We start from the raw sequence: 456,783 nt of genomic DNA, 5'->3' as shown, positions 1-456,783 counted from the left end.
TTAGTCGGCAAAATCCACACGTTCCCAACGGATTTGAAGGACCAGTTCCAATGACATGGCCAGTCATTCTGAAACTCGACAACGCAGCCTATTCCCTCAGCGTGGTGCAACGAACCGCTTACGCCTTGGCTGACACAGTCGCGATTCAGATCGGCATTGAAGCTGACCAGATCAGCCTCACTGCGTTCCCAGCTAAAACGAAAGTCATGCTGCCTCAGGAGCAGGCACATTCGCTGATCCTCCAGCATTTAAATGACTTTGCCCTACGTGATCACATCAACCGTGAGACCGCTGGGTTGCGTGAGGTGCTGGCTCGGACAGCGCTTGCGGGATGCGGAGCTTCGCGGTGACACTGATTGCCACCGACGCTAACGGCTACCGTCTGCTGCCCTTTCGCTTCATGCGCCTGAACACCGCAAATGACCGCGACATTTTGCTCACCTCCGATACAGGCGAGTATCTGCACGTGGACGACGCGCAGTTGCGGGCCCTCAGTTACTTCGACATAGAAGCAGGCACACCTTTTTACAAGGACCTGCTAGCTCGCCATTTCATCTACGAACCGACACGCCACGATCCTTTTCCCGAAATGGCGGCGCAATATCGCAGCCGCAAGGACTTTCTTTTCCAGGGCCCGGCACTGCACTTGTTCGTTGTAACGCTACGCTGCAACCACACCTGCCAGTACTGCCAAGTTTCACGAGCACCGCTGGGTGGCTCGGGCCATGACTTATCGGAAGCGGATGCACTCGCTGCCGTTGATCGCTTGTTCGAATCGAACGCTCCCGCGCTGACGGTAGAGTTCCAGGGCGGCGAGCCACTTCTGGCCTTCGAACGTGTACGCCAGATTGTCGAATGGGTAGCTACACGAAACCTGGTCGAGCAACGGGATATTCAGTTCGTCATAACCACAACGCTGCACCACCTAACAGACGAAATACTCGACTTCGCAAAACAACACCGCATCCAGTTCTCGACTTCCCTCGATGGACCGGCGCCCTTGCACAATGCCAACCGCCCGACGCCTTCACGAGACTCTTACGAGCGCACCGTGGAAGGCATCAAACGGGTCCGCGAGCATCTTGGGCACGACGCAGTCTCCGCGCTGACAACGTTGACCTCTCGAAGCCTTGAACAGCCTGAAGCTATCATCGACGAGTATGTAAAGCAGGGCTTTTCCAGCATTTCACTTCGACCGCTCAGCCCTTACGGGTTTGCTTCCAAGAGTGCACATCGCCTTGACTATCCGATTGAGCAGTACCTGACCTTCTACACGAGGGCGCTGGCCTATCTGCTGAAGATCAACCAGCAAGGGACCTACCTGTCGGAGAGCTACACCAGCTTGCTGCTGAAGAACATCCTGACGCCCTTCTCATCCGGCTATGTCGACCTGCGCTCACCCGCCGGCGCGGGTACAGCGGCGCTGGTCTACAACTATGACGGTTACGTCTACCCGTCGGACGAGGCTCGGATGCTGCTGGAGATGGGCGAAGACGGTTTAAGGTTGGGCACAGTCCAGCAACCCTTGTCAGAACTTTTGTCCTCACCCGTAATGGAGGCGCTGCTTGCCAGTGGCGTCGCGGAGGCATTGCCGGGCTGTTCGGATTGCGCACTGGTTCCCTACTGCGGCGCAGACCCGGTCGAGCATTATGCTCGCCAAGGTGATCCGATCGGACACCGGATGTTCAGCAGTTTCTGCAAGAAGAACATGGGGCTGTTAAAGCACTTGTTCGCCTTGCTACGCGACGGAGATAACAACGTTCAAAGGGTACTGCTGTCCTGGTTGAACAGGCGCTCATACAGCGATGTTCGCTTCCCAGGCTACAGGGGCTAAGGGCGATGCTGCGCAAAGATACCCACTTCGAAATTCAATACCTGAATGAACCAAAGCTGCTCAAGGTCATCACCCTGAATGAGTTCATTGAGCAAGGAGTCGCCGTTTGCGCCGGTACCGCGCAATTCAATGATTTGCTGCTCTGGTTACCCAACGAAGATCTTGAACGAAATCCACATCTGATTTCATTGCCAGTGGGCGGCTTCCTGACCCCAGAGGCACTCACTAGCCCCTTCGACAACGGCAGGCTGCACCTGCATTCCCCCAAGGATCCGGATGTCGTTCAACCTGGCGATGTCATTGCCATTACCCCTGGCAATGCATTGGTAAGAGTGCTCTATCGACGCGGGTCAGACAGTAACCTGCTGTTCATGACGGATCGTTGCAACAGCCTCTGCCTGATGTGCTCGCAACCGCCTAAAGATATCGATGACCGCTGGCATATCGAGGAAAACCTTCGACTGATCGACCTGATGGATGCAGGCGAGGAAAACCTGGGGATCAGCGGCGGAGAGCCCACACTTTATCGTGATGGCCTGCTTGAGATTCTGGCCAAGTGCAAAACCGTTTTGCCACAGAAGTCCGTACACGTGCTCAGCAATGGACGGCTGTTCAAAGATCCGAGCTGGATTGCAGCCCTCGCGGCCCTAGGCCACCCCCAGCTGAGCTGGGGCATTCCGCTGTATGCCGACAACGCAGTCGACCATGACCATGTAGTTCAGGCCCCGGGCGCCTTCAGCGAAACCGTGCAAGGACTCTATAACCTCGCACGCGCTAACCAGATCATTGAGATACGCGTGGTACTCAGTCGCCTGACCACACCACGCTTGCCTGAATTAGCCCATTACGTGTTCAGGAACCTCCCCTTCGTACGGCACGTTGCGTTGATGGGTATCGAAAGTACTGGTCTGGCCAGAAAGCACTACGAGGAGTTGTGGATTGACCCGCTGGATTATCAAGAGGCATTGAGCCAAACCGCCTATTTCCTCTTCAACCGTGGGATGCCGGTTTCGATCTACAACCTGCCCTTGTGTTTGATCCCACCCCACCTCTCACGATTCGCCCGCCAGAGTATCTCCGACTGGAAAAACCTGTTCATCGATACCTGTCAGCAATGCGCTGCCGTCAAACATTGCTCAGGGTTCTTCAAATCCCACACTGACCGCTGGCAGAGCCGCGGCGTACGACAACTATCGACCGAGGCCTTTAGCGCCTATGCAAGGAGTGCACAGTGAAATTGCTTGACCGCTGGAAAATCCTGATCAGTGGCATCACCTTGTTGCCGATGGCTGGTACCACATTGGCACAGGCGGGCCATACACCGCTTGCCGATGCGAACTGGCAACCGAACGACAAGCTGCAGCCTCCAGTCTTTGCCGATACGCTAAATGCCCCAGATGCAGTGAACATTTATGCGGCACATCGCTCGCACAGCTCACATCGGTCCCATAGCTCCCACAGTTCCCATTACAGCGGGTCTGGTGGCTATAGCGCGCCTCGCTACTACAGCCCGCCCGCAACCAGCACACGAAGCTACAGTGCGCCGAGCACTTCGCACAGTACTTCAAGCAGCAATAGCCTTTATCAGTCGTCCGGCACTACTACCGGGGCTAGCCCGGGTACGTCAAAGACCCGCGCAACCAACGAACAGAAAAGCAACCTGGTCAAGCGCGTACAGACTGCACTTATGGTTCGCCAGTACTATCAAGGCACAATTGATGGGGTCATGGGCAAGGCTACTCGTGGCGCGTTAATGGCTTTCCAAATGGATAGTGCACTGACCGTGAATGGCAGGATGGATACACCCACCCTCAACTCCCTGGGGATCAAGATTCCATAAATTTGGTCAGGGTAAGAGTCCACCGCGAACTCGCTCTAGCAACAGGCGAGTCCCAATGTAAGCCGTTCGCGAAAGGTTTTGATTACTGCGCCTAAGTGATAAAGGCGCTTGGCCATTAGCACAAGCGCCCTAATCGACCCAGCTCCCCCAGCGCTCGTATAGTCCCTTCTGGATTACATAAATCGGGAAAGGACTCCATGCGTCACAGACTTCCACTCCCCTGCCAATGGCTAGCCATCCTGGCTCTGGCCTGCAGCACCTCGGCCCTGGCCGAACAAGCTGCGGGCGACTACTGGATCATCTACGGCAAAGGCGAACGCCTGCACAACGAGGTCTACGTCGCCGATGCCGCCGGCATCCTGCAAAAGCCCGGCGGCGTGCAATCGGCCCAGGTCATGCAGCTGTTCGAAGACCCAGCCTTCCCGACCCTCGCCGCCTACGAGGTGCAGGTCAAATGCAAACAGCGCCAGATCCGCCTGGACAGCGCCCGGGCGATACGTCGCTTCGACGGCGCCGTGCGCGATGTGAAAACCAACGCAAAAGACTGGGCCGCACCAAAGGACTACTGGCTGCAGCGCACCTTCGCCTTCGTCTGCGCCCCCGACAACCGCGCACGCAACCAGATGCTGTCGATCGGCAAGATGCCGGCGGCGAAGATGGTCGCCACCATCCAGGCCATGTTCATCCAGTTGATCGGCGTCCAGGCCAACAGCCAAACGGTGCAGGAGTTGGACGACATGCTGGCGAACACCCCACGATGAGCACGCGCCCTTTGCTGGTCCTTGGCCTGTTGCTGCCGACGCTGGCCGGCTGCATCCCGACCCTGCCGGAGCTGATGGCGGGCAACCAATGGCAAGGGCGCGACGCCAAGCAGGCCATCGACTTCTTCGGCCCGCCCATGCGCATGGAGCCGTTGCCCGGCGGCGCTGGGGTGCAGTTGGGCTGGTACCGCGATACCACCTACGTGCAAAAGGAGGTGGTCGGTAGTACCGCCGAGATGCAAGGCAACGTGATGGTCCATACCAACTACTGGGACGACGTGGCCCATCCTGGCGGCTGCACGATTCTGATGTCGGTGAACAAGGCGCGACAGATCAACGACTTTTCCACCAAGGGACGCTGTAATGGCGTGAACCTGGCGCCATAACGGCTAGCCGAAACGCGGCAGTGAACTTGTTGGTGCGGGATCGTGGGAGCGGGCTTGCCCCGCGATAGCGTCCACCCAGACAACCAAGCCCCCAGCCAGATACCCTCCCCCTACTCAGCCCCCCGCCCAACCATCAACCCATGATTCACATCCTGGGCCAACGCCTTGGCCATGCCACTGAGGTAATGCACCGCCGTCAGCAGCGTAGGCAGATGATCAGTCTCCACCATCGCCAGATCACTGATCTTGTGCACCGCACACATCAGCACGGTCGCCTGCTCCACCGCATGGTCCAGCGGATGCCCCGCCACCACGCGGAACAGCGGGTCTTGCACACTCACCTGCGCGCCTTCGCCGAAATGCCCGACGCCGGTGGTGGCGAGTTTCTTGATGCGCGGGATTTGCAATTCCTTATCCATACCATACCTCCTGCGGCCCCGCGAACGGCGCGGGGCCTGATCGGTGAACATCAAGTGCGAGCCCAGGCTCGCCAGGTCAGTGCCGTGATTGCACGCGGCTTAGCGCCACCTCCACCAAGGTGCGGGCGCTGTCGATTTCGTGCATGGCGGCGAGGGTCAGGACCTGGCCTGGGGGTTTAGCGTGGAGCAGGACGGTCTGCTGGCTGACGGTCAGGGCGCAGACGAGGTATTCGGAGATCTGGACCAGGAGGTCTTCGAGGGTGTGGGTGGTGTATTTGTCGTGCAGGGGTGGATCGGGGACTATTTTCAGCATGGTAGCGCTCCTATTTTCAAATGGAGCTACCGTTCTCTGCTGTCAAACAGAAAGGTGGCAGCTGTACGCGGGTTGACAGACCGGGAAAATAGGAAACCGGCGCACCGAAGTGCCCCACGTACAGCCACCATAGACGGCCATGCACGCGCGTTACTATCTTCCCGGTCTGTCAAAACCGGTCGCTGAATTGGCAGCGACTTGGCGAGACTAGATGGGTGATGCAGCGGCTGCAACGGGCTGTAAGGGGGTAGAAGTATGTTTCGGAAACGGACTACAGAGAAGAGGGAAAATCCGATTCCGTAGGCCCTGGGCACGCCTGCTGCCACAACGAATATGAACCTGAAACGCATACGAACTCTCGCGCGGACGCTACGGTCGCAGTGGCGCTTTGCCAGTTTTTCTTGAACCGTTTGATCACTTTGGCGACGATGGGGAATTCTCCTACAAACATCGGCGACAAAGGGCAGCACACGTGGCGATCAAAGCTGTATCGAAGGAACGTATTGACGAGGCTTTGCTGGAATTTGACCGCGACTTTAGAGGAAGACGAGAGTGGCTTGGCTGGGAGACGAACCTGCCCCACCGCTACGCGATTGCTGTAGGGGGTACATCGTATCCAGCAAAGAAAATAATCTCCTTGGCTACCGGTATCGCAGTGGGCCAATTCCCTGGCGGACACCTCACAAACCGCTATTTAGAAAAGCGTGGGTTTACCATTATCGAGCTGCAAAGCACTGGTCTAGAACCAGTCCTGCAGTTCGAGCCTGGGGCCATTTACGATCGCGTGACTGAAATCAACGGGCCATTCGGGGGTAGCCGGCAGAGCGGCATAGCGACATCCGCCACCCACCCAGTGATTTTCTTGTTTACAGGTGATAGTGGCGAGCAATACGGCTATGCCGACAGCTGGGACAACGGTGCGTTTCTCTACACCGGTGAAGGGAAGCGTGGGCCTATGAAATTGAACCGTGGCAACAGAGCTGTCGCTGAGCATGCTGAGACAGGTCGTGCGCTTCATCTGTTCAAATCGCTCGGCAAAGGAAAAGGTAATCGCTATATAGGTGAGTTCTGCTGCGCCGAGGTCTTTGAACGAATCCAACCGGATGTTGACGGTAAGGACCGTACTGCTCTTGTATTCAGATTGGTACCTGTGGGCAGTCCAGAGCTGAGCATCGAAACTGAGTTGGGGACGGAGGTTGAACTCGAAGATTCGTTAGCTGCTGCTCGGATAGCCGCTCTGGCTGCCTGCAAGCCGGTAACGAATGCAATGGACCAATCGGCGCATCGCAAAATTTACCAGCGCAGCCGGAAGGTCGCTCACTACGTCCTCATGCGTGCCAAAGGCTTATGTGAAAGCTGCGACAAGCCAGCCCCCTTCATTAAGAAGGATGGAACCCCATACCTGGAGCCGCATCATGTAAATCGGCTCTCTGACGGAGGCCTCGACCACCCTCGATACGTAGGTGCTGTCTGCCCGTCTTGCCATCGCGAGATTCACTCGGGCGTGCACGGCATGTCGCTCAATGAGCGATTAAAGCAAAGACTCAAAACAATTGAAGGCTGAATTTAACTTGTCAAACTAGCAGATTCGCCGCTGTTTAGCTTTGATAGCAGGCATCGCCGCCAGCTGTGGGCGAGGTGCAATGAGCAATGGCTATACCCGTGTTGTGATCGGGAGCGATACGAATTGCTGCGCTGGACGATGCTGCTCCCGTACAAACCGAATTGGCGCGAATAAAAAGTTAACTCCATCAGAAGGACTCTGTAATGCAGCAGCTACGCAAGGACAACCACTACGTACCTGAGCTCTATCTTAAGCAATGGGCAGATAATAATAGTGTCCTTGCATACCGGTTAGTCGTACCAAACGAGAATGTTAGAACCTGGAAAAGACATTCTTTGAAGGGAATTGGCTACCAAAAGCACCTTTACACCTATTGGGCCGGAGGTGCGGAAACTGACGAGTTTGAGTGCTGGCTAGATCGAGAGTTCGAGAGCCCTGCCCACGAAGCAATTCGGAGGGTTGTGCAGGAGGAACGCTTAGAACCAGAGCATTGGAGACGCTTGGTGCGGTTCGCATTGGCCCAAGATGTCCGTACTCCAGCACGACTAAAGGAGTTCATCCATCGTCAAAATAAAACGCTGAAACCATTGATGGATGACGTTCTGAAGCGTTCTATTCATGAAATGGAGGATGCAATTCAGCAGGGTGTACCGTTACCTCAGCCGGCCACAGATGTTGTTGACTCATCCTCGCTGTTCAAGACATTTATCGAACCGTTGCCGGAGGGCGGAGGAGCCATAAGGGTTGAGACCATCGTGGGGCGGCAAATGTGGATCTGGAGCATGAAGCGCATTTTAACGCAGACAATCCAAATTCTACCCAAACACCGGTGGACGATCCTGCATGCACCTCCAGGTGTCTCCTGGCCAACCTCAGATAATCCTCTAATCAAACTCAACTACCAAGACCCACGTAACTATGACACTAGAGGTGGTTGGGGTGTGAATAAAGGCGACATTCTCCTTCCATTAAGCCCAAAGCACTTGCTCCACACTTGCATCGGCCAGAAAGGCTGGCCACGTGGGAAAATTCTTGATCCCGATATCGCCCGACATATCAGGAAGATCATCATAGAACATGCTCACCAATACGTGTTTGCCAAAGAGCCTGAGGACATTCACCTGATCCGTCCCAGGCTGGTATGCCCAGAAACTTGCAAGAGCGAGAGGGCAGCGTGGGATCGTTGGCACGCGGATCAGTGCGCTGCAGAACGAGAAATGCAGGCCAGATAATAATTTTTCCCAACATAAAAAAACCCAGCCACCTAAATGACTGGGTTTTTTAGGGATTTTTGGTCGGGACGGAGTGATTCGAACACTCGACCCCTTGCACCCCATGCAAGTGCGCTACCGGGCTGCGCTACGCCCCGACATCATTCTCGATACCGCTGAGAACGTTGAAGAATTTAACCTAACCTTTTGAATAATGGAAGCTTTTTTTCAAAAATTTCCACTCGTCACCAACCAGGTCATTTCTTCAACACCACCAACACATCCTCCAACTCCGCAATCATCTGCCGAATCAGCTGCTTGTACTGGCTGGACTCATCCTTGACCTCATCACTGGAGAGCCGTAACCGCGCCCCGCCAATGGTAAAGCCCTGGTCATACAGCAAAGCGCGGATCTGGCGGATCATCAGCACGTCCTGGCGCTGATAATACCGCCGGTTGCCACGGCGCTTCACCGGGTTGAGCTGCGGAAATTCCTGCTCCCAGTAGCGCAGCACGTGCGGTTTTACCGCACAGAGCTCGCTGACTTCACCGATGGTGAAGTAGCGTTTGCCCGGGATGGGGGGCAGCTCGTCGTTATGGCTTGGTTCCAGCATAGGCCTCTACCCGGGCTTTCAGCTTCTGCCCTGGACGAAAGGTGACGACGCGGCGCGCGGTGATCGGGATCTCTTCCCCTGTTTTAGGGTTGCGGCCCGGCCGCTGGCGTTTGTCGCGAAGGTCGAAGTTGCCGAAACCGGACAACTTCACCTGCTCGTTGTCTTCAAGCGCGTGCCGAATTTCTTCGAAAAACAGCTCGACCAGCTCCTTGGCCTCACGCTTGTTAAGCCCCAGCTCCTCGTACAGCCTTTCGGCCATCTCAGCTTTCGTCAGAGCACCCATGCCGTTATTTCCTTAACGTGGTGTTCAACCTTTGTTCAAGCGAGGTGAGGATAGTCTGCAGGGTTTCATTCACCTCATCGTCGTTAAGAGTGCGCGATGGATGTTGCCAGGTCAAGCCGACGGCCAGGCTTTTTCTATCAGGATCAATGCCTTTACCCTGGTAGACGTCAAACAGCCTGAGGTCTGTGAGCCATTCGCCTGCATTGTCACGAATTACTTCAAGCACCGAGCTAGAAGCCACATCACGACCTGCGATCAAGGCCAGGTCACGGCGGGTTTCCGGGAACTTGGACAGTTCGCTGAACTTCGGCAGGCGGCCTTCGACTACATCGCCGAGCACCAGCTCGAAGACGAACACCGGGCGGTCGAGGCCGAGGGTCTTGGCCAGCTCCGGGTGGATGGCGCCGAGGTAGCCGACTTCCTTGCCGTCGCGCTCGATGCGGGCGGTCTGGCCAGGGTGCAGGGCTGGGTGCTTGCCGGCGACGAAGCTGAAGTCGCTCAGGGCACCGGAATAGCCCAGCAGGGCTTCCACGTCGGCTTTGACGTCGAAGAAGTCGATGCCGTCGCGGCCGTTTGCCCAGCCTTCTGGCTGGCGGCTGCCGGTGACGACGCCGGCGATCATCGGCTGCTGCTTGAGGTCACCGAGCTGGCCGACGAAGCGCAGGCCGCTTTCGAACAGGCGCACGCGGTCTTGCTGGCGGTTGAGGTTGTGCTGCATCGCCTTGACCAGGCCCGGCCACAGCGAGGCGCGCATGGCGGCCATGTCGCTGGAGATGGGGTTGGCCAGCAGCAGCGGCTCGACGCCTGGGGTGAACAGCTCGAACAGTTTCGGGTCGATGAAGCTGTAGGTGATGGCTTCCTGGTAGCCGCGGGCGACCAGCAGACGGCGCAGGTTCGGCAGCTCGCCGCGGGTTTCCGGGCGGGCTTGCGGGGCCAGGCGGGCCTGTGGGTAGCGGACCGGCAGGTTGTTGTAGCCGTACAGGCGGGCCAGCTCTTCGATCAGGTCGACTTCCAGGCTGACGTCGAAGCGGTGGCTTGGAACGGTGACCGTCCACTCCCCTGCCCCATTGGCGCTGGTCTTCAGCTCCAGGGCGTTGAGCAGCTGCTCGACCTGGGCGGCGTCCATCTGCATGCCGAGCATCTGGGTGATGCGTTCGGCGCGCAGGGTGATCGGCGCGATGTTCGGCAGGTGCTGCTCGCTCACGGTCTCGACTACGGGGCCTGCTTCGCCGCCGACGATCTCGAGGATCAGGGCGGTGGCGCGCTCCATGGCTTCACGGGCCAGTTGCGAATCCACGCCGCGCTCGTAACGGTGCGAGGCGTCGGTGTGCAGGCCGTAGGAACGGGCCTTGCCGGCGACGGAGATCGGCTCGAAGAAGGCGCTTTCGAGGAACAGGTCGCGGGTCTTCTCGGTGTTGACGCCGCTGTGCTCGCCACCCATCACGCCGGCAATGGCCAGGGCGCGGGTGTGGTCGGCGATCACCAGGGTGTCGGCGCGCAGGGCGACTTCCTGGCCGTCCAGCAGGACGAGCTTCTCGCCTTCCTCGGCCATGCGTACGCGGATGCCGCCGTTGATTTCGGCGAGGTCGAAGGCGTGCATCGGCTGGCCGAGTTCGAGCATCACGTAGTTGGTGATGTCGACGGCGGCGTCGATGCTGCGCACGTCGCTGCGGCGCAGGCGCTCGACCATCCACAGCGGGGTCGGCTTGCTCAGGTCGACGTTGCGGATCACGCGGCCCAGGTAGCGTGGGCAGGCGGCCGGGGCGCTGACTTCGACCGGGCGCACTTCGTCGTGGGCGGCCGGTACGGCCGGCACCACCGGGCGGGTGACCGGCACGTCGTACAGGGCGCTGACGTCACGGGCCAGGCCGGCCAGGGACAGGCAGTCGCCGCGGTTCGGGGTCAGGCCGATCTCGATGCTGGCGTCGTCCAGGTTCAGGTACTGACGGATGTCCTGGCCCACCGGGGCGTCGGCGGCCAGTTCCAGCAGGCCGTCGTTTTCTTCGGTGATCTGCAGTTCAGCCGCCGAGCAGAGCATGCCGAACGACTCGACGCCGCGCAGCTTGGCCTTCTTGATCTTGAAGTCGCCCGGCAGTTCGGCGCCGATCATGGCGAACGGGATCTTGATGCCCGGGCGGGCATTCGGGGCGCCGCAGACCACCTGGAAGGTCTCTGCGCCGTTGCTCACCTGGCACACGCGCAGCTTGTCGGCGTCCGGGTGTTGTTCGGTGGTGAGGATCTCGCCCACCACGATGCCGCTGAACTGGCCGGCAGCGGGGGTCACACTGTCGACTTCGAGGCCGGCCATGGACAGGCGGGCGACCAGTTCGTCACGGGAGACTTGCGGGTTTACCCAACCGCGCAGCCACTGTTCACTGAATTTCATGCTGTTCTCCTGAAAGTTGCGTCGATTGGGCCTAGCGGAATTGAGCCAAGAACCGCAGGTCGTTGTCGAAGAACAGACGCAAATCGTTGACGCCATAGCGCAGCATGGCCAGGCGCTCGGCGCCCATGCCGAAGGCGAAGCCCTGGAACTCTTCCGGGTCGATGCCGGACATGCGCAGCACGTTCGGGTGGACCATGCCGCAGCCCATCACTTCCAGCCAGCCGGTCTGCTTGCAGACGCGGCAGCCGTTGCCGGAACACATCACGCACTGGATGTCGACTTCGGCGCTTGGCTCGGTGAAGGGGAAGAACGACGGGCGGAAGCGCACGGCCAGTTCTTTCTCGAAGAACACCCGCAGGAACTCTTCGATGGTGCCCTTGAGGTCGGCGAAGTTGATGCCACGGTCGATCAGCAGGCCTTCGACCTGGTGGAACATCGGCGAGTGGGTGATATCCGAGTCGCAACGGTACACACGGCCTGGGCAGACGATGCGGATCGGCGGCTGGGTGCTTTCCATGGTGCGCACCTGGACCGGCGAGGTGTGGGTGCGCAGCAGCATGTTGGCGTTGAAATAGAAGGTGTCGTGCATCGCCCGGGCCGGGTGGTGGCCGGGGATGTTGAGCGCTTCGAAGTTGTGGTAGTCGTCTTCGACCTCGGGGCCTTCGGCGATGCCGTAGCCGATATGGGTGAAGAACTGCTCGATGCGCTCGAGAGTACGGGTGATCGGGTGCAGCCCGCCGGTGGTCTGGCCACGGCCTGGCAGGGTGACGTCGATGCATTCGGCGGCCAGGCGAGCGTTGAGCTCGGCCTCTTCAAAACCGGCCTTGCGTGCGTTGAGCACGTCGGTGACGCGTTCCTTGGCGTCGTTGATCAGCGCGCCAACCTTGGGGCGCTCTTCGGCTGGCAGGTTGCCCAGGGTCTTCATCACCTGGGTCAGCTCGCCTTTCTTGCCGAGGAATTGGACCCGGATCTGTTCCAGGGTAGTGATGTCTTCAGCGCGTTCCACGGCCTCGAGGGCTTGGGCGACCAGCGCGTCCAGGTTTTCCATGTACAGACTCCAGATACGAAAATAGGGGAAGAGCTTTTGAAGGCTCTTCCCCTATCCGATGACGTTTTACACCCGACGGCGCAGGCGCCGCCGGATGATTGTCGTGGGTACTTAAGCCAGTACGGCTTTAGCCTTCTCGACAATCGCAGCAAACGCCGCTTTTTCGTTCACTGCCAGATCGGCCAGAACCTTACGGTCGATTTCGATCGACGCCTTTTTCAGGCCAGCAATCAGACGGCTGTACGACAGACCGTTGGTGCGGGCACCGGCGTTGATACGAGCGATCCACAGTGCGCGGAACTGACGCTTCTTCTGGCGACGGTCGCGGTAGGCGTATTGGCCTGCCTTGATGACCGCTTGCTTGGCAACACGGAATACGCGCGAACGTGCACCGTAGTAACCTTTAGCCAGTTTCAGAATTTTTTTGTGACGCTTACGAGCGATAACGCCGCGCTTAACACGAGCCATGAGTAACTTCCTCTATCTTAACCAGAATTAACGAACGCGCAGCATGCGCTCGACTTTTGCCACGTCAGACGGGTGCAGCAGGCTGGCACCGCGCAGTTGACGCTTACGCTTGGTCGACATTTTGGTCAGGATGTGGCTCTTGAAAGCGTGCTTGTGCTTGAAGCCGGAAGCCGTCTTCAGGAAGCGCTTCGCAGCACCGCTCTTGGTTTTCATTTTTGGCATGTTGGAACTCCGCATTCGAATAAAAATTACACAATAATCATCAGGCCTGCCGTGCCCGGGAGATTACTTCTTCTTTTTGGGGGCGATGACCATCATAAGCTGGCGTCCTTCCATCTTCGGATGCTGCTCAACGGTGCCGTATTCCACGAGGTCAGCTTCGACCCGCTTCAACAGCTCCATGCCCAGCTCCTGGTGGGCCATCTCACGGCCGCGGAATCTCAGAGAGATCTTGGCCTTGTCCCCATCGCTAAGGAAACGTACCAGGTTGCGTAGTTTTACCTGGTAATCCCCTTCTTCCGTCCCTGGACGAAACTTGATTTCTTTGATCTGGATCTGCTTCTGGTTCTTCTTGGCTTCGTTGGCCTGCTTCTTCTTCTCGAAGAGGTGCTTGCCGTAGTCCATCACCTTGCAGACGGGCGGTACCGCGTCTGCAGAGATTTCCACCAGATCCAGCTTCGCTTCATCAGCGATACGCAGCGCTTCATCAATCGAGACGATGCCAATCTGCTCGCCGTCAGCACCAATTAACCGAACCTCGCGTGCCGAGATATTCTCGTTGATCGGGGCTTTCGGTGCAGTTCGTTTATCGTTTCTCATTTCACGCTTAATAGTCATTACTCCGATTCTTGGCGACCACGCCGGGAAACCGCTTGCGACAGCAGCTCAGCGAACTGCGCGACGGGCATCGAGCCCAGGTCTGCGCCTTCGCGGGTGCGCACAGCGACGGTTTGCGTTTCGACTTCGCGATCCCCTATAACCAAAAGATAAGGGACCCGCAGCAACGTATGCTCGCGGATTTTAAAGCCGATCTTCTCATTTCTCAAGTCCGACTTGGCACGGAATCCGCTACCGTTCAGGTCTTTTTCCACCTCGAGGGCGAAATCGGCCTGCTTGTCGGTGATGTTCATGATCACCGCCTGGGTCGGCGCGAGCCAGGCCGGGAACACGCCGGCGTAGTGCTCGATCAGCATGCCGATGAAGCGCTCGAACGAACCGAGGATGGCGCGGTGCAGCATCACCGGGCGCACGCGGCTGTTGTCTTCGGCGATGTAGCTGGCGTCCAGGCGCTCAGGCAGGTTCGGGTCGTACTGCAGGGTGCCGCACTGCCAGTTACGGCCGAGGCAGTCGCGCAGGGTGAACTCGATCTTCGGACCGTAGAACGCGCCCTCGCCCGGCTGGTATTCCCACTCCAGGCCCGACTCGTTCAGGGCGTCGGCCAGCGCACCCTCGGCGCGGTCCCACAGCTCTTCGGAGCCCACGCGCTTGGCTGGGCGGGTCGAGAGCTTCATGGCGACGTCGGTGAAGCCGAAGTCCTTGTATACGTCCAGGGTCAGCTTGATGAAGTCGGCGGCTTCTTTCTTCACCTGGTCTTCGGTGCAGAAGATGTGCGCGTCGTCCTGCACAAAGCCACGCACGCGCATGATGCCGTGCAGGGCGCCGGACGGCTCGTTACGGTGGCAGGCACCGAACTCGGCCAGGCGCAGCGGCAGGTCGCGGTAGGATTTGAGGCCCTGGTTGAACACCTGCACGTGGCACGGGCAGTTCATCGGTTTTACCGCGTAGTCGCGGTTTTCCGACGAAGTGGTGAACATGTTCTCGGCGTAGTTGGACCAGTGGCCGGAACGCTCCCAGAGGATGCGGTCGACGACCTGCGGGGTCTTGATTTCCTGGTAGCCGTTTTCACGCTGAACCTGGCGCATGTACTGCTCGAGCACCTGGTACACGGTCCAGCCGTTGGCGTGCCAGAACACCATGCCCGGGGCTTCTTCCTGCAGGTGGAACAGGTCGAGCTGCTTGCCGATCTTGCGGTGGTCGCGTTTTTCGGCTTCTTCGATGCGCTGGATGTAGGCGGCCAGCTGCTTCTTGTCGGCCCAGGCGGTGCCGTACACACGCTGCAGCTGCTCGTTCTTGGCGTCGCCGCGCCAGTAGGCGCCGCTCAGCTTGGTCAGCTTGAACGCTTTGAGGAAACGCGTGTTCGGCACGTGCGGGCCACGGCACATGTCGACGTATTCTTCGTGGTAGTACAGGCCCATGGCCTGTTCATCCGGCATGTCCTCGACCAGGCGCAGCTTGTAGTCTTCGCCACGCTGGGTGAACACGTCGATGACTTCGGCGCGCGGGGTCATCTTCTTGACGACGTCGTAGTCCGTGTCGATCAGCTGCTGCATGCGCTTTTCGATGGCGGCGAGGTCGTCCGGGGTGAAGGGACGCTCGTAGGCGATGTCGTAATAGAAGCCTTCGTCGATCACTGGGCCGATCACCATGCGGGCGGTCGGGTACAGCTGCTTCACCGCGTGGCCGATCAGGTGGGCGCACGAGTGACGGATGATCTCCAGTCCCTCTTCATCTTTAGGGGTGATGATCTGCAGGGTGGCGTCGTGGTCGATCTTGTCGCAGGCATCGACGAGCTTGCCGTCGACCTTGCCGGCCAGGGTGGCCTTGGCCAGGCCCGCACCAATCGAGGCGGCGACTTCGGCTACGGATACCGGCTGGTCGAACGTGCGTTGACTGCCATCGGGAAGAGTAATAATGGGCATGGCGCCTCCTCTCCTAGTGGTGACCCCTACCAAAGGTCACGTGGGTTGGGATGAGCCAGTACAAGATCCGCCCTGCCTTTCCCGCGGGAAAGCCTGCCTCACAGTGGCAGAGACCTTTCGGCCTGCCAGGGACGAACCAGAGTGACTGGAAGGTAAAAGTTGCAGGCCGCCAGTGGCGAGCCGCAAGCCGAGCATGCTAGCACGCGGGTTGCACCCGGTCGCAGAAATATTTGGAAATTACGCCGCCGGGGTGAACTTGTGCAGAAAATTTCCTATCAGACCTTCTGAAGCAACCTACTCTTGATGAGACCTTTACCCAAGGAGTGTTCGGTTATGCGACTTCAGTCCCTTCTGGCTGCCTGCGCCGCAAGCGCCCTGCTGCTGCCGCTGGCCGCCAACGCAGGCAATTTCCCCGCCGGCAAGGAGGCGCCCTACATGGCTCAATGCCAACAGGTGGCGAGCGGCCAGGGCGTGGACGCGGCGACGGCGAAGAAGCACTGCGAATGTGGCGCCAAAGTGATCAAGGAGAAATTCACCGACAAGGAAATCAATGACCTCACCACCGCGGAGGATGGCGTTGACGCCAATCTGATGCAGAAGGCCCAGCAGGCAGTACGGGCCACCTGCACCGCAAAATAGGCAGGGTTGACTGGCCATTGCACGCATCTTTTGCGCTGGATCAACATCCTGCGAAGGTAAAAGGCGCTAGATACGCAGAAATGGACTATAGTGTCGTCGGTGCTACTGAAGCTACGGCGACATTGCACCCCGATAAAAAATCATGTTTCTGGAGATTCACCCCATGTCCAATCGCCAAACCGGCACCGTCAAGTGGTTCAACGATGAGAAAGGCTTCGGCTTCATCACTCCTCAAGGCGGCGGCGACGACCTGTTCGTACACTTCAAGGCCATCGAAACCGACGGTTTCAAAAGCCTGAAAGAAGGCCAAACTGTTTCCTTCGTAGCCGAAAAAGGCCAGAAGGGCATGCAGGCCGCGCAGGTTCGTCCGGAGTAATTTTCGGATAGCTGCAAAAAAACCCGCCACTTGTGGCGGGTTTTTTATTGGCTGCCAGAATCACGCAGCACCTTTGTAGGAGCGGCCTCGTGCCGCGAAAGGGCCGCAACGCGGCCCCGGCGATCTGTGTTGTGGCGAAGAACCTGGGGCCGCTTTGCGGCCCTTTCGCGGCGCAAGGCCGCTCCTACAGGGGGCGGCAGCGCCGGGGGATCAACCGCAGTTGACCCGGGTAACCACACCCTTGTCGTCGACATTCAGGTTCAGCCGCTCGGAACGGTATTCCAGGGTGATCATGTCGTGGGGCTTGAGGATGCGCGCCATCTGCGAGCCACTGGCCTTGCGCGCCTGCTCCAGCAGCTCTGGCGAGGCCAGCTTGCCGATGGTGAAGTCGGCGCCACTGGCTTCGCAGCGGCCGTCATTGCCGGCCGGGGTGGCCTGGGCACTGCTGCCGCCCGTGGAGCCACCAGTGCTGCAACCTGCCAGAACGGAAGCCACCAGCAAGGTCGCCAGGGAAGCGCGGGTACGGAACATGAATCCTCCTAAATAAATCCGGGAACTGCCTGATGCGACAATTCCTCCAGGCATTTGTTGCACAACCGTACGATTCTGCCTGACTCGGCCACTTGACGCGAAAGGCAATCGTGACCGGATTTTGCACCGAACCGCCGGTTCGGCCAACCGCGCCCCTTATGCTTAAGTCGCAGGTCCCGTCACGCAAAGGCATGATTTACTGCAAGTAAGCGGAGCGCGCAACGCCTCCCCTTCGAACGCCAGGACGCGGTATTCGACCTATCACCCAGGCCCCAGCGAGAACCGCCCCATGAGCAGCCACAGCATCGACGCCGATATCAAGGTCAAGTGGGACGAGGGCCAGAGCGCCTACAGCCCGAGCACGCCTGAAGAACTGATGCTGATCGCCGTCGACCTGCTGGTGCGCGACCGCGGCGGTGACGCGGCGCGCAGCTTCATCGAGCAGGTGCTCGGGCGCCACGCGCCGCATGAGGCTATTTCAATCGAGCCAGGCGGGCGCTGAGCAGGTCGAAGAAGCCCTGGGCGTTGCCCTCCTTGATCCACGTCACGTTGGCGGGTTGCTTGAGCACACCGTACCAGTCGGCGACGGTCTGGCCGAAGGTCGGGCCTTCGCGGCTGTCGACCACCATGTGCACCTGCCGGCCTTCGAACAGATCAGGCTTGAGCAGGTAGGCAATGACGCTGGCGTCATGCACCGGGCCGCCGGGCATGCCGTAGTTGTCCATGTCGAACTTGATGTAGGCGTTGAGGATATCCACCACCAGCTTGCTGGCGTGGTTGTTCACTGCCGCCAGCTGCTTGAGGCGGGCGTCGCTGGTGAGCACCTTGTGGGTGACGTCCAGCGGCAGGTAGGTCAGCTTGACGCCGCTGGCCAGCACCACCTCGGCGGCGTGGGGGTCGGCGAACAGGTTGAATTCGGCAGCCGGAGTGATGTTGCCGCCGTTGAAGTGGGCACCGCCCATCACCACCACTTCCTTGATGCCGTTGACGATCTCGGGCTTCTGGATCAGCGCCAGGGCCAGGTTGGTCTGCGGGCCGAGCATGGCGATGGTGATGCTGTGGGGTTCGGCGCTGCCCAGGGTGTCGATCAGGTACTGCACGGCGTTGCCGTTGGCCAGGGGCTTTTTCGGTTCGTGGACCTTGACGCCGGTCAGGCCTTCCTCGCCGTGGACGTTGGCGGCGTAGATCGGCGTGCGTACCATCGGCCGCCCTGCCCCGGCGTACACCGGGATCTCTTCGCGGCCGGCCCATTCACGGGCCAGGCGGGCGTTGCGCGAGGTCTTTTCCAGGCGCACGTTGCCGGCCACGGTGGTGATGGCGCGAATCTTCAGCTCCTCGGGCGAGGCCATGGCCAGCAGCAGGGCCACCACGTCGTCGGCGCCGGGGTCAGTGTCGATGATCAGGTCGCGGGGCGCGGCCATGACGGCGGTGGCGGCTAGCGCGGACATGAGGACGGCTCCTTGGAGCAGGGATTTGAGGGACATTCAGCACTCCTTGTTGCTAGGGGATGGATTCAACAGGGGCCGCTTTGCGGCCCTTTCGCGGCACAAGGCCGCTCCTACACGAATCGGGTTGCCCCTCTGTAGGAGCGGCCTTGCGCCGCGATCGAGGGCAAAGCCCTCGCATTCGGTCTAGAAAGTAACGCCAGCCACCAGGGCAATATTGCTATAGGGCTTGCACTCCCCCGTACGCACCACGGCTCGAGCCTGGCGACACAGGGTCTTGAAATCGGCATGGCTGAGCACCTGGCGCTGGCCCAGCTCGCCGCCGGCATGCAGCTGCTCGACCTCGGCCAACCCCGGCGGCAAAGCCTGGAACACCTCTTCGGCCAGCACATGCCGCTCGACCTGCATCTCGCTCAGCACCACGCGCAGCACACTGGCGAAATCCGGGATGCCCGGGGTCAGCGCCAGGTCGATCAGTTCCACGCCCGGCGGCACCGGCAAACCAGCGTCACCGATCACCAGGATGTCACCGTGGCCCAGCCCGGCGATGGTGCGCGACAGGGCGATGTTCAACAGTGGCGTCTTCTTCATGGCGTCAGCTCCCGCAGATACGGAATCGACGGCTGGGCACCGGCGCGGGTGACGGACAACGCAGCCGCGCGTTGGCCGACGATGATCGCCTGCTCTTCCGGCAGCCCCCGGGCCAGGCCCGCGGCGAACCCGCCGACAAAGGTGTCGCCGGCCGCCGTGGTGTCCACCGCTTCGACCTCCGGCGCCGGAAAGTGGCGGCCCTCGCCATCATCGACCAGCAGCGCGCCCTGGGCACCGAGGGTGACGATCACCTTGCCCGCGCCCATCCTGCGCAGGCGCCGGCCAGCCCGGCGCGCGCTGTCCAGATCGTTGACCGGCAGGCCAGCCAGGGCCTCGGCCTCGCTCTCGTTGGGGATCAGGTAATCGATGTGGGCAAACCATTCCACCGGCAGCGGCCCGCTGGCCGGCGCCGGGTTGAGGATCACCTTCTTGCCCAGCTCGCGGCCACGGGCCAGGGTCCAGGCCACGGTGGCCGTCGGCACCTCCAACTGGCAGATGATCACCTCGGCCTGCTGCAGCAGGCTGTCGAACCGGCGCACCGACTCAGGCCCGAGCAGGCCATTGCCGCCCGGGATGATGACAATGGCGTTCTGGCTGGCGGCATCCACCACGATCAGCGCCACGCCACTGGAGACGCCACTGCACACACCAACGCCCTGGCAGTCGATGCCCTCCACTTCCAGGGCTCGACGCAGCTGCTGGCCATAGGCATCGTCACCGACGTTACCGACCATCGCCACGCTGGCCCCCAGACGCGCCGCGGCCACGGCCTGGTTGGCACCCTTGCCGCCAGGCACGGTGAAGAAACTTTCGCCGGCCAGGGTCTCGCCGCCCCGGGGCAGGCGCTGGGCGCGGGCCACCAGGTCCATGTTCAGGCTGCCGACCACAACCACCTTGGCATTCATGGGTATTCCTTAACGGTAATCGTTGAACAGGTCCGGGCGCGGCCCGGTGGATTCACGCAAGACGATGCGCGGGGCGACGATGCGCTGCTCGGCGGCGCCGTCGCGCCGCGGCGTGACGATGCGCGACAGCAGCAGGCCGGCGGCGCTCTCGCCCAGCTCGCGGATCGACTGGCCGACGGTGGTCAGCGACGGGTACACGTAGCGGCTCAGCTCGATGTCGTCGAAGCCGATCACCGACAGCTCGCCGGGCACGTCGATATTGCGTTCGGCGGCGGCGCGCAACACGCCGAAGCCGATCATGTCGTTGCCGGCGAAGATCGCCGTGGGCCGCTCGCCATCGAGCAGGCGCGCCGCGGCGGCATGCCCGCCGGGGCTGGTGAAGTCGCTGTGCAGCACATGGCCTGGGGCGATGCGCACATCGGCCTCGGCCATCGCCCGGCGGAAACCGGCCAGGCGCAGTTGGCTGACACCGGTGTCCACCGGGCCGCCGATGGTGGCGATCTCGCGATGGCCCAGCTCCAGCAGGTGGCGGGTGGCCAGGTAGGCGCCCTGCTCGTGGTCGATGCGCACCAGGTCGGCCTCGACGCCGTCCAGGGCGCGGTCGACGATGACCATCGGCGTGCGCACGCCGCCGAGGCTGTCGAGCAGGTCCTGGTCCTCGCCCACCGAGGCGACGATCAGCCCGTCGATGCGTTTTTCCAGCAGTACGCGCAGGTAGCTGCGCTGCTTCTGCGGGTTGTCGTCGGAGTTGCACAGGATCACGCAGTAGCCGTTGCGCTCGCAGGCATCCTCGATACCCCGGGCCAACTCGGCGAAGTACGGGTTGACGCTGTTGGGCACCAACAGGCCGATGGTGGCGGTGCTGCGCGCCTTGAGCGAGCGCGCCACGGCGCTGGGCACGTAGTCGAGCTCGGCGATCGCCGCCTCGACCTTCACCCGCACGTGCTCGCTGACCGGGCGAGTCTTGTTCAGTACATGGGACACGGTGGTGTAGGAAATACCCGCCAGTGCCGCGACGTCTTTGATGGTTGCCATGGTTTCAGTTCCGCCGGTTCGCGCGCCGGCTGCGGTAAGTGTCGAGTACCACGGCGATGACGATCACCGCCCCGGTGATGATGCGTTTGGTCGGCTCCGAAGCGCCGATCTGGGCCAGGCCTGCGGCCAGCACCGAGATGATCAGCACGCCGAAGAAGGTGCTGATGACCGAGCCGCGCCCGCCCATCAGGCTGGTGCCGCCGATCACCACAGCGGCGATCACCTGCAGCTCGAGGCCGGAGCCGGCGTTGGGGTCGGCGGCTTCCAGACGGGAGATCTGGAACAGCGCGGCGAGGCCGGCGAGCACGCCCATCAGGGCGAACACCAGGATCTTGTAAGGGCGCGGGTCGATGCCGGCCAGGCGCACGGCCTCTTCGTTGGTGCCGATGCCGATCAGGTAGCGGCCGAACACGGTGCGGGTCAGCACCAGCTGGGCGGCGACGATCACCAGCAAGGCGATGATGAACGCCGGCGAAATGCCGAAGGCGACGGGGTTGGAGAACCAGGCGAAGGCGTCGCCGATATAGGCGGTGCGCGAGTCGGTGAACTGGTAGGCCAGGCCACGGGCCATCTCCAGCACGCCCAGCGAGACGATGAACGAGGGGATGCGCCAGGCCACGGTGATGCTGCCGGTGACGGTGCCGGCCAGCGCCGCCACGGCCATGCCCAGCAGCGCGGCGGGCAGCACGCTCCAGCCCCAGCCAAGGATCGCCACACTGACCGTCGAGGCGGCCAGGGCCAGCACCGAGCCCACCGACAGGTCGATACCGCCGATGATCAGGATGAAGGTCATGCCCACCGCCAGCACCATCAGGTCGGGGATCTGGTTGGCCAGGGTGCTGAAGGTGGCGTAGGACAGGAAGTGGCTGCTCAGCATCGAGAACAGCACGATCATCGCCAGCAAGGCGCCGGCCAGGCCCAGGTAGGTACCCAGGCCAAAATAGGTGCCGCTGCGGCGCACGGGCGCGCTGCCCGAAATGTTTGTTGTGGTTTTCATGCGTCCATCCTGGGGGCTGCGTCGTGCAGCAGGGCATCACGTTTCTGGTAGCCGGCGAAGGCGGCGGCAAGCAGTTGGTCCTGGGTCCAATGATCGCGGTCGAAGGTGTCGATCAGGCGTCCGGCGCTGAGCACGGCGATGCGGTCGCAGATCAGCATCAGCTCGCGCAGGTCGCTGGACACCACGACGATGGCCTTGCCCTGACGCGCCTGCTCGGCGAGCAGGCCATAGATGTCGAACTTGGCGCCGACGTCGATGCCGCGGGTGGGCTCGTCGAACAGCAGCACCTGGCAGTCGCGCTCCAGCCAGCGGCCGATCACCACCTTCTGCTGGTTGCCGCCGGACAACTCGCCCACGGCCTGGGCGGGGCTGGCACTGCGGATGCGCATGGCGCCGATCTGGCGCTCGGCCAGTTCGCGCTCGGCGTCGCGGTCGAGCACGCCGGCGCGGGACACGGCGCCGAGGTTGCCCAGGGCAATGTTGGCGCTGATCGACTGGCTCAACAGCAGGCCTTCGCCCTTGCGGTCCTCGGTGATCAGGGCGATGCCGGCCTTGACCGCGGCCTTGGGCGAATCGATGTTCAGCGGCCGCGGCGGCTGGCCGAGGGCGACCTGGCCGCTGTCGGCGCGGTCGGCGCCGTAGATCAGGCGCAGCAGCTCGGTGCGCCCGGCGCCGATCAGGCCGGAGATACCGAAGATCTCCCCTGCCCTGACCTCGAACGACACCTCGCGCACCTTGTCGCCGCGGCTGAGCTTGTCGACCCTGAGCAGCGGCGCGCCGATGCTGCGCTGGCCGAGGTCGATATGCTCGCCCAGCTCGCGGCCGACCATCAGGTTGACCAGTTGCTCGCTGTTGTAGCGCTGGATCGGCTCGGCGCACACCAGCTTGCCGTCGCGCAGCACGGCGATGCGCTGGGCCACGCGCTGCAGTTCTTCGAGACGATGGGAAATATAGACGATGGCCACGCCGCGCTGGCGCAGGCGCTCGATCTGGGTGAACAGCAGCTCCACCTCGCGAGCGGTGAGCATGGCCGTGGGCTCGTCGAAGATCAGCACATGGCAGTCGCCGATCAGGTTGCGGGCGATTTCGACCATCTGCTGGTGGCCGATGCCGAGCTCACCCACGGGGGTGTCCGGGTCGATGGCGTCCAGGCCGACCTGGGCCATGGCCGCGCTGGCCAGCTGGCGCAGGCGCTTCTGGTTGACCCAGCCGAGGCGGCTGGGCAGGTTGTCGAGGAACAGGTTCTCGGCCACGGTCAGGGTAGGCAGCAGGTTGAGCTCCTGCATCACCATGCGCACGCCGAGGCGCTCGGCCTCGGCGCGGTTGCCGGGGCTGTAGGGCTGGCCGCGATAGACCATCTGCCCGGTGGTGGGGATCTCCAGGCCGCTGATCAGCTTGGACAGGGTCGACTTGCCCGCGCCGTTCTCGCCGGTCAGGGCCAGCACCTCGCCGCCGCGCAGCTCGAGGGTGACGTCGCCGAGCACGGGCTGGGCGTAGGTCTTGCCCAGGCCGCTGACGGCTAGCACGGTTTCATTGGCCGGTACTGACATGGCCATTCTCTCCTAGGTTGGCACAACACCCCTGTAGGAGCGGGCTTGCCCCGCGAAGCAGTCGACGCGGTGCATGGCACCGGCTACGCCGGTGATCGCGGGGCAAGCCCGCTCCTACAGGGATCGCAACATCACTGGGTAATCAGCTCGACCGGCGTCTGGATGACATTGTCGGCATCCACGCCCGGCTGCTCGCCCTTGAGCATCTTCAGCGCCGCCTGGATGCCGAACACCGCCTGCTGGCTGGCCGCCTGGTCGAGGGTCGCGAGCACGCGGCCATCCTTGAGCATCGGCTTGATGGCGTTGATGTTGTCGTAGCCGACCACCTGCACCTGGCCGGTCTTGCCGGCGGCGCGCACGGCCGAGACGGCGCCCAGGGCCATGCTGTCGTTGCCGGCCAGCAGCGCCTTCAGGTCGGGGTATTCGTTGAGCATCGAGGCGGCCACGGCGTTGCCCTTGTCGATCTCCCAGTTGCCCGATTGCACCGAGACGATCTTCATCTGCGCGGCTTGCATGGCGTCCTTGAAACCGGCGGTGCGCTGCTGTGCGTTGGTGGTGGTCGGCACGCCTTCGATGATGCCGACCTGGTCACCGGCCTTGAGCTTCTTGGCCAGGTAGTCACCGACCTCACGCGCGCCCTTGCGGTTGTCCGGGCCCACGAACGGCACGCTGATGTTCTTGCTCTTGAGCACGGCGGGGTCGAGGCGGTTGTCGATGTTGATCACGGTGATGCCGGCGTCCATGGCCTTCTTGATCACCGGCACCAGCGCCTTGGAGTCGGCCGGGGCGATGACCAGGGCCTTGGCGCCGGTGGCGATCATCTGCTCGACGATGCGGATCTGGTTGCCGGTGTCGGTCTCGTCCTTGATGCCGTTGGCCACCAGGGTGAAATCGTTGGGGTGGTCTTTCTGGTAGGCCTTGGCGCCGTCTTCCATGGTGCGGAAGAACTCATTGGCAAGGGACTTCATCACCAGGGCGACCTTGGGCGCTTCCTCGGCGTGGGCAGTGGACAGGGAGAAGACCAGCGAGGAGAAAACGGCGAGGGCCAGCGGACGGCCGGGGAACGGCAGTTTCATGGAAATGACTCCGAATCTTGTGGTTTTTATCGGATCGCAAACGTTTGCGGTAAGCAACTATGGAAACAGGCGTCGGTTTTGTCAAATCCATTGCGTAGGCAGCCACAGCTACGCGCGTCGGATTATCCGCAATTCATCCGAAAAACCGAACACCTTTCCTGCAAAAATTCGGTGATCCGAACACGCGCACCGTCTCTGACCCTCTGGTCGCGTCGAGTACCCCCAGTCAAAACAGGGGTTTCAAGATGAAATACGACGAACGGTAGTTGCTGGTACGATATCTGCCTTTACCCCAGTGCGACATAACGCACATCTCCTCCAGGAAGAGAGAAGCAGAAATGATGAAAACCGCTATCAAGACCTTCGCACCGAGCGCCCTGGCGCTGCTGCTGGTACTGCCGACCACCGTTTCCGCCAAGGAAGCCGCGCAACAACAGAAACTCGCCAACGTGGTGATCCTCGCCACCGGCGGCACCATCGCCGGCGCTGGCGCCAGCGCGGCCAACAGCGCCACCTACCAGGCGGCCAAGGTAGGCATCGACAAGCTGATCGCCGGCGTGCCAGAGCTGAAGGACCTGGCCAACGTGCGCGGCGAGCAGGTGATGCAGGTCGCCTCGGAAAGCATCGGCAACGACGACCTGCTCAAGCTGGGCAAGCGCGTCGCCGAACTGGCCGACAGCAAGGACGTCGATGGCATCGTCATCACCCACGGCACCGACACCCTGGAAGAGACCGCCTACTTCCTCAACCTGGTAGAGAAGACCGACAAGCCGATCATCGTGGTCGGCTCGATGCGTCCGGGCACCGCGATGTCCGCCGACGGCATGCTCAACCTGTACAACGCCGTGGCCGTGGCCAGCAGCAAGGACGCCCGCGGCAAGGGCGTGCTGGTGACCATGAACGACGAGATCCAGTCCGGTCGCGACGTGAGCAAGGCAGTCAACATCAAGACCGAAGCCTTCAAGAGCCAGTGGGGCCCGCTGGGCATGGTCGTGGAAGGCAAGTCGTACTTCTTCCGCCTGCCAGCCAAGCGCCACACGGTCAACTCCGAGTTCGACATCAAGACCATCAGCAAGCTGCCGGCCGTGGACATCGCCTACGGCTACGGCAACGTGACCGACACCGCCTACAAGGCGCTGGCCCAGGGTGGCGCCAAGGCGATCATCCACGCCGGCACCGGCAACGGTTCGGTGTCGTCGCGCGTAGTACCGGCGCTGCAGGAACTGCGCAAGGAAGGCGTGCAGATCATCCGTTCGTCCCACGTCAACCAGGGCGGCTTCGTGCTGCGCAACGCCGAACAGCCTGACGACAAGAACGACTGGGTCGTGGCCCACGACCTGAACCCGCAGAAGGCGCGGATCCTGGCCATGGTCGCGATGACCAAGACCCAGGACAGCAAGGAGCTGCAGCGGATCTTCTGGGAATACTGATCGGCGCTTGAAACTAGCCGGTGTGTTTTCTGCACCGGCCTCTTCGCGGGTAAACCCGCTCCCACAGGATTTGTGCTGGACCTGTGGGAGCGGGTTTACCCGCGAAAGGGCCAATATTCAAGGAACCAATCCCTCTACCACGGTCTTATACGGCTTTCATCCTACCTGCTGTTGCGAAACGGCTTACAGTGAAATACTGTATGCACATACAGCAAAACAAGGAACAGCCCCGTGGCCAAACCCGCCTCCGCGTCGCCAAGCCCTTATGAACTACTGGGTCAGCGCATCCAGAAGATCATCAACAGTCCCACCGCCCAGCGCAGCCGCGCCGCCCTGATCTTCCGCCTGGAGCACGAGTCGCCCGACGACTGGGCAACCCTGCTCGAGGAAATCGCCGAGAACGACAACGTCACCCTCGCCCACCGCGACGATGGCGGCGTGCAGATTTTCTGGACCGTGCCGAAGGAAGACTGACCGCGCATGAGAGTTTCGCTTTTCGCCGCCTGCCTGCTGCTGCTTACCCCCCTCGCCCACGCCGACGCCCCACGCACCTTCCAGGAGGCCAAGAAGGTCGCCTGGAAGCTGTACGCGCCGCAGTCCACGGAGTTTTATTGCGGCTGCAAGTACAAGGGCAACAAGGTCGACCTGGCCTCCTGCGGCTACGCGCCACGCAAGAACCTCAACCGCGCCTCGCGCATCGAATGGGAGCACATCGTCCCGGCCTGGCAGATCGGCCACCAGCGCCAGTGCTGGCAGGACGGCGGGCGCAAGAACTGCACGCGCCACGACAAGGTCTACCAGCGCGCCGAGGCCGACCTGCACAACCTGGTGCCGAGCATCGGCGAGGTCAACGGCGACCGCAGCAACTTCAGCTTCGGCTGGCTGCCCGAGCAGCATGGCCAGTACGGCAGCTGCCTGACCCAGGTCGACTTCAAGGCCAAGAAGGTCATGCCGCGCCCGTCGATCCGTGGGATGATCGCGCGCACCTACTTCTATATGAGCAAGCAGTACGACCTGAGGCTGTCCAGGCAGGACCGCCAGCTGTTCGAGGCCTGGAACAAGACCTACCCGCCGCAGGCCTGGGAGCTGCAGCGCAACCAGCAGGTGGCGTGCGTGATGGGGCGCGGCAATGAGTTCGTCGGGCCGGTCAACCTCAAGGCCTGCGGCTGAGGCCCCTCAGGCCAGCGTCTGCAGGTAGACGCTGGCCTGCTGGTAACGGCACAGCCGGGCCAGGTCCGCCGGGCCTGGGCAAGGGATGCGCGAGAGATCGCTGTTGTCGGCCAGGTCGGCCAGCTTGACCTGGCGCGCCAGGGGGTCGACGCCCAGGCGGATGACGAAGGCCTCGTAGCTCTCGCCTTCGCGACGGCTAAGCGCCAGCAGCGCGGCGAGGATCTTCAGCGGGAAACCTTCACGGGCGAGGTCGGACAGGGTCAGCGGGGTGTCTTCCAGCACGTCGTGCAGTACCGCGACGATGCGTTGCTCCGGGGTGATCACCCGTTCCATCACCCGCAACGGGTGAAGGATGTACGCCGCACCGCCTTTGTCGAACTGCCCTTCATGTGCCTTGATGGCCATCGCAATGGCCCGCTCCAGCGTCGCCATGAGGCGCTCCCCCATTCAACCCCCACAGTAGACAGCATAGCTGCTGCTGCACGGGCTGGCCGGGAAGCAACTCCGTCTGTTCTGACGCCATCGCGGGACAAGCCCGCTCCTACAGGGATTTATATGGCCGTCGCGATCAGCGCTTGACGCCGTGCTGGATGACGATCGAGTCGGTGCCCAGCTTGGCCATTACCTCGGCCTTGCGCGCATCAGCCTCGGCCTTGGCCGGGAACGGGCCCATCAGCACCACCGGCTTGCCATCGCGGTACTCGACCCAGGACGGAATGCCCTTCTCGATCAAACGGGCAGTCATGTCGGTCAGGGCGCCCATGTTCGGCCCCTGAATCACCTCGACGTCCCAGCCCTCCGGCGCCGGCTGGTCGGCCAGCGCCTCGGCGCGGCGCTGCAGGTCGGCACCGCCGCAGATCTCGCGGATGCGCAGGTTGTTGCCGGTTTCGTCGATGAGGATTTCGTACTGGCCGTCATGCTTGATCGCCACGTAGCTGCGATAGGCCTGGTACTGCCCGGCGTCGTCCTTGCCGCGCACCTGGCCGCAGATAGAGCCCTGAGTGTCGAAACGCACGTTGGCGAACTTGGCCGTCTTGGGGTTGTTCAGGTGCTCGGCCACCTGCTTGTGCACGCCTTCGACCTCGTTGTTACAACCCGCCAGGGCCAACACCGCCATTACCACCGCCAGTTTGCGCACGCCTGTACCTCCAGATTCGAAGGGGCGGATTCTAGCATGGCCGGGAACATCCCCTCATGGCACTTCTGTCGCAGGCTTTGTCTGTTGCCTGTGGCCCTCGACCTGGCCGAAGATGTCGCCGCGCCACAATGGACAGACAGCGACACAAGGACCTCAGGTTGGAACCTTCAAACGCCACAGCCACCCCTGCCAGCACGCCCGAACTGCCGCAAGAGTGGCCCACGCACCTGCAGCCCGAAGCCAGCATCAGCCCCGACACGCGCATCTACCCGCGTACGACCTTCGTGCTTGATTTCGCGATGCCGGCGGAATCCTTCGAACAGCTGTGCTGGTGGCTGCTGAGCAAGGAACAACCGCTTGGCGGCTGCCACCGTCTCGGGAAAAGCGGCACCCGGCAAGGCGGCATCGACCTGTTCGCCCATGACGAAGAAAGCCCCGACCGACTCAACGTCTTCGAATGCAAGGCCTGGAAGGACTTCACCAGCAGCGAGCTGACGGGCGCCATCGATGCCTTCCTGAATGGCCCCTGGCCTTCGCTCACGCGCTCGTTCACCCTGATCCTGGCGCAGCGCGAGATCGGCACGCTGGCCAGTCGCTGGATCAATGAGAAACAGCGCCTGAAAGCGGCAGGCATCGAAGGGCGGCTGTGGACCGCCCATGAGCTGACGCAGAAACTGCAGCATCACCCCGACGTGCTGTCGAAGTTCTTCCCAGGCGCGCATATCGAGACGTTCGGCAACCTGTGGATGGAACGCGTGGGGTTCTCAGAGCTGGTTGCCAAATCCATCTTCGACCCGCGCCCCTACGTGGCACGCAAAGCCAGGGCATTCGTCGAACGCCCCGGCAGGCTGAGCGACCACCTGGCCGCCGCCAGGCATGCGCCCGATAGCGCCTGCAGCCCCGATGCCTTCACCCGCATCGGCCATCACGGCCGCCACTGGTACTACCGCGGCCCCTGGTTTTCGCTGAGCGTGTTCCTGCCGGACCTGACCTCGTCCCGCGCCACCGCCGCCTTCGACTTCCACCAGCACGACCTGCGCGGCGTGACCATCACCGTCAGCCACGAATGGCTGCTCGAGCGCTTTCTGTTTGCCAGCGGCGCGCCACTGGACAGCCAGTCGCGCCCGTTCATCGTCGGGCTGATGCCAGGCGACAAGGACCGTTACCTGATCGACCTGCCCAACAGCCGCCTGATACTCGAAGAACCCGTGGTCCAGGCACTCGCCGATGTCGCCGACGCGCTCACGGTGGTGATGCGCGACACCTTGCAGGCACTGGAACGCAGCCTGTCCGCCAGCGGATTTGCGTTTATCGCCCACGGGGGCTCGCACCGGGTGAAGATCGGCTCGCTGCGCAAGCACGCCTGGCGCTACATCGCCCGCTTCTGCGAGGCGCACGACTACGCCGCAGGCACAAGCCCCTGGCACATGTTCGACGCCCACCCGAGCATGCTCAAGCCCTGCCACGCACAGGCAACCGACCGCCACGACAGCGGATACCACGCGCTGATCACCACCCATACGTCGACCGACGCGTTTTCCAGCGATTGGCTGGACCTGCTGTGGACGCCCCACGACCTCAGCGAACGCGAACCCTCGTCCAGAGGCTGGTGGCCCTGCCAGGACACCCTGGACTGGCTCGACCAGGAACTGCTGCCCGAGGTCAGGCGCTGGACCTGGGAGCGCGAATTCGGCTCACGCTGGCGCCGATTGCGCTACGCCAGGGAGGCTCGCAACTTCGCAGGCTATCTGGATTATCTGCTGACGATCGGGGATGTGCGCGAACGAGCACTGGTAGAACAAGGCAGCTGGCAGGCGGACCTGCCGCACGCCATCAACCGACTCGAGCGCTACTATGCAGGCCGCTCGGCAGGACACATCGACAAGGAAGATGTCGTCAACCTGTACCGCGCAGTCGCCATGATGGCAGGCCACAAGCGAGGGCTGCCCAGGTATCTTGCCCGGTCGCTGAGCCTGGAACCGACAGACGATCACGAAGCGCTGATGGCATCGATCCACCGCCACATCGAGACGTCACAAACCGTCGTCAACAATACAGTGGTCGAATATGCGCTGAAGGCCCTGGGCGCTCAGTTCGACGGCCCAGACTGCCCTTTGCAGCCCGATGAACGCCAGCAGATGCTGGACTGGTTGCTGCCGCTTGCCCATACGTGCGATGACGGTGCACTGGTGCGACGCCACAGCAGCAAGCGCTGAGGCCGCACCGGGGCGTCTTTTCCTGCGCAAAACAAAAAGGGCGATCCTTGCGGATCGCCCTCTTCTGATTTGGTAGGCACAATTGGACTCGAACCAACGACCCCCACCATGTCAAGGTGGTGCTCTAACCAACTGAGCTATGTGCCTGTCGTGTGGTGCGCATATTAGTGATCGAATGCGTACCTGTAAAGCGTTTTTTTCAAAAAAATCAAAAACTTTGCGAAACTGCTTAATGCCAGCCCTGTCAGGCGACGCAATCCCTGTAGGAGCGGCCTTGTGCCGCGAAAGGGCTGCGTAGCGGCCCCAGTATTTTTGCGTTAAAGCAGAAATTGCCGGGGCTGCTACGCAGCCCTTTCGCGGCACAAGGCCGCTCCTACAGGGGCCGTGCATGGCCGTAGAGCGCCAGAATGCAAAAAGGGCGATCCTTGCGGATCGCCCTCTTCTGATTTGGTAGGCACAATTGGACTCGAACCAACGACCCCCACCATGTCAAGGTGGTGCTCTAACCAACTGAGCTATGTGCCTGTCGTGTGGGGCGCATTCTACCCGATCCAGATACCCTGTCAACACTTTTTTTCACGCTAAGCTACTGAATCTTAAACTATTTATAGGAAGGCCAGGTTTCAGGGGGGCGTAAAGGATTTTCACCGGACGACTAGCGGGTGTTTATTATTATTGATAGCATCGGTACATTCGTTAAAAATATAAAACACGAGGTTCCTCGAGCATGGCTAACACCCCCTACCCCCAGTCCTACTACGCCGCCTCGGCCAACCCGGTGCCGCCACGTCCGGCGCTGCAGGGTGAGGTGGAAACCGATGTGTGCATCATCGGCGCCGGCTACACCGGCCTGTCCAGCGCCCTGTTCCTGCTGGAGAACGGCTTCAAGGTGAGCATCGTCGAGGCCGCCAAGGTCGGTTTCGGCGCTTCGGGCCGCAACGGCGGCCAGATCGTCAACAGCTACAGCCGCGACATCGACGTCATCGAACGCACCGTCGGCCCCAAGCAGGCGCAACTGCTGGGCCAGATGGCCTTCGAAGGCGGGCGTATCATCCGTGAGCGCGTGGCCAAGTACGACATCCAGTGCGACCTGAAGGACGGCGGCGTGTTCGCCGCGCTGACCAGCAAGCAGATGGGCCACCTGGAATCGCAAAAACGCCTGTGGGAGCGCTTCGGCCACAACCAGTTGGAACTGATGGACCAGAAGCGCATCCGTGAAGTGGTGGCTTGCGACAGCTATATCGGCGGCATGCTCGACATGAGCGGCGGCCACATCCACCCGCTGAACCTGGCCCTGGGCGAAGCCGCCGCGGTCGAGTCGCTGGGCGGCATCATTTATGAGCAAACCCCCGCCGTGCGCATCGAGCGTGGCGCCAACCCTGTCGTGCATACCCCGCAGGGCAAGGTCCGCGCCAAGTTCATCATCGTCGCCGGCAACGCCTACCTGGGCAACCTGGTACCGGAACTGGCGGCCAAGTCGATGCCGTGCGGCACCCAGGTGATCACCACCGAGCCGCTGGGCGACGAGCTGGCGCGCACCCTGCTGCCGCAGGACTACTGTGTCGAGGATTGCAACTACCTGCTCGACTACTACCGCCTGACCAGCGACAAGCGCCTGATCTTCGGCGGTGGTGTGGTGTACGGCGCGCGCGACCCGGCGAACATCGAGGCGATCATCCGTCCGAAGATGCTCAAGGCCTTCCCGCAGCTGAAGAACGTCAAGATCGACTACGCCTGGACCGGCAACTTCCTGCTGACCCTGTCGCGTCTGCCGCAGGTCGGTCGTATCGGCGACAACATCTATTACTCCCAGGGTTGCTCGGGTCACGGCGTGACCTACACCCACCTGGCGGGCAAGGTGCTGGCCGAGGCCCTGCGCGGCCAGGCCGAGCGCTTCGACGCGTTCGCCGGCCTGCCGCACTACCCGTTCCCGGGTGGGCAGATGCTGCGCGTGCCGTTCAGCGCCATTGGTGCCTGGTACTACAGCCTGCGCGATCGTCTGGGCTTCTAAGACAGTTCGGGGCCGCTTTGCGGCCCCGGCAAGTCCAAGTCGGACGCCAATTATCAACATATTGAAAGGGCTGGGTCTCAATTCCCGAGACTGGTGACCGCCTGTTTCGCCGCGATCTCCTGCCCCGCACGGGCCAGCTCGTCCGCCGCCTGCAACCAACGCTGGCGATCCACCTGGGCCGGCAGTTGCCGTGGCGACTGCAGCAGCACCGCCCAATTGCCCTCCTTGGCCCACGCCGACTCGAAATCATCGAAGGCCATCAACTGGCGCCGATGCATGCCCGAACGCAGCAGCACCCGCTGCTTGTAGCGGTCGTAGCCGATCAGCACCGCATAGCGCGGCTCGCTCCACCAGGCCGAACCTTCCTGATAACGCAGCAGCACCGGATAACCGGCGGCCACTTGCGCAAGCAGCGCGTCCAGGTGCTTGTCCAGCGGGTAGACCACCCGACCGTACTCGCGGGCTACCCGGGGAATGCCGGTGTCCAGCGATTCGGCGGCCTTGGGCAGGCCCAGCGCCTTGTCGAGCAGGCCCGGGGTGATCGGCGCGCCCTGTTGCGACAGCACCGCGGCCAGGGCCATCGAGCCGCTGTGGTTGGCGTTGCCGCGATAGAACGGCACGCTGCTGATCTCGACCCGCTGTGGCAGGCCCTTGAGCGCAGCCGGCGGCGTGCCGGCGCAGCCAGACAGGGTCGCCGCCACCAGGCAGGCGACCAGCAGGCGACGTGGGCCCAGGGCCCGAAACTTGGAGAGCTTTTGCAACGTGGACACTCGCTTGTTCCGCGGCCAGGCAGGCGGCGCCCGACCAAGAACCCCGATCATAGGATGCCGGCGTCCGCGGGTATAGCCCGGCGCGGTCTTGGAACGAAACGGCCCAAGGACTAGACCTTCGGTCAATGGAACGTCACAGCCGACAGGCTAGACTGAAGCTGTGTCTGGATGGCGAGCACGGCTCGCCAGAGAGAAGGAGGCACACATGAGCCTGACAATGGCAATTCTCGTGTTGGTCGGCATGTGGCTCAGCGTCGCGGCGGCCATGCTCTGGGGGGTGTTGCGCATCGTGCGCCGGCATTCCCACCCTCATCACCTGCCACCACAGGCCGTGGCCAAGGCCCCATCGGTGCGCCGTGCCAGGCGCCATGCCGGGGCGCATTGACAGCACTACAAACTTCGAGCCTTGAACGACAAGAGGGAGCCTAGGCTCCCTCTTGCTTATCACTTGCAGCTTGCGGCTCAGTTGCCCTCGGCCGCCTCACGCTTCAAGCGCGCCCGACGCGCCAGGATGTTGAGGATCTCGATCGCCGTCGAGAACGCCATGGCCGCGTACACATAACCCTTCGGTACATGGGCGCCAAAGCCTTCGGCGATCAGGGTCATGCCGATCATGATCAGGAAGCCCAGGGCCAGCATCACCACGGTCGGGTTGTCGTTGATGAACTTGGCCAGCGGGTCGGCGGCCACCAGCATCACGATCACGGCGCTGATCACGGCGATGATCATGATCGGCAGGTGCTCGGTCATGCCCACGGCGGTGATGATGCTGTCGATCGAGAAGACGATGTCCAGCAGCAGGATCTGGAAGATCGCCGCGGTGAAGCCGATGGTCACGGCGTTGCCGGCCTTGGACTCTTCCTTGGCGCCATGGGGGTCGACGCTTTCGTGGATCTCCTTGGTCGCCTTCCACAGCAGGAACAGGCCACCGGCGATGAGGATCATGTCCTTCCACGAGAACGTGTGGCCAAACACCTCGATCACCGGCTCGGTCAGCTGGACGATCCAGGCCACGGTGCTGAGCAGCGCCAGGCGCATGATCAGGGCCATGCTGATACCAATGCGGCGTGCCTTGGAACGGTAGGCCTCAGGCAGCTTGTTGGTGAGGATCGAGATGAAGATCAGGTTGTCGATGCCGAGCACGACCTCCATGGCCACCAGGGTGGCGAGGGCAACCCAGGCGGTGGGGCTTGCGGCGAGTTCCAGCAAATATTCCATTGGTCAGTCCTGCTCTCAGATGTCCTGGGTGTCTTTCTTGTCGTCTTCGGCCTTGGCCTTCTCGCCTTCGCTGCCGATGGCGTCGCTCAGGGCCTGCTGGGCGGCGTCGTTGGTCTTGTCGATGGCCTGCTTGGCGGTTTCGGCGGCCTGGTCGAGCATCTGCTGGGCGGATTTCTCGGCCTGGTCGCAACCGGACATGGCGAACAGGGCCAATACCAGCACCAACGGTGTACCAATGGATTTGAGTTGTAGCATGAGGTCCTCGCTTGTCGAATTCCGGGCGGCGCGTCGTGCGCCTGATGGGGAGGCATTCTAAAGAGGCTGAAACATCCGGAAAATTCGTTTTTTCGGCGTGTATACTTCGGTTTTCCCGAACTGAGACAGGCCATGCTCAACTACCGTCAGCTCCATTATTTCTGGGCCGTGGCCAAGACCGGCAGCATCGCCCGCGCCAGCGAGCAGCTGAACCTCACCCCGCAGACCATCAGTGGGCAGATCAGCCTGTTCGAGCAGACCTGGAACCTGGAGCTGTTCCAGCGCGTCGGGCGCCAGCTGGAGCTGACCGAGACCGGGCGCCAGGCGCTGGTCTACGCCGAGCAGATGTTCCAGATCGGCGGCGAGCTGGAAGCCATGCTGCGGGCCGGGCCGCAGGAGCAGATCCTGTTTCGCGTGGGGGTGGCCGACGTGGTGCCCAAGTCCATCGTCTACCGCCTGCTGGCGCCGACCATGGAGCTGGACGAGGTGCTGCGCATCAGCTGTCGCGAGGACAAGCTCGAACGGCTATTGGCGGACCTGGCGATCCAGCGCCTGGACCTGGTGATCTCCGACAGCCCCATGCCCAGCCACCTGGACATCAAGGGCTACAGCCAAAAGCTCGGCGAGTGCGGCCTGAGCTTCTTCGCCACGCCCGCGCTGGCCGAACGCCTCGCCCGGCCCTTCCCCGCCTGCCTGGACGACGCGCCGTTGCTGATCCCCGGCCAGGAGACCGTGGTGCGCAGCCGGCTGTTGCGCTGGTTGGCCGAGCAGCAGGTGCAGCCGCGCATCGTCGGCGAATTCGACGACAGCGCGCTGATGCAGGCCTTCGGCCAGTCGGGCAGCGGCATCTTCGTCGCCCCCAGCGTGATCGCCGAGGAAGTCTGCCGCCAGTACGGGGTGCGCCTGATCGGCCAGACCGAGGCGGTGAACGAGTCGTTCTACGCCATTTCGGTGGAGCGCAAGGTCAAGCACCCAGGGATCCTGGCGATCACCGAGGGCGCGCGGCGGGAGCTGTTCCACTGGTAACCCGACGGGTACACAGGGTGCGTGGGAGCGGGCTTGACCCGCGATTCAGGCGAAACCGCTTCGGCCAGTGATCGCGGGGCAAGCCCGCTCCCACGCTATGCCCCGCAGGTCTGTGATAAAGTCGCGCGCTTTCACGTAATCGGATTGCGCTGCACATGACCCCCATCCTCCGCCTCATCAACCGCACCGGCCTGGTGACGCAGATCTGCATCGGCCTGGTGGCCGGCATTCTCCTCGCCCTGCTCGCCCCCGCCGTGGCCCGTGACCTGGCGTTCCTCGGCAAGGTCTTCGTCAGCGCCCTGAAGGCCGTGGCGCCGGTGCTGGTGTTTATCCTGGTGATGGCCTCGATCGCCAACCACCGCCATGGCCAGGAAACCCACATCCGCCCGATCCTCTGGCTGTACCTGCTGGGCACCTTCGCCGCGGCGGTGGTGGCCGTGGCGGCGAGCATGCTGTTCCCGTCCAACCTGGCGCTGACCACCAGCGATGCCGCGCTGAGCGCCCCCGGCGGGATCGGCGAGGTGCTGCAGAACCTGCTGCTCAGCGCCGTGGACAACCCGGTCAACGCACTGCTCAACGCCAACTTCATCGGCGTGCTGACCTGGGCCATCGGCCTGGGCGTGGCCCTGCGTCATGCCAATGAAACCACCCGCACCGTGGTCGAGGACCTGTCCAACGGCGTCACCCTGATCGTGCGCGTGGTGATCCGCTTCGCCCCGCTGGGCATCTTCGGCCTGGTCAGCGCCACCCTGGCGCAATCGGGCCTGGACGCGCTGCTCGGCTACCTGCACCTGCTCGGTGTGCTGATCGGCTGCATGCTGTTCGTGGCGCTGGTGATGAACCCGCTGATCGTGTTCTGGAAGATTCGCCGCAACCCCTACCCGCTGACCCTGCTGTGCCTGCGCGAGAGCGGCATCACCGCGTTCTTCACCCGCAGCTCGGCGGCCAACATCCCGGTCAACCTGGCGCTGTCGGAAAAGCTCGGCCTGCATGAGGACACCTATTCGGTGTCGATCCCGCTGGGCGCGACCATCAACATGGCCGGCGCGGCGATCACCATCACCGTGCTGACCCTGGCCGCCGTGCACACCCTGGGCATCCCGGTGGACCTGCCGACCGCGGTGCTGCTCAGCGTGGTGGCGGCGGTCTGCGCCTGTGGCGCCTCGGGCGTGGCCGGTGGCTCGCTGCTGCTGATCCCGCTGGCCTGCAGCCTGTTCGGCATCCCCAGCGAGATTGCCATGCAGGTGGTGGCGGTCGGCTTCATCATCGGCGTGCTGCAGGATTCGGCGGAAACCGCGCTGAACTCCTCCACTGACGTGCTGTTCACCGCGGCGGCGTGCCAGGCCATGGAACGACGCAGCGCCTGAAGCCCTCGTTGCCGGTCAAGCCGCTTCCATTGGAAGCGGGCTTGACCGGCAATGCCCCGGTGATTGCTTAAGCCTGGCGCTTTACCTAGGCTAGTGGCCTTTTCCTCGCAATGAGACAGGGCCATGTCAGAACACGAAACCACCGGCGAAGGCCATTTCAGCAGCATCGAGATCCGCGTGCTCGGTTCGCTGATCGAGAAGCAGGCCACCAGCCCGGAAACCTACCCCCTGACCCTCAATGCCCTGGTCCTGGCCTGCAACCAGAAGACCAGCCGCGAACCCGTCATGAACCTCTCCCCCGGCCAGGTCGGCCAGGCCCTGCGCGCCCTGGAGAACCAGGAAATGGCACGCCTGCAGATGGGCAGCCGCGCCGACCGCTGGGAGCAGCGGGTCGACAAGGCCCTGGAGCTGGTACCGGCGCAGCTGGTGCTGATGGGGCTGATGTTCCTGCGCGGCCCGCAGACCCTCAGTGAGCTGCTGACCCGCAGCAACCGCCTGCACGAGTTCGATGACACCGAACAGATCCAGCACCAGCTGGAGCGCCTGATTTCACGCGGTCTGGCCCTGCACCTGCCACGCCAGGCCGGCCAGCGCGAAGACCGTTACACCCACGCCCTGGGCGACCCGGCCGAGATCGAGGCGATTCTCGCCGCCCGCCAGCAGGACGGCGGCACCCGCTCCGCCAGCGCGGCGGACGAGCGCATCGAGGCGCTGGAAGCCCGAGTGACGGCGCTGGAGGCGCGCCTGGCCCAGCTCGAAGGTTGATTCAGGGCTTTTCGGCGTCGGGGAAATTGCGGCAACTCTTGCGTTCGGCCAGCTCCCGCTCACTGGGGCGCTGGTCGACGAACACGGTGCGGCCGTCGGCGTAGATTTCCAGGTAGCCCCAGTGCAGGTCCTGCTCGGTCTGCCCGGGCTTGGGCGGGACGAGCCACCAGGGTTCGCGGCTGATCAGGTTCATGAGTGGGCTCCAGTGGGGCTGGCGGTAACTTGTGCGGTAACTATAGACAGCCAGGCCTGGCACTCCCGCGCGGATTGTTCCTCCGAGGACAATTATGAAGTGCCCGGCGCACCGATTCTCCCTGCCCGGCGACGGGTCTAATCTCGGTCCTGCAAACCCACTTCCCGCAAGGATCGACCACGATGTCCCGCCCACCACTGCCCCCCTTTACCCGTGAAACCGCCATCGAGAAGGTGCGCCTGGCCGAAGACGGCTGGAACAGCCGCGACGCCGCCAAGGTGGCCCTGGCCTATACCCTCGACACCCACTGGCGCAACCGCGCCGAGTTCTGCAGCAGCCGCGAAGAGGCCCAGGCCTTCCTCACCCGCAAGTGGAACCGCGAACTGGAGTACCGCCTGATCAAGGAGCTCTGGGCCTTCACCGACAACCGCATCGCCGTGCGCTACGCCTATGAGTACCGCGACGACAGCGGCCAGTGGTACCGCGCCTACGGCAACGAGAACTGGGAGTTCGCCGAGGACGGCCTGATGCGCAACCGCCACGCCAGCATCAACGAGCAGCCCATCAGCGAGGCCGAGCGCAAGTTCCACTGGCCGCTGGGACGCCGCCCGGACGATCATCCTGGGCTGAGCGACTTCGGTTTCTGAGGAGCGACGCCGGATCTGCGGGGCCGCTCGACGGCCCCGTTTCAGCTTTAGGAAACGGACTACGTGAGCCTGGGAAACCGTGAGCGCAGCGTTGTGCCAGACTGCAGGTCGACTCCACTCCAGGACAGCCCGATGACCCTCCTTGATGCCTTTTTACAATGTCGGCGCTATGATGCTTCCCATGTGCGCAAGCGGTTTCGCGTTGCGCGGAGGTGTCCAGCGATGGCAGCAAAAGCAAAGAAAGTCTCCGAACGAGACCTCGATGCCCTTGAGCAACAAATCCCCCTGCACGCCAGCGAGGCCACGCATTCGGCCTACCTGCGTGCCCTGCAGGCCAGCCAGCGCGGCGTCCTGTGTGTCGATGAAGGCGAACTGGTGCGCGTCGAGGCCGATGGCGCCCGAACCGTGCTGGGCAAGGCCAGCCCCCGGCGCAAGGTGCGGGTCGGCGAGGTAATCAGCGTGCGCAGGGTCGATGACGAGACGGCCGGCGGGCGTGCCTAGACTGCGGGTTTTCGCGGGGCCCAACGGCTCGGGCAAGAGCACCATCAAGGCCAGCCTGCCTGCGGCGCTGACACGCCTTTTCGTCAATGCCGACGAACTCGAACACGAGGCGAAAGACACCGGCTTCATCGACCTCGCCCCGTTCGGCATTCAGGCCACCCAGGCCGAATTACACGCCTTCCATCTCAAGCATCATCTGATCGCATCCCGGCAGCTGGTTGCGCAGGCGCGGCTGCTGCAACTGCTCAATAACCGGATCGACTACCGCGCGGTGCCGGTGGACTCGTACTTCGCCTCGGTGATCGCCGATTTCATTCGCCAGCACCTGCTGGAGGCAAAGCAGAGCTTCACCTTCGAAAGTGTCATGTCGCACCCGAGCAAGATCGAATTCATGCGCCTGGCCCAGGCCCAGGGCTATCGCACCTACCTCTACTTCGTCTCGACCGAGAACCCGCAGATCAATATCGAGCGGGTCGCCATTCGCGTGCGCGCCGGCGGGCATCCGGTCAGGGACGACCTGGTACGCAGCCGCTACGAACGTTCCCTCGACCTGCTGCCCGAGGCCATCGCCGCCAGCCATCGCGCCTACGTGTTCGACAACTCCGGCCAGAGCGCGGTTTGGCTGGCAGAAATCACCGATGGCGTGCAGCTGGAATACCGTAACGAAGAAATTCCCGACTGGTTCTTCGAATCCTATGTGGATGAAGTCGAGCGGCCGGCAGAGGTGTAACGATATCCCAAGCCATCCACGACTACTGTAGGAGCGGCCTTGTGCCGCGAAAGGGGTGCGAAGCGCCCCCAGAACTTGTGCCTCAAGCTGATATCGCCGGGGCCGCTACGCGCCCCTTTCGCGGCACAAGGCCGCTCCTACAGGGAAACGCGCATGGGCTGTCATTCGCCACCACACTCAGCGCCCTCCGAGTTCCCCGATCTTCTCCAACCGTGCCCGCACGATATTGCGGCTGATGTTCAGCAACCGCCCGGTCTGCAACTGGTTGCCATGGCAATAACGGTACGCCGCGCGGAACACGGTCTCCTCGATGTGTTCGTACAGGTCCGGAATATTCTGCTCGAACAATGCCAGCAAGGCGCTTTCCAGGCTCACCGGCGCCACCGCGCCCGGCGCTGGCAACCCGGTCACCTCCGGCTGCCCCAGCGCCTGTGGGCGCATGTCCACCAGGTGCAGGTCCCCCGGCGCCACCTGCTGCTGGCGGCACACCAGCAGCGCATGGTGAATGGCGTTCTCCAGTTCGCGGATGTTGCCCGGCCAGCTATGCGCCAGCAGCTTGCGCTCGGCCTCGATGCTCAGGCTGGCGCGCTCGTAACCCAGGCGCCGGCAATGCTCCTCGATGAAGAACTCGGCCAGCGGCAGGATATCCCCGGGCCGTTCGCGCAGCGGCGGCAGACGGATGGTCGCCACGTGCAGGCGGTAGAACAGGTCTTCACGAAAGTGCCCGGCCACCACGGCGTCGGCCAGGTTGACGTTGGTCGCCGCCACCAGGCGCACGTTGATCGGCACCGGGGTGCGCGAGCCGAGGCGCACCACTTCACGCTCCTGCAGCACGCGCAGCAGCTTCACCTGCATGTTCAGCGGCAGGTCGCCGATCTCGTCGAGAAACAGCGTCCCGCCGTTGGCGGCCTCGAACCAGCCGGCCTTGTTCGAGGTGGCGCCGGTGAAGGCACCCTTCTCGTGGCCGAACAGCTCGCTCTCTACCAGGGTCTCGGCGAAAGCGCCGCAGTTCACCGCGACGAAAGGCTCACTATGACGGCGACTGAGCTTGTGGATATGGCGGGCCACCAGCTCCTTGCCGGTGCCGGTCTCGCCAATGATGAGGGTGTTGGCTTCGCTGGGGGCCAGGCGCTCGATGCGGCTGAGCAGCTCCTGGGAGCGCGGGTCCTTGAACACGAGCACGGTGGCGCGCACGGATTTGGTCAGCTCGCGGGCATTGGGATGGGTAATCAGCGACATGGGGGCATTCCTGGCAGTGTGTGCGCGCCCTCATAGTGCATGAAACAAGTTAGACCGAAAAATTATTAATAAATATTTATATATTCGATTAGTGAATATATAGAAAACCAATCGTTGCAGTGCTGCTGGAGCAGCAACCGGTCAGCAACGGCCTGCCTGCCGATCAGCACCCCGGACCGCGCGCCAATGCCTTCGCTGTAGCGCGTAGCCCTTGTCGCACAAGGGCTGCAGCCCTGCCCGCAGCGCCCTGGCATGCATTTCGCTCCTGCCTGACAAACGCCTGGGCCGCCCAAACACGCGGCCCGCACACTGTCGGGAGCGCAACATCATGAAAATCCTCTGGCGCCATGGCCTCGCCCTGCTCGGCCTGCTGTTGAGCCTCACCACCTGGGCCGGCGAGGCGCCCAAATCCGTGCGTATCGCCATCGTTGCCTTCACCCAGGGCGGCGTGCCGGTGTTCGGCGGCATCCCCGGGCGGGTGATCGAGGATGGCTGGCTCGCCCAGCAGCTCGCCCAGCGCGGCATCAGCCTGGACTGGGTCGCCCTGCCCCACGCCGGCGCCGGTCCGCAGATCAACGAAGGCTTCAGCAACGACAGCCTGGACTTCGCCGTGCGCGGCGACCTGCCCTCGGTGATCGCCGGCGCCGGCAACGTGCCGGGCAAGCTGGTGGTGCCCGGTGGCAGCGGCAACAACGTGTACCTGGTGGTGCCGGCCAACTCCAGCGCCCGCAGCATCCAGGACCTCAAGGGCAAGCGCCTGGCCCTGCACCGTGGCCGGCCATGGGAGTTCGCCTTCAGCAACTTCCTCGTAAGCCAGGGGCTGCAACTGAACGACTTCAAGATCGCCAACCTCAACCCGCAGGTCGGCGCGGCGGCGGTGTCGGCGGGCAAGGTGGATGCGGCGGTGCTGCTGAACGAGGCCTATGCCCTGGAAGACAAGGGCGTGGCGCGCATCCTCTGGTCGACCAAGCAAGGCGCCGACGACTGGCGGCTGGTCTCGGACTTGTGGGCCACCGACCGTTTCGTCGAGCAGCACGCCGACCTCACCCAGCTGGTGGCTACCGCCTGGGTCAAGGCCGCCTGGTGGATCTCCCAGGAGCAGAACCGCGACGCCTACTACAAGCTGTCGTCCCGCGCCGGCGTGGCCGAGAGCGTGCTGCGCCGCGACGACCAGGACGACCCGGTGGCATGGCAGGCGCGCTGGGCGCCGAAGAGCGATGCCCAGCTCAAGGCCCATTACCAGGCACTGGCCCGCTACGCCCTGGACAACCGCCTGATCCGCACGCCCTACGACATCGGCCCGGACCTGGCCACCGGCTTCACCCGCCAGGCCCTGAGCGACCTGCAGCTCACCCATTACTGGCCGTCCCTCGACGCCCAGCTCAGCCAACACTGATAAAGAGATCCGCCCATGAAACTGCCCGTTACATTCGCCCTGGGGTTGTCAGCCCTGGCCTTGTCCATCGCCGCCGTGGCCGCCGACACCTTCGCTCCCAAGCCCGACCCGCAGCAGGGCGACGGCCGGGTCTCGGCCTTCTATACCTGGAGCAAGGCCATCCCGGCCACCCCCGGCAAGCTGCTGCGCAGCGAGCCGCTGGACAGCGCCCTGAGCCTGCCCAACGCCGCCAGCGCGCAACGCATCCTCTACACCTCGCTGGACGGCATCGACGGCAAGACGCCGATCGTGGTCTCCGGCGCGCTGTTCATCCCCAAGGGCAAGGCGCCCGCCGGCGGCTGGCCGGTGGCCAGCTGGGGCCATGGCACCGTAGGCGTCGCCGATATCTGCGCGCCGTCCTGGGCCGGCCGTTCGTACCGAGATGTGCAGTACCTCAACCGCTGGCTCGACGAGGGTTATGCCATCGTCGCCACCGATTACCAGGGCCTGGGCGTGCCCGGCGGCCACCCGCTGCTGAACAACCGCATGGCCGCCTACGGCATCCTCGACGCGGCCAAGGCAGTGGTCGCCGGCGTGCCGGGCCTGGCCAACAAGGTGCTGATCGTCGGCCAGTCGCAAGGCGGCGCCGGGGCCTTCGCCGCTGGCGCCTATGCCGCCACCTACGCGCCGGACCTGGGGGTGAAGGGCAGCATCGGCACCGGGGTGATCTACACCATCGGCGCGCAGAACGTTGGCGAGCAGGATGTGAACAAGGTCGACCCGGCGCTGGCCTACGGTTTCTACACCCTGCTGGCGGCGCAGCAGTACGACCCGAGCATCGACCCGCGCGACTTCTACACCGACAAGGCCCTGCCGCTGTTCGAGCAGGCGCGCAGCAGTTGCCTGTCCGCCCTGGTCAGCGATGTGGTCGGCAGCGGGCTGACCCCGGCCAATGCCAAAAAAGACTATCAGGGCGACCAGCTCAAGGCCTGGCTGGCCCAGGTGTCGTACCCGACCCTCAAGCTGGCGCAACCGATCTTCATCGGCACCGGTGCCGAGGACAAGACCCCCGCCGCCAGCACCCAGGTGGCGCTGATGCAGGACGCCTGCAAGGCCGGTTCCGTGGTCCAGGGCCACCTGTACAAGGGCCTGGGCCACAGCGAGACGGTCAACGCCTCGCTCCGGGACTCGATCCCGTTCGCCCGTCAGGTCATCAGCGGCCAGCCCGTCACCCCGATCTGCAACCCCAGTGTCCAGTAAGCCAGGAGCACGACCATGAGCCTCGAATTCTTCACCCGCCTGCCGCTGCACGGCGAGACCCAGTTCCTCCCGGGCGACCCGCGCAACCGCGGCGACTGGCATGCCGGCGGCCCCAGCACCGGGGCCGTCTCGGGCTTCGCCGTGGGCGATCACTTCAGCTACATCGACTACCTCGGCCAGGTGGCCCGCGCCGCCGAGATCAACGGCTTCGGCGGCGCGCTGATGGTCAACGCGCCGACCGGCGAGGAGCCGTGGACAGTGTGCTCGCTGCTGGCCCGCGAGACCCGCACGCTGAAGTTCGTCACCGCCTTCCAACCCTACCACTACACGCCCTGGGTAGCGGTGCAGCAGGCCGCCACCTACCAGCGCGCCACCGGCAACCGGCTGGTGTGGAACATCATCAACGGCGGCTCGGACGCGATCCAGCGCCAGGTCGGCGACTTCGAAGGGCACGATGAGCGCTACGCCCGCGCCACCGAGTTCATGGACGTGGTGCGCGGTTACTGGCACAACCCCGACTTCCACTACCAGGGCCGCTACTACAGCGCCGAAGGCGGTGGCCTGCGCGGGCCGTTGAAGAAGGCCGAGCTGCCGCTGATCTGCACCGCGGGCTCGTCCGAGGCGGCCCGGGAGTTCGCCGCCCGGCACGCCGACTTCTACCTGATGCGCGCCGAGCACCCCGACGAAATCGCCGCGCTGATCGCCGATATCCGCGCACGCGCCTTGAAGCACGGGCGCAGCGATATCCGTTTCGGCCTGTCGATCGATGTCATCACCCGCGACACCGAGCACGCCGCGCTGGCCGAGGCCAAGCGCTTCTTCGACGAGGGCGTGGCCAAGGGCACGGTCAAGGCCCGCGCCGCCCATGCCGGGCTGCGCACCGCGCGCAAGCTGAGCTACGAGCACGAATACGCCGAGCAGGACGAAGCGCGGGCCTTCGACGACTTCTTCATCCATCCCAACGTGTGGACCGGTTTCGGCTACATCGGCATCCCGCCGGGCTGCGCCCTGGTCGGCAGCCACGCCAACGTGGTGGCGCGGATCCGCGAATACCATGCCATCGGCATCGACCTGTTCTTCCTCGCCGGCTACCCACACCTGGAGGAGGCCTACCGCCTCGGCGAACACATCCTGCCGCATTTCCGTGAGCAACGCGCCCCGCTCACCCGTCCGAGCCAGGCCTGACCTCGGCGCAGCCAGAGCGCTCGCTGTTCAGTGCCTGGCGCTTCGAGAATATCTGGCTAAAAGGCTGGGCACTGCCCCCTGTAGGAGCGGCCTTGTGCCGCGAAAAGGACGCGCAGCGGCCCCGGGAGCTGCGCACTGGCCTAGATTGTCGGGGCTGCTCTGCAGCCCTTTCGCGGCACAAGGCCGCTCCTACAGTGCGCCCAACCGCAGGAGCAGGTGGCCTGCGAGTGCCTGGGGCAAGCTGACAAAGAATGACCACACCCACGATCCGCCTGTCTCACGCGGCTCGTAATGACATCAGCGAAATCCTTCGTTTCACCCAGGTGCAGTTCGGTGACGCTGCGCGACGACGCTACCAAGGGCTGCCCCAGGCAGCATTGCGTTCGATCAGTGAAGCACCGGAGCAAGCGGGCAGTTGCAAACGTACGGAGGTCGCGGCTGGCCTGCGCAGCCTTCACCTGATGCATTGCCGCAGCGTGTCCACGGCAGGACGGGTCGCACGCCCCAGAGGATCTTGACCTCCATGGGCGTGCTCCATGCGCGAAAGGTGGGGAATCAGTTGCGCCGGTCGATGCCGGGCACCAGGCCCAGTTCGCTGGCGCGCTCGTACAGGCCGCTCATCTTCCACTGCTGGGTGAGCACACCCGGGCCATAGGGACGCGAGCCGCCGAGGGCGTCGGCGAGCAGCTGGATCTGCGCGCCCTCCTCCAGCAGCAGGATGAATTCGGCGGTGGCGCGCAGGCCCTGCTTGCCCCACACGGTGGCGCCGCCGTTGGCCTCGAGAATGGCCAGGTTGAACGGGTTGGCGGCGATCTGCTCGAGGATGAAATCCACCTCGGCCTGGCGGCGGTCGATGTACACCGGCAGCTCGCGGGCCAGCTGGTAGCGCTGCACCGGCACGTAGTGGAACGGCAGGCTGCGGTGGGTCTGGGCCCAGGCGCCGAGGTACGGGCTGTGCACGTGGGACACGGTGGTGATGTCGGCGTGGGTCTGGAACAGCTTGGTGTAGCGGCCCAGCCCTCCCTTGCCCTTGCCGAGGATGACATTGCCGGCAAAGTCGCTGACCGTCGCCTCCAGCGGTTTACGGTGGTTCCACGGGCCGCCGTAGTTCACCGACACCAGCAGTTCCTCGCCGGGTACCCGCTCGATGAAGCCGACGGTGCCGTTGGCGGTGATGGTGCGGGTTTCGCGGAACACGCTGAAGGCCGCTTCGGCCTCGGCCAGCACCTGGTCGGTGAAGGCTTGCAGCTCGGTGCTGAGGGGGCGTTCGTTGATCAGTACGGTCATGGTCGGTCTCCGGTATCAGGCGCGGCGCTGGGCCAGCAGGTCATGGGCGGCTTGCAGGGGACGGTGGTCGACCCAGTCGGCGAGGTCGAAGTCGCGTTCCAGGAAGCCATGCAGGTTGAGGAAGGTCTTCTGGGTGTCGAGGTAGGCCAGGCGCTGGGGCGACAGGTCCGGTGCCAGGGTGGTGTGGAAGTCGCCGCGATAGGCTTCGGCCACGCCCTGGCTGCCGGCGCGGGTCTCGTCCTCGAGAATGCCGTTGAGCGCGTCGCGGTTGCCGGCGGCCCAGTCGGCGGCGCGCAGGGTCTGGGCGAGGAAGCGCGTTACCAGGTCGAAATGCTCGTCGAGCAGGCGCTGGTGCACGGTGATCGGCCGCGGCGTGCCGTTGTTGATGCGGTGGCGCGGATCAGGCAGGGCATCGAGGTCGATGCCCACTACCAGGCCCAGGCGGCGGGCGGCATCGGCGGCGGCGGCGCCCTTGACGTACACCGCATCCACCTCACCGCGCACCAGCGGATCCAGGCCCGACCACAGCCGTTGCAGGCCCAGTTGCGGGGTGCCGGCATCGAACTGGTCGAGCAGCGCCACCTCCACCAGATGCACGTCATCGAAGCCCAGGCCGGCCGAGGCCAGCGCGCCTTTGTAGCCATGCAGGCTCATGGCCCGGGCGATGCTGCCGGGGCGGTTGTCGCCCCAGGCCGGCAGGGCCAGGCGCTTGCCGCGCAGGTCTTCAGGGCGGCGGATGTCGCTGTCGGGGCGGACCAGGATGGTCTGCCACTCCTCGATCCAGGTCAGGCCGATCAGCCGTGTCGGCGCACCGGCGGCGCGGGCGGCCAGGGCCGGCAGGTTGCCGCCCTCGCGGAACAGGCCGGGAAGCTGGTGATCGTAATGGTGATGGCCGAGCTGGCGGGCCTCCTGCAGGGTATCGATGGGCAGGCCGTCGGCGGCGAATTCATCTTGCAGCCAGCCGAGCTTGTAGGCGATGCCCGAGGCAGTGGGTACCGGGCAGCGGGTGAACCAGAGGCGCTCCAGGGTTTCAGGTTTGGGAGTGGCTTGAGCGAGGGTCATGGGTGGCTCCTTGGACGTCGTGCAAGGACCGTTGCAGCGCTCGTGCCAAGGGCTGGGATGCCCGGAATACCGGGCTTTTCGGTGATGGCCAGGGTGGCGACTGCTGATCAGGATGCAGGATTGCGGCGCGGGTGTTGCCTGATCAGCAGAAGCGACGATCAGAGGTGCTGCTGGAGCAGCAAGGGTGCGCTGAAAGCCCGGTACTGCGTGGACTTCAGGGCTGTGGCAAAGAAGTTGCTCTGGCGTTTGCAGGCATCGCGGGGCAAGCCCGCTCCCACACCGACCCGCGATGGGCCATACACTGCCACCGAGGTAACCCATGACCACCATCGAACACCCGCCAGCCCGGCGCATCACCCGCGAATCCGAAGCCATCGACATCGCCCGCCAGGTCGCCGGCGAAATCGCCGCCCTCGCCGCCGACCCGGGCAACAACCGGCAACTGCCCCGCCGCCAGGCCGAGCTGCTGTCGAGCAGCGGCCTCACCGCCATCGGCGTGCCCACGCAGTTCGGCGGCCTCGGCGCCTCGGTCGCGACCATCGTCGAGACCGTGCGCCTGGTCTCCACCGCCGACGGCGGCGTCGGCCAGCTGCTGCAGATCCACAACGTGATGCTGCGCGGCGTGCTCGGCGGCTACCCCGACGAGGTCCGCGACCGCGTGCTGGCCGATGTGCTGGCCGGCAAGCGCCTGGGCAATGCCCTGGCCGAGGTCGGCGGCAAGAACAAGTTCGCCCTCAAGACTCGCGTCGAACGCCGCGCCGACGGCAAGCTGGTGCTCAACGGCAGCAAGTTCTATTCGACCGGCGCCTACCTGGCCGACTGGATCTCGCTGACCGCCGCCAGCGAGGACGGTGGCGCCGGCGTGCTGCTGCACCGCGACACCCCCGGCCTGACCCTGGTCGATGACTGGGACGCCTTCGGCCAGCAGCACTCGGTGAGCGGCACGGTGAAGTTCGACGAGATCGTCCTCGACGAACGCTTCGTCACCTTGCGCAGCGGGCCGATGAAGCGCACCGGCCTGACCTTCCCGCAAATCCTTCACGCCGCCATCGACAGCGGCATCGCCGCCGGCGCCCTGCAGGCGGCGGTGAATTACCTTCGCGAGCACGCCCGGGCCTGGGTCGAGAGCGGCGTCGAGCGGGCCAGCGACGAGCCGCACATCATCCGCCAGGTCGGCGAGTACGCCGTGGCCCTGCGCGGCGCCGAGTCGGTGCTGCGCGAGGCGGCGCGGGTGTTTGACGCCCATGAGCGCGACCCGGCGGACAAGGCGCTGGAGGATGAGTTGATCCTCTCGGTGGCCACCGCCCGGGCGCATGCCGACGGCGCGGCGCTGAAGATCGCCAGCGACCTGTTCTCGCTGCTGGGGGCCAGCGCCTCGCTGAGCAAGTGGAACCTGGACCGTTTCTGGCGTGATGCCCGGGTGCACACCACCCACGACCCGATCCGCTGGCGCCTGCACAACGTCGGCAACTACTACCTCAACGGGGTGGATCCGGGGGAGTACACGGCAGTGCTCAATGCCAAGGAAGCGCAAGGCGCTACACGTCGCTGAGGGGTTGCGCCCTTGGGGCTGCTGCGCAGCCCTTTCGCGGCACAAGGCCGCTCCTACAGAGACCGCGCGATTCCTGTAGGAGCGGCCTTGTGCCGCGAAAGGGGCGCGCAGCGCCCCCGGCGACCTCGAAGACCTCCCGCCACCACCAGACCCGAGCCCTGCATGACCTCCAGACACCCCCTCCTGCGCGCCCTGGCCATCTACCGCGAGATGCCCTGGCGCTTCACCCTGGTCACCACCCTGTACATCGCCGGCAACCTGGGCCTGGCCTGGCAGCAATGGCTGATCGGCCACGCGGTCGACGATGTCGGCGCCGGCCGCGCCGTCACCCGCCTGGCCGACGGCAGCCTCGACGCCAGCCTGGGCTGGCACTGGCTGTGGACCCTGCTGGCCATCGCCCTGGCACGCGGCCTGCTGCAGTACGCCGCCGCGGTGCTGTCGCTGGTGCTCAGCCAGGCCCTGCTGACGCGCCTGCGCGAACGCATTCTCGAACAGGTCCAGGCCCTGCACCTGGGCTACCACTGGCAGCATGGCATGGGCGAGCTGGTGACCCGCACCACTCGCGATGCCGACAAGGTGCGCGATGCGCTGATCACCTTCTGGCGGCAGATCGTCGAGACGCCACTGGTGGTGCTGGCGGCGGTCGGCCTGCTGGGCTGGTACGACCCGCTGCTGGGCCTGGTGCCGTTGCTGCTGACCGGTGCCGGGCTGTGGCTGTTCGTACGTCAGACCGAGCGCCTTGTCACCCTTGATCGGGCAGTTGCCTCGGCGTATGACCAGGTCAGCCAGGATCTGGCCGAAGGTATCGGCGGCGTGCGGGTGATCAAGGCGTTCGGCCTCGAGCAACGGCGCATCGCTCGTTTCGCCGAGCAGGTGACACTGTTCAGCGGCCACGCCCGTGCGGCGCTGGCCTACGCCAGCTCGCGCATTCCGTTGCCTCAGGCGGTGGTCGCCCTCGGCCATGTATGGATCCTGGTGTACGGCGCCCACCAGGTGGCCGCCGGCCGCCTGGGCATCGGCGAGCTGGTGACCTCGCTGCTGGTAGCCACCACCCTGGTGTTCCGCATCGAAGGCATCGGCCGGGTCATGCAGACCTTCGCCGACGCCCGCGCCAGCGCCGAACGCATCTGGCAACTGCTCGACGAACGCCCCGCCATCATCAGCGGTCAGTGCGCACTGCCCGAAGGGCCGTTGGGCCTGAAGCTGGAGCAGGTGCGCGTGGCCGCGCCGCAGGCCGGCCGCGACCTGCTGCACGGCTGCTCGCTGCAACTGCGCCCCGGCGAGGTGGTGGCGCTGGTCGGCGCCACCGGCAGCGGCAAGAGCCTGCTGGCCAGCCTGCTGCCGCGCCTGGCCGAGGTGGACGGTGGCAGCGTGCGGGTCGGCAGCGACGCTCACGGCTGGCACGATGTGCGCGACCTCGACCTGGCGGCCTTACGCCGCCGGGTGCAGGTGCTGGCGCAGGAAAGCTTCCTGTTTTCCGACTCGCTCGCCGCCAACCTGCGCCTGGCCGCGCCCGACGCCAGCGACAGCGAGCTGCGCGAGGCCCTGCGCCAGGCCGCCGCCGAGGACGTGCTGGAGCGCCTGCCCCACGGCCTGGATACGCCACTGGGCGACCGTGGCGTGACCCTTTCCGGCGGCCAACGCCAGCGCCTGTGCCTGGCCCGCGCCCTACTCGGCGCGCCCGACATCCTGTGCCTGGACGACGCCACCAGCGCCCTGGACGCCCAGAGCGAGCGCCGCGTGCTCGACAACCTGCGCCGTCAACGCAGCCAGACCGGCCGTGCGCCGACCCTGCTGTTGATCACCAGCCGCCTGTCCACCCTGCTGCTGGCCGACCGCGTGCTGCTGCTCGACGGCGGGCGCATCAGCGCCAGCGGCAGCCACGCCGAGCTGACGGCGAACAACGCCCATTACCGCGACCTGCTGGGGATCGAGCATGGCTGAAAGCGATATCGACATCGAACAGCGCCTGGCCCGCCAGGCCCTCGACCGCGGCATGCTGGGCCGTTTGCTGCCGCTGCTGCGGCCGATCCGTGGGGCGATCCTGAGCGTGATCGGCCTGGAGCTGCTGCTGGTGTTCACCGTGTTCCTGCGGCCGTGGTTCGTCCGCGAGCTGCTCGACCGCGGGCTGATCCAGAACGCCGGCCACTGGCTGCTGGACGAGCGCCTGGTGCTGTGGCTCGGCCTGGGCCTGGCCGCCAGCTGGCTGGGCCGCTTCCTGCTGGCGGGCATCTCGCAGTTGATTGCTGGCGGTGCCGCCATCGGCGTGCTCAACACCCTGCGCGTGCAGGTGTTCGCCCATGTCCAGGCGCTGTCGGTGAGCTACTTCGACCAGACCCGCGCCGGGCGCATCATCGCCCGTGCCGACCGCGACGTCGACGCGCTGGAGCCGTTGCTGGTGCAAGGCCCGCCGGAGCTGCTGGGCGCCCTGTTGCGCTGCGGCCTGGCCGGGGTGATGCTGTGGCGCATCGAGCCGAGCTTCTTCTACAGCCTGGCGGCCACCGTGCCACTGCTGGCACTGGCCACCTGGCGCTTCAAGCGGGTGTCGCAGCGCAACTGGGCCAAGGTCGCCGAGCAGCGCAGCCGCTTCACCGCGCACCTGGTCGAAAGCGTCAGCGGCGTGCGGCTGATCCAGCAGTGCGGGCGCGAGGCCAGCAACCAGCGGCGCTACCGGCAGTTGCTGGAGGTGTTCAACCAGGCGCTGATCCGCGGAAGCCTGCGCACCGGCTGGTTCGCGCCGTTCACCGCACTGCTGGGCACGGCGGGCATGGCCGTGCTGTTGCTGGTGGGCGCCTTCGGCCTGGCCGAAGGCCGGGTGAGCGTCGGCCAGGTGGCCGAAAGCCTGTTCTACGTGTTCCTGTTCCTCGGCCCGCTGCAGGAGCTGTCGGACCTGTTCGAGCGCTACGCCACCGGCAGCGCCTCGGCGCAGCGCATCTTCCTGCTGCTCGACACCCGCGCCCAGGTGCTCGACCCCGCGCAACCACGGGCGCTGGGCCGGGCCCGTGGCCAGGTGGACTTCGCGCAGGTCGGCTTCGCCTACAACGCCAGCGCCCACCCGGTGATCGACGGGCTCGAGCTGCATATCCCGGCGGGTGAAGTGCTGGCCATCGTCGGCCCCTCGGGGCATGGCAAGAGCACCCTGGTGCAGTTGCTCACGCGCTTCTATGACGTGCAACGCGGGGCGGTGAAGCTCGACGACATCGACCTGCGCGAGCTGGCCCAGCACGACCTGAGGCGCAACGTCGGCGTGGTGCTGCAGGACAACGTGCTGTTCAGCGGCACCCTCCTCGACAACCTGCGCCTGGCCCGGCCCGGCGCCGACGACGCCCAACTGATCGCCGCCGCCCGCGAACTGGGTGCCGACGAGGTGCTGGAGCGCCTGCCGCTGGGCTACCACACCGAAGCCGGCCCGCTGGGCAGCCACCTGAGTCACGGTCAGCGCCAGCTGGTGTGCCTGGTGCGCGCCTATCTGGCCGACCCTGCGGTGCTGGTGCTCGACGAAGCGACCTCGGCGGTCGACGTGCACACCGAGCGGCGCATCCAGCAGGTGCTGCGCCGGCTGTGCCAGGGCCGCACGGCGATCATCATCGCCCACCGCCTGGCGACCATCCGCGACGCCGACCGGATCGCCGTGGTGCGCCATGGGCAGGTGGTCGAGCTGGGGCGGCATGCCGCGCTGGTGGAGGCCGGCGGGGTGTATGCAGGGTTGTACGCGGCGTATCTGCGCAGTGCCGGGGAGCAGGTTGGCGGAACCACGCAACCCGTGTAGGAGCGGCCTTGTGCCGCGAAAGGGCTGCACAGCAGCCCCAGGATCTCAGGGTAACGCACATATCGCCGGGGCTGCTGCGCAGCCCTTTCGCGGCACAAGGCCGCTCCTACAGGGAAATTGCGTTCCCCTGCTGCTCACCGGGCAACGGCTGCTGCCTGACTGCTGCCACAGCAGCACCCCACCCTTGCCACCCCACGCCGTTCCGGCCCTGCAGTGCCATGGCACAGCCGTTGCACCACCCTCCCCATCGACCACCTCCCCTTCAGGAGCCCCCATGACCACCGAATTCTTCTGGCGCCTGCCCCTGGGCACCGACGGCCCGCAACTCTCCACCGACCGCCACACCCGTGGCAACCCGCAGCACCGCCCGGGCCACATCGCCCCCGGCCGCCTGCCCGGCGGCGAGGCCGACGGCTTCACCTACATCGACTATATCGCCCAGGTGGCCAAGGCCGCCGAGCTGGCCGGTTTCGAAGGCGCCCTGCTGCCCACCGGCCCCGAGCCATGGATCGCCGCCGCGGCCCTGGCCCGCGAAACCCGGCGCATCCGCTTCCTGATCGCCTTCCAGGCCACCTGGACCCTGCCGGCCTACGCCGCGCAGCAGGCGGCGATCCTGCAGAACCTCAGCGGCGGGCGGCTGGACTGGAACATCATCACCGGCGGCAACCCGGCCAGCCAGCGCGCCAACGGCGACTTCCTCGAACACGACCTGCGCTACAAGCGCACCGGCGAATTCCTCGACGTGATCCAGGGCCTGTGGGCCAACGACAGCTTCTCCTACGAAGGCGACATCTACCGCCTGGAGCACGGCAGCCTGCCGCCGGGCCTGGCCCACGAGCGCAAGCCCGGGGTGTACTTCTCCGGCTTTTCCGACGCCGCGCTGGAGGTCGCCGCCCGCCACGCCGACGTCTACCTGAACTGGGCCGAGCCGATCGACAAGCTCAAGCCGCATCTCGAGCGGGTGCGCGAACTGGCCGACAAGCAGGGCCGCACGGTGCGTTTCGGCCTGCGCGTCGACCTGTTCGCCCGGGAAACCGAAGAGCAGGCCTGGCGCGAGCTGCGCCAGCAGTTCGAACGCCTCGAAGGCAAAAGCAGCGCCATTGCCAAGGGTTTCGCCAGCGGCTCCGACTCGGTCGGCGGCGCGCGCCAGGCAGCCTATCACCAGCACCTGCAGGACTTCGACGAACTGAAGCTGGCGCGCAATCTCTGGGCCGGCTTCGCCAAGGCCAAGCCCGGCCCGACCGTGGGCCTGGTGGGCAGCCACCAGAACATCGCCGAGCGCCTGGCCGAATACCGCGACGCCGGCTTCTCGACCTTCATCCTGGCGGCCAACCCGCACCTGGAAGAGGCCCTGCGCATCGGCCAGGAAGTCCTGCCGCTGGTGCAGCAGGCCGCCGCCACGCCGCTCAAGGCCAGCGCCTGAGGAGAACGACCATGAGCCAACCCCTCGACACCCTCTGGTACACCCGCTGTCCGGTGCCCACCGGCCTGGGCATCGCCGTGCAGCAAGGCTGGCTGCAGCAGGACCTGTCCGCCCTGGGTACCCGCGTGCAGTCGCTGCGCGAAGCCGACGAACAGGCCGTGCGCGAATCGCACTTTGACCACACGCTGCGCAATTCGGTGCGCCACGGCGGCAGCATCCCGGCGATCTGGGCCCGCGCCCAGGGCCGCGAGACCCGCGTGCTCGGCCTGTCCTGGGCCGACGAGGCGCAACTGATCCTGACCCGCCCGGACAGCGCCATCCACACGGTGCAGGACCTCAAGGGCCGGCGCTTCGGCCTGCCCGACTGGAGCGCGGCGCAGATCGACTTCACCCGCGCCCAGGCCCTGCGCGGCCTGGAAAACGCCCTGAAGCTGCACGGCCTGCAGGTGGGCGACCTGCAACTGGTCAACTACCGCTACCACGGCACCTTCAGCGACCGTCCGGTGCGCAATGTCGCCGGCACGCCGGTGTCCACCGGCCAGGGCGAGGGCCGCAACCTGGAGCTGGCCGGCCTGCTGCGCGGCGAGGTGGACGCGATCTTCCTCAAGGGCGCCAGCGCCGTGCAACTGGCCCACGCCTTCGGCCTGCGCACCGTGATCGACACCGGCAGCCACCCCGACCCGCTGATCCGCAGCAACAACGGCACGCCGCGCACGCTGGCGGTGGACAGCCATCTGCTCGAACGGCACCCGCAGGTGGCCCGCACGCTGCTGTCCAGCGTGCTGCGCGCCGAGCACTGGGCGCAGCAGCACCCGGACGAGACCCGTCGCTACCTCGCCCGCGAAACCAACAGCAGCGAATACTGGGTCGGCGTGGCCTATGGCAATGACGCCCACCTGCGCCTGCGCACCGCCCTGGACGAACAGGCCATCGACGCGCTGCAGGACTTCGTGCAGTTCCTCGCGCGCTGGCGCTTCATCCCGGCCAGCTTCGCGGTGCGCGACTGGATCGACCGGCAGCCGCTGGACGCGCTGCTTGCCGCCCCTTCTGCCATGGACAGGAAACCCGTCGCCTTATGAGCAAGCCCCTGGAAACCCTCTGGTACACCCACAGCCCGGTACCCACCGGCCTTGGCATCGCCGTGCAGTCCGGGCGCCTGGCCCAGGCCTTCGCGCCGTTCGGCACGCGCATCCAGTCGCTGCGCGAGTCCAGCGAGCGCGAGGTGCGCGAGGCCCACTACGACCACCACCTGCAGAACTCGGTGCGCCACGGCGGCAGCATCCCGGCGATCTGGGCCTACGCCAGCGGCGTCGAGACCCGGGTGCTGGGGCTGAGCTGGATCGACGAGGTACAGCTGATCCTCACCACTGAAGAAAGCGGCGTACGCGGCATCCGCGACCTGAAGAACCGCCGCTTCGGCCTGCCCAAGTGGGCCAACGTGCAGATCGATTTCACCCGCGCCCAGGCCCTGCGCGGCCTGGAGAACGCGCTCAAGCTCGAAGGCCTGAACGTGGCCGACGTCGAGCTGGTCGACTACCCCTACGGCGGCACCTACAGCGATGAACCCAAGCAGCATTTGTACGGCTCGGAGGTGGCACTGGACACCCGCCGCGTGAGTCGGCGCAACAACGAGCTGATCGGCCTGCTGCGCGGCGACATCGACGCGATCTTCCTCAAGGGCGCCCACGCGGTGCAGCTGGCCCACGAGTTCGGCCTGCGGGTGGTGGTCGACACCGGCAGCCACCCCGACCCGCTGATCCGCAGCAACAATGGCACGCCGCGCACGCTGACGGTGGACGCCCACCTGCTGCACGAGCATTTCGAGGCCAGCCGCACCCTGGTCGACACCGTGCTGCGCACCGAGCAATGGGCCTGGGCCAACCCCGAGGACACCCGGCGCTTTCTCGCCCGCGAGCTGAACACCAGCGAGTACTGGGTGGCGGCGGCCTATGGCGAGGATGCCCACCGGCGCCTGCGCACGGCGCTGGATGGCCGCTCCATCGCGGCGTTGCAGGACTTCAGCGAGTTCCTTCATCGCTGGGGGTTCATCCCGCGGCGCATTGATGTGCGCGAGTGGATCGATTCGAGCGTGCTGGAGCAGGTGATCGGCTCCACCTCGCGATTGGCTGTCTGATCGCATCACGGGGGCGTGGGAGCGGGCTTGCCCCGCGATTGGGGCGGCCCTGCTGCCCCAGCAACACCCTGCAAACACCCCGCTGCTGCAGCATCCGCAGCACCCTCTTGAAAACTCAATAAAAACTAACAAAAACAATATGTTACGAGCTTGGCACAGTCCCTGCTCTGTCCTCCCCAACAACGCGTTCACTCGGGGAGATTCCACATGCACCAGCGCCATCCACTAGCCCGCCAGATCAGCCTCGCGCTGCTGCTGGGCAGCACCGCCAGCCACACCTTCGCCGCCGACGAGAACAAGACCGAGCCGGCCCTGGAGACCGTCACCGTCACCGCCCAGCACCGCGAACAGACCCTGCAGGAAGTGCCGGTGGCCGTATCGGCGATCAAGGGCACGCAACTGGTCGCCGACGGCGTGCGCTCGATGGGCGACATCACCACCTTCGTGCCCAATGCCTCGGCCAAGAACCCCGACGGCGACGGCCGCCCGCGCTGGTACATCCGTGGCCTGGGCACCGGCGACACCGGCGCGGCGACGGTCTACCCGGTGGGCATCTACGCCGACGACGTCTACCTCAACGCGCCCATCGCCGGCGGCGGGCCGCTGTTCGATCTGGAGCGCATCGAGATCCTGCGCGGCCCGCAGGGCACCCTGTACGGCAAGAACACCACCGCCGGCGCGGTCAACGTGATCTCGAAGAAACCGACCTTCGACACCGACGGCTATGGCACGGTCGGCTTCGGCAGCAGGAACGAGCGCATCCTCAACGGCGCCCTCGGCGGTACCCTGGTGGACGACAAATTGGCCGGCCGGGTGTCGCTGTATTCCGAGGAACGCGACGGCTTCCAGCACAACGATTTCGACGGCAACAGCTACGGCGACGTCAACAAGAAGGCGGTGCGCCTGCAGTTCCTCGCCCAGCTCAACCCGGACCTGGACGCCCTGCTGAAGATCCACAGCCGCCAGTTCAAGGGCGACGGCAGCAACGGCTCGCTGCCGGTGGGCAGCTACTACAACGTCGGCTACCAGCGCCCCAACGGCCGCGACATCTCGCTCAACGTCAACGAGGACTACCGCCTCGACCACGACGGCGCCTCGCTGACCTTCAACTGGTACCTGGGCGACTACACCCTGACTTCGATCAGCGCCTACGACGACATCCGCAACCGCTCCACCACCGACGCCGACTACACCCCCTACGAGGTCAATGGCGCCTCGATTACCGACAACCGTTATCGCCAGTGGTCCCAGGAACTGCGCCTGGCCTCGCCGGAGGACCGTTCTCTGCACTGGCTGCTCGGCGCCCACTACTTCCACGAAGACCTCGACAGCGCCTCGCAGCGCATCGTCACCCCGGGCCCGACACCCAACGGCAGCGGCTCCAACCAGGTCGGCAGCACGGCGTTTCGCGACCTGGGCTTCGACCATCGCACCGACAGCTACGCGCTGTTCGGCAACGTCACCTACGACTTCACCGACGACTTCAGCGTGACCGGTGGCCTGCGCTGGACCCAGGAGAAGAAGGACATCGACCTGGACCTGGTGCAGCTGACCCGCGCCAGCGCCAACGGCCCGCTGATCCCCATCGCCGGCGTTGGCAGCAACGGCAACCGCCAGCAGGACAAGACCTGGGAAGCCTGGACCTACGACCTGACCCCGGAATACCGCATCAACGACAACCTGCGGGTGTTCTTCCGCTATGCCCATGGTTTCCGTTCCGGCGGTTTCAACACGGGGCTTTCCACCAGCCTGGTGCAGCTGACCACGGTCGATCCGGAAGAACTGGACGCCTACGAGCTGGGGCTCAAGTCCGAGTGGTTCGACCGGCGCCTGACGGTCAACGCCAACGTCTTCTACTACGACTACTCGGACATCCAGGTAAACCTGCTGACGGTCAACAACGGCGTGCTCACCACCGCCCTGACCAACGGCGCCAAGGGCAAGGTCAAGGGCGCCGAGCTTGAGATCGAGGGTCAGCCCACCGAACGCCTGCACCTGCGCGCGGCCGTGTCGTTCCTCGACACCGAGTACACCGATTTCAAGAACACCAACCCCACCACTGGCGCGGTGACCGGCGACTACAGCGGCAACAGCTTCGTGCGCTCGCCGCGCAACGTGGTGTCGCTGGGCGCCGACTACACCCTGCCGCTGGACGTGCCCGGCCGCGTGGTAGCCGGTGGCGATGTGAGTTTCCGCGACAAGGAGTACTTCCTCGCCGACCGCCAGAGCAGTGCCGACGAGACCCTCAGCCAGCCGCACTACACCCTGGCCAATGCGCGCCTGAGCTGGTTCAGCGCCGACGACAAGCTCAGCGTCACCGGCTTCGTCAACAACCTCACCGACCGCCGCTACCAGGTGCATGGCCGGCCCAACGGCGGTGCCGGGCAGTACGTGATCACCTACGGCGACCCGCGCACCGTGGGGATGAGCGTTACCAGCCGGTTCTGATTTTTCTGCCCCCTGGGGCTGCTGCGCAGCCCTTTCGCGGCACAAGGCCGCTCCTACAGGGTTTGCGCGGCCCCTGTAGGAGCGGCCTTGCGCCGCGAAAGGGCCTCGCAGAGGCCCCATTGCCCTTCAAAAGGACATCCCCATGCCCCACCACACCCCCTTGGCCCTGAGCCTGGCCATCGGCAGCCTCGCCGTGCCCGCGCTGGCCGCCGAACCCACCGACCGCCTCGACACCGTGGTCGTGGTCGGCACCCACCGCAGCGACCTCACCGCCCTGCAAAGCGCCGCCCCGGTGGACGTGCTCAGCGGCGAAAAGCTCCAGGAAACCGGCGCCCAGGACCTGTCCGGCGCCCTCACCGCGCTGTCGCCCTCGTTCAACTACCCGCAGTCGCCCCAGGGCGCCTTCGCCGGTTCCATCGCCCAGGGCGCCTCGCTGCGCGGCCTGGCCTCCGACCAGGTGCTGGTGCTGGTCAACGGCAAGCGCCGCCACACCAGCGCCAACGTCACCCGCCAGGGCCTGGCCAACGGCCGTGGCGCGGCAGCGGTGGACCTGAGCCTGATCCCGCTGGCGGCGGTCGAGCGGGTGGAGATCCTGCGCGACGGCGCCGCCGCCCAGTACGGTTCGGACGCCATCGCCGGGGTGATCAACATCGTGCTCAAGGAGCGCGACGAAGGCGGCAACCTCGGCTACCGCTTCGGCGGCTACGACAAGGGCGACGGCCTGCAGCGCAAGCTCAGCGGCTGGAAAGGCTTCGCCCTGCCCAACGACGGTTTCCTCACCCTGGCCTTCGACGCCGGCAGCCAGGACCCGGCCAGCGACACCCGCGACGACAACCGGATCTTCTACCCCGGCTCCACCAGCACCAACACTGCGCGTGAGCAGAACAACCGCTACCGCAACTGGCGCTGGGGCTCGGGCAATGTCTCGGACCAGTACAACTTCACCGCCAACGCCGAAATGGGCCTGGGCGATGGCCTGAGCGCCTATGGCCTGGCCACCTACGCGCACAAGAACACCGACGCCGAGAACTTCTTCGACCCGCCCACCACCCTGCGCAGCAATTACGGCAGCGTGGCCCTGGCGCGCTACCCGGACGGGCGCCTGCCGATCACCCGCTACGGCCTGGAGGACTACGCCGTCACCGGCGGCCTGCGCTACGAGGACGAGACCCTCGGGCACTTCGACCTGGCCCTGAACCATGGCAACAACCGCGTCGACTCCACCGACCGCGATGCCATCAACCCCAGCTGGGGCACGGCCAGCGCCTCGACGATCTACACCGGCCGGCGCGAGGCCGACCAGACCAACCTGACCCTGGACTGGACCCGCGACTTCGCCACCGACCTGCTGTTCAAGCCACTGACGGTGTCCGCCGGCCTGGCCTGGCGCGAGGAGAACTACCAGCTCAGCGCCGGTGACGCACAGGGCTGGCAGAACGGGCCGCTGTTCAACACCGTCGACCCGCTGACCGGGCGACGCATCCCCGGCTACTACTCGGGCATCACCCAGGTCGACGCCGCCTCCCTCGACCGCCGGGTGATCGGCGCCTACTTCGACCTCGAAGGGCAGATCACCGAGCAATTCCAGGCCGGTTTCGCCCTGCGCAGCGAGCACTACTCCGACTTCGGCGACACCACCAACGGCAAGCTGTCGCTGCGCTACGACTTCACCCCCGAGATCGCCGCCCGGGCCAGCGCCAGCACCGGCTACCGCGCACCGTCCCTGGTGCAGTCGGGGCTGTCGTCGTTCAGCGTGCAGGTGGTCGAGCAGCCGCCGGGCAGTGGCAACTGGGTCGAGGTGCAACAGCGCACCCTGCGCGCCGACAGCCCCGAGGCGCAACTGCTGGGCGGCAAGGCGCTCAAGCCCGAGGAGTCGACCAACTTCTCGGTCGGCCTGGTGTGGCGCCCGCTGGCCAACGCGTCGCTGACCGTCGATGCCTACCGCATCGACATCGACAACCGCATCACCCTGTCCGACCAACTGCCGGCGTCGGTGGTCGGGCCGATCTTCGCCGGCACGCCCTACGCCAATATCCAGAGCGCGGCGTTCTACAGCAACATCGCCGACACCCGCACCGACGGCATCGAACTGGCCGGGCACTACCAGCTCGACCTCGGCGCCTGGGGCCGGCTGGACCTCAACGGCGGCTATGCCCGCACCAACACCCGCATCACCGGGCTGGACGATGTCGGCGGCATTGCCGGCAACCAGATCATCGGCCGCAACACCCAGGGGCTGATCGAGGACGGCACGCCCAAGGACAAGCTGACCCTGAGCGCCAACTGGCAGTACCAGGGCTGGAGCGTGACCGTGGCCCAGCGCCGCTACGGCCAGTGGCAGAACCGCAACGCCGCCAACCCGGCGCTGGACCAGACCTTCGGCGCGCAGTGGGTGACCGACCTGGACGTGGCCTACCGTTTCGGGCTGGGGCTGACCTTGTCGGTGGGTGCGATCAACCTGTTCGACAGCCACCCCGACAAGCTCGAGGGCGCGCAGCTGTATGGTGTGCAGAAGTATTCGATCACCAGCCCCGAAGGGGCGCAGGGGGCGTTCTACTACACCAGCCTGAGTTATGACTTTTGAGCGGGTGTGGGGGGGCTGGTGCCAGGCGATAGTCTTGCAGCGCTCTCGAGATCGAGCGCCGCCCGCGCGGCGCATCGCGGCACAAGGCCGCTCCTACATCTGTTTCGGGCCAGTCAATCCTGTGCCATCACCTGGTACGCCTTGTGAGTACGGCGCGGTTTCAGCGTGGGCACAAAGGCAGGCAACCATGGCCTGACAGGTTCGGCACGTTGCAACAAATGTAGGAGCGGCCTTGTGCCGCGATGCGCCGCGCGGGCGGCGCTCGATCGCATAGGCGCTACAACTCTCTCGCCAAACACATCGCCCTCCCTCAAGACGCGAGGATAAAGTCCGCCACCGTCACGCTGGTCGCATCCCCCACCCCGACCAGGCGGATGGAGTCAGGCCCCCCGAAACTGACCAGCGTATCGGCGCCCACATCGGCAATGCTGACACTGACGGCAAAGCTCGCCGCGGTAATGCTCAGCGCCGTGATATCCAGCCGGTCCTGCCCCCCTGCCGGGGCGGCGTCGAAGCCGAACACCTGGTCGGTGCCGAAGCCTGCCGCGAACTGGAAGATATCGTTGCCGTCGTTGGCCACCAGCGAGTCGTTGCCGGCACCACCGCTGACGATGTCGTCACCGGCCCCGCCATTGACGAAGTCGTTGCCGTTGCCGCCCTGCACGACATCGTTGCCGCCACCGCCCAGCACCGTGTCGTTGCCGTCGCCGCCGACCACCACATCGATGCCGACACCACCGTCGAGGTTGTCGTTGCCCGCTCCGGCCAGCAGCGTGTCGTTGCCGACACCGCCGTTGAGCGTGTCATCGCCCTCCCCTGCGTCGAGACTGTCGTCGCCGCCACCCCCGTTCAGGCTGTCGGCGCCGAGGCCACCGATCAGCTGGTCGTTGCCGGCATCGCCGTTGAGCGTGTCGTTGCCGGCGTTGCCGACCAGGGTGTCGTTGCCGCCGTCGCCACTGAGGGTGTCGTTGCCGGCACCACCGGTGATGACGTTGTTCAGCCCGTTGCCGCTGCCGATGAAGTTGCCGACGCCGGTGTAGGTCAGGTTCTCGACGTTGGCGCTCAGGCTGTAGCTGGCCAGCGCGGTCAGCACGGTGTCGATGCCGCCACCACCCGCCTCGACCACCACATCCGAGGTGGAGTCGACGATATAGGTGTCGTTGCCGGCACCGCCCACCATACGGTCACCGCCGGCACCGCCATCGAGCTGGTCATTGCCGGCCCCGCCGGTGAGGGTGTTGGCCAGCGTGTTGCCGAAGCCTGTGAAGTTGCCGCTGCCAGTGAAGGTGAGGTTCTCGATGTTGGCGCCGAGCTGATAGCTGAGCAGGCTGGTCTGCACCAGGTCGGTACCACCCCCAGCCGCCTCGACAACGCTGTCGCCGGCATTGTCGACCACGAAGGTGTCGTTGCCGAGGCCGCCGTCCATGGCATCCGCGCCAAGGCCACCGTTGAGGGTGTCGTTGCCGTCCTCGCCGAACAGCAAGTCAGCGTCGTCACCGCCGTTGAGGATGTCGTTGCCCGCCCCACCGAACAGCTGGTCCACCGCGCCCAGGCCATTGAGCGTGTCGTTGCCGCCCAGGCCGCGCAGCACATCGTTGCCAGCGCCGCCGGTGAGTGTGTTCGCCGCATTGGTGCCCACCAGGGTGACGCCGGTCAGCAGGCGCACCGCCGTGGTCGCGGCGGAGGTCACGGTTTCCTGGGCGCCGAAGCCGTCGGTGTAGCGCACGATCACCCGCAGTTGCTGGTTGCCCTGGGCGAAGCCCGGGGTGTAGCTCGCCGTGGTGGCGCCAGCGATGTCGACGAAGATGCCGCCCACGCCCTGCTGCCACTGGAAGCTGAAGGCGCCCAGCCCGTCGAGGTCGGCGATGCCGGCGGTCGAGGCGGTCAGCAACTGCCCCTGGTCCGGCGTGGTGTCGCTGATCAGCACCGTGCCGGTCGGCGCGTCGTTGACGTTGGCCACCGGGCCGAGGATGTCGGAGGCGGCGCGCTCGGCCACGCCGAAGGTGTCCACGTAGCCCACCTGCACCCGGACATGCTGGCCGACCTGGGGCTGGCCAAGGGTGAAGGTACTGGCGGTGGCACCGGCGATATCGACCCAGCCCGCGCCGTTGTTCATCTGCCACTGGAAGGTGAACGGCGCGCTGCCGATGCCGTCGGCGTCGACGATGGTCGCCGGGTTGGCGCTCAGCACCTGGTTCTGCACCAGCAGCCCGGCCACGGCGGGCCCGCTGCTGGGCGCGCTGTTGGCCGAGGAGTCGACGATCTCCAGGGTGCCCTTGGCGTCCTGGTACACCGCCCGCACGCGGATGTTCAGGCCGGCGACATCGTCCGCCACCCGGTAGGTGCTGCCGATCGCCCGCGAGACCTCGCCGGCGGCGACGAAGGTAATGTCCTCGTAGACGCCCGTGCCGGGGATGTTCTCCACCTGCCAGTAGTAGGCCACCGGCCCGCTCAGCGCGCCGCTGGGGTTGCTCGCGCTCTGGTTGTCGGCGTCATGCACCGCCAGGTCGCTGACCCGCAGCAACTGCCCGGCCACGGGCGTGTCATCGCGCAGACCGGTGGCATCGTCGACGATCGCCAGGTGGCCGCTGGGGCCGTTGTTCAGCGCGCTGCCCACGCCGGAAGCCTGGGCGCCGTCGGCGAACTGCAGACGCTCGATGCCGGTCAGGCGATCGACGCCGTCGCGGCCGACCACCGTGTCGGTGACGATCACCGTGTTGCCCTCGACGACGATGCGGTAGTCCGTGGCGATGCCGGAGAACAGCGCGGTGTCGTACTGGTCGGTACCGCTGAGGATCTCCCGCACGATCACCAGCTGGCCGGGGTTGTAGGTGCCCTTGAGCATCAGTGGCACCATCGGCTCCATGCTGTCGAACGAGGCGATCTCCGGCCCGCTGCCGTCGCTGTTGGCACGCACGCTGATGCGCACGTTCAGCCACTTGTCACCGTCGAGGATATCGTCGCCGCCACGCCCTTCGATCAGGTCGCTGCCACTGCCGCCGAGGATGATGTTGCCACCGTCGTAGAAGGTCGCGCCAACAGGCAGCAGCCCGGCCAGGCCGTTGATCAGGCTGATGTTGGTGAGCACGCTGCCGGTGGCCCCGGCGGTCGGCAGCGAGGTGGCGTCCTCGTTGTCGCCGCGCAGGAAGTCACCGTGCGCCGAGCCCGACAGGCCTTCCATGATGTCGAAGCGCACCAGCGCCGAAGCCCCCGAGCCCGGTACCGGCGGCACATCGAAGAAGCGGTCGCTGTAGTCGACGGTCACGCCCTGGGCCAGCCCCTTGAAGGTCGCCCAGTCATAGCCGGAGCCGCCGATGTAGCGATCGCCGAAACCGAGGCTGCCGACCATGATGTCGTCGCCGCCTTCACCGTTGAACTTGTCGTTCTCGTTGCCGCCGACGAACACGTCGTTGCCGATCACCGGATCGTTGCCGAGAGGGTCGAAGTTGTCGCCGGGGGCGCCGTCCGAGGTGCCCTTCTCGATCCAGTCGTCGCCTTCGTTGCCCATGTCCTGCTCGTTGGCCTTGCTGCCGAGGATGAAGTCGTTGCCCTGGCCGCCGATGGCCTCGGAAGCATCCTCGCCGGTGACGATGAAGTCATTGCCGAAGCCGCCGATGATCAGGTTGACGCCATTGCCGCCATGCAGCACATCGTTGCCGTCGCCGCCCTGGATGTTGTCGTCGCCGCCCATGTCGCTGATGATGTCGTCGCCGGCACCGCCGCGCAGCTGGTCGTTGCCGTAGCCGCCTTCGATACGGTCGTTGCCGCCGTCGCCCCAGACCGTGTCGTCGCCTTCGCTGGAGACGAGGATGTCGTCGCCCTGGGTGCCGCCCAGCACGATGTGCTGGTCACCGGCATAGCGGATGTAGTTGCTGTCGGGCCCGACGGTCAGCGGGCTGTCGCGGAACACCACCTGCTGGCCGTTGTCGCCAAGCGGGTCGGCGTTGCCCAGGCCGTCGTTGTACTGCTTGCTGCGGTCCAGCTCCAGGTAGAACCCGGGGTCGGAGAACACCAGGCCCGGCAGGTGCGTGGCCGAAGTGTTGGCCATGATCAGCTTGGCGAACGAGTTGCTTTCCAGCTCGGCGTTCATTGACAGGCCGGCGGTGCGCTCCAGGTAGTAGAAGCGGTCACCGTCCTGCAGTTTCTCCAGCTGGTTCTCGAACACGAAGTTGAAGGTGCTGCCGAGCATGCCGCCGAACGGGGTCTTGGCCTCGGCCAGGCCGCCAATCCACAGGTCGATGGCATCGACGCCGGTCACGGTCACGCCCTTGAGGTCATCGACAGTGCCCAGCACCCCGTCCTTGCCCGCCAGCGTCACGTTGGCCCAGCTGCCGCTGCCGTTGAGGAAGTCCAGGCGGTCGGACGGCGCGTCCGCGCCACCGAACACCAGGGCCAGGGCCGCGGCGCGCTTGCCGTCGAGGGTGGTGGCCGAGGTGATGGAGCCGTGGGTGCCGTAGGCGGCGATGAAGTTGATCAAGGACTCCGGGTGCTTGAGGTGCTGCACCAGGTCGACCCAGCTGGTGTACGGCTTGAGCTGGGTATCGCCGGTCTGCCCGAAGATGTCGCGGCGCACGGCGTTGAGCGAGGGGATGCCGACATCGCGGCCACGGGCGATGTTGATCGCCGGCAGGTCCAGTGGCAGGCCGAGCAGGTTGTTGCGCAGCGCCTCGGTGACGAACTCGTCGATCTCGTTGCCGGCCTGGCGGGTCACCCCGCGCACGATGGCACTGGTTGCCTCCTCGGGGGTCACGCCGCTGGCGGCGTAGGCCAGCGGGTTGAGGAACGCCGCGATCAGGCCCATCTGCTGCTCGGGGTTGGCGCTGGCCGGATCGCCGATCACCTTGAAGTCGATGTCGAAGCGGTCGACGGTCTCGGTCAGCATCGAGTGGCCGAAGCGGTACACGGTGTGCGCGAACTCGGCGACGATCGAGGCATCGAGGTCGACGTCGTAGACCTGGGTCGGGGCGAAGAACAGGTCGACGCGCGGCTGGATGGTCCGGGCGAACTCCTCGAACACCAGGTGCTGGTACTGCATCTCGGTGCCGAACTTGGCCGCCTGGAACAGTCGCTCGCCGTTCCACACCAGGGCGTCGATCTCGGCCTGGCTGACGGGCAAGGCGCTGACCGGGGTCAGCAGCCACTCGTTGAGGAAGGCCAGGTCGCCCGAGTCGAGCACGGTGTCCTGGGTCTGCGCCACCAGCCGGTTGTGCTCTGAGTGGAAGATCGCATGCACCGCGGTCAGGCCGATGTTCTCGTTGACCCGGCCATCGCCGGCGATGTAGTGGGCGTCCAGCAGTTCATTGTCGTAGGCCAGGTTGGCGCCGGTGTGCGGGTTGACCGGCACGGCGTTGCCGGTGGCGCTGTCGGCATCTGGCGCCAGCACGCCGCCGATGGACACCGGCACGGCATTGTGGGCGATGTCGGCGAGGAACTGGTGGCCGGTGCGCACGGCGTGGGTCAGGTCGATCGGCGCCAGCGGGTTGCCTTCGACCAGCACATCGTCGGCGGTGCCACCCAGGCCGTCGGCGCCCTTCATCACCACCATCGGATAGCCATGCGGCCCCTTGATGAAGTTGCCGTAGGCATCGGTGGCCAGCAGCGGCACGTTGTCGACGTCGGCGTCGGTCAGGTGGATGCCAAGGATGTCGTTGGCCTGGGCCTTGACCACCTTCCAGGTGGCCATGCCACCGATCTCGCTGTCGTCACCGGTGCCGAACTTGCCGTCGGCGCCCAGGTCGCGGTTGGTGATCAGCCGACCGGTGGCGATGGGGCCACTGGCGGTGAGCTGGTAGCCACGCAGGAAGACCTGGTGCGAGGGGTGCGAGCTGTAGGTCTGGTTCTGGTCGACGAACGGCGTGGTGGTATTGGTGTGCTCGTGGATGTCGTCGGCGTTGCCGAGGATGCCGTCCGGCCCCGGCAGGTTGGTGGCCCGGGTCAGCACCATGAAGTTGGCGGCGCCGCCCGGCACGTACAGCGGGTCGTCCGGCTGCAGGGGTATGAAGATGGTCCCCGAACCGCCCTTGGTGACCAGGTCCAGGCCGTGGTCGAAGAACTGGCCGAAGAAGGTCATCCAGGCGTTGAACGGCGCCGACAGCCCGGCATCCGCCGAGGTGTTCTCGAACAGGAAGACATCATGGTCGTCGCCGGTGCCGAACTGGCCGTCCATGCCGGGGCTGGCGACGACCCGCACACCGTCCTTGAGCTGGTCGTCGTTGCCCGGCGTGCCGAAGTCCAGCACGCCGTTGGCGCCGGGGTCGTAGGCGCTGGCGTAGGCCGCCGGGTTGTTCGAGGTCTGGTCGACGATCAGATTGCTGATGGTGCGCGGCTCTGAGTCGAACACGTAGCCGCTGGTCTGCTGGTACGACGAGCCGGGGATGGCCGGCGAGCCGGGGCCGAAGAACCCGGCGGGCGCGCCCTCGGCGGCATTGAACACCGGGTCGGTCAGGCGCGGGAAGACATTGTCGGCGGCGCCATACTCGGTATGGTCATGGCCATTGAGGTTCATCAGGTTGTTGTTAGAGCCGTCGACCGCGCGCAGGCCCAAGGGCGCGCGGATGTTGGGGATCAGCGAGAGGATGTCCTGCCCGGCGGCATCCGCTTCGGCAATCTTGATCTGGGCAAGGATGAAGTTGAGGTCGGAGCGGACCATATGCAGGCCCTCGCCCCCCGCGCTGGCATCGACCACCGGCGTCGGCGCGGTCGGCACCACCGGCGCGCCGGCCTCGACCACGGTGGTGGGCGCGCTGAACAGCACCTCGGTGGTGCCGTGGGCGTCCTGGTAGATCGCCTTGACCCGCAGCGACAGGCCGACCAGGTCCGGCGACACCTTGAACGCGGTGCCATCGGCGCTCTGGAACGCCAGGTCGCCGGCCGGCAGCAGGATGATGTCCTCGAACACACCGCTGCCGGGGTCGGCCTCGAACTGCCAGAAGTAGGACACCGAAGCATTGGCCAGGGTGCCCAGCGGGTTGCCCGCCGTGATGTTGTCGCCGTCGCGCACCCCGGCCATGCTCACGCTGAGGATATCGCCCACGGTGATCGCGCCACCGTTGCCGTCACTGAGGCTCGGGCTGCCAGTTGGCTGCGCGTTCAAGCCCGGCACCAGCACGCGCTGGGCATCGGCGAACTGCAGGCGCTCGATGTGCAGCAGGGTATCGGTGCCGTCACGCCCGGCCACGGTATCAGCCACGGTCCACACATCGTCCGCCAGGTCGGCGGTGCCGCGGGTGTCCTGGGTCACCACGTACTCGGCCTGCACCCCGGAGAACACCGCGGTGTCGAAGGCCGCGCCGCCAGTCGAGGTGCCGGGCAGGATTTCCCGGATGGCCTTGAGCTGGCCGGGGTTGTAGGTGCGGTCGAGCATGAACGGGATCATCTCGACCATGCTGTCGAAACTGGCGATTTCTGGCCCTGTGTGGTCGAGGTCATCGGCGGCGTAGACCGCGATACGCACGTTGAGCCACTTGTCGCCGTCGATCAGGTCGTCGCCGCCACGGCCCTCGATCAGGTCGCTGCCATTGCCGCCCAGCAGGATGTTGCCGGTGGCAAAGCCGGTGGTCGGCAGCCCCGCGTCGGCGAGGAACTGCGCCAAGCCGCGGATCAGCGCGACATTGCTCAGGGCGCTGCCTGTGGTGCCGCCATGGTTGAGGATGGTGACCGCATCGACGTCGTCGCCCTTGAGCACGTCGGCGAAGCGCGAACCGGACAGCCCCTCGACCTCGGCGAAGCGATCGAGGATCGACGCTGGCGAAGCGCCGACCGGGTTGAACACCCCGGCGTTCTGGTTCGGCGCGTTGCCATGGGGCTGCGCCAGCGCGGCCAGGCTCAGGTCGGCGGTGACGCCGACCTGGTCGTTCTTGTAGGTGATCCAGTCGAAGCCGGACATGCCGTCCATCTTGTCCTGGGCATCGCTGCCGACAAAGATGTCGTCGCCGCCCTCGCCGATCATTTCGTCGAAGCCGCCGCCCCCGACGAAGATGTCGTTGCCCACCACTTCATCGGTAAGCAGCGGCGCGAAGTTGTCGCCCGGCGCGCCGTCCTGGGTGCCCTTCTCGATCCAGTCATCGCCTTCGTTGCCGGTGGGCGGCAGGTTGGTCTTGGCGCCGAGGATGAAGTCATCGCCCTGGCCGCCGAAGGTGGTGCTGATGTCCTCGGTGGTGATGATGAAGTCCTGGCCGTCGCCGCCGAGGATCAGGTTGCCGGCGGCGAGCATGCTGCCGGCGACGATCACGTCGTTGCCGGCGTTGCCTTCCAGGCGGTTGTCGCCGAACGAATCGGTGATGATGTCGTCGCCTGCGCCACCGAGCACGGCATCGTTGCCGGCTCCGCCCTCGAGGTAGTCGTTGCCGCCATCGCCATAGAGCGTGTCGTCGCCTTCGCCGGAAAGGATGATGTCATCGCCCGAGGTACCGCCGAGCACCACATGGTCCTCGCCGGTGTAGTGCAGGTAGTTGCCGTCCGGCCCCACGGTGTCGGGGTTGTCGCGAATGACCAGCGGCACGATCTCCACGCCGTTGATCTCGATCCCTCCGGTGGGGTCGGCGCGACCGTCGCCGCCAAGGCCGGTGAACTGGTTGGCCTGGTTGACCTCGAGGGTGAAGGTCGGGGTGAGGAACACGGTGTTGGACAGGTGGGTGACATCCGAGTTGGCCATGATCAGCTTGGCGAACGAGTTGTTCTCCAGCTCCGCGCCGAAGTTAAGGCCGGCGGTACGCGACAGGTAATAGAAGCGGTCGCCGTTCTGCAGGGCCTCCAGCTGGGTCTCGAAGACGAAGTTGAAGGACGAGCCGAGCATGCCGCCGAAGGGCATCTTCTGCTCGGCCAGGCCGCCGACCCAGAAGTCGATGGCGTCGACCCCGGTCACCGTCACCCCGGTCAGGTCGTCCGCGGTGCCCAGCACGCCATCCTTGCCGGCCTTGGTCACGTTGGCCCAGGCGCCGCTGCCGTTGAGGAAGTCCAGGCGGTCGGACGGCGCGCCGCTGCCGCCCAGCACCAGGGCCAGGGCGGCGGCGCGCTTGTCGGCCAGGGTGGTTGCCGAGGTGATCGAGGCGTGCGTGCCGTAGGCGGCGATGAAGTTGACCAGCGACGCGGGGTGCTTGAGGTGGTCGGCAAAGTCGACCCAGCTGATGTAGGGCTTGAGCTGGCTGTCGCCGGTCATGGCGTAGAACTCGCGCCGCGACTCGTTGAGCGAGGGGATGCCGGTGTCGCGGCCACGGGCCAGGTTCAGCGCCGGCAGGTCCAGGGGCAGGCCGAGCAGGTTGTTGCGCAGCGCCTCGGTGACGAATTCGTCGATCTCGTTGCCGAGCTGGCGGGTCACGCCACGGATGATCGCCCCGGCCGCTTCATCGGCGGTGGCGCCGCTGCCGGCGAAGGCCAGCGGGTTGAGAAAGGCGGCGATCAGGCCCAGTTGCTGGTCCGGGTTGTCCGGGTCGCTGAGGATCGGGTTGAACGCCGGGTCGAAGCGGTCGACGGTCTCGGTCAGCATCGAGTGGCCGAAGCGGTACACCACATGGGCGAACTCGGCGAGGATCGCCGGGTTGATCGAGGTGTCATAGCCGCTGGGGGCGAGGAACTCGTCGATCTGTGGCTGGATGGTGCGGGCGAACTCCTCGAACACCAGGTGCTGGTACTGCATCTCGGTGCCGAACCTGGCCGCCTGGAACAGGCGTTCGCCATTCCACACCAGCGCCGCCACCTCGGCGGGCGTGGCGGGCAAGGCGGCCACATCGTCGATCAGCCACTCGTTGAGGAACGCCAGGTCGCCCGAGGCGAGGATGGTGTCCTTGGTCTGCTGGACCAGGCGGTTGTGCTCGGCGTGGAACACGTGGTGCACGGCGGTCAGGCCGATGTTCTCGTTGACCCGGCCGTCACCGGCAATGTAGTGGGCGTCGAGCAGTTCGTTGTCGTAGGTCAGGTTGTTGCCGCCCGGGCCCATGGGCTGGGCATTGCCCACGGCACTGTCGGCATCGGCCTGCAGCACCCCGCCGACCAGCACCGGCTCGGCGTTGTGGGCGATGTCGTCGAGAAAACCATGGCCGCTGCTCACGGCATTGACCAGGCTGATGGGCGCGGCGCGGTTGCCTTCGACCAGCTGGGTGACGTCGTCGGCGGTGCCGGCAATACCGTCGGCGCCATTGCCCACGCGGATCACCACCTGCGGCATGCCGTTGGGTCCGCGCAGGAAGTTGCCATAGGCGTCGGTGGCCAGCAGTGGCACCCGGTGCACGTCGGCGTCGGTCAGGTTGATGCCGAGGATATCGCGGGCCTGGGCCTTGACCACGGCCCAGGTGGCCATGCCGCCGTTCTCGCCGTTGCCATCGTCGCTGGTGCCGAACTTGCCATCGGCGCCCAGGTCACGGTTGGTGATCAGCCGCCCGGTGGCCACCGGGTGACCAGCCGCGTCGAGGGCGTACTCGCGCAGGAACACCTGGTGCGAGGGGTGCGAGCTGTAGGTCTGGCTCTGGTCGACGAAGGGCGAAGTGGTGTTGGGCTGGCCGTCGTCGGCGGTACCGACCACGCCATCGGCGCCGGCAGTGCGCACGGCACGCGGCAGCACCATGAAGTTGGTCGGGCTGTTGGCCACGTACAGTGGGTCGTCCGGTTGCAGCGGGATGAACACCATCTGGCTGCTGCTCTTGGTGACCAGGTCCAGGCCGTGGTCGAAGAACTGGCCGAAAAAGGTCATCCAGGCGTTGAAGCCGGCGGTCAGGCCGGCGTCCGGCGACTGGTTGGGGATGAAGAACACCTCTTTGTCATCGGCGGTGCCGAACACCCCGTCGATGCCGGGGCTGAGCACCGGAGCGGCGCCGCCGTTGGCGTCGACCGCGGCCGGGTTGTTGGCGGTCTGGTCGACGATCAGGTTGCTGATGGTGCGCGGCTGGCTGTCGCTCACCGTGCCGGTGCCGGCATATGCCGCGCGGTACTGGGCATCCATCAGGCGCAGGAAGGCGTTGTCCGAGGCGCCGAACTCACTCTGCCCGGTCACCAGGTTGTTGTAGCTGCCATCGACGGTGCGCAGGCCGAACGGCACCTGGCTGTTGGGCAGCAGGTCGATGAGGCTGGCGCCCTTGGCGTGGGCCTCGGCGATGAAAATCTGCTGGAGGATGAATTGCAGGTCGGACTTGCTGAAATTGGCCATGATGGTTGACCTCTGTCTGTCGGGAGCGAGGCGCAGGCGCCCGTCGCGCCCGGTCGGTGGCGTGCACGGTCATGCAGTTGGTTTTTTTATGGCGAATACGGGTGCGCGACAGCGTTACCCGTCGTGCGGGCTACGTGCCTCGGATTCGCGAAGGTTCAGGGCTCGCCGTCGCTCAGGCGCGGCGCTCCCGGGCCCGGGGCGGGCCATGGTTTCTCGAATGGCAGGGGAACGTCCTGTAGAGCCCATTCACTCGGTACAAGAACAGGAGACGAGTCATGTTCTGCTCCCACAGGAATGTCGACAAGGATTCGCGAGGGGTCGGGGCGACAGCTGGCCTGCGGCGAAAGTTCCCACGAACTGATTAAGACTAAAGTTGCGCGGCAAAATATTGTCAATATCTCGTCAGCAAAAAATGTCGCGCATCGATAATGCTTATCAAGCCACTGTTTTTAATAGGAACTTGAAGGAATCAATAGAGCAAAAAGATATTACAAGATATTTCTACGCAACCTACTCTGCTGTTTGTGGGCTCCCTGCAGCGTATTTGGAATAACCCGCCAAAAGAGCGACAAAACCTTCTGCAGGCCAGCAACCACAAGGCTTTTAGCCCGACCACCGCAACGGCGGCCGGCATTTTTCGCAGAGGGAGGCTCCCCCGATGACCAGGCAGACAGGTACCCGCTCCGAGCTGGCCGAGGCACTGTTTCAACTGCGACGCAGTTTCTATGCCCTGGCGGTGTTCAGCGGGGTGATAAACGTCATGATGTTGACGCCCGCCGTGTACATGCTGCAGGTATACGACCGCGCGCTGGTCAGCCGCAACCTCACGACCCTGGGCATGCTGACGGTGCTGGTGGTGGGGCTGTTCCTGCTGATGACCACCCTGGAGATGCTGCGCAGCCGGGTGCTGGTGCGGGTCGGCAACCGCCTGGACATGGCGCTCAACCGGCGCCTGTTCAGCGCCGCCTTCGAGCGCAACCTCAGCCGTGCCGGCGGCAGCCCCGGCCAGGCCCTGCAGGACCTGGCGCAGGTGCGTCAGTTCCTCACCGGCAACGGCCTGTTCGCCTTTTTCGACGCGCCCTGGACACCGATCTACCTGCTCGTCGCCTACCTGATCCACCCGCTGCTCGGCCTGGTCACGCTGGTCGGCTCGCTGATCCTCGCGGCACTGGCCTGGCTCACCGAAAAGGCCACCAAGCAGCCCCTGGGCGAGGCCAACCACGCCGCCCTCGCCTGCGCCCATTACGCCAACAACAACCTGCGCAACGCCGAGGTGATCGAGGCCATGGGCATGCTGGCGTCGATCAGCCAGCGCTGGTTCCAGAGCCACCTGCGCATCCTGCAGATGCAGACCCTGGCCTCCGACCGCGCCGCCGTCATCGGCAGCATCGGGCGCTTCGTGCGCATCACCCTGCAGTCGCTGATCCTCGGCACCGGGGCCCTGCTGGCGATCGAGGGCAAGATCACCCCGGGCATGATGATCGCCTGCTCGATCCTGACCGGCCGGGCCCTGGGCCCGGTGGAACAGGTGATCGCCGCGTGGAAGCCACTGCTCGGCTGCCGCCTGGCCTGGGGCCGGCTCAACGGCTTGCTGCAGGACTATCCGCAGCGCCCGCCGAGCATGTCGCTGCAACGGCCGCTGGGCATGCTGGCGGTGGAGAACGTGTATGCCGGCGCGCCCGGCACCGGCAGCACCATCCTGCGCGGTGTCAGCCTGGGCCTGACCCCGGGTGAAAGCCTCGGGGTGATCGGCCCGTCAGCCTCGGGCAAGTCGACCCTGGCGCGGTTGCTGGTCGGGGTGTGGCCGGCCCAGGCCGGCAAGGTGCGCCTGGACGGCGCCGACATCTTCACCTGGAACAAGCGTGAACTGGGCCCCTGGCTCGGCTACCTGCCCCAGGATGTCGAGCTGTTCGAAGGCAGCATCGCCGACAACATCGCCCGCTTCGCCGAGGTGGACAGCGAGGCGGTGATCCGCGCCGCCAAAAGCGCCGGCGTGCACGACATGATCCTGCGCTTTGCCCAAGGCTACGACACCCGCCTGGACAGCGACGGCGGCCCGCTGTCCGGCGGTCAGAAGCAGCGTATCGCCCTGGCCCGCGCGCTGTACGGCGAACCCAACCTGATCGTGCTGGACGAACCGAACGCCAACCTCGACGACCTCGGTGAGAAAGCCCTGGTCGACGCCCTGGCCGAACTCAAGGGCCGCGGCGCCACGGTGGTGCTGATCTCGCACCGCCCCAACGTGCTCTGCGCCGTCGACAAGGTGCTGATGCTGCGCGACGGCGCCGTGCAGATGCTCGGCAGCCGTGAAGAAGTGTTCGCCGCCCTGCGCACGGCCAGCGTGATCCCCGCTGGCGCCGCGACCCCGCTGGCCGCCGTCAAGGTACGGGAGTGACCGATCATGATCCATTCCATGCAAACCGAACTGCTTCCGGCCGACGCCAACCCGATCGACCTCGACGTCGGCAAACCCGTGCGCTGGGGCCTGTGGCTGGTGCTCGCCGGCTTCGGCGGTTTCCTCCTGTGGTCATGGCTGGCGCCCCTGGACGCCGGCGTGGTCGCCACCGGCACGGTCAAGGTCACCAGCAACCGCAAGGCCGTGCAGCACCTGACCGGCGGCACCGTCGAGGCGATCCTGGTGCACGAGGGTGAGCGGGTGAACAAAGGCCAGGCGCTGGTGCGCCTCGACGCCCTGCATGCGCTGGCCGAGCAAGGCGCGGTCAGCGCCCAGTACATCGTCAGCAAGACCGTGGAGAATCGCCTGGAGGCCGAACGCGACGGCCACGACACGGTGACCTTCGCCCCTGCCCTGCTGCGCCAGTTCGAAGACGATCCGCGGCTGTTGGCGGCCATGGACCTGCAACAGCACCTGCTGGCGACCCGGCGCGCGGGCCTGGCCGGCGAAATCGGCATCCTCGAGGAGAACATCGCCGCCTCGGCGGTGCAGCTCAAGGGCCTGCAGCAGGTGTATGGCGCCCGCGCCTCGCAGATCGGCTTCCTCGGCCAGGAACTGCAAGGCACGCGCATGCTCGCGGCCGAAGGCTATGTACCGCGCAACCGCCTGCTGGAGCTTGAGCGCAGCAACGCCGACCTCTCCGCCGGCCAGGCCGAGAACCTCAACAACATCGCCCGGGTACGCAGCCAGATCAACGAGCTCAGGCTGCGCGTCCTGCAGCGCCGCCACGACTACCTCAAGGAGGTGCAGTCGCAGCTGACCGACACCGCCAAGGAAAGCACCACCCTGGCCGACCGCCTGCGCGCCCTGGACTACGAAGTGACCCATACGATCATCCGCGCGCCCATCGACGGCATGGTCCAGGCCTTGAGCATCGCCACCGTCGGCGGGGTGGTCCAGCCCGGCAGCCGGATCATGGAGATCGTCCCGCTCGACGAGCCACTGCAGGTCGACGCGATGATCCCGGTGCAGGCCATCGACCGCATGACCCCGGGCCTGGCCGTGGACATCGCCTTCCCCGCCTTCAACCACGCCAGCACGCCGAACATTCCCGGGCGCGTGCTGACCGTCTCCGCCGACCGCCTGCTCGACGAGGAGAGCAAGCAGCCGTTCTACCTGGCCCAGGTGGAAGTCACCGCCGACGGCATGGCTTTGCTCGGCAGCAACCATATCCGCCCCGGCATGCCCGCCACCGTCACCATCAAGACCGGCGAGCGCAACCTGCTGAGCTACCTGCTCAAACCCCTGCTCGAACGCGTCGACGCCGCGTTCAAGGAGCAATGAGATGAATCGCCATTGCCTTGGCCTGTGCCTGCTGACGCTGGCGTTGCCGGCCGGCGCCATGGACCTCAAGCAGGCCTGGGACCTGCTGCAGTACCAGGGGCCGATCTACCGCGCCGCGGTGCATGAACAGCAGGCCGGCCTGGAAAACCGCGCCATCGGCCAGGCCGGCCTGCTGCCGCAGGTCAACGCCTCGGCCTACGCCAACCGCATCGACGGCAGCCAGCGCCAGCACGGCATCGACAACGACCTCGACTATGACGCCACCGGCGCCAACCTGCGCCTGCGCCAGCCGCTGTTCAACAAGCAGAAGATGGCCGAATACCGCCAGGGCCAGCAACGCGCCGACTACAGCGTGGCGGTATTCGACGCCAAGAGCCAGGACGCCGCCGTGCGCCTGGCCGACAGCTACTTCGACGTGCTCCTGGCCAGCGAGACCATCACCCTGGCCCGGGCCAAGCTCGGTGCCTTCGAGGAGCAGCTCGGCTCGGCCAGGCGACGCATGCAGCTTGGAGCCGGCACCATCACCGACATCGACGAGTCCCTGGCCCGGCGCGACCTCGCCGAGGCCGAGCTGATCGAGGCCCAGGACAACCTGGCCAACGCCAGCCGCAAACTGGCCGAGTACATCGGCGAGACACCCGTGTCGCTGACCACCCTGCAGGCGGACTTCGCCACCCCGCCGCTGCTGCCGGACAACCTGCATGACTGGCTGGCCAGGGCCCAGGCCGACAGCCCGGTGATCCAGGCGCGCCGGCACAGCTACGCGCTGGCCGAGGAAGAGGTCAAGCGCGCCAAGGCCGGCCACTGGCCGACCCTGGACTTCGTCGCCGGCTACACCGCCGGCAAGAGCCAGTCGATCTCCGAGCTGAACCAGCGCAACCACTACAGTTCGATCGGCCTGGAGCTGAACATCCCGCTGTACAGCGGCGGCGGCGTCAGCGCGCTGAGCCGCCAGGCCAGCGCCAACAGCGCCAAGGCCCTGGACGAGCTCGATGCCACGCGACAGGAAGTCATCACTGGCACCACCCGCGAGTTTCGCGGCGTGCAAAGCGGCGCCCTGCGCGTGCACGCGCTGGAAAAGGCGGTGGCCTCCAACGAACGCTCGCTGCTATCGGCACGCAAGGGTTTCAGTGCCGGCGGCACCAGCACCAACGCCGATGTGCTCGACGCCGAGGAGCTGCTGTTCGTGGCACGGCATGACCTGTTCGAGGCCAAGCTGCGCTACCTGATGTCGCGCCTGCGCCTGGCCTCGGCGGTGGGCAGCCTGGGGGATGATGACATCGACCAGATCAACCGGTACCTGGGGCCGGAGTTGTTGGTGAACAACTAGATTGAGATACAGCCCGCGACATCGGCCCACAGTTTGGCGATACTGCTCAGCCCTCATCCATGAAAAGGACTTCGCTGATGAAGCGACTGCTTGCCCTCACCCTCCTCACCCTGGCCATCGCCGGCTGCGACAAGGCCGACCAGACCACCGCGGCGACCGGCCAATGCGCCAAGGACACCGACTGCAAGGGTGAGCGCATCTGTGAAAGCGGCCAGTGCGTCAACCCGCAGCCTCAGGCCGCGCTATTGGCCAAGCCTACCGTCAGCGCACCGCTGGCGCCGAGCATTGCCTATGAGCCGCTGCCGATCAGCGACGAAGGTGCCGGTCCGTTCAGCGTCCAGGGCATGGAAATGGGCACCGCGTTGAACTACCAGTCCCGGGCAGGCGTGATGAACGTCATGGAGTCTGTCGTCGCCGACGCCGAAGGCACCGGCTACGTCGCCATCGAGAAAGCCTACGCCTTCGGCCCGAGCCGCTATGTGCTGGTGGTGTCCACGGGCGAAGGCGGCAATGCCTGCCCGGCGTCCACCTATGTCTTCAGCTTCGATACCAGCGGCGAGTACGTGGACGGCAAGGCCGAGGTGGACGGCTGTTCGGAAATGGTCGAAAGCATGGCCGAAGGCAACAAGCTGACCATCAAGAAGGATGGCGCCGCGACCGTGGTGTACAACGGCCAGGTGAAGTGAGTGGGCTCAGGCCGGCACCACGTTGGCCCAGTACCCCAGTACCCGCTGGATCCGAACCGGCAGGGTCTCGGTCAGCAGCATCAGGCTGGCATCCGGTTGGTCGAGGGACAATGACCTGCTGACCTGCAATCGCGCGATCTGCGGGTCGCACCTGAGCACGCCTGGGCGATAGTTGTCGAGTTCCTCGAGCACCTCGGCCAGGGGCATGCGCTCGGCCACCAGGTGTCCGTGGGTCCAGGCGCCGGCCCCGACTGGCAACGCAACACTCGGGATGCTGCCCGTGTCGCCGAACAGTTGCTGCCACCCGGCTTCCAGTGCCAGCGGAGCGGCCGAACCCCACGCGATCGATGCCACGCCATCAAGCATCTGCACCAGGGTCGCGGATGCTTGTTGCTGGACGATCAAGCGCGCCGCCTGCCCCGGCATGATCCGTACCTGGGTGGTTCGCAGGCTGACACCGGCGCCCTGTGTCACCTCCAGCAGCACCCGCCCACGTTGCAAGGTCACGGCGCGGCCAGCGTTGTCCAGTGCGCTGCGGCTGTCCAGTAGCACCGAAAGGCCCGGTGCCAGTCGCCAACCGCGTCGTTGTCCGGTGCCGGTGGCGCAATCGCTGAACAGCGTTGGCAGCACGCCACCTTGGTTCACGCCATAGCCACTGGCGAGAAGTACGCCGGTCGCGGTCAGGCTGCCGAGCAGCGTTCGCCGCGACACCTTCGCCCGGCCACCCTGGGGCTGGGAGTCACGGTTCTGGATCAGGTCCATTGCCGGGTCGCGGTGGGTTGAAGACATGCGGCGACTCTCTGGGGAGGGCGAAAAGGTGCTTATGATAATCCTTATCATTTACTTTTTGCCAGTTGCTCTGACTCGCTCTGGGGGTGTTCGCCGTAACCGTTGCAGCGCCTATCAGATCGAGCGCCGCCCGCGCGGCGCATCGCGGCACAAGGCCGCTCCTACATCTGTTTCGGGCCAGTCAATCCTGTGCCATCACCTGGTACGCCTTGTGAGTACCGCGCGGTTTCAGCGTGGGCACCAAGGCAGGCAACCATGGCCTGACAGGTTCGGTACGTTGCAACAAATGTAGGAGCGGCCTTGTGCCGCGATGCGCCGCGCGGGCGGCGCTCGATCTGATAGCCGCTGCAACGGTTACGGCGAACACCTTGAGGACAAGAATCGGGACACCCCCCCCTCCAGAACTTTTTCCATTTTCCCGGTCTATTGGGTGAGTGCATTCCTCGGTTGCTCCAACAGCCACCGAACGCACGCTCACCTGCCATTCAGAGGTTGTCTTCTCTCATGAAATTCCCTGCCCAATGCATGCTGCTCGTTGGCCTGTTCGCACTCGCGGCCGCAGGCTCGGCATCCGCCACACCGATGAAGACTTCGACACCTCACACCCTCGACCTGGCGGACCGCCAGGCCAGCGAAAACCCTTGGCCAAGCCTGGCCAGCGCACCCTCGGCAGCGCTGCTGGCCCATGACGACCGCTACCGGCACGACGAGCGCTGGCACGATCACCGCGACGACTGGCGTCGGGAACAGTGGCGCCGCGAACAATGGCGCCGGGAGCAGCACCGCCGGGAAATGGAACGGCAACGTTACTGGGAACGCCATCACGAGCGCGCCCTGCGTCATCGCTATGACGACGACCACCGCTACTATCGTCGCTGAACAGCCCACGCGCTGCCTGCTTCCCTCTGGAACAAAACATAACGTGCTGATTTAGCTTGCACAGCGTGGGAGCGGGCTTGCCCCGTGATGGGGTTGCGCGATACATACGAAAATACGTATATTCGATTTTCCATATGTATAGGCCATCACCATGCTCACGCCTCCTGAGGTATTCAAATGCCTCGCCGACGAGACTCGCGCCCGTGCCACCTTGCTGATCGCCCAGTCGGGCGAGCTGTGCGTCTGCGAGTTGATGTGCGCCCTCGGCGACAGCCAGCCGAAGATCAGCCGCCACCTGGCCCAACTGCGCAACTGCGGCCTGTTGCAGGACCGCCGCCAGGGCCAGTGGGTGTACTACCGCCTCGCCCCACAGCTCCCCGCCTGGGTGCATGACCTGCTGCAACTGACCCTGCGAGCCAACGAAACCTGGCTGCACGACAACACCACCCGCCTGCAGCACATGGACGGCCGCCCGCAACGCGCCGCCTGCTGCTGAACCTGCCCCCGGAAAACACCCATGCTGATCGCGATCGCGGTATTCGTCTTCACCCTGGTGCTGGTGATCTGGCAACCCCGTGGCCTGGGCGTGGGCTGGAGCGCGGCACTCGGCGCGCTGATCGCCCTGGCCGTCGGCGCGGTCTCGCTGCAGGACATCCCGGCGGTCTGGGCCATCGTCTGGAACGCCACGGCCACCTTCATCGCCATCATTATCATCAGCCTGCTGCTCGATGAAGCCGGCTTCTTCGAATGGGCCGCCCTGCATGTGGCGCGCTGGGCCAATGGCAGCGGCTACCGCCTGTTCGCCTTCTGCGTGCTGCTGGGCGCGGCGGTGTCGGCGCTGTTCGCCAACGACGGCGCCGCGCTGATCCTCACCCCCATCGTCATGTCGATGCTGCTGGCCTTGCGCTTCTCGGCCGCCACGACCCTGGCGTTCGTCATGGCCGCTGGTTTCATTGCCGACACCGCGAGCCTGCCGCTGGTGGTGTCGAACCTGGTCAATATCGTCTCGGCGGACTATTTCGGCCTGGGCTTCGGCGAGTACGCCGCGGTGATGGTCCCGGTGAACCTGGTCAGCGTCGCCGCCACCCTCGGCGTGCTGTGGCTGTTCTTCCGTCGCGACCTGCCGCGTCACTATGCCCTCGATGCGCTCAAGGCCCCCGAAGCGGCGATCCATGACCGCGCCACCTTCGTGGTCGGCGGCTGGATGCTGCTGGTGCTGCTGGTCGGGCTGTTCGCCCTGGAACCGCTGGGCGTGCCGGTCAGCGCGGTGGCGGCGGTGTGCGCGGCGATGCTGTTCGCCGTCGCCGCCCGCGGCCATCGCATCTCCACCCGTCGCGTGCTGCGCGAGGCGCCCTGGCAGGTGGTGATCTTCTCGCTGGGCATGTACCTGGTGGTGTACGGACTGAAGAACGCCGGCCTCACCGACCTGCTCACGCAACTGCTCGACCGCCTGGCCGCGCACGGCCTGTGGAGCGCCACCCTCGGTACCGGCCTGCTCGCCGCCTTGCTGTCGTCGGTGATGAACAACATGCCCAGCGTGCTCATCGGCGCCTTGTCGATCCAGGCCAGCGATGCCCAGGGTCTGGTACGCGAAGCGATGATCTACGCCAACGTCATCGGCTGCGACCTGGGCCCCAAGATCACCCCCATCGGCAGCCTCGCCACCCTGCTCTGGCTGCACGTACTGGAGCGCAAGGGCATGCGCATCACCTGGGGCTACTACTTCAAGGTCGGCATCCTGCTGACCCTGCCGGTCCTGTTGATCACCCTCTCGGCCCTGGCCTTGCGCCTGAGCCTTTGATACCCGGAGCGCCCCATGCGAGTCCTGTTCATGTGCACGGCCAACAGCTGCCGCAGCATCCTCAGCGAAGCCCTGTTCAACCACCTGGCGCCGCCGGGCTTGCAGGCCGTGAGCGCCGGCAGCTTTCCCCGGGGCCAGGTGCTGCCGCGCAGCCTGAGCACCCTGCAACAGGCCGGCATCGCCATCGAGGGGCTGAGCAGCAAAGGCAACGACGCCTTCGCGGACAACCCGCCGGACATCGTCATCACCGTGTGCGACAAGGCCGCCGGAGAAACCTGCCCGGTGTACTTCGGCCCGGCGCTGAAGTGCCACTGGGGGCTGGCGGATCCGTCCGAGGTGGTGGGCGACGAGCAAGCCATCGACGCCGCCTTCCGCGCCACCCTGGCGCATATCGAACGGCGCTGCCGGGCGTTTCTGGCCCTGCCATTGGCCAGCCTCGGGCGCGATCAGCTTGCGGTTGAGCTGGAGAAGATCGGCAGGCTTTGAGCGCTGGTCCTTTCGAGGTGTTCGACGGTAGCTTTGCAGCGTTCTTGAGATCGAGCGCCGCCCGCGCGGCGCATCGCGGCACAAGGCCGCTCCTACATCTGTTTCGGGCCAGTCAATCCTGTTCCATTTCTTGGTACGCCTTGTGGGTACGACGCGGTTTCAGCGTGGGCACCACTGCCGCCTCACCTGTCTCAAGACATGCTCCAAGGCTGACAACCATGGCCTGACAGGTTCGGCACGTTGCAACAAATAATGAAATGGCTACCCCCGCCCCACCCTGTGTCAGCCCTCTAAGCTTTCACAGGGTGCCTATCGGAGTGCAACGCCATGAACACTGTCGCCATCATCGCCATCGACCTGGGAAAGTTGAGCTTCCATGTACACGCTCAGGATGATCGGGGTCATGAGCTCTATCACCGCAGGTTCAACCGTGAGTCACTCATCCGCCACCTTGCCAATCTTGCGCCCTGTACGGTGGCGATGGAGGCCTGTGGTGGCTCTCATTTCATGGCGCGAGAGGTGACGAGACAGGGTCATACGCCCAAACTTATTCCCGCACAGTTCGTTCGCCCCTACGTGAAAAGCAACAAGAATGACTTTGCCGATGCTGCCGCTATCGGTGAGGCGGCAACCCGCGATCAGATGCGCTTCGTGCCTCCCAAAACCGAGGCCCAGCAGGCGCTGGCGATGCTCAATTCACTGCGCGACAGCTTCATCAGAGACCGTACTGCCACCATGAACCGCATCCACGCTTATTTGCTCGAGGTGGGGGTCAGTTTGGCACCCACCTTCAAGGCGGTCCGGGAGCTCCCCATTCTGCTGGACGACAGTACCTTCTCACCGTTGATCAAGAAGCTGTTGCTGGACCTACATGCCCACTTCCGCTATCTCGATGATCGGATCAAGGCTCTAGACAAGGAAGTGCATAGCCAGGCCGTTAGCGATGATCTTGCTTCCCGTTTGATGTCGATACCTTGTATTGGCCCGATCACCGCTACCGCCCTGGCTGCGGAATTGGGTGATGGTAAGCAGTTCCGCTGTGGGCGAAATTATTCAGCCTCCATAGGCCTGGTTCCCAGGCAGCACACGACAGGCGGCAAACCTTGCCTGGGGCGAATCAGCAAGCGGGGCGACGGCAATCAGCGACGACTGCTGATCCAGTGCGCGAGGGTCTATCTGATTGGGCTGGAGCGCAAAACCGGCAAGCTGGCGGACTGGGTACGTGGCTTGCTACGTGTTCACCACCCCAACCTGGTGGTGTGCGCTATCGCCAACAAACTGGCCCGAATCGCCTGGGCCATCACGGCACACCACAGCGAATTTGATGCAGGGTCAAGCGCCATGAACGCTTGACCCTGCAGACACACGAGTAACAACCCACCTGGTTTTGCGATGCTGCACACAGATGACGTGAACGGTATACCGGCCTGGCGATCAACCTGAGCTCCTACTCGGCTTCAGAAGCCGAACAAATATCTAGGCTCGTCGGGCGCGATTTTCATCGAGGCGCGGGACCAACCTCCCACACGACGCCGTATAGATTGACGCAAACCAAACTCACGCACATCTCAGTACAGTATTGCAGAAATGGGGGTAACCATAGATGTAGGAGCGGCCTTGTGCCGCGATGCGCCGCGCGGGCGGCGCTCGATCTCACAGGCGCCGCAACACGCTCGTCGAACCCCAGGGAAAATGGCAATCTAAGCAACAGGATGTTCAAGGGAGTCATGGCAGCACTGGATCGCATATTTCATGGTCTTCACCAGCAAGGGTTGCTGCGCCTGGTCGAACGCCAGGCCAGCCAGGCCGATGGTTCCTGAACGCTAGGAAAACGCTGCACGTGTTCAAACTGACCGCGAAATACCTGGCCCTCATCGGTGTCTGTACGCTGGCGAACGCCCTCCTCTACCTGAACAACCTGTGGGTGTTCTACAAGGAAGGGGAAGAGTTCTACTACCTTGGACTGATCATCCTCGGCCTGGCCCTCGTTGCCTTGCCGGCGTGCCTGCTCTGGGGCATCGGTGTCCTGCGCCGTGAGCCGGTGCATACGCTCCACAGCCGCAGCCGGCGCCTGATCACCCTGCTGGCCTGCTCGGCCCTGGCTCTTCAGGCGTCGCAGGCGGTAATGGACTATGTCCACCTGGATCGATACGGCCTCACCGAGGCGTACCTGTGGTCCAGTGGTAGCGAGAACTTCAACCTCATCTCGATGCGTGGCAAGGCGCTTTGCACGATAAGCACCAAGACCGGCGTGCACTTCGAGGATGTGAACGGAGATGGCTTCCCGGACATGATTCCCGAACAGCATCAGCCCATGCGTTACTTGCCGGCGAGCGACACGTTCGACAATTGCCCGTTCCTCGGTGGCTAGGTGAGGCAACATGGGCGATCCGGCGCTGCTCCACGAGTCAACCTGCACACAACATGAGCCTCGTACAAACGCGTTCCTTCAACTTCTGCCACGCCCGGTCTACTCAGCCGAGGCATAACCCGGCACCCGCCTGCGCAACAACCATCGTCGAGCTGCTGGGGCGGTTGCCGTTTCCACCCGACAGGGGCACTGAAGCAGCCGACGGTCTGCTTGCCCACAGGTAGTGTGCCGCGCCCCCGAGCCTGTGTATGCTGCACGGGCGCGGCAAGCGGCCCCCGGCGGCTTGCAGGACCTCGCGCCGCCGCCCTGCGTGATCGGACCATGACCGGGCTACCCGTATCGGACACCCCTGCCCTATGCCCGTCGACCTGCAAGCGCTCTACCCCAGGCTGATCCACCTGATGCTGGACACCGTGTTCGTGGTCGACCGGGACGACACCATCGTGTTCGTGAGCAACGCCTGCGAAGCCTTGCTCGGCTATCGCGCCGACGAACTGACCGGCACCCCGATCACCCGCTACATGCACCCGGACGACCTGGAAACCACCCGCGCCTCGATCGTCCGGGTCATGGACGGCACCCCGCACTTCGACTTTCGCAACCGCTATGTGCGCAAGGATGGCGAGATCGTGCATATCCTCTGGGCGGCCTTCTGGTCCGACGAGGTGGGCGCGCGGATCGGCGTCGCGCGCAACATCACCGCCCTCACCCAGGCCGAGCAGGAACTGCGCTTTCTCGCCCATCACGACCCGCTGACCAAGCTGACCAACCGCTCGCTGTTCAACGACCGCCTGGCCTCCGCCCTGCGCGCCGCCCGTCAGCAGCAGCGACGGCTGGCCCTGCTGTTCCTGGACGTCAACGACTTCAAGGGCATCAACGATGTGCACGGCCACGCGGCCGGCGACCGCGTGCTGTGCACCATCGCCCGACGCCTGCAGGACAGCGTGCAGGAAGCAGACACCGTGGCGCGGATCGGCGGCGACGAGTTCATCGTGCTGCTGACCGATGTGCCGTCGGAGGACGCCGTGTACGAGGTGGTCGAGCAGATCGCCATGGTCATGGAGGAGCCGCTCGGGGCCGAGTTCGGCGATGTCAGGATGCCGTCCTGCAGCATCGGCGTGGCCTGCTATCCCAGCGATGGCGAGGATGCCGACACCCTGCTCAGCCATGCCGATGGCGAGATGTACCGCAAGAAGCGGCGGCGAGTGCGGGTGGGGTGATGGCCTGTTGTGGCCTCATCGCGGGGCAAGCCCGCTCCCACGCTGATGAGCACGCGCAACCACTCGTGGGAGCGGGCTTGCCCCGCGATGTGGCCCGCACACTTGCTCAGCCCTTCCAGGCCTCCACCACGATCCGCGTGGCCGCCGCAATCGTCTCGCTGTTCCACGGCGCGTCCTGTTTCGTAGCACGGCTGAACACCACCAGGATCCACGGCGCCCGGCCCTTGGGCCAGATGACCGCGACATCGTTGGCCACGCCATAGTCACCCGAGCCGGTCTTGTCGCCCACCACCCAGTCCTTCGGCAGCCCGGCGCGAATGCGCGTGTCGCCGGTGGTGTTGCCCTTGAGCCAGGCCTGCAGCTGTTGTTGCGCGGCGGCGGGCAGGCCATCGGTGAGCAGCAGGCGCTGCAGGGTCATGCCCATGGCCAGGGGCGTCGTGGTGTCACGCGGATCACCCGGCAAGGCGGTGTTCAGCGTCGGCTCGTTACGGTCGAGGCGGAAGGTCGGATCGCCCAGGCCACGGACGAACGCCGTCAGCCCGGGTGGACCACCGACCAGCTCGAGCAGCAGGTTGCCGGCGGTGTTGTCGCTGTACTGCACCGCGGCGGCGCACAGTTCGGCGACGGTCATGCCAGGCCCGACATGCTTTTCGGTGACCGGCGAATAGACCACCAGTTGCTCGGCGCCATAAGCGATGCGCCGCGCCAGCAAACCCGGCTCGGACGCGCTGCGGTGCAGGACGGCACCGGCAAGGACGGCCTTGAAGGTGCTGCAGAAGGCGAAGCGCTCTTCGCCACGCCAGGCCAATTGCCGACCGCTGCCGGTGTCCAGGGCCCACAGGCCGATGGTACTGCCGCTGGCCGCCTCGAGCTGTTGCATCGCCTGGCGCAGCGAATTGTCCGCCCAGGCGGGCAGGGCCAGCAGGGCCGAGCAGCCGAGCGCGCCCTGGAGCACGCGCCGGCGGCTGAGGGTGGGGATCATGCAGGCATTCCTTAAGAAAATGAGCAAAACGCGAAGGCTAGAACGTTTTAGCACCTGAGCCAAGCACCGCCTTGTCCCTCCAGCAGGACCAGCCATGCCGTGGGAAAGCGGATTCTTTTCGCGCCACTGCCCTGGCCACCCTTGCGTTGACCGGCAAAAGGCAGGACAGTAACCGGGTGTTCCCGCAATGAAACGGAGATTCGCCTTGACTACCGATCGCCTGAGCCTGCTCCAGTTCGAGCAACTCAGCCTGAAGCCCGCCGCCGCCAGCCAGTTCGCCCTCTCGCTGAAGGACCTCGAACAGCTGACACTCCCCGAGCGCTACGCCTATCGTGCTGCCCACTACCTGGGCGACATGGCCGAGGCAGAGAACAGCCAGCAGCTGGCTGTCGCCAAGGAGCAGGGCATCGGTTTCACCCAGGGCCTGCTCACCGCCGCGGCCATCGAAGACGCCCTGGCGAAAAGGCTGATCGAGGTCTTCAATAACGCGAGCGAGCGCGCCTCCAAGCTGCTGCCACAGTAACGGTAGTTGCCTTCCCGAGCCCGGCGCCTGTCCGGGCTCATACCTGATCCTGCCCTACCAGCTCCTGCGTCTCGCCTGGCCATCGTCCAAGGAGTCCACATGCCACTGGTACGCATCGATATCAAGCGCCACCCCGACCCGGCTCATCTGCGCACACTCGGCCAGATCGTCTACGCCTGCATGCGGCGAACGATCAATGTGCCCGAGCACGACAATTTCCAAATCCTGACCGAACACGACGGCGACCGCCTGGTGAACGACCCGCAATACCTGGGCATCCAACGCTCCGACGGCCAGGTGTTCATCCAGATCACCCTCAACGAAGGCCGCACCCTAGAGCAAAAGAAAGCGCTGTACCAGGCCATCACCGAAGGTTTCGAGCGCGAGGCCGGCGTGCGACCGGAGGATGTGTTCATCAACCTGGTCGAGGTGCGCAAGGAGAACTGGTCGTTCGGCAACGGTATCGCCCAGTACGCCAGTTGACGGCAGTGGGCCGCCTGGCACCGTCCTTACCCTGGCCGCAGGAGCCTCCGATGATCAGCGAACTGTCCGTTCATGTCCTGTTCCGCAGCCTGTGCTATCCGCTCGGTTGGCCACTGGTGAAGCTGGCCACGCTGGGCAGGTACCCGTCCAGGGGCGCCTGGTACGCGGAGCGTGCCGAGGCCGAGTGGACGGCGGCCATCGGCCTTGTCGTACTCTTGCTGCTACTGATGCTGTTGCTGGGGCAATTCAACATTGCGCCTTTCCCCTGATCCGCTGGAGCCCCTCGTTGACCAACGCACCCTTCTTTCCCTTGCAGGCCCTCGCGGCCGAGTTGCTGCCCCACCTGCCCACAGACAGTAACGACGGCTCCCATGACCTCGCCCATCTGCAACGGGTCTGGAGCAATGTCCGGCGTATCCAGGCCAGGGAAGGCGGTGATCTTGAAGTGCTGCTCGCCGCCACCGTGCTGCACGATTGCGTGGCGGTGGAAAAGAACTCGCCCCTGCGCGCGCAGGCCTCGACGCTGTCGGCTGAACGCGCCGCCGCGATCCTCGCCGACATGGGCTGGCCACTACCGCGCATCGAGCAGGTGGCCCATGCGGTGATGACCCACAGCTACTCGGCGGGCCTTTCACCGCAGAGCCTGGAAGCGAAGATCCTCCAGGACAGCGATCGCCTGGACGCCATGGGCGCCGTCGGCATCGCCCGCTGCTTCTATGTGGCCGGGCGCACGGGGTCGGCACTCTATGACGCCGAGAACCCCACTGCCGCAGGGCGGGACTATCGCGACAACCACTTCGCCATCGAGCACTTCCCAACCAAACTGCTCAAGCTCAGCTCGGGCTTGCAGACCGGCGAAGGCGCGCGCCTGGCCGCCATCAGGCATCAGCGGCTGGCGTCGTTTCTCGCCGAATTCATGGAAGAGGTCGGGGTGGATCCGGCCTGCGCCCTGTCGACCCAGGCTTGAAGGACACCAGCGCCACCTCTTTTTGCGAAAATCCGCTTTACCTGTCTATAACTTCATAGTTCATCATCGCCCCACTGCATGAGGGGAAGACTGGTGTATCGCATTTCCGAACTGGCGGCGAAGGTGGGCCTGAGCCGCTCCACGTTGCTCTACTACGAAAAACTCGGGCTGGTGTCCTCGCGGCGCCAGGCCAACGGTTATCGCACCTACGGCAAGCAGGACCTGCAGCAGCTGCGGCTGTTGCAGCAACTGCAGGCCGGCGGCCTGAGCCTGAAGGAATGCCAGGCCTGCCTGGAGGCGCGCCTGGACCGCGCGGCCCTGCTCGAACGCCTGCATACCCTGGACGAAGAGATCGCCGCCCGGCAACGCTCGCGTGACCTGCTGGCGGCGATGCTCGGCTTGTCGTCCATGCGCCCCTGGCACCAAGCCCTCGAGCAGCAGGCGCCCGGCGCCCACCTGGCGTGGCTGCGCCGGCAGGGATTCAATGAGAAACAGGCCCTGCGCCTGAAATGGCTGTCCCGCGACATGAACGAACACGACCGCTACATGGCCGACTTCGAACGCATTTTCGATGGCCTCGAGTACCTCGGCCCAGGCTCGGCACAGGACTCACTCAAAGCACTGCACGCCTTGCCCCACGCCCCCGCGACACTGCTGGACATCGGCTGCGGTCGTGGCGCCTCCAGCGTGCTGCTGGCCGAACACAGCCAGGCACACATCACTGCGCTGGACAACGACGAGCTCAGCCTGGGCTGCCTGCGTGCGACCCTGGTCGCCAAGGGCCTGCAGGCGCGGGTCACGCCGATTTGCGCGAGCATGACCCAGCTGCCGTTCGCGCCCCGGCACTTCGACACGATCTGGGCCGAGGGCTGCGCCTACATCATGGGCTTCGACAACGCCCTGGCGTACTGGCGCACCTTTCTCAAACCCCAGGGTTACCTGGTGGTCAGCGACCTGGTGCGGGTGGCCGACCGGCTCACTCCCTCGGTCGAGGCGTTCTGGCAGGCCGCCTACCCCGACCTGCACAGCGTCGACACGCGCCTGGCCGCCATCGCCCGCCTGGGCTATCGCACCCTGTCGCACTTCCCCTTGAGCGCGCAGGCCTGGACCCACTATCTGGAGCCGCTGCGCGAACGCGTGGCCAGCCTGGCGGACGAGGACTTCGCCTCCCAGGCCCTGGCCGACATCCGCCGCGAACTCAAGATCCACGAAAACCACCTGGGCGAGTACGGGTATCATCTGTTCGTCATGCAGACGCGCTGAACCCGCCCCAGGACATGGAGTCACCATGAACATCGAAAAACTGCAGAACCGCCTCGCCTTCCTGCGCCAGGCCGAACAACTCAAGAGCGTGATCCGCAGCGCCCACACCTCCAGCGGCCGCGCCGAAAGCACCGCCGAGCACACCTGGCGGCTGTGCCTGATGGCCATCACCTTCGCCGACGAACTGGGCGATCTCGACCTGCTCAAGGTGCTGAAGATGTGCCTGGTCCACGACCTGGGCGAGGCCATCAGCGGCGACGTCCCGGCCGTCAGCAAACAGGGCTTCCCCGACAAGAACCGGCAGGAACGCGAAGACCTGCTGCACCTGATGTCGAGCCTGGACGCCGCCCTGCGCGACGAGATCATGGCGTTGTGGGAGGAATACGAGGCCGCCACCTCGGCCGAGGCGCAGGCGGTCAAGGCCCTCGACAAGCTGGAAACCCTGCTGCAACACAACCAGGGCCGCAACCCGCCGGGCTTCGACTATGCCTTCAACCTCGACTACGGCAAGCGCTATACCGCCGCCACGCCGCTGTTCGAGGCCCTGCGCGGCCTGATCGACGCCGACACGCGCCGGCATCTCGACAATGGCATCAGCCTGCGCGACGAGCGCCCGGAGGACACCGCCACCATCGGCCAACTGACCGAGGCCGCCTTTGCCAACGCCGAACACAGCAGCCACACCGAGCAGTTCATCGTCGCTGCCCTGCGTCAGGCCGGACAACTGACGGTGTCGCTGGTGGCGGTGGAGGCCGGCGCCATCGTCGGCCATGTGGCGATCTCCCCGGTAAGCCTGTCGTCGGGCGCCAAGGGCTGGTACGGACTGGGACCGGTCTCGGTGCTGCCGCAGCGTCAGGGCCAGGGCATCGGCTCGGCGCTGATCAACGCCGCGCTGGCCCGCCTGCACGGGCTGGGTGGCCAGGGCTGCGTGGTGCTGGGCGACCCAGGGTACTACGGCCGCTTCGGTTTCAAGGCCCAACCGGGCCTGAGCTTGCCGGGCGTGCCGGCCGAGTACTTCCAGGCCCTGGCCTTCAGCGGTGATGTGCCGAAGGGCAGCGTGCAATACTCCACGGCGTTCGAGGCAACCGCCAACGCGTAAACGCGATCACTGTAGGAGCGGGCTTGCCCCGCGACGGCGTCGGCAGCCACAACCTTGTCACCCGTGCCGACGCTATCGCGGGGCAAGCCCGCTCCCACGCTGAAACCCTGTTCCCTGCGCGACAGCGCAGCCCGGAAGGGCTGTGTGATCTCCTACAGGTTGCGCATCAGCACGCGAGCCAACGCGAACAGATGTGCTCCGCAGCCAGCAACCATCGTCTACCTGAACGTTTTCGAACGCGCCTTTCCTTCGCACCAGGTTTCCCGATGCAAGCACTCCTGCAAGAGATCCTCGACCACGTCCGCCCCCTGCTCGTCCAGGGCCAGGTGGCGCAATACATCCCCGCCCTCGCCCAGGTCGACCCGAACCAGCTGGGCATCGCCGTGCAGAGCCTGGACGGCCAGTTGCACTGCGCGGGCGATGCCCACACGCCGTTCTCGATACAGAGCATCTCCAAAGTGTTCAGCCTGGTGCAGGCGATCAACCACAGCGGCGAGGACATCTGGTCGCGGCTGGGCTACGAGCCTTCGGGCCAGGCGTTCAACTCGCTGGTGCAGTTGGAGGTGGAAAAAGGCCGGCCACGCAACCCGTTCATCAATGCCGGGGCGCTGGTGATCTGTGACATCAACCAGTCGCGCTATGCCACGCCCACCCTGTCGATGCGCGACTTCGTCCGCCGCCTGGCGGCCAACCCGCGCATCGTCAGCGACACGGTGGTGGCCGAGTCGGAATACCAGCACCGCGCGCGCAACGCGGCCATGGCCTACCTGATGCAGGCCTTCGGCAACTTCCACAACGATGTCGACGCGGTGCTGCGCAGCTACTTCCACCACTGCGCGCTGTCCATGAGCTGCGCCGACGTGGCCCGCGGCTTCGCCTTCCTGGCCAACAGCGGCTACTGCCCGCACAGCGGCGAGCAGGTGCTCAGCCCGCGCCAGGCACAGCAGGTGAATGCGATCATGGCCACCAGTGGGCTGTATGACGAGGCCGGCAACTTCGCCTACCGGGTCGGCCTGCCAGGCAAGAGCGGCGTGGGCGGCGGCATCGTCGCGGTGGTGCCAGGGCGCTACAGCATCTGCGTGTGGTCGCCAGCGCTGAACGCCTCGGGCAACTCGCTGGCGGGGCTGCGGGCGCTGGAGCTTTTGAGCGAGCGGATGACCGGGTCGGTGTTCTCGGCGGTCTGAGCGCCCCCTACAGGGTCGGGCTGTCGCGCCAGGCCGAGGGGCTCTGTCCGGTCCAGCGCTTGAACGCCCGGCGAAAGCCGCGCACATCGCTGTAGCCCAGCGCTTCGGCAATGCGTTCGATGGGCATGTTCGGGTTGCCCAGCAGGCTCGTTGCCCGCGATTGGCGCACCTGCTCCTGCAAGCCTTCGAAGGTCACGCCGTGCTCGGTCAGGTGCCGGCGCAGGGTACGGCTGCTCATGTTGAGGTCGGCGGCGACACTGTCGATCCGGCAGCCCCCGGGCAGGTCGCGGGCGATGGCGCGCTCCACGCTCTGCAGCAAGCTGGCCTTGTGCTGCAGCGGCGCGCACTCCAGCTCCAGCAGTTTGAGCGCCTGGCGCAGGGCGACCGGCTGATGCCCGGGCAACGACTGGTCGAGCCAGCGGCTGGCGATCACCATGCGGTTGTGCAGGCAACCGAACGCTACTGCCGGCCCTAACAGATGCACGTAAGTGTCCCGGTAGGCCGGCGCGGGATGGGTGAACTCGAAACGCAGCGGCTGGAACTCGGTACCGATCAGCGTCCGGCCGTAGACCATCAGGCTGGCGAAGAACTCCTCCACCGCGAACACCTGGATCTCGGCGTAGGGCAGCCGGCAGTCGACCTCGATAAAGGTCTCCCGCTCGTCCTCGTGAAGACTGTAGACCGCGATGCCGCCGCTGGCGTGCTGGTAGCGCGCGCCTACCTCGAAGGCATCGCGCAAGGTCCTGCACAACGACAGCACGTGGCCGAGCAGGCCCAGGGTGCCCAGTACATTGCGATGCCCGACCCACAGCCCGAGGCCCTGCCCGGGCAAGGCCTGCAGGGTGCGCTGGATCAGTGCCACGGCCTGGCGACAGGCGATGCGCTGGGCCGGGTCCTGCAGCTCGGCCGGGGTGAAGCCCAGGCCTCGACACAGCCGCTCGCCGTCCAGGCCACGGTCGCTGGCGAGCTGGAGCAAGGTCTGCAACATGAACGGCGAGGCCAGCGCCAGGTCGAGTTGCGGGTCAAGGGGGGTACTGGGCATGAAAGGCTGCTCCCGGGCCGAGGCGCCTGAGGTTCTTGTTGTCGGGGGCACTGCGCTCGGCGCCGTCATGATATCGCGCAGGGACGCGCCCCGACGGCGAGAGTAACAAAATATTGCAGAGTGTCCGGCAAAGCCCCCCTGCCTGTCCGGCACGGCCCTGCGCCCCCAGGCGGCCAGCGCTTATTTGTATAGGGCGGCACAACGCCGCTCGCCCACAACAATAAGAACGAGCCCGACCATGAACCCGACCCGCCTCGCCTGGCTGCCCCCGGCAGCCGCCTGCATGCTCAGCGCCAGCCTCGCCCTCCCGACCCATGCCACCGAAAACGGCGTGGACAACATCGGCCCCGGCACCGACGGTTTCTTCGTCCTGCCGCTGAACGTCGACCAGCTGCCGGCGCACATGTTCGCCTTCAATCTCTACTACAACCACTACCAGGCGCGAAAACTGGACATCAGCTCGCTCGGCGGCAAGGTCGAGCAGGTGAAGATCACCTCCGATGCGATCATCCCGCGGCTGGACTACCTCAGCCCGCTGCGCCTGTTCGGCGGGCGGGTCGGCGGCTACGTGGCGCAGCCCTACATGCGCCAGCAGGTGGCGATGTTCGGCCAGCGCAGCCGCCGCGAGAGCCAGGGCGACGTCACCATCGCACCGATCATCCTGTGGGACATGGGCGCGGACCTCACCCTGGGCGCGGCGCTGGAGATCACCCTGCCCACCGGCGACTACGAAGCCACGCGCATGGCCAACACCAGCAACAACTTCTACACCTACAAGCCGCTGCTGTCGGCGACCTGGCTGCCCAGCGAGCGTAGCGAGCTGTCGGTCAAGGCCACCTACAGCTTCAACGAAGAGAACCATGACACCGACTATCGCTCGGGGCAGCTGTTCCACTTCGACTATTCGGCCAGCTATCGGGTGACCGACAACCTGCGCCTGGGGGTCAATGGCTACTACGTGAAGCAGACCACCGACGACAAGCAGTTCGGCCGGACCGTGAGCTTCATGGGTGAGGATGTCGATGATGGGGTGCGCGGGCAGGTGTTCGCCATTGGCCCGGCGCTGCATTACACCTTTCTCGAGTACGCCAGCATCGAGGCGCGCTGGGCCAAGGAGTTCGCGGTGCGCAACAGGCCGGAGGGGGAGATGTTGTGGGTCAAGCTGAGTTTGCCGTTTAGTTTGTGAGGCCCGATCAGTTGCTAATTTCAGCGTTTACGTCTTGATCGCCGGGGCTGCTTTGCAGCCCTTTCGCGGCACAAGGCCGCTCCTACAGGGAGTGCGGTCGCCTGTAGGAGCGGCCTTGTGCCGCGAAAGGGATGGCCGCCCATTCAGGGAAATGCATGAATTTATGGACTGCGCAGCAACCCGCTACGCATACACCGGCCAGCGCTCGACAATCCGCCCATCGCGTACCGCCAGCAGGTCGCCGAACTGCAGCAGGATGGCCTCGGACTGGGTCGGGCGCAGGAACACCTGGTCGTCGACCTGCAGGCCCACCGCCGCCGAGCCGTTGAGCATTTCCTGGTTGGAGCTGCGCCCATAAAGGCCGTTGAAACGCAGTCCCCTGGGCGACTCGGGCTCGGCCAGCCAGTTGCCGCCATAAATGAAGAAGGTCTCGCGCTGATTCGGGTCCCACCAGGCGAACAACGCCGACTTGCCGTCCAGCGCCGGAATCTGCACCGCACCCGTGCGCTTGATCACCGGCGTGGCAATATAGGCCGCCGGCTGGTGGTCCTGCAGCGACGGCAGGTCATAGTGGGTGGGCTTGAGCAACGCCGAACCCACCGATACCTCGCTGCTGGTGCGCTCGTACTCGTGCATCCGGTAGCTAGGGCTGCCGGCGGTGTTGAGGGTCAGGTCCGTACGCCACAACCCGGGATAGCGACTGCGGGCATGGTCGACGAAGCCGTCGTACAAGCCCATGACCTTGGCGAACAGCGCCTGTGGCGATCCGAGGATACCCGGCACGCCCATGCCGACGAAGGGGTCGTAGCCCATGAAGCCGGCGAAGGCCAGGTGCCGGGGATTGGCGGCGATGATCGCCAGCATCCGCTCCAGCTGCGCCGAGTCCTTGACCCCGCCCCGGTGCAGGCCGACATCCAGCTCGATATTGATCCGCAGCCGGGTGCCCAGTCCCTGGGCCAGCGCCAGGTACTGTTGCAGGCGCTCGGGGGTGTCGAGCAACCATTGCAGTTGCCTGGCCGGGTCGAAAGCGCCGCGGTGCTCTTCGTAGAACAGCTGCGCCGAACGCACCGGCAGCGGCTTGCCCAGCAGGATGTCGGCATCCGGGAAGCGCAGCGCATCGTGGTTGAGAAACGGCTGGTGGAACGACATCAGCCGGCGGGTATCGGCGCGCCGGGCGATGTAGTCGAGCAACTGCGGCGAGGGCAGCGACTTCTCCACCAGGCGCAGCTGCTTGCCGGCGCGGCGCACCGACTGGGTCACCGCATCGATGTTGTGGTCCAGGCGGTCGAGGTCGATCAGCATCACCGGGCGCATCGGCCCGTGCTCGCGCAGCTCGCGCTGCAACCTGGCGAAATAGTCATCGTGCGGCGCCCCTTGGGCGCCAGGGCGCAGCCAGGCGCCGGCAGCGGCCAGCAGCACACCGGCGCCCGCTGCGCCGACCAGGAATTTGCGTCTGTTCATCACCTCTCCTTGTGCTCAGGCCACGCCGAGGATCGAGGCCAGGTGGCCATTGAGGAACTTGCCTGTCGGGTCCAGCGCCTGACGCACCTCGGTGAATGCCTTCCAGCGCGGATACAGCGGCTGCAGGGTGCGCGCATTGAGGGTGTGCAGCTTGCCCCAGTGCGGGCGCCCGGCGTATTTCCAGAAGATCGGCTCGATGGCGGCGAAGAAGTTGTGGTGGTCCATGCTGTAGTGCTGGTGCACCGAGATCGAGCAGCTGTCGCGCCCTTCGAACATGCTCAGCGGGATATCGTCGGCCTTGACGTAGCGGTACTCGATGGGGAACCAGGTTTGCAGGTCGCGCTCACGGATCAGCGTGAGGATCTCGCGCAGGCAGGCCGGACCATGCTCGGCGGGCACCGAGTACTCCATCTCGTTGAAGCGCACGTTGCGCACATTGGCGAAGATCTCGTACGAGTCACCGACCCGCTCGTCGAAGCTGGCGACATGCCGCAGGCTGTTGAGCAGTACGCGCCGGGCTTCGGGAAAGTCGCTGCCGTACTTGTCGAGCTTCTCGATCAGGCTGACGAATTCGTTGCCACTGCCGCCGGCCGTATCCTGGTCAGCGGTGGCGGCATCCTTGGTTTCATTGAGGGCGATGGACAGCGCATAGTCGGAATGGGTGATTACCAGCATTTCCCAATGCTGGTTTTCCCGGGTGTTCTTCTCCACGTCCTCCAGCAACTCGTCGGTGCGAGCGATCCATTGCCGCTCGCGCAGACGGAAAGCCTCGCGGTTCTGCAGGCGGATCCGGGTGGCCACGCCCAGTGCGCCGAGGGACACCTGCGCCGCGGCGAACACCTCGGGGTGGCGATGGCTGTCGCAGTCGAGGACCTCGCCGCTGGCCGTGACCAGTTGCAGGCCGGTGACCTTCGAGGAATACGAGCCAAAGCCGACGCCGGTGCCATGGGTCGAGGTGGCGATCGCGCCGGCCAGGGTCTGGTAGTCGATGTCGGCCATGTTCGGCAGCGCCTGGCCGACCGCCTTGAGCGCCGCGCCCATCGCCGACATCGGCGTGCCGGCAGCGAACTCGGCCTGCAGGGTGGCGGGGTCGTGGTCGAGCAAACCGCTGAAATAGCCGAGCGACACTAGAGTGCCGTCGCTGGGCACCAGGGCGCTGAAGGAATGCCCCGAACCGACCGGACGCACCCTGCCGGGGGCCTGGCGGATGGCCTGGGCCAGTTCGTCAAGGCTCTGCGGCGCCAGCCGCGCCTCCGGCAGGCAGCTCTGCGCGCCGGACCAGTTGCGCCAGGGGATCAGCCGCGGCGCGCGCAGCAGTTGCGCCAGTGCCGGGTTGGCGGAAAGCGCGAGCAACGCGCAGGCCGCGCCGGAGTGTTGCAGCCAGCGACGACGGGAAAGGTGAATCGTCATGGGAGTACCTTGCGCTCAGTGGAGGGGCTGGCCGGACATGTAGCCGATCAGGGCAAGGAACTGCGCCTCGCTGCACTGCATGCACAGGCCCATGGGCGGCATGCCCTGGTAGCCGTTGATGCTGTGCTCCAGCAGGCGGTCGACGCCCTGGGCCAGGCGCGGGGCCCAGGCCGCCGCGTCGCCTGCCAGGGGGGCGCCGGACGCTGGGTTGGCGTGGCAGGTCTGGCAGGTGCTGGCGTACAGCGCGGCCAACGCAGGGTCCGCGGGGGGGGCCTGGGTGACGGCGGGTTTGCTGTCGTCCCGGCAACCGCCGAGTAGCAGGGCCAGGGTGGTCAGGACGGCTGCAGGTAGCAGCGGTGGGAAAAGCGCCATGGTGCTCCCCTCTTCTACCGTGCTTGGGCACGGCGTTTTCTTGTGGTGGGTAGGAAGCAACAGTAAGGCGGGGACAGGCTGGGGGTTCAGGGCAATGGCGGACAGCGAGGGGGGTGGGATCGGACAATCCTGCGCAGGGCAAGCAGCAACAGGCAGCCCTTTAAAGGTGTTGAAAATTGGCGTCCGACTTGGGCTTGCCGGGGCTGCTTTGCAGCCCATCGCGGCACAAGGCCGCTCCTACAGGGGTACGCGTTCGCCTGTAGGAGCGGCCTTGTGCCGCGATGGGCCGCAAGGCGGCCCTGTCAGCCCTTGTTGGTCAGTCCGTCAACCTGGCCTTCGACCGTCACCGGCCCGACCTTCAGCTTGCCGCCCTCCAGCGACACGCTGGGTAGGCCCGCCTCCGGCAGCTTGGGCAGGTCGAGGGTGGCCTTGACCTGGTAGCCGAGCGGCTTGACCTCGGCCCCGAGCGTGGTACCGCCCTGCTCCACGCCCTTGACCTGCAGCCCCAGCCCACGCTGCGCCGCGATGCCCGAAGCCTGCGTGACCCCGGCCTTGCGCACGAACTCGCCCTGGGCATTGAACGATGGCGTGTAGTCGAAGCCTGGCTTCTCCTGGCCCTCCTTCGCCTCGCCCGGCTTGCCGGCCAGGCCCGCGCCCAGGTCGACCCGCACCGAGGTGGTGGTGTCCTGGCGTTCCGCGACCGTCAACCCGCCCGCCAGCTTGCCGCCGACCTGCTGGCCGTCGACCCGTGCGCCGCTGAGTTGCGCCGCACCGTCACTGTTCAGGGTCACCTCGCCAGCGGCGATATGGCTGTTCTGCTGGGTGGTGGCCTGCAGATGATCCACCTGCACCTTGCCGCCCAGGTCGAAGTCATGGGACGAGCTGACCTGTTGCCCGGCGTCCGCCGGCGTAGTGCGGCTCAGGTTGCTCCCGGCCTTCACCTCGACGCCCCAGTTGGTGCGGCCCTGGGTGGACTGAGCCGACTCCAGCGCCAGGCCACCCTCGCCTGCGCCGACGTTGACGCTCGTGGCACCGACCTGCGTACCCTGCAGATGCACCGACTGGCCGGCCAGGTCCACGTTGCCACGGCTGTTCAGCTGGCCGCCGGCCAGGGTCTGCGAGCGTTCGTTGGTCTGGCCCACATTGAAGTTGCCGCCCAGCTTGCCGCTCAGGTCACGGCCCTGCTCACCGGTGGCGGCCTTGCCACCGAGATTGAGGCCACCGCCCAGATGATTGCCGCTGACGGTCCGGGTGTCGCTGGCGGCCTGCAGGTCGAGGGCGCCACCGGCCTTGAGTTCGACCGGGCCGCCCGCGTCGATGCGCGCGCCTTGCAAGGTCTGGTCGCCAGCACTGACCAGTCGTACCGGGCCGTTGCCGCTGATGCTCGCCACCTGGGCCTTGCTGTCGACACTGTGCTCGCCGGCATGGTCGAGCTGGAACCCAGCGCCCAGGTCGACCTTGTCGCCCACCGGCAAGGTGCCCACGGTCAACGAACCGCTGCCACCGAGGCTGCCGGTGTCGCGACGCGCCTGGTTGCTGGCCTGGTCCAGGGCCAGCTTGCCGCCGGTGTTGACCGCCACCGCGCCCTGGCCACCGTCGAGACGGCTGCCTTCGAAGCGGGCATCGCCACCGACCTGGATGTTCAGGCCCTGGCTGCCACTGAAAGCGCCGACCACGGCAGTGGATGCATCTTCGTCCAGGCGCTTGCTCCCGCCCGAACCATTGGCGGTCACGTTGAGGTCTTCGCCGGTCTTGGTGTAGATCCGGGCGGACACATCAGCGTTCACCTGCTGCTCGCTGCGGCTGTGGGTGTTGCTGGCCGCGTCGGCCTGCAGCGAACCGGCCTTGACCTCCAGCGCGCCACCGTTGGCGTTGTAGCGGGTGCCCTGGTCCTTCAGCGCGCCGGCCACCTCCAGCTGGACGCCCTGGCCGTTGAACTGGCTGACCACCGCAGTGCCGGTCTGCTCGCCCTGCTGCTGGCTGGCATGGCCCACGGCCAGGTCGACGCCCAGGTTCGGCGTGCCGAGTTTGCCCAGGGCCGCGGTCAGCGAAGTCTTGCCGTCCAGCACGTCCTTGACGTCGTTGAGCGGCAGCTTGCCGTCAAGGGCATCCTTGACCGACACCTTGCCGTCCACCACGTCCTTGACCGCCCCGGCGATCGGCCGGGCGATGTCCTTGTACTCGACATTGACACCGACATCCGCCGTCCAGCTGCTCTGCTGGTGGCTGCTGTTGGTGGTGTCGCGGGCCGCGCGGTTGTCCACCTGGCCTGCGCTGATGCTCAGGGTGCCGGCGCTGTTCACCTGCGCGCCCTCGCTGGCCAGGGTATCGGCCTTGATTTTCACGCTGCCGGCGCTGTCGAGGCCGGTGGTCTTCGCCGTGGTGCTGCTCGAGGCGTCCTGCTGGGTGCCATGGGCGAAGTCGACCCCGGCGCCGGCACGGTCGAGGCCAGCGGTGAGGTAGACGCCACCGCCGGTATGGCTGCTGTCGCGGGACTCGCTGCGGCTGTCCTGCTCGGCCAGCAGCGACACCTGCTTGCCGGCCAGGGTGGTATCGCCCGCGGTGGACTTCACCGCGGCGCCCTTGACGGTCAGGTCACCACCGGCGGCCAGCTGTACTTCGCTGCCGCTGAGGCTGGAACCCTGCTGGCTGACCTGGCTGCCAGCGGCGCTCTGGCGATCGCTCGCATAGCCGACGCCAGCACGATACTGCCCGGAGCCCGGCGCGGTCTCCTTGGCCGAAGCAACGAAGCCACGGCTGCTGCTGGCGCTGTTGTGTTCGCGGGTGTCCTGGGCCGAGGCGACCTTCAGATCCCCCGCCGCCTCGGCGTTCAGCGCACCGGTGGCCTTGACCGTCGAGCCGACCACGTCGATGCCCTCGGCGCTGCTCAGGCCGACGCTGCCACCGGCCACCAGCTCGCTGCGCACAGCGGTGCTTTCCCGGCTGTTCTGCTTGGCTTCGTTGTGGCTGACGCCGAAGAACTTGCTCTGCTGGTTCTGGCTGTCACGCTGGTCGGTGCGCGAGGCGTTGCTGATCTGCACCTGCTTGCCGGCGATGCGGATGTCCTGGCCACTGGTCAGCTGGGCACCTTCGGCCAGCACCGAGGCCTTGGCGTGCAGTGCGATGTCGCCACCCTTGAGCTGGCTGGTGACGCTGCGCTGGGTTTCATTGCGGTTGTCCCAGTCGGCCTTCCAGAAGCCCTTGGTGTGCTTGCCCTGGTCGGTCTGCACCTGGCGCTCGGTGGCGGCGGTCAGGCGCAGGTCGGCACCGCTGTCCAGGCGCAGTTTGCCGGGCGCCTCGAGGCTGGCGGCGCTGAGGGTGAGGTCCTGGCCGGCGTGCAGCCCGGCATCACGCTGGGCCACGACCCGGGTGGCGTGCTCGCGGGTGTCGCTGTCGGTCTGGGTGCGCTGGTAGGTCTCCCAGTCGATGCCCAGTGCGCCGCTGCGCCAGTTCTCGCGTTTTTCCTGGAGCTTGCGGCTTTGCACGGTGCTCAGGGTGAGATTGCGTCCGGCGTCGAGCTTGACGTCGCGCCCGGCCACGTCGGCAGCGGCCAGGGTCAGGTCCTGGGCACCATGCAGCTCGACATCGCCCTGGCTGCTGCGCACGCCGGCACGGGTCGCCTGCAGCGAGTCGGCCACGGCGGCGCCGCTGATATTCAGGTCACCCGCCGAGTCGATACGCACGCCGTCGCGGCCGTCGATCTGCCCCGACCCGACCCGCACACCGGCACCCTGCGCGGTACTGAGGATATTGATGCGCCCGGCCTGCATCGCGCCGAACAGGCTGGCGTCGATACGTTGCTCGCTGGCTGCGCCGCGGTCGACGACCTTGGCCTGGCCGCTGACGTAGTCCACCTGATTGCGGCCCACGGTGAGGTTGAGTTGGTCGCGGGCATCCAGACGACCCTGGCTGTCGATGCGCGGGGCGATCAGGTTGACCGAGCCGCCGTCGTTGCGCAGGCCGGCGCCCTGCACCTGCAACTGGCCGTTGGCGTCCTGGGTGCCCAGGGCCTTGAGCCGGCCCGCGTCCAGTTCAGGACGGCCCACCACCAGGCTGGCATTGGGCGCGTTGATGAAGCTGGCGCCGTTGACCGAGATGCCGTTGGGGTTGGCCAGCACATAGTCGGCGGCGCGGCCGAAGATTTCCTGGGCGCCATTGATGGCGGAGGCGTTGCGGCTGACCACTTCGTTGAGGATCACGCTCGCCGCCTGGCCCTGGAACTGCGGGTTGGCCGCCAGCTCACCGGCCAGCTGCGAGTGGCCGGCCTGCAGGGCGTTGTTCAGTACCAGGCCCTGGCGGTCGACGTTGTAGTCAAGGAACTGGTTGTGCGACAGGCCCGCGCCGTTGGGCGCGACGATATTGACGATGGGCACGCCGCCCTGGGTCTGCAACTGTGCCGTGCCCCCGGGGCCGGGGGCGACCACGACGCCGCCGGCCAGCGCCTGGGGCAGGCTCGCGGCCAGGAACAGGCTGGCTATCGCCCAGCGCAGCTTGCCTTGCGGGGACAGGTTGAAGGTAAAGGGGGTCTTGGGCATAGGTCACTCTCCATGTCGGTACTGCTAATTCGGTGCGACTCAAATCTGCACGGCGGCCCTGAACAGCCAGACTTCAGGCTCGCGGTGGTAACCGCTGGGGGTGGTCAGGCTGCGCTGGTAGTCAACGTCCAGCTGCAGCGCCTTCCAGCTCAGGTTCAGGCCCAGGCTCGCGCCGCTCAGGCGCTGGCTGGCGGCGCCGTGGTCGGCCTTGATCCAGCCGTGGTCCAGCCCCAGCCGCGGGGTGATGGTCAGCGGCCCCTGGGGCTGCAGCGGCAGGCGCAGGGTGTTGCGCCACACCGCCCCGCTGGCCCCGGACAGGCTGCTGAGGCGATAGCCGCGCACGGCAGAATCGTCGGTGCCGAGCAACTGCTCGATGGCTGGCAGCGGGTCGGGGCTGTACTGCAGGTTGAGCTGGCTCTGCCACTGCCAGGCCTGGCCCAGCAGCTGGCCATTGCGCCACTGGCCGAGGCCGGCGCGGTACTTGCGAAACTGCGCCATGGGCAGGTCGGGCACCGGCCGGTCGGCATCGTCGTCGGCGCCAAACCAGTGCAGTCCCTGGGCGTAGTTGAGGTCCAGATTCCACACCGCGCTGTCGAGCCAGAACAGATTGAGCCCGGCCTCGGCCACCGTCAGCGTCGGGCTCTGCACGTCCAGGCGGACCTTGGCGAATTCGCTGTCGACGTCCTTGTGCGCCAGTTGCAGGCTGGCGCTCAGCTGATGACGCTGGTCGCGCCACAGCACGCGCTCGCCGCGCAGGCTGAGCTGGTCGGTGATGCCAGTGCTGTGCAGGGTCAGGGTGCTGAGCTTGATCGGCGAGCGGTACTCGGCATGGCTGGCGAACAGGCTGAAGGTCCAGTAACCATAAGGAATCGCGTAGTACAGGCTGGCGTTGCGGCTGTAGCGATCGCCCTGGTTGAGGGTATCGCTGGCCGACAGGCTGAGCAGGTCATTGAGCGCCAGCGGGTTGTCCAGGCTCAGGCTGAGCACGCTGCGGTCACGGCCAGTGCTGGCGCTGCCGAGATTGTCCAGGCCCAGGCCCACGGAAACCCGTGGCTGGCCTGCGCTGCGCGGGCGCAGGATGATCCGCGAGGCGCCCGGCTGGCTGCCGGGGGCGATGTCGGCGGTGAGGTCGACCGAGCGCAGGCGGTTGAGCTGGTCCAGGCCCTGCTCCAGGTCGCGCAGGTTCAACGGCTCGCCAAGCATGCCGGGGAAGGCCCCGGCCAGGGACACCGGCAGGCGCTGGTCGGCCAGCTCGATGGCCTCCAGGTAGCCTTCGTCCACCAGGATGTCCAGCGACTGCCCGGCCGCCGGGGCGCTGCTCAGGTAGGGGCGGCTGGCGATATAGCCCTTTTCCAGGTACAGCGCGGTGATGCCCGACAGCAGCTGGTTGATCTGCCCCACGCCCATGCACGCGGCCACCAGGGGGTCGATGCGGGCATCGAGGGTGGCGCGGTCGATCAGCGTGACACCGCCGATGCGCACCCCGGCCAGCGGCCAGCAGCGCGCATCCGGGGCCGCGGCCTTGGGTGTCTGTGGGGTGGTGTCGGGCGCGGTGAACGCGCCGCGTTGCAGTTGCCGGCGGCGTTGTTCCAGTTGCAGTTGCTGCAGGTCGTGTTGCTGCTGTTGCTGTTGGCGCAGCACTTCCTGGCCGGGGGTAAATGTCTCGGCATGCAGGTTGCCGGCGCACAGGCAAGCCAGTACGACAGACAGCATTAATTGACGACGATCAACAGCAGACAGGTACGACATACAACACCCATTCGCAGGCAAAGGCACAGCGAGAATCGCAGTACTTGGAACTTCCCAGCACGGTCACCGAGGGTTATCGGCACACGCGCAATAACTTTAGAAAGTTGAGCGTTGTTTGTTGAAACGCTCGCGGAAAAGTTAACGACTGCTAATTACCACATGGCTACGGGCATGACCGCATGGTCACTTGATAGCCCTTGGTAAAGCGGGTAAAGGGGTTGACGCGATCGAATTGTCCAACAATCGAACTGGATGACTGCCTGGCCCCACGGTACTTGTAGACACGAGCGGGAGACACCGGACTTTAGTCGTAGGGGGAAATAGTGTATCAACTTTCTGGTTTTCGGCAGATTGGGCGAGAGACAAGTTGGTTGAAAATTGCGCAAAAGTTGCGCTGAGGAATGGGGAGTAATTGTTCTGGAATTGAGGTGTTCGACGAGAGTATTACAGCGCCTATTAGACCGAGCGCCGCCCGCGCGGCGCATCGCGGATGAATCCGCTCTTACATTTGTTGCAACGTGGCCATGCCTGATAGGCCATGGTTGTTTGCCTTGTTTGCACGACGCGGTTTTTCGGTGGGCATTGCCGCCGCCCCACCTGTCTCAAGACAGGCGCCAAGGCTGGCAACCATGGCCTGACAGGTTCGGTACGTTGCAACAGACGTAGGAGCGGATTCATCCGCGATGCGCCACGCGGGCGGCGCTCGATCTGATAGGCGCTGCAAGACTATCGCCTGCCACCCACCGCTCTCACACAATCCCCCTCACCGCTCCAACGCCGAACCGCGCAACAATCCCCCCTCTTCACTCCCCTCGCCCAACCCATCGATCTGCGCCATGCTCAGCCGCGCCGACTCCTTCAAGCCCAACGAACACAGCGCCACCAGCGCCAGCGCCGCCGCCCCGTACAACGCGACGCCCAGTGGGTCATGCCCGGTGAGAATCAGGATCGCCGTGGCAATGCTCGACGCCGTCCCGCCCCCCAGCGCCGCGCCGACCTGGTAGCTGGCGGAAATGCCCGAGTAGCGCATTTCCCGGGGAAACTGTTCGCCCAGGAACGCCGGGATCGGCCCCTGTGTGGCGCCCATCAGTGCACCGACCAGGCTATAGGCGACCAGGGCGATACCGAAGTGGCGCATGTCCACCAGGGCAAAAAAGGCGAACAGGCCCAGCGCCATGACCAGCGCCCCGAACACCATCACCACGCGCCGCCCCAGGCGGTCCGACAGGTGCCCGAACAGCGGTGCCGACAGCACGATGGCGACCGACAGGGTCAGGTCGAACATCAGGGCCTCGGTGCTGCCGTACCCCGCCTGGGTGGCGTAGGTCAGGAAGAACGTGCTGCCGATGTAGGCAATGGTGCAGTAACCGAAGGCGATACCGGTGCACAGCAGCAATTGCCGTGGCCGTTGCCGCAGGGCTTGCGCCAGGGGCGCCCGCACGGGTTTGACGGTGGATGCGGTCAGCGGCGTCTTCAGCCGTGCATACAAGCCGATCAGCACCAGGGTGCCTCCCAGCCAGAACGGGATCCGCCAGGCGAAGTCCACCAGGTTGTCATCGAACGCGGCGCTGACCAGGGCGAATACCGCCGCACCGAGAATGCCGCCCACGCCGATGCCCATGCTGGTGAAACTGCCCCACAGGCCGCGCCGGCCAGGCGGCGCCGACTCGATGCCAAACAGCGCGGCGCCACCCCACTCGCCCCCGGCGGCAAAGCCCTGGACCAGGCGCAACAGCACCAGCAGGATCGGCGCAACCACACCAAGGCTGGCATGCCCCGGCAGGCAGCCGATGAGGAAGGTGCTCAGCCCCATCAACAGCAAGGTGGTGACCAGTACCTTCTGCCGACCGACGCGGTCGCCGAAATGGCCAAACACCAGGCCGCCCAGGGGCCGGGCGAGGAACCCCGCGCCGAAGGCACTGAACGCCACCAGGGTGGCGGTCAGGTGGTCCAGACCGGGAAAGAACACCTGGGGAAACACCAGCGCGGCGGCGGTGCCATAGATGATGAAATCATAGAACTCGAGGGCCGTGCCCAGGCCAGAGACGCAGAAGGTGCGCAAGGCGGAGCGGGAAGGTTGTGCATGCATTGTTGTTGTTCTCGTGATGCGGATGGGCTCAGAAACGTTGGCAGCCGGCCTTGGCCAGTTGTAGCGGGGTGCCGGCGACGTAGTCGAGATGGCCGTGCTCGGTGTCGATGGCCACGCTGAGCAGGGTTTCCCAGCGCTCGGTGTCGGGCAGCGCCAGGTCCGGATGGAAGCAGATCGGCGCGGCATCGCCCGCAGCGCCGCACATGGCCTCGGCACGGGCACGCGGGTCGGCGCTGGTCATCTGGCCGACCACCTGTTGCAGATGGGCCAGCCGGCCCTCGGTCTCGGCCCGGTCGGCGACCTGCTCACCGGTACTGAGCTGCGGGTCTAGGAAATGGTTGGTGTGCAACAGCCAGCCATCCTCGCGGGGCAGCACCAGCGCCGTGCGCTCGGGACTCAGCTCGATGCTCACCGCACGTGGGCTGCGGTCCTCGCGGGAGAACACAGTGAGCACGGTGGAGGCGCTGACCCGCGCCGAACGGGCCAGTTCGATGGCCTCGTCGACACTGCGAGCCTCCTCCAACAGCCGTCGGGCGATGGCATGCACCGGCACGCCGCCGGCGGTGTTGTCGCTGCGGTGGTGAAGGATGTTGAAGTGCAGGCCCAGGCCCGCGCTGTTGACCCCCAGCTTGGCCAGCATGCCGAACTCGCAGAACAGCTTGACCGCCAGGCCCTGGCGGCTGCGCAGGGCCAGCATCAGGCCATGGGGGCACAGGCTGTCGTGCCAGTCCCAGGTCTGCAGGGTCTGCGGCGCACGCGGGCCACGGGGGGCGTGCACGGTGGTGGAGCATTCGCTGTGGCGGGTGCGTGCCGCCAGCACCTCGGTGCGGGCGTTGAGGCTCGCCAACTGCCACAACGGCAGGCCGCTGCCACTGGCCAGGCCGGTGATTTCCGCCGCCAGGTCCGGGCTCCAGGCCTCGAGGGCGGCCACGCTGTTCTCGCCGATGCGCTGCGCTTCGCCCAGCGTCACGCCGACGCGGGGAAAGAAGTCCAGGTACAGCTGGGTGGTCTCGCCGATCTGCCCGGCAAAGCGCTCGCCGACCTGACGGCCGCGGGCATGGGGATCGAGGGTATCGGTGACGCAGGTATGAATTTTCACGGCGGCTTTCCTGATGGGACGCGAGCGGCAAGCCTAGCGGCGAGGCCCCACCCCGATCATCGCCAGGCCCCGCACAACTTTTGTGCCCGCCAGGAAAAACTCAGGCGCGCAGGCCCTGCCCGCGCAAGTGCTCATGCAACAGGGCGATGAATGCCTGCACCTTGCGCGTATTGCGCCGATGCGGCAGGTACAGCACATGCACCCAGGGACCGAACGCGCTCAGCGCCCGCCAGTAATCAGGCATCACCTCCAGCAGTTGCCCATTGGCCAGGTAGGGTGCCGCGCACCAGGTGGGGATGAACTGCAGCCCCTGGCCATCGAGCAGGCAGGCCAGCAGGAAGTCGAAGTTGTCGCTGACCAGCCTGGCCGTCGGCTGGCGCACGCGCTGGGTCTGGCCCTCGTGCTCGATCCACCAGAAGCTGCGGTTGAGCAACGGGTGGCGCAGCAGCAGCCAGTCATGCTGGGCGTAGTTGTCCAGGTTGATGACCTCGCCGCGTCGGGCCAGGTAGTCCGGGCTGGCGCACAGGATCACGCGGTTCTCGATCAGCGGCTGGGCGATCAGCTCGGGCTGGTCGGTGGGACCGTCGCGCAGCGACAGGTCGTAGCCGCCGTCGATCAGGTCCTCGTTGGCATCGTTGAGGTTCACCTCCAGGCGCACCTGCGGGTGCTCGCGCATGAAGCGGCAGCACACCTGGTTGAGAAAGGCCGGGCCGAACGACGGTGGTGCGGTGATGCGCAAGGTGCCGCGCAGTTCATGCTGCAACTGCTCCACTTCTTCGGTGACCCGCTGCAGATGCATCAAGGCCTGTCGCGCGCCTTCCAGGTAGAGGGTGCCGGCTTCGGTCAGCGCCATGCGTCGGGTGGTGCGCTCGAACAGGCGCACCCCCAGCTCGGCTTCCAGATGGGCGACGGCCTTGGTGATGGCCGACGGCGTCTTGCCCAGCTGCTCGGCGGCACGGCTGAAGCTGCCGTGTTCGGCGGCGGCGACGAAGATGGTCAGGGCCGTCATTTTGTCCATGGTTGCTTCCTGGTTGGCACACTTGGGGCGCCGTGGAGTATCCATGGATTCATGCGCAGGCGGCAATCGATGGGGAGCAGCAAGCACTCTTTCCAGAACGCGAATAAAGTTGTGCCTGCCGTGCCGTTTAAACACCCTTCCCGCTTGGCTAGCCTGCCGCCTCCCCCATCAAGCACGAGGCATCGCATGAAGCAGTTCCTGAAGATCGCGCTTGGCGCCGGCCTGGCCTGCGCCGCCCTGCCCGGCTTCGCCGCCGTCGACCTGATCCTGCACAACGCCAAGGTCTACACCGCCGAGCCGGGCCAGCCACTGCAGCAAGCCGTGGCGGTGGAGGGCGAGAAGATCGTCGCGGTGGGCTCCGACCAGGCCGTGCTGCGCCTGAAGGTCGATGGCACGCGGACCATCGACCTGGGCGGCAAGGTGCTGATGCCCGGCCTACTCGACTCCCACTCCCATGCCATCAAGGGTGGCCTGCAGCTGGAGTTGGCCGACCTGGCCGGTGTGCAGATCCCCCTCGACGCGCTGGAACAACGCCTGCGCCAGTGGCGTGAGGACGGCAAGGCACGACGCGGCGAGTTCCTCAGCGTCGGCGGCTTGCCGCCGACCTACTGGGACGACCTGGCCGCGCTCGAGCAGCGCTTCAACCAGGGCGAGTGGGCCGACCAACCGATCCTGTTCGCCGCCAACGACATGCACACCGGCTGGGCCAACCGCGCCATGCTCACCCGTGCCGGCATCGATGCGGCAAAGATCGCCGCCCTGCCAGCCGTGGCCCGCAACACCATCGGCCAGCACTCGGACGGCACGCCGAACGGCTTTCTCGTCGACGCCGGGCTGTACCCGGTCACCGACCTGCTGCCGACACTGACCCACGACACACTGATGAGCGCCGGGCGCCAGGCCCTGGCGCACTATCGAAGCCTGGGCGTCACCGGCTGGATGGACCCGCTGGCCAACGAGCTGCCCGGTGCCGACGTACACAACGATTCGCTCGGCGTGCTGCCGGTGTACAGGGCCCTTGCCCTGCGCGGCGAACTGACCGCCCATGTGGCCGCGCTGCTGATGGCCGATTCCAAAGCCCGTCCGGCCGACCTGGATGAGCTGGACAAGGTGCGCCGGCAGTTCCTCGGCGTACCCAACCTCACCCTGCCCGGCATCAAGGTGTTCGCCGATGGCGTCGCCGAGATGCCGGCGCAGAGCGCGGCGATGCTCGAGCCTTACCGCAACTCGGGGCAGCACGGCGAACTGCTGCTGGACCCGGCGCACTTCGGCGAACTGGTGAGCGCCGCCGACGCCCGTGGCTGGCTGGTGCATGTGCACGCCATCGGCGACCGCGCCGTGCGCGCGGCGCTCGACGGCGTGGCCCAGGCCCGCCGTGATCGCGCCAGCGGCATCGCGCACTCGATCACCCACCTGCAGATGGTCAACCCGAAAGAGTACGCACGCTTCAAGCAGCTGGACGTGATTGCCTCGATGCAGTTGTACTGGGCCAGCGCCGACGAGGCCAACCTGGAGCTGGTCAAGCCCTACGTCGATGCCATGGCCTTCCTGCACACCTTCCCGGCGCACTCGCTGCTTGCCCTTGGCGCCACCATCGCCGGCGCCAGCGACTGGCCGATCAGCACCCCCGATCCCTGGCAGGCCATCTACCAGGCCATCAGCCGCGTCGGTCCCAAGGGCGTGCTCAACGCCGCCGAGGCCCTCGACCGCGAGACGATGCTCCAGGCCTATACCCTCAACGCCGCCCGGGCCATGCGTCTGGAACGGCAGATCGGTTCGCTCAAGGCCGGCAAACAGGCCGACATGATCGTACTCGACCGCGATATCTTCAGTGTCGCACCCCAGGCGCTGCGCGACACCCAGGTGCTGCAGACCTGGTTTGCCGGAAAACCCATCTACACGCGCTGAGCCAGCTTGCGCGGGTCGGGTCGATCAACCGTCCATGCTCTTGGTCAATGCTTCGCTGCCCTTGGGCGGGTAGACCACCTCCCGGGTATCGAGGTCGCGAATCTCGGAGGTGATGGTGATGGTCATCGTCTCTCGCCCGGGCGGGCCGTTGATGGCATCGACGGTGTCGAAGTCGACGATGTAGCGCTTGCCTGCACGGAACTCGACGTCGCGCGCGGTGAAACCGCATTTGCCGCCACCGGTCCCCAGCGCGTTCATCGAGGCCCAGCACCAGCTCAGCGAGTGCTTGCCCGGCGTCAGCCGCAGCGCCTGCTTGCCCGCGATATCGAGGATCGAGCGGCGCCCGGCCCCCTCGAGCAACTGGTCATCGACATGGGTGGCCAGCAGCAGGCGATGGAACGGCACGCCCAGGGCGCGGTAGCGGATGGTGGCGAAGTACACGACCGGCGCGTCGGCCTGGTTGCCGGAGAGATCATAGGGCGTCATCGTCTCAGGCGCCCAGTCACCCTGGTACTCCTTGTAGTGGTAGTTGGAGCAGGCTCCGAGCAGGGCGGCCAGTGACAGGGCGACAACCGATTTGAGGCAGGACGACAGACGCATGGTTCTTCCTTGGTGAATACAGGCGCAAGGATAGCGGCTGCGCACCCTTAAAATCAAAACGCCATCATCCTCGTCGATCACGCACCGCGGTGTATGCTTCGCGCAAAGGTCCGCCCCTCCTGCCCCTGAAAAGGACATCGTCATGCGCCGCCTGGACTGGCTGAAACACCACATGGCCCACAGCGATACCCTCGCCCAATGGCTGCACCAACAGTTCCACTATGAATACGCGGACGTGCCGCTGGCCGACTGGCAACGCGAATTCGCCGAAGGCCAACACAACGGTCAATGGCAATGCCTGGTTGCCCTGGACGGCGACCGCCTGCTGGGCAGTGCCGCCCTGGCCAGCGACGACCTGCCCGGGCGCCGCGACCTCGGTCCCTGGCTGGCCTGCGTGTTCGTCGCCCCAGAGGCGCGTGGGCAAGGCCTGGCGGAGCAACTGATCGAAGGTATCTGCGAGCATGCCCGCAGCAACGGAGTTGCCACGCTCTACCTGCATACCCACGATCAGGATGCGTACTACGCCAAGCGCGGCTGGACGCGCATGGCGCCGTTCGAGGGCTGGGGGCATAGCCATTGGTTGATGTCTCGCACGCTCTGACCAGCGCCGTCCTCAAGCCATGCGCCCTCCCCTGTGTAGGAGCGGCCTTGCGCCGCGAAAGGGCTGCAAGGCAGCCCCAGGATCTCAGCGCAGACGCATAATTCGCCGGGGCCGCTTTGCGGCCCTTTCGCGGCGCAAGGCCGCTCCTACAGAATTCGCGCATGGTTTACCCCACGCAAATGCCCCCGCAGGGAATTATTTAGCGCGCCGTTGTATCTGACCTTAGGTACAAGGCTGGCCAAACCATGGCCATGCCCCAAGCCTCAAGCCTCAAGGACAACGGCCCATGAAATCACGCAGGAAACCCGTCAAACCCATCGGTTTGAAGGACATCACCATCGTCGACGACGCCAAAATGCGCAAGGCCATCACCGCCGCCGCCCTGGGCAATGCCATGGAGTGGTTCGACTTCGGTGTCTACGGCTTCGTCGCCTATGCCCTGGGCAAGGTGTTCTTCCCCAACGCCAGCCCCGGCGTGCAGATGATCGCGGCCCTGGCCACCTTCTCCGTGCCATTCCTGATCCGCCCGCTGGGCGGGCTGTTCTTCGGCGCCCTGGGCGACCGCTACGGACGCCAAAAGGTGCTGGCCGCGACCATCGTGATCATGTCGCTGAGCACCTTCGCCATCGGCCTGATCCCCTCCTACGCCAGCATCGGCATCTGGGCGCCGATCCTGCTGTTGCTGGCGAAGATGGCCCAGGGCTTCTCGGTGGGCGGCGAATACACCGGCGCGTCGATCTTTGTCGCCGAGTACGCCCCGGACCGCAAGCGCGGCTTTCTCGGCAGCTGGCTGGACTTCGGCTCGATCGCCGGCTTCGTCCTCGGCGCCGGGGTGGTGGTACTGATCTCGACGGTGCTCGGCGAGGAGCAGTTCCTCGAATGGGGCTGGCGCCTGCCGTTCTTCCTGGCCCTGCCGCTGGGCCTGATCGGCCTGTACCTGCGCCATGCACTGGAGGAAACCCCGGCGTTCCAGCAGCACGTCGACAAGCTTGAGCAAGGCGACCGCGAAGGCCTGGCCAGCGGCCCGAAAGTGTCGTTCAAGGAAGTCGCCACGCAGCACTGGCGCAGCCTCCTGACCTGCATCGGCGTGGTGATCGCCACCAACGTCACCTACTACATGCTGCTCACCTACATGCCCAGCTACCTCTCGCACAACCTGCACTACAGCGAAGACCACGGTGTGCTGATCATCATCGCGATCATGGTCGGCATGCTCTTCGTGCAGCCGATCATCGGCCTGCTCAGCGACAAGTGGGGACGCAAGCCGTTCATCATCATTGGCAGCGTCGGCCTGTTCCTGCTGGCGATCCCGGCGTTCATGCTGATCACCAGCGGCAAGCTGGCGGTGATCTTCGCCGGCCTGCTGATCCTCGCCGTGCTGCTGAACTTCTTCATCGGCGTGATGGCCTCGACCCTGCCGGCGATGTTCCCCACCCATATCCGCTACAGCGCCCTGGCCAGCGCCTTCAACATCTCGGTGCTGATCGCCGGCCTCACCCCGACCCTGGCCGCCTGGCTGGTGGAGACCACCGACAACCTGTACATGCCGGCCTACTACCTGATGGTCATCGCCGTGATCGGCCTGCTCACCGGGCTGACCATGAAGGAGACCGCCAACCGCCCGCTGCGCGGCGCCGCCCCGGCCGCCTCGGACATCGAGGAAGCCCGCGAGCTGCTGCAGGAGCACCACGACAACATCGAGCAGAAGATCGAGGACATCGACGCACAGATCGCCGAGCTCGAGGCCCGGCGCCAGACCCTCGCGCAACAGCATCCGCGCATCGATTGAGGCTACTTGCGCATTCCGCCGGATTGCTTGCCTGATCCTCTGAATCTGTGGGGTGTATCGGTTGCGCAATGGGCCCCTGTGCTAGCGTTTCTGGATTGGGGAACAGCGTATTCCCCGCTTCCACAACCGATGATCAGCAGGTGAGCCCATGGAACTACGAATCAACCAGCAGACCTACCAGGTCGAGGCTGACGCCGACACGCCCTTGCTCTGGGTGATCCGCGACGACCTGGGCCTGACCGGCACCAAGTATGGCTGCGGCCTGGCCCAGTGCGGCGCCTGCTCGGTGCTGGTGGACGGCAACGTGGTGCGCGCCTGCGTCACCCCGGTGGCCGGCGTGGTCGGCCGCGAGGTCACCACCATCGAGGCCATCGAAAACGACGCGGTTGGCAAGCGCGTGGTCGCCGCCTGGGTCGAGCACCAGGTGGCCCAGTGCGGCTACTGCCAGTCCGGCCAGGTGATGGCGGCCACCGCGCTGCTCAAGCACACGCCCAAGCCCAGCGCTGCGCAGATCGACGCGGCCATGGTCAACCTGTGCCGCTGCGGCACCTACAACGCCATCCATGCCGCCGTGCACGATCTCGCCGAAGGGGGTAAAGCCTGATGAGCACACGCATCGATACCCCCGAAGACTTGCTGAAACTGCCAGCAGGCGAAACCGTCAACCTGTCGCGCCGGCGCTTTTTGGTCGGCACCACCGTGGGCGCGCTGGTGCTCGGCTTCGGCCTGCCAGTGGGTGCACCACGCGTACAGGCCGCCAGCGCCACGGAGCGCGGTACCCAGGTGCCGGCTTTCCTGGAGCTGCGCCCGGACGGCAGCGTGCGTCTGCTCAGCCCATTCATGGAGGGTGGGCAAGGCGTCAACACCGCCATGGCGCAGATCGTCGGCGAGGAGCTGGACCTCGAGCCTGCCCGTTTCCTGGTCGAAAGCGCGCCCGCCGGCGAAGCCTACGTGGTCATGGAAAACGGCCTGCGCATCACCGGCGGCAGCATGTCGGTGCGCATGAGCTACCCGACCATGCGCCGCCTCGGCGCCCTGGCCCGGGCCATGCTGCTGCAAGCCGGCGCCCAGCAGCTGGGCGTGCCGGTGAGCGAGCTGACCACCGAGCCGGGCAAGGTGGTGCATGCCGCTTCGGGCCGTTCGCTCGGCTACGGTGAACTGGCCGAAACGGCCATGGACCTGCCGGTGCCGGACCCGGCCAGCGTCACCTTGCGCGACCCCAGCCAGTTCCGCTGGATCGGCAAGCCGGTGCAACGCCTCGACGCCTACGACAAGTCCACCGGCAAGGCCATCTACAGCATCGACATCAAGGTCGACGGCATGCTCCACGCCGCCGTGCAGCATGCGCCGCGCCTGGGCATGAGCGTCGGCGGACTGCGCAACGAGGAACAGGTCAAGGCCATGAAGGGCGTGCACTCGGTGCACCAGCTGCCCGGCGCGGTGGCCGTGGTCGCCGAACGCTGGTGGCACGCCAAGCGCGCGGTCGAAGCGCTGCAGGTGGACTGGAAGGAGGCGGCTGCCGACAGCCAGGTGCGGCCAATGCCCGCCGATTTTTCCACTGACGGCTGGCGCGACCACCTGGCCGCCCAGACCGGGCCGAGCCGCGACGAGGAAAACCAGGGCGACGTAGCTGGCGCCCTGGCCAGCGCCAAGACCACCGTCGAGGCCACCTACCACAACCAGTACCTCAACCATGCTCAGCTGGAACCGCCCTCCGCCACCGCCCGTTTCAACCCCGACGGCAGCCTGGAGGTGTGGCTGCCGAACCAGGCCCAGGACATGTTCCGCGACGACATCGCCAAGCGCACCGGCCTGGACCCTGCGCGGATCACCCTGCACTCGCCACTGCTCGGCGGCTTCTTCGGCCGCCACTTCCTGTACGACTCGGCCAACCCCTACCCGCAGGCCATCGCCCTGGCCAAGGCCGTGGGCCGGCCGGTGAAACTGATCTGGAGCCGCGAAGAGGAGTTCCTGCGCGATGCCATGCGCCCCATGGCCGTGGTCAAGTTCCGCGCCGGCCTGGACGACAAAGGCCTGCCGGTGGCCATCGAGGCGATCAGCGCCACCGAAGGTCCGACCGAGGCGCTCGCCGGCAAGCAGGGTGACAAGGTCGACCCCACCGCCCTCGAAGGGCTGTCGGGCAAGGCCTACGCCATCGCCAACAAGCGCATTGCGCAGATCTACGTCAAAGGCCCGGCCATGCTCGGCTACTGGCGCTCGGTGGGCAACTCGCTGAACGACTTCTTCTACGAGTCGTTCCTCGATGAACTGGCCGACAAGGGCGGCCATGACCCCTACGAGCTGCGCCTGCAACTGCTGCAGGGCAACCCTCGCCTGACCACCCTGCTGCAGGCGGTGGCGGAATTGTCCGGCGGCTGGAAACGCGGCCCGTTCACCGCCGAGGACGGCAGCAAGCGCGCCCGTGGCGTGGCCATGGCCTCGCCGTTCGGCTCGGAGGCGGCGGTGATCGCCGAGGTATCGCTGGAGGGCGGCCAGGTCAGGGTGCACGACATCTGGCAGGCCATCGACCCAGGCAGCATCGTCAACCCGGCGATCATCGAAGCCCAGGTCAACGGCGCGGTGTCCCTGGGCCTGTCCCAGGTGCTGCTGGAGGAGGCGGTGTGGCTCAACGGCGTGCCACGGGCGCGCAACTACGACCTGTACCCGGTGCTGCCGCCGTCGCGCATGGCCCGGGTGCATGTGCGCATCGTCGAGAGCGGGGCGAAGATGGGCGGTATCGGTGAGCCACCGCTGCCGGCGGTGGCGCCCGCGGTGGCCAACGCCGTGGCGCAGCTCACCGGCCAGCGCGTGCGCAGCATGCCCCTGAGCCGCCATACCTTCAGCTGACACGACAAGGACAGCCCATGAACAACAGCCGATTCGCAAGAACCGCAGGCTGGCTGGCCTTGCCGTGCCTGGTCGCGGCAGGCCTGCTGGCCTGGTACGTCACCCGCGAGCCCGCCTCGCCCTTCAGCGCCACCGACAGCGCCGACGCCGCCCTGGTCAGCCGTGGCGAGTACGTCGCCCGGCTCAGCGACTGCGTGGCCTGCCACAGCCTGCCGGGCAAGGCACCGTTTGCCGGCGGCCTGGAAATGGCCACGCCGCTGGGCGCCATCCATGCCACCAATATCACCCCGGACCGCGAGCACGGCATCGGCGCCTACAGCCTGGCCGACTTCGACCGCGCGGTGCGCCAGGGCGTCGCGCCGGGTGGGCGACGGCTGTACCCGGCCATGCCCTACCCGTCCTACGTCAAGCTCAGCGACGACGATGTGCGGGCGCTCTATGCGTTCTTCATGAAGGGCGTGCAGCCAGCCGCCGAGGCCAATGTCCCCAGCGACATTCCCTGGCCGCTGAACCTGCGCTGGCCCATCGCCCTGTGGAACGGCCTGTTCGCGCCGACCAGCGCCTATGCGCAGAAGGCCGACCAGGACCCGCTGTGGAATCGCGGCGCCTACATCGTCCAGGGCCCCGGCCACTGCGGCAGTTGCCACACACCTCGGGGCCTGGCCTTCAACGAGAAGGCCCTGGACGAGAGCGGCGCACCGTTCCTCGCCGGCGCCCTGCTCGATGGCTGGTACGCGCCGAGCCTGCGCCAGGACCACAACACCGGACTCGGGCGCTGGAGCGAGCCGGAGATGGTGCAGTTCCTCAAGACCGGACGAAACAAGCATGCGGTGGTGTACGGCTCGATGACCGAGGCGTTCAACAACTCCACGCAGTTCATGAGCGACGACGACCTGAACGCGATCGCCCGCTACCTCAAGTCGCTGCCCGGCGACCCGGGGCGTGACGGCGCACCCTGGCAGTATCAGGCGGTAGCCGCGGGGCCCGACACGCCGGGGGCGCATACCTACGCGACCCGCTGCGCCAGCTGCCATGGCCTGGACGGCAAGGGCCAGGCCGAGTGGATGCCGCCGCTGGCGGGCGCCACCTCGATGCTGGCCGCGGAAAATGCCTCGGCGATCAACATCACCCTCAACGGCTCGCAGCGCATCGTCGCCGCCGGGGTGCCGGATGCCTACCGCATGCCGGCGTTCCGCGAGCAGTTATCGGACCAGGAGATCGCCCAGGTGCTGAGCTTCGCCCGCAGTGCGTGGGGCAATCACGGCGGCGCGGTAGAGGCCAAGGCGGTGGGCGCGTTGCGCGGGCATACCGACCCGGCCAGCAGCAGCCCGATCATCCTGCATATGCGCTGAGCAGCGCTGTGGGAGCGGGTTCACCCGCGAAGCCGGTGACACGGTGGATGGCACCGGCTCTGCCGGTGTTCGCGGGTAAACCCGCTCCCACAGGGATCGCGCCAGATTCTAAAAATTGAGCAAGACAGTTGCTCCCACAGGGATCGTGTCAGCTTTTAGACATTGAGCAAGACCGTTGCTCCCACAGGCACTCGGCAACACGAGGTTTCATACACCATGGAAAGCATCGACCTGCTGGTCCTGCGCACCACCCATGACTGGCTCCAGGCCGGCCACCGCGTGCTGCTCGCCACCGTCGCCCGCACCTGGGGCTCGTCGCCGCGTCCGGTCGGTTCGATGATGGCCCTGCGCAACGACGGTCGGGTGGTCGGCAGTGTATCCGGCGGTTGCATCGAGGACGACCTGATCCACCGCTACACCACCGCCTACGGCGGCCCCGGCCTGCCCGAAGGGGCACCCGAGGTGATCCGCTACGGCATCAGCGCCGACGACGCCCACCGCTTTGGCCTGCCGTGCGGCGGCACGCTGGAGCTGATCCTCGAATTCATGCCCGCCGCCGCCTCGCTGCGACAACTGCTGGAGCAGCTCGACAGCGGCCAGCTGATGCGTCGCCAACTGACCCTGGCCGACGGCGCGGTCAACCTCGAACCCACCGCCACCCCGGAACAGTTCCGTTTCGACGGCCGGCAGATGACCAACACCCTCGGCCCCGGCTACCGCATGCTGCTGATCGGCGCTGGCGCGCTGGCCGAGTACCTGGCGACCATGGCCCTGTTCAACGGCTTCCGGGTGGCGGTGTGCGACCCTCGGCCCGAGCACATGGCCACCTGGTCGGTCGCCGGCGTCGAATACCTGAAGGGCATGCCGGACGATGTGGTACGCGACTTCAAGGCCGATCTGCGCACCTGCATCATCGCCGTCAGCCACGATCCCAAGCTCGACGACCTGGCGCTGCTAGAGGCCCTGCATGGTCCGGCATTCTACATCGGCGCCATCGGCTCGCGACGTAACAGCCAGCTGCGCCGCGAACGGCTGATCGAGCACTTCGGCGAAACCGAGCAGTCGCTCGAACGGCTGCATGGGCCCATTGGCATCTACATCGGCAGCAAGACCCCGGCGGAAATCGCGGTGAGCGTGATGGCCGAAGTACTGGCGGCGAAGAACGCCGTGAGCTTGCCGGGGGCGGTGAGTGTGTCCAAGGCCAAGCGCGAGCGTGATCATCAACCTTTGTAGTGCCTGAACCGGCCTCATCGCGGGGCAAGCCCGCTCCCACGTTGGTACCGCTGCCTGACAGTCGTGGGAGCGGGCTTGCCCCGCGATGAGGCCAGCATTGGCCACACACCTGCCAACCAGTGTCTATGCTTCTTCTCGCATACACCCACCGGTATCGACCACAAGGAAGACAGGCCAATGACTGCCACCCTCGCACGCGCTGTTGCTTTCGCCTCGCTAGTGTCCGCCGCCAGCCTCACCGCCCACGCCGCCGAACTGCCCATCGCCAGCGAAGCGCTGGAAAGCCATGTCACCACTGAAGTGACCAGGATCGACCTGCCCAACCGCCAGGTCACGGTGAAGGGCCCCCACGACAAGGACGTGACCTTCCAGCTCACCGAACAGGCCAAGGCCCTGCCCAATCTCAAGGTGGGCGATCAGGTCGATATCAAAGTGACCCGTGCCATCGCCTATGTGCTCAACACCAATGTCGGCGGCGCTCCCAAGGCCTCCGAGGAGTCGGGCACCATCCGCGCCACCAAGGACAACCCCAACCCGGGTGGCGAGGCGTTCCGTCAGGTCAAGGTCACCTCGCAGATCAAGAAGATCGACCTGAACACACACGAAGTCACCCTGCTGCCACCGGAAGGCAAGCTGCAGGTGGTCAAGGTCGAGGACCCCGAACTGCAGGCACGCATGAAGAATCTCAAGCTCGACCAGACCGTAGAAGCCATCTATACCGAAGTGCTGAGCGTGGAGACCTCACGCCCAGCCCAGTAAAACCTTTGGCCGGCCCGCGCATCGAACATCATGTGAGCCCTTCCCCCCCTTCAGGAGGTTTCCCATGGCGATGCGCCTGGCCGTGCCGTTTTGCTGCTGCCTCACCCTCGTGCTCATGGGCTGCACCAGCGCCCGCGATGAGCCGCCGCCCACCACGCAGCAGGTCGAACTGCAGCGCTACCAGGGCACCTGGTACGAACTGGCGCGCCTGCCGATGTTCTTCCAGCGCCACTGCGTGCAGTCCGAGGCCCATTACGGCCTGCGCGAGGACGGCCGTATCGACGTGACCAATCGCTGCCTGGAGCAGGACGGCCAGTGGAACGAAGCCCTAGGCGTCGCCGAGCCGCAGGTGGCCGGACGCACCGACAAGCTCTGGGTGCGCTTCGACAACTGGCTCAGCCGCCTGGCACCGAACCTGACAAAGGGCGAGTATTGGGTGCTCTACCACGACCCGGACTATCGCGTGGCACTGGTCGGCCACCCGAACCGCGAGTACCTGTGGCTGCTGTCGCGCTCACCGACCGTCAGCGCCCAGACCCGAGAACAGCTGCTGGAGCTGGCACGCCGGCAGGGCTATCCCACCGACCAACTGATCTGGCGACAACCAGCCCCCCAGTGACGGCCGCCATCCGCCCCTGTAAGGTGAGCCACCCGGCTCACCCAAAGGATTGCGTGCAATGATCACCTGCCACCTCAAGTACATCATCGACCCCTACCAGATCCCGGCCTTCGAGGCCTATGGCAAGCTGTGGATCGGCCTGGTCAACCGCATGGGCGGTACCCACCACGGCTATTTCCTGCCCAGCGAAGGCGCCAACAATGTTGCCTACGCCCTGTTCAGCTTCCCCAGCCTGGCCGCCTACGAGCAGTACCGCACAGCCTCGGAAACCGATCCGGAGTGCATCGCCGCCTTCGCCCTGGCCAACGAGCAACGCTTCATCCTCAGCTACGAACGCAACTTCCTGCGGCCAGTGCTCGATTGACCTTCACAGGCCTGCGAAAACCTGACACGCATCACCGGCGTGCAGGCCCGGCGCAGGGTTTCAATAACGCGCTTTCGGCTGCCAACCCTGCAGGGTCTCGATGAAACTGTCCAAAGGCAGGCGCAGCGCAGGCCAGTCCTCCCTGTAGTGGTGTTCGATCACCACGGCGTCCTCTTCGAAGGCAACGTGGTAGGCGTTGCCGCTGTAGGCCTCCACCACTCGGTTGCGACGTGCGGCCAGGGCCTTCTCGAGCAAATGCTCAAGTGCCACGGCCGTCACCTCGTCGTCGAGAAACTGCTGCAGGCCTGGGGGGCGGGGATTGGACATGAGCAGGCTCCTTTGCCAGGGATACGGAAGAGCCGGGCATGATGCCCGGCCCTGGTGAGGGTGACGCAGGATCAGTAGTCAGGATAGGCGGTGGTCACCACCGTGCCAGCCCCATTCAGATATCCGACGATGTTGAACGATGCGCCAGGGTTGCCCGCCACGCAATGCGCCCCCGACGGCCCGCGGAACTCGTTGCCGTTCAGCGAGGTGCGGTTGTTGTAGGCATTCTGGATGGCCGCCACCACATTGGCTTGCGAGCAGCTGTCCGGGAACATGGTGGAGATGGACTTGCTCGCGGTCACGCCGTTCTGGGTGATGTTGAAGCTGCGCAGGACATAGATCCCGGCCGGCCCGACCGGCGTATTGGTGGTCGCCGCGGTGAAGGCCACGGTGGCGGGCAACTGTCCGCCAGGCCTGCTGTGGAAGCCCTTGGCCCGGTTGTTGGCCACCTCGCCGCAGAACACATGCTGTTGATTGACCGCCGGCACGCCGCCCGAATTGGGCTGTGGGCATGCCACGGCGGCCTGGGCGGACGCCACCGGCACCAGGCTGAACGCCAGGCTGCCGATGACCGCCAGCCCAGCCAGCGCGACGCGTGCATGTGGGAACACGAAAGTCTTTTTCATCATGAAGCTCCTTTTTTACGGTGACAGGACGTTGTTGTCCTCGGGTTCCGCCGCTGCCGGCGAAAAGGGGGAATGGGGTTCAGCCGACCAGCAGCCACCTGGCCCGGGCGAGGTACGCGGCGCGGTCGTCCAGGCCGTTGAAACCGCCATTGACCCGGCGGGTAACCTCACGCAGGTCATCCTTGTCGGCCCAGTCGTTGAGCTTGCGGTTGGCCCAGAACCAGCCGGCGACGTCCACCGCCAGGGCCGGGTCGCTGCTGACCAGGGAGGGGTCGTCCTTGTTCTCGAAATCGCGCTTGCAGTACTGGCCGTACTGGCGGTAGTTGGCGCGACCGGTCAGCTGGATCAGCCCGCGCCCCTTGAAGCGCGGCCCGTCGCCCGGTTGCAGGTTGCCCAGGTCCTTGCGGCCCTCGTAGGCACTCCCGCTGGCCAGCTCCTCGGTGTAACGCAGGCAGCCGCTCTCATGGGCGATCTGGGCAAGGAAGTGGGCGATGCGCAGCGGCGTGTCTATGCGGTAGCGGGTCAGCACGTCGAGCACCGGCTGGTGGAAGGCATCGATACGTGTGCCGCTGGCATTGATCAGCGCCAGCCACAATTTGGGCGCGACCAGCCCACCGGGCAGGCCCACGCGCAAGGCGGCCAGGGTCGCATCGCCCGGCGCCACCGGCTTGCCCTGCGGGCTGCCGATAAGCTGCTGGAAGTTGTCCAGCGCACTGCGCGTGCCGCCCCCCCACAGGCCATCGATGCCAAGCGCGCAGCTGAAGCCGCGTTGACCGCTGTTGAGGTTGAGCAGCAGCTGCAGGCTGCGCACATCGGCGGTGGCGTTGTTGCCGCCCGTCCCTACGGTGTTGGTGATGCACATGGTCAGCTCCTTTTTTCGGGCAAGCCGCTCCCCGTGGGGCAGCGGCCAGGCCGTGCCTTGATGGCGAAGCGAATGGATGTCGGTTGCTTGTGGCGGCTACCTGGCGGGCGGCACCAGGGTGGCGCTGTAGGCGAGCTTGTTGGCCTGGGTGAACAACTGGATCTGCAGGCCGTCACTGCCCTGGCGACTCTGCAGGTAGCCCAGGGTCAGCGGCCCGCAGCGGCCCGCCCCACCGCCTTTGAGGCTGTAGCTGCGCTCCGGCCCGTCTGCGCCGTTGAACTCCAGGGCGAAATCGCACGCCCATCCCGCGCCGAAGCGCACCTTGCCGGCGTTCTTGCCCAAGCCTGCGCCAGGATCGATGTTCAGCAGCACCGGCACGTTGGTGCCGTTGTCCTTGAATGTGCCCTGGTACTCGTCGGCCCACGCCGATCCCAGGCCGGCCAGTGCAAGGGCACCGGCCAGTGCGGTTGCCAGATGTCTCATGGTGACTCTCCTTGTTGGGTGATTCATGGGTTCAGAACGCCAGCACCAGCCCCGCCCACTTGGCGATGGCCAAGGCCAGGTCGGGCTGGATCGCCCCCAACGCCACCAGCGCCGACAATGCGGCTGCGCCAATGGCGCACAGCACGCGCTTGCCGGTGGACATCCGAGTCGGTTGGCCTGGTTTGTTCTTGAGAATCGTGCGCATGGTTCGGGTCTCCTGGGTTGAAAGCAGCAAACGCATCGAGCGCTCAGTCGGCCTGGCCATCACCGGGGCTCCCGTAGTGGCCGAACAGCTCGCCATCGAGGCAAACGATAATCGCCTCACCGGCATCGCCGGGCACGTTGATACTCAGCTCATGCAAGGTTTCATTGCGCCGTGGCGCGCGACCGACACGCAGCGCCAGACTCCCCGGCGCATCGCCGGGCTCGAGGGTGGCGGCCAGCACCACCTGCATCTCTGCGATCCGGATCCCCGGCCAGCGTTGCCCGGTGGCGTGCCGCGCGCACTGCACGGCGCCGCCCAGCGCGTGGACGAACTCTGCGAAGTGGTTCATCACGAGGCCTCCTGTTCGTCGGCCAGCCAGAACGGCCGACGGGCGAAGCCCACGTGGTAGATGAGTGACTGCAGCACCACCTGGTGCTCGCCGATGTTGAGCAGGTTGAAGGTTTTCTCGATGCCGACGATGCGCCCCTTGGGCGGTTCGCTGAGGCAGCGGTTGAGCAGCGCGGTCTGCGCCTGGATCAGCTCGTGCGACGTCAGCTTCTCCGGATCGGTGCTGCCGACGACGATGCGTTTCACATATCCCACGTCCGTTAGATCGAACATCACGGAACTCCTTTCCGGAAAAGTCTGACGGCCAACCCCTGGCTAGCGCTCACACGACCACAGGGCTGGCATTGGGCCGATCACCGCTTACTGCTGGGTGATGGCTTTGGGCGCGACCGACTGCGAGATCATGTCCAGCACCCGGGCCAGTCCTTCCGGCATACCGTCGTCGGCCGCGTGGACCTCGACGTGATACTTGGCCGACTGGTCGGTCGAACGGGTGTTCTCCTTGTGCGAAGACACCGAGCCGGAGATGTTGACCTTGGCGCTGAACGGCCCCCAGCCCACGCTGGCCTCGGCCGACATCGCCGCCTGGGCGTCGGTGGCTTCGCGCGATTGCTCGGAGTTCTTCACCTCCATGTCGAAGGTGATGTCGACCTTGTTGATCGACAGGTTCGGCACCTTGACCACCGCCAGCAGCGGGACTTCGAGCTCCACCCGTTCCATCGGGATGGTGCCGTCGTCGGGCTTGCTGGTGGACGGACGGTCGAAGCGGAAGCTGACCGTGCGCACATCCCCCACCGCGTTGGGGTCAGTCGGGTTGTTGGGGTCAGGCAGGAAGCCGATCACCTTGATGAAGTCGGCGGTGGCATTGGCCAGGCGGACCTGGGCGTCGCAAGCGGCTGTGAGAGGACCGCCGATCAGGTCGCCCATAGGCAGGCCGCGGAACTGGTCACCCATCGAGAAGTTAGCCATTTGTGTTTCTCCTAGATCAATTTATCGAGGTTTTGCAGCAGCCGAGCCATCCCCTCCGAAGGGGGCTGGGTTTCGACTTTGAGGGTGACGCGCGCCAGCGGCCCGCCTTCACCATTGCGGCGAACGCCCAAGTCGACGTTCAGAGCCTTGTGGGTCTCGCTCGGCCAGCCCGAGTCGTCATCACCGGCAGTCGCCGGGCCGACGTTCACGGCCGAACCGTCATCGGCGTTCAGCCCTACCTCGAACGAGATTTCCATGTCCTTCACGGCCATCAGCCGCGCCCCCACCAGCGACAGCAGCGGGACCCGTACCACGCGCTCCTCGCCTTCCTTCGCCTCGGGCGAATGGGACGGCAGGCGCACATCGATGCTGACCGGCCGGTTGTCCTCGTCGAAGTACTGGCGCACGGTCGACACCTGGAAGCGCTGGATCTTGTCCTGCGCCTCGGCGACCGCGCCGGCGATGCTCTGGATGAGGTGATGGAGGGATTGATTCGCCACGACCGACGCTCCTTGTCTCATGCGGTGCCGATGCCGTCCGGGTGGCTTCGGTATGCCCCACGCGTTGCAGGGTTCAGGCCCTGACGACGGCACCGGGTTGGATGGATGGTTGGGTTACCAGGTGAGCCCAGATTACGGATGGGCCTGGGGCGTGTCCGGGGGCGTGCGTCCCGGAAATCGGGTCAGCCGTCCCGAATCAATGACTGGCCAACTCGCGCAGCCAGCGCGCCATCGATGGCGGCTCGCCGACCTGCGCATCCGGGCAGGCCAGCTCGCCTCGCTGCAAGGCGGTACGCGCCGCGCGTGGAGACAGGCCGAAGGCCTTGCGGAACACCTTGCGCAAGTGCGCCTCATCGGTAAAACCATGGTCGTAGGCCAGGTCGCCGATGCGCCGCCCGGCATTGCCGGGCTCGCCCAACGCTTGCAGGTAGCGGCGCAGGCGCCGTTGCAGCAGGTAGTGGCGCACCCCGCCGAATCGCTCGAATGCCCGATACAACTGACTGCGCGAGGTACCCATGGCCTTGGCCAGCACCGTCGGGGTAAGGTCGTTGCGTTGCAGGTTGCGCTCGATGTAGCTGCGCGCCCGTCGGCCGAGGTCGCCCTGTGTGGGCGAGGCCCCGACCTGGCGGCAAGCTGCCGCGCTGATCAGGCAGGCACCGATCACTCCCACCAGCGGCTGGCCCAGGTGTAGCAATTGGTCCTGGGTCAGTTGCGGCGCGGCCGTGGCGAACGACGACAGCAGGCTGGCGAGCAGGCGCCCCATCGGGCTCTCCCGTCCCAGGCGCAGGCCATGCAACTGCCATGTGGGGTGCGCCAGCGCGGTACGGGGTATCACCAGGCTCAGGCCTTCGCCGCCGGCCATGGCAAAAGCCGCCGGCTGTGTCAGGTCCAGCACCACCACATCCCGCGCCCGCACGCGCATGCCATTGCCAGCGGCCAGGCCACGTTGCAGTGGCAGGTGCAGTACATAGTGATCGAGGTCGCACCCGTCCAGACGGCGCGCGTCACGGCCATAGCGGGCGCCCTCCAGGTAACCACGGCACAACAAAAATCGCTGGCAATGAAAGACCTCGAGCGAGGCACTGAATGCATCGCCTGCCCTGGTCGCCGTGCTGAAGAGCACGTCGGCCGCCAGGCGCCAGGCACGCAAGTGCTCCGTTGTGATGTGCAGGAGGGGCAGTTGCGTGTCGCGGGGGGCGGTGCTGGTGCGCTCGGCTTGCGTTACGTGAATATCCATGTGTTTCGGCTCTTCTATCCATAGTCGAGCCGGAAAAGTGGTTCACTTCCGATTAGCCTGTAGCCTTTTGCCATTATTCGTGTCAGGTATCTGCCATCAACCTGTCGTCGAGAAACACGGCAATTTTCACAAAACAACACCTGCTCCCCGCGAAACAGATATTTTTTCTGTAACGAAAATGTAAAATTCGTTTTCGCATACCTATAACAAGTTGGGAGCTTCACATGTTTGCCTTCTTCCGCCCTGCCGCGCACCAGGCGCCGCTGCCCGACGAGCGCGTCGACAGCACCTATCGTCGCCTGCGCTGGCAAATCTTCGCCGGGATCTTTTTCGGCTATGCCGGCTACTACCTGCTGCGCAAGAACTTCTCCCTGGCCATGCCCTACCTGATCGAGGAAGAGGGCTACACCCGTGGCCAGCTGGGCGTAGCGATTTCCGCCATCGCCATCGCCTACGGCCTGTCCAAGTTCCTCATGGGCCTGGTCTCGGACCGCTCCAACCCGCGCTACTTCCTGCCCTTCGGCTTGCTGATCTCGGCCGGGGTGATGTTCATTTTCGGTTTCGCGCATTGGGCCACGTCCAGCGTGACGATCATGTTCGTGCTGCTGTTCATCAACGGCTGGGCCCAGGGCATGGGCTGGCCGCCGAGCGGGCGGACCATGGTGCACTGGTGGTCGCAGAAAGAGCGCGGTGGCGTGGTCTCGGTGTGGAACGTCGCCCACAACGTCGGCGGCGGCCTGATCGGCCCGCTGTTCCTGCTGGGCCTGGGCTGGACCAACGACTGGCACGCCGCCTTCTACGTGCCCGCCGCCGTGGCGGTGCTGGTGGCCGTGTTCGCCTTCGCCACCATGCGTGACACCCCGCAGTCGGTCGGCCTGCCGCCGGTCGAGCAGTACAAGAACGACTACCCGGAAGGCTACGACGAAAGCCACGAGCAGGAGTTCAGCGCCAAGCAGATCTTCGTCGAGTACGTGCTGCGCAACAAACTGCTGTGGTACATCGCCCTGGCCAACGTGTTCGTCTACCTGCTGCGCTACGGCGTGCTCGACTGGGCGCCGACCTACCTGAAGGAAGCCAAGCACTTCAGCGTCGACACCACCTCGTGGGCGTACTTCTTCTATGAGTGGGCCGGCATCCCCGGCACCCTGCTGTGCGGCTGGATGTCCGACAAGATCTTCCGCGGCAACCGCGGCCTGACCGGTATCGTGTTCATGGCCCTGGTGACCGTCGCTACCCTGGTGTACTGGCTCAACCCGCCGGGCAACCCGACCGTCGACATGATCGCGCTGTTCTCCATCGGTTTCCTGATCTACGGACCGGTGATGCTGATCGGCCTGCAGGCGCTGGAGCTGGCGCCGAAGAAAGCCGCCGGCACCGCGGCCGGCTTCACCGGCCTGTTCGGCTACCTGGGCGGCTCGGTCGCGGCCAGCGCGGCGATGGGCTACACCGTCGACCACTTCGGCTGGGACGGCGGCTTCGTGCTGCTGGTGAGCGCGTGCGTGCTGGCGATCGCGTTCATGGTGCCGACCCTTTGGCACACCAAGGCGGCAAGTGCCAGTCGCGAGGCGGTGGCCTGATAGCCAAACCCTGAATCGGCGGCGCCCGTTGTAACGGCGCCGCTGGTCTCACTCCCCGGGCGCATCCGGCGCCTGCGCCGGCGCGCTGTACCAGCGCTCGGGCGGCACCCACTTCTCCTGTGCCGGGTCGCCCAGGTAATGCGGCGACATGATCTGCACGCCGTATTCGTTGAACACATCCTGGATATTGGCGTGCAGCAGGCTCAGCAGCTCCGCCCGCGGCCTGGGCTCGCTCGGCACCGCCTGGGCGACCAGGCGGTATTCCGGGTAGAAGTCCGACAGCCCGGTCTGGAACACCTGCGGCCTGGGACTGGCGAGGATGCCGTCGGTGCGCCGCGCCGCCTCGGCCAACATCGCCTCCACCTGGCGCCAGGGCGTGTCGTAGCCGATGGTGACCACGGTATCGACGATATAGCCCAGCCCCTGCACCGCCCGTGAATAATTGCGGGTCACGGAACCTGTGATCATCGAGTTGGGCAAGGTCAGCACTTCGCCCAGCCCGGTGCGGATGGTGGTGTTGAACATCCCCACCTCGGTCACCGTCCCCTCGTGCTCGCCGACCCGCACGTACTCACCGGCCTTGAGCGTGCGCGAGTAGGTGAGGATCAGCCCCGCCGCCGCCTGGCCGACCACGCTGGAGGCGCCCAGGGAAATCATCAGGCCCAGTAGCACCGACAAGCCCTTGAACGCATCGGTGCCCGAGCCCGGCAGGTACGGGTAGGCCATCACCAGGGCGAACAGCCAGATGGCCAGGGAGGTCAGGCGCGTGGTCGGTTGCAGGGTCTCGCCGGTCAGCCAGGGCACGCTGCCGGGGCGCGCCAGGCGCTCCAGCAGGCGGCGACTGAAGCTGCTGATGCCACGGGCGATGAAGAAGATGGTGATCGCCACGGCGATGCCCGGGATGGCATGGACGATCCCGTCGAGCAGGTAGCGCAGCAGGTCGAGCAGGTGCAGGTTGAGGCTCTCGCCCCAGGGGCGGGTGTAGGGGAAGCGCGACAGCACGAAGCTCAGCCACTGGTAGCTGAACAGCGCCACCAGCAGCCAGTAGAACAGGCGCAGCAAGCGGTCGACCAGGGCATAGACGTACTGCATGTCGAACAACGGCAGTTGCCCCACCTTGAGCTGGTAGGCCCGGTTGCGCATCAGCCTGGGCAAGAGGCCAGTGAGCTTGCGCCGGGCAACATGAGTGGCCTTGAGCAGCGCGAGGTAGATCAGCGTGGCCAGCAGCGAGTAGCCCAGGGCCACGAACAGGAAATGCAGGCTGCGCGCCTCGCCGGTTTCGTCCACCACCTGGCGCAGCACCACGGCGGCCTGCTCGGCGGCCGCCCGGGTATCGCCCGAGCCGCCCGGCAAGTCCTGCGGGGCGACGATGAAGGCGCGCCGGTCACCGATCAGGACCAGTTGGCTGTCCATCATCGGATCGACCCGCACCTGCAGCCCCTCGGCACCGCGCAGGGCCTCGTCGACCACCGCCCGGGCGCGCTGCGCACGCACTGTCGGGGGTTCGCCGAGCACACTAGCGTGGAAGGTGAAGACCGTGCGGTTGGCCACCGTCAACTGCGCCGCGACAGGTGCTGTGCCGTCGGCGTCGTCGGCCATGGCGGCGGGGATCAGCGACAACAGCGACAACAGCAGGTAGTACAGGCATTTCATCAGGCAGCTCCCTGGCCTTGCGTGACCTATAGCACGCAAGCGTAGCTGCTCCTTGCGGGGGCTTCAGGCTGCCTGGTGTCCGCCGCAAGCCTTGCAGCGCCTATCAGATCGAGCGCCGCCCGCGCGGCGCATCGCGACGCAAGGCCGCTCCTACATCTATGGTTACCCCCATTTCTGCAATACTGTACTGAGATGTGCGTGAGTTTGGTTTGCGTCAATCTATACGGCGTCGTGTGGGAGGTTGGTCCCGCGCCTCGATGAAAATCGCGCCCGACGAGCCTAGATATTTGTTCGGCTTCTGAAGCCGAGTAGGAGCTCAGGTTGATCGCCAGGCCGGTATACCGTTCACGTCATCTGTGTGCAGCATCGCAAAACCAGGTGGGTTGTTACTCGTGTGTCTGCAGGGTCAAGCGTTCATGGCGCTTGACCCTGCATCAAATTCGCTGTGGTGTGCCGTGATGGCCCAGGCGATTCGGGCCAGTTTGTTGGCGATAGCGCACACCACCAGGTTGGGGTGGTGAACACGTAGCAAGCCACGTACCCAGTCCGCCAGCTTGCCGGTTTTGCGCTCCAGCCCAATCAGATAGACCCTCGCGCACTGGATCAGCAGTCGTCGCTGATTGCCGTCGCCCCGCTTGCTGATTCGCCCCAGGCAAGGTTTGCCGCCTGTCGTGTGCTGCCTGGGAACCAGGCCTATGGAGGCTGAATAATTTCGCCCACAGCGGAACTGCTTACCATCACCCAATTCCGCAGCCAGGGCGGTAGCGGTGATCGGGCCAATACAAGGTATCGACATCAAACGGGAAGCAAGATCATCGCTAACGGCCTGGCTATGCACTTCCTTGTCTAGAGCCTTGATCCGATCATCGAGATAGCGGAAGTGGGCATGTAGGTCCAGCAACAGCTTCTTGATCAACGGTGAGAAGGTACTGTCGTCCAGCAGAATGGGGAGCTCCCGGACCGCCTTGAAGGTGGGTGCCAAACTGACCCCCACCTCGAGCAAATAAGCGTGGATGCGGTTCATGGTGGCAGTACGGTCTCTGATGAAGCTGTCGCGCAGTGAATTGAGCATCGCCAGCGCCTGCTGGGCCTCGGTTTTGGGAGGCACGAAGCGCATCTGATCGCGGGTTGCCGCCTCACCGATAGCGGCAGCATCGGCAAAGTCATTCTTGTTGCTTTTCACGTAGGGGCGAACGAACTGTGCGGGAATAAGTTTGGGCGTATGACCCTGTCTCGTCACCTCTCGCGCCATGAAATGAGAGCCACCACAGGCCTCCATCGCCACCGTACAGGGCGCAAGATTGGCAAGGTGGCGGATGAGTGACTCACGGTTGAACCTGCGGTGATAGAGCTCATGACCCCGATCATCCTGAGCGTGTACATGGAAGCTCAACTTTCCCAGGTCGATGGCGATGATGGCGACAGTGTTCATGGCGTTGCACTCCGATAGGCACCCTGTGAAAGCTTAGAGGGCTGACACAGGGTGGGGCGGGGGTAGCCATTTCATTATTTGTTGCAACGTGCCGAACCTGTCAGGCCATGGTTGCCCGCCTTGGCGCATGCCTTGAGACAGGTGGGACGGCAACGATGCCCACACTGAAACCGCGTCGTGCCAACAAGGCGGCCCAGGTAATGGCACAGGATTGACTGGCCCGAAACAGATGTAGGAGCGGCCTTGCGTCGCGATGCGCCGCGCGGGCGGCGCTCGATCTCACAGGCGCTGCAAGGCTTGCGTCGGACACCTGGCGGCCCTTACTCGGTCCATGTCATCGAGCATGGCCCGGCGCAGGCGGATTGCGGCATCCATCCGTTTCAGTCCATGGCTACCGGCCACAGCACCGCCTGTGCAGCCACCACATGTCCCTTGCTGCTATCGAAAGTCACGCTGGGCGAACCATAAAGCTGATAACCCAACGCCAGGCTCTCGGAAATACGCTGGCAGAAACTGGCGTCGTCCTTGCCGGTGATCAGGCGATAGACCGGCAGGCCGTTGGGTGGGGTCGAGGGCATCTGAGTATTCCTTTCATGGCAGGCGTCTATCGCGTGCGGGGCCGGGCATCATGCCATAGCTGCCGCGTCGATTCGCCTCGGTGGGACCTGAGCGGGCATGCTCCATAAGGATGGCACCGGCTGCGCCGGTATCGCGGGACAAGCCCGCTCCTACAGGGTCTATCCTTGGCTGGAAATCCTGTCTCAGACACTGCACAGCACCTGTAGGAGCGGGCTTGCCCCGCGATAGCGCCAGCGCGGCCACCCACGCAGCCAACGTCAATCATCGCCAGACATGCCCACTTCAACCACTGCATCCCACGCAGGATGCGCAAACTCAATGGTGTGTCTGCACCTGTGCTGGCACCTGCGCCAACGCGCAGTCCAGCAGCGCGCGTACCGTTTCCATCTCGTGCACCGCCGTCAGCGCCAGCGTTGCACCAAGCGAATGCGGATGTGAGGCCAGCACCGACTGATGGGCCACGATCAGGGCGCAGCGCACGTATTCCGCTGCCTGGATCAGGGTGTCTTCAAGGTGATGAGGGGAAGGATTGGATGGCGGTGGATCGGGGACGATCTTCAACATTTCGACTTCTGCTGCGGTAAGGATACGCCGCCATCCTTCCTTTGCAGTGGAGGGGTGGCGGCTACGTACAGGCTGCAAAAACCGGGGCAGAAGAAGGTAACCCGGCAGGTCCGAAGACCTCCCGCACGCAGCCACCATGAAACAAGCCTCCAGGTGCCTTGATGCACCTGGGGCCTGGCAACGGCGTCCTTCTTCTTTGGATCGGGTTTGCAGACCCGGTCGCTGAATTGGCAGCGACCGGCGGAGCCTAGGTTGCAGGGAGAGCCGTAGCAATGGCTGAAAGGCGGCAAAAGGATGATTCGGAAATGGACTACAAGCAATGAGGAAAAACTGATTGTCCAGCGTCAGAAGTCGCAGGTTCAGTCACCGCCCTTCGCCCGATCCCGCACCGGACACTGCGCCCGGTGCAGGTTCAACGCCGTATTGATGATCCCGATATGGCTGAACGCCTGCGGGAAATTCCCCAGCATGCGCTTCCCCGCCGGGTCGTACTGTTCGGCCAGCAGCCCCACGTCATTGAACAAGCCCATCAATCGTTCATACAGCACCTGCGCCTCGTCCTGCCGCCCCAGCAGCACATACACATCCGCCAGCCAGAACGAACACACCAGGAACGTCCCCTCCCCCGGTGTCAGGCCGTCGCTGCAATTGTCGCTGTCGTAGCGCAGCAGCAGGCCGTTGCGCAGCAGGCGCCTTTCGATCTGTTCCAGGGTGCGCAGAAAGCGTGGATCGTCGGCCGGCAGAAAGCCGGTCAGGGCGATCTGCAGCAGGCTGGCGTCCAGCTCCGCCGAGCCGTAGGCCTGGACGAAGTGCCGACCGCCGGCGTCCAGCCCGCGCCGGCAGACCTCGTCACGGATCTCGTCCGCCACCTGGCGGTAATGCCGGCTGCGCTCACGCCCCTCCTCGGTGGTATCGGCCAGGCCCGCCGCCCGGTCGAAGGCGACCCAGGCCATGACCTTGGAGTGCACGAAGTGCTGGCGACCGCCCCGCACCTCCCACAGGCCCTCGTCCGGCTCGCGCCAGATGCCTTCCAGGTACGGCAGGATCGCACGGGCGATGGCCGCGCCGCGCGGGTGGCGCGGCAGGCCGCCCTTGATCGCCTGGGTCATGGCGTCGGCCAGTTCGCCGTAGATGTCCAGCTGCAACTGGCCGGCGGCGGCATTGCCGACCCGCACCGGCTGCGAGCCCTCGTAACCCGGTAGCCAGGGCAAGGTAAATTCGGGCAGGTCACGTTCCCCCGCCAGGCCGTACATGATCTGCATCTGTTCGGGATTGCCGGCCACCGAGCGCAGCAGCCATTCGCGCCAGGCCTGGGCCTCGTCGAAATAGCCCAGGTTCATCAGCGCCAGCAGGGTCATGGTGGCGTCGCGCAGCCAGCAGTAGCGGTAGTCCCAGTTGCGCTCGCCGCCGACGCGCTCGGGCAGCGACGTGGTGACGGCGGCGACCATGCCGCCGGTAGGCGCGTAGGTCATGGCCTTGAGGGTCAACAGCGAACGACGCACATGGTCGGTGTAGGGCCCGACATCAGGGCAGCGGGCGGCAAAGGCCCGCCACTGCTCGAGAGTCTGTTCGAAGTCGTGGTCGATATCGCAATCAGGCTGCACGGGCAGGTGCGAGGCCTGGTGGCAGAGGCTGAACACCTGGCGCTGCCCTGCGCACACGCGAAAACGGGCGACGCTGTGGTGGTCGCGGCCATGGGTTTCGGTGCTGCTGCGCAGGATCAGCCGATCAGGACCGGCGACGGCGCTCAGGGTCAGCGGATCGATCTTTTCCACCCAGGGCACGCTGCGGCCGTAGTCGAAGCGCAGCACCAGGTCCATCTCGAAGGCCGTCTCGCCGGCCAGGCCCTCGACGATGCGCAGCACGGCGTTGCGCTCGCCCAGGGGCATGCAGTCGAGCACCCGGGCGCGGCCACTGGCGGTGGTCCAGGTGGTTTCCAGTACCAGGGTGTCGTCGAGGTAGCGGCGAGTGCTGTGCTCGACGGGGTCGCTGGGGGCGATGCGCCAGCGGCCGTTTTCCTCGTTGCCCAGCAAGGCGGCGAACACCGCGGGGGCGTCGAAGCGCGGCAGGCACAGCCAGTCGAGGGCGCCATCGCGGTTGACCAGGGCGGCGCTGCGGCAGTTACCGATGAGGGCGTAGTCTTCGATCGGGGCGGGCATCGGGGATCCTCTGGCGGGTGGGCTTGAAGTTGGATGCTTCGCTACGGCTGGTCGTTCCACTGAGCATTGGTTTAAGCCCTGCGCTGCGAAAAATCCTACATGAAATCAAGACCGTTCCTGTTGGGAGGTCTCCGCCCGCTTCGCCCTAGAGTAAGAACGCCGACGCCTAATGCCAGTCAGTTAGCGCTTCATCGCACTTGTTGGGGCTGCTTTGCAGCCCTTCGCGGGTAAACCCGCTCCCACAGGATCGCGCAAACGCTGAATCGAGCGCTGTACCTGTGGGAGCGGCTTTAGCCGCGAACACCGGCATAGCCGGTGCCAGGTACCGCAGCGCCTGCTTCGCGGGCAAGCCCGCTCCCACAGAGATAACAGTTCCCTACGCGATCTCCTATGGAACAACACGTAACTCAGCACTTGTGTTGTGCCGCTGGCGACACGCAAGAACATTGATCCACGGCATTGGTTCGCAAATACCCTGTGCTAGAAATATGCCAGTCAGTAGGCGTCACCGGGGCTGCTACGCAGCCCATCGCCGGCAAGCCGGCTCCCACGGATACAGCGCAGGCTCAGGGAATGCACGCGCCCTGTGGGAGCCGGCTTGCCGGCGAAAGGCCGCAGAGCGGCCCCCTTTCGCTTGACTGACAGGCATCAGGCCATTGGCTGCTTACAAGGATGAGCACGCCTCCACTCATGCGCACATACCGCGCAGGATCAACCCCCTCAACAAGGACGTTATATGAAGATCGTCGGGCTTTCCGCAATACTGCCGTCACGCCAAGTCACCAACCAGGACGTCATCAACCTGGTCGAACAACACTCCAGGGACACCTTCCAGGAGGACTTGCCGAAAACCTTGAAGACCATCGGCAAGTTGCTGGAAAAAAGCGGCAGCGACACCCGCCATTGGCTGGCGGCTGACGAGACGCCGATGGCCCTGATGGAAGCGGCGTTCGACGCGGCGCTGGCCCAGGCCAATATCAGCAAGGCCGACCTGGACCTGTTGATCTATCCCAACGTCACCCGCGGCTTCATCGAGCCGGCCAACAGTACCTTCATCGCCAAGGCGCTGGGCCTGAACTGCCGCAACTTCGACGTGGTCGATGCCTGCAACGGCTGGGTGACGGCCATGGACGTCATCAACAGCAAGATGCAAGCCGGTGAAATCCGCTACGCCGCCATCGTCAACATGGAGTTCGGCATGTCGGAAGGCGGGCCGGTGATGCCCAAGAATTTCTCGCTGCAGTCGCCAGCCGAACTGGCCTACAAGTTCCCGAGCTTTACCATTGGCGAGGCCGCCGTCGTCACCATCCTGAGTAACGAGGCACCGGGGAACTTCAAGTTCTCGTACATCAACCGACCTGACCTGAGTGACTTGTCGACGATCTCCTTGCCGGACTGGAAGCTGTTCTGCAACGAAGAAGATATCGCCAAGATCGAACCGACCGGTGGCCAGTACCAGTTCAACTCCTATGCCGCCGCTCTGCACGAAGACGGGCGCAACGAAGCGATCAAAGTCTTCAACCTGCAGAAACTCACCGCGGACGACGTGCACAAGGTGTTCATCCATACCGGCTCGCCAAAGATGTGGGAACACATTGGCCAGATGATCGGCGTCGATCACAAGTTGCATCACGTCGGGCACAAGACCGGCAACATCATTACCGCGTCGATCCCCTTCGGCATCTTTGATGCCATGAGCCGCGGCGAAGCCGAGCCAGACCAGTTCTGCATGGGCTGGGCGGGCAGTGGCGGGATGGTGTTCTCGGCGCTGTCGTTTACCTTGTAGGGCTGCTCTGAAGACCTGCCGCCGTGCTGCAACGGCGGCAGGTCGCTGCTCCCGCTGGCGTCACCCCAGCGTGTGCCACTCGCGCTTGTCCCGCGCCAGCAGCTCGTCGCCGGCCTCGGGGCCATCCTCCCCCGCCGCATACCCGTGCACTTCGCCGCCCTCAGCCGCCCAGGCATCGAGGAACGGTTGCACCGCGCGCCAGCCGTTCTCGATGTTGTCGGCACGCTGGAACAGGGTCTGGTCACCGGTGAGGCAGTCGTAGATCAGCGTCTCGTAACCGGTCGCCGGGGTCATCTTGAAGAAGTCCTTGTAGGCGAAGCCCATCTCGACATTCTCCATCACCAGCTCCGGCCCCGGGCGCTTGGCCTGCAGGTCGAACCACATGCCCTCGTTGGGCTGGATCTGGATCTTCAGGTAATTGGGCTTGGGCCGCTCCAGCTCGCTTTCGCGAAACTGCGCGTAGGGCGCCGGCTTGAAGCAGATGGCGATCTCGGTGTCGCGCACGCTCATGCGCTTGCCGGTGCGCAGGTAGAACGGCACCCCGGCCCAGCGCCAGTTGTCGATCATCACCTTGAGGGCGACGTAGGTCTCGGTCTGGCTGTGCGCGGCGACGTTGGCCTCCTCGCGGTAGCCGGGGAGCTGCTTGCGGCCCTGCTTGCCGGCGCTGTACTGGCCACGCACGGAATTGCGCAGGGCCATCTTCTGCGACCAGGGGCGGATGGCGCCGATCACCTTGGCCTTTTCACCGCGCACGGCGTCGGCGCCGAAGGCCGCCGGCGGCTCCATGGCGACCATGGCCAGCAGCTGGAACAGGTGGTTGGGCACCATGTCGCGCAGGGCGCCGGTGTTGTCGTAGAACGCCCCGCGCGTCTCGACGCCGACGGTTTCGGCGGCGGTGATCTGCACGTGGTCGATGTAATGATTGTTCCAGAACGATTCGAACAGGCCGTTGGAGAAACGGCTGACCAGGATGTTCTGGACGGTCTCCTTGCCCAGGTAATGGTCGATGCGAAAGATTTGCCGCTCGTTCATCACCTTGAGCAGGCGGGCGTTGAGCGCCTCGGCGCTGGCCAGGTCAGTGCCGAAGGGCTTTTCCACCACCACCCGGCGAAAGCCTCCGCCCGACTCGTCGAGCAGGCCGGCATCGCCCAGGCGCTGGGCCACCTCGGGGAAGAAGCGTGGCGAGGTGGCCAGGTAGAAGATGGCGTTGCCGTGGCGCGTCTTGTCGATGCGCCGGGCCAGGGCCTGGTAAGTCTGCGGATCGAGGAAATCGCCGGTCTGGTAGTCCAGGCGCTTGGCCAGGCGTGCCCAGAGCTTCTCGTCCAGGCACTTGCCGGCGTCGCGCTCGGCCATGAAGGCATGCAGGCGCTCGGCGAACGCCTCGGCCGTGGCGGCGTTGTGGTCGACCCCGACGATGCGCATGTTGCGATCGAGCAGGCCGTCACGGCTGAGGTTGTACAGCGCCGGCATCAGCAGGCGCTTGACCAGGTCGCCGCTGGCGCCGAACAGGAACAGGGTGCAGGGCGGCGCAGCGGGGATGGTCGATTTGCTCATTCAGTCCTTCTTCTTCTCGACGTGGCCGCCAAAGCCCAGGCGCATGGCGGAGAGGATCTTGTCACCGTAGGTGCCCTGCTGTTGACGCGAGCGGAAGCGGGCGAACAGCGCGCTGGACAGCACCGGCACCGGCACCGCCTGCTCGACGGCGGCGTCGATGGTCCAGCGGCCTTCGCCACTGTCGGACACCGAGCCGCTGAATTCGGTCAACTGCGGGTCGGCGACCAGCGCGTCGGCGGTCAGGTCCAGCAGCCAGGAGGTGACCACGCTGCCACGGCGCCACACTTCGGCGATCTCGGCGACGTTGAGGTCGAAGCGCTGGTCCTCCGGCAGTTCCGGGCCGCCCTTGCTGCGCAGCAGGTCGAAGCCTTCGGCGTAGGCCTGCATCAGGCCGTACTCGATGCCGTTGTGCACCATCTTCACGTAGTGGCCGGCACCGGGCGGGCCGGCGTGGATGTAGCCGTGCTCGGCGCGCTCGTGCTCGCCGCTGCGGCCCTGGGTGCGCGGAATGTCGCCGACGCCCGGGGCAAGGGCCTTGAACAGCGGTTCCAGGCGCTCGAACACCGCCTTCTCGCCGCCGATCATCATGCAGTAGCCACGGTCCAGGCCCCACACGCCGCCGGAGGTGCCGACGTCGAGGTAGTGCAGGCCACGCTTGTCCAGCTCGGCGGCGCGGCGCACGTCGTCCTTGTAGAAGGTGTTGCCGCCATCGATGATGGCGTCGCCCGGCTCGAGCAGGTCGGCCAGCTGGGCGATGGTCTGCTCGGTGATTTCGCCCGCCGGCAGCATGACCCACACCGCCCGCGGCGCCTTGAGTTTCTGCACCAGCGCACCCAGGTCGTGGGCGCCCACGGCACCTTCGCCTTCCAGGGTGGTGATGGCTTCGCGGTTGCGATCGTGGACCACAGTGCTGTGACCTGCGCGCATCAGGCGCCTTGCGATATTGCCGCCCATGCGGCCAAGCCCGATGATTCCCAGTTGCATGTGACGACGCTCCCGTTGGTTTTGCTTTACAACAATTGACGATTTCAGATTAGTCCAGCGTTCTGGCGTAGGGTTCACCGACGAACGGGGCGACAACGATAAACAAAAAAGTTCCCAAGGGCCTGCGAAGAATTCAGAATGCGCGCCGCGCGAAGCGACTACGCTTCAAATTGTCACCAGCCATGCGAGGTGTGCCATGGGTACCCTGATGCCAGCCACTCCCACCCAGACCCTCTACGTCACCGTGCGCCGCGACGAGCTGCGCCAGTTGAAGGACGAACGTGACCAGCTGCGCCAGCAGGTCGCCCAGCTGAACCTGCTGCTGGAGCAGGCCCGCGTGCAAGGCAAGGCCGCCGGTCTCTGATTCACCCTTCCCGTGTGGGAGCGCCCTGGCTCCCACCCTCTCGCTGACGCCCTTTCCTGTTGCCGTATCGCGCCCGTCGCGGGTCGAACCCGTTGCGTTGCGCTGCGACCCTCATATTTTGCAACAACTCGCCAACGTTTGCGCGGGCAAACGTCCTCGAGAAAAATGACCAACGGGTCACTTTTCTCGCATTTCGTCTCCTACACTCCAGTTTCGGCCCGCGTTTTGCTCATAAAAAAGTGACGTAAAAAAGTCGAACTTTGCAGAACACGGGCAGGTCAGGACTTAAGTGGGCCGACGCAAAAGGACTTCCTCACGTCAGGCCCGCCCACCCCAACCAGTTCATACGTCTTTCGGCCGGAATGCCGAACGTGCCGTGCCTGCGCGCACGTATCTGGGGCAAGGACCGCACTACGAAGATGCAACAACGATCAGAGAGCACACCCACGAGCCAACGTTAAGCACACACCAGAACAAGGGACGGAGAGAAGTATGATCAGTGCCGCTGTCGAACCTCACGTAGAGTCATTCAATTCGGATAACCGCGAGCCCCTGCCATCGGCGCTCGCCCCGACAGTCAAGGCACCCGGCGCCCAGCGCCAGCACAATCCGAACAAGCGCAAGATCCTGTTCGTCACCTCGGAAATCGCCGACCTGGTCAAGACCGGCGGCCTGGGCGACGTGTCCTCCGCCCTGCCCCGCGCCCTGGCGCACCTGCACGACGTGCGGGTGCTGATCCCCGGTTACCGCCAGGTCATGGAAAGCGACAACCCCATCCATATCGTCGGCGAACTGGGTGGCCACGCGGCCCTGCCGCCGTGCAGGATCGGCCGCATGGACCTGGCCGACGGCCTGGTGATCTACGTGCTGATCTGCCCCGAGCTGTACCAGCGCGACGGCACCCCCTACGGTGCCAACAACGGCCGCGACTGGCCCGACAACCATATCCGCTTCGCCCGCCTGGGCCTGGCGGCGGCGGAAATCGCCGCCGGCGAAGGCATGGCCCACTGGCGCCCCGACCTGGTGCACGCCCATGACTGGCCGGCCGGGCTGGCCCCGGCCTACATGCACTGGCGCGGCCTGAGCACGCCGACCCTGTTCACCATCCACAACCTCGCCTACCAGGGCGTGTACAGCCGCGGCTGCAGCCCGGAGCTGGCGATCCCCGACCACGCCATGCAGCAGGAAGGCATGGAGTTCTACGGCAAGCTGTCGTTCCTCAAGGCCGGGCTGGCCTACTCCAGCCACATCACCACGGTCAGCGCCACCTACGCCCGTGAGATCACCACCCCCGAGTTCGGCTGCGGCCTGGACGGTTTCCTTGCCAGCAAGGCCCAACAAGGGCTGCTCGGCGGCATCCCCAACGGCATCGACGAAAGCTGGGACGCGGCCACCGACCAGCACCTGCACCACAACTTCAGCCTCAACGACTGGGCCGGCAAGGCGCGCAACGCCCAGCAGGTGCGTGAGCTGTTCGAACTGGAGCCGTCGGACGGGCCGCTGTTCGCCGTGGTGTCGCGGCTGGTCTACCAGAAAGGCCTGGACCTGACCCTGGGGGTGGCCGACTACATTGTCCAGCAGGGCGGCCAGATCGCCATCATCGGCCGCGGCGAACCCGAGGAGGAGCAGGCCATGCGTGAGCTGGCCCTGCGTCATCCGGGCCGCATCGGCGTGCGCATCGGCTTCAACGAGACCGACGCCCGGCGTATGTTCGCAGGCAGCGATTTCCTGCTGATGCCGTCGCGCTACGAGCCCTGCGGCCTGAGCCAGATGTACGCCCAGCGCTTCGGCTCGCTGCCGGTGGCGCGCAACACCGGCGGGCTGGCCGACACCATCGAGAACGGTGTAACAGGCTTCCTGTTCGACGACTCGACCGTCGACAGCTACCGCGAGGCCCTGGCCCGCGCCTTCTATGTGTACGGCAAGAAGAACCTGCTGAACGCCATGCGCTGCCTGTCGATGACCCAGCCGTTCAACTGGTGCCAGGCGGTGGAGCCCTACGCCCGGCTGTACGAAGACCTGGTCAGGCAGGCGCAGCACGCCCACTACTGAGCGGAGAGCCGGCGATGCACAAGCATGGCGCACAGTTGATGGACGCCACGTCGGCGCGCTTCGCCCTCTGGGCGCCGGATGCGCGCAGCGTGAGCGTGGCGATCGGGCAGCGGCCGCCCCTGGCGCTGCGGCCCGACGGCGATGGCTGGTACACCGGTGTCGGCCCCTGCCAGGCGGGCGAGCACTACCACTATTGCATCGACGATGAGCTGCAGGTGCCCGACCCGGCGTCGCGCTATCAGCCCGAGGGCGTGCACGGCCCCAGCGCGCTGGTGGATGTCGGCGCTTATCCGTGGCGGCACCCGTGGCAGGGCCGGCCCTGGCACGAGGCGGTGATCCAGGAGCTGCACGTGGGCCTGCTCGGCGGCTACGACGGCGTGGCCAAGGTGCTGCCGCGCCTGGCCGAGCTGGGCATCAGCGCCATCGAGCTGATGCCCCTGGGGCAGTTCCCCGGCGCGCGCAACTGGGGCTACGACGGCGTGCTGCCGTTCGCCCCGCAGCACAGCTACGGCACGCCGCAGGCGCTGTGCGGCCTGGTCGACCAGGCCCACGGCCACGGCCTGATGGTGCTGGTGGACGTGGTCTACAACCACTTCGGCCCCGACGGCAATTACCTGCACCGCTACGCCAGCCCGTTTTTCCGCGAGGACCGGCAGACGCCCTGGGGCGCGGCCATCGATTTTCGCCGCGCCGAGGTGCGCGAGTATTTCATCCAGAACGCGCTGATGTGGCTGTGCGACTACCGCTGTGACGGCCTGCGCCTGGACGCGGTGCACGCCATCGACCAACCGGACTTTCTCGTTGAGCTGGCACAGCGGGTGCGCGCCGCCGTCGAGCCCGGGCGGCAGGTGTGGCTGGTGCTGGAAAACGAGCACAACCAGGCCGCGCTGCTGCAACAGGGCTTCGACGCGCAGTGGAACGACGACGGCCACAACGCCCTGCATGTGCTGCTGACCGGCGAGACCGAAGGCTACTACGCCGACTACAAGGAGCGGCCGATCGACCAGCTGGCCCGCTGCCTGGCCGAAGGCTTCGTGTTCCAGGGCCAGCCCGACCGCCACGGCACACCTCGGGGCGAGCCCAGCGGCCACTTGCCACCGAGCGCCTTCGTGCTGTTTTTGCAGAACCACGACCAGGTCGGCAACCGCGCCCTGGGCGAACGCCTTACCCGCCTCTGCCCGCCGCCGGCCCTGCGCGCTGCCACCGCGCTGTTGCTGCTGGCACCGATGATCCCGCTGCTGTTCATGGGTGACGACGACGGCAGCCGCGAGCCGTTCCTGTTCTTCACCGATTTTCATGATGAGCTGGCCGACGCCGTGCGTGAGGGACGGCGCGGCGAGTTCGCTCATTTCGACGCCTTTGCCGATCCGCACAAGCGCGAACAGATCCCCGACCCGAATGCCGAGGCGACCTTCGCCTCGTCCCGGCCCCGGCACCAGGACGTGCTGGCCGGCTGGCACGGCCTGTACCAGCAACTGCTCGACCTGCGCCGGCGCCATGTCATCGCGCACCTGCCCGGCACCCGCGCCCTCGGCGCCGAGGTGCTCGGCGACCAGGCGCTGACCGCCCGCTGGCGCCTGGGCAACGGCTGCGAGCTGCGCATCGACCTCAACCTCGCCGCCCAGCCCCAGCCGGTCGCGCTGCCCGCCCTGCAACGGCGCCTGTACGACAGCAGCGACAACGCCCACCCCGACTCGACCCTTGCCGCGCACAGCTGCGTGGTCAGCCTGCTGCCCCCCGACCAGGAGACGCCATGAGCGAACAGCCCCTCCATCGCCTGGCCGCGCGGGTCGGCCTGGCCCGCGACTGGATCGACGCCAACAACCGCCCGCAGCAGGTCAGCGACGAGGTATTGCGCCGGGTGCTCGCAGGCCTCGGCCACCCGGCCGACGATGCCGCCGCCATCGCCGCCAGCCTGCGCGCCGTCGAGCAGGCCGAGGACAGCGAACACCTGCCGCCGCTGCTGACCGTCGATGTCGGCCAGCCCCTGGACCTGCAACGCTATTTCAGCGCCGACCGCCAGGCGCACTGCACCCTGGAGGACGGCAGCCAGCGCAACCTGGCCCTGGACGCCCAGGCGCGCCTGCCGGGCGAGCTGCCGCTGGGCTACCACCGCGTGGACATCGATGGGCGCAGCTTCAGCGTGGCCGTGGCACCGCCGCGCTGCCATGCCCTGGAGGACCGCGTCGAGCAGCAACCGCCGCGCTGCTGGGGCATCGCGGCGCAGCTGTACAGCCTGCGCCGCCCAGGCGATGGCGGCTACGGCGACTGCCTGGCCCTGGAGCAACTGGCGCGCAACGCCGCCGAGCGCGGCGCCGATGCCCTGGCGATCAGCCCGATCCACACCCTGTCGGCATTCGACCAGCGCCACTTCAGCCCCTACTCGCCCTCCAGCCGGCTGCTGCGCAACGTGCTCTACGCCAGCCCCGGTGTCGTCTTTGGCGAGCGCGAGGTGCGCATGGCCATCGAGGCCTGCGACCTGCAGGCGACACTCGACACGCTGGAACAACAGGCCCTGGTGGACTGGCCACGGGCCGCCGACGCCCGCCTGCGCCTGCTCGAGACGCTCTACCGGCAGTTCAGCCAGGGCGAGCATCCGCTTCGCCAGGATTTCGACAGTTTCCGCGCCAGCGCCGGCGAGCAACTGGAGCACCATTGCCGCTTCGAAGTGCTGCAGGCCGAGGCGGTCAGTACCGGCCTGGGCGCCGACTGGCGCCGCTGGCCCAAGGCCTGGCACGATCCCTACCACCCCGAGGTCGAGGCCTTCGCCAACGCCTACCCGGCGCGGGTCGAGTTCCATGCCTTCTGCCAGTGGCTGACCGAGCGCAGCCTGCAACGGGCCCAGGACGCGGCGCGCGGCAACGGCATGGCGGTGGGCCTGATCGCCGACCTGGCGGTGGGGGCCGACGGCGCCGGCAGCCAGGCTTGGAGCCGCCAGGACGAACTGCTGGCCGAGCTCAAGGTCGGCGCACCGCCGGACATCCTCAACCGCTCCGGCCAGGACTGGGGCATCTGCGCCTTCTCCCCCGAGGGCCTCAAGCGCAACGGCTACCGCGCCTTCATCGAGATGCTGCGGGCCAACCTGGCCCATGCCGGCGGCCTGCGCATCGACCATGTGATGGGCCTGCGCCGGCTGTGGCTGATCCCCCGTGGAGCCACACCCAGCGAAGGCGCCTACCTGGACTATCCGCTGGACGACCTGCTGCGCCTGCTGGCGCTGGAATCGGCGCGGCACCAGGCGATCATCCTCGGCGAGGACCTGGGCACCGTGCCCGAGGGCCTGCGCGAACGCCTGGCCGACAAGGCCGTGCTGGGCATGCGCGTGCTGCCGTTCGAGCAGGCCGCGCCCGGGCAGTTCAAGCCGATCCTCGACTGGCCGGACAACGCCCTGGCCACCACCGGCACCCATGATCTGGCGCCCCTGGCCGGATGGCTGGTGGGTCGCGACATCGACTGGAACCATCGCCTGCAACTGATCGACGCCGCCACCGAACTGCACTGGCGCCACACCCGGGCCGTGGAGCGCGACGGCCTGCGCCGCACCCTGGAGCAGAACTACGGGCCACTGCGCGGCGACGACGCGCTGATCGACGCGGCGATCCGCTACATTGGCCATACCCGCGCGCCGCTGGTGCTGGTGCCGCTGGAGGACCTGCTGGGCTGCGACGAGCAGGCCAACCTACCCGGCACCACCGAAGGCCACCCCAACTGGCGCCGGCGCTTCCAGGCGCCGGTACGCGACCTGCTCGACGACGAGGACGCCGCCCGCCGCCTGGAGCTGCTGGCCCAGGCCCGCGAACAGGCCTGGGAGCGTGATCGATGAAACCGTTGACCGCCACCCTGCGCCTGCAGCTGCACAGCGACTTCACCCTGGATGACGCGGTGCCGCTGGTGCCCTACTTCGCCCGGCTAGGCGTCAGCCATCTGTACGCTTCGCCGATCCTCACCGCCCGCGCCGGCTCCCGGCATGGCTACGACGTGGTCGACCCGACCCGGGTCAACCCGGAGCTTGGCGGCGAAGCGGCGCTCGAACGTCTGGTGGCCGCCCTGCGCCAGCACGGCATGGGGCTGATCCTCGACACCGTGTCCAACCACATGGCCGTGGGCGGCGCCGACAATCCCTGGTGGCAGAGCCTGCTGGCCTGGGGCCGGCGCAGCCCCTATGCGGAATTCTTCGATATCCAGTGGCATTCCAGTGATCCGTTGCTGGCCGGGCAGCTGTTGCTGCCGTTCCTTGGCAGCGACTACGGCGCGGCTCTGAAGAGCGGCGAAATCCCACTGACCTTCGACGCGCCACAGGGGCGTTTCGAGGTGACCCACCATGAACATCGCTTCCCGATCTGCCCGCTGGACTACGGGCGGATCCTTGGTCAGGCCGAGGATCCGCGCCTGCAGGCACTGGCCGCGCACTTCAGTGCCCTCGGCGAGTCCGGCGACCCGCTGGCCGAGGCCCTGCCCCTGCACCGCGAACTGACCCGCCTGAGCGCTGCCGGCGCGAACCTGCAACCTGCCCTCGACGCCTTCGACAGCCGCACCGAGGCCGGCTTCAAGCGCCTTCACCTGCTGCTGGAACGCCAGACCTACCGCCTGGCCAGCTGGCGCACCGCCGCCGACGACATCAACTGGCGGCGCTTCTTCGACATCAACGAACTCGGCGGCCTGCGCGTGGAGCGCGCGGTGGTGTTCGAGGCCACCCATGCCAAGCTGTTCGAGCTGATCGAACGCGGCCTGGTGGACGGCCTGCGCATCGACCATATCGACGGCCTGGCCGACCCGCGCCGCTACTGCCGCAACCTGCGCCGCCGGGTCGACCGCTTGCTGGCGCGACGGCCACTGGATGCCGCGCTGGCACACTTCCCGATCTATGTGGAGAAGATCCTCGGCGCCGACGAACACCTGCACCGTGACTGGCTCACCGACGGCACCACCGGCTACGAGTTCATGAACCAGGTGTCGCTGCTGCAGCACGATCCCGCTGGCGAGGGGCCGCTGGGCGAGCTGTGGAGCGCCGTCAGCGAGCGACCTGAATTCACCGAGGAGGTGCGCAGCGCCCGCCACCTGGTGCTCAACGCCAGCCTGGCCGGCGACTGCGAGTCGGTGGCCCAGGCCCTGCTGCAGGTGGCCCGCGACGACCTGATGACCCGCGACCTCACCCTCGGCGCCATTCGCCGGGCGCTGCAGGCGCTGGTCGAGCACTACCCGGTGTATCGCACCTATATCAACGCCTGTGGCCGCCCCGCCGAGGACGAGGCGTTCTTCCAGCAGGCGCTGGCCGGGGCGCGCCAGTCGCTGGGCGAAGCCGACTGGCCGCTGCTCGAGCAGCTCGAGCGCTGGCTCGGTGGTCAACCGTGGCGCCGCCTGCCGCCGGGCCGACCGCGCAAGCACCTGCGCCATGCCTGCGTGCGCTTCCAGCAACTGACCGCGCCCAGCGCCGCCAAGGCCGTCGAGGACACCGCGTTCTATCGCTCGGCCCGCCTGCTGTCGCGCAACGACGTGGGCTTCGACGCCGAGCGTTTCAGCGCCGCGCCGACCTGGTTCCACAACGAAGCCCAGCGCCGCCTGCGCGATTTTCCCGACAACCTGCTGGCCACCGCCACCCACGATCACAAGCGCGGCGAGGACTGCCGGGCGCGCCTGGCCGTGCTCAGCGAACACGGCCCCTGGCTGGCCAGCCGTGTCGAGCACTGGCGCGAACTGGCCGCGCCGCTGCGCGAGGCACTGGACGATGGCGAGGCCCCCAGCCCCAGCGACGAACTGCTGCTGTTGCAGACCCTGCTCGGCAGCTGGCCGCTGACCCTCGACCTGCAGGATCCGGCGGCCCTGCGCGCCTATGCCGAACGCATCCGCCAATGGCAGCGCAAGGCCCTGCGCGAAGCCAAGCTGCGCAGCAGCTGGGCCGCGCCGAACGAACGCTACGAGCAGGCCTGCGCAGCCTATGTCGACGGCCTGCTGCTGGACGACGAGAACCAGCAACTGCGCCAGTCCCTGCACGAAGCGGCGCGCCGCCTGGCCTGCCCCGGCGCCCTGAACGGCCTGGCGCAATGCCTGCTGCGCATGACCACGCCCGGCGTGCCGGACCTGTACCAGGGCAACGAGTACTGGGACCTGTCGCTGGTCGACCCGGACAACCGCCGCCCGGTGGACTACCCTGCAAGACGCGCCAGCCTGGACGATGCCACGCCCCTGGCCGAGCTGCTCGCCCACTGGCGCGACGGCCGCCTCAAGCAAGCCCTGGTGGCCCGGGTGCTGGACGCCCGCCAGGCCCACCCCGAACTGTTCCAGCGTGGCGCCTACCTGCCGCTTGCCGTGCGCGGGCGCCATGCCGACAAGGTGCTGGCCTTCGCCCGCCTGAGCGAGGACGCCCGCGCCATCATCGTCGTACCGCGGCTGGCCAGCACCCTGCTGGGCCCGGCCGCCACCCCGTTGATCCCGGCACAGAACTGGGACGATACCCGGCTTGTCCTGCCGTTTGCCTTGTCGCCTGCCAACTGCTCGGGACTTTTCGGCGGCGGTGCTGTCACCCCTTCAAGGGAGCTGATGTTGAGCGCCGTGCTGATGGAGTTTCCAGTCAACCTGTTGATTGAACATGCCTAACTGCATTCAGGAGCGTCGAGATGAGTGTCGAAGAAAAGCGTATTCGCGAGTTTGCGTATCAGATCTGGGAGTCGGAGGGTAAGCCGGCGGGCCAGGAGGACCGTCATTGGCAGATGGCGCGCAAGCTGGCCGAGGCCGAGGCATTGGCGCCAAAGGCCGCGCCTCGCAAGAAGGCGGCGGCCAAGCCGAAGGTAGCGGCGCCGGTGGAGAAACCGGTGGCAGCCAAGAAACCGCGGGCGGTGAAAAAGCCCGCTGCCGGCTGATTACTCCACTGGCCTCTTCGCGGGTAAACCCGCTCCCACAGGGGAGTTGCATGCACCTGTGGGAGCGGGTTTACCCGCGAAGAGGCCCGCATTGACACCCAGGCAACGCCCCGGACCATGAGGACCGCCATGAGCCCCCGCACCCCGAAGAAGACCCGCTCCGTCGCCCCGTCGCGCATCCGCGAAGGCCTGCCCTTTCCGCTCGGCGCCACCTGGGACGGCCTGGGGGTCAACTTCGCGCTGTTCTCGGCCAACGCCACCAAGGTCGAGCTGTGCCTGTTCGATCCCAGCGGCGAGGAGGAAATCGAGCGCATCGAGCTGCCCGAGTACACCGACGAGATCTACCACGGCTACCTGCCCGACGCCCACCCGGGCCTGGTCTACGGCTACCGTGTGCACGGCCCCTACGAGCCCGAGAACGGCCACCGTTTCAACCCCAACAAACTGCTGATCGACCCCTACGCCAAGCAGCTGGTCGGCACGCTGCAATGGTCCGAGGCGCTGTTCGGCTATACCATCGGCCACCCCGACGCCGACCTGTCGTTCGACGAGCGCGACAGCGCGCCGTTCGTGCCCAAGTGCAAGGTCATCGACCCGGCTTTCACCTGGGGCCGCGACCAGCGCGTGTCGATCCCCTGGGAGCGCACGATCATCTACGAGGCTCACACCCGCGGCATCAGCATGCGCCATCCGGCGGTGCCTGAGCACCTGCGCGGCACCTTCGCGGGGCTTGCCAACGACGAGCTGCTGGCGCATATCAAGGAACTCGGCGTGTCGAGCATCGAACTGCTGCCGATCCACGCCTTCGTCAACGACCAGCACCTGCTGGACAAGGGCCTGAACAACTACTGGGGCTACAACAGCATCGCCTTCTTCGCGCCCCATCCGCGCTACCTGGCCAGCGGCAAGATCGCCGAGTTCAAGGAAATGGTCGCGCACCTGCACGACGCCGGGCTCGAGGTGATCCTCGACGTGGTCTACAACCACACCGCCGAGGGCAACGAACGCGGCCCGACCCTGTCGATGCGCGGCATCGACAACGCCTCGTACTACCGCCTGATGCCCGACGACCGGCGTTTCTACATCAATGATTCGGGCACCGGCAACACCCTCGACCTGAGCCACCCCCGGGTGCTGCAACTGGTCACCGATTCGCTGCGCTACTGGGCCGGCGAGATGCACGTGGACGGCTTTCGCTTCGACCTGGCGACCATTCTCGGCCGCTATCACGACGGCTACAGCGAGCGTCACGGTTTTCTCGTCGCCTGCCGCCAGGACCCGATGCTCAGCCAGACCAAGCTGATCGCCGAACCTTGGGACTGCGGCCCGGGCGGCTACCAGGTGGGCAACTTCGCCCCCGGCTGGGCCGAGTGGAACGATCGCTTCCGCGACACCGTGCGCAGCTTCTGGAAGGGCGACGAAGGCATGCTCGCCGACTTCGCCTCGCGCATCACCGCCTCGGGCGACCTGTTCAACAACCGTGGCCGGCGCCCCTATGCCTCAGTCAACTTCGTCACCGCCCATGACGGTTTCACCCTGCGCGACCTGGTGTCGTACAACGACAAGCACAACGAGGACAACGACGAGAACAACCAGGACGGCACCAACAACAACCTGTCGTGGAACTGCGGCGTCGAAGGCCCCACCGACGACCCGGCGATCAATGCCCTGCGCATGCGCCAGATGCGCAACTACTTCGCCACCTTGCTGCTGGCCCAGGGCACGCCGATGATCGTCGCCGGCGACGAGTTCAGCCGCACCCAGCACGGCAACAACAACGCCTACTGCCAGGACAGCGAGATCGGCTGGGTGAACTGGGACCTGGATGAGGATGGCAAGGCGCTGATGGCCTTCGTCAGGCGCCTGACCCGCCTGCGCCTGGCCTACCCGATCCTGCGCCGCTCGCGCTTTCTGGTCGGCGACTACAACGAGGCGATCGGGGTCAAGGACGTCACCTGGCTGGCCCCGGACGCCAGCGAGATGACCGTCGAGCAGTGGGAGGACCCGCACGGGCGCTGCCTGGGCATGCTGATGGACGGCCGCGCCCAGGTCAGCGGCATCGCCCGGCCGGGCGCCGAGGCGACCATGCTGCTGATCGTCAACGCCTACCACGACGTAGTGCCGTTCACCCTGCCGGCGGTGCCGGAGGGCGACTACTGGAGCTGCCTGGTGGACACCGACCGGCCCGAGCTGCGCAAACCGCAGCACCTGGCGTTCGACACGGTGTTCGAGGTCAAGGGACGGTCGTTGCTGTTGCTGGTGCTGCAGCGGGAGGAGGAGTGAACCTGCAATGGGCCTTTTCGGTCCTACACTCATGACTTTCAAGGTTTTTGCGATTTTTGGGGATGACCAGTCCAGTTCAGGATTGCCGGGGCTGCTTTGCAGCCCTTTCCGGCCGGTCCGACGCCTCGGCGAGGCCGCTCCTACAGGCGACCGCGTACCCTGTAGGAGCGGCCTTGTGCCGCGAAAGGGTCGCAAAGCGACCCCGGCAAGTCCAAGCCGGACGCCAATTATCAACACTTGAAAGGGCTGGGACCCACAAAGCCCGCTCCCACAACGTGACTTACCAGCAGGAGCCGTCGTGAGCAGTCCAGGTTTCGCCAACGTCAACCAGGCCCCGGCCGTGCATCGGGTCAAGGTGCTGACGGTCAACACCCACAAGGGCTTCACCGCCTTCAACCGGCGCTTCATCCTGCCGGAGCTGCGCGAGGCGGTGCGCAGCACCGAGGCCGACATCGTGTTCCTCCAGGAAGTGCTCGGCAGTCACGACCGCCATGCCGCGCGCTACCCCGGCTGGCCACGGACCTCGCAGTACGAATTCCTCGCCGACAGCATGTGGAGCGACTTCGCCTACGGCCGCAACGCGGTCTACCCCGACGGCCACCACGGCAACGCGCTGCTGTCCAAGTACCCGATCATCGAGCACCGCAACCTCGACGTGTCGATCACTGGCCCCGAGCGCCGCGGCCTGCTGCACTGCGTGCTGGACCTGCCCGGGCAGCGCCAGGTGCATGCCATCTGCGTGCACCTGTCGTTGCTCGAGCGCCACCGCCAGCAACAGCTGCACCTGCTGCGCCGGCTGCTCGACGCCCTGCCCGCCGACGCCCCGGTGATCATCGCCGGCGACTTCAACGACTGGCAGCTGCGCGGTAACCACACCCTGGGGCTGCAGCACGGTCTGCACGAGGCCTTCGAGCGCCATCACGGCCTGTTGGCCCGCACCTACCCCGCGCGCCTGCCGCTGCTGCGCCTGGACCGCATCTACCTGCGCAACGCCGATAGCCACGCACCGAGAATCCTTGGCAACAAGCCCTGGACCCACCTCTCCGACCATCTGCCGCTGGCGGTAGAAGTGCGGTTGTAGCAACGATTCGGCATAGCCGCAGGGCGGCAAATCACCATTATCGATATGCGTCTTTCAAATTTTCGAAAATTCAACAGGTTGAACAGTCAAACAGGCATTTTGCGATCCTTTCACGCTTTCTTGACGCAAGCGCCGTCCTCTCCTTAGCTGAACAGTAATCACCAGACGTAAAAACTCGTGCCGGGCCTCTAGCGCGCGCCCTCGTGCGCTCTGCAGAAGGCTGGTGCGCTGGTACCTGTCGCCCCCTGTTCTTGTCGTACAGCTCGTGACATCAGGCCAGGTCTTGGGCTGTTCACTCATACATCAACAGGAGATCCGCCATGAAAAGCACCTCGAATCCCTCGCGCTTCGACGCTTTTTTCTGTGCGGTTTCCACGTCGCTGCTCTTGGCAACCCCGGTGGAAACCTTCGCCTTCGAATCGCAGGAGGGCGAACCCTTCGCCCCCGTCCTGGCGCAGCCCGAGGTGCCGCGATTGTCGCTCGATCCGGTCAGCGTCAGCGGCCTCAACCAGGGCCTGCTCAGCGCCTTCTCCGAGCGCATGGGTGAACGTCATGGCCAGCCCGACAGCGACCATATCGCCAGCCAGTGGGCGCAGTTCTTCCCCGGCGCGCCGCGCCCGGGCGCCCAGCCGCCGGCGCAGGTGGAGGCGCCCAGCCAGCAGATGATGATCGGACCGGACTTGTTCGTGCGTGAAACCAGTGGCGGCAACGTGCACCGCGCGGGGATCTTCGTCGGCCACAACAACCTGCAGAGCACCTTCAACGGCATGCGCCCGCTGCTGGGCGACAAGCAGCGCGACGCGGTCAACCTCAGCGGCGAGAGCCTGGGCGTGTACTGGAGCATGACCCACGAGCAGGGCTGGCACGTGGACGCCGTGGCCATGGGCACGCGCATCGACGTCAATGGCCGCTCCCAGGCCGGCCAGCGGCTCGACGACAGCGGCCACGCGATGACCTTCTCGGTGGAAGGCGGCTACCCCATCGGCCTGGGCGCCGGCTGGGTGATCGAGCCCCAGGCGCAGTTGATCAACCAGCAGTTCTTCCCCGGTAGCCAGGTGCAGGAGGAAACCCTGCAGGCCTTCGACAGCCAGCCCAGCTGGAGCGGCCGGGTCGGTGCCAAGCTGTCGGCGCGCTACGAAGTGCGCGGCATGCCCATCGAACCCTATGTGCGCACCAACGTCTGGTACGACTTCAGCAACGCCGCCCCGGTGAAGCTGGACCAGGTCGACAAGATCTCCAGCTCGCGCAGCGCCGCCACGGTGGAACTGGGCTTGGGCCTGGTGGCGCGGGTGACGCCGAACGTGGCGCTGTTCGTCAGTGCCGACTACAGCTCCGATGTGGATGACAATGACCTGAACGGGTTGATTGGCAGCCTTGGGGTCAGGATGCGTTGGTAGACGACCACCGCACTCCTGTAGGAGCGGCCTTGTGTCGCGAAAGGGCCGCAAAGCGGCCCCAGGATTTCAGCGTTGATGCATCAATCGCCGGGGCTGCTTTGCAGCCCTTTCGCGGCACAAGGCCGCTCCTACAGGGAGAGAGGAAACCATCAGGCCGGCTTCATCACCAACACCCCCAACGGCGGCAGGTTCAGCGCCAGCGACAATGGCTGGCCATGGCTGGCGATCGCTTCGCTGGCTACCGCCCCCAGATTCCCCACATTCGACCCGGCATACAGCTCGGCATCGCTATTGAGCAATTCTTGCCAGTGCTCGCCAAACGGCACGCCAATGCGGTAACCCTCCCGCGGCACCGGAGTGAAGTTGGCCACCACCAGCAGTGGCTCGCCCTGACTGCTCCAGCGCAACCAGGCGTACACGCTGTTATGCGCGTCGTCGCCAATCAGCCACTGGAAGCCCTGGGCCTGGCAGTCCTGCTCGTGCAGCGCCGGCAGTTCGCGGTACAGACGGTTGAGGTCGGCCACCAGTTTCTGCACGCCCTGGTGCTCGGAGTACTGCAGCAGGTACCAGTCCAGTTGCTGGTCATGGTTCCACTCGCGCCACTGGCCGAACTCGCAGCCCATGAACAGCAGCTTCTTGCCCGGGTGGGTCCACATGAACGCCAGGTACGCCCGCAGGTTGGCGAACTTCTGCCAGCGATCGCCGGGCATCTTGTCGATCAGCGAATGCTTGCCGTGGACCACTTCGTCGTGGGAGATCGGCAGGATGAAATGCTCGGAATAGGCGTAGATCAGCCCGAAGCTCATCTCGTTGTGGTGGTAGGTGCGGTGCACCGGGTCGTTCTGGATGTAGTGCAGGGTGTCGTGCATCCAGCCCATGTTCCACTTGTAGGCGAAGCCCAGCCCGCCCTGCTGCACCGGCTGGCTGACGCCGGGCCAGGCGGTGGACTCCTCGGCAATGATCAGCGCGCCCGGCGCTTCGTGGGCGGCGACGCCGTTGAGGTGACGGATGAAATCGATGGCCTCGAGGTTTTCGCGCCCGCCGTGGCGGTTGGGCACCCATTCGCCGGCCTTGCGCGAGTAGTCGCGGTAGAGCATCGAGGCCACCGCGTCCACGCGCAGGCCGTCAATGTGGAAGTGCTTGAGCCAGTGCAGCGCCGAGGCCAGCATGAAGCCGCGCACCTCGTTGCGACCGAGGTTGTAGATCAGCGTGTTCCAGTCCTGGTGGAAGCCTTCCAGCGGGTTGTCGTACTCGTACAGCGCGGTGCCGTCGAAGCGCGCCAGGCCATGCTCGTCGGTGGGGAAATGCGCCGGCACCCAGTCGAGGAGCACGCCGATGCCGCCCTGGTGGCAGGCATCGACGAAGAAGGCGAAGTCCTCGGCGCTGCCATAGCGCGAGGTCGGCGCGAACAGCGACAGCGGCTGGTAGCCCCAGGAGCCGCCGAAGGGGTGTTCCATGATCGGCATCAGTTCGATATGGGTGAAGCCCAGCTCCTGCACGTAGGGCACCAGGCGCTCGGCCAGCTCGCGCCAGTTGTAGAAGCGCGCGACTTCGCCGGCATCGTCCAGCTCGCAGCGCCAGGAGCCGACGTGCAGTTCGTAGATCGACAGCGGCGCGCTGTAGGCATGCCGTTGGGCGCGCTGCTCCATCCACTGGCCATCGCGCCAGTCGTGGGCCAGGGCACCGGCCACCTTCGAGGCGGTGCTCGGCGGCAGTTCGGTGGCACGGGCCAGGGGGTCGGCCTTGAGTGGCAGCACGCCGTCCGCGCCCAGTACTTCGAACTTGTAGGTTTCGCCCACGCCGAGCCTGGGCACGAACAGCTCCCACACCCCGGCACCGTGGCGCAGGCGCATGGGGTGACGGCGGCCGTCCCAGTTGTTGAAGTCGCCGACCACCGACACTCTCCGGGCATTGGGTGCCCAGACCGAGAAGCACACGCCCGCGACGCCTTCGACAACGGTGGGCTGGGCGCCGAAGCGCCCGGCCAGGTCGCGGTGGTTGCCTTCGGCGAACAGATGCATGTCCATGTCGCCCAGTTGCGGGCCGAAGCTGTAGGGGTCCTCGGTCACCTGCTCGCCGCCGGCCCAGCCGATCTGCAGCAGGTAGGCCTGTGCCTCATCGAGGTGCGCGGTGAACAGCCCCGGCACGCTGCCCTGCACCATTTCGGCAAGCACTTGCCCATCCTGGCGCGTCAGCAGTCGTGCATTCAGGGCATTAGGCAGGAAAGCGCGGACGAACAGGCCGCCCGCACCGTCGCCATGGGGACCCAGCACGGCAAATGGGTCGGCGTGCTCGGCGCGGACCAGGGCGTCGAGGTCCCGTTGCCGAAGGCCGCCGTTGTCACGCGTGGTTGCATTCATCTCACTGCCCCTTATCAAATTATTCAATGCTGCCCATCCGGGCCCCTGTGGGAGCGGGCTTGCCCGCGAAGCAGGCGCCTTGGTACATGGCACCGGGTTTGCCGGTGTTCGCGGGCAAGCCCGCTCCCACAGAGATTCGTGTTCAACCTGGAATGGCTCACCCCTCCCCCCAGGTACTGATCAGTCCATGCAGACCATGCAAAGGCACGGCCAGCCAGCTTGGCCGGTTTTCGGCTTCATAGGTGATTTCGTAGGCGGCCTTCTCCAGGCAGAACAGCTCCAGCGCGGCGCGCTCGCCCTCGGCATGCTGCCAGGCGTGGGGCATGGCGGCGGTGGCCAGCCCGTAGGCTTCGACGAAGGCGTGACGCGACTGGTGCAGGTACTGCCGGGCGACCCGCTGCCGGGCTTGACGCGCCGCGTCGGACAGGTCGACCGCCGAGGCGCTGCGCAGGATCATCGCAGCAGCATAGTCGAAGGAACGCAGCACGCCGCTGACATCCTTGTACGGGCTGTGTTTCGCCCGGCGCTCGTCCAGCGGGCGCGCCGGCTCGCCCTCGAAATCGATCAGGTAGGCGTCGCCCTGCACCACCAGCACCTGGCCCAGGTGCAGGTCGCCGTGCACGCGCATCAGCAGGCCGCCCCGGGCCTGCCGGGCGAGGTTGTCGACGTGCTGCTGCAGGCCTTCACGCTGTTGCTGCAGGTCGTCGACCAGGGCCTGGCTGTCGCGGTCCAGGGTGTCGCGGTGCTGGGCCAGCAGGTCGAGGGCACGGGTCAGGTCGGCGCTGATCTGCCGGCTCCAGCGCTCGCTGTCCTGGGCATCGCTCGGACGAGACTGGAACGCCTTGTCGTCGCTCGGCGCGGCCAGCAGCAGATGCATCTCGCCCAGGCGTTGGCCGAGCAAGGCGGCGAAGCCGGTCAGCTCGGCCAGGGCATCGGTATGCGCCTCCTGTTCGACGCTACCCGGTTCCATCTGGTCGCGAATCGCCCGTTCCAGGGTGTTCTGCGTCCAATCCCAGGCATCGCCCTGGTTGCTCAGGTAGCCCTGGGCGATCATCAGCAGATGGGGCTGGCCACTGTCATCGACACGGCTGACCCAGGCCAGCAGGGGCGAGATATTGGCAAAGCCCGCAGCGGTCAGGTAGGCGCTCATCTCAAGCTCCGGATGCACCCCCGGGTTCACCCGGCGGATCAGCTTGAGCACCAGGCTGCCGCCGACCACCACCGAGCTGTTGGACTGCTCGGCGCCCAGGTAGCGCACCTCGCTCTGCTCATCGAGCAGCAGCGCGGCCAATGCCTCGGTGCGATGGAAATGCAGCTCGCCCACCCCGTCGCCGCAGGGCAGGCGCAGGCCCTCCTGGCAGCCCTTGAGCACGGCGCGAATGAACGGTTCGAGCACGAAGGCGTCGGTGATCAGCCCCACCTGGCGGCCACGGCGCACCCGCGACAGCGCCAGTTGCTGAGGCAGCGCCGCGTTGATCTGCTCCTCCGGCAGCAGGCCGAAGGGCAACTGGTAGTGAGTGACGACGCCCTCGCTGTACACCTCCAGCTCGGCGAGCAGCACCGGCAGCGCCGTGGTGGCGAAGCGCACGCCATAGCTCAGGCGTACCTGGTCAATGGGCCCTTCCTTGCCGGCAAACCAGCGGCGCTTGGGCAGGTATTGCGGCAGGATGGATGCCTGCAAGGTCTCGCGCGATGGTGACTCGAGCAGCTCCTCCATGCGCTTGCGTAGCACCAGGGTGGTCAGCTCGGGCAGACCCTCGGCAGGCTGGACATGCCAGCTCGGCATGCGGTCGTGGCTGGCCAGCAGGAACCAGTAGAAACCATAGGGCGGCAGGGTCAGCAGGAACGGCAGCTGGCCGATGGGCGGGAAGGCGCTGCCGCCGAGCATTTCCACCGGCACCTTGCCGGCGTACTGCGACAACTCCAGTTCCGCCGCCTGGGCCGCCCGCGAGACATTGGCCACGCACAGCACAATCTCGCTGTTGCCGTCGGCATCGGTGTATTCGCGGATATAGGCGAGAATCCGTCGATTGCTCGGCGTCAGCATCTTCATGCTGCCCCGGCCAAAGGCTTTCTGCTGGCTGCGCACCGCCAGCAGGCGGCGGTTCCAGTTGAGCAATGAATGCGGGTCGTGGGCCTGGGCCTCGACGTTGATGGTCTGGTAGCCGTACAACGGGTCCATGATCGGCGGCAGCACCAGGCGTTGCGGATCGGCCCGGGAGAAACCGCCGTTGCGGTCCGGCGACCATTGCATGGGCGTGCGCACGCCGTCGCGATCGCCCAGGTAGATGTTGTCGCCCATGCCCAGCTCGTCGCCGTAGTACAGGGTCGGGGTGCCGGGCATCGACAGCAGCAGGCTGGTCAGCAGTTCGATGCGCCGCCGGTCGCGCTGCAGCAGCGGCGCCAGGCGCCGGCGGATGCCGAGGTTGATGCGTGCGCGGCGGTCCTCGGCGTAGTAGTTCCACAGGTAGTCGCGCTCGCGGTCGGTGACCATCTCCAGGGTCAGTTCATCGTGGTTGCGCAGGAAGATCGCCCATTGGCAATTGGTCGGGATCTCCGGGGTCTGGCGCAGGATATCGGTGATCGGGAAGCGGTCCTCCATGGCCAGGGCCATGTACATGCGCGGCATCAGCGGGAAGTGGAAGGCCATGTGGCACTCGTCGCCGTCGCCCTCGCCGAAGTACGGGCGGGTGTCCTCCGGCCACTGGTTGGCCTCGGCCAGCAGCATGCGGTCGGGGTAGTTGGCGTCGATCTCGGCGCGGATGGCCTTGAGCACGGTGTGGGTTTCGGGGAGGTTCTCGTTGTTGGTGCCGTCGCGCTCGATCAGGTACGGGATGGCATCCAGGCGCAGGCCGTCGACGCCGATGTCGAGCCAATAGCGCATCACGCCGATCACCGCTTTCAACACCTGTGGGTTGTCGAAGTTCAGGTCCGGCTGGTGCGAGTAGAAGCGGTGCCAGAAATACTGGCCGGCGACCGGGTCCCAGGTCCAGTTGGACTTCTCGGTGTCGAGGAAGATGATCCGTGTGCCGTCGTACTTTTGCTCGTCGTCGGACCACACGTAGAAGTCCCGGGCCTTGCTGCCGCGCCTGGCGTGGCGGGCGCGCTGGAACCAGGGGTGCTGGTCGGAGGTGTGGTTGATGACAAGCTCCGTGATCACCCGCAGGCCGCGCTTGTGGGCCTCGGCGATGAAGCGCCTGGCATCGGCGAGGCTGCCGTAGTCCGGGTGCACGGCCTTGTACTCGGCGATGTCGTAGCCGTCGTCGCGCCGGGGCGAGGGGTAGAACGGCAGCAGCCAGAGGGTGTTGACGCCAAGTTCGGCGATGTAGTCGAGCTTGCCGATAAGCCCTGCGAAATCGCCGATGCCGTCGTTGTTGGAATCGAAGAACGATTTCACGTGCAACTGGTAGATCACCGCGTCCTTGTACCACAGCGGATCGTCGATGAAGGCTGCCGGGCGGGAACGCTTGGCCATGTGCGACTCCTTTCATTTTCCGGTTCGGCACACTCCCTGTAGGAGCGGCCTTGTGCCGCGAAAGGGCTGCGTAGCAGCCCCAGCAATCTGTCATGTCGCTAAGAACCTGGGGCCGCTTCGCGCCCCTTTCGCGGCACAAGGCCGCTCCTACAGGGGATTAGCGGAGCTTCTCGATGCGCCAGATACCAAACGGCTGGTGCCACGGTTCGATGCGCATCCACTGGGTCTTGCCATGCCAGGTCCAGCGGTGGCCATTCATCAGGTCCTCGCCCTGGGTGTCGGCGTTGTCGTCCAGCCCCAACTCCCACAACGGCAGCTCGAAACTGGCCTCCTGGGCGTTGTACGGATCGAGGCTGATGGCCACCAGGATGACGTTGTCACGCTCGGGCGTGCGCTTGGCGAAATACAGGATCTGATCGTTCCAGCAGTTGAGGAACACCACCCCCAGGTGAGTCTGCAGGGCGCGGTTCTGCCGGCGGATGCGGTTGAGCTGGGCGATTTCGGCGACGATGTTGCCGGGCTGGGTGAAATCGCGCGGGCGAATCTCGTATTTCTCCGAATCCAGGTACTCCTCCTTGCCCGGCAGCGGCGTGCCCTCGCACAGCTCGAAGCCCGAATACATGCCCCACAGGCCCGAACCCAGGGTTGCCAGCGCGGCGCGGATGAGAAAGCCAGGGCGGCCCGAGGTCTGCAGGAAGAACGGGTTGATGTCCGGCGTGTTGACGAAGAAGTTGGGCCGGTAGCACTGGCTCCACGGCGGCTGGTTGAGCTGCTCGAAGTATTCGCGCAGCTCCTGTTTGCTGTTGCGCCAGGTGAAGTAGGTGTAGCTCTGGGCGTACCCGACCTTGCCCAGGCGCGCCATCATCGCCGGGCGGGTGAAGGCCTCGGCGAGGAAGATCACCTCGGGATGCCGGCTGCGCACATTGGCGATCAGCCATTGCCAGAACGGCAGCGGCTTGGTGTGCGGGTTGTCGACGCGGAAGGTCTTCACGCCCTCCTCCACCCAGCCGACCACCACGTCGCGCAAGGCCAGCCACAGGCTCGGCACCGATTCGGGGGCGTAGAAGTCGACGTTGACGATGTCCTGGTACTTCTTCGGCGGGTTCTCGGCGTAACGGATGCTGCCGTCGGGGCGCCAACTGAACCAGCCGGGGTGCTCCGTGAGCCAGGGGTGGTCCTGGGAGCACTGGATGGCGAAATCCAGGGCGATCTCCAACCCATGCTCGGCAGCGGCGGCGACCAGCCGGCGGAAGTCCTCGCGGCTGCCCAGCTGTGGGTGTATGGCGTCGTGCCCGCCCTCGGGGCTGCCGATGGCGTAAGGGCTGCCGGGGTCGCCGGGCTCGGCCTGCAAGGCGTTGTTGCGGCCCTTGCGGTGCTTCATGCCGATGGGGTGGATCGGCGGGAAGTACAGCACGTCGAAGCCCATGTCGCGGATCATCGGCAGGCGCTGGTGCACGTCGTCGAAGGTGCCGTGGCGTTCGGCATCGTCGGTGATCGAGCGCGGGAACAGTTCGTACCAGCTGGCGAACAGCGCCGCCTCGCGGTCCACATCCAGGGGGAACTCGCGGCTGCGGGTGAGGTAGCTGCGGTGCTCGGCCTCGGCCATCAGCTGGGCCGCGTCGGGGTGCAGCAGCAACATCACCTGTTCATCCACCGGCAAATCCGGCAGGCGCTGTTGCAAGCGTTCAAGCTGCTCGCGCAAAAGCCCGTCGCTGCGCTCGATGCCCTGGCCCAGCAGCAGACGGCCCTCCTCCAGTTCGAGTTTCACGTCCACACCGGCGGCGTACTTCTTCTCCAGGTCGTGGCAGTAGGTGGCGAAAGGGTCGATCCAGGCCTCGATGCTGAACAGGTGCAAGCCCAGATCGGTGGGGGTGAAGTCCGCCAGCCACAGGTCGTTGCCCGGCGAGTGCATCGCCACGCAGTGCCAGCGCCGGCTGTGGGCCTGGCGCCAGTTCAGGCTCACCGCCAGGCGGTCGTGGCCATCGCTGTAGACCTTGGCCGTCACCTCGACCTTGTGCCCGCGCACCGCCTTGGCGGCGAAGGTGCCGCCGTCGAGCACCGGGCTTGGGTCCTCGATCACGATGCGCGGCGCCAGCAGCGCCTGGGACAGGCTGATGGCCTGGTCCGGGTGATCGTTGGCCATGGGCACGCTTTCGAACGGCTCTTTACCAGACATCGACCTGCTCCCCTGGGCTGGTGGCGGTAAGGGTTCAGAGCCGTGGTCGGGCGCGGGGGTTCAAAAAAAATGAGCGTCGGGCGCAGGCCTGGGTCAAAGCCTGCGACACCGCTTCATTCATCCCGCGAGGCCAGGCCCATGAACATTCCCATTCCACCGGAGACACCCGACCCGAACATCGACGACCCGACCTTGCCGCCGCCGGCGCCTGAAGAGGATCCGGACGAGCTGCCGATCAAGCCGACCCTGCCGCCGACCGTGGGCGATCCGCCGAGCGAGGAGCCGCCGGTGAAAGGTAGAGGATAGACAAGGTTGTGGAATGTTGACCGCCTGAGTCGGCCCCATCGCGGGGCTAGCCCGCTCCCACGCAGGCGACACGGCACTTGTGGGAGCGGGCTAGCCCCGCGATGAGGCCGGTCCTGACAGCACAAAGCTGCGCCCGATGCACCTGGCATTTCTGCCAGTGGCGCCCGCTCACGAAGCCACGTAAAGAGAAGCACCGCCCTCTGACGGTCACCTCCGGCATGCGCTCGCGCCTCTACATCGCCTTCCACCTGCAATGGATCCTCGCCGGCTTCCTCGAACAGAGCCTGCACCAAATCCGCCCGAACATCGCCATGGACGAACTGGGCGCCGACAGTTTCGACGTGGTGGAACTGCAAGCCATCGTGGAGGAGACATTCGGCATCTTCATTCCCCATCAAGTCCAGACCTACACCACCTTTGCCGAGCTGATCGACCTGGTCTACAAGGCGATGCCTAGCCCCCCAGCTCCTCCACGCTGATTTCGCGCATCCGAAACTTCTGCACCTTCCCCGTCACCGTCATCGGAAACTCATCGACAAAGCGGAAATGCCGCGGCGTCTTGAAATGCGCCAGCCGCGCCTTGCACCACAGCTGCAGTTCCTCGGCACTGGCACTGTGCCCGGGGTGCAGGCGAATCCACGCCACCACCTCCTCGCCATACCTGCTGCACGGAATCCCCACCACCTGCGCCTCGGCCACCGCCGGGTGGGTATGGAAGAACTCCTCGAGCTCGCGCGGGTAGATGTTCTCGCCACCGCGAATGATCATGTCCTTGTTGCGCCCGACGATGCGCACGTAGCCCTCGTCATCCATCACCGCCAGGTCGCCGGTGTGCATCCAGCCGGCCGGATCGATGGCGTCATGGGTGGCCTGCAGGTTGTCCCAGTAGCCGAGCATCACGCTGTAGCCCCGGGTGCACAGCTCACCGATCTCGCCCCGTGGGACGATGCGCCCGTCGGCGTCCACCAGCTTGGTCTCCAGCTGCGGCTGGGTGCGGCCCACGGTGGTCACGCGCAGCTCCAGGCCATCGTCGGGACCTGTCTGCAGCGAGACCGGGCTGGTCTCGGTCATGCCGTAGGCGATCTGCACCTCGGCCATATGCATCTGCTCGATGACCTTGCGCATCACCTCGATCGGGCAGGTGGCGCCGGCCATGATGCCGCTGCGCAGGCTGGACAGGTCCAGCACGGGGCGGCTGGGGTGATCGAGCATGGCGATGAACATGGTCGGCACGCCATAGAGGATGCTGGCGCGCTCCTCGGCCACGGCGCGCAGGGTGAGTTCGGCGTCGAAGGCGTCGTTGGGGTAGATCAGGGTGCTGCCGTGGGTGATGCAACCGAGATTGCCCATGACCATGCCGAAACAGTGGTACAGCGGCACCGGGATCACCATGCGGTCCTGCTCGGTCAGGCCCAGACTCTCGCCGACCATGTAGCCGTTGTTGAGCAGGTTGTAGTGGCTCAGGGTCGCGCCCTTGGGCGCGCCGGTGGTGCCGGAGGTGTACTGGATGTTCACCGGCTGGTCGAACTGCAGGCCCTGTTGCCGGGCCTCGTAGGCGGCGAGTTCCACCTGCCCTGCCCGCCCGGCCAGCGCGGTCCAGGGCAAGAAGCCCGTGGGCGGTTCGACGGCCAGGCTGATCACCCCGCGCAGGTCGGGCAGGCGTTCGCTGGCCAGCTCGCCCACGGCATGGACCGCCAGCTCAGGTACCAGCTCCTGCACCATCGCGTGGTAGTCGGAGGTCTTGAAGGCATCGGCGCACGCCAGCCAGCGGCAGCCGGACTGGCGCAGCACGTATTCCAGCTCGCCCACCCGATAGGCCGGGTTGATGTTGACCAGGATCGCGCCGACCTTGGCCGTGGCCAGCTGCAGGATGCACCACTGGGCGCAGTTGGGCGCCCAGATGCCGACCCGCTCGCCCACCTCCACGCCCAGCGCCATCAAGGCCCGGGCATGCACATCGACCTCGGCGGCCAGCTCGCGCCAGCTGTAGCGCACGCCCTGGTGGCGCACCACCAGCGCCTCGCGCTCGCCGTGAAGGGCGACGGTGGCATCGAAGGCCTGGCCGATGGTCAGGGTGAGCAATGGTTTGTCTTGACGGCCGCGCGTGTAGCTTGGTTGAGGCATGGTTGTCCCTTCTTGTGGTTGTTCTGGGCATGACTGAAGCAGGCGGCAATTACTCTGGCGCAGATTTACGTTTACGTAAAGGTGACGTTCCGATTGACACGCTCGAGAGGCAGGCTTACGTTAACGTCAACCACGCATCACGCCGACCCTGTAGGAGCGGGCTTGCCCCGCGATGAGGCCGGACCAGGCAGTACTGCTGGCCGTTCTGACGGGCATCGCGGGGCAAGCCCGCTCCTACAGGGCCGGCGTGGTACCTCGAATTTCAAGAACAAGAAGGTGCCCCCATGCATTACCCCAGCCTGAACTTCGCCCTGGGCGAAACCATCGACATGCTCCGCGACCAGGTGCGCACCTTCGTCGCCGCCGAACTGGCCCCGCGCGCCGCGCAGATCGACCACGACAACCTGTTCCCCGCCGACATGTGGCGCAAGTTCGGTGACATGGGCCTGCTGGGCATCACCGTGCCGGAAGAATACGGCGGCGCCGGCCTGGGCTACCTGGCCCACGTGGTGTCGATGGAAGAGATCAGCCGCGCCTCGGCCTCGGTGGCGCTGTCGTACGGCGCCCACTCCAACCTGTGCGTCAACCAGATCAACCGCAACGGCACCCACGAGCAGAAGCTCAAGTACCTGCCCAAGCTGATCAGCGGCGAGCACATCGGCGCCCTGGCCATGAGCGAGCCCAACGCCGGCTCCGATGTGGTGTCGATGAAGCTGCGCGCCGAAAAACGCGGCGACCGCTACGTGCTCAACGGCAGCAAGACCTGGATTACCAACGGCCCCGACGCCAACACCTACGTGATCTACGCCAAGACCGACCTGGACAAGGGCCCCCACGGCATCACCGCGTTCATCGTCGAGCGCGACTGGAAAGGCTTCACTCGCAGCAACAAGTTCGACAAGCTCGGCATGCGCGGTTCCAACACCTGCGAGCTGTTCTTCGATGACGTCGAAGTACCGGAAGAAAACATCCTCGGCCAGCTCAACGGCGGCGTGCGCGTGCTGATGAGCGGCCTGGACTACGAGCGCGTGGTGCTCGCCGGCGGCCCCACCGGCATCATGCAGAGCTGCATGGACCTGGTAGTCCCGTACATCCATGACCGCAAGCAGTTCGGCCAGAGCATCGGCGAGTTCCAGCTGATCCAGGGCAAGATCGCCGACATGTACACCCAGCTCAACGCCAGCCGCGCCTACCTGTACGCCGTGGCCCAGGCCTGCGACCGCAGCGAAACCACCCGCAAGGACGCCGCCGGGGTGATCCTCTACACCGCCGAGCGCGCCACGCAGATGGCCCTGGAAGCGATCCAGATCCTTGGCGGCAACGGCTACATCAACGAGTTCCCGGCCGGCCGCCTGCTGCGCGACGCCAAGCTGTACGAGATCGGCGCCGGCACCAGCGAGATCCGCCGGATGCTGATCGGCCGCGAACTGTTCAACGAAACCCGCTGAGCACAAGGAACCGGCGTCCATGGCTACCTTGCATACCCAGATCAACCCGCGCTCGGCGGAATTCGCCACCAACAGCGCGGCCATGCTCGAACAGGTCCAGGCCCTGCGCGGCCTGCTCGCCCAGGTCAGTCAGGGCGGCGGACCGAAGGCCCAGGAGCGGCATACCTCGCGGGGCAAGCTGCTGCCCCGCGAGCGCATCGACCGCCTGCTCGACCCGGGCTCGGCGTTTCTTGAGATCGGCCAGCTGGCCGCCCATGAGGTGTACGGCGAAGACGTGCCGGCCGCCGGCGTGATCGCCGGCATCGGCCGCGTCGAAGGCGTGGAGTGCATGATCGTGGCCAACGACGCCACGGTCAAAGGCGGCTCCTATTACCCGCTGACGGTGAAAAAGCACCTGCGCGCCCAGACCATCGCCTTGCAGAACCGCCTGCCGTGCATCTACCTGGTGGACTCCGGCGGCGCCAATCTGCCGCGCCAGGACGAGGTGTTCCCCGACCGCGAGCACTTCGGGCGGATCTTCTTCAACCAGGCCAACATGAGCGCCCTGGGGATCCCGCAGATCGCCGTGGTGATGGGCTCGTGCACCGCCGGTGGCGCCTATGTGCCGGCCATGGCCGACGAGGCGATCATGGTGCGCCAGCAGGCGACCATCTTCCTCGCAGGCCCGCCTTTGGTGAAAGCCGCGACCGGTGAAGTGGTCAGCGCCGAGGACCTCGGTGGCGCCGACGTGCACTGCCGCACCAGCGGCGTGGCCGACCATTACGCCGATAACGACGAGCACGCCCTGGCCATCGCCCGGCGCAGCGTCGCCAACCTCAACTGGCACAAGCAGGGCAAGCTGCAGTGCCAGGCGCCGATCGCGCCGTTGTACAACGCCGAGGAGCTGTACGGTGTGGTCCCGGCCGACGCCAAGCAGCCGTTCGATGTGCGCGAGGTAATCGCCCGTCTGGTCGACGGCTCGGTGTTCGATGAGTTCAAGGCGCTGTTCGGCACCACCCTGGTGTGCGGCTTCGCCCACCTGCACGGCTACCCGGTGGCGATCCTGGCCAACAATGGCATCCTCTTCGCCGAAGCTGCACAAAAAGGCGCGCACTTCATCGAGCTGGCCTGCCAGCGCGGCATCCCGCTGCTGTTCCTGCAGAACATCACCGGCTTCATGGTCGGCAAGAAGTACGAGGAAGGCGGCATCGCCAAGCACGGCGCCAAGCTGGTGACCGCGGTGGCCTGCGCCCAGGTGCCGAAGTTCACGGTGATCATCGGCGGCAGCTTCGGCGCCGGCAACTACGGCATGTGCGGCCGCGCCTACGACCCGCGCTTCCTGTGGATGTGGCCCAATGCCCGCATCGGCGTGATGGGCGCCGAACAGGCGGCCGGCGTGCTGGCCCAGGTCAAGCGCGAACAGAGCGAGCGCAGTGGCGAGGTGTTCAGCAGCGAAGACGAGAAGAAGCTCAAGCAGCCGATCCTCGACCAGTACGAACGCCAGGGCCACCCCTACTACTCCAGCGCCCGGCTGTGGGACGACGGCGTCATCGACCCGGCGCAGACCCGCGACGTGCTCGGCCTGGCGTTGTCCGCCGCGCTGAACGCCCCGATCGAACAGAGCCGCTTCGGCATTTTCCGGATGTGACCCATGAGCGAATTCGCCACCCTTGAACTGGTCAAGGACCCTCGCGGCTTCGCCACCTTGTGGCTGAGCCGGGAAGACAAGAACAACGCCTTCAATGCGCAGATGATCCGCGAACTGATCGTCGCCCTCGACCAGCTGGCCGAAGACGCCAGCCTGCGCTTCGTGGTGCTGCGCGGCCGTGGCCGGCACTTCAGCGCCGGCGCGGACCTGGCCTGGATGCAGCAGTCGGCGCAGCTGGACTTCAACACCAACCTGGACGACGCTCACGAACTGGGCGAGCTGATGTATGCCCTGCACCGGCTCAAGACGCCGACCCTGGCCGTGGTGCAAGGCGCCGCTTTCGGTGGCGCGCTGGGGCTGATCAGCTGCTGCGACATGGCCATCGGCGCCGAGGACGCGCAGCTGTGCCTGTCGGAAGTGCGCATCGGCCTGGCCCCGGCGGTGATCAGCCCGTTCGTGGTCAAGGCCATCGGCGAGCGCGCCGCCCGCCGCTATGCCCTCACCGCCGAGCGCTTCAGCGGCGTGCGCGCCCGTGAGCTGGGCCTGCTGGCCGAGGTGTACCCGGCCGCCGAGCTGGACGCCCAGGTCGAAGCCTGGGTCGACAACCTGCTGCAGAACAGCCCGCAGGCGCTGCGCGCCACCAAGGACCTGCTGCGCGAGGTGGACGCCGGCGAACTGAGCCCGGCCCTGCGCCGCTACTGCGAGAACACCATCGCCCGCATCCGCGTCAGCGCCGAAGGCCAGGAAGGCCTGCGCGCCTTCCTGGAAAAACGCCGCCCCGCCTGGCAAGACAACAAGGAGCCGCGCTCATGAGCCGACCCACGCTGACCACCCTGCTGGTCGCCAACCGCGGCGAGATCGCCTGCCGGGTGATGCGCACCGCCAAGGCCATGGGCCTGACCACCGTGGCCGTGCACAGCGTCACCGACCGCGATGCGCGCCATAGCCGCGAGGCCGATATCCGTGTCGACCTCGGTGGCACCAAGGCCGCCGAAAGCTACCTGGTGATCGACAAGCTGCTCGCCGCCGCCAAGGCCAGCGGCGCCCAGGCGATCCACCCGGGCTATGGCTTCCTGTCGGAGAACGCCGGTTTCGCCCGCGCCATCGAGCAGGCCGGTCTGATCTTCCTCGGCCCACCGGCCAGCGCCATCGATGCCATGGGCAGCAAGTCGGCGGCCAAGGCGCTGATGGAGTCCGCCGGCGTGCCGCTGGTACCGGGCTACCACGGCGAGGCCCAGGACCTTGAGACCTTCCGCGCCGCCGCCGAGCGCATCGGCTACCCGGTGCTGCTCAAGGCCAGCGCCGGGGGCGGCGGCAAGGGCATGAAGGTGGTCGAGGACGAGAGCCAGCTGGCCGACGCCCTGGCCTCGGCGCAACGCGAGGCGCAGTCGTCGTTCGGCGATGCGCGCATGCTGGTCGAGAAGTACGTGCTCAAGCCGCGTCATGTGGAGATCCAGGTGTTCGCCGACCAGCACGGCAACTGCCTGTACCTCAACGAGCGTGACTGCTCGATCCAGCGCCGCCACCAGAAGGTGGTCGAGGAAGCGCCGGCACCGGGCCTCTCTCCCGAGCTGCGCAAGGCCATGGGCGAGGCCGCGGTGCGCGCCGCCCAGGCCATCGGCTACGTGGGCGCCGGCACCGTCGAGTTCCTGCTCGATGCCCGCGGTGAGTTCTTCTTCATGGAGATGAACACCCGCCTGCAGGTGGAGCATCCGGTCACCGAGGCCATCACCGGGCTCGACCTGGTGGCCTGGCAGATCCGCGTGGCCTGCGGCGAGCCGCTGCCGATCACCCAGGAGCAGGTGCCGCTGATCGGCCATGCCATCGAGGTGCGGCTGTACGCGGAGGATCCGGCCAACGAATTCCTGCCGGCCACCGGCACCCTGGCGCTGTACCGCGAGTCGGCACCGGGCGAAGGCCGCCGAGTGGACAGCGGCGTCAGCGAAGGCGATGTGGTGTCGCCGTTCTATGACCCGATGCTGGGCAAGCTGATTGCCTGGGGCCAGGACCGCGAGCAGGCGCGCCTGCGGTTGCTGGCGATGCTCGATGAGTTCGCCATTGGCGGGTTGAAGACCAATATCGCCTTCCTGCGTCGCATCCTTGCACACCCGGCGTTTGCCGAGGCGGAGCTGGACACCGGGTTCATTCCGCGTCACCAGGATATGTTGCTGCCTGCGCCTCAGGCGCTGCCGGCGCAGTTCTGGGAGGCTGCCGCCGAGGCGTGGCTGCAAGGCGAGCCTGCGCTGCAGCGCCAGGACGACCGCGCTTCACCGTGGGCGGCCCGTGATGGCCTGCGCCTGGGCTTGCCGGCGCGCAGCAGCCTGCATTTGCAGTGCGACGGGCATGAACAGGCGGTGGCACTGGAGCGCAGCGCGCCTTCGACTTATCGCCTGGAGGGGGAGCAGCTGTGTCATGACGTGGACGGCCTGCGCCGTCGTCACCTGGCGGTGCGTCGGGGCGGCACGCTGTACCTGCAGTGGCAGGGTGAGTTGCATGCGGTCAGCGTCCATGACCCGATTGCGGCGGCGGAAGCCAGCCACAGCCATCAGGGCGGGCTGGGTGCGCCAATGAACGGGAGTATCGTGCGGGTACTGGTGGAGCCGGGGCAGGTGGTCGAGGCCGGTACCGCGCTGGTGGTGCTGGAGGCGATGAAGATGGAGCACAGCATTCGGGCGCCGCACTCCGGGACAGTGAAGGCACTGTTCTGCCAGGAGGGGGATATGGTCAGCGAAGGGACAGTGTTGGTCGAGTTGGAGGCTTAACGAGCTTTGAAGGTTGAGCTAGGGGCGCTTTGCGCCCCTTTCGCGGCACAAGGCCGCTCCTACAGGGAAGCTCGGTTTCCTGTAGGAGCGGCCTTGTGCCGCGAAAGGGCTGCACAGCAGCCCCGGCGATCTAGAGCACCCCGTGCATCCGCACCACAACACCAAGGAACTCGCAGCCCTCCTCGCACACCAAAGTCGGATAGGCATTGTTGAGCGCCTTCAGATACCGCTGCCCACCCTCCTCGGTCAACTGCCGAAAGATCGCGGACTTGCCTGGCAGCCGGGCAATCACCAGACGCCCCGGCTCGGCGGGCACACCATCATCGACCAGGATTCGAACCCCCTCGGGCACGCTCCTGCCACTGGCGACACTCATGGTGTCGTTCTCGACCGTCAGCCAGAACGCCTTGCCCTGGGCCAGGTAGTCAGTCTGCTCGAAGACCTCCGGCGCTTCCTGCTCCTGCTGACCCAAGGTGCTCCAGTCACGTACCGGATAGCGGAAACACACGAAGTATTTCGCCAGCCCGTCGTCATCGTCGTCATCGAGGCCATAACGCGCCCGCTCCTCACCCACCTGCCCCAGCACACGCAGTTGCATGCTGACCTGGTAATGCGGCATGCCCAACTCGATGAACGTGCGGTTCATCGAGTCGACCCGAGGCTGACGGCGTTTCTTCAGCCAATGGCCGATGCTGCCCTGGGAAACCCCAACGCGTTCGGCAAGCTGCTCCTGGGAGATATCGAGCTCCTCGATCCGTTCCCGGACCAGAGCTATCCATTTGTCCATATTCATCGCAGGCACGATACGGACTGCCTCCCTGCGTTCAATACACATCAAGTAGTATTTGCCTAAACACATTTCAATACTTTAGGTATTAGAATCGGACTTCACCTTTCACCTATTGGTATTCGCAGGTAATCAGGATGAGCATCTCGAAAGAAACGGAAACAGATCTCGACGAAGAAGCAGCCCGCCGCGCCCTCGATTTCTACCTCAACCCCACCCCCACGCCCCGCGACCTGGAGCGTTCGCTATGGACCCTGCGCGATGGCGTCAGCAACGCCCAGGCTTGCGACCATGCCATGGCCCTGCTGCGCTGCGCGTCGGCCACAGCACAGGAAACCGGCAACCATCTGCAGGGCACGACGCGGGAAGTAGTGTTTGCGCTGATGCACATGGTCAACATGGCCCGCGCCCTGCTCGAGCAGTGCCACGCCACGGAAAAGGCATCGATCTGAAGGACAGCCCTTTCAAGGTGCTGATAATTGGCGTCCGGCTTGGATTTGCCGGGGCTGCTTTGCAGCCTTTTCCGGCCGGTCCGACGCCTCGGCAAGGCCGCTCCTACAGGGGCGCGCGGTCTCCTGTAGGAGCGGCCTTGTGCCGCGAAAGGGTCGCAAAGCGACCCCGGCAATCTTGAATAGGAACAGCCATATCCCAAAAATCGCAAAGCTTGAAAGGGATGGCTGTGAAGGGAGAACGTGATAGCCGACGAACGGCAAAAGCCCCGATTGCCGGGGACGAGGTGTGCGTCAGTTAGATATTTTTTTGCCAATCGCGGAAAAATCATTTGACTGGCAAATGATAACGATTATTATTGCACTCAGCAGGTCGCGAGACCCGCTGGATAACCTGCAACGTCCTCAGGTCGGACGCTCAGATTATCTCCTCATCAGGCTAATCACGGTTTTTGACCCGGCTTTTTGCCGGGTCATTTTTTTTGGCTCTTCAGGCTAATGAAGATCGTTGATGGCGGCGATGATAGCAAAACTGTGTCAGGACGTGAACGCTCATTACAAATCTTTGCGGAATCAGCACTTGAGAATCAATCTCGTTTAGCTTAAGCTGATTCTGCATCAAGGAAGATGCCCCCACCCCTTTCCTTAATGAGCAAGGAGCTGTCCATGACCCGCCTGCTGCTGCCCCTCGAGCACGACCCGCGCACCGCCGAACAGCATGGCGAGGACGCGCTGCTGCATGCGCTCAAGCGCCTGCCGCGCCGGGTCCAGCAAGTCTTCCTGCTCAACCGCCTCGACCAGCAGGGCTTCGCCGCCATCGCCGAACGCCTGGACCTGCCGCTGATCAGCATCGAGCGCCATATGAACCAGGCCCTGCAGACCGCCCGCGCCCCCGGCGACGCGCTGGCCAGCATCGCCGGCCAATGGTACGTGCGCCTGCAGAGCCCGCAGGTGACAGCCAGCGAACGCATCGACTTCCGCCGCTGGCTGGATGCCGCCCCCGACCACCTGCGCGCCTTCCACGAAACCGAACTGCGCTGGCGCAGCCTGCTCGCCCCGGCCCGGCAATTGGGCCATGACGGCTGGTACCGGCAAGGGCGTGCGGCGCTGTCGCTGGGTGGCTGCTCGATTGCCGTCGGGCTTGGTGTTGCGGCGCTTGTAGCGCTGGGGCTACTGGCCTGAAGAGCCTGGGGCTGCGCTGCAGCCCTTCGCGGCAAAAGGCCACTCCTACAGGAAACCGCGCACTTCTGTAGGAGCGGCCTTGTGCCGCGAAGGGGGCGCAGAGCGCCCCCAGTCCAATTAACCTGCGCACCCCCGCCGCCAAGCGGTGTAGAGTACAGTCACAACAACGCCAACAGGAGGCTGGCAATGACCGTGACGCTCTCCCCGCTGCACATCGACTGCGATTTCGACTCCGGCAACATCCTGGTCCTGGACGCCAGCAACCCTGCGCACGTCCACCTGAACATCCGCAAGGACAGCCACAGCGACCACTTCCAGTGGTTCCATTTCAAGGTCAGTGGCCTGACCCCGGGCCAGGTCCATCGTTTCAGCCTGGACAACGCCCATGAGTCCTCCTACAAGAACGCCTGGACCGGCTACCACGCCGTGGCCTCCTACGACCAGCAGACCTGGTTCCGCGTGCCCAGCCAGTTCGACGGCAAGGCCCTGAGCTTCGACTTCAAGGCTGAACAGGCGCAGGCCTGGTTCGCCTACTTCGAGCCCTACCCGCGCGCCCGGCACAACCAGCTGATCGAGCGCGCCAAGCAGATCCCGGGCGTCGAGCTGCTGGCCAGCGGGCGCAGCGTGCAGGGGCGCGACATTCCGCTGCTACGCGCGGGCAATGGTGCGACCGGCAAGCGCAAGCTGTGGATCATCGCCCAGCAGCACCCGGGCGAGCACATGGCCGAGTGGTTCATGGAAGGCGTGATCGATCGCCTCGAGGCCAACGACAAGATTGTCCAGGATCTGCTGGCCAAGGCCGACCTGTACCTGATCCCCAACATGAACCCGGACGGCGCCTTCCTCGGCCACCTGCGCACCAACTTCAAGGGCAAGGACCTCAACCGCGCCTGGCAGGACGCCAGCGTCGAACTGAGCCCCGAGGTGTTCTTCGCCCAGAGCCAGATGAAGCTGCATGGCGTGGATGCGTTCATCGACGCCCATGGCGACGAGGAGATCCCCCATGTGTTCACCGCGGCCTGCGAGGGCAACCCCGGCTACACGCCGCGCATCGCCAAACTGGAAGAACAGTTCCGCAGCACCCTGTGCAGCCTGACCCCGGACTTCCAGACGAAGTATGGCTACACCCGCGACGAGCCGGGCCAGGCCAACATGACCCTGGCGTGCAATGCCGTGGGCCAGGCCCATGACTGCCTGTCGCTGACCCTGGAGATGCCGTTCAAGGACCACGACGATGCGCCGAACCCGCGCACCGGCTGGTCGGGCGAGCGCTCGAAGGCGCTGGCCGGGGCGGTGCTGGAGACGTTGCTGAAGATGGTTGGCGATCTGCGCTGAGCAGCACGCTTCCCTGTGTAGGAGCGGCCTTGTGCCGCGAAAGGGCTGCGGAGCAGCCCCAGGATCTCAGCGTCGCGGCAGGTATTGCCGGGGCTGCTTCGCAGCCCTTTCGCGGCACAAGGCCGCTCCTACACAGGGGGGGCGCACGGCAAGTTGCATCACTCAGAACTGCACATCCAGAATCACACTGTCGGTATAGGTCGCCGCCGGCGGCGTGGCCTGGTCGGTGTACACCTTGGCGTTGTAGTTGAACACCTGGCTCCCGGTCCCGGTTCCCGCCCCGGGGTTCACCTCGGCATCGCTGCTCGAGCGCCGCGCCGCGCCCACCGAGCCCCAGCGCACCACGCCGGCACTCTTGAAGATGTCGTAGGCCAGGTAGTTGTTGGCACTGGACTTCATCCGCCGCCGTCCGCCCGAGACGTTCTGCCCGTCATCCAGCCCCACCGTGTAGTTGCTGCCCTTGGTGCACGACACGCTCACGCTCTGGTTCACCGTGCCAAACCCGGCCACCACCGGCGCGCTGGCGAAGCTGATGTTGGGCGTGGTGATCTGGCAGTCGTTGGTCACCGTGAGACTGACCAGCAGGGTCTGGTTGCCGCTGCCGATGTCGCGCCCCAGGCAGATGGCACCAATACCGATACCCGAGCAGTAGTTCCAGCTCCAGGCGATGTTCAGGGTTTCCTGGTACAGGCCGGCGGCGACGTTGGCGCCGACCACGGTCTTCAGGTACAGCGGCACGGTCTTGGGCGTGGTGCCGTTGAGCAGGCCCAGTGCGTCGATGATGCCATTGCGGGCAAAGTCGAACTGCACGCCCCGGCTGATCGGGTAACTGGTGGTGTTGTTGGCGTAGATCGTATAGGGGATCACATCGCCGGTCGGCCCCACCAGGCCGCTGCTGGAAGAGGTGATGGTGGCGTAGAAATGGTCGCTGCTGACCAGCAACGACAACAGCGAACCGGTGCATTGCAGGCCAGCGTTGGTGCTCGAAGCGCTCTGCACCGTGGTGCGCACCAGCGTCGAGTTGACCGATCCGAACGCCGCCGGCGCGGTGGCCACCGCCGAGCACAACGCCCAGGCCGGCCCTGGCAACAGCAGCAGCCCCGCCAGGCACCCCCTGGCCAGCCAGTTCATCGGCACACCAGCGGGCCGATCAGCGGAATCGGGCCCTGCCCTTCAGGCAGGTCAAACGCCACCTGGCACTGCCCGCCATCAGCCTTGTCCACCTGCAGGCGATTGTGCGCTGACAGGTTCTCCAGATAGACCAGCCCATCCCACCCCACCACCGCCTCGCCGCCGCTCTCCTGGTGGTGCACCCGGCTGCCCAGCTTGAGCTCCTGCTGGTCAGCATCGACCAGCACCAGGCTCGCCGCCAGCACACGCTGGAGCGGGAACTCCAGCAAGTAGCCACTGCCACGACGCACCGCCACGCGCTGCTCCACCTGCGGCGCCAGCACATCGGCGGGCAGGTCCATCGGGTCGATCTCGTATTTGCCGCGGTAGTAGCCGCTGCTGTACGGCACCAACAGGTGGCCGTTGCGGTCGGTGCGGCCGATCTGCTGGTTCTCGTAGCGCACCGGCACGTCGGCGTAGCCGCTGGTGCTGACCACAACGAAGGCGTCGTCGATGCGGTTGGCGGCGAACAAACCTGCGTCCATCAGCACCAGCGAGCCACTGGCATCGGCCCAACGGGTCATCTCGCCGCTACTGCCGTAGGCGCCCACCTGCAACTGCACCGACTGCAGGCGCCAGGTCAGGTCGGCCTGGCGGTAGTCATCGCGATTGCCGCCGGTGGCGTAGCCCAGGTTGTAGCCCACCCCGCCGCCCACCGGCACCGCCTGGCTGTAGTTGACCCGCTGCAGGTCCTGGCCGTCCTTGCTGCGCTCGGCGCTGAAGGCCAGGGTGCCACGCAGGTCGAAGGGGATCACCAGCTGCGCCTGCACCGCCCACTGGCTGTCACCGACCTCGCGGTTAGCCGACAGGTACAGGCTGCTGTTGCGCCACAGCGGCTTGCTCCAGCTCAGGTTGATCAGCCGCGTGCGCGTGCCGTCGCCGGCGCGCACGTCGAAGTAGCCGGCGCCGAGGCTGCCGTAGCGGTCCAGGTTGAGGCTCAGGGTGGCCTGCTCGCTGCGCTGGCTCAGGCGGGTGAAGGGGCTGTCGACCAGCGACAGGTCGGCGTAGTCGCCGTGGCGCTGCACGCGCTGGTAGTTGAAGCCGATGCGCCGGCTGTTGTACTGGTAGCCCAGCGCCACCTGCTGCCCTGTATCGCCTTCGAAACGGCTCTGGGTCAGCGCCGCGTTGAGCACGCCGAAGGTACCCAGGCGCAGGTTGCCGCCCAGGCCGCCGAGCATCATCGACTCGGCGCTTTCGGCATGGGTTTCCAGGGTGAAGTAGTCGGACACCCCGTGGCGCAAGGTCACCGAGGCCACGCCCGGGCCATAGGCGAAGTCACGCACGGCATAGTCGCGGCGCAGGCTGCCGGCGGCCACCGAGAAGTCCGACAGCCCCTTGGCCAGCAGGCTGCTGGTGACGTAGAACGGCAAGGTGGTCGACACCTGCCGGCCGAGGGCGTCGGTGGTCACCACCACGGCCTCGCCGGCGCCGTTGATGAACGGCACGTTGGTCAGTGTGTAGGGGCCCGGCTGCAGTTCGGTGCTGCTGCTCTTGTAGCCGTTGATGAACAGGTCCAGCGAGGTCGGCACGGCGGCTTCGCCGGCAAAGGCCGGCAGCGGATAGGTGACCAGGTCGGGACGGGCGCCGAAGTCGCGGGACAGTTGCAGGCCGCCCACGCGCACCGAGGTGGTCCAGGGCAGCGCGCCGGTCACCAGGTCGCCTGCCTCATAGGTGAGCAGGCGCTGCTCGTCGGTGTAGCGGAAGGTGGTGTCGTAGCGCAGGAAACCCTGGCGACCCTGGGCCTGGGCGCCGTTGAACGACTGGCGCCACTGCCCGGTGGTGGAGAAGGTGCCCCAGTCGTCGAACAGGCGCAGCTCGTTCCAGGCGGCCAGGTAGCTGCCGCCCTCATCGGTGTCGTTGAGATAGGCGTCGTAGTTGAGCAAGGCGCCGAAGCTGCTGCGGGCGTCGCTGGCCGGGTACAGGTTGCGCTCGCCGACCTGCTGGTCGGGCAGCCAGGCCGGCGGCACCTGCAGCAGCAGGCGCTGGTTCTGGCTGTCGTAGTCGCTGTGCAGGCCGGGGATCTCGTCCAGGGCCACTTCACCCTGGGGCTCGCCCGGCAGCCTGACGCCCGCCTCGCGCAACACCTCGCTGGCCAGGTACAGGCGCCCGGCGCGCTGCTGCACCGGCACCAGCTCAGCCTTGGCCACCTGGTTCACCAGCAGGTCGAGGTACAGCGTGGCGTCGGCGATGGCGGCATGTTCCGAGGGCGGCGGCGGCAGCTCGTCGGCCACGCCCAGGCCGGGCCCCAGCACCGCCAGGCCCAGCCACAACCGGTGCGTTGCCACCCGCACCCAGCTCACACACGATTTCCAACCATTACCGGGTCCTCCCTGGCCCCTGTGATCCGTTCAAGCGCGGCTCATTGCCCCTGTTTGATGGCCTGGGCCACCTCCTGGCCGTTGACCCGCCCCTTGAGCACGCTGGCGGCGCCCGGCGTGGCCGGTGCCGGCCAGCGCATGCTGGCGCCGGGCAGCACGTAGCCAAGCAGCCCTTCGACCAGCGGCCGGTCCTGGCCGGCCTGCTGCAGTACCACATCGGTCAGCCGCGCATGCACTGGCCCCGTGTTGCGCAGCTCGACATAGGGCTTGCCCTGCACGCTCACCGCGCGCCAGCTCAACTGCGGCTTGCCCACGCCCTCGGCACTGCGCCTGCCTTCCGGGTCGGGCTTGCCCCACAGCCCCTCGCCGTAGACGAACAGCGGTACCGAGTAGCGCATCTGCAGGCGGATCGCCGCCTTCGGCCCTTCGCTGGCGGCATCGGCCGGCAGCGGCGAAGGGATCTCGTCGATGATGATGCGGTAGGCCTGCTCCTGGCCTGCGGGCGAGCTGCCGGTGCGGGTCAGGCGGATCAGTTGCTTCTGCCCCGGCGCGATAGTGGCCACCGGCGGGCTGCCGATGATCTCGCGCTGGGCCTGGAACTGCTCCTGGTACTCGCCCTGGCGCCAGGCGAACACCCGCACCTGCAGGCTGGTCGGCGCCGAGCCGCGGTTTTCCAGCCACAGCGCGCCGGCCTTCTGGTCGGCCTCCAGCACCGGGTCGATCGGCCAGATCAGCACCGAAGTGGCCGCGAAGGCCGATGCGCAGCTGGCCAACAGCAGCAGCCCGATGATCCCACGCGCCCGTTTCGCGCCTGCCCCCATGCCCCTCTCCTTCTCGGTTATTCGCGGCGGCCTGTCACCAGGTCACCGTCACTTGCACGACATCGGTATAGGTCCCGGCCGGCAGGGTGCCGGTCAGGGTGGTACGGCCATAGACCGGCAGCTTGATCGCCGTCGGGTCGCTGTAGCTCACCGCCACGCTGCTGCCGATGCCCAGGCTCTGGCTGAACGCGGCGTCGCGGTACAGCTGGTAGGCCAGCAACTGCGTGCCCCCCGAACGCTTGAGGTTGCGCGTGCCGCTGGCGCTGTTCTGGCCGCCGTCCAGGCTCATGCTCAGGGCCACCCCGGGGGTACACTGGAAAGTCACCGTGCTGCCGCCGAGCGAGGTGCTCAGGGTGGCGGTGGACAGCGCCGAGCTGGTGCCGTAGTCGAGCACGCCATAGGCGGTCACGCCGCCGACCACCAGGCAGCCGGCGACGATCTGCGCCGTCACCTGGAAGGTGCTGGTGGTGACCGCGTGGGCACCCTGGGTCAGCGCCAGGCACAGCCCGACGGCCAGCAGCCGCGCCGTGCCCGGCATGGCTCAGAAACTCAGCTCGACCGCCACCGTGTCGGTGTACACCCCGGCCGGCAGGCCGGCCTTGCCGCGGGCCTGACCGTACAGGTTGACGGTCTGCGCCACGCCGGTGCTGGTCGGCAGGGTGATGGTGCCGTCGATCGCCAGCAGCTGAGTGTGCCCAGCGTCGGTGTAGAAGTCGTAGGGCACGAAATTGCCCGCGCCATCGGCCAGGGCCCGGGTCCCGCCGGCGGACTGCGAGTCATGGGTACCGGCACGCACCTTGATCGTCGGCACCGTGCCTGCCGAGCAGAGAATGCTCATGGCCCCGCCACCGCCGCCGAGCACCTGGCCATTGGCGGTGGTGAACAGCGAGTCCTGGGTGCCGAAGTTGAGGCTACCGAAGTTCAGCCCCGAGGTGCCGCCGCTGCCGTTGACCTGGCAGGCGGCGGTCAGCGTCAGGGTCGAGCTGATGGTGCCGGTCACGGTGGCGGCCTGGGCCTGGGCGGCCAAGGCCAGGCCAAGGCCGGCGAGGATGCAGCGGGTGAGGTGCTTGGGCATCGGAATCTCCTTGCGTGTTACCAGTCCAGGGTCACCCTTAGGGTGTCGCGATACAGCCCGGCGGGCAGCGCGCGCGGTTGCGCGACCACCACGCCATAGATGGGCACGGGCACCTGTTGGGTGCCGCTGATGGTGAAGGTACGGGCCTGGCCGATGTCGTAGCGACTGTTGCCGCCCGGGTCGATGGCCAATTGGTAGGGAATGAGTTCGCGGCCATTGCTCAGGCGACGCACGCCGTCGGTGCCGTTCTGTCCGCCGTTGATGCGCACGCTGAAGGCGCGCACCTGCGGCGAGCAGCTGATCTGCAGGCTGCCCTCGCCGCCGGCTTCGTCGACCCGGCTGGTCAGCGGCTGGTCCCAGGTCGGCCCGCGGGCGCCGAAGTCCATCAGGCCCGGGTTGCCCAGGGCGGCCGGCTGCGGGTCGCTGCTGATCTGGCAGGCGGCGCTGATCACCAGGCGCGCCTGGATGAAACCGGTGGTGGTGCCGTGGGCCGCGCCGCTGGGCAGCAGCAGCGGGCCCAGGGTCAGTAGCAGGATCGAACCACGGTGCAACGCGTCCATGAGCATGCTGCCTCCCTACCAGGTGACCGTAACTTTGAGCAAGTCGGCGTACAGCCCGGCGCGGGGCGCCCAGGCCAGCGTGTCGATCCGTGCGTAGAGGGGCAGCTCCACCGAGCCGCTGTCCGGCACCCGCGCCGATTGCGCCACGTCCACCGCCAGCGGCTGGCGCCAGGCGGCGTCACGGTAAAGGCGGTAGGGAATCGGCCGGGCCTGGGCATCGGGGCTGGCGAGGTAGCGCACTTCGCCGACGCCGCCGTGCTGGCCGCCATCGACACGCACCTGGTACGGGGTGTCCGGGTTGCATTCCAGGCGCGGCGGGCGCTGGGCGAGCAGCACGCCACTGGCCGGCGCGCCCGGGCCGTCCAGGCGCGCCACGCTGCCCAGGTCGATGCGCCCCAGTGCCTGCGGGCCGGCGTCGCGCTGCTGGTTGACCAGCATGCAGCCGCGCTGCACGCGCACCTGCACTTCAACGAGAAAATCCGCTGCCATGGCGTTGCCACTCAACCACAGGCCCAACAGCATGGCCACTAAGCGCTCCGTCACCGGTCGATCCTTGTGCGTATGGGTTGAGTTTGAGCGTAGCAGCGCGATTGGATCCGGGCCGGGGTGGGCCTACCCCTCTTTGGCATTAATGAAAAGGGCTGGGTGGAGGGGTTGTCGAAAGGCCGTGGGTTGCCATGGTGTTCGCCGGGAGTGTTTTGGCGCCTGTGAGACCGAGCGCCGCCCGCGCGGCGCTCGATCTCGAGAGCGCTGCAAACCTGTCGCCAGGCACCCGGCAACCACACAGACATCCGCAGGAAAATTTCCCACCCCAGCCACGAAACCCTGGCGCCCATCACCTTTCAAATAACCAGACCCCGGCAAAGCGGCCGCCATTCTGATACCGTTCACCAACAATATCCTGTGCATACGCATGGCCCATGCGTGGACGGACCCTAACAGGAGAGTCCCGTGACGACCGACCCGACCTCACTCGACCAGGCAATCGAGCGCTGTGCCCAGGAACCGATCCAGGTTCCGGGCAGCATTCAGCCCCAGGGTTTCCTGCTGGTGCTGGACGAGACCGACCTGCGCGTGCTCCAGGCCAGCGAGAATGCCGAGCGCTGGCTGGGTGTACCGGCCCGCGCCCTGGCCGGCCAGGCCTTCGCCGAACTGGTCGGCGAAGGCTTCGACCTGCGCCAACAGTTGGCGAACCTGCCCGACGATGAAATCTTCCCGTTCCACATCGGCGATGCGCGCCTGCACCACGGCGCGCCCTGGCCCACCGCGCTACGGGTGCTGGCCCACCGTCACGACCAGGTGCTGATCCTCGAGTTCGAGCCTCTGCGCAACCCGCCGGGCAACACCGGCAAGGACGACTACTACCCCCTGGTCCGCGCCTTCGTCAGCACCCTGCACCAGGCCACCCGGATCGACGAGCTGTTGCAGCAGTCGGTGCGGCAGATCAAGCGCATCACCGGCTTCGGCCGGGTCAAGGCCTACCGCTTCGACAGCGAGGGCACCGGCACGGTCCTGGCCGAGGACGCCGACCCTGGCTACCCCAGCTACCTGGGGCTGTGCTTCCCGGCCTCGGACATACCGCGCCAGGCCCGCGAGCTGTACCGGATCAACCGTATCCGGGTGATCGAGGACGCCAACTACCAGCCCTCGCCGCTGGTGCCGGCCGCCAACCCGCGCACCGGCAAGGCCCTGGACATGAGCTTCGCCGCGCTGCGCAGCGTCTCGCCAGTGCACCTGCAGTACATGCGCAACATGGGCACCCTGGCCTCGATGTCGCTGTCCATCGTGGTCAACGACCGGCTCTGGGGGCTGGTCTCCTGCCACCACGAGCAACCGCGCCCGGTGGACTTCAAGACCCGCACCGCCTGCGAGCTGCTGGCCAACGTGCTGTCGCTGCAGATCGAGGCCATCGAGTCGCACGACAGCACCCGCCAGCTCCTCGACCTGCGCCAGCGCATCGTGCGCATGCTCGCCGCGATGGCCGATCACGACAGCGTCAGTGACGGCCTGCTGGCCCTGCCCGAGGTGATGCTGCAGTTCGCCGGGGCCACCGGTGCGGCGATCATCAGCGCCGAACGCTGCGACCTGATCGGCGCAACGCCGCCGGCGGCGCAGGTCAACGCCCTGGCGCACTGGCTGGCGTGGCGCGGCGGCGACGCGGTGTTCCATACCGACAACGTGCGGCGCGATATCGATGAGCTACCGGAACTGGCCCGGCATGCCGCCGGCGTGCTGGCGGTGGCGATCTCGCAGATCCATTCGCATTATCTGCTGTGGTTCCGCCCCGAGCAGGCCCATACGGTGAACTGGGCCGGCCGCCCGGAGAAGACCGTGGCCCCCCAAGGCAACCTCAACCCGCGGCACAGCTTCGAACGCTGGCAGGAGGAAGTGCGCGGCTTCAGCGCGCCCTGGGATCCGCTGATCATCGAAGGCGTGCAGGAGCTGCGCGGCGCGGTGCTCGGCATCGTCCTGCGCAAGGCCGAGGAAATGGCGCAGCTGGCCGGCGAGCTGAGACGCTCGAACAAGGAACTCGAAGCGTTCTCCTACAGTGTGTCCCATGACCTGCGCGCGCCGTTGCGGCACATCGCCGGCTACAGCGAGCTGCTCGGCGAGACCGAGGGCGCGCAGCTGTCCGAACGCGGCAAGCGCTTCCTCGGCCATATCGAGGATGCCGCGCAGTTCGCCGGCACCCTGGTGGACAACCTGCTGAACTTCTCGCAGATGGGTCGCTCGGCGCTGCGCCTGTCCGATGTCGACCTCAACACCCTGATCGATGCCATTCGCGCCGAGATGGCCCCGGACTACGCCGGCCGCGCCATCGTCTGGGAAATCGCCGAGCTGCCCAAGGTGATCGCCGACCCGGCCTTCATCAACATGGTCTTGCACAACCTGATCGCCAACGCCATCAAGTACACCCGTGGCCGCGACCCGGCGCGCATCGAGATCGGTGCCGTGCGCCACCGGCACGAGATCGAGTTCCATGTGCGCGACAATGGCGTAGGCTTTGACATGGCCTACGCCGACAAGCTGTTCGGGGTGTTCCAGCGCCTGCACCGCATGGAAGAATTCGAGGGCACCGGCATCGGCCTGGCCAGCGTACGGCGGATCATCGAGCGCCACGATGGCCGGGTCTGGGCCGAGGGACACATCGACCAGGGCGCCAGTTTCCACTTCACCCTACCCCTCCACCCCACGTCTGCCTGAGGCCGGACATCATGCTCAAACCCATCCTGCTGGTCGAAGATAATCCCCGAGACCTCGAACTGACCCTTCTCGCCCTGGAGCGCAGCCAACTGGCCAACGAGGTCATCGTCGTGCGCGATGGCGCCGACGCGCTGGACTACCTGTTGCGACGCAACGCCTATGCCGAACGCGATGATGGCAACCCGGCGGTGATGCTGCTCGACCTCAAGCTGCCCAAGGTCGATGGCCTGGAAGTACTCAAGGTGGTGCGCGACACCGCCGAGTTGCGCAGCATCCCCATCGTCATGCTGACCTCCTCGCGGGAAGGCCCTGACCTGCGCCGGGCCTATGAGCTGGGGGTCAACGCCTACGTGGTCAAGCCGGTGGAGTTCAAGGAGTTCGTCACCGCGATCTCCGACCTCGGCATGTTCTGGGCGGTGCTCAACGAACCACCACCCGGTTCGTTGCGCCTGAACCGACGCGGCAGCAATTGAGGCGAGCACGATGCAGCACACCCCGCTGAAGCTGTTGATGGTCGAAGACAGCGCCATGGATGCCGAGCTGATCCTGGTGCGCCTGGAGCGCAGCGGGTTGCAGGTGCAATCGCGGCTGGTGTTCGACCATGTCGGTGCCGAGCATGCCCTGCGCGAAGCCTCCTACGATTTGATCCTGTGCGACTGCGTGCTACCGGGCTCCTCCGGCGCCGACGTGCTGGCCACCGCGCAGCGCCTGGCCCCGCACGTTCCGTTCATCTTCCTCTCGGGCATCTACGGCGAGGAGCACGCGGTGGAGATGATCCGCCTCGGCGCCACCGACTATGTACTGAAGAAGAACCTGCCGCTGCTGCCCAAGGCGGTGCGCCGGGCGCTGACCGAGGTACAGGAACGCCAGCGCCGGCGCCGCGCCGAAGAGGCCCTGGCCCAGGCCGAGGCCCGCGCGCGCATCGCCATCGACGCCGCCGGCATGGGCACCTGGGACTACCATCCGCAGGACGGGCAGATGGTCTGGGACGATCGCTGCAAGATGCTGTTCGGGCTGCCCGGCGACACCCGGATGAGCCTCGAGGTGTTCTACGCCGGCATCCATCCCGACGACCTGCCGCGCGTGCGCGACGCGGTGGAGCAGGCCATGCGCGCGGACAGCGACGGCCACTACCGCGCCGAATTCCGCATCGCCCAGACCGGCGCGCTGGAGCCACGCTGGCTGCTGTCCACCGGCCAGACCCAGTTCGTCGACGGCCTGTGCGTGCGTTTTTCCGGCGTGTTGCAGGACATCCACCAGCAGCGCCAGGCCACCCAGGCGCTGGAACAGCTCAACGAAATGCTCGGCGAGCGGGTCGAGCGCCGCACCCGCGAGCGTGACCGCGCCTGGGAGCTGTCCCAGGATCTGCTGGCAGTGCTCAACAAGGACCTGACTCCCGTGGCGTTGAACCCGGCCTGGGAGACGGCGCTGGGCTTCCCTCGCGAGCGCCTGGCGCAGATCTCGCTGCTGCATCTGCTGCCGGAGGCCGACCAGGAAAGCTTGCTCACCGAACTGGCCGCGCTGTCCCAGGGGCGCACCAGCGCCCGCTTCGTCGGCCGTATCCTGCATGCCGAAGGCCAGCAACGCTGGCTGTCATGGGTGGTGGTGCCGGACGACAACCTGCTGCACGTAGTCGCCCGCGACATCTCCAGCGAGCGCGAGGCGGTGCTGGACCTGGCCGAGGCCAACGAGCGCCTGCGCGAGCAGATTGCCGAGCGTGAACGCATCGAGGCCGCGCTGCAGCAGATGCAGCGCCTGGAAGCGGTCGGCCAGCTCACCGCCGGGGTGGCGCACGACTTCAACAACCTGCTGACGGTGATTCTCACCGGCGCCAGCTTCCTGCAGAGCGACCTGGACAAGGGCTTGCTGGACAAGGCCCACAACCGCCTGCAGCACATCCGCGAGGCGGGCGAGCGCGGGGCCAAGCTGACCGCTCAGCTATTGGCGTTCTCCCGCAAGCAGCGGCTGGAGCCGGTGCCGCTGAACCTCAACCGCACGCTCTCGGGGCTGGAGGAACTGCTGCGCCGCACCCTGGGCGGCAGCATCTCGGTACGCCTGGAGCTGGACAGCGGCCTGTGGCAGGCCCTGACCGACCCGACCCAGACCGAGATGATCATCCTCAACCTGGCGATCAACGCTCGCGACGCGATGCCCGAGGGAGGCCAACTGACGTTGGCCACACGTAACACCCGGGTCAGCACTCGTGCGCAGCGCCCGGAGGAACCGGAGCCCGGTGACTATGTGGTGCTGAGCATCCGCGACAGCGGCTGCGGCATGAGCGAGGACGTGCTGGCCAAGGCGTTCGAGCCCTTCTTCACCACCAAGGACATCGGCAAGGGCTCGGGCCTGGGGCTGGCCCAGGTGTTCGGCTTCGCCAAGCAGTCCGGCGGCGGCGTGCGCATCGACACGACGCCGGGCCGCGGGACCCTGGTCAGTGTCTACCTGCCAGCGGTGAAGGCCCGCGCCGATGCCTTGACGACAGGTCAGGATGAACTGCGTCCGCCGTCCGGCCAGGGCACGGACCGGCGCATCCTGCTGGTGGACGACGACCACCTGGTGCGCGAGATGATCGGCGACCTGCTGCGCCGCCAAGGCTATGAGGTGCAACAGGCGCATGACGGCAAGCAGGCCATGGCGCTGCTCGACGAGCGCATCGACCTGCTGCTCACCGACTTCGCCATGCCCGAGTTCAATGGTGCCCAGTTGGCCCTGGCGGCCCGCGAGCGCTACCCACGGCTGCCCGTGGTGTTCCTCACTGGCTACGCGCAGTTGCAAGGGCTGGAGTTGCCGGGGTGCCAGGTGCTGCAGAAACCGGTGCAAGAACACGCCCTCGCCCAGGCATTGGCCGAGCTGCTGGAAAACCGGTAGGCAGAAACGAAAAAATCGCCGAAAGGCGATTTAAGGAGAAGGTATAGCTTGAAAAATGGCAGGGGCGGCTGGATTCGAACCAACGCATGGCAGGATCAAAACCTGCTGCCTTACCGCTTGGCGACGCCCCTGTATCGGATCTGGCGAGTGACTGACTCACTGCCTCACTGACAACCCCCTTGCAGCGCCGTGTGTTGCTGCTTGGGAATGGCCGGCACTTTAACAACCTTTTTTCGAGGTGGAAAGCTTTTTTTTGAAAAAAACGCAGAAAAACAGCAGGTTAGTTGTACCAGCCCGAATTTGTGGGGTTTCTGCCGGCCCTCTCGCGGGGCAAGCCCGCTCCCACGCAGACGATGCTCTGCGCAATGATTTCCCAAAGGCAAAGTGTTCTGGCGTGGGAGCGGGCTTGCCCCGCGATAGTCTCCACGACAACCATTCGTCGCAATTCCCCCTCCTTGCCTCAACACAATCGCATTCCTCCCTTCCAACCAGATAGACCCCATCGGCGCATCACAAGGAGGACGCCATGCCTGTTTCCCACGACCTCTACCAGGACCTGCACTACCCCCGCGAGATCGTCCAGCAGCGACGCCAGCACGACCCGCAGCTCGACCGTCTGCTCGACGAGTACATGGACATCGACAACCAGGTGCTGGCTGCCGAGTCGATCTCGGCCGGCAACTTCCAGGACGACGACCTGCGCCATCTCAAGGAGCGCCGCCTGGCGATCAAGTACATGATCGAGCGACAGCTGGAGCACAAGGCCTGACCTATCGCATTTCACGATCATTGCCCGACAGATTCTCGATTGGTCAAAATGCCCGGCGTCGCGCAAGCTGCGCCCTGCCCCAGATCCGCCCCGAGGAGCCTGTCACTTGTCCACCTGGATTCCCGCGCCCTTGCGTCTGCTCGGCCAACGTTTGCGTCACGAGCCACCTGCGCACAGCACCCTTGCGAACTACTTCCAGGACCGCGCGACCGAACGCGGCTACACCCTGAGTGACGGGCAACGACAGGTGATCGCAGCGATGGCCACGCAGTTGGCCGCGCTCGCGACGGGCCAGGCACGCAGCCTGTACCTGCACGGTGCGGTCGGACGTGGCAAGAGCTGGCTGCTCGATGGCTTCTTCCAGGCCGTGCCGACGGCGGCCAAGCGTCGCTTGCACTTCCATGACTTCTTCGCCCGTCTGCACCAGGGGATGCATCGCCATCGGGCGCTGGACGATGCCCTGGAGGCGACCCTCGACGAACTGCTGGGGGATTGCCGGGTATTGTGTTTCGACGAGTTCCACGTCCACGACATCGGCGACGCCATGCTGCTCACCCGGTTGTTCGATGCCCTGTTCGCCCGTGGCGTGTTCCTGCTGGTCACCTCCAACTACGCCCCCGAGGGGTTGCTGCCCAACCCGCTGTACCACCAGCGCTTCCTGCCGGTGATCCGCCTGATCAACAGCCGCATGCAGGTGCTGGAAGTGAACGGGGACACGGATTTTCGCAGCCTGCCGGCCAACCATGAGCATCAGCGGTTTACCCAGGGGCATTATGTCTGGCCGGGCACCCCGGAGCAGTGTCAGGCGATGGCGCTGCCGACAACTTCGCCATGCGTGCTGGAGATCAACAAGCGGCCGCTGCACGCCCTGGCCTGCGAGGAACGGCTGGTAATGTTTGCCTTCGACGACCTCTGCGAGCAACCCACTGCGGTGATCGACTACCTGGCCCTGGCCGAACGCTATGACCACTGGATCATCGTGGGCCTGGACGACCTGGCCGAATGCTCGCTGGCGGCGCAGCAGCGCTTCGTCAACCTGGTGGATGTGCTGTATGACCAGGATCGCCAGGTGACGGTGATCGGCAAGCGGCCGCTGGAACAGAGCCTGGGCGGGTCGCTTGCCGACCTGATGCGTACCCGCAGCCGGTTGGGGCAGTTGCATCAGGTGGGGGCCTAAGCACCAGCCTTTTCAAGGGCGCCCGGCTTGGAGTTGCCAGGGCTGCTTTGCAGCCTTTCGCGGCACAAGGCCGCTCCTACAGAGGATTGCACTCCCCCTGTAGGAGCGGGCTTGCCCCGCGATGACTTCAACCTGCCCTGGGCAGGTCCGCCAGCACGCCTTCAATTTCAGCCAGCACCGCCGGATCATCCAGTGTCGAGGGCGGCACATAGTCCTGCCCATCGGCGATCTTGCGCAGCACCGCCCGCAGGATCTTGCCCGAGCGGGTCTTGGGCAGGCGCTTGACCAGGCGCACCCGGTTGAAGCAGGCCAGCGCGCCGATCTGTTCGCGCACGCTGCCCACCAGCTCGCCCTGCAACTGCGCCTCGCCAATGCCCTGGCCGTCCTTGAGCACCACCAGCGCCAACGGCACCTGGCCCTTGATCTCGTCGTGCACGCCGATCACCGCGCATTCGGCCACCGCCGGATGACGCGCCACCAGGTCCTCCATTTCACCGGTCGACAACCGATGCCCGGAGACGTTGATCACGTCATCGGTGCGCCCCATGATGTAGACGAAGCCGTCCTCGTCGAGATAGCCGCCGTCGCCGGTGTGGTAATAGCCCGGATAGCTGTGCAGGTAGGCCTGCAGGTAGCGCTCGTGATCGCCCCACAGCGTCTGGCTGCAGCCCGGCGGCAACGGCAGGGTGATGACGATGGCGCCCTGCTGGTTGGGGCCCAACGGCTTGCCGTCGTCGTCCAGCACTTGCACGTGGTAGCCCGGCACCGCGCGGTTGCTCGACCCCGGCCGCGCCGCGCTGCCTTCAAGGCCAACACAGGGCGCGGTCACCGGCCAGCCGGTCTCGGTCTGCCACCAGTGGTCATGCACCGCCTTGCCGCTGACCCGCTCGAGCCATTCATGAGTACTGGAGTCGAGCTTCTCCCCGGCCAGGAACAGCTGGCGCAGCGAGCCCAGGTCGTGGCGGCGGATCAGCTCACCGTCCGGGTCTTCCTTGCGGATCGCGCGCATGGCGGTGGGCGCGCAGAACAAGCCGTTGACCTTGTACTGCTCCACCACCCGCCAGTAGGCCGAGGCATCCGGGGTGCGGATCGGCTTGCCCTCGTAGAACACCGTGGTGCAGCCGCTCATCAGCGGCCCGTAGACAATCAGCGAATGGCCGACCACCCAGCCCACATCGGAAATGCCCCACCACACATCGCCCGCCCGCATGCCGTAGACATGGCGCATGGCGTAGCACAGGGCGACCGCGTTGCCGCCGTTCTCGCGCACGATGCCCTTGGGTTTGCCGGTGGTGCCGGAGGTGTACATGATGTACAGCGGGTCACCCGCGTCCAGCGCCACCGGCGCTACCGGCTCGGCGCCGAGCAGCGCCTGCTGCCAGTCCAGGTCGCGCCCGGCCTGCAACTCGGCGCGCATCTGCGGGCGTTGCAGCACCAGCACATGCCGCGGCTGATGACGGGCCAGCTGCAGGGCGCGGTCGACCAGGGGCTTGTATTCGATCACCCGGTCGAACTCCAGCCCGCACGAGGCCGTGAGCAACAACGCCGGCCGGGCATCGTCGATGCGCAGGGCCAGCTCGTTGGCGGCAAAGCCGCCGAACACCACCGAATGCACAGCGCCGATGCGGGCGCAGGCGAGCATGGCCATGGCCGCCTGGGGCACCATCGGCATGTAGATGATCACCCCGTCACCCTTGCCCACGCCCAGCGAACGCAACAGCCCGGCCAGGCGCGCCACCTCGTCGCGCAACTGGTGGTAGGTGAAGGTCTGCTGCACGCCGGTCACGGGCGAATCGTAGATCAGCGCCAGCTGTTCGCCACGACCCTGCTCGATCTGGTGGTCGAGGGCCAGGTGGCAGCTGTTGAGGCGGCCGTCGGCGAACCAGCGGTGGGTGCCGTCGGTGTTCTGCTGCAGGATCTGGGTCGGCTTGCGCTGCCAGGCCAGCTGCTCGGCCTGGGCCAGCCAGAAGGCGGCGGGATCGGAAATGGAATGGGCGTAGCTGTGCTGATAGGTCATTGGTTCGCAACCCGGTACTTGTTGTTATTGAAGGGCGAACCTTGAGTATGGACCGGGGTGACGGCGCCGCCATCGGACTTAAGTCGCAACCCATATGCAGATTTGCCGCACCCGAGCGTTTACAATGCCCGGCCTCGAATACAGAACAGTCCCATGCATACCCTCGACGACCTGCGCGCCGGCCGCCTGCGCGGCATCACCCGCCTGAACCTCTGCCAGGAGCTGACCGATTTCCCCCGGGAGATCTTCGACCTGGCCGACAGCCTCGAGGTACTCGACCTCACCGGCAACAGGCTGAGTGACCTGCCCGCAGACCTGCACCGCCTGACCCGGCTCAAGGTGCTGTTCTGCTCCAATAACCGGTTTACCCACCTGCCCCACGCCATCGGCCGTTGCCAGTCTCTCGAGACCGCAGGTTTCAGGGGCAACCGCATCACCCGGGTCGACGCCCAGGCGCTGCCACCCGCGCTGCGTTCGCTGGTGCTCACCGACAACGCGCTGGAACAACTGCCCGAAGCCCTGGGCGACTGTGCTCAGCTGCAGAAACTGATGCTCGCCGGCAATCGCCTGCGCGCCCTGCCGCAAAGCCTGGCGCGCTGCGAGCGACTGGAGCTGCTGCGCGTCGCCAGCAACCGCCTGCAAGCCCTGCCCGACTGGTTGCTGCGCATGCCACGCCTGGCCTGGCTGGCGTATGCCGACAACCCGCTGCCGCCGGGCCTGATCGCCCCCGCCACGGACGGGCACTGCCCGGTGCTGCATTGGCAGGACATCGACCTTGAAGAAGAACTCGGCCGTGGCGCCTCCGGAGTGATTCACCGTGCCCACCTGCGCGGCCAGGATGCCCCGGTGGCGGTCAAGCTGTACAAGGGCGCGATCACCAGCGATGGCTCGCCACTGGCAGAAATGAGCGCCTGCATTGCCGCCGGTGACCACCCGCAGCTGGTGCGCCTGGCCGGACGCATCGACGACCACCCGCAACAACTGCCGGCCCTGGTGATGCAACTGATCGACGCGCACTGGTCGAACCTGGCCGGACCTCCCAGCCTCGAAAGCTGCACCCGCGACCGCTACCCGGACAACCGCCGCCTGACCTTGCCCGCCCTGCGCCGCCTGGCCGGCGGCATCGCCTCGGTCTGCGCCCACCTGCATGAGCGTGGCTTGAGCCATGGCGACCTTTATGCCCACAACATCCTGTTCGACGACGACGGCCAGTGCCTGCTGGGTGACTTCGGCGCCGCCTCGTTCCATCCGCAGGATGGCGGGGCCCAGGCCCAGGCGCTCGAACGCCTGGAGGTGCGCGCCTTCGGCATCCTCCTGGAGGAACTGCTGCAGCAGTGCGCCGAGCAGGAGCACGCGTTGCAGGCACTGGCGCTGCGCTGCCAACGGGCCGATGTGATGGCACGCCCGTCCTTCGCCAGCCTGGTGGCGCAATTACCCGGTTAAGCGCCCCACAACGGTGCAAAGCCTCTAGAATAGGGCACCCCTTCAGCCACAGAAGCGCCCCATGGACATCGATCAGGCCCGCACCTTCCTGGAAATCGTCCGCTGCGGCAGCCTGGTTGCCGCCGCTGAGCGCCTGTTCGTGTCACAGACCGCGATCAGCGCCCGGGTCCAGCGCCTGGAGCAGCAACTGGGCTGCCAGCTGTTCGTGCGCAGCCGCAATGGCGCCAGCCTCACCAGCGACGGCGAGGCGTTCGTCAGCTATGCCAACCAGCTGGTGCAGACCTGGGAAGCGGCGCGCCGCGACCTGCCGCTGCCCCAGGGCTGCCAGCAGGTGCTGCATGTGGGCGCCGAAGTGAGCCTGGGCAACCCGATGCTGCTCGACTGGGTCAGCGCCCTGCACCGGGAGCTGCCCAGCCACGCCATCCGCAGCGAGGTCAGCGACGGCGAGTCGCTGCTGCGCAAGGTAGAGATGGGCCTGCTCGACGCCGCGCTGGTCTATCAGCCAACCTATGGCCCGGGCCTGCAGGTCGAGCAGTTGATGGAAGAGAAGCTGATCCGCGTGCGTCGGGTCGATGCGCCCGATCCCTATGTCTACATCGACTGGGGCGAGGCGTTCCGCCGCCAGCACGACGCCGCCCTGCCCGACCTGTCACGCCCGGCCCTGAGCTTCAACCTCGGGCCGCTGGCCCTGCAGTTCATCCTCGACCGCGGCGGCAGCGGCTATTTCCGCACGCGGGTGGTGCAGGCCTACCTGCAGAGCGGCGTGTTCGAGCGCGTGCCCCAGGCGCCGGAATTTACCTACCCAACCTTCCTGGTGCACGCCCGCGAACGCGACAGCGAGGCTTTGCAGCAGGCCTTCAGCGTGTTGCGTCGGCTGGTGGCCGCTGGCGAAAGCGACTGGTCACAGCGCTGGGACCCGGTGATCTGAGCCCGGCGCGGCGGCGCTGAGCAGGTGTCGCTTGAGGCCGGCGATCAGGTCGGTCTGGGTGATCACTCCCACCAGGCGCTCGCCGTCGAGCACCGGCAGACAGTGCAAGCCTTGTTCACTGAGCAACGGCAGCAAGCGTTCCAGGGGCTGCGCGCCGTCGACACTGATCACCTGGCGGCTCATTACCTGTTCCAGGCGCACGGACTGGCGACGGAACAGGCCGCGCCAGCTGAACCGCCCACGGACCATTGCCGCGCCGATCAGATCGCTGAGGCTGACGACTCCAACCAGGCGGCCGTGCTCCAGCACTGGCAGGGTCTTCAGATGGTGGCTGGCGAGCATTTTCCAGGCCTGTTCCAAGGTGGTGGCTGGCGTCGCGGTCTGCACGTCGCGGGACATCACCGAGCGCGCGGTGATACCGCCCAGGCTGCGCTGCAAGGCATGCTGCTCGGTGGCCAGGATGATGCGCTCCAGCTCGTCGCGGGTGACGTCGACGAACTCGCCGATCTCTGCCAGGGCCTGGTCCAGGTCTTCGCCCCGGATACCGACCCGCTCGCCCGGCAGGGGATCGTGAGTATGGTGCGGGTCCTTGCGCGGCACCGCGCCCTTCGGGTAACGCACCCCGGTCAGGCGGTTGTACAGCACCGCCACGCCCACCAGCACCAGCGCATTGAGCAGTACCGGTTCGAGCAGGTGGTCGCCCATGGCCACCAGGCCCGGATCGGCCAGTACCGCGCTCACTGCCACGCCGCCACCGGGCGGGTGCAGACAGCGCAGCAGGCACATCGCCAGGATCGCGATACCCAGCGCCGCCGCCGCGACCCACAGGCCATCACCGAAACCGTGACGCATGGCCAAGCCCACCACGCCGGCCAAGGCGTAGCTGCCCAGCACCGGCCAGGGCTGGGCCAGGGGCCCGGAGTGCACGGCGAATACCAGTACTGCCGAGGCCGCCAGCGGGCCGAGCAGGTGCAGGGCGATGGATGGGCCGTAGGCCAGGCTGCACAGATAGCCGGCGAGAAACAGGCCCAGCAGCGCGCCGACGCCGGCGCGCAGCCACTCTTTCTTGGGAATGTTCAGGGGCGCCGGAAGCAGGCGCTGAAAGCGGGATTGGGGACGCGAGGCAGACATCGAGGTATTCGGATCGTGTTCTTGTGCGGAAAAAGAAAGCCCAGCGCGACCGGCCTGGGCCCTGTGTTGCGCAATGCAGTGGCGCAAGGGGCTCCGTCCATGGAGAGATGGAAACCGCAGGGTTTCGTGGGGAGGGATTGTGCCGGGTGTGGGCAATGGCGGGCCAATTCAAAAAACTGCGGCTGAACTGCAATTTTTTTGCAGGGTTGATCCGAGTTTTGCAATCCCCTGTAGGAGCGGCCTTGCGCCGCGAAAGGGGCGCGTAGCGGCCCCACGATCTCTAACATCATGCAAAATCGTCGGGGCTGCTGCGCAGCCCTTTCGCGGCACAAGGCCGCTCCTACAGGGGGTTGTGCACGCCGATCAACGTCCTTTTCGCGGCAGTTCGATACTGACCCGCAGCCCGCCCTGTGGGCTTTCCAGCAGCGCGATGCGCCCGCCCCAGGCCTCGACGATATCGCGCACGATACCCAGCCCCAGGCCATGGCCATCGACCTGCTCGTCCAGCCGCGAGCCGCGCTCGAGCACCTGCAGGCGCTGCGCCTCAGGGATGCCCGGACCATCGTCGTCCACCCACAGCCGGTAACCCTCGGCGGTCGGCGCGATGCCCAGGCGCACCTCGCTGTCGGCCCATTTGCAGGCGTTGTCCAGCAGGTTGCCGAGCAGTTCCAGCAGGTCCTCGCGGTCCCAGGGCAGCAACAGGCCGGACGGTACATCGCGCTCAAGCAGCAGGCCTTCGCCATGGATCATGCCCAGGGTCGCCAGCAGCCCTGGCAACTCGGCATCACAGTCGAACTGCGCGCCCGGCAGCGCGTCACCGGCCAGGCGTGCGCGATTGAGCTCGCGGGCCAGGCGCTGCTGTATCTGCTCCAGTTGCTCGCGCATCTGCGCACGCACCTCGGGCAGCGCCTGCAGGCGCTCGCTGGCGGCCAGGCTGAGCAGCACCGCCAAGGGTGTCTTCAAGGCATGACCGAGGTTGCCCAGGGCATTGCGCGAGCGCCGCAGGCTGTCCTCGGTATGGGCCAGCAGATGGTTGATCTGGTCCACCAAGGGTTGCAGCTCGCTGGGGACCTCGGCGTCCAGTTGCGAACGCTGGCCCTGCTGCAGCTGGGCGATCTGCTGACGCGCCCGTTCCAGCGGGCGCAGCGAGCGGGTCACGGTGATGCGCTGCAGCACCAGCACCAGCAGCAACGCCACCAGGCCCAGGCCCAGGCCGATCTGCTGCATGTGCCGGAAGCCCTCGCGCACCGGCGAATAGTCCTGGGCCACGCTGATCGAGATGTCCTGCCCCAGGCGTCGGTAATCGCCGCGATAGGCCAGCAGTTGCTGGCCCTCGGGCCCCAGCTCGTGGCCGTCATCCAGCCCGGGCTTGCCGGGCTTGGGCATGTCCAGGTCCCACAGCGAACGCGAGCGCCAGGTACCCTGGTCGAAATCGATGCGGAAGTAGTAGCCCGAGAACGGCTGCTGGTAGGCCGCCGACAGCCGTCGCTCGTCCAGTTGCAAGCCGGACGGGCCGCGCACCAGCGCCACCAGCAGGTTCTCGCTCTCCTTGCGCAGGCCCGCTTCCAGGTAGCGCTGCAGACCGGCCTCGAACAGCCACAGGGTCAACTGCGCCAGGGCCAGCCCCACCACCACCAGTACCGCTACCAGGCCCAGGCTCAGGCGCGCCTGGATCGACTTCACGCGGCGCTCCCGGCGTACACGTAGCCCTGGCCGCGACGGGTCTCGATCACGCTGCGGCCGAGTTTGCGCCGCAGGTGGTTGACGTGCACTTCCAGCACGTTGGAGTCGCGCTCGGTTTCACCGTCATACAGGTGCTCGGCCAGGTGGCTCTTGGACAGCACCTGCCCCGGGTGCAGCATGAAGTAGCGCAGCAGGCGGAACTCGGCCGCGGTGAGCTGGACATCGACACCCTCGCGGCTCACGCACTGGCGCGATTCGTCCAGGTGCAAGCCGGCCGCTTCCAGCTTCGGCTGGTTGGCCAGCCCCTTGGCCCGGCGCAGCAAGGCCTGGATACGCAGTTGCAGCTCCTCGGGGTGGAAGGGCTTGCTCAGGTAATCGTCGGCGCCGGCCTTGAGCCCCTCGATCCGCTCGGCCCAGGAGCCGCGGGCGGTAAGGATCAGCACCGGGGTGGCCAGGCCGGCCGCGCGCCACTGCGCCAGTACCTCGAGCCCCGGCAGGCCGGGCAGGCCGAGGTCGAGGATGATCAGGTCGTAGGGTTCGCTCTGGCCCTGGTACACCGCATCGCGGCCATCGGCCAGCCAGTCCACGGCGTAGCCCTGGCGTTGCAGGGCGGCGGTCAGTTCGTCGGCCAGGGGGACATTGTCCTCGACAAGCAGCAGGCGCATTCAGTCGTCTTCCTCGTCTTTGAGCAACTCGCCGGTGCGGGCGTCGAGCTTGATCTCGCGCACCACGCCGGCCGGGGTCAGCAGTTCGACCTCGTACTCGTAGCGCTCGTGCTTCTCTTCCAGCTCCGCTTCCAGCAGCCGCGCCCCGGGGTAACGCCCCAGGGCGGACTCGAGCAGTTGCTCCAGCGGCAGGATGATGCCCTTTTGCCGAAGGGCCAGGGCTTCATCCTGATCCAGGTCGCGCGCGGCGGCCAGCGAGCAGACGGTCATCAATGCGAAGGCAAGATAGCGCGTCGTTCGCGGTAGATCGCCCATCAGTTGTCCCGGGCGTCCCGCAGCACTTCACCAGTCTTGGCATCGACGTCCACGTCCCACTCGGCGTTCTGCGCATCACGCAGCTCGACCTTCAGCACGTAGCGGCCATAGGTGTTTTCCAGCTCGGAATCGGTGATGGTGGCGCCCGGGTGCTTGGCCTTGGCGATGTCTGCGATTTTTTGCAGCGACTGAACGGTACCCGCCTTTTCCAGGCCACTGATCTCGTGAGCCGGCACATCGGCCAGGGCAACGCTGGCGCCAAGCGTCAGGGCAGCGGCAGTAACAAGGGCAGTCAAAGTTTTCATGAGGTTCTCTCCAGCGAGATATGTAATTTGTCTACGGGGTTAAGATTAACCACCGGTCCTTAACTCAACCTGAAAACAGCTGGCCGCATGATAGCGCAGCTCATATGAGCCCGTACGCTGTCCCTTTGTAGGAGCGGCCTTGTGCCGCGAAAGGGCTGCAAAGCAGCCCCGGGATTTCAGCGTTGATGCAAAGATCGCCGGGGCTGCTTTGCAGCCCTTTCGCGGCACAAGGCCGCTCCTACAGGGGGATGTGTACGTCCAGCCCAGCGATACACTCTATACTGCCCGCCTGCCCCACCCGAGACCCCGCCATGAGCGCCATCCACATCAAGTACCCCGCCCTGACCTTCAAGGCCGGCCAGCGTGCCCTGCGGCAGATCCGCGAGCGCGGCCTGCGGGCCGAAGATGTCGGTGTGCTGCCGGGCGCCGCCGGCGGCCCCAAGCCGCTGGGGATCCAGGGCCTGGACCTGGCGCTGTTCGGTGAGTGGCTGCCCAGCGCGCCGCGCCAGCGTGCGCTGATCGGCGCCTCGATCGGCGCCTGGCGCTTCGCCAGCGCCTGTCTCGACGACCCGGTCGCCGGCATCCGCCGCCTGGGCGAGCTGTATACCGAGCAGGACTTCGCCAAGGGCGTGACGCCGAAAGCGATCAGCCAGAGCTGCCAGCGCATGCTCGACGACCTGCTGCAGGGCCGCGACGGGCAGGTCCTGGCCAACCCGCACTACCGCCTGAACATCCTGGTGGTGAAGAGCCATGGCCAACTCGCCCACGACCACCGCGGCCGCCTGGGCATGGGCCTGTCATCGGTGATCGCCAGCAACCTGCTGGGGCGCGCGCGCCTGGGCCGGCATTTCGAGCGGGTCATCCTCCACGACCAACGCGCCGCGCCGCCGTTGGAGCCCCTGACCGACTTCCCGTCGCGCAGCCTGCTGCTGGACCTGGCCAACCTGCGCCACGCCCTGCTCGCCTCGGGCTCGATCCCCATGGTCATGGAAGGCGTGCGCGACATCCCCGGCGCCGGGGCCGGCACCTACCGCGACGGCGGCCTGCTCGACTATCACCTGGACCTGCCCTACCAGGGCGACGACCTGGTGCTCTACCCGCACTTCACCGACAAAGTGGTGCCCGGCTGGTTCGACAAGGCCCTGCCCTGGCGCAAGGGCGACGCCACGCGCCTGCAGAACGTGCTGCTGATGACCCCGTCGCCGCAGTACCTGGCCGCCCTGCCCTACGGCAAGCTGCCGGACCGCAACGACTTCAAGCGTTTCATGGGTGATGCGCCGGGCCGCAGGCGCTACTGGTACCAGGCCATGGCCGAAAGCCGGCGCCTGGGCGACGAGCTGCTGGAACTGATCGCCACCGAGCGGTTGCAGGATCGGTTGCAAGCCTTGTAGCGGGCATGCTGGTAGACTGCGCGCATCGTTGATTCACACAGAGTTATGCCAGCGTGGAAATCTTTAAGGAATTTACCTTCGAATCGGCTCACCGCCTGCCCAACGTCCCTGCCGGCCACAAGTGTGGTCGCCTGCATGGCCACTCGTTCAAGGTCGCCCTGCACCTGACCGGCCCGCTCGATCCGCACACCGGCTGGATCCGCGATTTCTCGGAGATCAAGGCGATCTTCAAGCCGATCTACGAGCAACTGGACCACAACTACCTGAACGATATTCCCGGCCTGGAAAACCCCACCAGTGAAGTGATCGCCAAGTGGATCTGGGAGCAGGTCAAGCCGCTGCTGCCGGAGTTGTCGAAGGTGCGCATCCATGAGACCTGCACCAGCGGGTGCGAGTACACCGGCGACTGATCTGCACCGGCCTTTTCGCGGGTAAATCGCAGCGGCGAACCGCCGCTCCCACAGGTTCGGCACAGACTTCAAAAACTGTGGCGTACCTGTGGGAGCGGCGGTTCGCCGCTGCGATTTACCCGCGAAGAGGCCAGCACGATCACCCCAGGGCTTCAGTCCTGCCCGCGATCCAGGGCATCACGCAGAAAGCTCGGCGCGATATAGCGCTGGTAATGCGCCTCCGACAACAGGAAGAATTCCCGGTCGATGGCATCGCGCAACTGCGGCAGGTCCCAGTCGCGGAACTCCGGCAGCAGCGCCATCCCGTACGCCTCCAGATCACGAATCATCCGCGCCCCACGGGCGATCAGCTGATACGCCCAGCAATACTCCGACTGCTGCGCCACGAAACGGATCGAGCGCTGCTCCAGCTGCTGGCGCAGCAGCTCTTTGTCGAACACTTCCAGCTTGGCCATCATCACCTGCACCAGCAGTTGCTCCAGGCGCAGCCACACGGCGCGCTTCTGCTCGTCGTCGTAGCCGTTCCAGTGGATCACTTCGTGGTGAAAGCGCTTGCAGCCGCGGCACACCAGGTCGCCGTAGACCGTGGAGCATAGGCCGACGCAAGGGGTCTTGATGGATTGGTTGGACATGTAGAAACAACGGCTTGGCGGTGGAACACCGGTTCATGTTAGCCCTTTGTCTAACCAGGGTCACCCGTTAAAGTCATCTTCGCCGCCTTACTTTCGGCTTATTTTTGCCGTAGAATCACTCCGCCTTTTCAAGGCAACAATGTCCGTTGGAAGCTGTTTTCAAAGCGTCACGAGCACAGTTCATCCGGTAGAACGGCGTTGGCCCTGTCCATGCAAGCGCGCATGGCCATGGCCAACCCCTCATCAGCCTTCCGTTCTACAGGCGTAAAACTTTGAAAGCAGCTTCTGTAAGGATTCTCTGCGACCCTGGCTTGCCGGCTCAAAAAGCCGTCTTGAGCGCATGGGTGCATGGAATGCTGGATGAGCGTCCCGGACTCCCTTTAGGGACCACTGATGAGGGTAATAACTGTGCTTGAAGCCTACCGCAAACACATCGAAGAGCGTGCCGCTCTGGGTATCGTGCCCCAGCCGCTGAACGCCGAACAAACTGCAGGCCTGGTCGAGCTGCTGAAAAACCCGCCGGCCGGCGAAGAAGCCTTCCTCGTAGACCTGATCACCAACCGCGTTCCGCCAGGAGTCGACGAAGCCGCCTACGTCAAGGCCGCTTTCCTCTCCGCCGTCGCCAAGGGTGAAACCAAGTCCCCGCTGATCGACCGCAAGCACGCCACCGAGCTGCTCGGCACCATGCAGGGCGGCTACAACATCGAAACGCTGGTCGCGCTGCTGGACGACGCCGAACTGGGCGCCGTCGCGGCCGAACAGCTCAAGCACACCCTGCTGATGTTCGATGCCTTCCACGATGTGGCCGAAAAAGCCAAGGCGGGCAACGCCCACGCCAAGGCCGTGCTGGAGTCCTGGGCTGCCGGCGAGTGGTTCACCAGCCGTCCGGCGATCGCCGACAAGTACACCCTGACCGTGTTCAAGGTGCCTGGCGAAACCAACACCGACGACCTGTCCCCTGCCCCGGATGCCTGGTCGCGCCCTGACATCCCGCTGCACGCCCTGGCCATGCTGAAGATGGCCCGCGACGGCATCGAGCCTTCGCAGCCAGGTTCGGTCGGCCCGCTGGCCCAGATCGAAGCGGTCAAGGCCAAGGGCTTCCCGGTTGCCTACGTCGGTGACGTGGTCGGTACCGGCTCCTCGCGTAAGTCCGCCACCAACTCGGTGCTGTGGTTCTTCGGCGACGACATCCCGTTTGTTCCGAACAAGCGCGCCGGTGGTTTCTGCTTCGGCACCAAGATCGCCCCGATCTTCTACAACACCATGGAAGACGCCGGCGCCCTGCCGATCGAGTTCGACTGCACCAACCTGGGCATGGGCGACGTCATCGACGTCTACCCGTTCAAAGGTGAAGTACGCCGTCATGGCAGCGACGAACTGGTCACCAGCTTCGAGCTGAAGACCGAAGTACTGCTCGACGAAGTCCGCGCCGGCGGCCGTATTCCGCTGATCGTTGGCCGTGGCCTGACCGAGAAAGCCCGTGCCGAACTCGGCCTGGGTGCTTCCGACCTGTTCAAGAAACCCGAGCAGCCTGCCGCTTCGACCAAGGGCTTCACCCTGGCGCAGAAGATGGTCGGCCGTGCCTGCGGTCTGCCGGAAGGCCAGGGCGTGCGTCCAGGTGCCTACTGCGAGCCGAAGATGACCACCGTCGGCTCCCAGGACACCACGGGCCCGATGACCCGCGACGAGCTGAAAGACCTGGCGTGCCTGGGCTTCTCCGCCGACCTGGTGATGCAGTCGTTCTGCCACACCGCGGCCTATCCGAAGCCGATCGACGTCACCACCCACCACACCCTGCCAGACTTCATCCGCACCCGTGGCGGCGTGTCGCTGCGCCCGGGCGACGGCATCATCCACAGCTGGCTGAACCGCATGCTGATGCCTGACACCGTCGGCACCGGTGGCGACTCGCACACCCGCTTCCCGATCGGCATCTCGTTCCCGGCCGGTTCCGGCCTCGTGGCCTTCGCCGCCGCTACCGGCGTCATGCCGCTGGACATGCCGGAGTCGATCCTGGTCCGCTTCAAGGGCAAGCTGCAGCCTGGCATCACCCTGCGTGACCTGGTCCATGCCATCCCTTACTACGCGATCCAGAAGGGCCTGCTGACCGTCGAGAAGAAAGGCAAGAAGAACGCCTTCTCCGGCCGCATCCTGGAGATCGAAGGCCTGAACGACCTGACCGTCGAGCAAGCTTTCGAGCTGTCCGACGCTTCGGCCGAACGTTCCGCCGCCGGTTGCACCATCAAGCTGCCAGAGAAGGCCATCGCCGAGTACCTGCAGTCCAACATCACCCTGCTGCGCTGGATGATCGGCGAAGGCTACGGCGATGCCCGCACCCTGGAGCGCCGCGCCCAGGCCATGGAAGCCTGGCTGGCCAAGCCTGAGCTGCTGTCGGCCGACGCCGATGCCGAATACGCCGAGATCATCGAGATCGACCTGGCCGACGTTAAAGAGCCTGTGCTCTGCGCGCCGAACGACCCGGACGATGCCCGCCTGCTGTCCTCGGTACAGGGCGAGAAGATCGACGAAGTGTTCATCGGTTCGTGCATGACCAACATCGGTCACTTCCGCGCCGCCGGCAAGCTGCTGGACAAGGTCAAGGGTGGTATCCCGACCCGTCTGTGGCTGGCCCCGCCAACCAAGATGGACGCCCACCAGCTGACCGAAGAAGGCTACTACGGCATCTACGGCAAGGCTGGCGCGCGCATGGAAATGCCAGGCTGCTCGCTGTGCATGGGTAACCAGGCACGTGTGCAGACCGGTTCCACCGTGGTCTCCACTTCGACCCGTAACTTCCCGAACCGTCTGGGCGACGCCACCAACGTGTACCTGGCCTCGGCCGAGCTGGCTGCAGTTGCTTCGATCATCGGCAAGCTGCCGACCGTCGAAGAGTACATGCAGTACGCGAAAGACATCGACAGCATGGCTGCCGACGTTTACCGCTACCTGAGCTTCGACCAGATCGCCGAGTTCCGCGAAGCGGCGGCCAACGCCAAGATCCCGGTGGTTCAGGCGTAAGCTGAGCAGTACGTTGTAAGCGAAAGCCGCGGTAGCGATACCGGGGCTTTTTTGTTGGCTTGTGTTGGCTTTGCTGGCCTCTTCGCGGCTAAAGTGAACTGGCCTAATGATTTTGGACACCTTCATCGGGCGCTATGATGGCGCCCAATTGGAGGCAAAATCAGTGCGTAAATCTTATTCAAGAGAATACAAAGTCCAAGCTGCCGAAATGGTGCTGGACGGTGGGCAGTCAGTTCCTGAGGTCTGTGCCGCCCTTGGGCTGGGCCCTACCGCGCTTCGCCGCTGGGTTGATCAGGTGCGTGAAGAGAGAGCCGGTAAGGTTCCGGCTGGAGCCAAAGCGATCACACCCGAGCAGCAACGAATTGAAGAACTCGAAGCGCTGGTTCGGCAAAAGGATCGGGATATCGAAATCCTAAAAAAGGCCAGTGCTCTCCTGCTTCGGGACTCCAAAGATCGTTCTCGCTGATCAACGAGCTGAGTGAGCAATACCCTGTTGTCGACTGCTGCCGCGTGCTTGGGGTTAAGCGCAGCAGTTTCTATGCGTGGCGTAAACGGCAAGGACGTGAAAACCCGGCAAGAGATGCGCTACGCCTGCTGGTAATCAAGCACTTCAACGCATCGCGAAGTGCTTCTGGCTCGCGAACCCTGGCGCAGGAATTGCGGCACGAAGGCCATGAAATAGGACGATACAAGGTGCGTGCGCTAATGCGTGAAGCTGGCCTGAAGTGCAAACAGCGCAGGCCGCACCGCTATCGGTCATCAGGGGCAGAAGCGTTGATCGCCGAGAATCAGCTGAAGCGCAATTTCAAGGTTTCGGCGATCAATGAGGTTTGGTGTGGCGATGTGACCTATATCCAGGTTGGCAGGCGCTGGCTGTACCTAGCCGCCGTGATTGACCTCTATGCCCGTCGCGTAGTGGGTTGGGCATTCTCGATGATTGCAGATGCCAACTTAGCTTGTAACGCCCTGCGCATGGCCGCTGAATCGCGGGGTAGGCCGGCGGGCGTAATGTTTCATTCAGACCAGGGCTGTCAGTACACCAGCCATAAATTCAGAGCCGCGCTCGATGAGTACAACTTGAACCAGAGCATGAGCCATCGAGGCCAATGCTGGGATAACGCTGCCATGGAGCGATTCTTCGGAGCATTGAAATCAGAATGGGTGCCGGCAGAGGGTTACGAGACCGAAGCGCAGGCACGAGTGGATATCCAGGCTTATCTGATGCGCTACAACCTCAAGCGCCTCCACAGCTACAACGGCTATGAAACGCCAGTAGCCATGGAGGAAAAGCTCAAGGCAGCGGCATGAACCTTAACCGGTGTCCAAAATTACTTGACCAGTTCAAAGCCGCTCCCACAGGAAACCCGAACTCTTCAAGATCACGATAGACCTGTGGGAGCGGCTTTAGCCGCGAAGAGGCCGGAACAGGCAGCCTCAGATAACGAACAGATCAACGAACCTGTGCACCGGCATGGCCTCCAGCGTCTGCTGATCCTTGCACACATCCAGGATCGCCTCACAACGCTGCCGCGCAAACCGCGTCGCCAGGTTCTCCCTGAACTTGGCCTCGAGCAACGGCATCCCCTCCTCCCGCCGCCGCCGATGCCCGATCGGGTACTCCACCACCACCTGGGGGGTGTGCGAACCGTCCTTGAAGAACACCTGCACGCCATTGGCGATGGAACGCTTGTCGGCCTCCAGGTACTCGCGGCTGAAACGCGGCTCCTCGACGATCACCATCTTCTCGCGCAGTCGGTCGATGCTCGGGTGCGCGGCATGGAAGGCATCCTCGTAGTGCTCGGCCACCAGCTCGCCGAAGATCAGCGGCACGGCGGTCATGTACTGCAGGCAGTGGTCACGGTCTGCGGCGTTGGCCAGCGGCCCCTCCTTGGAAATGATGCGGATTGCCGACTCATGGGTGGTGATGACGATCCGGTCGATCTCGTGCAGGCGGTTGCGCACTTGCGGATGCAGGGTCACCGCGGCTTCGCAGGCGGTCTGGGCGTGGAACTCGGCGGGGAAACTGATCTTGAACAGCACATTTTCCATCACGTAGCTGCCCAACGGCTGCGGCAGGCGCAGTTCACGCAGCGGCTCGGGCTTGAGCGCCAGGTCCTTGTTGGTGTGGCTGAACGACACATCGTAGAAGCCCCACTGCCTGGCGGTCAGCGCGCCGGGCACGCCCATCTCGCCGCGCAGGGCGATATCGGCCAGGCGCACGCCGCGGCTGGAGGCATCCCCCGCCGCCCATGACTTGCGCGAGCCGGCATTGGGCGCATGGCGGTAGGTGCGCAGGGCCTGGCCGTCGACGAAGGCGTGGGACAGCGCCGACAGCAGTTGCTCGCGATTGGCGCCCATTAGCCTGGCGCAGACCGCCGTGGAGGCGACCTTGACCAGCAGCACATGGTCCAGGCCGACCCGGTTGAACGAGTTCTCCAGCGCCAGCACGCCCTGGATCTCGTGGGCCATGACCATGGCATCGAGCACCTCGCGCATGACCAGGGGCGCCTCGCCGATGGCCACGCGCTTCTGCGACAGGTGGTCGGTGACCGCCAGGATGCCGCCGAGGTTGTCCGAGGGATGGCCCCACTCCGCCGCCAGCCAGGTGTCGTTGTAGTCCAGCCAGCGGACGATGCAGCCGATATCCCAGGCGGCCTTGACCGGGTCGAGACGGTAGCTGGTGCCGGGTACGCGGGCGCCATGGGGAACGAGGGTGCCCTCGACCAGCGGGCCGAGGTGCTTGGTGCATTCGGGGAAGCGCAGGGCCAGCAGGCCGCAGCCCAGGGTGTCCATCAGGCAATGGCGGGCGGTGTTCAGGGCTTCGGACGAGTCGACGCGATAGCCGAGCACGTAGTCGGCGAGGGTCTGCAGGACCTGGTCGTAGTCGGGGCGGGTGTTGAGGTCTACGTTTGCGCTCATATACAGCTCCCTTCTGGATTGCCGGGGCTGCTCTGCAGCCCTTTCGCGGCACAAGGCCGCTCCTACAGGGAGAGTGCAATCCTCTGTAGGAGCGGCCTTGTGCCGCGAAAGGGCCGCAAAGCGGCCCCAACCAACGAAAGCCGAACGCCACTGATGCCTTAGAAACTATCGCCAGGCACGCGCACCCAGCCCTCCATCAGCACCCGAGCACTTCGGCTCATGATTGCCTTGGTCACGGTCCACTGCCCGTCCACCTGACGCGCCTCGGCCCCGACCCGCAGCGTTCCGGACGGATGGCCGAAACGCACGGCACTTCGTTCTCCGCCACCGGCGGCAAGGTTGACCAGCGTCCCCGGGATCGCTGCGGCAGTGCCAATCGCGACCGCCGCAGTACCCATCATCGCGTGGTGCAGCTTGCCCATCGACAGCGCACGCACCAGCAGGTCGACATCCTCGGCGGCAACAACCTTGCCACTGGAGGAGGTATAGCCGGTCGGCGCTGCGACGAACGCCACCTTCGGCGTGTGCTGGCGTCCGGCGGCCTGGTCGATGTGCTCGATCAGCCCCATGCGCACCGCGCCATGGGCACGGATGGTCTCGAAACGCTGCAATGCCGCAGCATCGCCATTGATGGCGTCCTGCAGCTCGGTACCGGTATAGCCGATATCGGCGGCATTGACGAAGATGGTCGGGATGCCGGCATTGATCAGGGTCGCCTTGAAGGTGCCGACACCCGGCACCTCGAGGTCGTCGACCAGGTTGCCGGTGGGGAACATCGCCCCGCCGTCACCGTCCTCGTCGGCGGCCGGGTCGAGGAATTCCAGCTGCACCTCGGCGGCCGGGAAGGTCACGCCGTCGAGCTCGAAATCGCCGGTTTCCTGCACCTCGCCTTCGGTGATCGGCACATGGGCGATGATCGTCTTGCCGATGTTGGCCTGCCAGATCCGCACGGTGGCGATGCCATTGCGCGGAATGCGCGCGGCATCGACCAGCCCGCTGCTGATGGCGAACGAGCCGACCGCGGCGGACAGGTTGCCGCAGTTGCCGCTCCAGTCGACGAAGGCTTTGTCGATCGAGACCTGGCCGAACAGGTAGTCGACGTCGTGGTCGGGCTTGATGCTCTTAGACAGGATCACTGTCTTGCTGGTGCTGGAGGTGGCGCCGCCCATGCCGTCGATCTGCTTGCCGTACGGGTCGGGGCTGCCGATCACCCGCAGCAGCAGGGCGTCGCGGGCCGGGCCAGGAATCTGCGCCTGCTCGGGCAGGTCCTGGAGGCGGAAGAACACGCCTTTGCTGGTGCCGCCACGGAGGTAAGTGGCGGGGATTTTTACTTGGGGTACGTGGGCCATTGTCGTGCTTCCTGATCTTTTCGTTTCGGCGAACATCCCTGGGGCTGCGTTGCAGCCCTTTCGCGGCACAAGGCCGCTCCTACAGGCGAGCGCGTCTCTCTGTAGGAGCGGCCTTGTGCCGCGAAAGGACCGCAACGCGGCCCCGCTCACTCAGGCCGCGCCTTCCAGGAAGTCCTGGGCAAAGCGCTGCAACACGCCACCCGCCTCGTAGATCGACACCTCTTCGGCGGTATCCAGGCGGCAGGTCACCGGCACCTCGACACGCTCGCCGTTGCGTCGCGTCACCACCAGGGTCAGCGTCGCCCGCGGCGTGCGCTCGCCGAGCACGTCGTACGTCTCGCTGCCATCCAGGCCCAGGGTCTTGCGGTCGGTGCCCGGCTTGAACTCCAGCGGCAGCACGCCCATGCCCACCAGGTTGGTGCGGTGGATACGCTCGAAGCCTTCGGCGACGATGGCCTCGACACCAGCCAGGCGCACGCCCTTGGCCGCCCAGTCACGGGACGAGCCCTGGCCGTAGTCGGCACCGGCAACGATGATCAGCGGCTGCTTGCGCTGCATGTAGGTCTCGATGGCCTCCCACATGCGGGTCACCTTGCCTTCCGGCTCGATACGTGCCAGCGAACCCTGCTTCACACTGCCGTCGTCCTTGCGCACCATCTCGTTGAACAGCTTGGGGTTGGCGAAAGTGGCACGCTGGGCGGTCAGGTGGTCACCGCGGTGGGTGGCATAGGAGTTGAAGTCCTCCTCTGGCAGGCCCATCTTCGCCAGGTACTCACCCGCGGCGCTGTCGAGCATGATGGCGTTGGACGGCGACAGGTGATCGGTGGTGATGTTGTCCGGCAGCACCGCCAGCGGGCGCATGCCGCGCAAGGTGCGCTCACCGGCCAGGGCGCCTTCCCAGTAAGGCGGGCGGCGAATGTAGGTGCTCATCGGGCGCCAGTCGTACAGCGGCGCGACCTTCGGCCCCTTGTCCTCCTCGATGGTGAACATCGGGATGTACACCTGGCGGAACTGCTCGGGCTTGACCGAGGCGCGCACCACGGCGTCGATCTCTTCATCGCTCGGCCAGATATCCTTCAGACGAATCTCCTTGCCGTCGACCACGCCCAGCACATCCTTCTCGATATCGAAGCGGATGGTGCCGGCGATGGCATAGGCCACCACCAACGGCGGCGAAGCCAGGAACGCCTGCTTGGCGTACGGGTGGATGCGCCCGTCGAAGTTGCGGTTGCCCGACAGCACGGCGGTGGCGTACAGGTCGCGGTCGATGATCTCCTGCTGGATCACCGGGTCCAGCGCGCCGGACATGCCGTTGCAGGTGGTGCAGGCGAAGGCGACGATACCAAAGCCCAGTTGCTCCAGTTCCTGCTCCAGCCCTGCTTCCTTGAGGTACAGCTGCACGGCCTTGGAGCCCGGCGCCAGCGACGACTTGACCCATGGCTTGCGGACCAGTCCGAGCTTGTTGGCGTTGCGCGCCAGCAGGCCGGCGGCGATCACGTTGCGCGGGTTGCTGGTGTTGGTGCAGCTGGTGATGGCGGCGATGATCACCGCGCCATCCGGCATCTGCCCCGGCACTTCTTCCCACTGGCCGGCGATGCCCTTGGCCGCCAGGTCGCTGGTGGCCACCCGGGCGTGCGGGTTGGACGGGCCGGCCATGTTGCGCACCACGCTCGACAGGTCGAAGCTCAGGGTACGCTCGTACTCGGCCTTGGCCAGGCTGTCGGCCCACAGGCCGGTGGCCTTGGCGTAGGTCTCCACCAGCTGCACCTGCTGGTCATCGCGGCCGGTGAGCTTGAGGTAGTCGATGGTCTGCTGGTCGATGGCGAACATCGCCGCAGTGGCGCCGTATTCCGGGGCCATGTTGGAGATGGTGGCGCGGTCGCCCAGGGTCAGCGCGCTGGCGCCGGCACCGTGGAACTCCAGGTATGCGCCGACCACCTTCTGCTTGCGCAGGAACTCGGTGAGCGCCAGCACCAGGTCGGTAGCGGTGATGTTCGGCGCCAGGCGACCGGTCAACTCGACGCCGACGATCTCCGGCAGGCGCATCCACGAGGCGCGGCCGAGCATCACGTTCTCGGCCTCCAGGCCGCCGACGCCGATGGCGATCACACCCAGGGCATCCACGTGCGGGGTGTGGCTGTCGGTGCCGACGCAGGTGTCCGGGTAGGCCACGCCGTGATCGTTGTGGATCACCGGCGACATCTTCTCCAGGTTGATCTGGTGCATGATGCCGTTGCCCGGCTGGATCACGTCGACGTTCTTGAACGCCTGCTTGGTCCAGTTGATGAAGTGGAAACGGTCTTCATTACGGCGATCCTCGATGGCGCGGTTCTTGTCGAACGCCTGCGGGTCGAAGCCACCGCATTCCACAGCCAGCGAATGGTCGACGATCAGTTGCACCGGCACCACCGGATTGACCGCGGCCGGGTCGCCGCCTTTGTCGGCGATGGCGTCACGCAGCCCGGCGAGGTCGACCAGGGCGGTCTGGCCAAGGATGTCGTGGCACACCACGCGGGCCGGGAACCAGGGGAAATCGAGGTCTCGCTTGCGCTCGATCAGTTGCTCGAGCGATGCGTCGAGGGTGGCCGGATCGCAGCGACGCACCAGGTTTTCGGCCAGTACGCGGGAGGTATATGGCAAGCCGTCGTAGGCGCCGGGCTTGATCGCCTCGACCGCGGCACGGGCGTCGAAGTAGTCCAGGGCGGTGCCTGGCAGGTTCTTGCGGAATGCGGTGTTCATATCGTTATCGGGCTCGGTCACGGTATGCGGACTGCAGGTCAGGCCACGGGGGGCGCTGCGCGCCCCTTTCGCGGCACAAGGCCGCTCCTACAGATGTTGCGCCGCCCCCTGTAGGAGCGGCCTTGTGCCGCGAAAGGGCTGCAAGGCAGCCCCAGCGGCTTCAGCTCAACGCTGCTCGATCGGCACGAACTGGCGCTGCTCGACGCCGACATACTCGGCGCTCGGGCGGATGATGCGGTTGTTGGCGCGCTGTTCGAACACGTGCGCGGCCCAGCCGGTCAGGCGCGAGCAGACGAAGATCGGGGTGAACAGCTTGGTCGGGATGCCCATGAAGTGGTACGCCGAGGCATGGTAGAAATCGGCGTTGGGGAACAGGCGCTTCTGTTCCCACATGGTCTTGTCGATGGCTTCGGAAACCGGGTACAGCACGGTGTCACCGACTTCGTCGGCAAGCTGCTTGGCCCAGCCCTTGATCACCTCGTTGCGCGGATCGGACTCTTTGTAGATGGCGTGGCCGAAGCCCATGATCTTGTCCTTGCGCTCGAGCATGCGCAGCAGCTCGGCGGTGGCCTCCTGCGGGGTCTGGAAGCGCTCGATCAGTTCCATCGCCGCCTCGTTGGCGCCGCCGTGCAGCGGGCCGCGCAGCGAGCCGATGGCGGCGGTCACGCAGGAGTACAGGTCGGACAGGGTCGAGGCGCAGACCCGGGCGGTGAAGGTCGAGGCGTTGAACTCGTGCTCGGCGTAGAGGATCAGCGAGACGTTCATCACCTTGACGTGCAGCGCGCTCGGTTTCTTGCCGTGCAGCAGGTGCAGGAAGTGGCCGCCGAGGGTGTCCTCGTCGCTGGTGCAGTCGATGCGCACGCCGTGGTGGGTGAAGCGGTACCAGTAGCACATCACCGCCGGGAACAGCGCCAGCAGACGGTCGGTCTTCTCGCGCTGGGCGTCGAAGGTCAGTTCCGGTTCCAGGGTGCCGAGCACCGAGCAGCCGGTGCGCATCACGTCCATCGGGTGGGCGTCGCGCGGGATGCGCTCAAGCACTTCCTTCAGCGCTTGCGGCAGGTCGCGCAGACCCTTGAGCTTGCGCTTGTAGTCGGCAAGCTCGGCCTTGCTCGGCAGCTCGCCGTACAGCAGCAGGTAGGCGACTTCCTCGAACTCGGCGCCGGCGGCCAGGTCGCGCACGTCATAGCCGCGGTAGGTCAGGCCGGCGCCGGCCTGGCCGACGGTCGACAGCGCGGTCTGGCCCGCCACCTGGCCACGCAGGCCCGCGCCACTGAGTACTTTTGCTTCGGCCATGGTGTTTCTCCTTTCTTGAATTTGTTATCGAAGTCTTTTCTGGCTAATCGGTTTGCCTGTGCCGGCCTCTTCGCGGGTAAACCCGCTCCCACAGGTTTGGCGCAATCTCTGAGACCTGTGGGAGCGGGTTTACCCGCGAAGAGGCCGGCACAGGTATTCATTTACCCTTTTTTCTGCGCGAACAACGCATCGAGGCTCTGCTCGAAGGCGTGGTAGCCGATGGCATCGTAGAGCTCCATGCGGGTCTGCATGGTGTCGATCACGTTCTTCTGGGTGCCGTCGCGGCGCAGCGCGGTGTAGACGTTCTCGGCCGCCTTGTTCATGGCGCGGAAGGCCGACAGCGGGTACAGCACCAGCGACACGTCGACCGAGGCCAGTTCCTCGGTGGTGTACAGCGGCGTGGCGCCGAATTCGGTGATGTTGGCCAGGATCGGCGCCTTTACCCGGTCGGCGAAGGTCTTGTACATCGAAAGCTCGGTGATGGCTTCCGGGAAGATCATGTCGGCGCCGGCCTCGACGCAGGCCGCGGCGCGGTCCAGGGCGGCGTTCAGGCCCTCCACTGCCAGCGCGTCGGTGCGCGCCATGATCACGAAGCTGTCGTCAGTACGGGCGTCGACGGCGGCCTTGATGCGGTCGACCATCTCCTGCTGCGAGACGATCTCCTTGTTCGGGCGGTGGCCGCAACGCTTGGCGCCGACCTGGTCCTCGATATGAATGGCGGCAGCGCCGAACTTGCTCATCGACTTGACGGTGCGGGCGACGTTGAAGGCCGAGGCGCCGAAACCGGTGTCGACATCCACCAGCAGCGGCAGGTCGCACACGTCGGTGATGCGCCGTACGTCGGTGAGCACGTCGTCCAGGCCGCTGATGCCCAGGTCCGGCAGGCCCAGGGAGCCGGCGGCGACACCGCCGCCGGACAGGTAGATGGCCTTGAAGCCGGCGCGCTTGGCCAGCAGGGCGTGGTTGGCGTTGATGGTCCCGACCACCTGCAGCGGATGTTCGGCGGCGACCGCGTCACGGAAACGCTGGCCGGGCGTGTTCTTCACTGTCATGACTCACCTCGTGGGCTATTGTTGTCGGCACCTTGGTAGTGGCGCTCGATATTGCGTTTGGATGCGCCGATGTGGCGACGCATCAGGAGTTCTGCCAGTTCGCCGTCGCGAGCTTCGATGGCATCGAGAATGCGGTGGTGCTCGGCGAAGGCCTGGCGCGGACGGTTGGGCGTGCTGGAGAACTGGATGCGGTACATGCGCACCAGCTGGTACAGCTCGCCGCAGAGCATCTTGTACAGGGTCTGGTTGCCGCTGCCCTGGATGATCCGGTAGTGGAAGTCATAGTCGCCTTCCTGCTGGTAGTAGCCCTGCCCGGCCTGGAACGCGGCGTCGCGCTCGTGGGTGTCGAGCACGTGGCGCAGCTCGTCGATGGCCGCCTGGCTCATGCGCTCGGCGGCCAGTCGGCAGGCCATGCCTTCAAGGGATTCGCGGATTTCGTACAGTTCGATCAGCTCGGCATGGCTGAGCGACACCACCCGGGCGCCGACATGGGGCACGCGCACCAGCAGGCGCTGGCCCTCCAGGCGGTGAATCGCCTCGCGCAGCGGGCCGCGGCTGATGCCGTAGGTGCGCGCCAGCTCCGGCTCGGAGATCTTGCTGCCAGGGGCGATCTCGCCCTTGACGATGGCGGCCTGGATGCGCCGGAAGACGTGCTCCGAGAGGGTCTCGGTCTCGTCGTGGGGCAGCGTGGTGGCCGGGGCTGTGTCCAGCATGATTGTCGACACCTTCAAAATCAGTGACGCCAAAACTAGCCAAATAGAGAAGTGGAGTCAAAGACAAAAAGAATATTGTCGACAATCGTCTAATAACGAACTTACCCCGCGCTGATGCGGTCAGATCGCGGGCGCGCTGGCGTCAACACACCGGCGTGATAGAATGCCGCGCTCCTTCGGGAGCATGGATAGTGTGTCTGTCATCATTTCATGTTGTTGACAGATCAATGAGGACGCTTGGCCAGTCGCCTTGCCCTGAAACCTGCACAGCACCGCGCCAGGATTATGAGACTCAAACCCGCTTTATTGCTGCTCTGCCTGACCCTGCTGCCGGCGCTCGCGCCCGCGGCCGAAAAGACCGTGTACGGCCTGAACGAATACGCCCGCCTGGGCGACCTTGACCTGGAAGTGGCGGCCAAGCTCGACACCGGCGCCAAGACCGCCTCGCTCAGCGCCCGCGACATCAAGCGTTTCAAGCGCAACGGCGAGAGCTGGGTGCGCTTCTACCTGGCCATCGACGCCGCGCACAAGCACCCCATCGAACGCCCCCTGGCCCGCGTCAGCAAGATCAAGCGCCGCGCCGGGGACTATGATGCCGACTCGGGCAAGGCCTACACTGCCCGCCCGGTCATCGAACTCGACATCTGCATGGGCCAGACACGACGCACCATCGAGGTCAACCTCACCGACCGCAGCGCCTTCCAGTTCCCGCTGCTGATCGGTTCCGAGGCCCTCAAGCACTTCGGTGCGCTGGTCGACCCAAGCCTTAAATACGCGGCCGGCAAACCTGCCTGCGCCACCGAAGCTCCCAAAGCAGAGTAATTCCGATGCGCTCTCTTACCCTCCATCTGAAAGTCCTGATCACCGTCCTGGTAGTGCTGGGCATCGCGATCACGGCCTACCAGATCTTCGCCCTCGGCATCCCGGTGACCGAGGACGAGACCGACGACCTGTGGAACATCGACGCCAAGGTCGAGTTCGTCGCCAGCGCCAAGGATCCGGTCAAGGTGCAGATGTTCGTGCCCCCGCTGAACCGTGACTACGTGAGCCTCAACGAGAGCTTCATCTCCAACAACTACGGGGTCAGCGTCAACCGCGCCGACGGCAACCGCAAGGTGACCTGGTCGGCCCGTCGCGCCAGCGGCAACCAGACCCTCTACTACCGCTTGGTGCTGACCAAGCGCTACAGCAACGAAAAAGCCAAGATCAAGGGCCCGACCTTCCGCGACAGCCTGGCCGTCGAGGGCCCTGAGAAGATCGCCGCCGAAGCGCTGATGGCACCGATCCGCCAGCACTCGGCCGACGTCGAGACCTTCGTCAGCGAGACCATCAAGCGGGTCAACAATGCCAGCGACGACAACGCCAAGCTGCTGCTGGCCGGCGACAATTCGCCCATGAAAAAAGCCCAGGTCATCGACCTGCTGCTGTCCATTGCCCACGTGCCACTGGAGAAGGTCCACACCATCCGCCTGGTGGCCGACACCCCGCAGAGCCCCGAACTGTGGCTGCGCAGCTTCAATGGCAACGACTGGCTGTACTTCAACCCGGAGACCGGCGAGCAGGGTCTGCCCAGTGACCGCCTGCTGTGGTGGACCGGCGACGACAACCTGATCACCGTCGATGGTGGCAAGAAAGCCAACGTCACCTTCAGCATGAACAACAGCGAGATGAACGCCATCCGCCTGGCCAAGCTGACCGACGAGAACACCGACGCCGACTTCCTCGAATACTCGCTGTACGGCTTGCCGCTGCAGACCCAGCAGACCTTCATGATCATGGTGATGATCCCGATCGGCGTACTGGTGATCCTGGTGCTGCGCAACCTGATCGGCATCCAGACCCTGGGTACCTTCACCCCGGTGCTGATCGCCCTGGCCTTCCGCGAGACCCAGCTGGGCTTCGGCATCATCCTGTTCACGGTGATCACCGCCCTGGGCCTGTCGTTGCGCTCGTACCTGGAACACCTGAAACTGCAAATGCTGCCACGCCTGTCGGTGGTGCTGACCTTCGTCGTGGTGCTGATCGCGGCCATCAGCCTGTTCAGCCACAAGCTGGGCCTGGAGCGCGGCCTGTCGGTGGCACTGTTCCCGATGGTGATCCTGACCATGACCATCGAGCGCCTGTCGATCACCTGGGAAGAGCGTGGCGGCGGCCATGCCATGAAAGTGGCCGTCGGCACCCTGTTCGCCGCCTCTATCGCGCACCTGCTGATGACCGTGCCGGAAGCGGTGTACTTCGTCTTCACCTTCCCGGCGGTGCTGCTGATCCTGGTGGGCTTCATGCTGGCGATGGGTCGCTACCGCGGCTACCGCCTGACCGAGCTCGTGCGCTTCAAGGCATTCCTGAAGAAGGCTGACGCCTGATGTTTGGCCTGATCAAGACGTGGAAAGCCCTGGAGGCCCGGGGCATCATGGGTATCAACCGGCGCAACGCGGACTACGTGCTGAAGTACAACAAGCGCCACCTGTACCCGATCGTCGACGACAAGATCATCACCAAGGAGCGCGCCCTGGCGGCCGGCATCCATGTGCCGGAGATGTACGGCATCATCGAAACCGAGAAGCAGATCGAGAAACTCGACGAGATCATCGGCGGACGCAGCGACTTCGTCATCAAGCCGGCCCAGGGCGCCGGCGGTGACGGTATCCTGGTGATCGCCGACCGCTTCGAGGACCGCTACCGCACGGTCTCGGGCAAGATCATCAGCCACGAGGAAATCGAGCACCAGATCTCCAGCATCCTCACCGGCCTGTACTCGCTGGGCGGGCACCGCGACCGCGCGCTGATCGAGTACCGGGTCACCCCGGACCAGATCTTCAAGAGCATCAGCTACGAAGGCGTGCCGGACATCCGCATCATCGTGCTGATGGGCTACCCGGTGATGGCCATGCTGCGCCTGCCGACCCGCCAGTCCGGCGGCAAGGCCAACCTGCACCAGGGCGCCATCGGCGTGGGCGTGGACCTGGCCACCGGCCTGACCCTGCGCGGCACCTGGCTGAACAAGATCATCAGCAAGCACCCGGACACCACCAACGCGGTGGACGGCGTGCAACTGCCGAACTGGGACGGTTTCATGAAGCTCGCCGCCAGCTGCTACGAGCTGTGCGGCCTGGGCTACATCGGCGTGGACATGGTCCTGGACCAGGACAAGGGCCCGCTGATCCTCGAACTCAACGCCCGCCCCGGCCTGAACATCCAGATCGCCAACGACTGCGGCCTGACCCAGCGCACCCACGCCATCGAGGCGCACCTGGAGATGTTGGCCAAGGAAGGTCGCAGCGAGGATGCCGAGCAGCGCGTGAAGGTCTCGCAAGGGCTGTTCGGGCACGTCAACCCACTGTAACCGCGCTCCATGTAGGAGCGGCCTTGTGCCGCGAAAGGGCCGCAAAGCGGCCCCGACAATCTCTGCATCAACGCGGAAATCCCGGGGGCTGCCTTGCAGCCCTTTCGCGGCACAAGGCCGCTCCTACAGGGGGAATGCGCAGATCCAGATGGCGAATGTCGCTGCCAGCGCTAGGCGCATTTCCCGCACAGGTCTACAATCGCCCACCTCGCTTGTTCATCGCCGTCCATCCTGATGCCGACCTGTACGCTCCACCCCCTGCCCTACCAGCCCGACCCTGCCTTCTACTTCGAACGCCTGCGCCGCGCGCCCGGCGCGACCCTGCTCGACAGCGCCCGCCCAGGCGCCGAACGCGGCCGCTACGACCTGCTCAGCGCCTGGCCGTTGCAGCAGTTGCAGGCACACCCCGACGAAGACGGCCGCGACTACCTGCAGCGCCTGCGCCAGGCCCTGGCCGACCTGGGGACGGCACAACTGCCCGAGGGCATCGAGCTGCCGTTCGCCGGCGGCCTGATCGGCTACCTGAGCTACGACTTCGGCCGGCGCCTGGAGCAGCTGCCGACGCATGCGGTCGACGACCTTGGCCTGCCCGACGCCCGGCTGGGGCTGTATGCCTGGGCACTGGTGTCCGACCATCGGCTGTGCAGCAGCCAGCTGGTGTTCCACCCAAGCCTGCCCGAGGACGAGCGGCAACGGCTCATCACGTTGTTCGAGGCCAGCACCCTGGGCGATAGCGGTGACTTCCACCTGCTCGCGCCGATGACCGGTGATTTTCGCCCCGAGCAATACCGGGCGGCGTTCGACCAGGTGCAGCGCTACATCCAGGCCGGCGACTGCTACCAGATCAACCTCACCCAGCGCTTTCGCGCACCCTGCCAGGGCGACCCGTGGCACGCCTACCAGGCCCTGCGCGCCGCCTGCCCGACGCCGTTTTCCGGCTACCAGCAGCTGGATGAAGGCACGGCGCTGCTGAGTTTCTCCCCCGAACGCTTCATCCGCGTCAGCCAGGGCGCGGTCGAGACCCGCCCGATCAAAGGCACCCGCCCACGCGCCGCCGACCCGGCCGAGGACGCGCGCAACGCCGCCGAGCTGCTGGCCAGCCCCAAGGACCGCTCGGAAAACCTGATGATCGTCGACCTGCTGCGCAACGACATCGGCCGTACCTGCCAGACCGGCTCGGTGAAGGTGCCGGAGCTGTTCAGCCTGGAGAGCTACCCCAACGTTCATCACCTGGTCAGCAGCGTGGTCGGCCGCCTGGCCGCCGACAAGGACGCCCTGGACCTGATCGGCGGCAGCTTCCCCGGCGGCTCGATCACCGGCGCCCCGAAGATCCGCGCCATGCAGATCATCGACGAGCTGGAGCCGGCGCGCCGGGCGCTGTACTGCGGCTCGCTGCTGTATGTCGATGTGCGCGGCGAGATGGACAGTTCCATCGCCATCCGCAGCCTGCTGGTCAAGGATGGCCAGGTCAGTTGCTGGGGTGGCGGCGCGGTGGTGGCCGACTCGGACTGGCAGGCCGAATATGAAGAGTCGATCGCCAAGGTGCGAGTGCTGATGGAAACGCTGCAGGCCCTGTGATCGGCGGCGCCTGCTTCGCGGGCAAGCCCGCGCCCACAAGGCCTGCGCCACTGCCGGGATCACTCGACACCTGTGGGAGCGGGTTTACCCGCGAAAGGGCCCGCGCAGGCAGCACAAACCCTTGAGATAAACGTCTGCCCCGCCATTTTTTGTTACCATCTGACCACTACGAGCGCACAGCGCCACTCAACCGATGGAAACCGCCTGATGAGCCAACCCTTCGACGTCGCCGCCCTGGCCGCGACCTACGCCAGCAAGTCCCCGCAGGAGATCCTCAAGCTCGCCTTCGAGCATTTTGGCGATGACCTGTGGATCTCCTTCAGCGGCGCCGAGGATGTGGTGCTGGTGGACATGGCCTGGAAACTGAACAAGCAGGTCAAGGTGTTCAGCCTCGACACCGGCCGCCTGCACCCGGAGACCTACCGGTTCATCGACCAGGTGCGCGAGCAGTACAACCTGCCCATCGAGATCCTCAGCCCGGATCGCGACAAGCTCGACCCGTTGGTCAAGGAAAAAGGCCTGTTCAGCTTCTACAAGGACGGCCACGGCGAGTGCTGCGGCATCCGCAAGATCGAACCGCTGCGCCGCAAGCTGGCCACCGTCAGCGCCTGGGCCACCGGCCAGCGCCGCGACCAGAGCCCCGGCACCCGCAGCCAGGTGGCGGCGCTGGAGATCGACAGCGCCTTCTCCACTCCGGAGCGCACCCTGTACAAGTTCAACCCGCTGGCGCAGATGACCAGCGAGGAAGTCTGGGGCTACATCCGCATGCTCGAGCTGCCCTACAACAGCCTGCACGAGCGCGGTTTCATCAGCATCGGCTGCGAGCCCTGCACCCGGCCGGTGCTGCCGAACCAGCACGAGCGCGAAGGGCGTTGGTGGTGGGAAGAGTCGACGCAGAAGGAGTGCGGGTTGCACGCCGGCAACCTGATCAGCAAGGCTTGAAACAGCAGGGGCCGCTTCGCGCCCCATCGCGGCACAAGGCCGCTCCTACACGGGAAACGTGATCCCCATGTAGGAGCGGCCTTGTGCCGCGAAAGGGCCGCAAAGCGGCCCCAGCTATTTCAGATCAGTGCACCGGCAGCTCGACCCCTTCGAACAGCTCTTCGAGCTCCTGCTTGTTATGGCACTGGATCGCCTTGGCCATCACCTCACGGGTCAGGTGCGGCGCGAACTTCTCGATGAAGTCGCACATGAAGCCGCGCAGGAAGGTGCCGCGACGGAAGCCGATCTTGGTGATGCTGGCCTCGAACAGCTCGCTGGCGTCCAGGCACACCAAATCGCTGTCGAGCTTCGGGTCCACCGCCATCTTGGCCACGATGCCCACGCCCAGGCCCAGGCGCACATAGGTCTTGATCACGTCGGCGTCGGCGGCGGTGAATACCACCTTCGGCGTCAGGCCACGGTGATTGAACGCTTCGTCGAGCTTGGAGCGGCCGGTGAAGCCGAACACGTAGGTGACGATCGGGTACTCGGCCACCGCTTCCAGGGTCAGCTTCGGCAGCTTGGTCAACGGGTGGCCCTGGGGCACCACCACGCAGCGGTTCCACTTGTAGCACGGCATCATGATCAGGTCGCCGAACAGCTCCAGTGCCTCGGTGGCGATGGCGAAGTCGACGGTACCGTCGGCCGCCATCTCGGCGATCTGCATCGGCGAACCCTGGTGCATGTGCAGGGCGACTTCCGGGTACTGCTTGATGAAGTTGCTGATCACCGGCGGCAGCGCGTAGCGCGCCTGGGTGTGGGTGGTGGCGATCGACAGGGTGCCCTTCTTCTCGTTGGAGAATTCCTGGGCGATCTGCTTGATGCTTTCGACCTTGCGCAGGATCTCGCCGGCGGTATTGATGATGCGCTCGCCCGCCGGGGTGACGCGGGTCAGGTGCTTGCCGCTGCGGGCGAAGACCTCGACGCCCAGCTCGTCCTCGAGCAGGCGAATCTGCTTGCTGATACCCGGTTGGGAGGTGTACAGGCTCTGCGCCGTCGCGGAAACGTTGAGGTCATGGTGCGCCACTTCCCAGATGTAGCGCAGTTGCTGAAGCTTCATAGATATCCCTCAAAGGCGGTAGGTCACCGGCGCGCCGGCAGCGACGAGTTATAACTATATTAGTGGCTTGAGAAATAAATCTAGAACTATTTTGTTACGTTCGCTGGAAAAAGTCCTACCGCTAGGTTCACGATTTCCTACGTCCAAGATGGTGAGCCAACGGCACCATGTACACCGGCACCGGTGACAGTTGCAGCAGCCGCACCGCCGTGCGGCCGATCGGCACATCCACCCCCGCGCCGGCGCTGTGGCTGCCGAAGATCAGCAGGTCGACCGACAACCGCTGGGCCTGCTCGAGGATCACCTGGGCCGGATCGCCCTGGCGCACCCGCACCGCGCGGATCAATGCCAGGTCGGCCGGCTCGGTCATCTCGTCGCGAAAGTTCTCCAGCACCCGCTGCTCGATATTGGCCATGACCGTGTTGACGCCCTCGCTGTGCAGCGCATCGAGGGTCTGCTCATCGAGGTAGCTCTGCAGCAACGATTCGGCGAACTGGCCCATGGGCTCCACGGCATGAATCACATACAGCTCTGCGTTGAAGGTCCGCGCCAGGGCCAGGGCGTGCTGCATGATGAAGGGCGCATAGACACCGAGGTCAGTGGCAAACAGCATGGAACGGATCATTCGACCTCCTCGACTGCCGCGACGGCAGAGCAAGCTTGAGCTTAGCAGCGCCATCGGCGGTCGCCTGGCCGTCCGGCGCACAGCCGCCGCGGGCTTCAGGCCTGCTGATTGCGCCGGTCGATGAACGCCAGGGCCTGGTACAACGCCTCCATGCGCGGCAACGCGCAACCGGCCGCGCGGGCCCGGGCCAGGGGCTCGGCATAGATCGCCTGCAGCTCCAGCGGCCGCTGCTGGACATGGTCGTGGTACATGCTCGGCCAGTAGTCCGGCATCTTCTCGGTGATTCGGAACAGGTGCTCGGCATAGCCCGCCGGCAGCTCGCGGCCACAGGCCTTGGCGCCCGCCACCACTTCGGCCATCAGCGCCTGGATCAGCGCGCGGCTGTCGGCATCGCCCATCAAGGGCGTGGTGCTGGCCTGCAGCAACACCGAAAGGCCGTTGTAGGGCACGTTCCACACCAGCTTTTGCCAGCGCGCCTGGTCGAGGTCGGCCATGGCCTGGGAGTCGATGCCCGCAGCCCGGAACAGCCCGGCGCCCTCCTCCACCACGGCAGCCCCGCCGTCCTGCGCAGGACCACTGTGATAGCCCAGGTTCACCGCGCCCAGCGACTGGTGGCGGATAACACCGAGGCCCTCGCGATTGACGCAGATGAAGCACAGGCCGCCGAGCAGGTGCAGGTCCGGGCGCAAGGCCGGGCGCAACTGCTCCTCGACGCCAAGGCCGTTCTGCAGCAACACGACCCGGGCGTCAGGGGCCGCGGCCTGCACGATCAAGGGCGCAAGTTCCGCGTTGCTGGTGGCCTTGGCACCCACCAGCAGCCAGTCGCAGGGCGGCATGTCGGCGGCAGAGGCGTAGGCCTGTACCGGCATGTGCACCTGGCCGTGCACCGCGCTGTCCAGGCGCAGCCCCTGCTCGCGCACGGCCTGGTATTCGCTGCGCAACAGAAAGTGCACGTCGAAGCCGGCGCGGGCCAGCATCAGGCCGTAGAATCCACCGATTGCGCCGCTGCCGATGATGCCGATGCGGGGATTGCCAATGCGAGGGTCGAGGGACGCCATGCCGTGCTCCTGAGCGAGAGTCATTGTTGTGGGTCAGCCACTATACCCGCGTGCCGGCCATCGCGATCAAATCCTCCCAGCCGACATCGAACCGCCCGCAAACGCCACCCGATGGGCAAAAACCCCGTATCGACGGGCCCCAGCCCATTGTCGCGCCCCCGCTAACGCGCTAAGGTTCGGCCTCCCCGCTGCGAATAATCTGCTGCTGGGCCGCACGGGGATCGCTGGCGGCCGGCACCCGTGACCTGACGAGTAACACGATGGCTGATTTACCGATCGATGACCTTAACGTTGCCTCCAACGAGACCTTGATCACCCCCGATCAGCTCAAGAAGGAAATCCCCCTCAGCGCCAAGGCCCTGCAGACCGTGACTGCCGGCCGTGAAGTGGTGCGCAACATCCTCGACGGCAAGGATCATCGCCTGTTCGTGGTGGTCGGCCCCTGCTCGATCCACGACATCAAGGCCGCCCACGAGTACGCCGAGCGCCTGAAGGTGCTGGCCGAGGAAGTCTCCGACACCCTGTACCTGGTCATGCGCGTGTACTTCGAGAAGCCGCGGACCACCGTCGGCTGGAAAGGCCTGATCAACGACCCGTACCTGGACGACTCGTTCAAGATCCAGGACGGCCTGCACATCGGTCGCCAACTGCTGCTGGACCTGGCCGAGAAGGGCCTGCCCACCGCCACCGAAGCGCTCGACCCGATCTCCCCGCAGTACCTGCAGGACCTGATCAGCTGGTCGGCCATCGGCGCCCGCACCACCGAATCCCAGACCCACCGCGAGATGGCCTCGGGCCTGTCCTCGGCGGTCGGTTTCAAGAACGGCACCGATGGCGGCCTGACCGTGGCCATCAACGCCTTGCAGTCGGTGTCCAAGCCGCACCGATTCCTGGGCATCAACCAGGAAGGCGGCGTGTCCATCGTCACCACCAAGGGCAACGCCTACGGCCATGTGGTGCTGCGTGGCGGCAACGGCAAGCCCAACTACGACTCGGTCAGCGTCGCCCTGTGCGAGCAGGATCTGGTCAAGGCCAAGATCAAGCCCAACATCATGGTCGACTGCAGCCACGCCAACTCCAACAAGGACCCGGCCCTGCAGCCGCTGGTCATGGAGAACGTCGCCAACCAGATCCTCGAAGGCAACCAGTCGATCATTGGCCTGATGGTCGAGAGCCACCTGAACTGGGGCTGCCAGGCGATTCCGAAGAACCTCGACGAACTGCAGTACGGCGTGTCCGTCACCGATGCCTGCATCGACTGGACGGCCACCGAGAAGACCCTGCGCAGCATGCATGCCAAGCTCAAGGATGTACTGCCCAAGCGCCAGCGCGGCTAAAAGACGTGCAAACGAAAACGCCGGGCAATGCCCGGCGTTTTCATGTGTGCCGTATCAGGCCTTGCTCGAATGCCGCTGCTGACGCTCCATGTAGCGCTCGACGTAGGAGCACGACGGGATCACCGTGTAGCCCATCTGCTCGGCGTACTCCAGCGCCCTCTCGGTGAGTGCGGCGGCAATCCCGCGACCGCGCAGGGCGTTGGGGACGAAGGTGCGATAGATGTCCAGCGTCTGCTTGCCCAGGTCCATGTACGTCAGATAGGCCCGGTGACCGTCCACGGTGGTCTCGAACTGATGACCGGCCTGGTCATGGTGGATGGTCAGCGTTTCGCTCATCACTACTCCTCGCAGGTCTTGTCGGCAGACCCTTACCTTACCGATATGGTTTATCCGGCGGAGGAACCTCCAGGCTTTGCGCGAAAAGTGCCTGCGCGACGATCATGCTGCGTTGAAAACAGGCTCGGAATGCTCATTTACAACCCGTAAAGTCGAGCGCGACTCCGATCGTTCCTCGCCTGTTTTCGCCTTGCCTGATCGCCGCTCGGCGACTTTTCGCACAAAGCCTACGCCACCTGTTGCCCCTTCGACAGCAGCGCGACCGGGATCGTTCTGCATCGATGGCCCCCTCAAATAGTAGGCGGCACCAGCGAGAATGCTCAAGCTGTGCAGAATGAAAATGCTGACAGCCATCCGCCCGAGGCCCGGCAACAGCAACCGGATGTTCAAGGGCTAAGACGCCGGTCGACAGTTAAAGTCACCCTTAGTTCAACAAAAAAGTTCCTGTACTACAATCGCTTGCGAAGGCTGGCCAGGATTTTCACACTTTGTTTACAAACCCCGTCGCCGGGGCCGTCCACAGCATTTTTTTTGCAGTTCTTGCGCTCAGTCAGTTTACTTACTACAAGTAATGGGTACTATGTACGCCGGCCAGTTTCTCTTTTCCGAGAGATGGCTATTTAATAGAAAGTCCTTGAAGGGGAACACGATGAACAACGTTCTGAAATTCTCTGCTCTGGCTCTGGCCGCAGTTCTGGCTACCGGTTGCAGCAGCGTATCCAAAGAAACCGAAGCTCGCCTGACTGCTACCGAAGACGCAGCAGCTCGCGCCCAGGCTCGTGCAGACGAAGCCTACCGCAAAGCTGACGACGCTCTGGCAGCTGCTCAGAAGGCTCAGCAGACCGCTGACGAAGCCAACGAGCGCGCTCTGCGTATGCTGGACAAAGCCAGCCGCAAGTAATAATCCTCACGGATTGTTATGGAGCCGACCCACTTGTGGGTCGGCTTTTTTATTGCCTGCAAAAAAGCCAGGTGATGCCGCCCAAACAACTGGGGCCGCCTGGCGACCCACCCCGGGACAAGCCTACGCCTAAAGGCATGGCGTTTACCGTACCTGTAGGAGCGGGCTTGTCCCGCGATGGGCCGCAAGGCGGCCCCAAAGTGCCCCGCTAGTTGCCAGCGGGCAATCGCTTACTGCAGTTCTGGCGGAATGCTCGACACCATCGGCGCGCTTGCACCATTGGTTGGCACGGCGATCTCGACCGGCATGCCGTCTTCGGCCGCCACCACATCGCGAACCATGTCCCAGTTCATGCGCAAGTTGTTGGCCAGGTCTTCACGCTTGAGCAACGCATTGATGACCGCAGTGTGCTTGTCGACCACCGACGGATTGCCGTGGTCGTCCAGCGGTGTATGCGCCTCGAGATAGACCTTGCCGGCACTGATGCCGAACTTGTACGGCTCGTTGATGATGCGCACCGGGGTACCCACCGGAACCATCTTCGACAAGGTCAGCACATTGTTGTTGAGCATGCGGAAGCAACCGTGACTGGTGCGCATGCCGATGCCGAACTTCTTGTTCGAGCCGTGGATCAGGTAGCCCGGTACACCCAGGGTGAACTTGAACGGCCCCAGCGGATTGTCCGGCCCTGCTGGCACCACCGTCGGCAGGATGTCGCCATCGGCGGCGTGCTCGGCGCGAATCGAGGCTGGCGGGGTCCAGGTCGGGTTCGGCGTCTTGGCGGTGATCTTGGTGTTGGCGATCGGCGAACCCCAGCCCTCGCGACCAATGCCCAGCGGGAAGGTGTGCACCACGTTCTGCCCTTTCGGGTAGTAGTACAGGCGATATTCGGCCAGGTTGATGACGATGCCTTCACGCGGGCCCGGCGGCAGGATGTAGCGGGTCGGCAGGACGATTTCGGTACCGGCGCCCGGCAGCCAGGGGTCGACGCCCGGGTTGGCGGCTATCATCTCGAGGTAGCCGAGGTCGTTGGCGGTGCCGATGTCGGCGAAGGTGTCCTCGTACTTGGCCTTGATGGTATGGACCTGGCCGACGACGTCTTCACCGGGAGCTGGCAACGGCAGTTCCAGCGCAACAGCGGGGCCTGTCGCCAGCAGGGCGGCCAGGGTCAGGCTACGGGTGACGGCGGGAAAGCGCGGCAACATCCGGGAAATCCTTCGAAAGATCAGTCAAGACAACGATTGTACACCCGCGCCCAAACGAGCGGGAGGCGCAAGCGTTTCAGATGATGAAAGGCGCTCAGAGTTCCGGCCACACCGGGCGCATGCCGCGCCGCTGGGCATCGAGGATCGCCCGGCACAGCGGGCACAGGCGCTCGTCGCGGTAGATCGCCCGCTCCACACCCGACCAGCGCGGCTGCGCCGGGAGCAGGCCACCGCACAAGGTACGGTCGACCGGCACGCCCAGCTCGAGCTGGCGGGCGGCCAGGTGGATGCGCACTTCCTGGCAGGCAAACAGGTCGAGCTGCTCATCGGGCTCGATCAGTTGATAGGCGTACAGGGACCAGGCGGGGCGCGGCATCGGGGGCACTCGAAACGGGGGGCGCAACATTAGCCGAAAGCGGCCCCCGATAAAAGCGTCACAGCAAGGGTTTTATCGCCGGCCAGGCATTTTCCAGCAGGCGCTGCTGGGCGGTCGCAGCCGGGTGGATGCCATCGGCCTGCATCAGCTCCGGCACCCCACCCACGCCTTCGAGGAAGAACGGCACCAGCGGCACCTTTTTATCGGCGGCCAGCTGTTCATAGACCTGGGCGAATGCCGTGGTGTAGCGCACGCCATAGTTCGGCGGCAGGCGCATGCCCAGCAGCACCACCTTGGCACCGGCCTGGCGAGACTGATCGATCATCGCGGCAAGATTCTGTTGCAATTGTTGCGGCGGCTGGCCGCGCAGGCCATCGTTGCCTCCCAGCTCCAGCACCACCAGGTCCGGCTTGTGCGCCGCAAGCAGCGCCGGCAGCCGCGCCTGGCCACCTGCGCTGGTGTCGCCACTGATCGAGGCATTGACCACCTGGTCGTCGAACCCCTCTTTCTTCAACTGCTGTTGCAGCAGGTTGACCCACCCCTGGCGGGTATCCAGGCCAAAACCGGCGCTGATACTATCGCCGACAACCAGCAGCGTTCCCGCCGCCGCGCCCTGGGCCAGGCAACACAGGGCCAGGCCGGCACTCAACCACCACATTCGCATCGGATTCTCCATGGGCCCCAGCATTCTCGTTGCGCAGAACCTTAGCAAAGTGGTCCCCAGCGCGGAAGGCGACCTGACCATCCTCCACGCCCTCTCCCTCGACCTCGCCCAGGGCGACAGCCTGGCCATCGTCGGCGCCTCCGGCTCCGGCAAGTCCACGCTGCTGGGGCTGCTCGCCGGGCTCGACCGGCCCAGCGCCGGCAAGGTGATCCTCGCCGGCCACGACCTCGGCCTCCTCGACGAGGACCAGCGTGCCCGGGTGCGCGCCGAGCACGTGGGCTTCGTGTTCCAGTCGTTCCAGTTGCTCGACAGCCTCAACGCCCTGGAGAACGTCATGCTGCCGCTGGAGCTGGACGGTCGGCGCGATGCCCGCGAACACGCCCGCGACCTGCTCGAGCGGGTCGGCCTGGGCAAGCGCTTGAGCCATACCCCGCGCCAGCTCTCCGGCGGCGAGCAGCAGCGGGTGGCAATCGCCCGCGCCTTCGCCGCGCAGCCGGCGGTGCTGTTCGCCGACGAGCCCACCGGCAACCTCGACAGCCACACCGGCGAGCGCATCAGCGACCTGTTGTTCGAGCTGAACCAGGAGCGCGGCACCACCCTGGTGCTGGTGACCCACGACGAGCGCCTGGCCAAGCGCTGCCGTCGCCTGATCCGTCTGGATGCCGGTCGCCTGGTGGCGCCCCTGGAGCCCTGATGACCCGCCTATCGTTCCCGCGACTGTGTGTCCTGGCCCTGCGCCAGTTGCTGCGCGATGCCCGCGCCAGCGAAGTACGCGTGCTGTTCTTCGCCTTGCTGGTGGCGGTGGCGGCCAGTACCGCCATCGGCTACTTTGGCGCCCGCCTCAACGGCGCCATGCAGTTGCGCGCCAGCGAGTTCCTCGGCGCCGACCTGGTCCTGCAGGGCAGCGCCCCGCCCAGCGCGCAGCAGATCGCCGATGGCACGGCGCTGGGCCTGAGCCATGCGCGGGTGGTGGAATTCACCAGCGTGGTCGGCGCCGACAACGGCATCCAGCTGTCCAGCATCAAGGCCGCCGACCCCGCCTACCCCCTGCGCGGCCAGTTGCGCAGCGCGGCGGCGCCCTACGCAGAGGAAACACCTGGTGGCGGCCCCGCGCCGGGCGAAGCCTGGGTCGAGCCGCGCCTGCTCGCGGCGCTGGGCCTGGCCATCGGCGACAGCATCGACGTGGGCATGAAGACCCTGCGCATGAGCCGCGTGCTGACCTACGAGCCCGACCGCGCCAACAATTTCTACAGCCTGACGCCACGGGTGCTGATGAACCTCGCCGACCTCGACGCCACGGGGGTGATCCAGCCCGGCAGCCGGGTCAGCTACCGCGACCTGTGGCGCGGCGATATCGATGCCCTGCAACAGTACCGGCAGACAGCGGAACAAAGCCTGGCAGCCAATCAGCGCCTGCTCGACACCCGCGACGGCAACCGGCAGATCGGCGGCGCCCTGGGCAAGGCCGAGCGCTACCTGAACATGGCCAGCCTGGTGGCGGTGCTGCTGGCTGGCGTCGCCGTGGCCCTGTCGGCCAGCCGCTACGCCGCGCGGCGCCTGGACGCCAGCGCCCTGTTGCGCTGCCTGGGACTATCCCGGCACCAGGCCCTCGGCCTCTACAGCCTGCAACTGGCCATGCTCGGCGTCGTCGCAGCGCTGGCCGGCGCCCTGCTCGGCTGGCTGGCGCAGCTGGGGCTGTTCCGCCTGCTCGAAGGCTTGCTGCCCAGCCAGGTGCCACCCGGCGGACTCACCCCGGCGCTGGCCGGCATCGGCACCGGGCTGGTGGCCCTGGCCGGCTTCGCCCTGCCGCCGCTGGCGGCCCTTGGTCGCGTGCCGCCGCTGCGTGTGCTGCGCCGCGACCTGCTGCCGCTGCCACCGAGCAGCTGGCTGGTGTATGGCGCCGCCCTGCTCGCCCTGGGTCTGATCATGTGGCGCCTGAGCCTGGACCTGCTGCTGACCTTCGCCCTGCTCGGCGGCGGGCTGATCGCCGCCTTGCTGCTGGGTGGATTGCTGTTGCTCGGCCTGCGCAGCCTGCGCCGGTTGCTGGGCGGCGCACCGCTGGCCTGGCGCCTGGGGCTCGGGCAACTGCTACGCCACCCGCTGGCCGCCGCCGGCCAGGCCCTGGCCTTCGGCCTGATCCTCCTGGCGATGGGCCTGGTCGCCCTGCTGCGCGCGGAACTGCTCGACACCTGGCAGGCGCAGTTGCCCAAGGATGCGCCCAACCATTTCGCCCTGAACATCCTGCCCGACGAGCGCCAGCCGTTCACCGAGCGCCTGGCCCAGATCAACGCCAGCGCCGCACCGCTGTACCCGGTGATTCCCGGCCGCCTGACCCATATCAACGAGCAGCCGGTGCGCCAGCTGGTCAGCAAGGAGTCCACCGGCGAGCGCGCCATCCAGCGCGATCTCAGCCTGACCTGGGCCGCCGAACTGCCCCAGGGCAATGCCCTGAGCGCCGGCCAATGGTGGCAGCAGGCGCCCGCCGGTGATGAAGTCCCCGGGGTTTCCGTGGAAGCGGAGCTGGCGCAGAGCCTGCACCTGCAACTGGGCGACCTGCTGACCTTCGACATCGGCGGCCAGCAGCGCCAGGCCCGGGTCAGCAGCCTGCGCAGCGTGCACTGGGACAGCTTCCAGCCCAACTTCTACATGATCTTCCAGCCGGGCACCCTGCAAGGCCTGCCCACCACCTACCTCACCAGCTTCTACCTGGCGCCGGGCCACGACCAGGAGATCGTCGCCCTGTCCCGGGCCTTCCCGGCGGTGACCGTGCTGCAGGTCGACGCGCTGCTGGCGCAGCTGCGCAGCATCCTCGCCCAGGTCACCCTGGCGGTGGAGTATGTGCTGCTGTTCGTGCTGGCGGCGGGGCTGGCGGTGCTGTTTGCCGGCCTGCAGGCGACCCTCGACGAGCGCATCCGCCAGGGTGCCCTGCTGCGGGCGCTGGGGGCGGCGCGCCCGTTGCTGGTCAAGGCGCGGCGCATCGAGTTCGGCCTGCTCGGCGCGGTCAGCGGTGTGCTGGCGGCACTGGGGTGCGAGCTGATCACCTGGGCGCTGTACCGCTACGCCTTCGACCTGCACTGGGCACCGCATCCGTGGCTGCTCGCGCTGCCGCTGGCCGGGGCGGTGCTGGTGGGCGCAGCCGGGGTGATCGGCACGCGTCGCGCGCTCAATGCCAGCCCGTTGGCGGTGTTGCGCGAGGGGTGAATATTCGGAGGCTTACGCTTCCCCCTGTAGGAGCGGCCTCGCGCCGCGAAAGGGCTGCGTAGCGGCCCCAGCGATCGTTGCCTTGATGCTGATATCCCGGGGCCGCTTCGCAGCCCTTTCGCGGCGCAAGGCCGCTCCTACAGGAGTCGCCAGCTAGAGGTTGTAGCGGATGCTGTTCACATACCAGGTCGCCTCGCCCGTGGGCGTGTGCACCAGCACTTCGTCACCCTCCCCCTTCTTTAGCAGGGCCCGGGCCATTGGTGAGTCGATGGAGATGTAGTCGTTGCGCCCGTGGATCTCGTCATAGCCAACGATGCGAAAGCGCAGCTGCTCGCCGTCATCGTTCTCGATCTCCACCCAGGCACCGAAGAACACCTTGCCTTCCTGTTGAGGCGAGTACTCGACCACCTTGACGTCTTCCAGGCGCTTGCGCAGGTAGCGCACGCGGCGGTCGATCTCGCGCAGCAGCTTCTTGTTGTACTGGTAGTCGGCGTTCTCGCTGCGATCGCCCAGCGATGCCGCCCAGGTGACCTTCTGGGTGATTTCCGGGCGATAGACCCGCCACAGGTGGTCAAGCTCCTGCTTCAGCGCAGCATGGCCTTCAATGGTGATGATGTTGGTGCTCAACGACTGTCTCCTCAGTGCATCCGCAGCGGGCGACAGGCGCCCACCGGGAGACCGAGCTTAGCGAAAAAAGGCTGGACGCGACACGCCGCTCAACGGCGGGTGATCAACCCCTGGCGGGCAATGCGGGTGAGCTGGCCGATGACCTCGGCGGCCTCTTCTGCTGCGGGCGCCTGGATCACAGCCAGGTCGAAGCGGTCGTTGCCGTACTGGTCGAGCTGTTCACAGCTGTCGGAGAACTGGATGAGGAAGGCACAGGCCTGGCCCTTGCGTCGGGAAAAGCCATCGAGATTGCGCAAAAGCGTGGGTTGATGCTGGCCGCCGAGCAGGATGCGCGGGGTACGGGAAGCCTGGTTCTTGGCCAGGGGGGTCAAGCAGACACTGGTACGTGGGCAACTCATGGAGTCTCTCTCCGCCTCGCTGTTCCCGCTGGGCAGCGGTGGGAGGCGTCACCGAACCAGCGCTTTAGCGGTATTTCGGATGACCCGTCGGGGCCTCTCCTGCGCCCCGCAAGTAGCTGTTTAAATCGGCGCAATCGGTATGCTAGAGGCAGACGCATGAAGTTACAAGCGCTTGTGCAAAAGCAATCGCGGGGCCAGCCCGCTCCCACAAGCTTCGTGGGAGCGGGCTGGCCCCGCGATTGACGATCAGCGTGCGATCAGGCGGTCCAGCGACAGGCGACCGGCACCCTCGATCAGCACCGCCACGGTACCGGCCATCAGCGCCAGGGCGAACTCGTAGCCGTTGTTGGACATGAACAGCCCGTTGCCGATATGCACCGAGAAGATCGCCACCACCAGGGTCACGCTCAGTGCCAGCGCCGCCGGGCGGGCCAGCAGGCCGACCACCAGGGCCAGGCCGCCGAAGAACTCGGCGCTGCCGGACAGCAGGGCCATCAGGTAGCCTGGGGCCAGGCCGATGCTTTCCATCCACTGGCCGGTGCCTTCCAGGCCGTAGCCACCGAACAGGCCGAACAGTTTCTGCGCGCCATGGGCCATGAAGATGATGCCGACCAGGATACGCACGACGCTCAGGCCATAACCGGCGCGGGTGGTGAACAGGGCATTGAGGGAGTGATTCATGTTTGCTTCCTTGTTTGAGCAGGTGTGTGTTGGATGAGCGCCATCTTAATCAAATCATCGAATAAGAAAATCGCAATAATCGCGTAAATTCTATCGAGTAATTAGATTTATCTAGCGCTTCGCCACACGCTCCAGGGAAGCCCGCTCTCGGTTGAACGCGAGGAAGTACTTGTTGACGCTGTTGACGAAGTTCACCGGCCCCATGCCCACCTGCTCCATGGCGATGCGCTCGGTCTGGAAGAACCACTGGTTGCCATTGAGCCCACGCCGCCGTGCTTCGGCACGCATGGCCTGGACCCGCTCCGGCCCGAGGTTGTAGGCGGCCAGGATGAAGGCCATGCGCTCGCGCTCGTTGAGCTGCGGGCTGGCGAAGAACTTGCGGCGGATCAGTGCCAAATAACGGGCGCTGGCCTGGACATTGCCGTCCACCGTGGCGGTGTTGCTCACCCCCACCCGCTGGGCCGCCGACGGGGTGATCTGCATCAGCCCGTGGGCGCCACCGGTGCCGCGTGCCTTGGGGTCGAGGGTCGACTCCTTGAACGCCAGGGCGGCCAGATTCAGCCAGTCGAACTGCTGATCGCCACCGTGCTTCTGCAGCACCGGGCGCACCGACTCCAGGCGCTGGCGATCCTGTCGAGCCAGCGGGTTGTGCACCCGGTACTGGCGCCGGTAGATGCGTTCGAAGGCCGCGTCCTGGTTGTCCGGCGCGCGGTAGGTGGCGAGAAAGCGATCCACCGCCGCCTGCAGCATCGGCGCGTCCTGGCGCACATACCAGCGCATGGCCTGGGGCGGGGCCAGCTGCAGCTTGCTGTCCACCCGCAGGCGCGGCATCACCCGCGCCCAGCGCTGGGCGATCGGCCGCTCCACCACGGTCAACGGGTAGATGCCGGCCTGGACCATCTCCAGCACATCCTCCACCGCCAGCGTCGGGTCGACCCATTCCACCTTGATCGGTGCCCGCTTGCGCAGGGCCAGCTGCTGGTTGATCGCCTGGATCGCCGCGCCCGCGGCACTGGCGGTGGTCAGGGCGACGGTGCGCCCGGACAACTGCTCGGGGCGGCTGTAGCCGCGCTCGCCCTTGCGCCCGACCAGTTGCAGCGGCACCTGGTCGACCACCGGGGCACTGACGCCAACTCCGCGCACCACGCTCGGGTCGAGCAGCTCGCCGGGGGCGGCAAGATCGCCCTCGCCGCGCTGCAATGCCGCAAGCAGCTGCTCCTTGGCGCGGGGGATGATCTTCAGGGTGATTTCCTGGCCGTCGGCGACCCGGGCATTGAGGGCATGCTCCAGGGCGCGCAAGCGGTAGTACTCGACCCCTACCGGCTCACCCTTGACCTCGCCGGAGCTGTTGCGGCTCTGGTTGACCAGCACCCGCAGCACCTTGCTCGAACGGATCTGCGCCAGGTCACGCGCCTGGCTGGCCGGCACATGCTGTTGCGGCCCGGCTTCGCCGGCAGCGGCCGGCACGGCGGCCAGCGGCCCGGACAGCAACAGGCAAGTCAAAAAGGTTCGCAACATGGGGATAAGGGTCCGAGAGCGGTTGGCGGGCACCATGTGCTGTGATCGATCCGTGATAAATGACCGCAACAGACCACGGCAAACGTTTGAAGTTCTTGGTTTTTTCTCGATATCCCGGTTTTTGCTATGCTGGCCGCCCCGCGGCACGAGGTAGCACCATGCAACTGATCGATATCGGCGTCAACCTGACCAACAGCAGTTTCCACGACCAGCAGGCCGCCATCGTCGAGCGCGCCGTGGAGGCCGGCGTGGCACAGATGGTCCTTACCGGCACCAGCCTGGACGTCAGCACCGAGGCCCTGGAACTGTGCCAGCGCCTGGACGAACCTGGCCAGCGCCTGTTCAGCACCGCCGGGGTGCACCCTCACGACGCCAGCCACTGGAGCAGCGGCAGCGAACGCCAGCTGCGCGAACTGCTCGCCCAGCCACGGGTGGTGGCCGTGGGCGAATGCGGCCTGGACTTCAATCGCGACTTTTCCCCGCGTCCGGCCCAGGAAAAAGCCCTGGAAGCGCAGTTGGCACTGGCGGTCGAACTGCGCCTGCCGGTGTTCCTCCACGAGCGAGAGGCCAGCGAGCGCCTGCTGGCAATCCTCAAGGACTACCGCGACCAGTTGCCCGCCGCCGTGGTGCACTGCTTCACCGGCGAGCGCCAGGCGCTGTTCGCCTACCTCGACCTGGACCTGCACATCGGCATCACCGGCTGGATCTGCGACGAGCGCCGCGGCACCCACCTGCATCCCCTGGTCGGCAACATCCCCGAGGGCCGCCTGATGCTCGAAAGCGACGCGCCCTACCTGCTGCCCCGCAGCCTGCGGCCCAAGCCGAAGAACGGCCGCAACGAGCCGGCCTTCCTGCCCGAGGTGCTGCGCGAGGTGGCCCTGCACCGCCATGAAACCGCAGCGCACACCGCCGCCCACACCAGCGCCTGCGCCCGCGCGTTCTTTGGCCTGCCTGGGGTTTCTTGACGCATATCAACAAGGCCCCTGGCCTTGGCGGGCACAATGATGGCACCTTGCCAATAATGTTTCCGCCAACTCAGAGAAGACCTACCATGGGTGCCTGGCTTAGCAACGTTTCCCTCAAATACAAGTTCTGGGCCGTCAATGCCGTGGCCTTCGTCACCACCCTGATGCTGGTGCTCTACGCGGTGTACCTGGAGCAGCAGGCCCGCGCCAGCGGTGCGCAGGCGCAAGCCCAGGCCCAGGCCGAACTGCTGGCGGCCTGGCCCGCCGGGCAGGCCCTGCCCGCCCAGGCCAACCTGATCACCTGGCGCAATGGCCAGACACCACAGTTCGCCGGCGAACCCCTCGAAGCCCTGCGCGACGGCCAGGGCTGGGTCGAGCTGCCCGGTGCCTGGATCCTCGGCGACAACCCGCTGCGCGGCGCCCAGGTGCTGCGCCGGGGGGATCAGCAGCTTGCGTTGATCGCCCAGTCGCCGAGCCTGCGCCAGGTCTATTTCGACCGCTTCAGCAACTACGCCGTGTGCGTACTGATCCTGATGCTGGCGATGCTCTGCGCCTCGCAGTTGTTGATCCGTTTCCTGCTCAGCCAGCTCAACACCCTCAAGGACGTGATGCTGCACGTGGAGAAGACCGGCGACCTCTCGGCCCGGGTGCCACTGGCCTGCGGCGACGAAGTCGGGCAGATGGCCGGCGCGTTCAACGCCATGCAGACCACCTACCACCGCGTGGTCAGCACCGTGGCGCGCACCGCCGCGCAGCTGGACTCCGGTGCCGCGCGCCTGGCCGGCAGCATGGACGAGGTGCGCCACGGCATGATCGGCCAGCAGAGCGAGACCGACCAGGCGGCCACCGCGATCAACGAGATGACCGCCACCGTCCACCACATCGCCCAGCATGCCGGCGCCACCCGCGACCTGTCGCAGACCGCCGACACCCTGGCCGGCAGCGGCCAGGCCGTGGTCAGCCGCGTGCAGGACTCGATTGCCGGGCTCTCCAGCGGCGTGCAGCAGACCGCCGAGATGATCCGCCAGCTGGCCGATGACAGCCAGAAGATCAACGGTGTGGTCGGGGTCATCCACAGCATCGCCGAACAGACCAACCTGCTCGCCCTCAACGCCGCCATCGAGGCGGCCCGGGCCGGCGACCTGGGCCGCGGCTTCGCCGTGGTCGCCGATGAGGTGCGCAACCTGGCCAAGCGCGTGCAGACCTCCACCGACGAGATCACCACCATGGTTGCCGACCTGCAGGCCGGTACCCGCGACGCGGTGGATTTCATGCAGGAAAGCTCGTACAAGGCCGACGATTGCGTCAAGCAGGCCCGCGAAGCCGGCGAGGCCCTCGCCGAAATCACCAGCGCCGTGGCGCAGATGCGCGAAAGCAACACCCAGATCGCCGTGGCCGCCGAGCAGCAGAGCCAGGTGGCCGAGGAGATGAACCGCGCCGTGGTCAGTATCCGCGACGTGACCGAGGAGACCGTGCAGCAGACCGTGGGCTCGGCCACCACCAGCAGTGAACTGGCGACCCTCGCCGGCGAGCTGAACAAGGCGATCGGCCAGCTAAAGCTGTGACCCGCGCCGGCTATGGCCACCATAGCCAGCCTCGATTGGCCCCCGCCCGGGGGCCGCACTAAGCTTTGGACAGGCCCCAGAGGATCTGTCCATGAGCAAGCGACTGCCCAACCTGCCCGCCTGGCAATGGCGCGGCTACCACCATAACCATCGCCACCCCGCCAACCTGGTGCTGCACCTGATCGCCGTGCCGCTGTTCATCCTTGGCGCGCTGCTGGTGCTGTCGGGGCTGTTCGGGCTGGACCTGTCGCAGATCGCCGTGGGCATCATCGCCCTGGTGGCCGGGCTGGGTCTGCAACGCCAGGGGCACCGCCTGGAAGCCGAGCAGCCCGAGCCGTTCAGTGGCCGCAAGGACGCCGTGCAACGCCTGCTCACCGAGCAGTTCATCACCTTCCCGCGCTTCGTGCTGAGCGGTGCCTGGTGGCGGGCCTGGCGCGAGCGACACAAGCATCGCCACTGACTGAAAGACATCGCGGGGCAAGCCCGCTCCCACGCTTGAACTCTGTACCCTGCGCGCCAGGCTAGGCGATCTCCCACAAGCGCCACAGGGCGGCGTGGGAGCGGGCTTGCCCCGCGATTGGCTTGACGAAGATGGCTCAGGCGAACACAGTCACCGTCTGCCGGCTCAACGCCAGCAACTCGCCCTCTGCCGTCCACAACGCCGCGGCCGCATGCCCATAGCCATCACGGGCATACTCGGTCTCGACCACATAGCGGCACCAGTCGAGGGTCGACAGCTGCGGCGTGGGCTGCACGAACTCGATGGTCCAGGTCAGCGTGCTGCCAGCGGCGGGCTGCTTGAGATACGGCAGCAGGCTGGGCGGCCAGGCATCGACCAATGCCAGCAGGTGCGCCACCCCGACCGGCTCCTCGGCGGCATCGCGCAGGCGCACCCAACCACCCATATGGCGCGAGTCGTTGCCACTGAACGGCAGGCCGCCCACCGCCCAGCGAAACGCCACGTGCTGCATGAACTGCGGTGTAATGCCCTTGATAAAGGGCAACTCCGGCGCTGCCTCCTGCAGCGGCTTCATCGGCATCGCGGTGGGCGCGTCGACCGCCACCACGGAAGGGCGACCGGCACCGAAGCTGCCCTGCACCAGCGTCACCACCTGGCCATCCTGCACGGCGCGCCCCAGCAAGGTGCTGACCGCCTTGCCCTCGCGCAGCACCTCGACCTCCAGACTGATCGGCACATCCGGCGCCGCCGGGCCGACGAAGGTGATGGCCAGCGAACGCACCGGGCGGTCGTCGCCCAGCTTCTGGCGCATCGCTTCGTGCACCATCGCCGCCATCAGGCCGCCGAACACCGCGCGCCCCTGGGCCCAGCCGGCGGGCACGCTGATTGCCTCGGGGTGCGCGCGGGCGGCTGCCAGCAATTCTGTGAAGTTCATGTGCCAGGGCTCCTGCGCCAAAAAAACCGATAGTAACCAGCGATCACGCCAGCCACAGCCCGCATATCGGTCATTTGCCGGGACTAACGGCGCGCCAGGGCCTTTTGCAGTGCTTCGAGGGTGAGGTCGGAGCGTGCCTCGGCGGCATGCAGCTCATGCTCCCAGGCCACCTTGCAGCCGAGCAGGTCGCTGTGCTCGCGCACCTGCAGCAACCACTGCACGCGGTCGTGCCAGTCGCCCAGGTCGCCCTGGGCCGCCTTGAGCAGGCGCTGCAGCTTGTTGCCGGCGTGTTCGAGTTGCGGGTAGGCCTGGTCGCCATAGCGCACCCGCTTGATCAGCAGGCGCAGGCGGTGGCGGTCGTGGGCAGGATCCGCCAGGGCCGTCTGCAGCTTGTGCCATTGCTTGTGCAGGCGCTTGTCGATGCGCTGCTCCAGCTTCGCCGCCAGCCCTTCACGGCCGGCGGCACGCAGGAACATCGGAAACGCATCGAGAATCGCCAGCACGCGGTTGAGCTGGGCGCTGGCCGCAACACCGGCATAGGTGCGCGCCCTGCCCTCCTGGCGCCGCTCGCCTGCCTGTATGTGCCCGCGATGAGTCAACTGCGCCGCCAGCACCTCGCGGTCTCGCAGCGGCGTAGTCAGGGTGCCCAACGCTCCGGCCGACTGTTCGAGCTGCTCGACGCCCGGCAGGCCACGCAACGGCCGCAGCAGGCTGCGCAGACGCCGCAAGGTGATGCGCAGGTCGTGCAACGCCTCGCGGTCGGTGTCGGCGGCCAGGCGCTCGCGGCAAGCCAGCAGGCGCACCTGCAGGGCAAGGATCTGGCCGACCACATGATCGAGCATGGCGGACATGGGCAGCTCCTCGGTCAACGCCCGGCGCGGGATTCACGAATATAGAAACGGGCCTTCTCGGCCTTGCGGGTACAGCCCTCGAAGCCTTCGAACTGCTGCTGGGTCTTGGCGCCGGTCAACAACGACAGCGCCTTGGAGTAACTCACGGTGCCGGCAAAGCCTTCGGCCTTGGCCAGGTCCAGTTCCTTCCAGGCGGCATCGAGCTGGGTCGCGCAACTGTCGCGATAGGCCGTCTTGCCCGCGCAGCCGGCCAGGGCCAGGGCAATCAGAGGAAGGGTGATCCAGGCTTTCATCGGTAATACCTCGAGGGTGAAAAACTAAGGTGGCCGTTCGACGGCAAAGCAAACGAAAAGTGCCCTGCTCAGCGTAGTCCAGCGCGGACTACATTGAAGCACAGGTGGTAATGGGTGCATTGTTGGACCATGGTGGCACAGCGGCGGGGGAAAAGGTCATGGGCAAACGCGTGGCATTGGTGCTGGGCTCCGGTGGTGCCCGGGGATACGCGCACATCGGCGTGATCGAGGAAATCGAACGACGCGGCTATGAGATCGGCTGCATCGCCGGCTGCTCGATGGGCGCGGTGATCGGCGGCATCTACGCCGCCGGCAAACTCGACGAATACCGCAGCTGGATCGAGAGCCTGGACTACCTCGACGTGCTGCGCCTGGTGGACGTCAGCTTCCGCCTGGGGGCGATCCGTGGCGACAAGGTGTTCGGGCAGATCCGCAAGATCGTTGGCGAAATCAACATCGAGCAATTGCGCATCCCCTACACGGCGGTCGCCACCGACCTGACCAACCAGCAGGAGATCTGGTTCCAGGAGGGCTGCCTGCACCAGGCCATGCGCGCCTCGGCGGCCATTCCCAGCCTGTTCACCCCGGTGGTGCAAGGCAACCGCACACTGGTCGATGGCGGCATCCTCAACCCGCTGCCGATCGTGCCGGTGGTGTCCAGCCACTGTGACCTGATCATCGCCGTCAACCTCAACGCCACCAACCAGAAGCAATACCAACTGCCGGTGATCGAGCGCCCGGCGGCATTCAAGATGCGCTTCGATGCCTTGATCAGTTCGCTCGGCTCGCGCCTGCCGTTTCGCCGCAAGCCGGCCGAACAGCTGATCCGCCTGGAGCAGGAAATCACCGCCGAGGGGCTGGCCAGCCCCAACCCGTGGCTCGCTGAAAGCGCCGCCCCCGAGGGCCAGCAGCCGGCGGCCGCGCCGCAGAGCGAGGGGGCGCCGAAATCGGCCACCGGGTCGTTCATCGTCGACAACGTCGGCCCCGCGTCCCTGCTCGACCTGATCAACCAGAGCTTCGAGGTGATGCAGACGTCATTGGCCCAGTACAAGATCGCCGGCTACCCGCCGGACATACTGATCAACGTGCCCAAGCGCGTGTGCCGGTTCTTCGAGTTCTACAAGGCGCCGGAGCTGATCGCCCTGGGGCGGGAGGTTGCGCGGGATACGCTGGACAATCATGAGGGGGTTCGGCGGTAGCTACGCGCGCGATCCCTGTAGGAGCGGCCTTGTGCCGCGAAAGGGCTGCGCAGCAGCCCCGGCGATTGCAGCGTCAACGCTGAAATCCTGGGGCCGCTTCGCGCCCCTTTCGCGGCACAAGGCCGCTCCTACAGAGGGAGAGAGAAGAGGCAGCAGAGCGTTCCGAACATCGGAAACGAAACAGGCCGCATACGCGGCCTGTTTCGTGATCAGCGCACCACTCAGTAGCGCGTGATGTCGGCACTGCCTTCAAGCAGCTTGCGATAGGCCGCGAAGTCCTGCGAACCGGCACGCGAAGCGAGGTAGCGACGGATCTGCGCTTTCTCTTCGTCGGTGGCGGCGGCGCCTTCGTTGACGCCCTTGAGCTGAAGGACCACCAGGCTGCCGTCGCCCAGGACCACGCTGCCGTAGACCGGCTTGTCCTTGGCCGCAGGCTTGCCGAGGCGGAACACCGCCTGCAGCTCGGCCGGGTCGATACCGTCCTGGCCGCGGGTGACCGCTTCGTGGACTTTCCAGCCCTGGCCTTCGGCCTTGGCCGAACCCTCACGCAGACCGGCGATCAGCTTGTCGGCCTTGGCCTTGAGTTCGGCAATCGCCTTCTCCTTGGCCAGGTGCTCGCTGATGTTCTTGGCCACGGCCTCCAGCGGCAGTTGCTCAGGCTTGCGGTGTTCCTTGACGCGCAGTACCACCACGGTCTCCGGATCCAGCTCGATGGCGTTGCTGTTGGCGCCCTCTTCCAGCACCTGCTCGCCGAACGCGGCCTGGATCACCGCGCGGTTGGCGGTGATGCCTTCGCCGCCCTCGCGACCGAAGGCCGCCGAAGTGTGCACCTTCAGGCCCAGGTCCTGGGCCGGCTGGGCCAGGTCGGAGGCTTCGAAGGCGGTGTCCTCGAGCTGCTTGGTGGCCTCGACGAAGCGCTGCTCCACCTGCTGGGTCTTCAGCTCGTGGGTCAGCTTGTCCTTCAGGCTGGCGAAGCTCGGCACATCCGGCGCCTGCACGCCCAGCAGCTTGATCAGGTGGTAGCCGAACTCGGTGCGTACCGGTGCGGACACCTGATCCGTGTTCAGCTTGTACAGCGCGTCCTCGAAGGCCGGGTCGTACACGCCAGGGCCGGCGAAGCCGAGGTCGCCACCGGTGTTGGCCGAACCCGGATCCTGGGAGAATTCCTTGGCCAGCTTGGCGAAGTCCTCACCCTTGTCCAGGCGCTGCTGGATCTCTTCGATGCGGGCCTTGGCCTTGGCATCGTCGGTCTTGTCGTTGACCTCGATCAGGATGTGCGCGGCATGGCGCTGCTCGCCCAGGTTGGCGATCTCCTTCTCGTACAGGGCCTTGAGCTCGCCGTCGTCGACCTTGACCTGGTCGAAGAAGGCCGACTTCTTCAGCTCGAGGTAGTCGATGACCACCTGATCCGGGGTCATGAATTCCTTGGCGTGCTGGTCGTAGTGCGCCTTGACCTCGTCATCGCTCACCTTGACCGCGGCCGGGTCGGCCTTGAAGGTCTGTGAAGCGAAATCGCGGGTCTGCTTCTCGAGGCGGGCGAAGGCCTCGACCTGCTTGTCGGTGACGAAGCTGCTGCCGGCAAGGCCGGTGCGCAGCTGGCCGATCAGCATTTCCTGGGCGAGCATCTCGCGGAACTGCATGCGGCCGTAGCCCATCTGGCGGATGACCGAGTCGAAGCGCTCGGCGCTGAACTTGCCATCGACCTGGAATTCAGGCGTCTGCAGGATCAGCTGATCCAGCGCGGCCTCGGAAAAAGCGAACTTGGCGTCTTCGGCACCCTGCAACAGCAGCTTGCGATCGATCAGCCCCTTGAGCGCTGCTTCGCGCAGCATCTTCTCGTCCAGCAGCGCAGGGTCGAAATCCTTGCCCAGCTGTTGCATCAGCTGGCGGCGCTGCATGTCCACGGCCTGGCTCAGCTCGTTCTGGCTGATGGTCTGGCCGTTCACCTTGGCGGCGTCCTGGCTATGGCTGGCGGCCTGGAAAATGGCCTCGAAGCCGGTCAACGCCATCAACACGACGATTAGGCCGATGATGGTCTTGGCAATCCAACCTTGTGAATTGTCCCTGATATTCTGCAGCATGCGTCCCCCAGAAACGGCTGTACCACTGCGTCGACAACCGCGGAGCGTGGGTAGAATCCTGATAGAAGAAAGGCGCATCCAGTGGATGCGCCTTTTCGAAGCGAGCGTGCCAGCGGGAACGTTTGCGACCCGCCGTCACGCGGTCGGCCCTGACGATGCCGGGCCGGCTGAAAGACGACTTAGTTGACGGCGTCTTTCAGGCCCTTGCCAGCCTTGAAGCCTGGAACCTTGGCGGCAGCGATCTTGATCGCCTTGCCGGTTTGCGGGTTGCGGCCGGTGCGCTCGGCGCGCTCCTTGACCGAGAAGGTACCGAAGCCAACCAGTACCACATCGTCACCTTGCTTCAGGGCGCCGGTGACGGATTCGATGACTGCGTCCAGCGCACGGCCGGCTACAGCTTTCGGGATGTCAGCAGATGCGGCGATAGCGTCAATCAGTTCCGACTTGTTCACTCTAAGTCCCCTTATTTCTCTATTGAGTTTGTTTCTAAGTATGTAATGAAAAGCTTAATGAAACGAGCGCTGGGTGGCCTGTTGACACTGGCGTGCCGTTTTATAGCAAGGGGCCGAAAATGCTGTCAACCAAAGCCCCCCAGCGAAATACGTACTAGTGCGTGCTGATTCTTTCCTTAGCATCGCCGTCGCGCTTCTCATCTTTCGCGACAATCTCCGGAGCCACATCTGGCAAGGGCTCCGGGGCGTATTGCAGCGCAATTTGGAGGACTTCGTCAATCCATTTGACCGGTTTGATCTGAAGATCCTGTTTGATATTTTCCGGAATCTCCTTCAGATCGCGAACATTCTCCTCTGGAATGATCACCGTCTTGATCCCGCCGCGGTGTGCCGCCAGCAGTTTTTCCTTGAGGCCACCGATGGCCAGGACCTGGCCGCGCAAGGTGATCTCACCGGTCATCGCCACGTCGGCGCGTACCGGGATCTGGGTCAGGGCCGACACCAGCGCGGTGCACATGCCGATACCGGCGCTCGGGCCATCCTTGGGCGTGGCGCCTTCGGGCATGTGGATGTGAACGTCGCGCTTCTCGTGGAAGTCTGCGGCGATCCCCAGGCTCTGGGCACGGCTGCGCACCACCGTCTGCGCGGCGGTGATCGACTCGACCATGACGTCGCCGAGCGAGCCGGTCTTGATCAACTGGCCCTTGCCCGGGATGACCACGGCCTCGATGGTCAGCAGTTCGCCGCCCACCTGGGTCCAGGCCAGGCCCGTGACCTGGCCGATCTGGTCCTGCTGCTCGGCCAGGCCGTAGCGGAACTTGCGCACCCCCAGCAGCTGCTCGAGCTGCTCGCCGCTGACCTTGACCTTCACCTGCTTGGCCCCGGTGTGCTCCTTGACCACCTTGCGGCAGACCTTGGCGATCTGGCGCTCCAGGCCACGCACGCCGGCTTCGCGGGTGTAGTAGCGGATGATATCGCGGATGGCCGAAACATCGACCTCCAGCTCGTCCTTCTTCAGGCCGTTGGCCTTGACCTGCTTGGGCACCAGGTACTTGACCGCGATGTTGATCTTCTCGTCCTCGGTGTAACCCGGCAGACGGATGACTTCCATGCGGTCGAGCAGCGCCGGCGGGATGTTCATCGAGTTCGAGGTGCACAGGAACATCACGTCCGAGAGGTCGTAGTCGACTTCCAGGTAGTGGTCGTTGAAGTTGTGGTTCTGCTCGGGGTCGAGCACCTCCAGCAACGCCGAGGCCGGATCGCCGCGCATGTCGCTGCCCATCTTGTCGATCTCGTCGAGCAGGAACAGCGGATTGCGTACACCGACCTTGGTCATTTTCTGAATCAGACGACCGGGCATCGAACCGATGTAGGTGCGACGGTGGCCACGGATCTCAGCCTCGTCACGCACGCCGCCCAGGGCCATGCGCACGAACTTGCGGTTGGTGGCGGCGGCGATCGACTCGGCCAGCGAGGTCTTGCCCACGCCGGGCGGGCCGACCAGGCACAGCACCGGACCACGGATCTTCTTCACGCGCTTCTGTACGGCGAGGTACTCGAGGATGCGTTCCTTGACCTCTTCCAGGCCGTAGTGGTCGGCATCGAGGATTTCCTCGGCCTTGGCCAGGTCCAGGCGCACCTTGCTCTGGGCCTTCCACGGCACCTGCACCAGCCAGTCGAGGTACGAACGCACCACGGTGGCCTCGGCCGACATCGGCGACATCTGCTTGAGCTTGTTCAGCTCGGCCTGGGCCTTGGCCAGGGCGTCTTTCGGCAGGCCGGCGGCGTCGATGCGCTTTTTCAGCTCCTCGACTTCGTTGTGGCCTTCGTCGCCATCGCCGAGCTCCTTCTGAATGGCCTTCATCTGCTCATTCAGGTAGTACTCGCGCTGACTGCGCTCCATCTGCTTCTTGACCCGGCCACGGATACGCTTCTCGACCTGCAGCAGGTCGATCTCGGCGTCCAGCAGCGCCAGCACGTGCTCGACGCGGGCCTGCAGGTCGACAATCTCGAGGATCTCCTGCTTCTGCTCGATCTTCAGCGCCATGTGCGCGGCCATGGTGTCGACCAGGCGACCCGGCTCCTCGATGCTGTTGAGCGAGGACAACACTTCGGCGGGGACCTTCTTGCCCAGCTGCACGTACTGCTCGAACTGCGACAGCAAGGTCCGCACGAACACTTCGGACTCGCGCTCGGCGGTCTCGGTTTCGTCGATCAGGCTGACTTCGGCGCGGATATGGCCGTCGACTTCGTTGAAACGCTCCACGGCGCCGCGCTGCTCACCCTCGACCAGCACCTTGACGGTGCCATCGGGCAGCTTGAGCAGTTGCAGCACGGTGGCGACGGTGCCCACGCGATACAGGGCGTCTTCGCCCGGATCATCGTCGGCCGGATTCTTCTGGGCCAGCAGGAGGATCTGCTTCTCGCCCGTCATCGCGGCCTCGAGGGCCTCGATAGACTTCTCACGCCCCACGAACAGTGGGATGACCATGTGCGGATAGACGACGACGTCACGCAATGGCAAAAGAGGCAAGTCGAGGGTGGTCTTCATGATTTCGCCTCTACAGCGGCCTTAGTGGCCGGAAACCGTTGGAAATGGTGCTTGGGGCTAATGTGGGGGCAGCCCTGGGAAATTACAAGCGCCCAGGCCATGAAATGCAAAAAGGGGCCTGAAAGGCCCCTTCTTGCTTGCTGCCCCTTGCCCGATCAGGCGTCGGGGGCGGCCTTGGCTTGCGGCTCGCTGTTCTCGTAGATGAGCAGCGGCTGCGACGAGCCTTCGATGACGCTCTCGTCGATCACCACCTTACTGACATCCTTCTGCGAAGGAATCTCATACATGGTGTCGAGCAGCACGCCCTCGAGAATCGAACGCAGGCCGCGGGCGCCAGTCTTGCGCTCCAGAGCCTTGCGTGCCACGGCCTTGAGCGCATCGCTGCGGAACTCGAGGTCGACGTCTTCCATCTCGAACAGCCTGGCGTACTGCTTGGTCAGCGCGTTCTTCGGCTCGGTGAGGATCTGCATCAGCGCAGCCTCGTCCAGCTCGTCCAGGGTCGCCAGCACCGGCAAGCGGCCGACAAACTCCGGAATCAGGCCGAACTTGACCAGATCGTCCGGCTCGACCTCACGCAGCGACTCGCCGACCTTCTTGCCCTCTTCCTTGCTGCGCACTTCGGCACTGAAGCCGATGCCGCCTTTGGTCGAGCGGTTCTGGATGACCTTTTCCAGGCCCGAGAAGGCGCCACCGCAAATGAACAGGATATTGCGGGTATCGACCTGCAGGAACTCCTGTTGCGGGTGCTTGCGGCCCCCTTGCGGCGGCACGGAGGCCACGGTGCCTTCGATCAGCTTCAGCAACGCCTGCTGCACGCCCTCGCCCGAGACATCACGGGTGATGGACGGGTTGTCCGACTTGCGCGAGATCTTGTCGATCTCGTCGATGTAGACAATGCCCATCTGGGCCTTTTCCACGTCGTAGTCGCACTTCTGCAGCAGTTTCTGAATGATGTTCTCGACGTCCTCACCGACATAACCGGCTTCGGTCAGGGTGGTGGCGTCGGCAATGGTGAACGGTACGTTCAGCAGGCGCGCGAGCGTCTCGGCGAGCAGCGTCTTGCCCGAGCCGGTCGGCCCGATCAGCAGGATGTTGCTTTTGCCCAGTTCGACTTCGTCGCCCTTCTTGTCACGCTGGTTCAGGCGCTTGTAGTGGTTGTACACCGCTACTGCCAGCACCTTTTTCGCGCGCTCCTGACCAATGACGTACTGGTCCAGGATTCCGCTGATTTCTTTCGGCGAGGGTAACTTGTGCGCGTTGCTCTCGGCCTGGGCTTCCTGCACCTCCTCACGGATGATGTCATTGCACAGGTCGACGCACTCGTCGCAAATAAATACCGAGGGGCCGGCAATCAATTTACGCACTTCATGCTGGCTTTTGCCGCAGAAAGAGCAGTAGAGCAATTTGCCGTTGTCCTCGCCGTTACGGGTGTCAGTCATTCGATCGATCCAATCCGGTAGGCTTGAAACACAAGATGAAGGCAATCGCTGGCTTTTTCAAGTCCGCGCTCGGGCGCAATCAGCGCCCGAACGCTCTGGCGCATTGCTTCAGGATGCCAGTTGCCGCTTGTCGTAGACCGAGTCGATCAGGCCGTACTCGGCCGCGCGCGCGGCGCTCATGAAGTTGTCGCGCTCGGTGTCGCGTTTGATGGTCTCGAGGTCCTGGCCGGTGTGGTGGGCCAGCAGCTCGTTCAGGCGCGCCTTGATGTTGAGGATTTCCTGGGCGTGGATTTCGATGTCGGTCGCCTGGCCCTGGAAGCCGCCCAACGGCTGGTGAATCATCACCCGCGAGTTTGGCAGGCAGTGGCGCTTGCCGGCGGCACCGGCCGCGAGCAGGAAAGCGCCCATGCTGCAGGCCTGGCCGATACAGATGGTCGAGACGTCCGGCTTGATGAACTGCATGGTGTCGTAGATCGACATGCCGGCAGTTACCGAGCCGCCCGGGGAGTTGATATAAAGATGGATATCCTTGTCCGGGTTTTCCGCCTCAAGGAACAGCAACTGCGCCACCACCAGGTTGGCCATGTAGTCTTCTACGGGGCCGACCAGGAAGATCACGCGCTCCTTCAGGAGGCGCGAATAGATGTCGTAGGCACGTTCGCCACGGGCGGACTGCTCGATAACCATCGGGACCAGACCGCCTGCGGCCTGGATGTCAGAGCTTTGCTGAATATAAGAATTGCGGGACATGTCCTGCACTCGCTCCCAAATAGTCATGGCTTGAATACGCACAAGCCAGCGCGAAGGCTGGCTTGTGGGGGTTTCCTACGAGAGTAGCCTGTTACTCAGCGTCGGCAGCAGCCTGTGCTGGTTTGACGGCTTCTTCGTACGAGACCGATTTGTCGGTCACAGTCGCTTTCTGCAGGACAGTATCTACAACTTGCTCTTCCAGCACAACCGAACGGACTTCGTTCAGTTGCTGGTCGTTCTTGTAGTACCAGGCGATGACCTGCTCAGGCTCCTGGTAGGCCGAGGCCATCTCTTCGATGACTTCACGAACCTTGGCTTCGTCCGGCTTCAGGTCGAACTGCTTGACCACTTCGGCGACGATCAGGCCCAGCACGACGCGGCGCTTGGCTTGCTCTTCGAACAGCTCGGCCGGCAGTTGGTCAGGCTTGATGTTGCCACCGAACTGCTGGACAGCCTGCACGCGCAGACGGTTGACTTCGTTTTCCAGCAGGGCTTTCGGCACGTCGACCGGGTTGGCGGCCAGCAGACCGTCCATGACCTGGTTCTTGACCTTGGCCTTGATGGCCTGGCGCAGCTCACGCTCCATGTTCTTGCGAACTTCGGCGCGGAAGCCTTCCAGGGTCGATTCCTTGATGCCGAACTGGGCGAAGAAGGCTTCGTTCAGCTCTGGCAGCACAGGGGCCGATACGCTGTTGACAGTGATGGTGAACTCAGCGGCTTTACCAGCCAGGTCGAGGTTCTGGTAGTCCTCTGGGAAGGTCACGTTGACCACGCGCTCTTCACCAGCCTTGGCGCCTACCAGGCCGTCTTCGAAGCCCGGGATCATGCGGCCGGAACCCAGCACCAGCTGGGTGCCTTTGGCCGAACCGCCGGCGAAGGCTTCACCGTCGATCTTGCCGACGAAGTCGATGTTGACCTGGTCGTCGTTTGCAGCGGCGCGCTCGACGGCCTCGAAACGGGTGTTCTGCTTGCGCAGGACTTCCAGCATGTTGTCCAGGTCGGCGTCAGCCACTTCGGCGCTCAGGCGCTCGACGGCGATCGACTCGAAACCGGCAACGGTGAATTCAGGGAAGACTTCGAAGATGGCGACGAACTCGAGGTCCTTGCCCTTCTCGAACGACTTCGGCTCGACGGCAGGCGCGCCAGCCGGGTTCAGCTTCTGCTCGACGATGGCTTCGTAGAAGGAAGCCTGGACCAGGTCACCGAAAGCCTCTTGGCGGGCATCGGCTTCGAAACGCTGGCGGATCACGCTCATTGGCACCTTGCCCGGACGGAAGCCGGCAACCTTGGCGCGCTTGGCAGTCTGCTGCAGACGCTTGTTGACTTCGTTCTCGACGCGCTCGGCCGGAACGGCGATGGTCATGCGGCGCTCGAGAGCGGAAGTGTTTTCAACAGAAACTTGCATGGATATTCCTCGTTGCACAGACGTTAGCCGGCGATAGCCCGACTCCAGAATCAAGGGCAAACATTCTAGTGACTCATCAAGCAGAAGTCACCCCACCTGGATTGTCGGCGAGCCGCGCCGGTCGATTTCCTTGAAAGGCCCGCCCGCCTTGGCGTCGAGCCTGTTTCATTCACGGCCGCGCACGCCCTTGTTGCGTGCGCGGTTGTAAAACCTTGTCAAACAAACAACAGCCAGAACGATCGTCCGCCTTACTGCGGATCGAGGTCGTTGAACTGGCAGTATTCTTCCCAGGCCATGCCCAGCGCCTCGGCCACCTCGCGATGCGTCTCCAGGCGCATGGCCTGCAGTTGCTCCGGCGACTCGGCGATCAGTTGCAAGGCATACTCCCAGGGCTCGACGCCCTGCTCCTGCGCCGCATCCTCGAACGCCCACTCGATCTGCTGGGCCTGCTCGCGAGCATCCAACTCGCGGACCTCTTCGAGCAGCTGCGGATTGGCCTCGGCGAAACGTTGCAGCGCCAGGGCCTGGCGCGCTTCTTTTGCGATCATCTGCGCTATTCCTCTGCCGGCATCTCGGCCAGCCCTTCAACCGGCTGAAATCTATCAGCTTTTATCGCTCCGCCACCAGTAGCCACGAGGGCCGTACGGCAGAAACGAAAAAGGCGCCCGATCATCCGATCCGGGCGCCTTCTTCAAATATGGGGTGGACGATGGGAATCGAACCCACGACAACCGGAATCACAATCCGGCGCTCTACCAACTGAGCTACGCCCACCATAATGCAGTGTTGCGGTACAGCCTTACAGAAACATGGTGCGGACGAAGAGACTCGAACTCTTACAGCTTGCGCCGCTGGAACCTAAATCCAGTGTGTCTACCAATTTCACCACGTCCGCATGAAACTCAAAAACAAAGGCGCCGGATCATTCAATCGAGGCGCCCCTGCAGAATCTGGGGTGGACGATGGGAATCGAACCCACGACAACCGGAATCACAATCCGGCGCTCTACCAACTGAGCTACGCCCACCATATTGCGGTACTGCTTACTTGCCCAGGCCTTAATGGCGCACCCGGCAGGACTCGAACCTGCGACCATCCGCTTAGAAGGCGGATGCTCTATCCAGCTGAGCTACGGGCGCTTAAGCTTACAGTCCAGCCGAACAAACGAACCGCTTATTCTGCCCGACTTTGCCAACCCGTGCCAGGCAGTGCCCGACAAGTGCGGCGAATCTTATAGGCGACCCCGCAGGTCGTCAACACCTTTCGCAAAAAAATTTAAATTATTGAAGGGGTTAGGGGATTTGCCCGACCACCCGCCTTTGCCCTTGGGCCGTGTCGTGCGAGAATGCGCGCTTCTTATATATGTTCCCTTCTCGATGGTTAATCACGCGTCTATGACTGCACACCTAATCGATGGCAAGGCGATCGCCGCCAACCTGCGCCAGCAGATCGCCCAACGTGTCGCCGAGCGTCGCCAGCAGGGCCTGCGCACGCCAGGCCTGGCGGTGATCCTGGTCGGTACCGACCCGGCCTCCCAAGTCTATGTCTCGCACAAGCGCAAGGACTGCGAAGAGGTCGGCTTCATCTCCCAGGCGTTCGACCTGCCCAGCGAGACCACGCAGCAAGCCCTGACCGACCTGATCGATCGCCTCAACGATGACCCGGCCGTCGACGGTATCCTGCTGCAGTTGCCGCTGCCCGAGCACCTGGACGCCTCCCTGCTGCTCGAGCGCATCCGCCCGGACAAGGACGTGGACGGTTTCCACCCCTACAACATCGGCCGCCTGGCCCAGCGCATCCCGCTGCTGCGCCCGTGCACGCCGAAGGGCATCATGACCCTGCTGCACAGCACCGGCCAGGACCTGTACGGCATGAACGCGGTGATCGTCGGCGCGTCCAACATCGTCGGCCGGCCGATGGCCATGGAGCTGCTGCTGGCCGGCTGCACCGTCACCGTCTGCCACCGCTTCACCAAGGACCTGGCCGGCCACGTCGGCCGCGCCGACCTGGTGGTGGTCGCCGCCGGCAAGCCGGGCCTGGTCAAGGGTGAGTGGGTCAAGGAAGGCGCCATCGTCATCGACGTCGGCATCAACCGCCAGGACGACGGCAAGCTGGTCGGCGACGTGGTCTACGAGACTGCCCTGCCCCGCGCCGGCTGGATCACCCCAGTGCCGGGCGGCGTGGGCCCGATGACCCGCGCCTGCCTGCTGGAGAACACCCTGTATGCGGCTGAAGAGCTGCACAAGTAGGATGTTCCGGCAATGACGCAACGGCGCCTCTCGAGGCGCCGTTTTCGTTTGTGCACTTCATCCTCGTGGGAGCGGCGATGCGGCGACCCGACTTGCCCCGCGATAGCGATGGATCTGCCGACGCCATCGCGGGGCAAGCCCGCTCCCACGAGTATGGCGACCTTTTCTGCGACATCAGCCGATTCCGCTGCCAAGCGAGCCATTTCAGCTGGACCCGCTGCCCGCCCCTTCCGCTTCAGCCGGGATTTCACCGCAAACCACCACACAATGGTCACACAGCCCACCCGTGGATGCGTGCCCAATGCAAACAACAAATACCGTCCTCATGATTCGCCCGGCGCGGTTCGCCTTCAACCCCGACACCGCCGCCAACAACCGCTTCCAGCAGGCGCCGCCGGACCCGCAGGCCGCCAGCGAAAAGGCCCTGGAAGAGTTCGACGGCTACGTCGACACCCTGCGCCAGCACGGCGTCGATGTGCTGGTGGTGCAGGACACCCCCGAACCCCATACCCCCGACTCGATCTTCCCCAACAACTGGTGGAGCAGCCACGCCGATGGCAGCCTGGTGCTGTACCCGATGGAGGGCGAGAACCGCCGCCTGGAGCGCAGCAAGGGCGTACTGGGCGTGCTGCAGGAGCGCTTCGCCATCCAGCGCACCATCGACCTGAGTCCGCTGGAACAGCAGAATCTGTTCCTCGAAGGCACCGGCAGCATGGTTCTGGACCGCGAGCACCGCATCAGCTACGCCTGCCACTCCGGGCGCACCCACGAACGCGCCCTGCGCCAGTTCGCCGAGCGCCTGGACTACCGCCTGTGCCTGTTCAACGCCATGGACCGCCGCCAGGCGCCGATCTACCACAGCAACGTGATGATGAACGTCGGCCGCCAGCTCGCCGTGGCCTGCCTCGACGCTCTGCCCCACCCCGATGAACGCCGCACCCTGGAGCATTCGCTGCGCGACACCGGCAAGCAGGTGCTGGCGCTGAACTTCGACCAGTTGGAGAACTTCGCCGGCAACATGCTCGAAGTCCACGACCGCGACGGCCGCTCCCTGCTGGTCATGTCGCGCAGCGCCTGGAAGGCGCTCGACACCGACCAGCGCCGCCAGGTCGAGCGGCACAGCCACCCATTGGTGGTGAACATCGACCATATCGAACGCATCGGTGGCGGCAGCGCTCGCTGCATGCTCGCCGAAGTCCACCTGCCCTCGCGCCACTGACTCGACAAGGAGAATCATCATGACCCGCTACATCGACGTGCACGACCTCGCCCACCTGGTCAACCGCAAGGGATTGCCCACCTGCCTGGCCGAGATGGCCGAGTACATCCGCCAGGACTACCTGCGCTGGCACGACTTCGAGAAATGCCCGCGCCTGGCCAACCACTCGGCGGACGGGGTGATCGAACTGATGCCGGTGTCCGACGCCAACCTGTACGCCTTCAAGTACGTCAACGGCCACCCGAAGAACACCCACAATGGGCTGCTCACAGTGATGGCCTTCGGCGCCCTGGGCGATGTCGACACCGGCGCGCCGGTGCTGCTCAGCGAGATGACCCTGACCACCGCCATCCGCACCGCCGCCACCTCGGCCCTGGCCGCCCGCTACCTGGCGCGCCCGGACAGCAAACGCATGGCGCTGATCGGCAACGGCTCGCAGAGCGAATTCCAGGCCATCGCGTTCCATACCTTGCTCGGCATCGAGGAGATCCGTCTGTTCGATATCGACCGCAAGGCCTCGGAGAAACTGGCGGCCAACCTGGCCGGTTTCCCGCAGCTTAAGCTGATGATTGCCGGCAGTGTGACCGAGGCGGTGCGCGGCGCCGACATCGTCACCACGGTCACCGCCGACAAGGCCTACGCCACCATCCTCACCCCGCAGATGATCGAGCCGGGCATGCACCTCAATGCCGTGGGCGGCGACTGCCCGGGCAAGACCGAGCTGCACTGCGACATCGTCGAGCGGGCGCGGGTGATCGTCGAGTACGAACCGCAGAGCCGGATCGAGGGCGAGATCCAGCAGATGCCGGCGGACTCGCCGACCACCGAGTTCTGGCAGGTGGTCGAGGGGATCGCCGCCGGCCGTGAGAGTGCCGCGCAGGTGACGCTGTTCGACTCGGTCGGCTTCGCCCTGGAGGACTACTCGGCGCTGCGCTATGTGCTGGATGTGGCCAGGGCGCTGGACATCGGGCGCGACATCGCGCTGGTGCCGCAGCTGGAGAATCCGAAGGACCTGTTTGCCCTGCTGCAGCCGAAAGCGGCGCAACGCAAGGCCAGCGCCGCCTGACAGCCCCCCCTGTAGGAGCGGCCTTGTGCCGCGAAAGGGCCGCAAAGCGGCCCCGGCAATCTGTGCGTCGAAGCTGATATCTGGGGCCGCTGCGCAGCCCTTTCGCGGCACAAGGCCGCTCCTACAGGGGACCGCGTACACCGCGACCGACAAGCATGACGGTCGCTCGACCTGACAGAAACCGCTGTCGCACTTCCGTAAATCTTTGTCGGAACAGCCGATTCGGCTGCAAAAAGAATCTTTACAGCCGAATCCGGCAGCCCACGTGCAGGCAAACGACACAAAAAACCTGTCTATCTCGCGCATTCTGAGCCCGACCCATGAGTCACCGACGGACCTGTACGCGCTAATCGCCCTACTACCAATAACAACACCCAGGGACCCAAGACCATGCCCTCCATGCGAAAACGCCTCGGCGTGCTGCTGTTCTCGTTGTGCGCCACCACCCTCACCCAGGCCAAGGAGTGGACCGAAATCCGCTTCGGCGTCTTCCCCGAATACCCGCCGTTCGAATCCGTCGCCGCCGATGGCAGCCTGCAGGGCTTCGACATCGACCTGGGCAATGCCATCTGCGCCAAGCTGCAGGTCAAGTGCACCTGGGTGCACAACGAATTCGACGGCATGATCCCCGCCCTGCGCGCCCGCAAGTTCGACGCCATCATGTCGTCGATGGCCGTCACCCCGGCACGGCTGAAGCAGATCGATTTCAGCGACCGGCTGTTCCTCAGCCCCACCTCGGTGATCGTGCGCAAGTCGGCCGACTTCGGCGACAGCGCCGAATCGCTCAAGGGCAAGCAGGTCGGCGTGCTCCAGGGCTCGCTGCAGGAGGCCTACGCCCGTGCCGTGCTGGCGCCGTTGGGCGCGCAGGTCAAGGCCTACCAGGGCCAGGACCAGAACTACGCCGACCTGCTCAACGGCCGCCTCGACGCCACCGTCACCGACAAGCTCGAAGCCCAGCTGAATTTCCTTTCCAAGCCCGAAGGCGCCGACTTCAGGAGTGGCCCGGCGATCAAGGACCCGACCCTGCCGCTGGACATCGCCATGGGCCTGCGCAAGACCGACCCCGAGCTCAAGGCCCTGCTCGACAAGGGCATCGCCATGATCCACGCCGACGGCACCTATGCCGAGATCCAGAAGAAGTACGTCGGCGACCTGGATATCTATAACGAGTGAGTTCCCACCGGCCTCTTCGCGGGCAAGCCCGCTCCCACAGGTAACCACCAGCGTTCGGCCTGCACACATCCTGTGGGAGCGGGTTCACCCGCGAAGAAACCACCGCGAGATCCCCGTCATGCACGACTTCCTCACAAGCGGCCTGCAAGGCTTCGGCCCGCTGCTGGCCCAAGGCACCTGGATGACCGTCAAGCTGGCCCTGCTGTCGCTGGCGCTGAGCCTCGCGCTCGGCCTGATCGGCGCCAGCGCCAAGCTGTCGCGATCCCGGCTGCTGCGCCTGCCAGCCACCCTGTACACCACGCTGATCCGCAGCGTCCCGGACCTGGTGCTGATCCTGCTGATCTTCTACAGCATGCAGATCTGGCTCAACGACCTGACCGAGGCGCTGGGCTGGGACTATGTCGAGATCGACCCGTTCGGCGCCGGGGTCATCACCCTGGGCTTCATCTATGGCGCGTACTTCACCGAGAACTTTCGCGGCGCCATCCTCAGCGTGCCCGCCGGCCAGCTGGAGGCCGCCACTGCCTACGGCCTGAGCCGGGCACAGCGGTTTCGGCTGGTGCTGTTCCCGCAACTGATGCGCTTTGCCCTGCCGGGGCTGGGCAACAACTGGCTGGTGCTGCTCAAGTCCACCGCGCTGGTGTCGATCATCGGCCTGGCCGACCTGGTCAAGGCCGCGCAGAACGCCGGCAAGAGCACCAACGACGTGTTGTTCTTCCTGTGCCTGGCGGGCCTGGTGTACCTGGCCATCACCACCCTGTCCAACCGCCTGCTCAAGCACCTGGAGCGGCGCTACAACATCGGCATCAAGGAGCTGGCGCGATGATCGAACTCCTTCAGGAATACGGCCTGGCCTACCTGTACCACGACGGCAGCGGCCTGTCGGGCCTGGCCATGACCCTCTGGCTGTTCCTGGCCAGCATGGTGCTGGGCTTCGCCCTGTCGCTGCCCCTGGCCCTGGCACGCACCTCGCGCCACGCCTGGCTGCGCCTGCCGGTGCAGCTGTACACCTTCGTGTTCCGCGGCACGCCGCTCTATATCCAGCTGCTGATCTGCTACACCGGGCTCTACGGCCTGCAGGTGGTGCGCGAGCATGCCCTGCTCGACCAGTTTTTCCGCAACGCGCTCAACTGCACCCTGCTGGCCTTTGTGCTCAACACCTGCGCCTACACCGTGGAGATCTTCGCCGGGGCCATCCGCAACCTGCCCGCCGGCGAACTGGAAGCGGCCCAGGCCTACGGCCTGCGCGGCTGGAGGCTCAACCTGTTCCTGGTGTTGCCGGCGGCCCTGCGCCGCTCGCTGCCGGCCTACAGCAACGAGCTGATCCTGATGCTGCACGCCACCTCGCTGGCCTTCACCGCCACCGTCGCCGACATCCTCAAGGTGGCCCGCGACGCCAACGCCGCGACCTTCCTGACCTTCCAGGCCTTCGGCGTCGCCGCCCTGCTGTACATGCTGCTGTCCTTCGCCCTGGTCGGCCTGTTCCGCGTGGCCGAACGTCGCTGGATGCGCTTCCTTGACCCTGTACGAGGCTGAACCCATGACCGCTACCGCACTGCCACTCACCACCTTCGAACAGGCCCCCTTGGCGCGTGCCCATGCCGGCACCCTCAAGCTCAGCGTCGACGGCCTGCACAAGCACTACGGCGAGCACCAGGTGCTCAAGGGCGTCTCGCTGCAGGCGCGCAAGGGCGACGTGATCAGCCTGATCGGCGCCAGCGGCTCGGGCAAGAGCACCTTCCTGCGCTGCATCAACTTCCTCGAAAAGCCCAACGCCGGCAGCATCACCCTCGACGGCCAGACCCTCGACCTGAGCAAGGGCACCCCGCCAGCGGCCCAGCTGCAAAACCTGCGCACGCGCCTGGCCATGGTGTTCCAGCACTTCAACCTGTGGAGCCATCTGACGGTGCTGGAGAACATCTGCCTGGCGCCGCGCAAGGTGCTGGGCATCAGCGCCGGCGAAGCCGAGGCGCGGGCGCGCAAGTACCTGGACAAGGTCGGCCTGCCGGCCCGCGCCGCCGACCAGTACCCGGCGTTTCTCTCCGGCGGCCAGCAACAGCGCGTGGCCATCGCCCGGGCGCTGGCGATGGAGCCGGAAATCATCCTGTTCGACGAGCCCACCTCGGCACTGGACCCCGAGCTGGTCGGCGAAGTGCTCAAGGTGATACAGACGCTCGCCGAGGAAGGACGTACCATGCTCATGGTCACCCATGAAATGGGGTTCGCCCGCCAGGTGTCGAGCCAGGTGCTGTTCCTGCACCAGGGCCTGGTCGAGGAAAGCGGCAGCGCCGAGATCCTCGACCGGCCACAGAGCGAGCGCCTGCGGCAGTTCCTCTCCAATCGTCTGAAGTGAAGTCACGCCGCATATGGATACCAAGGCCATCACCCCCGCCGCCGCACCGCTGGATCGCATCGACGAAGCGATCATCGACGTGCTGCGACACCAAGGAAGGATCACCTACGAGAAGCTCTCCACCCTCGTGCACCTGACCCCCAGGCCCTGCCTGGAACGGGTGCGCAAGCTGGAGCGGCGCGGGGTGATCCGCGGTTACGGGGCCATCATCGACCTGCAGCAGGTCTCCCCCGGGTTGTCGTTGCTGGTGCTGGTGGCGTTGTCCAACCAGAGCGGGCGCTCGGCGCAGCGGGCCTTCGAGGCCACCGTGCGCGCCTGCCCGCAGGTCTACGAGTGCCAGCTGATCAGCGGGCATTTCGACTACAGCCTGCGCATGCGCTGCCGCGACATGGAGCACTACCGGGTGTTGACCGAGACCTGGATGAACAACGACGAGCTGCATATCGACAAGCTGGTGGCGCATCCGGAGCTGGCGGCGGTGAAAAGCACAGCGCCGCAGGCGTGAACGCTCCATTGCTCCTACAAGAGACTTCCCAGTTCTTCAGGCTGGGCGGTCACGCAGGCAACGGAGTTGCAAATCATCAGCGTGGGAGCGGCGGTGCGCCGATGCGACTTGCCCCGCGATAAGGCCTCGCCTGTGATCGCGGGGCAAGTCGCATCGGCGCACCGCCGCTCCCACGAGTTCCCCCCCGCCGGCCCTCAGCGCCACGCCTGGGGCTGCCGGTAGTCCAGCACCCACTGCGCCACCGCCTCCACCGGCATCGGCCGGGCGATGCCGTAGCCCTGCGCCAGCTCGCAGCCCAGCTCCATCAGCAGCCGCCCGTGCTCGACAGTCTCCACGCCCTCGGCCACCACTTCACGGCCGAACGCCCGCGCCAGGCCAATCACCGCACCGGTCAGGGCCAGGTCGTCATGGTCATGGAGGATGTCGCGCACGAAGGACTTGTCGATCTTGATGGTCTGCGCCGGCAGGCGCTTGAGGTAGCTCAGCGAGGAGTAGCCGGTGCCGAAGTCGTCCAGGGAAAAACGCACACCCAGGGCTCGGCAGGCATCGAGGCAACGGCCGACCCGCGGCAGGTTGTCGATCGCCACCGACTCGACGATTTCAAGGTCCAGGCGCCCCGGCGACACTCCGGGATGACGCGCCAGCAGGCGCTCAAGGCGCTGGGCGAAGTCGCCGCGTTGCAGCTGGCGGGCGGCGATGTTGACGCTCAGTGACCAGTCTCGCCCGGACAGCTGCCACTGCTGCAACTGGGTCAGGGCCTGGTCGATGACCCACTCGCCCAGCTCGACGATCAGGTCGGTCTGCTCCACGAAGGGCAAAAACTCCCCCGGCGGCACCGGCCCCTTGGACGGATGCATCCAGCGCAACAAGGCTTCGAAACCGATCACCTGACCGCTGCGCATGTTCACCTTGGGCTGGTAGTGCAGGCACAGTTCGCCCTGGCGCAGGGCCTGGCGCACCCGCGCCACGGTCTGGTGGGTGGCCTTGAGCTCAAGCTCCTGGGACACGTCGAACAGGTGGTAGCGGTTGCGCCCGCGCTGCTTGGCCACGTACATGGCCTGGTCGGCATGGCGCACCAGGGTGTCGGCGTCCTCGTCATCCTGCGGGAACAGCGTCACGCCGATGCTCGCGCTCAGGCTCAACGACTGCTCGCGCACCACATAGGGCGCGGCCAGCGCCTGGAGAATGCGCTGCAACGCGGCATGCAACTGCTGCGGGCCTTCGATATGGCGCAGGATCAGCACGAACTCGTCGCCCGACAGGCGCGCCACCGCATCGCCACCGCGCAGGATGTGCTGCAGACGCCGGGCGACCTCCACCAGCAGCAGGTCGCCGGTGGCATGGCCGTAGCCGTCGTTGACCGCCTTGAAGCCATCCAGGTCGAGCATGCACACCGCCAACGGAATACTCTCCCGGCGGGAGAACGCCAAGGCCTGGTTGAGCAGGTCGGACAGGTAGGCGCGATTCGGCAGGCCGGTCAAAACGTCATGCCCCACCCGCCACTGCAGGGTGTGCAGCAACTGGCGCTTCTCGGTCACGTCGAAGCGGATCGACACGTACTTGCGCACCTGGCCGGTGTGCGGGTCGATCAGCGGCACCATGGTGCTGTCCACCCAGTACAGCGAGCCGTCCTTGGCGCGGTTGCAGATCTCGCCCTTCCACACCCGGCCAGCGGCCAGGGCGCGCCACATCTCGAGGAAGAAGGTCGGTTCGTGCAACCCGGAATTGAGGATGCGGTGGTTGGCCCCCAGCAGTTCCTCGCGGCTGTAACCGGAGATGCTGCAGAACTGCTGGTTGACGTAGGTGATGCAGCCGCGCAGGTCGGTCTCGGAAAAGATCGCGGCCGCATCGACGGCCGCGCGGTAGTTGTCGTCCATAAGCCTCGCAACCTAGCGGTTGAAGCGCTCCACCAGGGCGCGCAGCCCGGCGCACACTTGCTCCAGTTCCGCGCCGCGCACGGCGGCGGCATTGGCGCGGCGGGCGCTCTGCTGCACCGTGCCGGCCACGCCGTTGATCTGCCGCGAGACATCCTCGGCCACGCTGGACTGCTCCTGCGAGGCCGCGGCCATCTGCTGGCTCATGTCGCTGATGCGCTGCAGCGCGTGCTGGATGCCCTGCAGGGCCTCCCGGGTCAGGGCGACCTGGGTCACGCCCTGCTGCGCGCCTTCCAGGCCTTGGCTGGCGATGCTCACCGCCTGCTCGGCACCGCCGCGCAGGCTGTCGATGATCGACTGGATATGCAGGGTCGACTGGCGGGTCTTGTCGGCCAGGGCGCGCACCTCGTCGGCGACCACCGCGAAGCCGCGCCCCTGCTCGCCGGCGCGGGCCGCTTCGATGGCGGCGTTGAGCGCCAGCAGGTTGGTCTGCTCGGCGATGGCGCGGATCATTCCGGCTGCCTCGGCAATGGCGCCGGTCTGACCGGCCAGCTCGTTGACCGCCTGGTTGATCTGCCCGACCGTGCCGGCCAGGCTCTGGATCGCCGCGCCGCTGGCGTCGGCCACCTGGCTGCCCTGCCCGGCCAGCAGGTGCGCGGTGTGCGCCTGCTCGGCAGTCAGTTGCACGTGGCCGGCGACCTCGCCGATGGAGGCGGCCATCTCGGTCATGGCGGTGGCGGTCAGATCGGTTTCGGCACGCTGTTCGAGCAGTGCCGACTCGGTGCTGCGCGACAGCCGCCCGGCATCCTGGGCGGCGCCGGCCATCTGCGCGGCGAGGTCGCTCAGGCGGGTGAGCGCGGTCTTCAGGCGCGCCTCCTCGCTGATCAGGATCAGCTCCAGCTGCCCGGCGGCACCGGGCAGGTCGCTGTAGGTCAAGGCCGCGACCGGGTCGCTGAAGGTGTTGTCGGCAACCTGAACGATGCGCCGCAAGTGGCGCCCCATACGGCTTTGCGCCCACAGGCCGACACCGGCGAACAGCGCCAGGGTCAGGCCCTGGGCGGGCAGTTCAGGCAAGATCTGGTTGGCGCCAATGGCCACGGCCCCCGCCAGCAGCGGCAGCGCCATGGCCCGCCCCAGCAGGGCCAGGCGCCGGGTCGGCGACAGCGCCGCCTTGCCGTCACGCAGCCGGGCGTACAGGGCTTCGGCGCGGGCCACCTGCTCGCGGGTCGGGCGCACGCGCACCGACTCGTAGCCGACCACCTGGCCGTTGTCGAGCATCGGCGTGACGTAGGCGTTGACCCAATAGAAGTTGCCGTTGCGGCAGCGGTTCTTGACGATGCCCATCCAGCTGCGGCCGGCCTTGAGGTACTGCCACATCAGCTCGAACACCGCCTCGGGCATGTCCGGGTGGCGCACCAGGTTGTGCGGGCTGCCGATCAGCTCGTCCTGGCTGTAGCCGCTGATGGCGGCGAACTCGGCGTTGCAGTAGGTGATCAGGCTGGCCGTGTCGGTCGCCGAAATCAGCCGCTGGTGCTCGGGAAAGCTTTGCTCGACCGGATTGACCGGCAGGTTCAGACGCACGATGAGACTCCATTCATACACGGCCCGACGCATGGCCTGACAGGAGGCCAGGGGCGCCGGAACCGTTCATCCTGGATCAGTTCCAATGTCCGACAACGCTTGCACACGGGCCGGCAAATGGCCGGATCGCCCTGGACGACTACTTGAATGACTGATCAATCAAAGCGGCGAATTCTACGAATTCCATCACATTTTGCAAATAAAGGTGACGAATCATGGCGTTGCGCCATATCGACATATATCGTTAAGTGCTTGATTCTAAATGGGAATTGAGCGATGACGAGAACAGGTCTAGGTCCAGCCCTGCGCCGCTACCGCAAACTGGCGGGCTTCACTCAGGCGCAACTGGGCGAGCGAACCGGCTTCGACCCCAAGACCATCAGCCGTTTCGAAACCGGCACCTACACCCCCAGCATCGAATCGCTGGTGAGCTTCGCCGAGGCACTGGGGATCAAGCCGAAAGTGTTCTTCAGCGACCCTGACGATGAAGACGAACAACGCGCCTACCTTTTCGGCGTGATCCACAACGCCCCTCCCAAGGACCTCGGCAAGCTGATCGCCGCCGTCGATCAGGTGCTGGCCAAGCCGTGAAATCCCCCCGCGCACCACGCTAGAGCAGAAGCACCGTCACTGCACCACAACTGGTCAGACCGGTAAGGCCGAAATCACTTGCAAAGTAAAAAAAATCGGCGTTTTATGGCTCGGCAGTGAACAAACCGGTAAGACCACAATAATTAAGTCCTGCGCTCTTTCGCTCCGTGTGGCTTGGGGGGCAAGGACACCGACCAGAGACTCCTCCCATGCTCAAATGGTGTTCGCGTTCGATCTTCCTCCAGGTTGTGCTCGGCCTTGCCCTCGGCATTGTCTGCGGCCTGAGCTTCCCCGACCTGTCCCTGCAACTCAAACCCCTGGGCGACGGCTTCATCAAGCTGATCAAGATGCTCATCGGCCTGATCGTGTTCTGCGTGGTGGTCAGCGGCATTTCCGGCGCCGGCGACCTGAAGAAGGTCGGGCGCATCGGCCTGAAATCGGTGATCTACTTCGAAGTGCTGACCACCCTGGCCCTGGTGATCGGCCTGGTGTTCGCCTTCTCCACCGGCATCGGCAGCGGCGCCAACATCCACCTCGACCAGCTGTCCAGTGCCGACGCCGGTGCCCTGGCCGAGCGCGGTGCGCACATCCACGGCACCACCACCTTCCTCATGGACCTGATCCCCACCTCGGTGGTGGGCGCCTTCGCCGACAACAACATCCTCCAGGTACTGCTGTTCTCGGTGCTGTTCGGCAGCGCGCTGAACCTGGTGGGTGAGTCGGCCTCGGGCATTTCGCGGCTGATCAACGAGCTCAGCCACGTGATCTTCCGCATCATGGGCATGATCGTGCGCCTGGCGCCGATCGGCGTGTTCGGCGCCATCGCCTTCACCACCAGCAAGTACGGCCTGAGCTCGCTGCAGCACCTGGGTGGCCTGGTGGCGCTGTTCTACCTGACCTGCGCCGGCTTCGTGCTGATCATCCTCGGCACGGTGATGCGCCTGTCGGGCCTGAGGCTGCTGCCGCTCATCAAGTACCTGCGCGAGGAGCTGTCCATCGTCCTCGGCACCGCCTCCTCCGACGCCGTGCTGCCCCAGGTGATGCGCAAGCTCGAGCACCTGGGCATCGGCAGTTCCACCGTCGGCCTGGTGATCCCCACCGGCTACTCGTTCAACCTCGATGGCTTCTCCATCTACCTGACCCTGGCCATCGTGTTCATCGCCAACGCCACCGGCACGCCACTGGCGATGACCGACCTGCTGACCATTCTTCTGGTGTCGCTGGTGACTTCCAAGGGTGCCCACGGCATCCCAGGCTCGGCCCTGGTGATTCTCGCCGCCACCCTCACCGCGGTACCGGCGATCCCGGTAGTAGGCCTGGTGCTGGTACTGGCCGTGGACTGGTTCATGGGCATCGGCCGGGCGCTGACCAACCTGATCGGCAACTGCGTCGCCACCGTGGCCATTGCCCGCTGGGAAAAGGACATCGACCTGGAACGCGCCCACAACGTGCTGGCCAACAAGCCTGGCTTTGCCCCGATCACCCGCAAGCAGGGCCAACCTCATCAACAGGAATTCTAAGCCCAAGGCCGCCGGCGCCCAGCGCCGGCCGGCCAAGCGCAAAGATGCCGCGTCAACCAAGGAGCGAACCGTGATCAGCTCTTCGACCGTAGTCAATTCAGTGGTGGAGAAACTCCGCCAGGCCCTGGCCCGCGGTCAGTGGCGCAGCGGCGACATGCTGCCCGGCCAGCGCGAGCTGGCCGAACAACTGGGGATCAGCCGACCGAGCCTGCGCGAGGCGGTGATCGTCCTGGAAACCCTGGGCCTGGTGCGCTCGATGCCCGGCAAGGGCGTGCTGGTGCTGGATGCCGACGCCGCCCAGTCACAGGAAGCGGACACCGTCGCCGAGGCCAGCCTGGCCGATGTGCTCGAGCTGCGCTACACCCTCGAACCCTTCATCGCCGGGCTGGTGGCGCAATCGGCCGGCAGCCAGGACATCGGCCAGCTGCGCCTGACCCTGATGGACATGCGCGAAGCCCTCGATGCCGGTGACAGCGAGGCCGGCATCAACGCCTACATCGCCTTCCATGAGGCGCTGTTCGCCCTGACCACCAACCCGATCTTCCAGAGCGTGGTACAGCAGACCGGCAATGCCCTCAAGCAGAGCGCCGCCATGCTGCGCAACTCGCCCGAGCACCTGGCTGCGCGCCTGAGCGAGAACGAAGCGGTGGTGCGCGCGATCCGCGAGCGCAACAGCGCCAAGGCCAGCCAGCAGATGCGCCAGCACATCCTTGCCGAGGGCCAGCGCATGGGCATCGCCCTGAACATCCCGGACGACCAACCAGGCACCTGAATAAAGAAGGAGAGCGACCATGACCGCCTGCGCCCAAGCCGCCCCCCGCCTGCCTGCCCTGCTCGGTGCCGGCGAGACCCGCCTGTCGGCGGAACAGATCTACCCCCGGCTGTTCGACGCCATCCTCGAACAGCGCCTGCCCCCCGGCAGCGCCCTGCCCGAGCAGGCGCTGGGCAATGCCTTCGGCGTCAGCCGCACGGTGATCCGCCGGGTGCTCGGGCGCCTGTCCGACCAGCAGGTGGTGGTGCAGCGCCCCAGCCATACCGCGCACCTGGCCGCGCCCGACCCCGAGCAGGCGCGCCAGGTGCTCAGCGCCCGGCGCCTGGCCGAAACCACGCTGATCGGCCTGGCCACCCAGCGCGCCCGACCGGCGCAGATCCGCCAACTGCGCCAACTGGTCGAGCGCGAGCGCCAGCACCATGAACGCGGCGAACGCTGCACGGCAATCCGCCTGGGCGGCGAGTTCCACATGAAGCTGGCGCAGATGGCCGCCAACGCGCCGCTGGCGCGCTTCCTCAACGGCCTGGTGCCGATGACCTCGCTGATCATCGCCCGTTACGAGTCACCATGCTGCGAGCACTGTGCGTGGCAGGAGCACGCGGCGATCATCGATGCGGTGGAAAGCGGCGACGGCCAGGCCGCGCTGGCGCTTATGCAAGAACATCTGGATCGCTTGCAAGCCAAACTGGAGTTGGACTGATCTGAGCGGAAACCTTACCGGCTGATGCTACCGGGTGAGTTTCAGGAAACTCGATGCCATCCCTGACATCCCGTCAGGGCTGCCATCAGAAGGTTTTATGACCAATACCCCATTCCACGACCCTGACAGGGTCGATTTGCCCGATCATGACGCCCCTCCCTCTCCCGTATCGACCCCAGGCATAGACTCACCGCAAGCCCCCTTGTCGCGGGAGGCACTTGCCAGCTCGAACACGGTGCACAGCCCTCACAAAACAACCATGAACCCACTTGACAGGATCGCCCATCAGAGCCACAACAACCTTGCTTTGCCGCTGCGCAGCCCTGTCGACGATCTGGGCGCTTCATTTGCCCGTTGGGAGGCAACCGCCATGGCCGACCCACAGGATCAGCACGCCCACCCCGTTCCTGCACCCGCGCCAGGCAGGGGTTTACTGAGCCCACCCCTGCCTCTCGATGCATTGGCCAGTGATGCGTCCTATGTACTGATGGACGAACGGGGGCGCGTCCTGTGCGCCCAACAACAAGGTGGGTGGGACTGGGCTTTTCTGGGTGACTTCAACGCCTACCATTCGGATGTGCTGTACTTTTCCGTCTCGACTTCACGCATCGGCAACCAGACTGTCCTGAAGACCACGAGCAAAAACAAACACTGGAACTTCCATGTCAATCACAACGACTGGATTTTCGCCTCCGCCCAACGCTGGCCTGGCTACCCCATGCTCGAATTGCACTTTGCCAACCTGCGTCATGATTCGAACCAGTTCACCCTGGCGTTCAACATCGGAGCAGAACATCGCGCCCTGGCCGCCGAGGGAGGCGCGTGGAATTACCTGCGCGTCGCCAGGCCAGACCACGCCACACGCTTTACCCTACACCGCTATTATGTGCCGGGGCGAGGGCTGGCGGACCTGATCGCTGAAACCTGGCCTGGCGTGAGTACTGACTTGATCCATGAGACTGACAGGCCTTATCTGGGCATTTCTGCGCACCACGCCGAACAGATCTGGAATGATTCGAAGCTTGGCCGCTACCAATGGCGTGAAGGGAGCTTCGATAGCGACGATTTCGCCTTCATCTACAAGGCTCAGGCCTCGCTGGACGCCTATCATGGCAATCTTCCCCATCCCTACGCGATAGGCTGGGTTACCGGTGCCAATGCCGCACACAGGTACACAGCGAACCTGTTCATGGACCTGAATGGCAGGCTCAATACACTCGACCCACAGACCGGCGAAATCGCAGCTGCGGCCAGTTGGGCTTTCGCACCGACCAGAATCCTGATCTGACCGGGGCGCACCGGCTGCGAATGACGCTTGCAGCACTCGGTAGGGTCACCCGAAATGCATCTCGAAGGCCCGGCGCGGTTTCGGCATTGGCGAATCCGCACCACGCCGCCACCTGCTTGGGCGACTCCTCCAGACATCCACACGCGGCATTCAACGCGCCAGCTCCATCCAGGCCGCCGGGGTCATGCCCACGTCGGCCTGGAACAGCCGAGCTCACGCCGATCCGCAACGGTGCGCATTGTATTCGCGCACCTGGATCGCCTGGAGGACAGGCTGGAACTGGACAGGCCCAAGGGAAACCGTGCCGTATGATCAAGCGGCGGGATCCGCGCGAGACTCCCGGGCATCCCGGCATCCCGTCGGGCTTGTCCTGCCGAAGGTGCCATGAACACTACTGCAACCATTCCAAAATCAGCCAGCCATTCGCTCGATCGCGTTCCCACGACCCCGCCAGAGGCCGCGCCCGCGCCAAGACCAAGCCCGGCGGGTGGCGAACTCAGCGCGGCAATGTCGCTGGACACACTGGCCAGTGACGAGTCGTATGTACTGTTCGACGAACTTGGGCGGGTCCTGTGTGCCCAGCAGCAAGGATCCTGGGGCTGGGCCTACCTGGGCGATTTCGACACCTACAACTCGGATGTGCTCTACATCGCCGTATCGGCCGCAGGCGGTGGGCGCCTTGCCACGCTGGACGTCTCGGCGAACGATCGCCCCTGGAGCCTTTACGCCAATGGCCCCATCGGCAGGGACCCTTGGTTGTTCGCCTCCGGCCAAGGCTGGCCAGGTTACCCGCGGATCAACCTGTGCCCCGTAAGCAACGGCAACAACGCCCAGCAATTCACCCTGCAGGTCGAAATCGACGGCGAGCGCAAAGCCTTCAAGGCCGGCAGCAGCACCTGGGACTGGCTGTACCTGGCAAGCCCCGCAAAGGAACCCACGCGCTTCACCCTGCATCGTTACCATATCACCGGCCAACGCCTGTTCGACCTCATCAAGACGACCTGGCCGAGCGTTGCCGCCGACGCACTTTGTGAAGCCGACAGTGCCTACCAGGCCATCTCGTCACACCACGCCAGGCAGATCTGGCAGGACGCGGGCCTTGGCCGCTGCCGCTGGCGCAGCGAAAGCTTCGACTGCGACGACTTTGCCTTTGTCTACAAGGGCCAGGCCTCGCTCGACGCCTACCACGGCAATGCAACCTACCCCTACGCCGTGGGCTGGATCGCTGGCGCATGCGGCAACGAGGCGCACGCGGTGAACCTGTTCCTGGACCTGGATGGCCATCTCAAGACCCTGGAGCCGCAAACCGGCGAAATCATGCTGGCGCAAGACTGGCCCTATGCGCCGTACCAGGTACTGATCTGAGACCTGTCACTTTTCACCTGCTGCATCGACCGAGCTGAACGCCACCCAGTCGACGCCAGGCAGGATCGACACTTCGTCCCCCAACGACCATTCCGCCACCCGCGCCGCCAGGGCGGCGGGCACACCCGGCGAGCCGCCTGGGCCGGGCGGCACGTCGTAGGTGGCGTGGGCGTCGTGCGCCAGCAACACCTCGAAGCCCCGTTGCAGCGCGGCGCGGGCGGTGGCGGCCAGGCACATTTCCGAGAGCAGGCCGCACAAGGCCAGGCACTGGACTCCCAGCTCATCCAGCAAGGCCTGCAACCCGGTCTCGACAAAGCCATCGTCCTCGGTCTTGAACAGCACGTGCTCGCCACGGGCCGCCGGGAAATACAATTGCCAGCCGGCCGTGTGCGGGGCGTCCGGGGTATCGGGGGCGCCGTCGTTCTGCAGGAAGATCACCGGCACGCCGGCCTGCCGCGCACGTGCCAGCAAGCGGGCGATGCTCGTCTGCAGGGCGAGATGAGCGGGAACGGCGTCGGGCCCTTCCATGAACGCGCATTGCACGTCCACCAGCAACAGGGCCTCGGCCCGGGGGATCGGTTCAGCGGGCATGCGACGCTCCAGTGCGAGAGATGAAAGGCCGAGCATAGCGCAGCCCCAGGGAGCGCCGTACCATGACCGCCGATTCATCACAGGGTCTTGGAGGCCAATATGAAGCACGCTATCGCGCCAGTGGGCGCGGAACATTTCGATCGGCTGGCCGATCTGTGGGAGGCCTCGGTACGGGCGACCCATGACTTTCTTCCCGATGGCTATATCGAGCGTCTGCGCCCGCTGGTGCGCGAGCAGTACCTGGGGTTTGTCGAACTGCGCGCCTGGCGGGACAGTGAAGGCCATATCCAAGGGTTTGCCGGGGTGCATGACGGCAAGCTGGAAATGCTCTTCATCGACCCCGCCTGCCGTGGCCAGGGCATCGGCAAGGCGCTGCTGGCCGGCGTGGTCGAGGAACTGGGCGTGCGTGAGGTAGACGTCAATGAACAGAACCCACAGGCGGTGGGGTTCTACCTGAAGCAGGGGTTTATCCAGGTGGGCCGCTCGGAGGTGGATGGCCAGGGCGATCCGTATCCGTTGCTGCACTTGAAGCTGGAGGGGTGAACATGTTTATCAAGCCTGCAAAGGGGGCCGCTCTGCGGCCCATCGCGGGACGAGCCCGCTCCTACAGGTATTGTGCAGTACCTGTAGGAGCGGGCTTGCCCCGCGATGAGGCCCGCAAGACAAACCTATACTTCGGATAACCACCCAGCCTCTCGCCAAGGGGGCAATCCGCGTGAAATCAATCCTTGCGATGTTTGCGCTCTGCCTCCTGCTGGCCCTCGCCGGTTGCGCCGGCAAACGCCCCCCGGCCCCGCCGCCACCGCAGAACCTGCCCCCCGCCGTCTGGCAACGCATCGACCAGGACATCATCGAAGCCTCGGTCGCCGCCGCAGGCTCTGCCAACGACTACGCACGGCGTTCCATGCGCGTGTGGAAGGAGCAGGTGCAGCAACGCACCGAGAACGATTTCATCCCCTGGTTCACCGGCTACTGGACCCAGCAATGGCTCACGCTCAAGGTGGCCTGGTACACGATGAACAGCGGCAATGGCAACGAGCCGCCGGAAAAGCGCCTGGGCCTGTACCTGCAGGAGCAGTACCGCGAAAGGGTGATCGACCCGGTGGCCGAGCAGATCAACCCCGAGGGCATCCGCGACCGCGCAAGCGAGCTGTACCTGCAACTGCTCGGCCAACAGCTGCCGGCGATCATCCAGCGCTACAACGCGCCGCCCGAGCAGTTCAGCCAGCGCCTGAACCGCATCCCGATCATCGCCCTGGGGCCGCCGGATGCACGCAACGCCTCGCTCTACCAGTTGCTGCGGGCCAAGTCGCTGGACCAGCAACCGGCCTGGCAATCCCTGCGCCAGCACCTGCACCAGCAGGCCGCCAAGGCCCCCGGGCAGACCGATGCCGGGCTATCGTCAGTGGCTACCCAGGCCAGCGAGAAACTCGGCGCCACCCTGGCCCCGCGTGGCGCCGCCAGCGCGATCGCGGCGGCAGTGGGCAAGGCGGCAGGAGCGCTGATCTCGGTGGCGGCAACCGGCTACGGCATCATCACCCATGACCGCGAGCAGCCGCAGATGGTCGAGCAACTGCGGGTGATCCTCAATGTGGCGCTGAACCAGGAATGGCAAGAGCTGATGGAGAACCGCCAGAGCGGGGCCATGGCTGGGGTGTATTACTTGTCGGGGCAGGTGGAGGACAGTTTGCTGGGCTATCGAGCGCCGTGATCTGTAGGAGCGGCCTTGTGCCGCGAAAGGGCTGCGGAGCAGCCCCTGGATTTCAGCATTTATACATAGATCGCCGGGGCTGCTGTGCAGCCCTTTCGCGGCACAAGGCCGCTCCTACAGAAGGCTCAGGCCGTCGCCATTGCCGAAGTCGGCAAGCCAAAGATCCGGTCGAACGCCCAGTTGTAGACGAACGTGTAGCACGGCACCAGGATGATGAACGCCAGGTCCACCAGCAACGCCTCCAGCAGGGTCATGTCCAGCCACCAGGCGATCAGCGGGATCAGGTACACCACCAGGGTCAGCTGGAAGCCGATTGCATGCGCCACCCGACGGCCCAGGCTGCGGCCGCGCTTGGCCTGGCGGCTCTCCCAACGCTCGAACAAGGTGTTGTAGATGAGGTTCCAGACCATGGCGATGGTGGTGATCATCACCGCCAGGGGGCCGGTGTGCGAGGCCTGGGTGTCGGACAGGTAGGCCAGGCCCAGGGTCGACATGCACAGGCCGATCAGTTCATAGAAGGTCACGTAGACCAGTTTGCGTTTGATTCCTTGCACAAAGTTACCTTGCTGCGGGGATGACGAAGACGCGCAGAATGAATCAATAAACTTGACAGAAAAAGTCGGCAGCCTTCAGATTTACTGAAAGGAGACTGCCATGAACTTTTCCAGCGACACCATCCTGCTGTTTCTCGCCGTGCTCGACCGCGGCTCGTTTTCCGCCGCCGCGCGGGCCCTCGGGCGGGTACCCTCGGCGGTGAGCATGGCCATCGGCAACCTCGAGGCGGAGCTCGGCTACCCGTTGTTCGAGCGCGGCTCGCGCGAGGCGCGCCCGACCGCCCAGGCCCAGGCCCTGGAACCCCATGCCCGGCTGATCGCCGAACAGCTCGGGCTGCTGGAAGTGCACGCACTGGAACTGTCGCGCGGGCTGGAGAGCAGCCTGGCCATCGCCGTGGTCCCGGATATCGACCAGCGCCCGTTGCTCAACGCCATTACCCGCCTTGGCGAGCGCCATCCGCTGCTGGACATCGAACTGCTCGCCGCGCCCCAGGAGGAGGCCCTGCAATTGCTCGACAGCGGTCGCGCCGGCCTGTGCCTGGCCTTCGCCGGGTTGCAGGTGGACCCACGGCGCAGCTTCCAGCACATCGCCATGGAGTCGCTGGTGGCCACGCTGTCGCCGCAGCATCCTGCCCTGCGCGAAGGGCGTATCCGCCACCTTGAAGACCTGGTCAACCTGCGCCAGATCCTGGTGCGCAGCCGCGACCTGCCGCTGTCCGACCCGCGCTCGCTGATCGGCACCTCGCACTGGCGCACCGACAGCCTGGATCTTGCCGTGCAGATGGTCGAGGCGGGCCTGGGCTGGGGCGACCTGCCACTGTCGCGGGTCGCGCCGCTGATCGACGCCGGGCGCCTGGTGCGCCTGGAATTCCACAACACCCGCAACGAACTGCAACTGCCGGTCAATGCCTTCTGGCTGAAGCAGCAACCCCTCGGCCAGGCGGCCAGGGCGCTGGTGAGCCTGTTGGCTTCGAAATGATTTGTCACTCTGTTAGGGCAATTGCGCCAAGCACTGCGACATTTAGTCTTTCAACATTTTTCAGATTCGGCCGATAGCGTTGCAACAGGCTCCGCCATTCGTGCCACAAGCACGCGGCGCCCTCCTTTCACTGGCTCAAGGTCTCGAAACATGAACCTGAAATTCCGCCACAAGATCCTGCTCAGTGCCTGCGCCGTCGTCGTACTGGCCTTTGCGCTGTTCACCCTCTACAACGACTACCTGCAGCGCAACACCATCCGCCAGAACATCGAGTCCTCGGTGCGCCAGGCCGGCGCGCAGACCGCCAGCAGCGTGCAGAACTGGATGAGCGGACGCATCCTGGTGCTGGAGAACCTGGCCCAGGACATCGCCCAGCAGGGTGCCGGCAGCAACGTGCCGGGCCTGGTCGACCAACCGTCGTACACCAGCAACTTCCAGTTCACCTACTTCGGCCAGAACACCGGCCTGTTCACCCAGCGCCCCGACGCCAAGATGCCCGATGGCTACGACCCGCGTCAGCGCCCCTGGTACACCCAGGCCGTGGCCGCCAACCAGACCATGCTGACCCCGCCCTACATGGCGGCGGTAGGTGGCCTGGTGGTGACCATCGCCATGCCGGTCAAGGCCAAGGGTAGCGGCGAGCTGATCGGTGTGGTCGGCGGTGACCTGAGCCTGAACACCCTGGTCGACATCATCAACGCCGTCGACTTCGGCGGTATCGGCCACGCCTTCCTGGTCGACCGCAATGGCCAGGTGATCGTCAGCCCGGACAAGGACCGGGTGATGAAGAACCTCAAGGACATCTACCCGGGCTCGCCGCTGCGTGTGGAAACCGGCATCCAGGAAGTGAGCCTCGATGGCAAGGAGCGCATCATCTCCTTCGCCCCGGTTGACGGCCTGCCGTCGGCGCAGTGGTACATCGGCCTGTCGATCGACAAAGAAAAAGCCTACGCCCCGCTGAGCCAGTTCCGCACTTCGGCCATCATCGCCATGCTCATCGCCGTGGCCGTCATCGCCGGCCTGCTGGGCCTGCTGATCCCGGTGCTGATGAGCCCGCTGACCACCATGGGCCGCGCCATGCAGGACATCGCCGAAGGCGAAGGCGACCTGACCCGCCGCCTGGCCGTGCAGCAGAAGGACGAATTCGGCGAGCTGGCCACCTCGTTCAACCGCTTCGTCGAGCGTATCCACGCCTCGATCAGCGAAGTGTCGTCGGCCACCCGCCTGGTGCATGACCTGTCGGAAAAAGTCGTGGGCGCCTCCAACGCCTCGCTCTCCGGCTCCGAAGAGCAGAGCATGCGCACCAACAGCGTCGCCGCCGCCATCAACGAGCTGGGCGCCGCCACCCAGGAGATCGCCCGCAACGCCGCCGATGCCTCGCAGCATGCCAGCGGCGCCAGCGAACAGGCCAACGGTGGCCGCCAGGTGGTCGAAGAGGCCATCAGTGCCATGACCGCCCTGTCCGAGCGCATCAGCGAGTCCTGCGAGCAGATCGAGACCCTCAACGCCAGCACCGACGAGATCGGCAAGATCCTCGACGTGATCAAGGGCATCTCCCAGCAGACCAACCTGCTGGCGCTCAACGCCGCCATCGAGGCCGCCCGTGCCGGTGAAGCCGGCCGTGGCTTCGCCGTGGTCGCCGACGAAGTGCGCAACCTGGCCCACCGCACCCAGGAGTCGGCCGAAGAGATCCACCGCATGATCACCAGCCTGCAAGTTGGCTCGCGCGAGGCGGTGCACACCATGAACACCAGCCAGGTCTCCAGCGAAGAGACCGTGCAGGTGGCCAACGAGGCCGGCGAGCGCCTGGCCAGCGTCACCCAGCGCATCGGCGAGATCGACGGCATGAACCAGTCGGTGGCCACTGCCACCGAAGAGCAGACCGCCGTGGTCGAGAGCCTGAACCTGGATATCACCCAGATCAACGCGCTGAACCAGCAAGGGGTGGAGAACCTCAACGAAACCCTGCGCCACTGCGACGCCCTGAGCCAGCAGGCCGGGCGCCTGAAGCAACTGGTCGGCAGCTTCCGCATCTGACCTGCCGCCCGCTCCCGCATGCACTGCGGGAGCGGGCTTGCCTCAGGCCACCGCCACCTTCGCCCCCCTGCCCCGCCGCAACCACCCCACCAGCACCGCCGCCATCAGCACGAACCCCAGGTAGCCGAACAGCGGATACACCTGCCCGACCAGGCTGATGAACCCCACCAGGCTGCAGACGAACCCCACCCCACCGGCCACCACCGCCCCCCAGCGAAACTTCACCGTGCCCGCCGGCAGCAATCGCGACAGGAACGAGAACAGCGTCCCCACCGCCGTGTTGACGATCATCCCGAAGATGATCAGGCACATCACCAGCCCGAGCAGCGGCGACACCTCGCTGGCAATCGACAGCATCGGCATCGGCAGCGCGGCCACGCTGTCCAGGCGCGACAGCAGCCCCGCGCTCATCACCAGCATCAGCCCGCCCAGCGCCGCGCCGCCCAGCAGGCCGCCGACCACGGCAACCCGTCCATTGCGTGCCGAGCCGCCGAGGATCGCCAGGATCGGCGCGCCGGCAACGATGTTGTAGGAGACATACAGGAACGCCCCAAGCAACCAGTGATGGGTGCCCGCCTCCTGCTGGCTGGCCACCTGGTCGAGCGCCGCGAAACTTAAGCTGCGGGTACACACCGCATACAGTGCGATGGCCGAGGCCACCAGGATCAGCAACGGGGTGATCGCGCCGATGGCCACCATCACCTTCTGCACATCCAGGCAGACGATGGCCACCACCAGCACGGTAACCAGCACGCTGCCGGCCAGCGCCGGAATGCCGAACTGCTGTTCAAGCAGTGCACCGCCACCGGCGAGCATGACCACGGTCACGCCGAACATGAAGAAGGTAATGAGCCAGTCGACCAGCACGCCCAGGTGGCGACCGCAGATGGCCTGGATCACCTCCTTGTGCGAGGTGGCCTTCAGGCGGTTGCCCAGCCCCGCCAGGGCCATGCCGAGAAACGTGAACAGCGCGGCGCTGACCAGCGCGCCGACCAGTCCCCAGACGCCGAAATCGACGAAGAACAACAGCAGTTCCCGCCCGGACGCAAAGCCCGCCCCCACGATCACGCCGACGAATGCGCCGGCGATCTTCAGCTGCTCTTGCATGTGCACCTCTGGTTTTTATTGTTGTGTCGGGTCGTTGCAGGGGTTGTTGTGGGAGCGGGCTTGCCCCGCGATGGCTGTATCGCGGGACAAGCCCGCTCCCACAGTGTCAGTTGTCCTGACCGATGTAGGCCTGCACCTCGATCTCCACATCCACCCCCAGCGCCAGTGCCGAGGCCACCGTCGAACGCACCGGCAGCGCCGCACCGAAGAACTCCTTGTAGACCTCGTTGAAGCCGGCGAAATGGCTCATGTCCGACAACCACACGGTGCACTTGACCACCTGGTCGAAGCGCGCGCCGCACGCCGCCAGGCTCTCGGCGATACGCTCGCAGGCCGCCCGGGTCTGCGCCTGGATATCGCCACGCACCACCTCGCCGCCCGGGCTCATCGGCACCTGCCCGGACAGGAACAGAAAGCCCCCGGCCTTCACCGCACGGGAGAAGGGAAACGGCAGGCTGCTGGGAAAACGCTGGATCTCATTGCTCATGGGATGCTCCATTCAGGGTTGGATGAAACGTGCCGGGGACAACCGTGCTGGCTCGACCCCCTGGCTGACAAGGCTGGCGCACAGCGGCAGGCCCAGCAACAGGTCGGCCGCCAGGCGCGAAGCCCCGGCGGCGGACTGGATACCGTAGCCGCCCTGGGCGGCCAGCCAGAAGAACGCGGGGGAAACCGGGTCGAAGCCGATCACCAGGTCGCCATCGGCGACGAACGATCGCAGCCCCGCCCAGCTGTGGCTGGGCCGGCGGATCTCGAGGGTGGTCATCGCCTCGATGTTGTAGATCCCCAGCGCCAGGTCCAGCTCTTCGGGCGCGGCGTCCTGCGGCTCGACCGGGTCGGCATTGGCGGGCGAGCCCAGCAGTTGGCCGGCGTCGGGCTTGAAGTAGAAGCTCTCGTCGACGCCGATCACTGCCGGCCAACGGGCGAAGTCGTGCTGCGCCGGGCCAGGAAAGGTGAACGCGCTGCGCCGGCACGGCTGCAGGCCGACCTTGCCGATCCCGCACTGCCCGGCCACCTGATCGGCCCAGGCGCCGGCGGCATTGACCAGTTGCCGTGCGCGCAGGCGGCTGCCGTCGGCCAGCTCGACATGCCACTGGTCATCCAGATAGTACGCCTGCACCAGCTCGGCATTGCAGCGCACCTCGCCACCGGCTTGGCGCAGGCCGCGCAGGAAGCCCTGATGCAGGGCGTGCACGTCGAGGTCCATCGCCCCGGTCTCGTGCACGGCGCCGGCCAGCAGTTCGCCGCGCAGGCTCGGCACCAGCTCGAGCGCCGCCGTGCTGTCGAGCAGGCTGACGGCGGTGCCGTTGGCCAGGTTCTGGGCGTAGGTGCTTTCAAGCAGATCGTGCTGCTCATGGCTGGCGACATACAGGCAGCCGCGGGGTTCGAGCAATGGATGCTCGCAGAAGCCCGCCGGCGGCTGCTCGTAGAACGCCCGGCTGGCGCGGGTCAGGGCCTGGATCTGCGGGGTGCCGTAGGCCTCCATGAACATCGCCGCCGAGCGCCCGGTGGCGTGATAGCCCGGCTGCGCCTCGCGTTCGAGCAGCAGCACCTGGCGCTGGCCGGCCAGTCGGTAACCCAGGGAGGCGCCAGCGATGCCGGCGCCAATGATCAGAATATCGTGGACCTGTCCCATGCACGCTCCTGCGGCGCTAATTATCATTTGTGAGAATTCTAATATATGAGAATTTAGAAATACGCAAGGCACCAAGGTAAGATGCCCGACCACAGCATAGCCCGAGAGCCCCGATGCCCGACGCCCCCACCACCCGCACCCCGCTCGACCGCAGTGAAGTCGGCGCGCGCCTGCGCCAGGTGCGCAAGGCCCGGCAGATGACACTCAAGCAGCTGTCGGCGCTCAGCGGCGTACCGCTGTCCACGCTGTCGAAAATGGAGCTGGCGCAGGTCTCGGTAAGCTACGAAAAACTGGCCGCCGCCGCCCGCGCCCTGAACCTGGACATCGCCCAGCTGTTTCGCGCCAGCGGCCCGGTGGGCGCGCCGCAGCCGGCCACCGTGGTAGTCGATTCGCTGGCGGCGGTGGCGGGTTATTCCACCGGCACCTACGACTACTACCCGATCGCCGGCGCTTTCCCCGAGCGACGCATGACCCCGGCCTATGCCCGCATCATCGCCCGTGAACGCGGCCAGTTCGACGATTTTATCCGCCACCCCGGCCAGGAGTTCGCCATGGTCATCAGCGGGCGCGTGCGCATCGAATTCGAGACCGGCGAGGCGGTCAGCATCGGGCCTCAGGAGACTGCGTATTTCGACAGCCAGGTGGGGCATATCTACCTGTCGGAGAGCGAGGATGGCGGCGATGCGCAGGTGATGGTGGTGATGACTGATCGCTGAAGCGCCTGGAGGTAACTCATACCCCTGTAGGAGCGGCCTTGTGCCGCGAACGGGGCGCGGAGCGGCCCCAGGATTTCAGCGTTCAAGCAACAATCGCCAGGGCCGCTGCGCAGCCCTTTCGCGGCACAAGGCCGCTCCTACACAAAGCCAGTGAATGAGCCGGGCCAGTTATAACCTAATAACGAACAAGTCTATTTGGCTATAAAAAAATCTATATGCTGGCATCCATCCGATCACGGGCAAGCTGGGCGTCGAGTAGCGTATGGATGTAGGTTCTTTCGGTTTCACCATTGCGGGACTGGTTGTGGGCTTCATCGTCGGCATGACCGGCGTCGGCGGCGGTTCGCTGATGACCCCGATCCTGCTGTGGTTCGGCATCAACCCGGCCACCGCCGTGGGCACCGACCTGCTCTACGCCGCCATCACCAAGGCCAGTGGCGTCTGGGTGCATGGCCGCAACAAGAACATCGACTGGAAGATCACCGGCTGGCTGAGCCTGGGCAGCGTCCCGGCCGCCGCGCTGACCCTGTGGTTCCTCAGCACCCTGCACGCCGACACCTCCGCGCTCAACGCCATCATCAAGCAAGGCCTGGCGGTGGTGCTGATCCTCACCGCCCTGGCGATCCTGTTCAAGTCGCGCCTGCAGGCCTTCGCCAGCAAGCATGCCGGCGATCACTACCACCTCAGCGACCGCACCCTGAACATCCTCACCGTGATCACCGGCGTGGTGCTGGGCGTGATGGTCACCCTCACCTCCATCGGCGCCGGCGCGCTGGGGACCGTGGCGCTGTTCCTGCTGTACCCGTTCCTGGTCACCCGCCGCCTGGTCGGCACCGAGATCGCCCACGCCGTGCCGCTGACCCTGGTGGCGGGCCTGGGGCATGCCGGCATGGGCAACATGGACTGGTCGCTCTTGGGCTACCTGCTGCTGGGTTCGCTGCCGGGGATCTACCTGGGCAGCCACCTGACCGGGCGTATCTCCGACCGTGTGCTGCGGCCTTGCCTGGCGACCATGCTGTTGCTGATCGGCTACAAGCTGGCGTTCTGAGCCGTCCCTCAGACCCTGTAGGAGCGGCCTTGTGCCGCGAAAGGGCTGCGCAGCGGCCCCAGGATTTCAGCATTGACGGAAAAATCGCCGGGGCCGCTACGCGCCCCCTTCGCGGCACAAGGCCGCTCCTACAGGGGACATGTCAACCTAGGCGCCACAGTACCGGCCAGAATTCCGGCTTTACGTATCCACAGCGATCCAGCCGGGCCACCCGCTCCAGGCGCATGCGCTGACCGTCATAGCGCCATTGCTGGACCAGGCCACAACCGCGCTCCAACAGGCTTTTATCAGTGGCCTGCAATTGGCCACTTTGCGGATCGAACGTCACATGACCACTGAGCTGCGGTGCCAGTAACGGCATCGGCGCCTCGAACGCCATCTCGCTGATCTGGTAAGGCGCGGTGCGAGACACCCGATACAGGTAATTGGCGCAGAACTCGCCACTGCACCCGACATTGAGAATGACCAGGGCACTGTCAGCATCCAGCGGGTACACCTCGTAGTGGCTGAAGCTGAGGCCCGGCACATCGCCCTCGACACCCGCCTGGCGCTTCACCGCCCTGCCGATCTCATGGGCCTGCTCGTCGCTCATGCCAGGCGCGGCGACAAACTGCGGCAACGCCGCCGCGACAGGAGCGTCAGGCACCTCGGCAGCCGGGACGTCGCCCACCCGCACCAGCGCATCGGCATGCCCTACCCGACCCTGGACCGCATCAATGGCCAGCAACGCGCCACTAATCCCCTGCAACGACGCCACCAGCTCGCCATCCTCGGTCAACGAACTCAGGCGATTGCCGTTGCGTATCTGACGGATCAGCGCCAGTGCCGCATCACCTTCGAGCTGCAGGTCGAAATCGTACTCACCTTGGATCCGCCGCCATTGAGCAGACAGTTCCTGACCATCGAGCAACACCTGGTCGGCAAACGCCGGCCCGACACGCAGCGTCAGCTCGAGCTTACCCTGCGGCCCTGCCTCGCGCCGGACGATGGTCTGCAGGCCGCTCATCAGCTCGTCATCGATCGCCAGCAACGCCGTGCAGGCACGGGTGTTATCACAGCCGACCGCCCAGTCCTTGACCTGCCGGTACAGCGGCACCGCCTCGAGCGCTGCCGGGTCGCTTTCGGCCTGCGCGGCCAGTGGTGCCATGAGCGCCAGCAGCAGTGCCGCACGGTGGCGTTTCATCCATTGCATGGTGTTGCCCCTGACATCCCTTTCGCGTTTTCAGCCTTCGCTGCGCCATAGTACCGGCCAAGTGTCAGTGCCCACTTCGGCACACCGGTCCATCCGCGACAACCTGACCAGGCGCATGCGCATGCCGTCGTAGCGCCAGCTTTCCTCGACCCCGCAACTGCCGGGATAGTCGTCCTTGGCATAGCTGTAGAGCTCGCCTTTTTTGGGGTAGAACTCGATGGCGTCGCGCATCCGGCTGATCAGCACCGGGCTGGACGGTGCCTCGAACTCCAGCGGCCCAAGCGCGTAAGGCGCCTCTCGCGACACTTTGTACAACGCGTAGAGGCAATGGAAGTCGTTGCAGTTGTAGCTGAGCAACGCCAGGGCATGCTGGTTGTCCAGGGCATGCAGCTCAAGCTTGGGAGCGACATCGTATTCGTTCTTCAACTGGTCTTCGGCGGCCGCCTTGGCCATCACCACCGGGTTGATGCCCGCCAGTTCCTGCTCGCTAAGGGGCGTGGCTGCCACAAAGGCCGGCCCCTGGGGCTTGGCCGGGGTGGGCAACTGGGCGTCGGCGACGCTGTCACCGGGTCGCATCAGCGCGCTGTAGTGACCGACCCGGCCCTGCACCGCATCCATCAGCAGCAAGGCGGCGCTCAGGCCTTGCAGCGAACTCACGCGCTCCCCTGGCCGGGTGTCGTCCACCAGGCGCTGGCCATTGCGCAATTGCCGCAACACGGCATAGGCATCGGCGCCCTCCAGTTCCAGGGTGGTCTCGACGCCGCGGGTCATGCGCCAGGGTGCGACCAGTAGCTCTCCGTCGAGCAGGGGCTCGCCCGACCAGTCAGTGCTGCCCACCAGGGTCAGGTGCAGGTTACCCCAGGCGCCCGCCTCGCGCTGCACCAGCATGCCCACCCGCATCTTCTCCGGATGATCGGCCAGCACCGCGGTGCAGAAGCGCGTGTTGTCGCAGCCCACCACCCAGTCCTTGATCTCCCGGTACACCGGTACCGGCTCTGGCTCCGCCGCGCCGACCAGGCCGGGTAGCAACGCCAGCCCGAGGGCCAGCAAGTTCCTTGTTGTTGCGCGCATCGTGCTGCATTCCTGTCTTAGCCGTGAAAGCCCCACTCCAGAGGCGGCGCAATGATTCCACAGATCAAATGCCAGGTGCGGAAAATCGGCAGTGGTGGTGGCGCCATGGGATCTGGCAGTATCGGTTGCGTCATGTTCAGAGCCTGCGCCATGTCCGCTACCGTCAGCCCGCTGTTGCTTGCCTTGCGCGAGGGTACCCGCGCCTGCCACGAAGGGCTGGAGGCGCGCCTGCCGTTCTTCAGCGAAGGCTTCGACCGGGCGGCCTATGCGCGCCTGCTTGCGGCTTACCACGGTTTCCATGCGCCGCTGGATACCTTGCTGGCCGGGTACCAGGCCGCCGAACGCAACAAGACACCCGCCTTGTCCCGCGACCTGAGCGCCCTGGCCATCGATGTCGAAGCACTGCCGCTGTGCCACGCCCTGCCTCGCATCGACGATGAAGCCAGTGCACTCGGTGTGATGTATGTACTGGAAGGCTCCACCCTGGGCGGCCAGCTACTCAAGCGAGCCATGGCTGAACGCCTGGGCATCGACGCCGACAGCGGCGGTGCGTTTCTCGACGTCTACGGCGCGCAGACCGGCGCACGCTGGCGCAGCTTCCTCGCTCGACTGGCTGGCGCAGATCCGGAGCCTGCCGCCCAGGCCCGGACGGTAAAGGCAGCGGTCGAGACCTTCACCTGCTTCGAACAATGGCTTGAAGAGCGACGCGTGCTGGCCTGCTGATCCCCCGCGCTGGGGCCTTACCTACGGCACTTGTTCAACAGCGATGTCACCGTGGGCGTCATGCTGATCGCCGCCCCGCACAAACCACCGCATAGCAGCGCGAAGCCCAGCGCCCGCAGCGGGTGCAAGGTATTGAAGAATGCCAGTACCAACAGCATCAGCAACAACGCCAGCGCGTAGCGGATTGACGTTCTTGGAATTGCCACCATCAGCAGGTTGAAGAGCACGAAAGCGTAGAACACCATCATCGTTGCCAAGCCAACGCTGACGCCTCGCGCCATCGGCGGGCCGATATACTGCCGGTACAGATCGAAGCCCAGCCTCAAGAGGAAGGGAAACGCCACACAGGCCAGTGCGTGCAGCAGGAAACGGGAAAGCAACGGCAACATTCGTCCTTGATCCTGGAGCCGGCCATGGTTTGCGCAGGGCCGTGAGTGAGGAAAACGGATGCTAATGGCCGGAATGGCCGCCAGCAAGCCACAGTATTGGCCGGCAACCCCTCGTGACAAAGACCTGCTTTTCCAGCTTGGCGCCACACAGCAGAATCCCTACGTCAAAGACGTAAGGATGCGGTATGCTGACGATCATCGAAGCGCCACTGTTTTCGAAGCTGTGGCCCGACTACTGGACCGCTGACGAACATGGCGCGTTCATGCACCACTTGGCCAACAACCCTGATGGCGGCGCAGTCATCCCCGGCTCCGGTGGCTGCCGCAAGGTACGCTGGCGCATCGAAGGCCAAGGCAAGCGCGGCGCCGTGAGGGTCATCTACACCGCCCAGCTAGACAATGGTGTTCTGGTAGCACTGCTTATCTACGGCAAGAGCGCCACCGAGAGCATACCCGCGCATGTACTGCGCCAGATCGTGAAGGAACTGAACCATGCCCCTGACTGAAAAAGAACTGATGCAGCGCGATGCCAAGCGCAATATCGCAGAGGAGCTGCTTCAGTCCGTTCGCGATGTCAAAGCCGGACGATTTGGCGCTGTACACCAGGTCGAGGTGACCGAAGCCGCAGAGGCCCGCAGCAAGACCGGCTTGTCCCAGCTGAAGTTCGCCGAGCTGCTCGGCGTCTCCGTACGTACGTTGCAAGAGTGGGAACAAGGCCGGCGCACGCCTTCGGGAGCTGCACGTACGCTACTGCATATCGCATCTGTACGACCGGATGTGTTTCATGAAATCCTGCAGGATCGCCCCACATAGCAAGGGCGCTGGACAGCCTGATAGCGAGCCCCGACATGAACGTCATTGCCTGTGATCTGCACCACCTGGACGCCGCCGCGGACCTCTTCAACCAGTACCGGATGTTCTACCAGGAAGCGGATGACCTCCCCGCTTCCCGCACATTCCTCAAGGCCAACCTCGAAACCGGCAACTCGCGCATCTACCTGCTGCTGGACGCCGACGGCCAGGCCATCGCTTTTGCCCAGTTGTACCCGGCCACCTGCTCGCTGGCGATGAAGCGCTTCTACTGGCTGTATGACCTGTTCGTTGCTCCGCACGCCCGCAGGGGTGGTCATGCCCGTTACCTGATGCAGCAACTGACCGAGATTTTCCAGGCCGAGGGCGCGCAGCGGTTGAGCCTGGACACCGCCCGGACCAACCTTGCCGCCCAGGCGTTGTACGAATCGCTGGGGTATGTGGCCGAGCAGGACTTCGTGACCTATCACAAGATGCTCGATCACTGACGGGCAGGTGCAGGGTCGGGCCGCACAGGCGGCCCTCGCTGCCATCGACTAACCCCGCTCTATTCCATCCAGCACAGCCGACGTCAAGGCCAGCCCTTTCTCCAGGGAGTTCTCCGTCGCCACCAGCAAACTGCGCAGTGGTTCGCTGGCTTTTTCCAGGGCCATCGCGTTGGTTTCGTAGGCCGCCTGCAAGGCCGCTACCGCGCACACCAGCGCATCCTCGCCATCAATGCCGGCATGCACCGAGAACATCGGTGGATGGGCGTCGTGGCAAGTGCCGAAATGGGCGTTGGCCGTGGTGGGCCGGGAGGTTCGGGTGGTCGTATCGAGGGTCATGGGCGAACCTCCCGGGGCAAGGGGCGGGGTGGGTCGGGCACGATTTTCAGCATGGTTCAGCACTCCTGTACCGTCATGGGAAAACTGCCTGAATCCGCTTGCACTCGAATAGGTGGCAGCTATACGCAGGTGTGCAAGACCGAGGGTACAGGAACTCGGCAGGCCCAAGGGCCTCCCACGCATAGCCGCCATTGGAGGGCCAGAACCGCAGACTGCCGGCAAGGCCCAAAAGCGCTTTCGCGTTGTACCTGTACGGGCTTGCACACCCGGTCGTTGAATTGGCAACGACAGGACAAGACTAAGGAGCGCGACTGGCCAGAACAACAGCTGAAAGGCCGTAAAAGCATGCTTGGGAAACGTCCTACGTGAAATAGGGAAAGTCTTAGTAATCCGCTTGAAACAACTGTCTTGGCCTTATCGCGGGGCAAGCCCGCTCCCACGCATCTCCTCCTATTTGCCCTGCTACTTGCCCTGAAAGTCAGGACAATTTCTAATTTTCCTGTACACGAAACATCTACTAAAGGTTTATATTCCGCCCGCCGAAACAGAAAAGGTAGCAAGTGGCCACCACTCCATCGAAGCGGCCATGTACACCCTTCACTCTCACGGATGGGCGTCACCATGAAAATAAAAAACAAACTGATCCTGGCCTTCGTACTGGTGGCCTTCATCCCGGTGGCCCTGGTCGGCGGGATCTCGGTGCTGAACATCCGCAGCGAGGCGGTCGACCAGTTCCTCGACGGCAGCACCCGGGAAATCCGCCAGATCGACGGCAACATGCGCCAGTTCTTCGATGGCACGCTGCAGAACGTCGATCAAATGGCCAAGGATCCTGTATACACCTCGGTTACCTCGCTCAAGGACTACACCGGCGCCGACGCCGCCAACCAGCCGATGCCCGAGGCCGCGCAGCGGGTGATCGACGCCTTCGCCCGCTACGGCACCACCCACCCGGCGGCGGCGATCCTGTCCATCGGCCTCGAGGACGGCAGCTACGCCAAATGGCCGGACGACCCGCAACTGGCCAAGTACGACCCGCGCACCCGCCCCTGGTACAAGGCCGCCATGGCCAGCCCGGACAAGACCGTGCGCACCGCCGCCTATTACTACGACAAGGATGACGTGGCCCTGGTCGGTACCGCCCGGGCGCTGCTCGACGAAACCGGCAAGACCAAGGGCGTGTTCGTGGTCAGCGTGTCGCTGAAGAACCTCACCGAGCTGGTCAAGAGCATCAAGCTGGGCGACAGCGGCTACGTGATGCTGATCGAGGACGGCACCGTGCTGGTCGACCCGCGCAACGCCAGCCACGGTTTCAAACAGCTCAAGGACCTCGGCGCGCCGTACGCGCAACTGGCCGCCACCACCCAGGGTTCCACCGAGGTGGTGATCGACGGCGTGCGCTACATGGCCAATGTGTGGACCTCGCCAGGGCTTGGCTGGCGCTTCGTCGGCCTGATCGAGTACGACGAGGTGATGGCCGCGGCCACACGCATGACCTATGTCACCGCGTTGATCGTGGTGGTGCTGGCCCTGGTCTTCGCCCTGGTGGCGGCGGCGTTCTCGCGGGTGATCGTCAAGCCGATCGGCCAGGTCAGTATCGGCCTGCAGTCGATCGCCGAAGGTGAAGGCGACCTGCGCCGCGACCTGCAGGTGCAGGGCAAGGACGAAACCGCCGAGCTGGCCGGCTGGTTCAACAAGTTCCTCGCCGCCATCCGCCAGCTGATCCAGCGCATCGGCGCGGCCTCGACCAATCTGCACGAAGCCTCGCGCAGCAACAGCGAAATGGCCGGCAACATGAACGAGGCCGCCGGGCGCCAGCGCGAGGCGGTGGAGCTGGTGTCCACCGCGTTCAACGAGATGGTCGCCACCGCCAACGAAGTGGCGCGCTCGTGCAGCAGCGCCGCCGACGCCGCCGAGCACGGCCACCGCCGGGTGGCCGAGGGCAAGCAGCAGATCGAGGCGACCACCGACAACGTCAATCGCCTGGGTCGGCGCCTGAGCGAATCGTCCCAGGCCATGGTCGAGCTGGAGGAAGGCAGCCGCAGCATCAACCAGATCCTCGGCACCATCCGCGCCATCGCCGAGCAGACCAACCTGCTGGCGCTCAACGCCGCCATCGAGGCCGCCCGGGCCGGCGACCAGGGCCGTGGTTTTGCCGTGGTGGCGGACGAGGTGCGGGCGCTGGCCAAGCGCACCGCCGACTCCACCGGCGAGATCGACCAGTTGCTCAACACCCTCGGCGGCAAGACCCAGGAGGTCTCGCAGAAGATGGAAAGCTGCCTGGACCTGTCGCGCGCCAGCGTGTCGTCGATCGAAAGCGCGCGGGACAGTTTCGAGGGCATCCAGCTCTCGGTAAACGAGATCCGCGACCAGAACCTGCAGATCTCCGCCGCCGCCGAGGAGCAGCACAGCGTGGCCGAGGAGATCAACCGGCATATCCAGCAGATCTACGACGAGGCACGGCTGGTGGAGGGGCTGGCCAGCTCCGCCCAGGCCGACTCCGGCAGGCTGGCGCAGTTGTCGGATGAGCTGAACGGGCTGGTGGGACGCTTCAAGTCGTGACCTTTGGCTTCACGCGGGCCCTGTAGGAGCGGCCTTGTGCCGCGAAAGGGCCGCAAAGCGGCCCCGGCAATCTGTGCATCAACGCTGAAATCCCGGGGCTGCTCCGCAGCCCTTTCGCGGCACAAGGCCGCTCCTACCAGGACTTGCGTATGGCTCGGCTACAGTGAACTCGACGCCACCCTCGAGAGCACCATGCCCAACCACAGCCCCATCCCCCGCAGCGTCTGGGCTTTAGGCTTCGTCTCGTTGCTGATGGACATCTCCTCCGAGATGATCCACGCCCTGCTCCCGCTGTACATGGTCACCGTGCTCGGCACCTCGGTGCTGGCCGTGGGCCTGATCGAAGGCGTCGCCGAGGCGACGGCGGCGATCACCAAGGTGTTCTCCGGCGCCCTCAGCGACCGCTTGGGCAAGCGCAAGCTGCTGACGGTGATCGGCTACGGCCTGGCCGCCGTGACCAAGCCGGTGTTCCCGCTGGCCCCCGGGCTGGAATGGCTGACCGCGGCACGTTTCGTCGACCGTGTCGGCAAGGGCATCCGCGGCGCGCCTAGGGATGCGCTGATCGCCGATGTCACCCCCGCCGAGCTGCGCGGCGCGGCATTCGGCCTGCGCCAGGCACTGGATACTGTCGGGGCGTTTCTCGGGCCATTACTGGCGATCCTGTTGATGTGGCTGACCGCCAGCCACTTTCAGACAGTGTTCTGGGTGGCGGTGATTCCGGCATTCATGGCGCTTTATGTGCTGGTTGCCTTTGTCCGCGAACCCGACAAACCTGCAGCAGTCGGCACAGTGGCTGCGCCCCTGGCATTTCGCGAGCTGGCCCGGCTGGGCAACGGTTACTGGCGCCTGGTCATCCTGGCCACGCTGTTCACCCTGGCGCGCTTCAGCGAAGCATTTCTGCTGCTGCGCGGCCAGGCGCTTGGCCTTGCCGCCTTGTGGGCGCCAGCGGTGCTGGTATTGATGTCGCTGGCGTATTCACTGTCGGCCTATCCTGCCGGGGCACTCTCCGACAAGGTCGGGCGACGGGGTGTGTTGATGATCGGGCTGGCCCTGCTGGTGCTGGCCGATCTGCTGCTGGCCTGGTTGCCGGGCCTGCCCGGCCTGGCCCTGGGCGTGATCCTGTGGGGGCTGCACATGGGGTTTACCCAAGGCGTGTTCAGCGCTTTGATCGCCGACAGTGCACCCGAGGATCTGCGGGGGACCGCATTCGGCGTGTTCAATCTGGTGACGGGGGTGGCGTTGCTGGTGGCCAGTGTGCTGGCCGGAGGGCTGTGGGACTGGGTGGGGTATCAGGCGACGTTCATGGCGGGGGGCGTGTTCGCCGCTACCACAATGGCAGGTTTGTGGTTCATGGCTGATCGTGGGAGCGGGCTTGCCCCGCGATGAGGCCGGCAGGAACAACTTCATTGCCTGACCTGACGCCATCGCGGGGCAAGCCCGCTCCTACAGGGTCATGGCTGCCGGCTGCTGCTCCAGCAACGACCATCCCCCCTGCCCGTCCACCTCCAGGCGATGGGAGTGGAACCCCGCCAAGGTACTGCGGTGCCCGACACTGACCAGCAGCGTCGCCGGCAGCTCCGCACGCAGCAGCGAATACAGCGCATGCTCCAGCCCTTCATCCATCGCCGAGGTGGACTCGTCAAGGAACACCACCTGCGGCCGGTTGAACAGCACCCGGGAGAACGCCAGGCGCTGCTGTTCGCCCAGCGACAGAATCCGCGACCAGTCGCGCTGCTCGTCCAGCCGTTCGGCCAGATGCGCGAGATTGACCTGGCGCAGGGCCTGCTGCATGCGCGCATCGTCGCCGGCCGCGCCCTGTGCCGGATAGGCGATGGCAGTGCGCAGGTCGCCCAGCGGCAGGTACGGGCGCTGCGAGAGGAACAGTGCCTGCGTCCCCAACGGCCGCCTGACCTCGCCCTCGGCATAAGGCCACAGGCCCGCCAGGGCGCGCAGCAAGGTGGTCTTGCCGCTGCCCGAAGGTCCTTTGATCAGTAGCGCCTGACCGCTATGCAGGCTTAGATCGAGATCAGCGATCAACGCATGGCCATCGGGGCGTCGCACCTGCAAGCCATGAATCCCCAATCCATGAGCCTGATCCACGGTGGCCACGCGCGGCAAGGCGCTGGCCTGCTGGTTGGCATCGAGAAAGCCTGTCAGACGATCGAGGGTGGCTCGGTACTGGGCAAAGGTGTCGTAGGACTCCCGGAAGAACGACAGCGAATCCTGCACCTGGCCAAACGCCTGGGCGGTCTGCATCACATCGCCGAGCTTGATCGCGCCGCTGAAGAAGCGCGGCGCCTGGAGGATGAACGGGAACACCACCGCCACCTGGCTGACGCCCAGGTTGAAGCCGCTGAACTTGAGGTTTCGAAACACCAGCGCCCAGGCGTTGCCGATCAGCGCGAAGAAGCGCCCGAGCAAGGTGCCCCGCTCCACCTGCGCGCCCTGGTAGAAGGCGATGTTCTCGGCGTTCTCGCGCAGGCGCATCAAGGCGTAGCGGAAGTTGGCGGTGAGTTTCTCGTTTAGGAAGTTCAGGCGGATCAGCGGCTGGCCGAGGCGGAAGGCGATCCAGGTGGCGACCAGCACATAGACATACACGGCGAACACCATCGCCCGGGGGACTTCGACGCCGGCCACTTCAAGCGGCGCCGACAGGCCCCAGAGAATGCCGGTAAAGGCCACCAGCGACACCAGCGCGCTGACCGCCCCCAGCGCCAGCGACACGGAGCCGCTGACGAAGGCGTTCACATCCAGTTCGATACGCTGGTCGGGGTTGTCCACCGGTTCGGCAAGGAACTGCCCACGGTAGTAGGCATCGCCGTGCATCCAGTCGGCGGTCAGGCGCTCGGTGAGCCACACCCGCCAGCGGATGTTGAACGCCTGGGTGACGTAGAAGGCGAACAGCGAGCGCAGTACATGGATGGTCGCCAGCACCGCGAACACCCCGAGCAGGTACCAGAACGCGGTCTGGTCCAGTGCCTGCAGGGCGCTGTAGAAGCCGTTGTACCAGAACGAGAACAGCACGTTCAGGCGCACCGCGAACAGCGTCAGGACAAGCAGCAAGGCGAAGGCCAGCAGGGGTCGCCAACTGCGACGGAAGCTGAAATAGGGCCCGGCCAGTTGCCAGAACTGCGCCCCCCAACGGGTATGGCGCACCGCCAGCAAGGCGGTAATGGTGAAGCAGACAAGGGTGACCAACGAGGCGATTGCCAGCCAGCTCAAGCTCTCTTGCAGGGCCTGGTGCCAGTTCATGTCCATGGTGCGCTTCCATAGAGGATGTTGTTGCGAGCGTAGCACCGGACCTGCATTGACCCTGCAATCATGACGGACATTTCATCCAGATTATGCGCTGCGCCAACATCTGTGCAGGACTTGTCCGGGCGCGGATAATCGCGGCACCGCCACTGCAGAACCAAGCCATGAACATTCGCCTTGCCGGACTACAGGATCTACCCGCCCTGATCGCCATCGACAGCGTCGTCCGCCAGGACCCGCAGCGTGCCGAACAGATTGCCGACTGGCTCGGGCAGTACCATTGCCTGGTGGCCGAGGTACAGGGCAAGGTGGCCGCCTATACGGTGATGCACCAACACTTCTTCGGTTGCCCGTTCATCGAGATGCTGATGGTCGGCCAGGGCCATCGGCGCAGTGGGCTGGGAGCCGCGCTGCTGGCCCGCATACAGGCCGACTGCACGGGACAGAAGCTGTTCACCTCGACCAACCGCTCCAATGGCCCGATGCGCCGCTTGCTGGAGCGCCGGGGCTTTGTCGAGAGCGGCGTTGTCGAGCACCTCGACGAAGGGGACCCGGAGCAGGTCTATTTCTGGCGATGCGATTGAGCCAGCGTTCCAGGGCCCTATCGCGCCCCCCTGTAGGAGCGGCCTTGTGCCGCGAAAGGGCTGCGTAGCGGCCCCCTGTAGGAGCGGCCTTGTGCCGCGAAAGGGCTGCGTAGCGGCCCCGGCGATTGCAGCGTCAACGCTGAAATCCTGGGGCCGCTTTGCGGCCCTTTCGCGGCACAAGGCCGCTCCTACAGGGGCAGGCGTGAATTGCGCAATCAAACCACCGGCTGAAGTGCCTCGCGCACCAACACTTCCAGCCCCTCGCCGCCCTCGGCCTGCAGCCGTTCACCCAACTGCCGGCGCATGGCTGGCGTCCAGAAGCTCTGCAGATGCTGCCTGACTCCCTGCACCGCCTTGGCGTGATCCGGCTCGCTGTCGAAGTAATGGGCGATCTGGTTGGCCATCTTCACCAGATTGTCACTGCTCATCGGCGCACCTCCGCCGCTTCGGCCTGCCGCCGCTCCTTGAGCAACCTGCGCTGCTCGTCACTGAAGCGCTGGTAGCGCTTCTGCCATTCCGACGGCTGGAACACCTTTGCCACTTCCACCGCAGTGATCTTGTATTCCGGGCAGTTGGTGGCCCAGTCGGAGTTGTCGGTGGTGATCACGTTGGCGCCGGACTCGGGGAAATGGAAGGTGGTGTACACCACCCCCGGCGCCACCCGACCGCTGACCCTGGCACGCAGCACGCTCTGCCCGGAGCGACTGCCTATACCCACCCAGTCGCCGTCGCTGATACCCCGACTCTCGGCATCGCTGGGGTGGATCTCCAGGCGGTCCTCGTCGTGCCAGGCGACGTTGTCGGTGCGCCGGGTCTGCGCGCCGACGTTGTACTGGCTGAGGATGCGCCCGGTGGTCAGCAGTAGCGGGTAGCGGCTGTTGACCTTCTCGTCGGTGGGCACGTAGCCGGTGAGCATGAAGCGCCCCTTGCCGCGCACGAACTGGTCGATGTGCATGGTCGGCGTGCCGTCGGGCGCGGCGTCGTTGCACGGCCATTGCAGGCTGCCGTGGCGGTCGAGTTCGGCATAGCTGACCCGGCGGAAGGTCGGGGTCAGGCGGGCGATCTCGTCCATGATCTCGGAGGGATGACGGTACTGCATGGGGTAACCCAAGGCACCGGCCAGGGCCACGGTGGCCTCCCAGTCGGCCTTGCCGGCCAGCGGCTCCATCACCTTGCGCACCCGCGAGATGCGCCGCTCGGCGTTGGTGAAGGTGCCGTCCTTCTCCAGGAACGAGCTGCCTGGCAGGAACACATGGGCGAACTTGGCGGTCTCGTTGAGGAAGATGTCCTGCACCACCACGCACTCCATCGCCAGCAGCGCGGCCGTGACATGCTGGGTGTTGGGGTCGCTCTGGGCGATGTCCTCGCCCTGGCAGTACAGCGCCTTGAAGCTGCCGTCCAGCGCGGCCTCGAACATGTTGGGAATGCGCAGCCCCGGATCAGGCTGCAAGGTCACGCCCCAGGCCTGCTCGAACTCGGCGCGCACACTTTCGTTGGAGATATGCCGGTAGCCGGGCAGCTCGTGAGGGAAAGAGCCCATGTCGCATGAGCCCTGCACATTGTTCTGCCCGCGCAGCGGGTTCACCCCAACCCCTTCGCGGCCGATGTTGCCAGTGGCCATGGCCAGGTTGGCGATGCCCATCACCGCAGTGCTGCCCTGGCTGTGCTCGGTCACACCCAGGCCGTAGTAGATTGCCGCGTTGCCGCCGGTGGCGTAGAGCCGGGCGGCGGCGCGGATCTGCTCGGCGGGCACGCCGCACACCGGGCCGAGCACTTCAGGGGCGTTGTCGGGCTGGGCGACAAAATCGCGCCAGCGGGCAAAGTCCTCGGTCTCGCAGCGGGCGTCGATGAAGTGCTGGGCCAGCAGGCCTTCGGTGACAATCACATGGGCCAGGGCGTTGAGCATGGCCACGTTGGTGCCCGGTCGCAGTTGCAGGTGCAGCTCGGCGCGGGCGTGGGGCGAATCGACCAGGTCGATGCGGCGCGGGTCGATGACGATCAGCCGGGCGCCCTGGCGCAGGCGACGCTTGAGCTGTGAGCCGAACACCGGGTGCGCGTCGGTGGGATTGGCACCGATCACCAGCACCACGTCGGCCTGCATCACCGAGTCGAAGCTCTGGGTGCCGGCGGACTCGCCCAGGGTCTGCTTCAGGCCGTAGCCGGTCGGCGAATGGCAGACCCGCGCGCAGGTGTCGACGTTGTTGTTGCCGAAGGCCGTGCGCACCAGCTTCTGCACCAGGTACGCCTCTTCGTTGGTGCAGCGGCTGGAGGTGATGCCGCCGATGGAATCGCGCCCGTACTTGAGCTGGATCCGCCGGAACTCGCTGGCGGCATAGGTCACCGCCTCGTCCCAGCTGACCTCCTGCCACGGGTCTTCCAGGCGCTTGCGGATCATCGGTTTGGTGATGCGGTCCGGGTGGGTCGCGTAGCCCCAGGCGAAACGCCCCTTGACGCAGGCATGGCCATGGTTGGCGCCGCCGTTCTTGTCCGGGACCATGCGCACCAGTTGCTCGCCCTTCATCTCGGCGCGGAACGAGCAACCCACGCCACAGTAGGCACAGGTGGTGATCACCGCCCGCTCGGGCTGGCCCAGCTGAACCAGGCTCTTCTCGCTCAAGGTGGCGGTCGGGCAGGCCTGCACGCAGGCGCCGCAGGACACGCATTCGGAACTGAGGAAATCATCGCCGCCGGCCGCCGCCACCCGCGAGTCGAAGCCACGCCCGGTGATGGTCAGGGCGAAGGTGCCCTGGATCTCCTCACAGGCCCGCACGCAGCGGTTGCAGACAATGCACTTGCTCGGCTCGTAGTCGAAGTACGGGTTGGACACGTCCTTCTGTTCGCTCAGGTGATTGGCGCCGTCATAGCCGTAGCGCACCTCGCGCAGGCCGACCTGGCCGGCGACGGTCTGCAGCTCACAGTTGCCGTTGGCCGAGCAGGTCAGGCAGTCCAGCGGGTGGTCGGAGATGTACAGCTCCATCACGTTGCGCCGCAGGTCGGCCAGGCGCGGTGTCTGGGTGCGCACCACCATGCCTTCGCTGACCGGCGTGGTGCACGAGGCCGGGTAGCCGCGCATGCCGTCGATCTCGACCATGCACATACGGCACGAGCCGAAGGCCTCGAGGCTGTCGGTGGCGCACAGTTTGGGAATGCTGGTGCCGAGCAAGGCGGCGGCGCGCATCACCGAGGTGCCGCCGGGCACGCTGATCGAACGGCCATCGATGACCAGGCTGACCTGCACGTCGTTGACCCGCTCTAGGGTGCCCAGGTCGATATCGCTGCGGGGGTCGAAGTAGTTGATCATTGCGCGGCCTCCAGGCCGAAATCGGCGGGGAAGTGCTTGAGCGCGCTGACCACGGGGTACGGGGTCATCCCGCCCATGGCGCACAGCGAGCCGTATTGCATCGTGTCGCACAGGTCGCGCAGCAGGCCGGCCTGGCTCGCGCGGTAGGCCGGGTCGGTACTGGCGATCAGGCGGTCGACCACCTCTACGCCACGGGTCGAGCCGATCCGGCACGGCGTGCACTTGCCACAGGATTCCTCGGCGCAGAACTGCAGGGCGAAGCGGGCCATGCCCGCCATGTTCAGGGTGTCGTCGGCCAGCACCACGCCGCCGTGGCCGAGCATCGCGCCCAGGGCGGCGAAAGCCTCATAGTCCAACGGGGTGTCGAACTGTGCGGGCGGCACCCAGGCGCCCAGCGGGCCGCCGACCTGCGCCGCCTTGATCGGCCGGCCACTGGCGGTGCCGCCGCCGTAGCCTTCCACCAGCTCGCGCAGGGTCAGGCCGAAGGCGCGCTCTACCAAGCCGCCATGGCGGACATTGCCGGCCAGCTGGAACGGCAAGGTGCCCGTCGAGCGGCCCATGCCGAAGTCGCGGTAGAACGCCGCGCCCCTGGCCAGGATGATCGGCACCGAGGCCAGGGTAAGCACGTTGTGCACCAGGGTCGGCTGGCCGAACAGGCCTTCGAGCGCCGGCAGCGGCGGCTTGGCCCGGACGATGCCGCGCCTGCCCTCGAGGGATTCGAGCAGCGCGGTTTCCTCGCCGCAGATGTACGCCCCCGCCCCCACCCGCACCTGCAGGTCGAAGGCCACGCCGTTGCCGGCGACATCCAGGTAACCGGCCTCGCGGGCCAGCAGGATGGCCTCGTTCAGCGCACGCACGGCATCCGGGTATTCCGAGCGCACATAGATGTAGCCCTTGTTCGCCCCCACGGCGAGGCCGGCGATGATCATACCCTCGATCAGCAGGAACGGATCGCCCTCCATCAGCATGCGGTCGGCAAAGGTGCCGGAGTCGCCTTCGTCGGCGTTGCACACCACGTACTTCTGCCCGGCCATTGCCTGGCGCACGGTACGCCACTTGATGCCCGCGGGGAACGCCGCGCCGCCCCTGCCCCGCAACCCGGAGTCGAGCACCGCGGCGACCACTTCGTCACCGTCCAGCAGGGTGGCCTGGCGCAGGCCTTCAAAGCCGCCGTTGGCGTGATAGTCGTCCAGCGACAGCGGCCGGGTGATGCCGGCGCGGGCGAACAGCAGGCGTTGCTGGGACTTCAGGTAGGGAATCGCTTCCACCGGCCCCAACGCCAGGGCATGGCTGCCGGGGTCGCCCGCCAGGGCGTCGAGCAGGCCGGGCACATCCTCGGGGGTGACCGGCCCGAAGCCCAGGCGGCCTTGGGCGGTATCCAGCTCCACCAGCGGCTCCAGCCAGTACAGGCCACGGGAGCTGGTGCGGTTGATATGCAGCGGCAGGCGCCGCTGCGCGGCTTCCCGGGTCAACGCCTCGGCCACCTGGTCGGCACCGACGGCACAGGCCAGCGAATCGCAGGGGATGCACAGGTTCAGCATGCCTTCACCTCCTCGCGGCAAGCGGCCACCAACGCCTGCAGGCGTTCGGGGGTGACGCGGGCGTGGAGCCGGCCATCGAGTTCCAGGGCCGGCGAGCAGGCGCAGGCGCCCAGGCAATACACCGGGCGCAGGTCGAGCGCGCCATCCTCGGTGCGACCGTGGTCGTCCAACCCAAGCTGCTCACGCAACTGCGCGGCCAGCGCCTCGGCGCCGCGGCTCTGACAGGACTCGGCGCGGCACAGACGCAGGGTATGGCGGGCCGCTGGCGTGGTACGGAAATCGTGATAGAAGCTGATCACCCCGCGCACCTCGGCCTGGCTGAGGTTGAGGGCATGGGCGATCTCGGCGACGGCGCTGTCGGGAATGTAGCCGGCGCCGGCCTGGATGGCGTGGAGGATCGGCAACAGGGCGCCGGGAGTGTCCTGCTCACGGGCCAGGACGCGTTGGATCAGGGGCAGGTGGTTCAAGTCATCAGGCATACAGCAGACCTCGGCATCCCGGGGCGGCCCGTTGGCGGGCGGCGGTCCGGCGGTGTTCAGCTGCGGTGCGGGCCAGGTCACGGTGGCGGCAGGCCGGGCACCCTCGTTGTCCCTGGCCGGGCGTCTTGCTGCGCTCGGTCCACGGGCATCCTCAGAGCATGGCAGTTATTGCGCGAGGGGGTTGTGCGCGGGCGACCCGGCGCGTCCTGAAACCGACCACCGGAGGATGAGGAATGGCCTGTGTAGGAGCGGCCTTGTGCCGCGAAAGGGGCGCGGAGCGGCCCCAGGATTTCAGCATTGATGCAACGATCGCCGGGGCCGCTTTGCGGCCCTTTCGCGGCACAAGGCCGCTCCTACAGGGGGGGCGCAGGCGGTCAGTCCAGCACTACATGGGGCAGGAAGCGCGAGCTGTCCTTGGTGATCAGCGAGTCGTCTTCACGAATGCCGATCCCCGAGGCCAGGTCGCCGATCACCCAGGAGCCGATCAGGGTGTAGCTGTCGCCGAACTTCGGCAACGGCGCGAAGCCCTGGAGGATGTACGGCGCATCGTCGTAGGGACCGTCCTCGAACACCCGCTGGTCGTCGTCGGTGCGAATATCCACGTTGGCGCCCTCGCGGGAGAAATACGGCTTGCGCACCCAGCCCTTGGGCACCGGGCGCCGAGGGTCTTCGTCGAGGAACGCCGGCAGCAGGTTCGGGTGCCCTTCGTGCCACTCCCACAGCAGCGGCAGGATGCCCTTGTTGGAGATCAGCGACTTCCAGGCCGGTTCCACGAACTGGGTATCGCAGCCGGCGATGGCCTGGCCGAAGTCCTCGTGGAAGATATGCTCCCAGGCATGCAGCTTGAACAGGCGCGGAATCGGCCGGCCTTCGAGGTCGACGAAACGCCCCTCGCCGTTCAAGCCGATGTCCTCCACATCGATGTGCCGGGTACTGATACCCACGTGCCCGGCCATCTTGCGCAGAAAATCCGTGGTGCCACGGTCTTCGACCGAGCCGGCAATGGCCGAGAAGTAGAACGGGCTTTCGCGCTCGAAGGCGCCAAAGGCCCGCACCAGGTCCTCGGCCAGGGTGTTGAACTGGCTGGCATGGGCCGGCAGCACGCCGCGCTCGATCTGCTGCTCCAGCCAGATCAGCTGGAACGCCGCCGCCTCGTACAGCGAGGTCGGCGTGTCGTAGTTGGCCTCGATCAGCTTGGCCGGGCCGTGGCCGTCGTAGCTGAAGTCGAAGCGCCCGTAGAGGTGCGGATGCCCCTCTTTCCACGAACGGCGCACCAGGTCGAAGAACGCCGGCGGGATCGCCAGGCGGGTCATCAACGCCTCGCTGTCGACGATGCGCTCGACCGCATCCAGGCACATGGCGTGCAGTTCCTGCGTGGGCGCCTCCAGGTCACGGCTGACCTGGGCCTCGCTGAACTGGTAGTAGCCGCGCTCGTCCCAGTAGCGCTCACCGTCGATGGTGTGGAAGGAAAAACCTTCGCGTTCGGCGGTGGCGTGCCAGTCCGGGCGTTCGTCGATGCTGATCTTGCGCATGCTCAACCGCCGAAGCTGAAGCCGCCGCTGCTCTTGCCGCCCCAGCCGCTGCGCGCAGTGGCCTGGCTGCCGAAGCCGCCGCGGGAGATCGACGAGGACACACTGGAGCGGGTCGAGGTTTTGGATCTGTAACTGCTACCGCCGGAGCTGCCGGAGTAGTAGCTGCTGTAGCTGCCGCCACTCTGCTGGGCCTGGTCGGAGCGCTCGAAGCGCTTGCCCTGGTCGATCTGCTGGCCGAGGGTGGTGGTGCGGTAGTCGCCGCGGCTGTCGCGGTACTGGTACACCGGCTGCGAGTAGTACTGGCGGCTCCCGCCACTCATCATCTGACCGAGCAGCAGGCCGGTGAGCAGGCCGTTGAAGTTGCTGCCACCGCTGACGGCCTGGCCGCTGTTCTCGACCTGGGCGCGTGCCGCGTCGACCTGCGACTGGCTCACTTCGCCCGACACCGCCAGCTCGAACCCACCCAGGCGCGGCATGTAGCGGCCGTCGCTGGTGACCTGGCAGTAGTCCGGCACGAAATCGGCCTCGCAGGCCGCCTTGTCGCCATAGGTCGGGGCGACCCGGCGGTGATCGGCCAGCGCCTCCATGTAGGCATCGGAACACACATCCACCGGCATCTTGTCATCGACGCAGGCCTGGACAGTGGTGTAGTTGCTGCGCTTGCTGACCGTGTAGGTCTCCTCGGGCGCGCTGCACGCGGTAAGCGCCAGCGGCAGGGAGCTGGCCAGCACCAGCTTGACGGAACTTCGTCTCATGTAGGGCTCCTTGCGCGCAAACGGCTCAGACCGACGGGGTCATGCAGGCCGAGTTGAGGAAGCCCACGCTGATCGCCACGGCGGCGGCGTAGATCGCGGCGGCCATTTCGCCCTTGGCGATTCGGCTGGCCAGGCCCTTGAGCACCAGGCTGGTGATGCCGAAGGCCAACAGCTGCACCACCGCGGCGATCACTACCCAGACCACGAAGTCGAGCAGGCTGACGCTGTAGGCGATGATGTTGCTGGCCGGCAGCGAGAAGCCGATCAGCGCGCCGCCCAGGGCAATGGCCGCGGCGCTGTTGTTGTCGCGGATCAGGGCGAACTCGCGGTGCGGGGTGAGGTGCGTATAGATGAACTGGAATACCCAGAACAGCACCAGCGCCACGCTGATGTAGAGGATGAAGCCGATCACTGCCTGGGCGTTGAGCGACATGCGAAGAGCGTCGAGCATGGTGAATCCTTGTCAGATGACGTTGAAGTCCGTTGATTGCAGGGTGACACCCACCGAAGTGGTCAGGCTGACATTGCCGTCCTCGTCCTCCTCCACCGACAACAGGAGGAATTCGCGGCGATCGGTCAGGCCGGTTTCGCGGGCATACAGCATCGACAGGTGCTGGATGCGGTAGCTGGTTTCGGGGCTGGTGACCCACTCGCTGATCGGCGTCAGCTCGGTCTGCCCTTCCTCGCTGCCCCACTGGCGGACGAACTCGTAGCCTTCATGCTCGTAGTACGGCAGGCCGATGTTCGACTCAGGACCGACCAGGCGCTTGAGTTCGGCGTCGCTGCTGACCGGCACCACGCTGTAGTAGCCGAACAGGATGATATCGCGCACATCGTCGGCCGACGCGCCGTTCATCACCACCTGCAGCCAGTAGTCCTCGTCTTCCATGTAGAAGCGCGCCAGGCGCACCGACTGGCCGAGGTCGACCTCACCGACGGCCCAGACCACTTCCTGACCGGGCACTTCCAGCTCGCTATGGCCATCGAGCAGCAGCTTGAGCGAAGGGTCGAGCTTGAGCATGCGCCCGCTGCCCAGGCCGAACGGCAGGTTGCCTTTGACCGGGCTGCCGGCGGCAGGTTTGGGGGCTTCGAAGCCCATGAAGCGTTTCAACCAACCCACGGGGCATCTCCTGGGTGAGAGGGTGACGGAACCGGAGCCAATGCAGGCGCTGAAGCGAACAGGCAGGGCCTGTGGGGAGAAGGCGACATTGAAGATCCCTTGGGTCGCGGCAGTCCTTTGGCGGGGGCGACACGATACTGCTTTTCGTGCGCCCCGCCAACGGGTCTGGGGCAAGGTTTTGCGCCAGCCGGGCCGGCCTCATCGCGGGGCAAGCCCGCTCCCACAAAGTCGCTGCAGATTTTACCCGTGGGAGCGGGCTCCCACAAAGCCGGTGCAGATTTTACCCGTGGGAGCGGGCTCCTACAAAGCCGGTGCAGATTTTACTCGTGGGAGCGGGCTCCTACAAAGCCGGTGCAGATTTTACTCGTGGGAGCGGGCTCCTACAAAGCCGGTGCAGATTTTACTCGTGGGAGCGGGCTCCTACAAAGCCGGTGCAGATTTTACTCGTGGGAGCGGGCTTGCCCCGCGATGAGGCCGGCCCACTCAGCGGATCACTCCGCCGGCTTCGCCGCCTTGGCCTTCAAGCGCGCCAGCACATCGTCGGCGCCGCTGTTGCTGGCACCGATGCCGGCCGACTTCAGGCGTGCCTCAAGGTCGCTGCCATCGGCCTTGCCAGCCAGCTCCGCCGCCGCTTCCAGCTCGGCAGCACGCTCGCTCTGACGCTTCTTGATGCGGTCCAGCGAGCCAACCGCCGTTTCCAGGCTGCCATTGGCGCCGCCGGTGGCCGACGCCGCGCTCACCTGGGCACGCTGCACGCTCTCGCGGGCCTTGACCAGGTCCACCTGCTGCTTGAGGCCCTTGATCTGCGCCTCGGTCTTGCTCACGGTGGCGGTCAGGGTCGCGACCGACGCGCCGAACTGGTCGGCCAGCGCCTGCTCGGAATCGCGCTGGTTGGTCAGGTCGGCGATGCGCGCCGCGCATTCGTGGGCCAGGCCTTCCTCGCCCTTGTCCAGGGCAGCGATGGCTTTCTGTTCCCAGTCGCCGATGGTCTTGTCGAACTCGGTGATGCGCTGCTGCGCGGTCTTGTGCTTGGCCATTATCTTGACCAGCTGGTTGCGCGCATCGATCAGGTTGTTGTCCGCGTCGCGGATCTCCTGGTCGAGGATGCGCAGGGCCTGGGAGTCGACGATCGCCTCACCGACTTCCGAAGCGCCGCCACGCAGGGCGGTGACGATCTTTCTCAACAAACTCATGGGGCAATCTCCGGAATCAGTGGGTGAAGTAGTCTTCGAAATCTTCGGCGGCGGTGATGACGTTGTCGGCCAGGGTGTGGATCTCCTGGACGATGTTCTCCAGCGACGAGGCCGCACTCAGGGCGCCGAACATGGTGTACACCGACTCGCCCGAGGGCAGCGTGTGCAGGCCGATCGACGACAGCGGGAAGACATCGCGGGTGCGCAGCACCGCGTCGTTGAAGGCTGCCGCATCCTTCACCTGGCTGGCCTCAACCAGCAGCGTGTCGACCAGGATCTGCTCACCGGCCACGGCGATGTACAAAGGCAGGCCGTCCAGTTCGTTCATCACCAGCTTCAGGCTGGGTTCGGCGCCCTGTTGCAGGGACAGGCCGATCGCGCCGCCGCGTACATCCTCCAGGCCCTGGAGGGCGCCGTGCAGCGATTCGATCGTCCAGTGGTTGTGCTCGGTCATGAAATCCTCCGTTCTGACCTGTTTGCCCGTGAGGGGCTGACGTAAAGCCTTCTCGATACCGCGCAAGGCGGCGGCATGCTCTGGCAGGATCCACAACTCACGCTTGACCAGGCCCGCGGCCTTGAGCCGGGCGCGCATGTCACGCATGTAGTCGGTGGAGCTTTTCTTGCCTGCCATCGAGGGGTGTCCTTGTCTCACATGTGAGGTACGTTACGCCTTGAACGTGTCCTGAACAAGCACCGCATTCGACTTGAGATGACCTCCGAGAGCAACAGGCAGCAGTAACGCCCAATCTGAGATCGATGAGCGGTTGCTGGGCATTTAACATCGTCATCCAGCTATGCCATCATTTAAATATCAATCGCCCAGTGTTCGCGAATAACCTCGCTTTTTCTTCATGGATGATCGGCTTGTCTACCCAATTCAATCTGTTCGTAACCACCCAACCGGCTAACCACATCGCCGAGTTTTGCCTGACGAACGAGCACGGCGCCCAACTGGGTTTTCAGCAGACTGACTTCAAGTCCATCAGCGCGAGCCATTGCCGTGGCATCTTCGACCTGCGCAACTACGTTAATTTTTACGTGGCCTCGGATGGTGTTGAGACCTTGGCAGCGTTGGAGGGCATTGGCATAACCATTGCCGACGAGGTGCTCGGCCAGGAAATATTCGAGAAACTCTGGGAAGGGAACCATCAGCGCACGCTTTGCGTTCATCTACCAGCTGCAGGACAGGCTCAGGACTTCCTCGCAGCTCTGCTGGCCCGGGTGCCATGGGAAATTGCCAAGCCGAATATCGGCGCCCCTAGCCTGGGTGATCGGAACCTGCTGGTACGCGTAAGCCATGACATGGCTCCCCCTCCCTACCACCCTGTGACACCAGGCTCCGAGGAAGCCCTTCGAATCCTGTTCGTTTTTGCCGAAGCCCAGGGTTCACGTCCACTTAGTGCCCGTAAAGAACGGCGTGAACTCTTGCAGCTGTTCAAACGTGAGATCTACCCTAAACGTCGCGTTGTAGCGCACTTCCTCACCCATGGTGTCACCCGCGAACGCCTGATCGACCAGATCCAGCAACATGGGGGCTACCACATCGTTCACTGGAGCGGGCATGGGACCCTCAACCTCCTGGAGCTTGCCCGCCCCGGAGGAGCCAAAGACAACATTTCTGGGGATGAACTCCTGGCACTGTTCAATCGTGCAGGCGGTTTTCTACCACAGCTGATTTACCTGAGTGCCTGCCAGTCAGGTGACAGCCTCCAGGTCCACGACTGGCATGACTTCTTTTCCATCGCCCAAGGAAACGAAGCGAACGTCAGGAGATCAGACTCAGAGCCCGCTGACATAAAAACACAACCAAACACCACTGGAACCGCTTATGCACTGATGAGTGGGGGGGTGCCGTCAGTAGTGGCTATGCGGTTCGCGGTAAGCGATGACTATGCTCGTGAACTGGCTGTGAAGTTCTACCGCGCCCTGCTGGCGGACATAAAGCCCAAGGATGCGGCTGCCGCACTCAACCTCGCACGCAAGGAACTGGCAAGCAAGACGAACAGCGGCATCACAGGATTCGCGATCTGCGACCACGCCACCGCAGTTTTGTATGGCAGTGAGCAACCTGGCCTCAGCCTGGTAAGCGGCCGCAGCCCCAGCACACACATTCGTGAGCGCCGCCTGCATCAGATTGGTGAGCTCAGCCCCGCCAGTCATGAGCATTTCGTAGGGCGTACCTGGGAGCTCGCAGGCTTGGGGGCCGACTTTATCGGGTCACGCGATGGCCAAGAGATCAAGCCTGTGGCGCTCATCAGCGGTCTGGGCGGAATGGGCAAAACTGCGCTGGTGGCAGAGGTGCTTGACCTATGGACTGAACGTTTTGACCATGTGTTGCTTTATCAGGCCAAGCCAACGGCCTTGGCTTTCGAGGCAACGCTACGCGATATCCATCTGAAACTTGCTGACGAGTTGGGTACTTACTGGGAGCATGTGCAGCAGTTTCCCGCCAATGCAATCTTCCGCGATGCAACTTCCGATTTCACAGGTTCCAAACGTACAGAAAGGCTCATTCGGAACCTGGTCGAAGCATTGAAGCAAGAGGCAGTGTTGCTGGTGTTCGACAATTTCGAAAGCAATCTCAAACCCCAACCCGAGATAGTCGACGGAAAACCGCTCTGGGCCTGCAAGGACCACACCTGGGATCGTTGTCTCGAAGCGCTCACAACAGGCCTTGCCGAAGCCCCTTCCCGCGTGCTGATAACCTCACGCCATCCGCTGCTCACATTGGCTTCCGATCTCACCATGCCTATTCTTCTCGGGCCGCTGCCCCCTGGAGAGGCAGCATTGTACCTTCGGGCTCGTCCCGTGCTCAGCCAAATGGCGACCGGTAGCACAGAGGAACGCATGCTTGCGGTGCGCTTGTTGAACGCCAGCCGGTTCCACCCATTACTCATGGACCGCCTTTCCCGCCTAGTGGCCGCCCCGGAATTGCATGAGCAGCTTTTCCTGGCGCTGGAGACGCTGGAAAAGACCAGAGATTTTGCAAACCTTCCCGATATCTTCGCCACAGCGACCAATGGATCAAATGAACGGGCTTACCTTCACGACGCCCTTGCGACGTCTCTGGACTTGTTCATCCAACATGTTGGCGTCAATGAGCGCCTATTGTTGTGGATGATCACGGCGGCGAACGAACCAGTAACGCTTGACTTGCTAGGAGAGGTGTGGCGAGGCGAGAACCAGCTATTGGAAACCCTGCGGCATCTGAACCTCCTCCTCCAAGCTGAACAGGACATTCCGGCTGAATGGCAAGACCACGTCACACCCGAGTTGGTGGCCATGCTTGCCGATTTACCGCCAGGCTCGATCCGGCCTGAGATCGAACCCTTGCTGCAGAATCTGATTCGTATAGGTCTTGTCACTGCGCAGACCTCTGAGTCAGATAATCGCGACCTGGCGTATAGTTGCCATGAACTTGTGCGAGAGCGTATAGATTTGTGGATGAGAGAACACCCCAACGACAGAGGCGGGCTAAGCGAGAATGCTATTCGGCGAGCCTACGCCGACAGACTGGAGGCGTACTTTGATGCCATGCAACATCACGACCTGGAAAAGGCCATTTATGCAGGCAGCCATGGGCTCATCTATTGTGTTCAGGCCCAAGCCTGGGAGCAAATGGATGGATTTGCCAGCCGCCTTGTGACCAGCATCAGCAATACGCGCCTGATAGAGGGGCTGATTCCCCACCTGCGTACTGCCGCCGAGTCTGCGCCAGAAGATCATTTACGCTTGTCTTTCATAAGCCATCTTGCAGATGCGCTATCGACTATCGGTGAGTTCGAAGCCAGTTCGGCATTCTTCGAGCAAGCGGTGGATCTCGCTCGCAAAGCCACCGAAACCAGTGACGATACAATAAAAGCCTGGCATCAACTCGCAATGATTACCTGCAACTGGGGGGTCGTACACTCAGCACTTGGAAACTTTGATGCAGCGCGACGTTGTTACCTTGAAAGCACGGAGGCAGAAAAAAAAGCTGACAGCCCTGCCATCAAGATAATCATAAATGAACTGGCGATACTAAAACTCGACATCAAAGAGGGTGGCATTGACAAAGCAGCACCGCAAGTAGCGGAGAGGCTGGAACGCGTTCATCAATGGTGGCTTCAGTACAAAGCGGGCCAGCTCTCACCTGAAGCTCCCGATATTGAAACGCTAGCACGCACAATCATAGGTGCACTCGATATCGCTGCCGACATAGATATGGCCAAAGAAAACTGGGAGTCTGCCTTGAGTCGGCTGGACACCATGATTGATATCAAGAGATCGTTGGCGCGAAGCACAGAAGAAATTGCCACCTCCCGGTTCAACAGAGCAGGTGTGCTAATGCAGCTACCTAACCACCTGACTGAAGCGAGAAGCGAACTGGAGGCGTGCTATGAAATCTTCAAGGACACTGCTCGTTTGAATGCGAAAGTTGTCAGCGCTCTCTCCTACCTCGCTGAAAAGCAAGATGACCTTGACCAAGCAATTACCTTAGCACGTAGAGCTCTTATCCTGCATGAAAGGATGCCCGATCCGGAGGAGCGCGCTAATTCACACAACAATCTTGCTTCCTACCTTGCCAGACGGGGGGACGCAACCGATCATACAGAACAAAGACATCACCGCCTTGCCAGCCTCATCTACACCGCTGCTACAGGCTCAGCACGGGATCTATCGCTATACTTCGTCAACTATGCGAAGGATCTGCAGAACGCCCACAGCGTCGGCACAGCTATCATACGACCCATTGTTCGCGAGCTGGTTAACGCCCCTGACTTTGACGCCCTCGCAATATGGCTCAAACAGCGTGATATTGACCTTACCGAACTTCAAGCCTTAATCGACAGCTTATTCGATCAAATTCTTAAGGCATACTTAAACATTCAAAGCTTTACTGGACCCACCTCCGATGACTAAACTTGACGGCTCTCCTTCAATAGCGGATATGATGGCTATGCTTGAGCTCGCGGTTCGTGCCAACGATCATGAGCGCGCACGCGAACTTGAACAGGAAATACTGTTACGCCTTTCTTGCGATAATTCCGAGTTTGCCCACATCGAGCAGAGGGTGCAGGCCTTGCTCGCCGAGCTGCGCCAACCAAGAAAAGGTGCTGAAGCCCTTAGCCTGGATGACTTGACTCTCGAGCGCACATCAACCCAGCCAGGTATACTTTATCCGGTTTGGTTCGGAACCAACCGGAAGCCGCAAGACAACGGATTCAGTAATGAACGCCACCATTTGGTAACCTACGGCAAGGCCTCGGTTTTCGTTCCAGAAGCTCATCGCTTTGGCGAGACCGGCTCCAACTTTTGGCGCCGCCTGTGGCGCTTTGACTTGCGTGATGACAACCTGCACCTGAAGGCTATCGAGTTACGGGATGAGGCAGCATTCTTTGCCCAAGTCCTTACCGAAACCCAGACCGCTGAAGATGAAGGTGGAACGCCTCACGCCTTGGTATTCCTCCATGGATACAATGTAACCTTCGAGGAGGCCGCAATACGCGCTGCGCAACTCGGTGTCGACCTCAGCGTGGAAGGAACGACCGCCTTCTTCAGCTGGCCATCCCGTGGAAACGTGCTGGGTTACCCTGTCGACGAGGCGAGTATTGAGGCGAGCGAGCCTGCCATCACCGAATTTCTGGTGAACTTCGCAACTCGGTGCGGCGCACAAAAGGTCCATGTCATTGCCCACAGCATGGGTAATCGCGGACTGTTGCGTGCCTTGCAGCGAATCGCCGCCAATGCAGAAACCCGCGGTAAAGTTCGGTTTGGTCAAATTTTCCTGGCGGCTCCCGACATCGACCGCGATCTATTCCTTGACCTGTCCAGTCTTTATTCCACGCATGCAGATCGCGTTACTCTCTATGCCTCGGACGCGGACAACGCAGTCTACCTTTCAACGAGAGTCCATGATTCACCCCGCGCCGGCTACTTCCCTCCATATACCGTGGTGGCAGGTATCGATACCGTCAAGGTCCCCAACTTCAATGTAGACTTCCTCGGCCATAGCTATTTTGCTCAGGCGCAAGCTCTGCTGCACGATATCTATGACCTCATGCGCCACGATTCTCCACCGCAGACCAGACAACGGATCGCGCCAACCGAGTTTGAGGGGCAGCAGTTCTGGCGGCTCAAACGCTAAGCTATGTTTCACGCCGTGGCACCCTACCCTGCTAACCGTATCAATTGTTGCAATGCATAGATCACCTGCGGGTCTCGCGCCACAAGCACATCCATCTGGATCCGCGCAATCACCGCCTTGAGCAGTTCGGTCTGGCTCATCCGAGTCTGTTGCAGCAGTACCAGAAAGTCCTCGGCCATGTGCGCGTTGACCTTCATCGACAGGCGCCGGGTGGCCCCCGATGCCTGCAACCCACGCTGACGCCGCTGCGCCTCTAGGGCCGTCACGAAGGCCTCGTGGCCAGGCTGCAAACCCATGCCCTGGCGGGCCTGCACCAGCCACTGGAAGTAATGGGCCAGGAACAGCTTGCGCAGGTGCGCGCCCGCCTCGCTGCACACGGCCTGCATCGCCGCATCCAGCACATCGAGATAGACCGCCGGTAGCCGCGCCTCGATGGACTTGAGCTGCTGCTTGCGCGCCTCGCGAATCGCCGGGGTGGACTGCGGCGGGATGGCCACTACCATGTCGCAGCCATCGCACACGCCCACCAGGATATCCCGCGCGATGCCCTGGCCATCGCTGAAGGGCACATCGCGCCGGGTGTAATGCATGGCGACCAGCGCCTGGCAATGCTCGCACAAGGCCTGGCCGGTATCGCCTTCGAACAGGATCTTCATGGTCGGGATACTCATTGGTGAACGCTGATGAACCACGTCTGGGGTTCGATGAAATAGAACTTGATGTACCAGCCGCGGCGCTTCAGCACATGGACCTCGATGGCCGGCACGGCGTGGTGCGGGCTACTGCTGTAGTGGCTGGCGTCGCAAGCATTGATGATATCGATGACTTTGCCTGCGCCGACCTCCCCGATGGCCAGCAGATTCTTGACCTCGATATCACCCCGTGAGACGTGCAGGTAATCCCCGGATTCGAGCGCGGCGACTACCGCGCGCCTGACTGCCCTGAAGCCCTTTGGCATAACCCTTCCTCACGATACGAAAATCATCGTACAAAATCCTGAATGAATCCACCTTCAGGTCGATTCACCCGACCAGCGGCGCATCAGCCATGTCGAGATGCGGATGACACGTGCGGATGAACTATGGCTTGACGGGATTAGCTGGGTTGGACGCCTGTGTAACAGGTGCTTTCGAGGATTAGCCGGATGTTTCAACAAGGCTGGGCGGTCAGCAATATCACCTTCGCCGCCGGTCCGATCGCCCCCGCCTTACTCATCAGAGAATTATTTCGATTTTTTATAAAGGAGCGGCTTGCAATAGCAAATAGCTAGCACGAGTATCGGATCCGAATCCGGCAAACATGGACCGTTTACTTCAAATGCACCGTTCCCGTAAAAACCGTCTTGCCCTGCAGATTGCCCTTGTCGTTTCCAGTGGCGCTTCGCTGCACGCCCAGGGGGCGGAGTATTTCATCGACACCCCCACCTTTGTTCCCCAGCAGCTAGGCAACATCGACAGGCTGAACATCGGTAGCACCGGCAGCGTCATCGTGGCCAACGGACAAGCCGTGACATTGAATAACCACGGCTACATCCCCTCGGTCTCGATCGACAACGCGGGCTCGATAATCTCCACCGGTTCCAGGGCGATTGATACCCTCGATCTGCCCAACACCACAGGCTACTACCAGATAAACAACAGCGCTGGCGGGCTGATCCAGGGCAACGGCGACGCCATCCGCATCAACAACAGCAACGCCTACGGCTCCCTGGATATCGTCAACAGCGGCACTATCACCTCCACCCTAGGCCAGGGCATCAACCTTGATGCAATGGTCGGCAGCAGCTACTACACCACCCACGTCACCAACGCACGCGGCGGTGTGATTCGTGCCTATGCCGCCGACGGCATGACCACGGGCTCGAATGCCAGGATCGACAATTTCGGCGAGATCTCCAGCGATGGCTTCGACGGCGTCAACCTGCGCGCCGCAACCGGTACCTATGTCACCAACCATGGACAGATCGATGGCGGTCGGCATGGCGTCAACGCCGATGCAAATGGAACGCTCAGCACCTTCGGCACGGTCATTGGCCGCCACGACGCCGGGTTCAATTCGTCTGGCGACAGCAACGTCTTCAACCAGGGTGGACTGATCGTCGGTGGCGCCAATGGCGCGCAGGCCTACGGTGACGGGGATGGCGTGCGTATCGCCGGCATCGGCGAGGTCTCCAACAGCGGCACGATTCGCGGCGAAGGTGCCGCTGGCCTCGATCGCAACGGCATCGCGAACACCAGCGAGGGCGTCGTACTCGGCGGCGGCCGGCTGGTCAACGGCCCGGACGCCCTGATCGTCGGCGCTGACAACGGCGTGACGATCGGCAGCGCGCGCAACCGCGATGGCGCGGCGCTGGGCGGCACCTGGGTGAGCAACGTCGGCACCATCCAGGGACTGAACGGCCATGGCGTCAAGTTCGTCGGCGCGTTCGACGACAGGCTTGTCAACGATGGCCTGATAAGGGGCAACAACGGCCTGGCGCTGGACCTGGGCGGCGGCAACGACCTCCTCCAGGTCTCCACACGGGGCCGCTTCGAAGGCCTCGTCGACGGGGGCAGCGGCCATGACACCGTGGAGCTGGGGCGCAAATACGACTGGTCAGGCAGCGGCAGTTTTGGCAACAGCCGCAATTTCGAGTCCCTGCAGGTCCTGGGCGGAACCTGGACCGTCACCAGCCACGGCGACTTCAGCGACACCAGCCGGGTGTTCGACTACGCGCACCTGGTCAACCAGGGCGCCCTCAACGGCACCGTGGATGTCGACCAGTGGGGCACCTATGCCGGCGGCGGCTCGGTCGGCCATCTCAATGTCAACGGCACGCTGTACAGCAAGCCCGAAGGCGCCACCCGGGTCATCGGCAACCTGACCCTGGGCAACCAGGCAATCGTCGATATCGGCGTCAACCCCGATGGCAGCAGCGGCGCGCTGCGGGTGGGCGGCACCGCCTACCTCAATGACGCCAGCCTGCGCATCACCCCCAATTTCGGTGATACGCCATGGCCATGGCACAGCCACTACACCTTGCTCGAAGCCGGCCAGGTCGTCGGCCGTTTCGCTCAGGTTCAGGATACTTACTATGCGTTCCTGACTCCGGAGCTAAGCTATACCGACACCCGCGTGAACATGACCTTGACGCGCAACGACGTGGAGATGACCGAGTACGCCACCACGCCTAACAGCCAGCGGCTGGCCGAGAGCATCCGACCGAACGACTACTGGTGGGAGAGCGACCCCAACACCCCGGTTTACGGCGCCCTGCTCTACGCCAGCCCCGCCACGGCCAGTTCGGCCCTGGAGCAACTGGCCGGCAGCGGCAACGCCAACCTCGGTGCCGCGATTCTCGGCAGCAGCGCCCAGGTCGGCACGAGCATGCTCGCGGCCATGTACCAGATGGGCAGCGGCGCAGGCCTGGCCCTGGCGCTCGACCCGGTGCAGGCCCCGAGCGTCGCAGCCACCGGCGTGCCCAGCGAGCTGCGCAACCTCAACGACCCGCACGCCCGTGGCCGGGTGTGGCTGCAGGGCATCGGCGGCTACGGCAAACTGGATGGCGCCCACGGCAGCGCCGGCCTGGAGCAACGCACCCAGGGCACCCTGCTCGGCGTCGACTGGGCGCTAGACGACACCTGGCGCCTCGGCGTGCTGGGCGGCTATTCGAAAACCCGCCTGGACAGCGGTGCCGACGAGGGCACCCTGGACAGCTGGCACGCCGGCCTCTATGCCTTGCGCCAAAGCGGCCCGCTGGCCCTGCGCCTGGGCGCCGCCTACAGCCGGCACGACGGCGACAGCAAGCGGCGCATCGAATTCGAGCGCTTCAGCGAGCGCCCCAACGGCGACTACGACGCCGACAGCCAGCAGGCCTTCGTCGAGCTGGGTTACAACCTCGGCAGCGGCCGCCTGAATGTCGAGCCCTTCGCCAACCTCGGCTACCAGCGCTATCACCGCGACAGCTATCGGGAGACAGGCGGCATCGCCGCGCTGGACGTCGACGGGCAGAGCCAGGACAACTTCAGCAGTACCTTCGGCGTACGCCTGGCGCACTTGAGCCAACTGGACAACGGCATCAGCCTGACGCCACGGGCCAGCCTCGGCTGGCGGCATGTGTATGGTAGCGTGGACAGTGAGGTGCGCCAGGCCTTCGTTTCCGGCGGCAGCGCCTTCAGCGTCGAAGGCACCGCGCTGGATCGTGACAGCCTGATGCTCGAGGCCGGTGTGGGGATCGGCCTGTCAGCGCGGCACAACCTGAACCTGGGGTACAGCGGCGAGCTGGGCAGCGATAGTCGCAACCAGGCGCTGACGGCGCAGTGGCAGATGATGTTCAGACGGTAGCGGTCGATGGCCCCACACAGGGGCCATCAGCCACGCCTCATCTGTATCAGAACGCGTAGACCAACGTCGCCGTGGCGCTACGCGGGGTGCCATACCAACCACGCGCGCCGATCGCCGAGTAGTACTTCTCGTCCAGCACGTTGTTGAGGTTCAACGAAACGCTGGTCTGCGGCGTGATCGCGTACTGCGCCATCAGGTCGACCACGCTGTAGGCGTCCTGGGTGAACGTCTCGCCATGGGGTCCCGCTTTCTTCTTGTACTCCATGCCCTGCCAGCGCACGCCGCCGCCGACTTTCAACTGCGGCAGGGACTGCAGTTGATAGCTGGTGAAGAGCTTGAAGGTGTCGCGCGGCACTTCGGTGAGCAGGCGTTTGCCTTCGGCGTCCTCGGCCTGGGCATAGGTGTAGCTGGCGGAAACTTGCCAGTCGGGCAGGATCTGCCCGGCCGCCTCCATCTCGAAACCACGGGTCTTGGTGCCGGACTCGGCGCGGTAGGCCTGGTTGCCGTCCGGTGCCAGCTTGTCGCCGTCGGCCACGGCCAGGTTGTCCTGCTGCACTTCGAAGACACTGAAGGCGGTGGTCAGGCGCTTGTCCCAGAACTCGCTCTTGATACCCAGTTCGTAGTTCACGCCCTCCAGCGGTTCGATATAGCCACCACTGGCATCCTGCCTGCTCTGCGGCTTGAAGATGGCGGTATAGCTGGCGTAGGCCGACCAGTTCTCGGCGAAGTCGTAGACCAGCCCCACGTAGGGCGTGACCACCCCGGTCTCGCTGCGCGAGGTGCGCGTGGTCGCACCGGTGGCCAGGGTGGTATGGCTTTCGTCGCGCTTCCAGTCGATCAGCCGTGCACCGGTAATCAGCGCCAGGTCATCGGTCAGACTCCAGCGCACCGAAGTCACCAGGCCGTCCTGGGTTTCATCCAGCGCATCTTCCGAATACTTGGTGTGGATGGCATCCGGGATCGCCAGCGAACCGTCCCAGGTATGAATGTTGTCGATGGGCTGGATCGTCCACAGCTGGTAGCCGGGGTTGCGGTAGTAGGCCCGGTAGTGGCTGGCGCCAAGGTACGCCTGATGCTCACGGGACAGCAGCTCGAACGGGCCGGAGGCCGAGAGATCGAACGACGTCTGCCGGGGCTCGCCCGCCCAACGGCCGGTCCAGGTGCTGATGCCGCTGCCGTCGGGCTTGACTGTACCGCTGGCGGCGGTGGCGAAGGTATCGTCGTAGCTACGGCGACTGTGCTCGGCATTCAGTTTCAGTTGCCAGCCATTGTCCAGTTGGTGTTCCAGGGTAGTGAACAGGGTTTTCGCGCTACGCTTGTGGTAGCTCCAGTCCGACGCCGAGTTGAACGAACGTGACGGGTTGAAGTGGCTGCCATCGGCGTTGTACATCGGAAAACCGTGGTTGCCCGCGCCGTCGTTGTCCATCTCCTGGTATTCCGCGCCCACGGTCAGCAGGGTGCTGTCGGTGACGTCCCATTCCAGCACGCCGTAGGCTACCTGCCGTTCCAGCGACTGGCGGTCGACATTGCTCTTGCTGTCGGTGGTCGAGGCCACGAAACGCCCACGCACATGGCCGCTTTCCGACAGTTTGCCGGACACATCCAGCTCGGTGCGGTAGTTGTCCCAGGAGCCGGCCTTGAGGGTCAGTTTGCGCTGAGTCTCGACGGTCGGCTTCTTGCGAATCAGGTTGACCGTGGCGCCGGGATCACCGGTGCCCGACATCAGGCCCGTAGCCCCGCGTACCACCTCCACGCGGTCGTACGACACCATGTCGGCCAGGTCGTCCCGGAAACCAAAGGTATCGGGGCGGTTGACGCCGTCGACCTGGATGCTGCCAACCTGGAAGCCCCGCACATAGATATGGTTGGCGTCGCTACCGGCCGGCCCCATGCTGTCGACGACCACACCCGGCGTCTGCTCGAGCACCTGGGTCACGTCCGTGAGGTTCTGGTCCTCGATCTGCTGACGGGTCACCACACTGACGGATTGCGGCGTCTCTCGCGCCGACAGGCGCAGGCCGGTCGCGGTGCTGGCAGAACCCGTGGTGTAGCTGCCGGTGCCTTCGGTGGTGCTGCCCAGGCCCAGGGCATCGACACTGGTCGCGCCCAGTTCGACGGCGCCGTCGTTCTGCACCTTGCTCAGCACATAGCGTTTTTCGCCCACCTGCTGCACCCGCAACCCGGAGCCCTGCAGCAATGTGGCAAAACCTTGCTCCAGCTCGAAGCTGCCCAGCAGCCCCGATGAATGCAGCCCGGTGGTTTCGTCGTTGCTGAAGCTGATGGTCACGCCGCTGGCGGCGGCGAACTGGCTGATCGCAGCGGCCAGGCTGCCGGCCGGGATATCGTAGCGCTGCGGGGCGGCCCAGGCGGTCGAGGTCGCCAGTGCGCCAGCGCAAAGGCTCAATGCGAGGGTCGCCTGGCGGATGCTGCAGGCTAGCGAGGTACGGCGTGCGGACATGAAAAGGGGTTCCTGTACTGGTTGGCATGGGCACGCTTGAAGCGCGCGCCCTGAAGAGCCGAAGCAGCGTGAGAAATCTGCTACCCCAAATGCGAAAAATTCTCGAATATTGAGACAGGATGAGCAATCACCCAGACTTTCAGTCTGTGTTGTCGCACAGGATTCGAGGCGTAGAAGGATTAGAGGCGTGGGAGCGGCGGTTCGCCGCTGCGACTTGCCCCGCGATGCGATGGCAGCCTTGACGCCCTCATCGCGGGGCAAGCCCGCTCCCACGAAATGTGCATTCGAGAGGGAGGCCGGACCACCCTACCCCACCCCAAGTGGCTCCAGCCGCACCCAATAGCGCGTCACCCGCCTTGCCCGAACCGGCAACGCGTCTTCCAGACTGGCCAACGCAACATCGGTATCATCAAGATTGAACGCCCCCGACAGGCGCAACCCGGCAACGTCCTGCGTACACCCCAGATACCCAGGCCGATAGCGCCCCAGCTCACGAACCACATCGCCCAGGCGCCAATCAACGCTGACCAGCATGCCCTGTACCCAGGCCTGGGCGCCGGGGGCCAGGGGACGCAACGGCCCGATACTATCGGCAGCGAAGCTCAGCCCATACCCGGCATCGATACGCACCACTTGCGACGCTTGCCCTGGCCGCACTTCCACGGCATGAGCAGCCACCGCCACGTGGCTCGTACCCGCGTCCTGACGCACGCTGAAGCGGGTGCCGAGGGCACGGATCACACCTTCGGCGGTGCGCACGCTGAGCGGACGCGGGTCCTTGGCGGTCTCCACCAGGATCTCGCCTTGGCGCAGGTGGATCAGCCGCTGGCCAGCGTCGAAGCGGATATCGACGTGGCTGTTGGTATTGAGGTCCAGGCGCGTGCCATCGGCCAGGGTCACTCGGCGCCGCTCGCCGGTCCGGGTCGAGTAATCGGTGCTCCACGGCGAGCGCCGGTAACCCTGCCAACCCACCACACCGGCCCCCAGCAACAGTGCCAGGGCCTTCACGGCATGGCGCCGATCCCGTCGGGCGATTTCCAGGGTCTGCGCGGCGCCGCTGGGCACGTTGTCCAGGCGGCCCTGCAGCTCCTCCAGCCGCGCCCAGGCGGCGGCATGGCGAGGGTCGGCGGCGCGCCAGGCTTGCCAGGAGGCGTGGGTGGCGGCGTCGACGTTGCTGTCGTGCAAGCGCACGTACCAGTCCACGGCCTCGGCAAGAATGGCCTTCATGCACCCTCGACCAGCAGGCAGTGCATCAGCCCGCGCGCCAGGTGCTTGCGCACGGTGCTCACCGAAACGCCGAGGCGTTCGGCGGCCTTTTCGTAGCTCAAACCGTCCAACTGCACGGCGAGGAAGATCGCCCGGGTGCGCGGGCCGAGGCCGTCGAGCATCCGGTCGATGGCCATCAGGGTATCGAGGATGGCGGCGTGGGTTTCGGCGGAAGGTGCGTAGTGCTCCGGCTGCAGCGCCAGGGCTTCGAGGTAGGCGGTTTCCAGGCTGCGGCGGCGATAGAGGTCGATGACCAGGCCACGGGCGATGGTGGCCAGGTAGTGACGGGGCTGGTTGAGGGTGCCGGCGGTGCGCGCCAGCAGCACGCGGATGAAGGTGTCCTGGGCCAGGTCGGCGGCATCGGCGGAGCTGTTCAGGCGTTGGCGCAGCCAACCGTGGAGCCAGGTGCTGTGCTCGCGGTAGAGCGTTTCCAGGCCGCAGTGGACAGTGCCGACGGGAACAACGGTGGACATCACGCCCTCCCCCATAAAGATTACCAGGTGCAAATAAGAACTTATCGCAAGTGTACTGAGTGAGCGCGGGATTGGGAATGGTGGCAGGTCAAAGACGGATTGAGGGATTGGAAGCGGTTCAGAGGGTTTCACCACAGCCGACCGGGGCAAATAGCGGTCCATTTCATCCGCGGTCTTTGCATGGCGAAGGATCCCCTGCGCCTCTCGATTCATGCCTTGTCACAAATGGAAATCCATATCATTTGCGATATAATATGCACAAACGCATCGATATGCATTGAATGCAAACCTGTATTTTTATACAGTATCGGCATGCATTGGGGCCTTCTCCCAATGCCGCAGCGACACAAAGTCACCTGACCGTCGCTGCTCCTCCCATCAAAAAAGGAATTGCAAATGCCGGTAGAACTACCCGCCACCGTCATCACTGGACGCCGCCCTGATTTTTCACCAGTTACTGTTCGTCCTGTTGTCGAGCCAATGGATCCCCGAGCAGAAGACACGCTGGCACGGTTGATTCGCGCCTCGGAATACGTGGAAGACTGGATGAGTAAAAAATGGACCGAGATCGGCCAGCAACACGACAACAACATGGCAGCGATCGACGCTGAACTGGACAAGGACATCAAGGACGCTGGCGGGCTGAACACCCCGATGGATCTGTCCACACCAGCGAGCACGGTTACCAAGGAAAAGAACATCGTCGTCAAGCTCTACTTGACCAAGCAATCCAGTGCCAATGAAAAATCCGCTACCGCCAAGGCCTTGTTCGATGGCGATGTACTTGCCCCTCGAAGCGCCACCGGGTTGACCTTCGCACGCGCCAACGGATACCAGGTGCGTGTCGACCAGCTGCGCCTCGCCAACTGGGCAAACAGCCTGCAAGCAGCCCGGCTGGCCCAGGTCTACACCGAAATGGTGCGCCGCCTGCAGGTGCGGGCGGGTGTACTGGGGTCCGTCGAAAGCGCCCAGGCCACGCGAGCGGCAAACGAACTGAACGCTGCGAGGGAGCAGATCCGTCTCAAGCAATACCCTGCCGCGCCGCCAGGCGTATCGCTGGCGCAGAACCTGGAGGAGTCGAAAAAGCAGAAGGAGCACTTCAAGAATGGCGGTACAGCCTTCCTGTTCAGCTGGTTCTATGCAAAAGTCCGAAATCGCGGGGACTGGGACTACAAGCAGCGTGGCCGCCAGTTTGCGAGCTTCGGCAACTTCAACTATGGCGCTGTAGGCGCTGCGGCCGGGATCTCTGAAGCGGTACTGTTGCGAGCGGCCGGGGCGGCACAAACGGTCGCGGGCACCTCCCAGGCCGAATTCGACAAGTGGTGGGCCGATGCGCCCTACGGTGATGATCCCGTTGACCAGGCGTGGATCAAGGCAGGTATCGATTATGCAAAATCCCAGGGTTACTAAATGGACGCTCTGGGCACTGTTGGTCGTTTGCCTCGGGCAGATGCTATACATCTATGCGTCCAGCCCAGGGCGACCTGACCCGGACCGAATCGTTTCGGTCACACCGGTGGGTGAAGGCGGCGCCATCTATGAAGTCCTGTACGACTCGGGAGGCGCGACCGTTCCATACGTCTATCGGTACTTTGTAATGGATCTTCAGGCCAGCGACGAGGTCGCGCTGAAAAAAACAAAAAAGGCGACGCCCTTCCTGGTCACGCAAAGCACTGGCGCGGTGCGAGAAGTTGCAGGCACCACGGTGAAGCTGCGCACCCGTGAGACCGTCTACGACTTCCACAACACGGCGTACTTCAAGACCCATGGGGAACTGAATATCGTGACGTTCGATCTGGACGCTACGCTTCCGTAAGCCAGGCGCCCCGCACCAGGCTGTTTTTCGAAGGCCATCGCGGAACAAGGCCGCTCCACATGCCGTATGCCTCAGCAGGCATGGGCAATCTCTGGAGCGACCTTATGTCGAAGAGCTGCGTAGCAGCCCCGGCGATTGGTGCGTCCAATCCCCAGGGCCGCTACGCGGCCCTTTCACGACCTTGGGCCGTTCCAGTCGCTTTCAAGCGCAGACGCTGCCAGCTTCGCCATCTCGAGCCTACTGCCCGGCTCGATACCGTCCTCGATCATCCAGGTCGCCGACAACCCTGCCCATGCAAGCACCCATTGCAAAAGCCTCTGACGATCGAGGCCGGCAGCAGCCGATATGATCGCTATCCGACGTGCAAAGCCCTCCGATGCCAACGCGCTTGCGTCGTCGGGGTTACAGAGGATGTTGGCGTAATCGAAGCCTCGCTCGCCGCACAAACCCTTGGGATCGATGGCGAGCCATCCAGCCGGCCCGAAATCCAGCACATTGCCGTGATGGATATCGCCGTGCAGTACCACCACATCCTGCGGCGCAGCTAAAAGCGCCCGCGCCGCTCTGGCACTGTGCTCCAGCACCCCGCCGTGAGTCGCTGCTGCACTCCACAGCGCTTCGAACCATTGTTCCAGCGGAACCAGCGCAGGCATTGGCTGAGACCGTGGTGTATGAAGGCGGGCGACCACTGCACAGAGGATTCGCGTGGCTTCGTCATCCCGGCCATCGGCAACCATCTGCGCCAGGGATGCCGAGCCTTGCGCCCGCTTCATCAACAACGCCTCGCCATCGTGAACCAGCACCGGGGCCGCACCATCACCGCCCCACCAGGCCATGAGCTGGTTGCCAGCCTGCTCTTCGGGTGATTGCGCGATCTTCAGCATGGCGGGTGTATCGCCCTGGCGAACCGGGAGAAGATGGCCGTTCAACGACACGAACGCGTCCCCATCGAGGGTCAGCCCCCATCGTTTCAGGTAGTGGTCAAACATGGTTTCATTACTCGCGATCCACTTGTGAACGGGGCTCGGTGAGCCGGTGAGCATCCATCGATGCCGTTCATTCGGAAATGACTATCCTGACGCGACGATTATTCGAGTACCAGCAGATGGACCGCAAGGCATGTGTTGCCTGGTCGGGCCCTTTCGCGGGTAAACCCGCTCCCACAGGATCACCTGTGCCTTGGAGCCAGCGCTGTACCTGTGGGAGCGGGTTTACCCGCGAAGAGGCCCGCACAGGCACCGACCATCTCAGGGAGAGAATCATGATTACAGACGACACCCCCACCACCGTCGGCAAGACCAAGTTCTACCAGGGCGAAGGCCAGACCGACCCGCTGTTCTGCATCGAACCCGGTATCCCCTGCCTGCACGCCCGCGACCAAGCCTCGGAACTGATGGGCTGCGTACTACCTGAGCGCGTTGGCCAAGGCGCTGATGGATGATGCGGAACTGGGCATGAGCCACTGAAGCGGGAGAGAACTTGGGCTTACCTTGCAACAGGTAAGCCCTCTGGAGCAAAGCAGCGAACTGGCAACAGCGAATGGATGCAATCAAGCGTTGATGGCACGCCAGAAAAGTTACCATTTCAAAATAAAAGAGCCGCGCAGTGCACGGCTCTTTTATTATAGCTGACCGCCCTTTTAAAGTGATTGCAGAGAAATACTGGCGCTCGTAGAGTCTTGTTGACTATCAGCGTCCATCCAGACCCACTGCGTGCCGTCGCCTTGCAAGTTATTGCTGACACTTTGAATCTGAGTTGCAACGATGGTGACAGCTCCTTTTTCCGAAGCAGTAGGCCCAATATTGGTGACTTGACCAGACAGCAGGCCATTGGAGGTTTCATTAACAACAAATACAGTAGCAGCAGCCTCCCGGAACTGGCACGAGATGAACTGAGTAATTTTGCTAACGATGGTCAGGTTCATCCACTTTGACGGAGGCACTGCATAATAGCGGTTATATTTGTTGAACGGATACTGCTCACCATTCGCCTGCAGCTGGTTATTATTCAGCCCGCTGGTATTGGTCGGCATGCTGGTACTGCCCAGCCACAGCTCGACCTGTGCGATGCCACTGTTACTGGGCAGCGAAACCGAGATGGTCTGGGTATCGGTACCCGAAACAAAGCCCAGCGAAGCCAAGCCGGCATTGGCAGTGGTACCTGGAACAGTAATGCCTGCAGGGGGTTGGCTATTGCTCCATACCACATTGACAGTGGCATTGTTGTCACTACCTGCAGAGTTATAGATGAAAATCCCGTAAATCTGGCCAGGGCGCAACGTCGTGCAGGTAGCCGTATCACCCGGAGTCAAAGTAATCCGTTGGCCACCGTTCCAGTTTATTTGTGAGGCTGCGATAGCGAAGCTTTCCATGGGATAATCCTTTAGTAGATGCAGCATGATAGACGCGCTTACGTCCCTAACATCCGTTGCGCGACTACGAGCTTAGCCATCACAAAAAAATATGCTACGGAGTGCTTAGAATCATTGGCAATTAGCGAATAGTGGCTAAAAGCTATTCATCTTTCAATGCCCACTTAAACACCACCCATACTAAAGTAAGAACTGTAATAGTACTTTCTACAGCTGGCTGATACCCCTTACTTTTCAGCGCCCGCTGAAAATATTCGGCCATTTGGCTTTCACGATAGAAATGTATGCGATAGCGGTTGATCGCTTTATTCGAACTATCGTCCAGCCATTGCTACTGTACGAGATCCCGGGAACGCCAATCGCGCGCCCGGGGCAATCCGATCGGCACGATGGGCCAATGCTTCCGCCATGGGTTGTCTGCTCTGGCGCATTTGCGGGGCCAGCCCGCTCCCACGAGGGTGATGCTTGTAACGCTGTTCACCTTCGAACCGGCAGCACCTGATTCGCCGATCCAACCGGACGAATCCCGCCGCACTTGGTACTGGCCGCCATTCACTCTTTCCATCGCCAGCCAGCGCCCCCGCCGCCTGGCTTCGCTGAGTTCGCGTCCTGACTTATGCATCCTCAAGCCGCAACACCTGCAACCCTGCGCCCCGAGCCATACCGCCGCTTCTCCGTAGCGCCGATGATGAATTGGAACTATTAATCTCGCAGATCAGTAAAAACAAGGCCTACAGCACCGACCTATAAACCCCGTACCACTTTCGCACCATCTCCCCTCGAAACTTGCCTCTCGACAGAGTTTATTGAACGCCAGACCGTCTCATATCGCGAGTCTCTATCATTCCAAACCAGTCACGCCCTCCCCTGAACCTAGCATCAATGCAAACGGCCAATCTCGGTCGATGACTGCTCCTCATACGCCTGCGCAAACGCGGATTAGGGCCGTCAAAACCAGAGTATAAGTGGGTGCTTACAACACAGTCTGATACAACTACGTGTCTCGGACACAAAATCGATGAAGGCCACCGCCAAAGCAACTGCAAGACGAGTATGCCTCGGCTGAAGACCACAGACCACGGTGCTGACCATTCTTTCCGTGCCCAGTGTATAAATAACCAGTCCAAAAATGCATAAAAATCCGGAAACGAGTGAACATTTCCGGATTTTTACACAACCACTGGGTCGGTTAACCTATCCATAACTGATCGGATTTACACCCCAGCAACTTTCTATGCATTGCATTATAAATTTCAACACCCCCAATTGCTTTATAAATAGCACTTCATTGAAATTAACCACCCTTTTTCCCAGGACGCCGCTTTCCTTTAGGATTAGATCCCTGAGCACTCCAATCAAAATAATTTACTTTATAAATCTTCATATCAACATTAGAGACGGATTTATCCCCTTCAAATTCAACTAATTTATCTGGATCATCGGAAAACAACTCCCACTCATCATCAGAACTATTGTCTGGACCAGTTGTCTTGTAGCTTCTCGTCGGGAAATTATCAACTGCATAATCACCAGATTTTGGCGTATCAACTTGCAACTGCGCCCCTTGATAATCAGGTTCTGAATAAAAAGTGATACCTTTATTATTTTTCGGCGGCACATAAGGCGTGTGTGACGGATATTTCGTTGGACCATCAATACGCAAATATGTTACAGCAAAATTCATCAAAGCAGTTTGACTACCATCAGTGTACCCTTCAAATCCTACGATATAGTACCCTTCACGCTGAAATGATTTAACAAGAGTACTTTGTGAGTTCGGCCTCACAACCGTACCATCTGAAAGAATAAAAAAGATGCTATTTGCTGGCGAGGAAGTTGCCATATGGTCAACTCCAATAATGTCACGCTGATCCAGCGCAAACTCACCATTAATTTTATTATCTGGATTTGCCTCTGGAGGATACCCCGTTTGAGATACTTTCCCGGTATATCGAAGCATATTATAAACTGCCGGATTCCCAATATCCTTCATACCTTCCCATGAAATTTTGGCGAAAGCACCGACATCGACATCAAACCCATTTTTAACAGGGCACAAACACTCTGACAATTGACTATTCGGCCTCAAAAGAGAACTTACGCAATAATTTTCCTTATCATTGAGATCGTTTAATTTCCAATTATACCCAAGTGGCTCATGAATATAAGCCACAGGAATATCTTTAGTCTCAATAGCATGGCTTGGACTAGTTAAATTTAAAGCATCAATCGCTATATTAACAGCCTCCCTCGAAGCTAGACCAACCCACATTCGCAATGTTTGTAAGTCATTGATACAATCAGATGCTGAAAAAATCGTATGAACTTCCTCTTCAATTCCCTCAATATATTCAGCAGCGTCGAGCAGAATACTTCTTGCAAGCACGTACTGCCCTTCAATGAAATCAGGACTAAGTTTCAAGATGTCATTATAATATGTATTCAACCAGAATGACGAAGACATTTGCACCCACGCTGAATAAAAGCCAGAGGTATAAGCCTTAGTCAAGACATCAGTAAATTTAAATTTCTGCTCCATGCCAACCATTTGACTTGACGTAGAAATGTAATGCCCCCTTGCAGATTCAATGTTACCTTCTTCAATTAAAATATCAATGATCTCAAATTTAACTCGATAAACCTCAATCTCATTAGTAAGATGATTTTTTAAATAATCAACTATTTCTTGCTCAACCCGACCAACTGCTCGACAAAGCATTGATTCATATAGTTCTACCTTTGGGTCGTTAGGGGTGGCAATTCTCCAAATAGCTTTGACAAGTTGCTTAAGAGCAAATCCTTTTACGCCCTTAGCGTCAGCGTCATGAGCTACTGACGCCGATACATCCAGCAATAACATTTTCACTTCATCTGAAACATCAAACCCATCTGGAATTACAGGACAATTCAATTCAAAACCATCATTCATAACAAAACCCTCTCACTTTGCGAAATAGACAAACCTATAACAACCATTACCTCAATTGAAAATCTCACAGTCTGTGCAACTTTGTTAAATCACAGTGTACCTCCTTAGCTTTTCATTCATATAGCTTCGGCATTTTAATTACTGCTCCAGAAAAGCCATAGCAACCCCCAAGCAATTCTTCCACCGCACCACATATTATGCACCTGTCGATAAGGTGCGATCTTTTCACTGTCGTATTCGTAGCCTAGCGGCATAAGAACCTCACATGTCACTTAAGAGAATTATCGATATTAGGCGGTTGACTATAATTCTTGTAACCATGACACTCTCTAATAAAGCCAATTGAAGCGACGCCAACCAATAAGACCCCATGAGCCATTCAGAAGATATGTGCAAAACAGACAGAATCACCCGAGAACTGGCCAATTCTTGGCCCGAACAATTTCACCGAGGCTCACTCGGTCGGGTATTGACGCGCTATATCCACAGCCCTACGGTGCAGAACCGCACCAACTACAGCATGGTTGCGCTTGATCAGTTATGGAGCAAAGCCGCCTCCCTTGATCCAGCGATAGGTCTGCATCTGTTCTCGCATTTCAGCCGTCAGGATTGGCACGTGCTGGCGCATGGCTGTTTGTACTGTGCTCACGTAGCCGAGGCGCTTCACTTCTGGGCGCGCTATGCAAAGCTAGGATCGGACATGGATAACGTGGTGTTGGTCGAGGAAGAAGATTCCTTAAGGGTGGAGCTCCACATTAATGCTCCCGCCGGTTTGGTCCGGCACATGGTCGAGCACTACTGTGTAACGTCACTCAGCGTATTACGGGCAGGAACAGGCAAAGCTTTTTTGCCTCAACGGGCGTGCTTTGCTCATCAGCGTCCAGTTTATTACTCTGAGTACCACGACTGGCTCGGCGACAATATCAAATTCAACTGTGAGTTCAATCGCCTGTACTTCAGTCGGACAAATCTAAAGATCCCGATGCAGTTTCACCATGCTGGGATGATGGATGTGTTACACCAAGAACTGGATCGCCGGTTGACACAGCAGAATCAGTTCAGTGGGTGGGCAGGAAGGGTGGCGCAAGGAATTCGCCAAAGCCTCATCTCAGGTCAAACTCCTACCCTGATGACCCAGGCACAAGAGCTCCATCAGAGCTCACGCACCTTACGTCGACGCCTCGAAGACGAGGGAATGAGCTTCCGCTTACTTCTAGATCGGGTTCGCGCAGAGCTCGAGCAGTATCTTGAGTTGCAAGGAAGCAGTCGCACGCAGATCGCCGCGCAGCTCGGTTATAGCGACCAGGCCGCCTATGTCCATGCTCGCAAACGCTGGCGGGCACAGTCAGAGCACGACCAATGAGAACGCAATAACAATGAATCGCCCCGGGTTTCGTAGAGACCTCTTTCCCGCAGGTCCGATCCCCACAAAACAGATCAGCAAATCACAGCAATGCTGCGATCTCGCATGAATCTGTCTCCCACATCCTTGCGGCTACCGCCGTTGCGGTTTCTGGTGCGTCAGTCGGGAAAAATCCCAGCACTCACCCTCCATCTTCTCATTCCGGTAGTGATTGCCTGTCGCCCCAATCCCGACACCACCTAGAAGCGTCAACATTTGAATCTGTGCGATTGTCGGTGTGTAACGGTAAAGGTCATGAGTACTGCGCAATGCGCGTGTTGCGTCAGAAGTGCCCTCCCTAGGGTCTGTACGAAATGTGTCTGCGCGAAGGCCAGACAAGGCGAAACGGGGGGAGGAAGCGGAGTGTACTGGAGTACATGAGCATTCCGAGCCCCGTTTCAACGCAGTATGGGCGAGTGCAGATACATTTCGTACAGAGCCAAGGCATATCTCGCGTTTTCATATTGACCCACGGGAAATAGGTGTTGGATTCACCTACTACAACTAGAAAAGTTGCTCCAGTACTGAAGGCTGCCAATTCATGATCACCAGCTCGCCAGTCACCTCGGCCGTACCCTGCCTCTGGTTGGTGTTGCTATAGCGAATATCCAGGCACTCGAAGTGGAAGCCATAGAAGGCTCGCCGGATGTCCGGATGATCGTTGATGCTGACCATCACCCTGCCCTTGCAGCGCCGCATGAAGTCGGCCATGCGCCCGTACTCCTCGAACGGGAAGTCGACGCCGTAGCCGGTGGTATGCGTTTCAACCTGCACGCATAGATGTATCACCGCCCAACCAGCAGGTGCCTGCCCCAGAAATCAAGCTCAGCTGCAGAACGAACCAGCCTGAAAATAGTCGATTGAAGCCGCCAACAATCAGATTTTGCCCCTTCCTTGTAGTCCATTTCCCAAACATACTTCTGCCGCGTTTTTTCCGTTGCGACCTCTTGGGCAGAGCTCTAGTCTCGGGCTGTCGTTGAATATCAACGACACAGCTTTGACAGGCTGTGACGGTAGAATCACGCAGGCAGTCTCCGCTTAATGGTGGCTGTACGTGTGGGCACGCTTGCGTGCGCCGGAACTTTTGCGTGATTTTCCGCCGGTCTGTCAACCCACGTACAGCTGCCACCCTTCTGTTTGACAGCAGGCTGGTGGTGGCACCGTCAACGGTAAATCACCATGTTAAAGATCGTCCCCGATCCACCCCACAACCATTACTCCCTCGAAGACACCCTCATCCAGGCCACCGAGTACGCCCTGTGCGCGCAAAGCGTGGCGCATCAAGCCGTGTTGCTGCAGCCCAAGTCACCCGCCGCGATTCTGATGCTGGCTTCCATGCATGAAATGGAGGCACTGCGCGTACTGCTCGAATCGGCATTGATCCAGGTACAGATGCCGAAGGCGCAGCCGCGTCCGTTGCACTAGATCACAAGGCATGTGGCGCCTGAGTTGACGTCATCGCGGGGCAAGCCCGCTCCCACGCCATTGCGTGCCGACGTGGGAGCGGGCTTGCTCCGCGATAGCGTCAGACCAAGCAGCGGAACACTTCAGGGAGATTCAATGATGACCACAGACACCACCACGCCCCATACCACCGTGGGCAAGACCAAGTTCTACCAGGGCGAAGGCCAGACCGACCCGCTGTTCTGCATCGAACCTGGGATCCCTTGCCAGCATGCTCGGGATCAGGCCTCGGAACTGATGGGTTGCGTTCGCGACCTGACCATCAGCGGGATCATGGAGGAGAAGCCGCAGATGCTTTGGGCAGCGTATTATCTGAGCGCATTGGCCAAGGCGCTGATGGATGATGCGGAGTTGGGGATGAGCCACTGAAGGTCAGCCCGTTTAAGGTGTTGAGCATTGGCGTTCGGCTTGGAACTGCCGGGGTCGCTTTGCGACCCTTTCGCGGCACAAGGCCGCTCCTACAAGGGGCGCGGCCACCTGTAGGAGCAAGCCCGCTCTCACACGGATGATGCTTGCAACGCTGTCCACCTTCGAACCGGCCAGCACCTGATCGCCGATCAAACCGGACGAATCCCGCCATGCTTGGTAAACTGGCAGCCATTCACTCTTTCCATCGCCAGCCAGCGCACCCCGCCGCCTGGCTTCGCTGAGTTCGTGTCCCAGACTTATGCAATCTCAAGCCGCCACACCCGCCACCCTGCGCCCCGAGCCATCCCGCCGCTTCTCCGTAGCGCCCATGATGGACTGGACAGATAGACACTGTAGATTCTTTCTGCGCCTGCTCTCCCAGCACGCCCTGCTCTACACCGAAATGGTCACCACCGGCGCCCTGCTGCACAACGATGCCCAGCGCTTCCTGCGCCATGACCAATCCGAGCACCCGCTGGCCCTGCAGCTGGGCGGCAGCGTGCCGGCGGACCTGGCCGCCTGCGCCCGCCTGGCCGAGGACGCCGGCTACGACGAGGTCAACCTCAACGTCGGCTGCCCCAGCGACCGGGTGCAGAACAACATGATCGGCGCCTGCCTGATGGGCCATCCAGCGCTGGTGGCCGATTGCGTCAAAGCCATGCAGGACGCGGTCGGCATTCCGGTCACGGTCAAGCACCGCATCGGCATCAACGGCCGCGACAGCTACGCCGAGCTGTGCGACTTCGTCGGCCAGGTGCGCGACGCCGGGTGCCGCAGCTTCACCGTGCATGCGCGCATCGCCATCCTCGAAGGCCTGTCGCCCAAGGAGAACCGCGAGATCCCGCCGCTGCGCTACGACGTGGCGGCGCAGCTGAAGGCCGACTTCCCGGACCTGGAGCTGGTGCTCAACGGCGGTATCAAGACCCTCGACGAGTGCCGCACCCACCTGCAGACCTTCGACGGCGTGATGCTGGGACGCGAGGCGTACCACAACCCGTACCTGCTGGCCGAGGTCGACCAGCAGTTGTTCGGCAGCGCGGCGCCGGTGGTCAGCCGGGCCGAGGCGATGGAAAAGCTGCGTCCGTACATCGTCGCGCATATGCAAAGCGGCGGCGCGATGCATCACATCACCCGGCATATCCTCGGGCTCGGCCAGGGCTTCCCGGGGGCGCGGCGCTTCCGGCAGTTGCTGTCGGCGGACATTCACAAGACCAGCGAACCGCTGAAGGTGCTGGACCAGGCCGCCGAGCTGTTGCAGGGGCGTTGAGGGAACCTGGGGCGGGGTTGGCACTCGAAGGGTTAGCCTTTTACCGCGGCCCTGGCGTTGGCCGGGGCTGCTTTGCAGCCCTTCGCGGGGCAAGCCCGCTCCTACACAGGGGAGCGCGCTGCTTCGAAGGGTTTCCCGATACGCCTGCGACGGGCCTTGAGTGGCTGTCGGGGCTCGGGTAATGTCGAGTCATTGCACAGGACAGAGCACGCCCATGACCTCCAAGCTGGAACAACTCAAGCAGTTCACCACCGTCGTCGCCGACACCGGCGACCTGGACGCCATCACCCGCCTCAAGCCGGTCGACGCCACCACCAACCCTTCGCTGCTGCTCAAGGCCGCCGCCATCCCGGGTTACGCCGACCTGCTCAAGCAGGTCAAGGCCGATGCCAAGGGCAATGTCGACCTGGCCTGCGACAAGTTCGCCGTGTCGGTGGGCTCGGGCATTCTCAAGGTCATTCCGGGGCGCATCTCCACCGAGGTGGACGCGCGACTGTCGTTCGACGAGCCGGCGCTGCTGAAAAAGGCCCGTCAGCTGATCGAGCTGTACGAAGCGGCCGGTGTGCCGAAAGACCGCGTGCTGATCAAGCTGGCCTCCACCTGGGAAGGCATCCGCGCCGCCGAGAAGCTGGAAAAGGAAGGCATCCAGACCAACCTCACCCTGCTGTTCTCCTTCGCCCAGGCCCAGGCCTGCGCCGATGCCGGGGTGTTCCTGATCTCGCCGTTCGTGGGGCGCATCTACGACTGGTACAAGAAGAGCACCGGCAAGGAATATATCGGCGCCGAGGATCCGGGCGTGCAGTCGGTCACCCGCATCTACGACTACTACAAGACCAACGGCTACAACACCGTGGTCATGGGCGCGAGCTTCCGCAACATCGGCCAGATCGAGCAACTGGCCGGCTGCGACCGCCTGACCATCAGCCCCGAGCTGCTGCAGCAACTGTCGGACGACCAGGGCGAGCTGCCACGCCTGCTCAAGCCGGGCAATGCCGGCGAAGCCAAGCAACAGTTGAACGAAAGCCAGTTCCGCTGGGCGATGAACGAAGACGCCATGGCCACCGAGAAGCTGGCCGAAGGCATCCGCCAGTTCGCCCGCGACCAGGAAAAGCTGGAAGCGCTGATGGCTGGCTGACAAAGGCTGATACATCTTCGGCTTGATCGACGGGCGGTTAATGCAGAGCATTTCCCGCCCGTTTTCGTACCAGACCATAACACGCACCCTGTGGGAGCGGGTTTACCCGCGAACACCGGCGCAGCCGGTGCCAGCCACCGCAGTGCCTTCTTCGCGGGTAAACCCGCTCCCACAGGGCCTGGGCCAGACCCACTTCTCATGTTTTGCTCAAGATAGATGACACCTACCCCGTCGCTCCCCCTCGTCCTCGCCGGCCCCATCCTGCGCCGCCTGGAACCGCAACGCCTGGCCATCTGGCTGGTCGGCTCGCAACCGCTGCAACCCGAACTCCTCCTCGACCAGGCCGGCATCAGCGCCACTACGCGCTGCGAGGTGATCGCGGTCGGTACGCACGCCTTCATCCACCTGCTGGACATCCACTTCGACCACCCGCTGCCCAGCAACGTGGCGCTCGACTACGACCTGCGCCTGGCCAACGGCCAGGTCATCGCCGACTGGGCCCCGCACCTGCTCTACCCCGGCGCCAGCCGCCCGAGCTTCGTGCTGCGCGAGCGCCTCGACCAGTTGCTCCACGGCTCCTGCCGCAAGCCCCATCACCCGGCCGCCGACGGTCTGCTGTGCGCCGACCGCCTGCTTGCCGCCGGTCCGCGCCCTGAAGAGCGCCCCGCCGTGCTGCTGATGAGCGGCGATCAGGTCTATGCCGACGATGTCGCCGGCCCCATGCTGCGCGCCATCCACGAACTGATCGAACACCTGGGTCTGTTCGACGAGGCGCTCGATGGCGCCCTGGTCGACAGCGGCGCCGCGCTCTATCGCCACCCGGCCTGCTACTACCACCGCGCCGACCTGCTGCCAGCCCAGGAAGGCAACGAGACCCTGCGCGAACGCTTCTTCGGCGGCAAGCGCAAGCCGATCTTTTCGTCCAGCAACGCCGACAACCACCTGGTGACCTTCGCCGAGGTCATGGCCATGTACCTGCTGGTCTGGTCGCCGCTGCCGTGGGCCCTGGTGCGGATGGACATGCCAGAGGGGCTCACCGACCAGCGCCAGGCCCGCTACCTCCAGGAGCTGCCCCTGATCGAGGCCTTCCGCGACGGCCTCGGCCAGGTAGCGCGGGTGCTGGCCCACCTGCCCTGCCTGATGATCTTCGACGACCACGACATCACCGACGACTGGAACCTGTCGGCGCAATGGGAACAGACCGCCTACGGCCACCCGTTCTCGCGGCGCATCATCGGCAACGCCCTGCTCGGCTATCTGCTGTGCCAGGGCTGGGGCAACGACCCGGACGGTTGCGCGGCGCTGGTCGGGCAATGCCGGCAACTGAACGAGGCCCGGGACGAGCTGATCGGCGAGCTGCTGCGCTTCCAGGGCTGGCAGTACGCGCTGCCCAGCGATCCACCGCTGCTGGTGCTGGACACCCGCACCCGCCGCTGGCGCAGCGAAAGCAGCCTGGGCAAGCCTTCCGGCCTGCTCGATTGGGAGGCGCTGAGCGAACTGCAGCAGGCGCTGCTCGACCATCCTTCGGCGATTATCGTCTCGCCAGCGCCGATCTTCGGGGTCAAGCTGATCGAGACCGTGCAGCGGGTGTTCAGCGCCCTGGGCTACCCGCTGCTGGTGGATGCGGAGAACTGGATGGCCCATCGCGGCGCGGCGCAGGTGATCCTCAACATCTTCCGCCATTCACGCACGCCGGGGCACTACGTGGTGCTGTCGGGCGACGTGCATTACTCGTTCGTCTACGAAGTGCTGATCCGCCACCGCCAGCGCAGCCCGCACCTGTGGCAGGTGACCAGCAGCGGGATCAAGAACGAGTTTCCCCGGCGCCTGCTGGATGTGCTCGACCGGCTCAACCGCTGGCTGTACTCGCCGCGCTCGCCGCTCAACTGGTTTACCAAGCGCCGGGAAATGGAGGTGGTGCCGCGCACGCCCAGCCGTAGCAAGGCCGGGGAGCGGTTGTGGAACAGCGCGGGGTTGGGGCAGGTGTTCTTCGATGGCCAGGGGCGGCCGGAGCGGGTTTATCAGTTGAATGCGGATGGTTCGCCGGCTACGGCGTTCCTCCAGGACTGACGCCATCGCGGGGCAAGCCCGCTCCTACAATGAACACCATTGTTTCCTGTGGGAGCGGGCTTGCCCCGCGATGGCGTCGGCAGGTCCAGCGCAGGATCAGGACCGCTCGAGCGCGCTCACCAGGTCATGGAACGCTTCACGGTTGGAGTCATTCAAGCCCATGAGGATCTTGTGCGCCTCCAGCACCTTGGAACGCACCACGCTCTCGTCCTGGTCCTGGGACGGCAGGTCGGTCAGGCACTCCGGGCACGGCACCGGGCGGTCGACGATGTTGAACACCTGGTCGAAGCCCATGGACTGCAGCAGGCGGGAAATGTCCGGGTTGGTGGTGACCACGGTCGGCAGCAGGCCGACTTTCTGCCGGGACAGGATCGACAGCTTGGCCAGCAGGCCGAGGGTGGTGCTGTCGATGCTCTCGGTTTCGGTCAGGTCGATGACGATGGCCGAGAAGTTCAGCGCGGTGAAGATCTTCTCGATCGTCGCATCCAGCGCCGAACACAGGGTCAGGCGCACTTCACCGACAAATTTCAGAACGAAGGTCCCGCTTTGTTCGGCGAACTGGATTCTACCAGTACTCATTCAAGGTTCCTGCTCAACACCAATAGGGCGATATCATCCGGCATCTCCCCAAGCGTAGCCAATTCGAATCGTTGGCGCAGCCCCTCCAGGCTACCACCCGCCGCCTTGACGATTTCCGGCAAGGCCGCTTCCTTATCTTTGAGTGTGTCCCCGGGCAAAAGGTCCAGAATGCCATCGGACATCAGGGTGAGGCTGAACTGCGGTGGCAGCTCCAGCACCTGGTCCTGGTAACTGGCCTCGTCGAACAACCCCACCGGCAGGCCGCGGCCCTCCAGGTAGCGGGCCTGGCCCGGGGTGTACAGCACCGGCAGCGGCAAGTGGCCGCCGACGCTGTAGGTGAGCAGGCCGGTGTCCTCGTCGATGACGCCACCGACCATGGTCACATGCTTGCCCAGCTTGCAGTTGATCAGCCCGCGGTTGATGTGGCTGAGTACCTGTGAAGGCTTGAACTCGCGCATCTTGCCGCCACGCTTGAATTCGAACAGCAGGCGCGTGGTCATGAACTTGAGCAGCACCGTGACGAACGCCGACGAGGCACCGTGGCCGGAGACGTCCGCCAGGTAGAAGGCGATGCGCCGGTCATCCACGCGGAAGTAGTCGGCGAAATCGCCCGACAGGTACAGCGACGGGATGATCTGGTGCTCAAAGGCGAACTCGCCGGCCACCCAGGGGTTTTCCGGGAGCATGTTCATCTGCACCTGGCGACCGGCGGTCTGGTCCTCCTGCAGCAGGTGCAGGCTGGCCTCCAGCTCGCGGTTGGCCGCTTCGAGCTTGTCCCGGTAGCGCTGGTTTTCCAGCACCAGGCGCGAGCGATCGAGCGCGCGGCGCACCGAGTGCTCGAGCACGGCCAGGTCTTCCAGGGGCTTGATCAGGTAGTCCGCCGCGCCCAGACGCAGGGCTTCGACCGCATCGCTCATGACGCCGGCACCGGACACCACGATCACCGGCAACTGCGGCGCGCGCTCGCTGATCCGGCGGATCAGTTCGAGGCCGCCCATCTGCGGCATGCGCAGATCGCAGATCACGAGGTCGGGCTGGTGTGCTTCGAAGACCTGGAGGCCCTGCTGGCCGTTGCCGGCCTGGAGGACGCTGAAGCCGCTGTCTTCCAGATAGGCGGCGAGACTGGCACGGACCACCTCGTCGTCATCGATGATCAGCAGCGTTGCACTGGGTTTCTGCATGTGGGCGAACGGCGCCAGATTTGGGTTGGCGTAGCGGCTGTGAAGGACCGACAGACGGCTACTGGAATGCTCTCTAGCCACTCTCTATTTGAGTTGTAGGACAAGAAGACTGGTCCGGCAAATAGCGAGGTGCCCTGTAAGGCGCTGACGGTACTCCCATCCGCCTGGCGTTTCAAGCATGGCAAGGAAGACTTCCGCGCACTTTACAGGGCAAATCACCCGGCGTTATAAGAAAGCACATCGGCGCAACCTGACGAAAGGATGCAAGCATGTCCCAGCCTCCCGTGGATTACAGCGAAAAACGCGATTTCATACGCATGCGCATTGAAACCGAGGTCAGCCTGCTGCACGCCGGCCAGGTGATCAGCGCCGTGTGCATCGACCTCTCCAGCAGTGGCATGCAGGTCCAGGCACCGCAGCGGTTCAAGGTGGGCGACCAGCTCGAGGTGCGCATCGACTCCGACCATGCCGCCCTCGCCGGCCTGCATGCCAGCACCGAGGTGGTGTGGATCGCCGACCAGCCCGGCGGCGCGCAGAAGTTCGGCCTGCGCATCCTGGCCATGCATTGAACTGTTACGAAAAAGGCGACCCGAAGGTCGCCTTTTGCGTGAGCCGATCGATCAGAAGTCGTCTTCGACCTGGCCGTCCTTGACCTTGAACTCGCGGTTCTGCAGGTAGGCGTTGCGCAGGAAGATGTACTTGTCGCCCTGGATCAGCTTCTCCGCCGACAGCAGGCTGGCGCGGGTGTCGATCACGTCCACTGCCATGAGCGAGTTGCGGGTCGGCACATGGTCGATGTAGCGGTAGGGTTCGGTGTAGGTGTCCGGGTACTTGGCCAGGCCGTCACGCACGGTGCTCGGGCCAAGGAACGGGATGACCACGTACGGCCCGCTGGGCACGCCCCAGTAGCCGAGGGTCTGGCCGAAGTCCTCGTCGTTGCGCTGCAGGCCCATCTTGGTGCCGACGTCGAAGAAACCGCCCAGGCCGAAGGTGGTGTTGACGATCAGCCGCGCCGTGTCGACACCCGCCGCATGGGGCTTGAGCTGCAGCACATTGTTGGCCAGGTTGGTAACGTCGCCCAGATTGCGGAAGACGTTATGGATGCCATCCTCGAGGAACTGCGGGGTGACGAACTGGTAACCCTGGGCCAGCGGCTTGAGGGCATAGGTGTCGAGGACATCGTTGAACCTGAAGATCGGTCGGTTGACCGACTCCCACGGGTCCTCCTCGGTGGCCGCCTGGGTGGCTGCCACGGGCGCCAGCAGCAAGCTGGCGCAGACACAGGCCTGGGTGACTCGCTCGATCACTCCGGCACCGATCCTACGCATAGATGTTTCTCCATCGGATTTCACGGCGGCAACGGCCTTTGGCGCGCTGCCCGATAGGGCGCAAGTATACTGGCTTGCTGGCTGAGCGGTAGTTTTACATATCTCTGTCAAGATTTTGTGAACAACTGTAGTCGTCATCCCTTGGTCACAATCGCCGGGTAGCTTGCGGGGTATTTAGGGACGTTGCCATGCAAGACGCACCCGCCTTCACCGCCGTGCTGTTCGGACTGCGCGGCTGTCTGGTCCAGGCAACCGACGGCGGCACCCTGCCCGCCCCCGGTGCCCTGGACTCCCTTCACCATCTGCGCTCACAGGCCGTGCCGTGCATCTGGCTCGACGAACTCAGCGTCGCCCAGGGCAAGCGCCTGAGCAGCGTGCTGCCCGACTGGCTACCAGGCCACTTGGTCAACGGCTGCAAATGGCCAGCGCCCAACGCCTGCTGGCAGGCGCTGATGAGCCTCGACAGCCAGCGCCTGGACGGCTGCGTGCTGGTCAGCGGCGAGCCGCGGCTGCTGCAGGCCGGGCTCAACGCCGGCCTGTGGACGGTGGGCCTGGCGGCCTGCGACCTCGGCTCCAGCCAATGGCAGGCCATGACCCGGCAGGAACAGGAGCGCACCCGTGGCAAGGCGACCCTGGCGCTGTTCGGCCTGGGCGTGCACTCGGTGATCGATCACCTGGAATCCCTCGACACGTGCCTGGCGGACATCGCCCAGCGCCGGCACAAGGGCGAGAAACCCTGATACATCCCCGTTGATGCGGGTCATGCAAAGCAGCGGCAGGTGGATTACGCTAGAAGGCAGGCCAGAACCTTTGCCGCTTCGCCGAGGTCCATGGTTTGCCAAGCCATTGATGGAGAACGAACAATGCCTGCCCGCGAACTGCAAGAGCGCCTTAATAGCCTGCGCGAGCAACTGGATCGCAATGTGCCGCTTTCGGAAGAAGAGCTGGCCAGTCTGCATGAGGAGGCTAGGCAGATCGAAGCCCAGCTCAAGCTTGAGGAAGCCACGCCCGACAACAACCTCGTCGACGGCGTGAACCTCGCCATCGAACGCTTCGAAGCCGATCACCCCGACCTCACGGCGACCCTGCGCAGCATCGTCAACTCGCTGCACAGCATGGGTATCTGATCAGGCTTCGCTGTAGCGCAAAAAACAGGGGCGTGGGAGCGGCAGTGCGCCGATGCGGCTTGCCCCGCGACACCGGTGTAACCGGTGCCATCCATCGCGGGGCAAGCCCGCTCCCACGATGCCCGTCGACACGCTCGAAAACTACTGACGCACCAGTCGCAGATTCTGCGGGCTGATCGCCCCGGTGCTGCGGTACGGGTTGATATCCAGTCCGCCCCGGCGCACATACCGCGCATACACTGTCAGGTGCTCAGGCTTGAGCAGGTTTTTCAGGTCCAGGTAGATCCGCTCCACGCATTGTTCGTGGAAGTCGGCATGCTGGCGGAAGCTGATCAGGTAGGTCAGCAGGCTGGCATGATCCAGCGCCTGGCCCTTGTACTCCACCACCACGCTACCCCAGTCCGGCTGGCCGGTGACCGGGCAGTTGGATTTGAGCAGGTGGCTGTGCACCGTCTCTTCCACCACGCGCTCCGACGCGCAACGCAGCAGCTCCGGTTGCGGCTGCTCGTAGTTGCTGATGTTCACATCCAGCGCATCGATGCACAGGCCCGGCAGCGCGGTCACGCCCTGCCCCTCGACCTCGGCCAGGGTGCTGACCTTGACCGCGACCGGCTTGCCGGCTGCGGCGGACAGGTCCTGCACCAGGCACGCCTGCAACGCCTCCACCGACTCGAACACCGTCTGGTTCAGCGAGTTGAGGTACAGCTTGAAGGACTTGGACTCGATGATGTTCGGCGAATCGCACGGGATGGCGAACTCACCGATGGCCACCACCGGCTTGCCCGAAGGCAGCAGCCAGGACAGCTCGAAGCAGTTCCAGAAGTCCACGCCCTGCCACGGCAGCGCGTCGCCGCTCACGCCCAGCTCGGCCCATTTGGCCAGGCGGGGAATCGGGAACAGCAGCGCGGGGGTGTAGGTGGCGATGTATTCGCTGGACTTGCCCAGCGGGGAGTGTTCGGCGGCGGGATGCATGGAAACTGACCTGAAGGTTCGAAATTGCCCCTAGTCTACCGGTTTTGCACCCCGCCTTGGAGCCGTTGTCACTCGATGGTCAGCGGGCCGACCATGCCTGCCTGATAGTGGCCTGGCACGTTGCAGGCGAACTCGATGGGCGCCGACTTGCGGAAGGTCCAGGTCAGCTCGGCGCGCTGGCCGGGCTGCAGCAGCACGGTGTTGCCGCCCGCATGACCGTGGCCAGCGCCCATCTGGCCGTGGTCCATCTGGCCATGGTCCATGCCTTCGTGGTTCATGCCGGCGGTGAACATCTTGCCTTGCATGGCGATCATTTCCTTCTGGTGCTCGGCGTGCATGGCCTTGTCGCCCAGGTTGAACTCGTGGGGCAGCTTGCCTTCGTTGACCAGCACGAAGCGCACGGTCTCGCCGGCCTTGACCTTGATGTTCTTGGGTTCGAAGGCGATGTCCTTGAGCACCACCTCGACGGTGCGGGTGGCCTTGGCCGCCTCGGCCGGCTCGCCGAAGGCGAAGGTTTTGCCGCTGTCGGCGAAGCTCGGCAGGCTGACCAGTGCGAGGGCGGCGGCGAAGAACAGGTGTTTCATGGGTGACTCCGGGTCGTTCTGGGAGAATGAGGCCATTCTCGAAAAGGCTGGCTGGCAGCTGGCTGACGGGAAGATTACAACTTTGTCAGCTTGGGCAGGCCGCCGGATCGTCACGTATCATTTCGTCACCATGATTGCGCCTTTCAAGGTGATGATAATTGGCGCCTGACTTGGAATTGCCGGGGCTGCTTTGCAGCCCTTTCGCGGCACAAGGCCGCTCCTACGCAGAGCGCGGTCACCTGTAGGAGCGGCCTTGCCGAGGCGTCGGACCGGCCGGAAAGGGTCGCAAAGCGACCCCGGCAATCTTGAATAGGAGCCGCCATATCCCAACAGTCGCAGAAACTGCTAAAGGGATGGGCCTTATGGGGCGCTCCCACAAAATCCACTTCACCCAAAAAACCATTCAAATCGCCGTATCACAAGGACTGCCATGAAACTGCTGATCGTCGAAGACCAGGCCAAGACCGGCCAGTACCTGAGCCAGGGCCTGAGCGAAGCCGGCTTCGCCACTGAGCTGGCCAACGACGGCGACAGCGGCCAGCACCTGGCCCTGACCGGTGACCACGACCTGCTGATCCTCGATGTGATGCTGCCGGGGCGCAACGGCTGGCAGATCCTCCAGGCCGTGCGCCAGGCCGGGCTGGACACGCCGGTGCTGTTCCTCACCGCCCGCGATGCCGTCGAGGACCGTGTCCACGGCCTGGAGCTGGGTGCCGACGACTATCTGGTCAAGCCGTTCGCCTTCTCCGAGCTGCTGGCCCGGGTGCGCAGCCTGCTGCGCCGAGGCGCCAGCGCCAGCCAGGACACCTGCCTGAGCCTGGCCGACCTGCGCCTTGACCTGATCCGCCGCCGCGCCGAGCGGGCCGGCCAGCGCGTCGACCTGACCGCCAAGGAATTCGCCCTGCTCGAACTGCTGCTGCGCCGCCAGGGCGAGGTGCTGCCCAAGTCGCTGATCGCCTCGCAGGTGTGGGACATGAACTTCGACAGCGACACCAACGTCATCGAGGTGGCCATCCGCCGCCTGCGCCTGAAGATCGACGACCTTCACACCACCAAGCTGATCCATACCGTGCGCGGCATGGGCTACGTGCTCGAGGAGCGCCAGGACTGATGCGCCGCCTGTCCCTCGGCAGCCGCCTGGCGCTGCTGTTCGCCGCCTGCACCGCCAGTGTTTCGCTGGGCGCCGGCCTGCTGTTCAGCCGCGCCAGCGAGCAGCATTTCGTCGAACTCGACCAGCAGCTGCTCAGCGGCCGTCTGTCGCTCATGCGCAGCCTGCTTGACGGCGTCACCAGTCCCGAGCAACTGGCCACGCGCCTGCCGGGGCTGCTCAACGAGTTGAGCCACCAGTCCGACCTGGCCTTGCGCGTGCGCGCGGTCGACGGCACCACCTGGTTCGCCAGCCGCAGCGACCTGCCGGACGCCCCGGACCAGCACGGCCTGGCCACCCTGCATACCCAGGGCATCGACTACCGCGGGCTGAGCCTGCCGCTGGACGAAACCCGGCCCGCCTCGCCGCAGCTGACCCTGTTCCTCGACATCACCCATCACCAGCACTTCCTGCAAGGCATGCAGCGCCTGATCTGGCTCACGGTCGGCCTCAGCGCGCTGGTCACCGCGCTGCTGGGTGCCTGGGCCGTGCGCCGTGGCCTGAAGCCGCTGCGGCGGATGGGCAAGGTCGCCGCCGGCGTCAACGCGCGCTCGCTGACCACCCGCCTGCCGGTCGCCGAAATGCCCGAGGAGCTGGCCGAGCTGGCCGGCACGGTCAACGCCATGCTGCAGCGCCTGGACGACGCCTTCCAGCGCCTGTCGGCATTCTCCGCCGATATCGCCCACGAATTGCGCACACCACTGTCCAACCTGCTGACCCATACCCAGGTCACCCTCACCCGCCCGCGCAGCCTCGAGGAGTACCGCGAGGCCCTGCATGGCAATCTCGAGGAACTGCAGTGGATGGCCCAGCTGGTCAACGACATGCTCTACCTGGCCAAGGCCGACCACGGCCTGCTGATGCCCAATAGCCAGGCGCTGGACCTGGCGACCGAGATCGATGCGCTGCTGGAGTATTACGCGCCGCTGGCCGAGGAAGCCGAGGTCAGGCTGTCACGCGAGGGCCAGGCGCATGTCGAAGGCGACCGGCACATGCTGCGCCGGGCCTTGTCGAACCTGCTGGACAACGCCCTGCGCTTCACCCCGGCGGGTGGCGAGATCCGTGTGAGCCTTGCGCCAGGGTTGCGCATCGAGGTGGCCAACAGTGGGCCGGCGATCGCCCCGCAACTGCTGGAGCGGCTGTTCGACCGTTTCTATCGGGCAGACCCGGCGCGCCAGGAGGGCAGCAGCGAGCATGCGGGACTGGGGCTGGCCATCACCCGCTCGATCGTGCAGGCCCACGGCGGGAAGATTCGGGCGGAGTGTGAAGATGGGTGGACGCGGTTCGTGATCGAGTTGCCTGCGTAGCCCTCATCGCGGGTCAAGCCCGCTCCCACGCCAGACCTCATATTTCCGGGCATCATAGTCTGGCGTGGGAGCGGGCTTGCCCCGCGATAGCGCTTACTCGTAACGCAACGCCATCGCCGGCTCGATCTGCGAGGCGCGGTACGCAGGGTAGATGGTCGCCAGGAAGCTCATCACCAGCCCGGCCACGCAGATGATCGCCACGTCGCCCCACTGCAGTTCCGACGGCAGGCTGCTGATGAAGTAGATGTCGGAGGTGAAGATGTGCTGCCCGCTGACCCGCTCGACCCAGCCGACCACCGCACTGACATTCAGCGCCAGGATCACCCCGAGCACGCCGCCGATCAGCGTGCCGACGATGCCGATCAGACTGCCCTGGACCATGAAGGTGCCCATGATCTGCGCCGGCGTCGCGCCGATGGTGCGCAGGATGGCGATATCCGCGCCCTTGTCGTTCACCACCATCACCAGGGTGGCGATGATGTTGAACGCGGCCACGGCGATGATCATCATCAGCAGCAGGCCGATCATGGTCTTTTCCATCTTCATCGCGCTGAACAGGCTGCCCTGGGTGTGCGACCAGTCATCGGCGCGGTAGCCGTCGCCCAACCCGGCGGCGATGGCCTTGGATACCTGCGGCGCGGCGTACAGGTCGTGCAGTTTCAGGCGCACGCCCTGCACCTGGCCCGGCGCCCAGCGCTGCATCTCGCCGGCGTCGGCGACATGGATATAGGCCTGGGAGCCATCCAGCTCGGCGCCGACCTTGAAGATGCCGACCACAGTCAGGCGCTGCATGCGCGGGGTGATGCCGCCTGGCTCCTTGCTGATTTCCGGAACGATCAGGGTCAGCTTGTCGCCGGTGTTCAGGCGAAAACGCCGGGCGGTCAATTCACCGATCACCACGCCGTACTCACCGGGCACCAGCGCCTGCAGGCTGCCCTGGACAATATGCTGGGTGACGATGGAGACCTTGCCCTCCTCGGCCGGGTCGATGCCGGCGACCTGGATCGGCTGCATCGCCCCCTTGTACGAGAGCATGCCTTCCATTTCGGTGATCGGCGCCGCGGCCATCACCGCCGGATTGCCTTCTGCGGCGCTGGCGACCTTGCGCCAGTCATCCAGCGGTTGCGCGCCAAGGATCGCGGCATGGGGCACCAGGCCGAGCACGCGCGAACTCATCTCGCGCTGGAAACCGTTCATCACCGACAGCACCGTGATCATCGCCAGCACGCCAAGCGACAGCCCGATCATCGAGGTCATGGAAATGAACGAGATGAAGTGGTTGCGACGCTTGGCACGGGTGTAGCGAGCACCGATGAACAAGGACAAGGGTCTGAACATGAACAGGGATACCCAATCTAAGTGTGAACCGGGACGCCTGGGGGCGCCCCGCGCAGGCGATTCAGATCGCCACCAGGCGCCCGTCTTCCAGGCTCAGCACGCGGTCCATCTGGCGCGCCAGGTTGAGGTCGTGGGTCACCACCAGGAAGGCGGTCTGCGAATGCGTGGACAGCTCTCGCATCAGTTCCTGGATACCCATGGCCGTGTGGTGGTCGAGGTTGCCGGTGGGCTCGTCGAGCATCACCAGGCCCGGGCGGTTGACCAGGGCGCGGGCGATCGCCACGCGCTGGCGCTCACCGCCGGACAGCTCGGCCGGCTTGTGATTCAACCGGTGGCCCAGGCCGACGCGCTTGAGCAGCGCCTCGGCACGCTCGCGGGCCTCGGCGATCGGCGTCTTGCCGATCAGCAGCGGCATGCAGGCGTTTTCCAGGGCGGTGAACTCCGCCAGCAGATGGTGGAACTGGTAGACGAAGCCCAGGGCGCGGTTGCGCAGCAGGCCACGGGCCCGCTCGCCCAGCGCCGACAGCTCCTCGCCGGCCAACCAGACGCTGCCCTGGGTCGGCGTGTCGAGGCCGCCGAGCAGGTTGAGCAAGGTACTCTTGCCCGAGCCCGAGCTGCCGACGATGGCCACCCGCTCGCCCGGGTGCAGCTCGAGGTTCAACCCCGACAGGACCTGAACCGACTCCGGGCCTTCCTCGTAGCTCTTGCCCAGGTTGCGGCAGCTCAACACGGCTTTATCACTCATGCGCGACTCACTCATAACGTAGCGCCTCCGCCGGCTGGGTGCGCGAGGCGCGCCAGGCCGGATACAGGGTGGCGAAGAAACTCAGGACCAGCGCCGCGCCACAGACCATGTACACGTCCTGGGCCTGGATCTGCGATGGCAGGTAATCGATGAAGTACACGTCGGCATTGAGGAACTTGTGCCCGATCAGGGTCTCGATGCCGGCGATGGCCGCGCTCACGTTGAGCGCGCCGAGGATGCCCAGCACCGCGCCGATCAGCGTGCCGACCACGCCGATCACCGTGCCCTGGACCATGAAGATGGCCATGATCTGCCCGGGCGTGGCGCCCAGGGTGCGCAGGATGGCGATGTCGCCGCGCTTGTCGTTGACCACCATCACCAAGGTGGAAATGATGTTGAACGCCGCCACCGCGACGATCAGCAACAGCAGCAGGCCGATCATGGATTTCTCCATGCGGATCGCCTGGTACAGGTTGCCGTGGGTGCGGGTCCAGTCACGCGGATAGAACTCCTGCTCGCCCAGCTGCTGGGCGATGGCCCAGGCGGCCCGCGGGGCCTGGAACAGGTCGTCGAACTTCAGGCGCACGCCCTGGACCTGGTCGGCCTTCCAGCGGTGCAGGCGCGACAGGTCGGCGATGTTGGTCAGGCCCAGGTAGCCGTCGATCTCGCCGGCGCCGACATGGAAGGTGCCGACCACGGTGAAGCGCTTCATGCGCGGGAACATCCCCGCCGGGGTGACGCTGACCTCGGGGGCGACGAAGGTCAGCTTGTCGCCGATGCCCACGCCCAGCTTCTGCGCGGCCTTGTCGCCGATCATGATGCCCCACTCGCCCGGCGCCAGCCTGTCGAGGCTGCCGTCGAGGACGAACTTGTCGATGATCGACACCTCGCGCTCGCGGGCCGGGTCGATGCCGTTGAGCAGCACCTTCTGCACCTTGCCTTCATGGGTCAGCAGGCCCTGCATCTGGGTGAACGGCGCGACCGCCAGCACCTGCGGATTCTGCTTTACTTTAGAAGCGAGGGCCTGCCAGTCGTCGATCGGCTGGCCGGTCTCCAGCGTGGCGTGGGGGATCATCCCCAGCACGCGGGTACGCATCTCGTGGTCGAACCCGTTCATCACCGAGAGCACCACGATCATCACCACCACGCCCAGGGCGAGGCCGATCATCGAGGTGAGCGAAATGAACGAGACGAAGTGATTGCGGCGCTTGGCACGGGTGTAGCGCGTACCAATGAATACGAATAGAGGTCTGAACATGTCGGGGCTTGTTCGGATGAAAGGGAACGTCCTTGTGGCGAGGCGCCTGCGGCGGCTTTACACTCGGACCACCGCCGTAACCTTGGGTTCGCCATGACGACATTAGACGAAGAAGATCGCCGCGAATACTACCGCATCGAAGATCGGATCGCACTTCAAATCAACCCCCTCAGCGCGGCCGAAGCCCTTGAGACAGAACTGTTGCAGGATGATTCAGAGCTGTTCAACCTGCTCAGCGAGCTGCACCTTTCGGACTTCGAATCGCAGCACCTGCTGCGCCAGTTGAGCGAGAAGGACCGTACCCTGGCCGCCTTCCTGCGCGCCCAGAACAAACGCCTCGACCTGCTCAGCGCGGTGGTCGCCCAGAGCCTGATCGGCGAGATCGGCCAGCCGCAACCGGTGATCATCTCCGAAGGCGGCATCGAGTTCGCCCAGGCGCAGAAGATCGCCCCGGGCACCCGGGTCAAGGTAAAGATGGTGCTGATGCCCCGCGCCCATGGCCTGCTGCTGCGCGGCCGGGTCACCCACTGCGACCCGCGCCCGGATGGCGACTACGAGGTAGGCACCGAGTTCATCGACATGACCGACGCCCAGCGCCAGCTGCTGGCCCGCTACATCCTGCAGCGCCAGCAACAGCAACGCCGCCAGGCGCTGGAACAGAACGACCCCGCTTCCTGAAGCCCTTTTCTCTGATTTGAAGGAACGAACGTGACCTTGATCTATGGCCACCGCGGCGCCAAGGGCGAAGCGCCCGAGAATACCCTGCAGAGCTTTCGCCAGTGCCTGTCCCATGGCGTGGACCGCTGCGAACTCGACCTGCACCTGTCGGCCGACAACGAGCTGATGGTGATCCACGACCCGACCCTCAAGCGCACCACCGGTCGACGCGGCAAGGTGGTCGAACACACGGCGGCAGACCTGGTGACCTACGACGCGCGCAAGGGCGGCCCGGGCCATGTGCAGCCCTGCCCTATCCCGCGCCTTGAAGAGCTGTTCGAAAAATGCGCCTTCGAGCACTGGCAGCTGGAGGTCAAGAGCGCCTCGCGCACCCGCGCCGCCAGCACCGTGCTGGCAATCCGCGAACTGGCCCAGCAGCATGGCCTGCTGGACAAGGTGACCATCACCTCGAGCTCACGAGAAGTGCTGGGCGCCGCCCTGGAACTGGTGCCCGACATCAAGCGCGGACTGGTTGCCGAGTACGCCTGGCTCGACCCGCTGAAGGTCGCGCAGAACTACGACTGCGAGATGCTGGCGCTGAACTGGACGCTGTGCACCCCAGAGCGCCTGATCAAGGCGCAGCGCCAGGGTCTGCACGTGTCGGTATGGACGGTCAACGAACCGGCGCTGATGCGCCGGCTCGCCGACTTTGGCGTGGACAGCCTGATTACAGACTTTCCCGGTTTGGCCAGGACCACCCTCGGGTAGGGCTGAAATCGGTCTCCCCGACCGGCTCAGGCCACCGGTCGGAGCCGCTCAAAAAAGCCGGTTCAGACCATCATAGGCAGCTACCCGATAGGCCTCGGCCATGGTCGGGTAGTTGAAGGTGGTGTTGACGAAGTACTTCAGGTTGTTCTGCTCGCCCGGCTGGTTCATCACCGCCTGGCCGATGTGGACGATCTCCGAGGCCTGGTAGCCGAAGCAGTGCACGCCGAGGACTTCCAGGGTCTCGCGGTGGAACAGGATCTTCAGCATGCCTTGCGGCTCGCCGGCGATCTGTGCGCGGGCCATGCTCTTGAAGAAGGCCTTGCCCACTTCGTAGGGCACCTTGGCCTGGGTCAGTTCCTGCTCGTTCTTGCCGATCGAGCTGATCTCCGGAATGGTGTAGATGCCGGTCGGCACGTCGTTGACGAAGCGCCAGCTGCCGTTGTCGACGATGCTGCCGGCGGCCGAGCGGCCCTGGTCGTGGGCGGCGCTGGCCAGGCTCGGCCAGCCGATCACGTCACCGGCGCCGTAGATGTTCGGCACGCTGGTGCGGTAGGTCTCGTCGACCTCGATCTGGCCACGGCTGTTGACCTTGATGCCGATGTTCTCCAGGCCCAGCTTGTCGGTGTTGCCGGTACGGCCATTGCACCACAACAAGGCGTCGGCCTTGATCTTCTTGCCCGACTTCAGGTGCAGGATCACCCCGTTGTCCAGGCCTTCGACGCGGTCGTATTCCTCGTTGTGGCGCACGGTGATGTTGTTGTTGCTGAAGTGGTAGCTCAGCGCCTGGGAGATTTCCGAGTCAAGGAAGCTCAGCAGCTGGCCACGGTTGTCGACCAGTTCGACCAGCACCCCCAGGCCGCTGAAGATCGAGGCGTATTCGCAACCGATCACCCCGGCGCCGTAGACGATCAGCTTGCGCGGGGTGTGGCTCAGGCTGAGGATGGTGTCGCTGTCGTAGACGCGCGGGTGGTGGAAGTCGATGTCGGCCGGACGGTACGGGCGCGAGCCGGTGGCGATGATGATGTGCTTGGCGTTGAGCTTCTCGACCACGCCGTTGGGGCAGACCACTTCGACGGTCTGCTCGTCGGCGAAGCTACCGGTGCCGACGAACACGTCGACGCGGTTGCGCGCATAGTAGCCGGTGCGCGAGGCAACCTGCTTGCTGATGACCTTCTCGGCGCTCTTGAGCACGTCGGGGAAGGAGAACCAGCGCGGCTCGCCGATGGCACGGAACATCGGGTTGGTGTTGAACTGCATGATCTGCCGCACGGAGTGACGCAGCGCCTTGGACGGGATGGTGCCCAGGTGGGTGCAGTTGCCGCCGACCTGGCGACGGCTGTCGACCATGGCCACCTTGCGCCCTGCTTTGGCGGCGTTCATTGCCGCGCCTTCTCCGGCCGGGCCGGAACCCAGCACCACTACGTCGTAGTTGTAGACAGCCATGCGTACTCCTTCAGAACTGGCCCGCCGGCCGGATGGCCGCGGGGCGCGATCATGTCGCCGGGGCGCCATGAGAAAATTCGGGTGCAGTCTAATCAAGCGTGAACGCCGCGCACATTAACCCTTGGTCGCGTCGTAGGCCATTATTGCCTGCACTACATGTCGTTTCACCGTTTCCCTGGCATTGATCATCCGTGGCTTGCCTTTCACTCGCCTTTCACCACCCGCTCGAAGGCCGGCGTGGAACGGGAGACGAAACCACCCTCGACTCTGGTCACCAGCACCGCGGCGATGCCGTGGGCGATGGCGAAATCCCAGCCTTGCTGCGGCCCGAGGATCAGCAGCAGGGTCGAGTAGCCGTCGGCCTGCAGCGCCGAGGCGTCGAGCACCGTCACCGCCGCCAGGTCGTGCTCGACCGGGCGCCCGAGACGGGCATCGAAGGTGTGCGAATAGCGCCGGCCATTGTCCTCGAAATAATGCCGATAGTCACCCGAGGTCGACACGGCCATGTCCTCCACGCCGATGACCTGGCGGGCGATCTGGCGGTCCTCGCGCGGCAGCTCCAGGGCCACCCGCCAGGCACTGCCATCGGGTTTGCGGCCCACGGCCTTGAGCTCGCCAGTGGCTTCGGCGAGAAACGCCTCGATGCCCATGGCGCGCAGGCGCTTGGCGATCAGGTCGACGGCGTGGCCGGCGGCGATACTGTTGAAATCCAGCTCGATGGGAGCGTCCTTGCACAGGGCGTCACCCTCGATGCGCAGGTGCCGGTAGCCCACGCGCTCACGCGCTCGAGCCAGCGTCTGCGGGTCGGGCACCTGCATCTCGCGGGCCTGGGGGCCGAAGCCCCAGAGGTCGAGCAGCGGCTCGACGGTGAGATCGAAGGCGCCCTGGCTCTGCTCGGCCAAGTGCTGGCCGAAGCTGGCCAGCTCGAACAGGTCGGCGTCGATGGGCAGGCACTGGTTGGCCGCAAGCTGGTTGAAACGGCTGACGGTGGAGTCGCCACGGTAGGTGGAGTAGCGGGCGTCGATGGCCTGGAGGATGGCCTCGACCTCGGCCTGGACCTGCTCGGGCGCCGGGCCGCCGGGTTGGCGCACGTACTGGATGCTGTAGCTGCTGCCCATGGTCGGGCCGCCGAAGCGCTCGAGGGTGGGGCCTTGATTGCAGGCTGACAGCAACAACAGGCAGAACAGAAGAACTGTGCGCAATATGGATCTCTCGGTTGACCGGTCTCTTTGTAGGAGCGGCCTTGTGCCGCGAAAGGGCCGCAAGGCGGCCCCAGGTTTTCAGCGTCACTGCCACAATTGCCGGGGCTGCTACGCAGCCCTTTCGCGGCATAAGGCCGCTCCTACAAAGAGACCGCGCTGATGCGGGGAGCAAAAAAAACGGGAACCCGAAGGTTCCCGTTTTCTCAACGCATTACAAGCGGATCAGCGTGGAAACGCTGGCGGGTTCACACCGGCCATGTCTTCCATCACGCGTACCACCTGGCAGCTGTAACCGAACTCGTTGTCGTACCACACGTACAGGACAACGCGGTTGTCGTTGCAGATAGTCGCCTCGGCGTCGACCACACCGGCGTGGCGCGAACCAACGAAGTCGGTCGATACCACTTCCTGGGAGCTGACGTAGTCGATCTGCTTGTGCAGCTCCGAGTGCATGGCGGTCTGGCGCAGGTACTCGTTCAGCTCTTCGCGGTTGGTGGCCTTCTCGAGGTTCAGGTTGAGAATGGCCATCGACACGTTCGGCGTCGGCACACGAATGGCGTTGCCGGTCAGCTTGCCCTTGAGCACTGGCAGTGCCTTGGCGGCGGCGGTGGCGGCACCGGTCTCGGTGATGACCATGTTCAGCGGCGCGGCGCGGCCACGACGGCTGCCCTTGTGGAAGTTGTCGATCAGGTTCTGGTCGTTGGTGAACGAGTGAACGGTTTCGACGTGGCCGTTGACGATGCCGTACTGGTCGTTGATGGCCTTGAGCACCGGCACGATGGCGTTGGTGGTGCAGGACGCCGCCGAGATGATCTTGTCGTCGGCGCTGATGTCGCCGTGGTTGATGCCGTGCACGATGTTCTTCAGCGCGCCCTTGCCCGGTGCGGTGAGGATCACGCGGGCGGCGCCCGGGCAGGCCAGGTGCTGGCCGAGGCCGTCGGCGTCACGCCATACGCCGGTGTTGTCGACGATCAGCGCATCGTGGATGCCGTACTGGGTGTAGTCGACTTCGCTCGGGCTCTTGGCGTAGATCACCTGGATCAGGTTGCCATTGGCGGTGATGGTGTTGTTGGCTTCATCGATGACGATGGTGCCGTCGAACGGACCGTGCACCGAGTCGCGGCGCAGCAGGCTGGCGCGCTTGACCAGGTCGTTCTCGGCGCCCTTGCGCACGACGATGGCGCGCAGGCGCAGGCCGTCGCCGCCACCGGTCTTCTCGATGAGGATGCGCGCCAGCAGGCGGCCGATACGGCCGAAACCGTACAGGACGACGTCGGTGCCCTTGCGTGCGGAAGCGTTCTGCTGACCCACGACGTCGGCCAGTTCGTCACGGACGAACTGCTCGGCGCTGCGGCCGTTGCCTTCGACCTTGAACTTGTTGGCCAGCTTGCCCAGGTCCACCGAGGCGGCGCCCAGCTTCAGCTCGCTCATGGCCTTGAGCAGGGGGAACGTCTCGTGGACGGACAGCTCGGTCTCGTCGGTCTGACGGTGACGGGCAAAGCGGTGGGCTTTGAGGATCGAGATAACCGAACGGTTGATCAGGCTGCGGCCATAGATCGAGCTCACCACGTTGTTGTTGCGGTAGAGCTGACCGATAAGCGGGATCATCGCTTCAGCCAGGGCTTCACGATCGATCCACTCACCAAGACACTGGTCGGGCTTCTGAGTCACGGTAACCTTCCACATGTAGGGGAACAAAAAAGGGGCTACATTATGACGCCCCTCGGCGTATCGGGCAATGAGCGCCTGTCGCCGACGCCAGACCCCGTCGTCATGCCCTCGCGAGCCTGACAGCGAGCCCCGTCACCGGTACAATCGACCTCTTTGCCGCAACGCTTGGAGTCCGATCTCCCGTGTCAGTTCTGCGCCTACCGCAAATGTCGGCCACGGCCGGCAAACAAACCTGGGGCAACCTGCCCGGCGCCGCCTTGAGCCTGGCCATCGCCGAGGCGGCCAGTACCGCCGGTCGCTTCACCTTGCTGCTGACCGCCGACAGCCAGGCGGCCGACCGCCTCGAGCAGGAGCTGCGCTTCTTCGCGCCGGCGCTGCCGGTGCTGCCGTTCCCCGATTGGGAAACCCTGCCCTACGACCTGTTCTCGCCGCACCAGGACATCATCTCCCAGCGTATCGCCAGCCTCTACCGGCTGCCGGAGCTGGACCACGGCATCCTCGTCGTGCCGATCACCACTGCCCTGCACCGCCTGGCCCCCACGCGCTTCCTGCTGGGCAGCAGCCTGGTGCTGGACGTCGGCCAGAAGATCGACGTCGAGCAGATGCGCACGCGCCTGGAAGCCAGCGGCTACCGCTGCGTCGACACGGTCTACGAGCATGGCGAGTTCGCCGTGCGCGGCGCGCTGATCGACCTGTTCCCCATGGGCAGCAAGCAGCCGTACCGCATCGACCTGTTCGACGACGAGATCGAGACCCTGCGCACCTTCGACCCGGAGTCGCAGCGCTCGATCGACAAGGTCGACTCGATCCGCCTGTTGCCGGCGCGCGAGTTCCCCATGCAGAAGGACGAGGTTACGCGCTTCAAGGCGCGCTTCCGCGAACGCTTCGACGTGGACTTCCGCCGCAGCGCGATCTTCCAGGACCTCACCAGCGGCATCATTCCCGCCGGTATCGAGTACTACCTGCCGCTGTTCTTCGAAGAGACCGCCACCCTGTTCGACTACCTGCCGGTCGACACCCAGGTGTTCTCCCTGCCGGGCGTGGAGCAGGCCGCCGAGCACTTCTGGAACGACGTGCGCGGGCGCTATGAAGAGCGCCGCGGCGACCTCAGCCGGCCACTACTGCCGCCGGCGGAGCTGTTCATGCCGGTGGAGGACTGCTTCGCCCGCCTCAAGCAATGGCCACGGGTGGTGATCGGTGCCGACGACGTCGAGCCCGGCGTTGGCCGCGAGCGCTTCCCGGCCCGCGCCCTGCCCAACCTGGCGATCGAGGCCAAGGCCAACCAGCCGCTGGCGGAGCTGTCGAACTTCCTCGACCAGTTCCCCGGCCGCGTGCTGTTCACGGCGGAATCGGCGGGCCGGCGCGAAGTGCTGCTGGAGCTGCTCGAACGCCTGAAGCTGCGCCCCCACACCGTCGACGGCTGGGCCGACTTCGTCAGCGGCGGCGAACGCCTGGCGATCACCATCGCGCCGCTGGACGACGGCCTGCTGCTGGACGACCCCAGCCTGGCCCTGGTCGCCGAAAGCCCGCTGTTCGGCCAGCGCGTGATGCAGCGCCGGCGCCGCGAGAAACGCGGCGAGGCGGCCAACGACGCGGTGATCAAGAACCTCACCGAGCTGCGCGAAGGCGCCCCGGTGGTGCACATCGACCACGGCGTGGGCCGCTACCTGGGCCTGGCAACCCTGGAAATCGACGGCCAGGCCGCCGAGTTCCTCACCCTCGAATACGCCGAGGGCGCCAAGCTCTACGTGCCGGTGGCCAACCTGCACCTGATCGCCCGCTACACCGGCAGCGACGACGCCCTGGCGCCGCTGCACCGGCTGGGCTCCGAAGCCTGGCAGAAAGCCAAGCGCAAGGCTGCCGAACAGGTGCGCGACGTCGCCGCCGAACTGCTCGACATCTACGCCCGCCGCGCCGCGCGCAAAGGCTACGCCTTCGCCGACCCGGCCGCCGACTACGCCACCTTCAGCGCCGGCTTCCCGTTCGAGGAAACCCCCGACCAGCAGGCCGCCATCGAGGCGGTACGCACCGACATGCTCGCCGGCCAGCCGATGGATCGCCTGGTCTGTGGTGACGTCGGCTTCGGCAAGACCGAGGTGGCCATGCGCGCCGCCTTCATCGCCGTGCACGGCGGGCGCCAGGTCGCATTGCTGGTGCCCACCACCCTGCTCGCCCAGCAGCACTACAACAGCTTCCGCGACCGCTTTGCCGACTGGCCGGTGAAGGTCGAGGTGATGAGCCGCTTCAAGTCGGCCAAGGAAGTCGCCAGCGCCGCGGCGGACCTGGCCGAGGGCAAGATCGACATTCTCATCGGCACCCACAAGCTGCTGCAGGACGATGTGCGCTTCAAGGACCTGGGCCTGGCCATCATCGACGAGGAGCACCGCTTCGGCGTGCGCCAGAAAGAGCAGCTCAAGGCCCTGCGCAGCGAGGTGGACATCCTCACCCTGACCGCAACGCCGATTCCGCGCACGCTGAACATGGCGGTGTCGGGCATGCGCGACCTGTCGATCATCGCCACCCCGCCGGCCAGGCGCCTGTCGGTGCGCACCTTCGTCATGGAGCAGAACAAGAGCACGATCAAGGAAGCGCTGCTGCGCGAACTGCTGCGCGGCGGCCAGGTGTACTACCTGCACAACGACGTCAAGACCATCGAGAAGTGCGCTGCGGAACTGGCCGAACTGGTGCCCGAGGCGCGCATCGGCATCGGCCACGGGCAGATGCGCGAGCGCGAACTCGAACAAGTGATGAGCGACTTCTACCACAAGCGCTTCAACGTGCTGATCGCCTCGACCATCATCGAGACCGGCATCGACGTGCCCAGCGCCAACACCATCGTCATCGAGCGCGCCGACAAGTTCGGCCTGGCCCAGCTGCACCAGCTGCGCGGCCGGGTCGGCCGTAGCCACCACCAGGCCTACGCCTACCTGCTGACGCCACCGCGCCAGCAGATCAGCGCCGATGCCGAAAAGCGCCTGGAGGCCATCGCCAACACCCAGGACCTGGGCGCCGGCTTTGTCCTGGCCACCAACGACCTGGAGATCCGTGGTGCCGGCGAGCTGCTCGGCGAAGGCCAGAGCGGGCAGATCCAGGCGGTCGGCTTCACCCTGTACATGGAAATGCTCGAGCGCGCGGTCAAGGCCATCCGCAAGGGCGCCCAGCCGAACCTCGAGCAGCCGCTCGGCGGCGGCCCGGAGATCAACCTGCGCCTGCCGGCGCTGATCCCCGAGGACTACCTGCCCGACGTGCATGCGCGCCTGATCCTCTACAAGCGCATCGCCTCGGCGGCCGACGAAGAGGGCCTCAAGGACCTGCAGGTGGAAATGATCGACCGCTTCGGCCTGCTGCCAGAGCCGACCAAGAACCTGATGCGCCTGACCCTGCTCAAGCTGCAGGCGGAAAAGCTCGGCATCAAGAAAGTCGACGCCGGCCCCAACGGCGGCAAGCTCGAGTTCGAGGCCGAGACACCGGTCGACCCGCTGACCCTGATCAAGCTGATCCAGGGCCAGCCCAAACGCTACAAGTTCGAAGGCGCGACCCAGTTCCGCTTCCTGGTGCCGATGGAACGCCCCGAAGAACGTTTCAACACCCTGGAAGCGCTGTTCGAGCGCCTCACTCCACAAAATCCATAAGGAAGCTTCATGCGTGCCATCCGTTGCCTGACCCTGCTGCTGGCCCTGCTCGCGCCGGCTGCCTTCGCCGCAGGCCCCTACCAGGTGGAAATGATCCTGGTGCGGCAGAACGCCGTGCCGGCGATCACCAGCCCATTCGCCCCGGAAGACTGGAGCGCCGGCGCGCCACGCCTGGAAAAAGGCGCCGAGCGCCCGACCGGCCTGGGTGACGAAGTCACCCGCCTGCAGGCCACCGCCGACTACACCGTGCTTCTGCACAGGGCCTGGCAGCAGGACGGCGATGCCGTCGCCGTGAGCGCCGGTGACGAGCAGTTCGGCCACTTCCCCATCGAAGGCAACCTGACCATCAAGGAAGGCCGCTTCATCGCCGTCGACGCCAGCCTCTGGGTCAACCAGCTCGACGCCAATGGCAGTGTGCTGCGCAGCGAGCAGTTCAAGCAGAGCAACAGCAACATGAAGGCCGGCCAGCTGACCTTCCTCGATGGCGGGCACCTGGCGCTGCTGCTCAAGGTCTCGCCGGCCGGCATGCGCAAGATCCCGCTGCCGGATCCGGAAATGATGGAGCAGTGAAACCGTGAACGCCGATGTGCAGAAGCTGGCAGCCGAGAATCCGAGCTGGAAGCGCGATTTTTCAGCGGCCACCCTGCAACGTGGCGAACGCTACGCCGAACAGGGCCTGGTGCAGATCCAGTCCCACGGCGACTCGCGCATCGAGTCCACCTGCCACGGCAGCGGCGGCAACATCTACCGCCAGCGGATCATCATCACTGCCGGCCCCTCCGGGCAATGCCATGTGCGCGGCGACTGCTCCTGTCCGGTGGGCACCAACTGCAAGCACTGCGCCGCAGCGCTCTATACCCTGGCCAACAGCCACGGACACGGCGCGGCCAACGGCGACCAGTTGCCCCATCACCTGCAGCACTGGCTGCAGGGGCTGGAGCCGCCCACATCCCGACAGGGCGACGCCGAAGACAAACGGGGCCGCATGGTCTGCTACCAGCTGGCGCTCAACGACGACCACAGCAGTTGCGCATTGCGTGTGCGCAAGGGCACCCGCGAAGAGCACGGCATTCGCTACAGCCGCATCCAGTCGCTGTACGAACTGCTCTACGAGCCCCCGAAGTTCGTCAAGGAAGAGGACCTGCGCATCCTTCGCCAGCTCTCGGCGCAGACCGCGCCCTACGGCCACGAGCGCGGCTATGCGCTCAAGGGGCTCGAGGGCGGCGAGTTGCTGCAGCGGGCGCTGGACACCGGGCGCCTGATGTTCATCGAAGACCTGCCCCTGCTGACCCAGGGCGCGCCTCGTCAGGCGGACTTCCGCTGGGTACGCCTGGGCAACGGCGACTACAGGGGCATGTGGTACAACGGCGAGGAACCGCTCAATTGCGTGCTGCCGCTGGTGCCGCTGTACTACTTCGACCTCGACACCCATGAGGTCGGCAGCGTTTCCCACGACCTGGATCCGCACACTGCCCTGCAGCTGTCCCTTGCTCCCGATGTACCGGAACACCTCATCGTGCCCCTCAGCCACAAGCTCAACGCCCTCAACCATCACCTGCCGACGCCCACCACCGTGCAGCAGGAGCAGCTCGACGACATCGCGCCGACCCCGCACCTGACCCTCGGCAGCCTCGAGTTCAGCGCCTACACACCCAAGACCGGGCGCATGCAACGGCAGATGCAGCACCGCGCCGCACTGGCGTTCGACTACGACGGCCTGCGCGCCAGTGGCGGCGACGACAAGCCGCTGAGCCGTCTGGTGGGCAGCACCAGCCAACGCATCCGCCGCCAGCCCCAGGCCGAGCAGGCCCTGCGCAAGGTATTGCGCGAGCATGGCTTCAAGCCCGCCACCCGCCAGAGCAAGGCCCTGCCCGACAGCGCCGGCGAGATGTACCAGCTGCCCGACGACGAAGCCTGGCTGCGCTTCGCCCGCGAGGGCCTGCCGCGCCTGCGCGAGGCCGGCTGGGCCATCGATGTGCACCGCGACTTCGCCTTCAACCTGCACGAGGTCGACGACTGGTACGCCACCATCGACGAAGCGCCGGGCCATGAGTGGTTCGACCTGGAGCTGGGCATCGTCGTCGATGGCCAGCGCCACAGCCTGCTGCCCATCGTCCTGCAACTGCTGCGCGCCAGCCCCGAGCTGCTGCGCCCCAGCGAACTGGCACGGCGCAGTGACGACGAACACCTGCTGATCGACCTCAACCGCGCCCGCCACGACAGCCCGGCGCTGCGGGTCGCCCTGCCCTACGGGCGGATCAAGGCGGTCATGGGCACCCTGGGCGAGCTGTACCTGCACAACGACGCCAGCGGCCCGAGCCTGCGCCTGGAGCGCGCCGACGCCGCGCGCCTGAACGACATCGACCACCTGCCGTTGCAGTGGGAGGGAGGGAGTCATGTGCGCGACCTGGGCCGGCGCCTGCGCGACGCCCGCGACCTGCAGGTGGCGCCGCCCAAGGGCCTGAACGCCACCCTGCGCCCCTACCAGCAGCAAGGCCTGAACTGGCTGCAGGCCCTGCGCGAAATGGGCACCGGCGGCATCCTCGGTGACGACATGGGCCTGGGCAAGACCCTGCAGACCCTGGCCCACCTGCTGCTGGAGAAGGAAGCCGGGCGCCTGGCCCACCCGGCGCTGGCGGTGATGCCCACCAGCCTGGTGCCCAACTGGCTCGACGAGGCCCGGCGCTTCGCCCCCGACCTGCGCGTCCTGGCCCTGCACGGCCCCGGGCGCAACAAGCACTTCGCCAAGCTGGCCGACTACGACCTGGTGCTGACCACCTATGCCCTCGTCCCCCGCGACCTGGAACACCTCAAGGCCCAGCCCTGGCACCTGCTGGTGCTGGACGAGGCGCAGAACATCAAGAGCAGCACCAGCAAGGCCGCCCAGGCCGTGCGTGAGCTGCAGGCCAACCAGCGGCTGTGCCTGACCGGCACGCCGATGGAGAACAACCTCGGCGAACTGTGGTCGATCTTCCACTTCCTGATGCCCGGCTGGCTGGGCGAGAGCAAGCGCTTCACCCAGGACTACCGCACCCCGATCGAGCGCCACCGCGACGCCGAGCGCATGGGCCACCTGGCCAGCCGTATCCGCCCGTTCCTGCTGCGCCGCACCAAGGAGCAGGTGGCCACCGAGCTGCCGGCCAAGACCGAGATGATCCACTGGGTCGAGCTCAGCGACGCCCAGCGCGACACCTACGAGGCGGTGCGGGTGGCGATGGACAAGAAGGTCCGCGACGAAATCGCCCGCAACGGCGCCGCCCGCAGCCAGATCGTCATCCTCGATGCCCTGCTCAAGCTGCGCCAGGTATGCTGCGACCTGCGCCTGGTCAAGGGCACCGAGGCCAAGGGCACGTTCGCCGACAAGGGCAAGCTGGGCAGCCTGCTGGAGATGCTCGAGGAGCTGCTCAGCGAGGGGCGCAAGGTGCTGCTGTTCTCGCAGTTCACCTCGATGCTGGCACTGATCGAGTTCGAGCTGGAAAAGCGCGGCATCCGCTACAGCCTGCTGACCGGCGACACCCGCGACCGCCGCGCGCCGGTGCAGCAGTTCCAGAACGGCGACAGCGAGGTGTTCCTGATCAGCCTCAAGGCCGGTGGCACCGGGCTGAACCTGACCGCCGCCGACACGGTGATCCACTACGACCCGTGGTGGAACCCGGCCAGCGAGAACCAGGCCACCGACCGCGCCTACCGCATCGGCCAGGACAAGCCGGTGTTCGTGTTCAAGCTGATCACCCGGGGGACGGTGGAGGAGAAGATCCAGCAGTTGCAGCAGGAGAAGGCGGCGCTGGCGGCCGGGCTGCTCGATGGCGGCCAGGCCGGGCAATGGCGGCTAGGCGATGACGAGATCGAGGCGCTGTTCGCACCGTTGCCGGGTAAGCGCGGGCGTTAAGCCAGGCTTTTCCCGTGCTGGGCTCTTCGCGGGTAAACCCGCTCCCACAGGATCGGCGTATTCCTTGAGGGTGACGCCGAACCTGTGGGAGCGGGTTTACCCGCGAAGAAGCCAACGCGGTCAGTCGACCAGCTGGGCTTCCTTCAACGCCCCCAACGCCTCCAGCCAACGCGGCTGCTGGCGGTAATCGGTACGCGCAAAGCCCTGCCCACGCATCCGCGCGATTCGCGGCGACGGCTTGACCTTCATCCGTTGCGCCGCGCTCAGCGCCAGCTCCGCCGCCGCCCGATCGTTGCACACCAGGCCCATGTCGCAGCCGGCGCTCAGGGCCGCCTCGATACGACTGGCGGCATCGCCCACCACATGGGCGCCGGCCATGGACAGGTCGTCGCTGAAGATCACCCCGTCGAAGCCCAGCTCGCCGCGCAGGATGTCCTGCAGCCAGCGCCGGGAGAAGCCGGCCGGCTGGTTGTCGACCTGCGGATAGATCACATGGGCCGGCATCACCGCCGCCAACTGGCCACCCAGCTGGGTGAACGGCACCAGGTCGGTAGCGCGCAGCTGCTCGAGGCTACGTTCGTCGACCGGGATCGCCACATGGGAGTCGGCTTCGGCCCAGCCGTGGCCGGGGAAATGCTTGCCGCAGGCGGCCATGCCCGCGGCGTTCATGCCGCGGATGAACGCACCGGCCAGCTCGGTGGCACGCTGCGGATTGCCTTCAAAGGCGCGGCTGCCGACCACGGCGCTGCGCTGGTGATCGAGGTCCAGCACCGGGGCGAAGCTCAGGTCCAGGCCCACCGCCAGCACCTCGGTGGCCATCAGCCAGCCGCACTGCTCGGCCAGGTACTCGGCATTGGTGTTGTCGGCGATCGCACGCATGGCCGGCAGGCGCACGAAGCCCTGGCGCAGGCGCTGGACCCGCCCGCCTTCCTGGTCCACGGCGAGGATCAGCTCGGGGCGAATCGCGCGGATCGACGCGCACAGCTCGCGCACCTGGCGCGGGCTGTCGATGTTGCGGGCGAAGATGATCAGGCCGGCCACTTCGGGCTGGCGCAGCAGATGGCGGTCTTCGGCGGTCAGCCATTTACCGGCGATATCCACCATCAGGGAGCCTTGCAGGCTGGCAGTCATAGGGAATCCTTCATGGGAGGTCCAGGGGCGCTTGGCCGTGGCGCAGGCGCACGCAAACATCGGACAACGAAGTGCCCGATGGTTCAGTGGCGAAGCGGCCGTGCTGGCGGAAAATGCGGCGGGAGACAAGGTCAGGCATGGGCGCTAGCTTAGCGCAAGCGCCCTGCCCCGCCCAGTACTCAGGCCTTGGCGGGGGTGGCGGACTTGCTGCGCGGACGCAGCTGCGCCGTGGCCATGGCCTCGTCGGTGACGCCGCTGTCGGCGCGCATGCCGGCGGCCAGGAACGGCACCATCAGGCGCATGACCTGCTCGATCGAGGTGTTGATGCCGAAATCGGTCTCGGCGATGGCCCGCAGGGCCTTGATCCCCGACATGCTGAACGCCGCGGCGCCGAGCATGAAGTGCACGCGCCAGAACAGCTCCAGCGGCGGGATGCGCGGCGCGGCCTCGTTGACCAGCAGCATGTAGCGGCGGAACACCTTGCCGTACATGTCTTCCAGGTAACGCCGCAGGTGCCCCTGGCTCTGGCTGAAGGCCAGGCCCAGCAGGCGCATGAAGATCGACAGGTCGTTGTTGCTGCGCGGCTGCACGGCCAGGGCCTGCTCCACCAGCATCTCCAGCAGTTCCTCGAGCGAGGCCTTCTGCTCGGGACGCGCCTGGCGGCGCTCCAGTTCGCGCTCCAGGCTTGCGCAGAACGGCCCCAGGAAGCGCGAGAACACCGCCTGGATCAGGGCCTTCTTCGAACCGAAATGGTAGTTCACCGCCGCCAGGTTGACCCCGGCCTTGCTGGTGATCAGCCGCAATGAGGTTTCCGCGAACCCACGCTCCGCGAACAGCTGCTCCGCCGCATCGAGGATGCGTTCAACGGTTTCCGATTGGGCCATGACTACTCCGCCTGACAAACAGTTGTTTGAAACATACGTTTCAGGCCTGCCGATGTCAAGGCTGGGTGACCGGTCGGTCGCCATTTAAAAGCGCCAAGAGTCAGGCTGCAAGCGACAAGATGCGTCGGCGTTTCGATCTTTCTTGGTCCGGGTGGGTTGCAGGCCGCGAGCCACTGTATATAATTCCAGTCACTGTATAAAAAGACAGAGCCCTCGCCCATGCTGAAACTGACGCCACGCCAAGCCGAGATTCTGGCCTTCATCAAGCGCTGCCTCGAAGACAACGGCTTTCCGCCGACCCGCGCCGAGATCGCCCAGGAGCTGGGCTTCAAGTCGCCCAACGCCGCCGAGGAACACCTGAAGGCCCTGGCCCGCAAGGGCGCCATCGAGATGACTCCTGGCGCTTCCCGCGGCATCCGCATTCCCGGCCTTGAGCCAAAGCACGAGGACAGCGGCCTGCCCATCATCGGCCGGGTCGCCGCCGGCGCGCCGATCCTCGCCGAGCAGCACATCGAGGAATCCTGCAACATCAACCCGGCCTTCTTCCATCCCCGCGCCGACTACCTGTTGCGCGTACACGGCATGAGCATGAAGGACATCGGCATCTTCGACGGCGACCTGCTGGCCGTGCACACCACCCGCGAAGCCCGCAATGGCCAGGTGGTGGTGGCCCGCATCGGCGACGAAGTGACCGTCAAGCGCTTCAAGCGCGAAGGCAGCAAGGTCTGGCTGCTCGCCGAAAACCCCGAATTCGCCCCCATCGAAGTTGACCTGAAGGAACAGGAACTGGTGATCGAGGGCTTGAGCGTCGGCGTCCTGCGCCGCTGAACCAGGAGGCGTCATGCAGCCGTTCACCCATGCACCCCAGCAAGCCCAGTTGCCGCTGTTCGAGGCCTTTCTCGCCCAACCGGTGCTGCCAGGCCTCAAGCCCGCCCCGGTGGCGCGCAAGAGCAGCCAGCCAGAGCTGTTCAGCGAACTGGCCCTGCGCGGCGCGCCCGGGCATTGCCAGAGCCTGCTGGCGCCGATCCTGCGCGAACTCAGCGAAGAAGACGACAGCCGTTGGCTGACGCTCATCGCCCCGCCGGGCAGCCTCACCCAGGCCTGGCTGCGCGATGCCGGCCTCAACCGTGAACGCATCCTGCTGCTGCAACCCGGTGGCAAACAGACTGCCCTGCAACTGGCCTGCGAAGCCTTGCGCCTGGGCCACAGCCATACCGTGGTCAGCTGGCTGGGCACCCTCAACGGCAGCGCCCGGCAACAGCTTCAGCGCGCCGCCGCCAGCGGAAACGCACAAAGCCTGAACATCCGCCTCGGCTGATGTTCAGGCTTTGCCTGTCAAACGCTTGAAACCCTGAGCCTGTAACCTGCCTCAGTGAAGGACGCGCGGCCCTTCTTCACGCTCAAGCTCACCCTCGACGAGGCGGCCGGCCATCTGCACGCCGACGCTGAGCATGGCCTTGGCCACTTCCACATGCTGTCCTTGCAGGAATGCCTTGGCATCCTCGGAGAAATCCAAGGTCACCAGGGAGCCTTCATCCTCGGCACGGCGCAGCTCGATCCGGCCATCAGGCAACTCGACAATTTCTAGAAAGGACGTTGACATAAAGGGCCTGCTTTTCACGAAAGGCCATCAGTGTACCAGCCATGGCGGCGGTCAGCACTCACTCAGCGCTTCGCGGAATCGTCTCACCAGGCTTTTCAGGTTCTGTCGCCAGGCTTCAAGCTCCTCCCGGGATAGCTCGGCCGGCTCGGGCTCGTCCAGATTGACGGCCTGGATCAGCGGCTGGGTGACGTCGCCCTTCACGGTTTTCTTCGCGACCGGCGGTCGGAACAAATCGGCATAAGCGGCCAGCAGGCGCGCCAGCCAGGTTTCCGGCTGGCGGGCCAGTTCGAGCAGCTCGGCCATTTCCGGGATCGCCACGCTCTGCAACACCTCGTCGCTGAACAGCAGTTCGGCCCGTGACGCCGAGGCCTGGGGCAGACGGTAGAAGCCGGCGATCTCGTGGCACAGCCCCAGCAGCGCGCCATACAGGTGGAACAGCGCCGATTCGCGCTCGGCCTGGAGCAGGCCCTGGGCGTTCATGGCCTGGCTGTCAGCGGCCTTGGCCATGGATTCCAGGGCAAGGCCGGCGAAGAACAGTTTCTGGTTGGTGCGGGTGTAGAGTTCCTGGGCCATTTCGACTGACTCCTGAAGGCTGCAAGGCGATACCCCAGTTTCCGGGATTGGCCGACTTTACCGCAAGCACAAACGATCGCGGGGCAAGCCCGCTCCCACGAGGTTGCAGAACACCTGTGGGAGCGGGCTTGCCCCGCGATGAGCCTGAGACTCAGATCAGCGCTTGTCTTCGACCTTCCACGCCTTGCCGTCGTAGAACGCCTTCCAGCCGGTCGGCTTGCCGTCGACTTCGGACTGCACGTACTGCTCCTTGGTCTTGCGGCTGTAGCGAATCACCGTCGGGCGACCGTCCGGGTCCTTCTGCGGCGCTTCGCAGAGGAAGTGGTACTTCGGATCGATCTCGTGCTTGTGCGGGACGATCTCCAGCACCAGCGGCGCGCGGGTTTCGCGGTTTTTCGGGAACTGGCTGGCAGCCAGGAACAGGCCCGAGGCACCGTCGCGCAGCACGTAGGTGTCGTCGACCTTCTCGCACTTGAGCTCCGGCATGTCCACCTTGTCCATCTTCGGCGGCGCCGCCTCGCCGCTCTTGAGCAGCTTGCGGGTGTTCTTGCAGGTGGCGTTGGTGCAACCGAAGAACTTGCCGAAACGGCCGGTCTTGAGCTGCATCTCGCTGCCGCACTTGTCGCACTCCAGGCTCGGGCCTTCGTAGCCCTTGATCCGGTAGCTGCCTTCCTCGATCTCGTAGCCGGCGCAGTCCGGGTTGTTGCCACAGATGTGCAGCTTGCGCTTCTCGTCGAGCAGGTAGGCGTCCATCGCCGTCGAGCAGATCGGGCAGCGGTGCTTGCCGCGCAGCACCAGCGACTCGGATTCGCCCTCGTCGTCGGCGGCGATCTCGTCGCCCGGCACCAGGTTGACCGTGGCCTTGCAGCGCTCCTTCGGCGGCAGGCTGTAACCCGAGCAGCCGAGGAACACGCCGGTGGAGGCGGTACGGATCATCATCGGCCGGCCGCATTCCTTGCAGGCGATGTTGGTCAGGGTCGGCTGGTTGGCGCGCATGCCGTGCTCGCTGGACTCGGCGGTCTGCAGCTTCTTGCTGAAGTCGCCATAGAACTCGTCGAGGACGTTCTTCCAGTCACGCTCGCCCTGGGCCACATCGTCGAGGTTCTCTTCCATGCCGGCGGTGAAGCCGTAGTCCATCAGGTTGGCGAAGCTCTCGGACAGGCGCTCGGTGACGATGTCGCCCATCTTCTCGGAGTAGAACCGGCGGTTGTGCAGCGTCACATAACCGCGATCCTGGATGGTCGAGATGATCGCCGCGTAGGTCGACGGACGGCCGATGCCGCGCTTTTCCATTTCCTTGACCAGGCTGGCTTCGGTGAAGCGCGCCGGCGGCTTGGTGAAGTGCTGGCTGGGGTCGAGCTGGATAAGCTTGAGCGCCTCGCCCTGGGCCATTTCCGGCAGCACGTCGTCCTCGCCCGGCTTGCTCTGCTGCGGCAGGACGCGGGTATAACCGTCGAACTTGAGGATGCGGCCCTTGGCACGCAGCTCGAACTCGCCGGCCACCACGGTGACGCTGGTGGACAGGTATTGCGCCGGTGGCATCTGGCAGGCCAGGAACTGGCGCCAGATCAACTCGTACAGGCGCTCGGCGTCACGCTCCATGCCGCTGAGCTTGGTCGGATGGGTGTTCACGTCCGACGGGCGAATCGCCTCGTGCGCCTCCTGGGCGCCTTCCTTGCTGCCATAGACGATCGGCGCGGCGGGCAGGTACTGCTTGCCGAATTCTTTCTCGATGTAGCTGCGTGCCATCTCGACGGCGTCGGTCGACAGGTTGGTCGAGTCGGTACGCATGTAGGTGATGTAGCCGGCTTCGTACAGACGCTGGGCCATCATCATGGTCTTCTTCACCCCGTAGCCCAGGCGGTTGCTCGCGGCCTGCTGCAGGGTGGAAGTGATGAACGGGGCCGAAGGCTTGCTGCTGGTCGGCCGGTCCTCGCGCTTGCTCACGCTGTAGCTGGAGGCCTTGAGCTTCTCCAGAGCAGCCATGGCCTGGGCTTCGTTGAGCGGCTTGAAGGCCTCGCCCTTCTCGCGGGCCACTTCGAAACGCACCTTGGCGTTCTTGGCGGTGCCCAGGTCGGCGTGGACTTCCCAGTACTCTTCCGGGTTGAACGCGCGGATCTCGCGCTCACGCTCGACCACCAGCTTCACCGCCACCGACTGCACACGGCCGGCAGACAGGCCGCGGGCGATCTTGGCCCACAACAGCGGCGAGACCATGTAGCCGACCACGCGGTCGAGGAAGCGCCGCGCCTGCTGGGCGTTGACCCGGTCGATATCGAGCTCGCCCGGCTGGGAGAAGGCTTCCTGGATAGCCTTTTTGGTGATCTCGTTGAACACCACGCGCTTGTAGCGGCTGTCGTCACCACCGATGGCTTCGCGCAGGTGCCAGGCAATGGCTTCCCCCTCGCGATCCAAGTCGGTTGCGAGGTAGATGGTGTCGGCATCCTTGGCCAGGCGGCGCAGCTCCTCGATCACCTTCTCCTTGCCGGGAAGGATCTCGTACTTGGCCTTCCAGCCTGCCTCCGGGTCGACGCCCATGCGCGCGACCAGGGTGCGGCGTGCCTTTTCCTTCGGCGACAAGGCCGGAGCCTCGGCCGCGGCCTTGCCGCGCTTGGCCGCCGGTTCCTTGCTCGCACTGGCGGAACCGCTGGTGGGAAGGTCACGGATGTGGCCGATACTCGACTTCACCACGTACTGGCTGCCCAGGTACTTGTTGATGGTCTTGGCCTTGGCCGGGGATTCCACAATGACCAGCGATTTGCCCATGGATCGGAGTATTCCTGAATCTGAAGATGAAAAACGCGTCAGGTGCCGGACGCGGCACCGCTATATATAGTGGCAAAAGAGTGAGGTCAAGCGTGGTCGATCACTCGTGCGCCTTGCCAAGCCGCTCGTCCAGCCCCTCTTCGGCCTTGACCAAAGCAAAGCGTGGCACCTGCTCGCCGTCAACCTCGACGGACTCCTGGAACATCGAAAGTGGCCTGACCCAGAAGCTGTAGTCACCATACAGGCACTGGTAGAAGACCATCCACTCTTCGCTCTCGGAATGGCGCGCCGCGCTGAACACGCGGTATTCAGGGCCTTTGTAATGCCGGTACACACCAGGTTGTATCTGCATGTCACTCGCCCTCTTGAACAAATCCTGTAAAAAACAAAAGCCGGGGCACATGGCCCCGGCTGCTGTCCCGCAACGCGATCAGACGCGTTCGAAGACAGTGGTGATGCCTTGGCCCAGGCCGACACACATGGTGGCGACGCCCAGGGTACCGCCATTCTGCTTCATGACGTTGAGCAGAGTGCCGGAGATCCGCGCACCGGAGCAACCGAACGGGTGGCCCAGAGCGATGGCGCCGCCGTGCAGGTTAACCTTCTCATCCATCTTGTCGAGCACTTTCAGGTCCTTCAGCACCGGCAGGGCCTGTGCGGCGAAGGCTTCGTTGAGCTCAAAGAAGTCGATGTCGGCGATGGACAGGCCAGCGCGCTTGAGGGCTTTCTGCGTCGCCGGAACCGGGCCGTAGCCCATGATCGCAGGGTCCACGCCGGCCACCGCCATCGAACGGATCACCGCCAGTGGCTGGATCCCCAGGTCCATGGCGCGCTGGCCGGACATGACGATCATGCACGAGGCACCGTCGGTGATCTGCGACGAGGTACCCGCGGTGACGGTGCCACCTTTGGGGTTGAACGCAGGCTTGAGCGACGCCAGGCCTTCGAGGGTGGTTTCCGGGCGAATGGTCTCGTCGTAATCGAAGACCTTCAGGAAGCCGTTCTCGTCGTAACCCTGCATCGGGATGATCTCGTCCTTGAACTTGCCTTCGACCGTCGCCTTGTGGGCGAGCTGGTGCGAACGCAGGCCGAACAGATCCTGCTGCTCACGGGTGATGCCGTGCATCTTGCCGAGCATCTCGGCGGTCAGGCCCATCATCCCGGAAGCCTTGGCGGCGTGCAAGGACATGTGCGGGTTGGGGTCGACGCCATGCATCATGCTGACGTGGCCCATGTGCTCGACACCACCGACCACGAACACATCACCATTGCCGGTCATGATCGCCTGGGCGGCGGTGTGCAGCGCGCTCATCGACGATCCGCACAGGCGGCTGACGGTCTGGGCGGCGGAGGTGTGCGGGATCTGGGTCATCAGCGAGGCCATGCGGGCGATGTTCCAGCCCTGCTCCAGGGTCTGGTTGACGCAGCCCCAGATCACGTCCTCGACTTCCTTCGGATCGACCTTGTCGTTGCGCTCCAGCAGCTTGCTGATCAGGTGCGCGGACATGTCCTCGGCACGGGTGTTGCGGTGCATGCCACCCTTGGAACGGCCCATCGGCGTGCGACCGAAGTCGACAATCACCACGTCTCTTGGATTCAGGCTCATATCAATATTCTCGCTCTAGCTCGTTGGGCGCTCAGTTGAAGAAGCGCTGGCCGTTCTTGGCCATTTCGCGCAGCTTCGCAGTGGGGTGGTACAGCGGCCCCAGGTCGGCGTACTTGTCGGCCAGTGCGACGAACTCGGCGACCCCGATCGAATCGATGTAGCGCAGCGCGCCACCACGGAAGGGAGGGAAACCGATGCCGTAGACCAGGCCCATGTCGGCTTCGGCGGCAGTCTCGACGATGCCGTCTTCCAGGCAACGCACGGTCTCCAGGCACAGTGGCACCATCATCCAGTTGATGATGTCCTCGTCGCTGACTTCACGCTGTTCGAAGATGACCGGCTTGAGCACGTCGAGCACGCTGGCGTCGGCGACCTTCTTCGGCTTGCCGCGCTTGTCGGTCTCGTAGGCATAGAAGCCCTTGCCGTTCTTCTGGCCCAGGCGGTTGGCCTCGTAGAGGGCGTCGACGGCGGAGCGACGGTCGTCCTTCATGCGGTCCGGGAAGCCTTCGGCCATCACGTCGCGGCCGTGGTGGCCGGTGTCGATGCCGACCACGTCCATCAGGTAGGCCGGGCCCATTGGCCAGCCGAACTTTTCCATGACCTTGTCGATGCGCACGAAGTCGACGCCGGCGCTGACCAGCTTGGCGAAGCCGCCGAAGTACGGGAACAGCACGCGGTTGACCAGGAAGCCCGGGCAGTCATTGACCACGATCGGGTTCTTGCCCATCTTCTTGGCGTAGGCCACGGTGGTGGCGACAGCCACTTCACTGGACTTCTCGCCGCGGATGACTTCGACCAGCGGCATCATGTGCACCGGGTTGAAGAAGTGCATGCCGACGAAGTTTTCCGGACGCTTGAGTGCCTTGGCCAGCAAGTTGATGGAGATGGTCGAGGTGTTGGAGGCCAGGATGGCATCTTCCTTCACCTGGCCTTCCACTTCAGCCAGTACCGCTTGCTTGACCTTCGGGTTCTCGACCACGGCCTCGACGACGATATCGACGTTGGCGAAATCGCCGTAGGACAGGGTCGGGCGAATGGCATTCAGCGCCTCGGCCATCTTCGCCGGGGTCAGGCGACCCTTCTCGACGCGCTTGCCGAGCAGCTTGGAGGCCTCGTTCAGGCCCAGCTGGATGGCTTCCTCGCGGATGTCCTTCATCAGGATCGGCGTGCCCTTGACCGCCGACTGGTAGGCGATGCCGCCACCCATGATGCCGGCGCCGAGCACGGCGGCCTGCTTCACGTCGTGGGCGATCTCGTCGTGGGCCTTGGCCTTGCGCTTGAGCTCCTGGTCGTTCAGGAACAGGCCGATCAGGCTCTCGGCGACCGAGGTCTTGGCCAGTTTGGCGAAACCTGCGGCTTCGACTTCCAGGGCCTTGTCACGGCCGAAGTTGGCAGCCTTCTGGATGGTCTTGATGGCCTCGACCGGCGCTGGGTAGTTCGGGCCGGCCTGGCCGGCGACGAAGCCCTTGGCGGTCTCGAACGCCATCATCTGCTCGATGGCATTGAGCTTGAGCTTTTCCAGCTTGGGCTGGCGCTTGGCCTTGTGGTCCAGCTCGCCGCTGATGGCGCGCTTGATCAGGTCCAGGGCACCGGCCTGCAACAGCTCGGGGGCGACCACGGCGTCGACGGCGCCGACCTTCAGGGCGTCCTCGGCGCGGTTTTCCTTGCCCGAGGCGATCCATTCGATGGCGTTGTCCGAGCCGATCAGGCGCGGCAGGCGCACGGTGCCGCCGAAGCCTGGGTAGATGCCCAGCTTGACTTCCGGCAGGCCGATCTTGGCGCTGCTGGACATGACCCGGTAGTCGGCGGCCAGGCACATCTCCAGGCCGCCACCCAGGGCGATGCCGTTGATGGCGACAACGGTCGGCACCTGCAGGTCTTCGAAGTCATTGAAAATGCGGTTGGCTTCCAGGTTGCCGGCGACCAGTTCGGCCTCGGGCAGCTTGAAGTTGTCGACGAATTCGGTGATGTCGGCGCCGACGATGAACACGTCCTTGCCACTGCTGACGATCACGCCCTTGATCGAGGCATCGCCCTTGATCACGTCCACGGCCTGACGCAGCTCGTTCAGAGTGAGACGGTTGAACTTGTTGACGGACTCACCCTTGAGGTCGAACTTCAGTTCGACGATGCCGCTTTCAAGAGCCTTAACCGTGATGGCTTTACCTTCGTAAATCATCAACTGATCTCCACGATATGGAAGCTGAACAGTACACGTCGAACGCTGGTGCAAGAGCCGGTCTACCGGTCCCTCGCCCCAGGCACACCCGTCGACGCGCTAATCGGGATTCTGTAAGAGCCGTCTGACATACAAACGCTCAATTCATACGCCCGTTTGACTTGGGTGTGCACACATTCTCCGAAATGAACGGCGTTGTCAAATGCTCGCGAACACCGTGAAAACGCGACTTTCCAGTCATCTTCTACCCGCCGGGTACGAAAACTGATGACAGTGATCGCCGACCATTCATGTCAGCGATAGACCATCACCGACCGCGGATGGCGTTTTTTCTAAACGCATCCGCCAACGATGGCTACACTGGGGCTGCATGAAAGTGTTTCCGGCCTGCCTGGCCTTTTTCTGCGCTGCAGAACGCAAAACGGCGCGCAAGAGCATGGTTGCTCCTGCGCGCCGTTTTGCGTTGGCCAGGTTCAGGCGAGGGTATCGAGGGCCTGGGCAATATCCTGCAAAACAGATTTATCGCCCCGCTCGCTCCAGTACAGGGCGATCATGCGCCGGTCGGCCTCGACCTTGTAGACGGTTTCCGGCAGGCGGGCAAAGACCTCGGCCAGGCGCGGGTCCTCGCAGGGCTCGCGCCACTGGTTCCACCACACGCCAGGGGTGATCTGCCAGTAGCACCAGCAGTCTTCGCGGCCCTTGCGCCGCGCCCGGTGGTATTGCGGACAAGGGCTGGGCGGTTCCTTTTCCAGCCAGTGCGGCCACTGCTGCGGCGCCAGCTGCATGGCCAGGCCCATGCGCCGGCCCTCCAGGCGCAGGCTCATCTGCTCGCCCTGCTTGCGCGACTGACGCAGCCAGGCCAGCGGGCTGAGCATCAGCGCAAGGATTGACACCACCAGCCATACCGTCATATCTGTAGACCTTATAAAGCGTTGCAAATGAGCGGGTTATCCAGGATTCACGAACGCCCGGCCCGAAAGCGACCATACTTCTACTATCGCGATTGTCAGGAGTACTGCACATGTCCTATGAACATCTTCTGGTCGCCGTCGACCTGACCGAAGAATGCGACCCGGTGATCAAGCGGGCCATGGCAATTGCCATGGACAACAGCGCCAACGACGCCAAAACCACCAAGGTATCCCTGGTGCATATCGTCGAACCCATGGCCATGGCCTTCGGCGGTGACGTGCCGATGGACCTGTCGCAGCTGCAGCAGCAACAGTTCGACCAGGCCAAGGAGCGCATGGAGCGCCTGTTCAACAAGTACCCGGACATCCAGCGAGGTGACTCGCATCTGGTCTATGGCCAACCGCGCCAGGAAATCCATGAACTTGCCAAGAAACAAGCCTGCGACCTGATCGTGGTCGGCAGCCATGGCCGCCATGGCCTGGCGCTGCTGCTGGGCTCCACAGCCAATGACGTGCTGCACGGCGCGCCGTGCGATGTACTGGCGGTGCGCTTGCAGAAGAAAGAATAAGTCAACCTGCTCCGGCCTCTTCGCGGGTAAACCCGCTCCCACAGGCTGGTCACTGCTCCTGAGGCAGCGGCAATCCTGTGGGAGAAATGTGTGTTTGCCTGTACCGGCCTCTTCGCGGGTAAACCCGCTCTCACAGGTTGGTCACCGCTCCTGAGGCAGTGGTAACTCTGTGGGAGCGGGTTTACCCGCGAAAAGGCCAGGACAGGAAATCAACCTTCCAGCTCGGCCCAGCGCTCCACCAGCACGTCCAGCTCGCCCTGCAGTTTCTCCAGCTTGGCCAGCACTGCGGTGGTTTCATCGATCGGACGCTGGTAGAAGTTCGAGGCGCCGACCTCTTCCTGCACCTCGGCAATCTGCCGCTCCAGCGCATCGATCTGCCCTGGCAACGCCTCCAGCTCGCGCTGCAGCTTGTAGCTGAGCTTCTTCTTGCTGGCATCGGCAGCGGGCGCGGCGACGGCCGCAGGCGCCTGCTCTTCCACCGGCTTGGCCACCACCGCACTGTTGAGTTCGGACTTGCCGCCCTTGCTCTCGGTCACGCCCAGCAGCTTCGGCGAACCACCCTGGCGGATCCAGTCCTCATAGCCGCCCACATACTCGCGCACGCGCCCCTCACCCTCGAACACCAGGGTGCTGGTCACCACGTTGTCGAGGAAGGCCCGGTCGTGGCTGACCATCAGCACCGTGCCCTTGTAGTTGGACAGCACTTCCTCGAGCAGCTCCAGGGTCTCGACGTCGAGGTCGTTGGTCGGTTCGTCCAGCACCAGCAGGTTGGCCGGCTTGCTGAACAGCTTGGCCAGCAGCAGGCGCGCACGCTCGCCACCGGACAACGCCTTGACCGGCGTGCGCGCACGCTGCGGGCTGAACAGGAAGTCGCCGAGGTAGCTCAGGACATGGCGGTTCTGGCCATCGATCTCGATGAAATCGCGGCCTTCGGCCAGGTTGTCGATGACGGTCTTTTCCAGGTCCAGCTGATGGCGCATCTGGTCGAAGTAGGCCACTTCCAGCTTGGTGCCGCGCTCGACCTTGCCGCTGGTCGGCTCCAGGTCACCGAGCATCAGCTTGAGCAGGGTGGTCTTGCCGGTACCGTTGGCGCCGAGCAGGCCGATGCGGTCTTCGCGCTGCAGGACCATGGAGAAGTCCTTGACCAGTTTCGGGCCATCCTTGTGGGCGAAGCTGACGTCCTCCAGCACCATCACCTGCTTGCCGGACTTGTCCGCCACCTCGATAAGGATGTTCGCCTTGCCCTGGCGCTCACGGCGCTCGCCGCGCTCCACGCGCAATGCCTTCAAAGCACGCACACGGCCTTCGTTGCGGGTACGCCGGGCCTTGATGCCCTGGCGGATCCACACCTCTTCCTGGGCCAGGCGCTTGTCGAACAGCGCATTGGCGGTGGCCTCGGCGGCAAGCTCGGCCTCCTTGTGCACCAGGAAGCTGGCGTAGTCGCCGTTCCAGTCGATCAGCCCGCCACGGTCCAGCTCGAGGATGCGCGTGGCCAGGTTCTGCAGGAAGGAACGGTCGTGGGTGATGAACAGCACCGCGCCGTTGAAGCCGTTCAGGGCATCTTCCAGCCAGGCGATGGCACCGATATCCAGGTGGTTGGTCGGCTCGTCGAGCAGCAGCAGGTCGGGCTCGGACACCAGCGCCTGGGCCAGCAACACGCGACGGCGCCAGCCGCCGGAGAGCTCGGCCAGGGTCTTGTCGGCCGGCAGTTGCAGGCGGCTCAGGGTGCTTTCCACCACTTGTTGCAGGCGCCAGCCGTCGCGGGCCTCCAACTCGTGCTGGACGTGCATGAGCTTTTCCAGGTCCTCGTCGCCGTGGATGTTCTGGCTCAGGTGGTGGTACTCGGCCAGCAGCTCGCCCACGCCATCCAGGCCCGCAGCCACCACGTCAAAGACGCTGCGCTCGTCGGCCACCGGCAGTTCCTGCGGCAGTTCGCCGATCTTGAGCCCCGGCGCGCGCCAGATATCGCCGTCGTCGGGCTTCTGCTCGCCCTTGACCAGGCGCAGCATGCTCGACTTGCCCGTGCCATTGCGGCCGATGATGCACACCCGCTCGCCACGGGCGATCTGCCAGGACACTTTGTCCAACAGCGGCATGGCGCCGAAGGCGAGGGACACATCGCTGAATTTGAGCAGGGTCATGATCATCTCCAAAAACCGGGCGCGCATTCTACCTGACTTGCCCCTTCACGGCATCAAAAGCCCATCACCGGCAGCAGGGCGTCGGATAACAACTCGATACAAGCACAGTGCTTTCACCGGCCACCGGCAAACGGCTAAGCTAGGCAGTAATACCCAACAGTGCTGGCTCCGCCGTCACTTTCCATGGTTCTACTGCCCGGACGTATCATGCGCAGCCGCCTGTTACAAATTGCTTCCTGCCTGCTGCTCACCGCCACCGCCGCGAGCGCCGCACAGGCCATCGATATCACCCAGCAGCGTCAGTACTATGACGAGGCCAAGCGCGCCCTGGCCAAGGGCGACAAGGGCCCTTACCTGCGTTACGCGCAGGCGCTGCGTGACTACCCGCTCACGCCCTACCTCACCTACGACGAGCTGACCGCCCGCCTGAAGAGCGCCAGCAACGAGGAGATCGAGGGTTTTCTCAAGGCCCACGGCGACCTGCCCCAGGCCAACTGGATGAAACTGCGCTGGTTGCGCTGGCTGGCTGAACGCGGTGAATGGAACACCTTCACCCGTTACTACGACCCCAAGCTCAACTTCACCGAGCTGGACTGCCTCAACGGCCAGTATCAACTCTCCCACGGCCTGCGCGCCGAAGGCTTCGCCACCGCCGACAAGCTGTGGAACGTCGGCAAGTCGCAGCCCACCGCCTGCGACACCCTGTTCGCCATGTGGGCGGCCGAAGGCCAACTGACCGAGGCCAAACGCTGGCAGCGCGCCAAGCTGGCGGCCCAGGCACGCAACTACGGCCTGGCCAACAGCCTGGTCAAGACCCTCACTACCCTCGCCCCCCAGGGCAAGCTGCTGATCGACGTGGCGCAGAAGCCCGAGCTGCTCAACCAGCCGTCGCGTTTCACCCCGGTCAACGAGGCCATGTCCGACGTGGTCAGCCTCGGTCTGCGCCGCCTGGCCCGCCAGGACCCCGAGCAGGCCATGGCGCTGCTCGACGACTACGCCCAGCGCATGCACTTCTCCCGCGACGAGAAGGTCGCCATCGCCCGCGAGATCGGCCTGACCCTGGCGCGGCGCTATGACCCGCGCGCCCTCGATTTGATGACCCGCTACGACCCCGAGCTGCGCGACAACACCGTCAGCGAATGGCGCCTGCGCCTGCTGCTGCGCCTGGGCCGCTGGGAGGACGCCTACGCGCTGACCAAACGCCTGCCCCAGGACCTGGCCAGCAGCAACCGCTGGAAGTACTGGCAGGCGCGCAGCCTGGAGCTGGCCCAGCCGAACAACCCGCAGGTCCCGCTGCTGTACAAGACCGTCGCCCGCGAGCGCGACTTCTATGGCTTCCTCGCCGCCGACCGGGCGCAGACGCCCTACCAGTTGAACAACAAGCCGCTGGCGCTCAGCCAGGCGGTGATCAACAAGGTTCGCAATACCCCGGGCGTGCGTCGCGCCCTGGAGTTCCATGCCCGCGGCCAGATCGTCGAGGGCCGCCGCGAGTGGTACCACGTCAGCCGTCACTTCAACCGTGACGAAATGGTCGCCCAGGCCCGCCTGGCCTATGACATGCGCTGGTACTTCCCGGCCATCCGCACCATCAGCCAGGCCCAGTACTGGGACGACCTGGACATCCGTTTCCCCATGGCCCACCGCGACACCCTGGTACGCGAAGCCAAGGTCCGCGGCCTGCATTCGAGCTGGGTGTTCGCCATTACCCGCCAGGAAAGCGCCTTCATGGAAGACGCCCGCTCCAGCGTCGGCGCCAGCGGCCTGATGCAGCTGATGCCGGGCACGGCCAAGGAAACCGCGCGCAAGTTCAGCATCCCGCTGGCCTCGCCGGCCCAGGTGTTCAACCCGGACAAGAACATCCAGCTCGGCGCCGCCTACCTGAGCCAGGTGCACAGCCAGTTCAACGGCAACCGCGTGTTGGCCTCGGCCGCCTACAACGCCGGCCCCGGGCGCGTGCGCCAGTGGCTCAAGGGCGCCAAGCACCTGAGCTTCGATGTATGGGTCGAGTCGATCCCGTTCGACGAGACGCGCCAGTACGTGCAGAACGTGCTGTCGTATTCGGTCATCTACGGGCAGAAGCTCAATTCACCGCAGCCGCTGGTGGATTGGCATGAGCGGTATTTCGACGATATGTGATCAGACCCTATCGCGGGGCAAGCCCGCTCCCACGGTGCGTGGGAGCGGGCTTGCCCCGCGATGGCACTATTCGAGGACCTGGACGGCCATCCCCACCTTGAGCTCCCCCTCGCCATCCACCGCCAGGTTCTGGCCAAACAGCACATCCCCTTCCTTCTCACGGAACGTCTTGAGCGTGGTCAACGGCTCACGGTCCGGGCTGCGCTCGCCCGTGGCGGGATCGAGGGTGGTGAGGATGCAGCGCACGCTCGGCTTGAGCACGCGAAAGGTCATGTCGCCGATACGGATACGCTTCCAGCGGTCCTCGGCAAAGGCCTCGCCCCCCTCGACCACCAGGTTCGGGCGAAAACGCAGCATCTCCATGGAGCGCCCGACCCGACGGCTCAACTCATCCAGCGAGGCCTGGCCGATCAGCAGCAGTGGGAAACCATCGGGAAAGGCTGCCCGATCACTGTTAAGGCCGTAGCCGCTGGGCAGGTAGCGGGCCCGCTGCTCGGGGCAGTACACCAGCCTTACCGCCTTGCCCAGCAGCTCGCTGAGCCAGGCCGCGGCGGCATCGCCGGCATCGGGCACGCGCAAGGTATCGCGCCAGATGGTGACGCCGCGCAGGGCGTCGTCGGCAGGCGGCACGGGCACCTCCAAGGGTGCCCGCCCCGGCGCCTGGAGCAGCAGTTGGCCCTGCTCGCCATAATCGGCGCCAACCTGCCCCAGCCGGGGCCAGGCCCGCTGGGTCAGGAAACGGCCATTCTCCTCCTCCACCACCAACCAGCGGCGGTCACCGTCCAGGCCCAGATTGCCGACCGCGGACGCTTGCAGGCCCTGGGCCCGCCCCGATTTCACCGGGTATCGATACAACGCACTCAGAAACATCCCTGCTCACCTGGTTTCCATGGAAAAACCAAGCTTACACCTAGGCGTGATCCATGTTCAGACGCTGACGCACCACATCCACCAGGCGGTCGGGCTGGAACTTGGACAGGAAGTTGTCGCAGCCGACCTTCTTGACCATCGATTCGTTGAAGCTGCCCGACAGCGAGGTGTGCAGCACCACGTAGAGGCCGCGCAGGCGCGGGTCGTTGCGAATCTCGGTGGTCAGCCGGTAACCATCCATCTCGGGCATTTCGGCGTCGGTGAAGATCATCAGCAGCTTCTCGCAGACATTCTCCCCGGCGTCGGCCCAGCCCTTGAGCAGGCGCAGGGCCTTGAGGCCGTCACTGGCCACGTGCAGCTTCACCCCCAGTTGCGACAGGGTGTCGCGCAACTGCGCCAGGGCCACGCTGGAGTCGTCCACCAGCAGCACTTCGCGGCCACGCGCACGGGCCAGCACCGGATCTTCCAGCTTGTCGCGGGACACCTTGGCGCTGTACGGCACGATCTCGGCCAGCACCTTCTCCACGTCGATGACCTCAACCAGCTTCTCGTCGACCTTGGTGATCGCCGTGAGGTAGTGCTGGCGACCGGCGCTGGCCGGTGGCGGCATGATGGCTTCCCAGTTCATGTTGACGATACGATCAACGCCGCCCACCAGGAATGCCTGCACCGAGCGGTTGTACTCGGTGACGATGATGGTGCTGTCCGGCCCGGGCTGCAGCGGGCGCATGCCGATCGCCTGGGACAGGTCGATCACCGGCAGCGTCTGGCCACGCAGGTTGACCACGCCGCAGACGAAGGAATGGCGCTGTGGCATGAGGGTCAGCTTGGGCAGTTGCAGCACCTCCTGGACCTTGAACACGTTGATGGCGAACAACTGTCGGCCGGCCAGGCGGAACATGAGGATTTCCAGGCGGTTCTCACCCACCAGTTGCGTGCGTTGGTCTACCGTGTCGAGAATGCCAGCCATTGGAAAGCCCCCAGGCTTGAGTCGGGAAAAGTGGATGCATCCCCCTGTATCGGCGGATGCGCGCGCAGCTTGACCCCTGATGGAAAAAGCCGCGCCGGGTGATTGATATCACTTTACCATCATGCTTTACTGCTGCCACATCCCGCCGCGTCCGTCGCTCGCAACGAACGACCCACCTGAATCCTCATCAGGGAATCCCCTAGTAGCAATCGGGTGCAACCTGATGTTCGCAATATCCATTAGCCATTAATGTGACGCCATTCTCACTGCATGAACGGAGTCAGGCTTTTGCGAGCGATCATCTTGGTACGGCCAATCCCTGACCACGGGGCGCCATGATGGATAGCACACCACTGCACAACGCCGCCGTGGCGGCCTTTCTGCAGGACGCACAGGTCCTGCTGGCCCGGTCCCAGGAATGCCTGCAGCACCTGGAACTGATCGCCAACGACCCGGACGCCTGCCACAGTCTCACCACGGCACTTGATACCCTGGCCCGCCGTGCCGACGCGCTCGGCCTGCTCGAGGTCGCCCACTATGCGTTCGCCTTGCAAAAGCTGCTCGCGCCCACCTGTGCCCAGCAGCACCTGCACGGCAGCAGCCTGCCCGCACTGGACGCCTGCCTGACCCTGCTCGACTGGCAACTGGAGCTGCTGGACCCGCAGACCGGCCAGCTAGGCATGGACACCGACGAACAACAGCTGCTGCTGGGCGAACTGGCCACCTCCCTGGGCCAGCCGTCCACGCAGCTGTGCGCGGACTGCCAGCAGACAGGGGTGTACTGCGCCCACCCTCATACGGCAAGCACCGGCATCGACTCGCCCGACCGGCAACATTAAATGCAGCCAACTGAGTCACAACTAAGGTCGGCTCAGGATGAAACTTGCAAAGTTGGACAAGTTTTTCCAAATGTTTTTGCGAAGCGGGATTATTAGTTGCCCTGTGCGCACTGGAAACATCATTTAATAATGGCACTCTGCTAGCCAAGCCCTCGACCGCCAGGCCCGCCACAGCCCGGAAAATACGAGGTTTCAAGCAGTTATCCCCCCGCGACCAAATTCAATCAAAGTGATAACATGCGCCCACTCGAACATGCGCGCCCAGGTTATCGGGCGATTGGATCCGCATTCCGCACTTGATTGCAAGCGGGGCGGTAAAACCCCTGGTCAGACGTGTGCAATGCCCCTAACCGCTATAATTCAGTGGCTTCCCTATCTATGCTCCCACGCTTGAAGTTTCTCCAGCGTTGCCGTTCCAGCGTTGCCCTGCTGCGCTGGACGACAGCGCTGCTGTGCGTTGCATCGCTGGCGGCGAACCTGGTGGTATACCTGAGCACCCAGCCCCTGTCGGCCAGCCTGCTGCTGCTGCAACTGCTTGCGATGCTCGGCGTCGGCTGGCACCTGCGCCACTGGGCGCGTTCGATCAGCCTGCGCCCGGCGGAACTGGCCACGCGCATGCTCAAGGTGCAGGAGAGCGAGCGCCAGCGCCTGAGCCGCGAGCTGCACGACGATATCGGCCAGTTGCTGACCGCCGCCAAGCTGCAGGTCGACTGGCTGCAACGCCGGGTACCGGCCGAGCTGCAGGAGCACTGCAGCACCTTGCGCAGCACCCTGGACCTGACCCTGAGCAACGTGCGCGACGTTTCCACCATTCTCAACCCGCGCCAGCTGGCCAGCCTGGGCCTGGAGGCGAGCCTGCGCGCGCATCTGCTGCGCACCCTGGAAAACACCGAGGTGCACTGGAGCCTGGAATGCAAGCAGCGCCTGGGCGGCATCAGCGAAGAGGTGGCCATGGCCGCCTTCCGCATCACCCAGGAGGCGGTCACCAACATGTTGCGCCATGCCGGTGCCCGCAACCTGGTGGTTCGCCTGCAACGCACCTCGGCCGGCCTTGCCCTGTCGATCCACGACGACGGCGGCGGCTTCGTGCCGGCCCAGTCCCCCGCGGATTACGGCCAGCGCGGCATGGCCGGCATGCAGGAGCGGGTGACCGCCCTGCGAGGCAGCCTGACCATCACCAGCCAGCCCGGCCAAGGCACCCAGATCGAAGCCCTCTTTCCATGGCCACCCCGCAGCCAAGAACGCGCCAGGACCCCTGCCCCCGATGACCTGTAGATTACTGCTGGTGGACGACCACTCCCTGATTCGCGCAGGCGTCAGGGCACTGGTATCGGACATCCCCGGTTACACCGTGATCGGCGAGGCCGACGACGGCAGCCAGCTTCTGGACCACGTCCTGCGCCTGGCGCCGGACATCGTCCTGCTGGACATTTCCATGCGTTCGACCAGCGGTCTCGACGCGCTCACGCAATTGCGCGCAAACGGTTGCACCTGCAAGGTCCTGATCCTGTCGATGCACACCGACCCGGAAATGATCATGCGCGCCCTGGAAAGCGGCGCCCACGGCTACCTGCTCAAGGACACCACGGCCACCGAGCTGGAACAGGCGCTCACCGCGCTGCGCAACGACGAACGCTACCTCAGCCCGGCCATCGCCCACACCGTCATCAACCAGGCCCTGCTACGCGCGCAGAACGGCCGCCAGCCGAGCAGCGAAGGTCATAACCTGACGGGGCGTCAGCTGGAGATCCTGCGCCTGATCGTGCGCGGCAAGTCGACCCGGGAGATCGCCGCCGGCCTGGGCCTGTCGATCAAGACCGTGGAGACCCACCGCTCGCAGATCATGAAGCGCCTGCAGATCTACGACGTGGCAGGGCTGGTGCTGTTCGCCGTGCGCGAGAAGATCATCAGCCTGGACGACTGAGCAGCGGCGAGTCCGTCGGCAGGTGCACGCGCAACGCTCGTGGCATGGCCTCGAAGCGCAGGCTGGCGGCCTGCAGCGGCTCGCCGTCGAGGTTCATGTCCAGCCCCTGGGCGCCCTTGATTTCCACCCATGGCAACCGCGCACGGACGAACAGCCCGTCGCCGGCCAACAGGTCGCGCAGGGCGCCGGCCATCTCCTGTGGCGCAGGCAGGATGCCGATGTCCAACAGGCCGTCGTCCACCGTCGCCTCCGGGCACAGCACGTGCCCGCCGCCGGCCTGGCGGCCGTTGCCGATGCCCAGCGCCAGCAACTCGCCCTGCCACTGGAAACCGGGGCCCTGCAGTTCCACCGAGGCGGCCTGCAGTTCGCTGAAGCGTGACAGGCCGGTGAACAGGTAGGCCGCCGCGCCGAGCACTTTCTTCAGGTCTTCCGAGGTGTTGGCCGTGACCTGACTGCCGAAGCCGCCGGTGGCCATGTTCAGGAACAACTGGTCACCCACCCGCCCCAGGTCGATCGGCCGCGCCGGCACCTCCAGCAGGTCGAGAGCCGCCTGCGGCTCAAGGGGCACGCCGGCCGCCCTGGCGAAGTCGTTGGCGGTGCCCAGCGGCAACAGGGCCAGGCTGACCTGGGTCGCGGCCAGACCCATCGCTTCGGCCACGTCACGCAAGGTGCCGTCACCACCACCGGCCACCACCTGGCCATAGCCTGCGGCCAGGGCCTCGCCGACCAGGCGCTGGGCGTCGCCGCCCTCCCAGGTCAGCCGCACGTCCAGGGTCCAGCCCCGCTCGCGCAGCTGGCCCACCGCGGCTCGCACCTCGTCGTTGCCGGCCTGTTTGCCATGCAGGATCAACAGTGCCTTGCGCTCGCTCATGCCGTTCTCCCCGAATAGAAATGCCCTACCGCAATCTCGACCACTGCGACGAGCAGATTGCTCCCGGCGACGCCGAAAAACCGCCGCCTCACACAAATACCATTGAAAGCCGGCCGCCACAGGTGCATCATCTGACAAATATTTGGCCATCACGGACGAAGCCGACTCGAAAAGTCATTTTATTGACTTTGTGCCGCCAGACGCCTGACAGGTCGTGATTTCCTTGCATTGCGCTGCCCCCGGCGCCCTGATTCGAGGCTGTGACTATGAGCGTTCTGATTCCCTGCATCATCGCTGGCGGCGCCGGTACCCGATTGTGGCCGGTCTCCCGCGAGGCCATGCCCAAGCCCTTCATGCGCCTGCCCGATGGCATGAGCCTGCTGCAGAAGACCTTCAGCCGCGCCAGCAGCCTGCCCGGCGTCGAACGGGTGCTCACGGTGACCAACCGCGAAGTGGTGTTCCGTACCCAGGACGAGTATCGCCAGGTCAGTACCCAGCGTATCGCCCTCGACTTCATCCTCGAACCTTTCGGCCGCAACACCGCCCCCGCCATCGCCGCCGCGGCGCTGCACTGCGCCCGCCTGCATGGCGAGGACAGCCTGCTGCTGGTGCTGCCCGCCGACCACCTGATCCAGGACCAGGGCGCCTTCGAGGCGGCCGTCCAGCGGGCCATGGCCCTGGCCGGAAAAGGTTGGCTGACCACCTTCGGCCTGCTGCCGACCCGCGCCGAAACCGGCTTCGGCTACATCGAACAAGGAGAGGTACTGGGTAACGACGGCTATCGGGTCGCCCGCTTCGTCGAAAAGCCCGACGCCGACACCGCCCAGGCCTACCTGGACGGAGGCCGGCACCTGTGGAACGCCGGCATGTTCTGCCTGCGCGCGGGCACCGTGCTGCAGGAGCTGCAGGCCCATGCCCCCGAGGTGCTGCACAACGTGACCCACTGCCTGGCGCAGAGCCTGTTCAAGGAGGGGACGTGCGGCCAGCAGGTGGAACTCGACGCCGACAGTTTCGCGCAGGCCCCCGACATCTCCATCGACTACGCACTCATGGAGCCCTCCACCCAGGTGGCCGTGGTGCCCTGCGCCATCGGCTGGAGTGATATCGGCAGTTGGGAAGCGGTGCGCGAGCTGCGCCCGGCCGACAGCCAGGGCAATCATTGCAACGGCGAAACCGTGCTGCATGACGTGAGCAACTGCTACATCGACTCACCGCGTCGGCTGGTGGGCGCGGTGGGCCTGGACAACCTGATCGTCATCGACACCCCCGACGCCCTGCTGATCGCCGATGCCGCGCGCAGCCAGGAGGTCAAGGTGATCGCCCAGCAACTCAAGCGCCAGGGCCACGACGCCTACCGCCTGCACCGCACCGTGACCCGCCCCTGGGGCCTGTACACCGTGCTCGAGGAAGGGCCACGGTTCAAGATCAAGCGCATCATGGTCCGCCCCGGCGAATCGCTGTCGCTGCAGATGCACCATCACCGCAGCGAGCACTGGATCGTGGTCAGCGGCATGGCCTGCGTGACCAACGGTGAAGAGGAGTTTCTGCTCGACACCAACGAGTCGACCTTCATCAAGCCCGGACGCAGCCACCGCCTGACCAACCCCGGCGTCATCGACCTGGTGATGATCGAGGTGCAGAGCGGCGAATACCTGGGCGAAGACGACATCGTACGCTTTACTGATATCTATGGACGCGCCCCGGCAGCAGCAGCACCTGCTTGACTGCCAGAGGGCGCGTTTTGCCATCCAGGGCCGACACCCGGCCAACCGCGAGGATTCGGGCTCATGCGCATACTCTGGACCCTGCCCTACCTGCCCTGGCCCACCACCAGCGGCAGCAAGACCCGGCAATACCACCTGCTGCGCGCCCTGGCGCAGCATGGCCACCGGATCACCTTGCTGGTGCAGTCCAAGGTACCCTTGAGCGACGCGGCGCGCGAGGCCCTGGAGCCGCTGGTGGAGCGCCTGGTGGTGCTGCCCCGGCGCGCGCTGCACAGCCCGCTGAACCTGCTGGCCTCGCCCATCATCGACTACCCCATGCGGGCCATCATCAATGGCCTGGCGCCCTGCCTGAGGCACCGCTTCGAGCAGTTGCTGGACGAACCCTGGGACGTGATCCAGATCGAGCACAGCTACAGTTTCCAGCCGTTCGAGAAGGCCTTGCAGGCCCGTGGCCTGCCCTACATGCTCAGCGAGCACTACCTGGAATCGGTGATGGGCGCCGCCTGCCACGACCGCTTGCCCCTGTGGCTACGGCCGCTGAACGCCTTCGACCGCTGGCGCTACCGGCGCTGGGAGCAGCGAGTGCTGCGCCAGCCCACCGAGGTGGTGGCGGTCAGCGCCCATGATGCCGAGCTTATCGGCCAGATCAGCGGGCGCCCGGTGAACGTGGTGGTCAATGGCGTGGACTGCGACCACTACCAGGAGGTTCGCCCCACGCCGCACAGCCAGCGTCTGCTGTTCGTCGGCAATTTCGAGTACGGCGCCAACCTGGAGGCCATCGAATGGGCGCTGGAAGAGATCCTGCCTCAGGTGTGGATGAGCAATCCGGCGGTGCGCCTGGCCATTGCCGGCCACGCCCTGCCGGCCAGCTGGAAGCTGCACTGGAACGACCCGCGCATCGAGTGGGTGGGCTATCGCCCCGACCTGCGCGAGCTGCAACGGCGCTCGGCGCTTTTTTTCGCGCCGCTGCGCCATGCTGGCGGCTCCAAGGTGAAGATCCTCGAAGCCATGGCCGCCGGGCTGCCGGTGATCACCACCAGCAAGGGCGCCTCGGGCCTGGCCATGAACAACGGCGAGCACTACCTGGGCAGCGACGACAGCGGCCAACTGGCGCTGCTGGTCACCCAGCTGCTCAACCAGCCATGGCGCATGTGCCAGCTCAGTGAGGCCGGGCGCCAGTTCGCCCGCCAGCGTCATGACTGGAGCGTCGCCGCCCAGCAGCTGGAGAACGTGCACATGCGCCTGACCCAGCTGGCGCCGGCCGGCGCCGCAGCCGCCGGCGGCGTGCTAGCCAAGTAGCTCGCTGAACGGAATGAACGTCACCGCATCGCCCTGTTGCGGCGTCGTGCCTTCGAGCACCTCCACCACGCCATCGGCCCATGCCGCGCTGCGCAGCACGCCGGAGCTCTGGTTCTTGTAGATGCGCACGCGACCGTCCTCGATGCGTACCCGCAGGTACTCGCGGCGCGTTCCGGCCTTGGGCCAGTCGAAACCCGCCGGCACGCTGAAGCGCAGCGGCGCGACATGGGCCACGCCCATTCGACGCAGCAGGTAGGGCCGGGTCAGCAGGCCGAAGGTGACCAGCGTCGAGGCCGGATTGCCCGGCAGGCCGATCACCGGCACCCCCTGGTAATGGCCGAAGGTCAGCGGCTTGCCCGGCTTGATCGCCAGCTTCCACAGCGCCAGCTCGCCCGCCTCGCGCAGGGCCAGGCCGAGGAAATCGGCCTCGCCCACCGACACGCCTCCGGTGGACAGGATCAGGTCGACATCGCCCAGCCCGCCCAGGCACTGGCGGGTGCGCTCGAGATCGTCCGGGAGGATGCCGGCGTCGACCACCGTGCAGCCCAGGCGTTGCAGCCAGCTGACCAGCAGGCGTCGGTTGCTGTTGTAGATCTGCCCGGGGCCCAGGGCCAGGCCCGGCTCGACCAGTTCGTCGCCGGTCGACAGCACCGCCACCCGGGGCCGACGCCGCACTTCGAGCGTGCCGAAACCCAGGGTCGCGGCCAGCCCGAGCTGGATCGGGCCCAGCCGCGTGCCGGCGCTCATCACCTGTTCGCCGACACGGGTTTCCTGGCCCTTGGGGCGAACGTTCTGCGCCAGCGCCAGCGGTTCGAGGAAACGCACCCGACCATCCTCGAGCACCTCGGTGTTTTCCTGCATCTCGACGCAATCGGCACCTTCCGGCAGCGGCGCGCCGGTGAAGATCCGTGCGCAGGTGCCAGGTTCCAGGGGCTGTGGTGCATGCCCGGCGAAGATGCGCTGGGTCACCCGCAGCGGTTCGCCCTGACAGTCGGCCAGGCGCAGCGCGTAGCCGTCCATGGCGCTGTTGGGCCACGGCGGCAGGTCGAGGCCAGCCACCAGCTCATGGGCCAGGACCCGCCCTTCGGCCTCGGCCAGCGGTACCTGTTCGGTCTCGGCGATGGGCGCCGTGTCGGCCAGCGCCAGCAGGCGCTCCAGGGCCTCTTCCACCGGCATCAAGGGCCGGGCCACCTCAGCCACGGCTGTCACAGGCCGCCGCCTGCTTCAGGTGCGGCACGAAATTGCACGGCCGATGACGGGCGTCCAGCTGCTCGGCAAGGATGCCGTCCCAACCGGTGCGCACGGCGTTGGTCGAGCCCGGCAGGCAGCAGACCAGGGTGCCGTTGGCAAGCCCGGCCAGGGCGCGGGACTGCACGGTGGAGGTGCCGATATCGGCCACCGAGATCTGCCGGAACAGCTCGCCGAAGCCCTCGACCTGCTTGTCCAGCAGGCACGCCACGGCTTCCGGGGTACTGTCGCGGCCGGTGAAACCGGTGCCGCCGGTGATCAGCACCACCTGCACCTGGTCGTCGGCGATCCAGGTCGCGACCTGGGCGCGGATCTTGTACAGGTCGTCCTTGAGCAGCACCCGCTCGGCCAAGCGGTGGCCGGCGGCGCTCAGGCGATCGACGAACAGCTGGCCGGAGGTGTCGGTGTCAAAGGTGCGGGTGTCGCTGACCGTCAGCACGGCGATGTTCAGCGCAACGAAAGGGGTATCTGCCTTGGCTTTCATGGGAGTCCGTCGCAGGGTAACTGGGAATGTGCGCTGTTATATCACAGGCCGCCCGCGGCGTTGTTCTTGGTCAATGCCGCCGCGATGGCGCTATGCTGCACTGTGCAAGGAACTTGCGTGGACGCCCTGCGTCTTAATGACATCTAGCACCATCGCACTGGAGAAACACGATGATCCAACGGACCCTTCCCGCCTTCCTGCTTGCCCTGGGCCTGGGCGCCCTCGCCGGCTGCGCCTCGCCAACCGTCATCACCCTGAACGACGGCCGCGAGATCCAGGCGGTGGACACCCCATCCTATGACGACGATTCCGGTTTCTACGAATTCGAGCAGCTCGACGGCAAGCGCACGCGCATCAACAAGGACCAGATCCGCACCGTCAAGGAGCTGTGATCCAGTCCCGCTTTTTAGCGCAACTCCTTTTTGCAACAAGGGGTTGCGTTGAAAAAAGCGATGCAGTAGCATTTTGGACATCGGAGTGTAGCGCAGCCAGGTAGCGCGTCTCGTTCGGGACGAGAAGGCCGCAGGTTCGAATCCTGTCTCTCCGACCATATCCCGCAAAAAACCCGCTTCGAGCGGGTTTTTTGTTGCCTGCGAAAAGGCCTGGTGGCGCCCTGCATCAGGCACCACTGGGCCCTGTAGGAGCGGCCTTGTGCCGCGAAAGGGCTGCACAGCAGCCCCGGGATTTCAGCGTTGTTGCAAAGATCGCCAGGGCCGCTTTGCGGCCCTTTCCGGCCGGTCCGACGCCTCGGCAAGGCCGCTCCTACAGGCTGGCGCCGCTCCCACGCTCAGCTCACACGGTTACTCCGGCAACACCGGCACGTACAGCAGTTGCAGGCGCGCACTGCTCCACTCACGGGTCTTGTTGGTCAGCTCGAGGTCGTTGTTCAGCTTCTGGCCGTAGGTCGGCACGATCTCCTTGAGCTTGGCTTGCCACTCGGCACTCTTGATCCGATCCTTGAAGGTCTTCTCCAGCACGCTCAGCATGATCGGCGCGGCGGTCGAGGCGCCGGGCGAAGCGCCTAGCAGCGCGGCAATGCTGCCGTCCTCGGCGGCCACCACTTCGGTACCGAACTGCAGCACGCCACCGTGCTCGGGATCCTTCTTGATCACCTGCACGCGCTGGCCGGCCTGGAGCAGTTTCCAGTCTTCGTTCTTGGCGTTGGGGAAGTACTCGCGCAGGGCCGCCATGCGGTCATCGAAACTGAGCATCAGCTGACCCATCAGGTAGGTGCTCAGGTCAATGTTGTCGATGCCGGCATGCATCATCGGGCTGATGTTGTGGGTGGTCAGCGAGCTGAACATGTCCAGCAGCGAGCCGTGCTTGAGGTACTTGGTGGAGAAGGTCGCGAACGGACCGAACAGCAGCACTTCCTTGCCATCGATCACCCGGGTGTCCAGGTGCGGCACCGACATCGGCGGCGCGCCGACCGAGGCCTTGCCGTACAGCTTGGCCTTGTGGCGGGCAACCAGGTCAGCGTTGTCGGTCATCAGGAACTGGCCACCGACCGGGAAGCCTGCATAGCCTTCAGCTTCCGCAATACCGGACTTCTGCAGCAGCTTTAGCGCGCCGCCACCGGCACCGATGAAGACGAACCTGGCCTTGACCGAAGACGCCTTGCCGCCGTTGGCCAGGTCGGCCACTACCACGTTCCAGCTGCCATCGTCGTTGCGCACGATGTCGCGCACTTCATGGCTCAGGTGCAGCTGCACATTGGGATTGCGGGTCATGGAGGCGAACAGCTGGCGGGTGATCTCGCCGAAGTTCACGTCGGTGCCGATGGCCATGCGGGTCGCGGCCACTTTCTGCCCGGGATCACGGCCTTCCATTACCAGCGGCACCCACTTGCGGATCTGCTCGTGGTCCTCGGTGATCTCCATGCCACGGAACAGCGAGCTGTGTTGCAGGGCCTCGACGCGCTTGTGCAGGAAGGCGACGTTGTCGTCACCCCAGACGAAGCTCATGTGCGGCACATTGTTGATGAACGAACGCGGGTTGCTCAGCACGCCCTGCTCGACCTGGTAGGCCCAGAACTGCTTGGACACCTCGAACTGCTCGTTGACGTTGACCGCCTTGCTGATGTCGATGCTGCCGTCCTTGCCGACGCTGGTGTAGTTCAGCTCGCAGAACGCCGAGTGGCCGGTGCCGGCGTTGTTCCAGGCGTTGGAACTTTCCTCGGCGACCTGGTCCATGCGCTCGTAGACGTCGACCTTCCAGTTCGGTTCCAGCTCGGTGAGGTAGGTCCCCAGGCTCGCACTCATGATGCCGCCGCCGATCAGCAGGACATCGACGGACTTCTGTGGCTCCGCGGGCTTGGAGCAGCCGATGACGCTCAGGCACAGGAGCGTCAGCAGGATTTTTTTCATTAGCTCAATCCAATTGAAGTGAAGGACTGGCAGTCGTTGCCCCCGGCGTGCACGCCCGGATGTTGTTGTTCTGGTCAGCAGGAGTCTTGCGAAATCGGGGCACGATCGCCTCGGGCCGTGGCCCGGAGCGCCGTAAAGCAGGGAGTGTGCCAGGTTGGCCTGGGCCAATGGCGCAGTGGGCTTGGCAGGGCGGGTTGGCGGCAATCCGCCAAATGGATGGGTACTTTGCCTGAGGAATGGCGGTTTTCCCCCGAACGCCTGTAGGAGCGGCCTCGTGCCGCGAAAGGGTTGCGCAGCAGCCCCAGGATATCAGCGCCATGGCGAAAATAGCCGGGGCCGCTTTGCGGCCCGTTCGCGGCACAAGGCCGCTCCTACACAGGGATCGTGCAGGCTTGTCAGGCAGTGAGGCGGGAAGTGACTTCGCCCAACTGGCCCGACAACCCATGCAGGCGCTGCCCGGCTTGCTCGGTGTGCTGCACGGCCTCCTGGTTGGCGGTGGCGATGCGGGTGATCTCGACCAGGTTGCGCGAGATGTCCTCGGCGACACTGGTCTGTTCCTCGGCGGCGGTGGCGATCTGCCGGTTCATATCGCGGATCGCCTCCACTGCCGTGGTGATGCGCTGCAGCATTTGCCCGGCCTGCTGCACCTGCTCGGCGCCCTCCTCGCTGCGCTGCTGGCCGCTCTCGATGGCCTTGACTGCCTCCACCGCGCCCGATTGCACCGCCTCGATGATCTGGTGGATCTCGGCGATCGACGCCGCAGTGCGCTGGGCCAGGCTGCGCACTTCGTCGGCCACCACCGCAAAACCACGCCCGGCCTCGCCGGCACGGGCGGCCTCGATGGCGGCGTTGAGCGCCAGCAGGTTGGTCTGCTCGGCGATGCCGCGAATCACTTCGAGCACCTTGCCGATGCGCGTGCTGTCGTGCTCCAGGTGACGGATCACCGCCGCGGTACCGGCGATCTCGCGGTTGACCACGGCAATGGTATCGATGGTCCGCTGCATGACCTGCTCGCCGGCCTGGGCACTGTGGTCGGCCTCGTCCGCGGCGCGGGCGGCGTCGGCGGCGTGGCGCGCCACTTCCTGGGCGGTGGCCGACATCTCGTGCATGGCCGTGGCGACCTGGTCGGTGCGCTGGAACTGGTCGTGGGTGCCATGGGCCATGTCGCCGGCGATGCTGCGCAGCCGGCCGCTGGCACTTTCCAGCTCCTCGGCGTTGTCCTTGAGGCGGCCGACGGTGTCAGCGAGGAAGTCGCGCAGGGTGTTGGCGGCCAGCGCCAGGCGCCCCAGTTCATCCTCGCGGCGGCTGTCGACACGGGCGGCGAAACGCCCCTGGCTGAGCTGGGCGACATAGTCGATCAGCTGGCGAATCGGCTCGACCAGGCTGCGATTGACCAGCCACAGGCTGAACAGCCCGACCAGCACGGCCGAGCCCAGCATCACCAGCACGCCCAGCCACACCGTGCGCTCGGCGCTGGCGCTGATGGCGCCGGCACGCCCGTGGGCGTCGGCGCGCAACTGCTCCACCAGCGCGCTCATCTGGTCGCTGGTGGCCCGGTCCACGCCCTTGACCGCCAGGTCGCCCGCCACCGGGTCGCCGCCGGCGGCCAGGAACGCCTGGCGTCCCTGCTCATAGGCCGAGCCCAGCTGCCGGTGGCTGGCCTTGAGCTGCTCCAGGCGCGCCTTGAGCGCCGGCTCACTGCTGTCGATCAATTGCCCCAGCAACTGCTGCACCTGCTGCTCGCGGCTCTGGAACTGCTGCCAGTACTTGTCCAGCTCCGCCGGCTGGCGACCGCGCAGCAGCACGTTCTTCCACTCCTGCACCTGGATCTTGAACTGCAGGTTGGCTTCGTCGATCAGTTGCGAGGCACGCAACGGCCCGTCCACCAGCTCGGCATAGCCGCGCACGCTGGACGACAGGAACTGGAAGCACACCAGGGCGATCAGCAGGATCGCCACCAGGCTGCCACCGAGCAGGGAGAGAATTTGCACTCTGAGGGATTTACGCAAGATTGCGGATCTCGGAACAAGGAAGAGGGAAAACGGCGCGCGACGGCACCGCCGACGGAGGCATCCTTGTCCTCGTTCGCTGGCCCGAAAACGCCGCCATCGGGCGATGACAGCCAGGGCGAGCACCTGCGCAACAACCGAGGCAGATAGTCTCAGGCAATTGCTACAGAATTGTTACAAAACAGCGACAGCCACGGCCGCTCAGGCCGGGTTGAACTGCAGCGCAGCCAAGCGTGCGTAGAGTGGGCTTTGCTCGATCAATTGTCGATGGCTGCCAACTGCCGCCAGTCGGCCTTTGTCGATCACCGCGATGCGGTCGGCATGCTGCACCGTCGCCAGGCGGTGGGCGATGACCAGCGTGGTGCGCCCGGCCATCAACTGCGGCAACGCCTGCTGGATCAGGTGCTCGCTCTGCGCGTCCAGGGCGCTGGTGGCCTCGTCCAGCAGCAGGATCGGCGCATCCACCAGCAACGCCCGGGCGATCGCCAGGCGCTGGCGCTGGCCGCCGGACAAACCCACGCCGCCTTCACCCAGGAGCGTCTGGTAGCCCTGGGGCAACTGGGCGATGAACTCATGGGCATGGGCGCCGCGCGCCGCCGCCTCGACCTCGGCCAGACTGGCCTCGGGCCGACCGTAGCGGATGTTGGCCTCGACCGTGCCACGGAACAGCGCCGGCTGCTGGGCCACCAGGGCGAACTGGCGACGCAGCTCGGCCGGCTCCAGCCCGGTGATCGGTTGGTCGTCGAGCAGAATCGCGCCGCCCTGCGGGTCGTAGAAGCGCAGCAGCAGGTCGAACAGGGTCGACTTGCCGGCCCCCGACGGCCCGACCAGGGCCACGGTCTCGCCCGGGCGGATGTGCAGGCTCAGGCCATCGATGGCAGCGGCAGTGGGGCGTGACGGGTAGGCGAAGCGCACGTCGCACAGCTGGATGTCACCCGTGGCACGGCCCTGCGCCAGCCCCTGCGGTCGTGCCGGCGCCAGGATAGCCGTCTGCGCCGCCAGCAGCTCGGCGATGCGCTCGGCGGCACCGGCGGCACGCTGCAGTTCGCCGATCACCTCGCTCAGGGTGCCGAAGGCGCTGCCGACGATCAGGCTGTAGAACACGAAGGCGGCCAGCTCGCCGCCGGAGATGCGTCCGGCGATCACGTCCATGCCGCCGACCCAGAGCATCACCCCTACCGCCCCGAGCACCAGCACGATCACCAGGGTGATCAGCCAGGCACGCTGGGCGATGCGCCGGCGCGCCACGCCGAACGCCGCCTCCACGGTCTCGGCGAAGCGCGCCTGGTCATGCCCTTGATGGTTGTAGGCCTGCACCGTCTTGATCTGACCGAGGGTCTCGGCGACATAGCTGCCCACGTCGGCCACCCGGTCCTGGCTCTGCCGCGACAGGCTGCGCACGCGCCGCCCGAACAGCAGGATCGGCGCCAGCACCAGGGGCAAGGCCAGCACCACGATGCTGGTCAGCTTGGGGTTGGTGACGAACAGCAGGATCACCCCGCCCAGCACCATCAGCGCGTTGCGCAGGAACATCGACAGCGACGAACCGATCACCGACTGCAGCAAGGTGGTGTCGGCGGTCAGCCGCGACTGGATTTCCGAGCTGCGGTTGTCCTCGAAAAAACCCGGGTGCAGGCCGATCAGGTGGTCGAACACCGCCCGGCGGATATCGGCCACGCAACGCTCGCCGATCCACGACACCAGGTAGAAACGGGCGAAGGTCCCCACCGCCAGCGCCATCACCAGCAGCAGGAACAGGCCAATGGTCTGGTTGAGCTGGTGCGCCGAACCGGTCATGAACCCCTGGTCGACCAACAGGCGGATGCCCTGCCCCATGGACAGGGTGATGGCGGCGGTGACCACCAGCGCCAGCAAGGCCAGTAGCGCCTGGCGGCGATAGGGGCGCACGAAATGCCAGCCCAGGTGCAGGGCGCGGCGCTGGCGGGGAGAGATTGGCTCGGGCATGGCGAAAGTCGTTCTTTGCACGGATTAGACCAAGACTACCACTCGTCGGCCCCATGCAACGCCTGGGAATCCGTCGCCGTCCCATGATCGAACAGAACAACAGTGACTATGCTCATTCGTTCTAACCTGTGTCTGGAGCTTTGTCGCGCTTTCTGTTGGACTGTTCCGGCATGACGCCGAAGAAACTGTCACAGACCAGTCACGGCGAAGCACTACCTTGAGCTTGAACCTGAAAGAGGAGACAGGATATGAGCTTGCAGCACACCGATACGCCCAAGAACCAGAACCGTCCGCAACCTCAGGTCTGCGGCTCGATCATCGATGCCCAGGGCCGCGAGGTCCCGATCACCGAGCAGATGATCCAGAAGGCCTGCAAGGACCTGGAAGACAGCCGGGTCAAGAAAGTCGGCAAGGCCTGACCCCCGAATTGCGTGCAACCCGGCGCTTGCGCCGGGTTTTTATTGGCTGGCCGTCAGGCCAGCACCGCCCCCAGTGCGCTGACCAGTTGAACCAGCTGCGGCGCCTCTCCACGGACACGTACCGCCAGCCCCTCGATCTCGCGCCTTACCGGGTAGTGCTTGCGCAGCAGGTCGAACGCTGCACGCTGTTCGGCCGGCTCTTCGCTCAGGCTGCGACGAAAATCCGCATCGTCGCGACGTGGGTCGTAGACCGCCCGGCACAGGGTGGCCAATGCCCACGCCGGATCCGCGCTCGGGTCAAACTCGATCTGCGCCAGACCCGGCGCCGGCAACAGGTCGGCCAGGCGCACCTGCTCGGGCTCCCCTCGCCAGCGGCAGAAGGCCTGGTAGATCTGCGCCGTGCCCCGCTGCTTGCCGTCCAGGCTGTAGCCGGCGATATGCGGCGTGGCCAGGGTGCACAGGTCGGCCAGTTGCAGGTCCACCTGCGGCTCGCCCTCCCACACATCAAGCACCGCGTGCAGATCCTCGCGATCCAGCAGCAGTTCGCGCAGGGCCGCGTTGTCCACCACCGGGCCGCGGCTGGCGTTGATCAGCCAGGCGCCGGCACGCAAGCGGGCCAGGCGCGGCTGGTCGAGCAGGTGCCAGGTCGGGTGATCGCCGCCGCGTTGCAGCGGCGTGTGCAGGCTGATCACGTCGCACTGCTCGAGGATCGTCTGAAGGTCGACAAAGTCGCCGCCCTCGCTGGCCTGTCGCACCGGGTCGCACACCAGCACCTTCCAGCCCAGGCCATGCAGCACCCGCACCAGGCGCCCGCCGACCTCGCCGGCGCCGACCACGCCATAGACGCGCTTGGCCAGGTCAACGCCGTCGAGTTCGGCCAGGGTCAGCAGGCTGCCCAGCACGTAGTCCACCACGCCACGGGCGTTGCAGCCCGGCGCGCTGCTCCAGTGGATACCGGCCTGGGCGAAATAGTCGAGGTCGAGGTGATCGGTGCCGATGGTGCAGGTGCCGACAAAGCGCACCCGGCTGCCTTCGAGCAGTTGCCGGTCGACGCGGGTCACCGAGCGCACCAGCAGCACGTCGGCGTCCTTGACGCAGGCGGCGTCGATGGCCCGGCCGGGGTAGCGGCGGATCTCGCCGAAACCGGCGAAGAAGGCATCGAGCAGCGGGATATTCTCGTCGGCAACTATCAGCATGGTGCTCTCCTGTCAGGGGAGCGCAGTGTAGCGCGCTCGCAGCCGGCTCAGTCGGCCTTCTTGCGGATCCAGTACAGGTAGGTGCCGGCCTCTTCCTGCTGGCCGAGCAACTCGTGGCCGAGGAAGATGCAGAACTTGGGAATGTCGCGACGGGTCGACGGGTCGGTGGCGATCACCTTGAGCACGCCGCCGCCGGCCAGCTCGCGCACGTGCTTGTGCAGCATCATCACCGGCTCCGGGCAGTTCAGGCCGGTGGCGTCGAGGATCGCGTCGTGGGTGAAATCGGTCATGAAAGGCTCCGCAAAATGATCGTCATTGTGGCGCATCGGTCGAGGTGCTCCAAGGGGCTGAGAACCGCAGCCCCCTGTAGGAGCGGCCTTGTGCCGCGAAAGGGCTGCAGAGCAGCCCCGGCAATTTCTGCTTTCACGCTGAAATCCTGGGGCCGCTTTGCGGCCCTTTCGCGGCACAAGGCCGCTCCTACAGTGGCCGGGCAAACCCGTTTAACGCGGTTTCAGGTCCAACCGGCGCAGGTGGCAGGTCACTTCCTCGCGGTCGTGATACAGCTGCTTGCAGGCGATCGACACCTTCACCTTGCGCGCCTTGAACCCGGCCTCGATGCGCTCGAGCAGCTTGCGCACCTCGGCATGGCGCTGCTTCATCGGCAGCTTCAGGTTGACCACTGCCTCGCGGCACAGTCCTTCGCCCAGCCAGGTCTCGATCAGCGAGGCGGTGCGCGCCGGCTTCTCGACGATGTCGCAGACCATCCAGTCCACGGTCTGGCGGGGTTTCCAGGTGAAGCCGTCAGCCATCAGGTGGGTGACCAGGCCAGTGTCCATCAGGCTTTCGGCCATCGGCCCGTTGTCGATGGCGGTCACCAGCATGCCGCGCTTGACCAGCTGGTAGGTCCAGCCGCCGGGGGCGGCGCCCAGGTCGACGCCGGTCATGTCGTCGTTCAGGCGCTGGTCCCACTGCTCGCGGGGAATGAACTGGTGCCACGCCTCCTCGAGCTTGAGGGTCGAGCGGCTGGGGGCTTCGCGGGGGAACTTCAGGCGCGGGATGCCCATCGGCCACAGCGCCGAGTTGTCGGCCTCGGCCAGCCCCAGGAACACCCGCCGGCCACTGATGAAGGTCAGCAGCAGGCGCGGCCGCCGGGCGTCGTCCACCAGCCGTCCGGCCTTTTCCAGGGCCTTGCGCAGCGGTACTTCGAACTTGCGGCAGAAGGTCGACAGTTCCTTGCCGTCGTTGCTGTCGAGCACTTCCAGCCAAAGGCTGCCGCACACCGGCAGCGCGGCAAGGTGCTCGAGCAGCACGCTGATGCGGTCGGTCTCCGGCAGCTCGACGTAGGCGCCGCGGGCCCACTGGCGCGGGAAGATCAGCTGCGAAAAGCGCAGCGTCTGCATCATGCGTTGGGCACCGTCCGCCTCGCTGCAGACGAACTCGGCACAGGCACTCTGCGGCTTGCCCTTGGCATAGCCGGCCACGCCCAGGTGGGCGGCGTGTTCGCTGATTTCGGCGCAGACCTCGCCCTCGAAGCCGGGCCGGCAATGCATGAACAGGGTATTCATTTCTCACTCCACATCACTGGCGCAGACGGCGCCAGGGCGGCGAATGATAAAGGAAGATCGGAACCGACGACACGCCCCATCGGTCCAGAAAAGGGTCAGGGCGGACAAACCGGTCTAACCTGACTGTTCAGCCAGGTCCGTGCCGTGCGGACCGGTCCAGAGCGGTGACACCGGCGAGCGACCCGCAGTCGCCGGGCACCGGAGCACAAGGAGTTGTAAATGCCCTCGCTCGATAGCCTGAAAACCCTCAAGACCCTCCAGGTGGCCGACCGCGCCTACCACTATTTCAGCCTGCCCGACGCCGCGCGCCAGCTCGGCGACCTGCAACGCCTGCCCATGTCGCTGAAGGTGCTGCTGGAAAACCTGCTGCGCTGGGAAGACGGCAAGACCGTCACCGGCGACGACCTGCGCGCCCTGGCCCAGTGGCTGCAGGAGCGTCGCTCTGATCGCGAGATCCAGTACCGCCCGGCGCGGGTGCTGATGCAGGACTTCACCGGCGTACCGGCGGTGGTCGACCTGGCCGCCATGCGCGCTGCGATGGCCAAGGCCGGCGGCGACCCGCAGCGGATCAACCCGTTGTCGCCGGTGGACCTGGTGATCGACCACTCGGTAATGGTCGACCGCTACGCCAGCCCCAATGCCTTCGCCCAGAACGTCGACATCGAGATGCAACGCAACGGCGAGCGCTACGCCTTCCTGCGCTGGGGCCAGAGCGCCTTCGACAACTTCCGCGTGGTACCGCCGGGCACCGGCATCTGCCACCAGGTCAACCTCGAGTACCTGGGCCGCACAGTATGGACCCGTGAAGCGGACGGCCGCACCTACGCCTTCCCCGACACCCTGGTCGGCACCGACTCGCACACCACCATGATCAACGGCCTGGGCGTGCTCGGCTGGGGCGTGGGCGGCATCGAAGCCGAGGCGGCAATGCTCGGCCAGCCGGTGTCGATGCTGATCCCCGAGGTGATCGGCTTCAAGCTCACCGGCAAGCTGCGCGAGGGCATCACCGCCACCGACCTGGTGCTGACGGTGACGCAGATGCTGCGCAAGAAGGGCGTGGTGGGCAAGTTCGTCGAGTTCTATGGTGACGGCCTGGCCGACCTGCCGCTGGCCGACCGCGCCACCATCGCCAACATGGCTCCCGAGTACGGCGCCACCTGCGGCTTCTTCCCGGTGGACCAGGTAACCCTGGACTACCTGCGCCTGTCCGGTCGCCCCGAGGAGGCCGTGCAACTGGTCGAGGCCTACAGCAAGGCCCAGGGCCTGTGGCGCCTGCCGGGCCAGGAGCCGCTGTTCAGCGATACCCTGGCGCTGGACATGAACGACGTCGAAGCCAGCCTCGCCGGGCCCAAGCGCCCGCAGGACCGGGTCGCCCTGGGCCAGGTCGCCCAGGCCTTCGACCACTTCATCGAGCTGCAGCCCAAGCCACTGGCCAAAGAGGTCGGCCGCCTGGAAAGCGAGGGCGGCGGCGGTGTGGCGGTGGGCAATGCCGACCAGGCCGGCGAGATCGACTACACCCACGAAAACCAGACTCACACCCTGCGCGACGGCGCCGTGGTGATCGCCGCCATCACCTCCTGCACCAATACCTCGAACCCAAGCGTGATGATGGCGGCCGGGTTGGTGGCGAAAAAAGCCGTGGAGAAGGGCCTGACCCGCAAACCCTGGGTCAAGAGCTCACTGGCGCCAGGTTCCAAGGTGGTCACCGACTACTACAAGGCCGCGGGCCTGACACCTTACCTCGACCAGCTTGGCTTCGACCTGGTTGGCTATGGCTGCACCACCTGCATCGGCAACTCCGGCCCCCTGGACGAGGCGATCGAGAAAGCCATCGGCAGCGCCGACCTCACCGTCGCTTCGGTGCTGTCGGGCAACCGCAACTTCGAAGGCCGGGTGCACCCGCTGGTCAAGACCAACTGGCTGGCCTCGCCGCCGCTGGTAGTGGCCTATGCCCTGGCCGGCAGCGTGCGGCTGGACCTGACCAAGGACGCCCTGGGTACCGGCAAGGACGGCAAGCCCGTGTACCTGCGCGATATCTGGCCAAGCCAGCAGGAAATCGCCGAGGCCGTGCGCAAGGTCGACACACGCATGTTCCACAAGGAGTACGCCGAAGTGTTCGCCGGCGACGCCCAGTGGCAGGCCATCGAGGTGCCCCTGGCGGCCACCTATGTCTGGCAGGACGATTCCACCTATATCCAGCACCCGCCGTTCTTCGACGACATCGGTGGTCCACTGCCGGAAATCGGCGATATCCACGGCGCGCGCATCCTCGCCCTGCTCGGCGACTCGGTGACCACCGACCATATCTCCCCGGCCGGCAACATCAAGGCCGACAGCCCGGCCGGCCGCTACCTGCGCGGCAAGGGCGTGGAACCACGGGACTTCAACTCCTACGGTTCACGGCGCGGCAACCATGAGGTGATGATGCGCGGCACCTTCGCCAACATTCGCATCCGCAACGAGATGCTCGGTGGCGAGGAAGGCGGCAACACCCTGTACGTACCCACGGGCGAAAAACTGTCGATCTACGATGCCGCCATGCGCTACCAGCAGGACGGCACGCCACTGGTGGTGATCGCCGGGCAGGAATACGGCACCGGCTCCAGCCGCGACTGGGCGGCCAAGGGCACCAACCTGCTGGGGGTCAAGGCGGTGCTGGCGGAGAGTTTCGAGCGCATCCACCGCTCAAACCTGGTGGGCATGGGCGTGCTGCCGCTGCAGTTCAAGGCCGGCGACGACCGCAAGCGCCTCGGACTGACCGGCAAGGAACGCATCGATGTGCTGGGCCTTGGCGGGGCGCAGATCCGCCCGGGCATGAGCCTGAAGGTGCGCATCACCCGCGAGGACGGGCGCCAGGAGCAGATCGAAGTGCTGTGCCGGATCGATACCCTCAATGAGGTGGAGTACTTCAAGTCAGGGGGGATCCTGCATTATGTGCTGCGGCAATTGATCGCGGAGCAAAGCAGGCGATAGTTGGCTTCGCAGCCCTTTCGCGGCACAAGGCCGCTCCTACAGGGGAACGCGATCTCTTGTAGGAGCGGCCTTGTGCCGCGAAAGGACCGCAAAGTGGTCCCGGCATTACCCGCCCAAGCGCGTAAACATCCAAGTGTCCTGAAGGCCATGGGGTAAGTCCTACCCTCCTCGGATTCACCGGCACTAAGGAAATGTCATGCCTCTTCCCCACTGGATCGCCCTGCTCCTGCTCGCCCTCGGCTATGCAATCGCCCTGACCTACGGCAGCCTCGGCCTCGCCGCCCTGCCCGCCTTGCTCGCCCTGCTGTGCAGCGCACTGCTCGCCCGCCGTCCGGTACGCTGGCAACAAAGCCTCGGCCACTTGCTGTTCATCCTGCTCGCCCTCGCCCTGGCCCTGCACTGGCTGCCCGGCTTCCACAGCGCCAAAGTGATCGACAAGGCCGTGCTCAGCGACGGCGCCGTGCCCTTCTCCCTGTACCTCAACCTGGACAAGCCTCTGATCGGTCTGTGGTTGCTGCTGGCCTGCCCGTGGCTGGTGATGCTGCGCCCACGCGGCCTGCTGCCCGGCCTGGCACTGACCCTGCCATTGACCCTGCTCGCCTGCCTGGGCGGCGCCTGGGCACTGGGCATGGTCGCCTGGGCACCGAAATGGCCCGACCAGGCCTGGCTGTGGCTGCTGAACAACCTGCTGTTGGTGAGCCTGACCGAAGAACTGTTGTTCCGTGGCTATATCCAGGGCGGCCTGCAACGTCTGTTCAGGCATGAAGGGCTGGCGTTGCTGGTGGCCGCGCTGTTGTTCGGCCTCGCCCACCTGGCCGGTGGCTGGCAATGGTTCTACCTGGCCACCCTGGCCGGGGTGGGGTATGGTCTGGCCTATCGCCATGGCGGGCTGGCGGCGGCGGTGCTGTGCCACACCTGCGTCAACCTGGCGCACTTCGCCGCTTTCAGCTACCCGATGCTGGCCCCGAATTGAACAATCGGTCATGATCAGACCTGATCGTCATCATTTATAAAGAAAACTGCAATATTGGCGGCAACGGCTGCGATCAGGTGGGCTGCATTAGCTCAGCCGCACTGATGGCACCTTGCCCCAGATCAAGCCAGTTAAATATTCATTCAATAAAACCAGAGGCTTGCCGATACCCGTCGAAAGCCTTGCGGATTGAACAGCCAATGCGTAACAACCAGCCGATTACCCAGAGAGAACGGACTTTCCCTGCCCAGCAGCGGTTGATCTCCACCACCAACGCCAAGGGCGTGATCACCTACTGCAACGATGCCTTCATCGAGATCAGCGGTTTTTCCCGCGAGGACCTGATGGGCGCGCCGCACAACCTGGTGCGCCACCCCGATGTGCCACCGGCCGTGTTCGCCCACATGTGGCAGACCCTCAAGCAAGGCCTGCCGTGGATGGGCATCGTCAAGAACCGCTGCAAGTCGGGCGACCATTACTGGGTCAACGCCTACGTCACGCCGATCTTCGACAGCAACCAGGTGGTCGGCTACGAGTCGGTGCGGGTCAAGCCCACCGCCGAGCAGATCCGCCGCGCCGAAGCGCTGTACCAGCGCATCAACCAGGGCCGCTCGGCCATCCCGAAACGCGACAAGTGGCTGCCGGTGCTGCAGGACTGGCTGCCGTTCATCCTGGTCAGCCAGATCGGCTTCCTGATCGGCAACTGGCTCGGCCATTCCTGGGGCTTCGCCCTGGCCGCCGGCCTGTCGGTGCCGCTCGGCCTGCTCGGCCTGAGCTGGCAGCAGCGCGGGCTCAAGCGCCTGCTGCGCCTGGCCGAACAGACCACCTCCGACCCGCTGATCGCGCAGATGTACACCGACAGCCGCGGCGTCCAGGCGCGCCTGGAAATGGCCATGCTCAGCCAGGACGCACGGATGAAGACCTGCCTGACCCGCCTGCAGGACAGCGCCGAGCAGCTCAGCGACCAGGCCCGCCAGTCCGACGCCTTGGCCCACCAGAGCTCTTCGGGCCTGGAGCGCCAGCGGGTGGAGACCGAGCAGGTCGCCGCCGCCGTCAACCAGATGGCCGCCACCACCCAGGAAGTGGCCAACCATGTCCAGCGCACCGCCGACGCCACCCAGGAAGCCAATCGCCTGACCAGCCAGGGCCGCAACATCGCCGGCGAGACCCGTGACGCCATCGAGCGGCTGTCCGCCGCCGTGGGCGAGACCGGGCTGACCGTCACCCAGCTGGCCAAGGACAGCGACGAGATCGGCGGCGTGGTCGATGTGATCAAGGGCATTGCCGACCAGACCAACCTGCTGGCGCTCAACGCCGCCATCGAAGCGGCACGTGCCGGCGAGATGGGCCGCGGCTTTGCCGTGGTGGCCGACGAGGTCCGTCAGCTGGCCCAGCGCACCGCCGAATCCACCGGGCAGATCCACACCCTGATCGCCAAGCTGCAGCAGACCGCCAACAACGCGGTGCAGACCATGGAAACCGGCCACCGCCAGGCCCAGGAAGGCGTCGAGCGGGTGATGGAGGCCGACCAGGCGCTGGTGGGTATCAGCGAGGCGGTGGCCAATATCACCGACATGGCCACCCAGATCGCCGCCGCCACCGAGGAGCAGTCCGCGGTGGCCGAGGAGATCAGCCGCAACATCAGCACCATCGCCGACCTGGCCGACCAGACCTCCGGCCAGGCCCAGCGCTCGGCGCTGCTCAGCGAAGAGCTGACCAGCACGGCGGGTACCCAGTACTCGCTGGTGGAACGCTTCAACCGCTGACCAGCGGTGACAGACTGTAGGCGCCAGCCGTGCTGGCGCCTACAGCGGCGGTGCCGGCCTCAAGCCATGCCCCATGCCTGTGCAAGCGACGCGGTGCCTGGCACCGGCTGCGCCGGTTCGCGGGCAAGCCCGCTCCCACAGGGATCGCGCCAGCTTGAGACATTTGCCCAAGACAGCGCCGGGCGAAGATGTGGGACTGGCCTTTACCAATCCAACTTCAAGCGGCTTTCGAAATAACGCACCTCACCCGTCAACGGATCCTCGAAGCGCAGGCTGTGGGCCAGCAGCTTGAGTGGCCGCGCGTAATCATCCTGTTCGTTGACCAGCTGCGGATAAAAAGGATCGTTGCAGATCCCCGCGCCCAACGCCGCCATATGCACCCGCAACTGATGGGTCTTGCCGGTGACCGGTGACAGGCCATAGCGCCACAGCTCGCCATTCTTCTCCAGCACACAGGCGTGGGTTTCGCTGTTGTCGGCCCCTTCCACTTCATGCATGCGGAAGAACGGCTCGCCATGCACCAGACGGCTGCGGTGCACCAGCGGGTAGTCATGCTGCGGCATGGCCGCGGCGATGGCCTGGTAGTGCTTGTCGATGCGCCGCTCGGGGAACAGGCGCTGATAGGCGCCACGGCTTTGCGGGTTGGCGGAAAACAGCACCAGCCCGGCGGTGTGCCGGTCGATGCGGTGCAGCGGCACCAGGTGCGGGTTGTCCAGGCGCCGGATGAGCCGGCGCAGCAGCGTCTGTTCGACGTACTCGCCGGTGGGCGTGACGGGTAGGAAGTGCGGCTTGTCCGCCACCACCAGGTGCTCGTCGACATGCAGGATCTCTTCCTGCACCGGGATCACCTTCTCGTTGGGCACTTCACGGAAATAGTGCAAGCGCATGCCCCGCCGATAGAGCGTATCCGCCGCAATGGGCTGGCCGTCGGCATTCAGCACCCGGCCCCGGGCGAAGCGGTCAAGCCACTGCTCACGCGCGATGCCCTTGAAGTGATCGCACAGGCAGTCGAGCACGTTTGCCCAGGGCCCCGGAGGCAGGCATACGGTACTGGCTTGCTGGTGGGCGGGGTCGAAAGGCGTGGTCATCATCGGGCTCGGTTCTACGTGGGCGGACATTATCTCCTACCCCCTGCCCCTCAACCAGCCTCGCTGGCCGGCTCGCAGCGCGCCTTGAGCCAGCGCAGCACCTGCACCGCGTCCCAGCGCCCCGGATCGTAGAGGGCGTAACTCAGGCCCTGATAGCCCACCACGTCCAGCGGACGGTGAAAGCCGGCGCGCTGGAACAGCGCCTCGATCTCGGCAAAGCAGGTGTTGAAATGCACCTTGCCGAACGGCGTGCGTTCGTCGGTGACGATGCCGTCGAGGCGCAATTCCAGCACGGCCTCGCACACACGCTCGGGAGCCATGTGATTGACGCTGTACTTGAGTTGCTCGACATTGAGCATGGCTTCACCTCGGATACTGTATTTATATACAGCATACGGAGCGAGCCACCCGCTCGTCAATGCGCGACTCAGCCGAGGAAGGCCACCACCTGCTCGGCATCGAACGGCCAGCCCAGCTCGGCGCCGGTATCGCAACGGCGCAGCACCGGGATGCTCAGCCCGTAGCGTTCGAACAGCGCCTCGCTGTCGGCGATATCGACCAGCTCGACCAGCAGGCCGTGCTCGACGAACGGCATCAGCACGGCCTCGGCCACTTCACACAGGTGGCACCCCACGGTGCCGAACAACTGGGTTTCAGGGAGCATGCAGACATCCGTAATTCGCATGAATGGATGCTCATTCTAGGTCCGTCCCCGCCAACGCGCACCTGACCTGGCTCAATCCTGGCTGGTGGCGCCGATCCGGTGCACGGCCAGGTCCGCGCCCTGGAACTCCTCCTCGTGGCTCAGGCGCAGGCCATGCAGCGCCTTGATCAAGCCATATACGGCAAAACCGCCGACCAACGCCACCAGCACACCCGCCAGGCTCCCCAGCAGCTGGCTGACCAGGCTGACGCCGCCCAGGCCACCCAGGGCCGCCTGGCCGAACACGCCGCAGGCAATGCCGCCCCAGATGCCACACACGCCGTGCAAGGGCCATACCCCCAGCACGTCGTCGATCTTCCAGCGGTTCTGCGCGGCAGTGAAGCACCAGACGAACAGGCCACCGGCCACCAGCCCGGTGACCAGCGCGCCCACCGGGTGCATCAGGTCGGAGCCCGCGCACACCGCCACCAGGCCGGCCAACGGGCCGTTGTGCAGAAAGCCCGGGTCGTTACGCCCCGCCAGCAGGGCCGACAGCGTGCCGCCGACCATGGCCATCAGCGAGTTGATCGCCACCAGCCCGCTCACCCCCTGCAGGGTCTGCGCGCTCATGACGTTGAAGCCGAACCAGCCGATGATCAGGATCCACGAGCCCAGCGCCAGGAACGGAATGCTTGACGGCGCGAACGCCACCAGGCGCCCGTCGCGGTAGCGGCCACGGCGCGCGCCGAGCAGCAACACCGCCGCCAGCGCCAGCCAGCCGCCCATGGCGTGTACCACCACGGATCCGGCAAAATCATGGAACGGCGCGCCGAAACGCGCCTGCAACCAGGCCTGCAGGCCAAAGTTGCCATTCCACACCACGCCTTCGAAGAACGGGTAGATGAACGCCACGATCAACGCCGTCGCGCACAGTTGCGGCGCAAAGCGCGCGCGCTCGGCGATACCGCCGGAGATGATCGCCGGAATGGCCGCGGCGAAGGTCAGCAGGAAGAAACACTTGACCAGCGCATAGCCGTGATCGCTGGCCAGCGTCGCCGCCGGTTGCAGGAAACTCACGCCATAAGCGATCCAGTAGCCGATGAAAAAATACACCAGGGCCGAGACGGCGAAGTCGCTGAGGATCTTCGACAGGGCGTTGACCTGGTTTTTGTGCCGCACCGTGCCGACCTCGAGAAAGGCGAACCCCGCGTGCATGGCCAGGACCAGGATCGCGCCCATGAGGATGAACAAGGTGTTGGAGCCATGGACCAGGGAGTCCATCGCGCTGTGCATGTTTTCCATGAAGTGGCAGACCTGCAAAAAGGCACCAGGACAGTTCAAGAACCGGCATCCATGCACCGGATCGGTGCCAGGCCCCTGCCCCGTTTCGGTGAGCCGGGCGGCGCCTGCGTGGTTTTTTCTTGGGTTTGTCGTGGATTGGGTTAAGGTTTAGCGGTATCCGCAACGCTGGCGCATGGTTTCGGCGCAAGCCGCGGCGGACACGCACCGCTTTTTAGCAAGCGCTGTACCAACACATCCCGCTGAACCTTCCGCGCCACCGATCACTCGAAATAACCAGCACACATCCACAGGGAGAGGCCCATCCATGGCCAGCAAATCGGCAAAGACTGCACAGGAAATATTGATGGCTGACTTCCAGGCTCTGGTCCGCGATACCGAGAAGCTGCTCGCCGACACCGCCAACCTGGCCGGCGACCAGGCCGACGAACTGCGCGAGCAGATCCACGAACGCCTGGTGCAGGCCCGCGAGACCCTGCAGTTGACCCAGGATTCGGTGCGCGCTCGCGGCCAGGCGGCCCTTGGCAGCGCCGAGGAATACGTGCAGGAGAACCCGTGGCAGGCCATCGGCATCGCCGCCGGCGTTGGCCTGCTGATCGGCCTGCTGGCCAAGCGCTGAGGAGCCGGCATGGACAACGACGCCATCGGCACGGGCGCCTCCGGTCGGCGCCTGGGCGCGGCCATATTGGGCCTGCTGCACAGCCATATCGAGTTGTTCGGCATCGAGTTGCAGGAGCAGAAGGCCCGCACCCTCAGTCTGCTGTTGTTCGCAGGTCTGGCCCTGGTGTTCGCCCTGCTGCTGCTGACCGCGCTGTCGGGCCTGGTGCTGGTGCTGCTGTGGGACAGTTACCGACTGGCCGGGATCATCGGCCTGTGCGTGTTCTACGGACTCGCCGCGCTGTACTGCGGCCTGCGCCTGAAAGCCGCGGTGTTCGATGAATCCTCGCCGTTCAATGCCACCCTCGAGGAGTTGGCCAAGGATCGGGAGCGCCTGCTGCCATGAGCCTGCCCGAACTGCCCAACACCCGTAACCCCCGTGAGCTGCGCAAGGCGCTGCTGCGCCTGCGCATGGAAATGCACCGCCAGGAAATCCGCCACGAGTCCGGCCAGTTGCTCGAACCGGTCCGCCGCCTGCGCGGCATGGGCGGCTCGTTCGGCGAGGGCCTGGGCGTCAAGCACGGCTCGCTGTGGGGTATCGGCGCCGTCGTCGCCCTGGGTTTTCTCACCGGCAAGGGCGTGCGCAGCGGCAACCTGGCGCGCCTGGTGCGCCTGGGCACCAGCCTGGTACCGCTGATCCGCCTGTTCCTCGGCAACAGCCGCCGCCCCTGAGGCCAAGGCGCGTCCGACGCTTGCGCGGGCGCGCCGGACGCAGGAAGCTATCCCGACTCTACGATGGGAGATCACGCCTTGGACTGGCACACCCTGCTGACCCGCGAACGACTGGGCAAGGCCCTCTACAGCCCCGAGGAACTCGGCCGCAGCCCGTTCCACAAGGATCACGACCGCATCATCTTCTCCGGCGCCTTCCGCCGCCTGGGGCGCAAGACCCAGGTGCACCCCGTATCCAGCAACGACCATATCCACACCCGCCTGACCCACTCCCTGGAGGTCAGCTGCGTCGGCCGCTCGCTGGGCATGCGCGTCGGCGAGACCCTGCGCGAGCAACTGCCGGACTGGTGCGAACCCAGCGATCTGGGAATGATCGTGCAATCGGCCTGCCTGGCCCACGACATCGGCAACCCGCCGTTCGGCCATTCCGGCGAGGACGCCATCCGTCACTGGTTCCAGCAGGCCGCCGGGCGCGGCTGGCTGGACGACATGAGCGACGATCAACGCACCGATTTCCTCAACTTCGAAGGCAATGCCCAGGGCTTTCGCGTGCTCACCCAGCTCGAATACCACCAGTTCGACGGCGGCATGCGCCTGACCTATGCCACCCTTGGCGCCTACCTCAAGTACCCATGGGCGGCACGCCACGCCGACGCCCTGGGCTACAAGAAGCACAAGTTCGGCTGCTACCAGAGCGAACTGGGGCTGCTCGAGCAGATCGCCGGCAAGCTCGGCCTGCCGCAGCTGGAGCACCAGCGCTGGGCCCGTCACCCCCTGGTGTACCTGATGGAGGCCGCGGACGACATCTGCTACGCCCTGATCGACCTCGAGGATGGGCTGGAGATGGACCTGCTGCAATACGCCGAGGTCGAGGCGCTGCTGCTGGACCTGGTGGGCGATGACCTGCCGGAAACCTATCGCCTGCTGGGGCCCGGCGAATCACGTCGGCGCAAGCTGGCGATCCTGCGCGGCAAGGCCATCGAGCACCTGACCAATGCCGCCGCCCAGGCCTTCGTCGAACAGCAGCAGGCCCTGCTCGCCGGCAGCCTGGCGGGTGACCTGGTCGAGCACATGCATGGCCCGGCGCAACGCTGCGTACTGCAGGCCAAGGACATGGCGCGCAAGAAGATCTTCCAGGACAAGCGCAAGACCCTGCACGAGATCGGCGCCTACACGACCCTGGAGATCCTGCTCAATACCTTCTGTGGCGCGGCGCTGGAACAGCATGGCGGGCGTACCCCGTCGTTCAAGAGCCGGCGGGTGCTGGACCTGATCGGCAACAACGCCCCCGACCCGCATGGTTCGCTGCACGACGCCTTCCTGCGCATGATCGACTTCATCGCCGGGATGACCGACAGCTACGCCAGTGAAATGGCTCTGGAAATGACCGGGCGGTCCAGTCCGAAGTGAGGGGATGACGGGGTGTTCGGCGCGAAGCTTTCGGCGCCTATGAGATCGAGCGCCGCCCGCGCGGCGCATCGCGACGCAAGGCCGCTCCCACATCTGTTTCGGGCCAGTCAATCCTGTGCCATTACCTGGTCCGCCTTGTTGGCCCGACGCAATTTCAGCATGGACACCAATGCCGCCCCGCAGGACTTGAGGCATGCACCAAGGCGGGCGCCGTCTCATTCACAGGAATAATTGGCCCGAAACAGATGTGGGAGCAACTGTCTTGCTCAATTTCTAGAATCTGGCGCGATCCCTGTGGGAGCGGGTTTACCCGCGAAGCAGACGACGCGGTGCCTGGCACCGGCTGCGCCGGTGTTCGCGGCTGAAGCCGCTCCCACAGCGACCGCGCGGCCCTCAAGCCACGCGCTATGCCTGTGTGAGCAGCCTTGTGCCGCGATGCGCCGCGCGGGCGGCGCTCGATCTCATAGGCGCTGCATGGATCGCGGCGGACACCTGGAGGCCCTCACCCGATCAATAACCTCGCGCCCAAACGTCCTTGAAACGACTGACGTTTAATACGCATGAAATTTCCCACGCAATATTGATTCCCAATAAACACGCTCACTACGCAACCCCACCAAAACGATCAAACCCTGACAAATCCCTGTCAATATCTACATCACTCGTAGCAATGTTTCGCCAACACTGTAAGTAAATTCCTATATCCCGGTTTTGGCAGCCACTTCCCTGCCCGTCGACATTCAACTGAGCTAATGTGCCGGCTGCCTTCACGCGCCGCATGGAATGTTGAATATGCACTCAGTCTTTATAGTTGATGACCATCCCGTCATACGTTTGGCGATACGGATGTTGCTGGAAAACCAGGGATACAAGGTGGTCGGGGAATCGGACAACGGCGTGGACGCCATGCAGTTGATCCGCGAGACCCCGCCGGACCTGGTCATCCTCGACATCAGCATTCCCAAGCTCGACGGCCTGGAGATGCTCTCGCGCCTGCAGGCCATGGCCATCCCGCTGAAGGTCCTGGTGCTCACAGCCCAATCGCCGGCACTGTTCGCCGTGCGCTGCATGCACTCCGGCGCGGCCGGGTACGTGTGCAAGCAGGAAGACCTCAGCGAACTGCTCAGCGCGATCAAGGCCGTGCTGTCCGGGTACAACTATTTCCCCAGCCAGGCGCTCAATCCACCGCCGACGGGCAGCAACCAGGAGCTGGAACTGTTCCGCCAGGTCAATGATCGGGAACTCATGGTCCTGCAACTTTTTGCCCAGGGGCGCAGCAACAAGGAGATTGCCAAGGGCATGTTTCTCAGCAACAAGACCGTCAGCACTTACAAGAAACGTCTCATGCACAAGTTGCGCGCCAGCACTTTGGTGGAATTGATCGACGTCGCCAAACGCAACGCGCTGGTCTGAGGTCATGATGTGGAGGTGCATCGTTACATCGCTGCTGTGCCTGGGCATGCCGCTGCAAGGTGCCGGCGTGACCGTCGACACGGGGCGAACCTATACCCTGCTCAGCCGTTCAGCGCCGGCATCGGTCCAGCCCAGCCTGACACCGGCCCAGCGCGACTGGCTCGCGCAGCGCCGGGAACTGGTGCTGGGCACCTCGGCCCCTGACTACCCGCCGTTCGACATCGCCACGGGCGGGCGCGAGTACCAGGGGCTGACGGCCGACTACGCCGGACTGATCGGCAGCGCCCTGGGCCTGCCGGTGCGGGTGCAGCGCTTTCCCAGCCGGCCGGCGGCGGTCGCGGCGCTCAAGAGTGGGCATATCGACCTGCTGGGCAGCGCCAACGGCTATGAAGCGGTGACCCAGGGCCTGGCGCTGTCGCGGCCCTACGCCATCGACCAACCGGTGCTGGTGACCCGCGAGGATGAAACCCGGGCGCTGGACACGGGCCTGACGGGCATGCGCCTGAGCATGCTGTATCACTACCTGCCGCCCGGGGAGATTCACGCCAACTACCCCAAGGCCGAGCTGCTGACTTTCGAATCGTCCACCCAGGCGCTGAATGCCGTGGCCTTCGAGCAGGCCGACGTGTTCATCGGCGATACCATTTCCACCCACTACCTGATCAGCCAGGGGCACCTGCCGCACCTGCGCATGGCCAATTTCGGCAAGCACGAAGCCGTGGGCTTCAGCTTCGCCATGCGCGAGGACGCACTCACCCTCCAGTCCCTGGTGGACGCCGCCCTCGACGCCCAGCCCAACACCACCCGCAACGATATCTTCAAGCGCTGGAGTGCCAGCAGCGGTAGCCTGCTGACCGATCGCAAGCTGCAGTTGTCGGCGCGCGAGGAACAGTGGCTGAGCGAACATCCGATCATGCGCGTGGTGGTCAACGACACCGCCGCGCCCCTGACCTTCTTCGACAACAATGACCGCCTGCGTGGCATCGTCGCCGACCTGCTCGAACTCATCCGCCTGCGCACCGGCCTGCGCTTCGAGATCCGTCGCGCCAGCGGCGATGGCGACATGGTCGACCAGCTCGAGTCCGGTCGCGCCGATATCATCGCCAGCCTCTCCACCGACGCCCGTCGCGGCAGCCCGCTGCAGGTCAGCCGGCCCTACCTCGAAAGTGCCTACGTGCTGGTCAGCCACACCGGCAACGACCAGCCCAGCAACCTCAAGCAACTCAAGGGCAAGCGCGTCGCCGTGCCACGCGACAGCAGCGTGGCCGCCCTGCTCGCGGCACGTCACCCACGGATTCACCAGGTCGCCACCGAAAGCACCTACTACTCCATGGTGCTGCTAGGCAGCGGCGCGGTGGATGCGGCAATCGCCACCCTGATCGACGCCAACCACATGCTCGCCACCAGCAACAACCTGGTGATCCGCAGCACGGTGGGCACGGAACCGGCAGCCTTCGCCATGGCGACCGCCGCCGGGGCCAGCGAGCTGGCGGCGATCCTCGACAAGGCGCTGTTGAGCATTTCGCCGGAGGAACTGGGGGTGATCAACAGCCGCTGGCGCGACCATGGCCTGCGTGACGACGCCTACTGGCGCAGCTACCGCCGGCTGATCCTTCAGGTGGCGGGGGTCATTGCGGTGCTGCTGGTCCTCGCACTGGTGTGGAACGCCCGGCTGCGCCGTCAGATCAAGCAGCGCCAGCGGGCCGAGCGAGCGCTCAACGACCAACTGGAATTCATGGGTGCGCTGCTCAATGGCACGCCTCATCCGATGTATGTTCGCGACCGTGACGGACGCCTGCAAAGCTGCAACGACAGCTACCTGCAGGCCGTCGGCGCCAGTCTCGAGGAAGTCCTGGGCAAGAGCCTGGACGAGGCCCCCTTCAGCGACTGCGACTATACCCGCCAGGTCCAGGACGACTACCAGCGGGTGATGGCCCAGGGCAAACCCTTGATCCTCGATCGCCCCCTGCGCCTGCGGGACCGCGAGCTGACGATCTATCACTGGATCCTGCCCTACCGCGACTCGGTGGGCGAGATGCAGGGCATCATCGGTGGCTGGATCGATATCAGCGAGCGCCGCAATCTGGTCCAGGACCTGCGCCTGGCCAAGCAACAGGCCGATGACGCCAATCGGGCCAAGAGCACCTTCCTGGCCACCATCAGCCATGAGATCCGCACGCCGATGAACGCCCTCATCGGCATGCTGGAACTGGCCCTCAAGCGCGCCGACCAGGGCAAGCTGGACCGCCCTGCGCTGGAGGTCGCTCATCATTCGGCCAGTGACCTGCTGGGGCTGATCGGCGACATCCTGGATATCGCCCGGATCGAGTCCGGACAGATGTCCCTGGTCCCCGAAGCAGTCGACCTTGCGGCCCTGGTCGAGTCGGTCGGCCGCGTATTCGACGGCCTGGCCCGGCACAAGGGCCTGGTGCTGGATGTGGTGATTGCTCCCGAGGCCCGCTGCCACGTCATGCTCGATCCGCTACGGTTCAAGCAGGTGCTGTCGAACCTGGTGAGCAATGCGATCAAGTTCACCGAACAGGGGCAAGTGCGCATCACCGCCAGGTTGCGCAACGATGGCGAACCTGCCATGCCGACGCTCGACCTGGAGGTGCGCGACAGCGGTATCGGGATCCACGAGCAAGACCTGCAACGCCTGTTCTCCCCCTTCGTGCAGGCCAACCCCTACAGCGACGGCGCCAGGGCCGGCACCGGGTTAGGGCTGGTCATCAGCCGCGACCTGTGCACGATGATGGGCGGCGAGCTCACCCTGCAGAGCCTGCAGGGCGTCGGTACCCGGGTCCGTCTGGTGATGCCGCTGCAATGCGTCGATCCGGTCACGCCCCAGCCCCGATCGCCCACGGAAATCCCGCAACCGGACCAGCAGCTGCGCATCCTGGTGATCGACGACCACCCAGCCAACCTGTTGCTGATGGCACAGCAACTGAACTACCTGGGCCTTGGTCAGGAAAGCGCCGAAGATGGACGCGAAGGGCTGCGCAAGTGGCGCGAGGGTTGCTTCGATATACTCATCGTCGACTGCAACATGCCGCTGATGAATGGCTTCGAACTGGCCAGGACCGTGCGCATGGAGGAGCAACTGCGCAACCGGCCACGCTGCACCATCCTCGGCTACACCGCCAACGCCCAGCCCGAGGTGCGCCAGCAATGCCTGGATGCAGGCATGGACGATTGCCTGCTCAAGCCCATCGGCCTGCAGGTGCTGGGGCAGCGGTTGAAGGCCCTTGCACGGATTGCCTACCAGGAAGACGAGCACCATACGCCCGCCGTGCGGTTCGATCTCGATGGCCTGTCGGCGATCGTTGGCGACAACCTCGCCGACCGCGACCGCATCCTCGACACCCTGCTGCTGAGCCTGCGCCAGGACCTGCAGGCGCTGATGGCCATCGACCCGCAACGCGAGGGCGGCGAGCTGGCATTACAGGCACACAAGATCCTCAGCGCGGGACGGATGCTGGATGCTCAGGCGTTGATCGAGGCGTGCGAGGCGCTGGAGGTGACGGACTTGCCCCAGGCTGAACTGAAACGGCGCCGTCAGGCGCTGGCGCGGCACATGCGCCGCGTGGAGAAAGCCCTGGCCAGGCAACGGGAGCACCTGGCCGAGGTCGGATGAGGGCGGTACAAGGCGTACCGCCGCCATTCATCAGGAAGCCGGGTTGACCGGTTTTTCCGGGTACCAGGCGTCCAGCAGCGGGCTGACTTCGATATTGGTCAGTTCGCTGCGGCCCTTGAGCCAGGCTTCGACAGCGGCGCGCTGTTCTTCGTTGACCGAACCACGGGTGGCCTTGCAAACCAGGCCGAAGTCGTCGCCACCGACGTAGTCCAGGCCGTTGGCATCCATGGCTTCAGCCAGGAAGGCGTCGAGGAAGGCATCGATGGCTTCATCGGACAGGTCTTCCTTGAAGCCCAGGTTCAGTTCGAAACCCAGCTCCTGGAATTCGTCCACGCACAGTTTCTTGCGCAGGCGACGGGAACGGTTGGTAGCCATGAAACAATCCTCTCAATTAATTACGCGCGGCACTTTACCAGTTTCCGGCGCCTAGCGGCGCTTTTCCGTCGAATGAGGCCCATGCTCGTGCTGCTTGGGGCATAATGCGCACTACATTTTGTCCTGGGGCCATCACTTCCTACAGCCCCGTTGTCTTTTCCCCTCGCCTGCAGGGTTTGTCCATTTATGATCAAGACGCTCCGCCCACTGCTGCTCGCCGGCCTGTTCCTGCCCCTGTCGCTGTCCGTGCAGGCCGCCGCCGTCAACACCAGCCTGCCACCTAAGGTGCAGCAGGCGCTCAAGACCAACAAGCTGCAGGATTCGGCCCTGTCGCTGGTCATGCTGCCGCTGGACGGCCCGGGCACGGCGACCGTGTTCAACGCCGATGTGTCGGTCAACCCGGCCTCGACCATGAAGCTGGTCACCACCTACGCCGCGCTGGAACTGCTGGGCCCCACTTTCCAATGGAAAACCGAGTTCTACACCGACGGCACCCTGAGCAACGGCGTGCTTAACGGCAACCTGTACCTCAAGGGTGGCGGCGACCCCAAGCTGAACATGGAGAAACTCTGGCTGCTGATGCGCGACCTGCGCGCCAATGGCGTTCGTACCGTGACCGGCGACCTGGTCCTGGACCGTAGCCATTTTGTGCAGCCCAACTTGCCGCAGTTCGATGACGACGGCGGCGACGAGAACAAGCCGTTCCTGGTCAAGCCGGACTCGCTGCTGGTCAACCTCAAGGCTTTGCGCTTCGTTGCCCGCAACGACGGTGGCAAGGTCAACGTCTCGGTCGAGCCGCCGATCGCCAGCATCCGCATCGACAACCAGGTCAAGGCCGTGGCCGGCAAGCAGTGCACCGGCGAGGTGCGCTACAACCCGGTAGTCCAGCCGGACGGTGTCAGCGTCACGGTCAGTGGCCAGCTCGCCGACGGCTGCAACTCGCAGACCTATCTGTCGCTGCTGGACCACCCGACCTACGCGGCCGGTGCCGTGCGGGCGATCTGGAACGAGCTGGGCGGCAGCATCCAGGGTCGCGATCGCATCGAAAACGTGCCCAAGAGCGCCCGCCTGCTGGCCCGCGCCTTCTCGCCGGACCTGGTGGAAGTGATCCGCGACATCAACAAGTACAGCAACAACACCATGGCCCAGCAGCTGTTCCTGAGCCTTGGCGCGCAGTTCCGCACCGACGCCGACGGCGACGATGCCCGTGCCGCCCAGCGTGTGGTGCGTCAGTGGATGGCGAAGAAAGGCATCACCTCGCCGCACCTGGTGATGGAGAACGGCTCGGGGCTGTCCCGCGCCGAGCGGGTCAGCACCCGCGAGATGGCGGCGCTGTTGCAGGCGGCCTGGAAGAGCCCTTACGCGGCGGAGTTCATCAGCTCGATGCCGCTGGTGGGGATGGACGGCACCATGCGCAAGCGGCTCAAGCGCACGGCCATGACGGGCGAAGGGCACATCAAGACCGGGACCCTGAATACCGTGCGGGCGATTGCCGGGTTCAGCCGGGACAGTAACGGGCACACCTGGGCGGTGGCGGCCATTCTCAATGATCCCAAGCCTTGGGGGGCTTCGCAGGTTCTCGACCAGGTGTTGCTGGATCTTTACCGGCAGCCCAAGGCGGGGAATGGGACTGTTGGGGTGATGCCTTGATTTGAGTGGGGTTGGGGTTGGGGCTTGGCTTTAAGGTGTTGGTTTTGATGGATGTAAGCGCATTCATTGGCGATGGTGACGCATAGTCACCTTTTCGCCCTTACGGCGAGTTCCTTTTTGTAGAGACCGGACACATCGCTGACACATGTGCGCAGACATGGTTGACACATTATGGTCCGTAATCAGGTTTATTCACGTCGATGGTGCGCAGGCGTTGATGGCAGAAATAGACATCGAACATGTCCCCACCGTCTCGCCCAGGGCGTATCGCTATGGTCTGCCCGACCAAGCCTTTTGCGATGCTGAAATAGCGTTTCTGGAAGCGGAAGCGACTGTGATAAACCTTGGCCAGGGTATCGTCTGGCCCATATTCAAATTCCTCAAGCTGATTGGGGTAGGCCCACGGGCTGGGGTGATATCTGGCCATCGGCACTTGATACCCCAAAGCCTGATGAGGGCGCTGTAAGTTGTAAATTTCCCGCCATCGGTCAAACGCCGTCTGGGCTTGCGCCAAGGTCGAGAACTGCCGCCCATCGAGTACTTCAGCCTTCAAGGAACGGTGGAAACGCTCAATTTTGCCATTCGTTTGAGGGTGATATGGGCGACTGAAACTTATCTGTATCCCTAGTCGAATCAACCAGATACTCAGTTCTGTAACCTCTCCAGGATTACGCGGTGAGCCCCAGGGAGCACCATTATCGACGTTGATTCGGACCGGTAGGCCGTAGCGCTGGAAGACCTCAGCCATCTTCTCCTTGACTGTCGTTCCTCGCTCGTTATCGCAAGCGTGAATAGCCAAATTGAAGCGGGAGTGGTCGTCAAGAATGGTCAGCGGATGACACCGGCCTTGCTGCAGGGCGAAGTGCCCTTTGAAGTCCATCTGCCAGAGATCGTTGGGTGCATCGTGCTCAAACCTAAGCCGCGCCTCTCGCGCCTTCTCAGGGCTCTGGATCAGTTCATGGCGGTGCAACACGTTGGTGACGGTGCTGGGGGCAATACGCTTGCTCAGCAGGCTGCTGATTGTTCGTCCGCCCCAGGCCGGGTGCTCCTGTCGAAGTGCAACGACTTCTGCTTCCAACGCAGCCTCGGTCAAGCGAGGGCTACTAGCCGGCCTCCGAGATCGTTCCTGTAGAGCGGCCGAGCCACCTTGTTCAAAACGGCGCAGCCACTTGTATCCGGTTTGAGGACTGATGCTGAAACGTCGGCATAACTCTCGAATATTGGCATCCGGTTGTCTCGCCAGGGATACGAACTCTTCTTTCAGGCTCATGGCGTTTCTCACGTTCCAAGGCATGGCGAAAATCCTGGCAAAGGGGGCTGCCAGGAAGTGTCAACCATGTCTCCGTACACGTGTCCACCATGTGTCCGGTCTCTACAGAAGGATCAAAAAGGAACCAAAAAATCCTCGCTCCATTCATCAGTCCCGCCCGTGGCGGGATTCCCTCGCTCCGTTCTTGCTCCCGGGAGGACCGCGCTGAACGCCCCATCCTGGGGCGCAGCGCTTGACGGCCATCCATGGCCGTCACCTCCCTCCGCAAGAACTCCGCTCGGCCTCCTGAAGTCGCAATTGGCGGCGCCTGGACTATCGCGTGCTTAGAAGCAAGAGCAAGAGCAAGAGCGAGAGCGAGAGCGAGAGATGCGAAGTTAGTTGTTTGACAGTTAATTATGTATTGGCTGTTCCGGCCCTTTCGCGGGACAAGCCCGCTCCTACAGGGTTATATATAACGGCGACTATTGCGTGGGAGCGGGTTTGAACTGGTCAAGTAATTTTGGACACCGGTTAAGGTTCATGCCGCTGCCTTGAGCTTTTCCTCCATGGCTACTGGCGTTTCATAGCCGTTGTAGCTGTGGAGGCGCTTGAGGTTGTAGCGCATCAGATAAGCCTGGATATCCACTCGTGCCTGCGCTTCGGTCTCGTAACCCTCTGCCGGCACCCATTCTGATTTCAATGCTCCGAAGAATCGCTCCATGGCAGCGTTATCCCAGCATTGGCCTCGATGGCTCATGCTCTGGTTCAAGTTGTACTCATCGAGCGCGGCTCTGAATTTATGGCTGGTGTACTGACAGCCCTGGTCTGAATGAAACATTACGCCCGCCGGCCTACCCCGCGATTCAGCGGCCATGCGCAGGGCGTTACAAGCTAAGTTGGCATCTGCAATCATCGAGAATGCCCAACCCACTACGCGACGGGCATAGAGGTCAATCACGGCGGCTAGGTACAGCCAGCGCCTGCCAACCTGGATATAGGTCACATCGCCACACCAAACCTCATTGATCGCCGAAACCTTGAAATTGCGCTTCAGCTGATTCTCGGCGATCAACGCTTCTGCCCCTGATGACCGATAGCGGTGCGGCCTGCGCTGTTTGCACTTCAGGCCAGCTTCACGCATTAGCGCACGCACCTTGTATCGTCCTATTTCATGGCCTTCGTGCCGCAATTCCTGCGCCAGGGTTCGCGAGCCAGAAGCACTTCGCGATGCGTTGAAGTGCTTGATTACCAGCAGGCGTAGCGCATCTCTGGCCGGGTTTTCACGTCCTTGCCGTTTGCGCCACGCATAGAAACTGCTGCGCTTAACCCCAAGCACGCGGCAGCAGTCGACAACAGGGTATTGCTCACTCAGCTCGTTGATCAGCGAGAACGATCTTTGGAGTCCCGAAGCAGGAGAGCACTGGCCTTTTTTAGGATTTCGATATCCCGATCCTTTTGCCGAACCAGCGCTTCGAGTTCTTCAATTCGTTGCTGCTCGGGTGTGATCGCTTTGGCTCCAGCAGGAACCTTACCGGCTCTCTCTTCACGCACCTGATCAACCCAGCGGCGAAGCGCGGTAGGGCCCAGCCCAAGGGCGGCACAGACCTCAGGAACTGACTGCCCACCGTCCAGCACCATTTCGGCAGCTTGGACTTTGTATTCTCTTGAATAAGATTTACGCACTGATTTTGCCTCCAATTGGGCGCCATCATAGCGCCCGATGAAGGTGTCCAAAATCATTAGGCCAGTTCACCTTGCCCCGCGATACAATCGAGAGATCAACTAAGTTTTCAGCTAGCGACAGCTGCGCCAGTTCAGGCGCCGCTCGTAACTTCGCGACTTCAGGAGGCCGAACGGAGGCCTTGCGGAGGGAGGTGACGGGCATGGATGCCCGTCAAGCGCTGGGGCCCAGGATGGGCCCTACAGCGCGGTCCTCCCGGGAGCAAGGCCGGAGTGAGGGGACCCGGAGCGAAGCGCAGGGCCGGATGAATGGAGCGAGGATTTTTTGGTGACTTTTTGATCCTTCAAAAAGTTACCCGCCGTAAGGGCGGAAAGGTGAATAAGCGTCGACATCACAAATGAATGCGCATACAACTCTCAACACCAACTAAAACAACCAAACAACAGACCAAACTCAACTCAAGACAACTCCCCCTCAACCCGATCCCTCCCCCCCTGCTTGGCCACATAAACCCCAGCATCCGCCCGCAACAACAACGCATCCGCCCCCTCCCCAACCCGCCACCCCGCCACCCCAAAACTCGCCGTCACCCGCCCCACCCCCTCGACCGGCACACTCCGAACCCCCTGCCACAACTCCTGCGCCAGCACCCGCGCCTGCTCGGCATTACTCCCCGGACACAACACCATGAACTCCTCCCCCCCCAACCGACAAAACACATCGGTCCGCCGCAACCGCTGCCCGATCCGCTGGCACAGGCTGCGCAGCACATGATCCCCCACCGCATGCCCGTATTGATCGTTGATCCGCTTGAAGTGATCGATATCCAGCATGATCACCGCCAGGTCCAACCCATCCCGCTGCGCCCGATCCAGTTCGTTGCGCAGCCGCTCCTGGAAATACCGCCGGTTGTAGATCCCGGTCAGCGCATCGGTCACCGACAGCGCCCGCAGCTCCTCCTCCACCCGCTTGAGGTCCGAGATATCGGTCAGGTAACCATGCCAGAGCGTGCTGCCGTGCTCGCCGACCTCCGGCGTCGCCTCCCCCCGCACCCAGCGCAACCCCGCCCGCGGCAGGCACACCCGGTACTCCTCCCGCCACGGCGTCAGGTACTCGGCGGAGTAACGCACCGAGCGCCGCACTCGCTCCAGGTCGTCCGGGTGGATACGTTCGAACACCGCCGCGGCGTCCTCGCGCAGCACTGCCAGGTCCACCTCGTAGATGTCGTGCAGACCTTGGCTGGCGTAGGGGAAACAGGAATGACCATCGGCGTCCAGGCGATACTGGTAGATCCCGCCAGGCACCTCGGCGCTGAGTTTTTCCAACAGCCGGTCGCGGGCCGCCAGGGCTTCGTGCACCCGGCGCCGCTCGGTGACATCGATGCAGATCGCCAGATAGCCCACCCATAACCCCTGCTCGTCCAGCACCGCCGTCACCAGCATGTTGGCCAGCAGGTGGCTGCCATCCTTGCGCACCAGGGTCCAGTCCGCCGGCTCCGCGCCGCCCTCCTGCACCGTCTCGGCGAACATCGCCTGGCCCGCGCCAACCTCGCGCCCGAAGCGCACGCTCAAGGCATGGGCCCGCTGGCGCAGCTCCTCGGGCAAGACCAGGTCCTCAAGGCGCAGCTGGCCCAGCGCTTCGCCGGCCGAATAGCCCAGCATGCGCTCGGCGCCCGCGTTGAACGTGCCGATCACCCCGCGCAGGCTGGTGGCGATGATCGCCACCTGGGTCGCGGCATCAAGCACGCTGCGCAACTGGTTGTGGGTCTCGCGCAATGACTGCTCGCTGATACGCAGCTCGGCGGTACGCCGGGCCACCAGGCCCAGGGCACGCTGGCGCTGGCTGAACAGGCTGTACAGCAGCAGCGCCAGCAAGACACTGAGCAGGCCACCGAGCAACGCCACCACCGGCACCGCCGACGAGCGGTTGGCGGCAAGAAAGCCCTGGCTGGGACGAATGTCGAGCTGGTAGTGGTGGTCCGCCAGGTGCAGCAGGTGACTGCTGGCAAAGCCCATGCGCGCCGGCGGCATCCCTGAGTCGAACAGCACCTCGTGACCACCCTCTGTGGACAGGTCGAGGATGCGCACCACCAGGTTGTCGTCAGCCACCGTCGGCAGGCTCTCGGCGATCAGCTGATGCAGGCTCAGCAAGGCCATGACGTACCCTCGAAGGGGATCGCCCACAGACGCTTCATCGGCGAACACCGGGGCGACTATCAGCAGGCCACGGGTATAAGTCGGTTCGACGTTGATCATGTCCAGCGGCGCCGACACCGCCATGCTGCCGGGGCTGGCGGCCCGGGCCAAGGTCGCGGCGCGCAGCGGCTGCCCACCCAGGTCGAAGCCGTAGGGCTGGGCCTGGCGACTCGCCGCCTGGGTGTACAGCACCGGATAGTAGTGATCACGCGCAGGCGCGGCCTGCCAATCACCCTGGGCGTCCAGGTCGCGGATCTGATAGGGCTGGCCCAGCCAGGCACTGGCGCGCCGCTCGAAGTCCTCGCGCTGCGCGGCCGCTACCCGCGGTGCCCAGGAGTAAGCCTGGGTGCGGTGCAGCAAGGGACGTGCGTAGCCATCGAACTCGCGGGGGGTGATTTCAGTGGAATAGGCGAAGAACCGGCGCAAGCCATCCAGGCGTTGCTCCTGCTCCTCGAAACGCTCGGCGATGCGGCTGTAGCGCTCACTGGCCAGCAGCTCGAAGCGCTGGCGCAGTTGCTGCTGGTAGAAGGTCTGGGTGGCGATCGCCAGGGCGGCCGTGAGCAACGCCCCGGCGACCAGCGCCGCCAGGGCCACGCCCCAGGCCGACAACTCGTCGCCGAGCAGGCCAAGCCGCTTTGCAGGTACGCCCGGGTTCGACATAGAGGACTCCAACCAAGGTCAGCGTCCTGCGTATTGTCCCGCCCTGTCCTGAGTTATAGCCACTGGCCAGCAGGCGTGCCACGTACCTCGTCGGCTCAGCGCAGACGCAGCTGCCAGGCGCGGTGGATACGATTGTTGCGGGCGAAGTCCGGGTCCAGGGTCTGGGCACTGATCTCCTCCACTACGTAGCGCGCGGCCAAATGCTCGTCGAGCTGGAACTTGCGGAAGTTGTTGGAGAAGTACAGCACACCCCCCGGGGCCAGGCGCGCCATGGCCAGGTCGAGCAGTTGCACATGGTCGCGCTGCACGTCGAATACCCCTTCCATGCGCTTGGAGTTGGAGAAGGTCGGCGGGTCGATGAAGATCAGGTCGTAGCTGTCCTGGGCGTTCTCCAGCCAGGCCATGACATCGCCCTGCTCCAGGCGGTTGCGCTCGGAGAAACCGTTGAGCGACAGGTTGCGCCGGGCCCAGTCCAGGTAGGTCTTCGACAGGTCCACGCTGGTGGTGCTGCGCGCGCCGCCCTTGGCTGCGTGCACGGTGGCCGTGGCGGTGTAGCAGAACAGGTTGAGGACGCGCTTGCCCGCCGCCTCGCGCTGGATGCGCATGCGCATCGGCCGGTGATCGAGGAACAGCCCGGTATCCAGGTAGTCGGTGAGGTTGACCAGCAGCTTGACGCCGCCTTCGTTGACCTCCTGGAAGCGCCCTTCGGTGGCCTGGCGCTCGTACTGGCGGGTGCCGCTCTGGCGCTCCCGGCGCTTGAGCACCACACGCTGCGGATCGACGCCCAGGGCCTGGGGAATCGCGCTCAGCGCGTCGAGCAGGCGCGCCTGGGCCTTGTCCGGATCAATCGAACGCGGCGCGGCGTACTCCTGCACGTGCACCCAGTCGTGGTACAGGTCCACTGCCAGGGCGTACTCGGGCATGTCGGCATCGTACACACGGTAGCAATCGACCTTCTCGCGGCGGGCCCACTTGCCCAGCTGCTTGAAGTTCTTCTGCAGGCGGTTGGCGAACATCTGCGCGCCTTCCGACAGGCGCGCCGGCTCGCTGGCCACCGGGGCCTGGCGACGAGGCTCGCCCTCAGCCGCCTCGGCCTGGGCCGAACGACGATCACCGGTGACGAACTGGTCGGGCTGGACCTTGAACAGCAACAGCTTGCACGGCAACGCGCCGTTCCAGAAGGCGTATTGCTTGTGGCTGCGGATGCCCATGCGCTTGCCCAGCTCCGGCGCGCCGGTGAACACCGCCGCTTCCCAGCCCATGCAGGCCTGGCGCAGGCGCTCGCCGAGGTTCTGGTAGAGGTACAGCAGGCTGGCTTCGTCGCCCAGGCGCTCGCCGTAGGGCGGGTTGCTGATCACCAGGCCTTTCTGGTTCTGGTCCGGACGCGGCTCGAAACTGGCCACCTCGCCCTGGTAGATCTTCACCCAGTCGCCCAGGCCCGCGCGCTCAACGTTGTTGCGCCCCGGCTGGATCAACCGTGGGTCGGCCTCATAGCCGCGGATCCACAGCGGCGGCTTGGCCAGGCCGGCTTGAGCACGGGCCTGGGCCTCGTCGTGGACCTTGCGCCACAGCGCCGGCACATGGCCGAGCCAGGCGCTGAAGCCCCAGCGCTCGCGCTTGAGGTTGGGAGCGATATCGGCGGCGATCATCGCCGCCTCGACCAGGAAGGTGCCCACGCCGCACATCGGGTCGGCCAGGGCGCCGCCCTCGGCCGCGATACGTGGCCAGCCGGCGCGGATCAGCACCGCCGCCGCCAGGTTCTCCTTCAGGGGCGCAGCACCCTGCTGCAAGCGATAGCCACGCTGGTGCAGGCTGTGGCCGGACAGGTCGAGGGAAAGGATCGCCTCGCCACGGTCCAGGCGCAGGTGCACGCGCACATCCGGGTCGACCTTCTCCACCGACGGGCGCAGGCCTTCGCGGTTGCGCAGCTTGTCGACGATCGCATCCTTGACCTTGAGCGCGCCGAAGTGGGTGTTGTCGATGCCTGAGCCATGGCCGCTGAACTCCACCGCCAAGGTGCCATCAGCCGCCAGGTGGTCGGCCCAGTCGACGGCATTCACGCCGTCGTACAGGTCGTCGGCGTTCTTCATCGAGAAGCGCTTGAGCACCAGCAGCACGCGGTTAGCCAGGCGCGACCAGAGGCACAGGCGATAGGCGGTTTCCATGTCGGCGTCGCCGCGAATGGCCGAGGTGTGCTCACGCACCTCGTTCAGGCCCAGTTGACGGGCTTCCTCGGCGAGCAGGCCTTCAAGACCCTTGGGGCAGGTAAGGTAAAGTTCGAAACGGTCCGACATGTGCAATCCAGAGCCTTTGGCTAGGTAGATGGCGAGCCGACGCATCGGCTGCCGCTGTTAGCCCGCACGCCTTTCCAGCAGGCGTCCGGGTGGCCCGACGAAACGCTCGCCAGGCCTGGCCGCCCGGTCGATCATGCCTTTGCCGGGTGGCGAAAGAGGCTTTGATCGTCGGGCAGTATGAAAATTGCGTGGACGTCGGGCTCAGATGTGACCCTTCGTCGCATTACCAAATATTACTGTCATCATCCAGCAACGCTGGCCAATTGACGTCAAGGTTGGGTAAACCCTGATCATAGCGGGCTCAACGGCAAACAAGGTTGAGTCGCATTTATTTACTTATCCCCTCACCTTCGGAAAGGTTACGTCCTTATGACAAATCGATCATTCACACTGTGACCTGCATTCGTTAGAACTGATCTCAGGTCGCACCGCAACGGGGCGGCACTTTCAACCCGCCACGCCAGCAGCGGGTGCACTTCGGCAGAACGATTCTGCCCGGCCTCGGAGAGGCCGACGGGACATTTCAGTCAACAAGTGAGGGCAATACCTTATGAGTGGAAAAAGAATGAAACGTAGTTCCGAGGAGAAAGAAAAAGCACGCGGTTTTCTTTACGGCATACAAGGTAAATCCCGAGAACTGTGCCCAAAACAGGAAGGTACAGCTGGCCATCAAAACTGGATGAACGGTTGGCGCAACGGCCGTGAAGCATACTGGAATGCAGAGACCGGCATCGCTGGCATTTCTACCCGAAACGAGAACCACGCACTTGGCTGAACGAGGACACTGAATTCGAGTCACCATGCGCGCCCTATCCGGGCGGCGGGCTGCGGCCCAGGGGCCCCTTTGAAGGGGCCCTTTTTTATGCCCTTTTTTTCATCCTATCCGGCGGGCAACGTGGGAGCGGGCTTGCCCCGCGATGGCGTCCGCCCAGGCAACTTGTCCTGGCGCCATCGCGGGACAAGCCCGCCCCCACGGCTACCGGTTCATTTCATGCTTTCGGCATCGCGGCAATGGCATCCACTGCTTCACGAATCAGCGACGGGCCTTTATAGATGAAGCCCGAATAGATCTGCACCAGGCTCGCCCCTGCGGCGATCTTCTCGGCCGCATGACGCCCCTCGGTGATCCCGCCCGCCGCAATGATCGGCAGCTTGCCACCCAGCTCACCAGCGAGCACTTTCACCGTGTGAGTGCTCTTTTCCAGCACCGGCGCACCCGACAAACCACCAGCCTCGCCACCGAACGGCAGGCCTTCGACGCCCTCGCGCCCCAGGGTGGTGTTGGTGGCGATCACCGCATCCATCCCCGATTCGACCAACGCCGCCGCCACCAGGGCGGTCTCCTCGTCACTCATGTCCGGCGCGATCTTGATCGCCAGCGGTACGCGCTTGCCGTTTGCCTGCGCCAATTGCTCACGGCGCTCGGCCAGGGCATCGAGCAGTTGCTTGAGCGAATCGCCGAACTGCAGCGAACGCAGGCCGGGGGTATTCGGCGAGCTGACGTTGACGGTGATGTAGCTGGCGTCGTTGTAGACCTTCTCCAGGCAGATCAGGTAGTCGTCCTGGGCCCGCTCGACCGGGGTGTCGAAGTTTTTGCCGATGTTGATACCCAACACGCCGGTGTACTTCGCGGCACGCACCCGCGCCAGCAGGTGGTCGACGCCCAGGTTGTTGAAGCCCATGCGGTTGATGATGGCCGTGGCCTCCGGCAAGCGAAACAGCCGCGGCTTGGGGTTGCCCGGCTGCGGGCGCGGCGTCACGGTGCCGATTTCGACAAAGCCGAAGCCCAGTTGGGCAAAGCCATCGATGGCCGCGCCGTTCTTGTCCAGGCCGGCGGCCAGGCCGACCGGGTTGGCGAAGTTCAAGCCCATCACTGTCACTGGCAACGCCGCCGGCTGCTTGCACAGCAGGCCGTTGAGCCCGAGACGGCCACCGGCGCCGATCAGGTCCAGCGAGAGGTCGTGGGAGGTTTCCGGGGAGAGCTTGAACAGCAACTGGCGGGCCAGGGTATACATGGGTGGGCGGACTCGCGGTGTGTGAGGGGGCGATTATAGCCAGCGCGCCGCCGGGGCAACAGGGCAATGGCACATGGGTTGCTAAGTCCGTTGCATGCAGTCAATCGCGAACGCCTGAGGATTCTCGTGAACACAGCCCTCCCGACAACGCCCCTGGCCTGGGTCAACGGCAGCGACGCGCCGGAAAAGCCCAGCCTGGACATCGGTTTCATGGCCCTGACCGACTGCGCCTCGGTGGTGGTCGCCGCCACCCAGGGCTTCGCCCAGCAGTTCGGCCTGACCCTCAACCTGCGCCGCCAGGCGTCCTGGGCCGGGCTGCGCGACAAGCTGGTCAGCGGCGAGCTGGACGCCGCCCACTGCCTCTATGGCCTGGTGTACGCGGTGCACCTGGGCATCGGCGGCGTGCCCGCCAGCCCCTTGGCCGTGCTCATGGGCCTTAACCAGAACGCCCAGGCCATCAATCTCTCCCCCGCGCTGCAGCGCAAGGGCGTGACCAGCCCCGAGGCACTGGCGCGGCTGGTGCACCAACAGGGCGCACAACTGACGTTCGCCCAGACCTTTCCGACCGGTACCCATGCCCTCTGGCTTTACTACTGGCTGGCCAGCCAGGGTATCCACCCGCTGCGCGATGTGACCAGCGTGGTGGTGCCCCCTGCGCAGATGGCCGCCCACCTGCAGGCCGGGCGCATCGACGGCTTCTGTGTCGGCGAACCCTGGTCGGCGGACGCCGTCGCCAAGGGGCAGGGCTTCACCCTGGCCACCAGCCAGTCGATCTGGCCCGACCATCCGGAAAAGGTCCTGGCCAGTGCCCGCGGCTTCGTCGAACAGTACCCCAACAGCACCCGGGCGCTAATCAAGTCGGTACTCGCCGCCGCACGCTTCATCGAGCAGAGCCAGGAGAATCGCCGTGGCACCGCGCAACTGCTCAGCGGCAGCGCCTACCTGGACTCCCCGGTCGGCAGCATCGAGCCGCGCCTGATCGGCGACTACCAGGATGGCCTGGGCCATCGCTGGCACGATCCCCACGGCCTGCGCCTGTTCGACCAGGGTCGGGTCAACCTGCCGTACCTGTCCGATGGCATGTGGTTCATGACCCAGTTCCGCCGCTGGGGCCTGCTGCGTGACGACCCGGACTACCTGGCGGTCGCCAGCCAGGTGCAGCAGCTGACGCTGTACCGCGAGGCCGCCACGGCGTTGGGCGTACCTTGTGCCGACCCGCCCATGCGCAGCAGCCTGCTGATCGACGGCAGCCGCTGGGACGGCAGCGACCCCCATGGCTATGCGCGCAGCTTCGCACTGCACGCCCTGGACGCGGCGCCTGACGCCCGCGCCCATCGCTGAGGGCCCAGCCATGTTGCGTATCCTGCTGATCGACGACACGGAAAAAAAAGTCGGCCGCCTCAAGGCCGCCCTGATCGAGGCCGGCTTCGAGGTGATCGAGGCCAGCAGCCTGAGCATCGACCTGCCCGCGTGTGTCGAAACGGTGCACCCGGACGTGGTGCTGATCGATACCGAGTCACCAGGCCGGGACGTGATGGAACAGGTGGTGCTGGTCAGCCGCGACCGCCCGCGTCCCATCGTGCTGTTCACCGACGAGCATGACCCCGGTGTGATGCGCCAGGCGATCCAGGCCGGGGTCAGCGCCTACATCGTCGAGGGTATCCAGACCACGCGCCTGCAACCGATCCTTGATGTGGCCATGGCCCGCTTCGAAAGCGACCAGGCGCTCAAGGCTCAACTGCTGGCCCGCGACCAGCAGTTGGCCGAGCGCAAGCTCATCGAGCAGGCCAAGGGCCTGCTGATGAAGATGAAGGACTGCAACGAGGAACAGGCCTACACCCTGATGCGCCGCCAGGCCATGAGCCGCCAGCAGAAGCTGATCCAGGTGGCGGAACAGATCATTGCCATGTCGCAGATGCTGGGGTAACGCCATCCGTACCGACGTTACGCCCCTCTGTAGGAGCGGCCTTGTGCCGCGAAAGGGGCGCGCAGCGGCCCCAAGATTTCAGGGTTTACATAAAGATCGCTGGGGCCGCTTTGCGGCCCTTTCGCGGCACAAGGCCGCTCCTACAGGGTTCGCGCGAGACTGGATATTGGCCCGCCTCTTGCTCTGAAAACCCCGGTAGCCAACGGCGGTTGCCCCCATACCCTGACAAAGACGTCGCTCGCCCCTCCACAGCCATGGACCGGGCAGCGGCGTCTTTTCGTTTCCGCGCCCAACGAGGTGTTCGATGAATACGAGCTTCTGGAAATCCGGGCATGTGCCCACGCTGTTCGCCGCCTTCCTGTATTTCGACCTGAGCTTCATGGTCTGGTACCTGCTCGGCCCCCTGGCGGTGCAGATCGCCGCCGACCTGCAACTGAGCGCACAACAGCGGGGCCTGATGGTGGCCACGCCGATCCTCGCCGGCGCGGTACTGCGCTTCGCCATGGGCCTGCTGGTCGATCGCCTGTCACCCAAGACCGCCGGGCTGATCGGCCAGGTCATCGTGATCGTCGCCCTGGCCTGCGCCTGGCACCTGGGGGTGCGCAGCTATGAGCAGGCGTTGCTGCTGGGTGTGTTCCTCGGCTTCGCTGGGGCCTCGTTCGCCGTGTCCCTGCCCCTGGCCTCGCAGTGGTATCCACCCCAGCACCAGGGCAAGGCCATGGGCATCGCCGGCGCCGGCAACTCCGGCACGGTGTTCGCCGCGCTGCTGGCCCCGGCGCTGGCCGCAGGCTTCGGCTGGAACAATGTGTTCGGCTTCGCCGTGCTGCCCTTGCTGCTGACCCTTGTGCTGTTCGCCCTGCTGGCGCGCAATGCCCCGCAACGGCCCAGGCCCAAGGCCATGGCCGACTACCTGAAGGCCCTGGGAGATCGCGACAGCTGGTGGTTCATGTTCTTCTACAGCGTGACCTTCGGCGGCTTCATCGGCCTGGCCAGTGCCCTGCCCGGCTACTTCAGCGACCAGTACGGGCTGAGCCCGGTGACCGCCGGCTACTACACCGCCGCCTGCGTGTTCGCTGGCAGCCTGATGCGCCCACTCGGCGGAGCCCTGGCCGATCGCTTCGGCGGGATCCGCACCCTGCTGGCGATGTACGGCGTGGCCGCCGTGTGCATCGCCGCAGTGGGCTTCAACCTGCCCAGCGCGGCGACGGCCCTGGCGCTGTTCGTCAGCGCCATGCTCGGATTGGGCGCCGGCAATGGCGCAGTGTTCCAGCTGGTGCCACAGCGTTTTCGCCAGGAGATCGGTGTGATGACCGGGCTGATCGGCATGGCCGGTGGCATCGGCGGCTTCCTGCTTGCCGCAGGCCTGGGCACCATCAAGCAGCATACCGGCGACTACCAGCTCGGCCTGTGGCTGTTCGCCAGCCTCGGCCTGCTGGCCTGGTTCGGTCTGCACGGGGTCAAGCAACGCTGGCGCACCACCTGGGGCTCGGCGGCAGTGACGGCGGCGCGGGTCTGAAGCCGCGCCATGAGCCTGCAACTGAGCTTTGCCCAGGCCAGCGCCACCGGGCCGCGTCCGGAAAACCAGGACGCCCTGCGCCTGGTAACACCCGTACCGGAGCTGGCCGCCAGCAAGGGTTACCTGTGCGCGCTGGCAGACGGCGTCAGCCAGTGCGCCGATGGCGGCCTGGCGGCGCGCGCCAGCCTGCAGGCCCTGGCCCTGGACTATTACGCCACGCCCGCCACCTGGAGCGCTGCCCAGGCCCTGGACCGCCTGCTCACGGCACAGAATCGCTGGCTGCGCGCCCAAGGCAATGGCCAGCCGCTGCTGACCACCCTCAGCGCCCTGGTGCTGCGCGGGCGACGTTTCACCCTGGCCCATGTCGGCGATTGTCGGGTGTACCGCTGGCAGGCCGACCAGCTGCACTGCCTGAGCGAAGACCATGTCTGGGACCAGCCCGGCATGCAGCATGTGCTCAAGCGCGCGCTGGGGCTGGACCAGCAACTGCTGGTGGACTACCTGGAGGGCGACCTGCGCGAGGGCGAGTGCTTCGTGCTGCTCAGCGACGGCATATGGGCCAGCCTGAGCGATGCGCATATCCAGTCGATCCTGCGCGAACAACCCGACCTGCAGGTGGCCGCCGACACCCTGGTGGCCAGCGCCCACCATCGCGGCAGCCAGGACAACGCCAGCGCCTTGCTGGTGCGAGTGGATCAACTGGGCGCCAGCAACCTGGGCGACACCCTGGCGCAACTCCAGCAGTGGCCGCTGCCAGGCGCGCTGCGTGACGGTCAGTCGATCGATGGCTGGCAGGTCGACGGCTTGCTGACCCAGAGCCGGCAATCGCTGCTGTACCGGGTCCGCGACCCGCACGGCCAGCCCTGGCTGCTAAAGACCCTGCCGCAGTCTCGCGACCAGGAGCCCGGGGCCGCCCAGGCCCTGCTGCTGGAGGAGTGGTTCCTGCGCCGGGTCGCCGGCCGCCACTTCCCTGAAGTGCACCCGGCCAGCCAACGCCAGCACCTGTACTACCTGATGCGCGAGTACCCGGGCACGACCCTGGCCGGACAACCCCCACTACCGCTGGCGCAATGGCTGGAGGTCGCCCGCCAGCTGTTGCAAGCGGTGGGCGTACTGCATCGGCGCAACCTGCTGCACCGCGACATCAAGCCGGACAACCTGCACCATGGCAGCGATGGCCAACTGCGTCTGCTGGACTTCGGGCTGGCATACTGCCCGGGGCTTTCCGAGGACCCGCCCCATGCCCTGCCGGGCACGCCTTCGTTCCTCGCCCCTGAAGCCTTCGACGGCCTGCCCCCCGCACCGCGCCAGGACCTCTATGCCGTGGGCGTGACGCTTTATCATCTGCTCACCGGGCACTACCCCTACGGCGAGGTCGAAGCGTTCCAGCGCCCACGCTTCGGCACGCCAGTGAACCCGGCGCGTTATCGGCCGGATTTGCCGGAGTGGTTGCAGCGCAACCTGTTACAGGCGGTGGCGGCAGACCCGGCGCAGCGCTTCGAGACCGCCGAGCAGTGGTTGCTGTTGCTGGAACGGGGAGATCACCAGGAGCTGGCCGAGCGGCCACGGCCGCTGCTGGAGCGCGAGCCGTTGAAGGTGTGGCGCACGATTGGGTTGCTGTCGCTGCTGTTGAACCTGGTGTTGTTGCTGGTGTTGCTCAAACGCTAAGCGCGCAGGCGCACCACAGTTCGTGTAGGAGCGGCCTTGTGCCGCGAAAGGGCTGCGTAGCAGCCCCGGCAATCCGCGTGATGCTGAAATCCTGGGGGCGCTGCGCACCCCTTTCGCGGCACGAGGCCGCTCCTACAAAGGAGGGGGACCAGGTGTATCTCGAAAAATCTCGGGCAAAGAAAAACCCGGCCGAGGCCGGGTTTTTCGTGAAGCGTCAAACCAATTACTTGGCCTGGGCTTCTACCTGAGCTTCTACGCGACGGTTGACGGCGCGGCCAGCATCGGTGGCGTTGTCGGCGACCGGACGGGTCTCACCGTAGCCAACCGAGTCAACACGGCTCGATTCGATGCCGTACTGCTGGGTCAGGACTTGCTTGACAGCGCTGGCGCGACGCTCGGACAGCTTCTGGTTGTAAGCGTCTGGACCGACGGAGTCAGTGTGACCTTCCACGGTGGTGGTGGTCTGTGGGTACTGCTTCATGAAGTCAGCCAGGTTCTTGATGTCGCCGTAGCTGTTAGGCTTGACGACCGACTTGTCGAAGTCGAACTTGACGTCCAGCTCAACGCGAACGACTTCGGCAACAGCCGGGCAGCCATCAGCGTCAACGGTAACGTTGGCTGGGGTGTCAGGGCACTTGTCGACGTTGTCGCAGACGCCATCGTTGTCGCTGTCGGAGCAGACTTCGGCAACTGGAGCTGGCGCAGGAGCGGCTTTCTGGCCACCGCTGCCACCGAAGTTCAGACCCAGACCAACGGTCGGACCCCACTCGGTGTTGCCGTTGTCGATGTTGTACATGGCTTCGACGCCGGCACGGGCGAAGAACATGTCGGTGATGTACCACTTGGCGCCAGCGCCAACGTTGGCGAAGGTGGAGTGGTCACGGCCGCCACGAGTGGCCTGGCCCAGGCTTTCGTGAGCGAAACCAGCGGAAACGTACGGACGCAGGGCGTCACCGACGGTACCGAAGTGGTAGGTGGCGTCCAGCTTGGTCTTGGAGCCTTTGATGTCTTTGTTGAAGACTTCACCACGAGCGTTGTGGGTCTCGTTGTAGCCCAGGTCCAGGGACACGTCGTCGGTCAGGAAGTAACCGAGGCGGACACCAGGGTTGGTGCCGGTGTTCTTGAAGTTACGCTCGCTGTCGTAGTACTGCTTGGTGACGTTGCCTTCGATTTCGACAGCGCCTTGGCCTTGAGCCAGAACGCCGAACGAAGTAGCGGCCACGAGCGAGCCAATGGCCAAGCCCAAGGTGTTTTTCAATTTCATCCGTTAAATCCCCATCTGGTGATAGTTAAGCAGTCCCACCAACATCCGGGGGACAACTCGACGGCAAGTCTAGCAGAACTTGCCGGTTGGTTAGAGGTATTTGCTGGCCACTAAGTTTCAGCCAGGCCTGCAAATTTCTCTCTAAGCTTGTCGAGCGCACGCTTGTAGCGCATTTTCGTGGCGCTCAGGCCCATGTGCATGATGTCCGCGATCTCCTGGAATTCCAGCTCTGCGACAAATCGCAGCACCAGGATTTCCCGGTCGATCGGGTTCACATGCACCAGCCATTTGTCCAGCCCGCCCTTCTCCTCCGGCTTCGGTGCCTTGTCCTCGGACGCCTCTTCGACAGGGTCCAGGCTCAGGGCATCCATCAACCGGCGCTTGCGGCGCTCCTTGCGGTACTGGGTGATGCATTCGTTGTAGGTGATGCTGTAGAGCCAGGTCTTGAACTTGGACTTGCCCTCGAAGTTCTTCAACCCGTACAGCACCTTGAGCATCACCTCCTGACAGACATCGTCGGCATCCCGATCGTTCCCCAGGTAGCGCGCGCAGACGTTGAACAGCGTGCGCTGGTAGCGGCGCATCAGTTCCTCGTAGGCGCGGGTGACGTGAAACAGCTCCTCATGCGAACGCGCCACCAACTCCTCGTCGGTGAGCTCGCGGGGGTCATAGCGCATGGGCGGCGAATGAACTTTATTCAAAACGGATCTGGCCGACAGTCAGGTCAATGTCGCCGCTCGGCCCCGTGGGCCGATTTTTGCGGCGGCATACATTAACAGCTTTTGTGCGGTTAGCGGCTATTCACGCGCTGCTCGAGCAGCTCGCGATTAGACAACGACACCAGTTCGCCATCATCGGTCAGCAGGGTCGTCTTGACCGTGCCGATTTCCTCGATGTGCCCCTCGACCTCGCCAATACGCACCTGCTGGCCGACTTGATACAACTCGCGCACATAGATGCCGGCCAGGATCTGCCCGGCGATTTCCCGGCTGCCCAGGCCCATCGCCAGTGCAACGGCCAGACCAACGGTAATCAGCCCGATGACGATCACATGGTTCAGCAGGTCGGTCTTGACCTCGAGCTGGCTGATGGCCACCGAGATGCTGATGATGATCACCAGGCCCTGGGCGATGCGCCCGACGCCGGCGGCGTACTCCAGGCCGATACCCTCGGCGGCGCCGCGCACCAGACCGTTGACCAGTTGCGCCAGGAGCACGCCGGCCAGCAGCACCAGGGCCGCGCCGAACACCTTGGGCAGGTACAGGGCGAGCATGTCGAGGGTCGCCGAGACCCGCTCGAGCCCCAGGGATTCCGCGGCCGAGACCAGGAAGATCAGCAGCACGAACCAGTAGACGATCTTGCCGATCAAGGTCGAGATCGGCACCTGGATGCCGACCCGGGCGAGCATCTTGGTCAGCCCGGTGCCACTCATCAGGCGATCCAGGCCGAACTTGGCCAGCACCTTGGACAGCAGGGTGTCGAGCAGCTTGGCCACGACGAAACCGAGCAGCACCACGACCAGCGCGCCGAACAGGTTGGGGATGAAGTTCGCCACCTTGGTCCAAAGGGCAGTCATGGCGGTGACCAGGCTCTGGGTCCAGAGATCGAGTTCCATATTCAATCGGCCTTATCTGCGTTGCTGCCGGCGGCAGGTTTGCGGGTAGAGTTGCGACGGACCGGCGCGACATGCGCCGAGCCATTGTTCACGGCGATCAGCAGCGCCTGGCTCCAGCGGCCAAGCAGGCTGAACAGATCGCCCGCGCCGACCTGGCGGTTGGCGGTCTTGAGCACGCGACCCAGGCAGGCGGCGTCGTCGCGGTCCTGGCCGGACGGCGACGCCTTGAGCAGGTCGCGCAGGGATTCTTCAAACGGATCGTGCATGGGCACCTCGCGCAATGTCAGTCAAAGACGAGGGCGCCGAGCAATGGGTCACACAGGGATGTGGGACGAGTGTTTCAAAATGAGTGTGCGAGCCCATCGCGGGGCAAGCCCGCTCCCACGGAACCACGCTGAGAGCGTGGGAGCGGGCTTGCCCCGCGACAAGATACATCACACCCACCGCAACCGCCGGAACAACCACCACTGCCCTGCTGCCAGCCCCAGCACGACCATGCAGGCGAACAGGAAGCCATAGGGGTTTTCCGCGCCCGGAATACCGCCGACATTGATGCCCAGCAGCCCGGTGATGAAGCTCATGGGCAGGAAAATGCAGGTGATGATGCCGAACCGGTACATGGTCCGGTTCATCCGCTCGCTGCGCCGCCGGTCCTCGCTTTCCAGCACCAGCGCGGCGCGCTCGCGGGCCAGTTCGAGCTCTTCGAGGTAGCGGATCAGGCTGTTGTTCAACTCGTTCCAGTAGTCGGCGTCGGCATCGGCGAACCAGCTGTATTTGCTGCGCGACAGCTGGGCATAGATGTCGCGCTGGGGGGCGAGGAAACGCCGCAGGCCGGCGGCGCGGCGCCGGATCTGCTGCAGGCTGCCCTGGGCCGGAGAATACCGTTCGTCGGATTCTACCTTTTCTTCTTCCAGATCGACCGCTTCGGACAGGTCGCTGACCAGCGCCTGGACCTTTTCGGTCAACAGTTCACCCATCAGCAACAGCAGTTCGGAGGCGGTCTTCGGCCCCCTGCCCTCGTCCAGTTTCTGCAGGACCTCGTCGCTCGCCCGAAGGGGCCGCAGACGCAGGGAAATGACCCGACGCGCCTCGGCGAAGATACGCACCGAGACCATGTCCTCAGGCTCGGCGCCCGGGTTGAGGTTGACCCCGCGCAGGAACAGCAGCATCTGCTCGTCGGCCAATGGCAGCAGGCGCGGGCGGGTGTTCTCCTCCAGCAGCAATTCGCAGGCGAACTCGCTCAGGCCACTGTCGTGGAGCAACCAGGTGCGGGTCTGCGGGTGACTGCGGTCCCAGTGCAGCCACAGGCTCTCCTGGGGCTGCAGCTGCAGGTCGTCCAGCTCGGTGCGGGCGATCGAGCGCGCGCCACCCTTGCCATCGAGCACCAGGGCATGCACCAGGCCCCACTGCGCGTTGTCTTCCTCGAACATCAAAGCTCCATCGGTGTACGGCGCGTCACTCGGGCATCTTCAGCGGGCTCGGCGAGACCAGCACGCCGTTGTTGTCGGCATACACATACTCGCCCGGGCGGAAGGTCACGCCAGCGAAGGTCACCGCGACATTGAGGTCGCCGATGCCACGCTTGTCGGTCTTCATCGGGTGACTGGCCAGGGCCTGGATGCCGACATCGGTCTGCGCCAGCACGTCCACGTCACGCACGCAGCCGTAGATCAGCAGGCCTTCCCAGCCATTTTTCGCCGCTTTCTCGGCGAGCATGTCGCCCAGCAGCGCGCGGCGCAGCGAGCCGCCGCCGTCGACCACCAGGACCTTGCCCTTGCCGTCGAGCTCGACCTGCTCCTTGACCAGCGAATTGTCCTCGAAGCACTTGATGGTGACGATCTGGCCACCGAACGAGTCGTGGCCGCCGAAGTTGCTGAACATGGGTTCGAGCACCTGGACCAGGTCCGGGTAGGCGTCGCACAGGTCGGGCGTTACGTAATGCTGCATGGGAAACTCCTGTCAGTCACAACGAAAGCGGATGTGGAGCAAGGCTACACCGCAGGAGGCCGGCAGTCATCCGGGACCGAGCAGTCAGTTTGCTTTTGTCTGCTCCGGCCTCTTCGCGGGTAAACCCGCTCCCACAGGGTTTCGCACCTCACCTGTGGGAGCGGGTTTACCCGCGAAGAACCCCACGCGGAATCAACTGGCGGGCACCGGCTCCATCACCACCGTCGAGGCATGCACCGGCACCTGCGGATCCCTCAGCCAGCGCTCCACCAGCGGCCACACCTGGGTTTGCGCCGCCTTGCTGACCAGCATGTCGACATGCCCGAAGGCCTCGAAGCCCTCCTCGCGCCCCAACCGCAGGAACTGCCTGGCGTCACCGCCGAACTGCTCGAACAGCTTGCGACAGGCCCACACCGGGTCCTGGAAGTCACCGGCCCCGGCCACCGCCAGCAGCGGCACCTCGATCTCGGCCAGCCCCGCCCACCAGTCCTTGTCCTTGTCGCCGAAGCGGCCGAACAGGCCATTCCAGCGCAGGCTCTCCAGGGCCAGGCCGATGGGTTCGTCCTCCGGGCCACGCTTGAGGCGCGAACCCGAGATCTGCGCGAAGCGCTTGAGCAACACGCGCGCGCCCCACTCCACCGGCGGCACTTTCAGCGGCCAGTAGACCCGGCTGACCTGGGTGCCGAACAGTGCCGCGCTGGCCACCAGCGCGGTGTCCAGGTAACCGCTGCCCAGCGCCGCCGCCAGGGTGGTGCCGCCCAGCGAGTGGCCGACCCAGTGCGGCGCCTGCCCGGCCTGCTCGCGAACGAAAGCGCCGATCACCGGCAGGTCGTAGCGCGCATAGTCGGCCACACGGTTCTGTCGCCAATCGCGGTTGCGCGGCGACAGGCCGTGGCCGCGCATCTCCGGGATCCACACATCGAACCCGGCGCGGGCCAGGTAGGCGCCCAGGCCGATGCCCTTGGGCGAATACCAGAAGCGCCGGTTGGAGAAACTGCCGTGCAGGAGAATGACCGGCACGCCCTGGGCGTGGTCCTGATCGGCCAGGCCCAGGCGGGTGACGGCCAGCTCGACGCTCGGATCGGGGCTGTTGCCGGCCTTGATCCGGTAGACGTCTTCGCTGAGGTCGCCGCGGCGCTCGGCACTGAGCAACGCGACGGGAAATTGGGTGGAGCTGCTTTGCATGGGTTCACGAACAAACTGAGGATATGAACGTGGGAGCGGGCTTGCCCCGCGATTGAACCAGACCTGCAGACACTGCTGTCCCATCTGGCGCTATCGCGGGCCAAGCCCGCTCCCACAGTGTGTTGCCTTCAGCGCATCACGCCGCGCCCTGGCCCTCGGCCAGGAAGAACCAGGTCTCGAGCACCGAGTCCGGGTTCAGCGACACGCTCTCGATGCCCTGCTCCATCAGCCACTTGGCCAGGTCCGGGTGGTCCGACGGGCCTTGACCGCAGATGCCGATGTACTTGCCGGCCTTGTTGCACGCGGCGATGGCGTTGGCCAGCAGCTTTTTCACGGCCGGATTACGTTCATCGAACAGGTGGGCGATGATGCCCGAGTCGCGGTCCAGGCCCAGGGTCAACTGGGTCAGGTCGTTGGAGCCGATGGAGAAGCCGTCGAAGTACTCGAGGAACTCTTCGGCGAGGATGGCGTTGGACGGCAGCTCGCACATCATGATCACGCGCAGGCCGTTGTCACCGCGGGCCAGGCCGTTCTCGGCGAGCAGGTCGACGACCTGGCTGGCTTCGCCCAGGGTGCGCACGAACGGCACCATGATCTCGACGTTGGTCAGGCCCATCTCGTTGCGCACGCGCTTCAGCGCACGGCACTCGAGCTCGAAGCAGTCACGGAACGACTCGCTGATGTAGCGCGAGGCGCCGCGGAAGCCCAGCATCGGGTTTTCTTCTTCCGGCTCGTAGAGTTTGCCGCCGATCAGGTTGGCGTACTCGTTGGACTTGAAGTCCGACAGGCGCACGATGACCTTTTTCGGGTAGAAGGCCGCGGCCAGGGTGCTGATGCCCTCGACCAGCTTCTCGACATAGAAGCCAACCGGGTCGTCGTAGCCGGCGATGCGCTTGTCGACGCTTTCCTTCAGCTCCGGCGGCAGGCCGGCGTAGTTGAGCAGCGCCTTGGGGTGCACGCCGATCATGCGGTTGATGATGAACTCCAGGCGCGCAAGGCCGACACCGGCGTTGGGCAGCTGGGCGAAGTCGAAGGCGCGGTCCGGGTTGCCGACGTTCATCATGATCTTGAACGGCAGTTCCGGCATGGCATCGACCGAGTTCTGCTTGACGTCGAAGCCCAGCTCGCCTTCGAAGATGAAGCCGGTGTCGCCTTCGGCGCAGGACACGGTGACGCCCTGGCCGTCTTTCAGGACCTGGGTGGCGTTGCCGCAGCCGACAACGGCCGGAATGCCCAGTTCACGGGCGATGATCGCCGCGTGGCAGGTACGCCCGCCGCGGTTGGTGACGATGGCGCTGGCGCGCTTCATCACCGGTTCCCAGTCCGGGTCGGTCATGTCCGAAACCAGCACGTCGCCCGGCTGGACCTTGTCCATTTCCGAGACATCGTTGATCACGCGGACCTTGCCGGCGCCGATGCGCTGGCCGATGGCGCGCCCCTCGACCAGCACGGTGCCCTTCTCTTTCAGCAGGTAGCGCTCCATGACATTGGCGCTGGAACGGCTCTTCACAGTCTCGGGGCGGGCCTGGACGATGTACAGCTTGCCGTCGTCACCGTCCTTGGCCCACTCGATGTCCATCGGGCGCTGGTAGTGCTGCTCGATGATCATCGCCTGCTTGGCCAGTTCGTTGACCTCGGCGTCGCTCAGGCAGAAGCGCGCGCGCTCGGCACGCTCGACCTCGACGGTCTTGACCGAGCGCCCGGCCTTGGCTTCGTCGCCATAGACCATCTTGATTGCCTTGCTGCCCAGGTTGCGGCGCAGGATCGCCGGACGGCCGGCCTGCAGGGTCTGCTTGTGCACGTAGAATTCGTCCGGGTTGACCGCACCCTGTACCACGGTTTCGCCCAGGCCGTAGGCGCCGGTGATGAACACCACGTCGCGGAAGCCCGACTCGGTGTCGAGGGTGAACATCACGCCGGCGGTGCCGGTCTCGGAGCGGACCATGCGCTGCACGCCCGCGGACAGGGCCACCAGCTTGTGGTCGAAGCCCTGGTGCACGCGGTAGGAAATGGCGCGGTCGTTGAACAGCGAGGCGAACACTTCCTTGGCCGCGCGGATCACGTTGTCGACGCCGCGGATGTTGAGGAAGGTCTCCTGCTGGCCGGCGAAGGAGGCATCCGGCAGGTCCTCGGCGGTGGCCGAGGAACGCACGGCCACGGCCATGTTGTCGTTGCCGCCGGCCATCTCGGCGAAGGCCGTACGGATTTCTGCGTCCAGACGCGCCGGGAAATCGGCTTCCATCACCCACTGGCGGATCTGCGCGCCGGTCTTGGCCAGGGCGTTGACGTCATCGACGTCCAGCGCATCGAGCGCCGCGTGGATGCGCTCGTTCAGGCCACTTTGCTCGAGAAAATCGCGGTACGCCTGAGCCGTAGTGGCAAAGCCGCCCGGCACCGAGACACCGGCACCTGCGAGGTTACTGATCATCTCGCCCAGGGATGCGTTCTTGCCCCCCACATGCTCCACATCATGGACGCCGAGCTTATCGAGGGAAACTACGTACTCTACCAAGGTGATCTCTCCACTAACTGTATTGGAAAAGCTCAAGGGCGCCCGCCTGCCTGACTGACTGGGCCGGACGCTTGTGGCCTGGACCTGGAAAATAAGTGAGAATGCCGAGCAACCGCGTTCGGCAAACCGAACCTATCATATCCAGAAATCTTCGGCAGCTTAAGGCCCCCAGGTGCAAATGAAACGAACCGCGTTCTTCATCTCCGACGGTACCGGCATCACTGCAGAAACGCTGGGCCAGAGCCTGCTCGCACAATTCGAGAGCATTCCGTTCAATAAATTCACGCGCCCCTACATCGATACGCTGGACAAGGCCCGGGCCATGGTCCAGCAGATCAACGCCGCGGCCGAGCGCGACGGAGTGCGTCCGATCATTTTCGACACCATCGTCAACCAGGACATCCGTGAGGTCATGGCCACGTCCAATGGCTTCATGATCGACATCTTCTCGACGTTTTTATCCCCGCTCGAGCAGGAATTGACCGCCCATTCGTCGTATTCCGTGGGCAAATCCCACTCGATCGGCGGCAATTCCAACTACATGGAGCGCATCGAGGCGGTCAACTTCGCCCTGGACAACGATGACGGCGCGCGCACCCACTACTACGACAAGGCCGACCTGATCCTGGTCGGCGTGTCGCGCTGCGGCAAGACCCCGACCTGCCTGTACATGGCCATGCAGTTCGGCATCCGCGCCGCCAACTACCCGCTGACCGAGGACGACATGGAGCGCCTGCAACTGCCGGCGGTGCTGAAGAAGCACCACAGCAAGCTGTTCGGCCTGACCATCGACCCCGACCGCCTGACCGCCATCCGCCACGAGCGCAAGCCCAACAGCCGCTACTCGAGCTTTGCCCAGTGTGAGTTCGAGGTACGCGAAGTGGAGAACCTGTTCCGTCGGGAGAACATTCCCAACATCAACTCCACGCATTTCTCGGTGGAGGAGATCTCGGCGAAGATCCTGGTGGAAAAAGGCGTGGAGCGGCGGTTCAAGTAAGCCTGAACCGGCCTCTTCGCGGGTAAACCCGCTCCCACAGGGATATCACAGGGCTTGAGGCAGTGAGGTCCCTGTGGGAGCGGGTTTACCCGCGAAAGGGCCAGACCTGCTGACAGAAGGCCCAAAGAAAAGCCCCGGCATCACTGCCGGGGCTTTCTTTTACCTCAACGCCAGGCTCAGGACGGAATCACCGCCGCCTGCCCGCTCATCGCCAGGTCGACCAGCTCGCGGTTGGCCACCGCGTACATCGCATAGTCGGTGCCGGTGGCGTTGCGCAGGTCGTCGAGCATGGCGCGCCAGCGCTCGACCATCACCCGGTGCTGCTCGCACCACAACGCCACCCGGGCATCCATGTCCTGCGGCGCGTCGGCCATCTGCAGCACGGAGATGGTGATCGCCCGCTGCTGCAGGTCGATGTCGTCGCGGAACGCCTCGCGGGCCAGGGCCTGCCAGTTGTTCTCCACCGGCAGGTTGCTGATCTCCTGCAGGTACCAGGTCAGGTCCAGCGAGCTGCCCACGGCGAAGAACGCCTTGGCCACCTGCGCCGGATCGTGACCGGTGACGTCCGAGGCCTCGATGATCGGCAACAGGGTGTACAGGTGGGTGGTGCCGGCCACCATGCGTGCCAGCAACTCCGGCACACCGGCCTCGACGAAGCCCTGGTAGCGGACCATCCAGCGCTCGCGGGTCGGGCCTTCCAGCAGTTCGTCGAGCTTGAGCCCCAATTGCGCGAGCACCGGCCCGAAGTGGGCGACGTCGCGGCCCGCATCCTGCTCGTTACGGCGGCTGCGCAGGAACCAGCGGGTGGCACGACGGCCCAGGCGCATCAGCTCGTCCATCAGGGTCAGCTGGATCTCGGCTGGGACCTGATAGTCCAGGGCCTCGATCTGGCGGAACCAGTGCGGCAGGTGGAAGATGTCACGCACGATCACATAGGCGCCGGCGACGTTGGCCGGGCTCATGCCGGTGGACTCCTTCAGACGCTGGACGAAGGTGATGCCCATGTTGTTGACCAGGTCGTTGGCGATCTGGGTGCTGACGATCTCGCGCTTGAGGCGGTGACGGCGCATCGAGTCAGCGAACTTGCTCACCAGCGACGGCGGGAAGGCCGTCTCCATGTCGCGGGTCAGGTAGTCGTCGTCCGGCACCAGCGACTTGAGCAGTTGCTCCTTGAGGTCGATCTTGCTGTACGAGATCAGCACCGACAGCTCGGCGCGGGTCAGGCCCTGGCCGGCGGCCAGGCGCTCGGCCAGCTGCTCCTCGGTGGGCAGGAACTCGATGGCGCGGTCCAGCTTGCCACGAGACTCGAGGTCGGCCATCAGGCGCTTGTACTCGGCGATCCGCTCGCGGGCGCGGCGGGCGGCCAGCGACAGCGCCTGGGTCTGCTTGTAGTTGTTGCCCAGCACCAGGCCTGCGACTTCGTCGGTCATGCTGCCCAGCAGCTGGTTGCGCTGCTTCTCGGTCATGTCGCCACCCTGCACCACTTCGTTGAGCAGGATCTTGATGTTGACCTCGTGGTCGGAGCAGTCCACGCCGCCGGCGTTGTCGATGAAGTCGGTGTTGGTGGCGCCGCCGTTGAGGCCGAACTCGACCCGGCCGAGCTGGGTCATGCCCAGGTTGCCGCCCTCGCCCACCACCTTGCAGCGCAGCTCGTTGCCGTTGACGCGCAGGGCGTCGTTGGCCTTGTCGCCGACATCGGCGTGGCTTTCGCTGCTGGCCTTGACGTAGGTGCCGATACCACCGTTCCACAACAGGTCCACCGGCGCCTGCAGCAACGCGTGCAGCAGTTCGGTCGGGGTCAGGCGATCCGCTTCGATGGCGAAGCGTTCCTTCATCTGCGGGCTGATGGCGATGCTCTTGGCGCTGCGCGGGAAGATCCCGCCGCCTTCGGACATGATGCCGGTGTCGTAGTCACTCCAGGCCGAGCGCGGCAGGTCGAACAGGCGCTTGCGCTCGACGAAGCTGGTGGCCGGGTCCGGATTCGGGTCGATGAAGATGTGCAGGTGGTTGAACGCTGCCACCAGTTGTAGCTTGTCGGACATCAGCAAGCCGTTGCCGAACACGTCGCCGGCCATGTCGCCGACCCCGACCACGGTGATCGGATCTTCCTGCACGTTGATGCCGCGCTCGCGGAAGTGACGCTGCACGCCGACCCAGGCGCCACGGGCGGTGATGCCCATCTTCTTGTGGTCGTAGCCGGCCGAGCCGCCGGAGGCAAAGGCGTCGCCCAGCCAGAAGCCGTAGTCGATGGCGATGCCGTTGGCGATGTCGGAGAAGGTCGCGGTGCCCTTGTCGGCCGCCACCACCAAGTACGGGTCGTCGTCATCGTGGCGCACCACGTTGGCCGGCGGCACCACGCCACCATCCTTGAGGTTGTCGGTGATGTCGAGCAGGCCGGAGATGAAGATGTGGTAGCACGCCACGCCTTCGGCGGCGATCTCGTCACGGCTGCCGCCCAGCGGCAGGCGGCGCGGCAGGAAGCCGCCCTTGGCGCCCACCGGCACGATCACCGAGTTCTTCACCTGTTGGGCCTTGACCAGGCCGAGCACTTCGGTGCGGAAGTCCTCTTCGCGGTCCGACCAGCGCAGGCCGCCGCGGGCGACGTTGCCGAAGCGCAGGTGCACGCCCTCGACCCGTGGCGAATAGACGAAGATCTCGAACTTCGGCACCGGTTTCGGCAGTTCGGGGATCAGCTTGGGATTGAACTTGAAGCTGAAGTACGACTTGTTCTGGCCGTTGGCGTCCGGCTGGTAGAAGTTGGTGCGCAGGGTGGCCTTGATCAGGTCCAGGTAGCGGCGCAGGATGCGGTCCTCGTTGAGCACCTGGACCTCGTCCAGGGCGCTGAGGATCGCCTGCTCCAGGCGCAGCTGCTTGTCGTCCAGATCTTCCTGGGTCAGCTTGCGCGCCAGGTAGAAGCGGGTCTTGAACAACCGGGTCAGCTCGCGGGCGATGTCGGTGTGGTTGTTCAGGGTACTGGCGATGTAGCCCAGGTCGAAGCCCAGGCGGATCTGCTTGAGGTAGCGGGCGTAGGCGCGCAGCAGCGCCACGTCGCGCCACGGCAGGCCGGCGGTCAGCACCAGGCGGTTGAAGGCGTCGTTCTCGGCGTCGCCCTTGACGATATGGACGAAGGCATCCTGGAAGGTGTCGTTGAGCTGCTGGATATCAAGGTTGAGGCCTTCGCTGTAGGTGAAGGCGAAGTCGTGGATCCAGAACTCGCGGCCGCTGGCGTGGCGCAGGCGGTACGGGAACTCGCCGAGCACGCGCAGGCCGAGGTTTTCCAGGATCGGCAGCACGTCCGACAGCGCCAGCGGCGTATCGGCGTGGTACAGCTTGCAGTGCAGCTGGCGCTCGCCCAACTGGGTCAGCGGCTGGTAGAAGCTCATGGCCAGCGGCTTGGCTTCCGACAGGTTCAGCACATGCTGCATGTCGACCACCGCCGAGTGCGCGGCGAAGCGCTCGCGGTAACCGGCCGGGAAGCCTTTCGGGAAGTCGGCCAGGATGTTGGTGCCATGGGCCTCGCCGAAGTTCTCCACCACCAGCGCCGAGAAGTCGTCCTGCCACGAACGGCAAGCCTGGATCACTTCGTTTTCCAGCTGCTGCGGGTCGATGTCGATGCGGTTCTTCGGGTCCACCCGCAGGATCAGCTGCACGCGGGCCAACACCGATTCGGAGAAGAAGGTCCAGAACTCGCAGTCGGTGGCCTTCAGACGCTCCATCAGCACCTGCTGGATCTTCTGCCGCACCTCGGTGGAGTAGATCTCGCGTGGCACATAGGCCAGGCAGTAGCAGAAGCGGCCGTACGGGTCCTTGCGCAGGAACACGCGGATCTTGTTGCGCTCCTGGATCTGCACGATCGACATGACGGTACTGAGCAGTTCGTCGACCGGGGTCTGGAACAGGTCGTCGCGCGGCAGTACCTCGAGGACCTGGGCCAGCTCCTTGCCCAGGTGGGCTTTGGGGTCGAAGTTGGAACGGCGTTCGACTTCGGCGACCTTGCCACGGATGTACGGGATGGTATGCACGCTCTCGCCGTACACCGACGAGGTGTACAGGCCCATGAAGCGGCATTCCTTGATGACCTTGCCATCCTGGTCGATCTGGCGGATCGACACGTAGTCCGGGTACGCCGGGCGGTGCACGCGGCTCGGCTGCGAGGCCTTGGCGAACGACAGCAGGCGCGGCTCGCGCAGGTAGGCGACGGCGTAGTCCTCGATGCGCAGGTCGTCGGCGCCCAGGCCTGCGCGCAGCAGGCGGGCCAGGCCCAGGAACGAGGCCTCGTCGTAGACCAGATGGCCGCCGTCGGCATCGGACTCGACAGTGAATTCCTCATAGCCGAGGAAGGTGAAATGGTTGTCCAGCAGCCACGACAGGAAGCTCTTCACCTCGGCCTTGTCGTTCTGCGCCGGGCCGAAGGCGTTCTGCTCCACCAGTTCCAGCAGCTCGCGGATCTTGGCTTTCATCGGCTCGAAGTCGGCGACCACGCCGCGCACTTCGGCCAGTACCTGCTCCAGCTCCATGCTCAGGGTGTTGAGCTCGGCGGCATTGGCGCAGCGGTCGATTTCCAGGTACATCAGCGACTCATGGCTGACGCCCTCGCCCTGGGTGCCCTTGGGCAGCAGTTCGACCAGCTCGCCCTTGGCGCCGCGGCGCACGCTGAGCACGGTGGTCTGCAGGGTGTGGATGCTGTAGCCGCGGCGGTTGAGCTCGGTGCGTACCGAGTCGACCAGGAACGGCAGGTCGTGGTGCAGCACCTCGACCACGGTGTGGGTCGATTGCCAGCCGTGGCGTTCGTAATCGGGGTTGTAGACCCGCACCTGCGGGTGTTCGGGGTCGAAGCGCTCGATGATGCGCCAGGCGGACAGCGTGCAGCCGGCCAGGTCCGACAGCCTGCGCTGTGTGAGTTCGTCCAGAGAGATGATGCCGAAGAACTGCTCGGCGAACAGCGCCACTTGTGGCAGGGACTGTTCGCTGATGTGCTGCGCCAGGGCCACCTGCAGTTGATGCTGGAAGTCGGCTTTGCTGGCTGCGGTGAAAAACGCCATCTGTGGTACTCCGCTTGGGCTTTGTTATAGGTGAAGCGTCGCGTACGTCCGCCGGGTACGGATCAACGATAGCCAACCCGCGGCAAGCCGGACGGTAAAACCAGGCGTTGGACACGAGCGTCATGTCCACCGACTGGGGAGCTTAACGACTGAACGGTCACTGCGGCTTGCAGCGCTGCGACAATTTCGGTCAATGCGCGGTAACTTTACGTTTATCACGGCCGCCAAGGCTGTCAGAATTCCTTTCCCTTGCCATTGACCCGAGCCGCCCATGCAACTGAAAACCGCCCTGCTCTTCGCCACTCCCTGCGACGACGAGGAAGACAACATGGCGACCCTGTGCTGCCACAGCGACAAGGGCCAGATGTTCCTGCTGACCCGTTATCCGGACGAGGACACCGTCGACCTGACCCTGGATGACGAGCCGTCGACCCTGGACGGGCTGAAGGTGACCCTGAGCGCGCAGCGGCTGTTGATCGAGGTGGCGGCTGGGGATCGTGATGCGTTGAAGGGGGATGAAACGCTGGAGATCATCCTGACCAGCGCCGGGACCGACCTGGAGGAAGTAGCGCTGACCTTGCGCAATATCCTCGACGGGACCGGAACGTTCGTGTCCGAAATCTAAGCAGTTACATCACCCGTGTAGGAGCGGCCTTGTGCCGCGAAAGGGGTGCGAAGCGCCCCCTTATTGGTGCATCACGCTGATATAGCCGGGGCCGCTATGCGGCCCTTTCGCGGCACAAGGCCGCTCCTACAGGTAGCGCGCAAGCTTCCAGGACATTGACAGGCCACTATCGACACAGGCATTGTCTGACAACCTGACCAATAAGAACTTCCATGTCCATGCTAGAGCTCCAGCGCCCCGACACCCTCGTCGAACGGGTCGTCAGCGCCATCCGCGCCGAGATCGATTCCGGCCGCCTGGCCGCCGAATCGCGCCTGCCCACCGAACAGCAACTGGCTGAACAGCTCAATGTCAGCCGCTCGGTGGTGCGCGAGGCCGTGGCGCAGCTCAAGGCCGACGGGGTGCTGATCGCCCGCCGCGGGCTCGGCTCGTACATCTCGCAGACGCCCAGCGGCACGGTGTTCCGTTTCCCCGGCAGCCAGGGGCGCAAGCCGGACCTGGTGCAGATGTTCGAGATGCGCCTGTGGATCGAGACCCAGGCCGCCGCCATCGCCGCCCGCCGCCGCGACGCCGACGACCTCGCGCGCATGGCCGCCGCCCTGGGCACCATGGAAGACCCGCGCAGCGACTTCGCCACGGCCTCGGCCGCCGATGTGGCCTTTCACCGCGCCATCGCCGAAGCCAGCAAGAACGACTACTTCGTCGCTTTCCACGATTTCCTCGGCGGCCAGTTGGCCGCCGCCCGCCGCACCGCCTGGGAAAACTCCGCCACCCCGGCAGTGGGCGGTTCGGCCGATGCCCTGCGCGAGCACCGGGCGCTGTACCAGGCCATCGCCGACGGCGACCGCCAGGCGGCGGCCGGCTGCGCCGAAGCCCACCTGCGCGCCTCGGCCAAGCGCCTGAAACTCGACCTTCCCGACCTCGACTGACCCCGGAGAACCCCATCGCGGCCTGGCGAGGCTTTCACACGCACTACTTAGTCTGACAACCTGATAAGCAGATTCACCGACAAGAATACCAAGGTACCCTGCATGACCTACGACTACTGCATCATCGGCGGCGGCATCGTCGGCCTCGCCACCGCGATGGCCCTGCTTGAACGACGCCCCGGCGCTTCGCTGCTGATTCTGGAAAAGGAGGCCAGCCTCGGCCGCCACCAGACCGGCCACAACAGCGGCGTGATCCATGCCGGCATCTACTACGCGCCCGGCAGCCTCAAGGCCGACCTGTGCAAGCGCGGCGCCCAGGCCACCAAGGATTTCTGCAGCGCGCACGGCATTGCCTTCGAGGTCTGCGGCAAGCTGCTGGTGGCCTCCAACGACCTGGAGGTGCAGCGCATGCAGGCGCTGTACGAACGCTCCCAGCAGAACGGCCTGAAGGTCGAGCGCCTGGATGCCGGCGCCCTGCGCGAGCGGGAGCCGAACATCGTCGGCAAGGGCGCGCTGTTCCTCGATGCCACCGGCATCGTCGACTACCAGCAGGTGTGCGACGCCATGGCCAAGGTGATCCGCCAGGCCGGTGGCGAACTGCGCCTGTCCACCACCGTGCGCGCCATCCAGGAGCATGCCGACCACGTCGCGATCAGTGCCGACGGCAACGCCTGGCGCGCCCGTCAGCTGGTGGCCTGCGCCGGCCTGCAGTCCGACCGCCTGGCGCGTCTGGCAGGGGTGAAGATCGACCACCAGATCATCCCTTTCCGCGGCGAGTACTACCGCCTGCCGGCGAGCAAGAACCAGATCGTCAACCACCTGATCTACCCGATCCCCGACCCGGAGCTGCCGTTCCTCGGCGTGCACCTGACGCGGATGATCGACGGCAGCGTCACCGTCGGCCCCAACGCGGTGCTCGGCTTCGGCCGGGAAAACTACCGCAAGTTCTCGGTGAACTGGCGCGATGTCACCGAGTACGCGCGCTTCCCGGGTTTCTGGAAAACCATCTGGAACAACCTCGGTTCCGGCACCACCGAGATGAAGAACTCGCTGTTCAAGCGCGGCTACCTGGAACAGTGCCGCAAGTATTGCCCGTCTCTCGAAGTCGAGGACCTGCTGCCCTATGAGGCCGGCATCCGTGCCCAGGCGGTGATGCGCGACGGCACCCTGGTGCACGACTTCCTGTTCGCCGAGACCCCGCGCATGGTGCATGTGTGCAATGCGCCATCGCCCGCCGCCACCTCGGCGATCCCCATCGGCCAGATGATCGCCGAGAAGATTCTCCAGGCCCGCTGATCCACCCGCTGCATCCACAATTACAAAGACAACAAGGAAAACCCCAATGTCGGTACACGAGACGGCCCTGGCCGCGAGCGAAACCCCCGAACAGCAACGCAAGCGCCTGCGCAAGGTGGCGGCGGCGACCATCTTCGGCTCGATGCTGGAGTGGTACGACTTCTACCTCTACGCCACCATGGCGGCGATCGTCTTCTCGAAGATCTTCTTTGACCCGAGCAACCCGGCGGTGGCCTCGCTGCTGGCGTTCTCCACCTTCGCCATCGGCTTCATCGCCCGACCCTTCGGCGGCGTGCTGTTCGGCTACCTGGGCGATCGCTTCGGGCGCAAGCACGTGCTGGTGATCACCTTCTGCATGATGGGTCTGTGCACCATGCTGATCGGCCTGATCCCCGGCTACGCCACCATCGGCATCTGGGCGCCGATCCTGCTGGTGATCATCCGCATCATCCAGGGCCTGGGCGCCGGCGCCGAATTGTCCGGCGCGGCAGTGACTTCCTACGAGCACGCCAGCGAAGGCAAGCGCGGCAGCCAGGGCGCCTGGCCGGCGCTGGGGCTGAACCTGGGCCTGCTGCTGTCGTCGCTGACCGTGTACCTGCTGACCATGAACGGCAACGAGTTCCTGCTGGCCGGCGGCTGGCGCATCCCGTTCATCGCCAGTATCGCCCTGGTGGCGGTAGGCCTGTGGGTGCGCAAGAGCATCCCCGAGACCCCGGACTTCAAGGAACTGGACAAGGCCGACGACAAGCCGCAGGTGTCGCCGCTCAAGCTGCTGTTCAGGAATGACCTCAAGGGCCTGGCGGTGGTGTTCTTCGTGGCCGTGGGCTACAACGCCCTGAGCTACATCTTCAAGACCTTCTCGCTGGCCTACCTGACCCAGTTCAAGGGCGTCGAGGCCCATGTCACCTCGCTGTCGGTGACCCTGGCCAGCCTGGTGGCGATCTTTGCCGTGCCGTTCTTCGGCTGGCTGTGCGACAAGTGGAGCAGCAAGACCGTTCTGATGCTCGGCGGGCTGTTGTCGGCGCTGTTCGCCTACCCGTTCCTGCAACTGCTGTCGACCGGCGAGCCGATGATGATCTACCTGGCCATCGCCGTGGGCACCGGGATCCTGGCGCCGATGATGTTCGCCCCGCAGGGCTCGTTCCTCAGTCGCCAGTTCCCGACCCAGACGCGCTCGTCGGGGTTCGGCACCGGGCGCGAGGTCGGTACCGCCGTGGCCGGCGGTTTGGCGCCGCTGGGCGGGCTGGCGCTGGTGGCTGGTTCGGCGACTCATTCCACCGATGGCGTGGCGTTGATCCTGGCGGTGGCCGGGGTGCTGGTGGTGGTGTTTGCGTTCCTTGACCAGGGCTGGCGGCATTCGAAGTCGAAGAACTGACCTGGCGATAGACGGGTAAACCCGCTCCCACAGGTACTACGCCAACCTGTAGGAGCGGCCTTGTGCCGCGAAAGGGCCGCATAGCGGCCCCGGCAATTTCTGCGTCGGTGCTGACATCCTGGGGCTGCGTTGCAGCCCTTTCGCGGCACAAGGCCGCTCCTACACGTTGGCGTAGTACCCGCGAAGAGGACAATCCCGAGCATTGCCCAGGTTTTCCCAGGTGGACCACCGCCAACTGCTGTCTCGGGAGGATATAATGGCCCCCTCCCCAGGCAGCAGCCTCCAGACATGATCCAGTCCAGCCTCGATCTCTTCGACCCCCACCCCCAGCGCCTGGCGCGCCATACCCTGCTGCTGCCCGGCTTCGCCCTGCCCGAACTCGAGGCCCTGCTCGACGCCCTGCGCCCGGTGCTGCGCGCGGCACCGTTTCGCCACATGCACACCCCCGGCGGCCTGCGCATGGCCGTGGCCCTGACCAACTGTGGCGCGCTGGGCTGGGTCAGCGACGAGAACGGCTACCGCTACACCCCCATCGACCCGGTCAGCGCAAAACCCTGGCCCGCCCTGCCCCCGCTGCTGGTCGACCTGGCCACCCGCGCCGCCGCGCAGGCGGGCTTCGATGGCTTCGTGGCCGATGCCTGCCTGGTCAACCACTACCTGCCCGGTACCCGCCTGAGCCTGCATCAGGACCGCGACGAACAGGACTACGGGCAGCCGATCGTCTCGATCTCGCTGGGCTTGCCTGCGGTATTCCTGTTCGGCGGGCTGCAACGCTCGGACCGCCCCCGGCACATCCCGCTGAGCCACGGCGATGTGCTCGTCTGGGGTGGCGAGGACCGCCTGCGCTTTCATGGCGTATTGCCGATCAAGCCGGGCGTGCACCCGCGCATGGGCGAGCGGCGGATCAACCTCACGCTGCGCAAGGCGGGATAAGCCGCCCGCCTACAGGCTGGCGAACCATTCGCGGCGTTCCTCGAACGCCGCCCGGATCGCCCCGACCATCACCTGCACCAGCGGATCACCTTCGGTCTGCCCGTTGACCGCCAGCCACACCCGCCGCCGCATCGGCTCGCGGAACAGGCCCGGCAGGGCCAGCAATCCACGGTCCAGGTGCGTCGCATAATGCGGCAGCAAGCCGACACTGGCGCTGCATTTGATCAGCTGGCAGTACATTTCGTAATCCTCGATCTGGGTCACCCCGGCCGAGCGCGTGCGCAGCAATGCCTGCCAGGGCATCAGCGCCTGCACACCTACCTCGCCCTGCCATTGCACCAGCATGTAGTCCTGCAGGTCCGCCAGGCTGGTCGGTCGGTTGGCCTCGCGGGCGTAGCGCTTGGCAATATGCGGCAGGTACTCGAGGGTGGCCAGGGCCTCGGGGGCGGCACCGGCAAAGCTGCCGGCGCGGGCACCGTGGCTGGCGTCGCCCAACCACAGGGCGACATCGGCAACCTGTTCGGGTACCTGGCGACCGTCGAGGGTGGCCACCTCCAGGCGCATGCCGGCATGCTGGCGCACGAAGTTGATCAGGTTGCGGCCCAGCAGGTCCTGCAGCAGCGGTTCGGCCACGGCCAGGCGCACGCTGGCGCTTTGCTCTCGCGGCAGCGGCACGACCGGCTCGCGCGCCTGGAGTATCTGCAGCAAGCGTTCGCCCTGCTGGCTGAGCACCGGGTTGTTGTTGCGGTTGAAGAACAGGCTGTAGCCCAGGCGCGCTTCCAGCGCCGCCAGGCGTTTGCGCAGGGCCACCGGCTTGAGGTTGAGTCGCCGCGCCGCCTGCATGAAGCAGCCGCAGCGCGCGGTGACCAGGAAACAGTTCAGGGTCTGTTCGTCCAGGGCCAGCGGCACCTGGGGACGAACGACAGGCACGGCGGTATCCGGGGCTCGCCCCCGGGGCAGATCGATCGGCATTCCTCGCCTCCCGCGGGCCCGCCTGGGCAGGCCCGGTTCTTCCATGGTTGTTGGCGACTAGCGGCTGCTGCTCTCCAGCACCTGATTCAGCGCCGCGCCATCGATACTCAGGGTGGCGGTGTCGAACATGCCCTCGACATAGGCCTTGGCCACCTGCTCCTGGCGCTGGGCCCGCAACAACTCACGCAGGCGTGGCGCCACCTCCTCGAAGGTCGCCGCCCGGGCGGGCTGTTGCTCGACCAGCTTGATGATGTGGTAGCCCGCCGCGCTCTGCACCGGTTCGCTGACCGTGCCCACCTTGAGCTTTGGCACCACCCCACGCACCTCGGGCAACAACTGCGCCAGGGCCTGCAGGCCGGTGTCGCCACCGCCGGCGGCCGTGCCGGCATCCTGGGAGTGCTCGCGGGCCAGCGCGGCGAAGTCGGCATCCGCAGCCTGGGCCTGCTTGGCCAGCGCCTGGGCCTGCTTGCGCACGGCCTCGTCGTCCCTGGGGTTCTCCACCCGCAGGAAGATCTGGCTCAGGCGGTAACGCACCGGCAGCTGCAAACCGGCCTTGCCTGCCTCATAGGCCTGCTTGAGCTCCGCCTCGCCGGGGTAGTCGTCGGGCACCTTGCTCACTGAGTTCAGGTAGTCGCGCAGGACGATCTGCTCGGTGGCCGCGCGGGTCTGCACCTGGATTTCCGGGCGCTGCAACCAGCCCTGGGCCTCGGCCTGCTGGTACAGGGCCTTTTCTGCCAGGCGAGCACGGATCCAGGCCTCCAGTGCCGGGCGATCGCCGCGCAGGCTGGCACGGGCTTCCTCGGGCAACTGGGCGAACAGCGCCTTGAGTTCGCCGCTGCCGACCTGTTGCTCACCCAGGCGCGCTAATACCGGGCCGTTGTCGGTGGCCACCAGGGCGGCGGGCGACGCCGGACGCGCCGCCGCCACCGGCTCGTCGCCCGGGCGCAAGGCCAGGGCGACCGCCACCGCGACAATGGCCAGCGCGCCAGCGCCGGCCCAGAGAGTGCGCGCCGTCACGAGGCGCGCTCTTGGTCGTGGGCGACCTGGGCTTTCTGCTGGTCGGCCACATTACGGCTGTAGTCACGCAGATAGACGATCAGCTCCTGCAGCAGCCGGTCCCACAGCACCAGGCTGCCCAGCAGGTGCTGCTGACTGACACCATCGGCGACCACCACGTCCTGCTCCATCACCAGGAACTCGCCCTGCACCGACAGGCGGGCGAAGCGCCGGCTGGCATTCCAGTGCTCGGCCAGGCCCGCCGGCAGCTCGCCCTGGATACGCAGGGCACAGCTGAAGGTGAAGTCGAGGAATTCGCCCTCCTTGCCCGCGGCCCGGTTGCCGAAACGAACGGCATAACCCACGCCCTGGCTGGCGCTGAGCAACTGCACCACGGCGTTCTGCTCGGTGCGGTTGACCCGGCAGCCGGCATCCTGCAGCAACTGGGTCAGGGAGTCGGCGCTAACGGTTTCGATCAGGGTGACTTCGGTCATGTGCTTACTTCCTTGCGTTGAGAAAACATCACTGGGTCACGCCCTTGGGGGCGTCGAACTGGCTTTCGTAGAGCTTGTCGCCGTAGGCCTGGGCCAGTTCCTCGAACTTGACCCGGGCGCCACCGGCGAACGGCTGGCGCATCTTCATGACATCGGCGATATCGACCTTCTCGTAGGCGGCCAGCATCTCCTTGGCCACCCCGTACATCTGCTGGTTGCGGGCCTGGCATTGCTGCACCTGGCCATCACGTTCGCCCAGCTGCGCCTGCAGGGTGGCGCGCTCGCTTTCCTTGGTGCGCGCCATCGCCAGCAGCTCGTCGTAGGCCTGCTTGTACTTGTGCAGTTGTTCGTTGCTGCTGGCCACCAGCGCCTGGGCCTGGCTGTGCACGGCCTGTTGCTGGCCGGCCAGTTGCTCGCTGTGGCCGCGGGCCTTGGCCAGTTGCGCGGTCAGTTCGCGCACCTGGCCCTGGGCCGCGTCGCGCTGCTGCTCGGCCGCCTGGCGGGCGGCGCTGGCCTGGGCCTGCTCGCTCTGCAGGGCCTGCAGCTGTTGCGTGGTGCTGCGCAGTTGGGCGCGCAGGCGTTCCTCGAGGGTCTCGGCCGACGCCGAGGCCGCCAGGCTTGCGCCCAGGGCCAGCATCAACCAGGCGCAGCGGTGGCGATAAGCTCCCTTGTTCATGCCCGTGCTCCTTCCCTAGAACCGCGTGTTGACTTCAAGTTGTAGCACATCGATGTCAAACGGCGCGCCGTAGACCGCCTCGCTGCTCAACCAACGGGCTGTAGCGTAGACGTTGTCGGCCAGGCCGTAGTTGCCACCGAGGAAATAACCCTTGGCGTTGGTACCGCCGAGGTGGAAGCTCGAGTCGTTGAAACCGTCCGGCAGCGCGTCGGGCTCGATGCGCTTGTAGCCGGCGAACAGGTTCCAGTCGCCGGCCTTGCGCATGTCCAGGGCGTTGCCCAGGGTGAACTGGAGCATCCAGGCGTCGCCGCCGCTCTTGATATTGCCGTTTTCGTCGAGGTTGTTGGCCAGTTGTCCGGCCGAGCGCTTGCGCATGTCGCCCTCGTCGTAGGCCAGGTTGTGGATGTAGTTGGCCTGGCTGCGCAGCTTGAAGTCATGAGGCAGGTCGGCGTCCCACACCAGGTTCAGGTCGAGCAGCTCGAATTCCGAGGCAATGCCGACGAACTGCGGCTGCGGCGTGGCCGTCGGGTTGGCCGGGTTCGGCGTGATGTCGCGCAGCAGGAACACGGTGTTGCCCTTCTGCATGAAGGTCGGCCGGCTCTCGTCGCTGTCGCAGGCCGGCTGGCCGTCCCACGGGGCGCAGGGGCTGGAGCGCTCGCCGGCGATGTCATCGAAGCGGTAGTAGGCCATCGCGCCCTTGAGCCGGTTGTTGTCGTTGAGCGCCCATTTCGCGCCCAGTTGCGCGCCGTACAGCCACTTGTTGTCGCTGTCTTCCTTGTCAAAGCCGTTGCTGGTGGCGTTGTCGTCGCTGTACTGCACGGGGAATGCGCCGACGGTGCCGAACAGGCTGAGGTCGCGGCCCAGCGGCTGGTCGAACAGCGCCGCCACGCCGTCGAAGTTGAGGTCGTGGGAATACAGGATGTCGGTGGACATGAACGGATTGGCGATCCGCCCGCCGGTCAGTGTCAGGCGCTCACTCGGCGTCCAGGTGACGTAGCCCTGGTCGAGCCAGATGTCCTTCTTGCCGAAGCCGCCACCGAGGTTCTGGGTGGTCGAGACCGGGTTGTTGTTGGAGCCGGTGGCGACGCGAATGCCGGCCACCCAGTTTTCCGCCAACTGCGCCTTGAGGCCGAAGCGCGCCCGCAGGCGCAGGAGGCTGTCGCGGTCCTCGCGGGTGTTGAGCAAGGGCGGCAGGCTCGAGCTGCTGTTGGGGTTGACGTCGTAGGGGCCCTTTTCGTTGAGCTTGGCGAAATCGACGATCTCGTTGCTGTTGCCGTCGGCGTACGAGCGCGACTCGTAGCGCAGGCGCAGGTCACCGTCGAAGCTGATGCGCGAGGCCCAGTCGGGGAAGGTGTTGGGCGCGGCCCAGTTTTCCTGCTTGGCGGTGTTCATCACCTCGGCCTTGATCTCGTCGCGGATCTGCTGGCGGACGATCGCCGGCACATACTGCACGCGCACCTCGCCGTTGGCCGCCGGGGCCTGGGCGACAATCGGCGCGGCGCTGCCGGCGACGTGCGCCTGCTGGGCTTCACGTTCGGCCTGGGCGATCAGCGCATCGGCCTTGTCCTGCTTGAGCACGCCCTGCTCCACCAACAGGCGGATCAGGTTGACGGTCGCGTTCTCCGACGGCGCGGCGTGGACGACGGTCGGACCGACCGCGGTGGCAGCGGCCAGCAGGCCGAGCGCCAGGGTCAATCGGTTGACTGGGCACTTCATGGGTTTGCAACTCCTGTGGGTCAGTCGTGCTTCGTTGTTCATGGCAGGCGCCCCTGCAGGGCGATCTTGACCGGCAAGGTCAGGTTGGCGGGCGGACGCTGGTCGAGGGCGCCGGCACCGCGCAGGGCGGCGAGCACCTGGGCGTCCACCTCCGGCTCGCCGCTGCCGCGCAGCAACTCGACACGGGTGATCTCGCCGGCGGCGCTGAGCCAGATCTCGGCTTGCAGGTTGAACACCAGGTTGCGCAGCTCGGGGTTGTCGCGCAGCAGGCGCTGGAAGGCGTAGGCCAGGTACTGGCTGTAGGTACCGCTGCCCAGGCCCCCACCGCCGCCACCGGCCATGCCGCCGCCCTTGCCGGCGCCGACGTTGAAGCTGTCGCCGCCTGCTTGCGCGTCGCCGTCCATCTGCATCGGCTCGGCCAGGTCCTGGGCCGGGTCGGGCGCCTCCTCGGCAGGCTTGACCTCCTCGGCCTCGGGCACCGGCTGCGGCTCGACGATCTTCTCCTCGACCGGCGGCTCGGGCTCCTTGGGCGGCTCGGGCGGGGGTGGTGGCGGAGGGGGCGGCAACGGGATGATCGCCGGCACCTTGGGCGCCTCGCGGCGCACCCCGGCCATGTCGTTGGCCCACTGCCACAGCAGCCAGGCCAGGCCCGCGCCGGCGACGGCGAGCACGGCCCAGGTCAGCAGGCGGCGGGGGTTGGTTGTACGTTCCATGCCTGTGCTCATCCCTGGTTCGGCTTGCCGGTGACCAGCCCGACCTGGGCCAGCTCGAGACGGCGCAGCAGGTCGAGCACCTCGACCACCTTCTGGTACTGCACGCCCGCGTCGCCGCGCACGATCAGCGGGAAGTCGGGATTGCGCGCCTTCTCGCTGCGCAGGCGGTCCTCCAGCTCCTGCAGCGTCACCGGGTAGGCGTCGAGGAATACCTGGCCGGCGTCGTTGATCGAGATCGCCTTGGTCTTGGGCTGGGCCAGCGACACCGTGGCGCTGGCCTTGGGCAACTGCACCTGGATCCCGGAAACCTGCGCGGTAGCGGTGAGGATGAACATCACCAGCACCACCATCAGCACGTCCACCAGCGGGGTGATGTTGATGCTGTCGACCGCGGCGTCGGCGTCGTCGTCATGGGCGTTGTTCACGGATGCCATGGCTGCGCCCTCACGCCGGAACCGACGGGTTGACGCTGCGCCCGCCCGGACGCATCGCCGCTTCACCGGCCTGGCCCTCGCCGTGCAATTCGGCCAGGCGGGTGATGAACTCGTCGACGAACACCCGCATGTCGGCGCTGACCTCGCGGTTGCGCGTGGTCAGGCGGTTGTAGCCGAACAGCGCGGGGATGGCGACGAACAGCCCCATGGCGGTGGCCAGCAGCGCCGCGGCCATGCCCGGGGCGATGGCGTTGATGTTGACGTCGCCGGCCATGGCGGTGCCGAGGAACACCACCATGATCCCCAGCACCGTGCCCAGCAGGCCGATGTAGGGGCCGCCGGCGATGGCGTTGGACAGGGTCGACAGCTTCGACGACAACGCCTGGTTCTCGCGGGTGCGCACGCCGTCCATGGAGCAGCGGATGGCCTCGATGGTGGCTGCGGACACTTCACGGGTGTCGGCGCCCTGGGCGCGGCGGGTGCGCAGTTCCTGCACGGCCACCAGGTACAGGCGCCACAGCGAGGAGTCGGTCAGCCGCGCATGCAGGTCCTGATCGTCGGCGAACTGCTCCAGGCGTGTGCCGACCGTGGCGAAGCGCTCGCGAAAGCGAGTGTTGGCGGCGGTGACGCGGTTGAGGGTGCGCTGCTTGCGCAGCATGATCACCCACGACTGCACCATCATCAGCACCAGGATGGCGATGATCACCCAGGCGTCCACCGGCACCGCCTTGAGCAGGAAGCCCAGGCCGCCGAAGCCGAAGCCTGACTGCTCCTCGTCGACCCCGTACACCACCAGGCGCGACTCGGCGCCCTGGGCCAGTACGTCGGCCTGCAGGCTGGCCTGGCTGCGGGCCACGCGGGACAGGCGCAGTTCGTCCAGGGCGCCCACGAACGGCGCGAATTGACTGGCCGCCTCGCCTTCGGTCGCCGGCAGGTCGCCGCCGACGCCGATGGCACCGCTGAAGGCCGCCAGGCTGGCGGCCAGGCGCGCCACCGGCTGGCCTTCGAGCAGCAGGCTCAGGTTGCCGCCCTCGCCCACCAGGGCCAGGTGTTGCCACTGACCGGCGCTCACGGCCTGATTGGCGCTGGCGCGCTGGCCGTCGACCTCGATGAAAGGCACGCCCTGGGCCAGGCCCAGCAGCAGGCTGTGGCCGGCCTCGCGACGGGCCAGCAGCAACTGCTCGCCCACCGCCTGGTCCTGGCGCAGCCAGGCGCTGAAGGTGAACGCCGCACCTGCCGGCAACTGCAGCGAGGCGCTGGCCGGCAGTTGCAGGCCCTGGCCGCCGAGCTGGATGGCCCGCCCGATCACGCCGTCGACGCTCACCGTCGGCCCTTGCAACGGATTGCCATAGGGGCTGGCGTCGCGGGCGGTGGCACCGTCGAAGTGGTAGAGCGCGGTGTAGTCGGCGTCGAAGCTGGGCTGGCCGACAGGCGCCTGGGCTTTCGGGTTGCCGTAGTACATCCACAGGTCCTGGCGCTGGCCCGCTTCTATACGGGGCACGTCCACCCAGATCAGCGCCATGCCCATCAGCGGATCGAACTGCTCGACATGGTGATTGAGTACCGTCTTGTCATCGGCGCTGACAAAGCGGATGTCCGCGCCGGTCTCGCTGACGCCGTCGAAGCTGAAGTTGCCGGTATGCAGGCGCACCAGCAGCGCGGTGCGCCCCAGCGCCTGGGTCAGGCCGGCGCCCTGGGGCGTGGTGTCCACGGCGATCTGCTTGCGGTACATCCAGTCGTCCTGCCACCAGGCGCTGGCGCTGCCCGGCAGGGCGAAGCCCAGGCACAGCAGCAAGGTCAATATCAGGCGTTGCATGAGAGGTCTCCAGGTCGATGCCGGTCAGTGAGTTCAGAAGGTCGCCTGCACGCTGAAGTGCACACGGGAAGCGTTCTTGTCGGTGTTGGGGCCATCCTTGAGCGGCACGGCCCAGTCGACGCTGCCGGACAGCCAGTCGTTGAGCGTGGCGCGAGTGCCGACGCCGACACTGGCCAGGCTGTAGCGGTCGTCCTGCTCGGGCAGCGCGTCCTGCAGGCGCAGCTGGGCGCCTTCGGCGAACAGGTAGAAGCGCCAGTCGCTGATGTAGCTGCCGACGTAGCGGCCGATGGACGGGGTGCGCAGCTCCTGGGAAAACAGCAGGCCGTCGTCCCCGGTGCGCTCGGCGGCCAGATAGCCGCGCACCGAGGTGGCGCCGCCGGCGGCGAACTGTTCGTTCGACACCAGTGGCCCCGAGGCCAGCTGGAAGGCCAGCTTGGAGGCGCTCTGCCAGGAGCCTGCGAAGTCGAAGGTGTAGCTGCCGTCGCCCTTGAGCGCGGCGAAGCTGGAATCGGCGCGGTAGCGCTTGTAGTCGAACTCGGCGTCGTCGCTGCCGTAGCCCAGCAGGCTGCGGGTGCCGGCCACCAGGCTCAGGCCCAGGCTCAGCTGGTCCTGTTCGGTAAAGCGGTAGCCGGTGTAGCCCAGGGTGATCGGGGCGTACTTGAGCGGGACCTTGTCGCTGCTGCCGCCCAGGCCGACCTGCTCGTCGAAGTCCTTGAAGTCCACGCCGATCGACAGGGCGTTGGCCCAGGCACCGACGCCGGGCAGGTTGTAGATCGCCGAAACACCGTAGGAATGGCCCTTGCCCAGGACGTTGGTGCCGCCCACCGTGGCGACGTTGCTGTCGGAGTGGTAGCCGGAGAACTGCACGGTCCAGCGCTCATTGAGCGGCGCGGCGTAGGAACCGGACCAGACCTCGGCATTGTCACGGTCCTGGGGTGCGGTGAACCAGCTCAGCGAGACGCTGTGGCCGGCCTGCCAGAGATTGTTGTAGCCCAGGCTGACGACGCTGCGCAGCTTCTCGGTGTCGGCGCTGTGGTCGTTGTTCAGGCCCAGGCTCAGGTTCCAGGGCTGCTTGTCCTCGACCTGCAGGTCGACGTCCATGGTGCCCGGGCGCTGCCCTTCGCGCACCAGCGGCATGACCTGCCGGCCCGGGGTGCGATTGAGCGCGGCCAGTTCGTCCTGCACCTGGGCGAAATCGGGCACCTTGCCCTCCTCCAGCGCCGGGACCTGCTCACGGATCTCCAACGGCGAGTAATGCTTGGCACCTACCACGCGCACGCGGCCGACCTTGGTTTCGCTCACTTGCAGGTAGACCACGCCGCCCTCGACCTTCTGCTCGGGCAGCTCGACGAACACCGACTGGTAGCCACGGGCCTGGTAGCTTTTCTGCAGGGCCTCGCGGGCGCCTTCGAGGTCGGCCAGGGTCTTGTCCGGCCCCAGGTAGGGATAGACCGCCTCTTCGATGGCCTGGGCGTCGAGCACCGTATTGCCGCGCACCACGTACTCGTTGATCTCGACCCGGCGCTGCGCCTCGTCGGCGGCCACGTTGCCCGCCAACAGGCACGCCAGCAGCCCTGCGCCCATGCCGCATCGCTTGAAGAAAAAATGCTCCACACCGCCCCCTTGAGCGCCAGGAATTCGTTGGGTTTCTAGTGGTTTGCGTCAGGCGCGGCCTGACCTTGGTGACGTGCCAGCCAGCTGTGCAGCAGGGCCAGGTTGAGGCTGAACTCGGGCATGGCCTGCAAGCTTGCGCCGAGCACCTCGTCGACCATGCGCTGCAGCAGTGACACGGCCATGGCACTGCCCAGCAGCACACCGAGGTCATGACTGAACAGGCTGAAGTTCCACACCCGCGACTTCAGTTCCAGGCCGGCGAACCAGCGGAACAGCAGGTTGTAGTTGAGTTGCTCGTAGAGCTGCTTCTCACTGGGCACCGAATACAGCAGTTGCAGCAGCAACACATGCATCAGCGTGTGCGGGGCGATGATCATGCCCTGCTGTTCGGCCAGCAGGGCCAGCGCGGTCCGGTGCTCGTCCAGCAAGGCTTCGATGCGCGGCTTGAGCAGCGCCAGCGAATGCCCGGGCGGCACGCAACTGGCCACCTCGCGCAGGGCGCCCTGCCAGTCTTCCTGGGAGACGATCCAGACCCAGGGCGCGCCGTAGCGGTAGACCGAGACCGGCTGCTTGCGCGCGGCCTCGACGATCTTCGCCAGGCGCTGGTCAAGCTCCTGCATTCCCACCTTCGTGTAGCGTTCCATAGTCCCCATCGCCCCGCTCCCAGGCCGTTCCCCAAGGCTCGACCGGCCTGATGGCCAGATGCCTTGTCGGTATCCATGGCTTTGACGGGGGTGGCGCTTTGCTACCGACGTTTTGTCATGAAAGGTTCATCAGTGGGCCAGGCTTGCAGGCGAACGGCTCGCAACGTCTTCGGCCCCCACTCGCTGCTTTACACTAATTTTGCAAACCGCCATTGGTCCCCGCACCCCCGGATGGATTAAAGTATCCACCCCCGCCCGGCCACCGCTCACAGCGCGCCAGGGCCCATCCCCAGGAACCGCCAACGATGGAACACCGTGAAGCGCTGATCGCGCTGCGCACCTTTCTCTCCTCCCAGATCCTCGGCCAGGAAAAACTGGTGGAGCGCCTGCTGATCGTGCTCCTGGCCGACGGCCACATGCTGGTCGAGGGCGCCCCGGGCCTGGCCAAGACCAAGGCCATCAAGGAGCTCGCCGAAGGCATCGAGGCGCAATTCCATCGCATCCAGTTCACCCCCGACCTGCTCCCGGCCGACATTACCGGCACCGAGATCTACCGCCCGGAAACCGGCAGCTTCGTGTTCCAGCAAGGGCCTATCTTCCACAACCTGGTGCTGGCCGACGAAATCAACCGCGCCCCGGCCAAGGTGCAGTCGGCGTTGCTCGAAGCCATGGCCGAACGCCAGGTCAGTGTCGGGCGCAGCACCTATGAACTGTCGCCGTTGTTCCTGGTGATGGCCACGCAGAACCCGATCGAGCAGGAAGGCACCTACCCGTTGCCCGAGGCCCAGCTCGACCGTTTCCTGATGCACGTGAAGATCGGCTTCCCGGATGCCGCGGTCGAGCGGCGCATTCTTCTGCAGGCCCGCGGCGAAGCGCTGGGCGGCGAGGTGAAGCCCGAACGGCGGGTCAGCCAACAGGCGATCTTTGCCGCGCGCAAGGAAATCCTCGGCCTGTACATGGCCGATGCGGTGGAGGAATACCTGGTGCAACTGGTCATGGCCACCCGCACTCCGGCCAAGTTCGACGGCGAACTGGCCGACTGGATCGCCTACGGCGCCAGCCCCCGTGGCTCGATCGCCCTGGACCGCTGCGCGCGTGCCCACGCCTGGCTGGCCGGGCGCGACTTCGTCAGCCCCGAGGATATCCAGGCGGTGCTGTTCGACGTGCTGCGCCACCGCATCATCCTCTCGTTCGAGGCCGAGGCGGCCGGGGTCGACCAGGACCGCGTGGTCCAGCGCATCCTCGACGTCGTTGCCGTCGCCTGACCCCATGCCCACCACCCCGCAGGCCGAACCCGGCATCCGCATCGGCCTGGCCGAACTGATCGACATGCGCCACCGCGTGCGCGAGATCCAGCTGTTTTCCCGGCCCGGCCAGCGCAGCCCGTTGGTGGGCCTGCACCACTCCAAGCTGCGTGGCCGCGGCGTGGACTTCGACCAGGTGCGTGTCTACCAGGCCGGCGATGACGTGCGCAATATCGACTGGCGCGTCACCGCGCGCACCCAGGAGCCGCACACCAAGCTCTTCCACGAAGAGCGCGAGCGGCCGATCTTCATCATGGTCGAACAGAGCCAGCGGCTGTTCTTCGGCTCCGGACTGGTGTTCAAATCGGTGCTGGCGGCCCAGGCCGCGGCCCTGTTCGGCTGGGCGGCGCTGGGCCACAACGACCGCATCGGCGGGCTGGTGTTCGGCGACAGCGAGCCCCACGAGATCAAGCCACGGCGCAGCAAGCAGAGCCTGCTGCAACTGCTCAACCGCCTGGCCAAGGTCAACCAGGCCCTGCACACCGAGGCCGTGCCGCAGCCCGACAGCCTGGGCCTGGCCCTGCGCCGGGCGCGCGAGGTGCTGCGCCCGGGCAGCCTGGCCATCGTCATCTGCGACGAGCGCGCCCTCAGTGCCAGTGTCGAGCAGCACCTGGCCATGCTGTCGCGCCACTGCGACGTGCTGCTGATGCCGATCAGCGACCCGCTCGACCATGCCCTGCCCGCCGCCGGCCTGCTGCGCTTCGCCCAGCGCGGCGCGCAACTGGAACTCGACACGCTGGATGCCAACCTGCGCCAGGCCTATCGCCAGCAAGCCGAGGCGCGCATCGAGCGCTGGGAACTGCTGGCGCAGAAACTGCGGGTGGTGCTGATGCCACTGAGCACCCAGAGTGAGATGATCGAGCAATTGCGCGAGTACCTGAACGCGCAGCGTCCCGGGAGTACCCGATGAATCCGCTGGACCAGCTGCAGCCGCTGATCGCGCCGCCGGCCATCGGCCTGTGGCCGCCCGCGCCCGGCTGGTGGCTGCTGCTGGCCCTGCTGCCGCTGCTCGGCTGGGGCGCCTGGCGCCTGCGTCGCTGGCGCCCGGGCAAGCGCAAGGTGGTGCGCGCCGAACTGCCGCTGGACCCGATCCGTGTCGAGGCTCTCGCCGAGCTGGCACGCCTGCCGCGCCCCTACGACGGCGCGCCGGCCGGCGCCTGGCTGCAACAGATCAATGCCTTGCTCAAGCGCCTGTGCCGCAACCAGTACCCCGGCGCCAACAGTCACACCCTCAGCGGCCGTAAATGGCTGGCATTTCTCGACAACCGCTGCCCGGCCGCCGGCCTGACCCGTTGGATGGTGCTGGTCGAAGGCACCTACAAACCCGAGTGCAAGCTCGACGACAAGGCCATCGCCGGGCTCGCCCAGGCGGTCGAAACCTGGATCCGCAAGCATGTTTGAACTGGCCTGGCCGTGGATCTTCCTGCTGTTGCCGCTGCCCTGGCTGGCGCGTCTGGCGCTGCCCGCCGCCGACAGCGGCGAGCCAGTGCTCAAGGTGGGCTTCCTTGATGAACTCGAGGGCCTGGCCGGGCGCCGCGCGCGGCTGAACCTGCCGACCTGGCGCCAGCAGGCGCCGTTCATCCTGATCTGGCTGCTGCTGTTGCTGGCCGCCGCCCGCCCGCAGTGGCTGGGCGATCCGCTGCCGGTGTCGGCCAGCGGGCGCGACCTGCTGGTGGCGGTGGACGTGTCGGGCTCCATGGACTTCCCCGACATGCAATGGAAGGACGACGAGATCAGCCGCCTGGACCTGGTCAAGGCGCTGATGGGCGACTTTCTCCAGGACCGCCAGGGCGACCGTGTCGGCCTGATCCTGTTTGGCAGCCAGGCCTACCTGCAAGCCCCGCTGACCTTCGACCGGCGTACCGTGCGCACCTTCCTCGACGAGGCGCAGATCGGCATCGCCGGCAAGAACACCGCCATCGGCGACGCCATCGGCCTGGCGGTCAAGCGCCTGCGCCAGCGCCCGTCGCAGAGCCGGGTGCTGATCCTGATCACCGACGGCGCCAACAACGGTGGGCAGATCCACCCACTGACCGCCGCCCGCCTGGCCGCCCAGGAAGGCGTGCGTATCTACACCATCGGCATCGGCGCCAACCCTGAGGCCAGCGGCACACCGGGCCTGCTCGGGCTGAACCCGAGCCTGGACCTGGACGAAGCCTCGCTCAAGGAGATCGCCGAGATCACCCACGGCAGCTATTTCCGCGCCCATGACGGCGCCGAGCTGGGCGCCATCGGCGACACCCTCGACCAGCTGGAACCGGTGGCCCAGCAGCCGACCCAGGCGCGCACCGCCCACGAACTGTATGCCTGGCCACTGGCCCTGGCGCTGCTGCTCAGCGTGCTGCTGGTGGTGGCCGTGCAATGGCCGGACAACCTGCTGCAACGCCTGCTGCGCAAGCCACGCTTCCTGCAGCCCCACCCGGAATGGCGCCAGCGCCTCAAGCGCCTGCGCCTGAGGAGGCGGCGATGATCGAACTCTGGCCACAATGGCTGCGCCCGCTCTGGCTGCTGGTGCTACCCCTGCTCGGCTGGCTGCTGTTCAAGCTCTGGCACCGGCGCAAGCGCGCCGGGCGCTGGCAGCTGATCCTGCCGCAGCCGTTCCATGCGGTATTGCTCGGCGGCGGCAGCGGCAGCACCAGCAAGCTGCCGTGGATCGCCCTGGGCCTGGCCTGGCTGCTGATCGTCCTGGCCCTGCTCGGACCCAGCTGGCAGCGCCTGGAGGAAACCCGCCAGCGCCCGGCCGACCCGCTGGTGATCCTGCTCGAGCTGACGCCGCAGATGCTCGCCGAGGACAGCGCGCCGAACCGCCTGGAACAGGCCCGGCGCAAGGTCCTCGACCTGCTCGAGCACCGTCGTGACAGCCAGACCGCGCTGATCGTCTACGCAGGCTCCGCCCACACCCTGGTGCCGCTGTCCGATGACCTGGGCACCACGCGCAACCTGCTCGAGGCCGTCGACCCGTCGATCATGCCGCAGCCCGGCCAGCGCGCCGATCTCGCCGTGCACAAGGGCCTGGCCCTGCTCGCCCAGAGCGGTCTAGGCCAGGGCCGCCTGCTGCTGATCGGCTCGTCACTGAGCGAACCCGAGCGCGAAGGCATTCGCCAGGCCCTCGGGCGCCAGGGCCCGAGCCTGCTGATGCTGGGCGTCGGCAGCGGCGAAGGCGCCCCGGTGCGCCAGGCCAATGGCGAGTACCTCAAGGACGATCAGGGCGGCATCCTCCTGCCACGCCTGGACAGCGCCTCGCTGAAGAGCTTCATCGCCTCGACCGGCGGGCGCTACCGCCACGCCCGCATCGACGACCTCGACCTGCGCGGCCTGGGCCTGTTCGACAACCCGCGGCTGCTGCACAACGATGGCCAGACCCTGCAACTGGACAGCTGGGCCGATCAGGGCTACTGGCTGCTGTTGCCCCTGCTGCTGCTCGCCGCCTGCGCCGGCCGGCGTGGCTGGCTGTTCTGCCTGCCCCTGTTGCTAGCCCTGCCCCAACCGAGCCAGGCCTTCGAGTTCAACGACCTGTGGCTGCGCCCCGACCAGCAGGGCCAGCGCCTGCTGGAGCGGCAACGCCCCGCCGAGGCAGCCCGGCACTTCGAGGACAGCCAATGGCGCGGCATGGCCTTGTACCAGGCCGGCGATTTCGAAGGCGCCGCTGCCGCGTTTGCCCAGGCCGGCACGGCGGCCGCCCACTACAATCGTGGCAACGCCCTGGCCCGCGCCGGCGAGCTGGAGGCGGCGCTGGACGCCTATGAGCAGGCGCTGGAGCGCCAGCCCGACCTGAAGGCGGCACTGGACAATCAGGCCCTGGTCCAGCAATTGTTGCAACAGCGCCAGGCCAGCGCCGAGACACAACCGAGCAACGCCGATGCCCAAGGCACCCCCGGTAACGAGACCGAAGGCAACAGCAGCTCGACCAGCAGCCAGGCCCAAGGCACGCCCGGCAGCGACGAACAGGCCCAGGGCCAGCAGAACGGCGACAGCCAGGGCAACGCCCAGGCCCCGCCCGGCGCTGCCGGCGGCGATGACGACAACCTCACCCAGCCGCCCCAGCGGCCGCTCTCCACCAGCCTTGACGCCGAACAGCGCCAGGCCCTGGAGCAATGGCTGCGGGAGATCCCCGACAACCCGGCGGAACTGCTACGGCGCAAATTCTGGTACGAACAGCAATTGCATCAGGAAACCCCACGATGAGTCGCCTCGGCGTCTTTCTCCTAGGCCTGTTGTGGAGCCTCGCGGCCCAGGCCGAACCGATCCTGCAGGCCAGCGTCGACCGCACGCGCCTGGAAGCCGGTGAAACCCTGGAACTCACCCTCGAGAGCCAGGACGTCACCCAGTTCGGCAAACCCGACCTGCGCACCCTCGAGCCCGACTTCGAGGTGCGCGGCACGCGCCAGCTCAACAGCCTGCACACCCTGGACGGCGAAACCCGCGCCAGCACCCGCTGGATCATCACCCTGCTGCCCCGACGCAGCGGCAGCCTGCGCATCCCCGAGCTGCAGCTGGGCCAGTCGCGCAGCCAGGCCATCGAGCTGCAGGTGCAGCAGGCCGACAGCCAGCGCCCCGACGCGGCGGCGCAGGTGTTCGTCGAGGCCACCCTGGACAGCAGCGAGGTCTATGTCCAGGCCCAGGCCGTGCTGACCCTGCGCATCTACCATTCGGTGGCGCTGTACGACGACAGCAGCCTCAGCCCACTGCAGCTGGAAAACGCCAAGGTCGACCCGCTGGGTGAGTCGCGCACCTATGAGAAAGAGATCAACGGCGTGCGCCACGGGGTGATCGAGACCCGCTACGCGATCTATCCGCAGCAAAGCGGCAGCCTTGAAGTGCCGCCGCTGCGCTTCACCGCCACCGCCGCCGACAATGGCGAACAGCCGGCCGGCACACCGCGGGTCGGCCGCCAGGTGCAGGTCAGCTCGCTGCCGCTGCGCCTGACGGTCAAACCAATCCCGGCCAGCTACCCGGCCGACCGCCCCTGGCTGCCGGCCCGCAGCCTGACCCTGGAAGAACACTGGAACCCCGACCCGGAGCGCCAGCCGACGCAGATCGGCGACTCGCTGACGCGCAACATCACCGTGCGCGCAGAGGGTCTGTCGAGCACCCAGTTGCCGCCACTGCCGGCTACCGAGGCCACCGGCCTGCGCCGCTACCCCGACCAGCCATTGCTGCGCAACGAGATCGGCGAACGCGGCATGGTCGCCAACCGCGAGGAACGCGAGGCGCTGGTGCCGACCCACGCCGGCGACCTGGCCCTGCCGGCGCTGGAGGTGACCTGGTGGAACACCCGCGAAGACCACCTGGAACACAGCAGTCTGCCGGCGCGCACCCTGAACGTGCAGGACAACCCGGCGCTGAGCGCCGACACCCCGGTCGGCGACGGCAACCTGAGCCCCGGCCCGCTCTGGCCCTGGCAACTGGCCACGCTGGTCCTGGCCCTGACCACCCTGCTCGGCTTCACCCTGTGGTGGCGGGCCCGCTCGCAACCGGCGGTGCTGCGCGCGGCGCAGGCCGGCCCGAGCCCGCGCACGCTGCTCGACGACCTCAAGCGCGCCTGCCAGGCCAACGACCCGCAGGCTACCCGCCAGGCGCTGGACGCCTGGGCCCGGCAGCAGCCGGAAACCCTGGCCGAGATGGCGGCGCGCTTCGTGCCGTTGTCCGATGCACTGGATGGGTTGAATGGCGCGCTGTACAGCGAGAGTGGCCAGTACTGGCACGGCGACGAGCTGTGGCGCGCGATCGGCGCGATTCCGCCGGCCGAGCAGGTGCTGGCGCCGTCGGGTGAAGCGGGTAGCTTGCCGCCGTTGTATCCCAAGTAGCCGAGCATGCCTTGAGCCTTGCAGGGTATTCGAGATCGAGCGCCGCGCGGGCGGCGCTCGATCTCATCGGCGCTGCAACTCTTTCGCCAGACACATAGGGA

392 protein-coding genes, 9 tRNA genes and 5 pseudogenes are annotated in these 456,783 nt (G+C 65.2%); 199 read left to right on the top strand and 207 right to left on the bottom strand.

The genetic code is table 11. The annotated features are described in order from the left end of the window. Positions 1–50 precede the first annotated feature (50 nt). The 6 genes from hxsD (at position 51) to PRtIB026_RS13280 (ending at position 4,821) form a co-directional block, all read left to right on the top strand. Positions 51–350 (top strand): His-Xaa-Ser system protein HxsD, encoded by a 300-nt coding sequence (gene hxsD, locus PRtIB026_RS13305; RefSeq protein ID WP_203647234.1) that lies wholly within the window; start codon positions 51–53, stop codon positions 348–350. Next, on the top strand, positions 347–1,834 hold the full coding sequence (hxsB, locus tag PRtIB026_RS13300; RefSeq protein ID WP_203647235.1) for a His-Xaa-Ser system radical SAM maturase HxsB: 1,488 nt from the start codon (positions 347–349) through the stop codon (positions 1,832–1,834). The genes hxsD and hxsB overlap by 4 nt, the downstream gene beginning before the upstream one ends. Before the next feature lie 5 nt (positions 1,835–1,839). Beyond that, positions 1,840–3,069, top strand: a complete 1,230-nt coding sequence (gene hxsC, locus PRtIB026_RS13295; protein WP_203647236.1) for a His-Xaa-Ser system radical SAM maturase HxsC — start codon at positions 1,840–1,842, stop codon at positions 3,067–3,069. Continuing rightward, the gene (hxsA, locus tag PRtIB026_RS13290) at positions 3,066–3,674 is read left to right on the top strand and encodes a His-Xaa-Ser repeat protein HxsA (RefSeq protein WP_203647237.1); all 609 of its coding nucleotides are present in this window, start codon (positions 3,066–3,068) and stop codon (positions 3,672–3,674) included. Before hxsC ends, hxsA begins: the two co-directional genes overlap by 4 nt. Before the next feature lie 197 nt (positions 3,675–3,871). Then, the gene (locus PRtIB026_RS13285; RefSeq protein WP_203647238.1) at positions 3,872–4,435 is read left to right on the top strand and encodes a hypothetical protein; all 564 of its coding nucleotides are present in this window, start codon (positions 3,872–3,874) and stop codon (positions 4,433–4,435) included. Beyond that, complete coding sequence (locus PRtIB026_RS13280; protein WP_203647239.1) at positions 4,432–4,821, top strand: hypothetical protein; 390 nt, start codon at positions 4,432–4,434, stop codon at positions 4,819–4,821. The genes PRtIB026_RS13285 and PRtIB026_RS13280 overlap by 4 nt, the downstream gene beginning before the upstream one ends. Positions 4,822–4,931: 110 nt before the next feature. Here the strand turns inward: PRtIB026_RS13280 and PRtIB026_RS13275 are convergent, their stop codons facing one another. Together PRtIB026_RS13275 and PRtIB026_RS13270 are read right to left on the bottom strand one after the other, a co-directional pair. Continuing rightward, positions 4,932–5,240 carry a DUF3077 domain-containing protein gene (locus tag PRtIB026_RS13275; protein WP_203647240.1) on the bottom strand — a complete coding sequence of 103 codons (309 nt, stop codon included), beginning with the start codon at positions 5,238–5,240 and terminating at the stop codon, positions 4,932–4,934. Between the two features lie 76 nt (positions 5,241–5,316). Further along, on the bottom strand, positions 5,317–5,553 hold the full coding sequence (locus PRtIB026_RS13270) for a hypothetical protein (RefSeq protein WP_028688843.1): 237 nt from the start codon (positions 5,551–5,553) through the stop codon (positions 5,317–5,319). A gap of 472 nt (positions 5,554–6,025) precedes the next feature. Here PRtIB026_RS13270 and PRtIB026_RS13265 point away from each other — a divergent pair, with 472 nt between their 5' ends. Further along, positions 6,026–7,117 (top strand): HNH endonuclease, encoded by a 1,092-nt coding sequence (locus tag PRtIB026_RS13265; RefSeq protein ID WP_203647241.1) that lies wholly within the window; start codon positions 6,026–6,028, stop codon positions 7,115–7,117. 203 nt (positions 7,118–7,320) lie between these two features. After that, complete coding sequence (locus tag PRtIB026_RS13260; protein WP_203647242.1) at positions 7,321–8,349, top strand: DUF4238 domain-containing protein; 1,029 nt, start codon at positions 7,321–7,323, stop codon at positions 8,347–8,349. A 60-nt stretch (positions 8,350–8,409) separates the two neighbouring features. Here PRtIB026_RS13260 and PRtIB026_RS13255 read toward each other — a convergent pair. From PRtIB026_RS13255 to thrS, 9 genes are all read right to left on the bottom strand, one after another. Beyond that, a tRNA-Pro gene (locus tag PRtIB026_RS13255) sits at positions 8,410–8,486 on the bottom strand. A 99-nt stretch (positions 8,487–8,585) separates the two neighbouring features. Next, positions 8,586–8,942: a MerR family transcriptional regulator gene (locus PRtIB026_RS13250; protein ID WP_011533210.1), complete on the bottom strand. Its 357-nt coding sequence runs from the start codon at positions 8,940–8,942 to the stop codon at positions 8,586–8,588. Then, positions 8,923–9,225 carry an integration host factor subunit alpha gene (ihfA, locus tag PRtIB026_RS13245; protein WP_009394049.1) on the bottom strand — a complete coding sequence of 101 codons (303 nt, stop codon included), beginning with the start codon at positions 9,223–9,225 and terminating at the stop codon, positions 8,923–8,925. Before ihfA ends, PRtIB026_RS13250 begins: the two co-directional genes overlap by 20 nt. A 4-nt stretch (positions 9,226–9,229) precedes the next feature. Continuing rightward, positions 9,230–11,611 (bottom strand): phenylalanine--tRNA ligase subunit beta, encoded by a 2,382-nt coding sequence (gene pheT / locus PRtIB026_RS13240; protein WP_203647243.1) that lies wholly within the window; start codon positions 11,609–11,611, stop codon positions 9,230–9,232. Between the two features lie 31 nt (positions 11,612–11,642). Further along, positions 11,643–12,659 carry a phenylalanine--tRNA ligase subunit alpha gene (gene pheS / locus PRtIB026_RS13235; protein WP_186661675.1) on the bottom strand — a complete coding sequence of 339 codons (1,017 nt, stop codon included), beginning with the start codon at positions 12,657–12,659 and terminating at the stop codon, positions 11,643–11,645. 111 nt (positions 12,660–12,770) lie between these two features. Then, positions 12,771–13,127, bottom strand: a complete 357-nt coding sequence (rplT, locus tag PRtIB026_RS13230) for a 50S ribosomal protein L20 (RefSeq protein ID WP_003250671.1) — start codon at positions 13,125–13,127, stop codon at positions 12,771–12,773. A 27-nt stretch (positions 13,128–13,154) separates the two neighbouring features. Continuing rightward, the gene (gene rpmI, locus PRtIB026_RS13225) at positions 13,155–13,349 is read right to left on the bottom strand and encodes a 50S ribosomal protein L35 (protein ID WP_003250667.1); all 195 of its coding nucleotides are present in this window, start codon (positions 13,347–13,349) and stop codon (positions 13,155–13,157) included. A gap of 63 nt (positions 13,350–13,412) precedes the next feature. Next, positions 13,413–13,964, bottom strand: coding sequence for a translation initiation factor IF-3 (gene infC / locus PRtIB026_RS13220; protein WP_172670897.1), 552 nt, complete (start codon positions 13,962–13,964; stop codon positions 13,413–13,415). Next, positions 13,964–15,886: a threonine--tRNA ligase gene (gene thrS / locus PRtIB026_RS13215; protein WP_203647245.1), complete on the bottom strand. Its 1,923-nt coding sequence runs from the start codon at positions 15,884–15,886 to the stop codon at positions 13,964–13,966. The genes infC and thrS overlap by 1 nt, the downstream gene beginning before the upstream one ends. A gap of 333 nt (positions 15,887–16,219) precedes the next feature. Between thrS and PRtIB026_RS13210 the strand changes: the two genes are divergently transcribed. Together PRtIB026_RS13210 and PRtIB026_RS13205 are read left to right on the top strand one after the other, a co-directional pair. Next, positions 16,220–16,525 (top strand): hypothetical protein, encoded by a 306-nt coding sequence (locus PRtIB026_RS13210; RefSeq protein WP_110738971.1) that lies wholly within the window; start codon positions 16,220–16,222, stop codon positions 16,523–16,525. 163 nt (positions 16,526–16,688) lie between these two features. Further along, the gene (locus PRtIB026_RS13205) at positions 16,689–16,901 is read left to right on the top strand and encodes a cold-shock protein (protein ID WP_007956027.1); all 213 of its coding nucleotides are present in this window, start codon (positions 16,689–16,691) and stop codon (positions 16,899–16,901) included. A 210-nt stretch (positions 16,902–17,111) separates the two neighbouring features. Here the strand turns inward: PRtIB026_RS13205 and PRtIB026_RS13200 are convergent, their stop codons facing one another. Continuing rightward, entirely contained in the window at positions 17,112–17,432 is a 321-nt protein-coding gene (locus PRtIB026_RS13200; protein WP_203647246.1) for an I78 family peptidase inhibitor, read from the bottom strand. Positions 17,433–17,721: 289 nt separating this feature from the next. Between PRtIB026_RS13200 and PRtIB026_RS13195 the strand changes: the two genes are divergently transcribed. Continuing rightward, positions 17,722–17,934 carry a hypothetical protein gene (locus PRtIB026_RS13195; protein WP_203647247.1) on the top strand — a complete coding sequence of 71 codons (213 nt, stop codon included), beginning with the start codon at positions 17,722–17,724 and terminating at the stop codon, positions 17,932–17,934. On the opposite strand, the gene PRtIB026_RS13190 is transcribed toward PRtIB026_RS13195, so the two are convergent. The 7 genes from PRtIB026_RS13190 to PRtIB026_RS13160 all read right to left on the bottom strand — a co-directional run bounded on the left by PRtIB026_RS13190 (position 17,906) and on the right by PRtIB026_RS13160 (position 25,031). Beyond that, a complete protein-coding gene (locus PRtIB026_RS13190; RefSeq protein WP_203647248.1) occupies positions 17,906–18,916 on the bottom strand; it encodes a nucleoside hydrolase in 1,011 nt (336 codons plus the stop codon). The genes PRtIB026_RS13195 and PRtIB026_RS13190 overlap by 29 nt on opposite strands. Positions 18,917–19,063: 147 nt before the next feature. Next, positions 19,064–19,468, bottom strand: coding sequence for a D-ribose pyranase (gene rbsD, locus PRtIB026_RS13185; protein ID WP_110738967.1), 405 nt, complete (start codon positions 19,466–19,468; stop codon positions 19,064–19,066). Then, positions 19,465–20,373 (bottom strand): ribokinase, encoded by a 909-nt coding sequence (rbsK, locus tag PRtIB026_RS13180; RefSeq protein ID WP_203647249.1) that lies wholly within the window; start codon positions 20,371–20,373, stop codon positions 19,465–19,467. The genes rbsD and rbsK overlap by 4 nt, the downstream gene beginning before the upstream one ends. A 9-nt stretch (positions 20,374–20,382) precedes the next feature. Further along, positions 20,383–21,408, bottom strand: coding sequence for a LacI family DNA-binding transcriptional regulator (locus PRtIB026_RS13175; protein WP_203647250.1), 1,026 nt, complete (start codon positions 21,406–21,408; stop codon positions 20,383–20,385). A 4-nt stretch (positions 21,409–21,412) separates the two neighbouring features. Further along, entirely contained in the window at positions 21,413–22,405 is a 993-nt protein-coding gene (locus PRtIB026_RS13170) for an ABC transporter permease (RefSeq protein ID WP_203647251.1), read from the bottom strand. Then, positions 22,402–23,955, bottom strand: coding sequence for a sugar ABC transporter ATP-binding protein (locus PRtIB026_RS13165; RefSeq protein WP_203647252.1), 1,554 nt, complete (start codon positions 23,953–23,955; stop codon positions 22,402–22,404). The genes PRtIB026_RS13170 and PRtIB026_RS13165 overlap by 4 nt, the downstream gene beginning before the upstream one ends. Before the next feature lie 131 nt (positions 23,956–24,086). Continuing rightward, positions 24,087–25,031 carry a sugar ABC transporter substrate-binding protein gene (locus tag PRtIB026_RS13160; protein ID WP_203647253.1) on the bottom strand — a complete coding sequence of 315 codons (945 nt, stop codon included), beginning with the start codon at positions 25,029–25,031 and terminating at the stop codon, positions 24,087–24,089. A 341-nt stretch (positions 25,032–25,372) separates the two neighbouring features. Here PRtIB026_RS13160 and PRtIB026_RS13155 point away from each other — a divergent pair, with 341 nt between their 5' ends. From PRtIB026_RS13155 to PRtIB026_RS13145, 3 genes are all read left to right on the top strand, one after another. Next, the gene (locus PRtIB026_RS13155; RefSeq protein ID WP_050705237.1) at positions 25,373–26,461 is read left to right on the top strand and encodes an asparaginase; all 1,089 of its coding nucleotides are present in this window, start codon (positions 25,373–25,375) and stop codon (positions 26,459–26,461) included. Positions 26,462–26,692: 231 nt separating this feature from the next. Then, positions 26,693–26,935 carry a DUF1654 domain-containing protein gene (locus PRtIB026_RS13150; RefSeq protein WP_050705218.1) on the top strand — a complete coding sequence of 81 codons (243 nt, stop codon included), beginning with the start codon at positions 26,693–26,695 and terminating at the stop codon, positions 26,933–26,935. Between the two features lie 6 nt (positions 26,936–26,941). Then, entirely contained in the window at positions 26,942–27,631 is a 690-nt protein-coding gene (locus PRtIB026_RS13145; protein WP_186716446.1) for an endonuclease, read from the top strand. Positions 27,632–27,637: 6 nt separating this feature from the next. Here the strand turns inward: PRtIB026_RS13145 and PRtIB026_RS13140 are convergent, their stop codons facing one another. Both PRtIB026_RS13140 and PRtIB026_RS13135 read right to left on the bottom strand, forming a co-directional pair. Next, positions 27,638–28,063 (bottom strand): bifunctional (p)ppGpp synthetase/guanosine-3',5'-bis(diphosphate) 3'-pyrophosphohydrolase, encoded by a 426-nt coding sequence (locus tag PRtIB026_RS13140; RefSeq protein ID WP_203647254.1) that lies wholly within the window; start codon positions 28,061–28,063, stop codon positions 27,638–27,640. Between the two features lie 136 nt (positions 28,064–28,199). Further along, the gene (locus PRtIB026_RS13135; RefSeq protein WP_203647255.1) at positions 28,200–28,769 is read right to left on the bottom strand and encodes an SPOR domain-containing protein; all 570 of its coding nucleotides are present in this window, start codon (positions 28,767–28,769) and stop codon (positions 28,200–28,202) included. Positions 28,770–28,897: 128 nt separating this feature from the next. Here PRtIB026_RS13135 and PRtIB026_RS13130 point away from each other — a divergent pair, with 128 nt between their 5' ends. After that, positions 28,898–30,985 (top strand): hypothetical protein, encoded by a 2,088-nt coding sequence (locus tag PRtIB026_RS13130; protein ID WP_267813884.1) that lies wholly within the window; start codon positions 28,898–28,900, stop codon positions 30,983–30,985. 70 nt (positions 30,986–31,055) lie between these two features. On the opposite strand, the gene PRtIB026_RS13125 is transcribed toward PRtIB026_RS13130, so the two are convergent. Further along, a tRNA-Val gene (locus PRtIB026_RS13125) sits at positions 31,056–31,132 on the bottom strand. 301 nt (positions 31,133–31,433) lie between these two features. After that, positions 31,434–31,510 (bottom strand) — tRNA-Val (locus PRtIB026_RS13120). A gap of 202 nt (positions 31,511–31,712) precedes the next feature. On the opposite strand from PRtIB026_RS13120, the gene PRtIB026_RS13115 reads away from it, so the two are divergent. Next, positions 31,713–32,996, top strand: a complete 1,284-nt coding sequence (locus PRtIB026_RS13115; RefSeq protein ID WP_203647257.1) for an NAD(P)/FAD-dependent oxidoreductase — start codon at positions 31,713–31,715, stop codon at positions 32,994–32,996. Positions 32,997–33,073: 77 nt separating this feature from the next. On the opposite strand, the gene PRtIB026_RS13110 is transcribed toward PRtIB026_RS13115, so the two are convergent. Next, entirely contained in the window at positions 33,074–33,817 is a 744-nt protein-coding gene (locus PRtIB026_RS13110) for a peptidase C39 family protein (RefSeq protein ID WP_203647258.1), read from the bottom strand. Positions 33,818–33,971: 154 nt separating this feature from the next. Between PRtIB026_RS13110 and PRtIB026_RS13105 the strand changes: the two genes are divergently transcribed. Continuing rightward, positions 33,972–34,151, top strand: coding sequence for a hypothetical protein (locus PRtIB026_RS13105; protein ID WP_203647259.1), 180 nt, complete (start codon positions 33,972–33,974; stop codon positions 34,149–34,151). A gap of 77 nt (positions 34,152–34,228) precedes the next feature. Here the strand turns inward: PRtIB026_RS13105 and PRtIB026_RS13100 are convergent, their stop codons facing one another. Beyond that, a complete protein-coding gene (locus PRtIB026_RS13100) occupies positions 34,229–34,984 on the bottom strand; it encodes a TerC family protein (RefSeq protein WP_203647260.1) in 756 nt (251 codons plus the stop codon). A gap of 15 nt (positions 34,985–34,999) precedes the next feature. Further along, entirely contained in the window at positions 35,000–35,239 is a 240-nt protein-coding gene (locus PRtIB026_RS13095; RefSeq protein ID WP_203647261.1) for a hypothetical protein, read from the bottom strand. Positions 35,240–35,371: 132 nt separating this feature from the next. Between PRtIB026_RS13095 and nhaR the strand changes: the two genes are divergently transcribed. From nhaR to PRtIB026_RS13080, 3 genes are all read left to right on the top strand, one after another. Continuing rightward, the gene (nhaR, locus tag PRtIB026_RS13090) at positions 35,372–36,265 is read left to right on the top strand and encodes a transcriptional activator NhaR (RefSeq protein WP_203647262.1); all 894 of its coding nucleotides are present in this window, start codon (positions 35,372–35,374) and stop codon (positions 36,263–36,265) included. 155 nt (positions 36,266–36,420) lie between these two features. Further along, a complete protein-coding gene (gene sstT, locus PRtIB026_RS13085) occupies positions 36,421–37,632 on the top strand; it encodes a serine/threonine transporter SstT (protein WP_203647263.1) in 1,212 nt (403 codons plus the stop codon). Between the two features lie 123 nt (positions 37,633–37,755). After that, positions 37,756–38,397 (top strand): YceH family protein, encoded by a 642-nt coding sequence (locus PRtIB026_RS13080; protein WP_203647264.1) that lies wholly within the window; start codon positions 37,756–37,758, stop codon positions 38,395–38,397. A gap of 1 nt (position 38,398) precedes the next feature. Here PRtIB026_RS13080 and PRtIB026_RS13075 read toward each other — a convergent pair whose 3' ends face one another. Then, positions 38,399–38,590, bottom strand: coding sequence for a hypothetical protein (locus PRtIB026_RS13075; RefSeq protein ID WP_110738951.1), 192 nt, complete (start codon positions 38,588–38,590; stop codon positions 38,399–38,401). Positions 38,591–38,772: 182 nt separating this feature from the next. Here PRtIB026_RS13075 and PRtIB026_RS13070 point away from each other — a divergent pair, with 182 nt between their 5' ends. The 3 genes from PRtIB026_RS13070 (at position 38,773) to PRtIB026_RS13060 (ending at position 40,468) form a co-directional block, all read left to right on the top strand. Continuing rightward, positions 38,773–39,237 carry a DUF1348 family protein gene (locus PRtIB026_RS13070; RefSeq protein WP_203647265.1) on the top strand — a complete coding sequence of 155 codons (465 nt, stop codon included), beginning with the start codon at positions 38,773–38,775 and terminating at the stop codon, positions 39,235–39,237. Between the two features lie 222 nt (positions 39,238–39,459). Continuing rightward, complete coding sequence (locus PRtIB026_RS13065) at positions 39,460–39,738, top strand: hypothetical protein (protein WP_198745276.1); 279 nt, start codon at positions 39,460–39,462, stop codon at positions 39,736–39,738. Beyond that, on the top strand, positions 39,710–40,468 hold the full coding sequence (locus tag PRtIB026_RS13060) for a zeta toxin family protein (protein WP_203647266.1): 759 nt from the start codon (positions 39,710–39,712) through the stop codon (positions 40,466–40,468). Before PRtIB026_RS13065 ends, PRtIB026_RS13060 begins: the two co-directional genes overlap by 29 nt. Before the next feature lie 177 nt (positions 40,469–40,645). Here PRtIB026_RS13060 and PRtIB026_RS13055 read toward each other — a convergent pair whose 3' ends face one another. Next, positions 40,646–41,707, bottom strand: a complete 1,062-nt coding sequence (locus PRtIB026_RS13055) for a sigma-54 interaction domain-containing protein (RefSeq protein WP_203647267.1) — start codon at positions 41,705–41,707, stop codon at positions 40,646–40,648. 328 nt (positions 41,708–42,035) lie between these two features. Between PRtIB026_RS13055 and PRtIB026_RS13050 the strand changes: the two genes are divergently transcribed. From PRtIB026_RS13050 to PRtIB026_RS26650, 4 genes are all read left to right on the top strand, one after another. Further along, positions 42,036–43,103 (top strand): PhnD/SsuA/transferrin family substrate-binding protein, encoded by a 1,068-nt coding sequence (locus PRtIB026_RS13050; protein ID WP_203647268.1) that lies wholly within the window; start codon positions 42,036–42,038, stop codon positions 43,101–43,103. 15 nt (positions 43,104–43,118) lie between these two features. Further along, complete coding sequence (locus PRtIB026_RS13045) at positions 43,119–44,342, top strand: lipase family protein (protein WP_203647269.1); 1,224 nt, start codon at positions 43,119–43,121, stop codon at positions 44,340–44,342. Between the two features lie 15 nt (positions 44,343–44,357). Further along, positions 44,358–45,527 (top strand): LLM class flavin-dependent oxidoreductase, encoded by a 1,170-nt coding sequence (locus tag PRtIB026_RS13040; RefSeq protein WP_203647270.1) that lies wholly within the window; start codon positions 44,358–44,360, stop codon positions 45,525–45,527. 251 nt (positions 45,528–45,778) lie between these two features. After that, positions 45,779–46,045 (top strand): type II toxin-antitoxin system RelE/ParE family toxin, encoded by a 267-nt coding sequence (locus PRtIB026_RS26650; protein WP_203647271.1) that lies wholly within the window; start codon positions 45,779–45,781, stop codon positions 46,043–46,045. Between the two features lie 37 nt (positions 46,046–46,082). On the opposite strand, the gene PRtIB026_RS13035 is transcribed toward PRtIB026_RS26650, so the two are convergent. After that, positions 46,083–46,814 (bottom strand): class II aldolase/adducin family protein, encoded by a 732-nt coding sequence (locus tag PRtIB026_RS13035; protein WP_203647272.1) that lies wholly within the window; start codon positions 46,812–46,814, stop codon positions 46,083–46,085. A 15-nt stretch (positions 46,815–46,829) separates the two neighbouring features. Continuing rightward, complete coding sequence (locus tag PRtIB026_RS13030) at positions 46,830–47,876, bottom strand: ABC transporter substrate-binding protein (RefSeq protein WP_203647273.1); 1,047 nt, start codon at positions 47,874–47,876, stop codon at positions 46,830–46,832. Positions 47,877–48,195: 319 nt separating this feature from the next. Here PRtIB026_RS13030 and PRtIB026_RS13025 point away from each other — a divergent pair, with 319 nt between their 5' ends. The 8 genes from PRtIB026_RS13025 (at position 48,196) to PRtIB026_RS12990 (ending at position 61,786) form a co-directional block, all read left to right on the top strand. Beyond that, entirely contained in the window at positions 48,196–49,428 is a 1,233-nt protein-coding gene (locus PRtIB026_RS13025) for an acyl-CoA dehydrogenase family protein (RefSeq protein ID WP_203647274.1), read from the top strand. A 162-nt stretch (positions 49,429–49,590) separates the two neighbouring features. After that, positions 49,591–51,372, top strand: coding sequence for an ABC transporter ATP-binding protein (locus PRtIB026_RS13020; protein ID WP_203647275.1), 1,782 nt, complete (start codon positions 49,591–49,593; stop codon positions 51,370–51,372). Then, positions 51,365–53,197 (top strand): ABC transporter ATP-binding protein, encoded by a 1,833-nt coding sequence (locus tag PRtIB026_RS13015; protein ID WP_203647276.1) that lies wholly within the window; start codon positions 51,365–51,367, stop codon positions 53,195–53,197. Before PRtIB026_RS13020 ends, PRtIB026_RS13015 begins: the two co-directional genes overlap by 8 nt. A gap of 274 nt (positions 53,198–53,471) precedes the next feature. Next, on the top strand, positions 53,472–54,620 hold the full coding sequence (locus PRtIB026_RS13010; RefSeq protein ID WP_203647277.1) for an LLM class flavin-dependent oxidoreductase: 1,149 nt from the start codon (positions 53,472–53,474) through the stop codon (positions 54,618–54,620). 11 nt (positions 54,621–54,631) lie between these two features. Then, on the top strand, positions 54,632–55,699 hold the full coding sequence (locus PRtIB026_RS13005) for an ABC transporter substrate-binding protein (RefSeq protein WP_203647278.1): 1,068 nt from the start codon (positions 54,632–54,634) through the stop codon (positions 55,697–55,699). Continuing rightward, entirely contained in the window at positions 55,696–56,754 is a 1,059-nt protein-coding gene (locus tag PRtIB026_RS13000) for an ABC transporter substrate-binding protein (protein WP_234562983.1), read from the top strand. The genes PRtIB026_RS13005 and PRtIB026_RS13000 overlap by 4 nt, the downstream gene beginning before the upstream one ends. A 207-nt stretch (positions 56,755–56,961) precedes the next feature. Further along, on the top strand, positions 56,962–59,202 hold the full coding sequence (locus tag PRtIB026_RS12995) for a TonB-dependent receptor (RefSeq protein WP_203647279.1): 2,241 nt from the start codon (positions 56,962–56,964) through the stop codon (positions 59,200–59,202). Positions 59,203–59,344: 142 nt separating this feature from the next. Continuing rightward, positions 59,345–61,786 carry a TonB-dependent receptor plug domain-containing protein gene (locus tag PRtIB026_RS12990; protein WP_203647280.1) on the top strand — a complete coding sequence of 814 codons (2,442 nt, stop codon included), beginning with the start codon at positions 59,345–59,347 and terminating at the stop codon, positions 61,784–61,786. A 310-nt stretch (positions 61,787–62,096) separates the two neighbouring features. Here PRtIB026_RS12990 and PRtIB026_RS12985 read toward each other — a convergent pair whose 3' ends face one another. Beyond that, positions 62,097–72,923, bottom strand: a complete 10,827-nt coding sequence (locus tag PRtIB026_RS12985) for a peroxidase family protein (RefSeq protein ID WP_267813879.1) — start codon at positions 72,921–72,923, stop codon at positions 62,097–62,099. A gap of 658 nt (positions 72,924–73,581) precedes the next feature. Between PRtIB026_RS12985 and PRtIB026_RS12980 the strand changes: the two genes are divergently transcribed. From PRtIB026_RS12980 to PRtIB026_RS12965, 4 genes are all read left to right on the top strand, one after another. Beyond that, positions 73,582–75,318 carry a type I secretion system permease/ATPase gene (locus tag PRtIB026_RS12980; RefSeq protein ID WP_110739527.1) on the top strand — a complete coding sequence of 579 codons (1,737 nt, stop codon included), beginning with the start codon at positions 73,582–73,584 and terminating at the stop codon, positions 75,316–75,318. Between the two features lie 6 nt (positions 75,319–75,324). After that, entirely contained in the window at positions 75,325–76,662 is a 1,338-nt protein-coding gene (locus PRtIB026_RS12975; protein WP_203647281.1) for an HlyD family type I secretion periplasmic adaptor subunit, read from the top strand. Between the two features lies 1 nt (position 76,663). Continuing rightward, positions 76,664–77,992, top strand: coding sequence for a TolC family outer membrane protein (locus PRtIB026_RS12970; protein WP_203647282.1), 1,329 nt, complete (start codon positions 76,664–76,666; stop codon positions 77,990–77,992). A gap of 77 nt (positions 77,993–78,069) precedes the next feature. Further along, the gene (locus PRtIB026_RS12965; RefSeq protein ID WP_203647283.1) at positions 78,070–78,678 is read left to right on the top strand and encodes a hypothetical protein; all 609 of its coding nucleotides are present in this window, start codon (positions 78,070–78,072) and stop codon (positions 78,676–78,678) included. Between the two features lie 6 nt (positions 78,679–78,684). Here PRtIB026_RS12965 and PRtIB026_RS12960 read toward each other — a convergent pair whose 3' ends face one another. Further along, positions 78,685–79,467 carry a FecR domain-containing protein gene (locus PRtIB026_RS12960; protein ID WP_203647284.1) on the bottom strand — a complete coding sequence of 261 codons (783 nt, stop codon included), beginning with the start codon at positions 79,465–79,467 and terminating at the stop codon, positions 78,685–78,687. Positions 79,468–79,971: 504 nt separating this feature from the next. Here PRtIB026_RS12960 and PRtIB026_RS12955 point away from each other — a divergent pair. From PRtIB026_RS12955 to PRtIB026_RS12925, 7 genes are all read left to right on the top strand, one after another. Further along, entirely contained in the window at positions 79,972–80,346 is a 375-nt protein-coding gene (locus tag PRtIB026_RS12955) for a hypothetical protein (protein ID WP_203647285.1), read from the top strand. A gap of 151 nt (positions 80,347–80,497) precedes the next feature. Beyond that, positions 80,498–80,842 carry a metalloregulator ArsR/SmtB family transcription factor gene (locus PRtIB026_RS12950; RefSeq protein ID WP_110739533.1) on the top strand — a complete coding sequence of 115 codons (345 nt, stop codon included), beginning with the start codon at positions 80,498–80,500 and terminating at the stop codon, positions 80,840–80,842. A gap of 21 nt (positions 80,843–80,863) precedes the next feature. Continuing rightward, positions 80,864–82,147, top strand: coding sequence for an arsenic transporter (locus PRtIB026_RS12945; RefSeq protein ID WP_069017405.1), 1,284 nt, complete (start codon positions 80,864–80,866; stop codon positions 82,145–82,147). Positions 82,148–82,162: 15 nt separating this feature from the next. Beyond that, positions 82,163–82,633 carry an arsenate reductase ArsC gene (locus tag PRtIB026_RS12940; RefSeq protein WP_203647286.1) on the top strand — a complete coding sequence of 157 codons (471 nt, stop codon included), beginning with the start codon at positions 82,163–82,165 and terminating at the stop codon, positions 82,631–82,633. A 327-nt stretch (positions 82,634–82,960) separates the two neighbouring features. Then, complete coding sequence (locus tag PRtIB026_RS12935) at positions 82,961–83,986, top strand: IS110 family transposase (RefSeq protein ID WP_203646634.1); 1,026 nt, start codon at positions 82,961–82,963, stop codon at positions 83,984–83,986. Between the two features lie 487 nt (positions 83,987–84,473). Beyond that, entirely contained in the window at positions 84,474–85,004 is a 531-nt protein-coding gene (locus tag PRtIB026_RS12930; protein ID WP_203647287.1) for a hypothetical protein, read from the top strand. Between the two features lie 356 nt (positions 85,005–85,360). Continuing rightward, positions 85,361–86,224 (top strand): sensor domain-containing diguanylate cyclase, encoded by an 864-nt coding sequence (locus tag PRtIB026_RS12925; RefSeq protein WP_203647288.1) that lies wholly within the window; start codon positions 85,361–85,363, stop codon positions 86,222–86,224. A 106-nt stretch (positions 86,225–86,330) separates the two neighbouring features. On the opposite strand, the gene bla is transcribed toward PRtIB026_RS12925, so the two are convergent. After that, on the bottom strand, positions 86,331–87,206 hold the full coding sequence (bla, locus tag PRtIB026_RS12920; protein ID WP_203647289.1) for a class A beta-lactamase: 876 nt from the start codon (positions 87,204–87,206) through the stop codon (positions 86,331–86,333). A gap of 205 nt (positions 87,207–87,411) precedes the next feature. Here bla and PRtIB026_RS12915 point away from each other — a divergent pair, with 205 nt between their 5' ends. From PRtIB026_RS12915 to glsB, 8 genes and pseudogenes are all read left to right on the top strand, one after another. Beyond that, on the top strand, positions 87,412–87,729 hold the full coding sequence (locus PRtIB026_RS12915) for a hypothetical protein (protein WP_203647290.1): 318 nt from the start codon (positions 87,412–87,414) through the stop codon (positions 87,727–87,729). 99 nt (positions 87,730–87,828) lie between these two features. Further along, the gene (locus tag PRtIB026_RS12910) at positions 87,829–88,212 is read left to right on the top strand and encodes a tautomerase family protein (protein WP_203647291.1); all 384 of its coding nucleotides are present in this window, start codon (positions 87,829–87,831) and stop codon (positions 88,210–88,212) included. 50 nt (positions 88,213–88,262) lie between these two features. Then, positions 88,263–88,481: a hypothetical protein gene (locus PRtIB026_RS12905; RefSeq protein ID WP_244670912.1), complete on the top strand. Its 219-nt coding sequence runs from the start codon at positions 88,263–88,265 to the stop codon at positions 88,479–88,481. A 17-nt stretch (positions 88,482–88,498) separates the two neighbouring features. Next, positions 88,499–89,179, top strand: coding sequence for an HD domain-containing protein (locus PRtIB026_RS12900; RefSeq protein ID WP_203647292.1), 681 nt, complete (start codon positions 88,499–88,501; stop codon positions 89,177–89,179). Between the two features lie 93 nt (positions 89,180–89,272). Next, the gene (locus PRtIB026_RS12895) at positions 89,273–90,442 is read left to right on the top strand and encodes a MerR family transcriptional regulator (RefSeq protein ID WP_203647293.1); all 1,170 of its coding nucleotides are present in this window, start codon (positions 89,273–89,275) and stop codon (positions 90,440–90,442) included. A gap of 25 nt (positions 90,443–90,467) precedes the next feature. Continuing rightward, positions 90,468–91,025, top strand: a pseudogene (locus PRtIB026_RS12890) (HD domain-containing protein); the annotation flags it as partial. 9 nt (positions 91,026–91,034) lie between these two features. Continuing rightward, positions 91,035–91,541, top strand: a complete 507-nt coding sequence (locus PRtIB026_RS12885) for a GNAT family N-acetyltransferase (protein ID WP_234562457.1) — start codon at positions 91,035–91,037, stop codon at positions 91,539–91,541. 266 nt (positions 91,542–91,807) lie between these two features. After that, positions 91,808–92,725 (top strand): glutaminase B, encoded by a 918-nt coding sequence (gene glsB / locus PRtIB026_RS12880; protein ID WP_028691427.1) that lies wholly within the window; start codon positions 91,808–91,810, stop codon positions 92,723–92,725. Positions 92,726–92,732: 7 nt separating this feature from the next. Here glsB and PRtIB026_RS12875 read toward each other — a convergent pair whose 3' ends face one another. Further along, positions 92,733–93,767, bottom strand: coding sequence for an AraC family transcriptional regulator (locus PRtIB026_RS12875; protein WP_203647295.1), 1,035 nt, complete (start codon positions 93,765–93,767; stop codon positions 92,733–92,735). 283 nt (positions 93,768–94,050) lie between these two features. Between PRtIB026_RS12875 and PRtIB026_RS12870 the strand changes: the two genes are divergently transcribed. Beyond that, entirely contained in the window at positions 94,051–94,953 is a 903-nt protein-coding gene (locus PRtIB026_RS12870; protein ID WP_232856931.1) for a SphA family protein, read from the top strand. 183 nt (positions 94,954–95,136) lie between these two features. Here PRtIB026_RS12870 and PRtIB026_RS12865 read toward each other — a convergent pair whose 3' ends face one another. From PRtIB026_RS12865 to PRtIB026_RS12830, 8 genes are all read right to left on the bottom strand, one after another. Then, a complete protein-coding gene (locus PRtIB026_RS12865) occupies positions 95,137–96,414 on the bottom strand; it encodes a DSD1 family PLP-dependent enzyme (protein WP_420713648.1) in 1,278 nt (425 codons plus the stop codon). A gap of 15 nt (positions 96,415–96,429) precedes the next feature. Then, positions 96,430–97,824, bottom strand: a complete 1,395-nt coding sequence (locus tag PRtIB026_RS12860) for a D-arabinono-1,4-lactone oxidase (RefSeq protein WP_203647297.1) — start codon at positions 97,822–97,824, stop codon at positions 96,430–96,432. A 15-nt stretch (positions 97,825–97,839) separates the two neighbouring features. Next, entirely contained in the window at positions 97,840–98,196 is a 357-nt protein-coding gene (locus tag PRtIB026_RS12855) for a c-type cytochrome (RefSeq protein WP_203647298.1), read from the bottom strand. Between the two features lie 302 nt (positions 98,197–98,498). Then, positions 98,499–102,731: a hemagglutinin repeat-containing protein gene (locus PRtIB026_RS12850; RefSeq protein WP_267813877.1), complete on the bottom strand. Its 4,233-nt coding sequence runs from the start codon at positions 102,729–102,731 to the stop codon at positions 98,499–98,501. A 39-nt stretch (positions 102,732–102,770) separates the two neighbouring features. Beyond that, positions 102,771–104,444 (bottom strand): ShlB/FhaC/HecB family hemolysin secretion/activation protein, encoded by a 1,674-nt coding sequence (locus PRtIB026_RS12845; RefSeq protein ID WP_420713647.1) that lies wholly within the window; start codon positions 104,442–104,444, stop codon positions 102,771–102,773. Between the two features lie 799 nt (positions 104,445–105,243). Beyond that, positions 105,244–106,569 carry an MFS transporter gene (locus tag PRtIB026_RS12840; RefSeq protein ID WP_267813874.1) on the bottom strand — a complete coding sequence of 442 codons (1,326 nt, stop codon included), beginning with the start codon at positions 106,567–106,569 and terminating at the stop codon, positions 105,244–105,246. A 28-nt stretch (positions 106,570–106,597) separates the two neighbouring features. Continuing rightward, positions 106,598–107,668 (bottom strand): C45 family autoproteolytic acyltransferase/hydolase, encoded by a 1,071-nt coding sequence (locus tag PRtIB026_RS12835; RefSeq protein ID WP_203647300.1) that lies wholly within the window; start codon positions 107,666–107,668, stop codon positions 106,598–106,600. Between the two features lie 100 nt (positions 107,669–107,768). Next, the gene (locus PRtIB026_RS12830; RefSeq protein WP_110739646.1) at positions 107,769–108,686 is read right to left on the bottom strand and encodes a LysR family transcriptional regulator; all 918 of its coding nucleotides are present in this window, start codon (positions 108,684–108,686) and stop codon (positions 107,769–107,771) included. A gap of 186 nt (positions 108,687–108,872) precedes the next feature. On the opposite strand from PRtIB026_RS12830, the gene PRtIB026_RS12825 reads away from it, so the two are divergent. Continuing rightward, positions 108,873–110,594, top strand: coding sequence for an amidohydrolase (locus tag PRtIB026_RS12825; RefSeq protein ID WP_203647301.1), 1,722 nt, complete (start codon positions 108,873–108,875; stop codon positions 110,592–110,594). Positions 110,595–110,618: 24 nt separating this feature from the next. Here PRtIB026_RS12825 and PRtIB026_RS12820 read toward each other — a convergent pair whose 3' ends face one another. Beyond that, a complete protein-coding gene (locus PRtIB026_RS12820; RefSeq protein WP_110739648.1) occupies positions 110,619–111,194 on the bottom strand; it encodes a hypothetical protein in 576 nt (191 codons plus the stop codon). A gap of 142 nt (positions 111,195–111,336) precedes the next feature. Between PRtIB026_RS12820 and PRtIB026_RS12815 the strand changes: the two genes are divergently transcribed. The 9 genes from PRtIB026_RS12815 (at position 111,337) to PRtIB026_RS12775 (ending at position 120,758) form a co-directional block, all read left to right on the top strand. Beyond that, positions 111,337–111,795 carry a GNAT family N-acetyltransferase gene (locus tag PRtIB026_RS12815; protein ID WP_203647302.1) on the top strand — a complete coding sequence of 153 codons (459 nt, stop codon included), beginning with the start codon at positions 111,337–111,339 and terminating at the stop codon, positions 111,793–111,795. Positions 111,796–112,081: 286 nt separating this feature from the next. Next, the gene (gene proP / locus PRtIB026_RS12810; RefSeq protein WP_203647303.1) at positions 112,082–113,584 is read left to right on the top strand and encodes a glycine betaine/L-proline transporter ProP; all 1,503 of its coding nucleotides are present in this window, start codon (positions 112,082–112,084) and stop codon (positions 113,582–113,584) included. A 148-nt stretch (positions 113,585–113,732) separates the two neighbouring features. Beyond that, positions 113,733–114,188 carry a (2Fe-2S)-binding protein gene (locus PRtIB026_RS12805; protein WP_203647304.1) on the top strand — a complete coding sequence of 152 codons (456 nt, stop codon included), beginning with the start codon at positions 113,733–113,735 and terminating at the stop codon, positions 114,186–114,188. Further along, positions 114,188–116,431, top strand: a complete 2,244-nt coding sequence (locus PRtIB026_RS12800) for a xanthine dehydrogenase family protein molybdopterin-binding subunit (protein ID WP_203647305.1) — start codon at positions 114,188–114,190, stop codon at positions 116,429–116,431. Before PRtIB026_RS12805 ends, PRtIB026_RS12800 begins: the two co-directional genes overlap by 1 nt. A 17-nt stretch (positions 116,432–116,448) precedes the next feature. Further along, complete coding sequence (locus PRtIB026_RS12795) at positions 116,449–117,783, top strand: c-type cytochrome (RefSeq protein WP_203647306.1); 1,335 nt, start codon at positions 116,449–116,451, stop codon at positions 117,781–117,783. Positions 117,784–117,999: 216 nt separating this feature from the next. Further along, positions 118,000–119,016, top strand: coding sequence for an XdhC family protein (locus PRtIB026_RS12790; RefSeq protein WP_267813872.1), 1,017 nt, complete (start codon positions 118,000–118,002; stop codon positions 119,014–119,016). Positions 119,017–119,193: 177 nt separating this feature from the next. Beyond that, complete coding sequence (locus PRtIB026_RS12785) at positions 119,194–119,775, top strand: hypothetical protein (RefSeq protein ID WP_203647308.1); 582 nt, start codon at positions 119,194–119,196, stop codon at positions 119,773–119,775. A gap of 64 nt (positions 119,776–119,839) precedes the next feature. Then, a complete protein-coding gene (locus tag PRtIB026_RS12780) occupies positions 119,840–120,394 on the top strand; it encodes a lipocalin family protein (RefSeq protein ID WP_203647309.1) in 555 nt (184 codons plus the stop codon). A gap of 58 nt (positions 120,395–120,452) precedes the next feature. Further along, on the top strand, positions 120,453–120,758 hold the full coding sequence (locus tag PRtIB026_RS12775) for an NIPSNAP family protein (protein ID WP_203647310.1): 306 nt from the start codon (positions 120,453–120,455) through the stop codon (positions 120,756–120,758). Positions 120,759–120,818: 60 nt separating this feature from the next. Here the strand turns inward: PRtIB026_RS12775 and PRtIB026_RS12770 are convergent, their stop codons facing one another. From PRtIB026_RS12770 to PRtIB026_RS12725, 10 genes are all read right to left on the bottom strand, one after another. Next, the gene (locus tag PRtIB026_RS12770) at positions 120,819–121,085 is read right to left on the bottom strand and encodes a hypothetical protein (RefSeq protein ID WP_203647311.1); all 267 of its coding nucleotides are present in this window, start codon (positions 121,083–121,085) and stop codon (positions 120,819–120,821) included. A gap of 71 nt (positions 121,086–121,156) precedes the next feature. Next, positions 121,157–121,711 carry an EndoU domain-containing protein gene (locus PRtIB026_RS12765; protein WP_203647312.1) on the bottom strand — a complete coding sequence of 185 codons (555 nt, stop codon included), beginning with the start codon at positions 121,709–121,711 and terminating at the stop codon, positions 121,157–121,159. 79 nt (positions 121,712–121,790) lie between these two features. Next, positions 121,791–122,573 carry a glycoside hydrolase family 19 protein gene (locus PRtIB026_RS12760; RefSeq protein WP_203647313.1) on the bottom strand — a complete coding sequence of 261 codons (783 nt, stop codon included), beginning with the start codon at positions 122,571–122,573 and terminating at the stop codon, positions 121,791–121,793. Between the two features lie 96 nt (positions 122,574–122,669). Then, positions 122,670–123,056, bottom strand: coding sequence for a hypothetical protein (locus PRtIB026_RS12755; RefSeq protein WP_186732609.1), 387 nt, complete (start codon positions 123,054–123,056; stop codon positions 122,670–122,672). Between the two features lie 31 nt (positions 123,057–123,087). Further along, positions 123,088–123,261 (bottom strand): hypothetical protein, encoded by a 174-nt coding sequence (locus PRtIB026_RS12750; RefSeq protein ID WP_203647314.1) that lies wholly within the window; start codon positions 123,259–123,261, stop codon positions 123,088–123,090. Between the two features lie 43 nt (positions 123,262–123,304). Then, positions 123,305–123,610, bottom strand: a complete 306-nt coding sequence (locus PRtIB026_RS12745) for a hypothetical protein (protein ID WP_203647315.1) — start codon at positions 123,608–123,610, stop codon at positions 123,305–123,307. Further along, on the bottom strand, positions 123,610–123,882 hold the full coding sequence (locus PRtIB026_RS12740; RefSeq protein WP_050706449.1) for a hypothetical protein: 273 nt from the start codon (positions 123,880–123,882) through the stop codon (positions 123,610–123,612). Before PRtIB026_RS12740 ends, PRtIB026_RS12745 begins: the two co-directional genes overlap by 1 nt. A gap of 87 nt (positions 123,883–123,969) precedes the next feature. Then, entirely contained in the window at positions 123,970–124,578 is a 609-nt protein-coding gene (locus PRtIB026_RS12735; RefSeq protein WP_050706450.1) for a DUF2589 domain-containing protein, read from the bottom strand. A gap of 11 nt (positions 124,579–124,589) precedes the next feature. Then, a complete protein-coding gene (locus PRtIB026_RS12730) occupies positions 124,590–125,078 on the bottom strand; it encodes a DUF2589 domain-containing protein (protein WP_203647316.1) in 489 nt (162 codons plus the stop codon). 196 nt (positions 125,079–125,274) lie between these two features. After that, entirely contained in the window at positions 125,275–126,315 is a 1,041-nt protein-coding gene (locus PRtIB026_RS12725; RefSeq protein ID WP_203647317.1) for a helix-turn-helix domain-containing protein, read from the bottom strand. 224 nt (positions 126,316–126,539) lie between these two features. Here PRtIB026_RS12725 and glpT point away from each other — a divergent pair, with 224 nt between their 5' ends. Further along, on the top strand, positions 126,540–127,892 hold the full coding sequence (gene glpT / locus PRtIB026_RS12720; protein ID WP_203647318.1) for a glycerol-3-phosphate transporter: 1,353 nt from the start codon (positions 126,540–126,542) through the stop codon (positions 127,890–127,892). A gap of 48 nt (positions 127,893–127,940) precedes the next feature. Here the strand turns inward: glpT and PRtIB026_RS12715 are convergent, their stop codons facing one another. The 5 genes from PRtIB026_RS12715 to PRtIB026_RS12695 form a co-directional block, all read right to left on the bottom strand. Then, a complete protein-coding gene (locus PRtIB026_RS12715) occupies positions 127,941–129,545 on the bottom strand; it encodes a mechanosensitive ion channel family protein (RefSeq protein ID WP_203647319.1) in 1,605 nt (534 codons plus the stop codon). A gap of 406 nt (positions 129,546–129,951) precedes the next feature. Further along, positions 129,952–130,977 carry an IS110 family transposase gene (locus tag PRtIB026_RS12710; RefSeq protein ID WP_203646634.1) on the bottom strand — a complete coding sequence of 342 codons (1,026 nt, stop codon included), beginning with the start codon at positions 130,975–130,977 and terminating at the stop codon, positions 129,952–129,954. 380 nt (positions 130,978–131,357) lie between these two features. After that, positions 131,358–131,555 (bottom strand): DUF1737 domain-containing protein, encoded by a 198-nt coding sequence (locus PRtIB026_RS12705; RefSeq protein ID WP_203647320.1) that lies wholly within the window; start codon positions 131,553–131,555, stop codon positions 131,358–131,360. Between the two features lie 316 nt (positions 131,556–131,871). Continuing rightward, entirely contained in the window at positions 131,872–132,120 is a 249-nt protein-coding gene (locus PRtIB026_RS12700; protein ID WP_203647321.1) for a hypothetical protein, read from the bottom strand. 359 nt (positions 132,121–132,479) lie between these two features. Beyond that, complete coding sequence (locus PRtIB026_RS12695) at positions 132,480–134,279, bottom strand: glycoside hydrolase family 15 protein (protein WP_203647322.1); 1,800 nt, start codon at positions 134,277–134,279, stop codon at positions 132,480–132,482. Between the two features lie 736 nt (positions 134,280–135,015). On the opposite strand from PRtIB026_RS12695, the gene PRtIB026_RS12690 reads away from it, so the two are divergent. Further along, a complete protein-coding gene (locus tag PRtIB026_RS12690) occupies positions 135,016–136,065 on the top strand; it encodes a 3-oxoacyl-[acyl-carrier-protein] synthase III C-terminal domain-containing protein (RefSeq protein WP_203647323.1) in 1,050 nt (349 codons plus the stop codon). Positions 136,066–136,125: 60 nt separating this feature from the next. Here the strand turns inward: PRtIB026_RS12690 and zwf are convergent, their stop codons facing one another. Both zwf and gnd read right to left on the bottom strand, forming a co-directional pair. Next, on the bottom strand, positions 136,126–137,619 hold the full coding sequence (gene zwf, locus PRtIB026_RS12685; RefSeq protein ID WP_203647324.1) for a glucose-6-phosphate dehydrogenase: 1,494 nt from the start codon (positions 137,617–137,619) through the stop codon (positions 136,126–136,128). Beyond that, complete coding sequence (gnd, locus tag PRtIB026_RS12680) at positions 137,620–138,603, bottom strand: phosphogluconate dehydrogenase (NAD(+)-dependent, decarboxylating) (protein WP_203647325.1); 984 nt, start codon at positions 138,601–138,603, stop codon at positions 137,620–137,622. It lies immediately after the preceding gene. A gap of 196 nt (positions 138,604–138,799) precedes the next feature. Here gnd and PRtIB026_RS12675 point away from each other — a divergent pair, with 196 nt between their 5' ends. The 9 genes from PRtIB026_RS12675 (at position 138,800) to PRtIB026_RS12635 (ending at position 152,637) form a co-directional block, all read left to right on the top strand. Beyond that, the gene (locus PRtIB026_RS12675) at positions 138,800–138,967 is read left to right on the top strand and encodes a DUF6026 family protein (RefSeq protein ID WP_220037411.1); all 168 of its coding nucleotides are present in this window, start codon (positions 138,800–138,802) and stop codon (positions 138,965–138,967) included. Between the two features lie 492 nt (positions 138,968–139,459). Next, entirely contained in the window at positions 139,460–141,019 is a 1,560-nt protein-coding gene (gene glgA, locus PRtIB026_RS12670) for a glycogen synthase GlgA (protein ID WP_203647326.1), read from the top strand. Positions 141,020–141,033: 14 nt separating this feature from the next. Then, a complete protein-coding gene (gene treZ / locus PRtIB026_RS12665) occupies positions 141,034–142,776 on the top strand; it encodes a malto-oligosyltrehalose trehalohydrolase (protein ID WP_203647327.1) in 1,743 nt (580 codons plus the stop codon). Further along, a complete protein-coding gene (gene malQ, locus PRtIB026_RS12660; protein ID WP_203647328.1) occupies positions 142,773–144,842 on the top strand; it encodes a 4-alpha-glucanotransferase in 2,070 nt (689 codons plus the stop codon). The genes treZ and malQ overlap by 4 nt, the downstream gene beginning before the upstream one ends. After that, positions 144,839–147,613, top strand: coding sequence for a malto-oligosyltrehalose synthase (locus PRtIB026_RS12655; RefSeq protein WP_203647329.1), 2,775 nt, complete (start codon positions 144,839–144,841; stop codon positions 147,611–147,613). Before malQ ends, PRtIB026_RS12655 begins: the two co-directional genes overlap by 4 nt. A gap of 20 nt (positions 147,614–147,633) precedes the next feature. Continuing rightward, complete coding sequence (locus tag PRtIB026_RS12650) at positions 147,634–147,876, top strand: DUF2934 domain-containing protein (RefSeq protein ID WP_203647330.1); 243 nt, start codon at positions 147,634–147,636, stop codon at positions 147,874–147,876. A 129-nt stretch (positions 147,877–148,005) separates the two neighbouring features. Continuing rightward, positions 148,006–150,159: a glycogen debranching protein GlgX gene (gene glgX, locus PRtIB026_RS12645; protein WP_203647331.1), complete on the top strand. Its 2,154-nt coding sequence runs from the start codon at positions 148,006–148,008 to the stop codon at positions 150,157–150,159. A 298-nt stretch (positions 150,160–150,457) separates the two neighbouring features. Next, positions 150,458–151,240 (top strand): endonuclease/exonuclease/phosphatase family protein, encoded by a 783-nt coding sequence (locus tag PRtIB026_RS12640; protein WP_203647332.1) that lies wholly within the window; start codon positions 150,458–150,460, stop codon positions 151,238–151,240. A gap of 320 nt (positions 151,241–151,560) precedes the next feature. Continuing rightward, complete coding sequence (locus tag PRtIB026_RS12635; RefSeq protein WP_267813865.1) at positions 151,561–152,637, top strand: autotransporter outer membrane beta-barrel domain-containing protein; 1,077 nt, start codon at positions 151,561–151,563, stop codon at positions 152,635–152,637. A gap of 149 nt (positions 152,638–152,786) precedes the next feature. On the opposite strand, the gene glgB is transcribed toward PRtIB026_RS12635, so the two are convergent. From glgB to PRtIB026_RS12620, 3 genes are all read right to left on the bottom strand, one after another. Next, a complete protein-coding gene (gene glgB / locus PRtIB026_RS12630; protein WP_203647334.1) occupies positions 152,787–154,997 on the bottom strand; it encodes a 1,4-alpha-glucan branching protein GlgB in 2,211 nt (736 codons plus the stop codon). A 157-nt stretch (positions 154,998–155,154) separates the two neighbouring features. Next, entirely contained in the window at positions 155,155–158,472 is a 3,318-nt protein-coding gene (gene treS, locus PRtIB026_RS12625) for a maltose alpha-D-glucosyltransferase (protein ID WP_203647335.1), read from the bottom strand. 157 nt (positions 158,473–158,629) lie between these two features. Beyond that, entirely contained in the window at positions 158,630–160,648 is a 2,019-nt protein-coding gene (locus tag PRtIB026_RS12620; RefSeq protein ID WP_203647336.1) for an alpha-1,4-glucan--maltose-1-phosphate maltosyltransferase, read from the bottom strand. 138 nt (positions 160,649–160,786) lie between these two features. Between PRtIB026_RS12620 and PRtIB026_RS12615 the strand changes: the two genes are divergently transcribed. Then, positions 160,787–160,954: a hypothetical protein gene (locus tag PRtIB026_RS12615; protein WP_267813864.1), complete on the top strand. Its 168-nt coding sequence runs from the start codon at positions 160,787–160,789 to the stop codon at positions 160,952–160,954. A gap of 218 nt (positions 160,955–161,172) precedes the next feature. Next, entirely contained in the window at positions 161,173–161,433 is a 261-nt protein-coding gene (locus PRtIB026_RS12610; RefSeq protein WP_267813862.1) for an acyl carrier protein, read from the top strand. Here the strand turns inward: PRtIB026_RS12610 and PRtIB026_RS12605 are convergent. Continuing rightward, complete coding sequence (locus PRtIB026_RS12605) at positions 161,408–163,078, bottom strand: AMP-binding protein (protein WP_267813861.1); 1,671 nt, start codon at positions 163,076–163,078, stop codon at positions 161,408–161,410. The two genes, PRtIB026_RS12610 and PRtIB026_RS12605, sit on opposite strands and share 26 nt — an antisense overlap. A gap of 284 nt (positions 163,079–163,362) precedes the next feature. Here PRtIB026_RS12605 and PRtIB026_RS12600 point away from each other — a divergent pair, with 284 nt between their 5' ends. From PRtIB026_RS12600 to PRtIB026_RS12585, 4 genes are read left to right on the top strand one after another with little or no spacing between them, the layout of a single operon-like run. Further along, positions 163,363–164,526 carry an isovaleryl-CoA dehydrogenase gene (locus PRtIB026_RS12600; protein ID WP_050706477.1) on the top strand — a complete coding sequence of 388 codons (1,164 nt, stop codon included), beginning with the start codon at positions 163,363–163,365 and terminating at the stop codon, positions 164,524–164,526. A gap of 19 nt (positions 164,527–164,545) precedes the next feature. Beyond that, positions 164,546–166,153 carry a carboxyl transferase domain-containing protein gene (locus tag PRtIB026_RS12595; RefSeq protein ID WP_203647337.1) on the top strand — a complete coding sequence of 536 codons (1,608 nt, stop codon included), beginning with the start codon at positions 164,546–164,548 and terminating at the stop codon, positions 166,151–166,153. A gap of 3 nt (positions 166,154–166,156) precedes the next feature. Continuing rightward, positions 166,157–166,966 carry a gamma-carboxygeranoyl-CoA hydratase gene (locus PRtIB026_RS12590; protein ID WP_203647338.1) on the top strand — a complete coding sequence of 270 codons (810 nt, stop codon included), beginning with the start codon at positions 166,157–166,159 and terminating at the stop codon, positions 166,964–166,966. After that, positions 166,963–168,915 carry an acetyl-CoA carboxylase biotin carboxylase subunit gene (locus PRtIB026_RS12585; RefSeq protein ID WP_267813860.1) on the top strand — a complete coding sequence of 651 codons (1,953 nt, stop codon included), beginning with the start codon at positions 166,963–166,965 and terminating at the stop codon, positions 168,913–168,915. Before PRtIB026_RS12590 ends, PRtIB026_RS12585 begins: the two co-directional genes overlap by 4 nt. Positions 168,916–169,045: 130 nt before the next feature. Here PRtIB026_RS12585 and PRtIB026_RS12580 read toward each other — a convergent pair whose 3' ends face one another. Next, entirely contained in the window at positions 169,046–169,750 is a 705-nt protein-coding gene (locus PRtIB026_RS12580; RefSeq protein ID WP_203647339.1) for an XRE family transcriptional regulator, read from the bottom strand. Between the two features lie 89 nt (positions 169,751–169,839). Between PRtIB026_RS12580 and PRtIB026_RS12575 the strand changes: the two genes are divergently transcribed. The 3 genes from PRtIB026_RS12575 (at position 169,840) to PRtIB026_RS12565 (ending at position 172,668) form a co-directional block, all read left to right on the top strand. Then, complete coding sequence (locus tag PRtIB026_RS12575) at positions 169,840–170,154, top strand: DUF6124 family protein (RefSeq protein WP_203647340.1); 315 nt, start codon at positions 169,840–169,842, stop codon at positions 170,152–170,154. 663 nt (positions 170,155–170,817) lie between these two features. After that, a complete protein-coding gene (locus tag PRtIB026_RS12570) occupies positions 170,818–171,333 on the top strand; it encodes a DUF4880 domain-containing protein (RefSeq protein ID WP_203647341.1) in 516 nt (171 codons plus the stop codon). 186 nt (positions 171,334–171,519) lie between these two features. Further along, positions 171,520–172,668 carry a M14 family metallopeptidase gene (locus tag PRtIB026_RS12565; RefSeq protein ID WP_203647342.1) on the top strand — a complete coding sequence of 383 codons (1,149 nt, stop codon included), beginning with the start codon at positions 171,520–171,522 and terminating at the stop codon, positions 172,666–172,668. Between the two features lie 162 nt (positions 172,669–172,830). Here the strand turns inward: PRtIB026_RS12565 and PRtIB026_RS12560 are convergent, their stop codons facing one another. The 7 genes from PRtIB026_RS12560 to PRtIB026_RS12530 all read right to left on the bottom strand — a co-directional run bounded on the left by PRtIB026_RS12560 (position 172,831) and on the right by PRtIB026_RS12530 (position 179,155). Next, a complete protein-coding gene (locus PRtIB026_RS12560; protein WP_203647343.1) occupies positions 172,831–173,799 on the bottom strand; it encodes a spore coat U domain-containing protein in 969 nt (322 codons plus the stop codon). Next, positions 173,796–176,129 carry a fimbria/pilus outer membrane usher protein gene (locus PRtIB026_RS12555; RefSeq protein ID WP_203652675.1) on the bottom strand — a complete coding sequence of 778 codons (2,334 nt, stop codon included), beginning with the start codon at positions 176,127–176,129 and terminating at the stop codon, positions 173,796–173,798. Before PRtIB026_RS12555 ends, PRtIB026_RS12560 begins: the two co-directional genes overlap by 4 nt. Positions 176,130–176,197: 68 nt before the next feature. Continuing rightward, on the bottom strand, positions 176,198–176,977 hold the full coding sequence (locus PRtIB026_RS12550; protein WP_203647344.1) for a molecular chaperone: 780 nt from the start codon (positions 176,975–176,977) through the stop codon (positions 176,198–176,200). Between the two features lie 34 nt (positions 176,978–177,011). Beyond that, on the bottom strand, positions 177,012–177,515 hold the full coding sequence (locus tag PRtIB026_RS12545; RefSeq protein WP_186713543.1) for a spore coat U domain-containing protein: 504 nt from the start codon (positions 177,513–177,515) through the stop codon (positions 177,012–177,014). A gap of 3 nt (positions 177,516–177,518) precedes the next feature. Further along, entirely contained in the window at positions 177,519–178,052 is a 534-nt protein-coding gene (locus PRtIB026_RS12540) for a spore coat U domain-containing protein (RefSeq protein ID WP_203647345.1), read from the bottom strand. Between the two features lie 17 nt (positions 178,053–178,069). Further along, the gene (locus tag PRtIB026_RS12535) at positions 178,070–178,603 is read right to left on the bottom strand and encodes a spore coat U domain-containing protein (protein WP_203652676.1); all 534 of its coding nucleotides are present in this window, start codon (positions 178,601–178,603) and stop codon (positions 178,070–178,072) included. A 24-nt stretch (positions 178,604–178,627) separates the two neighbouring features. Next, entirely contained in the window at positions 178,628–179,155 is a 528-nt protein-coding gene (locus PRtIB026_RS12530) for a spore coat U domain-containing protein (protein ID WP_203647346.1), read from the bottom strand. Between the two features lie 408 nt (positions 179,156–179,563). On the opposite strand from PRtIB026_RS12530, the gene PRtIB026_RS12525 reads away from it, so the two are divergent. Genes PRtIB026_RS12525 through PRtIB026_RS12515 form a run of 3 tightly spaced genes read left to right on the top strand, consistent with a single transcriptional unit; the run spans position 179,564 to position 184,684 of the window. Beyond that, positions 179,564–181,816 (top strand): ATP-binding protein, encoded by a 2,253-nt coding sequence (locus PRtIB026_RS12525; RefSeq protein ID WP_267813859.1) that lies wholly within the window; start codon positions 179,564–179,566, stop codon positions 181,814–181,816. Between the two features lie 11 nt (positions 181,817–181,827). Continuing rightward, on the top strand, positions 181,828–182,289 hold the full coding sequence (locus PRtIB026_RS12520; RefSeq protein ID WP_050705090.1) for a response regulator: 462 nt from the start codon (positions 181,828–181,830) through the stop codon (positions 182,287–182,289). A gap of 10 nt (positions 182,290–182,299) precedes the next feature. Next, positions 182,300–184,684 (top strand): hybrid sensor histidine kinase/response regulator, encoded by a 2,385-nt coding sequence (locus PRtIB026_RS12515; protein WP_203647347.1) that lies wholly within the window; start codon positions 182,300–182,302, stop codon positions 184,682–184,684. Positions 184,685–184,740: 56 nt separating this feature from the next. Here the strand turns inward: PRtIB026_RS12515 and PRtIB026_RS12510 are convergent. Continuing rightward, positions 184,741–184,815: transfer RNA gene (locus tag PRtIB026_RS12510), tRNA-Gln, on the bottom strand. 395 nt (positions 184,816–185,210) lie between these two features. Here PRtIB026_RS12510 and PRtIB026_RS12505 point away from each other — a divergent pair. Together PRtIB026_RS12505 and zapE are read left to right on the top strand one after the other, a co-directional pair. Continuing rightward, on the top strand, positions 185,211–185,453 hold the full coding sequence (locus tag PRtIB026_RS12505) for a hypothetical protein (RefSeq protein ID WP_050705088.1): 243 nt from the start codon (positions 185,211–185,213) through the stop codon (positions 185,451–185,453). A gap of 106 nt (positions 185,454–185,559) precedes the next feature. Further along, a complete protein-coding gene (gene zapE, locus PRtIB026_RS12500) occupies positions 185,560–186,630 on the top strand; it encodes a cell division protein ZapE (protein ID WP_203647348.1) in 1,071 nt (356 codons plus the stop codon). Positions 186,631–186,757: 127 nt separating this feature from the next. On the opposite strand, the gene PRtIB026_RS12495 is transcribed toward zapE, so the two are convergent. After that, positions 186,758–188,647 (bottom strand): propionyl-CoA synthetase, encoded by a 1,890-nt coding sequence (locus PRtIB026_RS12495; protein ID WP_203647349.1) that lies wholly within the window; start codon positions 188,645–188,647, stop codon positions 186,758–186,760. A 153-nt stretch (positions 188,648–188,800) separates the two neighbouring features. Here PRtIB026_RS12495 and PRtIB026_RS12490 point away from each other — a divergent pair, with 153 nt between their 5' ends. Then, entirely contained in the window at positions 188,801–190,090 is a 1,290-nt protein-coding gene (locus PRtIB026_RS12490; RefSeq protein WP_203647350.1) for a leucine-rich repeat-containing protein kinase family protein, read from the top strand. 61 nt (positions 190,091–190,151) lie between these two features. Further along, positions 190,152–191,018, top strand: a complete 867-nt coding sequence (locus PRtIB026_RS12485) for a LysR family transcriptional regulator (protein WP_203647351.1) — start codon at positions 190,152–190,154, stop codon at positions 191,016–191,018. Here the strand turns inward: PRtIB026_RS12485 and PRtIB026_RS12480 are convergent. The 5 genes from PRtIB026_RS12480 to PRtIB026_RS12460 all read right to left on the bottom strand — a co-directional run bounded on the left by PRtIB026_RS12480 (position 190,992) and on the right by PRtIB026_RS12460 (position 195,117). After that, positions 190,992–192,149: an HPP family protein gene (locus PRtIB026_RS12480; RefSeq protein ID WP_203647352.1), complete on the bottom strand. Its 1,158-nt coding sequence runs from the start codon at positions 192,147–192,149 to the stop codon at positions 190,992–190,994. The genes PRtIB026_RS12485 and PRtIB026_RS12480 overlap by 27 nt on opposite strands. A 363-nt stretch (positions 192,150–192,512) precedes the next feature. Further along, on the bottom strand, positions 192,513–193,832 hold the full coding sequence (locus tag PRtIB026_RS12475; RefSeq protein WP_203647353.1) for a sensor histidine kinase: 1,320 nt from the start codon (positions 193,830–193,832) through the stop codon (positions 192,513–192,515). Next, positions 193,829–194,497, bottom strand: coding sequence for a response regulator transcription factor (locus tag PRtIB026_RS12470; protein WP_050705081.1), 669 nt, complete (start codon positions 194,495–194,497; stop codon positions 193,829–193,831). The genes PRtIB026_RS12475 and PRtIB026_RS12470 overlap by 4 nt, the downstream gene beginning before the upstream one ends. After that, the gene (locus PRtIB026_RS12465; RefSeq protein ID WP_203647354.1) at positions 194,498–194,812 is read right to left on the bottom strand and encodes a PepSY domain-containing protein; all 315 of its coding nucleotides are present in this window, start codon (positions 194,810–194,812) and stop codon (positions 194,498–194,500) included. Continuing rightward, positions 194,812–195,117, bottom strand: a complete 306-nt coding sequence (locus PRtIB026_RS12460) for a PepSY domain-containing protein (protein ID WP_186734324.1) — start codon at positions 195,115–195,117, stop codon at positions 194,812–194,814. Before PRtIB026_RS12460 ends, PRtIB026_RS12465 begins: the two co-directional genes overlap by 1 nt. Positions 195,118–195,428: 311 nt before the next feature. On the opposite strand from PRtIB026_RS12460, the gene PRtIB026_RS12455 reads away from it, so the two are divergent. Beyond that, positions 195,429–196,508: a patatin-like phospholipase family protein gene (locus tag PRtIB026_RS12455; RefSeq protein WP_203647355.1), complete on the top strand. Its 1,080-nt coding sequence runs from the start codon at positions 195,429–195,431 to the stop codon at positions 196,506–196,508. 53 nt (positions 196,509–196,561) lie between these two features. Then, the gene (queD, locus tag PRtIB026_RS12450; RefSeq protein WP_011533154.1) at positions 196,562–196,918 is read left to right on the top strand and encodes a 6-carboxytetrahydropterin synthase QueD; all 357 of its coding nucleotides are present in this window, start codon (positions 196,562–196,564) and stop codon (positions 196,916–196,918) included. Positions 196,919–197,070: 152 nt separating this feature from the next. On the opposite strand, the gene PRtIB026_RS12445 is transcribed toward queD, so the two are convergent. Continuing rightward, positions 197,071–197,550, bottom strand: a complete 480-nt coding sequence (locus PRtIB026_RS12445; protein WP_203647356.1) for a DUF1289 domain-containing protein — start codon at positions 197,548–197,550, stop codon at positions 197,071–197,073. 408 nt (positions 197,551–197,958) lie between these two features. Between PRtIB026_RS12445 and acnB the strand changes: the two genes are divergently transcribed. From acnB to PRtIB026_RS12430, 3 genes are all read left to right on the top strand, one after another. After that, positions 197,959–200,568: a bifunctional aconitate hydratase 2/2-methylisocitrate dehydratase gene (gene acnB, locus PRtIB026_RS12440; RefSeq protein ID WP_203652677.1), complete on the top strand. Its 2,610-nt coding sequence runs from the start codon at positions 197,959–197,961 to the stop codon at positions 200,566–200,568. Positions 200,569–200,674: 106 nt separating this feature from the next. Then, entirely contained in the window at positions 200,675–201,034 is a 360-nt protein-coding gene (locus tag PRtIB026_RS12435) for a transposase (protein ID WP_075043813.1), read from the top strand. Further along, complete coding sequence (locus PRtIB026_RS12430; RefSeq protein ID WP_324256565.1) at positions 201,031–201,876, top strand: IS3 family transposase; 846 nt, start codon at positions 201,031–201,033, stop codon at positions 201,874–201,876. The genes PRtIB026_RS12435 and PRtIB026_RS12430 overlap by 4 nt, the downstream gene beginning before the upstream one ends. 126 nt (positions 201,877–202,002) lie before the next feature. On the opposite strand, the gene prpD is transcribed toward PRtIB026_RS12430, so the two are convergent. The 6 genes from prpD to PRtIB026_RS12400 form a co-directional block, all read right to left on the bottom strand. Continuing rightward, positions 202,003–203,487 carry a 2-methylcitrate dehydratase gene (gene prpD, locus PRtIB026_RS12425; RefSeq protein WP_267813858.1) on the bottom strand — a complete coding sequence of 495 codons (1,485 nt, stop codon included), beginning with the start codon at positions 203,485–203,487 and terminating at the stop codon, positions 202,003–202,005. Positions 203,488–203,645: 158 nt separating this feature from the next. After that, positions 203,646–204,836 carry a 2-methylaconitate cis-trans isomerase PrpF gene (gene prpF, locus PRtIB026_RS12420; RefSeq protein ID WP_203647357.1) on the bottom strand — a complete coding sequence of 397 codons (1,191 nt, stop codon included), beginning with the start codon at positions 204,834–204,836 and terminating at the stop codon, positions 203,646–203,648. Between the two features lie 150 nt (positions 204,837–204,986). After that, complete coding sequence (gene acnD, locus PRtIB026_RS12415) at positions 204,987–207,575, bottom strand: Fe/S-dependent 2-methylisocitrate dehydratase AcnD (protein ID WP_203647358.1); 2,589 nt, start codon at positions 207,573–207,575, stop codon at positions 204,987–204,989. A gap of 165 nt (positions 207,576–207,740) precedes the next feature. After that, positions 207,741–208,868, bottom strand: a complete 1,128-nt coding sequence (prpC, locus tag PRtIB026_RS12410; protein ID WP_203647359.1) for a bifunctional 2-methylcitrate synthase/citrate synthase — start codon at positions 208,866–208,868, stop codon at positions 207,741–207,743. A 161-nt stretch (positions 208,869–209,029) separates the two neighbouring features. Continuing rightward, complete coding sequence (gene prpB / locus PRtIB026_RS12405) at positions 209,030–209,920, bottom strand: methylisocitrate lyase (protein ID WP_203647360.1); 891 nt, start codon at positions 209,918–209,920, stop codon at positions 209,030–209,032. Next, positions 209,917–210,633, bottom strand: a complete 717-nt coding sequence (locus PRtIB026_RS12400; RefSeq protein ID WP_203647361.1) for a GntR family transcriptional regulator — start codon at positions 210,631–210,633, stop codon at positions 209,917–209,919. Before PRtIB026_RS12400 ends, prpB begins: the two co-directional genes overlap by 4 nt. A 285-nt stretch (positions 210,634–210,918) precedes the next feature. Between PRtIB026_RS12400 and PRtIB026_RS12395 the strand changes: the two genes are divergently transcribed. The 5 genes from PRtIB026_RS12395 (at position 210,919) to PRtIB026_RS12375 (ending at position 216,496) form a co-directional block, all read left to right on the top strand. Then, entirely contained in the window at positions 210,919–211,455 is a 537-nt protein-coding gene (locus PRtIB026_RS12395) for an ATP-dependent zinc protease (RefSeq protein ID WP_110738108.1), read from the top strand. A 5-nt stretch (positions 211,456–211,460) separates the two neighbouring features. Then, on the top strand, positions 211,461–212,996 hold the full coding sequence (locus PRtIB026_RS12390; protein ID WP_203647362.1) for an inactive transglutaminase family protein: 1,536 nt from the start codon (positions 211,461–211,463) through the stop codon (positions 212,994–212,996). Beyond that, positions 212,996–213,976, top strand: coding sequence for an alpha-L-glutamate ligase-like protein (locus tag PRtIB026_RS12385; RefSeq protein WP_028692610.1), 981 nt, complete (start codon positions 212,996–212,998; stop codon positions 213,974–213,976). The genes PRtIB026_RS12390 and PRtIB026_RS12385 overlap by 1 nt, the downstream gene beginning before the upstream one ends. Positions 213,977–214,210: 234 nt before the next feature. After that, positions 214,211–215,554 carry an aminodeoxychorismate synthase component I gene (gene pabB, locus PRtIB026_RS12380; RefSeq protein WP_203647363.1) on the top strand — a complete coding sequence of 448 codons (1,344 nt, stop codon included), beginning with the start codon at positions 214,211–214,213 and terminating at the stop codon, positions 215,552–215,554. A 207-nt stretch (positions 215,555–215,761) separates the two neighbouring features. Further along, positions 215,762–216,496, top strand: a complete 735-nt coding sequence (locus PRtIB026_RS12375; RefSeq protein ID WP_186734334.1) for a phosphoadenylyl-sulfate reductase — start codon at positions 215,762–215,764, stop codon at positions 216,494–216,496. Positions 216,497–216,620: 124 nt separating this feature from the next. Here the strand turns inward: PRtIB026_RS12375 and cysB are convergent, their stop codons facing one another. The 3 genes from cysB to PRtIB026_RS12360 all read right to left on the bottom strand — a co-directional run bounded on the left by cysB (position 216,621) and on the right by PRtIB026_RS12360 (position 219,278). Then, positions 216,621–217,595 (bottom strand): HTH-type transcriptional regulator CysB, encoded by a 975-nt coding sequence (gene cysB / locus PRtIB026_RS12370; protein WP_011533140.1) that lies wholly within the window; start codon positions 217,593–217,595, stop codon positions 216,621–216,623. Positions 217,596–217,722: 127 nt separating this feature from the next. Beyond that, the gene (locus PRtIB026_RS12365; protein ID WP_110738113.1) at positions 217,723–218,220 is read right to left on the bottom strand and encodes a universal stress protein; all 498 of its coding nucleotides are present in this window, start codon (positions 218,218–218,220) and stop codon (positions 217,723–217,725) included. A gap of 95 nt (positions 218,221–218,315) precedes the next feature. Continuing rightward, complete coding sequence (locus tag PRtIB026_RS12360) at positions 218,316–219,278, bottom strand: putative 2-dehydropantoate 2-reductase (protein WP_203647364.1); 963 nt, start codon at positions 219,276–219,278, stop codon at positions 218,316–218,318. A 260-nt stretch (positions 219,279–219,538) separates the two neighbouring features. On the opposite strand from PRtIB026_RS12360, the gene PRtIB026_RS12355 reads away from it, so the two are divergent. Beyond that, positions 219,539–220,615 (top strand): 3-deoxy-7-phosphoheptulonate synthase, encoded by a 1,077-nt coding sequence (locus PRtIB026_RS12355; RefSeq protein WP_203647365.1) that lies wholly within the window; start codon positions 219,539–219,541, stop codon positions 220,613–220,615. A 54-nt stretch (positions 220,616–220,669) separates the two neighbouring features. On the opposite strand, the gene PRtIB026_RS12350 is transcribed toward PRtIB026_RS12355, so the two are convergent. Both PRtIB026_RS12350 and PRtIB026_RS12345 read right to left on the bottom strand, forming a co-directional pair. Continuing rightward, positions 220,670–220,951 (bottom strand): GNAT family N-acetyltransferase, encoded by a 282-nt coding sequence (locus PRtIB026_RS12350; RefSeq protein ID WP_203647366.1) that lies wholly within the window; start codon positions 220,949–220,951, stop codon positions 220,670–220,672. Positions 220,952–221,053: 102 nt separating this feature from the next. Continuing rightward, entirely contained in the window at positions 221,054–221,341 is a 288-nt protein-coding gene (locus PRtIB026_RS12345; protein ID WP_203647367.1) for a hypothetical protein, read from the bottom strand. A gap of 259 nt (positions 221,342–221,600) precedes the next feature. On the opposite strand from PRtIB026_RS12345, the gene oprI reads away from it, so the two are divergent. Next, on the top strand, positions 221,601–221,852 hold the full coding sequence (gene oprI, locus PRtIB026_RS12340; protein ID WP_003259780.1) for an outer membrane lipoprotei OprI: 252 nt from the start codon (positions 221,601–221,603) through the stop codon (positions 221,850–221,852). Positions 221,853–222,082: 230 nt separating this feature from the next. On the opposite strand, the gene PRtIB026_RS12335 is transcribed toward oprI, so the two are convergent. The 3 genes from PRtIB026_RS12335 to PRtIB026_RS12325 all read right to left on the bottom strand — a co-directional run bounded on the left by PRtIB026_RS12335 (position 222,083) and on the right by PRtIB026_RS12325 (position 224,097). After that, positions 222,083–223,057 (bottom strand): L,D-transpeptidase family protein, encoded by a 975-nt coding sequence (locus PRtIB026_RS12335; RefSeq protein ID WP_203647368.1) that lies wholly within the window; start codon positions 223,055–223,057, stop codon positions 222,083–222,085. A 94-nt stretch (positions 223,058–223,151) separates the two neighbouring features. Next, positions 223,152–223,433, bottom strand: coding sequence for a hypothetical protein (locus PRtIB026_RS12330; protein ID WP_028692618.1), 282 nt, complete (start codon positions 223,431–223,433; stop codon positions 223,152–223,154). Between the two features lie 58 nt (positions 223,434–223,491). Continuing rightward, positions 223,492–224,097 (bottom strand): arylesterase, encoded by a 606-nt coding sequence (locus PRtIB026_RS12325; protein ID WP_203647369.1) that lies wholly within the window; start codon positions 224,095–224,097, stop codon positions 223,492–223,494. Positions 224,098–224,107: 10 nt separating this feature from the next. Between PRtIB026_RS12325 and PRtIB026_RS12320 the strand changes: the two genes are divergently transcribed. Both PRtIB026_RS12320 and PRtIB026_RS12315 read left to right on the top strand, forming a co-directional pair. Further along, a complete protein-coding gene (locus PRtIB026_RS12320) occupies positions 224,108–224,791 on the top strand; it encodes an ABC transporter ATP-binding protein (RefSeq protein ID WP_203647370.1) in 684 nt (227 codons plus the stop codon). Further along, positions 224,791–227,298, top strand: coding sequence for an ABC transporter permease (locus PRtIB026_RS12315; protein WP_203647371.1), 2,508 nt, complete (start codon positions 224,791–224,793; stop codon positions 227,296–227,298). The genes PRtIB026_RS12320 and PRtIB026_RS12315 overlap by 1 nt, the downstream gene beginning before the upstream one ends. 153 nt (positions 227,299–227,451) lie before the next feature. On the opposite strand, the gene greB is transcribed toward PRtIB026_RS12315, so the two are convergent. The 4 genes from greB to PRtIB026_RS12295 all read right to left on the bottom strand — a co-directional run bounded on the left by greB (position 227,452) and on the right by PRtIB026_RS12295 (position 230,522). Beyond that, a complete protein-coding gene (gene greB, locus PRtIB026_RS12310) occupies positions 227,452–227,925 on the bottom strand; it encodes a transcription elongation factor GreB (protein WP_203647372.1) in 474 nt (157 codons plus the stop codon). Between the two features lie 89 nt (positions 227,926–228,014). Then, entirely contained in the window at positions 228,015–228,323 is a 309-nt protein-coding gene (locus PRtIB026_RS12305; RefSeq protein ID WP_050705060.1) for a hypothetical protein, read from the bottom strand. Between the two features lie 246 nt (positions 228,324–228,569). Next, the gene (locus tag PRtIB026_RS12300) at positions 228,570–229,004 is read right to left on the bottom strand and encodes a DoxX family protein (protein WP_203647373.1); all 435 of its coding nucleotides are present in this window, start codon (positions 229,002–229,004) and stop codon (positions 228,570–228,572) included. Between the two features lie 111 nt (positions 229,005–229,115). Continuing rightward, entirely contained in the window at positions 229,116–230,522 is a 1,407-nt protein-coding gene (locus PRtIB026_RS12295) for a transglycosylase SLT domain-containing protein (protein ID WP_203647374.1), read from the bottom strand. A 158-nt stretch (positions 230,523–230,680) separates the two neighbouring features. Here PRtIB026_RS12295 and PRtIB026_RS12290 point away from each other — a divergent pair, with 158 nt between their 5' ends. The 3 genes from PRtIB026_RS12290 (at position 230,681) to PRtIB026_RS12280 (ending at position 233,512) form a co-directional block, all read left to right on the top strand. Then, positions 230,681–231,487: a TatD family hydrolase gene (locus PRtIB026_RS12290; RefSeq protein WP_203647375.1), complete on the top strand. Its 807-nt coding sequence runs from the start codon at positions 230,681–230,683 to the stop codon at positions 231,485–231,487. A gap of 86 nt (positions 231,488–231,573) precedes the next feature. Next, entirely contained in the window at positions 231,574–233,052 is a 1,479-nt protein-coding gene (locus tag PRtIB026_RS12285; RefSeq protein WP_203647376.1) for a methyl-accepting chemotaxis protein, read from the top strand. A 91-nt stretch (positions 233,053–233,143) separates the two neighbouring features. Then, positions 233,144–233,512, top strand: coding sequence for an Mpo1-like protein (locus tag PRtIB026_RS12280; protein ID WP_203647377.1), 369 nt, complete (start codon positions 233,144–233,146; stop codon positions 233,510–233,512). A 136-nt stretch (positions 233,513–233,648) separates the two neighbouring features. On the opposite strand, the gene PRtIB026_RS12275 is transcribed toward PRtIB026_RS12280, so the two are convergent. From PRtIB026_RS12275 to PRtIB026_RS12265, 3 genes are all read right to left on the bottom strand, one after another. Further along, positions 233,649–234,446: an acyl-CoA thioesterase gene (locus tag PRtIB026_RS12275; protein WP_203647378.1), complete on the bottom strand. Its 798-nt coding sequence runs from the start codon at positions 234,444–234,446 to the stop codon at positions 233,649–233,651. Positions 234,447–234,529: 83 nt separating this feature from the next. Then, positions 234,530–235,297, bottom strand: coding sequence for a CHAD domain-containing protein (locus PRtIB026_RS12270; protein WP_203647379.1), 768 nt, complete (start codon positions 235,295–235,297; stop codon positions 234,530–234,532). 14 nt (positions 235,298–235,311) lie between these two features. Then, the gene (locus PRtIB026_RS12265; protein ID WP_046854892.1) at positions 235,312–235,590 is read right to left on the bottom strand and encodes a hypothetical protein; all 279 of its coding nucleotides are present in this window, start codon (positions 235,588–235,590) and stop codon (positions 235,312–235,314) included. 158 nt (positions 235,591–235,748) lie between these two features. On the opposite strand from PRtIB026_RS12265, the gene PRtIB026_RS12260 reads away from it, so the two are divergent. After that, positions 235,749–236,789, top strand: a complete 1,041-nt coding sequence (locus PRtIB026_RS12260) for a patatin-like phospholipase family protein (protein ID WP_203647380.1) — start codon at positions 235,749–235,751, stop codon at positions 236,787–236,789. A gap of 221 nt (positions 236,790–237,010) precedes the next feature. On the opposite strand, the gene PRtIB026_RS12255 is transcribed toward PRtIB026_RS12260, so the two are convergent. The 11 genes from PRtIB026_RS12255 to PRtIB026_RS12205 all read right to left on the bottom strand — a co-directional run bounded on the left by PRtIB026_RS12255 (position 237,011) and on the right by PRtIB026_RS12205 (position 246,606). Next, the gene (locus tag PRtIB026_RS12255; RefSeq protein WP_203647381.1) at positions 237,011–238,870 is read right to left on the bottom strand and encodes a SurA N-terminal domain-containing protein; all 1,860 of its coding nucleotides are present in this window, start codon (positions 238,868–238,870) and stop codon (positions 237,011–237,013) included. 179 nt (positions 238,871–239,049) lie between these two features. Next, positions 239,050–239,322 carry a nucleoid-associated protein HU-beta gene (gene hupB, locus PRtIB026_RS12250; RefSeq protein ID WP_011533117.1) on the bottom strand — a complete coding sequence of 91 codons (273 nt, stop codon included), beginning with the start codon at positions 239,320–239,322 and terminating at the stop codon, positions 239,050–239,052. Between the two features lie 154 nt (positions 239,323–239,476). Further along, positions 239,477–241,873, bottom strand: a complete 2,397-nt coding sequence (lon, locus tag PRtIB026_RS12245) for an endopeptidase La (RefSeq protein WP_203647382.1) — start codon at positions 241,871–241,873, stop codon at positions 239,477–239,479. Positions 241,874–242,028: 155 nt separating this feature from the next. Next, a complete protein-coding gene (gene clpX / locus PRtIB026_RS12240) occupies positions 242,029–243,312 on the bottom strand; it encodes an ATP-dependent Clp protease ATP-binding subunit ClpX (protein ID WP_050705049.1) in 1,284 nt (427 codons plus the stop codon). Positions 243,313–243,420: 108 nt separating this feature from the next. Continuing rightward, positions 243,421–244,062: an ATP-dependent Clp endopeptidase proteolytic subunit ClpP gene (gene clpP / locus PRtIB026_RS12235; protein ID WP_043213484.1), complete on the bottom strand. Its 642-nt coding sequence runs from the start codon at positions 244,060–244,062 to the stop codon at positions 243,421–243,423. A gap of 91 nt (positions 244,063–244,153) precedes the next feature. After that, on the bottom strand, positions 244,154–245,467 hold the full coding sequence (gene tig / locus PRtIB026_RS12230; protein WP_203647383.1) for a trigger factor: 1,314 nt from the start codon (positions 245,465–245,467) through the stop codon (positions 244,154–244,156). A 248-nt stretch (positions 245,468–245,715) separates the two neighbouring features. Beyond that, positions 245,716–246,015 carry a DUF6388 family protein gene (locus tag PRtIB026_RS12225; RefSeq protein WP_186716084.1) on the bottom strand — a complete coding sequence of 100 codons (300 nt, stop codon included), beginning with the start codon at positions 246,013–246,015 and terminating at the stop codon, positions 245,716–245,718. A 150-nt stretch (positions 246,016–246,165) separates the two neighbouring features. Beyond that, positions 246,166–246,241: transfer RNA gene (locus tag PRtIB026_RS12220), tRNA-His, on the bottom strand. A gap of 36 nt (positions 246,242–246,277) precedes the next feature. Then, a tRNA-Leu gene (locus PRtIB026_RS12215) sits at positions 246,278–246,362 on the bottom strand. 56 nt (positions 246,363–246,418) lie between these two features. Then, a tRNA-His gene (locus PRtIB026_RS12210) sits at positions 246,419–246,494 on the bottom strand. A 35-nt stretch (positions 246,495–246,529) separates the two neighbouring features. Further along, a tRNA-Arg gene (locus PRtIB026_RS12205) sits at positions 246,530–246,606 on the bottom strand. A gap of 255 nt (positions 246,607–246,861) precedes the next feature. Between PRtIB026_RS12205 and folD the strand changes: the two genes are divergently transcribed. The 8 genes from folD (at position 246,862) to PRtIB026_RS12165 (ending at position 254,032) form a co-directional block, all read left to right on the top strand. Beyond that, on the top strand, positions 246,862–247,716 hold the full coding sequence (gene folD / locus PRtIB026_RS12200; protein WP_050705047.1) for a bifunctional methylenetetrahydrofolate dehydrogenase/methenyltetrahydrofolate cyclohydrolase FolD: 855 nt from the start codon (positions 246,862–246,864) through the stop codon (positions 247,714–247,716). Between the two features lie 301 nt (positions 247,717–248,017). After that, positions 248,018–248,935 (top strand): citrulline utilization hydrolase CtlX, encoded by a 918-nt coding sequence (ctlX, locus tag PRtIB026_RS12195; protein ID WP_203647384.1) that lies wholly within the window; start codon positions 248,018–248,020, stop codon positions 248,933–248,935. Positions 248,936–248,954: 19 nt separating this feature from the next. Further along, on the top strand, positions 248,955–250,001 hold the full coding sequence (locus PRtIB026_RS12190; RefSeq protein WP_203647385.1) for an ornithine cyclodeaminase: 1,047 nt from the start codon (positions 248,955–248,957) through the stop codon (positions 249,999–250,001). Between the two features lie 390 nt (positions 250,002–250,391). After that, positions 250,392–251,174: an ABC transporter substrate-binding protein gene (locus PRtIB026_RS12185; RefSeq protein WP_420713645.1), complete on the top strand. Its 783-nt coding sequence runs from the start codon at positions 250,392–250,394 to the stop codon at positions 251,172–251,174. A gap of 118 nt (positions 251,175–251,292) precedes the next feature. Further along, positions 251,293–252,000, top strand: a complete 708-nt coding sequence (locus tag PRtIB026_RS12180) for an ABC transporter permease (protein WP_096049810.1) — start codon at positions 251,293–251,295, stop codon at positions 251,998–252,000. Continuing rightward, on the top strand, positions 251,997–252,710 hold the full coding sequence (locus tag PRtIB026_RS12175; RefSeq protein ID WP_050705042.1) for an ABC transporter permease: 714 nt from the start codon (positions 251,997–251,999) through the stop codon (positions 252,708–252,710). The genes PRtIB026_RS12180 and PRtIB026_RS12175 overlap by 4 nt, the downstream gene beginning before the upstream one ends. Positions 252,711–252,714: 4 nt before the next feature. After that, a complete protein-coding gene (locus PRtIB026_RS12170; protein WP_244670914.1) occupies positions 252,715–253,527 on the top strand; it encodes an ABC transporter ATP-binding protein in 813 nt (270 codons plus the stop codon). 13 nt (positions 253,528–253,540) lie between these two features. After that, on the top strand, positions 253,541–254,032 hold the full coding sequence (locus PRtIB026_RS12165) for an Lrp/AsnC family transcriptional regulator (RefSeq protein ID WP_050705041.1): 492 nt from the start codon (positions 253,541–253,543) through the stop codon (positions 254,030–254,032). 194 nt (positions 254,033–254,226) lie between these two features. Here the strand turns inward: PRtIB026_RS12165 and PRtIB026_RS12160 are convergent, their stop codons facing one another. The 3 genes and pseudogenes from PRtIB026_RS12160 to PRtIB026_RS26645 form a co-directional block, all read right to left on the bottom strand. Then, the gene (locus PRtIB026_RS12160; RefSeq protein ID WP_203647387.1) at positions 254,227–255,909 is read right to left on the bottom strand and encodes a putative bifunctional diguanylate cyclase/phosphodiesterase; all 1,683 of its coding nucleotides are present in this window, start codon (positions 255,907–255,909) and stop codon (positions 254,227–254,229) included. Between the two features lie 12 nt (positions 255,910–255,921). After that, positions 255,922–257,031, bottom strand: a complete 1,110-nt coding sequence (locus PRtIB026_RS12155) for a methyl-accepting chemotaxis protein (protein WP_420713663.1) — start codon at positions 257,029–257,031, stop codon at positions 255,922–255,924. Between the two features lie 174 nt (positions 257,032–257,205). Further along, positions 257,206–257,520: pseudogene (locus PRtIB026_RS26645) on the bottom strand (PAS domain-containing protein); the annotation flags it as partial. 243 nt (positions 257,521–257,763) lie between these two features. Between PRtIB026_RS26645 and PRtIB026_RS12150 the strand changes: the two are divergent. The 6 genes from PRtIB026_RS12150 (at position 257,764) to PRtIB026_RS12125 (ending at position 263,723) form a co-directional block, all read left to right on the top strand. Next, entirely contained in the window at positions 257,764–258,078 is a 315-nt protein-coding gene (locus PRtIB026_RS12150) for a helix-turn-helix domain-containing protein (protein ID WP_203647389.1), read from the top strand. Between the two features lie 209 nt (positions 258,079–258,287). After that, positions 258,288–259,598 carry a C4-dicarboxylate transporter DctA gene (locus tag PRtIB026_RS12145; protein WP_110738147.1) on the top strand — a complete coding sequence of 437 codons (1,311 nt, stop codon included), beginning with the start codon at positions 258,288–258,290 and terminating at the stop codon, positions 259,596–259,598. Between the two features lie 70 nt (positions 259,599–259,668). Continuing rightward, a complete protein-coding gene (locus PRtIB026_RS12140) occupies positions 259,669–260,370 on the top strand; it encodes a FadR/GntR family transcriptional regulator (RefSeq protein WP_203647390.1) in 702 nt (233 codons plus the stop codon). Between the two features lie 19 nt (positions 260,371–260,389). Continuing rightward, on the top strand, positions 260,390–261,070 hold the full coding sequence (locus PRtIB026_RS12135; protein ID WP_267813844.1) for a GntR family transcriptional regulator: 681 nt from the start codon (positions 260,390–260,392) through the stop codon (positions 261,068–261,070). Positions 261,071–261,329: 259 nt separating this feature from the next. Then, positions 261,330–262,358, top strand: coding sequence for a lectin MOA-related protein (locus tag PRtIB026_RS12130; protein ID WP_203647391.1), 1,029 nt, complete (start codon positions 261,330–261,332; stop codon positions 262,356–262,358). 507 nt (positions 262,359–262,865) lie between these two features. Beyond that, positions 262,866–263,723 (top strand): lectin MOA-related protein, encoded by an 858-nt coding sequence (locus tag PRtIB026_RS12125; RefSeq protein WP_203647392.1) that lies wholly within the window; start codon positions 262,866–262,868, stop codon positions 263,721–263,723. Positions 263,724–263,729: 6 nt separating this feature from the next. Here PRtIB026_RS12125 and PRtIB026_RS12120 read toward each other — a convergent pair whose 3' ends face one another. Then, positions 263,730–264,314, bottom strand: coding sequence for an isochorismatase family protein (locus PRtIB026_RS12120; RefSeq protein WP_203647393.1), 585 nt, complete (start codon positions 264,312–264,314; stop codon positions 263,730–263,732). A 99-nt stretch (positions 264,315–264,413) separates the two neighbouring features. Here PRtIB026_RS12120 and PRtIB026_RS12115 point away from each other — a divergent pair, with 99 nt between their 5' ends. Together PRtIB026_RS12115 and PRtIB026_RS12110 are read left to right on the top strand one after the other, a co-directional pair. Then, a complete protein-coding gene (locus PRtIB026_RS12115; RefSeq protein ID WP_203647394.1) occupies positions 264,414–264,857 on the top strand; it encodes a GNAT family N-acetyltransferase in 444 nt (147 codons plus the stop codon). 190 nt (positions 264,858–265,047) lie between these two features. After that, complete coding sequence (locus PRtIB026_RS12110) at positions 265,048–266,025, top strand: hypothetical protein (RefSeq protein WP_203652679.1); 978 nt, start codon at positions 265,048–265,050, stop codon at positions 266,023–266,025. 125 nt (positions 266,026–266,150) lie between these two features. Here the strand turns inward: PRtIB026_RS12110 and PRtIB026_RS12105 are convergent, their stop codons facing one another. Then, complete coding sequence (locus PRtIB026_RS12105; RefSeq protein ID WP_203647395.1) at positions 266,151–266,579, bottom strand: PACE efflux transporter; 429 nt, start codon at positions 266,577–266,579, stop codon at positions 266,151–266,153. A gap of 100 nt (positions 266,580–266,679) precedes the next feature. On the opposite strand from PRtIB026_RS12105, the gene PRtIB026_RS12100 reads away from it, so the two are divergent. Both PRtIB026_RS12100 and mcpA read left to right on the top strand, forming a co-directional pair. Next, on the top strand, positions 266,680–267,558 hold the full coding sequence (locus PRtIB026_RS12100; protein ID WP_203647396.1) for a LysR family transcriptional regulator: 879 nt from the start codon (positions 266,680–266,682) through the stop codon (positions 267,556–267,558). 150 nt (positions 267,559–267,708) lie between these two features. Next, complete coding sequence (gene mcpA / locus PRtIB026_RS12095) at positions 267,709–269,595, top strand: methyl-accepting chemotaxis protein McpA (protein ID WP_203647397.1); 1,887 nt, start codon at positions 267,709–267,711, stop codon at positions 269,593–269,595. A gap of 42 nt (positions 269,596–269,637) precedes the next feature. Here the strand turns inward: mcpA and PRtIB026_RS12090 are convergent, their stop codons facing one another. From PRtIB026_RS12090 to PRtIB026_RS12080, 3 genes are all read right to left on the bottom strand, one after another. Then, positions 269,638–270,702 carry a hypothetical protein gene (locus PRtIB026_RS12090; RefSeq protein ID WP_267813842.1) on the bottom strand — a complete coding sequence of 355 codons (1,065 nt, stop codon included), beginning with the start codon at positions 270,700–270,702 and terminating at the stop codon, positions 269,638–269,640. 106 nt (positions 270,703–270,808) lie between these two features. Then, positions 270,809–271,189 carry a RidA family protein gene (locus tag PRtIB026_RS12085; RefSeq protein WP_110738477.1) on the bottom strand — a complete coding sequence of 127 codons (381 nt, stop codon included), beginning with the start codon at positions 271,187–271,189 and terminating at the stop codon, positions 270,809–270,811. A 12-nt stretch (positions 271,190–271,201) separates the two neighbouring features. Then, positions 271,202–272,338 (bottom strand): NAD(P)/FAD-dependent oxidoreductase, encoded by a 1,137-nt coding sequence (locus tag PRtIB026_RS12080; protein WP_203647399.1) that lies wholly within the window; start codon positions 272,336–272,338, stop codon positions 271,202–271,204. 113 nt (positions 272,339–272,451) lie between these two features. On the opposite strand from PRtIB026_RS12080, the gene PRtIB026_RS12075 reads away from it, so the two are divergent. Then, positions 272,452–273,054: a helix-turn-helix domain-containing protein gene (locus PRtIB026_RS12075; protein ID WP_203647400.1), complete on the top strand. Its 603-nt coding sequence runs from the start codon at positions 272,452–272,454 to the stop codon at positions 273,052–273,054. 262 nt (positions 273,055–273,316) lie between these two features. Further along, a complete protein-coding gene (locus PRtIB026_RS12070) occupies positions 273,317–274,102 on the top strand; it encodes a sulfite exporter TauE/SafE family protein (protein WP_050705024.1) in 786 nt (261 codons plus the stop codon). A 142-nt stretch (positions 274,103–274,244) separates the two neighbouring features. Here PRtIB026_RS12070 and PRtIB026_RS12065 read toward each other — a convergent pair whose 3' ends face one another. Beyond that, positions 274,245–275,294 (bottom strand): DUF1176 domain-containing protein, encoded by a 1,050-nt coding sequence (locus tag PRtIB026_RS12065; protein ID WP_203647401.1) that lies wholly within the window; start codon positions 275,292–275,294, stop codon positions 274,245–274,247. 30 nt (positions 275,295–275,324) lie between these two features. Then, the gene (locus tag PRtIB026_RS12060; RefSeq protein WP_203647402.1) at positions 275,325–276,365 is read right to left on the bottom strand and encodes a DUF1176 domain-containing protein; all 1,041 of its coding nucleotides are present in this window, start codon (positions 276,363–276,365) and stop codon (positions 275,325–275,327) included. Between the two features lie 150 nt (positions 276,366–276,515). On the opposite strand from PRtIB026_RS12060, the gene PRtIB026_RS12055 reads away from it, so the two are divergent. Beyond that, positions 276,516–277,088 (top strand): biliverdin-producing heme oxygenase, encoded by a 573-nt coding sequence (locus PRtIB026_RS12055; protein WP_203647403.1) that lies wholly within the window; start codon positions 276,516–276,518, stop codon positions 277,086–277,088. 17 nt (positions 277,089–277,105) lie between these two features. Here the strand turns inward: PRtIB026_RS12055 and PRtIB026_RS12050 are convergent, their stop codons facing one another. Beyond that, entirely contained in the window at positions 277,106–277,477 is a 372-nt protein-coding gene (locus PRtIB026_RS12050; protein ID WP_203647404.1) for a hypothetical protein, read from the bottom strand. Between the two features lie 185 nt (positions 277,478–277,662). On the opposite strand from PRtIB026_RS12050, the gene PRtIB026_RS12045 reads away from it, so the two are divergent. The 3 genes from PRtIB026_RS12045 to PRtIB026_RS12035 are packed head-to-tail and all read left to right on the top strand — an operon-like array spanning position 277,663 to position 278,775. Next, the gene (locus PRtIB026_RS12045) at positions 277,663–277,983 is read left to right on the top strand and encodes a transcriptional regulator (protein WP_203647405.1); all 321 of its coding nucleotides are present in this window, start codon (positions 277,663–277,665) and stop codon (positions 277,981–277,983) included. Further along, complete coding sequence (locus PRtIB026_RS12040) at positions 277,970–278,290, top strand: helix-turn-helix domain-containing protein (RefSeq protein WP_203647406.1); 321 nt, start codon at positions 277,970–277,972, stop codon at positions 278,288–278,290. Before PRtIB026_RS12045 ends, PRtIB026_RS12040 begins: the two co-directional genes overlap by 14 nt. Before the next feature lie 35 nt (positions 278,291–278,325). Beyond that, on the top strand, positions 278,326–278,775 hold the full coding sequence (locus PRtIB026_RS12035; protein ID WP_203647407.1) for a GNAT family N-acetyltransferase: 450 nt from the start codon (positions 278,326–278,328) through the stop codon (positions 278,773–278,775). 48 nt (positions 278,776–278,823) lie between these two features. Here the strand turns inward: PRtIB026_RS12035 and PRtIB026_RS12030 are convergent, their stop codons facing one another. Then, on the bottom strand, positions 278,824–279,111 hold the full coding sequence (locus tag PRtIB026_RS12030) for a hypothetical protein (protein ID WP_203647408.1): 288 nt from the start codon (positions 279,109–279,111) through the stop codon (positions 278,824–278,826). 621 nt (positions 279,112–279,732) lie between these two features. Here PRtIB026_RS12030 and PRtIB026_RS12025 point away from each other — a divergent pair. Next, positions 279,733–281,673, top strand: coding sequence for a methyl-accepting chemotaxis protein (locus tag PRtIB026_RS12025; RefSeq protein ID WP_203647409.1), 1,941 nt, complete (start codon positions 279,733–279,735; stop codon positions 281,671–281,673). A 192-nt stretch (positions 281,674–281,865) separates the two neighbouring features. Then, on the top strand, positions 281,866–283,059 hold the full coding sequence (locus PRtIB026_RS12020; RefSeq protein ID WP_267813841.1) for an MFS transporter: 1,194 nt from the start codon (positions 281,866–281,868) through the stop codon (positions 283,057–283,059). A 57-nt stretch (positions 283,060–283,116) separates the two neighbouring features. Here PRtIB026_RS12020 and PRtIB026_RS12015 read toward each other — a convergent pair whose 3' ends face one another. After that, positions 283,117–284,931, bottom strand: a complete 1,815-nt coding sequence (locus PRtIB026_RS12015) for an ABC transporter ATP-binding protein/permease (RefSeq protein ID WP_203647410.1) — start codon at positions 284,929–284,931, stop codon at positions 283,117–283,119. Between the two features lie 161 nt (positions 284,932–285,092). Here PRtIB026_RS12015 and PRtIB026_RS12010 point away from each other — a divergent pair, with 161 nt between their 5' ends. Beyond that, entirely contained in the window at positions 285,093–285,512 is a 420-nt protein-coding gene (locus PRtIB026_RS12010) for a GNAT family N-acetyltransferase (protein ID WP_203647411.1), read from the top strand. Positions 285,513–285,727: 215 nt separating this feature from the next. Here PRtIB026_RS12010 and PRtIB026_RS12005 read toward each other — a convergent pair whose 3' ends face one another. The 10 genes from PRtIB026_RS12005 to PRtIB026_RS11960 all read right to left on the bottom strand — a co-directional run bounded on the left by PRtIB026_RS12005 (position 285,728) and on the right by PRtIB026_RS11960 (position 296,064). Further along, entirely contained in the window at positions 285,728–285,940 is a 213-nt protein-coding gene (locus tag PRtIB026_RS12005) for a formate dehydrogenase subunit delta (RefSeq protein WP_203647412.1), read from the bottom strand. Beyond that, complete coding sequence (gene fdhF / locus PRtIB026_RS12000; RefSeq protein ID WP_203647413.1) at positions 285,937–288,813, bottom strand: formate dehydrogenase subunit alpha; 2,877 nt, start codon at positions 288,811–288,813, stop codon at positions 285,937–285,939. Before fdhF ends, PRtIB026_RS12005 begins: the two co-directional genes overlap by 4 nt. Beyond that, on the bottom strand, positions 288,810–290,354 hold the full coding sequence (locus PRtIB026_RS11995) for a formate dehydrogenase beta subunit (RefSeq protein ID WP_203647414.1): 1,545 nt from the start codon (positions 290,352–290,354) through the stop codon (positions 288,810–288,812). Before PRtIB026_RS11995 ends, fdhF begins: the two co-directional genes overlap by 4 nt. Continuing rightward, positions 290,348–290,833: a formate dehydrogenase subunit gamma gene (locus PRtIB026_RS11990; RefSeq protein ID WP_203647415.1), complete on the bottom strand. Its 486-nt coding sequence runs from the start codon at positions 290,831–290,833 to the stop codon at positions 290,348–290,350. The genes PRtIB026_RS11995 and PRtIB026_RS11990 overlap by 7 nt, the downstream gene beginning before the upstream one ends. Positions 290,834–291,207: 374 nt before the next feature. Next, complete coding sequence (locus tag PRtIB026_RS11985; protein ID WP_203647416.1) at positions 291,208–292,365, bottom strand: glutathionylspermidine synthase family protein; 1,158 nt, start codon at positions 292,363–292,365, stop codon at positions 291,208–291,210. A 2-nt stretch (positions 292,366–292,367) separates the two neighbouring features. Continuing rightward, positions 292,368–293,120: a DUF1190 domain-containing protein gene (locus tag PRtIB026_RS11980; RefSeq protein WP_203647417.1), complete on the bottom strand. Its 753-nt coding sequence runs from the start codon at positions 293,118–293,120 to the stop codon at positions 292,368–292,370. A gap of 25 nt (positions 293,121–293,145) precedes the next feature. Further along, on the bottom strand, positions 293,146–293,571 hold the full coding sequence (locus PRtIB026_RS11975) for a DUF350 domain-containing protein (protein ID WP_028692698.1): 426 nt from the start codon (positions 293,569–293,571) through the stop codon (positions 293,146–293,148). Between the two features lie 12 nt (positions 293,572–293,583). Then, positions 293,584–294,240, bottom strand: a complete 657-nt coding sequence (locus PRtIB026_RS11970) for a DUF2491 family protein (protein ID WP_203647418.1) — start codon at positions 294,238–294,240, stop codon at positions 293,584–293,586. A 491-nt stretch (positions 294,241–294,731) separates the two neighbouring features. Then, entirely contained in the window at positions 294,732–295,433 is a 702-nt protein-coding gene (locus PRtIB026_RS11965; protein ID WP_203647419.1) for a PspA/IM30 family protein, read from the bottom strand. Between the two features lie 16 nt (positions 295,434–295,449). Further along, positions 295,450–296,064 (bottom strand): YjfI family protein, encoded by a 615-nt coding sequence (locus PRtIB026_RS11960; RefSeq protein ID WP_203647420.1) that lies wholly within the window; start codon positions 296,062–296,064, stop codon positions 295,450–295,452. 125 nt (positions 296,065–296,189) lie between these two features. Between PRtIB026_RS11960 and PRtIB026_RS11955 the strand changes: the two genes are divergently transcribed. Both PRtIB026_RS11955 and PRtIB026_RS11950 read left to right on the top strand, forming a co-directional pair. Continuing rightward, positions 296,190–300,335 carry a CHAT domain-containing protein gene (locus tag PRtIB026_RS11955; protein WP_267813840.1) on the top strand — a complete coding sequence of 1,382 codons (4,146 nt, stop codon included), beginning with the start codon at positions 296,190–296,192 and terminating at the stop codon, positions 300,333–300,335. Beyond that, positions 300,328–301,560, top strand: coding sequence for an alpha/beta hydrolase (locus PRtIB026_RS11950; RefSeq protein WP_203647423.1), 1,233 nt, complete (start codon positions 300,328–300,330; stop codon positions 301,558–301,560). The genes PRtIB026_RS11955 and PRtIB026_RS11950 overlap by 8 nt, the downstream gene beginning before the upstream one ends. A gap of 23 nt (positions 301,561–301,583) precedes the next feature. On the opposite strand, the gene PRtIB026_RS11945 is transcribed toward PRtIB026_RS11950, so the two are convergent. Together PRtIB026_RS11945 and PRtIB026_RS11940 are read right to left on the bottom strand one after the other, a co-directional pair. Then, a complete protein-coding gene (locus PRtIB026_RS11945) occupies positions 301,584–302,216 on the bottom strand; it encodes a hypothetical protein (protein ID WP_203647424.1) in 633 nt (210 codons plus the stop codon). Positions 302,217–302,227: 11 nt separating this feature from the next. Continuing rightward, complete coding sequence (locus PRtIB026_RS11940; RefSeq protein ID WP_203647425.1) at positions 302,228–302,518, bottom strand: hypothetical protein; 291 nt, start codon at positions 302,516–302,518, stop codon at positions 302,228–302,230. 359 nt (positions 302,519–302,877) lie between these two features. On the opposite strand from PRtIB026_RS11940, the gene PRtIB026_RS11935 reads away from it, so the two are divergent. Beyond that, a complete protein-coding gene (locus PRtIB026_RS11935) occupies positions 302,878–305,883 on the top strand; it encodes an autotransporter outer membrane beta-barrel domain-containing protein (RefSeq protein ID WP_267813839.1) in 3,006 nt (1,001 codons plus the stop codon). Positions 305,884–305,929: 46 nt separating this feature from the next. Here the strand turns inward: PRtIB026_RS11935 and PRtIB026_RS11930 are convergent, their stop codons facing one another. The 3 genes from PRtIB026_RS11930 to PRtIB026_RS11920 all read right to left on the bottom strand — a co-directional run bounded on the left by PRtIB026_RS11930 (position 305,930) and on the right by PRtIB026_RS11920 (position 310,080). Then, on the bottom strand, positions 305,930–308,341 hold the full coding sequence (locus tag PRtIB026_RS11930; RefSeq protein ID WP_203647428.1) for a TonB-dependent siderophore receptor: 2,412 nt from the start codon (positions 308,339–308,341) through the stop codon (positions 305,930–305,932). A 306-nt stretch (positions 308,342–308,647) separates the two neighbouring features. Beyond that, entirely contained in the window at positions 308,648–309,568 is a 921-nt protein-coding gene (locus PRtIB026_RS11925; RefSeq protein ID WP_203647429.1) for a FecR domain-containing protein, read from the bottom strand. Beyond that, positions 309,565–310,080: a sigma-70 family RNA polymerase sigma factor gene (locus tag PRtIB026_RS11920; protein WP_203647430.1), complete on the bottom strand. Its 516-nt coding sequence runs from the start codon at positions 310,078–310,080 to the stop codon at positions 309,565–309,567. The genes PRtIB026_RS11925 and PRtIB026_RS11920 overlap by 4 nt, the downstream gene beginning before the upstream one ends. Before the next feature lie 396 nt (positions 310,081–310,476). Here PRtIB026_RS11920 and PRtIB026_RS11915 point away from each other — a divergent pair, with 396 nt between their 5' ends. Next, positions 310,477–311,490, top strand: coding sequence for a polymorphic toxin type 44 domain-containing protein (locus PRtIB026_RS11915; protein ID WP_267813837.1), 1,014 nt, complete (start codon positions 310,477–310,479; stop codon positions 311,488–311,490). Then, positions 311,468–311,896, top strand: a complete 429-nt coding sequence (locus tag PRtIB026_RS11910; RefSeq protein WP_203647432.1) for a hypothetical protein — start codon at positions 311,468–311,470, stop codon at positions 311,894–311,896. Before PRtIB026_RS11915 ends, PRtIB026_RS11910 begins: the two co-directional genes overlap by 23 nt. 173 nt (positions 311,897–312,069) lie before the next feature. Here PRtIB026_RS11910 and PRtIB026_RS11905 read toward each other — a convergent pair whose 3' ends face one another. After that, the gene (locus PRtIB026_RS11905) at positions 312,070–312,885 is read right to left on the bottom strand and encodes an aminoglycoside phosphotransferase family protein (protein WP_203647433.1); all 816 of its coding nucleotides are present in this window, start codon (positions 312,883–312,885) and stop codon (positions 312,070–312,072) included. A gap of 272 nt (positions 312,886–313,157) precedes the next feature. Between PRtIB026_RS11905 and PRtIB026_RS11900 the strand changes: the two are divergent. Next, positions 313,158–313,362: pseudogene (locus PRtIB026_RS11900) on the top strand (hypothetical protein). 173 nt (positions 313,363–313,535) lie between these two features. Here PRtIB026_RS11900 and PRtIB026_RS11895 read toward each other — a convergent pair. Both PRtIB026_RS11895 and PRtIB026_RS11890 read right to left on the bottom strand, forming a co-directional pair. Then, the gene (locus PRtIB026_RS11895) at positions 313,536–314,267 is read right to left on the bottom strand and encodes a hypothetical protein (RefSeq protein WP_203647434.1); all 732 of its coding nucleotides are present in this window, start codon (positions 314,265–314,267) and stop codon (positions 313,536–313,538) included. 1,294 nt (positions 314,268–315,561) lie between these two features. Next, a complete protein-coding gene (locus tag PRtIB026_RS11890) occupies positions 315,562–317,196 on the bottom strand; it encodes a hypothetical protein (protein ID WP_203647435.1) in 1,635 nt (544 codons plus the stop codon). Positions 317,197–317,566: 370 nt separating this feature from the next. Between PRtIB026_RS11890 and PRtIB026_RS11885 the strand changes: the two genes are divergently transcribed. Next, positions 317,567–318,559, top strand: a complete 993-nt coding sequence (locus PRtIB026_RS11885; protein WP_324256564.1) for an AraC family transcriptional regulator — start codon at positions 317,567–317,569, stop codon at positions 318,557–318,559. Between the two features lie 543 nt (positions 318,560–319,102). On the opposite strand, the pseudogene PRtIB026_RS11880 reads toward PRtIB026_RS11885, so the two are convergent. Continuing rightward, positions 319,103–319,354: pseudogene (locus PRtIB026_RS11880) on the bottom strand (DNA adenine methylase); the annotation flags it as partial. 423 nt (positions 319,355–319,777) lie between these two features. On the opposite strand from PRtIB026_RS11880, the gene PRtIB026_RS11875 reads away from it, so the two are divergent. The 5 genes from PRtIB026_RS11875 (at position 319,778) to PRtIB026_RS11855 (ending at position 324,942) form a co-directional block, all read left to right on the top strand. Continuing rightward, positions 319,778–320,023, top strand: coding sequence for a hypothetical protein (locus tag PRtIB026_RS11875; protein WP_203647436.1), 246 nt, complete (start codon positions 319,778–319,780; stop codon positions 320,021–320,023). Between the two features lie 138 nt (positions 320,024–320,161). Next, positions 320,162–320,431, top strand: a complete 270-nt coding sequence (locus PRtIB026_RS11870) for a DUF3077 domain-containing protein (RefSeq protein ID WP_203647437.1) — start codon at positions 320,162–320,164, stop codon at positions 320,429–320,431. Positions 320,432–320,729: 298 nt separating this feature from the next. Next, entirely contained in the window at positions 320,730–321,737 is a 1,008-nt protein-coding gene (gene dusA, locus PRtIB026_RS11865; RefSeq protein WP_203647438.1) for a tRNA dihydrouridine(20/20a) synthase DusA, read from the top strand. Between the two features lie 214 nt (positions 321,738–321,951). Further along, positions 321,952–322,872: a transaldolase gene (tal, locus tag PRtIB026_RS11860; protein WP_203647439.1), complete on the top strand. Its 921-nt coding sequence runs from the start codon at positions 321,952–321,954 to the stop codon at positions 322,870–322,872. Between the two features lie 216 nt (positions 322,873–323,088). Continuing rightward, complete coding sequence (locus PRtIB026_RS11855) at positions 323,089–324,942, top strand: alkaline phosphatase D family protein (protein WP_203647440.1); 1,854 nt, start codon at positions 323,089–323,091, stop codon at positions 324,940–324,942. A 96-nt stretch (positions 324,943–325,038) separates the two neighbouring features. On the opposite strand, the gene rssC is transcribed toward PRtIB026_RS11855, so the two are convergent. Further along, positions 325,039–325,521: an anti-sigma factor antagonist RssC gene (gene rssC, locus PRtIB026_RS11850; RefSeq protein WP_023631332.1), complete on the bottom strand. Its 483-nt coding sequence runs from the start codon at positions 325,519–325,521 to the stop codon at positions 325,039–325,041. Beyond that, entirely contained in the window at positions 325,518–326,702 is a 1,185-nt protein-coding gene (rssB, locus tag PRtIB026_RS11845) for a two-component system response regulator RssB (RefSeq protein WP_203647441.1), read from the bottom strand. The genes rssC and rssB overlap by 4 nt, the downstream gene beginning before the upstream one ends. Positions 326,703–326,971: 269 nt before the next feature. On the opposite strand from rssB, the gene PRtIB026_RS11840 reads away from it, so the two are divergent. Beyond that, positions 326,972–327,271 carry a PilZ domain-containing protein gene (locus tag PRtIB026_RS11840; RefSeq protein ID WP_050704859.1) on the top strand — a complete coding sequence of 100 codons (300 nt, stop codon included), beginning with the start codon at positions 326,972–326,974 and terminating at the stop codon, positions 327,269–327,271. A gap of 51 nt (positions 327,272–327,322) precedes the next feature. On the opposite strand, the gene PRtIB026_RS11835 is transcribed toward PRtIB026_RS11840, so the two are convergent. Next, positions 327,323–328,030: a VacJ family lipoprotein gene (locus PRtIB026_RS11835; protein WP_203647442.1), complete on the bottom strand. Its 708-nt coding sequence runs from the start codon at positions 328,028–328,030 to the stop codon at positions 327,323–327,325. 188 nt (positions 328,031–328,218) lie between these two features. On the opposite strand from PRtIB026_RS11835, the gene PRtIB026_RS11830 reads away from it, so the two are divergent. Next, positions 328,219–328,770: a phosphonoacetaldehyde phosphonohydrolase-related protein gene (locus tag PRtIB026_RS11830; RefSeq protein ID WP_203647443.1), complete on the top strand. Its 552-nt coding sequence runs from the start codon at positions 328,219–328,221 to the stop codon at positions 328,768–328,770. A 123-nt stretch (positions 328,771–328,893) separates the two neighbouring features. Beyond that, a complete protein-coding gene (locus PRtIB026_RS11825) occupies positions 328,894–329,157 on the top strand; it encodes a DUF4404 family protein (RefSeq protein ID WP_203647444.1) in 264 nt (87 codons plus the stop codon). Between the two features lie 141 nt (positions 329,158–329,298). Here PRtIB026_RS11825 and queF read toward each other — a convergent pair whose 3' ends face one another. Both queF and PRtIB026_RS11815 read right to left on the bottom strand, forming a co-directional pair. Beyond that, positions 329,299–330,129 carry an NADPH-dependent 7-cyano-7-deazaguanine reductase QueF gene (gene queF, locus PRtIB026_RS11820; protein WP_203647445.1) on the bottom strand — a complete coding sequence of 277 codons (831 nt, stop codon included), beginning with the start codon at positions 330,127–330,129 and terminating at the stop codon, positions 329,299–329,301. A 68-nt stretch (positions 330,130–330,197) separates the two neighbouring features. Continuing rightward, positions 330,198–330,713, bottom strand: a complete 516-nt coding sequence (locus tag PRtIB026_RS11815; RefSeq protein ID WP_203647446.1) for a cupredoxin domain-containing protein — start codon at positions 330,711–330,713, stop codon at positions 330,198–330,200. On the opposite strand from PRtIB026_RS11815, the gene PRtIB026_RS11810 reads away from it, so the two are divergent. The 3 genes from PRtIB026_RS11810 to PRtIB026_RS11800 all read left to right on the top strand — a co-directional run bounded on the left by PRtIB026_RS11810 (position 330,712) and on the right by PRtIB026_RS11800 (position 333,167). Next, positions 330,712–330,882, top strand: a complete 171-nt coding sequence (locus PRtIB026_RS11810) for a hypothetical protein (protein ID WP_203647447.1) — start codon at positions 330,712–330,714, stop codon at positions 330,880–330,882. The two genes, PRtIB026_RS11815 and PRtIB026_RS11810, sit on opposite strands and share 2 nt — an antisense overlap. Before the next feature lie 261 nt (positions 330,883–331,143). Next, a complete protein-coding gene (locus PRtIB026_RS11805; protein WP_203647448.1) occupies positions 331,144–331,824 on the top strand; it encodes a heavy metal response regulator transcription factor in 681 nt (226 codons plus the stop codon). Then, positions 331,824–333,167, top strand: a complete 1,344-nt coding sequence (locus tag PRtIB026_RS11800; RefSeq protein WP_420713644.1) for a heavy metal sensor histidine kinase — start codon at positions 331,824–331,826, stop codon at positions 333,165–333,167. Before PRtIB026_RS11805 ends, PRtIB026_RS11800 begins: the two co-directional genes overlap by 1 nt. Before the next feature lie 93 nt (positions 333,168–333,260). Here PRtIB026_RS11800 and PRtIB026_RS11795 read toward each other — a convergent pair whose 3' ends face one another. From PRtIB026_RS11795 to PRtIB026_RS11785, 3 genes are all read right to left on the bottom strand, one after another. After that, positions 333,261–334,505, bottom strand: coding sequence for a lipoprotein-releasing ABC transporter permease subunit (locus PRtIB026_RS11795; protein ID WP_110738516.1), 1,245 nt, complete (start codon positions 334,503–334,505; stop codon positions 333,261–333,263). 61 nt (positions 334,506–334,566) lie between these two features. Beyond that, positions 334,567–335,250 (bottom strand): lipoprotein-releasing ABC transporter ATP-binding protein LolD, encoded by a 684-nt coding sequence (gene lolD, locus PRtIB026_RS11790; protein ID WP_177330835.1) that lies wholly within the window; start codon positions 335,248–335,250, stop codon positions 334,567–334,569. A gap of 7 nt (positions 335,251–335,257) precedes the next feature. Then, positions 335,258–336,508, bottom strand: a complete 1,251-nt coding sequence (locus tag PRtIB026_RS11785) for a lipoprotein-releasing ABC transporter permease subunit (protein WP_203647449.1) — start codon at positions 336,506–336,508, stop codon at positions 335,258–335,260. A gap of 93 nt (positions 336,509–336,601) precedes the next feature. Here PRtIB026_RS11785 and PRtIB026_RS11780 point away from each other — a divergent pair, with 93 nt between their 5' ends. After that, positions 336,602–337,186, top strand: a complete 585-nt coding sequence (locus tag PRtIB026_RS11780; protein ID WP_203647450.1) for a PilZ domain-containing protein — start codon at positions 336,602–336,604, stop codon at positions 337,184–337,186. Positions 337,187–337,216: 30 nt separating this feature from the next. Further along, the gene (locus tag PRtIB026_RS11775) at positions 337,217–337,933 is read left to right on the top strand and encodes a glycerophosphodiester phosphodiesterase (RefSeq protein WP_203647451.1); all 717 of its coding nucleotides are present in this window, start codon (positions 337,217–337,219) and stop codon (positions 337,931–337,933) included. A gap of 48 nt (positions 337,934–337,981) precedes the next feature. Here the strand turns inward: PRtIB026_RS11775 and sthA are convergent, their stop codons facing one another. The 3 genes from sthA to PRtIB026_RS11760 form a co-directional block, all read right to left on the bottom strand. After that, a complete protein-coding gene (gene sthA / locus PRtIB026_RS11770) occupies positions 337,982–339,376 on the bottom strand; it encodes a Si-specific NAD(P)(+) transhydrogenase (RefSeq protein ID WP_023631920.1) in 1,395 nt (464 codons plus the stop codon). 203 nt (positions 339,377–339,579) lie between these two features. After that, positions 339,580–340,578 (bottom strand): FAD:protein FMN transferase, encoded by a 999-nt coding sequence (locus tag PRtIB026_RS11765; RefSeq protein WP_203647452.1) that lies wholly within the window; start codon positions 340,576–340,578, stop codon positions 339,580–339,582. Positions 340,579–340,800: 222 nt separating this feature from the next. Then, positions 340,801–342,264: a glyceraldehyde-3-phosphate dehydrogenase gene (locus PRtIB026_RS11760; RefSeq protein ID WP_110738521.1), complete on the bottom strand. Its 1,464-nt coding sequence runs from the start codon at positions 342,262–342,264 to the stop codon at positions 340,801–340,803. A gap of 167 nt (positions 342,265–342,431) precedes the next feature. Between PRtIB026_RS11760 and mfd the strand changes: the two genes are divergently transcribed. From mfd to PRtIB026_RS11745, 3 genes are all read left to right on the top strand, one after another. Beyond that, a complete protein-coding gene (gene mfd, locus PRtIB026_RS11755) occupies positions 342,432–345,881 on the top strand; it encodes a transcription-repair coupling factor (RefSeq protein WP_203647453.1) in 3,450 nt (1,149 codons plus the stop codon). Between the two features lie 9 nt (positions 345,882–345,890). Next, positions 345,891–346,451: a CsiV family protein gene (locus tag PRtIB026_RS11750; RefSeq protein WP_203647454.1), complete on the top strand. Its 561-nt coding sequence runs from the start codon at positions 345,891–345,893 to the stop codon at positions 346,449–346,451. A gap of 415 nt (positions 346,452–346,866) precedes the next feature. Beyond that, positions 346,867–349,770 (top strand): DEAD/DEAH box helicase, encoded by a 2,904-nt coding sequence (locus PRtIB026_RS11745; RefSeq protein ID WP_420713662.1) that lies wholly within the window; start codon positions 346,867–346,869, stop codon positions 349,768–349,770. A 120-nt stretch (positions 349,771–349,890) separates the two neighbouring features. On the opposite strand, the gene nagZ is transcribed toward PRtIB026_RS11745, so the two are convergent. Next, on the bottom strand, positions 349,891–350,889 hold the full coding sequence (gene nagZ, locus PRtIB026_RS11740) for a beta-N-acetylhexosaminidase (protein WP_203652683.1): 999 nt from the start codon (positions 350,887–350,889) through the stop codon (positions 349,891–349,893). Positions 350,890–351,080: 191 nt separating this feature from the next. Next, positions 351,081–351,785 carry a TetR/AcrR family transcriptional regulator gene (locus PRtIB026_RS11735; RefSeq protein WP_203647455.1) on the bottom strand — a complete coding sequence of 235 codons (705 nt, stop codon included), beginning with the start codon at positions 351,783–351,785 and terminating at the stop codon, positions 351,081–351,083. A gap of 219 nt (positions 351,786–352,004) precedes the next feature. On the opposite strand from PRtIB026_RS11735, the gene lexA reads away from it, so the two are divergent. Further along, positions 352,005–352,613, top strand: coding sequence for a transcriptional repressor LexA (gene lexA / locus PRtIB026_RS11730; protein WP_234561506.1), 609 nt, complete (start codon positions 352,005–352,007; stop codon positions 352,611–352,613). A 13-nt stretch (positions 352,614–352,626) separates the two neighbouring features. Further along, entirely contained in the window at positions 352,627–353,103 is a 477-nt protein-coding gene (gene sulA, locus PRtIB026_RS11725) for an SOS-induced cell division inhibitor SulA (RefSeq protein WP_203647456.1), read from the top strand. Positions 353,104–353,154: 51 nt separating this feature from the next. On the opposite strand, the gene PRtIB026_RS11720 is transcribed toward sulA, so the two are convergent. The 7 genes from PRtIB026_RS11720 to PRtIB026_RS11690 all read right to left on the bottom strand — a co-directional run bounded on the left by PRtIB026_RS11720 (position 353,155) and on the right by PRtIB026_RS11690 (position 361,423). Beyond that, positions 353,155–353,388, bottom strand: a complete 234-nt coding sequence (locus tag PRtIB026_RS11720) for a hypothetical protein (protein ID WP_203647457.1) — start codon at positions 353,386–353,388, stop codon at positions 353,155–353,157. A 51-nt stretch (positions 353,389–353,439) separates the two neighbouring features. Further along, a complete protein-coding gene (locus PRtIB026_RS11715) occupies positions 353,440–353,961 on the bottom strand; it encodes a DUF6586 family protein (protein WP_203647458.1) in 522 nt (173 codons plus the stop codon). 156 nt (positions 353,962–354,117) lie between these two features. Continuing rightward, complete coding sequence (gene topA, locus PRtIB026_RS11710; protein WP_203647459.1) at positions 354,118–356,727, bottom strand: type I DNA topoisomerase; 2,610 nt, start codon at positions 356,725–356,727, stop codon at positions 354,118–354,120. Between the two features lie 100 nt (positions 356,728–356,827). Further along, on the bottom strand, positions 356,828–357,079 hold the full coding sequence (locus tag PRtIB026_RS11705) for a DUF1653 domain-containing protein (protein ID WP_203647460.1): 252 nt from the start codon (positions 357,077–357,079) through the stop codon (positions 356,828–356,830). Between the two features lie 78 nt (positions 357,080–357,157). Further along, complete coding sequence (gene fadA / locus PRtIB026_RS11700; protein WP_028692741.1) at positions 357,158–358,333, bottom strand: acetyl-CoA C-acyltransferase FadA; 1,176 nt, start codon at positions 358,331–358,333, stop codon at positions 357,158–357,160. A gap of 31 nt (positions 358,334–358,364) precedes the next feature. Next, positions 358,365–360,512: a fatty acid oxidation complex subunit alpha FadB gene (fadB, locus tag PRtIB026_RS11695; RefSeq protein ID WP_050704828.1), complete on the bottom strand. Its 2,148-nt coding sequence runs from the start codon at positions 360,510–360,512 to the stop codon at positions 358,365–358,367. 473 nt (positions 360,513–360,985) lie between these two features. Then, positions 360,986–361,423 (bottom strand): hypothetical protein, encoded by a 438-nt coding sequence (locus tag PRtIB026_RS11690; protein ID WP_203647461.1) that lies wholly within the window; start codon positions 361,421–361,423, stop codon positions 360,986–360,988. Positions 361,424–361,533: 110 nt separating this feature from the next. On the opposite strand from PRtIB026_RS11690, the gene PRtIB026_RS11685 reads away from it, so the two are divergent. Beyond that, the gene (locus tag PRtIB026_RS11685; protein ID WP_203647462.1) at positions 361,534–361,992 is read left to right on the top strand and encodes a universal stress protein; all 459 of its coding nucleotides are present in this window, start codon (positions 361,534–361,536) and stop codon (positions 361,990–361,992) included. Between the two features lie 209 nt (positions 361,993–362,201). Here the strand turns inward: PRtIB026_RS11685 and PRtIB026_RS11680 are convergent, their stop codons facing one another. Beyond that, positions 362,202–364,133 (bottom strand): ATP-binding cassette domain-containing protein, encoded by a 1,932-nt coding sequence (locus PRtIB026_RS11680; protein WP_203647463.1) that lies wholly within the window; start codon positions 364,131–364,133, stop codon positions 362,202–362,204. Positions 364,134–364,340: 207 nt separating this feature from the next. Here PRtIB026_RS11680 and PRtIB026_RS11675 point away from each other — a divergent pair, with 207 nt between their 5' ends. After that, positions 364,341–366,269: a transglycosylase SLT domain-containing protein gene (locus PRtIB026_RS11675; RefSeq protein ID WP_203647464.1), complete on the top strand. Its 1,929-nt coding sequence runs from the start codon at positions 364,341–364,343 to the stop codon at positions 366,267–366,269. Positions 366,270–366,335: 66 nt separating this feature from the next. Here the strand turns inward: PRtIB026_RS11675 and PRtIB026_RS11670 are convergent, their stop codons facing one another. Both PRtIB026_RS11670 and PRtIB026_RS11665 read right to left on the bottom strand, forming a co-directional pair. After that, the gene (locus tag PRtIB026_RS11670; RefSeq protein ID WP_203647465.1) at positions 366,336–367,139 is read right to left on the bottom strand and encodes an MOSC domain-containing protein; all 804 of its coding nucleotides are present in this window, start codon (positions 367,137–367,139) and stop codon (positions 366,336–366,338) included. Positions 367,140–367,179: 40 nt separating this feature from the next. Continuing rightward, the gene (locus PRtIB026_RS11665; RefSeq protein ID WP_050704823.1) at positions 367,180–368,109 is read right to left on the bottom strand and encodes a chemotaxis protein CheV; all 930 of its coding nucleotides are present in this window, start codon (positions 368,107–368,109) and stop codon (positions 367,180–367,182) included. A gap of 338 nt (positions 368,110–368,447) precedes the next feature. Here PRtIB026_RS11665 and PRtIB026_RS11660 point away from each other — a divergent pair, with 338 nt between their 5' ends. The 3 genes from PRtIB026_RS11660 (at position 368,448) to PRtIB026_RS11650 (ending at position 370,872) form a co-directional block, all read left to right on the top strand. Then, entirely contained in the window at positions 368,448–368,948 is a 501-nt protein-coding gene (locus PRtIB026_RS11660) for a histidine kinase (RefSeq protein WP_203647466.1), read from the top strand. Between the two features lie 378 nt (positions 368,949–369,326). Next, positions 369,327–370,223, top strand: a complete 897-nt coding sequence (locus PRtIB026_RS11655; protein WP_110738535.1) for a sensor histidine kinase — start codon at positions 369,327–369,329, stop codon at positions 370,221–370,223. Further along, positions 370,213–370,872 (top strand): response regulator, encoded by a 660-nt coding sequence (locus tag PRtIB026_RS11650; RefSeq protein WP_203647467.1) that lies wholly within the window; start codon positions 370,213–370,215, stop codon positions 370,870–370,872. The genes PRtIB026_RS11655 and PRtIB026_RS11650 overlap by 11 nt, the downstream gene beginning before the upstream one ends. Here the strand turns inward: PRtIB026_RS11650 and yegS are convergent. Continuing rightward, positions 370,856–371,743 carry a lipid kinase YegS gene (gene yegS, locus PRtIB026_RS11645; protein ID WP_203647468.1) on the bottom strand — a complete coding sequence of 296 codons (888 nt, stop codon included), beginning with the start codon at positions 371,741–371,743 and terminating at the stop codon, positions 370,856–370,858. The genes PRtIB026_RS11650 and yegS overlap by 17 nt on opposite strands. 266 nt (positions 371,744–372,009) lie before the next feature. Between yegS and PRtIB026_RS11640 the strand changes: the two genes are divergently transcribed. Together PRtIB026_RS11640 and PRtIB026_RS11635 are read left to right on the top strand one after the other, a co-directional pair. After that, positions 372,010–373,467, top strand: coding sequence for a mannose-1-phosphate guanylyltransferase/mannose-6-phosphate isomerase (locus tag PRtIB026_RS11640; RefSeq protein WP_234562002.1), 1,458 nt, complete (start codon positions 372,010–372,012; stop codon positions 373,465–373,467). Positions 373,468–373,530: 63 nt separating this feature from the next. Continuing rightward, positions 373,531–374,766, top strand: a complete 1,236-nt coding sequence (locus PRtIB026_RS11635; RefSeq protein WP_110738539.1) for a glycosyltransferase family 4 protein — start codon at positions 373,531–373,533, stop codon at positions 374,764–374,766. Here PRtIB026_RS11635 and glp read toward each other — a convergent pair. Further along, a complete protein-coding gene (gene glp / locus PRtIB026_RS11630; RefSeq protein ID WP_203647469.1) occupies positions 374,755–375,975 on the bottom strand; it encodes a gephyrin-like molybdotransferase Glp in 1,221 nt (406 codons plus the stop codon). The two genes, PRtIB026_RS11635 and glp, sit on opposite strands and share 12 nt — an antisense overlap. Beyond that, positions 375,959–376,498 (bottom strand): molybdenum cofactor biosynthesis protein B, encoded by a 540-nt coding sequence (moaB, locus tag PRtIB026_RS11625; RefSeq protein ID WP_046856412.1) that lies wholly within the window; start codon positions 376,496–376,498, stop codon positions 375,959–375,961. Before moaB ends, glp begins: the two co-directional genes overlap by 17 nt. 170 nt (positions 376,499–376,668) lie before the next feature. Here moaB and PRtIB026_RS11620 point away from each other — a divergent pair, with 170 nt between their 5' ends. Together PRtIB026_RS11620 and PRtIB026_RS11615 are read left to right on the top strand one after the other, a co-directional pair. Beyond that, positions 376,669–376,890: a YgdI/YgdR family lipoprotein gene (locus tag PRtIB026_RS11620; protein ID WP_023632528.1), complete on the top strand. Its 222-nt coding sequence runs from the start codon at positions 376,669–376,671 to the stop codon at positions 376,888–376,890. A gap of 81 nt (positions 376,891–376,971) precedes the next feature. Further along, positions 376,972–377,048 (top strand) — tRNA-Pro (locus PRtIB026_RS11615). Positions 377,049–377,298: 250 nt separating this feature from the next. Here the strand turns inward: PRtIB026_RS11615 and mqo are convergent. From mqo to PRtIB026_RS11600, 4 genes and pseudogenes are all read right to left on the bottom strand, one after another. Next, complete coding sequence (gene mqo / locus PRtIB026_RS11610; RefSeq protein WP_203647470.1) at positions 377,299–378,864, bottom strand: malate dehydrogenase (quinone); 1,566 nt, start codon at positions 378,862–378,864, stop codon at positions 377,299–377,301. 395 nt (positions 378,865–379,259) lie between these two features. Continuing rightward, positions 379,260–379,964 (bottom strand): methyl-accepting chemotaxis protein, encoded by a 705-nt coding sequence (locus tag PRtIB026_RS26640; RefSeq protein ID WP_371263132.1) that lies wholly within the window; start codon positions 379,962–379,964, stop codon positions 379,260–379,262. Between the two features lie 228 nt (positions 379,965–380,192). After that, positions 380,193–380,303 (bottom strand): annotated as a pseudogene (locus PRtIB026_RS26635) (hypothetical protein); the annotation flags it as partial. Positions 380,304–381,074: 771 nt separating this feature from the next. Continuing rightward, positions 381,075–382,838, bottom strand: coding sequence for an ABC transporter transmembrane domain-containing protein (locus tag PRtIB026_RS11600; RefSeq protein ID WP_203647471.1), 1,764 nt, complete (start codon positions 382,836–382,838; stop codon positions 381,075–381,077). A gap of 248 nt (positions 382,839–383,086) precedes the next feature. Between PRtIB026_RS11600 and PRtIB026_RS11595 the strand changes: the two genes are divergently transcribed. Continuing rightward, the gene (locus PRtIB026_RS11595; protein WP_203647472.1) at positions 383,087–383,257 is read left to right on the top strand and encodes a PA1571 family protein; all 171 of its coding nucleotides are present in this window, start codon (positions 383,087–383,089) and stop codon (positions 383,255–383,257) included. A gap of 53 nt (positions 383,258–383,310) precedes the next feature. On the opposite strand, the gene pdxB is transcribed toward PRtIB026_RS11595, so the two are convergent. From pdxB to rlmM, 3 genes are all read right to left on the bottom strand, one after another. Continuing rightward, positions 383,311–384,453, bottom strand: a complete 1,143-nt coding sequence (gene pdxB / locus PRtIB026_RS11590; protein ID WP_203647473.1) for a 4-phosphoerythronate dehydrogenase PdxB — start codon at positions 384,451–384,453, stop codon at positions 383,311–383,313. A gap of 47 nt (positions 384,454–384,500) precedes the next feature. Then, positions 384,501–384,743 (bottom strand): sulfurtransferase TusA, encoded by a 243-nt coding sequence (tusA, locus tag PRtIB026_RS11585; RefSeq protein WP_050704845.1) that lies wholly within the window; start codon positions 384,741–384,743, stop codon positions 384,501–384,503. 210 nt (positions 384,744–384,953) lie between these two features. Continuing rightward, entirely contained in the window at positions 384,954–386,018 is a 1,065-nt protein-coding gene (rlmM, locus tag PRtIB026_RS11580) for a 23S rRNA (cytidine(2498)-2'-O)-methyltransferase RlmM (RefSeq protein ID WP_232856035.1), read from the bottom strand. Positions 386,019–386,237: 219 nt separating this feature from the next. Here rlmM and acnA point away from each other — a divergent pair, with 219 nt between their 5' ends. The 3 genes from acnA to PRtIB026_RS11565 all read left to right on the top strand — a co-directional run bounded on the left by acnA (position 386,238) and on the right by PRtIB026_RS11565 (position 391,730). Continuing rightward, on the top strand, positions 386,238–388,991 hold the full coding sequence (gene acnA, locus PRtIB026_RS11575) for an aconitate hydratase AcnA (RefSeq protein WP_267813829.1): 2,754 nt from the start codon (positions 386,238–386,240) through the stop codon (positions 388,989–388,991). Positions 388,992–389,187: 196 nt separating this feature from the next. Beyond that, positions 389,188–389,964, top strand: coding sequence for a CPBP family intramembrane glutamic endopeptidase (locus PRtIB026_RS11570; RefSeq protein WP_203647474.1), 777 nt, complete (start codon positions 389,188–389,190; stop codon positions 389,962–389,964). Positions 389,965–390,164: 200 nt separating this feature from the next. Beyond that, complete coding sequence (locus PRtIB026_RS11565) at positions 390,165–391,730, top strand: methyl-accepting chemotaxis protein (protein ID WP_110738546.1); 1,566 nt, start codon at positions 390,165–390,167, stop codon at positions 391,728–391,730. 203 nt (positions 391,731–391,933) lie between these two features. Here the strand turns inward: PRtIB026_RS11565 and PRtIB026_RS11560 are convergent, their stop codons facing one another. The 4 genes from PRtIB026_RS11560 to PRtIB026_RS11545 form a co-directional block, all read right to left on the bottom strand. Beyond that, positions 391,934–392,818, bottom strand: a complete 885-nt coding sequence (locus PRtIB026_RS11560; RefSeq protein WP_203652685.1) for a pseudouridine synthase — start codon at positions 392,816–392,818, stop codon at positions 391,934–391,936. 50 nt (positions 392,819–392,868) lie between these two features. Continuing rightward, complete coding sequence (locus tag PRtIB026_RS11555; RefSeq protein WP_203647475.1) at positions 392,869–393,177, bottom strand: transcriptional regulator; 309 nt, start codon at positions 393,175–393,177, stop codon at positions 392,869–392,871. A gap of 68 nt (positions 393,178–393,245) precedes the next feature. Further along, a complete protein-coding gene (locus PRtIB026_RS11550) occupies positions 393,246–393,482 on the bottom strand; it encodes a glutaredoxin family protein (RefSeq protein ID WP_050704806.1) in 237 nt (78 codons plus the stop codon). A gap of 72 nt (positions 393,483–393,554) precedes the next feature. Further along, the gene (locus tag PRtIB026_RS11545) at positions 393,555–394,763 is read right to left on the bottom strand and encodes an ammonium transporter (protein ID WP_232856033.1); all 1,209 of its coding nucleotides are present in this window, start codon (positions 394,761–394,763) and stop codon (positions 393,555–393,557) included. A gap of 304 nt (positions 394,764–395,067) precedes the next feature. Here PRtIB026_RS11545 and PRtIB026_RS11540 point away from each other — a divergent pair, with 304 nt between their 5' ends. From PRtIB026_RS11540 to PRtIB026_RS11515, 6 genes are all read left to right on the top strand, one after another. Continuing rightward, complete coding sequence (locus tag PRtIB026_RS11540) at positions 395,068–395,379, top strand: DUF883 family protein (protein WP_186713711.1); 312 nt, start codon at positions 395,068–395,070, stop codon at positions 395,377–395,379. 9 nt (positions 395,380–395,388) lie between these two features. Further along, the gene (locus tag PRtIB026_RS11535) at positions 395,389–395,763 is read left to right on the top strand and encodes a phage holin family protein (RefSeq protein WP_203647476.1); all 375 of its coding nucleotides are present in this window, start codon (positions 395,389–395,391) and stop codon (positions 395,761–395,763) included. Further along, complete coding sequence (locus tag PRtIB026_RS11530; protein ID WP_203647477.1) at positions 395,760–396,089, top strand: hypothetical protein; 330 nt, start codon at positions 395,760–395,762, stop codon at positions 396,087–396,089. The genes PRtIB026_RS11535 and PRtIB026_RS11530 overlap by 4 nt, the downstream gene beginning before the upstream one ends. Positions 396,090–396,167: 78 nt before the next feature. Then, entirely contained in the window at positions 396,168–397,499 is a 1,332-nt protein-coding gene (locus PRtIB026_RS11525; protein WP_203647478.1) for a deoxyguanosinetriphosphate triphosphohydrolase, read from the top strand. 792 nt (positions 397,500–398,291) lie between these two features. After that, a complete protein-coding gene (locus PRtIB026_RS11520; protein WP_050704801.1) occupies positions 398,292–398,912 on the top strand; it encodes a response regulator transcription factor in 621 nt (206 codons plus the stop codon). Between the two features lie 46 nt (positions 398,913–398,958). Further along, positions 398,959–402,546, top strand: a complete 3,588-nt coding sequence (locus tag PRtIB026_RS11515) for a transporter substrate-binding domain-containing protein (RefSeq protein WP_244671018.1) — start codon at positions 398,959–398,961, stop codon at positions 402,544–402,546. A 30-nt stretch (positions 402,547–402,576) separates the two neighbouring features. Here PRtIB026_RS11515 and PRtIB026_RS11510 read toward each other — a convergent pair whose 3' ends face one another. Then, complete coding sequence (locus PRtIB026_RS11510; RefSeq protein ID WP_050704800.1) at positions 402,577–402,921, bottom strand: YggL family protein; 345 nt, start codon at positions 402,919–402,921, stop codon at positions 402,577–402,579. Between the two features lie 186 nt (positions 402,922–403,107). Here PRtIB026_RS11510 and dacB point away from each other — a divergent pair, with 186 nt between their 5' ends. Next, entirely contained in the window at positions 403,108–404,571 is a 1,464-nt protein-coding gene (gene dacB, locus PRtIB026_RS11505) for a D-alanyl-D-alanine carboxypeptidase/D-alanyl-D-alanine-endopeptidase (protein ID WP_186713715.1), read from the top strand. Positions 404,572–404,740: 169 nt separating this feature from the next. Here the strand turns inward: dacB and PRtIB026_RS11500 are convergent, their stop codons facing one another. From PRtIB026_RS11500 to rlmKL, 5 genes are all read right to left on the bottom strand, one after another. Then, on the bottom strand, positions 404,741–405,865 hold the full coding sequence (locus PRtIB026_RS11500; RefSeq protein WP_203647479.1) for an IS481 family transposase: 1,125 nt from the start codon (positions 405,863–405,865) through the stop codon (positions 404,741–404,743). A 493-nt stretch (positions 405,866–406,358) separates the two neighbouring features. After that, positions 406,359–407,192, bottom strand: a complete 834-nt coding sequence (locus PRtIB026_RS11495; protein ID WP_232857812.1) for an IS3 family transposase — start codon at positions 407,190–407,192, stop codon at positions 406,359–406,361. A gap of 8 nt (positions 407,193–407,200) precedes the next feature. Then, positions 407,201–407,560 (bottom strand): transposase, encoded by a 360-nt coding sequence (locus tag PRtIB026_RS11490; protein ID WP_075043813.1) that lies wholly within the window; start codon positions 407,558–407,560, stop codon positions 407,201–407,203. Between the two features lie 399 nt (positions 407,561–407,959). Continuing rightward, positions 407,960–410,356 carry a diguanylate cyclase gene (locus PRtIB026_RS11485; RefSeq protein WP_232856031.1) on the bottom strand — a complete coding sequence of 799 codons (2,397 nt, stop codon included), beginning with the start codon at positions 410,354–410,356 and terminating at the stop codon, positions 407,960–407,962. A gap of 95 nt (positions 410,357–410,451) precedes the next feature. Beyond that, the gene (rlmKL, locus tag PRtIB026_RS11480; RefSeq protein ID WP_203647480.1) at positions 410,452–412,650 is read right to left on the bottom strand and encodes a bifunctional 23S rRNA (guanine(2069)-N(7))-methyltransferase RlmK/23S rRNA (guanine(2445)-N(2))-methyltransferase RlmL; all 2,199 of its coding nucleotides are present in this window, start codon (positions 412,648–412,650) and stop codon (positions 410,452–410,454) included. A gap of 565 nt (positions 412,651–413,215) precedes the next feature. Here rlmKL and rmf point away from each other — a divergent pair. Further along, a complete protein-coding gene (gene rmf, locus PRtIB026_RS11475) occupies positions 413,216–413,425 on the top strand; it encodes a ribosome modulation factor (RefSeq protein WP_232856030.1) in 210 nt (69 codons plus the stop codon). 214 nt (positions 413,426–413,639) lie between these two features. Here rmf and PRtIB026_RS11470 read toward each other — a convergent pair whose 3' ends face one another. Then, positions 413,640–414,665 carry a quinone-dependent dihydroorotate dehydrogenase gene (locus PRtIB026_RS11470; RefSeq protein ID WP_203647482.1) on the bottom strand — a complete coding sequence of 342 codons (1,026 nt, stop codon included), beginning with the start codon at positions 414,663–414,665 and terminating at the stop codon, positions 413,640–413,642. Between the two features lie 126 nt (positions 414,666–414,791). On the opposite strand from PRtIB026_RS11470, the gene PRtIB026_RS11465 reads away from it, so the two are divergent. The 4 genes from PRtIB026_RS11465 (at position 414,792) to PRtIB026_RS11450 (ending at position 419,776) form a co-directional block, all read left to right on the top strand. Further along, entirely contained in the window at positions 414,792–416,006 is a 1,215-nt protein-coding gene (locus PRtIB026_RS11465; RefSeq protein ID WP_244670916.1) for a CmpA/NrtA family ABC transporter substrate-binding protein, read from the top strand. A gap of 10 nt (positions 416,007–416,016) precedes the next feature. Then, positions 416,017–416,592, top strand: coding sequence for an ANTAR domain-containing response regulator (locus tag PRtIB026_RS11460; protein ID WP_203647484.1), 576 nt, complete (start codon positions 416,017–416,019; stop codon positions 416,590–416,592). Positions 416,593–416,896: 304 nt separating this feature from the next. Then, complete coding sequence (locus PRtIB026_RS11455; protein ID WP_203647485.1) at positions 416,897–418,108, top strand: nitrate/nitrite transporter; 1,212 nt, start codon at positions 416,897–416,899, stop codon at positions 418,106–418,108. Between the two features lie 9 nt (positions 418,109–418,117). Next, on the top strand, positions 418,118–419,776 hold the full coding sequence (locus PRtIB026_RS11450) for a bifunctional protein-serine/threonine kinase/phosphatase (RefSeq protein WP_267813825.1): 1,659 nt from the start codon (positions 418,118–418,120) through the stop codon (positions 419,774–419,776). Between the two features lie 223 nt (positions 419,777–419,999). Here PRtIB026_RS11450 and PRtIB026_RS11445 read toward each other — a convergent pair whose 3' ends face one another. The 8 genes from PRtIB026_RS11445 to ppsA form a co-directional block, all read right to left on the bottom strand. Continuing rightward, complete coding sequence (locus tag PRtIB026_RS11445; RefSeq protein ID WP_203647486.1) at positions 420,000–421,040, bottom strand: OmpA family protein; 1,041 nt, start codon at positions 421,038–421,040, stop codon at positions 420,000–420,002. A 110-nt stretch (positions 421,041–421,150) separates the two neighbouring features. Continuing rightward, positions 421,151–421,717: an RNA polymerase sigma factor SigX gene (gene sigX / locus PRtIB026_RS11440; RefSeq protein ID WP_050704759.1), complete on the bottom strand. Its 567-nt coding sequence runs from the start codon at positions 421,715–421,717 to the stop codon at positions 421,151–421,153. 113 nt (positions 421,718–421,830) lie between these two features. Continuing rightward, the gene (locus PRtIB026_RS11435; protein WP_110739094.1) at positions 421,831–422,655 is read right to left on the bottom strand and encodes a mechanosensitive ion channel family protein; all 825 of its coding nucleotides are present in this window, start codon (positions 422,653–422,655) and stop codon (positions 421,831–421,833) included. 2 nt (positions 422,656–422,657) lie between these two features. Next, positions 422,658–422,921 (bottom strand): hypothetical protein, encoded by a 264-nt coding sequence (locus tag PRtIB026_RS11430; RefSeq protein ID WP_028692938.1) that lies wholly within the window; start codon positions 422,919–422,921, stop codon positions 422,658–422,660. 168 nt (positions 422,922–423,089) lie between these two features. Continuing rightward, positions 423,090–424,085 (bottom strand): zinc transporter ZntB, encoded by a 996-nt coding sequence (locus tag PRtIB026_RS11425; protein WP_254463431.1) that lies wholly within the window; start codon positions 424,083–424,085, stop codon positions 423,090–423,092. 25 nt (positions 424,086–424,110) lie between these two features. Continuing rightward, positions 424,111–424,602 carry a ribonuclease E activity regulator RraA gene (rraA, locus tag PRtIB026_RS11420; protein WP_023630330.1) on the bottom strand — a complete coding sequence of 164 codons (492 nt, stop codon included), beginning with the start codon at positions 424,600–424,602 and terminating at the stop codon, positions 424,111–424,113. A gap of 192 nt (positions 424,603–424,794) precedes the next feature. Then, positions 424,795–425,787, bottom strand: coding sequence for an alpha/beta fold hydrolase (locus PRtIB026_RS11415; protein ID WP_203647487.1), 993 nt, complete (start codon positions 425,785–425,787; stop codon positions 424,795–424,797). 136 nt (positions 425,788–425,923) lie between these two features. Next, a complete protein-coding gene (gene ppsA, locus PRtIB026_RS11410) occupies positions 425,924–428,299 on the bottom strand; it encodes a phosphoenolpyruvate synthase (RefSeq protein WP_203647488.1) in 2,376 nt (791 codons plus the stop codon). A 178-nt stretch (positions 428,300–428,477) separates the two neighbouring features. Here ppsA and ppsR point away from each other — a divergent pair, with 178 nt between their 5' ends. Next, the gene (gene ppsR / locus PRtIB026_RS11405; RefSeq protein WP_028692934.1) at positions 428,478–429,296 is read left to right on the top strand and encodes a pyruvate, water dikinase regulatory protein; all 819 of its coding nucleotides are present in this window, start codon (positions 428,478–428,480) and stop codon (positions 429,294–429,296) included. 176 nt (positions 429,297–429,472) lie between these two features. Here the strand turns inward: ppsR and PRtIB026_RS11400 are convergent, their stop codons facing one another. Then, the gene (locus PRtIB026_RS11400) at positions 429,473–434,338 is read right to left on the bottom strand and encodes an NAD-glutamate dehydrogenase (protein WP_203647489.1); all 4,866 of its coding nucleotides are present in this window, start codon (positions 434,336–434,338) and stop codon (positions 429,473–429,475) included. A gap of 271 nt (positions 434,339–434,609) precedes the next feature. Between PRtIB026_RS11400 and PRtIB026_RS11395 the strand changes: the two genes are divergently transcribed. The 5 genes from PRtIB026_RS11395 (at position 434,610) to alkB (ending at position 439,496) form a co-directional block, all read left to right on the top strand. Continuing rightward, a complete protein-coding gene (locus PRtIB026_RS11395; protein ID WP_203647490.1) occupies positions 434,610–434,963 on the top strand; it encodes a hypothetical protein in 354 nt (117 codons plus the stop codon). Between the two features lie 218 nt (positions 434,964–435,181). Continuing rightward, a complete protein-coding gene (locus PRtIB026_RS11390) occupies positions 435,182–435,892 on the top strand; it encodes a FadR/GntR family transcriptional regulator (RefSeq protein WP_203652687.1) in 711 nt (236 codons plus the stop codon). A gap of 102 nt (positions 435,893–435,994) precedes the next feature. Further along, positions 435,995–437,188 carry an L-2-hydroxyglutarate oxidase gene (gene lhgO, locus PRtIB026_RS11385; RefSeq protein ID WP_203647491.1) on the top strand — a complete coding sequence of 398 codons (1,194 nt, stop codon included), beginning with the start codon at positions 435,995–435,997 and terminating at the stop codon, positions 437,186–437,188. A gap of 46 nt (positions 437,189–437,234) precedes the next feature. Next, on the top strand, positions 437,235–438,563 hold the full coding sequence (locus PRtIB026_RS11380) for an MFS transporter (protein ID WP_203647492.1): 1,329 nt from the start codon (positions 437,235–437,237) through the stop codon (positions 438,561–438,563). Between the two features lie 288 nt (positions 438,564–438,851). Then, complete coding sequence (gene alkB, locus PRtIB026_RS11375) at positions 438,852–439,496, top strand: DNA oxidative demethylase AlkB (protein WP_198744761.1); 645 nt, start codon at positions 438,852–438,854, stop codon at positions 439,494–439,496. Between the two features lie 9 nt (positions 439,497–439,505). On the opposite strand, the gene PRtIB026_RS11370 is transcribed toward alkB, so the two are convergent. From PRtIB026_RS11370 to PRtIB026_RS11325, 10 genes are all read right to left on the bottom strand, one after another. Then, positions 439,506–440,468 (bottom strand): LysR family transcriptional regulator, encoded by a 963-nt coding sequence (locus PRtIB026_RS11370; RefSeq protein ID WP_203647493.1) that lies wholly within the window; start codon positions 440,466–440,468, stop codon positions 439,506–439,508. Positions 440,469–440,525: 57 nt separating this feature from the next. Further along, complete coding sequence (locus tag PRtIB026_RS11365; RefSeq protein ID WP_203647494.1) at positions 440,526–441,485, bottom strand: peptidylprolyl isomerase; 960 nt, start codon at positions 441,483–441,485, stop codon at positions 440,526–440,528. Continuing rightward, positions 441,482–441,958, bottom strand: coding sequence for a YbjN domain-containing protein (locus PRtIB026_RS11360; protein WP_203647495.1), 477 nt, complete (start codon positions 441,956–441,958; stop codon positions 441,482–441,484). Before PRtIB026_RS11360 ends, PRtIB026_RS11365 begins: the two co-directional genes overlap by 4 nt. 28 nt (positions 441,959–441,986) lie before the next feature. After that, positions 441,987–442,634 carry a DNA repair protein gene (locus PRtIB026_RS11355; protein ID WP_203647496.1) on the bottom strand — a complete coding sequence of 216 codons (648 nt, stop codon included), beginning with the start codon at positions 442,632–442,634 and terminating at the stop codon, positions 441,987–441,989. Positions 442,635–442,649: 15 nt separating this feature from the next. Next, positions 442,650–444,350 carry a putative porin gene (locus PRtIB026_RS11350; protein WP_203647497.1) on the bottom strand — a complete coding sequence of 567 codons (1,701 nt, stop codon included), beginning with the start codon at positions 444,348–444,350 and terminating at the stop codon, positions 442,650–442,652. Positions 444,351–444,388: 38 nt separating this feature from the next. Continuing rightward, positions 444,389–445,063, bottom strand: coding sequence for an energy transducer TonB family protein (locus PRtIB026_RS11345; protein WP_267813822.1), 675 nt, complete (start codon positions 445,061–445,063; stop codon positions 444,389–444,391). Positions 445,064–445,071: 8 nt separating this feature from the next. After that, positions 445,072–445,497 carry an ExbD/TolR family protein gene (locus PRtIB026_RS11340; protein ID WP_050707632.1) on the bottom strand — a complete coding sequence of 142 codons (426 nt, stop codon included), beginning with the start codon at positions 445,495–445,497 and terminating at the stop codon, positions 445,072–445,074. Between the two features lie 10 nt (positions 445,498–445,507). Beyond that, on the bottom strand, positions 445,508–447,313 hold the full coding sequence (locus tag PRtIB026_RS11335; protein WP_267813821.1) for a DUF2341 domain-containing protein: 1,806 nt from the start codon (positions 447,311–447,313) through the stop codon (positions 445,508–445,510). A 33-nt stretch (positions 447,314–447,346) separates the two neighbouring features. Beyond that, positions 447,347–448,897 carry a ShlB/FhaC/HecB family hemolysin secretion/activation protein gene (locus PRtIB026_RS11330; RefSeq protein WP_244670917.1) on the bottom strand — a complete coding sequence of 517 codons (1,551 nt, stop codon included), beginning with the start codon at positions 448,895–448,897 and terminating at the stop codon, positions 447,347–447,349. A 65-nt stretch (positions 448,898–448,962) separates the two neighbouring features. Continuing rightward, on the bottom strand, positions 448,963–449,571 hold the full coding sequence (locus PRtIB026_RS11325) for a transposase (RefSeq protein WP_203647499.1): 609 nt from the start codon (positions 449,569–449,571) through the stop codon (positions 448,963–448,965). A gap of 305 nt (positions 449,572–449,876) precedes the next feature. On the opposite strand from PRtIB026_RS11325, the gene PRtIB026_RS11320 reads away from it, so the two are divergent. Genes PRtIB026_RS11320 through PRtIB026_RS11295 form a run of 6 tightly spaced genes read left to right on the top strand, consistent with a single transcriptional unit; the run spans position 449,877 to position 456,682 of the window. After that, complete coding sequence (locus PRtIB026_RS11320) at positions 449,877–450,836, top strand: AAA family ATPase (protein WP_203647500.1); 960 nt, start codon at positions 449,877–449,879, stop codon at positions 450,834–450,836. Between the two features lie 4 nt (positions 450,837–450,840). Next, positions 450,841–451,785: a DUF58 domain-containing protein gene (locus tag PRtIB026_RS11315; protein ID WP_203647501.1), complete on the top strand. Its 945-nt coding sequence runs from the start codon at positions 450,841–450,843 to the stop codon at positions 451,783–451,785. Next, positions 451,782–452,276, top strand: a complete 495-nt coding sequence (locus PRtIB026_RS11310) for a DUF4381 domain-containing protein (protein ID WP_050706544.1) — start codon at positions 451,782–451,784, stop codon at positions 452,274–452,276. Before PRtIB026_RS11315 ends, PRtIB026_RS11310 begins: the two co-directional genes overlap by 4 nt. Further along, complete coding sequence (locus tag PRtIB026_RS11305) at positions 452,269–453,345, top strand: vWA domain-containing protein (protein ID WP_203647502.1); 1,077 nt, start codon at positions 452,269–452,271, stop codon at positions 453,343–453,345. The genes PRtIB026_RS11310 and PRtIB026_RS11305 overlap by 8 nt, the downstream gene beginning before the upstream one ends. Further along, positions 453,342–455,060: a vWA domain-containing protein gene (locus PRtIB026_RS11300; protein WP_203647503.1), complete on the top strand. Its 1,719-nt coding sequence runs from the start codon at positions 453,342–453,344 to the stop codon at positions 455,058–455,060. Before PRtIB026_RS11305 ends, PRtIB026_RS11300 begins: the two co-directional genes overlap by 4 nt. After that, positions 455,057–456,682 carry a BatD family protein gene (locus tag PRtIB026_RS11295; RefSeq protein ID WP_203647504.1) on the top strand — a complete coding sequence of 542 codons (1,626 nt, stop codon included), beginning with the start codon at positions 455,057–455,059 and terminating at the stop codon, positions 456,680–456,682. The genes PRtIB026_RS11300 and PRtIB026_RS11295 overlap by 4 nt, the downstream gene beginning before the upstream one ends. Positions 456,683–456,783: the final 101 nt, after the last annotated feature.

Source organism: Pseudomonas sp. RtIB026, from assembly GCF_016861355.2.
GTDB lineage: Bacteria > Pseudomonadota > Gammaproteobacteria > Pseudomonadales > Pseudomonadaceae > Aquipseudomonas > Aquipseudomonas peradeniyensis.
Note: the sequence above shows the minus strand (reverse complement) of the source record. Positions and strands in the feature narration are given on the sequence as shown.

Coding starts and splice junctions, on each gene's coding strand:
- PRtIB026_RS12675 (WP_220037411.1), top strand. CDS start 138,800: ATGGGTACCCTGATGCCAGCCACTCCCACCCAGACCCTCTACGTCACC.
- PRtIB026_RS12795 (WP_203647306.1), top strand. CDS start 116,449: ATGAACAACAGCCGATTCGCAAGAACCGCAGGCTGGCTGGCCTTGCCG.
- tig (WP_203647383.1), bottom strand. CDS start 245,467: ATGCAAGTTTCTGTTGAAAACACTTCCGCTCTCGAGCGCCGCATGACC.
- prpB (WP_203647360.1), bottom strand. CDS start 209,920: ATGACAGTGAAGAACACGCCCGGCCAGCGTTTCCGTGACGCGGTCGCC.
- PRtIB026_RS11345 (WP_267813822.1), bottom strand. CDS start 445,063: ATGGAACGTACAACCAACCCCCGCCGCCTGCTGACCTGGGCCGTGCTC.
- PRtIB026_RS12070 (WP_050705024.1), top strand. CDS start 273,317: ATGGATGTAGGTTCTTTCGGTTTCACCATTGCGGGACTGGTTGTGGGC.
- PRtIB026_RS12700 (WP_203647321.1), bottom strand. CDS start 132,120: ATGTTGAAGATCGTCCCCGATCCACCGCCATCCAATCCTTCCCCTCAT.
- PRtIB026_RS12825 (WP_203647301.1), top strand. CDS start 108,873: ATGAAGCAGTTCCTGAAGATCGCGCTTGGCGCCGGCCTGGCCTGCGCC.
- PRtIB026_RS11715 (WP_203647458.1), bottom strand. CDS start 353,961: ATGGCCCAGGAACTCTACACCCGCACCAACCAGAAACTGTTCTTCGCC.
- PRtIB026_RS12505 (WP_050705088.1), top strand. CDS start 185,211: ATGCCTGTTTCCCACGACCTCTACCAGGACCTGCACTACCCCCGCGAG.
- PRtIB026_RS11960 (WP_203647420.1), bottom strand. CDS start 296,064: ATGGCAGGCAAGAAAAGCTCCACCGACTACATGCGTGACATGCGCGCC.
- PRtIB026_RS11855 (WP_203647440.1), top strand. CDS start 323,089: ATGACACCTACCCCGTCGCTCCCCCTCGTCCTCGCCGGCCCCATCCTG.
- PRtIB026_RS12125 (WP_203647392.1), top strand. CDS start 262,866: ATGTCGCTGGACACACTGGCCAGTGACGAGTCGTATGTACTGTTCGAC.
- PRtIB026_RS11875 (WP_203647436.1), top strand. CDS start 319,778: ATGTTAAAGATCGTCCCCGATCCACCCCACAACCATTACTCCCTCGAA.
- PRtIB026_RS12575 (WP_203647340.1), top strand. CDS start 169,840: ATGAGCATCTCGAAAGAAACGGAAACAGATCTCGACGAAGAAGCAGCC.
- PRtIB026_RS11320 (WP_203647500.1), top strand. CDS start 449,877: ATGGAACACCGTGAAGCGCTGATCGCGCTGCGCACCTTTCTCTCCTCC.
- PRtIB026_RS12050 (WP_203647404.1), bottom strand. CDS start 277,477: ATGTTGCCGTTGCTTTCCCGTTTCCTGCTGCACGCACTGGCCTGTGTG.
- PRtIB026_RS12090 (WP_267813842.1), bottom strand. CDS start 270,702: ATGCAAGAGCAGCTGAAGATCGCCGGCGCATTCGTCGGCGTGATCGTG.
- PRtIB026_RS12965 (WP_203647283.1), top strand. CDS start 78,070: ATGAAGCGACTGCTTGCCCTCACCCTCCTCACCCTGGCCATCGCCGGC.
- PRtIB026_RS11650 (WP_203647467.1), top strand. CDS start 370,213: ATGACCTGTAGATTACTGCTGGTGGACGACCACTCCCTGATTCGCGCA.
- rlmM (WP_232856035.1), bottom strand. CDS start 386,018: ATGAATACCCTGTTCATGCATTGCCGGCCCGGCTTCGAGGGCGAGGTC.
- PRtIB026_RS11460 (WP_203647484.1), top strand. CDS start 416,017: ATGTTGCGTATCCTGCTGATCGACGACACGGAAAAAAAAGTCGGCCGC.
- rpmI (WP_003250667.1), bottom strand. CDS start 13,349: ATGCCAAAAATGAAAACCAAGAGCGGTGCTGCGAAGCGCTTCCTGAAG.
- PRtIB026_RS12180 (WP_096049810.1), top strand. CDS start 251,293: ATGCACGACTTCCTCACAAGCGGCCTGCAAGGCTTCGGCCCGCTGCTG.
- PRtIB026_RS13065 (WP_198745276.1), top strand. CDS start 39,460: ATGGCAGCAAAAGCAAAGAAAGTCTCCGAACGAGACCTCGATGCCCTT.
- PRtIB026_RS11885 (WP_324256564.1), top strand. CDS start 317,567: ATGAGCCATTCAGAAGATATGTGCAAAACAGACAGAATCACCCGAGAA.
- PRtIB026_RS12845 (WP_420713647.1), bottom strand. CDS start 104,444: ATGCTGTCTGTCGTACTGGCTTGCCTGTGCGCCGGCAACCTGCATGCC.
- PRtIB026_RS12040 (WP_203647406.1), top strand. CDS start 277,970: ATGCCCCTGACTGAAAAAGAACTGATGCAGCGCGATGCCAAGCGCAAT.
- PRtIB026_RS11500 (WP_203647479.1), bottom strand. CDS start 405,865: ATGCCTTGGAACGTGAGAAACGCCATGAGCCTGAAAGAAGAGTTCGTA.
- PRtIB026_RS12320 (WP_203647370.1), top strand. CDS start 224,108: ATGGGCCCCAGCATTCTCGTTGCGCAGAACCTTAGCAAAGTGGTCCCC.
- PRtIB026_RS12970 (WP_203647282.1), top strand. CDS start 76,664: ATGAATCGCCATTGCCTTGGCCTGTGCCTGCTGACGCTGGCGTTGCCG.
- PRtIB026_RS12755 (WP_186732609.1), bottom strand. CDS start 123,056: ATGAGACATCTGGCAACCGCACTGGCCGGTGCCCTTGCACTGGCCGGC.
- dusA (WP_203647438.1), top strand. CDS start 320,730: ATGCAATCTCAAGCCGCCACACCCGCCACCCTGCGCCCCGAGCCATCC.
- queF (WP_203647445.1), bottom strand. CDS start 330,129: ATGCATCCCGCCGCCGAACACTCCCCGCTGGGCAAGTCCAGCGAATAC.
- PRtIB026_RS11600 (WP_203647471.1), bottom strand. CDS start 382,838: ATGCCCGAGCCAATCTCTCCCCGCCAGCGCCGCGCCCTGCACCTGGGC.
- fdhF (WP_203647413.1), bottom strand. CDS start 288,813: ATGATCAACTACTTCGACCCCCGCAGCGATATCGACCTGGGCACCCTA.
- PRtIB026_RS12255 (WP_203647381.1), bottom strand. CDS start 238,870: ATGCTGCAGAATATCAGGGACAATTCACAAGGTTGGATTGCCAAGACC.
- PRtIB026_RS12800 (WP_203647305.1), top strand. CDS start 114,188: ATGAGCACACGCATCGATACCCCCGAAGACTTGCTGAAACTGCCAGCA.
- lhgO (WP_203647491.1), top strand. CDS start 435,995: ATGACCTACGACTACTGCATCATCGGCGGCGGCATCGTCGGCCTCGCC.
- PRtIB026_RS11915 (WP_267813837.1), top strand. CDS start 310,477: ATGCCGGTAGAACTACCCGCCACCGTCATCACTGGACGCCGCCCTGAT.
- PRtIB026_RS12315 (WP_203647371.1), top strand. CDS start 224,791: ATGACCCGCCTATCGTTCCCGCGACTGTGTGTCCTGGCCCTGCGCCAG.
- PRtIB026_RS11705 (WP_203647460.1), bottom strand. CDS start 357,079: ATGCAGATACAACCTGGTGTGTACCGGCATTACAAAGGCCCTGAATAC.
- ppsR (WP_028692934.1), top strand. CDS start 428,478: ATGAAACGAACCGCGTTCTTCATCTCCGACGGTACCGGCATCACTGCA.
- PRtIB026_RS12585 (WP_267813860.1), top strand. CDS start 166,963: ATGAGCCGACCCACGCTGACCACCCTGCTGGTCGCCAACCGCGGCGAG.
- PRtIB026_RS12590 (WP_203647338.1), top strand. CDS start 166,157: ATGAGCGAATTCGCCACCCTTGAACTGGTCAAGGACCCTCGCGGCTTC.
- PRtIB026_RS12375 (WP_186734334.1), top strand. CDS start 215,762: ATGAGCCAACCCTTCGACGTCGCCGCCCTGGCCGCGACCTACGCCAGC.
- PRtIB026_RS11415 (WP_203647487.1), bottom strand. CDS start 425,787: ATGCAAAGCAGCTCCACCCAATTTCCCGTCGCGTTGCTCAGTGCCGAG.
- PRtIB026_RS12515 (WP_203647347.1), top strand. CDS start 182,300: ATGCAGCACACCCCGCTGAAGCTGTTGATGGTCGAAGACAGCGCCATG.
- gnd (WP_203647325.1), bottom strand. CDS start 138,603: ATGCAACTGGGAATCATCGGGCTTGGCCGCATGGGCGGCAATATCGCA.
- PRtIB026_RS12080 (WP_203647399.1), bottom strand. CDS start 272,338: ATGGGACAGGTCCACGATATTCTGATCATTGGCGCCGGCATCGCTGGC.
- PRtIB026_RS13260 (WP_203647242.1), top strand. CDS start 7,321: ATGCAGCAGCTACGCAAGGACAACCACTACGTACCTGAGCTCTATCTT.
- PRtIB026_RS13205 (WP_007956027.1), top strand. CDS start 16,689: ATGTCCAATCGCCAAACCGGCACCGTCAAGTGGTTCAACGATGAGAAA.
- PRtIB026_RS11510 (WP_050704800.1), bottom strand. CDS start 402,921: ATGGCTACCAACCGTTCCCGTCGCCTGCGCAAGAAACTGTGCGTGGAC.
- rssC (WP_023631332.1), bottom strand. CDS start 325,521: ATGAGTACTGGTAGAATCCAGTTCGCCGAACAAAGCGGGACCTTCGTT.
- PRtIB026_RS13005 (WP_203647278.1), top strand. CDS start 54,632: ATGAGCCAACCCCTCGACACCCTCTGGTACACCCGCTGTCCGGTGCCC.
- PRtIB026_RS26650 (WP_203647271.1), top strand. CDS start 45,779: ATGACCACACCCACGATCCGCCTGTCTCACGCGGCTCGTAATGACATC.
- PRtIB026_RS13070 (WP_203647265.1), top strand. CDS start 38,773: ATGTCCCGCCCACCACTGCCCCCCTTTACCCGTGAAACCGCCATCGAG.
- PRtIB026_RS11655 (WP_110738535.1), top strand. CDS start 369,327: ATGCTCCCACGCTTGAAGTTTCTCCAGCGTTGCCGTTCCAGCGTTGCC.
- PRtIB026_RS11570 (WP_203647474.1), top strand. CDS start 389,188: ATGCCTCTTCCCCACTGGATCGCCCTGCTCCTGCTCGCCCTCGGCTAT.
- PRtIB026_RS11340 (WP_050707632.1), bottom strand. CDS start 445,497: ATGGCATCCGTGAACAACGCCCATGACGACGACGCCGACGCCGCGGTC.
- PRtIB026_RS13275 (WP_203647240.1), bottom strand. CDS start 5,240: ATGGATAAGGAATTGCAAATCCCGCGCATCAAGAAACTCGCCACCACC.
- clpX (WP_050705049.1), bottom strand. CDS start 243,312: ATGACTGACACCCGTAACGGCGAGGACAACGGCAAATTGCTCTACTGC.
- PRtIB026_RS13130 (WP_267813884.1), top strand. CDS start 28,898: ATGGACAGACAGCGACACAAGGACCTCAGGTTGGAACCTTCAAACGCC.
- PRtIB026_RS11870 (WP_203647437.1), top strand. CDS start 320,162: ATGACCACAGACACCACCACGCCCCATACCACCGTGGGCAAGACCAAG.
- PRtIB026_RS11690 (WP_203647461.1), bottom strand. CDS start 361,423: ATGACGGTATGGCTGGTGGTGTCAATCCTTGCGCTGATGCTCAGCCCG.
- PRtIB026_RS12980 (WP_110739527.1), top strand. CDS start 73,582: ATGACCAGGCAGACAGGTACCCGCTCCGAGCTGGCCGAGGCACTGTTT.
- PRtIB026_RS12940 (WP_203647286.1), top strand. CDS start 82,163: ATGCGAGTCCTGTTCATGTGCACGGCCAACAGCTGCCGCAGCATCCTC.
- PRtIB026_RS12260 (WP_203647380.1), top strand. CDS start 235,749: ATGGGCAAACGCGTGGCATTGGTGCTGGGCTCCGGTGGTGCCCGGGGA.
- ihfA (WP_009394049.1), bottom strand. CDS start 9,225: ATGGGTGCTCTGACGAAAGCTGAGATGGCCGAAAGGCTGTACGAGGAG.
- PRtIB026_RS12490 (WP_203647350.1), top strand. CDS start 188,801: ATGCATACCCTCGACGACCTGCGCGCCGGCCGCCTGCGCGGCATCACC.
- PRtIB026_RS13075 (WP_110738951.1), bottom strand. CDS start 38,590: ATGAACCTGATCAGCCGCGAACCCTGGTGGCTCGTCCCGCCCAAGCCC.
- PRtIB026_RS11540 (WP_186713711.1), top strand. CDS start 395,068: ATGGCCAGCAAATCGGCAAAGACTGCACAGGAAATATTGATGGCTGAC.
- PRtIB026_RS13050 (WP_203647268.1), top strand. CDS start 42,036: ATGAAAATCCTCTGGCGCCATGGCCTCGCCCTGCTCGGCCTGCTGTTG.
- PRtIB026_RS11660 (WP_203647466.1), top strand. CDS start 368,448: ATGGATAGCACACCACTGCACAACGCCGCCGTGGCGGCCTTTCTGCAG.
- pheT (WP_203647243.1), bottom strand. CDS start 11,611: ATGAAATTCAGTGAACAGTGGCTGCGCGGTTGGGTAAACCCGCAAGTC.
- PRtIB026_RS11435 (WP_110739094.1), bottom strand. CDS start 422,655: ATGGAACTCGATCTCTGGACCCAGAGCCTGGTCACCGCCATGACTGCC.
- PRtIB026_RS11300 (WP_203647503.1), top strand. CDS start 453,342: ATGATCGAACTCTGGCCACAATGGCTGCGCCCGCTCTGGCTGCTGGTG.
- PRtIB026_RS12550 (WP_203647344.1), bottom strand. CDS start 176,977: ATGGGGGCAGGCGCGAAACGGGCGCGTGGGATCATCGGGCTGCTGCTG.
- PRtIB026_RS11810 (WP_203647447.1), top strand. CDS start 330,712: ATGGGTGACTCCGGGTCGTTCTGGGAGAATGAGGCCATTCTCGAAAAG.
- PRtIB026_RS11925 (WP_203647429.1), bottom strand. CDS start 309,568: ATGAAGGCCATTCTTGCCGAGGCCGTGGACTGGTACGTGCGCTTGCAC.
- treS (WP_203647335.1), bottom strand. CDS start 158,472: ATGGCCAAGCGTTCCCGCCCGGCAGCCTTCATCGACGATCCGCTGTGG.
- PRtIB026_RS13015 (WP_203647276.1), top strand. CDS start 51,365: ATGGCTGAAAGCGATATCGACATCGAACAGCGCCTGGCCCGCCAGGCC.
- malQ (WP_203647328.1), top strand. CDS start 142,773: ATGAGCGAACAGCCCCTCCATCGCCTGGCCGCGCGGGTCGGCCTGGCC.
- PRtIB026_RS13145 (WP_186716446.1), top strand. CDS start 26,942: ATGAGAGTTTCGCTTTTCGCCGCCTGCCTGCTGCTGCTTACCCCCCTC.
- yegS (WP_203647468.1), bottom strand. CDS start 371,743: ATGAGCGAGCGCAAGGCACTGTTGATCCTGCATGGCAAACAGGCCGGC.
- PRtIB026_RS13250 (WP_011533210.1), bottom strand. CDS start 8,942: ATGCTGGAACCAAGCCATAACGACGAGCTGCCCCCCATCCCGGGCAAA.
- PRtIB026_RS12715 (WP_203647319.1), bottom strand. CDS start 129,545: ATGAAATGCCTGTACTACCTGCTGTTGTCGCTGTTGTCGCTGATCCCC.
- PRtIB026_RS11430 (WP_028692938.1), bottom strand. CDS start 422,921: ATGCACGATCCGTTTGAAGAATCCCTGCGCGACCTGCTCAAGGCGTCG.
- PRtIB026_RS11760 (WP_110738521.1), bottom strand. CDS start 342,264: ATGTGGAAGGTTACCGTGACTCAGAAGCCCGACCAGTGTCTTGGTGAG.
- PRtIB026_RS13160 (WP_203647253.1), bottom strand. CDS start 25,031: ATGAAACTGCCGTTCCCCGGCCGTCCGCTGGCCCTCGCCGTTTTCTCC.
- PRtIB026_RS11515 (WP_244671018.1), top strand. CDS start 398,959: ATGCCGCTGCAAGGTGCCGGCGTGACCGTCGACACGGGGCGAACCTAT.
- PRtIB026_RS13030 (WP_203647273.1), bottom strand. CDS start 47,876: ATGACCCTCGCTCAAGCCACTCCCAAACCTGAAACCCTGGAGCGCCTC.
- PRtIB026_RS12580 (WP_203647339.1), bottom strand. CDS start 169,750: ATGTGTATTGAACGCAGGGAGGCAGTCCGTATCGTGCCTGCGATGAAT.
- rbsK (WP_203647249.1), bottom strand. CDS start 20,373: ATGAATGCCAAGGTGGTTGTGGTCGGCAGCCTGAACATGGACCTGGTG.
- PRtIB026_RS12540 (WP_203647345.1), bottom strand. CDS start 178,052: ATGCCCAAGCACCTCACCCGCTGCATCCTCGCCGGCCTTGGCCTGGCC.
- PRtIB026_RS12300 (WP_203647373.1), bottom strand. CDS start 229,004: ATGAATCACTCCCTCAATGCCCTGTTCACCACCCGCGCCGGTTATGGC.
- PRtIB026_RS11310 (WP_050706544.1), top strand. CDS start 451,782: ATGAATCCGCTGGACCAGCTGCAGCCGCTGATCGCGCCGCCGGCCATC.
- PRtIB026_RS12225 (WP_186716084.1), bottom strand. CDS start 246,015: ATGATCGCAAAAGAAGCGCGCCAGGCCCTGGCGCTGCAACGTTTCGCC.
- glpT (WP_203647318.1), top strand. CDS start 126,540: ATGTTTGCCTTCTTCCGCCCTGCCGCGCACCAGGCGCCGCTGCCCGAC.
- PRtIB026_RS11490 (WP_075043813.1), bottom strand. CDS start 407,560: ATGATTTTGGACACCTTCATCGGGCGCTATGATGGCGCCCAATTGGAG.
- hxsD (WP_203647234.1), top strand. CDS start 51: ATGACATGGCCAGTCATTCTGAAACTCGACAACGCAGCCTATTCCCTC.
- topA (WP_203647459.1), bottom strand. CDS start 356,727: ATGGGCAAATCGCTGGTCATTGTGGAATCCCCGGCCAAGGCCAAGACC.
- PRtIB026_RS11305 (WP_203647502.1), top strand. CDS start 452,269: ATGTTTGAACTGGCCTGGCCGTGGATCTTCCTGCTGTTGCCGCTGCCC.
- PRtIB026_RS11520 (WP_050704801.1), top strand. CDS start 398,292: ATGCACTCAGTCTTTATAGTTGATGACCATCCCGTCATACGTTTGGCG.
- PRtIB026_RS11395 (WP_203647490.1), top strand. CDS start 434,610: ATGCAACTGAAAACCGCCCTGCTCTTCGCCACTCCCTGCGACGACGAG.
- PRtIB026_RS12135 (WP_267813844.1), top strand. CDS start 260,390: ATGACCGCCTGCGCCCAAGCCGCCCCCCGCCTGCCTGCCCTGCTCGGT.
- PRtIB026_RS12635 (WP_267813865.1), top strand. CDS start 151,561: ATGAAAAGCACCTCGAATCCCTCGCGCTTCGACGCTTTTTTCTGTGCG.
- PRtIB026_RS12360 (WP_203647364.1), bottom strand. CDS start 219,278: ATGGCGTCCCTCGACCCTCGCATTGGCAATCCCCGCATCGGCATCATC.
- PRtIB026_RS12455 (WP_203647355.1), top strand. CDS start 195,429: ATGAGCGCCATCCACATCAAGTACCCCGCCCTGACCTTCAAGGCCGGC.
- PRtIB026_RS11825 (WP_203647444.1), top strand. CDS start 328,894: ATGCCTGCCCGCGAACTGCAAGAGCGCCTTAATAGCCTGCGCGAGCAA.
- pheS (WP_186661675.1), bottom strand. CDS start 12,659: ATGGAAAACCTGGACGCGCTGGTCGCCCAAGCCCTCGAGGCCGTGGAA.
- PRtIB026_RS12600 (WP_050706477.1), top strand. CDS start 163,363: ATGCATTACCCCAGCCTGAACTTCGCCCTGGGCGAAACCATCGACATG.
- PRtIB026_RS13010 (WP_203647277.1), top strand. CDS start 53,472: ATGACCACCGAATTCTTCTGGCGCCTGCCCCTGGGCACCGACGGCCCG.
- PRtIB026_RS12805 (WP_203647304.1), top strand. CDS start 113,733: ATGGAACTACGAATCAACCAGCAGACCTACCAGGTCGAGGCTGACGCC.
- PRtIB026_RS12760 (WP_203647313.1), bottom strand. CDS start 122,573: ATGTGCATCACCAACACCGTAGGGACGGGCGGCAACAACGCCACCGCC.
- PRtIB026_RS12100 (WP_203647396.1), top strand. CDS start 266,680: ATGAACTTTTCCAGCGACACCATCCTGCTGTTTCTCGCCGTGCTCGAC.
- PRtIB026_RS12015 (WP_203647410.1), bottom strand. CDS start 284,931: ATGGACATGAACTGGCACCAGGCCCTGCAAGAGAGCTTGAGCTGGCTG.
- clpP (WP_043213484.1), bottom strand. CDS start 244,062: ATGTCCCGCAATTCTTATATTCAGCAAAGCTCTGACATCCAGGCCGCA.
- PRtIB026_RS12995 (WP_203647279.1), top strand. CDS start 56,962: ATGCACCAGCGCCATCCACTAGCCCGCCAGATCAGCCTCGCGCTGCTG.
- PRtIB026_RS12350 (WP_203647366.1), bottom strand. CDS start 220,951: ATGAGCGAAACGCTGACCATCCACCATGACCAGGCCGGTCATCAGTTC.
- acnA (WP_267813829.1), top strand. CDS start 386,238: ATGCCCTCGCTCGATAGCCTGAAAACCCTCAAGACCCTCCAGGTGGCC.
- PRtIB026_RS11975 (WP_028692698.1), bottom strand. CDS start 293,571: ATGCTCGACGCTCTTCGCATGTCGCTCAACGCCCAGGCAGTGATCGGC.
- PRtIB026_RS12750 (WP_203647314.1), bottom strand. CDS start 123,261: ATGCGCACGATTCTCAAGAACAAACCAGGCCAACCGACTCGGATGTCC.
- PRtIB026_RS13035 (WP_203647272.1), bottom strand. CDS start 46,814: ATGACCGTACTGATCAACGAACGCCCCCTCAGCACCGAGCTGCAAGCC.
- PRtIB026_RS12905 (WP_244670912.1), top strand. CDS start 88,263: ATGATCAGCGAACTGTCCGTTCATGTCCTGTTCCGCAGCCTGTGCTAT.
- PRtIB026_RS11640 (WP_234562002.1), top strand. CDS start 372,010: ATGAGCGTTCTGATTCCCTGCATCATCGCTGGCGGCGCCGGTACCCGA.
- PRtIB026_RS11335 (WP_267813821.1), bottom strand. CDS start 447,313: ATGCAACGCCTGATATTGACCTTGCTGCTGTGCCTGGGCTTCGCCCTG.
- PRtIB026_RS12815 (WP_203647302.1), top strand. CDS start 111,337: ATGCGCCGCCTGGACTGGCTGAAACACCACATGGCCCACAGCGATACC.
- alkB (WP_198744761.1), top strand. CDS start 438,852: ATGATCCAGTCCAGCCTCGATCTCTTCGACCCCCACCCCCAGCGCCTG.
- PRtIB026_RS11325 (WP_203647499.1), bottom strand. CDS start 449,571: ATGGAACGCTACACGAAGGTGGGAATGCAGGAGCTTGACCAGCGCCTG.
- fadB (WP_050704828.1), bottom strand. CDS start 360,512: ATGATTTACGAAGGTAAAGCCATCACGGTTAAGGCTCTTGAAAGCGGC.
- PRtIB026_RS13165 (WP_203647252.1), bottom strand. CDS start 23,955: ATGTCAGTACCGGCCAATGAAACCGTGCTAGCCGTCAGCGGCCTGGGC.
- tal (WP_203647439.1), top strand. CDS start 321,952: ATGACCTCCAAGCTGGAACAACTCAAGCAGTTCACCACCGTCGTCGCC.
- PRtIB026_RS12390 (WP_203647362.1), top strand. CDS start 211,461: ATGCGCTCTCTTACCCTCCATCTGAAAGTCCTGATCACCGTCCTGGTA.
- bla (WP_203647289.1), bottom strand. CDS start 87,206: ATGATCCCCACCCTCAGCCGCCGGCGCGTGCTCCAGGGCGCGCTCGGC.
- PRtIB026_RS12155 (WP_420713663.1), bottom strand. CDS start 257,031: ATGGCGCTGCCGCTGCTGGCGGGGGCCGTGGCCATTGGCGCCAACCAG.
- PRtIB026_RS11560 (WP_203652685.1), bottom strand. CDS start 392,818: ATGACCACGCCTTTCGACCCCGCCCACCAGCAAGCCAGTACCGTATGC.
- PRtIB026_RS12120 (WP_203647393.1), bottom strand. CDS start 264,314: ATGCCCGCTGAACCGATCCCCCGGGCCGAGGCCCTGTTGCTGGTGGAC.
- PRtIB026_RS13210 (WP_110738971.1), top strand. CDS start 16,220: ATGCGACTTCAGTCCCTTCTGGCTGCCTGCGCCGCAAGCGCCCTGCTG.
- sulA (WP_203647456.1), top strand. CDS start 352,627: ATGCAGCCGTTCACCCATGCACCCCAGCAAGCCCAGTTGCCGCTGTTC.
- PRtIB026_RS11355 (WP_203647496.1), bottom strand. CDS start 442,634: ATGAACAAGGGAGCTTATCGCCACCGCTGCGCCTGGTTGATGCTGGCC.
- PRtIB026_RS12840 (WP_267813874.1), bottom strand. CDS start 106,569: ATGCATGCACAACCTTCCCGCTCCGCCTTGCGCACCTTCTGCGTCTCT.
- PRtIB026_RS11535 (WP_203647476.1), top strand. CDS start 395,389: ATGGACAACGACGCCATCGGCACGGGCGCCTCCGGTCGGCGCCTGGGC.
- PRtIB026_RS12570 (WP_203647341.1), top strand. CDS start 170,818: ATGACCCGCCTGCTGCTGCCCCTCGAGCACGACCCGCGCACCGCCGAA.
- PRtIB026_RS12485 (WP_203647351.1), top strand. CDS start 190,152: ATGGACATCGATCAGGCCCGCACCTTCCTGGAAATCGTCCGCTGCGGC.
- prpF (WP_203647357.1), bottom strand. CDS start 204,836: ATGGCCCACGTACCCCAAGTAAAAATCCCCGCCACTTACCTCCGTGGC.
- acnD (WP_203647358.1), bottom strand. CDS start 207,575: ATGAACACCGCATTCCGCAAGAACCTGCCAGGCACCGCCCTGGACTAC.
- PRtIB026_RS11555 (WP_203647475.1), bottom strand. CDS start 393,177: ATGCTCAATGTCGAGCAACTCAAGTACAGCGTCAATCACATGGCTCCC.
- PRtIB026_RS26640 (WP_371263132.1), bottom strand. CDS start 379,964: ATGTCGGCCACCGCCCAGGAAGTGGCGCGCCACGCCGCCGACGCCGCC.
- PRtIB026_RS11720 (WP_203647457.1), bottom strand. CDS start 353,388: ATGTCAACGTCCTTTCTAGAAATTGTCGAGTTGCCTGATGGCCGGATC.
- PRtIB026_RS13115 (WP_203647257.1), top strand. CDS start 31,713: ATGGCTAACACCCCCTACCCCCAGTCCTACTACGCCGCCTCGGCCAAC.
- PRtIB026_RS13000 (WP_234562983.1), top strand. CDS start 55,696: ATGAGCAAGCCCCTGGAAACCCTCTGGTACACCCACAGCCCGGTACCC.
- PRtIB026_RS12865 (WP_420713648.1), bottom strand. CDS start 96,414: ATGAACAGACGCAAATTCCTGGTCGGCGCAGCGGGCGCCGGTGTGCTG.
- PRtIB026_RS13045 (WP_203647269.1), top strand. CDS start 43,119: ATGAAACTGCCCGTTACATTCGCCCTGGGGTTGTCAGCCCTGGCCTTG.
- PRtIB026_RS12165 (WP_050705041.1), top strand. CDS start 253,541: ATGGATACCAAGGCCATCACCCCCGCCGCCGCACCGCTGGATCGCATC.
- PRtIB026_RS11940 (WP_203647425.1), bottom strand. CDS start 302,518: ATGCCAAAGGGCTTCAGGGCAGTCAGGCGCGCGGTAGTCGCCGCGCTC.
- zwf (WP_203647324.1), bottom strand. CDS start 137,619: ATGAGCAAATCGACCATCCCCGCTGCGCCGCCCTGCACCCTGTTCCTG.
- PRtIB026_RS12605 (WP_267813861.1), bottom strand. CDS start 163,078: ATGCCTCAACCAAGCTACACGCGCGGCCGTCAAGACAAACCATTGCTC.
- PRtIB026_RS12395 (WP_110738108.1), top strand. CDS start 210,919: ATGAGACTCAAACCCGCTTTATTGCTGCTCTGCCTGACCCTGCTGCCG.
- PRtIB026_RS11315 (WP_203647501.1), top strand. CDS start 450,841: ATGCCCACCACCCCGCAGGCCGAACCCGGCATCCGCATCGGCCTGGCC.
- PRtIB026_RS12960 (WP_203647284.1), bottom strand. CDS start 79,467: ATGTCTTCAACCCACCGCGACCCGGCAATGGACCTGATCCAGAACCGT.
- PRtIB026_RS11595 (WP_203647472.1), top strand. CDS start 383,087: ATGAGCTTGCAGCACACCGATACGCCCAAGAACCAGAACCGTCCGCAA.
- PRtIB026_RS12175 (WP_050705042.1), top strand. CDS start 251,997: ATGATCGAACTCCTTCAGGAATACGGCCTGGCCTACCTGTACCACGAC.
- glgX (WP_203647331.1), top strand. CDS start 148,006: ATGAGCCCCCGCACCCCGAAGAAGACCCGCTCCGTCGCCCCGTCGCGC.
- sthA (WP_023631920.1), bottom strand. CDS start 339,376: ATGGCTGTCTACAACTACGACGTAGTGGTGCTGGGTTCCGGCCCGGCC.
- lolD (WP_177330835.1), bottom strand. CDS start 335,250: ATGAGTGATAAAGCCGTGTTGAGCTGCCGCAACCTGGGCAAGAGCTAC.
- PRtIB026_RS11920 (WP_203647430.1), bottom strand. CDS start 310,080: ATGTCCACCGTTGTTCCCGTCGGCACTGTCCACTGCGGCCTGGAAACG.
- PRtIB026_RS11530 (WP_203647477.1), top strand. CDS start 395,760: ATGAGCCTGCCCGAACTGCCCAACACCCGTAACCCCCGTGAGCTGCGC.
- PRtIB026_RS11955 (WP_267813840.1), top strand. CDS start 296,190: ATGAGCGGTTGCTGGGCATTTAACATCGTCATCCAGCTATGCCATCAT.
- PRtIB026_RS13155 (WP_050705237.1), top strand. CDS start 25,373: ATGAAAACCGCTATCAAGACCTTCGCACCGAGCGCCCTGGCGCTGCTG.
- PRtIB026_RS11380 (WP_203647492.1), top strand. CDS start 437,235: ATGTCGGTACACGAGACGGCCCTGGCCGCGAGCGAAACCCCCGAACAG.
- PRtIB026_RS12595 (WP_203647337.1), top strand. CDS start 164,546: ATGGCTACCTTGCATACCCAGATCAACCCGCGCTCGGCGGAATTCGCC.
- PRtIB026_RS12160 (WP_203647387.1), bottom strand. CDS start 255,909: ATGGACGACAACTACCGCGCGGCCGTCGATGCGGCCGCGATCTTTTCC.
- PRtIB026_RS11455 (WP_203647485.1), top strand. CDS start 416,897: ATGAATACGAGCTTCTGGAAATCCGGGCATGTGCCCACGCTGTTCGCC.
- PRtIB026_RS12820 (WP_110739648.1), bottom strand. CDS start 111,194: ATGCGTCTGTCGTCCTGCCTCAAATCGGTTGTCGCCCTGTCACTGGCC.
- PRtIB026_RS12725 (WP_203647317.1), bottom strand. CDS start 126,315: ATGGATATTCACGTAACGCAAGCCGAGCGCACCAGCACCGCCCCCCGC.
- PRtIB026_RS11680 (WP_203647463.1), bottom strand. CDS start 364,133: ATGACCCTGCTCAAATTCAGCGATGTGTCCCTCGCCTTCGGCGCCATG.
- mcpA (WP_203647397.1), top strand. CDS start 267,709: ATGAACCTGAAATTCCGCCACAAGATCCTGCTCAGTGCCTGCGCCGTC.
- PRtIB026_RS12705 (WP_203647320.1), bottom strand. CDS start 131,555: ATGCCCTCGACCCCACCCAACGGCCTGCCGGTCTATCGCCTGATCACC.
- PRtIB026_RS13285 (WP_203647238.1), top strand. CDS start 3,872: ATGCGTCACAGACTTCCACTCCCCTGCCAATGGCTAGCCATCCTGGCT.
- PRtIB026_RS12145 (WP_110738147.1), top strand. CDS start 258,288: ATGCTCAAATGGTGTTCGCGTTCGATCTTCCTCCAGGTTGTGCTCGGC.
- PRtIB026_RS12565 (WP_203647342.1), top strand. CDS start 171,520: ATGACCGTGACGCTCTCCCCGCTGCACATCGACTGCGATTTCGACTCC.
- nhaR (WP_203647262.1), top strand. CDS start 35,372: ATGCTCAACTACCGTCAGCTCCATTATTTCTGGGCCGTGGCCAAGACC.
- PRtIB026_RS12065 (WP_203647401.1), bottom strand. CDS start 275,294: ATGCAATGGATGAAACGCCACCGTGCGGCACTGCTGCTGGCGCTCATG.
- ctlX (WP_203647384.1), top strand. CDS start 248,018: ATGCAAACAACAAATACCGTCCTCATGATTCGCCCGGCGCGGTTCGCC.
- PRtIB026_RS13110 (WP_203647258.1), bottom strand. CDS start 33,817: ATGATCGGGGTTCTTGGTCGGGCGCCGCCTGCCTGGCCGCGGAACAAG.
- PRtIB026_RS12740 (WP_050706449.1), bottom strand. CDS start 123,882: ATGTTCGATCTAACGGACGTGGGATATGTGAAACGCATCGTCGTCGGC.
- PRtIB026_RS12745 (WP_203647315.1), bottom strand. CDS start 123,610: ATGAACCACTTCGCAGAGTTCGTCCACGCGCTGGGCGGCGCCGTGCAG.
- PRtIB026_RS12495 (WP_203647349.1), bottom strand. CDS start 188,647: ATGACCTATCAGCACAGCTACGCCCATTCCATTTCCGATCCCGCCGCC.
- PRtIB026_RS12325 (WP_203647369.1), bottom strand. CDS start 224,097: ATGCGAATGTGGTGGTTGAGTGCCGGCCTGGCCCTGTGTTGCCTGGCC.
- PRtIB026_RS12335 (WP_203647368.1), bottom strand. CDS start 223,057: ATGTTGCCGCGCTTTCCCGCCGTCACCCGTAGCCTGACCCTGGCCGCC.
- PRtIB026_RS12305 (WP_050705060.1), bottom strand. CDS start 228,323: ATGAGTTGCCCACGTACCAGTGTCTGCTTGACCCCCCTGGCCAAGAAC.
- PRtIB026_RS12035 (WP_203647407.1), top strand. CDS start 278,326: ATGAACGTCATTGCCTGTGATCTGCACCACCTGGACGCCGCCGCGGAC.
- PRtIB026_RS12025 (WP_203647409.1), top strand. CDS start 279,733: ATGAAAATAAAAAACAAACTGATCCTGGCCTTCGTACTGGTGGCCTTC.
- PRtIB026_RS12775 (WP_203647310.1), top strand. CDS start 120,453: ATGATCACCTGCCACCTCAAGTACATCATCGACCCCTACCAGATCCCG.
- PRtIB026_RS12925 (WP_203647288.1), top strand. CDS start 85,361: ATGCCCGTCGACCTGCAAGCGCTCTACCCCAGGCTGATCCACCTGATG.
- PRtIB026_RS13095 (WP_203647261.1), bottom strand. CDS start 35,239: ATGCTACAACTCAAATCCATTGGTACACCGTTGGTGCTGGTATTGGCC.
- PRtIB026_RS11485 (WP_232856031.1), bottom strand. CDS start 410,356: ATGTCGAACCCGGGCGTACCTGCAAAGCGGCTTGGCCTGCTCGGCGAC.
- PRtIB026_RS11785 (WP_203647449.1), bottom strand. CDS start 336,508: ATGTTCAGACCTCTATTCGTATTCATTGGTACGCGCTACACCCGTGCC.
- PRtIB026_RS11840 (WP_050704859.1), top strand. CDS start 326,972: ATGTCCCAGCCTCCCGTGGATTACAGCGAAAAACGCGATTTCATACGC.
- PRtIB026_RS12850 (WP_267813877.1), bottom strand. CDS start 102,731: ATGCCCAAGACCCCCTTTACCTTCAACCTGTCCCCGCAAGGCAAGCTG.
- PRtIB026_RS12355 (WP_203647365.1), top strand. CDS start 219,539: ATGGCTGATTTACCGATCGATGACCTTAACGTTGCCTCCAACGAGACC.
- PRtIB026_RS11795 (WP_110738516.1), bottom strand. CDS start 334,505: ATGTTCAGACCCTTGTCCTTGTTCATCGGTGCTCGCTACACCCGTGCC.
- PRtIB026_RS12950 (WP_110739533.1), top strand. CDS start 80,498: ATGCTCACGCCTCCTGAGGTATTCAAATGCCTCGCCGACGAGACTCGC.
- PRtIB026_RS12545 (WP_186713543.1), bottom strand. CDS start 177,515: ATGCCGGGCACGGCGCGGCTGCTGGCCGTCGGGCTGTGCCTGGCGCTG.
- PRtIB026_RS13190 (WP_203647248.1), bottom strand. CDS start 18,916: ATGTCCCTCAAATCCCTGCTCCAAGGAGCCGTCCTCATGTCCGCGCTA.
- prpD (WP_267813858.1), bottom strand. CDS start 203,487: ATGAGCGCAAACGTAGACCTCAACACCCGCCCCGACTACGACCAGGTC.
- PRtIB026_RS12690 (WP_203647323.1), top strand. CDS start 135,016: ATGAAGATCGTCGGGCTTTCCGCAATACTGCCGTCACGCCAAGTCACC.
- treZ (WP_203647327.1), top strand. CDS start 141,034: ATGCACAAGCATGGCGCACAGTTGATGGACGCCACGTCGGCGCGCTTC.
- hxsC (WP_203647236.1), top strand. CDS start 1,840: ATGCTGCGCAAAGATACCCACTTCGAAATTCAATACCTGAATGAACCA.
- PRtIB026_RS11445 (WP_203647486.1), bottom strand. CDS start 421,040: ATGAAATTGAAAAACACCTTGGGCTTGGCCATTGGCTCGCTCGTGGCC.
- rraA (WP_023630330.1), bottom strand. CDS start 424,602: ATGCAGCATTACGTAACGCCCGACCTGTGCGACGCCTACCCGGACCTG.
- PRtIB026_RS11990 (WP_203647415.1), bottom strand. CDS start 290,833: ATGCCTGATGACTTGAACCACCTGCCCCTGATCCAACGCGTCCTGGCC.
- PRtIB026_RS11980 (WP_203647417.1), bottom strand. CDS start 293,120: ATGAGACGAAGTTCCGTCAAGCTGGTGCTGGCCAGCTCCCTGCCGCTG.
- PRtIB026_RS11830 (WP_203647443.1), top strand. CDS start 328,219: ATGCAAGACGCACCCGCCTTCACCGCCGTGCTGTTCGGACTGCGCGGC.
- PRtIB026_RS11735 (WP_203647455.1), bottom strand. CDS start 351,785: ATGGCCCAATCGGAAACCGTTGAACGCATCCTCGATGCGGCGGAGCAG.
- sstT (WP_203647263.1), top strand. CDS start 36,421: ATGACCCCCATCCTCCGCCTCATCAACCGCACCGGCCTGGTGACGCAG.
- PRtIB026_RS12045 (WP_203647405.1), top strand. CDS start 277,663: ATGCTGACGATCATCGAAGCGCCACTGTTTTCGAAGCTGTGGCCCGAC.
- PRtIB026_RS11930 (WP_203647428.1), bottom strand. CDS start 308,341: ATGTCCGCACGCCGTACCTCGCTAGCCTGCAGCATCCGCCAGGCGACC.
- PRtIB026_RS12060 (WP_203647402.1), bottom strand. CDS start 276,365: ATGCGCGCAACAACAAGGAACTTGCTGGCCCTCGGGCTGGCGTTGCTA.
- PRtIB026_RS11675 (WP_203647464.1), top strand. CDS start 364,341: ATGCGCAGCCGCCTGTTACAAATTGCTTCCTGCCTGCTGCTCACCGCC.
- PRtIB026_RS12010 (WP_203647411.1), top strand. CDS start 285,093: ATGAACATTCGCCTTGCCGGACTACAGGATCTACCCGCCCTGATCGCC.
- PRtIB026_RS11635 (WP_110738539.1), top strand. CDS start 373,531: ATGCGCATACTCTGGACCCTGCCCTACCTGCCCTGGCCCACCACCAGC.
- PRtIB026_RS12185 (WP_420713645.1), top strand. CDS start 250,392: ATGCCCTCCATGCGAAAACGCCTCGGCGTGCTGCTGTTCTCGTTGTGC.
- PRtIB026_RS12935 (WP_203646634.1), top strand. CDS start 82,961: ATGAACACTGTCGCCATCATCGCCATCGACCTGGGAAAGTTGAGCTTC.
- glgA (WP_203647326.1), top strand. CDS start 139,460: ATGATCAGTGCCGCTGTCGAACCTCACGTAGAGTCATTCAATTCGGAT.
- PRtIB026_RS13280 (WP_203647239.1), top strand. CDS start 4,432: ATGAGCACGCGCCCTTTGCTGGTCCTTGGCCTGTTGCTGCCGACGCTG.
- PRtIB026_RS12875 (WP_203647295.1), bottom strand. CDS start 93,767: ATGCCCAGTACCCCCCTTGACCCGCAACTCGACCTGGCGCTGGCCTCG.
- PRtIB026_RS11780 (WP_203647450.1), top strand. CDS start 336,602: ATGACGACATTAGACGAAGAAGATCGCCGCGAATACTACCGCATCGAA.
- PRtIB026_RS12695 (WP_203647322.1), bottom strand. CDS start 134,279: ATGCCCGCCCCGATCGAAGACTACGCCCTCATCGGTAACTGCCGCAGC.
- PRtIB026_RS11945 (WP_203647424.1), bottom strand. CDS start 302,216: ATGAAGATCCTGTTCGAAGGCGATACCGGCCAGGCCTTGTGCGAGCAT.
- PRtIB026_RS11425 (WP_254463431.1), bottom strand. CDS start 424,085: ATGTTCGAGGAAGACAACGCGCAGTGGGGCCTGGTGCATGCCCTGGTG.
- PRtIB026_RS12110 (WP_203652679.1), top strand. CDS start 265,048: ATGTTTGCGCTCTGCCTCCTGCTGGCCCTCGCCGGTTGCGCCGGCAAA.
- PRtIB026_RS12615 (WP_267813864.1), top strand. CDS start 160,787: ATGAACATTCCCATTCCACCGGAGACACCCGACCCGAACATCGACGAC.
- PRtIB026_RS12560 (WP_203647343.1), bottom strand. CDS start 173,799: ATGAACTGGCTGGCCAGGGGGTGCCTGGCGGGGCTGCTGCTGTTGCCA.
- oprI (WP_003259780.1), top strand. CDS start 221,601: ATGAACAACGTTCTGAAATTCTCTGCTCTGGCTCTGGCCGCAGTTCTG.
- lon (WP_203647382.1), bottom strand. CDS start 241,873: ATGAAGACCACCCTCGACTTGCCTCTTTTGCCATTGCGTGACGTCGTC.
- PRtIB026_RS11450 (WP_267813825.1), top strand. CDS start 418,118: ATGAGCCTGCAACTGAGCTTTGCCCAGGCCAGCGCCACCGGGCCGCGT.
- PRtIB026_RS11800 (WP_420713644.1), top strand. CDS start 331,824: ATGCGCCGCCTGTCCCTCGGCAGCCGCCTGGCGCTGCTGTTCGCCGCC.
- PRtIB026_RS11910 (WP_203647432.1), top strand. CDS start 311,468: ATGCAAAATCCCAGGGTTACTAAATGGACGCTCTGGGCACTGTTGGTC.
- PRtIB026_RS12385 (WP_028692610.1), top strand. CDS start 212,996: ATGTTTGGCCTGATCAAGACGTGGAAAGCCCTGGAGGCCCGGGGCATC.
- PRtIB026_RS11670 (WP_203647465.1), bottom strand. CDS start 367,139: ATGTTTCTGAGTGCGTTGTATCGATACCCGGTGAAATCGGGGCGGGCC.
- proP (WP_203647303.1), top strand. CDS start 112,082: ATGAAATCACGCAGGAAACCCGTCAAACCCATCGGTTTGAAGGACATC.
- PRtIB026_RS12130 (WP_203647391.1), top strand. CDS start 261,330: ATGAACCCACTTGACAGGATCGCCCATCAGAGCCACAACAACCTTGCT.
- thrS (WP_203647245.1), bottom strand. CDS start 15,886: ATGCCCATTATTACTCTTCCCGATGGCAGTCAACGCACGTTCGACCAG.
- PRtIB026_RS11685 (WP_203647462.1), top strand. CDS start 361,534: ATGTCCTATGAACATCTTCTGGTCGCCGTCGACCTGACCGAAGAATGC.
- PRtIB026_RS13025 (WP_203647274.1), top strand. CDS start 48,196: ATGACCACCATCGAACACCCGCCAGCCCGGCGCATCACCCGCGAATCC.
- PRtIB026_RS12870 (WP_232856931.1), top strand. CDS start 94,051: ATGCTCAGCGCCAGCCTCGCCCTCCCGACCCATGCCACCGAAAACGGC.
- PRtIB026_RS12285 (WP_203647376.1), top strand. CDS start 231,574: ATGGGTGCCTGGCTTAGCAACGTTTCCCTCAAATACAAGTTCTGGGCC.
- glgB (WP_203647334.1), bottom strand. CDS start 154,997: ATGAATGCAACCACGCGTGACAACGGCGGCCTTCGGCAACGGGACCTC.
- PRtIB026_RS12190 (WP_203647385.1), top strand. CDS start 248,955: ATGACCCGCTACATCGACGTGCACGACCTCGCCCACCTGGTCAACCGC.
- PRtIB026_RS11985 (WP_203647416.1), bottom strand. CDS start 292,365: ATGCGCAAGATCAGCATCGACGAACGCCCGGACTGGCACGCCACCGCC.
- PRtIB026_RS12460 (WP_186734324.1), bottom strand. CDS start 195,117: ATGAAAACTTTGACTGCCCTTGTTACTGCCGCTGCCCTGACGCTTGGC.
- cysB (WP_011533140.1), bottom strand. CDS start 217,595: ATGAAGCTTCAGCAACTGCGCTACATCTGGGAAGTGGCGCACCATGAC.
- mqo (WP_203647470.1), bottom strand. CDS start 378,864: ATGAAAAAAATCCTGCTGACGCTCCTGTGCCTGAGCGTCATCGGCTGC.
- lexA (WP_234561506.1), top strand. CDS start 352,005: ATGCTGAAACTGACGCCACGCCAAGCCGAGATTCTGGCCTTCATCAAG.
- PRtIB026_RS13140 (WP_203647254.1), bottom strand. CDS start 28,063: ATGGCGACGCTGGAGCGGGCCATTGCGATGGCCATCAAGGCACATGAA.
- PRtIB026_RS12945 (WP_069017405.1), top strand. CDS start 80,864: ATGCTGATCGCGATCGCGGTATTCGTCTTCACCCTGGTGCTGGTGATC.
- PRtIB026_RS11470 (WP_203647482.1), bottom strand. CDS start 414,665: ATGTATACCCTGGCCCGCCAGTTGCTGTTCAAGCTCTCCCCGGAAACC.
- PRtIB026_RS11895 (WP_203647434.1), bottom strand. CDS start 314,267: ATGGAAAGCTTCGCTATCGCAGCCTCACAAATAAACTGGAACGGTGGC.
- PRtIB026_RS12030 (WP_203647408.1), bottom strand. CDS start 279,111: ATGACCCTCGATACGACCACCCGAACCTCCCGGCCCACCACGGCCAAC.
- PRtIB026_RS12860 (WP_203647297.1), bottom strand. CDS start 97,824: ATGACGATTCACCTTTCCCGTCGTCGCTGGCTGCAACACTCCGGCGCG.
- PRtIB026_RS12910 (WP_203647291.1), top strand. CDS start 87,829: ATGCCACTGGTACGCATCGATATCAAGCGCCACCCCGACCCGGCTCAT.
- PRtIB026_RS12445 (WP_203647356.1), bottom strand. CDS start 197,550: ATGTCCAACCAATCCATCAAGACCCCTTGCGTCGGCCTATGCTCCACG.
- PRtIB026_RS12735 (WP_050706450.1), bottom strand. CDS start 124,578: ATGGCTAACTTCTCGATGGGTGACCAGTTCCGCGGCCTGCCTATGGGC.
- PRtIB026_RS13105 (WP_203647259.1), top strand. CDS start 33,972: ATGAGCCTGACAATGGCAATTCTCGTGTTGGTCGGCATGTGGCTCAGC.
- rlmKL (WP_203647480.1), bottom strand. CDS start 412,650: ATGTCGGACCGTTTCGAACTTTACCTTACCTGCCCCAAGGGTCTTGAA.
- PRtIB026_RS12085 (WP_110738477.1), bottom strand. CDS start 271,189: ATGAGCAATGAGATCCAGCGTTTTCCCAGCAGCCTGCCGTTTCCCTTC.
- PRtIB026_RS11370 (WP_203647493.1), bottom strand. CDS start 440,468: ATGCCGATCGATCTGCCCCGGGGGCGAGCCCCGGATACCGCCGTGCCT.
- PRtIB026_RS11815 (WP_203647446.1), bottom strand. CDS start 330,713: ATGAAACACCTGTTCTTCGCCGCCGCCCTCGCACTGGTCAGCCTGCCG.
- rbsD (WP_110738967.1), bottom strand. CDS start 19,468: ATGAAGAAGACGCCACTGTTGAACATCGCCCTGTCGCGCACCATCGCC.
- PRtIB026_RS12855 (WP_203647298.1), bottom strand. CDS start 98,196: ATGGCGCTTTTCCCACCGCTGCTACCTGCAGCCGTCCTGACCACCCTG.
- PRtIB026_RS12520 (WP_050705090.1), top strand. CDS start 181,828: ATGCTCAAACCCATCCTGCTGGTCGAAGATAATCCCCGAGACCTCGAA.
- PRtIB026_RS11620 (WP_023632528.1), top strand. CDS start 376,669: ATGATCCAACGGACCCTTCCCGCCTTCCTGCTTGCCCTGGGCCTGGGC.
- PRtIB026_RS12435 (WP_075043813.1), top strand. CDS start 200,675: ATGATTTTGGACACCTTCATCGGGCGCTATGATGGCGCCCAATTGGAG.
- PRtIB026_RS11935 (WP_267813839.1), top strand. CDS start 302,878: ATGCACCGTTCCCGTAAAAACCGTCTTGCCCTGCAGATTGCCCTTGTC.
- rmf (WP_232856030.1), top strand. CDS start 413,216: ATGAAACGTAGTTCCGAGGAGAAAGAAAAAGCACGCGGTTTTCTTTAC.
- PRtIB026_RS12985 (WP_267813879.1), bottom strand. CDS start 72,923: ATGGCCAATTTCAGCAAGTCCGACCTGCAATTCATCCTCCAGCAGATT.
- fadA (WP_028692741.1), bottom strand. CDS start 358,333: ATGAGCCTGAATCCAAGAGACGTGGTGATTGTCGACTTCGGTCGCACG.
- PRtIB026_RS12765 (WP_203647312.1), bottom strand. CDS start 121,711: ATGAAAAAGACTTTCGTGTTCCCACATGCACGCGTCGCGCTGGCTGGG.
- PRtIB026_RS11890 (WP_203647435.1), bottom strand. CDS start 317,196: ATGAATGATGGTTTTGAATTGAATTGTCCTGTAATTCCAGATGGGTTT.
- PRtIB026_RS13175 (WP_203647250.1), bottom strand. CDS start 21,408: ATGGCAACCATCAAAGACGTCGCGGCACTGGCGGGTATTTCCTACACC.
- PRtIB026_RS12400 (WP_203647361.1), bottom strand. CDS start 210,633: ATGCTGGACACAGCCCCGGCCACCACGCTGCCCCACGACGAGACCGAG.
- PRtIB026_RS11545 (WP_232856033.1), bottom strand. CDS start 394,763: ATGGAAAACATGCACAGCGCGATGGACTCCCTGGTCCATGGCTCCAAC.
- PRtIB026_RS13270 (WP_028688843.1), bottom strand. CDS start 5,553: ATGCTGAAAATAGTCCCCGATCCACCCCTGCACGACAAATACACCACC.
- PRtIB026_RS12780 (WP_203647309.1), top strand. CDS start 119,840: ATGGCGATGCGCCTGGCCGTGCCGTTTTGCTGCTGCCTCACCCTCGTG.
- PRtIB026_RS11350 (WP_203647497.1), bottom strand. CDS start 444,350: ATGAAGTGCCCAGTCAACCGATTGACCCTGGCGCTCGGCCTGCTGGCC.
- pabB (WP_203647363.1), top strand. CDS start 214,211: ATGCCGACCTGTACGCTCCACCCCCTGCCCTACCAGCCCGACCCTGCC.
- PRtIB026_RS12330 (WP_028692618.1), bottom strand. CDS start 223,433: ATGCCGCGCCCCGCCTGGTCCCTGTACGCCTATCAACTGATCGAGCCC.
- PRtIB026_RS12365 (WP_110738113.1), bottom strand. CDS start 218,220: ATGATCCGTTCCATGCTGTTTGCCACTGACCTCGGTGTCTATGCGCCC.
- PRtIB026_RS13020 (WP_203647275.1), top strand. CDS start 49,591: ATGACCTCCAGACACCCCCTCCTGCGCGCCCTGGCCATCTACCGCGAG.
- PRtIB026_RS12020 (WP_267813841.1), top strand. CDS start 281,866: ATGCCCAACCACAGCCCCATCCCCCGCAGCGTCTGGGCTTTAGGCTTC.
- PRtIB026_RS11835 (WP_203647442.1), bottom strand. CDS start 328,030: ATGCGTAGGATCGGTGCCGGAGTGATCGAGCGAGTCACCCAGGCCTGT.
- prpC (WP_203647359.1), bottom strand. CDS start 208,868: ATGGCCGAAGCAAAAGTACTCAGTGGCGCGGGCCTGCGTGGCCAGGTG.
- PRtIB026_RS12610 (WP_267813862.1), top strand. CDS start 161,173: ATGCGCTCGCGCCTCTACATCGCCTTCCACCTGCAATGGATCCTCGCC.
- dacB (WP_186713715.1), top strand. CDS start 403,108: ATGATCAAGACGCTCCGCCCACTGCTGCTCGCCGGCCTGTTCCTGCCC.
- infC (WP_172670897.1), bottom strand. CDS start 13,964: ATGACTATTAAGCGTGAAATGAGAAACGATAAACGAACTGCACCGAAA.
- PRtIB026_RS11750 (WP_203647454.1), top strand. CDS start 345,891: ATGCGTGCCATCCGTTGCCTGACCCTGCTGCTGGCCCTGCTCGCGCCG.
- PRtIB026_RS11400 (WP_203647489.1), bottom strand. CDS start 434,338: ATGGCGTTTTTCACCGCAGCCAGCAAAGCCGACTTCCAGCATCAACTG.
- PRtIB026_RS12465 (WP_203647354.1), bottom strand. CDS start 194,812: ATGGGCGATCTACCGCGAACGACGCGCTATCTTGCCTTCGCATTGATG.
- folD (WP_050705047.1), top strand. CDS start 246,862: ATGACTGCACACCTAATCGATGGCAAGGCGATCGCCGCCAACCTGCGC.
- PRtIB026_RS13100 (WP_203647260.1), bottom strand. CDS start 34,984: ATGGAATATTTGCTGGAACTCGCCGCAAGCCCCACCGCCTGGGTTGCC.
- PRtIB026_RS12170 (WP_244670914.1), top strand. CDS start 252,715: ATGACCGCTACCGCACTGCCACTCACCACCTTCGAACAGGCCCCCTTG.
- PRtIB026_RS12955 (WP_203647285.1), top strand. CDS start 79,972: ATGAAATTCCCTGCCCAATGCATGCTGCTCGTTGGCCTGTTCGCACTC.
- sigX (WP_050704759.1), bottom strand. CDS start 421,717: ATGCGCTATGACCCCCGCGAGCTCACCGACGAGGAGTTGGTGGCGCGT.
- PRtIB026_RS11565 (WP_110738546.1), top strand. CDS start 390,165: ATGCGTAACAACCAGCCGATTACCCAGAGAGAACGGACTTTCCCTGCC.
- PRtIB026_RS13080 (WP_203647264.1), top strand. CDS start 37,756: ATGTCAGAACACGAAACCACCGGCGAAGGCCATTTCAGCAGCATCGAG.
- PRtIB026_RS12295 (WP_203647374.1), bottom strand. CDS start 230,522: ATGTTGCGAACCTTTTTGACTTGCCTGTTGCTGTCCGGGCCGCTGGCC.
- PRtIB026_RS12990 (WP_203647280.1), top strand. CDS start 59,345: ATGCCCCACCACACCCCCTTGGCCCTGAGCCTGGCCATCGGCAGCCTC.
- PRtIB026_RS12275 (WP_203647378.1), bottom strand. CDS start 234,446: ATGAACTTCACAGAATTGCTGGCAGCCGCCCGCGCGCACCCCGAGGCA.
- pdxB (WP_203647473.1), bottom strand. CDS start 384,453: ATGCTGATAGTTGCCGACGAGAATATCCCGCTGCTCGATGCCTTCTTC.
- PRtIB026_RS11965 (WP_203647419.1), bottom strand. CDS start 295,433: ATGAGTTTGTTGAGAAAGATCGTCACCGCCCTGCGTGGCGGCGCTTCG.
- PRtIB026_RS13195 (WP_203647247.1), top strand. CDS start 17,722: ATGAGCAGCCACAGCATCGACGCCGATATCAAGGTCAAGTGGGACGAG.
- PRtIB026_RS13040 (WP_203647270.1), top strand. CDS start 44,358: ATGAGCCTCGAATTCTTCACCCGCCTGCCGCTGCACGGCGAGACCCAG.
- PRtIB026_RS13170 (WP_203647251.1), bottom strand. CDS start 22,405: ATGAAAACCACAACAAACATTTCGGGCAGCGCGCCCGTGCGCCGCAGC.
- PRtIB026_RS12290 (WP_203647375.1), top strand. CDS start 230,681: ATGCAACTGATCGATATCGGCGTCAACCTGACCAACAGCAGTTTCCAC.
- PRtIB026_RS11330 (WP_244670917.1), bottom strand. CDS start 448,897: ATGGGCGCAGGGCTGCTGGCGTGCCTGTTGGCGGGCAACGTGGCCGCC.
- PRtIB026_RS12280 (WP_203647377.1), top strand. CDS start 233,144: ATGAGCAAGCGACTGCCCAACCTGCCCGCCTGGCAATGGCGCGGCTAC.
- rssB (WP_203647441.1), bottom strand. CDS start 326,702: ATGCAGAAACCCAGTGCAACGCTGCTGATCATCGATGACGACGAGGTG.
- PRtIB026_RS12075 (WP_203647400.1), top strand. CDS start 272,452: ATGCCCGACGCCCCCACCACCCGCACCCCGCTCGACCGCAGTGAAGTC.
- PRtIB026_RS12650 (WP_203647330.1), top strand. CDS start 147,634: ATGAGTGTCGAAGAAAAGCGTATTCGCGAGTTTGCGTATCAGATCTGG.
- PRtIB026_RS11950 (WP_203647423.1), top strand. CDS start 300,328: ATGACTAAACTTGACGGCTCTCCTTCAATAGCGGATATGATGGCTATG.
- PRtIB026_RS11295 (WP_203647504.1), top strand. CDS start 455,057: ATGAGTCGCCTCGGCGTCTTTCTCCTAGGCCTGTTGTGGAGCCTCGCG.
- PRtIB026_RS12830 (WP_110739646.1), bottom strand. CDS start 108,686: ATGGACAAAATGACGGCCCTGACCATCTTCGTCGCCGCCGCCGAACAC.
- PRtIB026_RS11805 (WP_203647448.1), top strand. CDS start 331,144: ATGAAACTGCTGATCGTCGAAGACCAGGCCAAGACCGGCCAGTACCTG.
- PRtIB026_RS11905 (WP_203647433.1), bottom strand. CDS start 312,885: ATGTTTGACCACTACCTGAAACGATGGGGGCTGACCCTCGATGGGGAC.
- moaB (WP_046856412.1), bottom strand. CDS start 376,498: ATGAAAGCCAAGGCAGATACCCCTTTCGTTGCGCTGAACATCGCCGTG.
- PRtIB026_RS11745 (WP_420713662.1), top strand. CDS start 346,867: ATGGTCTGCTACCAGCTGGCGCTCAACGACGACCACAGCAGTTGCGCA.
- PRtIB026_RS12790 (WP_267813872.1), top strand. CDS start 118,000: ATGGAAAGCATCGACCTGCTGGTCCTGCGCACCACCCATGACTGGCTC.
- PRtIB026_RS12655 (WP_203647329.1), top strand. CDS start 144,839: ATGAAACCGTTGACCGCCACCCTGCGCCTGCAGCTGCACAGCGACTTC.
- PRtIB026_RS11665 (WP_050704823.1), bottom strand. CDS start 368,109: ATGGCTGGCATTCTCGACACGGTAGACCAACGCACGCAACTGGTGGGT.
- PRtIB026_RS12480 (WP_203647352.1), bottom strand. CDS start 192,149: ATGTCTGCCTCGCGTCCCCAATCCCGCTTTCAGCGCCTGCTTCCGGCG.
- PRtIB026_RS12005 (WP_203647412.1), bottom strand. CDS start 285,940: ATGAGCAGTGACAATCTGGTGAAGATGGCCAACCAGATCGCCCATTAC.
- PRtIB026_RS12265 (WP_046854892.1), bottom strand. CDS start 235,590: ATGAAAGCCTGGATCACCCTTCCTCTGATTGCCCTGGCCCTGGCCGGC.
- PRtIB026_RS12620 (WP_203647336.1), bottom strand. CDS start 160,648: ATGTCTGGTAAAGAGCCGTTCGAAAGCGTGCCCATGGCCAACGATCAC.
- PRtIB026_RS12710 (WP_203646634.1), bottom strand. CDS start 130,977: ATGAACACTGTCGCCATCATCGCCATCGACCTGGGAAAGTTGAGCTTC.
- tusA (WP_050704845.1), bottom strand. CDS start 384,743: ATGACCGATTTCACCCACGACGCGATCCTCGACGCCACCGGCCTGAAC.
- PRtIB026_RS11390 (WP_203652687.1), top strand. CDS start 435,182: ATGCTAGAGCTCCAGCGCCCCGACACCCTCGTCGAACGGGTCGTCAGC.
- glsB (WP_028691427.1), top strand. CDS start 91,808: ATGCAAGCACTCCTGCAAGAGATCCTCGACCACGTCCGCCCCCTGCTC.
- PRtIB026_RS12770 (WP_203647311.1), bottom strand. CDS start 121,085: ATGTCCAATCCCCGCCCCCCAGGCCTGCAGCAGTTTCTCGACGACGAG.
- PRtIB026_RS12055 (WP_203647403.1), top strand. CDS start 276,516: ATGTCCGCTACCGTCAGCCCGCTGTTGCTTGCCTTGCGCGAGGGTACC.
- PRtIB026_RS11360 (WP_203647495.1), bottom strand. CDS start 441,958: ATGACCGAAGTCACCCTGATCGAAACCGTTAGCGCCGACTCCCTGACC.
- PRtIB026_RS12785 (WP_203647308.1), top strand. CDS start 119,194: ATGACTGCCACCCTCGCACGCGCTGTTGCTTTCGCCTCGCTAGTGTCC.
- PRtIB026_RS13060 (WP_203647266.1), top strand. CDS start 39,710: ATGACGAGACGGCCGGCGGGCGTGCCTAGACTGCGGGTTTTCGCGGGG.
- PRtIB026_RS13200 (WP_203647246.1), bottom strand. CDS start 17,432: ATGTTCCGTACCCGCGCTTCCCTGGCGACCTTGCTGGTGGCTTCCGTT.
- PRtIB026_RS12470 (WP_050705081.1), bottom strand. CDS start 194,497: ATGCGCCTGCTGCTTGTCGAGGACAATGTCCCCCTGGCCGACGAACTG.
- rplT (WP_003250671.1), bottom strand. CDS start 13,127: ATGGCTCGTGTTAAGCGCGGCGTTATCGCTCGTAAGCGTCACAAAAAA.
- PRtIB026_RS12270 (WP_203647379.1), bottom strand. CDS start 235,297: ATGTCCGCCATGCTCGATCATGTGGTCGGCCAGATCCTTGCCCTGCAG.
- PRtIB026_RS11995 (WP_203647414.1), bottom strand. CDS start 290,354: ATGCTGAACCTGTGCATCCCCTGCGATTCGCTGGCCTGTGCCGTCGGT.
- PRtIB026_RS12150 (WP_203647389.1), top strand. CDS start 257,764: ATGACGAGAACAGGTCTAGGTCCAGCCCTGCGCCGCTACCGCAAACTG.
- PRtIB026_RS12975 (WP_203647281.1), top strand. CDS start 75,325: ATGATCCATTCCATGCAAACCGAACTGCTTCCGGCCGACGCCAACCCG.
- PRtIB026_RS13055 (WP_203647267.1), bottom strand. CDS start 41,707: ATGTCGCTGATTACCCATCCCAATGCCCGCGAGCTGACCAAATCCGTG.
- PRtIB026_RS12115 (WP_203647394.1), top strand. CDS start 264,414: ATGAAGCACGCTATCGCGCCAGTGGGCGCGGAACATTTCGATCGGCTG.
- PRtIB026_RS11550 (WP_050704806.1), bottom strand. CDS start 393,482: ATGCTCCCTGAAACCCAGTTGTTCGGCACCGTGGGGTGCCACCTGTGT.